General features: G+C 43.2%; 339 protein-coding genes and 8 pseudogenes (2 of these 347 cut by a window edge). 123 read left to right on the top strand and 224 right to left on the bottom strand.

Annotated elements, in window-relative coordinates; genetic code table 11:
- Both OCU46_RS19380 and OCU46_RS19375 read left to right on the top strand, forming a co-directional pair.
- A protein-coding gene (locus OCU46_RS19380; RefSeq protein WP_141269318.1) for a helix-turn-helix domain-containing protein crosses the window boundary here: on the top strand, positions 1-542 show its 3' portion. It extends 496 nt beyond the left edge of the window; only the last 542 of its 1,038 coding nucleotides appear in the window; its start codon lies beyond the left edge, outside the window; its stop codon occupies positions 540-542.
- A gap of 344 nt (positions 543-886) precedes the next feature.
- The gene (locus OCU46_RS19375) at positions 887-1,309 is read left to right on the top strand and encodes a hypothetical protein (RefSeq protein WP_141269320.1); all 423 of its coding nucleotides are present in this window, start codon (positions 887-889) and stop codon (positions 1,307-1,309) included.
- A 143-nt stretch (positions 1,310-1,452) separates the two neighbouring features.
- On the opposite strand, the gene OCU46_RS19370 is transcribed toward OCU46_RS19375, so the two are convergent.
- The 3 genes from OCU46_RS19370 to OCU46_RS19360 all read right to left on the bottom strand — a co-directional run bounded on the left by OCU46_RS19370 (position 1,453) and on the right by OCU46_RS19360 (position 3,878).
- Positions 1,453-3,156 carry an SgrR family transcriptional regulator gene (locus tag OCU46_RS19370; RefSeq protein ID WP_141269322.1) on the bottom strand — a complete coding sequence of 568 codons (1,704 nt, stop codon included), beginning with the start codon at positions 3,154-3,156 and terminating at the stop codon, positions 1,453-1,455.
- 66 nt (positions 3,157-3,222) lie between these two features.
- Positions 3,223-3,444 carry a DUF3389 family protein gene (locus OCU46_RS19365; protein WP_141269324.1) on the bottom strand — a complete coding sequence of 74 codons (222 nt, stop codon included), beginning with the start codon at positions 3,442-3,444 and terminating at the stop codon, positions 3,223-3,225.
- Positions 3,441-3,878, bottom strand: coding sequence for a hotdog fold thioesterase (locus OCU46_RS19360; RefSeq protein WP_141269326.1), 438 nt, complete (start codon positions 3,876-3,878; stop codon positions 3,441-3,443). The genes OCU46_RS19365 and OCU46_RS19360 overlap by 4 nt, the downstream gene beginning before the upstream one ends.
- Positions 3,879-4,040: 162 nt before the next feature.
- Here OCU46_RS19360 and OCU46_RS19355 point away from each other — a divergent pair, with 162 nt between their 5' ends.
- Together OCU46_RS19355 and OCU46_RS19350 are read left to right on the top strand one after the other, a co-directional pair.
- Positions 4,041-4,829 carry a M48 family metallopeptidase gene (locus tag OCU46_RS19355; RefSeq protein WP_141269329.1) on the top strand — a complete coding sequence of 263 codons (789 nt, stop codon included), beginning with the start codon at positions 4,041-4,043 and terminating at the stop codon, positions 4,827-4,829.
- Positions 4,830-4,971: 142 nt separating this feature from the next.
- Entirely contained in the window at positions 4,972-5,544 is a 573-nt protein-coding gene (locus tag OCU46_RS19350; protein ID WP_141269331.1) for a PhnA domain-containing protein, read from the top strand.
- A gap of 290 nt (positions 5,545-5,834) precedes the next feature.
- On the opposite strand, the gene OCU46_RS19345 is transcribed toward OCU46_RS19350, so the two are convergent.
- The gene (locus tag OCU46_RS19345; RefSeq protein WP_244311341.1) at positions 5,835-6,287 is read right to left on the bottom strand and encodes a tetratricopeptide repeat protein; all 453 of its coding nucleotides are present in this window, start codon (positions 6,285-6,287) and stop codon (positions 5,835-5,837) included.
- A 265-nt stretch (positions 6,288-6,552) separates the two neighbouring features.
- Between OCU46_RS19345 and OCU46_RS19340 the strand changes: the two genes are divergently transcribed.
- The gene (locus tag OCU46_RS19340) at positions 6,553-9,195 is read left to right on the top strand and encodes an Ig-like domain-containing protein (protein ID WP_337972463.1); all 2,643 of its coding nucleotides are present in this window, start codon (positions 6,553-6,555) and stop codon (positions 9,193-9,195) included.
- Positions 9,196-9,626: 431 nt separating this feature from the next.
- Here the strand turns inward: OCU46_RS19340 and OCU46_RS19335 are convergent, their stop codons facing one another.
- The 3 genes from OCU46_RS19335 to OCU46_RS19325 form a co-directional block, all read right to left on the bottom strand.
- Complete coding sequence (locus OCU46_RS19335) at positions 9,627-10,937, bottom strand: DUF1501 domain-containing protein (protein ID WP_141271103.1); 1,311 nt, start codon at positions 10,935-10,937, stop codon at positions 9,627-9,629.
- Positions 10,934-12,625: a DUF1800 domain-containing protein gene (locus OCU46_RS19330; RefSeq protein ID WP_141271286.1), complete on the bottom strand. Its 1,692-nt coding sequence runs from the start codon at positions 12,623-12,625 to the stop codon at positions 10,934-10,936. Before OCU46_RS19330 ends, OCU46_RS19335 begins: the two co-directional genes overlap by 4 nt.
- A 198-nt stretch (positions 12,626-12,823) precedes the next feature.
- Positions 12,824-14,551: a potassium/proton antiporter gene (locus OCU46_RS19325; protein WP_141271104.1), complete on the bottom strand. Its 1,728-nt coding sequence runs from the start codon at positions 14,549-14,551 to the stop codon at positions 12,824-12,826.
- A 248-nt stretch (positions 14,552-14,799) separates the two neighbouring features.
- Here OCU46_RS19325 and OCU46_RS19320 point away from each other — a divergent pair, with 248 nt between their 5' ends.
- Together OCU46_RS19320 and OCU46_RS19315 are read left to right on the top strand one after the other, a co-directional pair.
- A complete protein-coding gene (locus tag OCU46_RS19320) occupies positions 14,800-16,167 on the top strand; it encodes an NfeD family protein (protein WP_141271105.1) in 1,368 nt (455 codons plus the stop codon).
- A gap of 9 nt (positions 16,168-16,176) precedes the next feature.
- Positions 16,177-16,953 (top strand): slipin family protein, encoded by a 777-nt coding sequence (locus OCU46_RS19315; protein ID WP_141271106.1) that lies wholly within the window; start codon positions 16,177-16,179, stop codon positions 16,951-16,953.
- 86 nt (positions 16,954-17,039) lie between these two features.
- On the opposite strand, the gene OCU46_RS19310 is transcribed toward OCU46_RS19315, so the two are convergent.
- Complete coding sequence (locus OCU46_RS19310) at positions 17,040-17,216, bottom strand: hypothetical protein (protein WP_167495363.1); 177 nt, start codon at positions 17,214-17,216, stop codon at positions 17,040-17,042.
- Between the two features lie 222 nt (positions 17,217-17,438).
- Between OCU46_RS19310 and OCU46_RS19305 the strand changes: the two genes are divergently transcribed.
- Positions 17,439-18,392: an ATP-grasp domain-containing protein gene (locus OCU46_RS19305; RefSeq protein WP_141271107.1), complete on the top strand. Its 954-nt coding sequence runs from the start codon at positions 17,439-17,441 to the stop codon at positions 18,390-18,392.
- A gap of 100 nt (positions 18,393-18,492) precedes the next feature.
- On the opposite strand, the gene yegS is transcribed toward OCU46_RS19305, so the two are convergent.
- From yegS to OCU46_RS19280, 5 genes are all read right to left on the bottom strand, one after another.
- Positions 18,493-19,407: a lipid kinase YegS gene (gene yegS / locus OCU46_RS19300; RefSeq protein ID WP_244311393.1), complete on the bottom strand. Its 915-nt coding sequence runs from the start codon at positions 19,405-19,407 to the stop codon at positions 18,493-18,495.
- Between the two features lie 121 nt (positions 19,408-19,528).
- The gene (gene mrtJ, locus OCU46_RS19295; protein ID WP_141271109.1) at positions 19,529-20,026 is read right to left on the bottom strand and encodes a JDVT-CTERM system glutamic-type intramembrane protease MrtJ; all 498 of its coding nucleotides are present in this window, start codon (positions 20,024-20,026) and stop codon (positions 19,529-19,531) included.
- Positions 20,027-20,138: 112 nt separating this feature from the next.
- Positions 20,139-21,860 carry a choice-of-anchor F family protein gene (locus OCU46_RS19290; RefSeq protein WP_141271110.1) on the bottom strand — a complete coding sequence of 574 codons (1,722 nt, stop codon included), beginning with the start codon at positions 21,858-21,860 and terminating at the stop codon, positions 20,139-20,141.
- 429 nt (positions 21,861-22,289) lie between these two features.
- Entirely contained in the window at positions 22,290-23,390 is a 1,101-nt protein-coding gene (locus tag OCU46_RS19285; protein ID WP_141271111.1) for an NADH:flavin oxidoreductase, read from the bottom strand.
- Positions 23,391-23,613: 223 nt separating this feature from the next.
- Entirely contained in the window at positions 23,614-23,862 is a 249-nt protein-coding gene (locus OCU46_RS19280; RefSeq protein WP_141271112.1) for a DUF3297 family protein, read from the bottom strand.
- 288 nt (positions 23,863-24,150) lie between these two features.
- Here OCU46_RS19280 and OCU46_RS19275 point away from each other — a divergent pair, with 288 nt between their 5' ends.
- The 4 genes from OCU46_RS19275 to OCU46_RS19260 all read left to right on the top strand — a co-directional run bounded on the left by OCU46_RS19275 (position 24,151) and on the right by OCU46_RS19260 (position 29,677).
- Positions 24,151-24,759 carry a hypothetical protein gene (locus OCU46_RS19275; RefSeq protein WP_141271113.1) on the top strand — a complete coding sequence of 203 codons (609 nt, stop codon included), beginning with the start codon at positions 24,151-24,153 and terminating at the stop codon, positions 24,757-24,759.
- An 884-nt stretch (positions 24,760-25,643) separates the two neighbouring features.
- On the top strand, positions 25,644-26,618 hold the full coding sequence (locus tag OCU46_RS19270) for a porin (RefSeq protein ID WP_141271114.1): 975 nt from the start codon (positions 25,644-25,646) through the stop codon (positions 26,616-26,618).
- A 353-nt stretch (positions 26,619-26,971) separates the two neighbouring features.
- Positions 26,972-28,225 (top strand): aromatic amino acid transport family protein, encoded by a 1,254-nt coding sequence (locus OCU46_RS19265; RefSeq protein ID WP_141271115.1) that lies wholly within the window; start codon positions 26,972-26,974, stop codon positions 28,223-28,225.
- Positions 28,226-28,315: 90 nt separating this feature from the next.
- Positions 28,316-29,677 carry an L-serine ammonia-lyase gene (locus tag OCU46_RS19260; RefSeq protein ID WP_141271116.1) on the top strand — a complete coding sequence of 454 codons (1,362 nt, stop codon included), beginning with the start codon at positions 28,316-28,318 and terminating at the stop codon, positions 29,675-29,677.
- Between the two features lie 70 nt (positions 29,678-29,747).
- On the opposite strand, the gene OCU46_RS19255 is transcribed toward OCU46_RS19260, so the two are convergent.
- The 3 genes from OCU46_RS19255 to OCU46_RS19245 form a co-directional block, all read right to left on the bottom strand.
- Complete coding sequence (locus tag OCU46_RS19255; RefSeq protein ID WP_141271117.1) at positions 29,748-31,247, bottom strand: hypothetical protein; 1,500 nt, start codon at positions 31,245-31,247, stop codon at positions 29,748-29,750.
- A 281-nt stretch (positions 31,248-31,528) separates the two neighbouring features.
- Positions 31,529-31,720 carry a hypothetical protein gene (locus tag OCU46_RS19250; protein WP_141271118.1) on the bottom strand — a complete coding sequence of 64 codons (192 nt, stop codon included), beginning with the start codon at positions 31,718-31,720 and terminating at the stop codon, positions 31,529-31,531.
- Positions 31,721-31,976: 256 nt separating this feature from the next.
- On the bottom strand, positions 31,977-33,692 hold the full coding sequence (locus tag OCU46_RS19245) for a bifunctional metallophosphatase/5'-nucleotidase (protein WP_141271119.1): 1,716 nt from the start codon (positions 33,690-33,692) through the stop codon (positions 31,977-31,979).
- A 234-nt stretch (positions 33,693-33,926) separates the two neighbouring features.
- Between OCU46_RS19245 and OCU46_RS19240 the strand changes: the two genes are divergently transcribed.
- Both OCU46_RS19240 and OCU46_RS19235 read left to right on the top strand, forming a co-directional pair.
- Positions 33,927-35,555, top strand: a complete 1,629-nt coding sequence (locus OCU46_RS19240; protein WP_141271120.1) for an ATP-dependent endonuclease — start codon at positions 33,927-33,929, stop codon at positions 35,553-35,555.
- 243 nt (positions 35,556-35,798) lie between these two features.
- The gene (locus tag OCU46_RS19235) at positions 35,799-36,224 is read left to right on the top strand and encodes a hypothetical protein (protein WP_141271121.1); all 426 of its coding nucleotides are present in this window, start codon (positions 35,799-35,801) and stop codon (positions 36,222-36,224) included.
- 155 nt (positions 36,225-36,379) lie between these two features.
- Here the strand turns inward: OCU46_RS19235 and OCU46_RS19230 are convergent, their stop codons facing one another.
- Complete coding sequence (locus OCU46_RS19230) at positions 36,380-36,949, bottom strand: YceI family protein (protein ID WP_141271122.1); 570 nt, start codon at positions 36,947-36,949, stop codon at positions 36,380-36,382.
- Positions 36,946-37,494, bottom strand: coding sequence for a cytochrome b (locus OCU46_RS19225; protein ID WP_167495372.1), 549 nt, complete (start codon positions 37,492-37,494; stop codon positions 36,946-36,948). Before OCU46_RS19225 ends, OCU46_RS19230 begins: the two co-directional genes overlap by 4 nt.
- A 204-nt stretch (positions 37,495-37,698) precedes the next feature.
- On the opposite strand from OCU46_RS19225, the gene OCU46_RS19220 reads away from it, so the two are divergent.
- Entirely contained in the window at positions 37,699-38,340 is a 642-nt protein-coding gene (locus tag OCU46_RS19220) for a hypothetical protein (RefSeq protein ID WP_141271124.1), read from the top strand.
- Between the two features lie 6 nt (positions 38,341-38,346).
- Here OCU46_RS19220 and OCU46_RS19215 read toward each other — a convergent pair whose 3' ends face one another.
- Positions 38,347-39,078, bottom strand: a complete 732-nt coding sequence (locus tag OCU46_RS19215; protein WP_141271125.1) for a dienelactone hydrolase family protein — start codon at positions 39,076-39,078, stop codon at positions 38,347-38,349.
- A gap of 425 nt (positions 39,079-39,503) precedes the next feature.
- On the opposite strand from OCU46_RS19215, the gene OCU46_RS19210 reads away from it, so the two are divergent.
- The 3 genes from OCU46_RS19210 (at position 39,504) to OCU46_RS19200 (ending at position 43,805) form a co-directional block, all read left to right on the top strand.
- The gene (locus OCU46_RS19210; protein WP_244311394.1) at positions 39,504-40,562 is read left to right on the top strand and encodes a helix-turn-helix domain-containing protein; all 1,059 of its coding nucleotides are present in this window, start codon (positions 39,504-39,506) and stop codon (positions 40,560-40,562) included.
- A 170-nt stretch (positions 40,563-40,732) separates the two neighbouring features.
- Entirely contained in the window at positions 40,733-41,959 is a 1,227-nt protein-coding gene (gltS, locus tag OCU46_RS19205; RefSeq protein WP_141271126.1) for a sodium/glutamate symporter, read from the top strand.
- 238 nt (positions 41,960-42,197) lie between these two features.
- Entirely contained in the window at positions 42,198-43,805 is a 1,608-nt protein-coding gene (locus OCU46_RS19200) for an ABC-F family ATPase (RefSeq protein WP_141271127.1), read from the top strand.
- A 94-nt stretch (positions 43,806-43,899) separates the two neighbouring features.
- On the opposite strand, the gene OCU46_RS19195 is transcribed toward OCU46_RS19200, so the two are convergent.
- From OCU46_RS19195 to OCU46_RS19170, 6 genes are all read right to left on the bottom strand, one after another.
- Complete coding sequence (locus tag OCU46_RS19195) at positions 43,900-44,664, bottom strand: hydratase (protein ID WP_141271128.1); 765 nt, start codon at positions 44,662-44,664, stop codon at positions 43,900-43,902.
- A 175-nt stretch (positions 44,665-44,839) separates the two neighbouring features.
- Entirely contained in the window at positions 44,840-46,288 is a 1,449-nt protein-coding gene (gene gnd / locus OCU46_RS19190) for a decarboxylating NADP(+)-dependent phosphogluconate dehydrogenase (RefSeq protein WP_141271129.1), read from the bottom strand.
- Between the two features lie 24 nt (positions 46,289-46,312).
- On the bottom strand, positions 46,313-47,029 hold the full coding sequence (pgl, locus tag OCU46_RS19185) for a 6-phosphogluconolactonase (protein WP_141271130.1): 717 nt from the start codon (positions 47,027-47,029) through the stop codon (positions 46,313-46,315).
- Positions 47,026-48,528, bottom strand: a complete 1,503-nt coding sequence (zwf, locus tag OCU46_RS19180; protein WP_167495373.1) for a glucose-6-phosphate dehydrogenase — start codon at positions 48,526-48,528, stop codon at positions 47,026-47,028. The genes pgl and zwf overlap by 4 nt, the downstream gene beginning before the upstream one ends.
- Before the next feature lie 473 nt (positions 48,529-49,001).
- The gene (gene yghU / locus OCU46_RS19175) at positions 49,002-49,859 is read right to left on the bottom strand and encodes a glutathione-dependent disulfide-bond oxidoreductase (protein ID WP_141271132.1); all 858 of its coding nucleotides are present in this window, start codon (positions 49,857-49,859) and stop codon (positions 49,002-49,004) included.
- 98 nt (positions 49,860-49,957) lie between these two features.
- Entirely contained in the window at positions 49,958-50,188 is a 231-nt protein-coding gene (locus OCU46_RS19170; RefSeq protein ID WP_141271133.1) for a DUF3820 family protein, read from the bottom strand.
- A gap of 85 nt (positions 50,189-50,273) precedes the next feature.
- Between OCU46_RS19170 and OCU46_RS19165 the strand changes: the two genes are divergently transcribed.
- Both OCU46_RS19165 and OCU46_RS19160 read left to right on the top strand, forming a co-directional pair.
- Complete coding sequence (locus OCU46_RS19165) at positions 50,274-51,209, top strand: hypothetical protein (RefSeq protein ID WP_141271134.1); 936 nt, start codon at positions 50,274-50,276, stop codon at positions 51,207-51,209.
- Positions 51,210-51,789: 580 nt separating this feature from the next.
- A complete protein-coding gene (locus tag OCU46_RS19160; protein ID WP_141271135.1) occupies positions 51,790-52,725 on the top strand; it encodes a universal stress protein in 936 nt (311 codons plus the stop codon).
- A gap of 42 nt (positions 52,726-52,767) precedes the next feature.
- On the opposite strand, the gene mnhG is transcribed toward OCU46_RS19160, so the two are convergent.
- The 10 genes from mnhG to OCU46_RS19110 form a co-directional block, all read right to left on the bottom strand.
- Positions 52,768-53,064 carry a monovalent cation/H(+) antiporter subunit G gene (mnhG, locus tag OCU46_RS19155; protein WP_141271136.1) on the bottom strand — a complete coding sequence of 99 codons (297 nt, stop codon included), beginning with the start codon at positions 53,062-53,064 and terminating at the stop codon, positions 52,768-52,770.
- A gap of 18 nt (positions 53,065-53,082) precedes the next feature.
- Positions 53,083-53,361 carry a monovalent cation/H+ antiporter complex subunit F gene (locus OCU46_RS19150; protein WP_141271137.1) on the bottom strand — a complete coding sequence of 93 codons (279 nt, stop codon included), beginning with the start codon at positions 53,359-53,361 and terminating at the stop codon, positions 53,083-53,085.
- The gene (locus OCU46_RS19145; protein ID WP_141271138.1) at positions 53,354-53,830 is read right to left on the bottom strand and encodes a Na+/H+ antiporter subunit E; all 477 of its coding nucleotides are present in this window, start codon (positions 53,828-53,830) and stop codon (positions 53,354-53,356) included. Before OCU46_RS19145 ends, OCU46_RS19150 begins: the two co-directional genes overlap by 8 nt.
- Complete coding sequence (locus tag OCU46_RS19140) at positions 53,827-55,323, bottom strand: proton-conducting transporter transmembrane domain-containing protein (protein WP_141271139.1); 1,497 nt, start codon at positions 55,321-55,323, stop codon at positions 53,827-53,829. Before OCU46_RS19140 ends, OCU46_RS19145 begins: the two co-directional genes overlap by 4 nt.
- On the bottom strand, positions 55,320-55,673 hold the full coding sequence (locus OCU46_RS19135; protein WP_141271140.1) for a Na+/H+ antiporter subunit C: 354 nt from the start codon (positions 55,671-55,673) through the stop codon (positions 55,320-55,322). Before OCU46_RS19135 ends, OCU46_RS19140 begins: the two co-directional genes overlap by 4 nt.
- The gene (gene mbhE / locus OCU46_RS19130) at positions 55,673-58,228 is read right to left on the bottom strand and encodes a hydrogen gas-evolving membrane-bound hydrogenase subunit E (RefSeq protein ID WP_244311400.1); all 2,556 of its coding nucleotides are present in this window, start codon (positions 58,226-58,228) and stop codon (positions 55,673-55,675) included. Before mbhE ends, OCU46_RS19135 begins: the two co-directional genes overlap by 1 nt.
- 213 nt (positions 58,229-58,441) lie before the next feature.
- Entirely contained in the window at positions 58,442-59,830 is a 1,389-nt protein-coding gene (locus OCU46_RS19125; protein ID WP_167495374.1) for a sensor histidine kinase, read from the bottom strand.
- Between the two features lie 36 nt (positions 59,831-59,866).
- Positions 59,867-60,601: a response regulator transcription factor gene (locus tag OCU46_RS19120; protein ID WP_141271143.1), complete on the bottom strand. Its 735-nt coding sequence runs from the start codon at positions 60,599-60,601 to the stop codon at positions 59,867-59,869.
- A gap of 63 nt (positions 60,602-60,664) precedes the next feature.
- Entirely contained in the window at positions 60,665-61,381 is a 717-nt protein-coding gene (locus tag OCU46_RS19115; protein WP_141271144.1) for a spondin domain-containing protein, read from the bottom strand.
- Positions 61,382-61,391: 10 nt separating this feature from the next.
- The gene (locus OCU46_RS19110) at positions 61,392-62,075 is read right to left on the bottom strand and encodes a spondin domain-containing protein (protein ID WP_141271145.1); all 684 of its coding nucleotides are present in this window, start codon (positions 62,073-62,075) and stop codon (positions 61,392-61,394) included.
- Between the two features lie 167 nt (positions 62,076-62,242).
- On the opposite strand from OCU46_RS19110, the gene OCU46_RS19105 reads away from it, so the two are divergent.
- The gene (locus OCU46_RS19105; protein WP_141271146.1) at positions 62,243-62,491 is read left to right on the top strand and encodes a DUF1272 domain-containing protein; all 249 of its coding nucleotides are present in this window, start codon (positions 62,243-62,245) and stop codon (positions 62,489-62,491) included.
- Positions 62,492-62,852: 361 nt separating this feature from the next.
- On the opposite strand, the gene OCU46_RS19100 is transcribed toward OCU46_RS19105, so the two are convergent.
- The 3 genes from OCU46_RS19100 to OCU46_RS19090 form a co-directional block, all read right to left on the bottom strand.
- Positions 62,853-63,752 carry an EamA family transporter gene (locus OCU46_RS19100; RefSeq protein WP_141271147.1) on the bottom strand — a complete coding sequence of 300 codons (900 nt, stop codon included), beginning with the start codon at positions 63,750-63,752 and terminating at the stop codon, positions 62,853-62,855.
- A gap of 244 nt (positions 63,753-63,996) precedes the next feature.
- The gene (gene tdh / locus OCU46_RS19095; RefSeq protein WP_141271148.1) at positions 63,997-65,028 is read right to left on the bottom strand and encodes an L-threonine 3-dehydrogenase; all 1,032 of its coding nucleotides are present in this window, start codon (positions 65,026-65,028) and stop codon (positions 63,997-63,999) included.
- A complete protein-coding gene (locus tag OCU46_RS19090; RefSeq protein ID WP_141271149.1) occupies positions 65,028-66,224 on the bottom strand; it encodes a glycine C-acetyltransferase in 1,197 nt (398 codons plus the stop codon). The genes tdh and OCU46_RS19090 overlap by 1 nt, the downstream gene beginning before the upstream one ends.
- Before the next feature lie 162 nt (positions 66,225-66,386).
- Between OCU46_RS19090 and OCU46_RS19085 the strand changes: the two genes are divergently transcribed.
- From OCU46_RS19085 to OCU46_RS19075, 3 genes are all read left to right on the top strand, one after another.
- Entirely contained in the window at positions 66,387-67,301 is a 915-nt protein-coding gene (locus OCU46_RS19085; protein WP_141271150.1) for a LysR family transcriptional regulator, read from the top strand.
- A gap of 129 nt (positions 67,302-67,430) precedes the next feature.
- Positions 67,431-68,822, top strand: a complete 1,392-nt coding sequence (gene ascB, locus OCU46_RS19080) for a 6-phospho-beta-glucosidase (protein WP_141271151.1) — start codon at positions 67,431-67,433, stop codon at positions 68,820-68,822.
- Positions 68,823-68,939: 117 nt separating this feature from the next.
- Entirely contained in the window at positions 68,940-70,100 is a 1,161-nt protein-coding gene (locus OCU46_RS19075; protein WP_141271152.1) for an alpha/beta hydrolase, read from the top strand.
- A gap of 78 nt (positions 70,101-70,178) precedes the next feature.
- Here OCU46_RS19075 and OCU46_RS19070 read toward each other — a convergent pair whose 3' ends face one another.
- From OCU46_RS19070 to OCU46_RS19060, 3 genes are read right to left on the bottom strand one after another with little or no spacing between them, the layout of a single operon-like run.
- Positions 70,179-70,673 (bottom strand): PqiC family protein, encoded by a 495-nt coding sequence (locus OCU46_RS19070; protein ID WP_141271153.1) that lies wholly within the window; start codon positions 70,671-70,673, stop codon positions 70,179-70,181.
- Positions 70,673-72,319 (bottom strand): intermembrane transport protein PqiB, encoded by a 1,647-nt coding sequence (pqiB, locus tag OCU46_RS19065; protein ID WP_141271154.1) that lies wholly within the window; start codon positions 72,317-72,319, stop codon positions 70,673-70,675. The genes OCU46_RS19070 and pqiB overlap by 1 nt, the downstream gene beginning before the upstream one ends.
- A gap of 24 nt (positions 72,320-72,343) precedes the next feature.
- On the bottom strand, positions 72,344-73,582 hold the full coding sequence (locus OCU46_RS19060; protein ID WP_244311396.1) for a paraquat-inducible protein A: 1,239 nt from the start codon (positions 73,580-73,582) through the stop codon (positions 72,344-72,346).
- Between the two features lie 250 nt (positions 73,583-73,832).
- Between OCU46_RS19060 and OCU46_RS19055 the strand changes: the two are divergent.
- Positions 73,833-74,077 (top strand): annotated as a pseudogene (locus tag OCU46_RS19055) (heavy metal-binding domain-containing protein).
- A gap of 120 nt (positions 74,078-74,197) precedes the next feature.
- Here the strand turns inward: OCU46_RS19055 and OCU46_RS19050 are convergent.
- The 8 genes from OCU46_RS19050 to OCU46_RS19015 form a co-directional block, all read right to left on the bottom strand.
- On the bottom strand, positions 74,198-74,545 hold the full coding sequence (locus OCU46_RS19050; protein ID WP_141271156.1) for a hypothetical protein: 348 nt from the start codon (positions 74,543-74,545) through the stop codon (positions 74,198-74,200).
- 189 nt (positions 74,546-74,734) lie between these two features.
- Positions 74,735-75,103 carry a hypothetical protein gene (locus tag OCU46_RS19045; RefSeq protein ID WP_141271157.1) on the bottom strand — a complete coding sequence of 123 codons (369 nt, stop codon included), beginning with the start codon at positions 75,101-75,103 and terminating at the stop codon, positions 74,735-74,737.
- A gap of 51 nt (positions 75,104-75,154) precedes the next feature.
- Positions 75,155-75,979, bottom strand: a complete 825-nt coding sequence (locus OCU46_RS19040; RefSeq protein WP_141271158.1) for a hypothetical protein — start codon at positions 75,977-75,979, stop codon at positions 75,155-75,157.
- A 189-nt stretch (positions 75,980-76,168) separates the two neighbouring features.
- On the bottom strand, positions 76,169-76,351 hold the full coding sequence (locus OCU46_RS19035; protein WP_141271159.1) for a helix-turn-helix domain-containing protein: 183 nt from the start codon (positions 76,349-76,351) through the stop codon (positions 76,169-76,171).
- Positions 76,352-76,472: 121 nt separating this feature from the next.
- Positions 76,473-76,619: a hypothetical protein gene (locus tag OCU46_RS19030; RefSeq protein WP_167495366.1), complete on the bottom strand. Its 147-nt coding sequence runs from the start codon at positions 76,617-76,619 to the stop codon at positions 76,473-76,475.
- Positions 76,619-76,954: a hypothetical protein gene (locus OCU46_RS19025; RefSeq protein ID WP_141271160.1), complete on the bottom strand. Its 336-nt coding sequence runs from the start codon at positions 76,952-76,954 to the stop codon at positions 76,619-76,621. The genes OCU46_RS19030 and OCU46_RS19025 overlap by 1 nt, the downstream gene beginning before the upstream one ends.
- Positions 76,923-77,297: a hypothetical protein gene (locus OCU46_RS19020; protein ID WP_141271161.1), complete on the bottom strand. Its 375-nt coding sequence runs from the start codon at positions 77,295-77,297 to the stop codon at positions 76,923-76,925. Before OCU46_RS19020 ends, OCU46_RS19025 begins: the two co-directional genes overlap by 32 nt.
- Positions 77,298-77,359: 62 nt before the next feature.
- Positions 77,360-78,340 (bottom strand): hypothetical protein, encoded by a 981-nt coding sequence (locus OCU46_RS19015; protein ID WP_141271162.1) that lies wholly within the window; start codon positions 78,338-78,340, stop codon positions 77,360-77,362.
- A gap of 920 nt (positions 78,341-79,260) precedes the next feature.
- Between OCU46_RS19015 and OCU46_RS19010 the strand changes: the two genes are divergently transcribed.
- Together OCU46_RS19010 and OCU46_RS19005 are read left to right on the top strand one after the other, a co-directional pair.
- The gene (locus OCU46_RS19010) at positions 79,261-79,581 is read left to right on the top strand and encodes a heavy metal-binding domain-containing protein (protein ID WP_141271163.1); all 321 of its coding nucleotides are present in this window, start codon (positions 79,261-79,263) and stop codon (positions 79,579-79,581) included.
- Between the two features lie 6 nt (positions 79,582-79,587).
- Positions 79,588-80,352 (top strand): ion transporter, encoded by a 765-nt coding sequence (locus tag OCU46_RS19005; RefSeq protein WP_141271164.1) that lies wholly within the window; start codon positions 79,588-79,590, stop codon positions 80,350-80,352.
- On the opposite strand, the gene OCU46_RS19000 is transcribed toward OCU46_RS19005, so the two are convergent.
- Positions 80,344-80,862 (bottom strand): NUDIX hydrolase, encoded by a 519-nt coding sequence (locus tag OCU46_RS19000; RefSeq protein WP_141271165.1) that lies wholly within the window; start codon positions 80,860-80,862, stop codon positions 80,344-80,346. The two genes, OCU46_RS19005 and OCU46_RS19000, sit on opposite strands and share 9 nt — an antisense overlap.
- A 127-nt stretch (positions 80,863-80,989) precedes the next feature.
- Between OCU46_RS19000 and OCU46_RS18995 the strand changes: the two genes are divergently transcribed.
- Complete coding sequence (locus OCU46_RS18995; protein ID WP_141271166.1) at positions 80,990-81,292, top strand: putative hemolysin; 303 nt, start codon at positions 80,990-80,992, stop codon at positions 81,290-81,292.
- A 69-nt stretch (positions 81,293-81,361) separates the two neighbouring features.
- Here the strand turns inward: OCU46_RS18995 and OCU46_RS18990 are convergent, their stop codons facing one another.
- The gene (locus tag OCU46_RS18990) at positions 81,362-81,760 is read right to left on the bottom strand and encodes an OsmC family protein (protein WP_141271167.1); all 399 of its coding nucleotides are present in this window, start codon (positions 81,758-81,760) and stop codon (positions 81,362-81,364) included.
- 354 nt (positions 81,761-82,114) lie between these two features.
- Between OCU46_RS18990 and OCU46_RS18985 the strand changes: the two genes are divergently transcribed.
- Both OCU46_RS18985 and OCU46_RS18980 read left to right on the top strand, forming a co-directional pair.
- The gene (locus tag OCU46_RS18985; protein ID WP_017029576.1) at positions 82,115-82,324 is read left to right on the top strand and encodes a cold-shock protein; all 210 of its coding nucleotides are present in this window, start codon (positions 82,115-82,117) and stop codon (positions 82,322-82,324) included.
- A gap of 94 nt (positions 82,325-82,418) precedes the next feature.
- A complete protein-coding gene (locus tag OCU46_RS18980; RefSeq protein ID WP_141271168.1) occupies positions 82,419-82,961 on the top strand; it encodes a YaeQ family protein in 543 nt (180 codons plus the stop codon).
- An 86-nt stretch (positions 82,962-83,047) separates the two neighbouring features.
- Here the strand turns inward: OCU46_RS18980 and OCU46_RS18975 are convergent, their stop codons facing one another.
- Positions 83,048-83,710, bottom strand: coding sequence for a potassium channel family protein (locus tag OCU46_RS18975; RefSeq protein ID WP_141271169.1), 663 nt, complete (start codon positions 83,708-83,710; stop codon positions 83,048-83,050).
- Positions 83,710-84,810: an AI-2E family transporter gene (locus tag OCU46_RS18970; protein WP_141271170.1), complete on the bottom strand. Its 1,101-nt coding sequence runs from the start codon at positions 84,808-84,810 to the stop codon at positions 83,710-83,712. Before OCU46_RS18970 ends, OCU46_RS18975 begins: the two co-directional genes overlap by 1 nt.
- Before the next feature lie 691 nt (positions 84,811-85,501).
- Between OCU46_RS18970 and OCU46_RS18965 the strand changes: the two genes are divergently transcribed.
- The 4 genes from OCU46_RS18965 (at position 85,502) to OCU46_RS18950 (ending at position 89,683) form a co-directional block, all read left to right on the top strand.
- On the top strand, positions 85,502-87,259 hold the full coding sequence (locus tag OCU46_RS18965; protein ID WP_141271171.1) for a sodium:solute symporter family transporter: 1,758 nt from the start codon (positions 85,502-85,504) through the stop codon (positions 87,257-87,259).
- A gap of 169 nt (positions 87,260-87,428) precedes the next feature.
- Positions 87,429-87,884: a hypothetical protein gene (locus OCU46_RS18960; protein ID WP_141271172.1), complete on the top strand. Its 456-nt coding sequence runs from the start codon at positions 87,429-87,431 to the stop codon at positions 87,882-87,884.
- 284 nt (positions 87,885-88,168) lie between these two features.
- Complete coding sequence (locus tag OCU46_RS18955; RefSeq protein ID WP_141271173.1) at positions 88,169-89,260, top strand: calcium:cation antiporter; 1,092 nt, start codon at positions 88,169-88,171, stop codon at positions 89,258-89,260.
- 135 nt (positions 89,261-89,395) lie between these two features.
- Positions 89,396-89,683, top strand: coding sequence for a hypothetical protein (locus tag OCU46_RS18950; RefSeq protein ID WP_141271174.1), 288 nt, complete (start codon positions 89,396-89,398; stop codon positions 89,681-89,683).
- A gap of 459 nt (positions 89,684-90,142) precedes the next feature.
- Here OCU46_RS18950 and copI read toward each other — a convergent pair whose 3' ends face one another.
- The 7 genes from copI to OCU46_RS18915 all read right to left on the bottom strand — a co-directional run bounded on the left by copI (position 90,143) and on the right by OCU46_RS18915 (position 100,026).
- Positions 90,143-90,655 carry a copper-resistant cuproprotein CopI gene (gene copI / locus OCU46_RS18945; RefSeq protein ID WP_141271175.1) on the bottom strand — a complete coding sequence of 171 codons (513 nt, stop codon included), beginning with the start codon at positions 90,653-90,655 and terminating at the stop codon, positions 90,143-90,145.
- 11 nt (positions 90,656-90,666) lie between these two features.
- A complete protein-coding gene (locus tag OCU46_RS18940; RefSeq protein WP_141271176.1) occupies positions 90,667-93,789 on the bottom strand; it encodes an efflux RND transporter permease subunit in 3,123 nt (1,040 codons plus the stop codon).
- Positions 93,790-93,791: 2 nt separating this feature from the next.
- On the bottom strand, positions 93,792-95,489 hold the full coding sequence (locus OCU46_RS18935) for an efflux RND transporter periplasmic adaptor subunit (RefSeq protein ID WP_141271177.1): 1,698 nt from the start codon (positions 95,487-95,489) through the stop codon (positions 93,792-93,794).
- Positions 95,486-96,838: a TolC family protein gene (locus tag OCU46_RS18930; RefSeq protein WP_141271178.1), complete on the bottom strand. Its 1,353-nt coding sequence runs from the start codon at positions 96,836-96,838 to the stop codon at positions 95,486-95,488. The genes OCU46_RS18935 and OCU46_RS18930 overlap by 4 nt, the downstream gene beginning before the upstream one ends.
- Positions 96,839-97,678: 840 nt before the next feature.
- Entirely contained in the window at positions 97,679-98,818 is a 1,140-nt protein-coding gene (locus OCU46_RS18925) for an Lcl C-terminal domain-containing protein (protein ID WP_141271180.1), read from the bottom strand.
- A gap of 306 nt (positions 98,819-99,124) precedes the next feature.
- Entirely contained in the window at positions 99,125-99,403 is a 279-nt protein-coding gene (locus tag OCU46_RS18920) for a peptidylprolyl isomerase (protein WP_141271181.1), read from the bottom strand.
- Between the two features lie 161 nt (positions 99,404-99,564).
- The gene (locus tag OCU46_RS18915) at positions 99,565-100,026 is read right to left on the bottom strand and encodes a TetR family transcriptional regulator (RefSeq protein ID WP_141271182.1); all 462 of its coding nucleotides are present in this window, start codon (positions 100,024-100,026) and stop codon (positions 99,565-99,567) included.
- A 216-nt stretch (positions 100,027-100,242) separates the two neighbouring features.
- Between OCU46_RS18915 and OCU46_RS18910 the strand changes: the two genes are divergently transcribed.
- Positions 100,243-100,542 (top strand): DUF406 family protein, encoded by a 300-nt coding sequence (locus OCU46_RS18910; protein WP_141271183.1) that lies wholly within the window; start codon positions 100,243-100,245, stop codon positions 100,540-100,542.
- Between the two features lie 69 nt (positions 100,543-100,611).
- Here OCU46_RS18910 and OCU46_RS18905 read toward each other — a convergent pair whose 3' ends face one another.
- Positions 100,612-101,742, bottom strand: a complete 1,131-nt coding sequence (locus OCU46_RS18905; protein ID WP_141271184.1) for a 1-acyl-sn-glycerol-3-phosphate acyltransferase — start codon at positions 101,740-101,742, stop codon at positions 100,612-100,614.
- 185 nt (positions 101,743-101,927) lie between these two features.
- Between OCU46_RS18905 and OCU46_RS18900 the strand changes: the two genes are divergently transcribed.
- Positions 101,928-102,539: a cupin domain-containing protein gene (locus OCU46_RS18900; protein WP_244311397.1), complete on the top strand. Its 612-nt coding sequence runs from the start codon at positions 101,928-101,930 to the stop codon at positions 102,537-102,539.
- A gap of 41 nt (positions 102,540-102,580) precedes the next feature.
- Here OCU46_RS18900 and OCU46_RS18895 read toward each other — a convergent pair whose 3' ends face one another.
- A complete protein-coding gene (locus OCU46_RS18895) occupies positions 102,581-103,015 on the bottom strand; it encodes a hypothetical protein (RefSeq protein WP_141271186.1) in 435 nt (144 codons plus the stop codon).
- Positions 103,016-103,104: 89 nt separating this feature from the next.
- Positions 103,105-103,626, bottom strand: a complete 522-nt coding sequence (locus OCU46_RS18890; RefSeq protein ID WP_141271187.1) for a nicotinate-nicotinamide nucleotide adenylyltransferase — start codon at positions 103,624-103,626, stop codon at positions 103,105-103,107.
- Positions 103,627-103,720: 94 nt separating this feature from the next.
- Here OCU46_RS18890 and nadE point away from each other — a divergent pair, with 94 nt between their 5' ends.
- Positions 103,721-104,548, top strand: coding sequence for an ammonia-dependent NAD(+) synthetase (gene nadE / locus OCU46_RS18885; protein ID WP_141271188.1), 828 nt, complete (start codon positions 103,721-103,723; stop codon positions 104,546-104,548).
- 47 nt (positions 104,549-104,595) lie between these two features.
- Here the strand turns inward: nadE and OCU46_RS18880 are convergent, their stop codons facing one another.
- Positions 104,596-105,432 (bottom strand): MOSC domain-containing protein, encoded by an 837-nt coding sequence (locus tag OCU46_RS18880; RefSeq protein ID WP_141271189.1) that lies wholly within the window; start codon positions 105,430-105,432, stop codon positions 104,596-104,598.
- Between the two features lie 154 nt (positions 105,433-105,586).
- Here OCU46_RS18880 and pyrC point away from each other — a divergent pair, with 154 nt between their 5' ends.
- Positions 105,587-106,618, top strand: a complete 1,032-nt coding sequence (gene pyrC / locus OCU46_RS18875; protein WP_141271190.1) for a dihydroorotase — start codon at positions 105,587-105,589, stop codon at positions 106,616-106,618.
- Between the two features lie 83 nt (positions 106,619-106,701).
- Here pyrC and glpK read toward each other — a convergent pair whose 3' ends face one another.
- From glpK to OCU46_RS18845, 6 genes are all read right to left on the bottom strand, one after another.
- The gene (glpK, locus tag OCU46_RS18870; RefSeq protein WP_141271191.1) at positions 106,702-108,219 is read right to left on the bottom strand and encodes a glycerol kinase GlpK; all 1,518 of its coding nucleotides are present in this window, start codon (positions 108,217-108,219) and stop codon (positions 106,702-106,704) included.
- A gap of 355 nt (positions 108,220-108,574) precedes the next feature.
- On the bottom strand, positions 108,575-109,249 hold the full coding sequence (locus tag OCU46_RS18865) for a hypothetical protein (RefSeq protein WP_141271192.1): 675 nt from the start codon (positions 109,247-109,249) through the stop codon (positions 108,575-108,577).
- Between the two features lie 56 nt (positions 109,250-109,305).
- Positions 109,306-110,982, bottom strand: a complete 1,677-nt coding sequence (locus tag OCU46_RS18860) for an alkaline phosphatase (protein WP_141271193.1) — start codon at positions 110,980-110,982, stop codon at positions 109,306-109,308.
- A gap of 10 nt (positions 110,983-110,992) precedes the next feature.
- Positions 110,993-112,504 (bottom strand): alkaline phosphatase, encoded by a 1,512-nt coding sequence (locus OCU46_RS18855; protein WP_141271194.1) that lies wholly within the window; start codon positions 112,502-112,504, stop codon positions 110,993-110,995.
- A 146-nt stretch (positions 112,505-112,650) separates the two neighbouring features.
- The gene (locus OCU46_RS18850) at positions 112,651-113,694 is read right to left on the bottom strand and encodes a hypothetical protein (protein WP_141271195.1); all 1,044 of its coding nucleotides are present in this window, start codon (positions 113,692-113,694) and stop codon (positions 112,651-112,653) included.
- The gene (locus tag OCU46_RS18845; RefSeq protein WP_141271196.1) at positions 113,675-114,478 is read right to left on the bottom strand and encodes a hypothetical protein; all 804 of its coding nucleotides are present in this window, start codon (positions 114,476-114,478) and stop codon (positions 113,675-113,677) included. Before OCU46_RS18845 ends, OCU46_RS18850 begins: the two co-directional genes overlap by 20 nt.
- Before the next feature lie 260 nt (positions 114,479-114,738).
- On the opposite strand from OCU46_RS18845, the gene glgC reads away from it, so the two are divergent.
- On the top strand, positions 114,739-115,956 hold the full coding sequence (gene glgC / locus OCU46_RS18840; RefSeq protein WP_141271197.1) for a glucose-1-phosphate adenylyltransferase: 1,218 nt from the start codon (positions 114,739-114,741) through the stop codon (positions 115,954-115,956).
- A gap of 4 nt (positions 115,957-115,960) precedes the next feature.
- Here glgC and OCU46_RS18835 read toward each other — a convergent pair whose 3' ends face one another.
- A complete protein-coding gene (locus tag OCU46_RS18835) occupies positions 115,961-116,314 on the bottom strand; it encodes a DUF3024 domain-containing protein (protein ID WP_141271198.1) in 354 nt (117 codons plus the stop codon).
- A 148-nt stretch (positions 116,315-116,462) separates the two neighbouring features.
- On the opposite strand from OCU46_RS18835, the gene OCU46_RS18830 reads away from it, so the two are divergent.
- Positions 116,463-117,287, top strand: coding sequence for a phosphate ABC transporter substrate-binding protein (locus tag OCU46_RS18830; protein ID WP_141271199.1), 825 nt, complete (start codon positions 116,463-116,465; stop codon positions 117,285-117,287).
- Between the two features lie 61 nt (positions 117,288-117,348).
- Here the strand turns inward: OCU46_RS18830 and OCU46_RS18825 are convergent, their stop codons facing one another.
- The 4 genes from OCU46_RS18825 to OCU46_RS18810 form a co-directional block, all read right to left on the bottom strand.
- Positions 117,349-118,035: a MaoC family dehydratase gene (locus OCU46_RS18825; RefSeq protein ID WP_141271200.1), complete on the bottom strand. Its 687-nt coding sequence runs from the start codon at positions 118,033-118,035 to the stop codon at positions 117,349-117,351.
- A 156-nt stretch (positions 118,036-118,191) separates the two neighbouring features.
- Positions 118,192-118,884 carry a class I SAM-dependent methyltransferase gene (locus OCU46_RS18820; RefSeq protein ID WP_141271201.1) on the bottom strand — a complete coding sequence of 231 codons (693 nt, stop codon included), beginning with the start codon at positions 118,882-118,884 and terminating at the stop codon, positions 118,192-118,194.
- 4 nt (positions 118,885-118,888) lie between these two features.
- A complete protein-coding gene (locus OCU46_RS18815; protein ID WP_141271202.1) occupies positions 118,889-121,249 on the bottom strand; it encodes a Lon protease family protein in 2,361 nt (786 codons plus the stop codon).
- 234 nt (positions 121,250-121,483) lie between these two features.
- Positions 121,484-140,782, bottom strand: a complete 19,299-nt coding sequence (locus OCU46_RS18810) for a retention module-containing protein (RefSeq protein ID WP_141271203.1) — start codon at positions 140,780-140,782, stop codon at positions 121,484-121,486.
- A 1,296-nt stretch (positions 140,783-142,078) separates the two neighbouring features.
- On the opposite strand from OCU46_RS18810, the gene OCU46_RS18805 reads away from it, so the two are divergent.
- Entirely contained in the window at positions 142,079-142,306 is a 228-nt protein-coding gene (locus tag OCU46_RS18805; RefSeq protein ID WP_141271204.1) for a cation transporter, read from the top strand.
- Between the two features lie 102 nt (positions 142,307-142,408).
- Here the strand turns inward: OCU46_RS18805 and OCU46_RS18800 are convergent, their stop codons facing one another.
- Complete coding sequence (locus OCU46_RS18800) at positions 142,409-144,853, bottom strand: fused MFS/spermidine synthase (RefSeq protein WP_141271205.1); 2,445 nt, start codon at positions 144,851-144,853, stop codon at positions 142,409-142,411.
- Between the two features lie 537 nt (positions 144,854-145,390).
- Here OCU46_RS18800 and OCU46_RS18795 point away from each other — a divergent pair.
- Complete coding sequence (locus tag OCU46_RS18795) at positions 145,391-145,690, top strand: isoamylase early set domain-containing protein (RefSeq protein WP_141271206.1); 300 nt, start codon at positions 145,391-145,393, stop codon at positions 145,688-145,690.
- Between the two features lie 76 nt (positions 145,691-145,766).
- Here OCU46_RS18795 and OCU46_RS18790 read toward each other — a convergent pair whose 3' ends face one another.
- A complete protein-coding gene (locus OCU46_RS18790) occupies positions 145,767-146,486 on the bottom strand; it encodes a sulfite exporter TauE/SafE family protein (RefSeq protein WP_244311401.1) in 720 nt (239 codons plus the stop codon).
- A gap of 100 nt (positions 146,487-146,586) precedes the next feature.
- Complete coding sequence (locus OCU46_RS18785) at positions 146,587-148,998, bottom strand: beta-mannosidase (protein ID WP_141271208.1); 2,412 nt, start codon at positions 148,996-148,998, stop codon at positions 146,587-146,589.
- A 323-nt stretch (positions 148,999-149,321) separates the two neighbouring features.
- On the opposite strand from OCU46_RS18785, the gene OCU46_RS18780 reads away from it, so the two are divergent.
- Complete coding sequence (locus OCU46_RS18780; protein ID WP_167495361.1) at positions 149,322-149,498, top strand: hypothetical protein; 177 nt, start codon at positions 149,322-149,324, stop codon at positions 149,496-149,498.
- A gap of 1 nt (position 149,499) precedes the next feature.
- Here the strand turns inward: OCU46_RS18780 and OCU46_RS18775 are convergent, their stop codons facing one another.
- Positions 149,500-150,816, bottom strand: coding sequence for a Na+/H+ antiporter NhaC family protein (locus OCU46_RS18775; protein WP_141271209.1), 1,317 nt, complete (start codon positions 150,814-150,816; stop codon positions 149,500-149,502).
- Between the two features lie 517 nt (positions 150,817-151,333).
- On the bottom strand, positions 151,334-152,317 hold the full coding sequence (locus OCU46_RS18770) for a zinc-binding dehydrogenase (RefSeq protein ID WP_141271210.1): 984 nt from the start codon (positions 152,315-152,317) through the stop codon (positions 151,334-151,336).
- 105 nt (positions 152,318-152,422) lie between these two features.
- Between OCU46_RS18770 and OCU46_RS18765 the strand changes: the two genes are divergently transcribed.
- From OCU46_RS18765 to OCU46_RS18755, 3 genes are all read left to right on the top strand, one after another.
- Complete coding sequence (locus OCU46_RS18765; protein ID WP_141271211.1) at positions 152,423-153,325, top strand: LysR family transcriptional regulator; 903 nt, start codon at positions 152,423-152,425, stop codon at positions 153,323-153,325.
- Positions 153,326-153,412: 87 nt separating this feature from the next.
- Positions 153,413-154,612 (top strand): OmpP1/FadL family transporter, encoded by a 1,200-nt coding sequence (locus tag OCU46_RS18760; protein WP_141271212.1) that lies wholly within the window; start codon positions 153,413-153,415, stop codon positions 154,610-154,612.
- Between the two features lie 373 nt (positions 154,613-154,985).
- Positions 154,986-155,933 carry a LysR family transcriptional regulator gene (locus tag OCU46_RS18755; protein WP_141271213.1) on the top strand — a complete coding sequence of 316 codons (948 nt, stop codon included), beginning with the start codon at positions 154,986-154,988 and terminating at the stop codon, positions 155,931-155,933.
- A gap of 19 nt (positions 155,934-155,952) precedes the next feature.
- Here the strand turns inward: OCU46_RS18755 and cra are convergent, their stop codons facing one another.
- The gene (gene cra, locus OCU46_RS18750; RefSeq protein WP_141271214.1) at positions 155,953-156,942 is read right to left on the bottom strand and encodes a catabolite repressor/activator; all 990 of its coding nucleotides are present in this window, start codon (positions 156,940-156,942) and stop codon (positions 155,953-155,955) included.
- 292 nt (positions 156,943-157,234) lie between these two features.
- Here cra and fruB point away from each other — a divergent pair, with 292 nt between their 5' ends.
- The 3 genes from fruB to fruA are packed head-to-tail and all read left to right on the top strand — an operon-like array spanning position 157,235 to position 161,070.
- On the top strand, positions 157,235-158,374 hold the full coding sequence (fruB, locus tag OCU46_RS18745; RefSeq protein ID WP_141271215.1) for a fused PTS fructose transporter subunit IIA/HPr protein: 1,140 nt from the start codon (positions 157,235-157,237) through the stop codon (positions 158,372-158,374).
- Positions 158,375-158,383: 9 nt separating this feature from the next.
- The gene (gene pfkB, locus OCU46_RS18740; protein ID WP_141271216.1) at positions 158,384-159,334 is read left to right on the top strand and encodes a 1-phosphofructokinase; all 951 of its coding nucleotides are present in this window, start codon (positions 158,384-158,386) and stop codon (positions 159,332-159,334) included.
- 11 nt (positions 159,335-159,345) lie between these two features.
- Positions 159,346-161,070 carry a PTS fructose transporter subunit IIBC gene (fruA, locus tag OCU46_RS18735; RefSeq protein WP_141271217.1) on the top strand — a complete coding sequence of 575 codons (1,725 nt, stop codon included), beginning with the start codon at positions 159,346-159,348 and terminating at the stop codon, positions 161,068-161,070.
- Positions 161,071-161,141: 71 nt separating this feature from the next.
- Here fruA and OCU46_RS18730 read toward each other — a convergent pair whose 3' ends face one another.
- The gene (locus OCU46_RS18730) at positions 161,142-161,498 is read right to left on the bottom strand and encodes a hypothetical protein (RefSeq protein ID WP_141271218.1); all 357 of its coding nucleotides are present in this window, start codon (positions 161,496-161,498) and stop codon (positions 161,142-161,144) included.
- Positions 161,499-161,627: 129 nt separating this feature from the next.
- Positions 161,628-163,475: a M3 family metallopeptidase gene (locus OCU46_RS18725; protein WP_141271219.1), complete on the bottom strand. Its 1,848-nt coding sequence runs from the start codon at positions 163,473-163,475 to the stop codon at positions 161,628-161,630.
- Positions 163,476-164,199: 724 nt separating this feature from the next.
- Here OCU46_RS18725 and nfsA point away from each other — a divergent pair.
- A complete protein-coding gene (nfsA, locus tag OCU46_RS18720) occupies positions 164,200-164,922 on the top strand; it encodes an oxygen-insensitive NADPH nitroreductase (RefSeq protein ID WP_141271220.1) in 723 nt (240 codons plus the stop codon).
- A gap of 1 nt (position 164,923) precedes the next feature.
- Positions 164,924-165,478 (top strand): DUF1415 domain-containing protein, encoded by a 555-nt coding sequence (locus tag OCU46_RS18715; protein WP_141271221.1) that lies wholly within the window; start codon positions 164,924-164,926, stop codon positions 165,476-165,478.
- A gap of 69 nt (positions 165,479-165,547) precedes the next feature.
- Here OCU46_RS18715 and OCU46_RS18710 read toward each other — a convergent pair whose 3' ends face one another.
- The 7 genes from OCU46_RS18710 to OCU46_RS18680 form a co-directional block, all read right to left on the bottom strand.
- Positions 165,548-165,853 carry a hypothetical protein gene (locus OCU46_RS18710; protein ID WP_141271222.1) on the bottom strand — a complete coding sequence of 102 codons (306 nt, stop codon included), beginning with the start codon at positions 165,851-165,853 and terminating at the stop codon, positions 165,548-165,550.
- A gap of 933 nt (positions 165,854-166,786) precedes the next feature.
- On the bottom strand, positions 166,787-168,166 hold the full coding sequence (dbpA, locus tag OCU46_RS18705) for an ATP-dependent RNA helicase DbpA (protein WP_141271223.1): 1,380 nt from the start codon (positions 168,164-168,166) through the stop codon (positions 166,787-166,789).
- An 80-nt stretch (positions 168,167-168,246) separates the two neighbouring features.
- Complete coding sequence (locus tag OCU46_RS18700; protein WP_141271224.1) at positions 168,247-169,428, bottom strand: hypothetical protein; 1,182 nt, start codon at positions 169,426-169,428, stop codon at positions 168,247-168,249.
- An 8-nt stretch (positions 169,429-169,436) separates the two neighbouring features.
- A complete protein-coding gene (locus tag OCU46_RS18695) occupies positions 169,437-170,156 on the bottom strand; it encodes an ABC transporter ATP-binding protein (protein ID WP_141271225.1) in 720 nt (239 codons plus the stop codon).
- 11 nt (positions 170,157-170,167) lie between these two features.
- Entirely contained in the window at positions 170,168-171,385 is a 1,218-nt protein-coding gene (locus OCU46_RS18690) for an ABC transporter permease (protein ID WP_141271226.1), read from the bottom strand.
- Positions 171,375-172,604: an ABC transporter permease gene (locus tag OCU46_RS18685; RefSeq protein ID WP_141271227.1), complete on the bottom strand. Its 1,230-nt coding sequence runs from the start codon at positions 172,602-172,604 to the stop codon at positions 171,375-171,377. The genes OCU46_RS18690 and OCU46_RS18685 overlap by 11 nt, the downstream gene beginning before the upstream one ends.
- A gap of 3 nt (positions 172,605-172,607) precedes the next feature.
- On the bottom strand, positions 172,608-173,393 hold the full coding sequence (locus OCU46_RS18680; RefSeq protein WP_141271228.1) for an outer membrane lipoprotein-sorting protein: 786 nt from the start codon (positions 173,391-173,393) through the stop codon (positions 172,608-172,610).
- A 488-nt stretch (positions 173,394-173,881) separates the two neighbouring features.
- On the opposite strand from OCU46_RS18680, the gene OCU46_RS18675 reads away from it, so the two are divergent.
- Both OCU46_RS18675 and OCU46_RS18670 read left to right on the top strand, forming a co-directional pair.
- Complete coding sequence (locus OCU46_RS18675) at positions 173,882-174,826, top strand: porin (RefSeq protein WP_141271229.1); 945 nt, start codon at positions 173,882-173,884, stop codon at positions 174,824-174,826.
- Between the two features lie 152 nt (positions 174,827-174,978).
- Positions 174,979-175,599 (top strand): glutaredoxin family protein, encoded by a 621-nt coding sequence (locus OCU46_RS18670; RefSeq protein ID WP_141271230.1) that lies wholly within the window; start codon positions 174,979-174,981, stop codon positions 175,597-175,599.
- A 71-nt stretch (positions 175,600-175,670) separates the two neighbouring features.
- Here OCU46_RS18670 and OCU46_RS18665 read toward each other — a convergent pair whose 3' ends face one another.
- The 4 genes from OCU46_RS18665 to OCU46_RS18650 form a co-directional block, all read right to left on the bottom strand.
- Positions 175,671-175,805, bottom strand: a complete 135-nt coding sequence (locus OCU46_RS18665; RefSeq protein ID WP_280176836.1) for a hypothetical protein — start codon at positions 175,803-175,805, stop codon at positions 175,671-175,673.
- Positions 175,806-176,110: 305 nt separating this feature from the next.
- A complete protein-coding gene (locus OCU46_RS18660; protein ID WP_141271231.1) occupies positions 176,111-176,458 on the bottom strand; it encodes a hypothetical protein in 348 nt (115 codons plus the stop codon).
- A 16-nt stretch (positions 176,459-176,474) separates the two neighbouring features.
- Positions 176,475-177,815 carry a peptidoglycan DD-metalloendopeptidase family protein gene (locus OCU46_RS18655; protein WP_141271232.1) on the bottom strand — a complete coding sequence of 447 codons (1,341 nt, stop codon included), beginning with the start codon at positions 177,813-177,815 and terminating at the stop codon, positions 176,475-176,477.
- A gap of 167 nt (positions 177,816-177,982) precedes the next feature.
- Positions 177,983-178,600, bottom strand: a complete 618-nt coding sequence (locus OCU46_RS18650) for a hypothetical protein (protein WP_337972461.1) — start codon at positions 178,598-178,600, stop codon at positions 177,983-177,985.
- A gap of 402 nt (positions 178,601-179,002) precedes the next feature.
- Here OCU46_RS18650 and OCU46_RS18645 point away from each other — a divergent pair, with 402 nt between their 5' ends.
- Positions 179,003-179,245, top strand: a complete 243-nt coding sequence (locus OCU46_RS18645) for a hypothetical protein (RefSeq protein ID WP_141271234.1) — start codon at positions 179,003-179,005, stop codon at positions 179,243-179,245.
- A gap of 52 nt (positions 179,246-179,297) precedes the next feature.
- Here OCU46_RS18645 and OCU46_RS18640 read toward each other — a convergent pair whose 3' ends face one another.
- Positions 179,298-180,200, bottom strand: a complete 903-nt coding sequence (locus OCU46_RS18640) for a LysR family transcriptional regulator (protein ID WP_141271235.1) — start codon at positions 180,198-180,200, stop codon at positions 179,298-179,300.
- A gap of 115 nt (positions 180,201-180,315) precedes the next feature.
- Here OCU46_RS18640 and OCU46_RS18635 point away from each other — a divergent pair, with 115 nt between their 5' ends.
- Together OCU46_RS18635 and OCU46_RS18630 are read left to right on the top strand one after the other, a co-directional pair.
- A complete protein-coding gene (locus OCU46_RS18635) occupies positions 180,316-181,452 on the top strand; it encodes a linear amide C-N hydrolase (RefSeq protein WP_167495367.1) in 1,137 nt (378 codons plus the stop codon).
- 164 nt (positions 181,453-181,616) lie between these two features.
- Entirely contained in the window at positions 181,617-183,281 is a 1,665-nt protein-coding gene (locus OCU46_RS18630) for a mechanosensitive ion channel domain-containing protein (RefSeq protein ID WP_141271237.1), read from the top strand.
- Between the two features lie 101 nt (positions 183,282-183,382).
- On the opposite strand, the gene malG is transcribed toward OCU46_RS18630, so the two are convergent.
- From malG to malE, 3 genes are all read right to left on the bottom strand, one after another.
- Positions 183,383-184,273 (bottom strand): maltose ABC transporter permease MalG, encoded by an 891-nt coding sequence (gene malG / locus OCU46_RS18625; protein ID WP_141271238.1) that lies wholly within the window; start codon positions 184,271-184,273, stop codon positions 183,383-183,385.
- Positions 184,274-184,284: 11 nt separating this feature from the next.
- Positions 184,285-185,862 carry a maltose ABC transporter permease MalF gene (malF, locus tag OCU46_RS18620; protein ID WP_141271239.1) on the bottom strand — a complete coding sequence of 526 codons (1,578 nt, stop codon included), beginning with the start codon at positions 185,860-185,862 and terminating at the stop codon, positions 184,285-184,287.
- 70 nt (positions 185,863-185,932) lie between these two features.
- Entirely contained in the window at positions 185,933-187,111 is a 1,179-nt protein-coding gene (gene malE, locus OCU46_RS18615; protein ID WP_141271240.1) for a maltose/maltodextrin ABC transporter substrate-binding protein MalE, read from the bottom strand.
- A 710-nt stretch (positions 187,112-187,821) separates the two neighbouring features.
- On the opposite strand from malE, the gene malK reads away from it, so the two are divergent.
- Positions 187,822-188,946 (top strand): maltose/maltodextrin ABC transporter ATP-binding protein MalK, encoded by a 1,125-nt coding sequence (malK, locus tag OCU46_RS18610; protein ID WP_141271241.1) that lies wholly within the window; start codon positions 187,822-187,824, stop codon positions 188,944-188,946.
- Positions 188,947-189,000: 54 nt separating this feature from the next.
- On the opposite strand, the gene OCU46_RS18605 is transcribed toward malK, so the two are convergent.
- The 16 genes from OCU46_RS18605 to OCU46_RS18530 form a co-directional block, all read right to left on the bottom strand.
- Complete coding sequence (locus tag OCU46_RS18605; protein ID WP_167495368.1) at positions 189,001-189,825, bottom strand: spore coat protein U domain-containing protein; 825 nt, start codon at positions 189,823-189,825, stop codon at positions 189,001-189,003.
- A 1-nt stretch (position 189,826) separates the two neighbouring features.
- The gene (locus tag OCU46_RS18600) at positions 189,827-192,181 is read right to left on the bottom strand and encodes a fimbria/pilus outer membrane usher protein (protein ID WP_167495369.1); all 2,355 of its coding nucleotides are present in this window, start codon (positions 192,179-192,181) and stop codon (positions 189,827-189,829) included.
- 82 nt (positions 192,182-192,263) lie between these two features.
- Entirely contained in the window at positions 192,264-192,923 is a 660-nt protein-coding gene (locus OCU46_RS18595; protein WP_167495370.1) for a fimbrial biogenesis chaperone, read from the bottom strand.
- A 104-nt stretch (positions 192,924-193,027) separates the two neighbouring features.
- Positions 193,028-193,666 carry a hypothetical protein gene (locus OCU46_RS18590; protein ID WP_141271245.1) on the bottom strand — a complete coding sequence of 213 codons (639 nt, stop codon included), beginning with the start codon at positions 193,664-193,666 and terminating at the stop codon, positions 193,028-193,030.
- A 91-nt stretch (positions 193,667-193,757) separates the two neighbouring features.
- Entirely contained in the window at positions 193,758-194,447 is a 690-nt protein-coding gene (locus OCU46_RS18585; RefSeq protein WP_141271246.1) for a LuxR family transcriptional regulator, read from the bottom strand.
- A gap of 360 nt (positions 194,448-194,807) precedes the next feature.
- A complete protein-coding gene (locus OCU46_RS18580) occupies positions 194,808-195,632 on the bottom strand; it encodes a hypothetical protein (RefSeq protein ID WP_141271247.1) in 825 nt (274 codons plus the stop codon).
- The gene (locus tag OCU46_RS18575; protein WP_141271248.1) at positions 195,629-198,070 is read right to left on the bottom strand and encodes a fimbria/pilus outer membrane usher protein; all 2,442 of its coding nucleotides are present in this window, start codon (positions 198,068-198,070) and stop codon (positions 195,629-195,631) included. The genes OCU46_RS18580 and OCU46_RS18575 overlap by 4 nt, the downstream gene beginning before the upstream one ends.
- Positions 198,071-198,082: 12 nt before the next feature.
- On the bottom strand, positions 198,083-198,769 hold the full coding sequence (locus OCU46_RS18570; RefSeq protein ID WP_141271249.1) for a fimbria/pilus periplasmic chaperone: 687 nt from the start codon (positions 198,767-198,769) through the stop codon (positions 198,083-198,085).
- A 97-nt stretch (positions 198,770-198,866) separates the two neighbouring features.
- Positions 198,867-199,418, bottom strand: coding sequence for a hypothetical protein (locus tag OCU46_RS18565; RefSeq protein WP_141271250.1), 552 nt, complete (start codon positions 199,416-199,418; stop codon positions 198,867-198,869).
- A gap of 94 nt (positions 199,419-199,512) precedes the next feature.
- On the bottom strand, positions 199,513-200,202 hold the full coding sequence (locus OCU46_RS18560) for a helix-turn-helix transcriptional regulator (RefSeq protein ID WP_141271251.1): 690 nt from the start codon (positions 200,200-200,202) through the stop codon (positions 199,513-199,515).
- A gap of 196 nt (positions 200,203-200,398) precedes the next feature.
- Positions 200,399-200,599 (bottom strand): restriction endonuclease subunit S, encoded by a 201-nt coding sequence (locus tag OCU46_RS18555; protein ID WP_141271252.1) that lies wholly within the window; start codon positions 200,597-200,599, stop codon positions 200,399-200,401.
- A 160-nt stretch (positions 200,600-200,759) separates the two neighbouring features.
- A complete protein-coding gene (pstB, locus tag OCU46_RS18550) occupies positions 200,760-201,509 on the bottom strand; it encodes a phosphate ABC transporter ATP-binding protein PstB (protein WP_102490256.1) in 750 nt (249 codons plus the stop codon).
- Positions 201,510-201,551: 42 nt separating this feature from the next.
- Complete coding sequence (gene pstA / locus OCU46_RS18545) at positions 201,552-202,415, bottom strand: phosphate ABC transporter permease PstA (RefSeq protein ID WP_208733536.1); 864 nt, start codon at positions 202,413-202,415, stop codon at positions 201,552-201,554.
- A gap of 5 nt (positions 202,416-202,420) precedes the next feature.
- On the bottom strand, positions 202,421-203,335 hold the full coding sequence (pstC, locus tag OCU46_RS18540; protein WP_141271253.1) for a phosphate ABC transporter permease subunit PstC: 915 nt from the start codon (positions 203,333-203,335) through the stop codon (positions 202,421-202,423).
- A 120-nt stretch (positions 203,336-203,455) separates the two neighbouring features.
- A complete protein-coding gene (locus tag OCU46_RS18535) occupies positions 203,456-204,277 on the bottom strand; it encodes a phosphate ABC transporter substrate-binding protein (RefSeq protein ID WP_141271254.1) in 822 nt (273 codons plus the stop codon).
- A gap of 554 nt (positions 204,278-204,831) precedes the next feature.
- The gene (locus OCU46_RS18530) at positions 204,832-206,166 is read right to left on the bottom strand and encodes a DEAD/DEAH box helicase (RefSeq protein ID WP_141271255.1); all 1,335 of its coding nucleotides are present in this window, start codon (positions 206,164-206,166) and stop codon (positions 204,832-204,834) included.
- Positions 206,167-206,431: 265 nt separating this feature from the next.
- On the opposite strand from OCU46_RS18530, the gene OCU46_RS18525 reads away from it, so the two are divergent.
- Positions 206,432-206,716 (top strand): Lpp/OprI family alanine-zipper lipoprotein, encoded by a 285-nt coding sequence (locus OCU46_RS18525; protein ID WP_017028657.1) that lies wholly within the window; start codon positions 206,432-206,434, stop codon positions 206,714-206,716.
- Positions 206,717-206,811: 95 nt separating this feature from the next.
- Here OCU46_RS18525 and OCU46_RS18520 read toward each other — a convergent pair whose 3' ends face one another.
- Genes OCU46_RS18520 through OCU46_RS18510 form a run of 3 tightly spaced genes read right to left on the bottom strand, consistent with a single transcriptional unit; the run spans position 206,812 to position 210,142 of the window.
- A complete protein-coding gene (locus OCU46_RS18520) occupies positions 206,812-207,690 on the bottom strand; it encodes a L,D-transpeptidase family protein (RefSeq protein ID WP_141271288.1) in 879 nt (292 codons plus the stop codon).
- A gap of 25 nt (positions 207,691-207,715) precedes the next feature.
- On the bottom strand, positions 207,716-209,152 hold the full coding sequence (gene phrB / locus OCU46_RS18515) for a deoxyribodipyrimidine photo-lyase (protein ID WP_141271256.1): 1,437 nt from the start codon (positions 209,150-209,152) through the stop codon (positions 207,716-207,718).
- A 12-nt stretch (positions 209,153-209,164) separates the two neighbouring features.
- Positions 209,165-210,142 (bottom strand): YbgA family protein, encoded by a 978-nt coding sequence (locus tag OCU46_RS18510; protein WP_141271257.1) that lies wholly within the window; start codon positions 210,140-210,142, stop codon positions 209,165-209,167.
- Positions 210,143-210,296: 154 nt separating this feature from the next.
- Between OCU46_RS18510 and OCU46_RS18505 the strand changes: the two genes are divergently transcribed.
- Positions 210,297-211,742, top strand: a complete 1,446-nt coding sequence (locus OCU46_RS18505; RefSeq protein ID WP_141271258.1) for an IS1 family transposase — start codon at positions 210,297-210,299, stop codon at positions 211,740-211,742.
- A 3-nt stretch (positions 211,743-211,745) separates the two neighbouring features.
- On the opposite strand, the gene OCU46_RS18500 is transcribed toward OCU46_RS18505, so the two are convergent.
- Entirely contained in the window at positions 211,746-212,636 is an 891-nt protein-coding gene (locus tag OCU46_RS18500) for a DMT family transporter (protein ID WP_141271259.1), read from the bottom strand.
- 178 nt (positions 212,637-212,814) lie between these two features.
- Between OCU46_RS18500 and OCU46_RS18495 the strand changes: the two genes are divergently transcribed.
- Complete coding sequence (locus OCU46_RS18495; RefSeq protein ID WP_141271260.1) at positions 212,815-213,201, top strand: DUF3302 domain-containing protein; 387 nt, start codon at positions 212,815-212,817, stop codon at positions 213,199-213,201.
- On the top strand, positions 213,201-214,331 hold the full coding sequence (locus OCU46_RS18490) for an HlyD family secretion protein (protein WP_141271261.1): 1,131 nt from the start codon (positions 213,201-213,203) through the stop codon (positions 214,329-214,331). The genes OCU46_RS18495 and OCU46_RS18490 overlap by 1 nt, the downstream gene beginning before the upstream one ends.
- A gap of 162 nt (positions 214,332-214,493) precedes the next feature.
- Here OCU46_RS18490 and OCU46_RS18485 read toward each other — a convergent pair whose 3' ends face one another.
- The 5 genes from OCU46_RS18485 to OCU46_RS18465 all read right to left on the bottom strand — a co-directional run bounded on the left by OCU46_RS18485 (position 214,494) and on the right by OCU46_RS18465 (position 219,612).
- Complete coding sequence (locus tag OCU46_RS18485) at positions 214,494-214,898, bottom strand: globin family protein (protein ID WP_141271262.1); 405 nt, start codon at positions 214,896-214,898, stop codon at positions 214,494-214,496.
- A 425-nt stretch (positions 214,899-215,323) separates the two neighbouring features.
- Positions 215,324-215,575: a hypothetical protein gene (locus OCU46_RS18480; RefSeq protein ID WP_141271263.1), complete on the bottom strand. Its 252-nt coding sequence runs from the start codon at positions 215,573-215,575 to the stop codon at positions 215,324-215,326.
- 310 nt (positions 215,576-215,885) lie between these two features.
- Positions 215,886-217,070 carry an MFS transporter gene (locus OCU46_RS18475; protein ID WP_141271264.1) on the bottom strand — a complete coding sequence of 395 codons (1,185 nt, stop codon included), beginning with the start codon at positions 217,068-217,070 and terminating at the stop codon, positions 215,886-215,888.
- Positions 217,067-218,995, bottom strand: coding sequence for a monovalent cation:proton antiporter-2 (CPA2) family protein (locus OCU46_RS18470; RefSeq protein ID WP_141271265.1), 1,929 nt, complete (start codon positions 218,993-218,995; stop codon positions 217,067-217,069). Before OCU46_RS18470 ends, OCU46_RS18475 begins: the two co-directional genes overlap by 4 nt.
- Positions 218,992-219,612, bottom strand: a complete 621-nt coding sequence (locus tag OCU46_RS18465) for an NAD(P)H-dependent oxidoreductase (protein ID WP_208733538.1) — start codon at positions 219,610-219,612, stop codon at positions 218,992-218,994. Before OCU46_RS18465 ends, OCU46_RS18470 begins: the two co-directional genes overlap by 4 nt.
- A gap of 364 nt (positions 219,613-219,976) precedes the next feature.
- Between OCU46_RS18465 and nhaD the strand changes: the two genes are divergently transcribed.
- The 7 genes from nhaD to rsgA all read left to right on the top strand — a co-directional run bounded on the left by nhaD (position 219,977) and on the right by rsgA (position 226,171).
- Entirely contained in the window at positions 219,977-221,398 is a 1,422-nt protein-coding gene (gene nhaD, locus OCU46_RS18460; protein WP_141271289.1) for a sodium:proton antiporter NhaD, read from the top strand.
- An 89-nt stretch (positions 221,399-221,487) separates the two neighbouring features.
- The gene (locus OCU46_RS18455; protein WP_141271267.1) at positions 221,488-222,594 is read left to right on the top strand and encodes a M20/M25/M40 family metallo-hydrolase; all 1,107 of its coding nucleotides are present in this window, start codon (positions 221,488-221,490) and stop codon (positions 222,592-222,594) included.
- A 166-nt stretch (positions 222,595-222,760) separates the two neighbouring features.
- Positions 222,761-223,675 (top strand): polyprenyl-phosphate transporter, encoded by a 915-nt coding sequence (locus OCU46_RS18450; RefSeq protein ID WP_141271268.1) that lies wholly within the window; start codon positions 222,761-222,763, stop codon positions 223,673-223,675.
- The gene (locus tag OCU46_RS18445) at positions 223,675-224,112 is read left to right on the top strand and encodes a hypothetical protein (RefSeq protein WP_141271269.1); all 438 of its coding nucleotides are present in this window, start codon (positions 223,675-223,677) and stop codon (positions 224,110-224,112) included. Before OCU46_RS18450 ends, OCU46_RS18445 begins: the two co-directional genes overlap by 1 nt.
- Positions 224,109-224,714, top strand: a complete 606-nt coding sequence (locus tag OCU46_RS18440) for an SCO family protein (RefSeq protein WP_141271270.1) — start codon at positions 224,109-224,111, stop codon at positions 224,712-224,714. Before OCU46_RS18445 ends, OCU46_RS18440 begins: the two co-directional genes overlap by 4 nt.
- Complete coding sequence (locus OCU46_RS18435) at positions 224,711-225,142, top strand: copper chaperone PCu(A)C (protein WP_141271271.1); 432 nt, start codon at positions 224,711-224,713, stop codon at positions 225,140-225,142. The genes OCU46_RS18440 and OCU46_RS18435 overlap by 4 nt, the downstream gene beginning before the upstream one ends.
- Positions 225,143-226,171 (top strand): ribosome small subunit-dependent GTPase A, encoded by a 1,029-nt coding sequence (gene rsgA, locus OCU46_RS18430; RefSeq protein ID WP_141271272.1) that lies wholly within the window; start codon positions 225,143-225,145, stop codon positions 226,169-226,171.
- A 537-nt stretch (positions 226,172-226,708) separates the two neighbouring features.
- Here rsgA and OCU46_RS18425 read toward each other — a convergent pair.
- Positions 226,709-228,085 carry an alpha-amylase family protein gene (locus tag OCU46_RS18425; protein WP_141271273.1) on the bottom strand — a complete coding sequence of 459 codons (1,377 nt, stop codon included), beginning with the start codon at positions 228,083-228,085 and terminating at the stop codon, positions 226,709-226,711.
- A 342-nt stretch (positions 228,086-228,427) separates the two neighbouring features.
- The gene (locus OCU46_RS18420; protein ID WP_141271274.1) at positions 228,428-228,847 is read right to left on the bottom strand and encodes a DUF1353 domain-containing protein; all 420 of its coding nucleotides are present in this window, start codon (positions 228,845-228,847) and stop codon (positions 228,428-228,430) included.
- 165 nt (positions 228,848-229,012) lie between these two features.
- On the opposite strand from OCU46_RS18420, the gene OCU46_RS18415 reads away from it, so the two are divergent.
- Complete coding sequence (locus tag OCU46_RS18415; RefSeq protein WP_141271275.1) at positions 229,013-229,651, top strand: D-Ala-D-Ala carboxypeptidase family metallohydrolase; 639 nt, start codon at positions 229,013-229,015, stop codon at positions 229,649-229,651.
- Positions 229,652-229,800: 149 nt separating this feature from the next.
- On the opposite strand, the gene queE is transcribed toward OCU46_RS18415, so the two are convergent.
- From queE to OCU46_RS18395, 4 genes are all read right to left on the bottom strand, one after another.
- Positions 229,801-230,448, bottom strand: coding sequence for a 7-carboxy-7-deazaguanine synthase QueE (queE, locus tag OCU46_RS18410; RefSeq protein WP_167495376.1), 648 nt, complete (start codon positions 230,446-230,448; stop codon positions 229,801-229,803).
- Between the two features lie 19 nt (positions 230,449-230,467).
- Complete coding sequence (queD, locus tag OCU46_RS18405; RefSeq protein ID WP_167495371.1) at positions 230,468-230,830, bottom strand: 6-carboxytetrahydropterin synthase QueD; 363 nt, start codon at positions 230,828-230,830, stop codon at positions 230,468-230,470.
- A 155-nt stretch (positions 230,831-230,985) separates the two neighbouring features.
- The gene (locus OCU46_RS18400; protein ID WP_141271278.1) at positions 230,986-231,990 is read right to left on the bottom strand and encodes a porin; all 1,005 of its coding nucleotides are present in this window, start codon (positions 231,988-231,990) and stop codon (positions 230,986-230,988) included.
- Between the two features lie 1,257 nt (positions 231,991-233,247).
- Complete coding sequence (locus OCU46_RS18395; RefSeq protein ID WP_141271279.1) at positions 233,248-233,826, bottom strand: class I SAM-dependent DNA methyltransferase; 579 nt, start codon at positions 233,824-233,826, stop codon at positions 233,248-233,250.
- A 174-nt stretch (positions 233,827-234,000) separates the two neighbouring features.
- On the opposite strand from OCU46_RS18395, the gene OCU46_RS18390 reads away from it, so the two are divergent.
- The 6 genes from OCU46_RS18390 to OCU46_RS18365 all read left to right on the top strand — a co-directional run bounded on the left by OCU46_RS18390 (position 234,001) and on the right by OCU46_RS18365 (position 241,753).
- Positions 234,001-234,879, top strand: coding sequence for a LysR family transcriptional regulator (locus tag OCU46_RS18390; protein WP_141271280.1), 879 nt, complete (start codon positions 234,001-234,003; stop codon positions 234,877-234,879).
- Between the two features lie 173 nt (positions 234,880-235,052).
- Positions 235,053-235,949: a cation diffusion facilitator family transporter gene (locus OCU46_RS18385; RefSeq protein ID WP_141271281.1), complete on the top strand. Its 897-nt coding sequence runs from the start codon at positions 235,053-235,055 to the stop codon at positions 235,947-235,949.
- Positions 235,950-236,425: 476 nt separating this feature from the next.
- Entirely contained in the window at positions 236,426-239,554 is a 3,129-nt protein-coding gene (locus tag OCU46_RS18380) for a response regulator (RefSeq protein ID WP_141271282.1), read from the top strand.
- Positions 239,554-240,051 (top strand): hypothetical protein, encoded by a 498-nt coding sequence (locus OCU46_RS18375; protein WP_244311398.1) that lies wholly within the window; start codon positions 239,554-239,556, stop codon positions 240,049-240,051. Before OCU46_RS18380 ends, OCU46_RS18375 begins: the two co-directional genes overlap by 1 nt.
- Before the next feature lies 1 nt (position 240,052).
- Positions 240,053-241,144: an outer membrane protein gene (locus tag OCU46_RS18370; RefSeq protein WP_141271283.1), complete on the top strand. Its 1,092-nt coding sequence runs from the start codon at positions 240,053-240,055 to the stop codon at positions 241,142-241,144.
- Between the two features lie 342 nt (positions 241,145-241,486).
- Positions 241,487-241,753, top strand: coding sequence for a hypothetical protein (locus tag OCU46_RS18365; RefSeq protein ID WP_141271284.1), 267 nt, complete (start codon positions 241,487-241,489; stop codon positions 241,751-241,753).
- A 271-nt stretch (positions 241,754-242,024) separates the two neighbouring features.
- Here OCU46_RS18365 and OCU46_RS18360 read toward each other — a convergent pair whose 3' ends face one another.
- A complete protein-coding gene (locus tag OCU46_RS18360; protein WP_337972460.1) occupies positions 242,025-265,061 on the bottom strand; it encodes a tandem-95 repeat protein in 23,037 nt (7,678 codons plus the stop codon).
- Between the two features lie 159 nt (positions 265,062-265,220).
- On the opposite strand from OCU46_RS18360, the gene OCU46_RS18355 reads away from it, so the two are divergent.
- The 8 genes from OCU46_RS18355 (at position 265,221) to OCU46_RS18320 (ending at position 275,250) form a co-directional block, all read left to right on the top strand.
- Positions 265,221-265,601, top strand: a complete 381-nt coding sequence (locus OCU46_RS18355) for a hypothetical protein (RefSeq protein WP_141272310.1) — start codon at positions 265,221-265,223, stop codon at positions 265,599-265,601.
- A gap of 83 nt (positions 265,602-265,684) precedes the next feature.
- A complete protein-coding gene (locus OCU46_RS18350) occupies positions 265,685-267,031 on the top strand; it encodes an HlyD family type I secretion periplasmic adaptor subunit (protein ID WP_141272312.1) in 1,347 nt (448 codons plus the stop codon).
- A gap of 3 nt (positions 267,032-267,034) precedes the next feature.
- On the top strand, positions 267,035-269,266 hold the full coding sequence (locus OCU46_RS18345) for an ATP-binding response regulator (protein ID WP_141272314.1): 2,232 nt from the start codon (positions 267,035-267,037) through the stop codon (positions 269,264-269,266).
- On the top strand, positions 269,241-270,653 hold the full coding sequence (locus OCU46_RS18340; protein WP_244311439.1) for a TolC family protein: 1,413 nt from the start codon (positions 269,241-269,243) through the stop codon (positions 270,651-270,653). Before OCU46_RS18345 ends, OCU46_RS18340 begins: the two co-directional genes overlap by 26 nt.
- Before the next feature lies 1 nt (position 270,654).
- Complete coding sequence (locus OCU46_RS18335; RefSeq protein WP_141272316.1) at positions 270,655-272,247, top strand: ATP-binding cassette domain-containing protein; 1,593 nt, start codon at positions 270,655-270,657, stop codon at positions 272,245-272,247.
- The gene (locus tag OCU46_RS18330) at positions 272,244-274,382 is read left to right on the top strand and encodes an ATP-binding cassette domain-containing protein (RefSeq protein WP_141272318.1); all 2,139 of its coding nucleotides are present in this window, start codon (positions 272,244-272,246) and stop codon (positions 274,380-274,382) included. Before OCU46_RS18335 ends, OCU46_RS18330 begins: the two co-directional genes overlap by 4 nt.
- A gap of 106 nt (positions 274,383-274,488) precedes the next feature.
- Complete coding sequence (locus OCU46_RS18325) at positions 274,489-274,839, top strand: hypothetical protein (RefSeq protein ID WP_141272320.1); 351 nt, start codon at positions 274,489-274,491, stop codon at positions 274,837-274,839.
- 84 nt (positions 274,840-274,923) lie between these two features.
- Positions 274,924-275,250 (top strand): hypothetical protein, encoded by a 327-nt coding sequence (locus OCU46_RS18320; RefSeq protein WP_141272322.1) that lies wholly within the window; start codon positions 274,924-274,926, stop codon positions 275,248-275,250.
- A gap of 70 nt (positions 275,251-275,320) precedes the next feature.
- Here OCU46_RS18320 and OCU46_RS18315 read toward each other — a convergent pair whose 3' ends face one another.
- The 3 genes from OCU46_RS18315 to OCU46_RS18305 all read right to left on the bottom strand — a co-directional run bounded on the left by OCU46_RS18315 (position 275,321) and on the right by OCU46_RS18305 (position 278,956).
- Positions 275,321-275,695, bottom strand: a complete 375-nt coding sequence (locus tag OCU46_RS18315) for a hypothetical protein (protein WP_141272324.1) — start codon at positions 275,693-275,695, stop codon at positions 275,321-275,323.
- Between the two features lie 151 nt (positions 275,696-275,846).
- Positions 275,847-276,728 carry a sigma-70 family RNA polymerase sigma factor gene (locus OCU46_RS18310; RefSeq protein ID WP_141272326.1) on the bottom strand — a complete coding sequence of 294 codons (882 nt, stop codon included), beginning with the start codon at positions 276,726-276,728 and terminating at the stop codon, positions 275,847-275,849.
- Between the two features lie 209 nt (positions 276,729-276,937).
- Positions 276,938-278,956, bottom strand: a complete 2,019-nt coding sequence (locus OCU46_RS18305) for an EAL domain-containing protein (RefSeq protein ID WP_141272328.1) — start codon at positions 278,954-278,956, stop codon at positions 276,938-276,940.
- Positions 278,957-279,100: 144 nt separating this feature from the next.
- On the opposite strand from OCU46_RS18305, the gene OCU46_RS18300 reads away from it, so the two are divergent.
- From OCU46_RS18300 to OCU46_RS18290, 3 genes are read left to right on the top strand one after another with little or no spacing between them, the layout of a single operon-like run.
- A complete protein-coding gene (locus tag OCU46_RS18300; RefSeq protein ID WP_141272330.1) occupies positions 279,101-281,410 on the top strand; it encodes a PAS domain S-box protein in 2,310 nt (769 codons plus the stop codon).
- A 12-nt stretch (positions 281,411-281,422) separates the two neighbouring features.
- Entirely contained in the window at positions 281,423-281,875 is a 453-nt protein-coding gene (locus OCU46_RS18295; protein WP_141272332.1) for a response regulator, read from the top strand.
- On the top strand, positions 281,872-282,753 hold the full coding sequence (locus OCU46_RS18290; RefSeq protein ID WP_141272334.1) for a GGDEF domain-containing response regulator: 882 nt from the start codon (positions 281,872-281,874) through the stop codon (positions 282,751-282,753). Before OCU46_RS18295 ends, OCU46_RS18290 begins: the two co-directional genes overlap by 4 nt.
- A 75-nt stretch (positions 282,754-282,828) precedes the next feature.
- Here the strand turns inward: OCU46_RS18290 and OCU46_RS18285 are convergent, their stop codons facing one another.
- Positions 282,829-284,712: a response regulator gene (locus tag OCU46_RS18285; RefSeq protein WP_141272336.1), complete on the bottom strand. Its 1,884-nt coding sequence runs from the start codon at positions 284,710-284,712 to the stop codon at positions 282,829-282,831.
- A gap of 326 nt (positions 284,713-285,038) precedes the next feature.
- The gene (locus OCU46_RS18280; RefSeq protein WP_141272338.1) at positions 285,039-286,457 is read right to left on the bottom strand and encodes a GGDEF domain-containing protein; all 1,419 of its coding nucleotides are present in this window, start codon (positions 286,455-286,457) and stop codon (positions 285,039-285,041) included.
- Between the two features lie 413 nt (positions 286,458-286,870).
- Here OCU46_RS18280 and OCU46_RS18275 point away from each other — a divergent pair, with 413 nt between their 5' ends.
- Positions 286,871-288,055: an NnrS family protein gene (locus OCU46_RS18275; protein WP_141272340.1), complete on the top strand. Its 1,185-nt coding sequence runs from the start codon at positions 286,871-286,873 to the stop codon at positions 288,053-288,055.
- 32 nt (positions 288,056-288,087) lie between these two features.
- Here OCU46_RS18275 and OCU46_RS18270 read toward each other — a convergent pair whose 3' ends face one another.
- The 7 genes from OCU46_RS18270 to OCU46_RS18240 all read right to left on the bottom strand — a co-directional run bounded on the left by OCU46_RS18270 (position 288,088) and on the right by OCU46_RS18240 (position 298,831).
- Positions 288,088-288,960, bottom strand: a complete 873-nt coding sequence (locus OCU46_RS18270) for an MBL fold metallo-hydrolase (protein ID WP_141272341.1) — start codon at positions 288,958-288,960, stop codon at positions 288,088-288,090.
- 173 nt (positions 288,961-289,133) lie between these two features.
- Positions 289,134-289,985, bottom strand: a complete 852-nt coding sequence (locus OCU46_RS18265; RefSeq protein WP_141272344.1) for an alpha/beta hydrolase — start codon at positions 289,983-289,985, stop codon at positions 289,134-289,136.
- Positions 289,986-290,061: 76 nt separating this feature from the next.
- Complete coding sequence (locus OCU46_RS18260) at positions 290,062-290,577, bottom strand: hypothetical protein (RefSeq protein ID WP_141272346.1); 516 nt, start codon at positions 290,575-290,577, stop codon at positions 290,062-290,064.
- A 29-nt stretch (positions 290,578-290,606) separates the two neighbouring features.
- On the bottom strand, positions 290,607-290,984 hold the full coding sequence (locus tag OCU46_RS18255; protein ID WP_141272348.1) for an MAPEG family protein: 378 nt from the start codon (positions 290,982-290,984) through the stop codon (positions 290,607-290,609).
- 110 nt (positions 290,985-291,094) lie between these two features.
- A complete protein-coding gene (gene glgB, locus OCU46_RS18250) occupies positions 291,095-293,272 on the bottom strand; it encodes a 1,4-alpha-glucan branching protein GlgB (protein ID WP_141272350.1) in 2,178 nt (725 codons plus the stop codon).
- A gap of 677 nt (positions 293,273-293,949) precedes the next feature.
- The gene (malQ, locus tag OCU46_RS18245; RefSeq protein WP_141272352.1) at positions 293,950-296,136 is read right to left on the bottom strand and encodes a 4-alpha-glucanotransferase; all 2,187 of its coding nucleotides are present in this window, start codon (positions 296,134-296,136) and stop codon (positions 293,950-293,952) included.
- 241 nt (positions 296,137-296,377) lie between these two features.
- Complete coding sequence (locus OCU46_RS18240) at positions 296,378-298,831, bottom strand: glycogen/starch/alpha-glucan phosphorylase (RefSeq protein ID WP_141272354.1); 2,454 nt, start codon at positions 298,829-298,831, stop codon at positions 296,378-296,380.
- A 799-nt stretch (positions 298,832-299,630) separates the two neighbouring features.
- On the opposite strand from OCU46_RS18240, the gene malT reads away from it, so the two are divergent.
- From malT to OCU46_RS18225, 4 genes and pseudogenes are all read left to right on the top strand, one after another.
- Complete coding sequence (malT, locus tag OCU46_RS18235; protein WP_141272356.1) at positions 299,631-302,336, top strand: HTH-type transcriptional regulator MalT; 2,706 nt, start codon at positions 299,631-299,633, stop codon at positions 302,334-302,336.
- Positions 302,337-302,596: 260 nt separating this feature from the next.
- Positions 302,597-304,492, top strand: coding sequence for a polysaccharide biosynthesis protein (locus OCU46_RS18230; RefSeq protein ID WP_208733568.1), 1,896 nt, complete (start codon positions 302,597-302,599; stop codon positions 304,490-304,492).
- A 465-nt stretch (positions 304,493-304,957) separates the two neighbouring features.
- A pseudogene (locus OCU46_RS20270) lies at positions 304,958-305,005 on the top strand (hypothetical protein); the annotation flags it as partial.
- 112 nt (positions 305,006-305,117) lie between these two features.
- Positions 305,118-306,730 (top strand): annotated as a pseudogene (locus OCU46_RS18225) (IS1634 family transposase).
- 521 nt (positions 306,731-307,251) lie between these two features.
- Here the strand turns inward: OCU46_RS18225 and asnB (OCU46_RS18220) are convergent.
- The 17 genes from asnB (OCU46_RS18220) to OCU46_RS18140 all read right to left on the bottom strand — a co-directional run bounded on the left by asnB (OCU46_RS18220) (position 307,252) and on the right by OCU46_RS18140 (position 326,480).
- Complete coding sequence (gene asnB, locus OCU46_RS18220) at positions 307,252-308,988, bottom strand: asparagine synthase (glutamine-hydrolyzing) (protein WP_244311440.1); 1,737 nt, start codon at positions 308,986-308,988, stop codon at positions 307,252-307,254.
- A gap of 57 nt (positions 308,989-309,045) precedes the next feature.
- Positions 309,046-309,600, bottom strand: coding sequence for a sugar transferase (locus OCU46_RS18215; protein WP_141272360.1), 555 nt, complete (start codon positions 309,598-309,600; stop codon positions 309,046-309,048).
- 1 nt (position 309,601) lies between these two features.
- Positions 309,602-310,420, bottom strand: coding sequence for an aldolase/citrate lyase family protein (locus OCU46_RS18210; RefSeq protein WP_141272362.1), 819 nt, complete (start codon positions 310,418-310,420; stop codon positions 309,602-309,604).
- 30 nt (positions 310,421-310,450) lie between these two features.
- Positions 310,451-311,560, bottom strand: coding sequence for a glycosyltransferase family 4 protein (locus tag OCU46_RS18205; RefSeq protein ID WP_141272364.1), 1,110 nt, complete (start codon positions 311,558-311,560; stop codon positions 310,451-310,453).
- Between the two features lie 29 nt (positions 311,561-311,589).
- A complete protein-coding gene (gene asnB / locus OCU46_RS18200) occupies positions 311,590-313,401 on the bottom strand; it encodes an asparagine synthase (glutamine-hydrolyzing) (protein WP_141272366.1) in 1,812 nt (603 codons plus the stop codon).
- Positions 313,402-314,621: 1,220 nt separating this feature from the next.
- Positions 314,622-315,713, bottom strand: coding sequence for a glycosyltransferase (locus OCU46_RS18195; protein ID WP_141272368.1), 1,092 nt, complete (start codon positions 315,711-315,713; stop codon positions 314,622-314,624).
- 284 nt (positions 315,714-315,997) lie between these two features.
- Positions 315,998-317,221 (bottom strand): UDP-N-acetyl glucosamine 2-epimerase, encoded by a 1,224-nt coding sequence (locus tag OCU46_RS18190; protein ID WP_141272370.1) that lies wholly within the window; start codon positions 317,219-317,221, stop codon positions 315,998-316,000.
- A 33-nt stretch (positions 317,222-317,254) separates the two neighbouring features.
- A complete protein-coding gene (gene neuC, locus OCU46_RS18185; RefSeq protein ID WP_141272372.1) occupies positions 317,255-318,382 on the bottom strand; it encodes a UDP-N-acetylglucosamine 2-epimerase in 1,128 nt (375 codons plus the stop codon).
- A gap of 425 nt (positions 318,383-318,807) precedes the next feature.
- On the bottom strand, positions 318,808-319,851 hold the full coding sequence (locus OCU46_RS18180; protein ID WP_141272374.1) for an N-acetylneuraminate synthase family protein: 1,044 nt from the start codon (positions 319,849-319,851) through the stop codon (positions 318,808-318,810).
- Entirely contained in the window at positions 319,844-320,557 is a 714-nt protein-coding gene (locus OCU46_RS18175; protein ID WP_141272376.1) for an acylneuraminate cytidylyltransferase family protein, read from the bottom strand. Before OCU46_RS18175 ends, OCU46_RS18180 begins: the two co-directional genes overlap by 8 nt.
- 113 nt (positions 320,558-320,670) lie before the next feature.
- Entirely contained in the window at positions 320,671-321,771 is a 1,101-nt protein-coding gene (locus tag OCU46_RS18170; protein ID WP_141272378.1) for a DegT/DnrJ/EryC1/StrS family aminotransferase, read from the bottom strand.
- Positions 321,768-322,238, bottom strand: a complete 471-nt coding sequence (locus OCU46_RS18165) for an acyltransferase (RefSeq protein ID WP_141272380.1) — start codon at positions 322,236-322,238, stop codon at positions 321,768-321,770. Before OCU46_RS18165 ends, OCU46_RS18170 begins: the two co-directional genes overlap by 4 nt.
- On the bottom strand, positions 322,219-322,635 hold the full coding sequence (locus OCU46_RS18160; RefSeq protein ID WP_141272381.1) for a sugar 3,4-ketoisomerase: 417 nt from the start codon (positions 322,633-322,635) through the stop codon (positions 322,219-322,221). The genes OCU46_RS18165 and OCU46_RS18160 overlap by 20 nt, the downstream gene beginning before the upstream one ends.
- Entirely contained in the window at positions 322,636-323,502 is an 867-nt protein-coding gene (rfbA, locus tag OCU46_RS18155; protein WP_141272383.1) for a glucose-1-phosphate thymidylyltransferase RfbA, read from the bottom strand.
- Between the two features lies 1 nt (position 323,503).
- Positions 323,504-324,577 carry a dTDP-glucose 4,6-dehydratase gene (gene rfbB, locus OCU46_RS18150; RefSeq protein ID WP_141272385.1) on the bottom strand — a complete coding sequence of 358 codons (1,074 nt, stop codon included), beginning with the start codon at positions 324,575-324,577 and terminating at the stop codon, positions 323,504-323,506.
- Positions 324,570-325,817: an O-antigen translocase gene (locus tag OCU46_RS18145; RefSeq protein WP_141272387.1), complete on the bottom strand. Its 1,248-nt coding sequence runs from the start codon at positions 325,815-325,817 to the stop codon at positions 324,570-324,572. The genes rfbB (OCU46_RS18150) and OCU46_RS18145 overlap by 8 nt, the downstream gene beginning before the upstream one ends.
- Positions 325,818-326,354: 537 nt before the next feature.
- On the bottom strand, positions 326,355-326,480 hold the full coding sequence (locus OCU46_RS18140) for a hypothetical protein (protein ID WP_280176838.1): 126 nt from the start codon (positions 326,478-326,480) through the stop codon (positions 326,355-326,357).
- 445 nt (positions 326,481-326,925) lie between these two features.
- Between OCU46_RS18140 and OCU46_RS18135 the strand changes: the two are divergent.
- Positions 326,926-327,158: pseudogene (locus tag OCU46_RS18135) on the top strand (site-specific integrase); the annotation flags it as partial.
- Between the two features lie 315 nt (positions 327,159-327,473).
- Here the strand turns inward: OCU46_RS18135 and OCU46_RS18130 are convergent.
- From OCU46_RS18130 to OCU46_RS18120, 3 genes and pseudogenes are all read right to left on the bottom strand, one after another.
- Positions 327,474-327,616: pseudogene (locus OCU46_RS18130) on the bottom strand (NAD-dependent epimerase/dehydratase family protein); the annotation flags it as partial.
- A gap of 258 nt (positions 327,617-327,874) precedes the next feature.
- Positions 327,875-328,758, bottom strand: a pseudogene (locus OCU46_RS18125) (Fic family protein).
- Between the two features lie 203 nt (positions 328,759-328,961).
- Positions 328,962-330,968 carry a YjbH domain-containing protein gene (locus OCU46_RS18120; protein ID WP_244311443.1) on the bottom strand — a complete coding sequence of 669 codons (2,007 nt, stop codon included), beginning with the start codon at positions 330,966-330,968 and terminating at the stop codon, positions 328,962-328,964.
- Positions 330,969-331,387: 419 nt separating this feature from the next.
- On the opposite strand from OCU46_RS18120, the gene OCU46_RS18115 reads away from it, so the two are divergent.
- Positions 331,388-332,554, top strand: a complete 1,167-nt coding sequence (locus tag OCU46_RS18115; RefSeq protein ID WP_141272391.1) for a nucleotide sugar dehydrogenase — start codon at positions 331,388-331,390, stop codon at positions 332,552-332,554.
- A 377-nt stretch (positions 332,555-332,931) separates the two neighbouring features.
- On the opposite strand, the gene OCU46_RS18110 is transcribed toward OCU46_RS18115, so the two are convergent.
- Positions 332,932-335,259 carry a glycerophosphodiester phosphodiesterase family protein gene (locus tag OCU46_RS18110; protein ID WP_141272393.1) on the bottom strand — a complete coding sequence of 776 codons (2,328 nt, stop codon included), beginning with the start codon at positions 335,257-335,259 and terminating at the stop codon, positions 332,932-332,934.
- Between the two features lie 230 nt (positions 335,260-335,489).
- Between OCU46_RS18110 and OCU46_RS18105 the strand changes: the two genes are divergently transcribed.
- Positions 335,490-336,245: a DeoR/GlpR family DNA-binding transcription regulator gene (locus OCU46_RS18105; RefSeq protein ID WP_141272395.1), complete on the top strand. Its 756-nt coding sequence runs from the start codon at positions 335,490-335,492 to the stop codon at positions 336,243-336,245.
- Between the two features lie 580 nt (positions 336,246-336,825).
- Here the strand turns inward: OCU46_RS18105 and OCU46_RS18100 are convergent.
- Complete coding sequence (locus OCU46_RS18100) at positions 336,826-337,734, bottom strand: hypothetical protein (protein ID WP_141272397.1); 909 nt, start codon at positions 337,732-337,734, stop codon at positions 336,826-336,828.
- 1 nt (position 337,735) lies between these two features.
- On the opposite strand from OCU46_RS18100, the pseudogene OCU46_RS18095 reads away from it, so the two are divergent.
- A pseudogene (locus tag OCU46_RS18095) lies at positions 337,736-338,008 on the top strand (site-specific integrase); the annotation flags it as partial.
- Between the two features lie 479 nt (positions 338,009-338,487).
- Here OCU46_RS18095 and OCU46_RS18090 read toward each other — a convergent pair.
- The 21 genes and pseudogenes from OCU46_RS18090 to OCU46_RS17995 all read right to left on the bottom strand — a co-directional run bounded on the left by OCU46_RS18090 (position 338,488) and on the right by OCU46_RS17995 (position 363,071).
- The gene (locus tag OCU46_RS18090) at positions 338,488-340,491 is read right to left on the bottom strand and encodes a YjbH domain-containing protein (protein WP_420918555.1); all 2,004 of its coding nucleotides are present in this window, start codon (positions 340,489-340,491) and stop codon (positions 338,488-338,490) included.
- 390 nt (positions 340,492-340,881) lie between these two features.
- Positions 340,882-341,760 carry a UTP--glucose-1-phosphate uridylyltransferase GalU gene (gene galU, locus OCU46_RS18085; RefSeq protein WP_141272401.1) on the bottom strand — a complete coding sequence of 293 codons (879 nt, stop codon included), beginning with the start codon at positions 341,758-341,760 and terminating at the stop codon, positions 340,882-340,884.
- 158 nt (positions 341,761-341,918) lie between these two features.
- Positions 341,919-343,085, bottom strand: coding sequence for a nucleotide sugar dehydrogenase (locus tag OCU46_RS18080; protein ID WP_141272403.1), 1,167 nt, complete (start codon positions 343,083-343,085; stop codon positions 341,919-341,921).
- A gap of 115 nt (positions 343,086-343,200) precedes the next feature.
- Positions 343,201-344,127, bottom strand: coding sequence for an exopolysaccharide biosynthesis polyprenyl glycosylphosphotransferase (locus OCU46_RS18075; RefSeq protein WP_141272405.1), 927 nt, complete (start codon positions 344,125-344,127; stop codon positions 343,201-343,203).
- 108 nt (positions 344,128-344,235) lie between these two features.
- A complete protein-coding gene (locus OCU46_RS18070; protein ID WP_141272407.1) occupies positions 344,236-345,006 on the bottom strand; it encodes a glycosyltransferase family 2 protein in 771 nt (256 codons plus the stop codon).
- A gap of 64 nt (positions 345,007-345,070) precedes the next feature.
- A pseudogene (locus tag OCU46_RS18065) lies at positions 345,071-346,246 on the bottom strand (IS3 family transposase).
- 245 nt (positions 346,247-346,491) lie between these two features.
- A complete protein-coding gene (locus OCU46_RS18060) occupies positions 346,492-347,415 on the bottom strand; it encodes a glycosyltransferase family 2 protein (RefSeq protein ID WP_167495423.1) in 924 nt (307 codons plus the stop codon).
- The gene (locus tag OCU46_RS18055) at positions 347,405-348,562 is read right to left on the bottom strand and encodes a glycosyltransferase (RefSeq protein WP_141272411.1); all 1,158 of its coding nucleotides are present in this window, start codon (positions 348,560-348,562) and stop codon (positions 347,405-347,407) included. Before OCU46_RS18055 ends, OCU46_RS18060 begins: the two co-directional genes overlap by 11 nt.
- 22 nt (positions 348,563-348,584) lie before the next feature.
- Entirely contained in the window at positions 348,585-349,616 is a 1,032-nt protein-coding gene (locus tag OCU46_RS20265; protein ID WP_390203071.1) for an EpsG family protein, read from the bottom strand.
- A gap of 145 nt (positions 349,617-349,761) precedes the next feature.
- Positions 349,762-350,904, bottom strand: coding sequence for a glycosyltransferase family 4 protein (locus tag OCU46_RS18050; protein ID WP_141272414.1), 1,143 nt, complete (start codon positions 350,902-350,904; stop codon positions 349,762-349,764).
- Positions 350,901-352,112 (bottom strand): glycosyltransferase, encoded by a 1,212-nt coding sequence (locus OCU46_RS18045; RefSeq protein ID WP_141272416.1) that lies wholly within the window; start codon positions 352,110-352,112, stop codon positions 350,901-350,903. The genes OCU46_RS18050 and OCU46_RS18045 overlap by 4 nt, the downstream gene beginning before the upstream one ends.
- Entirely contained in the window at positions 352,109-353,263 is a 1,155-nt protein-coding gene (locus tag OCU46_RS18040) for a glycosyltransferase (RefSeq protein ID WP_141272418.1), read from the bottom strand. The genes OCU46_RS18045 and OCU46_RS18040 overlap by 4 nt, the downstream gene beginning before the upstream one ends.
- A 19-nt stretch (positions 353,264-353,282) precedes the next feature.
- Positions 353,283-354,740 (bottom strand): oligosaccharide flippase family protein, encoded by a 1,458-nt coding sequence (locus OCU46_RS18035; RefSeq protein ID WP_141272420.1) that lies wholly within the window; start codon positions 354,738-354,740, stop codon positions 353,283-353,285.
- Between the two features lie 11 nt (positions 354,741-354,751).
- Positions 354,752-355,858 (bottom strand): DegT/DnrJ/EryC1/StrS family aminotransferase, encoded by a 1,107-nt coding sequence (locus OCU46_RS18030; RefSeq protein WP_141272422.1) that lies wholly within the window; start codon positions 355,856-355,858, stop codon positions 354,752-354,754.
- Entirely contained in the window at positions 355,855-356,325 is a 471-nt protein-coding gene (locus tag OCU46_RS18025; RefSeq protein WP_141272424.1) for an acyltransferase, read from the bottom strand. The genes OCU46_RS18030 and OCU46_RS18025 overlap by 4 nt, the downstream gene beginning before the upstream one ends.
- Positions 356,303-356,722: a sugar 3,4-ketoisomerase gene (locus OCU46_RS18020; protein ID WP_141272426.1), complete on the bottom strand. Its 420-nt coding sequence runs from the start codon at positions 356,720-356,722 to the stop codon at positions 356,303-356,305. The genes OCU46_RS18025 and OCU46_RS18020 overlap by 23 nt, the downstream gene beginning before the upstream one ends.
- Positions 356,723-357,589, bottom strand: a complete 867-nt coding sequence (rfbA, locus tag OCU46_RS18015; protein ID WP_141272428.1) for a glucose-1-phosphate thymidylyltransferase RfbA — start codon at positions 357,587-357,589, stop codon at positions 356,723-356,725.
- A gap of 1 nt (position 357,590) precedes the next feature.
- A complete protein-coding gene (gene rfbB, locus OCU46_RS18010) occupies positions 357,591-358,655 on the bottom strand; it encodes a dTDP-glucose 4,6-dehydratase (protein WP_141272430.1) in 1,065 nt (354 codons plus the stop codon).
- A gap of 414 nt (positions 358,656-359,069) precedes the next feature.
- Positions 359,070-361,277 (bottom strand): polysaccharide biosynthesis tyrosine autokinase, encoded by a 2,208-nt coding sequence (locus OCU46_RS18005; protein WP_141272432.1) that lies wholly within the window; start codon positions 361,275-361,277, stop codon positions 359,070-359,072.
- A gap of 65 nt (positions 361,278-361,342) precedes the next feature.
- Positions 361,343-361,768, bottom strand: a complete 426-nt coding sequence (locus OCU46_RS18000; protein WP_141272434.1) for an arsenate reductase/protein-tyrosine-phosphatase family protein — start codon at positions 361,766-361,768, stop codon at positions 361,343-361,345.
- Between the two features lie 25 nt (positions 361,769-361,793).
- Positions 361,794-363,071 carry a polysaccharide export protein gene (locus OCU46_RS17995; RefSeq protein WP_141272436.1) on the bottom strand — a complete coding sequence of 426 codons (1,278 nt, stop codon included), beginning with the start codon at positions 363,069-363,071 and terminating at the stop codon, positions 361,794-361,796.
- A gap of 1,290 nt (positions 363,072-364,361) precedes the next feature.
- Here OCU46_RS17995 and cysD point away from each other — a divergent pair.
- The 5 genes from cysD to OCU46_RS17970 all read left to right on the top strand — a co-directional run bounded on the left by cysD (position 364,362) and on the right by OCU46_RS17970 (position 370,654).
- Positions 364,362-365,270 carry a sulfate adenylyltransferase subunit CysD gene (gene cysD / locus OCU46_RS17990; protein ID WP_141272438.1) on the top strand — a complete coding sequence of 303 codons (909 nt, stop codon included), beginning with the start codon at positions 364,362-364,364 and terminating at the stop codon, positions 365,268-365,270.
- 351 nt (positions 365,271-365,621) lie between these two features.
- Entirely contained in the window at positions 365,622-367,037 is a 1,416-nt protein-coding gene (cysN, locus tag OCU46_RS17985; RefSeq protein ID WP_141272439.1) for a sulfate adenylyltransferase subunit CysN, read from the top strand.
- 3 nt (positions 367,038-367,040) lie between these two features.
- Positions 367,041-368,774: an SLC13 family permease gene (locus OCU46_RS17980; protein WP_141272441.1), complete on the top strand. Its 1,734-nt coding sequence runs from the start codon at positions 367,041-367,043 to the stop codon at positions 368,772-368,774.
- 307 nt (positions 368,775-369,081) lie between these two features.
- On the top strand, positions 369,082-369,678 hold the full coding sequence (cysC, locus tag OCU46_RS17975) for an adenylyl-sulfate kinase (protein ID WP_141272443.1): 597 nt from the start codon (positions 369,082-369,084) through the stop codon (positions 369,676-369,678).
- A complete protein-coding gene (locus OCU46_RS17970; protein WP_141272444.1) occupies positions 369,671-370,654 on the top strand; it encodes a DHH family phosphoesterase in 984 nt (327 codons plus the stop codon). The genes cysC and OCU46_RS17970 overlap by 8 nt, the downstream gene beginning before the upstream one ends.
- A gap of 110 nt (positions 370,655-370,764) precedes the next feature.
- Here OCU46_RS17970 and OCU46_RS17965 read toward each other — a convergent pair whose 3' ends face one another.
- On the bottom strand, positions 370,765-371,121 hold the full coding sequence (locus OCU46_RS17965) for a GIY-YIG nuclease family protein (RefSeq protein WP_141272446.1): 357 nt from the start codon (positions 371,119-371,121) through the stop codon (positions 370,765-370,767).
- Positions 371,122-371,940: 819 nt separating this feature from the next.
- Here OCU46_RS17965 and OCU46_RS17960 point away from each other — a divergent pair.
- The 4 genes from OCU46_RS17960 (at position 371,941) to OCU46_RS17945 (ending at position 374,014) form a co-directional block, all read left to right on the top strand.
- Positions 371,941-372,366 carry a hypothetical protein gene (locus OCU46_RS17960; protein ID WP_141272448.1) on the top strand — a complete coding sequence of 142 codons (426 nt, stop codon included), beginning with the start codon at positions 371,941-371,943 and terminating at the stop codon, positions 372,364-372,366.
- A gap of 11 nt (positions 372,367-372,377) precedes the next feature.
- Positions 372,378-372,683 (top strand): hypothetical protein, encoded by a 306-nt coding sequence (locus OCU46_RS17955; RefSeq protein ID WP_141272450.1) that lies wholly within the window; start codon positions 372,378-372,380, stop codon positions 372,681-372,683.
- A 2-nt stretch (positions 372,684-372,685) separates the two neighbouring features.
- Positions 372,686-372,988: a putative periplasmic lipoprotein gene (locus OCU46_RS17950; RefSeq protein ID WP_141272452.1), complete on the top strand. Its 303-nt coding sequence runs from the start codon at positions 372,686-372,688 to the stop codon at positions 372,986-372,988.
- An 84-nt stretch (positions 372,989-373,072) separates the two neighbouring features.
- Entirely contained in the window at positions 373,073-374,014 is a 942-nt protein-coding gene (locus OCU46_RS17945) for a VirK/YbjX family protein (protein WP_141272454.1), read from the top strand.
- 231 nt (positions 374,015-374,245) lie between these two features.
- Here OCU46_RS17945 and OCU46_RS17940 read toward each other — a convergent pair whose 3' ends face one another.
- Both OCU46_RS17940 and OCU46_RS17935 read right to left on the bottom strand, forming a co-directional pair.
- On the bottom strand, positions 374,246-374,530 hold the full coding sequence (locus OCU46_RS17940) for a GIY-YIG nuclease family protein (RefSeq protein WP_141272456.1): 285 nt from the start codon (positions 374,528-374,530) through the stop codon (positions 374,246-374,248).
- 455 nt (positions 374,531-374,985) lie between these two features.
- Positions 374,986-375,585 carry a nucleoside triphosphate pyrophosphohydrolase family protein gene (locus OCU46_RS17935; RefSeq protein ID WP_244311442.1) on the bottom strand — a complete coding sequence of 200 codons (600 nt, stop codon included), beginning with the start codon at positions 375,583-375,585 and terminating at the stop codon, positions 374,986-374,988.
- A gap of 294 nt (positions 375,586-375,879) precedes the next feature.
- Here OCU46_RS17935 and OCU46_RS17930 point away from each other — a divergent pair, with 294 nt between their 5' ends.
- Genes OCU46_RS17930 through OCU46_RS17920 form a run of 3 tightly spaced genes read left to right on the top strand, consistent with a single transcriptional unit; the run spans position 375,880 to position 380,857 of the window.
- The gene (locus OCU46_RS17930) at positions 375,880-377,496 is read left to right on the top strand and encodes an ABC transporter transmembrane domain-containing protein (RefSeq protein ID WP_141272458.1); all 1,617 of its coding nucleotides are present in this window, start codon (positions 375,880-375,882) and stop codon (positions 377,494-377,496) included.
- A complete protein-coding gene (locus tag OCU46_RS17925) occupies positions 377,496-379,565 on the top strand; it encodes a peptidase domain-containing ABC transporter (protein WP_141272460.1) in 2,070 nt (689 codons plus the stop codon). Before OCU46_RS17930 ends, OCU46_RS17925 begins: the two co-directional genes overlap by 1 nt.
- A gap of 2 nt (positions 379,566-379,567) precedes the next feature.
- Positions 379,568-380,857 carry an HlyD family type I secretion periplasmic adaptor subunit gene (locus tag OCU46_RS17920; RefSeq protein ID WP_141272462.1) on the top strand — a complete coding sequence of 430 codons (1,290 nt, stop codon included), beginning with the start codon at positions 379,568-379,570 and terminating at the stop codon, positions 380,855-380,857.
- 64 nt (positions 380,858-380,921) lie between these two features.
- Here the strand turns inward: OCU46_RS17920 and OCU46_RS17915 are convergent, their stop codons facing one another.
- The 6 genes from OCU46_RS17915 to OCU46_RS17890 form a co-directional block, all read right to left on the bottom strand.
- Complete coding sequence (locus OCU46_RS17915) at positions 380,922-381,731, bottom strand: hypothetical protein (RefSeq protein ID WP_141272464.1); 810 nt, start codon at positions 381,729-381,731, stop codon at positions 380,922-380,924.
- A gap of 148 nt (positions 381,732-381,879) precedes the next feature.
- On the bottom strand, positions 381,880-400,485 hold the full coding sequence (locus OCU46_RS17910) for a VCBS domain-containing protein (RefSeq protein ID WP_337972459.1): 18,606 nt from the start codon (positions 400,483-400,485) through the stop codon (positions 381,880-381,882).
- Positions 400,486-400,822: 337 nt separating this feature from the next.
- Entirely contained in the window at positions 400,823-402,229 is a 1,407-nt protein-coding gene (locus tag OCU46_RS17905; protein ID WP_141271484.1) for an FAD-dependent oxidoreductase, read from the bottom strand.
- A gap of 1,092 nt (positions 402,230-403,321) precedes the next feature.
- Complete coding sequence (gene phnR, locus OCU46_RS17900) at positions 403,322-404,026, bottom strand: phosphonate utilization transcriptional regulator PhnR (RefSeq protein ID WP_141271485.1); 705 nt, start codon at positions 404,024-404,026, stop codon at positions 403,322-403,324.
- Between the two features lie 27 nt (positions 404,027-404,053).
- A complete protein-coding gene (locus tag OCU46_RS17895; RefSeq protein WP_307722293.1) occupies positions 404,054-405,775 on the bottom strand; it encodes a putative 2-aminoethylphosphonate ABC transporter permease subunit in 1,722 nt (573 codons plus the stop codon).
- A gap of 17 nt (positions 405,776-405,792) precedes the next feature.
- Positions 405,793-406,914, bottom strand: a complete 1,122-nt coding sequence (locus OCU46_RS17890) for a putative 2-aminoethylphosphonate ABC transporter ATP-binding protein (protein WP_141271487.1) — start codon at positions 406,912-406,914, stop codon at positions 405,793-405,795.
- Positions 406,915-407,175: 261 nt separating this feature from the next.
- Here OCU46_RS17890 and OCU46_RS17885 point away from each other — a divergent pair, with 261 nt between their 5' ends.
- A complete protein-coding gene (locus OCU46_RS17885) occupies positions 407,176-407,370 on the top strand; it encodes a hypothetical protein (protein WP_141271488.1) in 195 nt (64 codons plus the stop codon).
- A 9-nt stretch (positions 407,371-407,379) separates the two neighbouring features.
- Positions 407,380-408,600, top strand: coding sequence for an MFS transporter (locus OCU46_RS17880; protein WP_141271489.1), 1,221 nt, complete (start codon positions 407,380-407,382; stop codon positions 408,598-408,600).
- A 308-nt stretch (positions 408,601-408,908) separates the two neighbouring features.
- On the opposite strand, the gene OCU46_RS17875 is transcribed toward OCU46_RS17880, so the two are convergent.
- Positions 408,909-409,913 (bottom strand): putative 2-aminoethylphosphonate ABC transporter substrate-binding protein, encoded by a 1,005-nt coding sequence (locus OCU46_RS17875; protein ID WP_141271490.1) that lies wholly within the window; start codon positions 409,911-409,913, stop codon positions 408,909-408,911.
- Between the two features lie 235 nt (positions 409,914-410,148).
- On the opposite strand from OCU46_RS17875, the gene phnW reads away from it, so the two are divergent.
- From phnW to OCU46_RS17850, 5 genes are all read left to right on the top strand, one after another.
- Positions 410,149-411,252 (top strand): 2-aminoethylphosphonate--pyruvate transaminase, encoded by a 1,104-nt coding sequence (gene phnW, locus OCU46_RS17870; protein ID WP_141271491.1) that lies wholly within the window; start codon positions 410,149-410,151, stop codon positions 411,250-411,252.
- Entirely contained in the window at positions 411,252-412,634 is a 1,383-nt protein-coding gene (locus OCU46_RS17865; RefSeq protein ID WP_141271492.1) for an aspartate aminotransferase family protein, read from the top strand. The genes phnW and OCU46_RS17865 overlap by 1 nt, the downstream gene beginning before the upstream one ends.
- Positions 412,627-413,451, top strand: coding sequence for a phosphonoacetaldehyde hydrolase (gene phnX, locus OCU46_RS17860; RefSeq protein WP_141271493.1), 825 nt, complete (start codon positions 412,627-412,629; stop codon positions 413,449-413,451). Before OCU46_RS17865 ends, phnX begins: the two co-directional genes overlap by 8 nt.
- A gap of 122 nt (positions 413,452-413,573) precedes the next feature.
- Positions 413,574-413,867: an ArsR/SmtB family transcription factor gene (locus tag OCU46_RS17855; RefSeq protein ID WP_141271494.1), complete on the top strand. Its 294-nt coding sequence runs from the start codon at positions 413,574-413,576 to the stop codon at positions 413,865-413,867.
- 132 nt (positions 413,868-413,999) lie between these two features.
- Positions 414,000-415,028: a permease gene (locus tag OCU46_RS17850; protein WP_141271495.1), complete on the top strand. Its 1,029-nt coding sequence runs from the start codon at positions 414,000-414,002 to the stop codon at positions 415,026-415,028.
- A 635-nt stretch (positions 415,029-415,663) separates the two neighbouring features.
- On the opposite strand, the gene OCU46_RS17845 is transcribed toward OCU46_RS17850, so the two are convergent.
- Positions 415,664-417,256, bottom strand: coding sequence for a DUF4145 domain-containing protein (locus OCU46_RS17845; protein ID WP_244311409.1), 1,593 nt, complete (start codon positions 417,254-417,256; stop codon positions 415,664-415,666).
- A 264-nt stretch (positions 417,257-417,520) separates the two neighbouring features.
- Between OCU46_RS17845 and OCU46_RS17840 the strand changes: the two genes are divergently transcribed.
- Positions 417,521-418,402: a DMT family transporter gene (locus OCU46_RS17840; protein ID WP_167495387.1), complete on the top strand. Its 882-nt coding sequence runs from the start codon at positions 417,521-417,523 to the stop codon at positions 418,400-418,402.
- A gap of 132 nt (positions 418,403-418,534) precedes the next feature.
- On the opposite strand, the gene OCU46_RS17835 is transcribed toward OCU46_RS17840, so the two are convergent.
- The 12 genes from OCU46_RS17835 to OCU46_RS17780 form a co-directional block, all read right to left on the bottom strand.
- Entirely contained in the window at positions 418,535-419,371 is an 837-nt protein-coding gene (locus tag OCU46_RS17835; RefSeq protein ID WP_141271497.1) for a DUF5718 family protein, read from the bottom strand.
- A gap of 1 nt (position 419,372) precedes the next feature.
- Complete coding sequence (locus OCU46_RS17830) at positions 419,373-420,611, bottom strand: allantoate amidohydrolase (RefSeq protein ID WP_141271498.1); 1,239 nt, start codon at positions 420,609-420,611, stop codon at positions 419,373-419,375.
- Positions 420,612-420,632: 21 nt separating this feature from the next.
- Positions 420,633-421,865, bottom strand: coding sequence for a pyridoxal-phosphate-dependent aminotransferase family protein (locus OCU46_RS17825; protein ID WP_141271499.1), 1,233 nt, complete (start codon positions 421,863-421,865; stop codon positions 420,633-420,635).
- Positions 421,858-423,432, bottom strand: a complete 1,575-nt coding sequence (locus tag OCU46_RS17820; RefSeq protein ID WP_141271500.1) for a gamma-glutamyltransferase family protein — start codon at positions 423,430-423,432, stop codon at positions 421,858-421,860. Before OCU46_RS17820 ends, OCU46_RS17825 begins: the two co-directional genes overlap by 8 nt.
- Complete coding sequence (locus OCU46_RS17815) at positions 423,429-424,622, bottom strand: amidase (RefSeq protein WP_141271501.1); 1,194 nt, start codon at positions 424,620-424,622, stop codon at positions 423,429-423,431. Before OCU46_RS17815 ends, OCU46_RS17820 begins: the two co-directional genes overlap by 4 nt.
- Positions 424,623-424,632: 10 nt before the next feature.
- Positions 424,633-425,634, bottom strand: a complete 1,002-nt coding sequence (locus tag OCU46_RS17810) for a bile acid:sodium symporter family protein (protein ID WP_141271502.1) — start codon at positions 425,632-425,634, stop codon at positions 424,633-424,635.
- A gap of 21 nt (positions 425,635-425,655) precedes the next feature.
- Complete coding sequence (locus OCU46_RS17805) at positions 425,656-426,474, bottom strand: MurR/RpiR family transcriptional regulator (RefSeq protein ID WP_141271503.1); 819 nt, start codon at positions 426,472-426,474, stop codon at positions 425,656-425,658.
- Between the two features lie 25 nt (positions 426,475-426,499).
- On the bottom strand, positions 426,500-427,228 hold the full coding sequence (locus tag OCU46_RS17800; RefSeq protein WP_141271504.1) for an amino acid ABC transporter ATP-binding protein: 729 nt from the start codon (positions 427,226-427,228) through the stop codon (positions 426,500-426,502).
- Entirely contained in the window at positions 427,215-427,865 is a 651-nt protein-coding gene (locus OCU46_RS17795) for an amino acid ABC transporter permease (RefSeq protein WP_141271505.1), read from the bottom strand. The genes OCU46_RS17800 and OCU46_RS17795 overlap by 14 nt, the downstream gene beginning before the upstream one ends.
- A gap of 12 nt (positions 427,866-427,877) precedes the next feature.
- Positions 427,878-428,546 carry an amino acid ABC transporter permease gene (locus OCU46_RS17790; protein ID WP_141271506.1) on the bottom strand — a complete coding sequence of 223 codons (669 nt, stop codon included), beginning with the start codon at positions 428,544-428,546 and terminating at the stop codon, positions 427,878-427,880.
- A gap of 14 nt (positions 428,547-428,560) precedes the next feature.
- Entirely contained in the window at positions 428,561-429,364 is an 804-nt protein-coding gene (locus tag OCU46_RS17785; RefSeq protein WP_141271507.1) for a transporter substrate-binding domain-containing protein, read from the bottom strand.
- Between the two features lie 980 nt (positions 429,365-430,344).
- Positions 430,345-430,857 (bottom strand): NUDIX hydrolase, encoded by a 513-nt coding sequence (locus tag OCU46_RS17780; protein WP_141271508.1) that lies wholly within the window; start codon positions 430,855-430,857, stop codon positions 430,345-430,347.
- A gap of 316 nt (positions 430,858-431,173) precedes the next feature.
- Between OCU46_RS17780 and OCU46_RS17775 the strand changes: the two genes are divergently transcribed.
- A complete protein-coding gene (locus OCU46_RS17775; RefSeq protein WP_141271509.1) occupies positions 431,174-432,544 on the top strand; it encodes an L-serine ammonia-lyase in 1,371 nt (456 codons plus the stop codon).
- Positions 432,545-432,634: 90 nt separating this feature from the next.
- On the opposite strand, the gene speB is transcribed toward OCU46_RS17775, so the two are convergent.
- The 7 genes from speB to OCU46_RS17740 form a co-directional block, all read right to left on the bottom strand.
- Positions 432,635-433,552 carry an agmatinase gene (gene speB / locus OCU46_RS17770; protein ID WP_141271510.1) on the bottom strand — a complete coding sequence of 306 codons (918 nt, stop codon included), beginning with the start codon at positions 433,550-433,552 and terminating at the stop codon, positions 432,635-432,637.
- On the bottom strand, positions 433,553-435,463 hold the full coding sequence (speA, locus tag OCU46_RS17765) for an arginine decarboxylase (protein ID WP_167495388.1): 1,911 nt from the start codon (positions 435,461-435,463) through the stop codon (positions 433,553-433,555).
- Positions 435,464-436,332: 869 nt separating this feature from the next.
- Entirely contained in the window at positions 436,333-438,081 is a 1,749-nt protein-coding gene (locus tag OCU46_RS17760; protein WP_141271511.1) for a formate--tetrahydrofolate ligase, read from the bottom strand.
- 158 nt (positions 438,082-438,239) lie between these two features.
- Positions 438,240-438,797, bottom strand: coding sequence for a hypothetical protein (locus OCU46_RS17755; RefSeq protein WP_141271512.1), 558 nt, complete (start codon positions 438,795-438,797; stop codon positions 438,240-438,242).
- 150 nt (positions 438,798-438,947) lie between these two features.
- Entirely contained in the window at positions 438,948-440,438 is a 1,491-nt protein-coding gene (locus tag OCU46_RS17750; RefSeq protein WP_141271513.1) for an L-fucose/L-arabinose isomerase family protein, read from the bottom strand.
- 12 nt (positions 440,439-440,450) lie between these two features.
- Complete coding sequence (locus OCU46_RS17745) at positions 440,451-441,473, bottom strand: aldose epimerase family protein (RefSeq protein ID WP_141271514.1); 1,023 nt, start codon at positions 441,471-441,473, stop codon at positions 440,451-440,453.
- Positions 441,474-441,639: 166 nt separating this feature from the next.
- Positions 441,640-443,040: a glycoside-pentoside-hexuronide (GPH):cation symporter gene (locus tag OCU46_RS17740; RefSeq protein ID WP_141271515.1), complete on the bottom strand. Its 1,401-nt coding sequence runs from the start codon at positions 443,038-443,040 to the stop codon at positions 441,640-441,642.
- Positions 443,041-443,592: 552 nt separating this feature from the next.
- Between OCU46_RS17740 and OCU46_RS17735 the strand changes: the two genes are divergently transcribed.
- A complete protein-coding gene (locus OCU46_RS17735; RefSeq protein WP_141271516.1) occupies positions 443,593-443,952 on the top strand; it encodes a glutaredoxin family protein in 360 nt (119 codons plus the stop codon).
- 120 nt (positions 443,953-444,072) lie between these two features.
- Here OCU46_RS17735 and OCU46_RS17730 read toward each other — a convergent pair whose 3' ends face one another.
- Both OCU46_RS17730 and OCU46_RS17725 read right to left on the bottom strand, forming a co-directional pair.
- The gene (locus tag OCU46_RS17730) at positions 444,073-444,564 is read right to left on the bottom strand and encodes a hypothetical protein (protein WP_141271517.1); all 492 of its coding nucleotides are present in this window, start codon (positions 444,562-444,564) and stop codon (positions 444,073-444,075) included.
- Between the two features lie 86 nt (positions 444,565-444,650).
- Positions 444,651-446,621 carry an alkyl sulfatase dimerization domain-containing protein gene (locus OCU46_RS17725; protein ID WP_141271518.1) on the bottom strand — a complete coding sequence of 657 codons (1,971 nt, stop codon included), beginning with the start codon at positions 446,619-446,621 and terminating at the stop codon, positions 444,651-444,653.
- A gap of 189 nt (positions 446,622-446,810) precedes the next feature.
- Here OCU46_RS17725 and OCU46_RS17720 point away from each other — a divergent pair, with 189 nt between their 5' ends.
- A complete protein-coding gene (locus tag OCU46_RS17720; protein ID WP_141271519.1) occupies positions 446,811-447,749 on the top strand; it encodes a LysR family transcriptional regulator in 939 nt (312 codons plus the stop codon).
- 405 nt (positions 447,750-448,154) lie between these two features.
- Here OCU46_RS17720 and OCU46_RS17715 read toward each other — a convergent pair whose 3' ends face one another.
- Entirely contained in the window at positions 448,155-449,135 is a 981-nt protein-coding gene (locus OCU46_RS17715; RefSeq protein ID WP_141271520.1) for a porin, read from the bottom strand.
- A gap of 216 nt (positions 449,136-449,351) precedes the next feature.
- Positions 449,352-450,929, bottom strand: coding sequence for an arylsulfatase (locus OCU46_RS17710; protein ID WP_141271521.1), 1,578 nt, complete (start codon positions 450,927-450,929; stop codon positions 449,352-449,354).
- A 317-nt stretch (positions 450,930-451,246) separates the two neighbouring features.
- Between OCU46_RS17710 and OCU46_RS17705 the strand changes: the two genes are divergently transcribed.
- The 3 genes from OCU46_RS17705 to OCU46_RS17695 all read left to right on the top strand — a co-directional run bounded on the left by OCU46_RS17705 (position 451,247) and on the right by OCU46_RS17695 (position 454,032).
- Positions 451,247-451,576, top strand: coding sequence for an MFS transporter (locus tag OCU46_RS17705; protein ID WP_141271522.1), 330 nt, complete (start codon positions 451,247-451,249; stop codon positions 451,574-451,576).
- On the top strand, positions 451,570-452,793 hold the full coding sequence (locus OCU46_RS17700; protein ID WP_141271523.1) for an HlyD family secretion protein: 1,224 nt from the start codon (positions 451,570-451,572) through the stop codon (positions 452,791-452,793). Before OCU46_RS17705 ends, OCU46_RS17700 begins: the two co-directional genes overlap by 7 nt.
- An 81-nt stretch (positions 452,794-452,874) precedes the next feature.
- Positions 452,875-454,032 carry an OmpP1/FadL family transporter gene (locus tag OCU46_RS17695; protein ID WP_141271524.1) on the top strand — a complete coding sequence of 386 codons (1,158 nt, stop codon included), beginning with the start codon at positions 452,875-452,877 and terminating at the stop codon, positions 454,030-454,032.
- Between the two features lie 43 nt (positions 454,033-454,075).
- Here OCU46_RS17695 and OCU46_RS17690 read toward each other — a convergent pair whose 3' ends face one another.
- Entirely contained in the window at positions 454,076-454,879 is an 804-nt protein-coding gene (locus tag OCU46_RS17690; RefSeq protein ID WP_141271525.1) for a hypothetical protein, read from the bottom strand.
- Between the two features lie 120 nt (positions 454,880-454,999).
- Between OCU46_RS17690 and OCU46_RS17685 the strand changes: the two genes are divergently transcribed.
- Positions 455,000-455,956 (top strand): LysR family transcriptional regulator, encoded by a 957-nt coding sequence (locus OCU46_RS17685; RefSeq protein WP_141271526.1) that lies wholly within the window; start codon positions 455,000-455,002, stop codon positions 455,954-455,956.
- A 243-nt stretch (positions 455,957-456,199) separates the two neighbouring features.
- A complete protein-coding gene (locus OCU46_RS17680; RefSeq protein WP_244311410.1) occupies positions 456,200-456,997 on the top strand; it encodes a helix-turn-helix domain-containing protein in 798 nt (265 codons plus the stop codon).
- Positions 456,998-457,016: 19 nt separating this feature from the next.
- On the opposite strand, the gene OCU46_RS17675 is transcribed toward OCU46_RS17680, so the two are convergent.
- The 4 genes from OCU46_RS17675 to OCU46_RS17660 all read right to left on the bottom strand — a co-directional run.
- Positions 457,017-457,718 (bottom strand): Crp/Fnr family transcriptional regulator, encoded by a 702-nt coding sequence (locus tag OCU46_RS17675; RefSeq protein ID WP_141271656.1) that lies wholly within the window; start codon positions 457,716-457,718, stop codon positions 457,017-457,019.
- Positions 457,719-457,808: 90 nt separating this feature from the next.
- Positions 457,809-459,038, bottom strand: a complete 1,230-nt coding sequence (locus OCU46_RS17670) for a BatD family protein (protein WP_141271527.1) — start codon at positions 459,036-459,038, stop codon at positions 457,809-457,811.
- Positions 459,022-460,638 carry a vWA domain-containing protein gene (locus OCU46_RS17665; RefSeq protein ID WP_141271528.1) on the bottom strand — a complete coding sequence of 539 codons (1,617 nt, stop codon included), beginning with the start codon at positions 460,636-460,638 and terminating at the stop codon, positions 459,022-459,024. The genes OCU46_RS17670 and OCU46_RS17665 overlap by 17 nt, the downstream gene beginning before the upstream one ends.
- Positions 460,635-461,373, bottom strand: the 3' portion of a protein-coding gene (locus OCU46_RS17660) for a VWA domain-containing protein (RefSeq protein ID WP_141271529.1). 275 nt of this gene lie beyond the right edge of the window; the window shows 739 of its 1,014 coding nt (coding positions 276-1,014); its start codon lies beyond the right edge, outside the window — the gene reads right to left on this strand; its stop codon occupies positions 460,635-460,637. Before OCU46_RS17660 ends, OCU46_RS17665 begins: the two co-directional genes overlap by 4 nt.

The raw sequence follows: 461,373 nt of genomic DNA, 5'->3' as shown, positions 1-461,373 counted from the left end.
CAGGATCTTCAGATGATCCCGATAAATACAAAAAAGAATTTAACTGTGACGTTGAGTGGAATAGCCCAACAACAGAAGTCTGGTTTCGTACAACAGACTTATTGGCTACGGCACATCATTTCGACATTATAAGCGATAGCTCTTGTCCATTGCTCGGGCAAAATTTGTTGGAGAATATCGACAAGCTGCTTAATATGCCTAGGCCAAACGACGAAATAAAAGAGTTATATGAATTAACCTATTACACACTGCACTTTGGGCTACCTAAAGCCGATAAAGTGGCGGAAATCTTAAACATATCCACACAAACCTTGCGTCGGAAGCTCCAACAAAAATTGAATTTGAACTTCACGGATCTCAGTGCCTACATCACGACTAACGCTGCGGTAAACTTGTTAATTAAAGGCGTCCATCCTAAAGACGTCTCCGCTAAACTTGGCTATACCCATGAAGGAAGTTTCGCGAGACAATTTAAAAAGTACCGAGGTGTTACCCCGCTTAAGTATTACCAGGCCCACAATGATAAAAAGTTAGGCTCGTAGTAACTCTGGCTGCTTCTCTAGTCTAATGGAAGCGCGCTCCTTCTGTAGAACTTGACCATTCCAAAAGGCTGAATCGCTTCGAGAGTAACCAACTACAGACTTGGCATTTCAGTCTTAACCTCGACTTCAACCCAATCACGAGCCATGGCGCAATATGGGCATCATTACCCACTGCCAGTCTCTATACTTCATCACATCAACCAAGTGGTGAAAGCTCAAAGCGAGCTAATAGAGATGAGTAAATTGCACATTTAATCCGGGATGATGAAATTGCATAAGTCTCATTTGATGAAAACACCATGAATTACACGCTCTGCGCAATATTCATCGTAATAGGAATCAAAATGAAAGTTAATGCTATTGAAAAAAGTCTAATCGGTATTCTGTCTGTTGCTATCGCGAGTCAGTGGGCTTGGGTTCATATTCACAGCGCAATAGAAATAGCCCTAGTAGGCGTATTGATGCAGTTGTGCCTAAGCTTTTTCATCGGGCTAGAAGCATGGAGTGCCAGCAAGTGGAAACAAAAAGGCGATGCCAAGAAATACAAAGTAGGTCGCGGTGTCACTTCTTACCTTTCTTTAGTTGGCGGTAAGTTTGTCACCATGGGCATTATCGCGGTACTGTTCGAATCTGTAGCATTTACCGGTTGGCTTGGTGGTGTTATCGCTTTCTTTGGTATTATCTTTCTCATTATGGGAATGGAAAAAGCCTACAGTCTACTACTCGGAAAACTACGTAGCCCTATGAAAGAGTTGCACAACTATTAACAAATGAGTATCAACATATTACGACCACAGTCATTTGAATGAACTGTTGTGAAAAATCAAACTCACAAACAAAATAACCGAGAGAACTTCCACTCTCTCGGTTAGTAAAACTAGTAGCAAGCTCGGTTTTCTAAATCAAACACCTAAACTCGCTGTATCTCATGTGGCTGATTTAATTTCACCCACACCCTCGAAAAGTCAAACCAACCTAAAGCATTACACTTCGCATTTTGTAGCGCGCCGCAATGGTCTTTGCTCACCCCTAACCAACAGTGAAACATCGGGACTATCAGGTGATTCTCTACCAAATAGCGACCAAGCTCCCTTGCTGGAAATCTTGCATTGGGTTGCCCCTGCCATTCTTCAACTACTTGATGGATATAGTGAAATTGACTATCGGTGCTTAAATGATCCAGATTACTGTAGTCAAGAAGCCAACCCAGTAAGGTATCGTCTCTATGAGTTCCAAGCCCCATTGGTTTTATCCATAGATCAACCGAATCAATGTCGTCTGGAACATGATCATAGCGTATGAACTGCACCGCCAATCCATCTTGCTTAAGCAGCGATGCTATCGCTTTAGATAGCGTTGGGAATACAGGGTGTTCACTATGGTAAGCAATACTGACAGTCTCTATTTGAGGCGGCTCTAATTGCCTTAGCGGTTTGCTATGGTACCAACCCGGTTTAAGGCCATGTGCAGGCAATAACCCAAGCTCGACAATAGATTCTTCAGAAAGCTGGGCAAACAGATTAAAACTGGTGAGTTTAGAGGCGAAATACTCTTGCCACCGTTTATCTCGACCCAGTCCACTGCGTTGGTTCACTGAAATATAAGTACAACCTGGATCTAAAGCTACATCGTCGTCGGTGCGCTGTGTAGGCATATTCGGTTGCGACAAACTTGGGTAGACAATACTAGAGTGAATCTCATCAATTACCCAAACTTCAACCTTATCCACCAAGGGTCTAAATCCAAAATAGCTATCAAATGCCTCAAGAATCAACCGCTTATCATCATTTACGGAAACTCGATATGGCCCTGTTCCAGTAGGCAGGCGATCAAAATCTTCAATCTCGTTGCAGTTATGCGGGAGTACTTTAGCAACCGTTTCAGCAAGTAACACATCAAAATGGTAATCCGGCCGGCTAAGTTCTATATCAATGACCAAGGGAGATGGCGTGGTCACCGTTTTAATATGAGAAAACAGGGGCATGTTTGCTAACGACCTTAAGTGCTCAACTACATGCTCAGTTTCAAGTAATTGCCCGTTGTGAAATCGCACCTTAGCTCTGAGATAAAAGCGCCAATGACTTCCTTCAACATTGTCCCACGAATGAGCAAGATCTTGCGTCAAATTGTCGTTCTCATCCAATTGCGTAAGGCCACTAAAAACTTGATGGATGATGTTTTGCTCTGAGCGTCGATGAGGCTTTCTCGGATTTAGCATAGAAAGCTGACGATAATAAGGCAGACTAAGAACTTGCTGTCCTTGTCTATGTTGAACCCCAAGGTAATCCTGAATCACTTGAGTCAGACGATTGGCATCTTGATTAAGCACTTGCAATGCCTGACCAATGCGCCCTTCTTCTAGATATCGCTTCGCTAAGCCTTCACCGACATCTTGACGATTTTGCTTAAAGATAAGATGCGATTGTTTTCCCCGACCCGCCGAAGGATGCCACTCGATCCACCCTTCTTCACTGAGTTTATTCAGCACGATACGAGCATTTCGTCTGGTACAAAACAAAATTTCTGTAATGTCTTCTATACGCGTTTCGCTATCTTCACCATTAAAGTGCTCAAATAGGGTTTCAAACTGTGTTCGAAGTCGAGGGCTGCTCATAAAGAGGAAATTCCAATTTTTTGAAAAAGTGTCAGTTTCCTCATTTTAGCATGAAGTGAGAGACTTTTACGCTATAGCAATACCAGTAACTTGCGAAATTTCTTCAATGATTTCAGGGGGAAGCTTAATAGAAAAGCGACTTTGAGCATCTAAAATCACCAATACCTGACCCATCAGTTGCACAGCGTCTGTTTGCGCTTGATACGTCAGTCGATGTTCTCCATCTAGTCTAATCATAATCTCATGCGCATTAACGATGATCTTCCCCAATTCAAAATCTAGAGTCATACTTTTACCTTCTTAGTTGCATTTCTAATCATCACAGTATGACGCGAAATACACACCAGATTACCCTGCTCATCTCGAACTTCGATTGACCAAATGTGAGTCGTGCGACCTAAGTGAATGGGTGTTGCAACTCCGGTAACAATACCACTACGAACCGCCTTCAGGTGATTTGCATTGATTTCAAGGCCCACACAATGTCTGTCGCCCTCACAACAATGATACGCCGCATAAGAACCTAGCGATTCGGCTAAGACTACGGAGGCGCCACCATGCAATAGACCAAATGGCTGGTGTGTACTTGGGCCAACGGGCATAGTCGCGGTTAACGAATTATCAGAAACCTCTGTATAAACAATACCTAAGTGCTCGATTAGCGTGTTTTTGGATTGGGTATTGAGAGATTCTAGACTGATGTCGCGTTTCCATATCGTCATCGATGTCTTTTCCTTTGTTTTTGCTAGGTTCTGTTATCTTATTCTTTTTAAACACTTTAGTGTCTAATTTTTCCTGATTTGTGGGAAAATCTTACGGCATCGACCACACTTGTACTAAACCAACGTTAAGGGTTAGCGCAAAGATAGAAAAGGACCCCTTCTATGCGACTAAAAACACTCATACTCTCGCTAGCATCAGTAGCTATCGTTACTGCTTGCGCCACCTCTCCAACAGGGCGCAATCAGGTTATTTTGTTTTCAGATAATCAAATGTCCGATCTTGGCAGTCAATCATTTGAAGAAATGAAAACAGAGCTGACCATTAGTCAAGACACTAAAACCAATGCTTACGTACAGTGTGTCACCAATGCCATTTTAGAATACGTCCCTATTCAAGGTAGTTTTACCCAGTGGGAAGTCGTTATATTTGACAGTGAGCAGGTGAACGCCTTTGCACTACCTGGCGGCAAAATTGGTGTGTATACCGGATTACTTAACGTTGCGGTTAATCAAGATCAGCTCGCCACGGTTATAGGGCATGAAATCGCCCATGTACTTGCCGATCACAGTAATGAGCGCATGTCACAAGCACAACTTGCCAATACCGGTATGCAGCTGAGCAATATTGCGTTGGCCAACCAAGACTATAGAAACGAAATCATGGCGCTAATGGGTGTGGGCGTTCAATATGGCGTCTTGCTACCCTACGGAAGAACCCAAGAAAGTGAAGCGGACATCGTAGGGTTAGAGTTGATGGCAAAAGCAGGGTTTGACCCTTATCAAAGTGTCGATTTGTGGAAGAACATGGCCAAGGCATCCGGCGGCAATCAGCCACCTGAACTGCTTTCCACTCACCCCTCTCACGACACTCGAATCAAAGACCTAACCACAAAAGCGGCATCGGTACCTAAATTCACAGGAGAAAAGCCTAACTGCCCGATGCCAAGCTGAGTTTATTGTTCTAAAGTAATCAGATATGAACGCGATGACATAGAAAACTTATTCTAAATCAACATTGATCGCGAACTGCTTTCATTAGGGTGGCGAAATATGGATAATGTCGCCAAATTACAAGATATAACAAGGTTAATACATGTCTATTGAATCAACACTACGTCAACGCAGCGGCGACAAATGCGAGCTATGTGGCGCAACGAATGATCTTCAACCCTTTGCTGTTGCTCCTCACTCTCAAGCAACTGTAGACCACGGCGCACTACTATGTGACACATGCCGCACACAAGTTGAAGATGCAGATCAGATGGATGTGAACCACTGGCGTTGTCTGAACGACAGCATGTGGAGCCAAGAGCCACCAGTACAAGTTCTAGCATGGCGTCAACTAACTCGTCTTACTCGTAAAGGCGAAGCTTGGTCACAAGACCTTCTAGACATGATGTACATGGAAGAAGAGACCAAAAACTGGGCTGAAACTGGCATGGAAAATGACGGTAAAAAGCACGTTGATTGTCATGGTGCGCCACTAGCAAAAGGTGACACAGTTACTATCATAAAAGACCTACCTGTTAAGGGGTCGTCTATGGTCGTTAAAATCGGCACAATGGTTAGAAACATTGGGCTTGCGCAAGATGACCCTGAGTTATTTTCGGGTAAAGTCGAAGGTCAATCCATGTGGTTACGTTGTGAGTTTTGCCGTAAGAAATAAGGCGAATTTCACTTCAAAAAAGAGGCTCATTTTGAGCCTTTTTTTTATGCCTGTTTTTCAGCGTCAAAAATTGAGTATGGGGTAATACAATGATTATTGTTCGAACTAAACTTGCACTCTCTCTAATCCAATCTCGATTAAACCTACAGTCAGGCTTACGGCAAATAATACACAAATTTAATGACACACTAATTACTGTTCATGTAACACGTATTTGGACATAAACGAGTTAGATGTCATATTCAAAAACAATCTACAAGTGTTAGATGTACGTTTCGTATATTTTCCTTTTACCACGTTTTATCCAAATCTTGTGCATATAAAGAAATCGCTCTCTGATAGGTTTTAATTGCTTCGCTGTTCGTAGTTGATATCAGAAGTTCGAGCAGCAATGAAGTCGCTTCTTTATGACGTCCTAAATTGTAAAGGCACATCGCATGAAAAGGCTGAACCTCAATTGAGCTAGGATACTCATTAAGAGTTTGTTCAAAATAGCTTAATGCCTCAGCGTACATACCAAGGCTTCGATAAGTACTCGCCAAACCAAACAAGGCATCAAACCTTTCTGTTGAACTGAGAATGCCCGAGAGAGATGACAAATAATGAGTGATAGCCTCTTTCTCTTTGCCCTCGTTGTCGTAAGACCATGCAATCTGCAAATAAGCCCTCGCAGAATACTTGTCATTGTTCAACAACGAGGCTAGCAAGGCTCTAGATTCTCTGTACTTGGCTTCTTTTCGCAGTTCGGTTGCTTATTTAATGATAGTTTCCATTCTTTTCCTTTAGATCTAACAACAGCTATTTATATTGTGAGTTAAGGTTCATTGAATCCAATCTACCCAATTGGACTATCAATATGTATTGTTTCATATCCGTATAATTTAGGCGCATCGACGCTGAATCAGGTAATCGTTCTGGTTGCAACAATGCCAATCTAATTTACATTTCAAACAACTCTGTTACATTGAAAGCGTATGCGTAAACTATTCACTCAAGGATGAGAGTCGTATGAATAAATTACTCGCTTTAATGGCAACCTTACTCGCTTCAAATTCCGTTTATTCAGCTACCTATCAAGTAACTAGTAGTGCCTCTTCGGGCGATGGGACTTTGCGATGGGCGATTGAACAAGCGAATAAAAACCCAGGTCCAGACATTGTTGAAATTCCAGCTGTCTTTGGCAGTAACGAACCTATTTACCCAGGTCTAGCAGGTCATAGTGTATCTTCTAACCCTATCACAATTGAAGATGATGTAATTATTCGCGGACTTGGCAATGACAGAGTTGTCATAGATGACAAGCAAAGGTGGATAACATCCGGCGGCCTTCTCAATGCTGGTTACCCGTTTGATTCTGGCGTGACCATACTTAAGCCATCTTCATTACTTTTTAGAGTAAATCCGAAGAATGTTGCAGGAAGAGTTATTGATGTCACTATCGAAAATATTGCAGTGACTCATACAGGCAGTGTGCTCAATGCTGATAATGCAAACGTAACATTGAACAACGTGGCATTGTTTAACAACGTAGTCCAAGAAAGATCTTATAACATGATTTTACAAGGCTCAGCAGACTTGTCTGGACCAAACGTTGGTAGCCTTACCATCAACGATAGTCTTATTTTTGAAAACCGAGTTAATAACGGCAAAGAGATTATTTTAACTTTCAATACCGATCTAACCATCTCCAACACAGCCATAGCAGATAACTCTACTGGACCAGCAGGGATAAGCTCGTCTCGAGTCCTTTCTCATGTATCGTTGCAACAAAGCACAGCAACGATAAAGGATTCGTATTTCGCGGGTTTTCGAGATGCTGGCTTTTCTTTTAAACGAGCGGATGTTGAAATAGCAAACTCACTTTTCGATGGCAGAAACTCTGTTGCCACCCGCAGCTTACGAGTCGATGATGGCGACCTGACACTGACCAATAGCACTTTGTACTTTACACCACAAACTTCAGGTGGCTTTCCCCCTCTCTTCAATGCGACACATATCGATCTTGTGGGCTCGGCACAACTTATCGCAAGCAATAACTTAATTTTTTCTACGGACCCAGAAAAAAACACACTGCCATTGATCTCCCCATCAAATTGGGACGATACGACAATTTACCCAAGGGCTGCAAATAAAAATAACTACCTTTCTACTAATGGCGCGGCTGATACTGCGTTGAACTTAAATGCACTTGGCTGCTTTAATCGCAATCGCTGCTTTGTTCCCAATGAACTATCGTTACCACTTGTTGACATGGGTAACGATGAAGCCGCGAAGTATTCGGATGGTACCTCAATTGCTAGCGATTACCTTAAGGAGTTTCGCCCACAAGGCGCTGCCATTGATATTGGGGCATATGAAAAACACGAATCGCTATATCCTCATAACGATAGCTATACCACTGAAGAGGGTGTTTCTGTTCTCAAAAATAGCGCAGAGGGCGTCCTAGCTAATGACACAACGCCTGGAGGTTTAGATGCAACCCTTACTAAAGATGTCCTACACGGTTCTCTAACTCTTGAGGTAGACGGCTCATTTTTATATACACCCAACGACGGTTACTATGGTCACGATTCTTTCGAATACGATCTAGGAGGGAAAACGGCAACGGTAAACATCGATATACAATCAACTAATTGGATTTCTATTCCAACCAACTCTCGACCAACGACTCAGCAAGACACTTATAGCCTTCATACAACAGAAGTGCTGACCATTCATGGTCCGGGGGTTCTTGCAAATGACAGAGACGATCAAAATAGTTCAGAGCCATTTTATCAAGGACTCACATCAAGGCTTTTTAGTGATGTTTCTAATGGACAGCTTCAATTTAACTCTGATGGAAGTTTTACATACACACCAGAAGCTGATTTTGTAGGTATTGACGAATTTTACTATGATGCAGTCGATCTAAACCTCGCACACAGTTTTCCCCAAAGAGTGACTTTGCAAGTCAAGGCGGGTGAGCCTTTAATCACTGAAACTGACGAAGATAGCTCAGGACAGGCCATTGTAGGTGGTTCAGTAGGTTACTCTGGCTTGATAGTTTTACTATTGCTCATCTATAGACGTCTAACTTTAGTTAGGAGAGGTCTATTAGCAGTAGCGTTGTCGTCAGTTGCGTTATCCACCAATGCATCGACTATTGACAATAACAGTGAGGATAAGGGTTTTTTCGTTAACGCCGATCTAGGAATGTCTTACTTATCTCCTGATTTAGACGATACACAATGGAAACAAGATGATAAGTACCAGCCTGCTTTTGGTATCGGTTTTGGCTACCAATTCGATTCCAACTGGTCTACTTATGTCAGCTACAACTGGTTAAACGAGGCCAAACTAGAATCAGACGCTGTAGGCTACCCTAATACTGATGTTCATTATCACCTGTTTAGAGTGAATGCAAAATACCGTATCAATCAGCTCTGGGGAGACAACTTTGCCCCTTTTGTAGTACTAGGGATTAGCTATATAGAGCCGAGTATCGACGGTGAGTCTGAGCTTATCGATGTAGATGAAAACACTCATTTCAATTACGGGATAGGTATTAACCTTAACCGAAATGACTACGGGAAAATCGATTTGTTGTGGGAAAAGGTGTCTGATGATGTACAAATTGTCAGCGCACAATTTGTATTTGATTTGCCGCTTTAGCTATCTGTTCGAGGCTTATCGAGGGCCTCTTTACCTATTGATTATGTATCCTGAGCATATGAAGCCCCAAAATTTTCGTAACACACTTTGGGGCATTTCTAAGTTACGTACACCCTTGTTCATTTAGGAAAATTATGAACAACTTAAGCTATAGCAAAATACTTTGTATAAATAAAATTCACTTAGAGTGATATCACTGGAGCCATATATTTTACTCACCGCCCTTTTTATACTTCAAGGAGCTAAACTCCATAATGGTTTCAATTTACAAGCAAACATAGCCTGGATAGTTACTAATGTTTGATTCAAACATTAGTAACTAGATGACCACCAAATTGAACTTTGTTAAATATCCCATCAAAAAAGTCAAGCCCCATAGATAAATCTACAGAGCTTTGGTATTAGCGTTTCTGATGAACATTCAAAGTCAATTATTTCAAGAACCCTAAATCTTGTACCGAGAAATTAGCTAAGTTTGGAAATATATAGGCCATTGCGCTATCACTGCTTACTCCCATCCATTTTGCGATTGTCGCACCGATTTGCTCAACGGAAGTTGTTGGAATCATTCGACCTTTATTAAAATCGTTTTCTCCATCTAGGATTAACGATGGCCACTGCCCGTATAACTGTCCAGCATTTAACGCGCCGCCCATAACAAGATGATTACTGGCCCAGCCATGGTCTGTTCCGGTGCCATTGCTCGCTAAGCGTCGACCAAAATCAGACATCGTCATTGTTGTGACTTTATCGCTTAATCCTGATGCTTCCATTGATTGATTAAACGCAGCAAGCGACTGACTCAAAGTGCTCATCAGTCCCGCATGGACATCCAATTGGTTGGCGTGTGTATCAAAGCCACCTAAGCCAACAAAATAGACTTGCTTCTGGTGTCCAAGTTGATCGCTCGACTTGATTAATCGTGCGACTGTATGTAGCTGATCACTCAATGAATTATCAGGAAAATGCCCTTCTTCCGGCACCGAATCAATCGCCGTGGCTAGCGTATTTCGTATTGAAATCGAATCATCCTTCACCCGATCAAACTCTCGCCCAAACGCCGTCAATGGGGATAGATTCATCACCTGATCAAAGCTCTTGCGGCGCTGATCGTTATTAATGGCATTCACTTGAGGCAGTGATGATGCATTAATAAGGTTAGCGCTATGAGTGCTGCCATTCAGTAGCTGAGCATACCCATTAAGACTAAATGTTGGGCTAATTGCCTCATTATCGCTACTGAGTACGTCCATCAATCGCCCTGCCCAGCCTAATGTTGTAGTACTGCCAGACCAACCTCGTTGCCATTCAGCTTGTTGTGAATTGTGAGAGAATAAAAAAGGTGGCATCGCGTGCGTTCCATCCTCTAAACCCGCTTTCGTTGAAGGTTCTATCAATACACCACTGTTTGCAATGGCGACCATTTTATTACTGTCGAAAAGACTTTGAACGTCAGCCATTGATGGGTGTAAACCCAGTGTCAGATTGGATCCCGTATTCAATGACAAAGGCAATAATGAAGCTTGAGGAATGGCAATATCTGGACGAGCGCTAGCGTACTCATCATAGTGTTCGTTATCGTTAGGCACCAACATATTAAAGCCATCATTCCCGCCAAACAAAAACACACAGACAAGGGCTTTATAATCATTGTTTGGTAACGCTTGTGCAGAACCGGTACCCATCATCGAGATAATCGGTGTCGAGGCCATAGCCGCTAAGAGTTGACGACGTGAAATCATTGGGCTAACTCCTCAATATGAAACTCTTGGCTAGTCACGACAATATAGAGTGCATTGCGAACCTTTAAACTTTGCTGTGTATCGCGAAGATCTTCTAATGCTTCTAACACGATGTCTTTAAGCGGCTCACTCATTCTTTGAGAAAGCAGACGCCTATCAATTTCTTCGATCAATGCCAAGTGATCATTGGCGATCGCTTCCAAAGACGCTGTATTAATAACAATGCGATTCGGGTTCTCTTCTCCCTCGTAATCTGTTCGGCCAGTTGCTGACCAAAGCTGATTATTGGTGAGGATAAAGTTATTCCAGCTCAGTATCTCAAACTCTGGCGCTACGTCATTCGCGTCAGCGATCTCGCCATTTGGGGCGTAATCTGGTGAGAAGAAATTGAACACACTTGGAGAGCCAAGCGGAGATTGCCCATACGACCCAAAAGTTCCTATAGAGTTGTGAAAGCGCCCCGAAGGATCGGCTGATTTTGCCTCAAAGGCGCGGAAAAAATTGGTCATCGCTATCAACGGCTCTTTCATCTTAACGGGCGAACGGTCACCGCCGCTAAGCGCTTCGCTGTCGGTGAGAACCCCACGGATCACAGCTTCAAGGTCGCCTCTCACTCCCTCACCATTATCAACGAATAACGCACTCACTCGGGCAACATACGCTGGAGAAGGATTCGACGTCACCAACCTTTGGATAAGATGCTTACTGATTAACGGAGCGGTGTTCGGATGATTGAGCAGCATATCCATCGCCTGTGCCATATCTTGTTCGGCGGTTTGCCCTTGTGCAAATACCTCCCCCATCACCACTTTTTCCTCATCGTCATGGTACTCAGGGTAAGCGATCATCGGCACAAACCAATTTCCATTCTTAGAGCCCCACCCTGGTTGGCTTTTTTCTGCGATATGCCAACCGGTAAATACGCGTGCTAGGTTTTCAATGTCATCTTGCGTGTAAGTTGGTATCAACTGCCCTTGGCTATCTAGCTTCTCCGTGCCATCTGGATTCAATTCATAGAGCCCGATACTAAATAATTGCATCACTTCACGTGCATAGTTTTCATCAGGGTAGCGATTACTCTCTGGATCAGCCTTTTGATTAGCCATCATTGATAAGTAGTCACCCATCGCGGCATGAAGCGTCACTGATTCAATCAGATCACGATAGTTACCAAAAGCATGTGTGACGAGCATGTCGTAGTAGTCGGTCATCTCTAGTGTACGGCCACCCAAGTTAGATCCATATCGTGAAATCACGAAAATTTCACTTAATGCAAACGCTACACGTTGTCGCAGCTGATCAGGCGCATTAAGGCTTAGATCCCACCAAACTGCCGCTCGATCAGCTTGGTTGTAACTGTCTCTGTCCGCTTCTAATGGATACTCTTTCAGGCGTGTCGAATGCAAACTTGGAGCCATAGAAAACTGCTCATCTAGCCAAGTAACATAGCCTAAGTCTCTCAATTCTTGGTAGGAGTCCGGTTGAGGACCAAATGTCGACCGATAGAGCAGGTCATATCGCTGATCCTGTGTCAGGGGTATGGGCTCAGGTGTAATAGGAGGAGGTATAATAGGAGGAGGTGTAACACCACCATCTCCCGAATCGCTACTGCTTTCTCCGCCACATGCTGAGAGCAGTGAAAAACCAAGAATGCATATACTTAATTTGAAGCCATAACGCTTTAACATGGAAGACAACTCAAAAACCTTTTTCTGCCGACGAATTTTGCCGCACACTAACGAAAGTAATAATTTATAGCAATCTGAACCAGTATAAACTGTGTAAGAACTCATTATTGCTGCTCATTAACGATGCTATAAATAAATTTGTAACATTAAATCAATTAGTTACCCTTACCACAATCTAAACTATTGAACTCAAAATAACTATTCTGAATCCCCTTCATCGTTATCGGGTAACGCTAAGCCTAACTTAGTCACTTTGTGATCTTTTACATCGGCTACTACCCAATGCAATCCATACCAATCAAAGCTATCACCAAGCACTGGACATACTCCTAGCTTGAGCTCTACTAGCTCCTTGAGTGGCATATCGCCCTCTTCTTCCAGCACCGAAATACCATAGTAGCTGGTCACATCGCTCACGCGACAATTGATGTCTAAGAAGAAGTCACCAAAGAAACGGGGGACGACTTCATCTTCCGGAGCTTCACTAAACAGAAAGCTCAACGCATCAAGATCTTTATCTTGTCCCAGTACACAGAGGGTATCATTAGCTTGTAAAACCGTACTTCCTGATGGGTGGAGTAGTTCCTCACCACGAAATACAGCCGTGATCCGCGTGCCTTCAGGCATAGCAAGCCGTTTCAAAGGTTCACCCACACACCACTTTTCTTCTTTTAATCGATAGACAAACATCTCCCACTCGCTGGCACGGAAAATTTCGATACCGCTTCTTGAGATAGGAGTTGGCTTAGGGGGCAAGGTAACATCAGCCATTCGAGCGGCTTTCATTAGGGTTCCCCCTTGCACTAACAGAGATACCATTACGACGAAAAAGGCGATATTAAAATACAGTTCTGCATTTGGAAGCCCTGCTACCATTGGGAAGACGGCCAAGATAATAGGCACTGCTCCCCTTAGCCCTACCCAAGAAATGAATTTGCGCTCTTTGGTGGTAAAACTCTTAAATGGCAGTAAACCAATCCATACCGCCAGCGGTCTGGCGACCAAAATCATGCCAAACGCAAGTACCAAGGCTGGAATCATGATCTCAATCAGTGTTGCCGGTTTCACGAGTAAACCTAACAACAAGAACATCACGATCTGACTCATCCAAGTCATACCATCAAGCACGTTTAGTATTGAATGACGGAAGCTTGTAGGTTTGTTACCTATCAACAATCCCACTAGATAAATTGACAAAATTCCACTGCCGCCGAGCTTGTTTGACAGCGCAAACAAGGAAATACCACCCGCTACCACTAAAACGGAGTACAAGCCTTCATGTAGTTCTACACGGTTTATTAGTGACCATAGTAGCCAACCACCGCCAAGCCCCACGGCCGCCCCCACGCCAAATTGCATCCCAAAACTAGTGGCTAGAAATGACAAACCGAGATCCGCCTCAGGGTTGCCTAAAACAGCAATCAAAGTGACGGTTAGAAAGACCGCCATTGGGTCGTTGGTACCAGACTCAATTTCTAAGGTAGACCCTACTCGCTCGTTTAAGCTTTGCCCCTTCAGCATAGAGAAAACCGCAGCAGCATCTGTCGAACCAACAATGGCCCCGACTAAGATACCTTGCAATAGTGTTAAATCGAACAGCCACGCAGCCATCAAACCCGTAAAACTAGAGGTGAGCGCTACGCCTATCGTTGCAAGAGACAATGATGGCCAGAAGGCGACCTTAAAGCTGGATACTTTGGTTCTCATGCCTCCATCAAGAAGGATGACGGCCAATGCCAGGTTACTAATTAAATAAGTTAAGGAGTGATCATTGAAATCAATTTGCCCTGGTCCATCTTCGCCAGCAAGCATACCGACAACCAGAAAAATAAATAAAATCGGAACACCTAGCTTAGAAGATGCCCTACTCAGCAATACACTGACTAGGATAAGAACCGCCCCTGTTAAGAACAGGTTATCGATCATATTTACGTCCAATTGATCCTCACTTCTCGTTACAATTCATTAAGTAAAAATTATATCAAAGTAATTTTAATAGCTCTTAGTTATATTCTGCTATGACACATCTTTTAACAGTTCTATTGGCGACTTCAATAGATTACTAACGAAATCTATGTAGTGAATCAAACTCTTCATCATTAACATCAAGGCTTATCCCGCCCAGACTATACTTAAGTTAGATGTTCATCAGATCCCTGTAAAAGGAGGACTGAATGAGATTGCTTCTACTATGCCTTATGTCATTGCTGCTGTTTGCCAATCAAACTCTTGCAAGCACCGTTTGGGTCGTTCCTATCAAAGGCCCTATAGGCCCTGCTGTCAGCGACTACCTCTCTCGAGAAATCCAGCAAGCCCAAGTTGACGATGTCAGCCTGGTGATATTAAAAATGGATACCCCTGGCGGGCTAGATAGCGCTATGCGAGATATCATCCACTCAATCACCACATCGACTGTACCCATCGCTACTTGGGTAGGCCCTTCCGGTGCTAGAGCTGCCAGTGCGGGGACCTATATTCTATTGGCTAGCCACGTGGCAGCCATGGCTGAAGCCACGAATCTCGGCGCTGCGACTCCGGTAGCCTTAGGCGGCTCACCCAAACCACCGAGCACCACTGACGAATCGGACAATTCAGCTTCTGACAAAGCAGACGAAAGCTCCAGCGATAGAGCGGAGCAAGTCCCTGCCAAGACTGCGATGGAAAAGAAAGTCATTAATGACGCCAAGGCCTATATCAAAGGTCTTGCAAAACTCCATGGTCGCAACGCCCAATGGGCAGAAAAAGCCGTCAGCGAAGCCGCGAGTCTCGATGCGATTGAAGCATTAGAACTCAATGTTATTGATTATGTGGTAAACAGCCCCGAAGCGTTAATATCCGCAATCGAAGGCACGACACTTACCGTAAATAACCAGCAAGTGACATTGTCACTAACCACAGCTAGCTTAGTAGAAAGAACCCCAGATTGGCGAGCCGAAATGTTAGCCGTTATCACTAATCCCAATGTGGCGTATATCTTGATGTTGATTGGTATCTACGGCTTATTATTAGAATTTTACAACCCCGGTATTGGTTTACCCGGCGTTCTTGGCGGGATCTGCCTGCTGTTAGCAATGTATGCACTGCAAATGATGCCTGTGAACTACGCAGGTCTCGCTTTGCTGCTTCTTGGCATAGCACTGATGATTGCTGAGGCATTTAACCCTAGCTTCGGAATACTGGGCCTTGGTGGAGTGGTAGCATTTGTACTGGGTTCCATTTTCCTAATGGACAGTGACCTACCTAACTTCCAGATAGCCATACCACTTATTCTTGGCGTCGCCATTTTTTCAGCAGCTCTGATCGTCATCACCCTTGGCATGTTAATGAAGGTGAGAAATCGCCGTGTAACCACTGGTCTTGAAACCTACCCAGGAAAAACAGCCATTGTCAGCGAAGACTTTACCAACGGCAAAGGCAGAGTCCAATTGAACGGTGCACTTTGGCATGCCGTAGCCACATCTGAGCTAAAAAATGGAGATAAAGTTACCATCGAATCGATCAAGGGACTGACCTTAACGGTAAGCCCAAGTGTCAAAAAATAGGAGGCGCATATGCTTTACACAACAGCAGTCATTGTCGTTCTCGTTATTGCCTTAGCTACACAGATCTTCAAGGTATTAAGAGAGTACGAGCGAGGAGTGGTCTTTTTTCTAGGTCGATTCCAAGAAGTTAAAGGGCCTGGATTAATCATTCTAATTCCAATAGTTCAACAGATGGTACGCGTGGATTTACGTACTATCGTGCTGGATGTTCCCACACAGGATCTTATCACTAAAGACAACGTGTCGGTGCGAGTGAATGCCGTGGTCTATTTCCGTGTCGTTGACCCGCAGATGGCCATAAACAATATCGAAAGCTACAGCGATGCCACCAGCCAGCTTTCCCAAACGACGCTTCGCTCCGTTTTAGGCCAGCATGAGTTGGATGAGCTTCTTTCGGAAAGGGAGAGACTTAACAAAGATCTTCAAGCCATACTTGACCAGCAAACCGATGATTGGGGAATTAAGATTGCGACCGTTGAGGTCAAGCATGTGGATCTGAATGAAAGCATGGTGCGTGCCCTTGCCCGCCAAGCGGAGGCTGAGCGAAACCGCCGTGCAAAAGTCATCCATGCTACGGGTGAGTTAGAAGCATCCAACAAACTCAAAGAAGCCGCACAGATGCTCAATCAAGCACCTAATGCATTGCAGCTTCGTTACATGCAAACCCTAACGGAAATCACGACGGATAAAACGTCAACCATAGTGTTTCCAATGCCAATTAATCTAGTTGAAGCGGTCAATGACATCGCTAAAGCTATAAACAAAGAGGAAGGGAATAACAAGTAAGGTTTCTAGGATTCATTGATCCGTACACACGAGGTTACCCCGCAGGCATCTCAGCAATTTGAAGGTGCCTGTTGTGTAAAGGGATACTACTTAGCGTCAGCCGTGTTGTTCAAATCAAAATTTTCAGCCTGAATGCGCTTCAATACTTCATCTTCGTGCTTCTGCTTTTCATGCATAGCATCTATCAACTTGCGATCGAGCTCGGCGAAATATCGATTCTCATCTGCTTGCCCGTGTAAGCGTAGTTTTTCTGTAAAGTCCATAGTCGCCACCTCTACAGTTTTTCCTAACACTATAAGTATAGTTGTTTGCTCACTAACAACACCTGCATGAGCACCCACCTTTCTGACTTTCTCCTAGAATCTATAGGTTATAAGCTAGTCCGATTTCTTATAGCGAACGTGGTTTTATCTCTAGCTTTCAATCCCAGAGTTGGCAATAGTTATTTGATTAGAAACAAAATCAAGTAACGACAAGGAACAGGTATGAAATCAATCTATATATTGCACGAAAATGAGGAATGGATAGTGCCTCTTCGTGAAGCATTCGATAAGTTGAATGTACCTGCCAAGGAATGGTTTGTGAACGAGGGTCATATTGAGTTTGATACCGTTCCAGAAGATGCGGTTTATTACAATCGAATGAGTGCATCATCGCACACTCGTGATCACAGGTATGCTCCTGAGTTAACGCGTGTTATCGATAAATGGCTCGGCCTCAATAACGCAACCCTAGTTAACGGCAAGGGTGTCATCGATCTAGAAGTGTGCAAAATTTCGCAATATGCTGCGTTGCAAAAAGTAGGCATTGCGACACCAAAAACACAGGCGGTAGTCGGAGCAGATTTTATCATTTCTGCTGCAGAGAAATTTAACACTTGGCCTCTGATTATTAAGCCAAATCGCGGAGGTAAAGGCCTAGGTGTTGAAAAGTTTGATTCACTCGACGATGTTAAATTAGGCTTAAGACGACTAAAAGCCGATAGTCCTCTCGATGGAATTTGGTTACTGCAAGAGTACGTGAAATCCACAGAACCTTACATCGTTCGCTGTGAATACGTCGGTGGTAAGTTTCTATACGCTGTTAAGGTTTCAACTGAGGGTGGTTTTGAGTTGTGCCCAGCAGATGGTTGTTCAATTGAAAATGCGTTTTGTCCTGCTTTTGAGGACGACAAATCAGCTCAAGAAAAAGACAAGTTTGAAATCACCGATATCCTTGATAATTCACCGCTAATTAAGCTTCACGAGCAGTTCTTAGCTGATAACCAAATCGATATCGCAGGTATAGAGGTCATTTGTGATGAAAGTGGGAAATGGTACTCCTACGATGTGAACACCAATACTAACTATAACTCTAAAGCTGAGATAAAAGCTGGGGTGCCCAAATCTGGCATGCAAGCTATTGCAGACTACTTGGTGCAACTAGCCGAACAGTCTTAACCTTCCCCTTTGATGAAATGGCTTTCCGCTTAGTGCTCAGCCATTTCATCTTGCAATCTCTATAAGAAACTTTGTTGTCATTCTAATACTTAGCGAGTTGTTAGCTACTGGCCTTATTACGATTAAGCAATATAGGTGTATCGACAGGTAGCACTAATTTAATACTGCTAGGTAGTACTTTTATCGTCATATTTTGCGGCAACATAGGTTCACCATCTAGATTCACCGGCATAGATTCTTCTGAGTGCCACTCAATGGTTTTAATGTTGTGTCGATGGACAAATTGCGTGTCGGGAGTTTCGTGTAACTCTTGAAGCTCTTCAAGGACAGTAGGAATATCCCCAGCACTAAAATCCTCGATATAAAACAGTTCGAACACTCCATCATCAATATACGCTTCAGGGGCCAATGGTTGCCCACCTCCCGCAGTTCTACCATTGCATATAGCGCCAACCACCACATTAGCCAATTTAACTTTATCATCATGAATGACTGTGCCTGGAAAGGGTTGAAAGTTAATAGCCTGAACTAGACCTGAAAGTGTATAAGCCCCTCCCCCTAGAAAGTTCTTAAGCGCTACTGGGGTCGTTGCTGTTACCTGAGCACCAAATCCCGATGTGGCTATATTCATAAAGAATTTTTCATTAGCTGAGCCTGCATCTACCCAATAACTCTCACCAGAAACTGCTAAATTTAAGGCATCGAAAGGTTCTGAAGGAATTTCACATGCCGTAGCAAAGTCATTGGCAGTCCCTAACGGCAAGACAGATAGTTCAATATGGTTAAGATCATGCTTGAGAATAGCGCTGACCACTTCGTTGACAGTACCATCCCCGCCACCTGCAACTATCCGCGTAACGCCTTGCTCAGCAGCCTCTCTCACCAAACGGTCAACATCACCTTCCTCCCAAGTAGAACGAACTTGAAGTTCATACCCTTTATCTCGGATCGAAAAGACCGCCTCTCTAACGCTATCTAGCCCTGCTTTCTTTCCATTAAGTATCAATCGAATCAAATTGTTAACCACTACTTAGTCATCAGTATTACTCATAATCTAGCAGGTATAATGGGAGTGAGGTACACAAGACAATCAAACTAGTGATACCAATGGCTTGAAATTTGAACAACCAATAAATTTAAAATCGAATACCAAGCAACATTGGCAAGATAAAATACACGGCGTTATAAAAGATATGCAAAGCGATCGATGGATAGACGCTGTTATGTCTGTCTCGGAAATAACCAAACAGCAAGGAAGGAACTAACACGCTTAATGCCCAGATTGGCTCGTGACTAGTAAAATGAAACGCAGTAAACACTAAAGAGCAGCAAAGATTTGCTGAGGTAAACCCCAAAAGAGACAGGGAGCCCCAATTAAGGCTTAACAATCTTCCCTGCAACATGCCGCGAAACAGCAACTCTTCAAGCAAAGGCGATACTAACACCACTAATACTAATGCCTGCCAAGATTGTCCTGCGTTTAGAGTCGAAACCTTGCTTGAAAGTAACACCAAGCCTACCGCTAACCCAAATAGACAAGCAACTTTAAACTGACGATCTAAGATCCATCGAGCATCCCCCCTTAGAGCAAACTCATCTAGCGCCCCTAGCGTGAGAGATTTTAGGTACTGCATGGTTGCTATTACTCACTGTTGTTGAAAAAGGCCGACATCAGGTTAAACGATGTCGGCTTAGTCGTAGTTAGTTTCTGGAAGTCCATTGCACATCACGATGTTGAATGAACAACTAGCTAGCTCGCGAACGATGTTGGCGCCAGAATACTTGGACCAGTGCAATGACTAATAGTAGCAATAGTATTGGATCGATACGTCCGTTTTTACTTAAGGTACAGCCACCGCCACCATCAGCTTCGGTTAAACCTAATGCCTCAGCAAAGCCATCTACCTCGCTTTCCTCAGCAACATCTTCTATCACATCCTCAGCTTGGGTAGTTGCACCATAAGGCGGTTCATGACAACTGCCAAAGAATCCAGTGCACCAAGCTGGAGCGGCTTGATTTTCAGAAACAACAGGAATAATTCTTACCGTAAATGTGCCTCCAGGTATCCCGTTACCCACTTTAATGATGTAGTTAATGCCTAGATTGAGTACATCCTCAATATCACCCATCTCATACAATCCATTTGGATTCGCTGCTAGCCAATCTATTTCTGCTTGGTCGATGATAGGAAATCCTTCATCATAGCTTCCACGCCAATTAGTTCCGTCCCACCACGCAATTAAGCTAGCATCGGTTTCTGGGTCATTATCATCATCAAAAAATACCGCCTTTGGTTGCCATTTAGATGGAAGCCATTCACCCAAAGGAAGCCCTTCGATAAGACCTAGGGTTTCATGATAATGGCTGGCTAACGCACTGGTCGAATAAATCATATCCGAAGCCATAAGTTCAGGAGTGCCAGTTTCTGTCATGGGATTACTATAGCTAGCGCAGGCATCTATAGCTGTGGATACGCAACCTTGTAGAACATCAAATCCTGCTGTACGCATATCAAAGAAACCATTACTGATAAAATGCTTATCTGGCGCCCCAAATAATCCATGGGAAAAAGTCGCTAGACTATCACTTTCAAAGATATCAGAACCATCATAGGCTAGGTTGTCATGTCCCCCAGAAGCTCCCTCGCCTATTCCCAAAGATATGTGCAGCTTGTCTTCTATGTTGCTCTCACTTGCGGACTTAAATTCACTACCTCGACCTGTGCCTACCACGACCTTGTAGCCGCTCAAACGTCTGCCCGTATAGTTATTGATTTTGCTAAATACTTGATAAGAACGAAGCGCTATTTGATCTTCAGCTTCGGGGTCTACGGGGTCATCGTTTACATTAAACACTAGATCTATCCCATGCCCATCTCCCGAGCTAATATCATCTACAGAGGCAGGAAGCATCGCGACTTTAAAGCGCTTGTGGGTCTGAAATGGACTTGAACAGATGACAGGTTGCGGATGTGCGGAATCCAAGAAATTAGCATCGAGTATTTCAGAGTTATCTGGACTCAAAAAGGAAGAGCCTATAATGCAGTTCTGAGGCTTACCGTGAGACACTTCAGAATCACCGGTCACAATTTTTATCGCGTTTGGCTCCCCTACTGGCCAGTCTTTCCCTGTGATGCGAGCCATAACCTGACCTTCATCTCCACTGAGTAGGCTCTCAAAGTAATCTCCATAGGTCATCAAACTATAATTTCCGGAAGCTTCATCAAATGACCCAAACTCTAAACCATCTTCATATTTTAAAATGACATCTACATTGTCTAGGTTCCAGCCACCGACACAAGCAGTCGATACACCAGGCACACCACAGTCACCAATAAAGGCATCCGATGAGGTGTCAGCATTAGAGTTTTCTATTATCGCTGCATGGGCATTTACAACGAAAAATAGACTTGAGAACGTTAAGCCTATTACACCAAAAGTGCTTCGCCCAATCCTTTCCATGTTCATAATAATCTCCACTATCGCTAGCCAGATAATCGTCTATGGTGCGAAAGGAAAGGCTTTTTATAATTTCAAATGGGGACACCCCATCAAGCGATAAATGCATTAACTACAACATTTAACTAAGCTGTTTCTATGAAGCATCTAGCGGTTACTCTGCTTGTATCAACAGCCAAGTTAAGGCTAATAAATGTACTTAAGCATTTCGTTTATTAATATTCCCTAATGCACCGTCACTTTAAATTTAGCAAAGGAAAACGCTCGCTAAAGAGCCAAAAGTGCATCTATCCCAATACCTGAATAAACATTGATCTAACCCACTATTTTGGCATCAGAAACAACAAAATAATCCAGCTTGTTTAATCACAAGGCACAAAAAACGGCTTGTAGTGAGTAAGCTACAAGCCGTTAATTCATGCTTCTACAATAAAGTTATTACTGTTTCTTTCTACGCTTAAACACAACACAAAAGTTGCCACGTTTAGTACGACACTTAGAGCAACGTTCGCAGTCCACAGGAGCACGATCGCCCTCCTTCCAGCGCTTTATGAGTTGAGGTTCTGCTAGTAAAGGCCTAGAAACTGCAAAGAAGTCGATGCCAGTAGTATTTGCTATGTTTTCAATAGCATCAAAATCACTTAAGCCACCCACAGTAATAATCGGTACTTTGACGTCTTGGCTAATGGCGTGTCCATATTCGTGAAAGTAACCTTCTTGTTGCAAGGTATAGCCGTCGAACGACTCGCCAACCATCTCACTCGCTTTACCATGAATGTTCCCAGAGACAATAATGGCATCAACACCAAGCTGTTCCAGTTTCTTACAAATGACGCGTGTTTGCTCGAACGTTTGACCACCTTCAAAGAACTCAGTTGCAGTCAGCTTTATCAGGATTGGGAAGTCTTCCCCTACCAGAGCACGTGTTTTTTGGTAAATCTCAACCAAGAATCGCATGCGATTTTCTAGACTTCCACCGTATTCATCATCACGGCGATTGTAATACGGGCTCAGGAACTGGTTGATCAAGTAAGTATGTGCGGCATGAATCTCAACCCCATCGAAACCAGATTTTTTTGCTCGTAAACTCGCTTGAGCGAACGCGTCAGTGATAAGAGCAATATCCTCGATGCTCATCGCCTTACCCTGAGTGTTAGTACCACGCTCTGGGATTTCACTTGGCGCAAAGATCACTCGATCACCCAAATTGTAGGTAGTCTTGGTACCACCATAAGCAATCTGTTTTACGATTTTTGCATCATATTGATGAACAAGATCCGTTAATTTCTTGTAACCCTCAATAAACGAGTCGTTGTAGATCCCCATCATTCCAGCATTTGGCTTTTCGTCTTCTACGATATTTGCATAGCCCGTTACGATAAGGCCCACATCACCCTTAGCCAATTCTTCATAAATGTCATACAGCTTCTCGGTCATATAACCTTCTTCTGTTGCCATGTTTTCCCATGTTGCGCTACGCACAAAACGGTTTTTTAGGGTCATATTGCCAATCTGGGCTGGTGAAAACAAAATGCTCACGTCGATTCCTCTATTTGAAACTGCTTTGGAGACAGTGCTGAAAGTGTGATCTAGATCGGAGGGCTGACTTTACTGGTGAATCACAATCAAAACCTTAATCTAGGTTAAGTTATTTGCTTTTGGTGAGCCTCTAAAAAGAAGACAATGAAGATGACTGGAAGAAGAGATAAAAAAACGGCCCATGAACGAATTCATGAGCCGTTTAATACCATAAGACAGAGCGTTACACGTAGTAAGCTTCTACTGTGCCTTTAAGCGTAATAAGGATCGGTTGACCACGACGATCTAGCGCTTTAGGTGAAGGAATTTTTACCCATCCTTCACTGATGCAATATTCTTCAACATCGTTACGCTCTTTACCGTTAAGGCGAATACCGATGCGGTGGTGAAAGCACTCTTCTACATAATGAGGGCTACGAGGGTTACCTGAAAGGTGATCCGGAAGAGTTGGCTTTTCGTTAGTGTCGCTCATTTTCATGACCTGAAATAATAATAGTGTGCGTCATTGTAGACAAAGCCAGCCTAACGCTCAAGAAATCCTGTTCAGTCTCTATGACAACAGAGTAGTAGTTGAGCAATCCCTACCTTTATAGCTTTGGTTAGTTTGCTTTACCGAAAGGAATCACTAACACACCTTTCAATACGCTGACAGTAAAACAACAGTTGTCTAAAGCAAATCAGACACTCTGCTAACTTATAGCAACAAATCTAGCGATATCATTGTGTTATTAAAGCTCCTCTTAGTTTCAAGGAAGACATTATGCACAAAATCACGCTGTTGCTCGGCTCTTTACTCGCTGTCACCCAAGGTTGCAGTAGCACTGCAATTACATCAGAAGAAAACACCACCACTTCTGCACAATCAGAGAGCCAACAAACTCAAGTTACGACTGAAGCAGCCTCACTACAAAATACCTTTTCTGATGAAAAGCAGGCATGGCTCGCAAGCGAAGAATGGAACTATCATGGCAATGGATTAGCGAAAAACGTCGGCTGGAATGATCAAACACACAAAGGCGACTTAGACTTCGCTGCCGGATACAGCACGAATCCGAGCAATTGCGAGGGAGAGCTGTTTGTTACTGGAGCTTTTTACAGCAATAGAATCAGTGGAATCTTCAACGTTAATGGACAAGATGTTCACTTTAAATATGTTGATAAAATCAATGACAACACGCGTTTATATCGCCCCAAAAACCCGGCAGGACTGGCATTTATGTTAGATGAGTTCGGTAAGGGCAAACCTGTAGTCATAAAGTCTGATATTGGTATGGTAGCAACCTTCCCTAGTTCAGGCTTTACAGATGCAAAATTGGCGATAGATAGAGAGTGCGTAGTGAAAATGACTAGAGATAAAAATGCTCTATAGTCGGATATACAAAATTAAAAGGTGAACATTTCACCTTTTTCTTGCACATGTTTTTCCTTATAAATCCTCGTATATTTAACGCCTCGCGAACAATACGCTTAAAACAAGCAGAGGCACACATGAGAACAGTAGTTTTAATAGCATTAATAAGCGTGCTGAGCGCTCCAGCATTCGCTTCGTATAAAGTACATAAGAACGGAGATTTAACTCAATGCGTTTATAGCCATATAGCAAAGCGCAAGACATGTACTACCATCAAGCACTAACCTCTCGGCGATAAACAAAGTCAAATTTTTCAAACACGCCAGAGCTCTAAAAAAATAAACCACCAGCTTAACGTTAAAGGCTGATGGTTTATTGGTTCAAGCGACACCACACAAGGCGCGAGCTTGTTTACGTTTTCTATATTCCTTATAGACAATGACAAATCCAATCTGAAGTAGTTTAAGACTTAACCAAATCATTGATTTCCTCACATTGTCCGTTTAATTATACACAAACTGCAACATTTGAGCATCAAGATATTAACCAACATATTCATTAACTCATTAGCTCGCTGCAAATTTTAATGAGACGCTATTGTCTGTGTGGCCTCTTCAGAATAAAAATACATAATTAATGAATATAACCTGCAGTAGCATTGATATATAAAACCAGTTTCCACACTAGGATTAATATTCACTAAATGCGGATATATAACGTGATATCAATAATTTAAAACCGACCAAAGAAGATATGCCACTTAAATCACCTGCCATCAATTCCCTATTCCTTCTACAAAATAAGTTTCTAATTATTCATCTTATGCCCGCCAGACAAACTATATAGGATTTAGTTCCAGCACCAATTCAGAATTTTTGTGCTGGACACTAAAGGATATAGAAATGAAAAAATTGACTCTGACTGCTATCGCAGTTGCCTCAGCATTCGCTGCATCAGCTAACGCTGCTGAAGTATATAAAGCAGACAACTTAGCTCTATCTCTAGGCGGCCGCGTTGAGGCTCGTAGCGAGTTCTCTGACCAAGGTAAAGACAACCAGTTGAAAGACAAGCAAAAGCAGGACGATATCTCTCGCATGCGTTTGAACTTAGAGGCAAAAACTCAAATCAATGATGATGTTCATGCTCGTGGCTTTTTCGAGAAAGAGTTTAGAAAAGATGGGGATGCTGACAACGACACTCGTTATCTTTATGTGGGAATTGGTACAGACAATACTGAACTTCAATATGGTAAAACCGATGGCTCTTTGGGTTTAATCACAGATTACACTGATATCCTAAATACCTATGGTTCAGAAGCATCTAGCAAATCAGTAACTGCTGACCGCGCTGACAATCAACTGCTTTATGTCGGTACTTACGGTGACTTAACAGTCAAAGCAAACGTGAATGGTGGCGGCGCAACCGTCGATGACGTAACAACAGGAAACAGCGTAGCAATCGACAAAGGGTACGGCGTTGCAGCAAGCTATGACTTCGGCATGCTGAAAGCGGGTGCAGGTTACGCTAAAGAAACCCATGACGGTACAGCAAAAGATAGCGATAACCTACTTGTAGGTCTTGGTGCCGACGTAACTGATGAGCTATACCTTGGCGCTCTATATGTAGGTGGTTCTCAGTTTGGTAAAGATTTCCAAGGCTATGAGTTAGCGGGTTCTTATGACTTTACTGATAAGTTAACTCTAGCGTCTACGTTCACAAGTGCGGATTTTGATCAAGAAAAAGAAGATCGCAACACTGCAACAGTAGATCTAGGTTACCAATTCACTAACTACTTCCTAACTTATGCTGGTGTGAGCAAGAAATTCACTCAAGACGAAGAGCTTAAAGGCATGGTAGGTGCAAAAGTCACTTTCTAAGATTTAAGTACGATTGATTATACTTTAGTCATATCTTGGAGCTCTCAATCAGAGCTCCTTTTTTATGCATACTATTTACTATCCCTTTTAGTTCAACTGTCTATCCCCTCAGTATTCACTCTGTTTTCCCGCAAACGATTGCATAAATCAAAATCAATTTACCATTAGAATTTTTAATGGTTATATGAAAATAATCTATCGTGTAGCACGCGAATTTCGTGATCCAATCCAAATATATCTTCCCTACTTACGGTACTTCCTCAAGGATTGATTTTGATCACATTAAATATGTCGCTGTTGCAACACAATGCGCCCCGAAATCAATCACATCCCTTTTTTACGAGAATTATATAATGACAACAACGATTATCGCAGAACAAGTATCAGGGAAAACACGTAAATGGACTTATCAAGACATCACATGGTGTCTTTCTCTTTTTGGTACAGCTGTAGGTGCAGGTGTATTATTTCTACCAATTAAAGCTGGTGCTGGTGGTTTTTGGCCATTAGTTATTCTAGCCCTAATTGCAGCACCTATGACTTGGTTTGCTCACAAGAGCTTGGCGCGTTTTGTTCTATCATCTAAGAACGAAAATGCAGATATTACGGACGTAGTTGAGGAACACTTTGGAAAGACTGGCGCAAACATTATTACCTTTGCTTACTTCTTTGCCATCTACCCTATCGTTCTAATCTATGGTGTAGGTATCACTAATACTGTCGATTCTTTCATGGTAAATCAGCTAGGTATGGAATCCATTCCACGCTGGTTACTTTCTGGTGGATTAATTGCCTTAATGACAGGTGGCGTAGTATTCGGTAAGGAACTGATGCTAAAAGCGACGTCTGCAATGGTGTACCCACTAGTTCTGATCTTGCTTGCGCTATCGGTTTACCTAATTCCAGACTGGAATACGTCAATGATGTCGGTGACTCCTGAATGGAACACACTGCCTTCAACTATTTGGTTGGCGATTCCAATCATCGTATTCTCTTTCAACCACAGCCCAATCATTAGCCAATTCACTAAAGAACAGCGTAAAACATACGGCGAAGATGCACACAAGAAAACGGACATGATCACTGGTGGTGCTTCAGCAATGCTGATGGGCTTCGTTATGTTCTTCGTATTCTCGGTAGTATTGTCTCTATCTCCGGAGCAATTGGCGCAAGCGCAAGCTGAAAACATCTCTGTGCTTTCTTACCTAGCGAACGTTCACGCTTCGCCAATCATCTCAATTTTGGGCCCAGTAATCGCGTTCGCAGCTATTACCTCAAGCTACTTTGGTCACTTCCTAGGTGCACATGAAGGTCTGGTTGGCTTAGCTAAATCACGCTCAAATGCTTCTGCGAGTAAAATTGATAAGATTGCTTTAGGTTTCATCGTACTGACGACTTGGATTGTAGCGATTGTTAACCCAAGCATCCTTGGCATGATTGAAGCGATTGGCGCACCAATGATTGCTGCAATTCTATTCATTATGCCTATCTTTGCGATGTACAAAGTTCCAGCAATGAAGAAGCTAGCTACCTCTAAGCCAGCTCGAATCTTCACGCTTATCTGTGGTATCGCAGCGATTACTTCAGCAACTTACGGCATCTTCTAACAAACCATAGTGCTTATTGGCCCTTAGCTAATGGCTAGGGGCTTTTTATTCTGCTCTCCCCCTTTATTTCATCATAAGGCATGAATAATCATGATCAGTATTTTTGATATTTACAAAATTGGCGTTGGCCCTTCAAGTTCTCACACTGTAGGTCCTATGAAAGCTGGCTATGAATTTGTTGAAGAACTCAAGCACATGGCGTTCTTGCAATCAGTCACCAAGGTAACGGTCGATGTCTACGGTTCTCTATCATTAACAGGTAAAGGACACCATACCGACATCGCTATTATCATGGGTCTTGCAGGTAATCTTCCTCAAACTGTTGATATTGATTCGATAGATGGATTTATCAAGCATGTGGAGCAAACGGGTACCCTAGCTTTAGATGCAGGCAGTCACACCGTTGATTTCCCTGTATCGGGCGGTATGAACTTCCATTCAGAAAACCTAGCTCTGCACGAGAACGGCATGCAGATCCATGCGTGGGCTAATGATGAGTTGGTACACAGCAAGACTTACTACTCTATCGGTGGGGGGTTTATTGTCGACGAAGCCTCTTTTGGTCAATCTGAAGCGCTCACCGTTGAAGTTCCTTACCCTTTTGACTCGGCTACCTCTCTTGTTGAACAAGCAGTAGAAAGCGGGCTTTCAATTAGCACTTTAGTGCTTAAGAATGAGAAAGCGCTGCATTCTGATGACGCTATTTCGAACTACCTTGCGTCTATTTGGCAGACCATGTCAGATGGCATTGAAAGAGGCATGAACACAGAGGGCGTGCTACCTGGTCCACTTCGCGTTTACCGTCGTGCACCTTGTCTATACAAAAAGCTGTCTACTTCGGCAGGGACTAATGCTGACCCTATGGCTGTGGTAGATTGGATTAACTTGTTTGCATTTGCCGTCAATGAAGAAAATGCAGCGGGAGGCCGAGTTGTAACAGCCCCAACCAATGGTGCTTGTGGCATTGTCCCTGCAGTGCTGGCTTACTACGACAAATTCATTCAACCTGTGACGGCAAAGGAATATACCCGTTACTTTGCAGCTTCTGGCGCAATTGGTAGTCTATACAAGCGCAATGCTTCTATCTCAGGAGCAGAAGTAGGATGCCAAGGCGAAGTTGGCGTTGCATGTTCTATGGCCGCAGCAGGTTTAGCCGAGCTGATGGGCGGTAGCCCTGAACAAGTTTGCATGGCTGCAGAAATCGGCATGGAGCACAATCTTGGACTCACATGTGACCCAGTTGCTGGCCAAGTTCAAGTTCCATGTATTGAGAGAAATGGTATTGCGGCGGTCAAAGCGGTTAACTCTGCACGCATGGCACTAGGACGTACTTCTTCTGCTAGAGTATCTCTTGATAAGGTTATCGAAACTATGCTCGAAACAGGCAAAGATATGAATGCTAAATACCGAGAGACCTCTCAAGGTGGATTAGCGATTAAGGTGCTTTGCTAACAAGCACTTTATAAACTGGAATATTATGGCCCAACGCTATGTTGGGCCTTTTTATATCTGGCATTTGTCACTAGAAGCGGTGAGTGAGAGATGACACAAACTGGCGCTTGTCAGAGCCATTTTGCCCATATTCAGCTTGGATTGCCCACGAGCGGTTAAAGTTATAGCTTGCGCCTACTAAGCCCATCCATTTATCGATGTTCTCTTGCTCAATTTTGTAGTCAATGTGTTCGCCTTCCAAACTAGGTATGTTGTTGATGTAATGCTCCCCATTTATAGTTAAGTTACTATCCAAGTAACTCACACCTACATAAACATCTACACTGCTCATGCCTTTCAGCGGTATCTGCTTACCAATTCGCGGAGACACGCTTATCACCAGTTCTTCTGCTCTCGCATTTTTCATATCTACATAACTTACTGAAGCTGGTATCGCTAAAAAGTAGTCATTCCAACCAGCAGCAAATGTAGCACCTATCGTGTAGTTCCAGCCGTCAAGGTCCACATCTAACCCTTTTGGTCCCCATCCTGTTGCTTTACTTAACGCATCACAATTCTTACCTGGCTCTGCCCCCGGAAATAGTGGATTACAACGTAGACTATTATCCGCTATATGGTTAGCGACAGACCCATCAGACTCAAATTCTACGTGAGCCATTCCGTTTACTTTACCTACAGTGGCGAACACATTCATGAAAGGAAAGATCCAAGCGTCGATCTTCAACTGTGGAGTTTTACTGTGAGAGTAATTGTTGTCAAATGTGACAGAATTTATAGGTACAGTAGTTTGTTCACTATCAATAAAACTCATTCCTGCTTCTAGGTTTGTTATCGTCATATCCTGCTTAGTTTCAGCATAAAGAATGCTGATACCAAACGGCAAAGGAAGGCTGAAGCCTTTATCGACTACATCTTGAGCAAAAAATGGTAATGGCCTATCCCACTGTGGACTTGATTTTTCTGTCGTGGATTCATGGTTGGCAAACTTGGCATTACCCACCCCTGTTTCTGTTAGCTCTTCATTTACAGATACTGACATCAAGCGCGCGCTACCTACTGCCGAGGCACTGGACTCAAACACTAAATAAGTTGGAATTTCGCTATCTTCAAGGTAATACAACTTCTCCGTCTCGATACCGCTAGTACTAATATTCCAATCTGTTCCCCAAGAAGGCTCGCTAAAGCCCTTACTAAACTTTTCTAAGTTCTCAGGGGTATCAAGAATTGAAATCATCCTATAGCTGCTGAGGCCAAGTCCTGCTCCAACGTCGTAGCGATATAAGTCAATATAAGTGGTCGAGTCATCAACATTGCTATACACAGCGCCTATGCCTGTGCCTCCGCCCACTAACGGCACTTTGATGTTAGACATTACACCGGTTGCGTACCCTTCTGCCTCTTCAAGCTGGGCGTGAATTTCTGGGTAAACCTCAGCCAACTCTTCTATTAGCTGTTCACTTTCGTCATCGATTGATTGACGGATCTCTTCTCTCTCTTCATATGGGATCGAAGAACTACAAGCCGTGATAAAAAATGCAATACAACTGGTAAATAAGAGGGGGGTGCGCATAGTGTCATAAGCCAACTGGTTATAAAGTGCGCGAAGATTATCATGATGAAGATCGCCGACCTATCACCCAGGCTTATACCGATCCTCACTCTAATTTAAGAATTAAATTGAGGGTATGTAAGGGCTAACGAAGACACAAAGTAGATATAGACTAATTTTTATCGATATTTGCTAACAATGACATTGATGGCATCAATTTATCTTTTGCTTCTTTCCAAATAAAAAAGCCCCGCTCTCATAGAGAGCAGGGCTTTCGAATAACGTGCAGTATGGCTAATCTATTAGCGCATCATACCCAAATCTTTTTGCATGTGGTCTGAAAGATCAGATGCATAGTAAGTTGTGGTAGTCTGACCTTTGCCGAATAGAATATCAACAAGGTGCATCATCAATCCTTTGAAATCAATAGAATAGCTCTTTGCTTCCTGAGAGCATGGTACTGCGACGGTGTTAATATTCATTACTTGCGCCATGAGTGCCTCTTTAATTTCTGTAAGTTTCAACAAGTTATGGCGCAAATATAGGCAAAATACGCCTAAGAATAAAACGAGTAAAATTCAGCTTTCGGATTAGTTTTTCTAATTTTACAAGGCGGTAACAAGCGCAAAAATCAACCTACAGAATAGATGCATAAAGCATCACTTTACCCACATTCAAATGAATATAAATTCTATAGACAAATTAAGCGCTGTTTTATTTACAAAATCATTACAATAAAAAAGTTTAAAATTAAGTAGTTAGACCTAATTTAATTTGTGTTTCAAAGCGCAACGCCTCTCTGGATACAAATTCTAGAAAACAATCAGCCATCGACATCTCAGTCACCGTCCAATCATCTCGACAATTCAGTATCGCCGAATACCCTTCCTTACCCTTCATTGTGTAGGCTGAAGACGTTCCCCAATAGACCTGATCGTCACGGATTTCCGTCCAGCCGCGAACCTCATCATAGATCCTCAGGTTTTTTACACGCTGACCTTTATTCGCATCTAACACTACTTGGTAGTCCAGTTGATAGGAGTACGGATAGCTCCCAGAGCCCGTGCCACTCTCATCCACTGCATTATCAATCGCACCTTCCAACACGTCTTTAATATGACGTCCTTCAATCGAATAAACGCCAATAGGTACAATAAATGGCAGTAATTTACCCGCGATATCGGCCTTACTGATTGGCCCTGAATTTAATGAGCAGCGAACACCACCAGCATTATGTATTGCAAAGTCTATGTTGTATCCACGATGACACATCGCATGATAGAAAGACTCTGCGACTAATGAGCAAATCTCACTTGGGCCTTTTTCATCAGGGATCCTTACGTGCCTAAGCCCTGATTTAAGATGCCCTACTACACTCGTTTGCAAGGCATGCACCTCAGGCTTATAGGTATCAGTTAAAAGTTGATGTATAGCCGGGTCTTTTTTACAACGCACGATATTAGGATGAGACTGTAAATAGTCGAAGACCTGACTATATTCGCCATCACAGTCACAATCGCTCATGGTCGCATCAAGACACAACCGACGACCAATCAGAAGCTCATTACGGCCAGCAAACGCAATTACCTTGCCGGATTCATCAAAATCAATATCACAGTGACCTATGGCTTGTGCGTGCAAACCCGCTTGTACTACATGAGTGTCATTGACGCGTTTGCCATACTCATCTCTACACGGTAAGCCTAATTCGCCGAATTCTCCTTGTAGCACGTGCGAGTGCCCGCCAATAATGAGACTAATGCCATCAACGCTCTCTGCCAATTTAAGGTCGGCATCATAGCCTAGATGACTCAACAAGATGATCTTGTTAATCCCTGATTCTCGAATTTGTTCAACTGTGTTTATGGCGGTTTGAGTAGCATTCACGAACGGAGTATCAGGATCAGGGTTTGCGATGTCCATCATTTTATCAATGGATAAGCCGAAGATAGCAATCTGCTCACCGTCTACTTCATGGATCAACCACTTCGCACTTTTAATGTGTGGCTGATATGAGTGTACACTCGGTGTTTCGCTAAGCTTTAGCTGTTTGCTCTCCAATTCATTTGAGAGATCCCAGTTGCCACACAGCAGAGGAAAGTTGATTTCATTGGCAAACGTTGCAAGAGGTCCGTTGCCCATGTCTAGTTCGTGATTTCCTAACGTCATCGCGGTTAGGTCAAGTTGATTGAGCAGCCTTGAGTTGGCTTCTCCCTTGAATAGGGAAAAATACAGTGTCCCTTGAAAGCAATCACCTGCATGCAAAAACAGAAACTCTCGCCCTGATTGTTCGGCTTTCTGTCTAAGTTGTTGCGAGCGTGTTTTTATGCGTGCAAATCCCCCTACACTGACGTAAGGGTTCAACACTTGATTATCTATATTTAAAGACAGCTGTAGCGTGGTTGGCTCAAAATATGAGTGGGTATCGTTGATGTGAGCGACCCGTATCCTTGTCACTTTTTTCATTCTTTTCTTCATTCATTCATCTCTAGTTTCAAGGCCATTGTAGTCGGGCGAATATGACAAACCAATGAATTATTTTTAGGAGCGTATAAAACCTCGTTTAACCAGGCATCTAACAGCAAAATTAAGGGTCGCAATTCCTTATAAGAACGCAAAATATCAATTAGTTAGAAACTTGCGAAGCTTCTCAGTGTAAATCCGGTCTGTTTTCTATAATGAAAGGAAAAGGGGTAGATTATGCAATTAGAGCGGATCGAAATCTCTGGCTTTCGGGGTATAAAGCGTCTGTCTTTACCTTTTGAACAACTGACAACGTTAATTGGCGAGAACACATGGGGTAAATCCTCTCTACTTGACGCCCTATCAGTAGCTTTACCCACTAACGCTGAGCCCTATCAATTTGAAATGCGTGATTTTCACGTAGATTACTCCATATCACATCCTCAAACTCAGCATCTTCAGATAGTGCTTAAACTGCGTGCGAGCACTAACAATGAGCCAAGATCGGGTCGCTATCGCAAGATAAAGCCTGCGTGGAATGAACGCTCCAACGGTCGCTCTGAAATAATATATCGACTCAGCGCCACACTTGAAGGAACTAAAGTCACTACCCATTACGCCTTTTTAGACCGCGAAGGTATCCCCAAACAGCTGCATCATACTGCGAAACTCGCACAAGAATTAATGATTCTACACCCGGTAATTCGGTTACGAGACTCGAGGCGCTTCCAACGCCTCAATGAGTCCCCTGAGCCCAACTCTAAGATCGAACGTCGTATTAAAAATACCTGTCGTAGGCTCATTTCCCACCCAGGTCTTGTCAGCAAAGAGGAAATGAAAAGTAGTGTTAAAACCATGCACGACCTTGTCGATCACTACTTTTCCTATAAAACACACTCTAGGCACGACCCTAGAGCGTTGCGAGATGGGATCTTTACCTCAAGTTCGGGTAGCAAGATGTCGCTTAAACAGTTTGTCGACCAAACTCAAGATCGGCAAACTCGCTTGTTATTGATGGGATTATTAAATAATTACCTGCAAGCAAAAGGAAACACAGAACTCAGACGCTGTGCAAGGCCATTGTTGATTGTTGAAGATCCTGAAGGAAGGCTTCACCCCACTCACCTCGCTCGAGCGTGGGCGTTATTGCAAATGATGCCGATGCAGAAAATACTCACCACCAACTCCGCCGTTTTATTAGGCGCTGTACCCCTTCGAAGTATCAAACGATTAGTTCGAAAGTCTGATCGCACTGAAGCAAAATACATTCGTCCAGAGATGCTTTCGTCTGACGAGCTTAGGCGTGTGGGGTTCCACATACGTTTTCATCGTTCTAGTGCTTTGTTTGCTAGATGTTGGTTATTAGTAGAAGGTGAAACAGAAGTTTGGCTCTTCAATGAGCTAGCCAAGTTGTGTGGCTACGATCTTGCCGCTGAGGGTGTACAGATCGTTGAGTTTGCCCAATCAGGACTAAAGTCGCTTCTTAAAGTGGCTCGCGCTTTCGATATAGACTGGCATGTAGTGACAGATGGTGATGCCGCGGGTAAAAAGTACGCCGCCTCAGTAAGAGCAATGCTTCACGGAGAACAAGAAAGACACAGACTCACTGAACTGCCGGATAAAGATATAGAGCACTACCTCTATAATAATGGCTTTGAAAAGTTCTTTAGGGATATGGTAAAAATTCCTTATGATCACCCTATTCCTGCGAAGAAAGTGATTGTACGCGCTCTGAAGAAGCACGCTAAGCCCGATGTTGCCCTAGCAATTGTTGAGTACTGTGAAACTCATGGAGATGGCGTAGTTCCTCTGCTCATTCGCTGGACATTGAAGCGAGTCATAAGCATGGCAAATGGGAATACGTAACCTTCGAACTTGTGCAGTGAATAACAAAGCACAGTGAATGTGTAACCAACCAGAACCATAAGCAGCGTTTATAGATTAACTAAAAGCGACGATATAGATCGCATCCCCTCATCGTATAAAATACAGCCAACTATATGACCGACGTAAGTTATATAGCGTTCATACAATAAATCATTTCTGAATCAAGGCAGACTCAAATAGATTTATGACACCTAACTTAGTCACTGATGTTGGAATTCTTCTATGAAAAATCTATTTACACTGTTCGTATTACTGTTTGTCACCTCTCCGGCTCTTGCTAACAGCGTCAATGGCGTAGGTTCTGATCAGCCCGAGCAAACTCTAGAAGTTCAGCCCAAAGAAAGCGTTGTCGGGACACAATCTAAGCCAGCTCACGTTGAAAGCGACTATGCTGAATCAGTGACTAAAGCCAAGTCTGATTACGAACAGCGTATCGACTACTTAGAGAACACTAATTATGACGATCTCGAAAAGAAAGCCACGCGCGGAGCTGCCGGATTTATTCTTGCAGGTGCGGCTACCATTGCAGCTATTGGTAATCCGGGCCTTGTAGCTGCAGGTGCAGCCGTTACTGTAGGTAGCGTATTCTATGTTAAAGACAGCCATAAAGCTTTGAGCGACAAACGCACATTAGGTCATGAAGAGTAATCAGCGGTCGAACTCAGTTATATTTTCTAGTAGCGCTCAGATAGTTTTCGTAGCGAAGCATTATTATTAAACATGTAAACGTAAATAGTAGAGATAAAAAAATCTCGCTTGAAAAACTCAAGCGAGATAAAGAAAAAAGATTTAGCTGTTAGAACTTACTTTTTCTTTCCTTCAACATGCAGTTCCATATCTACATAGCTTGAAGTTCCCATTACTGGGATATTAAAGTCCGCCAGTTCTAGGCGAGTTGTTCCCATAAAGCCAGCACGTTCACCACCCCACGGGTCTTTACCTTGACCAATAAAGTTCGCTTCTATGGTAATTGGCTTGGTTTGGCCATGTAGCGTCAAATCGCCCATAATCTCAAGATTACCATCACCCTTATCAACAACTTTCGTACTGTTAAATACGGCGTCACTGTACTTTGAAGCGTCGATAAAGTCGCTGCTTCTAATGTGCTTGTCACGTTCTGCATGGTTGGAGTCTAGGCTCGTAGTATCAACCTTTACTTCAACCGAAGAGGCTTCAACGTTGGCAGGATCATAACTAAATTCACCTGAGAAACGGTTAAAACGTCCCTTAATGTAGCTATAACCAAGGTGGCTTACCTTAAAGTTAATTGATGCATGCGCACCTTGGGTATCAATCACGTAATCTGCCGCATTAGCGTACAGGGGTGTAGCCATCGCAAGTGCCAATCCTAGAGCAGCCGTTAATTTTTTCATTTTGAACCTCCTATCATTTTGCGTAGCGTATCGTCTTTATCGATAAAGTGATGCTTAAGTGCAGCTAAAGCATGAATAGCTGCCAATCCAATCAGGGCAAATGCCACATAATAATGAACCGTACCTGCAAGGTCGGCTTGTCCTTCAAACAATTTCCCTAGCCCGGGTACTTCGAACCAGTCAAATACCGAGATACCTCTACCGTCTTCCGTTGATATCAAGTAGCCCGAAGCAAACAAAACGAACAGCAAAAGATACATAAGGTGGTGAGCTGATTTGGCTGCTTTGACCTCAAAGGCATTGCCTTCAACTTTTGGAGAGCCTGTTATAGCTTTCCAAACGACGCGAAAAATGGTTAAACCTGCGAGAATAATCCCTATTGATTTGTGCCAAAACGGCGCCGTTTGATACCATTCACTATAGTAGTTTAGGTCCACCATCCACCAGCCCACAGCAAACATGCCAATAACTGTTATGGCAGAAATCCAGTGGATAACGCGAGCGGTGCGGTTATAGGTTTTCAACGTACTACTCCTTTGCTCCATGAGTAACTCAGTCACTTAATTGTTTCCTTTACTTAACAACTAGACTACAAGATAGAGTTAGTATGCGCGAACTAAAAAAAACTACGATTAGGTGAATTTGACTAACTTATTCAAAGAATTTGAAGGAACTCGGCGTTTTACTTAATCTTACAATTTAAACTATAGTAAAATCATTGACATATTATCTATTTATTGGACGAGAATTTGCTCAAAGACATCGTTATTCAGGCGCTAAACGCAGTTCAAAACGACTGTCTTTCCCTGTCAAAGCAGCACTACCCAACCGTGCACAACCGAGGAATAAGTAACAAACACTTAACCTCAATGGTAGAGCGTCGCCTTCAGGTAATCGCGACGCAATTTGGCACTTCGATATCAAGTCATTCGATTGAATTAGAAGCAGGTGAAGACGTTGAAAATAGTGTCTACCGGCGTATTACTCTCCCCTATGGCAGCGTATGGCTTTTTCCTCATTCTATAAAAACGGCAAATAAGGTCTTCAAGGGGCAACTTTCAAATACCCTTGGCTTATGGAGAGAGGAATATGCCTATGCCATTCAACCGAATGATTGTGTAGTGTTGGTGTGTGATCATTGGCTAAATCGAATTAACACTAGCCAACAACTTCTTGACTGGTGGCACAATCAATTACCTGATGATTTTGCGATGTATGCTCAGCAAGGGATCCTGCTGGCCCAATCTTCGACGCCAAAGCTTGATGATGTGATGGAGTCTCTCGGTCTTCAACCTTGCTATAAAGCTCACGCTCATCCTCTTAAAAAAGAAGAGGACGGATCTTCGGTGAAAAGATACGTCCAGCTTTACGCAATATTCGAGTGTAAATGACAGCTTCTACTTGGTCACTTCAGCCAAAACCTCATTAAATCTAGTCCACGACTTCATATCTGCGTCTTCGCGGTATCGCTCTGATCCAAATACGGTAAAGGCATGCGGTGCACCGCCATAAGAAACCATTTCATGCTTGATGCCTGTTTTTTCTAGCTCATCAGCAAGCATGGCAAAGTCTTTCATAGTGATAGCGGTATCGGCTGTGCCGTGGAAGACAACAACAGGTGCTTTGGTCATTTTATAGCTTTGACCTTTTGGTGTAGTGAGTCCGCCATGGAAGGTAACGAAGGCTTTGGCATCTGCACCGGCACGAGCGGCTTCAAGTACTGCTGCACCGCCAAAGCAATAGCCCATTACGACAGTGTTATCACCACTGCCATTAAGCATTTCACCCTTGCGCTGGCTTTCTGCCATCAATTTCTGCAATTTAGCGCGATCTTTATAAAGCTCACCTGTATGCTGCTTCTTATCTTTTACCTCAGTTGGGCGCACTCCCTGCCCGAACAGATCTGCCGCAAACACATTGTAGCCTTGCTCGTTAAGCATCTCAGCACGCTTGATCTCGTAATCAGTTAGACCATCCCAGTCGTGAACCAACACGACTAACGGTGCTGAATCTGAAACTTTGGACCAATAGCCCTGATACGCTTCTCCATCTACTTCATAAACCACATCTTCACCGGCTACAGCACTAAAAGAACCGACTAATAACGCTGCAGTTAAAAAATGACGCATGACACTCTCTCCTTCCTTAATGAGTCAATAGAGTGTAGTACGTAATTTTTAGCAATAGGGATAATTTGAATTCGTATTTGGAATAAAAACCTAGTTTAAAATCAGAGGTATAGACATTTCTATCCAAAAGAATGAGCTACCTAGTATGAATTATTAACCTACTGTCTTTAACATGACATTCTAGGGCACGAACAAGTCATACTTACCTTTGCGTTCAATTTCGTTTCTAAACCCTTCCTTCTTCAACGCAGTAAGTCTTTCATGGTGTTACTAAAAATCACTAAAACAACTAAGATTCTTTTCAAAAATGTTAGTGAATTCGTATATCATTGATAAGTGGACAAAAGCATTGAACACGTCCAAGTTAATTGTGCAGTGGAAAACAACATACTTATCATTTATTCACGCAGTTGAGAGCTATCGAATTGAAATCAAAAGCATTTAAAGCCGCTATACCTGAAGGCGTTGTTGAGTCGCATAACGAAACTATTCCACTGGTTAGAGCCGATGTTGTCAGTGCACTGCTGAGCGCTTTCGAAAAGAATGGTATTGATTTAGAAGAGGCTTTGAAGCACGCGAATATCACTCGCGAAATGCTACTAAACTCAGAAAACATGATCATGAATGATTCAGTTCGAAACATTTTAGAAGTCGTTTATAACGAAAATGGGATTTTTCCATTAGCTCACAGCATAAGCCAAACAATACGAACCCACCTTATCCCTGAATTTGTTAAGACACTACCGCACAGCTTAACCGTTCGTGATGTCCTAACGAAATTCAACCTGCTGATCAGAGAATCCATCCCGGCCGCGTCTCAATATCTCGATATTGACAAAGATACAGCTTGGTTCTGCTCAGCATACAAACACAAAACCATCGGGCATTGGCAGGAAGTCTTTAATATCCTTTACGCTACTCAGTTAATTAGATCCCTCATCAATAATGAGACTTGGATGCCTAAAATGGTTTCATTGCAACAAGGGATAAGTGGCGATTTTGCGAAAAATATCCCTAAAGATGTTCAATTACTTTTCTCACAAAAAGTCACAAAGATCAGTGTCGAATTGGAGCTACTCGATCAACCAATCAACACTCCCTACCCTGAGCCTGCACCCAGAGAAATTGTTTGGCACAGTACCTTTACTGATACCATATATACCGCCTTGCTACCTTATGTACACGAACAGCATCTCGATATTGAATTGGCAGCAAAACTCTTTGATATGAGTACTCGCACCTTGCAGCGTCGACTACAGCAAGAAAAAAATTCATTTAGAGCAATCAAAAACAGCCTAATGTTTGATACTGCCTGCGAGTTAATGAGTCGAAATTTGAGCCTTACTCAAGTGTCAGTTCAGCTAGGTTATGCGGATATTTCTCATTTCTCTAGAGCCTTCAAGCGCTTCAGTGGTTTAACACCAAAACTGTACCAAGCTGCATTGATAGAAGAGAAAAATAGTTTAAAAATCAAACAGTCATAACCATTTTATTTGCCAGTGGCGGAAAGTGGTAATTGAAATTTGGAGTTTCTGGCGTATAATCCGCCCTCCTAATTTTGGACTAACTAGTTACGATGGCCTTTCAACTTTCGTCTATAGTTATCCAATACTCATCTCCACAGCGGTTTTTCGCCGTGCATTAAAGGAGCTTTATGACTACTACTTATACTATTGGCAGCTTAGAGTCGTTTCTAATCGCGATTTTTGTACTCTTTCTAGGCCAGTTCATTAACAGAAGGGTTCCCTTCTTAAAAAAATACAAAGTGCCTGAACCGATTGTTGGTGGCCTTATCATTGCTGTCATCATCACTGTTTTGCACTTCAACGGCATCAATCTAGATTTCACACTACCTCTAGAAAAAATTCTGATGCTTATGTTCTTTACTACCGTGGGTCTATCCGCAAGCTACTCTCAACTGCTCAAAGGCGGTAAGAAAGTATTCATCTTTTTAGGGGTGGCTTCCGTTTATATCATCATCCAGAATGCTATAGGTGTTAGCCTTGCCAGCATGATGGACTTAAATCCATTGATGGGTTTGGTAGCAGGTTCAATCACCCTCTCCGGCGGTCACGGTACTGGCGCAGCTTGGGCTGCAACCTTCGAGGAGCTATACGGGCTAAAAACGCTTGAGTTTGCAATGGCTTCTGCGACCTTTGGTTTGATCGTAGGTGGTTTGATTGGTGGACCTGTTGCTCAGCGCAGGATCAATAAGCACAACCTTATTTCTGAATACGGTGACGGCTCACAGCACCACGAAAAATTCCCAGATGTCGTGACCTATAACGAAACCGAAGAAGATAAGGTAACTCCTCGTCGCGTCATTGAAACCATGTTTATGGTTTTGGTATGTGTAGTAGGTGCGACCTACATCAAAGAGTATACCTCTGAGTTAGGTATCGGCTGGCTGAAGGGTATCCCTGACTTTGTATTTGCTCTGTTCCTTGGTGTTATTCTAACTAACATCTACGAGTTTACGGGAGCATACAAGTTCAATACCGACACCGTTGATATCATAGGTACCGTTTCATTAGCACTGTTCCTCGCCATGGCTTTAATGAGCCTAAAACTTTGGGAGATCTTTGATCTTGCAATGCCATTGTTGGTTATTCTTGGCGTGCAAACCTGTGTGTTAGCGGTATTTGCCTACAACATCACCTTTAGGGTCATGGGTAGTAACTACGATGCTGCCATAATTACAGGTGGACACTGTGGTTTCGGTATGGGTGCCACACCTACAGCCGTAATGAACATGGGTTCTCTAGTAAACCACTACGGCCCTTCTCCACAGGCCTTCATGGTCGTGCCTATCGTTGGTGCCTTCTTTATCGATATCGTGAACTTGTTAGTACTACAAGGTTACATTGCCTTCCTTGGTTAAAGTGACTTTAACAATTTTTCACCTAGAGCCAGCTTAATAAGCTGGCTTTTTTATCTTCGTAAAACGGTGCTTATCTCTAACCTTCCCGTTTTATTCATCAGCTTAATGAAATCATTTATGTGACAATCATCTCATAACTGTCTTTTATAAAATAAGTCTGTATAATTCCGCGCCTCGCATCTCACTGTTTAGTCTTTGGATTAAGCAGATCCTAACTTTAATTCTCAGGAATAGTTCTTTGATATCTACCGCAAACATCACAATGCAATTTGGCGCAGAGCCGTTATTTGAAAACATCTCTGCTAAATTTGGTAACGGCAACCGTTATGGCCTTATTGGTGCTAATGGATGTGGTAAATCAACCTTCATGAAGATCCTGAGTGGCGCGTTAACCCCTAGCTCCGGCAATGTCTCTATTACACCTGGATTGAAGCTGGGCGTTTTGAGTCAAGACCAGTTTGCATTTGAGCAATACAATGTAATCGATGTGGTTATCATGGGTGACCGTAAGCTTTGGGAAATTAAGCAAGAGCGTGACCGCATCTACTCTCTTCCAGAAATGAGCGAAGAAGACGGCATGAAAGTTGCGGAGCTTGAAAGCGAATTTGCGGAGATGGATGGCTATACCGCAGAAAGCCGTGCTGGTGACATCCTTCTTCAAGCAGGTATCGAAGAAGAGTTTCACTTTGGTTTAATGCAACAAGTTGCCCCTGGTTGGAAACTTCGAGTACTACTGGCACAGGCACTATTTGCCAACCCTGATATCTTGCTACTTGATGAACCAACCAACAACCTGGATATTCACACCATCAACTGGTTAGGTGAAGAACTAAACCAGCGTAAGTGTACAATGATCATCATCTCGCACGATCGTCACTTCCTGAACTCTGTATGTACCCACATGGCCGACATCGACTATGGTGAATTGCGTATCTACCCTGGCAACTACGAGTACTTCCTTGAAGCTTCTGGCCTTATCCGTGAGCAACTGTTATCAAGTAATGCTAAGAAAGCGGCAGAAATAAGCGAACTGCAAGACTTCGTAAACCGCTTTGGTGCCAACGCTTCTAAAGCAAAGCAAGCGAGCTCTCGCGCGAAGAAAATGGACAAGATCAAGCTTGACGAGGTTAAGTCATCAAGCCGTATTAGCCCATCCATTGATTTTGGCGAAGGTAAGAAGCTGCACCGTCAAGCCCTAGAATTACAAGATTTAGGGCACGCTTTTGATGACGAGCTTCTGTTTGAAGGCGGTAATCTACTTTTAGAAGCAGGCAGTCGTCTTGCTGTAATTGGTGAAAACGGCGTCGGTAAGACAACCTTCTTGCGTTGTTTAGTCAATGAGTTAGAGCAAAAACACGGCGTAGTAAAATGGTCGGAGAATGCCTCAATCGGTTACTGCCCGCAGGATAGCACCGCAGATTTTGACAATGATCTAAGTATCTTTGATTGGATCTCTCAGTGGCGTACTGTTAAGCACGATGACCTTATGGTGCGTGGCATTTTAGGCCGTCTTCTTTTTACCGCTGATGATGCTAATAAGAAAGCCAGAAACTGTTCTGGTGGTGAGAAAAACCGCCTGCTATTTGGTAAATTGATGATGCAAGATATCAATGTGCTAGTCATGGATGAACCAACAAACCACATGGACATGGAAGCTATTGAAGCGTTGAACTCTGCACTAAAAGAGTACCAAGGCACGCTGATCTTTGTCAGCCACGACCGTGAGTTTGTTTCTTCCCTAGCAACCTCTATCATCGATATTAAAGATAAAAAGCTAGTGAACTTCCAAGGCACTTACGATGAGTACCTGGATCATCAAAAGAAAGAGTTAGCGGTTACCCTGTAAACCATCCCCAGTAAATCCGGGCTAAACAAACAAGCATAAAAAAAGCAGAAGCCCCAGAGCTTCTGCTTTTTATTTCGCAGAGCAAAGTCAGAACTTACGCTTTAGCGTTAAATACCACTTCGTATTCACCAATACCGTCATACTTGATCGTCGTTGGTTTATCGAACTCAACTTCTACGATGCCACAGTAAGAACCAGTAATAATGGTTTCGCCCGCTTTGAATTCAACACCACGACGAGTCATGAAGTTAATTAGCCAGTAGATTGGGCTTTGTGCTGATTGGTTTGGATGCTCGCCATCAAACGTTTGAACATTATCGCCTTGAGCAACAGTTACGGCTACTTTAGCTGCGTTGAATGCTTTTTCACGTGCGATTTCTGGACCAATAAATAGGCCTTGGTTAACCATGCAGTCTGCTAGTTTCTCGTAGAATTCAGCATCGCTATCTGCAGCAAAACGCGCTTGCATAAGCTCTAGTGCCATGTGGCAAGAACCGATTGCGTCGTTGATTTGCTCTTCAGTGTAACCTTCTGGGTTTGCTGGTAGGTTTTTACCTAGGGTAAAGCCAATCTCAGGTTCAATACGCGCTACACCGTTGTCAGCAAACAGCTCACAAGTGTCGCCTTTTTTCACGCTATCAGAAAAGATAGGCGCTACGATGTACTTGTCTTCAGATAGAGGGTTTAAACACTTCCAACCGCCTACTTGACCGTTCTTAGCTTCAACCATTGCAGCCTGAACTTGCAGTGCGTCTTCAAGAGAAGTTGGACGAATGTTTTCAGCTAGACGTGGAGCTTTAGTGCCCGCTACGCGACGACCTAGAAGCTCAGAGGCAGCGTCATTAAAAAAGTTAGTCATATTGTATTACCTGTTTATTGTTTTAATTAATGATATAGGAAATCAGGTGCTCTGAATAGGCTACCTATGCCCTGTTAGGCTTTCAGAAAGAAAAAAGGTGACTTGCAAACAAGTCACCTTCTAAGCATCAATCTCAAATTGTGCGCCCTTAAAACAAAGCGCTAGAGATTAAAGTTTAAACGTCGTACGTTGTAGAAGCAGTGTCGCCGCCTGTACCGGTCCAGTTAGTGTGGAAGAATTCGCCACGCTCACGGTCGATACGCTCATAAGTGTGAGCACCGAAGTAGTCACGCTGAGCTTGCAGAAGGTTAGCTGGCAGACGTGCTGTCGTGTAACCATCTAGGAAAGACAATGCAGAAGTCGTACAAGGCATTGGAATACCTACTTCTAGAGACTTAGCTGCAACCTTACGCCATGCACCTAGGCAGTTCTCTAGGATAGCTTTGAAGTAAGGGTCAGAACCTAGGAATGCAATCTCAGGATCAGTATCAAATGCGTCACGAATATTGCCAAGGAACGCAGAGCGGATGATACAACCACCACGCCACATTAGTGCTACGTTACCGTAGTTTAGATCCCAGCCGTTCTCATTTGATGCTTCACGCATCAGCATGAAACCTTGTGCGTAAGAGATGATCTTTGAAGCTAGAAGCGCTTGACGAAGTGCATCAACCCACTCTTGCTTATCACCTGCAACAGGTTCAACTGTCTTACCAAATAGCTGCTGCGCTGCTACACGCTGATCTTTCAGTGAAGATAGGCAACGAGAGAATACTGATTCAGAGATTAGCGTTAGCGGGATACCCAAATCTAGAGCATTGATACCCGTCCACTTACCAGTGCCTTTTTGACCAGCCGTATCTAGGATCTTGTCCACTAATGGCTCGCCATCTTCGTCGCGGTACTTAAGAATATCAGCCGTGATTTCAACTAGGTAGCTGTCTAGCTCAGTCGTGTTCCACTCAGCAAATACCTTCTGCATCTCGTCAGCAGACATACCAAGGCCATCTTGCATGAACTGGTAGGCTTCACAGATAAGCTGCATGTCACCGTATTCGATACCATTGTGTACCATTTTAACAAAGTGACCAGCGCCATCGTTGCCCACCCAATCACAGCAAGGCTCACCTTTATCTGTTTTCGCAGAGATGCCTTGAAGGATAGGTTTCACCGCTTCCCAAGCTTCTGGAGAGCCACCTGGCATGATAGAAGGACCGAAACGAGCGCCCTCTTCACCACCAGATACACCAGTACCGATAAAGTGAATGCCTTTCTCACGAAGGTAAGCAACGCGACGGTTAGTGTCAGGGTAGTTAGTGTTACCACCATCGATGATGATATCACCCTTGTCTAGCAGAGGAATCAGTTGGTCAATGAAGCTATCAACAACATCACCCGCACGAACCATAAGCATGACCTTACGTGGCGATTCTAGCTTATCTACCATCTCTTGTAGTGAGTATGCGCCAACGATGTTAGTGCCTTTCGCTGGGCCTTCAAGGAACTGATCTACCTTTGCGGCAGTACGGTTGTGTGCAACAACTTTAAAACCGTGATCGTTCATGTTTAAGATAAGGTTTTGACCCATTACTGCGAGTCCAACTACACCAATATCACCTTTCATTCTATCTCTCCTAATATTCTTATCTTAAGCAATCTTGCTTGCTGCATCTGAATCTAAAAACCACTCTGTTTCACCCGTAGTAGAGTGAATCTTTGCCGCTGGATATGGCAACTCCTGTGCAGGAGTGTGGTAGATCTCATTGACGATGTCTGTTTTACCTGCGCCAAGCACCAAGTAGCTAATGCGTTTTGCCGCTTCTAGTACTTGAGCTGACTTAGAAATACGTAGCTGACCCGATTCTGGGTGTGCAGCAACGATAGCCAGTTTTTCTTCACTGTAGTTAGTTTGGCCAGGGAATAAAGAAGCGGTATGTCCATCCGCGCCTACACCCAGTAAGATCCAATCAAACACTGGAACACCATTTTCTGAAGGGATAACGTCCAGCATTTCGCTCGCGAAGCGAACCGCTTCTTGCTCTGGCTCATTTTCACCAAGAATACGGTGAATATTTTGAGCAGGAACGCCTACCGGTTGAAATAACAACGCGTTGGCTTCACCAAAATTACTCTCTGCATCATCTGGCGCTACACATCGCTCGTCACCCCACCAGAAGTGCAGATTTTGCCACTGGATATCACTAGCGTAAGGCTGTGTTGCTAACAATTTAAACAACATTTTTGGGGTGCTGCCGCCAGACAAAGAGATATGAACAGCTCTACCTTGCAAGCTAAATGCTTTTAGCTCCTGTGCAAGCTGCTCTACTACCTGTGCCGGAGTATCAAAAATTTTAGTATTCATCATAACTCGCAATAATCTGTATCCGTTAAATTCTTGCACGGGAAGCGCCAAGCTTTACCGTCACGCTCTAGCAGATCATGAGACTCTTTTGGTCCCCATGTACCACTAGCGTACCCAAACAATGCTTGTGGACGCTCTTTAAAGTCCAAAATCGGCTGAACATATTCCCAACATGTTTCTACTGCATCTGAACGGGCAAACAAGGTTGCATCGCCATTCAATGCATCTAGTAACAAGCGCTCATACGCCGTTAGCATATGGGCTTCGTTCAGCGTCTTGTAGTGGAAGTTCATTTTCACTTCTTTGGCATGGAAGCCTGCACCAGGCTCTTTCAAACCAAAGCTGATTTGAATGCCCTCATCCGGTTGAATTCGGATAATAAGCTTATTCTCAGGGGCATCTTGACCAAACACTGGATGAGGCGTGTCTTTAAAGTGGATAACCACTTCTGTTACGCGTGTCGGCAATCGTTTTCCGGTACGCACGTAAAAAGGAACACCATTCCAACGACTGTTGTTGATGTAAGCCTTCAGTCCTATGTAGGTCTCAGTGCGTGAGTCATCGGCAACACCGTTTTCATCACGATAGCTAGGCAAGAACTCGCCTCGCACTTCAGATTCAGTGTATTGACCAAGAACTAAGTTATTAGTTAGGTCATGCTCATCAAGCGGTTTCAGGCTTCTTAATACCTTAACCACCTCATCACGGATAGCGTCTGCATCTATTCGAGGAGGCGACTCCATGCCCACCATTGCTAATACTTGTAGCAAGTGGTTTTGGAACATATCACGTACAGCACCAGATCCATCGTAATAGCCACCACGCTCTTCAACACCTAAGAACTCAGCACCGGTAATTTCTACATACTCGATGAAGTTTCTGTTCCAAAGTGGCTCAAACATGATATTTGAAAAGCGAAACACCAATAGGTTTTGAACAGTTTCTTTTCCAAGGTAGTGGTCAATTCGATAAAGTTGAGTCTCTTCAAAATGAGTATGGATCTTTTTGTCCAACTCTTTTGCAGAAGCCAAGTCATAGCCAAAAGGCTTTTCTACGATCAGGCGCTTCCAACCATCGTCTTCTTTATTCAGGCCATGTGCCGCAAGGCTAGCAGGAATAACGGAATAGAGGCTCGGAGGGGTTGCCAAGTAGTAAAGCACATTACGTTGATCTAGTTGGTAGTGAGCAGCAAGTTCATCTTGTCGAGCTACTAGCTTGGCGTAATCGGCAGTGTCGGAGGTATTAATCGCTTGGTAATGCAGATGGTTCATAAACGCATCTAATACCGTTTGCTCTGTTTTCTCGAACTCTTGAAGAGATTTCTTAATCTTTTCTCGATAAGTTTCATCACTGTATTCAGTGCGACTTACACCAAGAATATAGAAAGATTGGGGAAGTTGACCGCTCTGGTACAGTCGATATAACGCTGGAATTAACTTACGGTAAGTTAAATCTCCAGAAGCACCAAAAATGACTATGCTGCTTTTATCAGGTATTACCATCATGTGTCCTTAAGTACCTTTAAGGGTTGCATACATCCATCACGTCGTCGGGGGAACCGCGTCCGAATGGGTAAAAATGCACTATGAAAAGAATTCTACACCGAATGGGCTGAATTAAAATAACCTGTCACTTTCATAAGGCGACAGATTGTAAAAAATGGGCAAAAAAAATCTCCGATAACTTAACGGAGATTGCCTTCTGCTACAGTCTAGCCATATATCAGCTTAATACAAACGTTTTTCATTCGTAACTTTCGTTTGCTGCTCTGCCTGTTCATTATCTAGGCAGTCACGTCCACTACTAGCGTTTTCTGTTAACGTCGAGATACGTCATTTTGTTCATACATGCGAAACACCTCGAATATCTCTAGATTTTCTAAGCCGCCAATTGATGAGTTGGATCTTCAAAAACGAAAAAGAGCCCGTGATAATCCACAGGCTCTAATGGCATTCGTTTTCTAAGACATTACGCTCTAAGGTCGTAGTTTCAGCACTTTATCAATGTCTTCTGCACTATGACGCTCGGGTACTTGCTCCCACTCTTCGCCAAATGAGCGGTTTACAACACGACCACGCTGAAAACCTTCGCGCTGCTCAAGTTGTTTTGCCCAGCGCACAACATTGGTATAAGTCTCTACCTGCAAGAACTCTGCTGCGTCGTATAATTTACCCAGAACCAAATTGCCATACCATGGCCAAATCGCCATATCGGCAATGGTGATCTCTTCACCAGCAACAAAAGTACTTCCAGCCAATTGTTTATCCAAAACATCCAACTGACGCTTGGCTTCCATTGCAAAACGGTTAATTGGGTATTCTTGCTTTTCATCAGCGTAAGCATAGAAGTGTCCAAAACCTCCACCTAAAAACGGTGCCGAGCCTTGTGCCCAGAATAGCCAATTAAAGGTTTGAGTCCTCTCTGGACCCGATTTCGGTAAAAAGCGGTCAAACTTCTCTGCCAAATGGACAAGAATCGACGCCGATTCAAACACGTTGACTGATTCTGAGCCGGTTTTGTCGACTAAGGCAGGAATTTTTGAGTTTGGATTCACCCCAACAAAACCTGATGAGAATTGGTCAAGCTCACCGATGTTAATCAAATAAGCATCGTATTCCGCTTGTTTAATTCCCGCAGCTAAAAGCTCTTCAAACAATATGGTAACTTTCTGGCCATTAGGTGTCCCAAGCGAATACAACTGAAATGCATGCTCTCCTACTGGCAGTTCTCGTTCAAATCGTGCCCCAGATTCCGGACTGTTAATATTCGCCCACTTATTGCCACCTTCTGCATCGTTGACCCAGACTTTCGGCGGTACATACTGCTCACTCATAATAACTCCTTGAATTTGGCTTAATTACTTAAATGAACGATTGCTCAATTAAAATTATATTATGCCTACGCCATTAAGAAGGCAAGGCCTTTCACACTCTAATACCTGTCCTGATTTTCTTTCAATGGTTTCACCACTGAGTCCAATCCTTCAACCTTTAGTGCCAAACACAATTGCAGTAACTGCCCTAGTTCACCGGACGGCCATTCGGATTTATTTTGGAACCACAACAGGTACTCTTCCGGCAGGTCAATGAGCACCCTGCCAGCAAACTTACCAAACGGCATTTTCATTCGGGCAAGCTTAACTATATTTTCTTTTTCTAACATTTTTTAAAACCAAATCAAACACTTCATGACATTTTTTGTTACATCTACAATAATAGATTGAGAAACACAAACTAAAGGAACCAGTTTGCGCACAGCCATTTTCATCACACTCATAACCACAGCATTATCAGCCCCTTCTTGGGCCGAACATACTGAAGAAAAATGCTTGAGCAAACCTGAGGACGATAGAGCCATCTCCAGAGCTTATCACTATCTAAACACCAAGTTTTGTCAGCCTGCGGTGTGGTTCGATGATTTCTTTGCTGATGAGCGCGTGACTGAGGATGCAAGAGCCGGTACCTCCGTGCGCTGGAAAAACGATTTTACCCAGTTTGAAAATGATGGCTTTAAATACAATACCAGAGTCGATGCCAAGTTTAACCTCCCTAAAGTGACCAACCGCTTAAAGTTGATCATTGAATCAGATGGAGAAGATGACTTATTTGACCTTTTTCCACGTAACGCCGAAGAGATAGAAAACAGTATTGGCCTGAGGTATGACATTTATGCCAAGGGATACAGTAGTTTTAATATAAAGGCGACATTTAAGCCCAAGATCGAGGCGCGCTATCGCTTCACCTATCCTCTTGGAATCAACACCGTCAGTCGTATAACACAAAGGGTTTACCAAGAAACAGAGCTAACTGGAGAGTCTACCCAGTTTGATATCGACCAAGCTTTATCAAAAAACTTCTTACTGCGTTGGACATCATTTGCCGAATTCAATCGTGACCACGCCGACGATACGAGTATTTGGGACCTAGGTACGGCCTTTGTGTTATACCAATATCTATCAAAAACTCAGGCTATCAACTACACCGTAAGCACCACAGGTACAGACTACCCTCGCTCATTCATTGACAATACGTTAATAGGGATGACCTATCGTCATAATGTTTTCTTTGAGTGGTTTTATTACGAAGTCACCCCAGAGTACAACTGGTATCGTGAATACGATGAAGGATTCGAAGAAGAAGCCAGCATTCGCTTAAGGCTAGAAATTCGCTTTGAAAACTTCTAGTGAGCCAGTTTAACAGGTCGTACTAAATCATGGCTTTGACGTCTGATAAGATTGACTATCTTGACGCTTATTTAAGCTCATTGCTTTTATCTCCGAGCCATTGCCAACTTTGTCGTAACCATTGAATCTACAATCGCCTATTTCATTTCGAGGGCACACATATATGCCGCTTCTGGAAACCATCTCACTGTAACATGATGGACATACTTTCATACTTCCTCCTTGCTTCAACTCAAGAACACTCGAACACGATAAACTCAATAATTCTCGTACTTTTACTCGTGTGAATTACTAGCTTTCGCATTGAGTAACTACTACTTTTTAGGTATACGAATGTCGACGCAAGCGGATCACGAAAAGCTTTTCGATAAAAGAAGTATTGAAGTCCAAAAAGGAATAAACCCATAGTTATCAGCAAGTAAAACAAAATCAAAAGCGATCGGGTTTTCTATACCTAAATCCAAATTTGAATAGGGCAACAAACGACTTTAAACTTTACTATCAACATATTGATAAGCACTTAGGACAATACAAAACTCGGCAGTTTAAACACCATTGCCTTATGCCCACGGAGGTATATATGAAAAAGTTTAAGAATATTCTATTTGTTAGCCAGGGATTGTCTAATCACAGTGATTCTATCGGCCAAGCGTTGAGACTTTCTTACAATAATCAAGCTCCTGTGAAAGGCATGATCTTTTGTCCTCCACTTCCCGATTATCTTTCTCAATACCAATCCAGTTATGAAAGCTCTCTTATTCATAATGTGAGTGAGCACATTAAAGACAGTAGAGACCTTCATGATATCTCTGAAGCCCATGTCTCTTTTCCTTTAGAAGTCGTCAGTGGAGATAAGCCCGCGATCAACATAATTCGTGCGGTTCATAGAGGCGAACATGATTTACTTATAAAAGATGCCGAGCCATTAGACGATGACGAGGAAGGGTTCAAAGCAATAGATATGACCTTGCTCAGGAAGTGCCCTTCCCCCGTGTGGTTAAATCGCGCTAGCAACAAGCCTAGAAACAAGCGAAGAGTAGCCGTTGCTATTGACCCGATTATCGCAAGCGAAGAGCACCATGGGCTCTGTATGCGTCTGATGGAACTGTCTCGCTCAATTGCAGACAGTTGTGACAGCCGATTGCACGTTTTATCCTGCTGGGAATATCAATTAGAACGCTACTTGGACAGCCATGCTTGGATCAAGATTGAAGACAAAGAGCTCAATGCAGAAATAGAGAAAGCGCAAGTGGAACATAGGCAGGCGCTTGATCAACTTATCACTGAGTCAGGTGTGAGCGGTGAGATCATTGTTCATCACCTACATGGTCTTCCAGATGATGTTATTCCACACTGGGTGGACGAGCATGAAATCGATATTCTTGTTATGGGAACGCTGGCACGAACCGGTATTCCTGGATTTGTGATTGGTAACACCGCAGAGAACATTGTTCGCTCTGTAACCTGCTCTCTCGTGGCATTAAAACCAAAAGGTTTCGTTTCGCCTTTTGTTTAATGGCTTTAACAGTTCTTACAAAGAGTAGTTTCTAGATAGCTGCTACTCTTTGTTTTGCCAAATTTTATAACCACTTTGCCTCATTGCCTTGCCGAGTAAATGCGCCGCCACTGGCGCAGTTAAAAAGATAAATAACATGGTGCCAATCACTCTAGAAATCACAGTGATATCAGGGATCGCAAACGCGACTGCCAACAAAAGTAATCCTAACCCTACTGTTCCCGCCTTAGTCGCAGCGTGCATTCTAGTAAATAAGTCGGGCATCCTAAGTACTCCAAGGCTAGCAACTAACACAAACAAGCCACCCATGCAGAGAAATGCACCAATTAGCCACTCCATATCAAGCGCTCCATAAGCTTATCCTTCCCTACTTTGCTTGGCGATAAGCCGAGCAAAGGCTATCGTTCCGAGAAATGCCACCAATCCGAGTGTCACGGCAATATCTAGAAGTGCCATCTGACCACTGTATAGGGTGTACAAAGCAATGTACCCAATGGTAATGAAGGAGATCAGATCCAATGCGACAACACGATCCGCTAACGTAGGCCCGATAATCAAACGAATCACAGCCATTACCAGACTTAGAAACAGGCATACACTACATACAAGGATGCTTATCATCAGCCAATTATCCACGTGTCATCTCCAATATTCTTTTCTCTAATCCCTGCTTAATGTCACGAGCCACCTTATCGTGATCAGGTGTGAACATCGCATGGACAATGAGGTATTTTCTATCGGCGGAAACGTCAAGGCTTAAGCTACCTGGCGTCAAAGAAACCATATTCGCTAATAGCGTTATTTCAAGATCCGTAGAGACATCTAGGGGTACGTACACTATATCGGGATCACTCAGATGAGTCGGGGTGATCACATCCCAAGTTACGCGAATTACCGAGACAAACATTTCAAACAAAAAGAACAGGAGTAGATTTAACCCAGCTCGAAATCGCTTAAAATAGCTCGTTTTTAAGCCAAATGGCTGGCTTAGCGCCAAAGCAAAGAAGCCCACAATAAACCCGAGCATAAAATCAGTGACATTGTAACTACCGTTTAGCAACATCCATGCAATTGCCAAGAAAAAATTAAGGAAAAAGTAAATCATACTCCCCCCTCAAGCACTGCTTTTAGATACTTTGTCGGTTGTAACAGTTGCTCTGATGCTTGCATTGCAAACAGGAAAAATGGCTCAGCAAATAAGCCAATAACAAGGCTCAAAGAGGTAAGCGTTGTGATCGGGAGCAAGTAAGCCGGCGGAATTTTAAATGGTTTAGTGGAATTTCCAGGTGTATTTACACGAGGCTTCCAAAATGCTTCACTCCAAATTTTAGTCATCGAGTAAATGGTCAGTAGCCCCACTATCAATGCAACACTCGCCAGTAGGTAAAATTCGACGTCAATACTCGCTTTAATGACCAAGAGCTTCCCCCAAAATCCGGACAACGGAGGAAAACCGGCTAATGAAAATGCAGGCACAATAAATAGAAACGATAGCAAGGGTGAGTTTTTATAAACCCCTCCCAGTCTACTGAGATCACTAGTTCCGTATTTGTACTCTAAGAGCCCACCAATTAAGAACAAGTTCGCTTTAACAATGATGTGGTGAATGACATAAAAAATAGCACCTGCCAGCGCTAAAGGTGTGAAAATAGCCAAGCCCATTAGCATGTACCCTATCTGGCTAATGATATGAAAAGAGAGAATTTTCTTTATATCAAACTGGCTTGCAGCGCCTAAAACGCCAGTTAACATAGTCAATCCAGCAACCCAAATTAATAAAGGTTGTAAGCCACTGTCCACAAGCGGAAATACCAAGGTATAGATGCGCAAAAATACATAAACACCAACCTTAGTGAGCAGTGCCGCGAACAGAGCGACTACTGCACTAGGTAACGTATGGTATGACGCAGGCAGCCAAGAAAATAGCGGGAAAAGCGCTGATTTGATTGCGAAAGAAAATAACAAAAGAACGGCAAGAACGCGTTGCAAATCTGGCGAGACCTCTGTCATCTTGAAGTGAAGATCGGCCAAATTCAAAGTGCCTGTCGCGCCGTAAATGAGGCCGATTGCCAGTAAGAATACTAAAGTAGAGATTAAGTTGAGGAGTACATACTTCACCGCTCCATCTATCTGCTGTTTTGAGCCATCCAGCACCATAAGACCAAAAGACGCGATCAACATAACCTCAAACCAAACGTAAAGGTTAAAGATATCGCCAGTTAAAAACGCACCATACACTCCGGATAAAAGTATATGGATTAAACAGTGATACAGGCCATACGAAGGCTTTTTATTTAAGTCCGCTATTGCGTAAACAATTATAACCATTCCAATGATGGCAGTAATCAACACCAATGCCACCGACAAAAAGTCAGCAACAAAAACAATGCCAAAAGGAGCCATCCATTGGCCAAAAGCCACCGATTGGGGTCCAAGATTTATGATATCAAACACCAATAGACCAGCGATGGCCAACTGGGCACCGCCTGCTGTCACGCTGATTGTATTCACCAGATTCGTGCTAGTCTTGAAGAAAAACAGCAACACGGCCACCAGCAAAGAGCCAACAACAGGCAGAGTAAGCCACAAAGAAGTCACTGCTCTTCCTCCGACGCTGTCATTTTGTCGACATCGGCAGATCCTGTTTCTAGATAAGCTCGGTAGAAAAGTAAAAGTGCGAATACCAATAAGCCAAAACCGATAACGATAGCGGTTAGAATTAATGCTTGAGGCAGCGGATTGGCAAAGCCATCGGCAAGAACTAACTTATCAGTCTCAATTAATGGAAGTTCCCCCGGCGTTAGGCGGCCAGCAGTAATAATTGCGAGATTAACGGCGCTGCTCAGTAATATCAGACCAAAGAGAATTCTTAATAGATGTCTTTCCAGCATTAAATAAATGCCAATCGCTACAAAAATCCCAACGACGATGCTCCACAATACCTCCATTAGTCGAGCTCCTCATTCACACGTAACAACATACCCATTACTCCGCCAATTACGGCTAGATAAATGCCAATATCGAAAACAAGGGGGGTGCCTAGAGGGATGATCTCTTTCCACCATAGACCCGTTAAGAAAGGTTGCCCTAACACCAAGGCTACCGCCCCTGCCCCTATGCTGACCGCGATACCAAACACCGCGATCCCAAACGGTGGATAATGTAGACGTCCTAGAACGTATTTAGGTGACTCTGCAAACATGAGCAGCGCAAAACCAATGACTGCAATGAGCGCCCCTATAAAACCACCACCAGGCGCATTGTGCCCGCGAAGAAGCAAGTAGATCGAAAAGACCAACATCAACGCCGCCACAATGTGCGAGGTGGTAGCAAAGATCAAAGAGTGAATACGATGAGATTGATACGTGCTTTTCTTCAAAAGACTTACGGCTGCAAGACCTGCAGTAACAACCACTACGACCTCTCCTAATGTATCAATCGCGCGAAAGTCCACCAAAATCACATTGACGACGTTTCGCCCAAATCCTCCCAACAGGCTATTGTTTGCGTAAAAATTGGACACTGTAGTATCCAGTGGCATCGAGGTTATTCCAACCAATAATGCCGTTACGGAAACGCCGATAATACTGGCTATCGCTATATGCACTGCTTTTCTACGATGGCTGTGTTTCTTTACCGAGCCAAAAGTAGGCATATGCTTGATTAGCAAAACCACAAAGATCACGATGAGCGTTTCGACTAAAAGCAAGGTCTTGGCCACATCCGGCGCGCTATAAAGCATGAACACTAGGGTTGTCATAAAGCCAACAATCCCTAGAGCGGCAACTGAGAGTAACCTTGAGGTTGAAATGGCGCAGAGCAAGGCTGAAACTACTAGCGCTATAGCCAAACCAAATTCATAGTATTTAACCTCTAGTAAACCACTTTTTAGGCTTTGCACTAGCGGTAAAGGATTAACTATAAGCAGTGCAGCCAATACAGAGAAAGACAACAACACATAGCCACCCAGTTGTTTGTGCTGAAGCCAAGAGGTTTGCAGTGCCGCAAGTTTCAGCATCCGATTGAGCAAACTGTCAAAGACCTTGTTTGCATCTGGAAACGGCATCTTATTGAGCCGACTTGAAACAGGTGTAATGCTTCTATAAATAACAAAACCTAACGCTAAGGTTACCGCGCTCAACAATAAGGGCAGATTGAAGCCCTGCCAAAGTTTTACCTCTTGCACTTCTGTAACCAGCGAAATCGAATAACTTGTCGGCACAATGAGTTGAGTGTTTAACCACTCCAACCCAACTAATGGAATCAATAGGCTTGCCAACGCCAACAGCAATGGCGGGATCCATAAACCAGCGTCCTTTTCTACCGACTTAGTTTGAATCTCTTTACTCTGCGCTCCCATGAAGGGCTTTATGATCAACGCTAGCGCCAATGCCACCATGAGTGCATTAATAACCAGCAGAAACAAAACGATAGGTACACCAATTTCTAAACCCGCTTTATACATGTACTCCTTGCTCAAAAAGCCTATAAAGGGTGGCATGCCAGCTTTAGAAAACGCAGCCAAACAGGCAGCAACAAGACTCACACCTAGCATCGCTTTTAGCCCGCTCAGTATTGTCATATCTCGTATACCCGTCGCTTTATCTATATTGCCGACCACCATAAACAACGCCGCTTTATAAAAAGAATGCGCAGCCACAAACAAAACAGCAGCTGCTAATGCGAACTCAGTTCCTATCGCAAGCAATAAAGTAAGCTTGCCTAAAGCTACATTGGTGCTATAGGCGAGCATCAACTTGAGATCCGTTTGCTTTAACGCAAGTAATGCACACCATATTGCTGTAACGCCCCCAAAAACGCCTAACGTGTAAAACCAAACCTCACTGTCGCTATAAACAGGTGATAATCGTGCTAATAGATATATGCCCGCTTTGACCATGGTTGCAGAATGAAGATAGGCACTAACGGGTGTTGGGGCTGCCATCGCGTTGGGTAACCAAAAATGAAAGGGAAACTGCGCAGATTTGGTGAAAGCACCTAACAGCACTAAAACTAAGGAGGGTAGAAACAGCGAATGACTCTGCAAATCATCAGATTGTGCGATGATAACGTTTAACTCGTAGCTACCTGCCATCTTGCCAAGCAAGATCAAACCAGCAAGTAAGGCGAGCCCACCAGCACCAGTCACCAACAAAGACTGAAACGCATTTTTGCGTGACTTTGGATTCTCGTGATTAAAACCTATCAATAGATATGAAGTAAGTGTGGTCAGCTCCCAAAATACAAACAGCAACAAAACATTGTCACTGACCACAACGCCTAGCATCGCCAGCATGAATAGCGTCAGGTAAAGATGGAACGTAAATCGAGAGCTCTTGCCTCGCATATATGACCACGCATATATTTGAATGAGTACTCCGACTCCACAGATAAGCAAAACAAACAGAAACGATAAGCCGTCGAGATAAAATGAAAGGTTGACTCCAAGGCTAGGAACCCAAGGAACACTAAAAAGCCTTCCTTGCTCTGGACTGAACAGCATGAACGCTACGCACAGTATGAAAAAAGGAAGTAAAGCAAAACCTAATAATAAAGGCTGTCGACGATGGTCACTTTCGTACAGCGGCTTAACTTTCGCATCTTGAGTCATTTGATCCTTACAATGCATATCAAGGGTTTTCAGGTGTCAGTACCGCTGAAACTGCACCGAAAAAACATTTTATACGTTTCGCCGTTGTATAAAGTTTAGCCTCTCTTACACCAAAGGCACCAATCCCGTCGATGGCAAAGTAAAGCTCTGTTGATATTCATTGTCTGTTTGCTTGGTTTCAAGATAGCTATGATGAAGCATTAAGATTGACTGCACTATCTTAATACCAATACCTAATGAGCCTCCTTTAGCGTTAGGTTCAACTAGGTTAGTAAATCTAAATCTGATATCAGCCTTGTTACTCGTTAGCTCTGCCTGACAACATACTGTTGAGTTTCTAGGGCTGTGCCTTAGTGCATTTTCAAGCAAGTTAGCGACAAGGCGTTCTAACAGCACTTTATCCCCTATGGTATGCAGTTCGGGTGCTAGATCTAATTTTAATGTCACTTGTTTGCGCTTGAATTGACTATTCATCGACTCTGCGCTCTCGGCAATCATCGCGGCAATATCAACAGGGTGATATTCGTAGCTGAGCAATGGCGTTTCTTGCTTTGCCAATTGCAACATGGAATGCAATTGATTCGAGAGCTTGTCGCAGTTGCGGTACGCAACCTCAATCAACGGATCTTGTTTGTTTTGCAGTTTCCACGTTTCCAAGTAGCCAAGGACACTGGAAAGCGGTGTCTTGAGATCATGACTTAATTGCAAAAGCGTTTGCCGTTGATGAGACGATTGATATTCCAATTGCAAAAACTGCTGCTGAATATGCTTTGCCATCAAATGATAAGAGTCAGCAATAGGCGCAAGCTCTTTCACTGGATGCTTAAAGTCTGGCGTCAATTGAAAATCATGCTCTGCCTGATGTTGAAGTTGGTTAGTCACTCTTTGAATCGGGCACAATAGACTTTTTTCTACTAATAGATATACACCAAGAGCAAAGCAAATAATCGAAACGAGTACAAGGCCGGCGAGAGCAAGGTATGGAGGGTCAACCTGTGCCGCTGCTATAGCACTGTGCTGAGTGCTACCAATGACTACGTAGAGATACCCCATGATGACATCCCCCTCCCTGAGGGCAGAAACCGAGAAAACTTTGCTTTGTTCTGGGTTCCGCGGGTCGTCGCCTAAAATAGGAAACGGTTCACCATTGAGGAATTGAGTGATGGGGTTAAGGTCAACGGAACTTTGCAACTTAGTGCCTTCAGGGGAAGCATGAGTTGTGATATTCCCTTTAGAGTCTAAGAAATAAATCTCGAAGTCCGGGCCGAGCAACATTAAGGTATGGAAGATGGATTTAAGCGCGACGGGATTATAGTCCGAGCCAATCATCAGAGGATTGTCTTCTCGCATATGCGTGGCAAGTTGCTTGTGCAAACTCTGCTTAGTACGAAGCTCTATCGTCTGCTTTTGCCAGTTGTATGTAACCGCAATCAGGGCAACAGCCAAACAAAACCAAACAGTGGTAAATACTATCAAACGTGACTTAAAGCTTATCATTAGACTGCACCTAACCTTATTTGTGGCTATTGGTTATTGATATGGCTGAAACTTGTACCCGACACCCCAAACCGTTTGAATAAAACGATGTTCAGAACTAGGGTGCTTGAGCTTAGTGCGAAGGCGATTGATAGTGCTACAAACAGTATGATGATAGCCCGAGTGTTCGGTATTCCACACATGCCCCAGTAGTTCGTCCTTGCTATAAACCCTGCCGGGCCTTGAGGCGAGAAACTTCAGTAAAGTGAACTCAGTCGCTGTTAATGTAACGTCCCTATCGTCTAGCGAGACTTGGTGTAGTTCTGGCGTTATTTTTAATAAACCAAAATTCATAGATGTCTCATTAGTTTCAGCGTCTGCTGTAGGACTCCCAGAGACTTGATTGACTCGACGCAAGATATTGCGCACTCTGGCTTGGAACTCTAGAACACTAAAAGGCTTAGTTATGTAGTCATCGACACCCGCTTCTAAACCATCAACTTTATCCATTTCGCTGTCTCTAGCGGTCAGCACCAAAACCGGGGTCCAATTTTGTTCTTGTCTCAGATGATGACAGATATCTAAACCATCTCCATCGGGCAGACCCCTATCTAGAACCAATAAATCAAAGGCTTGCTGTTGATAAATGGTTAGCGCATCATCACAACGAGCGACTCTAGTCACCTTGTGACCTTGAAACTTCAAATGCATTAGCACTAATTCGGCCAGATCATCATCGTCTTCGACTAATAGAATGTTAGCCATCAGGTTCGTCGCTTGTTGTTCCATGAATCCTTCCTTGCTCTTTTCTATCGCCCCAGAGCACTAGACCGCAGCAAGGAAGGATTAATTTCACTCTATGCGAGTGATAGTGATTTTAGCTCCAGGGTTGAGGAAGCGATGAGTAGCTAAAAGAGCAGAGGTTACCAGACCATCATCACTGCTAATTACACCAGAATGAAACGTCACCACATCATCGTCATTGCGCGCAGCATTAAATCCTTCACCTCCTCCTGCAGGACCAGGAATGGTGGATGCTAACTCGTCATTGAGCTCAGTGCCGGCATCCCAAACGTTCATATTCATCTCAAAACTATCTCCTACCGCTAAGCTTTGTACAGATAGTCCTGTTTCACCTACAAACGCATCATTGGTATTGACGAGCATTGACGCTACCGACACATATCCGGAAAATCCAGGGTCTATGGTGATAGTCACCTCATCTGACATTCCTGGCATAACTAAGCCATTTCCTGATAGCCCCTGTTCAACATTGTCGTTGCTATCCATTAAGGCGATGAGATCACCATTACTTCCCGCCTCTGCTAGCTGTTCCAAAGGCACCGATGCGCTTTGACCTACTTCAAACAACGAATAATCACTGTTGTGTGTCAGCACCACCAGCGGTGACATGGGCTGATTGGCCGTTAGATTGACCACAGATAACGTATAGCGATAGCTTTGAGTTGAAGAATCGCTGGCACTAATTGCAGCGACATCGTTGTCATCATCTGAACATCCTGCCAGCACGCCGATAGAAAATGCCGCTAATAAGATTCGATTTTTCATTTTCGCCTCCTTACTTCACAACAATAGTGATGGTTGCTACTGGGTTTAACCAACGGTGTGCACTGCTATCGAGATCGCTATTGCCGCCCGTAGCATCGGCGTCACCTAGATTACCCGGATGCACATGAACAACCGCATTGGTAACCACAGTCTCAACACCCGTAGCGCCTGAGCCGAAAGTGATAAATGGAGGGTTAGGCATACTGCTGGCTATCTCGTCATTAGCTTCTGTACCTGCGTCATACCCGTTTAACGTTGCTTTATATGTGCCGGGCGTAGTTGGGATCTTCCAACTATCCAAGCCTACAAACCCGTCATTGGTTGGTAAAAGCATTGCCGACAAGGATAAATACTCTAGATCGCCGCTATCTAAAGTGAAGGTAGTGCCTACCCCAGGGTCTAAAATGCCTGCAGCGGGGTTTTCAACCACCACACCACCCGCATTACCAATGACAGTTGATAAACCAGAGATGTCTCCTCCTTCAGCCATGCTTTCCAATTCAGCTGACGCAGATTGGCCTGTCCTAAACATGAATAAGTCAGAGTTATGTGCCGCCACAATAAGAGGCGTAAAGTAAATGCCCTTGGTGGCATTGGTTACGGTAATTTCAAGTTCAGCGGCATTTGCACTAGCAGAGCCGAATGCAAATAACACAGAAGAAATAGCTAATCCAAGTTGAGTACGTTTTTTCATTTTGAGTCCATCCTGTAATGACCTTGTGTTGGTAGTAATAAGGATGAACCGCAGATCTTTCAGTAGAATCTCTAAAATCTCATAAAACTCTCACAAGTTCTTAAACAGTTTTAATCAACAGAGATCTAGTCACCTATACTGGCAAAGATGAGAACGAGGATGAATTGATGCTTGAGATAAGGCCCAACTGCGAATGCTGTGACACGAACTTACCCGTAGATTCAAAGCACGCGATGATATGTAGTTACGAATGTACCTTTTGCAAAAGATGTGTAGAGGACGTTTTGTTCAATGTCTGCCCAAATTGTGGTGGTGGGTTTTGCTCAAGGCCCATTAGGCCTGCCAAGGAAAGAAGAACTAAGGTCAGCTCTTATTATCAACCAGCGTCAACGACAAGAGTGCTTAGGGCCTGTTGACCTTTTGTGATTAAATTTTGCTCGACCAGAAGCCATTTAATCAAGGCAAGTGTCTTGCCGCCTAGTCATCTAAGCAAAAGACGCTCAACGATGAGTAAATGGCTTCTGGCCGAGCCCTTCGGGTAGCGCTTTGTTGGGCATTTCTACGGCGTTAGTCCCTTTTCATGTGGAACCACCACACCTAAAAGTGACTGCCTTGTATCAATACCCAACAAATCGCTACAAAAATCAACTCAAAAGGTCAACAGGCCCTAGCAAATACTCGAGGAAAGAAATGAGTGATTTTGTCCGTCGATACAAGGATATTGTTCCGGAAGAACGTTAGACTACTTTTAAAAAACTAAGCGTTCAGTGAATAACCCTAGACAAGAGCAACCACTAAACCTGCAACAATGAATGAAACTCCAAGTCCTCGTATGAAATACCAACGCTCTTTTAGGATAGTAATTCCTAGTACTAACCCAAAAACAATACTGACCTGTCGAAGGGCAACAATATAGCTGACATTTTCGACCAAAGTCATTGAATACAATACGATTCCATAGGTCAGCCCCATCATTATTCCAGCTATCGATGACCCCTTCCAATAGCGTTTTGCATTAACTAGTTCCGACTTATTTTTGGTGATAAGAAGCCAACACAACAACACAGTGTATGTGCCAAGAAACTGCATGCCAAGATAAAATATCGCAATATGCTGCGAGCTTAGTCCCGATGTTTCTAGCACTAACCAGTTAAGCGCTTCTTTATCCAGAATAGAGTACAGAGTCGTTCCCATCGCGGCAATTACAGCCCACAGTACGCCTATATTTGCATACGCCGATAGTTTCAATTCTCGAAGTGTTGTGAGGGGAACCAATAAGCAACCCATCGTCAATATAACAAAGCCTACCCAAGCGTTGACAGATATCGCCTGCCCTATCATTAGGGTCCCGAGTCCTACCATAAGAACAGGTAAGGCGCGCACAATCGGATACATCATGCCAACGTCGCCATGCTCATAGGCTTTAATAACACTCACCAGATAAATAGCCTGACCTATACAACTGAAAAGCAGTAGCCCTAAAAAGTCAGCATGAATATTGGTAAGACCAATTATAGAAACGCACCATACGAGGTAGGGAGACAGTAAAACGAAGGGAGTAAATGATGCGACTAAAGCAAACGAATAACCCGAGCCAGAACCAGACTTACCGAGTACGTTCCAACCAGCATGAAGCAGCGCTGAAAAAACAACCAAAACAATAGCAATAATACTCAAAGCGCTTCCTAAATAAACAGATTGTCTATATTACTCGTGGGCCCATTACTCTATGTAATTCGGGAAAAGGCGAAGTCTAACTCGCCTTTGTGACTCTTCAATGACGATATGTTTACATTAAGGCTAGAGGTATCGCTAGGCGTGAAAACCATGTTTGACAAAATAATGCGAAAAAGCCCTAAGAATAACTTAGGGCTTTAAAATGAGGGTCATTTGAAACACTGTTCTAGAGTGCTAAAACAGCCTACTCCCAGTCAAGGATAACCTTACCAGACTGACCGCTACGCATAACGTCAAAGCCTTCCTGGAAGTCGTCAACCTTGTAGTGGTGAGTAATGATTGGCGATAGATCTAGGCCAGATTGAATCAATGAAGCCATTTTGTACCAAGTTTCAAACATCTCTCGGCCATAGATACCCTTGATAACCAAGCCTTTAAAGATCACCTGGTTCCAGTCGATACCCATGTCTGATGGTGGAATACCCAGTAGCGCTAAACGACCACCATGGTTCATCGTTTCTAACATAGTGCTAAATGCTGCTTGAACGCCTGACATTTCAAGACCGACATCGAAGCCCTCGGTCATGCCCAGTTCAGCCATTACATCTTTAAGATCTTCGTGTGCAACGTTAACGGCGCGAGTTACACCCATTTGACGAGCAAGATCCAGACGGTATTCGTTTACATCAGTAATGACAACGTGACGGGCACCTACGTGCTTAGCAACAGCGGCCGCCATGATGCCGATTGGTCCAGCACCTGTGATCAGTACGTCTTCACCTACTAGATCGAAAGACAGCGCTGTGTGTACCGCATTACCAAACGGGTCAAAGATTGACGCCAGCTCATCCGAGATGCCTTCTGGGATCTTAAATGCGTTGAACGCTGGGATCACAAGATACTCAGAGAAAGAGCCTGTGCGGTTAACACCCACACCAATCGTGTTACGACATAGATGCGTACGTCCACCACGGCAGTTACGACAATGACCACAAGTAATGTGACCTTCGCCAGAAACGCGGTCACCTACTTCAAAGCCACGTACTTCTTGGCCAATTGCAACAACTTCACCCACGTATTCGTGACCTACAACCATAGGAACAGGGATAGTGTTTTGTGACCACTCATCCCAATTGTAGATGTGTACATCAGTACCGCAGATAGCCGTTTTCTTGATCTTGATGAGAAGGTCGTTATGCCCCATTTCTGGCATATCGACTTCATTCATCCAAATACCTTGTTCAGGCTTGAGTTTAGAAAGCGCTTTAATCTTCATTATTTGATCAATCCCATGTCACGACCTACTTCGATGAATGCATCAATAGCGCGGTCTAGTTGTTTACGAGTATGCGCCGCAGACATTTGCGTACGAATACGAGCTTGGCCTTTCGGTACGACAGGGAAAGAGAAGCCAATAACGTAAATGCCTTTTGCTAGCGCGCGCTCAGCAAATTCAGCAGCAACCTTTGCATCACCCAACATAATTGGAATGATAGCGTGGTCAGCGCCACCCATAGTGAAGCCAGCACCTTCCATACGAGCACGGAAATGCGCTGCGTTATCCCAAAGATGGCTGCGAAGATCGCCACTTTCTTGAAGAAGATCTAGAACACGTAGAGAAGCCGAAACAATCGCTGGCGCAACTGAGTTTGAGAACAGATATGGACGTGAACGCTGACGAAGCCAGTCAATCACTTCTTTCTTACCTGAAGTGTAGCCGCCTGATGCACCGCCCATAGCCTTACCTAGAGTACCGGTAATAATATCGATACGATCCATTACATTGTGGTAATCGTGTGTACCTGCGCCGGTTTCACCCATAAAGCCAACAGCGTGAGAGTCATCAACCATCACTAGTGCTTCATACTTGTCTGCAAGGTCACAAATAGCAGGAAGATTTGCTACCACACCGTCCATAGAGAACACGCCGTCGGTAACAATCAGAGTATTACGCGCACCCGCTTCTTTAGCTGCAATAAGTTGCTGCTCTAGCTCTTGCATGTTGTTGTTTGAATAGCGGAAACGCATTGCTTTACACAGACGAACGCCATCAATGATAGACGCGTGGTTCAATGCATCTGAGATAATCGCATCTTCTTTACCTAGGATTGTTTCAAACAGGCCTGTGTTTGCATCAAAGCAAGAAGTGTAAAGAATGGTATCTTCCATACCAAGGAAAGCAGATAGCTTGTCTTCTAATTGTTTGTGGATGTCTTGAGTACCACAAATAAAGCGTACAGACGCCATACCAAAACCGTATTTATCCATACCTTGCTGAGCTGCTTTGATTAGCTCTGGGTGGTTAGCCAAACCTAAGTAGTTGTTTGCACAGAAGTTAAGTACATCTTCACCAGTCGAAATAGACACAGACGCTTGTTGTTGAGAAGTAATAACGCGCTCAGACTTGTACAAACCTTCGGTTTTTACATCTTCGATTTGTTGTTGGATTTGGTTATAAAACGCAGAAGACATGATTCTTTGATCCTTTCATTAAGGGGGAATGCCAAGCAAGCTAACAAGCTTGCTCGGAACAAAATCTTTTCCTGATTTACAGTGTAAAGAGATTCTAGTTCAAAGATCTTGGGAGTATAATGCCATCTACGGAAAATCATTTGTGAATCCTAGGCACATATAATGAAAACCAATCAACTCGTCGCTCTTTTGCCCGACCTTGCTACCTATACCCTAGTGGTTCAGCAAGGTAATTTTACTAATGCAGCCAATAGCTTAGCGATGACTCCTTCCGCCGTGTCCAAAACGATAACTCGGCTTGAAAGCGCACTGACAGTTAAGCTGATTGAACGTACCACTCGCAATTTCCGCATTACAGAAGAAGGCCAAAAGGTCTACGAACAAGCGATTCAGATGCTTAAGGCTGCCGAACAAGCGATTGAGCTTTCTACAAATAGCCACTCTCAAGCCCGGGGAAGCCTTTTAGTCTCAGCCCCAGAAGCATTTCTCAGCGTTGTATTACAGCCGTTAATCATCGATTTTTTAAAGAAGTATCCCGATATTCAGATAAAGGCACGAGCGATTGACGGAGCGGTAGATATTCAAAAACAAGGTATCGATGTTGCCTTTAGGTTGTCAGAGCAGCCGGACGAACACTTAGTGCTAAAAGAACTGGGCGAGACTCACTTGATTCTGTGCGCTTCTAAGCCCTACTTGATGAAACATGGCACGCCAAAACAGCCCAACGAACTGTTAGAACACAACTGTCTCTATTTAGCCGAAACCGAACACGACAACGTTTGGACCTTCCATAAAGACGATAAATCTCAGTCAGTTACCGTATCTGGTCGCTATGCAGTGAACCAAGCTAATCTAAGATTTGAAGGGGTGAAAAGCCATTTAGGCATTGGACTGTTTCATGATTTTGTTGTTGCCAACGCCGTAGCAACAGGAGAAGTGGTACAAGTGCTAGAGGACTGGACTCTTACCAGTAACCACCATGGCAACGTGTTGATGCAATATGCGCAAACCAAATACATGCCAGAGCGCCTTCGCCTGTTTATCGATTTTATCAGCCAGGCACTTGCGAACAAATAATCAATTAATTTGCAATGAGATCAAAGGATTAGAATCTTTTGATATGAACAGAGCAAATAAAGGCTATATTCGAATACGATTGACTATCTACAGCTAAAATTACAGTAACCATACTCATTGGAGCACATCATGATTCAGTTTCCCGAGCATTTTCTGTGGGGCGGCGCCATTGCTGCTAACCAAGTAGAAGGGTCTTACTTAGAAGATGGCAAAGGCCTATCTACTGCGGACATGCTGCCCAATGGCATTCTTAGCCCTCATCAAACAAGAGAAGAGCGAGAGCCTGGAATCAAAGATCTTGCGATCGACTTTTACAACCGCTATCCAGAAGATATCAGCCTCTTTAAAGAAATGGGCTTTACCTGCCTGCGTTTATCCATCGCATGGACACGTATTTTCCCAAACGGTGACGATGTAGAGCCAAGCGAAGAAGGTCTCGCCTATTATGACCGACTTTTTGACGAGTTAGGCAAACACAACATGACTCCATTTGTGACATTGTCACACTATGAAATGCCTTACCATTTGGTGGAAAAGTACAACGGTTGGAGCGATCGTCGTGTCATCGCATTCTTTGAGAAGTATGCTCGCACGGTTTTCGAGCGCTTTGGCTCTAAAGTGAAGCTATGGCTGACCTTCAATGAGATCAACATGTCACTGCACGCGCCATTTACCGGTGTGGGTCTTCAAGAGGAAGCGTCTAAACAAGAGATTTATCAAGCAATCCATCATCAACTAGTCGCAAACGCAAAAGCTGTAAATCTGTGTCATGAGATTATTCCAGATGCGCAAATAGGTAACATGCTTTTAGGTGCGATCAATTATCCCTATACCTGTAATCCAGATGATGTGATTGCCGCCATGCAGGAAAATAATCAGTGGCTATTCTTCGGAGACGTACAAACTCGTGGCAAGTACCCCGGCTACATGCTTCGTTACTTTAGAGAAAACAGCATTGAGATAAAGATGCAGGCAGACGATCTCGATATCATTTCCTCTGCTAGTGTCGACTTCATCTCCTTTAGTTATTACGCCAGTGGTTGCGCCTCTGCAGACCCTATGCAAAAAGAAGTCGGCAATATCGTCGATAGTGTGCCGAATCCTCACCTTAAAAAAAGCGAATGGGGCTGGCTCATTGACCCTAAGGGATTACGTATTCTTCTAAACCTGCTTTACGATAGATATCAAAAGCCGTTGTTTATTGTGGAAAATGGTCTTGGGGCTATAGATACTCCTACCTTAGAGGGTGAGATCATTGATGACTATCGAATCTCTTACCTGAATGACCATTTGATTCAAGCCTATGAAGCGATACTGGATGGTGTTGAACTTATGGGCTTTACCTCTTGGGGACCTATCGACTTAGTCGCCAACTCAACCGCAGAGATGAGTAAGCGCTACGGTTATATTTATGTAGACAGAGATAATAATGGCGAAGGTACTCTTGCCCGCACGAAAAAGAAAAGCTTTTATTGGTATAAAGATGTGATAGCCAGTCGAGGCGCGACACTTAAACCATAAAGTGAATCTCCCTTGCATAACACTAGACATGCAAGGGCAAACCTTGTTGTCGCTGTTTCTGTTAACTTCTATTTCTGTTAATTGCTATTTAGTTGAGTTTGTTGCGTATTTAGATTTATGAGAAAAATGAAAACCCTACTTCCAGCCTTTATCTTATTCCTGACGAGTAGTTGTACGAGTCACGAAGAGCCCTATCATTTCCAACAGGCTGAGGCGTTGAGCCCATACGCTCAAGCGAGCTTTGAGCAGTACGTAGTAGAGACTCAAAACTGGATGAAAGCAGAGCGAAACTTTCTCACCGATAACCAAGAACTAGAAATAGCCTTAAACTCTCCCCAAGAATACCAGCCGCAACAGAGCAATGGAGAGGCTATTCTTCTAGTGCATGGATTAGGCGACTCGCCTTACTCTTTTAATGATATTGCCACTCATTTAAGCGACAAAGGCTATTTGGTCAGAACCATGTTGCTCCCAGGTCACGGGTCTAAAGTGGGCGATTTAAAATTAGTCACAGCTGACATCTGGCAAGAGAGTGTTGAACACCAGATAAAGTTATTGCAGCAACAATCTGATCAGGTTTGGCTTGGTGGCTATTCAACCGGAGCGAATCTAGTCACTAGCTACGCCCTGACCGACGACAGCATCAAAGGGCTTATTCTCTATTCTCCTGCCTTTAATGGCAGTTCTGAATTACTACCAATGGCTAAGTATGCGCAATACGTAATGGAATGGGCAGACCAAGATCCAGAAACCAATTACCTGCGCTATGATTCACTCCCTATGACCGCCGCCGCGAGTTATTACGAAACCACGCAGAGAGTACAACAGAAACTAGCATCCACTCCCAGCTACAATAAACCTGTGTTCATGCTTATTAGCGAGGGCGATACCGTAGTCGATAAAGACTTCGCAGTAGATCAATTTGCCACTCGTTTTAGTCACCCTAGTTCTCAATTAGTTTGGCTAGGCAATAACCCTCCACTTAAAGAGCGAACTGTTGCCTACAACATGAAGTTACCTGAACTAAAAATCAGTGAGGGTTCTCATATGGGTGGGCTATTTTCTCCCAACAACCCAGAGTATGGCGTAAATGGTAAGAATCGTCTTTGCAACAATGGTCAGGGAGCAGAACTAGAGGCTCAATGCCTAGCAGGCGCCGAGGTTTGGTACTCTTCTTACGGGTATGTAGAGACAGGAAAGATACATGCTCGCCTCACTTACAACCCTTACTTTGACGAAAGTCTAGCTAGAATGGAAGAAGTGCTTTCCGTTCACTAGTTTTACTTGTCTGTCGTCATTTTGCGTTCGGGCGAATAGACTGAGCTTTAGAATTCGAACAAGCTAACTGTTTCCAGCCTACGGCGTTTTCACCTTCGAATAAATATCCTGCATCAACGAGTCCAACCCTTGGTTTAGAGCCTGTACCAACGCATCGTAACCTTCATCATCTAAAGGTTGCTTAATATCAAAGTCACCGCTGTGAACTCCTAACTTCCAGTCCCCTTTTAGCTCAGCATTTCCTGTGTACGATCCGTTAAAACGCTCAAAGTGAACGCTCAAATTAGGGGGCCCATTTACGTCTGGCATTCGATACTGCTGCAATTGATTGATGAGCATATTTCTTACATTTTCAGCCCAAACGTTATGGCTTGCTACCTCTACCTCTGTTTCTGACAGCCTATAAACGATTCCGGGCCCTTCTAAATAGCTGGGCATTTTGACACTTACCCTATCAAACTCGAGCATATGGTCTGACTCAACCCGCGGCAATAAATATGTCTTTGTTTCGATTGACTCGCTGCTAGTACAGCCGACGAAGAGAGCAAAAATCAATATTGACCACTTTTTCATTATTGGTTTCCTCTTACTGGAACAGGGTCAGGTTTGGAGTCATCCCCAAACACCAACGCATTCGGTTTTTCGTTGACTTCTTGCAGTATCGGTTTTAACTGTTGCATGACTTGTTCAACTTCAGAAATAGCGCTTTGTAATTGTTGGTACATCTGGGAATTGACATCAAAACCCTCTAAAGTCGTTTGCAACTGTTCTAAGCTTTGATTTAGTTGACCAGGTAGTTGCTTTGTTTGGTTATCAGATAAGAGCACGTCAATATCATTGGCGACTTTGCTTGCGGAGTTCAGCGTTACTTGAGCTGAATGTAAGGTTTTATTCAGGCTTGTTACCGTTTCTTCCAAAGGAAGATTATTAACCCTGTGCAAAAATTCCACGGCTTGCTTTTGTATTTCAGAAAATCCACCCGATATCACTGGAAATGTCTCATATCCTGCAAATCGCACTATTTCTACCGGATCTGGTTTTTCATAAAAATCCACATCTATGTACAGAGCACCAGTGAGCAAGTTCCCCACTCTTAATGCTCCCCGTAACCCTCGTTGAACCTGATATTCCAATCTTTGCTTAAATTCGTCTATTGTGGTTTCTCGAAGAACCTCAGAAACGCGCTCTATTTCTATGCGAATCAATACGGGTATACGATTACTCAATGTGCCGTCATCTTGCATTGGAACAGCTAATGGGACAGTTTCAACGGTACCTATTCTTATACCTCGATACTCTACTGGAGCGCCTGTTTCTAGGCCACGGACAGACTCACTAAACAGTAGTGCGTAATGAAGATACTCTGAATATTTGTTTTCTAAGACACTGTTGTAGTCATTAAAGAGCTCAAATTGTTGCAGGCTTGTCGTCACTTGAGAACCAGGCTGTATATTCTCTGGCACATCAAAGCTGACCCCTCCAGTCAAAATGGTTTCAAGCGATCCCACTTTAAGATCAATACCACTGGTATCCAGTTTTACTTCTACACCAGAATCGAGCCAAAACTGCGAATGTTCAAACACTAAGCTGTCATAAGGTGCAAAGATGAATAGTTGGTATTCAGCAGTTTGTTTTTCATAGTTGTAGCTGGTCTTTTCTACTCGCCCTACAGTAAACCCATGATGCAATACTGGCTCACCTATGCCCAATTTATTCGCCTCATTGTGGGTAAGTATGACGCGTATCCCCTTTGCATCGGGGCCAGCGACTGGTGGCAGTTCTAAGACTTTAAACTTTCTCTCTTGCTTATCAGAACGCCCTGGCTTCAGTTCGATATAGGATCCTGAAAGTAACGTATCCAAACCCGATATTCCATCCGCGCCGATATGAGGTTCTACAACCCAAAACAGCGAGTCTTCTCTAAGCATACGAGCCGCTTGTTTATCCATTTGAGCTTTTGCAACGATGTACTCATAGTTCTCACTAAGCTCTATTTCTGTAATAGTCCCTACTTTCACGTTTCGGGCTTTTATCGCGGTTTTTCCCGCCTCTATACCTGCTGCATCGGGCAGCATTAAGGTTACCTCTGGCCCTCGACTATTTACATACTGGAATAACATCCACATTCCCATAGCAAAAGCGATTAACGGGATTATCCACACCGGGGAAATCCCTTTTCTTTGGCTAATGTTTGCGTGAGAACGACTACTTTTATCCATGGATTACTTTTCCACCATCATTAATTAGCGCCACATCATCCGCGAATCGAAGGTCATCGCCGACAGCATTGTAAATATGACTACTGCAGCAAAATACAGTGCTGCCGGGCCAGGATAGATCGCCATCAATCCGTCTATTTGAACCAATGCGACTAAGATGGCAACCACAAAAATATCAATCATCGACCAACGACCAATGAACTCAGTAATTCGATACAATTTAAGAAAACGATAAGATTCCGCGACAGGCATACTATGAACTCTTTGTGCATGCCAATAGAGGTAAGACAGAGATATCATCTTAGCGATGGGAATCATGATACTGGCAAACAGAATAACCAAAGCGACTGGATAATCCCCTAACTCCCACAACTCAATCACTCCACCTAAAATAGTCGAACCTTGGCTGTTTCCCAGTGAAGATGTATACATCATCGGATAAAGGTTAGCGGGGAGATAAAAAACCACCGAGGCGAACAACAGCGCCCAAACCACCTGTAAGTTCTGTCCTGGTTCAAATCGGTGTAGCTTTGCTGAGCAACGATTGCAATCATGTGTGTGTTCCGAATAGGTATGTACTAAGCCACAAACATGACACGCTAGATGAGTATTATCTTGGAAGCACTGACCACTTATCTTATCGTTATCGTCTGCACTGACCGGAAACAGTTGCTGCCAAACCCAATAGAGATCTGCGGTTGAAACTGTCTTAACCATTAGACAAGTAAAGATGGCGAATGCCCAAAATGAAATTCCCATCGATACGTCCGCCAAAGCGGCAATCTTCACTAAACTCACCAAAACCCCGATCAAAAACACGTCCACCATCAACCAAGGCTTAATGCGCGACAGTATCTTCAAAATTCGTTTTTGTAGATTTTGAGTGCGATTTTTTAGAACTGTGTTTGATATACAACTATATAGATAGAGGAGGCAAACCAGATAAATAGCAGGGAGGACTAATACAGAGAATATCAGCAATACACTAAGAGTATTGTTGTTAAAATTTGCCAGGACTTCCGCCGCTTGATAAAGACTAATCTGTTGTGAAAGCCCTTGAATGCTGAAAGACATAAAGGGATAAGCAAGGCTCGCTATAAACGCGATTAGGCTAGCTAACGCATAACAAATAGGTCCCTGTACAGGATCTCTATCTGCGCCCAACAAGTGGCAATGACAACGAGGGCATCGAGCCTGTTCTCCTGCCTTTAGGCTATCAACATCACTCGCAATTCCACACTCGTGACACGATATAATCGACACGACTATTCAGGACTCCTTTCCTAAACGTTAATATTACTTTTATTCTTGGTTGTTCAAAACGCATTCCACATCGATTAAAGATAGCCTTATTTACTGATAATCAACAACTTTTAATCGGTATAGGTTATAGATTCTACTAATGCTAAATCATTAATAGAGGTCTTTGCGATAGCTAAAGGTACTTAAAGACTTCGATATTGAAACCATTAATTTAAGTTATTGATAAGATTAACAACTCAAGGAATCAATTATGCTAATGACCACAACACAAACTGTTGAAGGCAAACGCGTCCTCAGTTACCACGGCGTTATTGCCGGTGAGGCTATCTTGGTACTTATGAGAAAGAACTCGAGAGTGCTCGTACCATTGCTATGCAGGAATAGGAAGATAACGCCCATGAAATAGGTGCCAATGGCGTAATTGGTATCGATATTGACTACGAAGTGCTTGGTAAAGACAACGGTATGTTAATGGTCAGAACTAAAGTCCCATAGTGGAGTATGTGAATATAATAATCCTACTTACCCACAGACCTATTCACATTAGTTCTATAAATACCCTTCCTTATACCCTCACATATTACAGGTATAAAAAACCACCCGAAGGTGGTTATCTTAAAGTTTAGTCCAAGTACAACCCTGTAGTTTTGTTGTAGTTGCTGATCGCATCATTCCCCCATACCACCAAACATTCATATAGTGGTAATTTGAAGACTTATGATTGAAGTTCAAACCGTAGTCTGTTGTTCCAATCCTCCAAGACACAATTAAAGACTCATCAGAAACTTGCATCTTGGTTACTTTACTTGATTCAAACCATTCCCTACGGTCAGACACTTTGATGTAACCATCTTTGATATACCACTGAGAGTAATAACCCTCTCCCCTATCATCACAAGTAACCAATATATTTGCTTGAACCATAGATGAACATAACAGGGTTAATAGAATTAAAAGTCTCATTATTCGTTACCTATATACTTGGTTCTAACGTCTGTTGCTGCTCTACGAGTAATACCATGCTACTTTGATAACTCTATTGGAGTCTTACCTTCTAATAGTCCAGTGATGATATCTAACGTTCTCTTGTGCTTACTATCGGTAAAGAATAGCTCTAATGCTTTGTTGTTCATTGTTTCAAATCCTATCGGTTTACGCTGTTACTTTAACATTAACGCCTTGCTTGAAGTTACCATTCTTATCAAACATTTCTGGATACTGGTTTGATGCTTTAACCTTGGGGATAACATCAGACTTCATTAGGTCACCAAAGATAACCCCATACTCAGCATTATCATCACGACCATTAAGAACACCCTTATCTAACACTGAGTAAGTAAGTGCCTTTACTCTCTTACCATCTACTGAGTAACTTAATACTGTGATTGTGTCACCCTTAACAATGTCAGCTATCAATGTGTTAATTGACTTACCTAAGGTGTAGTCATAGGCAATCTTCTTTACACCATACTGTGCGTAATAGTTGTAGTTTCTACAGTTGTTTAAAATGTAATTATTCATTGGTTCAATTGTCTCTATTAAAAGGGAAGCTCTAAGGCTTCATATTGTTGATTACTTTGTTAGTTGATATAACCAATCGGTTGTAAAGAATGAATCCTCTCTCAACTCAAATGCAGTACGTAGATTGTTGATTACCTCAACATCAATGAAGCGATCACTGTTCATGCACGTAACACCATTCTCATTGATATAATCATATGAGTGACAGAATACTATTCCACCCTCTACAGGTTTGTAATTGATGTTGATTTCATTCCCCTCTATTAACACAGAAATATATTCTTCATCACGATCTTCAAACTTCTGGAATGCCATATATCGGTTTTCTGAAACAGTAGTAACCATTCGGATATTCTTTGTATTCAGCTCTACTGCATTGTTTAACTTGTAGTGCCTAACCTTGTGAGCAATCTCTAAGGTCATTTCATCCGTAATCAATGAACTTGTTTCTTCAGCAAATTCACCATCAATTAGTTTCTCCCACTGAATATAATCATCATTCTCAAATACATCAGTCCATGATGTTACTGGTTCATCACTCTCATATGTAGCGGTAAACCCTGTTGATGGGTTATTCCCATTGCACTTAATGGTGACAGGATCATCAACTCGTACATTAACAACACCCTCACAATGAACATGGTTACTTCCACTGTTGTAAACGGTAAAAGCTGTGTTACCTGATTCAACTGTTAGAGGTGTTGTTTCGTAGTAGGTTTGAGTCTTATCACCTACTGCAAATACAGTGTTAGGGTTAAGTCCTGTATTCCATGCATATGTGATTTCACCTGTTTGTGGTTTAGGTTGTTCACTGCTACCACCACCAGAACCACAGCCGACAAGGATTAATGTTATTAGGATTACTAAGTATTTCATGGTTTATTCTCTCTTTGATTTGGGCACTAAAAAGGAGTCCGTAGACTCCCATAGGTTGTTATTTACAGTTGAATGTTACGTTGCGTCTATCCATGTCACGCTTTAGTTCTGTTACTTGTAAAGCTGTACGCCATGCGTATGCTACGCCTTGGTCAAACATGAATGATGATGTCTTGTATTCTAAGGTGGTTAGTTGCTTAAATACTTCTTCCTGATGTCTGTTACTGCTTGCCTACTAACACCATATTGCTCTGCTAGTTCTATTGGAGTCTTACCTTCAAGTAGTCCAGAAATGATATCTAATCTTCTCTTGTTCTTACTATCGGTAAAGAATAACTCTACTACTTTGTTGTTCATTTCATCTAATCTCATTAGCTCGATCTACCTGTTGTGTGTACTGGTTTTATGGTTCATTTCTGATATTTGCTCAATGAGCGTAAGAGACTATCTAAGTACAAGAGGTGGATGAGTCCGAAGACCCTTCCTTATTTGTTTACCAAGTACCTTCACCCCAAGATGACTCACCGAAGAATACATCCTCTTTGTGTGGTTCACTTGGAGTCGGTTGAGGTTGTTCATTGTCACTACCACCACAGCCAATAAGCATGAGGGATAGTAAGACAGCTGTGATGTATTTCATTAGTTGACCTTAGAGTAAGAGCTGATGAATGATTCAATGTCTTCTAGTGTCAGTTCAACTATGCTGTCATTCCAGTTAGGGTTAGTTGATAGATTAACTTGGAACTCGCTGGTACGAGATACACCACACTCAGGGAAGTGTACGGTTACTTTGTAACGCATATACTGAGAGGCGTAGATAGTCTCGTTAGGATCGTTATAGAGATTGTATGATTTACCGAAAGACATGTAGTTATTAGAACTAAAGTTTAACGGTAGTTCGCCTGTCACACCTGTTGCAGTGAAATGGTTATTCTCTACAAGATCAAGACTCACCTGAACGTAGCATGTAATCATCCTTGAACTCCACTCTATCGTGACGTACAGGCATACGGTATGTACCACAGTTAGGGATTTTCACTTCCTTAACCGTGTAGTATGTAGTAGTGATGTCACTAGGATACTCACTAATGTGTGCAATAAAGTCACCCTGGAACTCATTGGTTTCGTAGTTCCCGTAGATGTGGTCATAACCGCTTTCGTCAGCAGCAACTTCCAGACGATTAACACTTTCTTCCAATGCTTGGAAGCTCTGGTTCATTTGCTCAGCAGAGGTACGTTGACCATCTTTAAATGTGTGAGGTACTTCAACTGCAGTTGCGTTGAATGTTAGTAGTGCTAATAGAATTACATATTTCATTTATTTGATTCCTGTCTCTAATTAGGTTGAGTGAGTGAGCCACAAGGACTCACCCATTGGTGTTAGTTAGGAAGGATGTATGTATCAACTAAGTGTGTTACTAGGTCGGTAGTTACCATGTCTGCGTCATAGGTTAACCATGCTTCTAGTTCATGCACAGGGATATAGAAGTCTCTACCACTGCTGTTGTCTGCATAGTCGTTACAGTGAATGGTGTCACCAACCCAGCCCTTCATGACGTAACAAGTAGCGTTAACTAGTTGTTGGTCACGCATTACTTGGTTCCCGTACACTGATCTTGATTGGTTGATGAATATAGTTATGTACTGGCCATCGAATGATGCAGACATATTAGTTAGATACTGCATATCCAAGTAGTAGAACTCATCACCATGAACTGCATTCTTATAAGCCATTGTTGATGCTGATTGACTGAAGTATGGGTTACCACGATCATCTGTACCAAATGATGTACGTAGCTCATCCATTGCGTATGAGTAACCATTAACAGTCATAGCACCCTCTCTCAAGGTTACATTCTGTGACTTCATGTATGTTTCACCTGTATCAAAGTCAATGTCGAAATACTGATCAATATGTAGGTCAGTAACGTTCAACAGATCGAACTTACCATCAGGCAGATTGAATGGTGCAACGTTACATTTTGCGTAATCCATCTCACTAGAACCATGGGTCAGACATGCACGAATGTGTGTAGATTTCCATGAATCAGAGGTCTCGTTAACTTCCCAATATGTTTCATCTTTAGGTAAACCAATATCGATGATTGGATCAACGATAAAGATAGGGTCATTACCTTCAGGTAAGTCAGTGATTGGATCGATAACTACATCGATTGGATCAATAGCAATATCTTCAGGCGGTAATGGGATAACGAAGATGTCACAGTTATCTAAGTCTTCACAGTACTTAGGTGGAGCTGGGTATTCTTCTTTAGGTGGTTCGATTGGGTCAGGTGTGTCTGATGATCCACCACCACAGCCTACAAGTACAAGTGCCATTAGGGTTAATATGTATTTCAAGATTGACTCTCTCATTATCTGGATTTAAAGATTTCCCGTAATGCTCCATTCAGTTTTCAAAGAACGTTGAGCTGCTACTCAATACCTCAGTAGTTTCCTTCTTTGGAATGAAGCGCATTATATATATTCGTACTAAGTATGCAATAAAAACTTTCAAAACATATCTAAAGGATTGGTAGGGTACTTAAGTAGATAGGTATGGATACCCGGGGAGGTGGGTGACTTTTAGTCGCTACCCGTGTTAATGCTGGACTTGTTTCCAGATGAGACAGTAAAAGCGTCTACGCAGAAATATTGTCAGGAAATAATCTTTATATGGGGGTAAGGTAACTGTGAGGTTTCAGGGGTAGTTTTCTAAAGCTCAGATGAGTGGTTTATCCCTAAGGTTGATTGCCATACCCAATAAAGATCGGTCGTCATAATGCTCTTTGCCATCAAATATGCAAAAGTAACAAACGCCCCAAAAGATCCGCCCATTGCTAACTCCACCCTTGCGGATATCTAAATCGAGCTCACTAGAACGCCAATCAACAATGAGTTCAATGCATCATTGTTTAAATTAGCCAGCTCTTTTGCTGCTTGATACAGACCACTCTGTTGAGTAATCCCTTGAATGTTAAAAGATGGCTGTGACTTCGAGCCGACTCCCCTGCTTAAAAGTTTTCAACTTCACTCCGAATACCACACTCGTGACAAGATATAATCGACATGGCTATTCAGAACTCTTTCTTTAAACGTCAAGAATACTTCTATTCTTAATTTTAAAAGGACTTTCCATGTCGATTATAGATAGTCTTAAAGACTTCGATATTGAAACCATTAATTTAAGTTATTGATAAGATTAACAACTCGTAGTAAAACAATGGACTCAACTTCACTGCTACACTCAGAGAGCAATTAATACCCCGAAGGAATCAATTATGCTAATGACCACAACACAAACCGTTGAAGGCAAACGCGTCCTCAGCTACCACGGCGTTATTGCCGGTGAAGCTATCTTAGGGGCTAACTTATTCAAGGATATGTTCGCTGGCATTCGTGACATGGTCGGTGGTCGTTCTGGGACTTATGAGAAAGAACTCGAACGTGCTCGCACCATTGCGGTGCAAGAGCTGGAAGATAAAGCCCATGAAATAGGTGCCAATGCTGTGATTGGTATCGATATTGACTACGAAGTGCTTGGTAAAGACAACGGAATGTTAATGGTCAGCGCGAGTGGCACTGCCGTCACCATCGGCTAATACACTATGCCAAGTTCAGAAAGACACGACGCTAAACACGAATTAGGGCCACTGCAATTCGTTACCTTAATCCTATCGGTGTACGTGCTCATTGCCCTATTTGTGGAGAATGCCTTTACCCTAGATTCAGACACCTCTGAATTATTAGCCATGATAGATACCATGGTGTGCATGGTGTTCTTGGTGGACTTCTTTCAACGTTTTTACCGTGCCCCCAATAAACTGCAATACATGAAATGGGGTTGGATCGATCTGCTTTCGAGTATTCCTCTAGTGGATTCCCTGCGTTACGGGCGCTTTGTTCATTTAGTTCGATTCTTGCGAATTCTAAAAGCGGTGCGCTCTACCAAACTCATCTTGTACTATCTCTTTCGAAACAGGCGTTCTGGCACCTTCTCAATAGTAGCAAGTGTCTCGGTATTGGTGGTCATCTTTGGTGCTATCGGGATTCTACAGTTTGAAAAAGGATTGGAAGGCTCCAACATTCATTCTGCAGGAGACGCTCTTTGGTGGTCATTTGTCACCATTACCACTGTTGGCTATGGTGATTTCTACCCTGTGACAACACAAGGCAGATTAGTCGCGGCTATTTTAATGACTGCAGGTGTGGGGCTATTTGGTACCTTCACCGGTTTAGTTGCCAACTGGTTTATGACCGAGACAGAGCAAGCGGATAACACTGAGCGCACGGCCGTTAAAGCAGAAATTAAAGCCCTTCATATGAAGATTGATGAGCTAAAAGAGCTCATCAAGGATCAAAAGTCACACTAGTTCTTTAGCGATAAGGTGCAGTAAGAAGGTTTCTCGTTCAATGCTCAAACCCTTCTTCGCACTATTGGCTATGGTATGTTCATTGTGAGCGATAGCCTCATGGATATTAACCCACTTTGCCTGCATACCATTTTTGATCTCATAGTCTTCAAAGTTAGGCGTACCTAACTCGGGGTCAACGTGGCAGGTGTAGCAGTAGGAATGCATGTGCATGACATCTGCATCGTCTTTATACCAGGGGCGAAACTCTTCAAATATGCCAAATGGTTTAATATTTCGAATATTTTGCGCGCCTGTTTCTTCTTCGAGTTCACGTACTAGCCCTGCAATTACATCCTCTCCCTCATCAATACCACCGCCGGGTAGTGAATAGTCATGATAGCGCTCAGTGTATAACAACAGAATTTGATCGCCCATGAGTGCAATCGCTCTGGTAGCTCGGCGTTGTATGATGGTCTTTTGGTCGAGTTCGCTTAAATCGGGATGTATAGTGGTTTTTAAATGGCGCATGTAAATAACGGCTAAATTGAATTTCCCGATATTTTAACATGTAACCAGAGGTTAACTATTGAATTAATTAGGATATCTCGTACACTGAAAAAGATAAGTCAAAACAAATAGTTCTTTGGAGCCAATAATGAAGAAAATCCTTCTTTTATCTGCAATGAGTGGCGCTGTGTTGCTAGCAGGTTGTGCAAGCGAACCAGACGAATACACGGTAGAGGACTGGGATCCAATTACAAGTAAAGCGTCCATGTACTGTGTACAGCAAGACCATGAGATCGTGCGTGCCTCAGAGGAAGGTAAACGAGTTACTTACTGTGAGATCTCTGATGAAGAGAAGCATGAGATCTGGGAGTACTACTACATGAACCATGAAGATGAACGTCCCGAGAATCAAAAGAAAAGTGAAGACGAAATGAGAAAAGCCTCAAATTAATTTCTCTATTTTCAGTTATAAAAATGCCCCGCTAATTTACATTAACGGGGCATTTTTTAATTTATGCGTTTAAACAATTTCCCAAGAGTGCGTCATTTCAACACCCTTATCTAGCATCAGGCATACAGAGCAGTACTTTTCTAAAGAGTCTTTCGCAACTTTAGCAACCACCTCGGAGTCAAGATCTTCTCCAGACACTTCAAAATGAATGTTAATGCTAGTGAAAAACTTAGGCGCTTCGTCGCGACGAGTGCTACTTAATTTTGCTACGCAGCCCGTTACCTTTTGCTCTGCACTTTTTAGACCATCTACTACGTCTACAGAACTACAACCGCCAGCTGCGATCAATACCATTTCCATTGGGCTTGGTGCTGTTTTGCCACCACTACCATCTAAAACGACTGAATGGCCAGATTGAGACTCACCGATAAACTTAAAATTATCTACCCAAGATACGGTTGCTTGCATGATCAAATCCTCTTTTAATTTCGCCTCATTTTACACACTCATAGTTCGAACTCAACAATCGAAATCATGACGATGTCATGACATGTCATGCAAGTTTAAGTTTCAGTATGAAAAACTTGAATATACCTAACAATTTTGAACAATGTAGGGACAACTATGCTATTGATATCATTGACTTATAGACTTGCCTCGATACACTGATTCAAGCAAGAGAAAGTTTTGTTTTTGAAGTTGTGCAATACAGCTGGAGACTCGTCACCGTTGTATTCACCATCGGTCAATGCAATCTGTTTTCAAGCACTTAGTATGGTCGGATTTGACCAAGTTTAGTTATATCGCAAAGGAAAATTGACAATGTCAAACACAGTTACTGGTACCGTAAAATGGTTCAACGAAACTAAAGGTTTCGGTTTTATTCAACAAGAAAACGGTCCAGACGTATTCGCTCACTTCTCTGCTATCCAAGGCGACGGTTTCCGCACTCTTGCTGAAGGCCAAAAAGTAGAATTTGTTGTTACTACAGGTCAAAAAGGCCCACAAGCAGAACAAATTCGCGCTGTATAATTGCGCCAAGTAAGCCAGTGCTTCACTGGCTTACTTTTCTCCTCTCAACTCTATATAATCTAACGCCTAAATCCTATTTTCTGGAATTCCCACTTTGGCGCTCAAACCCACTATTTATAAGTTTCGCGTAAATCTTGCCGACACTAATCGCAATCAATTTGATGATATTAACCTCACTGTAGCTAAGCACCCTTCTGAGAACGAAGTGCGAATGCTGGTTAGAATCTTTGCGTTTTGTCTCAATAACACCCCAAACCTAACCTTTACCAAAGGATTGTCTGAGCAAGAAGAGCCTGATATTTGGGAACTGTCAGATATTGGCGACATTTTAACTTGGATAGAGGTTGGCGAACCTTCAGCTGATAGAGTTAAAAAAGCGGCTCGTAAGTCAAAGCAAACCCACTTTTATACCTTTAATGAAAATAAATCTGATGTGTGGTTTAACAAAAATCAAAATGTTCTTCGCGAATATGATGCCAGCATTACTCAGTTCGACTTTGCTCCTATTGAAGAGTTAGTGGCGGGACTTGAGCGAACCAATGATTTGAGTCTGATGATCTCAGGTAACAGCATGTTTGCCACACTTGGCGATGTAAACACCGAAATCACGATCACAGAACTTCAGGTTAAATCTTAACTCTTTAAAGCACTAGCCTGATAAATATAAAAAGGGCCTGCAATCGCAATGCGTTTGCAGGCCCTTACACCTTCAAGTATTGGTCACTATTTCTTTTCAGCCACCTGAGTTAAACCAGCACTCACTAGGCTTGATACCAGGATTGCCAAGTAAAATACACCTGCGATAGCCTCAAAATACGCTACAAAGCGAGTCAACGGCTCGGTAGGCGCTATAACGCCATACCCGACAGAAGTCATAGTAATAAAGCTGAAATAGATCATTCTAGATAAGTTATCTAACCAAGGTCCATGATCGATTCCATTAAAGCCCCCTTTAAGGATCTCTAATAGGAGTAGCTGTACAAACGCAAACCACAGCCCCATCATCAAATAGATGCAAATTGAGCCAACAATCTGATTTTTATCTATTTTTGGAGCAGTTAATACTAATTTCGTCGCATGCTTTAAGTACTGGCCTATAAATAAGATCAAGGCAGACAGTGAAACGACCGCGAGATTTGCTGCTTCAAGAATAGAGGCAAGAGAAGACAGCAATACAAGCACAATCAAAAAGCCAAACCAGCCTCGAACTCCTGATTTCTTTTTCTCAATCCCAAGAGTCGATGCCGACATACAAAAGAGTAGGCCTATTAAAACAATTCCCTGCCCTGTCTCGAAAAACTGTTCGAGAATTGCACAGCCAAATAACAGTACAATCAAAGCGACAAACAAGTGTAAAAAGTTATCGCGCTCGGACATCTTCGCCATTACTTACTCTCTTCTTCCACTGGTTCTACTTCTAGTTGCTCAATATCCACCTCAGATTGAGCTAACCAAGCTACAAACAATCTATGAGTAACTGCAAGTACAACTGCACCTACAAACAGTCCGACTATACCTGACATCGCCATACCACCGATTGCGCCCAAAAGAATAACGAGCATAGGGATATCAGTACCGCGCCCCATTAGCATAGGCTTGAGCACTGCATCACTAGCACTAACTAGCACACACCAAACGGTAAATACACCGGCCACTAACGTTGAATCAGTCGTCCAAGCAAAGATTAAGGCGGGAATTAAAGCCAAGATTGGCGGAAGTTGGATAATGGCAACGATCAATACAGCTAGCATCCATAGACCGGCAAAAGGAATATCCGCGAAATAAAGACCGATACCCGCCATGATTGACTGAGTCACCGCGACGCCGATAACACCTTGCACAACACTGCGTACAGTCGCTACTGACAATTTGGTAAATTGAGCACCATACTCACCTGCTAGACGCACCGAAATTTGCTGAAAAGACTTCTCACAGGCTTGAGCATTACTCATAAAGATGCCCGCGATTAATAGTGAAATCACAAACTGCAATACACTACCACCAACACTACCAATTGCCGACGCTACTGAACCCAGAACGCTTTTAACCTGATCGGAATGCTCTAGCATTGCGTTAGCGAGGTTTGATGAAAAGCTTAGCAAGGTAGAATAAAGCTTCTCACCGACTAATGGCCATGACTTAATACTTTCCGATGGCGGTCTAAGCTCTAAGGTACCCTCTTGAATTTGCTGATACACATCACCAGCGCTACTAAATAAGCTATCACCAATAAGATAAGCGGGAACAACTAATAAGAGCACACCCGTTAAAGATAATAACCAACTGGCTTTACCTTGAGATAAGCCGGTTTTATTCTGGACTCCCTTAACTAAAGGAAATAGTGCCGTCGCAATAATTGCGCCCCAAATAACCAACAAAGCAAAAGGCTTTAAAATTTGCGCACACCAAAAAAGAAGCATACCGACGATGATTATTTTGATAAAAGCATCTATTGCTTGCCTAGAAAAATCTTGTGAAGAGTTCATGAAAAGTCCTTGTAATACAATCTACTAAAGGTAGTTTAGATGATTCTACAGGTTACGCAGACATAACCCTTCATCTTTTTTGCATCAAACAAGAAAAACAACCGCAACATATATACAACAAATGAATTCTGAGTAAATAATGAGCCAGAATAATTAACAGCATCAATCACAGCATAGCTAAGACAAAAACGAGCAAGAGATAGAAGCGCATTGCCCACTACAGTACAACAAGAGTGAACATAGATAGTTGGAGTAACAGCACTTTTACTAATAGATTATCGATTGTCCCTTTGATAGTGAAGCATTACCAAACTACAGACATGCTTGTGACTTTTAACTTTGCACTACAAGGCAACTGTAACAGCCCAAGCGCTTTTATTATCCCGTCCTGAATAACTGCTCCCCCTTCTTATTATAACTGTTGGCCTTGCTTTATCTGTGCCGCTGATAATAGCAAAACACCGTTAGCAAACGCCTAGTAAAGCAAAAATATAAATAACTATACCAATCAAGATAAATTAACCTAAATTTACAGCATCAACACCTAAATTAACGCCATATACCCTTTAAAAACAACAAGTTAAATAATTGCGTGTTAATAGTCACGATACGTTTATTTTGTAGTATTAAAGCACCAAACTGAAGCGTAGCCTTTGCTGTCGAATGTAACTGATACACAGAGGTGTTAATTGTGACTATTGATACAATCGTAGTTCTTGCTTATTTTTTATTCTTAATAGCAATAGGGTGGATGTTCCGAAAATTCACGACTTCAACGAGTGATTACTTCCGTGGTGGTGGCAAGATGCTATGGTGGATGGTGGGTGCAACAGCATTCATGACTCAGTTCTCCGCCTGGACATTTACGGGTGCCGCAGGTCGTGCATTTGAAGATGGCTTTGTGGTGGTCATACTCTTCTTAGCCAATGCTTTTGGCTATTTCTGCAACTACCTTTACTTTGCCCCAAAGTTCAGACAGTTGCGTGTTGTAACAGCCATTGATGCAGTGCGGATTCGATTTGGCAAGACTTCCGAGCAGTTTTTTACCTGGGCAGGCTTACCTGATAGCATGATTTCATCAGGCATTTGGCTAAATGGTCTGGCGATCTTTGTTGCTGCTGTGTTCAATATTCCAATGGAAGCAACCATTGTTGTAACCGGTATCGTACTGATGCTTATGGCAGTGACTGGTGGTTCTTGGGCTGTTGTCGCCTCAGACTTTATGCAAATGCTGGTCATTATGGCGGTAACCATTACCTGTGCGATTGCAGCTTACTTCTACGGTGGTGGGATCGGTAATATTGTCTCAAACTTTGAAGGTGAATTCTTTGTCGGCAATAACCTCAACTACATGAGTATTTTCATACTTTGGGTTGTCTTTATCTTCATCAAGCAATTTGGAGTCATGAATAACAGCATAAACGCCTACCGCTACTTATGTGCTAAAGATAGCCACAACGCCCGTAAGGCTGCGGGCTTAGCATGTGCTCTGATGCTAATCGGCCCAGTAATTTGGTTCCTACCTCCTTGGTATGTAGCTGCATTTATGCCTGATTTTGCATCAAGTTACGACGTAGGAAGTGATGCTGCCTATCTAGCCTTTGTACAAAAGCTAATGCCTGCTGGAATGGTTGGTTTGCTTATGTCGGCAATGTTCGCGGCGACCATGTCTTCAATGGATTCTGGTTTAAACCGTAATGCAGGCATCTTCGTGATTAACTTCTACAATCCAATCCTTAGACCAAAGGCATCTGAAAAAGAGTTGATGTTGGTTAGTAAATTAACCACGGTACTAATGAGCTTTATTATTATTGGAATTGGCCTCTTTATTAATTCCCTTCGTGATCTGAGCCTATTCGACATCGTGCTTAATGTAGGTGCGCTGATTGGCTTCCCAATGCTTATCCCGATTTTGTTGGGAATGATGATTCGTAACACGCCAGATTGGTCTGCATGGGCAACACTAATCGTTGGTGGCATAGTTTCGTTTATTTTTGGTATTTCGCTAGAAGCACATCATATTGAGAATATGCTTAATATGGAGCAAGCATTGACGGTACGTGAATGGGCTGATTTGAAGGTGACCTTGAGCCTGGCTGCACACGTCGTCTTTACTGGTGGTTTCTTCCTCACTATCGCTTACGCTTATCGAGGTAAAAAATGCCGCAGCGCGGAACGCGAAGAGCAAGTCGCTCAACTGTTTGAAAACTGGAACACTCCGGTGGTTGCAGAATCTGAAGAGCAACAAAACCTTGATACTAAACAACGCAGCATGCTAGGTAATTTAATCTGTGTCGCTGGTTTCGGTATCCTTGCAATGGCGCTTATTCCCAACGAGCCTATGGGCCGTATGTTGTTCTTACTGTGTGGTTCACTAGTACTGATTGTCGGTGTGCTGTTGGTAACCGCTGCTAACAAAGGACATCAAAAGTTAGCTTCTCAGTCTTAATATTCTTCGTCTAAGACGCTCACAACCCTAGTCGCAAGGCTAGGGTTTTTCTTTAATTGGTCGTGAAATATTTACTAACAATTCGTAGGGGGATGACCAGCACATCAGACCACTGTTCTTGTATACTCGCGAAGAGTTTTTATTTATCTAACCAATCATGGGACGTTGAGTGTTAAAGCGCTGCATTACATTTATTGTTGTCGCCTTTGTGACTGTGTGCCTGCACACCGTTGTTGCTCACGCATATCCAGATCAAGATAAACTCACTACAGTCAGTCAAACACACTCCATCGCAGAAATTCAAAGCCAGTCGCAAGTCTCTAGTCTTGAACAAAACAATGACAGTGGCACGACCTTTTTCAACGATGAGTATAGTGCCAATTACTGTACTACTCCGCGACGCGGTATATGCCATATCGATGGGGCTGAACGAGATTTCACTGCGTCATACCACCTTTTGGTCGCATTTGCTGCGCCACCTTTACTCCTGCTAGCAACCCTAGTATTCGCCCTCATTCCTGCCTACCTGCACTGGAGCGGACAAGTTTCCTCATCCAAGTCTCGTATTTCCGGCTGGAAGGACGGGAATACCCTCTACTCGCAGAGATTACCTCTGTCTGCTTGAGTTTGATAACTCAGAGTTTCTCTGAGCGACGTTTCGCGTCTTCACTCTGATAAACCCCCAAAACGATACAACTGTACTCTAATACGTCAGTACGTCAGTACGTCAGTACGTCAGTACGTCAGTACGTCAGTATAAGTTTTGGGTTGTTAGTCAGACATATCAAACTAGATATCAGGATTTCTAATGAATCCACTACCCCACTCTATTTCACATTGTCACCTTAATCATGGCGACAAAAGACGGCCGACTTGTGTTGCTCCATTATTTAAACAAGGGGCGACAATATGAGAAATTTCATAAAGCAAGAGTATGTCTTGTTTATCGCTGCGCTTACGGTTGTATTTTTCAAAAGCGGCGGTGACTCAGTTTTGGCTACCGAACTATCTTCCTTCGAAGGGATCAGCCTAACGGTGATTTTGTTTGTCGTAGCAATGGCAGCAATTTTTGCTGTTGTTCGCCACTCAGACGCACTCGCAATTAAATTAGGTGACCCTTACGGTACCTTAATCCTTACACTATCGGTCATTTCACTTGAAGTCGTGATGATTTCTTCGGTCATGTTAACAGGGGACGCAAACCCATTGTTAGCCAGAGACACCATGTTTGCTGTTGTTATGGCGGTCCTAAATGGCCTAGTTGGAATCACATTATTAATTGGAGGCATGAAGCACCACACTCAAGACTACAATCTAGATGGGCTTAAATCATACCTTGTAGTGATCACTCCATTAGCAATTTTGTGTTTAGTACTACCCAACTTCACCGCAGTCGATCACTCAGGGGCAATGTCATTAGCTTTGACTATTACCTTAGTGTTTGCGTCCGTCGTGGTGTACTCCGTATTTTTATACATTCAAACCAAAAGCCATACGCATTTCTTTGTTGATGACCGTCATCATGATGAGCATGAGTTTCATGGACCTATGCGTAGCAACCTCTACCACTCAATCATGCTAGTTGCGCACTTAGGTGTCGTGATCTTGATGGCGAAGAGCATAGCGATTCCTATCGATGGAGCAATTGCCAAATTAGGTGCACCACAAGCTCTTGGGGGCTTAATTGTTGCCATCTTAATACTGGCTCCTGAAGCCGTCGGTGCCGGAAAAGCAGCCTTAAATAATCAATTACAGCGTGCGATGAATCTGTATTTTGGTTCGGTACTCGCCACTATCGCGCTAACCGTTCCTGCTGTTTTGCTGATCTCACAGGTCCTTGCAGAGCCTATAGTACTAGGCCTTGAGCCAGCAGAAGCAGTGTTATTGGTAACTACTTTAGTAATGACTGGTATTAGCTTTAGTAGCGGAAAGACTAACGCTCTCACAGGTACTGTTCATCTAATTCTATTCATCGCCTACATCATCTTAATGTTTGAGTAACGTGACAACAAAAATACCAAAGCTGTTTGCTCTGTAACTTTAAAGAACAAAGCTGAAAAACTTCTGTTGATTATTCAAGCCGAGGCTGACCTGCAAACTTCAGTCATGCGGCTACATCTTATATAGGATTTTAAAATGTTAATTCTTTTTATATATCTCTCCTTAGTGTTATTGATTAGTTTTATTTACTGCCAACACAAGATTCGTACGGCAAAAGCAATCTATTACATCTATTTATTCGATCGCTACACAGAAAATGACGCCAAGCCAGAGGCGCAAGAGATCAACAAGTTGGTTGATCATGACTGGCGCTTGGATAGTCGTCAGTTATTAAAATGTACCCACCTTCTCCAATCCGGTTCTAGCACTAGTCCTCGTTCAGCGCTGAGGCAGGCTAGACAGCTTGGATTCGTCGACGATTAAGCAGTCGTAACTTAGACAAATAATGACATTCCCACATTTAAAATTTGCACTCTGAGGTACGCTAAAGTGGAAAACTTAACCGTTGAATCGTTGATCGTTCATAAGAGCACACGTCGTAAAGGCTCCAGACCCGACCGCACTTATGTCCCCCGAATAGATCTAGAACTTGGAAAATTGAAAAGATATCGTGGACCAAAATTGAAGAAGGGAGAAATCCCATTGCAAACCTGGCTAGATTCACATAAATCCAAAACAAAGTTATAGGGCTATTTTCCCCTACTACTTAGCGTTGAAAAGTACACTATAAAACACACCGTGTGGGCATCAGTTGGTCGTTATCGACCAACTGACTCTTGTGTTGTTTAGATCAAAAGAACTAAATCAAGAAGCTACAGCCTGAACTGCGCACACTTAGCTTATCGTCGTAGCCCTTGAATATAACTCCTTATAAAACATCAGCTACAAGCTGAGTTTTTTAACCATTCCCGCCTCATAATGACCCGGCATATTACATGCTAGCTCTACTTCTGAGTCCCCATGAAAGTGCCATAGGATTTGCTTTGCTTTGCCTGGAGCTACCACCACGGAATTCTCCATGTCGTGGGTACTCATTGTTTCCATCATTTCTCGGTGCTCGGCATGCTCGGCATTTGTGCCGATCACAAACTCGTGCTCCATCTTTCCGGTATTGAGCACGACAAACTGCACTACGTCATCAGCTTCTATTGTGACGTCGCGCTTAAACTTGATACTCATGTCATCCCCTAAAAGTACATGTACTACCTTGTCAGGTTTAGCGCCTTTTGCAGGCATGCCAACACTACTTGAACCGTGCATGGTCGAGTGGTCCATTTTGCTATGGTCCATCTCTGAGTGATCCATCTGAGAATGATCCATATTGTGGTGCTCGCTACTAGCAATAGCCACATTTGTCGCCAACAAAGTAGCAAACAGTAGAGTCGATTTTTTCATAATATGATTCCTTATCTTTTGATTTCTCGTGATTTCAGCAGTTTAAATACTGCAGGAAGAACTACTAGGGTTAATATCAAGGCAGAAGTCATACCGCCTATCATAGGAGCGGCGATACGTTGCATCACCTCAGAGCCGGTGCCAGCACCGTACATTATTGGGATAAGACCAATGATGATAGTACTTACTGTCATCATTACAGGACGTACGCGAAGTCCCGCCCCTTCTCGAATGGAGTTGGAAAGGTCCTTCAAACAAAGCGAACGATCGCTTTCCTGTGCATCTAGCTTAGTGTGATGCCACGCTTGATTGAGGTACACCAACATAATCACTCCAATCTCAACCGCGACACCAGCAAGTGCAATAAACCCGACACCAACAGCGATAGAGAAGTTGAAACCGAGTGCGTACAAAAGCCAAATGCCACCAACCATAGCCAGTGGCAAAGTAGCCATGATCACCAATACCTCAGTGATACGCTTGAAACTGAAATAGAGCAGTAGCATGATGATGGCAATCGTGATAGGCACTACCACCATCAGTCGCTCTTTTGCTCTTTCCATATACTCGTACTGCCCTGACCATGCCAGTGAATAGCCTGCTGGTAGTTCAAGTTGTTCGCGTACCGCTTGCTGCGCATCGGCTACATAAGAACCTAAATCTCGCCCCTCAATATCCACAAAGATCCAACCGTTAGGTCTGGCGTTCTCTGTTTTGATCATTGGAGGACCATCTTCATATCGAATATCTGCAACATCACCAAGAGCAATACGCGCACCATTTGGAGTGACAAGTGGCAAAACCTTTAAGTTCTCAACTGAATCACGATACTTTTGTGGATAACGTACGTTTATCGGATATCGCTCTAGCCCTTCTACGGTTTCACCTACATTCATTCCCCCAATTGCAGTTGAAATGACCTGTTGTACTTGCTGTATATTGAGCCCATATCGCGCAGCTTTGGGCCTATTGATATCTATGGTGACATACCGACCACCTGCTACTCGCTCTGCATAGGCCGATGCCGTTCCCGGCACTTCGGACAATATACGTTCGATATCCGCACCAATTTGCTCTATCACTGACAAATCAGCACCTGCCACCTTGATACCTATCGGTGTTTTGATACCCGTTGCTAGCATGTCGATACGCGTTTTGATTGGCATCACCCAAGCGTTGGTCAGTCCTGGGAATTTCACTAAATCATCAAACTCCTTGCGCAAAGATTCGGTAGTTACACCCTCACGCCATTCAGAACGAGGTTTTAGTTGGATCGTCGTCTCTATCATGGTCAAAGGTGCGGGGTCGGTAGCGGTTTCCGCACGCCCTACCTTGCCCCATACTGACTCTACCTCTGGAACAGTTCGAATGAGCTTGTTGGTTTGTTGTAGAAGTTCTCGTGCTTTACCAATAGAAATACCCGGATAAGTGGTTGGCATATACATAAGATCCCCCTCATCCAGAGGCGGTATAAATTCACTGCCCACCTTGGTTAATGGGTAATACGCGGATCCCATCAAAGCTATGGCTACCAGTATGGTGCTCTTTGGATAATTGAGACTGAGGTTGAGGAGCGGTTTATACAAACCTATCAAACCTCGGTTTACTGGGTTCTTATGCTCTGGAAGTATATTTCCTCGCACAAAGTAGCCCATCAAAACCGGTACAAGAGTGATTGCAAGGCCAGCGGCTGCTGCCATCGCGTAAGTCTTAGTGAAAGCCAAAGGGGAAAACATCTTGCCCTCTTGGCCTTCGAGAGCAAAAACCGGTACAAAACTTAAAGTGATGATCATCAGAGAGAAGAACAGTGGCGCACCTACCTCTTCCGCAGCCTTACCTATCACTTGCCAGCGGTTTTCATCGGTTAAAGACGTTCTCTCTACGTGTTTATGCACGTTTTCAATCATCACAATGGCGCCATCTACCATGGCACCTATCGCTATGGCAATTCCACCTAAAGACATGATATTGGCGTTAATTCCCTGCCAATACATGACTATAAATGCACTTAATATTCCCACAGGTAGGCTAAGAGCAATAACTAGAGAAGAGCGAATATGGAATAAGAACATGGCACACACTATTGCCACTACCAAAAACTCTTCAAGCAACTTTTGCCACAAATTTTCAACGGCGGTATCAATCAGGGTGGAGCGATCATAGGTTGGAACTATCTCTACTCCGTCTGGTAGGCTGTGTTTTAGCTCCTCCAATTTTTCTTTTACACGCTCTATCACCTCACTGGCGTTTTCGCCAAAGCGCATCACGACCACGCCACCAACGGCCTCGCCTTCCCCATTAAACTCGGAAATACCTCGTCGCATTTGAGGTCCTAAATTGATCTCGGCTATGTCACCAAGAAGCAAGGGAGTGCCTTGTGCGTTCACCTTTAGGGGCAGAGAAGCAATATCTTCTATGCTAGAAAGGTAGCCGGTTGTTCGAACCATGTGCTCAGCTTCAGCAACCTCAACCACAGACGCACCAGTTTCTTGGTTCCCCGCTGATATAGCCTGATTAACCTGCTGCAAGGTAAGGTCATAAGCGCGAAGTTTTGCAGGATCAATTTGGATTTGATACTGCTTCACCATCCCACCTACCGTGGCAATTTCAGATACACCCTCAACGGTTTGCAACTCAAACTTCAAAAACCAATCTTGAAGAGTCCTTAGCTCAGCAAGATCGTGTTGCCCTGTTTTATCCTGTAATACATAAGAGTAAATCCAACCTACCCCAGTGGCATCAGGCCCCAAAGTCGGCTTAGCATTCACTGGCAAATTAGGGGCGACTTGGCTCAAATATTCCAGTACGCGGGATCTTGCCCAGTACATATCAGTATCATCGTTGAAGATGATATAGACGTAGGAGTCACCGAAAAAAGAATAACCTCGAACGGTTTCTGCACCGGGCACTGCTAACATCGCTGTAGTCAAAGGATAAGTGACCTGATCTTCAACAACTTGCGGTGCTTGCCCTGGATAACTGGTTTTTATGATGACTTGGACATCAGATAGATCAGGAATGGCATCCACAGGCGTATTTTTAATACTGTATAAACCACCTAGAGTGAGAAATACAGTCAATACTAGAACCAGAAATCGGTTATGAATCGACCATCGTATAATTGCGTTGATCACTGCTAGTCCTCCTTCATTTTCAATTGAAGAAGAAGGTAATCATTACCCTGTTGCTGAACTAAAAACTCGACTTCTTGTCCTTCGCTATAGCCATTTAAATCGACTGACTCACCTGCGGTAAAGTTCATTTCACCAGCTTCCCAAGCAAGCGCCTCCGATGCTTTATGTTCGAGGGTGATCATCCCAAAATCAGCCATCAGCATAGTGATCTCTCCGCGCATCCATACCTCAGATACAGCGGCCACTTCACCGAGATTATAATCCACTATCTCGTACTGACCACCAGCGCCTTTTCGCATCTCAAACTCAATGCTCTGCCCTACCTGCATTGGGGCAACTTCAGCCTCGTCAGAAAGGTTAAAGTTCATGTTCATACTCGGCCAATCCCACTCTGGCACAGGTTCATGGTTGATGGTCAACATCCCATGATCTAGCATCACATCGGTGATTTCACCTTTGGTCCATACGCTTGGTTTCGGAGCTTCAACACCATTAATTCGAGAGAAGTCTGCGTTGATACTCGACTCAGAATCCAGCATAAAGTGAGCGGAGGTAACAATCTTATCTCCCTCTTCTAAACCCTGAAGGACCTCTATGCTATCCGTATCTTCACGCCCTAACTCAATACGTCCTGAACGATATTTCCCATTACCTTCAGCAAGTACCACTCGAGCCATACCGCCAGAGCGAATGACCGATGAACGCGGGATCACCAAGGCTTCGTCGTCACTGGTAGGTTGGATCGTTAAATTAGCAAACATATTCGGCTTCAGTCGTAGATCTGGATTATCAAACACCAATCTCACTCTCAAGGTTCTCGAGCTTGCATCGAGAATGGGGTAGATATAATCAAGTTCACCCAGCCAGTTTTCTCCTGGCAATGCGTCCAAAGTCATATGTGTTGGTGTGCCTTGCTTTAGCCAGTGCGATTCTCTCTCAAATACTTCAGCATCTACCCAAACTTTATCCAAAGGTCCTGCTGAAATGGCTGTGGTCGCAGGTGTCACATAGCTGCCTTCGCGAATGTTTAGGCTGGCAACAACACCATCTGATGGCGCTTTAATTGCCATATTTTGCACCGCTACACCACGCTTTCTCACGTAGTTAATTTGAGCTGAGTCCATACCCAAAGTACGTAATCTCTCAGTAGCGCCCTTAATCAAGCCCTTACGATTAGTTCTGTAAGCGTTCAGTAGCTCCTCTTGCGCTTTCACAAGGTCTGGTGAGTAGAGAGTGAACAGGACTTCACCCTTTTTGACACGCTGGCCAACCACATTAACGTTAAGGCGCTGAACCCACCCATTGACTCTGACATTAGTTTGCCATAGCTGACTTTCATCAAAGCCCACATACCCGACTGTATCTAATTGCGGACTCAATTTTTGTTTCACCACCAGTGTGGTTTTTACACCTAAATTGTTTTCTACCGCTGGGTCGATCTTCACGGTACCAGGCTTGTCTTTCTCACCAGATAAGTCCTCGGCATATACAGGAACTAAGTCCATGCCCATTGGGGATTTCCCTGGTTTATCCCTTTGATAATTTGGGTCCATAGGCGCTACCCAATATAGAGGCTCGTTACTAGAGCTTGCTTCACCCATATCCTTGTCATGAGACAGGTGAGTAACATAAGGGCCCACAATGCCTCCAATCACCCCACCGATGATCAGAGATAAAATAGCTAAAGTTGGCTTATTCATTTTTTGGACTCCTGAGAATTTGCCCCGTGAGACTGAGCTGTTGAATACGTTGGAGCACTGACCTGATAACCGTAGCCATTTATCAAGTAAGCGATGTCGGAGATTGTAAGATTGAGGTCGGTGATAAGGCGTTCATATTCTAAGTGCAACGATAAATCCTCAGCTTGCGCTTTGATCACCTGTTCAAACGCCAAAGTATTGTTGTCATAACCTCGATTAACAGCATCTACTCGCTCTTTGGAGCGAGGCAATAAGGCACCTTCATAGCGCTCGATTCGCTGTTCAAAGTTATCTTTTTCGACGATTAAGGTATTGAGCTTGGCATTTAATTGTTGAAGCAAAAGGTCTTTTTGAAGCCTTGAAGCGCCAAGCTTATGTTGAGCGGCATTGCTCACTCGGTCTTGTCGATTACCAGTAAATAAAGGGATATCCACTGTGACATAAGCGCTCAACAAGTCTGAAGCTGGTTCACCACGCATATTGTCAGCCTGACGATAAGCGTACATCACTTCGACACCAAACTGAGGCGCATACGCTTCCTCGCTGATATCTACCTCAATCTGGCTGGTTTTAATTTGGGTTTCTGACAGCTGCACCATAGGGTGCCCTTGCAACAGCGGGTAATGTTTAACCCCAGTAGAGCCCGACAACTTACTATCGACATTTGGCCAATTTAGGTTGTTTGCAGCCTGTAATTGATGCTGTTGCTGTAGCCACTCATCACCTAGCCACTCAGATAACTGGTATTGAATGCGCTGTTGGTTCTGAGTGTTTGCTTGGAGTTTGTCATCGAGCTTGCTCAAAGAAAGCTCAGCATCTAACAAATCTTGTGTATCAATGTTACCTAGAGAGTAATTACTCTCCATGTAGCGCAGCAGTTGAGCTTGGAGTTGATGATTTTCTTTGAGATTCTCCTGCATAAATTGCAGATAACCCAACTCTAACCACAAGGTTGTCATCGCCTTTGCAACCTCTAGCTCTCTTGCCCTTATTTGAAATTGAGCGCCTTCCGCTTGTTGATTGGATTTTTTTTGTTTGAGTGACTGACTAGCGCCTCGCTCAAACTGTTGCATTAACCCGACGGAGATATTGGTCATCGGGTCTTCGTCAAAGCGGAAGCTATCCACGGGCAATCCGCCGACCCCAAACTTAAGCTTGGGATCCATTAAGCTTGAACTAGCAATACCCTGCTCTTGCATTGCTCGAGACTGAGCGCTGAATTGCATCCGGTTTTTATCGGCGTCCAATGCTTGCTCAATAAGCCTATTTAGCTCACTGCTTGCACTTACCGAAGTACTGATTAGCAAGGCACCCAACAGAGAGCCCGCTATAGAATGTTTGATAAACATGAGAATTCCATTAACTGCAACGCGTGATTAAATGCACACGCATTAAAAGAACCGCATACTCAAATGCGATACCGTGTTAGATAATGAAATTAAGAGATCGGTGGCCTGTAGAGGGAGTTGGATACTCCTCTTTGAGGCTCATTTTGATAAGTATTGAATGGAGATAGGCTAGCAGAGTGAGTCGCTTCTCGCGCCTCAGAGCCACTAAAAGATAGCGGGTTCCCCCCTGCAGACTGGCAACAGGTATACCCACAATGTTCTTGTCCAAAGCAGTCAACCGACTTGTGGACTGTGTCGGAGGCCTTGAGGGGCGAACCACCAGAGGAATCACAATCTGTCATCATAGAATGATGTTCCATGCGAGTATCTTCCATAGGGTGCGCTTTTGAAAACGAGGTAGCACTAGCAAGCTGCACTGATAACGTAAATATCAGTGCTAGAAGAAGAGTTATCGATGTTCTCAACTTACTAGTAATCTTCATTGCTAATATACAAGGCCCACTACAAACGCAGATTTAAACCATTAACCCAGTCAAAGTCAATTAAATAAAGATAAAGCAAGCTCCTAAAGAGTTATTGCTCACACTAAGTATTCCTTAGAGCCAGAGACTTGAATATAAAACGACCGACTCTTGTGATTATAGCCGACGATGGCTCTAAACAGCATCTATTCGACGTTTTTTATCATCAACAAAAACAACAAGCTGGGCAAAACTTAAGTTCTATTTCACTCAAGATACTGGCTAATTTATCTTAAATGTCGCTTAAATCATGTTGCAACAATTCTGTTAGGTCATAGTCAGCTGCGACGCTCCGCTGAACACGAACTTATTAACAGCGTTATGGCATATCACGAACCGCTCTCACATAATTTTTAATGCGGATTACGTCCCCTTGTGGGCCGAAACCATTTGGGTAATCCTTAGCATCGCCTGCCTTAGGCTCAGCCCTTTGAGCACCCGCGCCATGGACATCGAGTAATCTTCGCTCGCTAGACCCTGGTTTCTTCATATAACCAAGGCATTCACCAAAGCAAAAATAAGCGGCTTGTGATTGAGAGTTACGACCCACTTTTTGATGGGTGGTTGAGCTCCAAAATGCAGGGTAGTTTTCGTTGCCCTGTTCGTCTTTGATAGCCGATATTGAAAATACAGAATCGATAGCAGCCGAGTCAGTGGCTTGAGGTGAACGACTATAATCAACGATAGTTTGCAGCTCTTTAATATCAGGTAAGCGCCAGTCGTTGTAGCCTAGGTATTCCTCTTTATTAAGTGTAGCTATCCAGTCTTTAGAATCAGACCAGTCCATCGCTGTTTGACTATCTTGTTTAGACCACATTAACTGCGTAGCTGCATCACTCACTGTGCCATTGTTGTTATCTATAAAGTGATTGTTACTGTAGTCCGAATTTCCACGAACCAAGCGAACGGTAAATTGATTGTCTTGTTTGGTACGAGGTTGGACTAACGGATAACCTTTGATGCGACCATCTGCGAAATTTACACCAAATACTGCCTTGTCTTTACCCATCACTTTGCCTGAGTAAATAGACGTAGAAAGGTATTGAGAATCAATAACGCGCTTGCCATTTGTACCGTATGCAAAATCGAAGGTACCTGTATCAATAAAAGGTTTAGAGCCCTCAGGAACGGTGTACATATCTCTATTACTAGCATCGACGCCGGTAAATAAGATCAATGAATACAACTCTTTGATGTTCGGTAGACGCCAATCATTATATCCGCCGAGTTCTGCAGATTTTGCATATTGAACGGCTTCATCATAACTCATCACCTGATAACCTTTCTGCCACATTAACCCTGTGACCTCATCGGTAATGGTGTCGTTGTTGTTATCTTTATATTGGCCGTGCTCTATGGATACTACAGGGTAGTTGTGAGTGCTGGATGCGCTGGCAACTGTCATCACCATAGAGCAGCACACTGTAGATATCGCGATATTTCGCAGGAGATAAGACATAAACATCCTTGTTACGATTCTGCATTAGATGATAATCATAACAATCGGAGTTCAAAAAGTTACTCTCTTTACCTGAATTTACGGAGCATACATAGAAGCAAAGTTTTGAATATTTATATTCATTTCTGAAGTAACTTTCCCTACCTAAATTTGGATTCTTTGATTCCTTTATCCCAAAGCACACTTCTACACATGTAATCGAGGCTGGATTAAATGTTCAACCTTTAGGCTATGAGAAGATTCGCACACTTGAAAAACAAAAACGGCAGAGCCAATGCCCTGCCGTTTAAAAAGAAATATTTAACGCTAAGTTCTATAGAGAACCTTCACTACGTGCCAGCCAAACTTAGTTTTGACTAGATGCGGCACCAAGGTTTCACCACTAAAACAGATCTTATCAAACTGAGGAACCATCTGGCCTTTTTTAAACTCACCAAGATCACCACCTTTCTTGCCTGATGGGCAATTAGAGTATTTGCGCGCAAGGGTTTGAAACTTAGCGCCCTTCTTTAGCTGTTTGATGATATCTTCAGCTTGGTCTTTATGTTTAACCAAGATGTGTAGTGCGTGCGCAGTGCGTGCCATGGTGGAATCTCTATAGTTCAATTTGGACGCATTATACAAAATATCGAGAGACTTGTTAGCCCCTTGTTCGCCAATGACATCATTAGTAGTTATAACGATAATCTTGGGAACACTCGATCAAAAACGCTGAGCAAATGGCTCAGCGTTTAATTAAATCAAGATTATTTAGCTAATTGAATAATGGTGCGACCAAATAACCATTCAAGTTCTTTCTCGCTATCTTCGCCATACAATTCTTTTAGCAAAACGAACAGTCTATCGATGCCCTGCTTCGCAAACTCTTGCGCACTATCAGAGGTAACAATATGATGGAACATCAAGCGCAATATCGCCAAGAACTGCGGTTTTTCAAGAGAACTCATCCAGCTTTTTGAAAACCCTTGCAAGCCCGACTCTAAATTCAAATGCTCTAAAAATAATTTGTAAATTCGACCATCTAACGCGGTTGTAAAGTCAGTTTTCTTCGGAAAGTGATGGCTAATACCTGTGCGAGATACACCAGTCGCATGACTCAATGTGGTATATGACATCTTGTCATAACCAACGGTCAATAATTGCTCAACGACTGCATCCATGATCTTATTGATGGTGATTTCTGTATCTTCTCTACTGCGTTTTGGCATTACACCGACCTTTGTGAATTGACTTATCTTGAATAAGTTAATACTCATATAGTTGTAACCTAGATTCAATATACGGAACCTTATTCTGACAATCTAATGACATAACTTAGTAACCAGTTTCAATTCCTGTAATTAATAGTTACACGTCTATGAATTTTTGTAGATGTCGCTCACATAGCTATGTAAACTGAAGCAAATCGTTTTAGGAGAATGGCTATGTCAAAACTAATAAAAGAACCTGAAGTGTGTGAAGCGTGTGGCGTTGCAGGCGAGATGGGATTTGTCATCAATGTTGGTGATGAAGTTTCAGAAGTATCGCTTTTTGCGTCAACGAAAGAAGCAGTAGAAGCTGAATTTGCTAAGTACCTTGAGCTTGCAAAACAAGTGAACAGTGCGGTTGAGCATGAAATCAAGATTGAAGAAAAAGAGCAATTTGAACTTCACGCTAAACTTAAGTTTGAAGTAAGTGCGGAAAAACTGATCTACGATCTCAAGAGCCGTACTCTTTCTCGATAGATTCTTTCAAAGATCAAAAAGGTCGAACTAAGTTCGACCTTTTTTTATTCTTACACTATCAAACTAGTCTTATGCGACCTGCTCAGATTTATCTTTCGATAAGTTTCTTACTGGGTTTGCATAGCCATCAATAAGGTATGCTTTAGCGCCTTCCTCTAGTTGAGCCAATTTCGCCTCAAGCTTGTCTCGTGTTACTTGGTCGATACTACTGTCCTCAACACCCGCAGCAAGCAGATTGATTGGGAACAGTTTGTAGTTGTCGTGAATTTGGCGATCGATCTCATTGGCCAGTGCATCGGCATTATCAATATCGCTATCTATCACATCACCAAAGCTCACGTTAATGCGACCTTTGTATCCCGTGATCCCTTTAACAATGCTATCAATGTCCTCAAATTCTGATTTTTTGTATTCACCCTTTGTGGCTTTTTGATGCAGTTCATTAGCTTTTGCAATGTCACACGGGTCAATCTCATAAGAGATAGCAACGGGTACAATTTTAAGAGTTTTAACGTATTCTGAGAAGGATAGCTTGCGCTTGCGTCCCTCTAATTGAATCATCTTAATAATTGCCGGATCAGTGAAATCATTACCATCTTTAGCGCGCCCTTCTTTTTGTGCGATCCAGATAGAGTTTCCTGTTTCCAATGAGTGCTTAATGTAAGAAGACAAAAGCCCCAGTACCTTCATCATTTCACGTGGTGCTTTTGCTGAGCGCTTAACAATGAAGCTCTTATTGATCTTCATTAGCTCTGTCGCACACGGCTTACTCAATAGATTGTCACCAATCGCAATACGCATGGTCTGATGCTTGGTATGGTGCAGACCATAGTTCACCAATGCTGGATCCATCGCAATATCACGGTGGTTCGAGATAAATAAATACGGCGTATTTTGGTCAAGCTTATCTAGCCCTTCAAAGGTGACATCATCGGTCGTGCTATCAAGCGCTTTCTTAAGGTATTTTTCGACTTCCACTTGCACAGCGTCGATGGAGTTGAGTTTTCCCCAACGATTTTTTAGATACAGCTTCACCAAAGGAGACATGAGTGCCTGAAACCACTTCGCGTGATTGCTGAACTTTTGGTTCAATATTGCTGAGATAAATTCTTCGTCGTTAATCAATCGCTGGATTGCTGGAGCAATCTCTTCATCGTTGTAAGGGCGAATCTCTTGGTAAATATCGTTCTCGGTAGACATATTCTTCTTCATTCTCTAAAAATCACGCCGATTTTACGCACTTACGCGACAATTTACAGCTAGATCATTGATGATTTTGTAAGGTCAGACCATATAACCATACCATCTTGTCGGTTTTATTACTTTATTAGGGCTCCAGAAAGCGCTAACCTAATGAAAACCCTGCTCAACAGATGCTGAACGACATGCATTACGCTATACAATTTGAAGATAAACAGTTCGAATACCTATCTCTTACCTCAAGAAAACCCACACTAAAGCACCAACTCATTTACGTTGTTGAAGGCTTAGTCAGCGTTAGATTAGGTAAAATTGAATACGCTATCGCCGCTGGAGATACCTTTTGGCTTCCTGCTAACTGCTTATCAGCGTTGAGCTACTTTCCTAATAGCCGCTGTAAGGTCGTAGAAGCGTCACAACGCTTAAGCAAACCCTTTCCGCATCAAGCAGGCTACGTGAAGCCCAACTCTCTGGTGTTATCGCTACTAGATAAATTGTCTGAGGTATCGAGTCTTTCTGAGCATCAGCAGGTTTTGCTGACTGCCTTGCAGTACGAACTGCTAGAAATGCACCCTAACCTGCAAACCACCGCACTAAGTCATAAATTGAGTCAGTGGGACAGCGCTGGTAAAGACCTATCCGCTGAATACCAGATGGTTATGAGAATCAAAGAAGCAGAGAAATTGCGACTATCGGGTAAAAAAGACACTGATATTGCTAAAGCTTTGTTTGCAGGGAACGAACAAGGATACAAAATGGCTCGACTGGCGGTGCTCGGCGAAACGCTTCACCGTTAATAAACTAAAAAGCGCCTTCGATAGGCGCTTTAAAAATCTCTCTAGAATGGCACTTCCACTTGTACGTGGAAAACATCTTCGTGACGTTCATGCCATTGATAATCGAGTCGAACTCGTGGCTCGTTTTTCTCACCGATACCCACACTTAGTTGAACACCGTGCGTTTTGATCCACTCTTCATAAGAGAGTTCATCATCGTTAGTGGTCATTTCATGTGGACGAAAAACGCCCAAACCAAAGAAGCTCTGACTGACCTGCTGAGTTAACAACGGGTCATCTACATTGTCCATCATCCAATCAGACCAGTAGCCCAAGGTTGATGGTTCTTCTTTGATATTGGTTGAAACTAATAAATCATCAACCAATTCGTCAACGGTCTCGATTAGGTTTTCACAAAGGGTAAGCGTAGAGTCAACAAGGACGAGAGAGCGGGTAGGATCGCGATCTGACACACAGGCTTCAGAAGTTCCTGCCATAAAAGTGCCACATACTAGTGCTAGTGTTGTATGTAATCGCGTCACTGCGTTATCAATCCTTGTAAAAAATAGTTTCTGTCATCGCAACGTTAAATATTGCGGTATAACTCCTCATTTTGCAATATTTTGACAACATTTTTACTTGTTAAGTGTTTGATTTCTTGACCTTGTGCAAGCTTTTCTCGTATTTCTGTACTACGAATAGCCACTGTTTCCGGGCAAGCAAGCACATTCCAACGCTTCATTATTTCATCCGCTTTATAAAATTTTGCGAAACTAAACAGGTTGTCCGGCCCCATAACAAAGGTTAACTCAGCTTGCGGATTCTCTTGCTGTATCGCGCTTAACACCTGAAAAGTGGTAACCCCACCCTGCTCTGAGTCTAACCCTTCCTCAATACGTGACAGGGCGACGTTGTTACAGGGAATATCTCCAATGAAAGCCTCTATCATGGAACATCGGACTGAATAATCGAGCATTTGCTTACCCCACGCATGGGCAATACTAGGCACCAATAGCACTTGGTCAAAATGCGCTAAACGCTCAATCACACTCAAATGACCAAAGCTTGGTGGATTAAAGGCACTACCAAATACCGCTATTTTTTTCATGATCGCGTTTCTCTAAGGGTTTGGAAATTGAGACAAAGTTGAATTTGCAATATGATACCAAAAGTTGCCTTTCGATATTTAGGACATTTAGCTCATGGAACAAGAAATTCGCCAAGAGATGCGCGTACTGCCAAGCATCGACGTTGACTTTGAGATTGAACGACGCGTTAACTTTATCAAACGTAAATTGCTGGAATCAGGATGCAAATCTGTCGTTCTCGGCATCAGTGGCGGCGTTGACTCCACTACCTGTGGTCGTCTAGCCCAGCTTGCTGTTGATCAGCTCAACCAAGAAACCAACGACAACTACCAATTTATCGCCGTTCGCCTGCCTTATGGCACTCAAAAAGATGAAGATGAAGCTCAACTCGCGCTCTCTTTCATCAAACCGACACACTCAGTATCGGTTAATATTGCCGACGGCGTAGATGGTTTACACGCAGCTACGGGCGTAGCGCTTCAAGGAACAGGTCTAATGCCAGACTCGGCTGAGAAGATCGATTTCGTAAAAGGTAACGTGAAAGCACGTGCTCGCATGATCGCTCAGTACCAAATCGCGGGATACGTTGGCGGCCTAGTGCTAGGCACTGACCACTCAGCTGAAAACATCACAGGTTTCTACACTAAATTTGGTGATGGTGCTTGTGACCTAGCCCCTCTGTTTGGTTTAAGTAAGCGTCAAGTTCGCCAATTAGCTAATACTTTAGGCGCACCTGAGTTGCTCGTCACTAAGACCCCAACCGCTGATCTAGAAGAGCTAGACCCGCAAAAAGCCGATGAAGATGCACTAAGCGTAAGCTACGATGACATCGATAACTTCTTGGAAGGTAAGCCTTTAGCTGAAGAAGCAAAACAAACGCTTATTGATATTTACAAACGCACACAGCACAAACGCGACCCAATCCCGACGATCTACGATTGATAGCACATACTACAAAAGAAAAAGGCACCGCAAGGTGCCTTTATTGATCATGCATCGGCGTCACGATACAACACAGGAGAACGGGTTTCTAACACACGTACCTCATCCCCGACCTCAATAACCCCTTCGTTCAGGGCAACAAGGTTCATACCAAAGTAGATTGCACCTTTTTCATCAGCGCGGAATCGAGATAATGTCGCGGTAGGCTCTTTTTCGGCCATTTTTTCACCCGTGACTGGATCTATAGAGGTGAGAATGCAGCGCTGACACGTTGAGCCAACCTGAAACTCAACCTCGCCAATAGCAATACGCTCCCAACCGTCTTCTGCAAACGGTTCGACACCGTCTACCACGATGTTGGTTCTAAATTGGGACATGGTTTGTGGATGTGAGGCGCGGCGGTTAAGTTCATCCAGTGAACCTTGAGAAATGACCAATAGCGGATAGGCATCGGCAAAGCTCACTTTTGTTCCTAGCTTTTCTCGGAAGCGATTCGATTCTTCACCACAAAACAGCAGTTGCGCATCGCGACCAATTACTTCGGTGAACCAAGCATTCGCTTTCTCTGTAGTGGTATAAGCAAAGAAGCGGTCACTCCAAATTTTGCATTCGAATTCATCACGGTCAAATTCTTCAATTGCAAGGTGCAAATTCTTGGCACCAGGAGCGCTCAATACAATGCCATTTTCGACCAAGGTACTCTTGATGGTCACCATCTTGGGAAATTTACGCGCCGTCATCATTCGACCTGCAAGATCTGTGACCACGAAGCGACGATCAAAACTGATTCCTTCTAATCCAACCCAGGCTCTAGATTGGGCAATGCCCGATGTTGATTTCACAGGAAATATACTAATGCCCGCTAATTTTGCCTTATCCTTCACTTTATACCCCTAACAGTCTCATTGTTAATGCAATCCGTCTGCATTTTCGCTATTATGCGCCCGCATTCAAGTAACCGTTTGCGTGGCATGAATACCATACCACAAGCTCGGTTTCTTCTAACACCTTTAGGAATATTTTGGCGGGAGCAAAACGATGACCAACTTAACTATTACACGTCCTGATGACTGGCATGTTCACCTTCGTGATGGCGATGTACTAAAAGATACCGTGCGCGACATTAGCCGCTACAATGGTCGTGCCTTGGTTATGCCAAATACCATTCCACCAACAATCAATACTGCGCAAGCAATTGCTTACCAAGCTCGTATCAACGAGCACAATCATAGCGATACCTTCCAGCCTTTGATGTCTCTTTACCTGACAGACAACACGACTAAAGAAGACATCCAAGAAGCAAAAGCTTCTGGTCAAGTGGTTGCATGTAAGCTTTACCCTGCTGGTGCCACAACGAACTCAGACTCTGGCGTTACAGACGCGAAAAAGATTTACCCTGTTCTAGAAGAAATGGAGAAGCAAGGCATTCTGCTTCTTATCCATGGCGAGGTAACTACGCACGATGTTGATATCTTCGACCGTGAAAAAGAGTTCCTAGATACCGTACTAGCGCCTATCGTTAATGACTTCCCTAACCTGAAGATTGTTCTAGAGCACATCACAACAGCCGATGCAGTCGAGTTTGTGAAAAACGCCAACGACAACGTAGCGGCAACGATTACAGCGCATCACTTGATGTACAACCGTAACCACATGCTGGTTGGTGGTATCCGTCCACACTTTTACTGTCTGCCAATCCTAAAGCGCAATACGCATCAAAAAGCGCTAGTTGAAGCTGCAACAAGCGGAAACAAGAAGTTTTTCATCGGTACTGACTCTGCACCTCATGCAAAAGGCCGTAAAGAAACAGCATGTGGCTGTGCAGGCTCTTACACCGCGCACGCAGCGCTTGAGCTTTACGCTGAGGTATTTGAAGCTGAAGGTAAGATTAAGAACCTAGAAGCATTTGCTAGCCACAACGGCCCAGACTTCTACAACCTACCGCGCAACAGCGATACTGTGACTCTAACTAAAACTGAATGGCCTGTAGCAGAAACCATGCCGTTTGGTGACGACATCGTTGTGCCTATCAAAGGTGGCGAAATGATGACTTGGAAAGTCGAGGCTTAATCTCCTCTTTCCGTACTAATTTGAAATAGGGTTGCGTCAATTGGATTGAAGCGACCCTATTTTTTTGACTAGCTAATTAAGCGCTAATCATCTTCATCATGAAGATCACTCCACATTTGCGCACACTTAATGGCGCGCTTCCAGCCAGCATAACGCTTATTTCTTTTTTCACTGTCACATACTGGATTGTATCGAGTTTCAATCTTAGATCTCGCCTCAAGCTCAGACAGATCTTTCCAATACCCTACTGCAAGCCCTGCTAAAAATGCGGCACCTAATGCGGTGACCTCAGTAATTTTCGGTCTTTGTACCTCACAATCTAAAATGTCCGATTGAAACTGCATCAAGAAGTTGTTTTTTGAAGCCCCACCATCAACGCGAAGTTCATGCATTTTAATATTGGCGTCAGCTTGCATCGCCTGTATTACATCGCAGGCTTGATAGGCAATACTTTCTAATGTTGCCCTTACTATATGTTCAGCACTGGTACCGCGAGTTAAGCCCACCATAGTCCCTCGCGCATATGGATCCCAATAGGGTGCTCCGAGACCAGTAAATGCAGGTACCACATAAACGCCATCGGAGGAGTCCACTTTATTGGCAAAATACTCAGAGTCTTTTGATTCGTTTAGCAGCCTGAGTTCATCTCTAAGCCACTGTACCGAAGCACCCGCCATAAACACAGCGCCTTCCAATGCATAACAAGGTTCCCCTTTTGCATTGCATGCAAGCGTGGTAAGCAAACCATGTTTTGACGTTACTTTGGTTTGGCCAGTATTCATCAAAAGAAAGCACCCCGTGCCATAGGTATTTTTCGCTTGCCCTGGATCAACGCTACAATGGCCAAAAAGTGCGGCTTGCTGATCACCTGCGATGCCCGCCACCGGGATCTTCAATCCTCCATCTTCGCCAATACAGGTCTCACCGAATAGGCCCGAAGAAGGTTTTACCTCAGGTAGCATGGATCTAGGAATATCCAACAACTCTAAAATTTTCTCATCCCACTCGAGATTGTTGATGTTAAACATCATGGTACGTGAGGCGTTGGTATGATCGGTTGCGTGTACCTTGCCGTGAGTCAACTTCCATAGTAGCCAAGTGTCGACTGTCCCAAACAGCAGTTTCCCCTTATCTGCAAGGTCTCTCGCTCCAGGGACGTTATCTAGAATCCATTTTATCTTGGTCGCAGAAAAGTAAGGGTCTAATACTAAGCCGGTCGCTTTTTGTATGTACTCCTCCCAGCCTTGCCCTTTAAGTTGTTCACACATTTGGCTCGTTCGGCGGCATTGCCAAACAATAGCGTTATAAACGGGTTTACCTGTTTCTTTATTCCAGACTACGGTGGTTTCACGCTGGTTGGTAATACCAATCGCAGCCACTTGTTCCGCTTTGATAGAAAGCTTATCGAGAACATCAATGAGAGTAGAGCGCTGTGATGAATAGATTTCTAGAGGGTCATGCTCTACCCAACCCGCTTCTGGGTAATACTGAGTAAACTCACGTTGAGAGGTGGCTATGATATTTGCTTGAGCATCAAAGACTACTGCTCTTGAGCTAGTAGTGCCTTGGTCGAGGGCAACAATGTAAGAGCCTGTGGCCATGGGTATTCCTATCAGTACTAATTGTGTGGAATCAAATTAACTATAGATAGGTTGGCACAAAAAAAGAAATGTTGGTGTGATTCATATTAGAAATCTAAAGAAAACACATACTCCTTATTTATCAATACTTTATTTAAAATTAAAACAGAAAGCACGCAGTCATTTGTAGCCTTCCATGTTTCAATAGTGAGTTCACTTTTAATTCCAATAACTAGTACAAAATGAACCAGCAGCTCACTAGGAGCTACTGTTTCCTTCGAAACTGGAGTGTAATTGGTACACCTATCCGTCTTTATTGATCACTTTGTTAGCCTGGTCTTAATTCAACATTAAGTTAAGGAATCGATATGCGCTATCAGTGCTGATGCAATCCCAAACCATTGGTATTGAGTTGACCTGATGACATCAAATACTGCACAAAGGTATCTCTTTCCATGTCCATAGCATCTGAAAAATCAATACTTTGATAACTATCCCACTCGGATAACTTCTGACTAATGTTCGATGAAGAGTCGAACTCCGTGAGTTGCAAAGTTAACCTTTGATACTGTTTACGAATACTATAGCGGTATGGAATCGACTGCGATTTCAGCCAGTCAATTTCCACTTCAAACTCTCCGATTGTTCCTTGATATACTTCTACTTCCCCAAACTCAGAGTCCTTCAACTCCTTCAAGTTGAGACTTTGTAACCAAACAGAAGGAATGACTTCCGATACCTGCTCCCAACTGCTAGCAAGGCTTAACGCTCTGAGATCTCCTCGATTGTAATAAAGGCTTTTTCTGTGGCTAGGGAAATGTCGATAAAAGACATGCCTGCCATCTTTTCTTTGTACCCAATGCTCAATGATATTCTGTTCGGGTACTTCTCTCACTACATGGCCTTCGAAAATTGAGAATATCAGCTCAGAACGATTCACTTGAAAGCCCAACTGATCTCTAATCTCATATTTTGCAGAAAGATTTGGCGTATGCAATTCAGCGCAAACACTGAATGAAAGAAAAAGGAATAAAGTAATAAGATATTGCACGGTAATTTCCAAGGAAGACTGTTTGAAAAAGTCCGGAGCCTAAGCTCCGGAACTATTTATTGTTTCAGAGCGATTTCAGCATTCTCTATAAGATTGCCGGCTCTTTCCATTATGTTGAAGATAGTATTTTGCTCTAGTACGCCACGCACTTGTTCCGCACCCGGACCTGTAGCCCAAATACCCACATCTTCCCCTGCGTGAGTTTCTACAAACATTGGAACGGTCGCTTGTTGAAGATACTTATCTGCAGTCACATCCTCTTGAGTACCTGGATGTTTTCTGCCATTTTCGTCAAATGTACCTTTGCTACCTACAAGGGGTATATCTAATCCTTTGCCGCCATTGATACTGTTCGCGTAATGAACAGAGGTAAATGGATAACCATCGTCCGCCAATACCAGTTCATCATTAACGTCATGGACTAAGCCCAGGATATGGTTGCCACGTTTAGGTTGACCGCCTAAGGTAAACGTATGTGAGTGGTCCGCTGTAACGATAATTAGGGTTTCATCCGCTTGGCTTTCCGTCATTTCAATGGCTTTCTCTACTGCTTTGGTAAATGCCATGAAGTCGTAGAGGGAGTTTTTAGTGCTGCCGAAGTGGTGTCCATGGTCAATACGTCCACCTTCTACCATTAAGAAGAAGCCTTCCTCGGTATTCTTTTGCAGAACTTTAAGCGCCGCTTCAGTCATGTCCGACAGTGACGGCTCTTCTGTATCCTCTTCTCGATGCAGGTCAAATGCATGATAGTCACCACTAAATAGCCCTAACAAACTATCAGTTTTAGTGAAATCAATCCCTGCCAGTTCGTTCTTGTTTTCAATAAATTGACCAGTTGGATTGTTCTCCAACCAAAGAGCCGTTAAATCTTCATCTTCACGCTTTCCTTCTGGAAATAGGCCGCCTTCATTCTCAATAAAGTAATTGAGCCCACCGCCTAATATTACATCCATACCAGATGGCAGTTCTGTTTGAATACCTGCAAAACCCTCTGAGTATTTGCTTTGATAATTAATCAGCTGTTTTGCGAGATCATCACCACAGATATTGTCAGCAGCAGTATCATATTCCCAATTTCGATTTGGCACAGCGCCATAGGTCCCTGCTGGTGTTGCATGAGTCACAGTAGTGGTCGTTACTACGCCAGTGGATTTGCCAGCCATTTTTGCAAGATCAAGGGCGGTAACAAGTTGGTTATTCTGATAATCGTCACAGTAATCATCACCTCCAACATAATGAACCTCCTCATCCATGCCCAATACAGCTTGACGGTTTTTTACCCCCGTCATCATTGCTGTCATCGTTCCAGCAGAGTCAGGAGTTTGAGCATCTGCATTGTAGGTTTTGGAAAAAGCAGTATGCGGGAATGTTTCAAAGATAACTTTATGGTCTTCACCAAGCCCTCCTTGTACTTGACCCTCTAAAATACGACCCGCGGTAACCGTTGAGATTCCCATTCCGTCACCAACAAATAGGATGATGTTTTTGGCTTTACCTAGTTGAGAGTTTTGTGCAGTTTCCATTTCTGTATGGATATTAGAAATGCGCTCAGCTTCTGGTGTAAACCAAGAATTTACCTTTGCTGTATCAGATACAACTGGCTCTCCAAGGGTCCAACCGTAATCAGGACCATCTCCCTTCCCATCATCAGGAGAGTTGGAGGAATTAGACGATTTACAACCTGCTAGAATTAGTGCAGAAGTCATGGCCAAAGCAAGAGTTTTATATTTCATAGTGTTGCCCTTAATTGGATCTATATTGTTGTGCACCAAGCTCTGCAGCTTGATTAATCGCGTGGAAGATTGATTGTTGCTCTGAGGTACCGCGCACGAGATAACTTCTTGGGCCGGTCGCAAAAACAGGGACGTCTTCGCCTGCCGAAGTGGATTCTTGGAGTGGTACCGTTGCTTGCTGTTGATAGTCAAGCGCTTCAGTATCGGAAAACTCTGGGTTTAAACGATCGCCATTTTCATCTCTAGAAACAAAAGCTCCTGGACCATTAGCATAACCAAGCGTGGTATATCCTGGACCATCAATAGTGTCGACGATCCCATCTAACCCTTGCCCATCATAGCTTTCAGAAATGCCTAAAATAGGATTGCCTCGTTGAGGATAGCCTGCAAAAGAAAGCGTATAAGAATGATCTGCAGCTACAACCACAAGAGTGTCTTCGAGAATGCCATGGTCAGACAGATAAGTAATTGTGCTCTGAACGGCATCACCTAAAGCTATAGTCTCAGTTAGAGCCCTAGCCGCTGTTCCTGTTTGATGCCCATGCGCAATGCGACTAGCGGAAACGCTTAACAAGAAACCATTATCTTGGCTACGTTCGTTATTAGCCAACAACTCTAGCGCCGCCTCAGTCATCTCTGACAATGTAGGTTCGAGACTCGTGTCCTTATCAAACTCATAATTTAAGTGGCTTTCGTTGAACAACCCAAGTATGCGATCTGAATTAGAAAAGTCCGTATCTAGGAATGCTTGCTTCGAGTCTATATAAGCTGCATCTTCGCCAAATCGCTCTACCCAATCTTTGGTTAAATCGGTATTAGCTCGAACACCACCTTGTGGTTTTGGTAAGAACTCTCGACTACCACCGCCTAAAACAACGTTGATAGGTGCAGCTTCATGAACTAACTGATAAGCAATGTCTGAAACTTTACCATTGCACTCTCCTGACACCGCAGACTCCCAATCGCGGTTAGAAGTGTGTGCGTAAAGAGGTGCAGCGCTAGCATGAGTCACACGACCAGTAGAGACCAAACCTGTCGCCATTCCTTTGTGCGTGGCTAACTCGATAAGTGTGTGCAACTGTTCATTATCGATATCACAATCACCACGTTCGACGTTATCGGTTAAACCCATAACTCCAGCTTTAGTCTTAACACCAGTGGTCATGGCAGTCATGCTCGCTGCAGTATCTGCGATTTGTTGGTTGGTGTTGTAAGTTTTTAAAAGGCCAGTGTCGGAAAATCGTTCGAAAGAAAGAATATTTTCTTCACCATGATCGCCGCGCAGTTGTCCCTCATGAATTCGAGCAGCCGTTAGTGTCGTCGGCCCCATTCCATTGGCAAAAAATACAACGACATTTTTAGCAGCGTACGTTGGAGACTGCACTAATTGTTGATCGAGTTGTTGTTCGGCACTTTGATACCAATCGCTATTAACTTGATTGTCCGGCAACAAGGATGCACTAACCGTGGTAGCGGCTAATGCAAGCGAAATAGAGAGGGTGAGCCCCTTGATTTTTAGCATTTCTATAACCTTAGATGTTGTTGATTATGTACGCTCTAAACAACTTGAGCGATGCGCATAATCTAGAAATGCTGGATGTCAGATATGTGAAATAGTCCTCTCACTACTTCATTGAGATATCTCTCTTTGCTCTAAAAAAACCTAAATCATGGCCTAAACGAAATAGATGAAGAGGCTAGCTTAAGTTGATAACGAGACCTTGCATCTCGAGCGTCTCGTTGAGAATCAAATAGGTAGGCTTGTGCGAGTTCACCAAGCTCGTCTATGAGAATCTCTTTCACTTTGTTTCGATTGAGATCTAAGCTCTTTGCCTTTAAACCATGTTTTTTCAATTCTTCTATGGTTCTATCTGTACCGTTATATCGATGCATGATATCGGCCAATTGGGCGCCAGCTATTGTGTCAGGACGCATCTTAGAGGGGTTGATATAAGGCTCATCGCCCATCTGTTTTCGCTTGGCATACCAGTAATAATAAAACAAAGGTGTTTTCGCCATAGGTATTTCTATTCCTTTCACAAATAGCCTACGATTCTTTAGATCAAACTCTAAGCTGTCTTCTCGCTGACTGATTTGAAGGGCTATCTCGAAGGAGTCATACCTTCCATAAGCTAGTTCAAACCACGCTAATTGGTTAGGATCCATCTTGGATAGTTGCTGCTTAAGTTCTTTACTTAAACTATCAGGCTTAACATTCATGAGTTTTTCCTCACAAGAGGTAACCGACGGTAAAAGGCAAGTCGCTCGCCAAATTAACCCAATAGATGTTGCCGAAAATAAGAAATAACAGAATAAAGTTTTAGCTTGAAATTGGTGCAAAAAGACGAAATGAAAGCCGATGTCTATATTATCCAAAGTAAAAACTAGATTGTAATGACGCCCTGAAATTGCAGGGTAGTCAATCGCCTCAACGACGACAATACTTTGTGTAATAACACCGATTAACCAAGCTGTATGCTCGAACACCAGTGGGTCTTGCTCCAATGAATTTCGGATATGGAATAGTAAGTCGGAAACACTTTGGTACGACTTAGAAATCAAGACAAGATCATTGGAATAAGTAGCTAATTGCTCAATAATCTGCGTCTCAACGCTTTGGGAAGAAAAATAGCCTATTAGAAAGACAATCAATAATGAAGCAAGTAATCCCAAAGCAAACGGAGTGAAGGCACTACTGTTTGGTCGAATCATAACTTCTCATTTCTCTTAACTGCTGTTTTAACATGGCATTGAGCCTATAAGCGACCCCCGCAGGAACTGACCTATGTACATACCAAGAACCTAATAACGCACGATCATTGATAAGCTGCGTATGCTCATAGTTCTCAATTGAATTAAGAGAAGCAAAAGGCATTATTGTAATGTCGCCCCTATCAAAAGCTTGCTGCATTGTTCCTCGATTACTGAAGAGTTGAATGTCTAAAGTTTTAGGATCGAGCCCCAAGTGAAGCAGATAACTAACTGGCTCTAGATACCCTGATTGACTTTTTTCATCATTGAGCAAGCCAATAGAAACTGTCTGAAACAGAGAAGGACTTATGGGTTGTGAACTCACCCAATAAATATAGTAAGTGGGAAGCGTTAATAACTCTGTGTAAAAGCTTTGAAAGCCCGGTAAAGCGCTGCTCATCAAATAATCACGTGAGAATACCAGCGAGAAAGGCTCGGTAGATAAGTGATTTGCGCTAATATTGCTTCTTGGTAAGTGACTCGTAACAACCTGCGAGTATTGACTATCAATAAGCAATACATCACATAAATAGGCGTTAAAACGTTCTGTATCCATAGCTACAGGAGTATAAATTTGAAACACCCTAGTCCCGGTAGGCTGTGAGACATCACATTTATAATTAAACCGATGCTCAAGTGGTACGGAAGAGACTGTATGCTGGGACGAAAAGTAGATCAGAACCCCCACTAAAGTAAAAATCAGTAAGGAAAAAATGCTGTAACGATAGTAATGCTGACGTTTCACTATGACTCCTAAAAAGCGAGCCAAAGATAGTATGATCCAATCATTGCATGCGTATGACACTGTTTCCTATTGAGAGCACCTAATGAAGGCAAACCCACCGCTTAATGCACCAAAATTGATCGTATGCACTAAATAGCTATTCATAATGGTGCATTACTTGAATTTCACCCATCAAAAGCTATAACAAACAAAGGCTTGTAATGTGGCTTGGTTATTGCACATTAATAGCATCCCCATAAAAATAACAAGGAAGTGTCGCAATGCAAGATACATTAACCGTCATTTTGGCTGGTGGAATGGGCTCCCGCCTCGCACCGTTGACTCAAGATAGGGCAAAACCGGCTGTGCCCTTTGGTGGAAAATATCGAATCATCGATTTCACCCTGAGCAACTGTCTGCACTCGGGACTCCGCCGCCTTCTGGTTCTCACCCAGTACAAATCTCATTCGCTACAAAAACATTTGCGCGATGGATGGTCGATATTTAATCCAGAACTTGGAGAGTACATCACCGCCGTCCCCCCACAAATGCGCAAGGGCGAGACTTGGTACGAAGGCACCGCTGATGCTATCTACCAAAATCTATGGCTGCTTTCCCGAAGCGAAGCGAAACATGTTGTCGTGCTGTCTGGCGACCACATCTATCGTATGGACTACAAACCCATGCTCAAGCAACACAAAGAAACGGGTGCGGCGCTTACTATCGCTTGTATGGAAGTGCCTGTAGAAGAAGCCAGTGCCTTTGGTGTCATGGATACCGCTCCTAACAAGCAAATCATCTCCTTTTTAGAAAAGCCAGCCGATCCCCCTACTTTGGCTGATGACCCTACGAAAAGTTTGGCTTCTATGGGAATCTACATCTTTAGCATGGACGCGCTCGTAGAAGCGCTAGAGCAAGACGCTGCCATTGATGCCTCTAGCCATGACTTTGGTCACGATATCATTCCGAAGCTTATCGATACCGAGGGCGTCTATGCATATCGCTTTGGTTCTGAAGAAGGACGTGTTTCTCAAGATGCGTACTGGAGAGATGTGGGTACAATCGACTCTTTCTATCAAGCCAATATGGATTTACTGGATCCCGTTCCACCTATCGACTTGTATCAAGATGACTGGGGAATTCGTTCGTACGAGCGTCAGCGTCCACCATCAAGAACCGTACCTTCAGTTACAGGTAATCAAGGTATCTCCATTAACTCTATTGTGGCAAATGGCGTGGTGATCAGTGGTGGTTCCGTTCAGCGTTCTATTCTGTCGTCAAATGTAAAAGTGGGTGATGGTGCAACCATCATTAATAGTATTTTGTTTGATGAGGTAAAAATCGGTGAGCACTGCGAGTTAAAAAACTGCATTATAGACAAACACGTAGTGGTACCTGATGGTACGAAGATTGGTTACGATTACCAACTGGACAGTGAGCGATTCACTATTTCAGAACAAGGTATTGTTGTCGTTCCTGAAGGCTATATCTTCGAATAGTGCTTTACCAAATTAGTCCTTGGGGATCTTGCTCGACTTCTTCAAATAACTGATGCAGTTGGTTTCCAAGGCGCTCTATTGAAGGGTGGGTATGCCACCCTTCAAACATCTCATATTGATCTCTATGCGCGACCAAAAGCGTCCATCGCTGATCACGTAATAGTATTTTGGCAACTAAATATCGATAGTCCGCATGTTGAGAGTCGAGTTTAAATTGAGAGTGATAAAACTGAATTCCATTGTCTACCAATTCAAATTCCGCCTTCCCTAGATCGACACACACACTATGGTTGCGTGAATGGCACGCATCAGAGGCAAATTTTACTAATTGGTGCTGCTCCAATTCAGATAACTCCATCTAATACCTCATCTTTTTTTATCGTAATCTTCTAAACTAGATAATACGGCATACAGTGATACAGATTCTCCATTTATGTCACAGTTCTGTAACACAACCGTCTTACTCTGTTGCGATAGATACAATTATAGTTTGAAGAAGGAAACTTATGTTTAGAGTGATTCTCACGGCACTGATGTGCCTGACTCTTGGTACAGTTAAAGCAAATGCAGCACAAATCAATGTCAGTGGTTCGACATCAGTTGCGCGTGTAATGGATATATTAGCTGAGAACTTTAATAAAACTCACGATGAAACCTATATTGCCGTCCAAGGTGTGGGTTCTACTGCCGGCGTTGCTTTAGTGAGAAACGACGTTGCTGAAATTGGCATGAGCTCTCGCATGCTCACTGAGCGTGAGTACCAGGATAACCTTGTTGTTAAACAGTTCGCTTACGACGGACTTGCAGTTGTGGTTAATCAGCAAAACGCTGTGCAAAACATCACTCGAGACCAACTTTATAAAATCTATACTGGAAAGATCACTAACTGGAAAGAGTTGGGTGGAGACGACAGAGCGATTGCAGTCGTCACACGCGAGGTTTCTTCTGGTTCTCGTTATGCATTTGAAGACCAAATTGGTTTGTCTCGTGTGCTGAACGACCGCCGAGTATCGACTATCAGCCCTTCAGCACTTGTGGTAAGCACCAACAGCATGATGAAGACACTGATCAGTGACAATCAGCAAGCCATTGGCTTTATTAGCATGGGCTCTATCGATGCCTCTGTTAAGCCACTTAATTTTGATGGTGTAGTACCAAACTCCATAAACCTTCTAAACAAAGAGTACGACCTAGCGCGTCCATTCTTGATCTTCTACCATCAAGATCTTGAAGACAAAACTGCTCTTAAGTTTGCTCAGTACGTCACTTCAAAAGAAGCTCGCTCAATCATTGAGAATCAAGGCTACACCCCCTATGAAGAGCAAGACTAAGCAATGCTCATAAACAAGAAGGGCCAAGCGTAAGCTTGGCCCTTCTTTTAAATCGTATCAATTAGAAGTACAGTCGAATAACCGATTCAGCGATACAAGCAGGTCTGCGAACACCTTCGATCTCTACTTTCAATTCACGGGTTATTTCCAATCCCTTTTGAATAGGAACCACTTTAACCAGGCTACTACGAGCGCGAATATTACTGCCAACTCTTACTGGGTAAGGAAAACGAACACTGTTCATTCCCATATTTACAGTCACTTTTGCTGTAGGAAATAGCGGCTTGTCTGGATCGACCGCATCTGACAATCTAGGCAATAGCGCTAGGGTCAAGAAGCCATGAGCAATCGTCGTTTTGAAAGGTGACTCTTGTTCTGCTCTTTCTGGATCAGTGTGAATCCATTGCATGTCTTCAGTCACTTTACCAAACGCATCAACACGTTCTTGATCGATGCTAAACCATTCGCCGATATGAAGCTCTTCGCCAATTTTTCCAGACAGTTCATTGTACAAAGCCTCGGCTTCAGGCTTCATTTCAATGGTGTCTTTGACTGGATTTTCTACTTCTTCATTGACAGCAGGCTTATGAAAGTCTCTACCCCAAGAGCGGAAAAGGTGCTGTGCGTGCGCACGGTTCACCAACTCACTCCAATATTCTCGAAGTGATGGGGACATCCTATCCATAAACTCCATATGGTGTCTCGTAAGATTCCCACGTTTGTGTTTAAGAATATCAACAACTTTCATGCATGCTCCAGTGAAGCTTTAAATAGCCAAAACGCGCCAATTTTGAACTAAATCACACTTTAACTCAACCAGTGATTGTCCACTCGACAGTAAAATACCAATGAAAACTTCGATTTACCCCTAATTATGCACATCTTTCGCTCAGGATTGAAATAATTATGAAACACATTTGATGTAAATGAAACTAGGATTTTTACTTAATCTTTCATAGGTTTCCGGGTTTATTTCTGCGATTGCGGGTGAAGCCTTGCCTTCTGAAACCGCAGAAACTAATAAATTTGCAGAAAAGATAGATCCAAACAAATCTTGCAGGCTTCTGCGATAATAACTTACCTCTACCGGTTCGCCTATGGTGTCCCACTCTTCAGTTATACGCTCAGTAGCGAAATAGTTACCACTTGGAGAGACCTCAAAATCATTGATTGGATGATGTGTAGAGAATAGGAACTGCCCACCGGGCTTTAGTACTCGCTTTACTTCTTTAAACAAAGTGGTTAGATCTTCTAAGTAGTGAATGACTAATGGCGCAATCACCCAATCATACATACCCTCTTTTTCACTTGGTAGGCCCTCACCAAGATCTTGAGCATAGGCATGAAAAGGCATTGCATTCACTTTAGCAAGCTCAACCATCTCTTCGGATAAATCAATACAAGTAACAATACCGCCTTTACTCTGAATATCTTTTGCATGCTCCCCAGATCCGCAACCCAAATCGAGTACCTTTTGACCCGACTGGACATCCATCATAGCTAAGATGGAAGGCCTTTCTAAAAGCGCGTTATAAATATTGTTCTGTACAACGTCCGCATACTCATCTGCGAACTTGGTATACATAGGATTACTCACGTCACTATTTCCTCAAAGAATTCAACTTAGCTTGTGCAATACCATATATTGTATCTATAGGATAACTGCCTTCATCCGAAGCAATACCCGCATCCTTGCCAGTAAATAATTTGATGGCCTCAGAGACATGCCCTATAGCCCAAATATGAAACTCACCTTTTTCTACGGCTTCTACAATGTCAAAGCGCAGCATTAGGTTTTGAACGTTAGATTTTGGAATGATCACCCCTTGAGTTGCACTTCTTCCTTTAATTTTACAAACGTCGAAGAACCCTTCAATTTTCTCGTTAACACCACCGATAGGCTGTGCTTCCCCAAATTGGTTCATTGAGCCTGTAATAGCGATATCTTGGCGATTAGCTTGTTTTGAAAACGCTGAAACCACAGCGCAAAACTCCGCCATACTAGCGCTATCACCATCAACACCACCATAGGACTGTTCAAACGTAATATTAGTCGTCAGTGGGATCTTAGCCGTTTTACCAAATACTGAAGAAAGGTAAGCGGTTAATATCATCACCCCCTTGGAGTGAATACTTCCCCCAAGGTCAACATTGCGCTCAATATCGATCACCTCACCAGTGCCGTAGGAAGTTGTTGCTGTAATGCGATTTGGTGCACCAAACATATGATCACTAGTGCTTAGCACTGATAAAGCATTAACCTGCCCTACCGCTTCACCATGGGTATGAATTAATGTTGTGCCATTAACGAAGGTTTCCATTACGCTCTCTTGCAAACGACTTACCCTAGACAGTTGATTTAATAGTGCTTTTTCAACGTGCGTAGCTCGGATAATGTTTGCTCTAGCGGATCTCGCAATGTAGTTGGCTTCGCGAAGAAGATTCGCGATATTCGCAGAGTGCAAAGAAATCTTGTTCTGATCACCTGCTCGTCTAGAACTGTGCTCAATAATTCGAGCGATGGCCTTTTTATCGCAATGCAGCAGCTTGTTGTCGTGAACAATACTGGAGATAAAGCGAGTGTAATGAAGCTCAGAATCCGTATCGCGCTTCATCTCATCTTCAAAATCAGCCGTCACTCTAAATAGTTCGGCAAACTCTGGATCGTAGTGCTGGAGAAGTTGATAAGTGCGGTAATCACCAAATAGGATAATTTTCACATCCAGTGGAATAGGCTCAGGATCTAGAGAAACGGCTCCTGTCATTGTCACTTGTTTTTCTAAGGCAGTTAAGCTCAATTCTCGGGATCTCAGTGCACGTTTCAGGCCATCCCATACATAGGGTTGCTCTAATACCTTCACCGCATCCATCAACAACACACCACCATTGGCTTTATGCAAAGCGCCCGGACGAATTAGAGAGAAATCCGTAAACACGGTTCCTTTAAACGTCGCAGTTTCCACATGTCCAAACAGTGAATGATAGTTCGGGCTTTCTTCCACAATAATCGGCAGGTCGTCTTTTGGCTGAGAAACCAATACGTTAACCTTGTAACGGCGAGGAAGATTTTTATCTAACGATGCCGTCGCAATTTCCCCTTGCTCATTGCTATCTTCAAGAAAGATATCTACATTCTCAACAATGTCCGCCTGCAGTTCAGCAAGGTGCTGCTTTACTTCAGGATGCTTCTTGTATTTTGCTTTTAGCTCTTTAATAAAATGGCCTAAGACATCAAGGGTCACATCCGAGTTTAGCTTCTGAATTTTATCTGAGTATTGCTCTTCCCATTCCGTTAAGTCACGGATGATATGACGCAATGAAACCTCAAGATTATCAATTGTCTTTTCAAAATTCGCTTGCGTCTTTTTATCGAGTTGTTCGAATGCTTCTTCGGTGTACGGTTCTTCGCCATTGAGCGCAACAAACTGATAATCTCCTTGCGTAGTGATAGAGAGGCTAATGCTCTTCTCTTTCGCTTCTTTAGTCAGGTGCTCCAAGGCGCTATTTTGTTTATTGGCGAGCTGATTCTTTAGACGGTCTGCTCTCGAAAAATACATCTCATTGTCAAACGCTAGGGGGATGGCTTTTAACAATTTAGTCATCAGTTTTTCAATATCACCACGAAGGCTCTGCCCTACACCTCGTGGCAGTTTTAACACTTTTGGTACGCGGATATCTTCAAAGTTTGCGACATAGCACCAATCATAAAGCTCATGAAGATCAAAGGGATGCCGTTTGAGGTAGCGCAATATCATGGTGCGCTTGCCTAAACCATTTCGACCAATAGCGTATATGTTGTAACCCTTTTCGCGGATAGACATGGCAAACTCAACCGCAGATTGTGCTCGCTCTTGTCCTACGATTTCATCGATGGGTGGAATGTCTTTGGTTGATTTACATGGAAATGCGTCGAGATCAGCTTCTCGATAAAGCGCTTTTGAAGATAGAGAAGATGTAGCCATAGTCACCTCAATGTGAAAAATGGTGAAAAGAGAGATGGATTTTCTAGCCATCGAATCTCTGGAGCGTGATATTGCTGGGACCTACTGAATGGGTATCCAATCCCTTTTGATGCAACCAGTACTATCAGTGTAATACTGATTTGAAATAGTTAGTGTGACAAATAATGCTATTGGCCGACAAGCGGCCAATAGTTAAACAATTTAGCGATAAAAACGTGCTAACGGGTACTGGTTTTAGCTATCACCACCATGTTTAAAGACTTGATTATCAAACATTGTCGTTAACAGGTCTTTATTGAGGTCACCGCCGTAATCCAGTTGAGTGTTTAATCCCTTAACCAATATTGATTGTGTATCAGTGTCTGTCGCAACTTCAATCTGAACATCTTCAGTATTTTCTACTACTGAAGCTTTTAGCTCATCGCTATCGAGAGCAGCTAACAATGTATCTACATCATCAATCGTCGCTAGCTCCTCCAGAATATTGGTAAGATCAATGATGTCGCCATCGTTAAGATTAAAGTCAGTAATGACATCTTCAGCACCATCGTCCAATGCGTCCCAGACAAACATGTCAGCACCATCACCACCAGTAAGAATGTCACTACCCAAACCGCCGATTAAGGTATCATTGCCATCCCCACCAATTAGCTCATCATCAAAATCAGAACCTCTTAGAGTGGATGCTTGGTCTCCATCGACGACAGTGCTGCTGTCTAACGCAGCAGAGGCATCAAGCTCATCACCATCAGCTAACACCGTCACCGAATAGCTCACAGCGGCAGATTCTGCCGTGAGATTAGGATTGCTCTCCGTTGAAACAGCAACGACATCAAAGGCTAACTGCGAAGCTGCCGGCAATACTCCTGAATCAACAACCACGACCAATGCATCCGATAAAGCAACTTGATCCAATATCCAAGTCCCAGTATCAGTGCCAGGAGTTACGCTTCCCGAAGCGGATTGCACAGTTAAGGCACTGTCTAAGCCTCGAACCTCGATTGTCAAAATCTCACTGGCATCAGACAAGGCTGCCATCAAACCGACAAGCGGAATACCTCTCGACACCAATGCTGCATCAGAGATGATGGTATTCAGACTGCGCTGACTTGCGGTATCAATCGTTAGCGTTGGAGCATTCGCCACTGGAGTAATGTTAATCTGAACCGTATCTTGGTCTTGTGCATTAGTGCCGTCTTCATCAAAGACACCATTATCACTGGTTAAGACGGTTAGCTCCGCACTATTCGTACCCTGCGGGTTGCTATAAAACACACCATCAGCTGCGTCAGCTTCTGCCAACACGGCATTGACTTGAGCTATTGGCCCTTTCAAGGTGACCGAGTCAGTACTGTTGCCTGTAATGGTCACAGAACCGTTGCCAGTAACAATGTTAATCGTACCGACATCCACACTGAGGAGGACTTCTATATCGTCTCCAGCATTTGCACCGGTATAATCAACATCACTTACTTGTATGCCTTCAACCTTAACACTACCTCCCTCCTCTACTGTGATCTCGGCAGGGACAGTATTGATTGGCTCATCATTGACTGCAGAAACCTCAATATCGAATTGTTTGGTTGCCGTCTCGTCACCGCCATCAAAATTGCCATTGTCATTAACCGTCACCGTGGCTGTCACGGTGCCAAAAGACTCTGCCGCCGGAGTGAAGTTGATACCGTTGGCCAGTGCACTGTTAATATTGGCAACGGTGCCTGAGATCTCAATACTCGCCGCTGGCAAAGGTGCCGTTTCAATAGTGACGTCGAAGTCTGCAAGAATGTCGCTCAAGAAGTTGAGTAAGCCAGAGTCGACACCAACAGTGACGTTATAAATAGCATCTGGGTTATCAACTGCATCAACATCGGAAATCTGGATGTCAGTGATGAGAGTATCAATGTCTTCCATCGCATCTTGAGTAGGGATATCCGCAATCTCTGGTTCATCATTCACCGGATCAACCGTAATCACAAAATCGTCACTGGCGGTTTCTGGCTCATCTGGTGCGCCAAAATTGCCTTGGTCATCGACAGTCACAGTTACAGTCACCTCACCTTGATAGTTAGCATCTGGAGTAAACAGAAGCCCACTGCTTAGCAAGGTGTTGATGTCAGTAATAGTGCCCGTGAGAACCACCTGGCCGTCTGTAATATCGATATTGCCAGGGAAAGCATCCTTCGCCACCTGAGCAAAGTCGAAATCACCATTAGCATCAGCCGCTATAGTAAGTACGTAATCGGATGTTGGATCATTTGACTCATCTATATCGGAGATCTGTAGATCGGTTATAGACAGACTATTATCTTCATCAACGTTTCTGTTACTAATACCCGACAGCTCAGGAGTATCGTTGGTAGGAGTCACCTCTACATCAAAAGTGGTTTGATTGGTGTTTGGCTCGCCCACTGCACCTAAGTTACCATTATCATCCACCTCGACCGTTACAGTAGCGGTGCCGTTGTAGTCGGGCGCTGGGGTGAAGGTAACGCCAGAGGCTAGGAAGTTGTTAACCTGCTCAACCGTACCATCGATAGTCACGTTCTCTGTGCCTACACCCGAGATAACCACGCCGAAGGTGTCAGGGTCACCTATAAAGCTAAAGCTACCGATACCTGATGGAACAGAGATGGTTACCGTGTATGACGCCGTAGAGTCATCTGCTGTATCCACGTCACTGACAACAATACCAGTGATGCCCACCGAGCCATCTTCAGATACCGTGGTGTCTGTGATTGGGTCGATAAGTGGCTGATCGTTCTCTGGCTCAACATCGATAACAAAGCTGCCTGAGTTATCATTTGGCTCACCTACGATACCTAAATTACCACCATCATTGACCGTGATATCCACGTTCACATCACCATTGAAGTTTGCCTCCGGATTGAAGCGTACCCCATCAGCAAGAGCTGCGTTTATCTGATCAACTGTACCCGTCACCGTGATTGACGTTGACGGAGTATTTGGCGTCAAAGTAATGCCGAAGTTAGTTTCTGCATCTGGGCCAAAGTTGAGCAAGCCACTGTCTACTGTGATGGTGAATGTATAAATAGCCGTAGGGTCATCAGCAGTATCAGGATCTGCAATGGAGAGATTGGTAATGTTGTACTCGTTATCTTCTAGCGCCACTAGATCATTCACACCACCAAATACAGGCTGATCGTTCACCTCTTCTATAGTGACATCCACCACCTGCACAGTTTCAGGTCCTAGATATTCGTTGCCGCTATTGGAAGCAACATCAACAGACTGAACCTTGATGGTTAACTGCGCTGGATCCCAGTTAGACGAGTTATTGTCGCCTGGGTTAAACACAAGCTTATCCAACTCTTGAGCATCAACATCTAGCGTCCAACTGCCGTCACCGTTGTCCGTAAACAAGGTGCCGTCAGCAAGCTTGATAACTCCCCCTTCAGGGACACCCTCCACGGTAATGCGCAGCGTTTCAGGAGCACTTTCTTGATAATCACTACCACTTCCATCACCAGGTAATGAGTATTCATTATCAACGATATAGGTATTGAGCAAGATATCGATGTCTTCGTTCTCTGTGCCCTCGACAGCTTGGGCAATATCACTGTCTACTACATCACCGACTGGGTTTACCACCAATGTAAAGTTAGCATTGTGCTCGGTTGGAACGCCTAATAGTTTCTCTTGAGTGAAGACAATAATGCCAATGTCCACAGTACCACTGAAATCCTCTGCTGGTGTAATTTCAATGTTGTCAAAAGCAACGGTAGTTGCTGCTGGATCATTTAATTGAATAGTCCAAAAACCATCACCATTATTCTTGATTACAAAACCGTCAGGGCCTTCGTCTAAAGACTTAACCAAGAACCCTTCTGGCACACCAGAAAGTCGAATTGAGACAAATTCTTCAGACCCATCTTGGTCTATTAGGGATAGTAGGAATGGGTCACCATTCACTTGATTTAGACTAATTTCAGTATCTTCGTCACCAGTAATGATAATCCGATTGGAACGGTCACCACCTGTGACTATGATAGGGTCAAGTACAGGAATGATCTCAAACGAAACCTCACCATTAAACGGTTTGCCTGGGTCTTCATCTGGGCCTTTGGTATACCCATCAGTTTCATCGAAGATGGTCTTGTCTGTGATAGTACCAGACACCGTCAAGGAAACGGTGTTGTCACCATCACCTTCAGGGAAGTGCTCTGCCGGTTGGAATTGTACATCTTTCAAGAAGTCGTCTAACGCCGATGGGTTACTAGCATCATATGTGAGCGTAAGTGACGTCACCAAGTTACCTTCACTGTCGACCAACCAACCTTCCGTTGGGTCTGTAACGGTAATTGTGATGGACTGAATGCTTTCCACTCCTCGCGTTGGATCTGAGTCCTTATCTGTAGAACTAACGCTAAGGTCGAGATGTATCAAGCCATCTTCATAGGCTGTATCTGGCTGAAAAACTTCTTCATCGGTCGAATCTGCTTCGTTTACAGGTAGCAATTCATCATTTAACCCACTTGTGCCAACTACGGTCACTTCGATATTCTGAGAGTTTTCTACTTCAGGAGAGATCGCAATAGGGACTTCAAGCTCAAACTTCTTCTCATCACCAGACTGAACGTCTGTGGTTACAGCCGTGAATTTTAAAACTACATCACCAGCATAATCATCCGGAGCCGTTAGAGTCAGGTTGCTTGTACCTGAAATGGAACCGTCAGCATTGACTTGAGCCAAGTAAATGTATTCACCATTTACATAGTCAAAGTCAGCACCATTGATAACAAAGCCCGCAGGAAGATCGGAGGTTTTGAAAACTATCGAGAGCTCATCAATTACCCCATCAAAATTCTGCGCTTCAATAATGCCTTTACTTAGGATCTGCGTACCTAAATCGATAACGCCTTGGTCCTCAACACCTAATACGATGTCATCAGCGTCAGTATTTGCGATGATTTCGGCTGCAATACTATCATTGCCATCTACCGTTTCAGGGAATGTAAGAGTGACATCAGTTTCTTTGATGATACGTGGGCCATTACCTTCATCTTCATCACCTCTATCATAAACACGAGCGGCAAATGTCACAGTCAATGATGAGAAGCTTGTGTCGCCATCATTCGGAATAACCAATCCATTTGGCGCAAGTATTTCGAAGCTATCTTCATCGGTAATAACCCATGTACCATCACCGTTGTTCACCGCGCCGAGAATGATAAGTTGGTCAAGGATATCTTGGTCTGTGATATTGAAATCAATAACCAAGTCTTCGACGATCTCTGACGGTTCGTCTGCTGGGATTGCCTCGTTATCTGAGCTATCGAGGTCTTGCATGTTAACGCTATAGCGACCATCTTCATTGTTACTATTGTTGATGGTAAAGCTCAGCCTACCATCAGCATCCGCCGAGATAGAATCCAAAGACGTAGTGAGATCGTCTTGATCAAAGATACCGATTGTCGCGTCTAGCTCAACCACAGGCTTGACTATTACATCAATAGTACCCGTGATCTCTTTGAGCGCTATGCCTTCATTCGGCGTTTCACCTTGCTCAAGTTCATAATCTTTTTCGGTGATCTCAAGAGTCGCCGTTAATTCGAAATTGGAACTGTCATCTTCCGGTGGCTTGATCTCCAGTACAGTTTCGCCGGCGAGCAGTTTCAAAAGACCACTATTGCGAATCACCTCGCCGTCGCCATTAAGAACCTCTTCAAGGCCAATCTCTACAATCCATTTTCCCTTGGTACTATCAAAGAATGGCATAAACTCTTCGCCATCCACTCGAATGATCGAGCCTTCCGGAACTCCTTCAAGTCTTAGTAGCAAAATCTCTTCGTCAGCATCTGGAAAATCAGAGCCCGTTGGTTGCCAATCTATAGTGATGAATTCATCTTCATTACCTACCGCGCGGCCAGTGTAGGTAATTTCTGCATCGATAACCGGTTTAACCTTGATCTCGATATTGCCTTCAAAAACCTCAGTATCACCGTCATTTTCGGTGATTACGACCGTCACATCTAAGTTGATGTTTTCTGTTGATGACTCAACAGGTCTAACTATGATACCCGTATCAACCCCGGCATCAGTAAGGTTCGCTTGGTAGATAGGTTGCCCGTTGTCGTCATACCCTACAAACACCAAATCGATAGCGTTGTTTTCTTCATCAATAAGCTCTACGCCCTCAGGGATATTCGAGATCAGCACTGTGACCGATTCAGAATCATCGAACGGCGAATCTGCAAGCTCCCCAGAAAGTACTTTAAAACTAAGCGGGACGTCTTGGTTCTCATCGACTGTCGTGGTTATACCTGTACCTATGCCTTGCTCGTTGCGGATAACCTCCCACTGCTCCCCAACGCCTTCTACATCAATGAATGGGATGTCGGCTACACCTTTAAGGTCAACAACAACCTGACGGGAATCTAGAACACGATCATTGCTGGCTTCAACTAAGGTACCCCCACCATTTTCTTCATCAGTTGGATTGAGCACCATCGCAGTATCACGGATAATACCCGTTACTGTGAACTCAAAATCGACGTTACTGTGAATGAAAGGAACAAACTCTACGAACCCTAATTGATCGTATGGGATCTCATACACTCCGGTAGAAATCTCAACGATGGCACTGTCGCCAGTACCAATCCAATTTAGAGTGGCTGGATTACCGTTGCTATCAACAAGATTTGAAATCTGTACAAATAGAGACTCTGAGCCATCAACATCTTTAGAGGCCGTCATCTCAATATGCTGGTCTAAAGTGGTTGTCGTATCTTCATCGATAACGATACGAGTCACTGTCAAAGAACCCTCATCAGCAACAGGGTTGACGTTAACAGTAAAGAAGCGTTCCTCAGAGCGAGCTTCTCGCACTTCAGCATTTGGATCGCTTTCAGTGGTAATAGCGACCACTTTAAGCTGCAATGAACCACTCCAATCCTCGGCAGGTTTTACCGTGACGTTACCAATGTCATCAGAAGATATGATGTAGAAGCCGTTAGTATCTGGTGTTTGTTCGACGCCATCTATCAATAGCACTTGACCAACATCAGAGGTAAAGCTCACTTCATAGGTAATCGTCTCTGAACCATCGGCATCTTGGGTTTGCGCCAGAATAGCTAGAGTCGCCTCTTCATCTTCATTGATGGTGACATCGAAGTTTCCTTCTGATGGCTCCCAAGTTGCGGTATCAGCAATGGCTTTTACTTCTACAGTGAGATCTCCGGTTAAGGTTTCACTCACCGAATCATTGCGTACTACCTGAACATCGAACGAGTAACTGTAGTCAGTTCCTTCACTGCCTTGATGACGGGCAGGCACAAAGAACAGATTCTCTACTGACCAGTTCTCGTTGTCTGCTGTCGCAGTATCAAGAAGATCTTTGGTTAGTACTACCTCACCAGCATTTATTGGCAATAGAATGTAGTTGGCGCCATCGAAGTAGTAGAAGTCGCCCTCGGCTGGGTCGACATTCTTAATGGTGATATCACCAAGCTCTTCGTTGTTGTCGTAGTCTCCAGTATTAACGCTGATATTCACCTTAATTGGTGCATCGCCGACTGGAATATTGTCTTGTGGGTTAGTATCCCCATCGACAATAGTACGCCCCGCATCCTCAGTTCCGCTTGCCTCTGATACAGTGATCTCGGAAGTAATATCGTCAACCGTAATAGTAATCGGCTTGGTATCGGTATCATCATCGCTGTCTGTTGCAGTAACACTAATATCGATACTGGCAGAATCACCGTTTTGTTGTACGTCGTCAGCAGCAGTAAAGCGAATACGTCCATCTGGATGCACTTCGAGTACGCCCATTAACAGGCTTGGATCCGCTGGATTTGCAGGGTCACTACCATCGCTATAAAGATTGAAGCTTTGGAAACCACCGTCAGGGTCGATGGTGAGATTGGTAGTGCCAATAGTGATCTGAGTAAGTAGACCATCATCGGCGCCATCGGTATCTTGTCCGCTCTGGCGAAGAACATTGATGCTCGCTTGGTCGTCCCCTTCCACAACAGAGATAGATTTACTTACTACCTCAGGCACATCATCCACGACGTTAACCACTAGATTCTTAGTCGCTGAATCATCACCGTCCATGTCTTGCACGAACACTGGAAGGTTGATGCTTAGGGTATCCGCTGCATCTGCAATCGGATGATCTATTGCCCGGATAAGCTCAAAGTCGAACTTACCAAAGTCAGTACTCGTCAGGTCATTGTTTATTTGAATCGATAGAATATCAAGCTGCTGACCATTGACGTTTGCCACGCCCATATAGCCACCAGCAACCGCAATAAAGGTAATCGCCACACCTTGATAGGTCAGTGGGATAACCTGAGTCTGATTGCTGTTGTCGACATAACTTGCGGTGATGTTATTTACATCAAGGTAGAAGGCCTCAACATCATCGGTACCCTTCAAGAAGGTCACTGTTGAGTTGCCACGCTCAAGGTTGCCATCTGGGTCGTTACCACCTTGGATTGGTGGAACATCAGGCTGCTCTTGATCGATGTTGCTCTCTTCAAGTGTCAATGGCGGTACAGCATCTACCTCAGGATCACGGCCATCATCGATGCGGATATTCACGTTGGCAGAGGTTGTGTCACCATCGCTATCGGTCGCATCTACAGTTAGGTTGAGATCATTGAAATCTGACGCATCGTTATCCTGCTCTAAAGCCTGTATCTGCTCAACAGTATAAGTGCCGTCAAGGTTAACAGTCGCGACAAGCACCACATCGCTTGTGTCACCCGCGATATGCACTGTCAGGGTCGTGCCGTCTGCACTTAGCAGCAGTTCAACACCTTGGTTGTTGCTAACCAGACTTGTCCATGCAGGGTCTGTCAGCACGCTTTGGTTGAAACGCACGGTCGAGACAGCATCAATCCCCTTAACAAGATCCACAGCGCCGCTTACTGGGGCTGAATCCATATCAAGGATGACGTTCTCGTCAACAATCTCATTTTGATCAGTAGAGTTCGGATCCGTACCGTCAGTAATAACTAGGCTGATATCCTTAGTTACCGTATCGTTATCAGTGTCGGTTGCCTCTATCGTGACGCCTAAACGATTAGTATCGTCCGATGCAAACTGATCCAGAGGCAACTTCTGTTCAAAGCTGTAATTACCATCGATATCGATAGTACCCACCAGCACCACATCTTCATTTGCATCGTCTGTGACTAAGGTAATAGTCTGGCCATCTACGCTGATAATTACCTTAGTGTCCATACCATTGGAGGTCACTGCATCCCATGCAGTTTGCTGATCTGCCGTTAAAGAGAACACTACAGATGCGATATCATCAACGCCTGCGGTTAAACCAACATCACCGGTAATAGGGAAATCTATAGCCCCTATGATGTTGTCTTCATTCCATGCCAATTCGATATCATCAACGGTGAATGATAGGTCTTCACCATCATTGATGCGCACTCTAGCCGCAGCACGGGTAATATCACCGTCAGTATCTTCTAGCTGAACTCGGAACGACAGATCAACTCTGTCGTTGTTGTTGGTTTGATCAATCGCTTGAAGCTGTTCAACGGTGTAAGTGCCGTCAAAGTTACCCTCTCCATCTACATTTAGGCGGACGGTTAACACAGGTGTATTTGGTGCAGCATCCAGTGATACAGTGACCAGAGTGCCATTTTCAGTAATAGTGAACGAGGTTGCTTGTCCGTTACTGATAATCGAATTTAACGTATTAGTTTGACCATTAGTTAGGTTAAAACCAAAGCTTGCCAAGGCATCACTGCCATCGGTCAATCTCATGTCACCTGTAACTGGTAAGTTGCTAGTTCCAATATCATCGTCACTGAATGTCACCCGACGGTTGCCAAGACCTATGTTCGTACCATCCTCTACTTGTAGAGAGATACTATTGGTGGTCACATCACCATCGCCATCGGTAGCAACAACATTGGTTGCAAGCCTAGAGATGTCATCGTTGGCTAGCTGGTCGATAGACTCAAACTGCTCGATAACATAGTTACCATCGATATCCATGGTAAGCGACAATACGACTGTGCCATCGCCAAGTTGAAGCTCTAGCGAACGCTCGCCCTCGACTAAGGTAGTCGCTTCTCCATTACTGGTAATCGCTTCCCAAGCGGCGCGCTGATCAGCAGTTAATTCAAACTCTAAACTTGCCAACTCATCTGGGCTGAGGGTCAGTCCAATATCACCTGTGATTGGCTGAGATATGGTACCAACATCATCTTCATTCCAGCTTTCAACCTGATTGGTCGTCTGGATATCAGTACCATCATCTATGGTCACTGTGATACTTGAGTTAGTAATGTCACCATCAGTATCGGTGAAAATAACCCCGGCGCTTAGGTTTGACTGGTCAGTACCACCGTTATCTTGGTCTACCGCAATAAATTGCTCAAGCTTAAACGTGCCGTCGATATTCAACGTCAATTGCAGAGCAACCAAACCGTTGTATCGAACCACCAGTGATTGGTCGGTTTGCTCAAAGGCTGTTGCTTCACCATTCACTGTGATGCTTTGCCATGCGGTGAGCTGCTCTGCAGAAAGGTCTATTACTGCAGTAGCAATGGCATCACTACCCTGATAGTTCAGATCACCATCAAACACATATCCTGTATCACCTATCTGATCCTCACTCCACGAAACATCGGCAGGGTCCGTTGTTATGATCGTTCCGTCAGTAATCGTAATATCAATATTGGAAGGTGGTCGGTTTGTAATAGGGTCAACATTGTCATCGCCATCGGTGTCTTCAACAACAACGTCAAACACTAAATTGACTTGGCCAGTATCGTCTTGATCTATGGGCAATGTCTGATTGATGCTGTAGGAGCCGTCGCTACCAAGCGTAATGACAAGTACATCTAGGCCCGATTGACTGACAATTATCTGGGTGTCTGAAACTGACACGTCGGTTGCTTGATCATTACTGGTTAAGTTCTCAAGTGCAGTAAGTTGCTCTGCAGTCAGTTCGAATCGAATACTCGCAATATCATCACTACCAACCGTTAGGTTAAGGTCTGAAAATATAGGGAATATTGATGCTAAATCGTCTTCACTCCATGCCTGAGTGTCATTTTCTAGTGTCGGATCATCACCGTCAGAAATAGTCAGTGCAATATTCCCCTCAACAGGGCCACTGGTCATATCACTGTCGTCAACCAACACTGGGATGTCTAACAACAAGGTTTCCAGTGTTTCATGATCTAATGCTTGGTACTGGGTAACTCGATAGTTACCCTCTAGATCGAGAATCTCGACCTCTAATACCTTGTTAGATGGATCGCTACCAATATAGACCGTGAGCAAAGTATTGCCGTTAGACAGTGCTACTGTGGTTGCTTGATCGTTGCTAACCAAACCAGTCCATTCGATTGCATTGAGCACTTCTGGGTCTATTTCTACAGATTCGACCTCATCGGTACCAACAACAATATCAAAGCTCTCATAGAAACTCTGTTCACCAGAGATCTCAACAATATCTACCTTACCGTCGATAACGATGGGGTCGGCACCATCGAATATGTTTAATTTAAGTGACCCTGTATCAAAGTCTCCATCGGTATCAGTGACAACAACCTCTAGTTCTAGTGACAGAGGGCCATCGACTGGCTGGTCAACGGCGTCACTTTCCGTAATCGTGTATCTGCCGTTTGGATTTATCTGAACCGTCAAAACAACTTGGGAAGTATCCCCAGATTTATAAACTGTTATCGAATCAGACGTTACGATCAGATCTGTCTCTTCACCATCGCTAGTAATACCGTCCCAAGGTGAATTAGCGGGCAATGGTGCTAACTCAACACTAGCAATATTATCAATGCCTTGCGTGATGGTCATATTGCCAGTAAAGCTTGAACCATCAGTCACTTCGACAAAGTTCACTGTCGAGTCTGAAATTTGAGGATCGGCGCCATCGGTGATCTTGATTTTGATATCCGCAGTGGAGGTATCCCCATCAAAATCAGTGGCGATCACACCCGCAACCAACTCATTAATATTGGTCAGTACGTCCTGATCAAGAGGAAGATTTTGCGTTAGAGTAAAGGTGCCATTAGGGTTGATAACCAGCTCTAATGCAACTGCATTGGGAGCAGTGGCTAAGGCTACAGTGATGATATTGCCATTGACCGTGACTGTGGTTGCTTCATCGTTGCTGGTTAACGCACCCCAGGTTGCGTCGTTAGCAACTTCAGGGGAGAACTCGTAGCTCTCAATGGAGTCACTGTTTGGCGTAAATACAATCTCACCGTCAGTAACGGTTGGCAAGCCCTCTTCCTTAACATTGATATTGGCATCGACACCCGTTGCTGGAAGCGCATCATTAATAGTGATGTTGATGTTCGCCTTGCCAGAGTCACCATCGGTATCTTTAGCAAGCACAGGCAACACTAGGTCGTTGATGTCAGTGCCATCCGCCTGCTCTATCGGTCTGTGCTGAGTGATATCGTAATTGCCATCGTTGTCGATAGTGATGGTTAGTACAGGTGCTTCAGAGTCATTAGCGGTGACGGTAAGTGTTTTGCCGTCATCAGAAAGCTCGACAGTAACGGACTCGCCCTCACTCATTAATCCAGTCCAAGCGTTATCGCCCAGCACTGTAGGATCAAACTCTATGCTTTGAATATCATCACTGCCAGCAGTGAAAGAGATAGTGCCGTCAGCTGTAACCTCACCTGTAGTTTCGGTCCACTCCACATCACTATCTACACCCGTTGGGTCATCACCATCGGTTACGTTAACCGTGATGGTGGCAGAGGTGGTATCTAGGTCGCTGTCGGTCACATCTACTGGAACCAACAAGCTATTTAGATTGCTGACGACGTCTTGGTCTAGCGGCTGACGCAAGTCGATGGTGTAAGTACCATCAATATTTACAATCACCTGCATCACGATAGTGCCGTCTTCAAGAGAGACAGTAAGCGTGTCGTTGATGCCAATTTGATTAGTCGATGACAAGGCAACATCAGTATCTTCACCGTTACTGGCTAGATTCAGCCATGGACTTGCCAAATCAAGTACTGAGTTGTTGATACCAATTGAAGTAACCGCATCGCTGCCCTCGGTCAGCGCAAGGTCTCCCTCGAACGGCTGCTTAGTCAGATCACCAATATCATTCTCGAATATGTCTGCGATATCGTCGGTCAGGCTTGGATCGCTGCCGTCTTCAACTTTGAAGCTCACGCCAGTGCGAGTCTCATCTCCATCTGTATCTGTAATTACCACCCCAACATCAAGCACTAGCTCATCAGGGTTGGTAGGGTCATTGTCGTCTTGGTCGATAGCCTCAAACTGATTGATGCTGTAAGTACCGTCTGGATTAAGTACTAATTCAAGAACTGGGTCACCTGTTAGGGTGTTCACGGCAACTGTATTGCCGGTAACCACTACATCGGTTTCTTCACCACTACTGGTAATTGCTTCCCAAACAGCCAATTGGTCATCAGAAAGCTCTACCTGAACGCTTTGTATTGCATCACTGCCTTGGTAGCCAAGGTCACCAGTAACTGGCAGAACGGTGCCATCGCCAATGTTGTCCTCGTTCCAGCCCTCATCCCCCGGGGTAATATCAAACTCATCGCCATCGTTAATGGTGATGTCTATGGTTGTAGACACTACGTCGCCATCAGTATCGGTAACATCCACGCCTACCTGAAGCTCGTTCAGATCATCGGTTTGATCCAGAGCTTCTAACTGTGTAAGGGTGTAGTTACCAGAGATATCAATGGCAAGAGTCAGAACTGGAGTACCGTCGGCAAGTTGAACCGTTATGCCATTGGCGGTGATCACCAACTGAGTCTCCTCACCATTACTGGTTAGTGCTTCCCATTCGGCTTTCTGTTCATCGGTTAGGGTAAACTCAACCGATTTGGTCGCATCACTACCCTCAACTAGGCCAATAGAGCCTGTATCGGTAGCCGTGTTGTCATCAACATCATCTTCATCCAATTCAATAGAAGATGCCGTCAAAGTGGCATTATCGCCATCAGTGATCTTAATGTTGATATTGGCTGAGCTGAAATCGCCATCAAAGTCGGTACCAATAACAGGTACTAACAGATCATTGATGTCATCATCTGATAATTGGTCAAGCCCATCGTTCTGTACAACCGTATAGGTGCCATTGTCGTTTAGCGTTAGAACCAACACATCAGTTGTTGCGGTAGCAAGAGTTAAAACCTTACCCGTAGGATCCAAATTTAGACTCGTTGCTTCACCGTTACTGGTTAATGCACCCCAAGTGGCATCGTTTAATACTACTGAGTCAATGACAATCGTCTCAACTGCATCAGAGCCAGGCGTAAACAGTATTGTGCCACCGTTAGATTGGTTAGCATCCCCTGTTTCTGTGTATTCTACAGTGCTGGTTTCAGCGACTGGGGCTACGTTATCCAGAATATTGATCGTGATGTCAGCTGTGCCTGTATCCATTTCTGAATCGCTGGCAATAACTGGCAAAATAAGCTTGGTCAGGTCAGTGCTGTCTTGCTCAATAGGTTGAGACTGGATGACTTGATAATTACCTTCGTTGTCTATAGTGACGCGTAGCACTTCAGTGCTAGGGTCCGCTTTAGAGGTAACAACCAAAGTTTTTGAGTCGATTAATTCTAAACTCACTCCCTCTCCGTTACTGACAATGCCAAGCCAAATTGGATCATTGACAACCTCAGGGTCAAAGGAGATATCAACAATATCTTCACTGCCAGGAGTAAACACCACTTGGCCGTCGCCTGGAACAATGCCTGCTGTTTCTTGCAGTGTAACTTCATCGCCCACACCACTTGGATCATCACCATCGTTAATCGTAATGACCACATTGGCATTATCGAAATCACCGTCAGCATCGTTCGCTGTTACTGGCAAGGTTAGGTCGATAGAATCGCCTGTTAGCTGATCGATAGGTCCTAATTGAGTAATGCTAAAGGTGCCATCAAGATTCACTCGAATCTCTAGAATGGGCTCGTCGTTGTCTGCACGAGTTACGATTAGGGTGTCTGATACGCCGTTTTGCGCAACCGAACTCAATTCAAGCTCTACCGGTTGACCGTTACTCGTTAAGCCAGTCCAGTCAGTGTCTAGTAACACACTCTCATCGATTACCACAGACTCAACAAGATCACTGCCTTTGACTAAATTGAGGCTACCCGTCTCTGGGATGTAATCCGTAGCACCGATATCATTTTCGTCCAGTATCGCTGTTGTATCAGTAATAGTGGGATCATCACCATCAGTGATTGGCATAGAGATCGTGGTTGGGAGAACGTCTCCATCGGTATCGGTCACATCAACTTGAAGGGTGAGATCGTTGACGTTAGTTGCAGTGTCCTGCTCTAAAGCCATTAATTGTTCAATAGAATATGAACCGTCAAAATTAATGGTGGCGCGAAGCACAACTGCATCTTCATCACCTGCTATGTGCACAATTAAAACGGTGCCATCGTCGCTGAGCTTTAACTCCGTTGCTCGATTATCTGAGGTCAATCCAAGCCATAAGGTATCGCTTAAGACATCGTCACTAAATTCAACCGTGGCAACGGCATCCACACCCGGAGTTAGGTCAATATCACCAATTTCATTCGATGGAATATCATTCTCGTTTAACGGCGTAACAACATTACCAGGACGGCTTGGGTCCATACCGTCATTGATGGTGATACTAATCACTGATGAATCAAAGTCACCATCAGCATCGGTCGCAGTAATTGTGGCTGACAGTAGGTTTTGGTTATCTACCGGTTGATCGAGTGGCAAGAATTGAGTAATGGAATAATTGCCTTCGAGATCAATATCAAAGCGCAGCACCTCGGTGCCATCGGCTAGCGTTAACACTAGGCTGCCATCAGTTACAGTAAGTGTGGTCTCCTGACCGTTGCTGGTAAGCGCATCCCACCCCGTCAACTCGTCTGAAGTTAGGGTGACATCCATGGATTCTATAACGTCACTGCCCACAGCAAGACTGACTGAGCCTGTCTCTGCAATAGGGTTATCCGTCGCATCATCGAACAGGACCACAGCACTATCTGAAATCACAGGGTCATTACCATCAATGATATTGATGGTGATATTTTCAGTTTCTGGATCGTTATCTGTGTCGGTTACAATCACTGGAAGTGTGAGAGTAAGAGTATCGCTACCATTGTGCTCTAGAGCTTGGAATTGAGTAATCGTGTAACTACCATCAATGCCCACTTCCGCTTGCAGAACGATATTGGTCGGGTCACCTGCAATATGAACAATAACCAGATTGTCCGTTACCAATACTTCAGTATCTAGGTTATTACTTAATAGCCCCGTCCATATGCCATCAGCCTCAACCGTTGCCTTATCAAAAACTACAGTATCGACATTATCACTACCCATAGCGACTGAAACAGTGCCAGCAACTGAAACCTCAGCTCCTGTTTCATTAATGTCAGGCGCAGTGCTAGGCTCTAAACTTGGATTATCACCATCTGTGATATTGACGTTGATCTGAGTATTAATGACATCGCCATCAGTATCGGTCAGGTCAACCTGTAGGCTAAGTAGAAGTTCTTCAAGCACGGTGTGATCAAGTGCCTGGAATTGGGTTACTCGAAAGTTACCATCAAGGTCTAAGAGTTCAACTTCGAGTACTACATTATTTGAATCCCCGACGACAAACACTGAGAGCAAGGTACCATCGGCACTAAGTGAAAGCTCTAAGGCTTGATCATTACTAATAAGACCTGTCCAATCAGGATCTGATAACACCGCACTATTAAAGGCAATGTTTTCGATTGCGTCAGCCCCTTGCTGAATCTCGAAGCTATCTAAGAAGGTTTGCTCTGTCGCTTTCTCAACAAACTCCACCGTTGCATCCCCTGCCGATGGGTTTTCGCCATCCAAAATGGTGATGGTGATATCGGCATTGGTGAAATCATCATCAGTATCAGTCACAACCACAGGCAAAGGTAAAACAATATCTTGAGAGTCATCATCTTGGTCGATGGATTCAAACTGCCTAATCAGGTAGCGACCACCCAACCCAATAGTGACCTCAAGAACAGGTACTTCTACCGGAGGATTATCTGCATTGAGGTAGTAAACAGTAAGAACATTGCCGTCTAAGCGCAGCTCAGTATCAAGTCCATCGGATTTAATCCCGGTCCATACAGCGTCGTCTAACACAGAAGAGTCAAACACTACGCTAGCGATGTCATCGGAGCCCTTTTCAATTTTTATAGTACCAGCGGCATTGCGAACACCATCGTCTAACTCTGTATAGCTAACGCTTGAATCTTGTGCCTCAGGATCAGTGCCGTCCGTTATCTTAATATTGATGACTTCATTACCCGTATCACCATCGAAATCAGTAGCAATAACGGTAATTGGAAGCTCAAGTAAGTTCTCGAGCGGATGATCCAGTGCAGCATTTTGTACCACGGTGTATGAACCATCAGTGTTAATGGTCACCGTCATCACTACTTCACTCGGTTCACCAGTAGTCGTGACCGTGAGCACGGTATTGTTATTTGTCAGCGAGACAGTCACAGGCGTGTCGTTTGAGGTGAGTCCATTCCAGATAGGATCAGATTCAGTCGATGAGGCAAACTGCACGGTTTCTATTGCGTCACTAAAGATCGCAAAATCTATTTGTCCTTCAATGGTCTGCCCTACATCGCCCGTCTCAACATAACCCACCTCACTCGGCGCGCCTTCTGGGCTGATATTGTCCCGGATAACCACATTGATATTTTCAGTTACCGAGTCACCATCGGTGTCAGTAGCAGTAGTTGGTATCACCAACCTTAGGATTTCACTGTCCTGCTCAATAGCTCGGTATTGAGTTAATGTGTATTCACCATTGTTATCAATAGTTACCTGCAGAACAGGTTCACCAAGCAAGGTATCGACCGAAATCGTTTTGCCGTCATCAGAAATTGTCACTCGTGTAAGTTGACCATTACTGATAATACTCGTCCAGGTGGCGTCACTTACCACACTCTGATCGAATGAAATGTCGTCAATATTGTCACTGCCCTTGGTGAATTCTATGGTGCGTGTTTCGCTTTGTTCGCCGACGATTTCAGTGTAATCCAGTAGACTACCTTCGCCTGTAGGATCATCACCATCTTCAATGATCACGGTAATAACTGAAGGCGTGCTATCTCCATCATAATCAACCACATGCACCGGGATAAGCAGTTCATTAATATTGCTAATCACATCCTGATCAATTGCCTGCCTTAAAGTCGCAATGTAACTGCCATCGACTGAAACGACCACTTCCAACACTACAACACTCGGGTCATCGGCTAGTGTCACAATAATTTTGTCTAAAATAGGATTGGAGTCGACATCTACTTGAGCATCTGAGGTCAGGCTCAGACTTGTCTCCAATCCATTAGAGGTTAGAGAGGTCCATGTCGGATCATCAAGGATAGCTTCATTGATAGTGAGATAATCTGCAGCATCACTTCCCAAGTTCAAACCGGTATCCCCTACAGCAGGGGCATTTGCGCCGACTTCTGAACCCTCATTAATCGTGGTGGTCCCGGTTGCGGATGCAGAGTCAAAGTTTGGATTAAAGCCATCGGCAACGACTGTACTGAACGAAATAGGCTCAACCAATTCAAAGCCACTAGAATCTTTGCCTGTAATGTTAAAGCCAATATTGAGTTGGTCGTTGGAAACCGATATGTATTGACCGTTAAAATCGATGTGATCAATAGGGCCTGAGACCGTAGTCGTCACCACTAAATCAATGCCATTTTCTAGCTGATTAGGAGTGATGGTAATAGATAAAACTTCTTCACCAGCAACAGTACCAATGATCGAATTGGTTCCTTGATCATAAATAAATGTGACAGCGTCACCAGCGGAAGTAATATTGGCGTTGAGCTCCGCAAGCACTTGATCGATGTCGACGGGCGAGACTTCAAAACTGGAAGCGTCGAGCTGAAAGGTCGCTTGCTCTATGAAAAAAGAACCCGTAGTGGTTTGAGGATAAGTGCTTTGAGAAAGAGAGCCCTCAACAAGAGCAGTTGCAATACTCCCTCCACCTTCGGCAAAACTTATCGTCAAGCCATCATCATCGACGGACGGAAGATCTAACGTGAAGGCATCTGTTTGAAATTGAGTCTCTGGATGGGTTTCAATGTAATTCATATCGACGGTAACAAACCCGTCATTGGCTGCATTTTCAGCGTTGACATTTTTACCCGCAGCAGCAGCCTCTAAAGCTTCATTAGGATCTTCACCATTTAGGATAGCCTGCTGAACTAAGGCAATGTCTTGCTCAGTATACTGCGCCTCTTCTTGCCCAAGCAGCAATGCAACGTCTGTTTCGGATGAGGCTAATTGGCTAGCTTCATCTGGGCTCACACTAGCGACACACACCGCACAATTTTGGTCAAAAATCTCAGCCTTATCGCCATACTGAACCATGACTTTGGCATCTTTACCAATTAGGAGTACATCGCCTTTTTGAAGGCTATCGCCTTTCTTAATATCTCTTGCGGCGCTTGACGCGTTGATTACAACGGCCTTGCCGTGAGTCTCTACCACAGACACATCTGTGATAAGTACTTGCTCTTCCATAGCCTACATCCTTGTTTCTGCCTCGACGATCCTTAATCAAGACAGTACTGCTAACACTAGAACTTTTTGAATACGTTCTTTTTTCACCTTCATAACATTTTAGCAACTTACCGTCGATTTGGAACCTTTTACGGCTATGTTAGGAGCTAAAATTTGTGTTACGAGTTTATTTCTACGAAAAACTGCTACATCTTGACCAGTTTTCATCAAACATCATTTAAATGAATGAGTTATACATTTTGTAAAATGCGGGGAAGAAGCAGTAAAAGTACGTTAAACAACGCCAAAGAGCGCACCATATTATGAGTTTGAAAATCAATAATAACTTATGTTAATAAAAGGAAGATTTAGCAGTTTGAATGACTTCAATAACCAGTAGTTTACAATTGGTAACAATTAAAAGATTACGCAAATGGCAGAATAGATTAAATGGCTAGATTGTATCTTCTGCCCATTGTCGATATAGAAATACGGGTTTATGCGCTCTTAAATCGCTTTTTGAGAGAAATCGAGGGTACTTAGGCGATCAAAATATTATTCTGCGAATACCAGTTTGCCCATTATCAGTAGATGATAAGATTATTCCCGATTATCAGACTTAAGTAGCGACATTCGCCTTTAAAGCAGACTGAGCAGTTATGCAGGCAAACGTGTTAACCTAATGATATTAAAGCAGTGGTATACGCCTAAAACCGCTTTATCGACTGCAAATTTAAATTCCGACAGTCTATAAATTAGTATTTTTATCAAAGAGTGATTTAGATTTTGCTCCTTCTAAACTTACATTCAGAATGATCTTCCCTATGAACAGCAAATGATTAATTATCATCCGTCGTCCATTGCGAATCTTTAGTGAAGAATGGGAGTAAAACCGATCAACATATTTACCCTTCCCCTTGAGAATTCTTTAGGATGTTTTAGCTCTAATTACCACCTACTAGCTCGAATCATCTTTCAAATATCACCTGAAAATCAGAAAGGCAATCGCCTCTTCACTTTTTGACTCCTTTAAGTCTTTATGCATAAATAGTCACCAAAATGCGTCTAATTATTTTATGAAAGGGTAAACGTTTACAGCCTAACCAGTTCACTATTTACCCTCCATAAACAGAATTATATTCTGATATGTATCGAACACCCAAAACCACCACCTGCTATGCAACAAACCACATCCAATATGAAGTGAATTATATTGCTTAAATCTATTGATCGAGCTCAAAAAATGAACGAATCACTATATACTACCAAAGTAGTAGTCGATAGAATGTTTATGTCTCAACAATGGGAGGTTAAGACATGAACAAAGACTCATTCGGCATTTGCATCAATAGCACAATGTTAAAGAAAAATGAGCGTACAACGTTCACACATGTTAGAGCCTATCAAGCTTCCGAGTCTGAGTTGGATTTAAGAGTGTTACTTGCTATCCCACAGATCACAGGGAAAGAACTGTTAAATACCATACAACATTCAAGGGACTTAATATGGCGCGCTACATACCAATGTAACGCTGACTACGAATAAACATAAACGCTGTATTCTCCAAGCACTTGAAAAATGAATAGCCTCGCAATAATGAGCCCTAGTTATTGCGAGGCTTTTTGCTTAATTGAAGTTGATGCCTTTTTAAGGTTTGAACCACATATAGTAAGCATTGTTTGGATCTCTTTTCAGAGTCCAGTTCATATAGTTGCGCCAAGTATCTGGCTGATTTTCATAAGCAGCCATGGTCGCGATATAAAAAGCAACCAGATTATCTTGTTCATATTTAATCTGTTCTACATGAGCTTTGTCGGATGTTGCCACTGTGAAGCGATTAATCAAATCCGGCATAATATCTGTAACAACAAGCTCATTAGTCCATTCATCAAATTCAAGCAACGGGTAATCATCGGTAATTAAAGTAGTGTCACTGCCAGAGAAATCTTCAAGTTCTTCTCTCGACGCGACATAAGTTGCTAGCAGAGCGTCTCCACTTTTTACGCCAACCTCTTGCAAAGACCGGTTTAAGTCTGGGTTACTATTAATGGTGCTCGCAATACGTGTAGGATCCATATTCTGAGGCTTATCTGAGCCCACTAGCAGCATTTCATGTACTTCGGTCGTCCATAACGTAACGTATTTGAAATTGTTCAACATAGTTGCGACTAATGATCTCGAAGCTTCGACACTTTGTGTTGCTATAGGCCACCACTGAGCCATAACGCCGTTATCAGTCAATCTGGTTTTCGCTAGCTTATAAAAGTCATCCGAATACAGATTTGAGACACCTGAGGCAGTTGGTGGTGGCGGCTCTAAAGTAATTAAGTCATAAGACATGCCAGGCCTACTCAACTGCTGCCTACCATCACCTACAAAAATATCTACCCCAGGATTATTGGCAACATTATAGTTTCCATTAAAATTCTTTGTGCCTTCTACCACTTCTGGCAAGAGTTCAAATACATGGCGAGTGTCGAGTGAATCGATATTGGTTAATGCGCCCGCTGTTATTCCCGTATCCAATCCAATAACAAGTGCTGATTTAGGTGGCTCCGGTGCGATTAGAGCTGGTATATAGGATTGTAGGCGCATGTATCGCAAAGAAGCCATAACATCACCAGTGTTTGACACCCCTTGAATATAAAGTCGGTGAAATGCTCTTTCTCCCTCACCTTGTTCAATAACAGCGACCGTGTTACCAACGCCCTCAGCAAACCACAATAAATTACCGCCCTCTTTTTCAACAAGAAGATCTGATAGTTTGCTACTTGGTAAAATTGCGACCATAGCTAACAACAACATTAAGCTCACATAAACAGGTCGTTTAAATTGAGCATGACGAACGAACAACATCACCACTAATATGATCAAACCAGACAGTATCTTAATGGTATTGATAGCGCCAAAAGTTGGAATAAAAATAAACCCGACCATAGCAGTAGCAACAACACCAGCTAGAGTATTGAAGCCAAGCAAGATTCCAGAAAAATGAGCTTGGGTTTGATTGTTCTTTTGAATTTTTAGTGCCAGCGGGAAAATACACCCAAAAACAAATGCGCCCATGAAGACAAAAAAGAAAGCTATAAACACAAACGAGCTAAGGTTTGAGAACATACTGCTGTGTGATAGACCATAAGCCGCAGCCTTGACTACCATTTGCGTATCCCAAACAAACTTACTAATAACTAGATACGGCGCAATCACTGATATCATTGAAAAACACATCAAAGACAATAGCAGTGAGTAGCTCTTTACTGAGTTCAGTTTTAAGCGATTCGCAAACAAGTTACCTGACATTAACCCAAACAAGAGAACCGCTAAAATTGTCGCATACGCAATGGAGCGCGTATTCATGTACTGCAATACCGTTTGTATCCAGATCAACTCCATTCCAATAGCGACAAAGCCTGATACCGAGTAAAGCAGCACTAGAGCTCTCTTAAGGATAACCTCCTGTTCACCGTTATTTTCATGTCTGCTTTTAGGGGCATTAACAACATTAATCACCAAGTAACCCGTCATCGCCAAAATCAAATTAACAACAACCACAACGACAATTGAATTGAAAATACCAAAATGAGGCAACAATAATGTTGGTGCACTAAGAGCCCCCACAACAGCACCCATAATGTTCATACCGTAAAGTAGGCCTGCTGGGCTTTTTTCTTCGGCTCCCGTGGAGACTTCTATCCATCGAATAAGTAGCAGTAATGTGCCTCCCATAAAGAATGGAGGAATTGCCAATAGCAAGGCATAAATGAGTAAAGCAGACTGCCCCAAAATACTCTCTACTTGCACATAAAGTGAGACGCCTTGGTAGAGAACGACACTAATGGCTAATGCTGATAAAGCAACCAGTGCTTCTAATGAGCTATACCATGACTTTATGTTCCCGATTTGATTTACTTTCTTTGCGAAGACAAGCGAGCCAATACCAACACCCACTAAAAACCCGCCGATCACGGTACTCGTCGCATACACATCGATACCAATAACCAAAGCAAGTTGCTTATACCACAAGGTTTGAAATGCTAAAGAACAAAAGCCAGAAACAGCAGCAAACAAGCTACCAAGCAAAATACGTCTCATTCAGTGAATATCTCTATATTGATTAATTACTTACCGTAAGGCTTTAAACCTTAAGCGGGTTATTGACTGAAAACAGTCCAACCACCATTAGTAAATTCAGTCACTTAGTACCGAGTAATCAATCCATAATCATTAGCTAACTAACGGGAGTTCAGGTGGTGAATAATACGGAATACCCCGCTAACCCACTATTGATCCCTTATAAGCTATCAACTGAATGAGATTCAATTTACCTCTTCCTTATGTAGTAAAAAGACAATTAGTAAGAATTTTTCTAACGTGCCACAAATACAATGAGTACAAAAACAAAGATATCAACGCAGAGCTATAACCATTGATCTACATGATGTTTCTGATGTATTCGGTAAGAAATACTATTCTTCATACCTATTACAAAAACATACAATTTTGTCTAAACAAGTCAACTTATTGATAAGCGTCTTAAAATTTAGTTATAAAATTACAAAATTACTTGAAGTTCATATTTTAATCGCTGAGAATAAAATTAGCGTTGGATTACATATAAGGAATATAGCCGTGCTGAAAAAACGATTTTTCAAAACCAAAGACGAAGTTGAAGTAACTTTTGAGTGGCCAAAGACAGAAGAGCAATCTATCTCTGTTGCTGGTGATTTCACTGATTGGCAACCTGTTGCCATGAAGTTCAACAAAACGAAGAAAACGTTCAACTTTAAAACTCGCTTCCCTAAGAACCAACAGTTTCAATTTCGCTACCTGATCGATGGTGAAATTTGGGAAAACGACCCTAAAGCAGACGCTTACGTAGCAAACGATTGTGGTACTGATAACAGCCTAGTTTCTACAGCAGAAGCTTAATCGTTAACGTTCGTAAACAATGCAAAAAGGCTCGGTCTTATAGCCGAGCCTTTTTATTTTATACGATCGGCATACGCTACCAATAAGTGCTGTAAAAGAAATACACCGTTATAGAAACACTTATCACTATTACCGAATTCTTGACCCACACTTGTGGAAGTCTGCGAGAGATGTGAGCAGCATAGTATCCCCCAACTAAAGTGCCTGCCAACACCACCAAAGTCGCTGGCCAATCTATCGCTCCCTGATACACAAAAATCACAATCGCAGTTAGAGATACGCCGCATGAAATTAAAAGCTTAACACCGTTCATAATATTGATATCTCGGTAGCCGGCGATTACTAAGAAGCTTAATGAAATAATGCCAAGACCAGCATTAAAAAAACCGCCATATGTAGCAACCACTAGCAAGCCTATCCATACAAAAATTTGCCCTAACCATGAAGCATGTTTATACCGACTCGCTGCTGACTGTAATAATTGATTGAATCTAGGTCCCACAATAAACAGCACAGTTGCAAACAATAAAAGCCAAGGAACCACGCGCAGGAAGGTATTTTCTTCAACGACCATCAATGACCATGCGCCTAGTGCCCCGCCAAGCACGCTAAATACGATGATCTTTGGTAAGTTTTTCCTATCCTTGCGGATATCTTCTTTAAACGCGTAAGCCCCGCTCAAATAGCCCGCTGTAGAAGCGAGCGTATTACTGGCGTTAGCCATCACAGGGGGAACACCGCTTAGCATGAGAGCGGGAAAGGTAATAAAGCTGCCACCTCCCGCTATAGAGTTCATCACTCCTCCCAGCACACCCGCCACAAACAGTAAAACTAGTTCGATTAATCCCACTTAAGTTCCTTTAGACACTGATTAGTTCCACTACCAAATCCTTTTATTAATAGCTGTTTGACAAGTCATACACTCGCAAGTTTTTCGCAATCAAATTTTCCTCACCGAAATAGTGAATGCACTTTTCCTCACCTGGAAGCAAGGTAAAGCTGGAGTCACTGAATCGCCCACCATCATCATGCTCTAGGTGAACAAAAAATGCCGGTTTGTCTGTTGTTAACACTATAGATTCTCCGTCTATTTCGAAGCTTACGTTTGCTCGTTGCAGATCAAGAGATTTAAACTTAGGTGACGTAAACCAAGTATTTTGATTCATTTCGTCACCCGCTTCTATTATCACATGGAAAAAGCTGTTGTGGTGTTCACTTTGCCACTCGGTTTTCGACAATTGCCACGCCACACAATTCTGATCCGCTAACACTTCTTCGTTTAACAGCCATTCACCCAATACTTGTCCCTGCCAGTCCATTCGTATCACGCGCCCGGTTACGTGTTTATTCTCACGACTGTTATTACTCAAATGCAAAGTGATCGCATCTTCGGTCTCTACAAACGGGCAATACACAGGAGAATAAAAACGCTTGGCATGATAGTGCAGTTGTTTCCAGCGCCCGGAGTACTCGATACTCGACCATGAACTTACTGGCCAATTATCATTGAGTTGCCAGTACAGCATTCCGCGACAAATGGGGCTTTGTGCTCGCCAGTACTCACACCCCGTTTTTATCGCAATAGCTTGCTGCACCTGACTTAGATACAGCATCTGTTCGAATCCTTTAGGAAAACGAAAGTAGCGAGTAAACATCTCAGTGATAATACTGTTACCACTGTTGTTTTTTTGGTGACTTTCAAACGTTGGCGAGGTGACATTCCAGTCATCCTCAGGTACAAAGGTTTTAACCTCTGCAAACGAAGGCCATGATTGAAACCCAAACTCTGAGCAAAACCGAGGTTTTATCCCCAAGTAAGCATCAAAAGAACCACCCGAGTGCCATACGTCCCAAAAATGCATGTCCCCTCGGTTGTCTTCATGCCACGCATCACCAAAATCTAAGCCTCCGTTACAGGGAGAACTTGGCCAGAAACACCTTGATGGGTCTTCCTGTGAAATAATGTCATTCAATCTGCGATTCAAACGGTCATAATTAACCGCATACTTGTCTCTATTGTTTCTTGATTCTTCGTACCAATTCAATGCACCAATCACTTCATTATCACCGCACCACAGTGCAATACACGCATGATCTCGAAGTCGTTGGATCTGATCTCGAATCTCAGCCTCAACATCAGCAATGAACTCAGGTGTTGACGGATACAAAGAGCAAGCAAACATCATATCCTGCCAAACCAATAGACCTAACTCATCACACAGTTCATAAAACTCATCTGCTTCATATTGGCCACCACCCCATACTCGGATCATATTCATATTCGCATCAACCGCACTGCGAAGCAGACTCTCGTAGCGTTGCAGGGTTTGGTTTGAGGGCATAGCATCAACAGGAATCCAGTTCGCGCCCTTAGCCACAATAGGAAACCCATTAACTTTGAACTCCATCGCAGAGCCAACGCTATCTGGAGCATTATTCAACTCTAGATGGCGAAGTCCTATTTTTTTCGTTATCTCCTGCTCATCCATTTTGACCACAAGCGAATACAGTGGTTGCTCACCATAGCCTACAGGCCACCATAAATTAGGCGACTTCTCATGAAATCGAGCCGTTGTTTTTCCTGCTGAAGAAGATATTAATGCAGTGCATTGAGAACCAAAGTGAACCTTAATCTTTGCCCCAGCTATTGGTTGGTGAACAACAGTAACTAACACCTCTACACTGCCGTCTGGGAACCAGGTTTGCTCCGCTTGAACTTGCTCGAGACGAACTGATTTAACGGGCTTGATCATCATGGCATCATAAATACCCGATACCACTAGGCATATGCCCCAATCCCAACCAGAATGACACTGAGTTTTTCTGATCAAATTCATGTGCGGAAGTTGATTGTTTGCGCCCATGGAGGATGGCACAGGAAATGGAAGTTGCCCTGCCCTTTGCTTCGCTTCTTCATCCACTCTGGCAAAGGTAACCTGTATTCGGTTTTTGCCTTCCTTTAAGTAGGGCTTTAGATCAATTCGATGGATCTGAAACATATTGCTGCTAGTAAATACCACCTCCTCATTGATTGAAAAGGAGGCTAAGGTATCCACTCTGCTCAAATGCAAATCTAAAGCCTGATTAGCCAACTGCTCTGCTGAGATATCAAAGGTACGTTCAATTATCCACTCACACTCGGCAACCCATTGCACATCTTTTTCGTTGGTTCCTTCATAAGGATTCGCGATAATTCCTGCACTCATCAATGCATGATAGTTATCACCCGGTATGGTAATTGGAATGGATATTTCTGGGCGTTGAGGGGAAGTAAGAGACCACACACCATCTAAGCTAATCGTTGACATTCAAGGTCCTCAGTAACTTTATTAAATTCAGAGAGTGACCGAAGTCTATCGCGTTTAAATCTTAGAAGTTGTTGTTTTAATGCAAGAAAATACGATGTTGTGAGTTATGCCACGTTTGCTTTGCAAGTAAAATTTGAAAGGGTTTATAAGGTCACAATCCTAATAAATAGTTATAAAAAAGCGCCCATAATGGACGCTAATTTGAGTACCAACTTGCCTGGATCTAGCTAGATTGGTTAAAGAGATTCAGAAAGACAACATTCCGATCATAAAGTCGAAGAAACCAATCATATGCTCAGTAAAAAACGTACCAATAAGGACAAATGTGCTGCTCACTATCAGCGTTTTTTCAAGAGTTGTTAATTGAGGCATTGCTTTCTCCATTGCTCGATTACGACAAGAAGCACCGTTTACATGGCTCTCATCGTACTGAATTACGTAACATCGCCTCATCATTTCCAATGAAAATGCTAGTCGACTTCCTTGTTGTCTATTTCTAGATTAGCGCTTACCCATGATAATGGTCAATGCCGCAGCAATAGCCAAGAAGAAACAATAATATGAATTGGCCACCACCGCTAGTGGCGATAAGCCGAAGATAGAGCCTAATAATAAAACCTGAGCACCGTAAGGCAACACGCCCTGAATTACACAAGAATAGATATCTAACAAACTTGCGCTGCGCTTGGCGGGTACCTGGTTCTCTTGAGCCAACTCTTTAGCAACGCCACCCGCAACGATAATGGATACCGTGTTATTGGCTGTGCAGAGATTGGTTAAACTCACTACAGAAGCTATTCCCATTTCCGCGCCACGCTGACTATTTTTATGACCACGAATCATTCGGCTCACGCGGTTTGTAATATAAGCCAAGCCACCTTGCTGCTTCATTAACGCACTGATTCCACCAATCAGCATCGACAATAGGAATATCTCCTGCATATTGCCAAAGCCAGTGTAGATATCATTGGCAAAGCCACTCACTGTATAGTCCGGTGCAGATACAAAACCAATCGCACCAGCTAGCACTATGCCTAAACTCAATACCACAAATACATTCACGCCCAATACAGCCAATACTAAGATAGTCAGATAAGGGATCACCTTAATCCAATCTACCGCATCAACACTTGGCACTTGTGAAGCTTTACTGTTAATACCAAACAACACCAGTGCAAAAAGCGCAGCAGGCAACGCAATGCGGATGTTTTCTTTAAACTTGTCACGCATCTGACACCCTTGCGAGCGTGTAGCCGCAATGGTGGTATCAGAGATAATCGATAGGTTGTCACCAAACATCGCCCCGCTTAGCACAACGCCCGCAGTCAGTGCTACATCCATATCAGCTGCATTCGCAATACCAAGTGCCACTGGAGCAACAGCGGCAATGGTGCCCATCGATGTTCCCATCGATGTTGCAATAAAGGCAGAAATAATGAATATGCCAGGTAAAATAAGCGCTGTTGGGATCATCGCCAATCCCAGGTTTACCGTCGCCTCTACGCCACCCGTCGCACTTGCTGCTGCGGCAAAAGCACCTGCTAGCAAGTAGATAACACACATGGCAATAATGTCTGTATGCCCAACACCGCGCAGGAACTGTTCGATCGCGGTATTCAGCTTATCTTTGCTTAGCACAATACCCAACACTACCGCTGGTAGAGCAGCTACCGGCGCCGGCAGTTGATAAAACGCCATCTCCACTTCTTGAAGTGTCATATAGACACCCGTACCGATGAAAAGTGCTAGGAATAAAAAGAGGGGTAATAACGCCTTAAAAGAAGGCGAAACAGAAGAAGAGGTCGTAGCGTCTGACATGTTACAAAGATCACAAAAACAAAAGAGCGCGTAGACTAGTGGTATACCGTTTCATTGTCAACGTCTAGACGTCTAAACCTCCATTTAATCTATTGTGCGCAGATAACATTGCAAAAATTTATAGGTCTCAATCAGCAATCAACACTCAAAAACAGCGTCATGCCGAGGTCTTTTATCGAGCATCTTAGGTCGCTCAGAAATTTGAAGAGTGGTGATGAAAGCTGAAAAGGTGTTAATGGGTAGATGATGAGTATCTAAGGTTCTGGATAGCTGCTTCGCAGCTTCCAGAATGACGATAATAACATTGCAAAAATTGATAGGTCTCAATCAGCAATCAACACTCAAAAATAGCGTCATGCTCGAGGTCTTTTATCGGGCATCTTAGGTCGCTCAGAAATTTGAAGAGTGGTGATGAAAGCCGAAAAGGTGTAATTGGGTAGATGATCAGTATCTAAGGTTCTGGATAGCTGCTATTCAGCTTCCAGAATGACGCTCGTTTCTTGGACATGTGAGAAATTCAAAACGTTACTACTACCTTGCCTACCGTTCTCTGCTCTCTGATTTTTGTCAGTGCATCACCGGCTTCATCTAACGATATTATCTGAAGCTGAGGTATCGTTATCTCCCCTTGATCTAAAAGCAGATTAAACGCATTTCCCGCGCTGACAATGGCGTTACGACCTCGGCGATGATTGACATGCCCAGAGCCAAGGCTCAGCTGGTGAAAGCTCAACCCTCGCAAAAAGGCGTTTTCATATGCTTCAGGACGAACAACCTGCACCAGTTCTACCATCTGCCCTTGATAGCCTAATACTTTACTGCACAAGATATCATTGTCTCCGCCCACACAATCAAGTGCGACCTCGACGCCTTTACCCTGCATAATTTCATCTACCCTAGCGACAACATCCGATTCAAGGTAATCAATACAATGTGTGGCACCTAATGCTTCTACAAATGCGTGATTCTTAGCAGAGCAAGTAGTGATAACCTTTGGCACCTTATAATGTTTCGCCAATTGGATCGCAAAACTTCCTACGCCACCTGATCCACCAGCAATGAAAATAGAGTCTCGCTTGGCAATATCCAGCTTATCTACCAGCGCACACCATGCAGTCCAACCCGCACAAGGTGTCGCAGCCGCAACAGCTGAATCAGTATCAGGATGTTCAATCAAGGTGCGAGAGTCTTGTACTGCGTATTCAGCAAATCCACCTTGAGTGCGACGCATGTTACCGTGGTACAGCACTCTGTCGCCCACACTCCACTCAATAACTTTATCGCCAACCTCAATTATCTCTCCGGCTACATCAAGGCCACCCACAAAATTATCATCCATGTTCTCTACCATCCCTTTCCATAGATGCACCTTGGCATCCACAGGATTAAGAGCAACCGTATCGACCTTCACCACAACGTCCCAACCAGTCTCTATCTGAGGCATAGAGAGTTGCTTGATGATGAATTGGTCACAGCTGGCATTGTATGTGAGTGCTTTCATTCAAAGTTCCTTTTAAATTACCCATCTAGCACTAAGTTTAACTTGCATTAACTGCATGTAAAATTATGATTTATAAATAACTCTATAACGAATATTTATAACAATATGTTAAACCCTACTTGGCTTAAAACCTTCAAAACCTTAGTCGAAGTGAATCATTTCACCCGCACTGCGGAAGCTCTTTTCATGACTCAGCCGGGGGTCACCCAACATATACAAAAACTAGAGCAGGCTTGTAATACCCCACTACTCATTAAGAAAGGCAAAAGCTTTGAGCTTACAGAGCAAGGCCATATCGTTTATCGATACGCATGCGATCTCATGGAACAACAGCAGAATTTACTTAATACCCTGCAAACTGACGATCCTTACAGCGGTAGCATAAAACTCGCCTGCTCCGGAGCATTGGCGCAATGGTTATTCCCTAAATTTATTGCTTTGCAGGCAGAGCATCAAAACCTAAAAGTAAAGTTTGAGGCAGCTCCAAACAAACGGATTTGTGAGTACGTCCAGCAAGGTCATTCTCTGTTCGGTTTAGTCACCCAAATTCCCAATCAAGCTGAATTTGAAGTCACTAAAATTGGGACGGAATCCCTATGTTTGGTATTGCCGAAGAAGCATTCACAGACACGTATTAATAACGAAGTATTAGAACAGCTTGGACTGGTTGATCATCCAGACGGCCAGCAATATTTAGCAAAATATTTGGAAGAGTGTGGGAACAAGGAGTTCGCAGATATTTCAATTCGCGAGCTAAAGCGCATCACCTACATTAATCAGCTAAGTCAAATCTTGTATCCTGTAGCACAAGGTATTGGCTTTACCGTTTTACCCTTGAGTGCCGTCCTTTCGTCCCCTTTCTATCCAGACCTCTACATTCATGAACCCAATACCAATGTGGAAGATGAGTTGTACCTGATATCAAAAAAAGACAGGCCTTTACCTAGCCGATATCATCAGTTTATTACCTTAATTCAAGACTCCATTAACGAATCAAAATCCATTTAAGTAATATCTGAAATCAATTTTTGTCATTATCAAACATAACACTATCCCTTTAACCTATAAGAAGTTTATTATTTCAAGGTTGGTGTTATGTCGTTTGCTCGTTTTCGTTGCAGTCATGTCTCTATCGTTGTCGGTCTTGCGCTTTGCTCTACAACAGTAAGTGCCAGCGGGATTTTCTTGGCTGAAGCTAGCTACGCTAATATGGGTACCGGTGGTGCTGGTGACGGTGTTTATACTGGTAATGCAGCTGCAATTTGGACGAATCCAGCAACAATGAGTTTTATGGACGAAGAGCGTCACACGATCAATGCGACCGTGTTGAATCTCGATATGGAATACACAGACGCAAATGGTGGCGTTGGAGCTAATTCAAATAAAACCATGCCCCTGATAAGCTATTTCAGCAACCATCATATAAACGATCAATGGTCCTACGGTATCGCCTTCTCATCTCGCGGAGGGGCAGCGTTAGACTATGGGTATGAGTGGGAAGGTGCAAACCAATTAACCGATGTTGCTCTTGTGACCTACCAATTTAATCCATCTGTGGCATATCGCATTGATGACAATGTATCTGTTGCAGCTGGACTGCAAGTTGACTACGCATTGATTAATGCCAATACCAACAACATAGAACTAGAAACCGAAGATAGCCTGGCATTTGGCTACAATCTAGGACTTATGTTTGATGTTTCTGAACAAACTAAAGTTGGCATCTCCTATCGCTCTCAACTGGAGCATGATTTTTCTGGCACTTCTAATCTCTACACGGATAATGATCAACTACTTGCTAGCGGCCAATATGGTGCGCCTCTCGTGACTCCCGCAACAGTGGACATCAGTGCTAGTTATAAAGTTAACAATAACGTGACACTTATGACCTCTATTCAGTGGCATGATTGGAGCAAATGGCAAAAAACACTTGTTGAACTAGATTACCCAAACAGTGACCTTCCTTATCTGATCAATAGAGAGTTCGAGGATGTCTGGCACTTTGGTTTCGGTGGTGAGTATAAGCTACGTAACAACTGGGCACTAAAAGCGGGCTACTCTTATGAAACCTCTCCACTTGATCATAAAGCCAATCAATCACCTGACCTACCCGTTGGTGAACAGCATAGGTACTCATTGGGCGTTTCGAAAACGTGGAATGAAAACACTCTAGATATTTACTACGAATTCGCAGACTTTGGAGACATGGATGTAGCTCAATCTGGTTTAGTTAAAGACCTTAACGGTCACTTTACCGGTAAGGTTCACTTTGTTGGACTCGGCTACACCTTTTAATCATACATCGAAAGAGTGGCTTAAATAGCCACTCTAATAATGGTAAAACGACGGACTAAAACAACACCACGGACGGAGCAACGACTAACAGAAGGTAACAAACTTGTACTTCATCAAAGCTCCTAACCCTCAAGATATACAAACCCTACTTACTCTACCCATCTATTCACTAGAAAGACTTTTTAGCCGCCTGCCCTGTGAAAGCAAAGAGCGCTTGATCCGTGCAATGCTAGAAGAAAAACTAACTTAATGATTAATTTAAGATTTTAGCTACAAAAACTCGAACCAAGACTGCTTTTTGTGAGATTTCCATCTATAGTAATATTCGTCTAAAAGTTTTTACTCTTAAACCAATATAACTTGAGTGTATAACATGAAATCTCTCGAACAGCAGTTGTCTCGACTGGACTTGAACCTACTGGTTTCATTAAGTGTTTTATTGAAAGAAAAGAATGTTTCTAGGGCCGCAGAGGTACTTTACCTCTCTCAACCTGCAATGAGCCGAACACTAAAAAGGCTACGAGACGTTTTCGATGATCCTCTGTTTTATAGAGAGTCTGCTGGATTACAACCCACTGAAAAAGCACTGACATTAAAAGAGCCATTGAGTGAGATATTACTATCCATCAATAAGCTGATTGATAGTACTCAATTTTCTCCGCAAAATTGCGACCAAACTTTTCGGATATCATTACCACCACTAATGAGCCGTCAGCTGTCGGTTCCCTTAATCAAAGAGCTGATGAAAAACGCCCCTAAAGCCAGTTTGGTTGAATACCCTGCGGCTTGGGATGCGACAACACTGCTTAAAGATCGCGCCGTAGATTTCTCGATACATATAGAGAAACCAAGAAACGATTTAGAGTTCCCGAGTGAGCTCATCGGTCAAACTTACCCGGTATTTTATGGAATGGCTGGACATCCACTGTCCAATCAAGAGAAGGTTTCTCTAGAAGATTGTTTACAATATCAGTTTGTTGATCTGAACTTGGACTTGCGCTCCGTATCGGATATTCACAACCCTATTGATAGTTACTTAGAAAGCAAAGGCGTAAAGCGTGATATTGTTTTTAAGAGCGGACAGTTAAATACCTTAGTGGATGCGATGCAAGACTCTAATAAGATGCTCATCTCAACACATACGCTAAGAAAAGTGGATGATTTTAAGCACCGCCTCACTCCAATATTCGAATTGCAGAATGAGCCAAAGATGAATATCAATGTGTATCTCATTGAGCATAAACGAACACTAAACAGCCCGGCACATCAATGGCTTAAGCAGCTCATTTTAAACACTCTGCGTGACAAAGCGTTTGCTTAGGCAAAAACATTAGCTATGCTCAAGGGCGCTTATTTCTAACCTTAAGCGCCCTTTCTACAAATTCAACACCGGGTTCATAGCGTTTGGCGCTAGCATTGAGCGCCAGAGCAAGTGCACTATCGGCAATCTCTTCAAAACGCTGCGCCATTGCGTTCACCTTCAATGGAATAAAATCCAACAAGCGATTATCACCAAATGTCGCGACCTGCAAACTTTCAACGAGATCATGGCTGGGTAGCACAACATCTAGAACACCCTCTAGCAATGTATATGAAGTGCATACAATCGCATCAGGCATACAATCATTGTCGACCCATTCTTGAATAAGACGTCTACCTTCGTCTGCTGAGAAATGTTCGCCATAATTTAGCATCAATTCAATATTCAGCCCTTTAATGGCAGCCTCTAAACCAAGCTGGCGATCTCGAGAGATTGGCAGATTCGGCAAAGCACCAATAAGCCCTACACTCTTCACATTGCTATCGAGAATCGAATGTGTCAATTGCAATGCAGCCTCAAAGTCTTCACTGACCACACAACTAAATATTTCGTCATCCATAGGTCTATCGAGGGCAATCACCGGCGTCCCTTTTTGCAGCAATACTTGATAATACTCATTGGCATCCGCCATTGAAGTCGCCACAAATAAGGCATCGATTCTGCGACTCACCAGCGCTTGGGCAAGCGCCTGCTCTGTTTCAGGTTCGTCATCAGAGCATCCTATCAATATCTGATAACCCGCTTGCCTTGAGTTCTGTTCTAGCAATTTGGCGAGCCTTGCATAACTTGTGTTCTCCAAATCAGGGATGATCAAGCCAAAAGAGCGACTACTACCAGCTCTCAACGAAGAAGCAGCGAGATCCGGACGGAACTTATGTTCGTCAACCACAGCCATTACTTTCTGCTGCGTTTTCTCACTAATGCGATACTTTTTTGCCTTACCATTTATCACATAGCTAGCTGTCGTTTTTGATACTCCAGCCAGTTTAGCTATCTCTTCTAAAGTCATTCATGATCCTAATGATTTGTGCGGTTGATCATAGTTATCCAGATCAAAGCTTACTTTTTATTGAATGATAAGCTGAATCGGTTAACTATAAAAGCTGAAACGGTTAAGCATAATTAAAATTGCTGATGACTATCACTATTTTAAAGTATTTGCGCAGATGTATAGAGCTAAACACGAGAATTTCATCGGATACACAATCGATTGAAATTTTTATTTGCTGATTTGCTGAACCGATTTAGCATTAATATAAAGCACAGCTTAAGCAGTGCGATTTTAAAGAACTGAGGCGGATATGCTCACAATAAATGAAGACGATATTAGGTTACAGCAAAGTGCAGCGGATAAAGCGGTAGCTATTCAAGACATTGCTAAAAGCCTAACAAGTAAAAACCTTGTCGAGTCAGGGTATGTACAAGGAATGCTTAACCGTGAATCCCAAAACTCTACATTTTTAGGCAATGGCATCGCTATTCCCCACGGCACTGTTGATACTCGTTCACTGGTCAACAATACCGGTGTCGCTGTGCATCATTTCCCTGAAGGGGTTGATTGGGGTGACGGCAACACGGTTTACTTAGCCATTGGCATCGCAGCTAAATCTGACGAACACCTTGGTATTCTTAAACAATTAACTAAGGTTCTCTCTGCTGACAGTGTTGAAGACAAGCTTAAGCAGGCTCACAGCGCTCAGCAAATCGTTTCCCTGCTGAACGGTGAAGCTCAGTTAAAAGCAGATTTCGATGCCTCGCTAATTCAGTTGAATTTTCCTGCAAGTGACATGCTACAAATGACAGCAGTGGCAGGTGGCTTACTAAAAAACACCGGATGTGTTGAAAACCAATTTGTCGCCGATCTGGTTACCAAATCCCCTACCCACCTAGGTCAAGGCTTATGGTTAGTAGCAAGTGATACAGGTGCTAAACGCACAGCGATGTCGTTTGTCACCACATCAAATCAGTGTGAGTTTGAAGGTGAAACGGTAAAAGGATTAGTTGCCTTTTCTGCCAACAGTAATCTGCATCAATCCATGCTTAACATCCTCACCGACACTGTCTCATCTGGTGAACAAAATAAGCTTTTACAATCAAACCAAGAAAGCTTGATTGCTTTGTTTACTGGAGAAGAGTCACTCGTTTCTTCGCCGGTGGAGGCTTCTGACAATAGCGCCGTGTTCACTATCAAAAACGCTCATGGTTTACATGCTCGCCCAGGGGCAATGTTAGTGGCCGAAGCCAAGAAATTTGACTCAAAGATCACGGTTTTCAATCTAGACGGTGAAGCAAAACCAGTTAACGCAAAAAGCCTAATGAAAGTGATTGCTATGGGCGTTAAACATGGACATCAATTGCAGTTTAGTGCAGAAGGCAGCGATGCCAAAGAAGCCCTTGCTGGCATAGGTAAAGCGATTGAATCTGGCCTTGGTGAAGGGTAAGGAGACAGCATGACGACTAAAAAAGTAGTAACCATAACTCTCAACCCTGCATTGGATCTCACGGGAAGCTTAGATAGCCTAAATCAAGGCTCGGTAAGCCTAGTAAAATCAGGCTCACTACATGCCGCAGGTAAGGGCGTAAACGTAGCAAAAGTGCTGAGTGAACTTGGCGCAGAAGTTACCGTTACCGGCTTTCTTGGAAAAGATAACCCAGAACTTTTCAGCCAGCTTTTCGATGACATCGATGCCCACAATGCCTTTGTAGAAGTAGAAGGCGCAACCCGCATCAACGTTAAACTCGTTGAGGGTAATGGCAAAGTAAGTGATATCAACTTCCCAGGCGTTCAAGTTACGCAAAACGATATAGAGCGCTTTGAAGGGACTCTATTTGAGCTAGCCAAGCACCACGATTACTTTGTGATAGCAGGTAGCTTACCTCAAGGTGTCAGCCCTCAGCTATGCGCAACTTGGATTAAGAAGCTTCACGCTTTAGACAAGAAAGTGTTATTCGATAGCAGTCGTGCAGCCTTGGCGGCTGGGCTCGAAGCACAGCCTTGGCTGATCAAGCCAAACGATGAAGAATTAGCGGAGTTTGTTGGAAGACCACTAAATAACGCGAATGAATGCCAACAAGCAGCACATGAGCTGGCTAATAAAAGCATAGAGAACATTGTCGTCTCTATGGGCGAACAAGGTGTGATGTGGCTGAACAAAGGCCAGTGGTTATTCGCAAAGCCACCAACAATGAAAGTGGTTAGCACTGTAGGTGCGGGTGACACCTTAGTTGCTGGCCTCTGCTGGGGTCATATGCAAGGTATGGATAAAGATAAATTGCTGCGCTTCTCTACCGCCTTATCTGCGTTAGCAGTATCGCAAGTCGGTGTTGGCGTTCCAAGCCAAGCACTTCTTGAACAGACCATTAGCCAGGTCGAAGTACAACCTACAATTATGTCGAAATAAAGGACTGCCCTATGAACATTGCCATTATCACAGCCTGCCCTAGTGGTGTCGCGAACAGCATCATTGCTGCAGGACTTTTAGACAAAGCAGCAAAAGAACTTAATCTTGATGCAAAAATAGAGTGCCAATCAAAAGTTATTGAAGGCTATGTGCTTGATCAGCACGATATTGATTCTGCAGAGCTTGTCATTATCGCTTCAGATACATCAATTGATACGTCACGCTTCACGGACAAAAAGGTCTGCCAAGGTCGCATCAAAGATGCGATAAAAAATGCCAACGCATTTATCGAAAATGCGCAAATAGAAGCAGTAACACTGACCCACGACGCCGTATTCAATGCCAGTGAACCATCTTCTGATAGCAAGAAGATTGTCGCAATTACCGCCTGCCCTACAGGTGTCGCTCATACCTTTATGGCAGCGGAAGCCCTAGAAGAAGAAGCCACTCGTCAAGGCCATCAGATCAAGGTCGAAACCCGAGGTTCAGTTGGTGCTAAGAATCAGCTAACAGAACAAGACATTGAGCAAGCTGATCTAGTGATCATTGCCGCTGATATTGATGTGCCACTGGATCGCTTTAACGGTAAATTGCTATACCGCACCAAGACAGGCCCTGCACTTAAGAAAACCAAGCAAGAAATAGATAAAGCCCTCTTAGAAGCAACACCTTATCAAGCCACAAGCAGCGCATCATCCGAAGTGTCGACAGAAAGCAAAGGTGTATATCAGCACCTTATGACAGGCGTATCGCACATGCTACCGGTAGTGGTTGCAGGTGGTTTGATCATAGCGCTGAGTTTCGTGTTTGGCATCGAGGCATTTAAACAAGAAGGAACATTAGCAGCGGCATTAATGAGTATCGGCGGCGGCTCTGCGTTTGCTCTGATGATCCCGGTTCTTGCTGGCTATATCGCCTTCTCAATTGCCGATCGCCCAGGGCTGGCTCCGGGTCTTGTTGGCGGTATGTTAGCAAGCACCCTTGGTGCCGGCTTCCTTGGTGGTATCGCTGCTGGTTTTATAGCGGGTTACAGTGCCAAGTTTATTGCCGATAAGCTGTCATTACCGCAATCTATGGAAGCACTTAAACCGATCTTGATCATTCCCTTTGTTGCTACTCTATTTACTGGCTTGGTCATGATCTATGTGGTCGGTAGTCCAGTTGCAGCCACTATGAGCGGTCTTGAAAACTTCCTTAATACCATGGGAGCTGGTAACGCAGTCATGCTCGGTATTCTGCTAGGCGCAATGATGTGCTTCGATCTTGGAGGCCCAGTCAACAAAGCCGCTTATGCATTTGGTGTTGGCTTACTCGCCTCACAACAGTACGCGCCAATGGCAGCTATCATGGCGGCAGGCATGGTACCTGCATTAGGAATGGGGCTGGCAACCTTTCTAGCTAAGAGCAAATTTGAAGCTAGTGCTCGTGAAGCAGGTAAAGCGTCATTCGTACTAGGCCTGTGCTTTATATCTGAAGGTGCAATTCCATTTGCAGCCAAAGATCCTATGCGCGTGATCCCTTCTTGTATGGCGGGTGGCGCTTTAACGGGTGCGCTCTCTATGCTGTTCGGTGCCGAGCTCTTAGCTCCTCACGGCGGATTGTTTGTTCTGCTTATCCCTAATGCCATCTCACCTGTATTGATGTATTTGGTTGCGATTGCTGCAGGTACAGCAGTGACTGGATTTAGCTATGCGTTCTTGAAAAAACGAGACCAACAAGTATTAGCGTCTGCGTAAACTCCTTAAAATAATAAAAGCCCAGATCTGCTAGCGAATCTGGGCTTTTTTACTTTTCCGTTAGTGTCGTTCTACTCATTAGTTTCAAGCCAACTCGCTATTACCTCTTTAGCCCCAAAGCACTCCCCCTGTAACGTTTGTGTATGAGCTTCAAAGGGTTGACCTATAAAGGTTGTGCGGATCATTTTCCCCGTCGACAGTTTAATATGAGTACTGACCCTACCCTGAAAGTTCTGCAGCAACGCAAACTCGTCGCTGACGAACACCAACTGACTTGAGTAGTAAATGAAGTAGTCTGGGGTCGAATTAAGCTTACAGTTTAATGTTCTCTCGTCATTTGCTAATGCGCCAAAGGCCGTTACCTTAAAAGCCATAGCAATCGCTATCAAAAGCGATGATAGCCAGTGTATTCGAAAAACTTGGCTCATGAGAGACTCCTGTTTACCCTAATACTGACAAGTATAGATAAACAGAAGCATTAGCTCGGGATTGAGATATCGATATATGACTCACTCATGTGCAAGAACCACTACTACGCAGGGATGCCTGGCTATCCATTAACGCCCATAGTTTTCAACAATATACTGCTCAAAATCATGACACATCTGCTCATCACTTAACTCGTTGTTGGCAAGTTCTTTATCGCCATCAACAATGCTAATTTTCGCATTGAGAGAATGAACGCAAGCTCGAGGCCTGTTTGCAAGCGTAGAGATTTTATCTTGCTCTATCTGCCATGCTTGTTCGGAGGTTAAGTTACATTCATCAGCAAGGTATTTAGCATTAAACCCTTCACCCGTTAACTGAACGATGGTTTGGTTATGGTTAACTGCATTACCTTGATGCCAGTAGTGCTCTTCTAGCAAAGGGCCTATCTCAGGGTTATCCGTTAGATAACCAAACTTATTAAGGAAGTAGGCTCTCGTTTGATACACCGCCATATGTGCCAACAGGTAGCCTTGATAAGCGCAAGCTGACTCATCTGATATTAAGTGAGGGATTGCCATTAGCGGTCTAGGACTGCATTCAAGACCTAGAATGGTTTTCTCCATTTCGCGCGCCAATCGAGTGACATTTTTAGGCGTCAGTTCTTCGTCTGCTAATTGGTATAAGGCGCGCTCAAAATATGGCACCACTAGAATACTGCGCTCGGTATAGGCTTTGAAAGGCTGTTTACTCTCAATCATCGCTTTTATTACTGAATCGGGAATAGCTACTCCATTTTCATCCAGTGCATATAACTTGAGCCAGTCGCCATCTTCTAACAGGCTGTCACAGAACATGGATTGTGTTTCTGCATAGGCCATGGAAGTGGGCGCGAATTCTTGAGAAAAGCATGGCGCATTCATCTTCACATTGGCAAAGTGAGCCGCGTGTCCTCCTTCATGAAATAAGGTATTGATGCCATCGTAGCCACTACCTACCTGATCGGGTTTGGCGTTACTCGTAAAGTTAACCTTGGCGGGCACCCATTGTGAGTTATCGTAAAACGAGGGAATAGGCCCGTGGCAAAATCCATTCGGGTACTTACCTTTGCGATCGAGTAAATCGAGCGTCAACTCCGCATTTGAATAGTTAATGTTTAATCGACCAAAAGATTCAATCCATCGGCGCAACGATTGTGAAAATGGCACATACGGATCTAGGTCGCGCATTGCGTCTCCAGAAAAAGAGAACACAAAATTGTGCCCTTCAAGCGCTTGTTGCCCCTTGTCATTGGCCAATTTGTTAAGGCTATTCAAGTTACTTTCTCGAGTTCGCTGCTCAAAATCGTCCAGTATGGTGAACAATTCGGCTGTGGTCATTTGCTCTGTCTTCACAATCGAATAATCAAAGAAATTGTCATAGCCCAGTGAGCGAGCAAACTGATTGCGCAGCTTAACCAGGTCTAATAGCCCATTCACCAACAGCCATTGCTCAAGATCTAACATCGCCTGATGAGAAGACTTCCTGACGGACTCATTATCGCTGGTACGGATATTAGCAGCCAACACAGGAAGCGAACCTTCTTGCTCCTTGCCTTGTGCATCAACAAAAATCTGAGTGTACTGCTGCTTCTTTTCAAATAGCTCAGACTCAAACTGAATCAAATCCGCCTTCAACTCCCGTGCTTCTTGAGTAGGTAAAGCGTGCGCTTTAAACGTGGCAAGCCAACCTTCAAGCCCAGACTTAACCGTATCCAACTCGTTGTTTGACGGCGCCGATTTAAGTTTCTCTAGCTGCAGTTCTATTTCTGAGAGTCTGTCTGCATTGCTTAAAAACTGGTTCCAGTGAGTTTCTGCTTGAGCCGAACCTGCTTGATCGTTCGAGATGCCCATATAGGTTTCCCAAAATAGATCCTCTTTTTGACGGTGAACCGACAAATACTCTTTATTCAACGAGTCTAGATACTGTTGTGGATGCATAAGTGTTTTCATTCCCTTGAGTGATCATTAAAGGTAGTTTTTATTAAAATTAGTGTAACCATATAGAAAAGATATGGATACAAGACATGGACAATAAAGCCTGCATTATCAATCTATTTACTGTAAAAATAGAGATGATCCCTATTAACTATATGCTCTGTAAGAGATCTCTCACAGCAGTGTGGGAATAAAGTGTTTTTTGATACAGACGCCTTTCCACCAACTAGGTTAACCTGTTGTATTTAAAGAACTTAAATTGATTTGATTAATGATCGTACAGTTATTTCTTATCGTATATATTCCTACACCGTTGATAAGAATCACCAGTACAGTAATATGTTTCTTGTCGACAGGGAGTTGGCAGGAATGGAAAACTCAAAGGATTGAGTATCTTCAGGATGAAGAGTCGATTACTAGGAAGTAGTCAACATGGAAGTGGAGCCTTAGGATAGGCGCAAGATTCAACATTGGACGTTGAGTTTAAGGACACCGTCAGGACGACGATGCAAAAGGATTGGGTTAACGGATTTAGCCTGAGCAAGGATAGTATTAGGGAATGTGTTTGTAGCGGGATTGCTGCGTTATAAAATTTGCCCCACCAGCTTGCTGTGTGGGGCTTCTTTTTATTCTCTTACAACTCTGCCTCCCACTCCCCAATAAGTTACTTTTCTCTACTACTCATTATTGTTACTCTGAAATCTAATAATTTCGCATGGAAAGCAAGATGAATAGCACCATCAAAACCCTACTCAGCCACCGCTCTATCCGTTCATTTACCGAACAGACAATAGACTCTGATCTACTTAATACTATTCTGGACTGCGGCCTAGCAGCATCCAGCTCTAGCTTTATTCAATGTGTTTCCGTTGTACGCGTTTCTACCGCAGAAAATAGAGCAATGCTCGCAGAGTATGCCGGAGGACAATCCTATGTGCAGAGCTGTGCTGAGTTTTTAGTTTTTTGTGCAGATTACAATCGCCACCAACAAATTCATCCTGAAGCCCAGTTAGGGTTTACCGAACAGACATTGATTGGTTCGATTGACGCTGCGATGGTGGCTCAAAACTGCTTAACGGCGGCAGAATCACTTGGTCTTGGTGGGGTTTATATTGGTGGTCTGCGAAACAACCCTCAAAAGGTAGCGGATCTTCTATCGCTTCCCAAACACGTCATACCGTTATTTGGGCTTTGCTTAGGCTACCCAAATCAAAACCCAGAAACCAAACCGCGCTTACCTAAGTCAATCGTCGTACATCAAGAGCAATACAATCCTATAAGCATGGATGAGTTGGCGCAGTATGATGTGCAAATTGAAGACTATTACGCGACTCGCACAGACAACAAGAAGTCAGGCTCTTGGTCAACACAGATCACCCAAACACTCAGTAAAGAAGCGCGCCCATTTATGCATGACTTTTTGCAGAAGCAAGGGTTCAACATTAAATAATATGAGAATGAATATACAGCAGGTTGAGAAAGTAACGCAGGATTGGCTTGAGCAAGTCGTGATCGGCCTGAACCTGTGCCCTTTTGCTCATAAGCCAAATAAAAACAAGCAAATAAAGATAGCGGTGACAGAAGCCACATCAGAAGAGGCACTGTTGGAGTTTATCTTATTAGAATTGCGAGAATTGGACAGCAAAGACCCTAAAGAGCTTGAAACCACATTGGTGGTTGCACCACACATGCTTGAGGATTTTATGGACTATAACTTCTTCTTAGATTGGGTTGATGCTTTATTGAAGCAAGAAGATTACGAAGGGATTTATCAAGTAGCGAGTTTTCATCCTGATTACTGTTTTGGTGGTACTGAGCCAGAAGATGCAGAAAACCTCACCAACCGCTCGCCTTATCCAACTATCCACTTAATTCGAGAAGAATCCATGGAAAGAGTGCTAAAGCACTATCCAAATCCGGAAGCCATTCCCGATACCAACATCGCTAGAGTGGAAGCTTTAACACAGGAAGAAAAAGCGAAGCTATTTCCTTTTTTACTGCAATAAATAACGGCGGCGATTAAAGATTCAATACCATAGAGCAGGGATGTCATTGACATCCCTGCTCTAAATTTTTTACTGCTTCAACAGTGTTCTCAACTGAGTAATTTCACTATCGGGTAGGTCAATTGGTGCATCATTAATAGCGCACTTAACCGTCACCTTTCCAGGAACATATTGATTACCTGTGGTCGATAGGAATTTATACACCGCTCCTTTGCGAGCAAATAATCCTCGACAATAATCTGGGGTCTTTCGGTAGGGTAACAGCTTTAACAATTGCTTTGGCTCTGATTGCGCACCATTGATACTAGTTACCTCTTGAGGGGTACTCATTTCATCGGTTTCAATCTTATTAGTAAAGCCATTGGTTGCAGGCATAAGTGCTCCTTATAAAAGCATCCATGCTAGTGTTGATGTAGGGTTTTAATGGTCGAGGTCTTTCGAAGAGAAAGCCCTAGACTCTAGTAAATTAACCTAAACAAGCAACACACTGAAATGACTCTACCAAATACCAGTTATTCTCTATATGGATATCATCCAACTCAATATCAATTAGCGAAATCAAATTACCGCACTTGATAGTCTAAATTGATCTGTTGAAATGAAGCCCAGCCATAGACTTTAAGTTAAGCTAGCCAAAAGTCATCTTTCTATCATCTAGAAAACATAACCATCTACTTTTGAACACATTCGAATAATAAGTGAAGATTTTGCTGCAACTCTACATTAAGAAGTTAGTTTCGCCGCATTCACAGCAAATGTACTTACGCTTATTTCTCTTTAGAAAATACTTCTCTAGAAAGCTCCGTTTTTCTCTGAAGTATGGGAGTTGGGTGTCGCAGTTCTTACAACGATGCAGCATTGATATAGCCTTTAATAGATTCCATGAATATAACGATACGGAATCTATCTTAAATTTTTATTAAAAAACAGTTTACAGAACGCTTAACCCTATAAAAAAAGGTAATAATATATTAATAAAATCATACCATTAGCACTTTTAGTACAATATTCGGTAAAAATTTAGACAATAGTATGCATCTATTAACAATGTCGGATTTATGTACAGAAACATTCATTGAATTGCTTATGCATCGCCGAGGTGCCTTTATGTAGTCCAAACAGTTCCAATTCCATTGTAAGTACTTGGTACGCATATAGGTTTAAAGGGTTTTGATAGCATTATTCGTAATCTGTTAAACCTGAGGAATAAGAGGGAGTTTGGTGAGTTCTAAAAGCAACGGGTTGCTTTTCTTGGAAAGGAAGTGCCCCTATTGGCTCTTCACAAACCAATAGGGGGTAACAATATGATTAAGAAAGGATTCGAGCTCTAAATTTACGACCTTTCATTTTACCATTCTCTAGCTTCTTATGAGCGACCTTAGCCACTGATTTATCAACCGCAACATAAGCTCGCATGTCAAATAGGTTGATCTTACCTACTTTTTTACCATCAATACCGTTTTGTCCGGTCAAGGCACCAAGAATGTCCCCTGCCCTTACCTTCTGCTTTTTACCACCTGAAATCTCGATGGTCACCATTGATGGCTGAAGTGGTTTGTTGTTAGAAGTCTGAGGCAGTGTTTCTGGTTCTATTGCGATGTCCATGTACTCATCAATCATCGCAACGCGATGATGTTCTTTGTCATTGTACAAGCTACATGCAACACCCTTGCTGCCAGCTCGGCCAGTACGGCCAATGCGGTGAACATGTACTTCTGGATCACGAGACAACTCGTAGTTAATCACGGCATCTAGGTTTTCAACATCTAGACCACGTGCTGCTACATCAGTAGCAACCAAGATCGAGATACTCTTATTAGAGAACTGCACTAGTGTTTGATTACGCTCACGTTGCTCAAGATCACCGTGAAGGTCAATAACACTAAAGCCCTTATAGTGAAGATCATCCGCGACTTCTTGAACTTCTCGCTTGGTATTACAGAAGATCACTGCCGATTCTGGCTGATGTGTCAGCAACAATGTTTCTAGTGCCTGCATACGCTGCTCATTACTGTCTACTTTGTAGAAGTGTTGAGAAATCGTACTTTGTTCATGGGTCGACTCAACCTTGACCAATTGTGGCTGCTTCATAATGCGAGCCGCAACCTGCTGAATTTTTTCAGGGAACGTGGCACTAAATAGCAAGGTTTGGCGTTGTGTCGGCGCTTCAGCAACAATCGCATCTAATGCATCTTGAAAGCCCATGTCTAGCATTCTGTCCGCTTCATCCAATACCAAAGTATTCAACTCAGCAAGATTAATACGACCTCTTTCCAAGTGATCAAGAATACGACCAGGTGTACCTACTAAAATGTGGGCTCCGTGCTCCAAAGAACCAATTTGAGGCCCCATAGGCATGCCGCCACATAAAGTAAGCACTTTGATATTGTGGATGGTACGAGCCAGCTTGCGGATCTCTTTTGCCACTTGGTCAGCCAACTCACGAGTTGGGCACAATACCAGTGACTGCACGCGAAATCGCTTCACATTAAGATTGGTCAAAAGACTTAGACCAAATGCCGCTGTTTTACCTGATCCAGTTTTACCCTGGCCAATGACATCTTTGCCATCTAGCATCAACGGCAAGCTTTGTGCCTGTATCGGAGTCATCTCGGAATACTCCATCGACGCCAAATTATCGAGTAAAGACTTAGATAAAGGTAACTTAGAAAATTTATTGTCGCTCAAAGGAGATTCCTTATATGGATTAGGTAAGTAGCGCTATTTCAAGGGTGACGACCCTAAAGGGTAGACACACTAATTGCAAGTTAAAAGTTCCACCCTAGATTAACAAAGATCAGGGTATTCGGCGTTTGGCCAAATAAGCTATCACTGGCACCGTCAAAACGTTGCGCTAACATGACTAACTGCCAATCATTTGACAGCGAATAAGTGCTAGAGACGCCAAGATAAAAAGAGTCATCATTGTAGTAAGAACCCGAGAACACGATACGATTCAAAGGCGTAATATCAAACCCTAGGTCTGCATAAGCGGTAAACTCGGTAAAGCTCAACGTTCGTGCGGTTAACGGCAGATTAAGATAAGCGATAGCGTTTTGCACTTCTTGAGGCTCAGTGATATGTAGCAGCGCTACTGTGCTCATCCAGTTTCTTGTTCCAGAAAAGCTATATCCAAGCTCAAAACTAGAAACCACAGATGTGTTTAACTCCTGAACATTGCCCTCCGCGGTTTGCCAGTCATCCTTAGTCGGGCTAAACAAAGTACTTTCTACCTTTAACGAAGCACCAGCAAGGTCAGTCGCCAGTCCTCCGCCTATCACAAAGTCAAGGTTAGATTTCCCGATAATGAATTGGGCATCCCAGTTCGCCACATTAAACAAATAGCGTGCAGAATAACTGTTTAACTCGCTGTCTTGTGAAGGGCTAAATGCAAGGTTTAACTCACTGGCATAACCTAGCTTTCTTGTTAGATAGAGGGCATCTGTACCCGGTCGTTCTGGGTAATCCACATCGTATATAGAGTATGAATTAAAGATATCGTTGGGATTCCAAATCGTGTTCATCCCCCAATTAATGCGAAATCGCCCCGCTCGTGCTTGATAATGTTCGCCATGCCAATCCAAATAGAGTCGGTCAAATTGAGTGTTGGCAAAAAAGTCGCTACCCTCCCCCCAATTAAAGGTGAGGTCGAGATACCCTGGGTCGACCCCAATCACTTCTCTATATAATTCATTCTTTGCTGAGTCTCCCCAGAACAAGCGATTTCGAACACCAGTATTGAAGCGCAAGTTGCTGTTAAAACGATATTCAAAATCGAGTCGATTATGTACTTGGTTATCAAAGAAGTCCTCCCCATCATCCACAAGGGTACCCGTCAGCATATAGTTGATATAACCGGATAACTCCCACTGTTTTTCAGGCTCTAGCCCCGGAATCTGCGCCTGCAAAACCAGTGGTACCAAAGCTAAAGAGGATATGAAAGCACGCATGGCTTCGCTCATCCTGCCACTGGGCTCAAATGTGGCCTATATTCGGGGTTTAGTCTGTCTTCAGACACTGCGCCATCGTCAATGACTATCACCCTGGCAGCACGCGAGATAACCCTTGGGTCGTGAGTTGAGAAGATAAACGTAGTGCCCTCTGACTCATTTAATTGCTGCATGATATCAAGTAGGTCGGAAGTGCTTTTCGCATCGAGGTTGGCTGTGGGCTCATCTGCCATTACAAATTTAGGGTTAGGTGCCAATGCCCTCGCCACAGCGACTCTCTGCTGTTGTCCACCAGATAACTGCGAGGGTCTTTTATGTAAGTGATCACCCAAACCGACTCGCTCTAGTAGTTTGCTGGCGCGTGCTCGGCTCTCTTTCTCTGTTACGCCTTGCAATTGCATAATGAACTCGACGTTCTCTAAAGCAGTAAGCACAGGTAATAAACTGTAATCCTGAAAAATGAATCCCACTTGGTCACGGCGAAACTTAATCTTCTCTTTTTCATTCAAACCACTGATCACGAGATCATCTATTGTCACCTCTCCTTGCGTTGGCGTATCTAACCCACCAAGCATGTTAAGCAATGTTGTCTTACCTGATCCTGAAGGCCCCATCACTGCGACAAACTCTCCTTGCTCTATGGATAAATCTACCTGCTTGAGTGCATCCACAGGAAAATCTGTGTTCAGATTGTAGGTCTTAGTCAGCTTACTCACTTTGATAGTCATGATTTGCTCGCTCAATGTTTATCATTCATTGCTTGGATTGTGCTTTGTTTGATAATTTGTCTGGCTGGATATAAGGCTGAAAGCACACTCACCAACACAACGGAAAGTGCCAGCATAAGATATTCAGACGAGGTCACTTCTGGGTAGAAAACAGTATCAATACCAAATTCAGCAAGCCCTTCAGAGGCAATACTGAGGTCAATGCCGGTGGCACCTAAAATGGCCATGACAACTAAAGCAAAAACAACACCCACGCACGCGCCAGTTAATCCTAAAAAGCTCGCTTCCAATACAATCAGCTTTCTTACTTTGTCTGGCGCCATTCCGACCGCCATCAACACGCCAAACTCCTGTGTACGCTCAAATACCGACATCAGCATGATATTAATGATCCCTAACCCCATTGCCGCTACAAAGATAACCAGAAGTAAATAGTTAAAGGATTGCATACTGGATATAAGCGTCTTTAGATACGGCTGTAATGTCTGCCAATCTTCCACACTCAACTCTGGTTCTAGCTGTTCAGACAGTCTAATTGCCAACGCAGGGGCTAGTTCATAGTCATTCATGGCAATCGCTATTTCATGACTGCCATAAATACCTGTCAGCTCAATCAAATCCGGTTTTTGGACAAACACACTGTTGTCATCAAACGAGGCACTAGGGCTAATAAAAATACCTCTAACTCTAAACGCAGCGCCAGTTACCTCACCATGAGTATCACTAAATGTCAGTACCACCTTAGACCCAAGCTTCAACTTCAATCTCTGCGCAAGCTTATTTGACAACACTATGGGGTTGCGCCCATCCGAGCTTAGCCACTCCCCTGCGATAAGCTTGCCTTTTATGGGTGTTACTTTCGCTTCTTGCTCAGGAGATACGCCTAATATCTTCACCCCTCGATTGGCTCTGGCAGATGCAATCATTCCTGTTACGATATGTCGTGAGCTGTAGCCAGTGATTGAAGTCTCACCTTGCATAAGCACCTGTATAGATTCTGTATCCGGTATGACGAGATTAACATCAGGTTCTAGAGAGTAATCTCGGTGATGAAGTTGAATTGCATTGGTTTGCCATTGAATCGCATTGACCAGCATATTAGCCATCAAACCTGACATGAAGCCGATCATTAAGATCACACTAAGCACACCAACGACAATGGCCAATAATATGGTCGAAGTACGAAGTGGGGTTCGCCAGAGATTCCTCCAAGCTAACTTAACGAGCATGAAAGCCTCCCTTGAGCCCTGAAACTGCATCAAGCCTCATAACTCTCCAAATCGGGTACACAAGACTCACTGCAGTAATGGCCGCCACTATGACAATTTGCTCATAAAACAAAGCTGGATCTAGAGAGACTGGCATCACGGGTTCATACCCCATGTCCAACATTGCCTGAGCCATCTCTCCGGCTAAACGAATAGGTTGGTGGTAGAAATAAAAGAGCAGAGGCGATGCCATCAATACTCCTACGCCGATACCCAACACGCCAATTAAACCCGATTCAATGGCGATTAACCGTAGTAATTGAGCCCGAGACATTCCAGTAGCCAGCATTACCGAAAACTCTCGCAGCCGCTCTAAAGTCATCATTAGTAAGGTGGCAAATAGAGCAAAGCCCACAACAATATAAAGTAGGTACATCATAATGAGGCCTCCTACCCTATCTAAGACAATGCTTTGTTCTAGTTCCGGGGATAAATCTCGCCAATCTCGTATAGATACTCCTTCAGCGTAGGCACTATTTAGTTGCTGTTTAACAAAAGGAAGTTCTGCAAGGTTGTTGAACCCGATAACCCATGAGGTTACCTGATTTCCTGTCCCAAATAGCTGTTGAGCATCATGCAGAGAAAGATATACCAACTGATTATTCATCTCCTTGATGGGGTAATGGACAATGCCTTTGATCTCAAATAGACCCGCTGCCATTTGTCCGCGATAACCTTGTCCATAAAAAAAAATGTCATCCCCTACTGTGAGTCCAAGGTAGTGGGCTACCCCTTCTCCAACAACCACGCCAGTAGCATCGTCCGACAAATACTGCCCCTTGGTAATTCGCGCACTAATGTTGGAATAATCATCTTCTAAACTTGGGGAAATTCCTGATAACAATACACCTTTTGAACGTTGGTCACTCGCTGCCAATATGAAGCTATCTATCCGTGGCAATAGATAATCAATCGTGTCAATTTCACGCGTATCAGAGATAAACTCCTCCGAGGCGGGCAACAGTTCATCAATGCTATTGTTTTCTTTGTATTCAGGGTTCTGGAGCTGAACAACTCCCGTTCCCATCTTGGCGCTGTTTAAGATGTTGTGAGCATATTGTCCCTCTTGAAAGGCTCGCATAATCAGCGACAAAAATAGCGTTAGCGCAATCGCTGAGGCCGTTAGGATAGTCCTTCGCTTTTGACGCCAGATATTTCGCCATGCCAATCGCAATAACATCAGTTAATCTCTCAATGCACGCATCTGACTCTGAGAGAAAAACGCATCATCAATATCAAAGTTAAACTGCGCGGCATGAATCTCTATTTCAGTCTGATGCCCCTCTTTGTCCGCTGGCATCATTAGCATTTTTGAGGCGACATTTCGGCCTCCCATAGATTTGATGTTAAAGGTCTCCATGGTGTTGACCAGTTCTTCAAATTCATCGTAGAACTCTATCTTGCGTTGCAATAGATTATCTTTTGAAATCCACAGGCGCACTTTATCCCACACCACGGGAGCGTCTGGTTTTGCGATGGCGTCAATGACATAACACTCTTTACCCTCAACCTCTTCATTGCCCACAAACGCATGCTGATAATCCACCACAATGGAACTTTGGTTGATCAAATCATCATTGGTAAAGTCAGACCCCATCCAAGATTGCCCTAGCATTGATGGCGCTATCTTTATGACTTTCTCAATGCTAGGAATCCAGTTCCACATCTCATTGTGGCGCTTGAGTGAGGCGCTGCCTTTATCTTTCGCTGGTGCAGTAACAAGTACCAAGGATAAATCCAAACCCTTATTCCATGACTTCATGCTCATGCTTCGAGACCAGGTTGGGCGAATGATAGTCATGGTCATCTCGCTGTATCCAGATTCACCTCGCATTTGCTGATCGGATAATCTGACCACCTCAGAGGCAGACAGTGTTGTTGCATTTACAGAATGGAGAGGAAGCAGTAGTAACAGCCATAAACTCACTGACCACAGCAACTCTCTGTAATTAGAGTTCCTAAAAAGCATTTCCTTGTTCCTAGCTCCCTAAAGTTCATGGTTAAAGTAAATACCAATTTCGTTGACTACGCTCTGACCCCGCTCATGAAGTGTACATTAGGCAAAAACCAGATCGTGACCAAGATCACAAAGCACCTCAATTATTTGAACTACAACAACTTTTTCTATCGAAGATAAACCGTAATAGATTTTCGCTTAAGCAGTGTCCATAGTTTGAGATTATTAATGAGCTTCAAATCCTCTAATTGTTTACTTTCAAAGACTTAACTTTACACCATCCCATATCTCTGCGTTGATCTCGTGTTTTTCCTCGTAAAAACAACAGGTTAAATTATGTGCAATTAATAAATCTGCCATAGATTCGTAATCTATCCGTCATTTTTGAGTCATTAGACATTCATATTTGGAATCTAAATTAGTCGCAAATCAAACGGGCAACAGCCCAAGTAAATACTCCAGAGTGCGAACTCATATTTTACAAAATAGGAAATTTGAAGATGAAAAAGGCAGCACTAACTACTGCGATTCTAGCTGTAATGGCTTCTGGTTCTGCGGCAGCAGCAACAGTTTACAAAGATGACACTTCAGAGCTGAAGATTGGCGGTCGTGCAGAAGCTCGTTTCAATATCTCTGACAACAACGAAAAAACAGATGCAGACAGTACTTTTGCTGACAAATCTCGTGCTCGTCTGAACATCGTTGGTAAATCTCAAATCTCTGAAGCTCTATACGGCTTTGGTAAGTACGAAGCAGAATTCGATACTGATGCTTCAATCACTAACCGTTACGCATTTGCGGGTCTTGGCACTAACTTTGGCGAGTTCTCTTACGGTAAACAAGACTCTGCTCAGGTAATGCTAACTGACATCACGGATACAATGGCAACATTCGGTGCAGATGCTGCCGACATCGTAGCTGGTAACAAAGACAAACGCTCAAACAACTTCCTATACTCTGGTGAGTTCGGTGGCTTCAACGTTCAAGCTAACTACCTTGCAAATGATGCGAAAGACGCTGACAGCTACGGCATTGCGGCAATGTACGGCTTTGACTTCGGTCTTGACCTAGGTCTAGGTTACGTTGGTCAAACTAACGGTGACGACGATGACAACCAGATCAACTTTGCAGCTCAGTACTCTATTGCTGACTTCACTCTAGGTGGTTACTACGCTCTAGGTTCAGTAGCAGACGAAGATGTAAATGCATTTGAAATCTCAGCTCTATACAAGCTAAACAAGTGGACGTTCGTTGCTGTTTACAACTACAACGATGTAGACACAGCTGCCAAGCAACTAGTAACAGGTCTAGATGAAGTTGATAACTTCGCAATCGAAGCAGTTTACAAGTTCAACGGCAACCTACGCACTTACGCAGGTTACAAGTTCGAGCAAGTTGACAACCAAGACGACCAAATCCAAGCGGGTATCCGTTACGATTTCTAATCCGACATTTAGTCCTGTCTGATAAGTCCTTTGACCGAGCTTTTATGCTCGGTCTTTTTGTTTATGTTAAAAATTTTTCTTCTTATGAAAGATTTTCCTCTGCAATATGTTCTACTGTAACAAGAGACGCATATCGCACAAGGAAACGCATCATGAGCAAACCAATCAAAATCACTCTATATCGCTGGGCTGGAAGTTGGGGACCCTTTAAAGTCAATATCCCTTGTGGTGAATGCACATTAACCAAAGACATCTTAAAAGACACCTTTGAAAGTGAGCTTGCCGGTGTAGACGTGGAGCTTGAAGTCAAGGATTGGCTTTCGCATTGGTGGGAACCATTGAAGCTTGGCGCATGGCACGCCCCTATTTTAGTCGTCGAAGGCAAGGTTATCAGTCAAGGTGAAGCGTTAAACCGAGGCGTTTTAGTACAATCGGTTATTGCTGAGTGGACCAAGCGTGACGATTTACAAGGCAATATTGTATTTGGTAAAGCGACCTGCCCCTACTGTGTAAAAGCGAAAAAAGCCCTAGATCAAGCTGGGATCCCCTATACCTACTACGATGTCGTAAAAGACAGTGCAGCACTCTATCGAATGATACCTGAGGTTAAGGCTCATATTGGTCAGAAGACCCCTGTGACTGTGCCTCAAATCTGGATGAACAGTGAATATATTGGTGGAGCGGACAACCTAGAAAAATGGCTTACCAGTAAAGAAAATACCACCATCCCTAATAATGTTGTCGACATACCCGCACGTACAGGTAGTGATTAGTAAAACTAAAAAGGCGCTGATAGAGTACTATCAGCGCCTTTTTTCAATTCCATTTGCGTTTTCTGTAACGCTTACTTCGTTAGCTTCTTCATCAGTTTCTTAAACACTGAAGGCTTGCGACGCTCGATTTTTCCATCGAATTTTTGCTCCATCAATTTGATTGCTGATTGTTGACCAATAATCAATGCACCTAAATCGTTGCCCATGATGTACTCCAATTTCTATTTTGTAATTAAATTTCATTTTATGCATTAATTGTAGCGCTGAATGGAAGAAAAACAAGATATAGGTCACATTAATATGAAAATAAATTCCATAAAAGTACTGAATATAAAGACGACAGCCGAGATGAATACAGTAACTATTTAGCTAAATTCTTTAAAATCATAAGTTTAAATACAGAATAGCTTTACTCAACAAAGTGTATGAAAATTACACAGGTTGCAATATCGCAACCAAAAAAATCCGCCATCAGGCGGATTCTATTCTGTGCTATTCACGAGGTAATTAGTTAGCTTCGTTTTGGTTGCTGATACGTCTTACCAGCAAGCTTATAACTGTCGCGCTGCTTAACATCAAAGTAAGCATCAAAAAACCAAGCAACAAAACGAATAACATGCTCATCTGTGTTCATGATGTGCTCTACAAATTCTTGCAGGTCATCGCCTTCTTGTTGTGTAGTAACATGATATACACGTTGCTCACCGTCAACCTCAGCAACTGCAAATTGCCCCTTAAGTGATAGCGCAACCTCAGAGACTTCTTCATACTCACACTCTTGCAATAACAAAAGTGCAGAAGGAAGATCAGCACACTGGCTGGCTGATTTTACAAGTTGCTCAAACTCATTCTGGTTCATTCAAATTTACCTAGATTTAAAGTGATTCTTGTTGCTTATTATTCTGCGGATCATTTTGACTCGCAAGCAATACTTCTTGTTCCTTCATCATTTGCAGCAATGCATCTCGGTTTGCTGCAAATTTGGTCATTTCCGCCTTCGGCACAGATTCAGCCATTGGGATGTTCGCTGTCATTGCATTCACTGGGCGATTGCGAATCAGCAATTCATAATGCAGATGCGGCCCTGTAACTCGACCTGTCGAACCAGATAAACCAATTTGCTGGCCTCTTTTAACCTGTTGTCCTTTCTTAACTTGAATACGGCTTAGATGAAGGTAACGTGTTTTATACGTTGAGCCATGCTCAAGTACAATGTATTTACCTGCATAAGGGTGATTACGAACCATAATCACTTTGCCATCACCTGCGGCCATCACTGGTGTGCCGACACCCACTCCAAAATCAGTACCATTATGTGGTGATACTCTACCTGTTACAGGGTGAAGCCTATTGGGATTAAAACTCGAAGTAATTCTGTGGTTCTTAACGGGATAGCGCATAAATGCACGCTGTAGACTCTCACCCTTTTCGTCGTAATATTGCCCATCGGTATGAAGGTAAGCACTGATCACACGGCCTTGGTTAAAGATATTGATCGCCTCTATTTCACGACTACCCGTTTCTTTGCCGTCTACCGTTTGCACTTTATGAACAACAGAAAATTTGTCACCCGCACGCAGGTCGCGCGTAAAGTTCATCTTATCTTTCAAAAGATCGGTGATTTCACGTATCTCATTAATGTTCATTCCCAGCTTATTCGCTGATTGAGAAAAGCTGCCATGAACATTGCCAACTAAAGCCGTCGTTTCCCATTCACCTTCAATAGAGACATCTTTAAATGTGTAGGCATCATCATCTACACGAGTAAACTGCACCTTATCGGCAGGGTTAAATTCCAGCTCCATCTTAGATAGAACACCAGAGGCTTCGTCTATCCAGAACGTTAATTTGTCACCAGGGCGCAAAGTATCGAGGGACAAGTGATTCAAATCTTCTTCCATAATGCTAAGAAGACTCTTATATGAAACACCTAACTTTGCAAAGATAACACTTAAGTTATCACCTTTTTTGATGATGTAACTGTAGGTAGGTCTCGCCTCTATAACATCGCTGTTTTGAGCGGATATAGCTGTAGGCAATACTGAGCTTTCTATATTGAGCTCTACAAATTTACGCTCATTTTGTGTATGTGACCATACTGCACTAACGCCAAAAATTAATGGCAAAATCAACAGGGCCTTCTTGAGTCTTGACCGAGATTGTTGATTGAGTTGATTAAGCTTGAACACCAAGTTACCTACTAAAATAATCTGCATGAACACGAAAACATTGAAAGTGTTCGCATGCTCATTCTCTATAAATGACGAGCTATAAAGCTCAAACTAAATGTCTATCTTCCTAAATGGTAAGTAGCACGGCCTTGGTAATCGTGTTCTGATGAATCCATTCCGTAGATAGTTAAACAGCAATCACTAGCAAAAGTTCAATCTCTTTGTTCGAACAGTTGCGTTCCAATGATGGAGAATTTTTTATTTATCAGTTGATTCGGCTTATCTGACAAAGCTTGCTCCAAACCATGTTGCTTGAAGCTCAGGTTCACCACATCCCCATCAAGGGATAAAGATTCAATATCAATTCGATCGCCAAGGAACAGCTCTTGTATCACTGAGAAATGTTTATCTTGTTTTTGATAAACACCAAGGTAATAAAATGCACCACTACCCGAAGTCGTTACTATTGAAGGTACGAGCCAAAGTGTCGGGTGTAACCCATCTTGCTTGACCTCGCATACCCAATGAGTATCAAGTAACAACTTCCCATAAACTTGGTTGTAGGAGTAATCAGACTGATACAAATAAGGGTCCTGAGAACCACGACGAAATACCAGGCTAGAGCGAATGCTCACATCCACCATTGAACCTGGCTTGACCAATATGGTTCTAGGCAAATTAAAACCTGTCTGATCACACTGACTTTCCAAAACGACATATTCTGGCTGACCAAAATCAATCACGTCTCTGTGATGACGCTTGGCATGAGCATTTGATGCGCCTACTGATAAACTCGCTGCTAACACCGAGCAAACCGTAACAAACTTCATAATGTTCGGCATATAACTAAACTAACCTAATCCCTGTTCTAAGCTACTCACATGTGCACATCGCTGTGAGCCGCGTATTCTATCAGGCTATACCAGGTTTTATAACTGACTTTTGTCAATCTTTGATTGCATAACAATTCGCGCCTAAATGCTTGGCCTGTCTAGTCTCTCTAAGTTATTGTCACGCAGTGAATTACTCTTTTTTGCGCAATAGTATTTCCTTGTCACTGACTTCTTCTGATCACTCCTCGCTATTCATCATTTGAAATGATTTAAATATTTCTGAAACCTAACTGTAATCATTTATTCATTTAGTTCTGGTTAAATTTATCGGCGAAATTGCCAATTCATAGCTGTGATTGTGGGGAAAACCTGCAAGCTAATGCAAAACTAAGAGAAAAAATGGAAGATCTAAAACTGGGAATTGATGTCATTAGAGACCAAAAATCGGTCGAATATCACTGGGTTAGAACAATGTATGTGGAAGGCTATTCTGAACAACAAATCGATCACTATATCAATCAATGTTTTGGTGGTGATTCTGTATTCGCACACCTATTCAGAAAAGTCGCGTTACATCAAGAAAGTGTCTACGTGTTGATGCAACACCTAGGCCACGCCCCATCCAATCTTGAAAACATTTAATCCGCTTCAGTGGAGGTGCTCACCATCAAGGCACCTCTATCGCCCTCACTCCTCATTTACTCCTTAACTTCTCTGCACCATCGCTGTGTAGGCTATTAACGATTTCAAACACTTGATCATAAAGCGGTGGCTTGCTTGACGCCCAGATGAGTACGGGCTGCAGTTGAAGAGCTTGACTGCCCTCTGCAATATCAAGGTTTATTCTGCTTATATGTTCAGGAATACGTTGTGAAAGATGATTAGGTAAGAAAGCCCAACTATCGCCACTAGCGAGTCCATCCAATAAGATATCCAGATCATTCTCTATAACAAAATCATCCGAGACCATTAGCGGATATTGGTACTGAGCAGAGAGTGCAGTACTAAAAACCCGCTGTTTATATTTAGCCAGATCTCGTAAGGTACATAATTTTGAAGCAGCAATGCTAATGCCACTGCGAGCAAATGCGGACATCGAAATGTGTGGAAGGGCTTTCCAATAAAACTCTGCGTTAATGACCTGCCCTTTAGCCAAAAACAAACCAAACTGACAAGCTCCTGACCTCAATAGTGTCTCACCGTGCTCTCTCGATATTTTGAGCAAATCAACCGATACCCCTATGTCGTGACATGAAGCTTGTATGCGCTTCAACCAAAATGCAGGAATAGACTCATCAAAACATATCGAGATCCGCTCACTACTCATAGAGTGTAGGCTGGTAGCAAACCGTTCAAACGCTGAAACATCCGCCCATAACAACTGTGCTCTTCGATAAAGCATTTCACCTTTATCGGTTAAGCTCAGTACTTTCCCCGTTTTAGTAAACACTGGATAGCCGAGATCTATCTCGAAGTTCTCGATATGTTCGCTAACCGTTTTACGATCTTTTCGCAGTGCAGCCGCCGCTTTACTAAAGCTATTTACTCTAGCCACAGTGACAAAAGCATTAAGTTGAGCAAGGGTAAGGTTGTTCAAAAGACACCCATCTTCAAAAGTTTAATTTAGGGGGTATCCCCCCGAAACGCGGGAAGCTCATTCTAACAGAACCATTAATATGCCCTCGTACTTTTTAAGAATAGAGCAAAATCCCATGATAAAGAACATCATCACCCTAAGCATTGCGGCAACGGTGGCCGCTACATCATTACTGCCTAACACGGCAGATGCCTGCACGCGTATGCTGTGGAACACCAATAACGACTTTGTAATCGTTGGTAGAAACGAAGATTACTTCTCTGCATCAGCTCCTACATTGGTGAAAACGCCTCACGGAGTATCGCGCAAGGGAAGTAATGAATCTAATACACCTACCATTAGCTGGACCGTTAAATACGGAAGCGTAGTAGCCTACGCAAACAATCGCTTTCCTATGGATGGTATGAACGAGAAAGGGCTAACGGCGCGTACCTTATATTTCAACGAGGGAGACATCGACCAACACGCTGCTACGGATACTAGCAAGCCTGTGTTACAAGCGGACCATTGGGTCAGCTATATACTCGATAACTTCTCCAACATAGAAGATGCGGTAAATGCGTTAAAACAACTGCGTTTAACCGCAATACACGGTGGATACAGCTATGTAGAAAGCCCGAAACACCTATCAATGGCGGATGCAAGTGGCGACTCAGCCATCATAGAGATCCAAAATGGTGAGTTAAAGATCTTCCACGGAAAGCAATACACAGTAATGACTAATCCGCCAAACATACAAACACAAATGGAAGATGCCCATAACCGCGCTATTGATGCCAATGACGGCAGTTTTCCAAGTACTTGGGGAGCAGAAGATCGCTTTCAAAAAGCGCAATACTGGCTCAATAACATGCCAAATATTAAACCCAGCGACGGCATGAATGCGGCCTATGGATTTATGTACTCAGCCCTTGGAACAACAGCCTTTGTCCCGGGTATTCCTCTTCCCGAAGAAGACAAAGCCGTAGGTGAAAAAATCCTTAAGCATACTAAGCCTGAAGACTCGTATGGCGTTGCAACTTACTTACAATCTATCTCTGATCTGACCAACCGTCACTATCGCTTCAAGTCTCTACTGGCACCTGCAGATGTATACTTAGATCTCAACAGTATGGATTGGAGTGCACAGCAGAAAGTAGCTGTAATACCCCGTATTGATCGATATGCACAGCAAGGTTTGCAAGGCAATATTGCCGAAGCATTTACACCTATCAATGAGCCAGATATCTACCAACAAAACGTTATCAACTAAGCTAGTCTCAACTAAAGCTATGCGCATAAAAATAGGGAGCCACGCGCTCCCTTAGTTATCTACCCTACCTAACGGTTTTGCCCGTTTGATGCCGAGTTATGTATTACACTCATCTATAACAGCCGCTTTAACAAAGACTTGCTTAGGTCTTTACGAGAGAACTTATGGGCATCTTTTCATACCGACACCGAATCTTAGTCACGCTATCACTGCTTGCGATGAACTTCGCCTTGAGTTCGTTTAGCTTTGCACAAGACCCAGCTAATACGCTAACACGCTCTGAGCAAGAGCTAAAAAAAATCAATACCGAGCTCAATGAGCTTACCGATACTCTGGCTGTATCGAGCGGCGAAACAACCGATGCAATACAACTTAAGCTGTTTCAAAAGAACGAGCAATTACGCGCATTATTAGCGACTGCAGTAAGCCAAAACTCTCTCCCTGAACAAGAACTGATCAGCCAAATCGAGCTACAAAAGAAATATTCAAAGGGCGCGACAGATTATCTAGAAAATAAAATTAAAGAACTGAACACCAAGATTGACGCTGCAAAGAATGAAGAGCGTTTGTCTTTGATCAATGAGTCTCAAGAACTGCAGCACTACCTCAACACAGTGATCAAATCCAGTTGGCAAAATATCAACTGGCTCAAAAGCTTAGGGCTGGATGAAAGTGACCTTGAAGAACAATTTAGAGTGAGTGTCATACACCGCCTGCGTCTTACCTCTGCTTCAGTGGAGTATTTTAGTCAACAAATTGGAGTCATTGGCAATCAACTCTCTGTGAGCCCTGAATCAGAAAAGGCCGGTTTGCAGCTCAGCCAACTCGTGGTAAGGCAGCGCATGGCTATCGCAATAGAGAGTTTAAGCACTCTAATATTTGTTGCAGACCAACTTGGCATCGATACCTCAGAGCACAAACGTCTACTATTTGAAGTGACCGGCAGCATTACCCAAGACCTACTTGACGCCAAAGTGATCCTTACCATTCTGTCTCACTGGTCTAACTCTGCGTTCGAGTGGTTTAGTACCACCGCTCCACAACACCTGTTCCAACTGTTTATCTTCGTTCTACTTTTATTCATAACTAGAATCGTGGTGAAGTTAGTCCGGCAAGTCATCAAGAAAACGGTATCAACCAAAAACTTAAATATTTCACATTTAATGCAAGACTTCTTTATTGGCATATCCGGTAACATAGTGTGGATCATTGGTATTATGATCGCTCTGTCACAGCTAGGTCTTAACCTAGCCCCCGTGCTAACTGGGTTTGGTATCGCCGGAGTCATTATTGGTTTTGCTCTTCAAGATACGTTATCAAATTTTGCCGCAGGTATGATGTTGCTTATCTATCGACCTTTCGATGTCGGAGATTTTGTATTCGCTGGGGGTGTAGACGGCAAAGTGAGCCATATGAGTTTGGTCAATACCACCATCAAAACTTTCGACAACCAAATCATCATTATCCCAAATGGAAAAATCTGGGGAGATGTTATCAAAAATGTCACACACGAACGCTTACGCAGAGTAGACATGGTCTTTGGTATTGGTTATGCCGATGATTTGCTTAAGGCTGAAAGAATCCTAACTGACATAGTTACTTCACACCCTGCTACTTTAAAAAATCCAGAGCCAAACATTCGCGTTCATACCCTTAACACTTCATCAGTAGATTTCATCGTACGACCTTGGGTAAAAACTGATGATTACTGGGATGTCTATTGGGATATAACAAAAGAGGTAAAATTGACCTTTGATCGGGAAGGGATTTCTATCCCCTTTCCGCAACAAGATGTGCACTTGCATATGGTGGAAAAGTCAGAGTCCTGACGTTCCCCTCAACAAGAGGCTTATCAATGCCTTCAAGATAAGCCGTGAACATAAAAAGGGGAGCAAAAAGCTCCCCTAATCATTTAATCGCTCTAATTAGGTTAGCCTTTAACACCACCGGCAGTTAGACCGCCAACCAACCAGCGCTGCGCTAGTAGGAATACGATGGTAATTGGCAATGCAGATAGTACTGCTGCCGCTGCGAAGTCGCCCCACAGATAGTTCTGAGGGTATAGATATTGCTGCATACCTACTGCTAGCGTGTACGAGTTAACGTCAGATAGAAGTAGAGACGCTACCGGCACTTCACCCACTACTGCGATGAACGACAGAATGAATACAACCGCTAGGATTGGCACTGATAGTGGCAACAGAACTAGACGGAATGCCTGCCAAGGTGTTGCGCCATCTAGGGCTGCTGCTTCTTCAAGCGAGTTATCAATGGTTTCAAAGTAACCTTTGATAGTCCATACGTGTAGTGCGATACCCCCTAGGTAAGAGAAGATCAAGCCACCATGCGTATTCAAGCCTAGGAACGGAATGTACTGACCTAGTTTGTCGAACAATGCGTAGATAGCCACCAACGCAAGTACTGCTGGGAACATCTGGAAGATCATCATCGCTTTCAAGATAGTGCTCTTACCTTTAAAGCGCATGCGAGCAAACGCGTAAGCTGAAGTAGTAGACAAAATCACGATAAGAATCGAAGAAATACCCGCTACCTTCACTGAGTTCCACAACCAAGTTAATACTGGGAATGGAGGCGGCGTCACCGTGCCATCAGCATGCGTTACAGAGAAACCTAATGCCAGTTTCCAGTGCTCAAGCGATGGGTTGTCTGGAATAAGACTACCCGTTGCAAAGTTACCCTCACGAAATGAGATCGCAATGATCATCAATAGTGGGAAGATAATTAGGGACAAGAATGCCCATAGAGCAATATGTGTTGCCCAAACACGGTATTTAAGGTTTTTACCTTGTACCATTGCCATTGTATTGCTCCTTAATCTTGAGACAGCTTAGTGAAACGAAGGTTTAGTAGTGCCATACCACCTACCAGTAGGAAGATAAGTGTTGCAATTGCACTTGCTAGACCGAAGTCTTGACCGCCACTACCTTCAAACGCGATGCGGTAGGTGTAGCTTACTAGTAGATCCGTATAACCTGCTGGCTCAGAAGTGCCAATCATGTTTGGACCACCGTTGGTCAATAGCTGAATCATTACAAAGTTGTTGAAGTTAAACGCAAAGCTCGCGATGAGTAGCGGTGTCATTGGTTTAATCATTAGCGGCACAGTAATGTGGAAGAAGTTCTTAAATGGACCTGCTCCGTCAATTGCTGATGCTTCGTATAGATCGTCTGGAATCGCCTTAAGTAGACCCATACATAGGATCATCATGTAAGGGAAGCCCAACCAGGTGTTAACTATCATTACCATGCTCTTCGCCAAGAACGGGTCTGAGAACCAGTTAGGTGAGATGCCGAAGATTTGGTTGAGCACTAAGTTTATTTCACCAAAGCTTTGGTTAAATAGACCCTTAAAGATCAAGATTGAGATGAACGCGGGTACCGCATATGGGAGTATCAAAAGAACACGATATAGCCCACGACCTTTCAACTCTTCCCACTGAACAACACTTGCTAGTACCAAGCCGATAACCAGAGTGAAAACAACGGTTAGGACAGCGAAAACAACGGTCCAAATAAAGATGGAGATAAACGGTTCTTTAATACCGTCGTCTTTCCATACTCGTTCAAAGTTATGAGTACCAATTCCAACCACAAAGCCAGGTGAGACAGTGTTACCCACAAACTCGCCGTTTGCATCAACCGGTTGATAGAAACCCACATCCATGTTTGGCATGTACGTTTCACCAGTCTCATTGTTAAGCATGGTTTTGCCATCGTCTTGCAGCTCAAACAACTGTTCAACGCCTGCAAACTTACGCAAACCACTCATGCGTACGGCATCGCCATCAGGCTTAATAAGATCTATCTTACTCAGCGTTGGGCGAGCAGCGATAATAGCTCGGATTGCTTCAACGTCGCCAACAATAGAATTTTCATCGACTGCGGTCAGTTCTAGATCTTTACCTTCAACGTCTTTAGTTAGAGTAAATTCACGCGTTGCTAAGGTTAGATCACCGTCTGTGATACTGATGATATGACCACCAGCAGTTTTAATTAATTTGAACGGATAGCTATCACCACTTTGGAAAGTGCGATTTTCCAATACTGATTGAGCTCGTTCCAATGTAAGTTGGTTTTTTGCACTGTAGTTCGTAAATGCTAAGTTTACGGTATAGGCCAGCGGGAAAAGAATGAACAGAATCATCCCCGCAACACCTGGGTAAATATAACGGTGTGCGTAGGTTTTCTTGCTACCAAAGATGTATAGCGCTAACGCAGTTAAAATCAGTGTAAGAAGGGCAAATGCCGTTTCTCCACGAGCATACATTAGAACGGTTGCATAACCGTTTACAATTCCGACTAAGCCAAGAGTTGCCCATTTCAATACTGACTTCGTATTGTTGGCAACGGAAGGCGTCTCAACAGAACCAGAAGATTGAACTGTCTGCATAAAAAGAACCTACTAGCGAATAAATAAAATACAAAAAAGTAAGGAGGGGTTGCCCCCTCCTAAAAGGGTGTTACTTAAGCATTTGCTTCTTAGCGTCAGCTAGAGCTGAATCAACGTCTTGACGACCGTCAACTACGTTAACGATAACGTTTTTCGCTGAGCCCCAGTAAGTGTTCATCTGAGGGATGTTAGGCATGATTTCGCCATTTTCAGCACTTGCCATTGTTGCAGCAATACGAGGATCAGATGCTAGCTCTTCTTGGAAAGATTTAAGTGCAACTGCGCCTAGTGGCTTGTCGTCGTTTACTGAACGTAGACCTTCGTTAGTCAGTAGGTAGCTCTCTAGGAACTCAACTGCTAGATCTTTGTTTGGTGAAGCAGTGCTGATACCCGCTGTTAGAACACCAACGAATGGCTTAGAAGCTTGACCGTTGTATGTTGGGATAGTAGTTACACCGTAATCAACTTTGTTGTCGTAACCGCCCCAAGACCAAGGACCGTTGATCGTCATCGCTACTTCGCCTTTAGCAAAAGATGCGTCAGCGATAGAGTAGTCCATGTCAGCAGAGATAACTTTCTTATCTACTAGTGACTTGATGAAGTTCATCGCACTTTGTACGCCTTTAGTGTCAATACCTACATCTTTAACATCGTAGCCGTTGCCAGTGTATTTGAACGCGTAACCACCATCAGCAGCCATTAGAGGCCATGTGAAGTACGGTTCTTTTAGGTTCCACATGATTGCTTTCTTGCCTTCTTTAGCAAGCTTAGCGTCAAGCGCTTCGATCTCTTCCCAAGTTTTTGGTGGGTTAGGAACGATGTCTTTGTTATAGATAAGCGCTAGTGCTTCGATAGCTACTGGGTAACCAATAGTCTTGCCTTCAAAGCTTACTGCGTCCCATGCGAAGTCTACGATGCCTTCTTTAATTTCTTTTGAAGGTTTGATCTCTGCAAGAAGACCTGCTTCAGCGTAACCACCAAAACGGTCGTGTGCCCAGAAGATGATGTCTGGACCGTCACCTGTAGCAGCTACTTGTGGGAAACGAGACTCTAAGCCATCTGGGTGAGCAACAGTTACTTTAATGCCTGTGTCTTCTTCAAAGCGTTTACCTACTTCAGCAAGACCGTTGTAACCTTTATCACCATTGATCCAGATAGTAAGTTGACCTTCTTCGATTGCTGCATGTGCACCAAACGAACCAAGAGCAACAAGCGTGCCAAGTGCCACTGTGCTTAGGGCTTTTTTCATGAGTTTAATCCTTTTTTATTATTGACGTAGGGCTATCAACTATTATTCCTGAGAGCCAAATTTCATCATCTATCATCCGCTAGTCCCCTTCACTCATCATCATCCTGAGTACTACGCCCTATACAAACTAGCGCATTTTCGTGATCTCGCTCGCTCATCATGAGTGACCCAAATCACAGAACGTCATTTCCTGTGATTTGGGTCACCAGAAAGAGGGCGATAAAAGTGATATTGATCCGATTGCCTTTCTACTCCACCCCTCCCCCTCCTCCCCCGCTACTCCCCCTACAAAAATTCTCATCAGGAGGATGTAGCCAGGTATAAAATTGCACAAACTAACAACATCCGAGATATGGATGGTAAGAACCCTTTTCTAACGAGATTTGTTAGATTTGCATTTCAGGATAAGCTAGTAGTTACTTTGGTGATGTGCGTGATGAAATTCATAACGGGGAACACACCCAAAGTACGGGGGATATTAGCGGAATTTCGAAATGGGCAGGTGGTGTTACCAAAATAGTCTGATGTCTAAGAGCTCTGGGGGGAGCTTCTGGTATTAGAGTTTTGTGTTCGCCACCTTTTTTCTTTCCTTTTCTCTAATAGAAAATTTTGCAAAATTACTTCTGTTTCCTATTTTTAGTGCTCATGGAATAATCGATAACCATAAATGAGCGCTAAGTTGTAAAAATTAAAATTGAGGATCAACTCAAATGACTAGTGTCACGTTAAAAAATGTTTGTAAATCCTATGGTGACGTAAAAATCTCTAAGAACGTCGATCTAGACATTAAAGAAGGCGAATTTGTAGTATTCGTAGGGCCATCAGGTTGTGGTAAATCTACCCTTCTACGCTGTATTGCGGGTCTAGAGGACATCACTTCAGGTGATCTTTACATTGGTGAGCAGCGCATGAATGACATTGAACCGTCAAAGCGCGGCGTAGGCATGGTATTCCAGTCATACGCTCTTTATCCTCACCTTAACCTATATGACAACATGTCATTTGGGATGAAGCTGGCCAAAGCAGACAAAGCTGAAACTGAAAAGCGCGTTAAGCACGCAGCAGACATTCTTCAGCTCACTCACCTACTAGATCGCCAACCAAAGGCGCTTTCTGGTGGTCAGCGTCAGCGTGTTGCTATCGGTCGTACACTAGTATCTCAGCCTCAAGTATTCTTACTTGATGAGCCTCTATCTAACCTTGATGCTGCACTTCGCGTACAAATGCGTAGCGAAATCACCAAACTTCAGCGCCAACTTGGCTGTACCATGATCTACGTAACACACGATCAGGTTGAAGCAATGACTATGGCTGACAAGATTGTGGTTCTTGACGGTGGTTACGTATCTCAGGTAGGTAAGCCTCTAGATCTATACCACTACCCGCAAAACCGCTTTGTAGCAGGTTTCATCGGCTCACCAAAGATGAACTTTATCAGCGTACACGCGATTGAAGCATCCGCAGAGCACGTTAAAGTAGAGCTAGAAAACAAGACCGCATTCAATATTCCAGTAGACGGAACAACGGTTAACGTTGGCGACCGTATGTCTCTTGGTATCCGCCCTGAGCATCTGCTAATGTCAGATTCTTCTGAAGCAACTATCGAAGGTGAAGTGACCATCGTTGAAAAACTAGGTCAAGAAACTCAAGTTTACCTATCTGTAGAAAGCGCTGACACTGACATCAACTTCCGTCAGCCAGACACACTAGAAGTAGAACCAGGCGATAAATACGCTATCGGTATCGACCCTAAACGTTGTCACCTATTCCACGATGATGGCCGCGCATGTCGCCGTCTACATCAAGAAGTGGGTGCGGATATCCCTGAGGCGTAATTACTTTTAGGTTTATAGAGTTGAAAATCCCTTGATAGTATCAAGGGATTTTTTTTATGGCCGGGCTGTGGCGTGAATAATAAGCGTATCGGAATAATCGCCCGCCGCTGAACGAGAGGTGTCACCTATTTTTAATCTTAAGTTTTGCGTTTGCCGAACTCTCTGCCTTTGAGAAAAATCAACCTGCCATTTCTCACCAAATTTCACCAACTTATTATCCAAAAATACCTGATAGTGAATCGTACTCATTCCTTTGTTGTGCTTGAGCTTACCGTTTTTTGAATCCACAGAAATTTCAACGGCCGCATTGGTCTCTAACTGCAAGTTAAACTGGTGAGTTTGGCCTGTTTCTAGGTCTCCAAGCTTCAATACAGGGTTACGCCCCTCGTACCCCTGTAAGCTTAAACTCACAAATTCAGGGATATTTAACCGCACTTGCTTTCGCACTGGAGATGAACTTCGGCGACCAAGCAAAGAAAAATCAATATAGTTAGAGTAATTACCCGCCGGTGCGGTATCTAAAGCAGTAAAGTTCAGCCATAGTGTCACCTGCCTTAGCGCTCTATTAAACAAGACAGTAATTTCTCTGGACTTAACATTTACCGATAGACTGCCACTTTCCGAAGTAATAAATCCCTCAAGCTCGCCTTTATTGCTCTTAACGAAAATCCGTGCATTGTTTTGTACGCTAATACTGATACCAGAAGCTCCACATAGCGCATCCGCACCCAATGTTTGGAGAATTATTGGAATACGAACTCGATCGCCGTCATAGCGAGCACTATTGTTATCGACAACCACAGCCCATCTAGGAACACAAATGTCTGCCTGTAGGCTACTAGAGGCAACTAGTAGCAAGAGTAGGAGTAATCTGCCCATACTATTCATCCTTTACCGACACAACGACGGGCTCGAGATAAACTAAGTTGTCATCATTATCTGCTATGGTTACCTCCCCGAATAGGTGTGGATTCCCTCTGAGCTCAACAGTAAAAGTTCCACTTACCATCCGCTCCAACGCAAACCGGCCTCCACTATTAGTGAAGAACAACCTTTCCTCACCTGACGCAAGGATAATTACACCGTTGCGCAGTGCAATATAATCACCGTTCTCATCAATCAACCTACCAATCACGGTCTTGGAGGCATTCGAACCTACTGTAATAATATGGCCTGTATAACTGCCAGCGACAATGGTGTTATATCCCGAACCATAATCATATCCTATTGGTGCTTCTGGAATATCAACTATTAGCAAACTCTCAGAATGAGAGCTATTTAATCCTACTAAGGCATTCAGTGAGCGGGTTGCAACATGATCCGGTCGTTCTTCTTGAGTATTAATATTCACAGGCACATCCAAGCTATCGTGTACTTTCACTATGGCTGCGGGCCCAAAATAGCTTCTACCCCAAGCTACATCACCACCAATAAAAGAGAGGGCGGTACTACTTCTTGAGGTGATCCTTTGGCTACTTAAACCATCAAAATCAACATAATTATACTCCAGCTCCGTTGCAAAACGATTAGCAGTGTAACCAGCTCTTGCGCGATAACGATCAGATTGCTCGAATGAATAAATAGCCTCTAATTCGTACTCAAAATCACCGGGCCTGTCGTCTGAGCTTTTTTCTAGTCGCAATCGAGTTTCATCAAAAGCGATATCCTCACTCACCTCATGTGCGTACAACGAAGAAATGTCGACGACATAACCACCTTGCTCAGAGAACCAGGTCCAACTAAAGTTTGCAAAGACGGTCAGATCATCGTCTTCATTCGTCCCATCCCGAAAATAATTGCTACCAACATTAATGGTGATATCCTCTCCACGCCAGCTAAGTTGGGCCGAAGCAGAATATTGATCAAATGGATTACTCTGTAAATCTAACCAATTTGCAGAAAGATTCAGGTCCCAGTCAGCGTTAAAGTAGAATGTGTAGTCAGCCCGAGCAGAGGTACCATCATTCAATGCCTGCCCGTCGGCCCAAGGTATGGCTCGATAGCTCTCATACCTCTCTAAAGCGATCCTAAGGTTTGGAGACGCAAAAGAGCCCCAGATTTGATGTTCGTAATCCAAGCTTGAGATATAGCCAATATCATCGCTATCATCGTACAGCAAACCACTAAAACGGGTACCAAAGTTACCTAACGGGGTACCAAAGTTAACTACAGCACCAGAAATACTACCCAAAGGGTGGTACGCTCCGTTAAGGCCAAGAGTTAGCAGTGAGGTTAAGCCATACTCATAATAGCCATGCACAACATATTGCTCTTCATCGTACACATACTCTCGGTCAATAATGTTTGAAGCAACACCCATGTATAGAGCAAAGTCACTAAGCCCTTCTCTTAATAGACGACCGTTATAAAACTGGCTGTAATTTAATACGTCTCTTTCACCCGATTGGTAGCGAATTACCAACCGAATATCGTTGGCTCCTTGAGAGAGAGGAAGATCGTCGATCTGATACTTGCCTGGTGGTAACCTAATCTGCCGAATATATATATCATTGACAAATATTGCGATATCAGCACTTTCTCTCAGGTTTACCGTTTGTGAACCGCCATTCTGAATGGTGCGATTTGGCTGTAACTCTGACCACAAACGCTCGATACCAAGTCCGCCTAAACTCAACGAGGGCAAGTGCCCAGCAATATTAGTATTCAGGTCACCCGCTGATACTCTCAAAGGAATAGAAGCTCGGTCAACGAAGAAAAATGTATCTCCTCGATATGCAGTAGTGTCACTGTCGAAACTCGATTCATTGCCAAGTACGTACAAGGAAGATTCTAGATTTAGTCCGTTCCCGCCACCCATATTAGCCCCAATCAACCACTCTCCTAGCCAAAAGGCATCTAAGTCGAAACCTGCGCTTAGATTGTGGCTGTAGGTAAAATTAAAGTTGTTGTGCCAAGCAAAAAAAGCATGTTGGGTATACTTGGGTGGAGAATAATCACCAGACATCGCAAAGTGCTGTTCTACTAGCGCTTTAGAACCCGGTTCGACGTTTAGAACAAGCCTTCTGATATCCATTTCTACCTCAATATCTAGCTTAGCTAATTCATTTCGATCTAACTTGTTACTACCAAGTTCTGAGAGGCTCTCTAGGGCATCTTCGGTCAAATATGGGACTAGTATGCCTTTAAGCTCATTTGCTGGTACGCCATAGAACTGCTCACCATCTGTGAAAACATTGATATCACCAAGATACAACCCATAAAGATAAGCTGGCATCGGAAACACCCAATCCTGGCTCGCAAGAATGGGCCAAGTCATAATAGAAAAAAGCAGCAAGAAAATTTGTTTCATCACTGTGCTACTGGCCTATGACTCTCACCTCCTTATACTTAGCCAAGCTATCTGGGAGTTTTAGAAAAACATTGCGTCCAGGCATCAAGTAACCACCAGCACCCGACTGAAAGTCTTCCCAACCAATCACTTCACTGCCAGCTTCACCAGATAATTCAAACTGTGTTTCTGACATATCGAAAACACAGTTGCCCGTGTTTAGAAATTTGACGCTTTTTGATTCAACATCAACGTTGATGTTTGAGTTACAATCAAGAGGTGAAACCATCACAGAGGTAGAAAACTTAAACAGTAGTGCGACGGATGATGATTGGTCATCTGATAGTTCGACCGGGTTAACTTGCTCAAAGGTCACACGATACAAAGTAGTTTGCGTCGGCATATCCCCTAAGTAACGAATCCTGAATCTCTGTGCAGAATTGGGGGGTATTCTTCCTTGAGGAGGTAAAATGAGGAAGTCATCGTCTGAAGGGAGTTGTTCTGAACCGTTAATTTTGGTAATGCTTATATCTATAAAAACATCTGTGTCACTAGGATTGAAAACCTGATAGCTATTCATTGAGCCTGCGCCCGCAGCATCAAGTAGATGAAACATCGGGGAGAGTTGGATAGCCCATACACAATGAGCAATAAGCAATAAACAAAGGCCAGTGACTGTCTGTTTCATCATCATCTCCATTGATCAAAAAGTGGTTTGCAAACACAAACCACCCGCAGAGTCTAACCAAGTCAACCTAGACCGCTCACATTTTTGAAAGGAACCCTAAACCTTTATAAAACAACGCCGGTCACCTCTAGAGTCAAGGTATCACTATATTTACCAGCTTTCTTTCCACTAAGCTGCGCTTTGTCTACATGGAATTTAAGTTTGCTATCTACAAAGCTGTAATTCTGTGCGTTATTCAACGTTTTCTCGGCACCATCTAGGCTAGCAGAGCTCACCATCGCTCCACCCATAAAGTTGGTTAACCCCACACTATAAAGGATCACTTGACTTGGATCAGTATCATGCTCTAGACCGCCATTTGTCGACTTCAGAGAATATTTCACAGAGTCTGCATTACAATAGAAGCTTATATTTTTACCAATGCCATCTACGCTGAGATCGTTACCGTTATATCCATCAGGACTAAAATCTGTTCTCGCTAAGTCAAACAAACTGAATTTTCCAAGGTCGACATCTCTTCCTCTCATGCCCCTACCTTTCACATAAAAACGACAAATACACGGCAAAGTACCTTCAACTTCCACTCTTAAACTGCTTGAATCACACTTAGTGTCATCATTATCGCCACAACCACCCGCAAATGACGTAGGGCTGTACAATACCCCAGCAGTCCCCATAGCCGCTATCAACCCAAACGATGCTACAGCCCCTCCAATAGAGCTAGCCAACATTAACTTTTTCATCATCAATCCCTCGCTAAGTTTTTCTTTTTAACCACGTTGCGAGGAAAGCATAGTGTTGCTGTCTGTTTTACACGTCACCCGATCTAGTGATTTATGCTCCATTCATAGGGTGATTTTTGGGTGAGGTCGTAGTTTGCTGAACGGCAAGAGCTATCAACTCGGCTCTGGAATGGACATTGACTTTTCTCATGACGCTTAGTGCATGAGTTTTCACTGTGTTGATGCTCACGTTAACTGACTCTGCAATCTGCGGATTATTAAGCCCTTTCAATATCATTAAACAAATGTGCTTTTCTCGTGGAGTTAGAGAATGTACGAGAGCAAAATCATCTGCCGCTACATGAGGATCAAATTCATCGGACAGATAAGCCTTGGCCAATCTGCTCAGGTCCTGGCGACTATACCAAAGCTCTCCATTGCCAACGGCCTCTACTGCTGATGCCAGTTGTTCCAAACAGCGCTTTTTCGTAATCACGCCAGAAAACCCCGTCAGTATCCAATCTCCTAATTGGAAACCTTGTTCTTCTACATTTACCGCTATCCAGTCTCCATCTTCATGCACAGGATTAATGCCATTTCTAACCGGGTTGCTGACTGTTTGCGTATCGATGAGATAGATACTTCTAAGACCTTTTCTTTTTTCGGTTTGAAAACAGTCACGTACACAAGGGCAGGCAGAAAATCGAGCTGAGGAAAAATGCTGTTTGAGGATGGCAATAGAGGCGGCTGCAAATTCATCCGAGCGTGTCACTACGAACCCACTGGCATAGGGAAAAGGCATAGTTCCTCCGTTAACTATTCCACTTCGTTTCAGATTTAAGCCTAAGGAACATTTGTTTGGTGAGTTTGAAATCCCACTCCGACCTGAACATTAAATCCAAAATTCTTTTAAATGCCTTTTAAAGGTAGGAGTAAATTGATGTAAATCAACGTGGACAAAAGAGGAACCGAATGTGCTGGGGAAAGAGGCATTGTAAGTTGTTGAAATTCATTAACTCCTTATTAATTACCTCTATATACGATTGATCGATATAAAAAGAGTTTTATATTGCAAAGCGAAATATACCAATTTTTGTTCAGCCAGTTAAACTCAACTCTTGTTGTAACGAAGTGACCCAAAGCGAAGTATTTTGCCATCGTATTAAGGCTGAACTTTTGCGGTAATAGTAATAGTATCGGAATAAAACCCGGCATAGGCACCTTTTAAATCATCAACAATTTTTACTGTTAAGCGTTTGGTTGTGCCATTTTCTTTGGTTTTTGGAATCGTAACTTTTCCGTTGTCAACATCGATAAGATTGCCAGAGAAAAGAACCTCGTATTCAATTAACTTCTCAGGATACTCTGTGTGGCGCAAGGCACCATACTTAGAATCAAATTCTACTTCTATCGTTGTATTACTCACAAAGCGCATCTCCTTGGACTTTGTCTGACCTGTTTTTAAGTGTCCAAAGTCCATAGTGGCGTGTTGACTCAATGGGTGTATAAACTTCATAACGAGATAAGCGGGGACTTTCAGGCGGATCGTTTCAGTTTTTGAGCGACTCCCTGCCACTTCGTATAACTCCGCGTTTACTTTAGCTAAATATGTGCCTGGATAGGCATGCTGAGAGTTTTTAAATTCAATCCAGTAAGTCGTCGTATTACTACGGCTGTCTACAGGCAATAAAATCCCCTGATTTAACTCAATTCCAACAGTACTTCCATACTCATTGGTAACGGTTCCTCTCAGTTCTAATGCCCCATTTCTGATAACTAACTGTTGGCCACTATAGGTTTGCAAGAAAACAGACGTTGCACCGCAATTGCGATAGAACGCATCAACATTGAAAACCAGAGGAATACGAGCTTTTTGCTGATCAAACTCAACTCTAGAGGTGTCCACTTTCATATTCCAATGCCCTTTACATTCTTGAGCATTGACATTTAATGTGAGTAAGCACAAAAGCAGGACTGCACGAATCATAGTTTATTTCCTTTGTTCAACAAAGTAATAGGGTCCAAGTAGATTAGGTTACTCTCAGTCTTTTCAATCACCAATTCCACAACGTATGCTGGCTCACCAGTGATTTCCAGCAAATAACGGCCACTCTTGACGCCATCTAAAGCAAAGCGTCCACCTCGATTAGTGAAAATTACCTTTCTCAACCCTTCGCCAGTAATAACACCATTTCTTAATATCAAAGGCTGTCCTGTGGGTTTAAACAAGGTTCCAATCACTGTTTTAGTCGCATCAGATCCGACTTGAACAATATGACCGGTATAAGCACCAGGAGTAACTTGATGGATACTGTTGCCATAGTCATATCCCATAGGAGCATCCGGTACAGCAATATCGATACTTCCTCTAGAATGGGGGGTATATAGAGGCGCAGTGTTACTTAAACTGCTTGTGGCGATCGACTCAGGAGATTCACCTTGGTAACTATTGATTAGTACAGGATCATCCAATGTTTCGTGGACCTTAACAAGTACGGCAGGTCCAGAATAACTTCTACTCCAAGAGACATCCGTATCTACCAGAAGTAGCGCTGTACTCAGCCTAGCGGACGCCTGTTGCGAATTAAACTCCGTGTCTGAGTACTGTGCATGTTGCGCTTCTATCTCTCCAGAGATACGGTTACCAATATAGGTTCCGCGAGCAAGGTAATTTTGATAGTCCAAATAAAGATCAGTCTCTAAATCATAACCAAAGCTATATGGCGTATATTCCGTATCTCTAGAAAATCCAGCACGTAACCGCTCAGCGCCAGAGTCATAGTTAATAAAAGCATCATAATTACCATCATCCGAATACCACTCCCAACTAATATAAAGGCTGTATTCCATCTCTTGCTCTGCTTCTAACGAATTATCGGTATACTCAGCTTCTGCAGTAAATTCAATTGAGCCGTATCCATACTCTCGAATATCAGGACGCCATGTGAGGCTGATATTTCCTGTATACTCGATCTCTTCAGGATCCTCTATCATCATCCAGCTAACACCTGTGTCCCCATACAATTCGGGACTGATTCGATACGTATACGCGAGCAAGACTTGTGTTCCTGTATATAGGTCGGCCTCTGTTTCCCACGGTAATGAGCGGTAATCAGTGTACGCTTCGACTGATGCTCTTAAATTTGGGCTGCTAAAGTCCAAATTTCCCCATACCGTTGTGGAATAATCAACGCTCACTATCCCCCCTATATTGCCTTGGTCATCATAGTTTAACGCGCTCAATCTACCGCCTATATTGCCTAGCTGTGTGCTACCAATGGCCGTGAGCCCTACTATTTGTCCAAGGGGGTGATAAGTGCCATTGAGCCCCATAGTCAGATCGCCCGTAAAACCATACTCATAGTAACCTTGCAGCATATATTGCTCAGTGTCGTAATGATAAACGCGCTCTTGCACGTCAGAATCTACCCCAGCATACAAACCAAAATCGCTCAGCCCTGCTTTTAATAAGCGCATATTGTAGAACTGACTATAATTAAGAGTTTCCCTTCGGCCAGACTGATAATTAATCTCTAAACGAATATCATTGTCCCCGTTAGACAACGGCAGGTTATCGAGTTGATAGCGTCCGGGGGGCAATCGAATTTCATCAATATATGAATCATTGATATAGACTATGACCCGTGCGCTTTCTGATAGCTGGACGCTTTGTGTGCCACCGTTTTGAATGTTTCGAGTTGGTTGCAGTGATCCATATAGCCGCTCAAATGCAACACCACCCAACGTCAATGAGGGTTGATGACCGATAGATAAACTCTGTATATCACCAGCTGTGAACCGAAAGGGGTATTCAGAGCGGTCTATAAAAATTGAGGCATCACCTCGATACAACTCAATTTCTTCAGTGGTATTATCACCCTGATAATCAGAGGCGTAACCAGTAAAATCAAAATTAAGTCCATTTGGACCAAATAGGTTTCCCCGCGACACCCATTCAGCAAGCCAATAATTGACTGTCTCACCACTATCTATATCAACATAATCAGATAGGTTTAAGATGTTGTGCCACGATAAGGTCCCTGCTTGACTGTATATAGGCAGGGAATACTCATCACCGTAGCTAAGATCAAACTCTTGACTAGAGTCAGCTAAGATCTCAAGATCGAGGCTTAAGTCATAGGGATCGAAGACAATTTCCAGTCCTAATGGAGCAAGCTCTGTATTGGTGATTTGTGTCTTCCCGTAGTCCTCTAATCGCTCTAATACTGAATCGGTCACCATCCGCTCGATAACAGGAATAAGTTCCAAAGCAACGACGCCTTCAAAGTGCGTACCATCAGAATACACATTCAGTTCACCAAGCAAAATATCACTACGGTAGATAGGTAAAGGAAAAACCCATGATTGTGCAAATACCATTGCCGGTAATACTAGTGTGAATATCCATATCCACTGGCTATTCATCCATGAACACCCTTATTTGTTTAGCGTAGATTCCACACTATCGAATTCTTGATATTTCTCAGGTATCTTGACCAACTTAGGACGGCCTGGTAATAAATACTCAGATGTGTCTACTGCTTGAAATTGTGGCCATTTTAGGTGCGTCTTACTGTAAGCGTTCGACAACTCAAAACGAGCCTTATTAAGATCCAGTACACAATTTCCAGTGTTCATTACTTCTAGGGTGTCGTCTTTCAGTGACGACTTGAGAATGGGTTCACACTCAGTCGGAGAGACGAAGGCAATTGTTGAAAAATTAAACATAAACTTGACTTGGGACGTTTCTGTTTCTATTTCGGTTGTTTTAATCTGTTCAAAAATAACTCGATAGACAGCGGTTTGGTTAATTTGATTGCTTCCCAAATATCGGATTCGAAAACGTTGATTTCCGCCCGCTTCAATACGCATTTGTGGCGGTAAAATTAAGAAGTCTTCATCTGCTGGTGTCAACGCTTCTTGTGAATCCGCATCAAATTCGACCTTGTAAGCTCGAATTTCAAGTAAAACCGCCGTGGGTGAATCATTGGAGATTTGGTAACTGGATTGAGATTGAGACCCAACCACCTCCATCAGTTGAAACATGGGATTAACCTGATAAGCCATGCACATTGAGCTTAATAACATAGTAAGAATAAATACTAACCACCTGATTCCATTCATAATATTATCCTTTAAGAAAAGTGCGGATTCGCTTACGCCTCCGCACTTTTTGCCACTGATTACGATTAGCTTCTTTTATCAATTCCCCAACAAGCAACTACATAATGCCAGCAATGGTCACTGTTAAAGTATCACTGTAAGAGCCGTACTCAGGTACTCCGCTTAATGTCATATCAATCTTCACATCAGTTGCGCTAGCAAATGCTGTTGCCGAGACACTGGATTGAGTCGCTGACTGGTTTGCTACACCTGCGGTTGTATAAGTCATCGCAGTCCCCAAATAGACGGTATATGGATAAACCGTATTGGTATCAGCATTCATCATACCGCCGTTATCAGAAGCTAACGTAACGTCAATACCTTTAGGAGTATTACAGCCCCCTTCGATCGAGCCGATTACTTTGCCGTTAAAACTCGCATATCCGGACTCAAATACATCAACCATGTTACTGGTGAGACCTATCGCACAAACACAATCCACTTCGCCTGTTAACTCCAAGGTTGCTTCGACTGAGCAAGCATCATCCTTAGGATCACTACAGTCTTTCCAGTTACCCCCACCGTGCTTCTGTAGATTAAATGTATTTGCCATCGCCGGAGACCCTAACATCAATGCCCCTACTACACTCGCCAACACTAACTTTTTCATATTCAATCCCTCGATTAAAAACAACAACATACGATTACGTTGCAGATTTAGCTTAGCGTGGGAGCGTTTTTTTCTCTTCACCTAACAAGACCAATTAGGATTCAAAAACAGGACGATTTTGGGGTGAATTTGTGGTTTGCTTGACCGCTATCGCAATTAATTCTGCTCGGGAATGCACATTGATTTTTCTTAAGATATTCGAGGCATGAGTTTTGACTGTGTTGACACTGACGTTTGCTGATTCCGCGATCTGAGGGTTATTCAACCCTTTAAGCATCATAACACAAACTCGCTTTTCTTTTGGGGTCAAAGCATGGCTCTCAGCAAAGTCATCAGCTGCAGCATGAGGGTCAAACTCATCGGCAACGTAGGCCTTGGCAAGACGACTTAAATCTCTACGGCTATACCACAACTCCCCTTGTTCTATCATAACCACAGCGCTTACTAACTGCTCTAGACAGTACTTTTTCATGATAACGCCAGCAAAACCACCAAGAATCCAGGTTGCGCAATCATAACCCACTTCATCAACATTCAAGGCAACCCAATCACTAGTTTCATGAACAGGATTGATACCTTCTCTGATTGGGTTGGAAACGGTTTTTATATCAATAAGATACAAGCATCGTTTACCGCCACCTTGATGGGCGCAATAGCATTCTGATAGATGAGTACTGGATGTGAATTCAATCCTTGGGAAAGCGTGCTGTAAGATTGCCAAAGTCGCATTAGCAAATTCCTTTGAGCGTGTAACTACGTGGCCACAAGCATATTTATGCATCATATTTCGTCCTTACATTCCTTTGCAGACCTTCAGAACATAATTTGAAACACTTTGTTACAACTTGATCCACATCAAACTTTATTGAAGTTCAAAACAGCGTTGTGCCTGTTTTGCGACCATTCAGGGTGGATTTTCATGATTTAGCGCACAAAAAAACCGAGCTAATTGAGCTCGGTTTTCAAAATATTGGACTATGTTAATGAATTGGCGTGTCCGACTTCGCATAAAACTTACCAAAATGCTTCTCTAGCACTTCTGGTGTCAGCTCTCCCGCTTCTTCTAGTTTTTTCAGCTCTGCTACAACCTGTTTTTGTTCTTCAATCGAAGGAAGCTTCTCTTCTGGCTGATCCTCGGCTTGTTGCGCCATAGCCTCTAGCTCTTTCTCGAAATCACTCATATTAATTACCTCATATCTAACCTGACCTGAGTGTACTCAGCTGAGATTCTCAGGTCAATCCAACAATGGAACCTATACAACGTAAAAAAGCCCCTCTAACAAAGAGGGGCAAAGTTCCATCGCTTATTATTATAGTTAATTCCGTTTCTAAACAGTGCTGTTAACCGAAGTCACCGTTTACATAACCCTGTGTGCGATCATCACGTGGGTTACTGAAGATTACTTGTGTTTCGTCGTGCTCAACCAATTCGCCCATTAAGAAGAAAGCGGTGCGGTCAGAGATACGACGTGCTTGTTGCATCGAGTGCGTTACGATAACAATGGTGTAATCTTTCTTAAGATCTTCCATTAGTTCTTCGATTTTATGAGTTGCGATTGGGTCAAGTGCAGATGTTGGCTCATCCATAAGGATGACATCTGGTTCCATTGCAATGGTACGAGCAATACACAGACGTTGTTGCTGACCACCAGATAAGCCAAATGCGTGTGATTTTAGGCGATCTTTTACTTCATCCCAAAGCGCTGCGCCACGCAGTGACTTTTCCACCACCATATCGATGTGTTTCTTATCTTTAATACCTTGAGCGCGAAGACCGTAAGCAACGTTCTCGTAGATGCTCATTGGGAATGGGTTTGGCTTTTGGAATACCATACCCACTTTAATACGAAGGTCTGCTACATCAATGTTACCGTAGATATCTTGGCCATCCATCTCAACAAGACCGGTGATTTTCACACCTTCAATCAAGTCGTTCATACGGTTTAGACAACGTAATAGTGTCGACTTACCACAGCCTGATGGACCAATCAGAGCCGTTACTTGGCGCAACGGAATTGGTAGGTTAATGCTTTTTAGCGCTTTATTGTCGCCGTAGTACAGATCTAGGTTTTCGATAGTAAATTTGTTCATTTTCAGTATCTCTTAAATTCTTTTCAGTCTATCTAGCAACAATTAGTAAGTAGCTTTGTTGAAGCGGCTAGCGATTAGCTTGGTTAACATGTTGATCAGTAGTACCACTACGATAAGTACAGTCGCTGTACCGTATGCTTGGTTCCACTCGTCGATAGTAAATAGCTCAGTTGTTAACTTGTATAGGTGAACGGTCAGCGTACGGCCTGAATCGAATAGTGACTCAGGAATACGTGCAACCATACCAGCGGTCAAGAATACCGGTGCTGATTCACCGATAACACGACCAATACTCAAGATAACAGACGTCAAAATACCTGGTGTAGCACTTGGCAAAATCAAGCGCCAAATGGTGTAGATTTTTGACGAACCTAATGCATAAGAACCTTCACGGTAAGTTTGTGGCACAGCCATCAATGCTTCTTCAGTAGCACGGATAATTACCGGCAAAATCAGAATACTTAGCGTTAGTGCACCAGATAGAATTGAGAAACCCAATCCCAAAATGGTAACAAAGAAGGTCATACCAAATAGACCAAAGATAATTGACGGGATACCCGCCAGTGATTCAGTACAAAAACGAATCACTTTAACGAACTTACTACCCACTTTTGCATATTCAGTGAGGTAGATAGCCGTCATGATACCCAATGGTGCTGCTACAGCAATTGAAGCAATAACCATATAGATCGTAGAAACGATCATTGGGAAAATACCCTGAGAGTCACCTGTACGAGAATAATCGCCAGTCACGAAGTCCCAGTTAACAAACTGCAGTCCATTGGACAGGATGTACCAGATAACCCAGAACAAGAAGCCTACAGTTAGACCAGCAGACAACCATACAAACGTTTTAAGCATGTTGTCTTTGCGCTGGCGAGCTTGTTTTAGTTTTACTGTATCCATTATTCTTATCTCGCTTTTTGACGGTTAAGGTACAAAAGCGCACCGTTTAACATCATGATGAAGACCAGAAGTACCACACCAGTTGCATAAAGCGCATTAGCGTGAACACCACTTGCATAAGACATTTCGATAGCAATGTTCGCCGTTAGAGTACGTGCTGCATCTAGCAGGCCTTCCGGCATTGCAGGTGCGTTACCCATAACCATGATGATTGCCATTGTCTCACCAAGAGCACGACCAATACCCAGAATGACACCTGTCATAATGCCTGAGCGAGCCGCTGGTACGAGAAGCTTGAAGATGGTGTATATCTTTGAAGCGCCTAGCGCAAGAGAGCCTTCTTTGTAAGTGCGAGGCACAGCGCGAATAGACGTTTCAGATACAGTAATTACTGTTGGAAGAATCATTACGCCCAAAACAATGATACCCGCAAGAATAGTGTTACCTGCTGGAACATTGAAGATGTCTTGGATAAGCGGAACGATGATAACTAGACCAAAGAAGCCATAAACAACAGATGGGATACCCGCCAACAGCTCGATGGCAGGACGAATAAGGTCTGCTACTCGCTTTGGTGCAATCTCAGCAATAAAGATAGCCGTTAGTACGCCAACTGGCACACCAAACAAAACTGCGCCTAGCGTTGACACCAACGAGGCAACAATCATTGTTGCAACACCATAAAGTGCAGGTGGCAACCAGTTCTGGCCTAAAACGATGCCAGAAACACCTGCTTGCTGAAATGCAGGGATACTTTCTTTAAAGATAAAGTAGGCAATGATGGCAAGTGAAACGATACCGATAATGGCACTGGATAAGAACAAGCCATGGAAGATTCGTTCTCTCCAATCTACGCCGCGATCTTCTCTTATTGAAGGAGCGCCAGCGATAGCAGAAGTCTGAACATTCTGATTTTTCATAGAAAAATTCACTATTAATTGCGATGGTAAAATCTAATACGCACTAAACCCAATTCACTTAGCGGGGTGCGTGGAAAAGCTCAGCCTTCACAGGCTGAGCAAATATTAAAGTCGTTCGAATTAGTTTACAGTGATGTAACCTTTCTTAGCTGCGATACCTTGAGCTTCGTCGCCAACCATCCAGTCTAGGAATTGTTGAGTTTCAGCTGTTGGAGCGCCATCTTTGTAAAGTACTAGGAATGGACGTGCAACTTTGTAAGAACCGTTTTGTACGTTTGCTACAGTTGCAGCAGCGCCATCGATAGCTAGAGGTTGAACAGTCTCATCAACAGTACCTAGAGAGATGTAACCGATAGCGTATGGGTTGTTTGCTACAGATACTTTAAGAGCACCGTTACCATTTGCTACTTGAGCGCGTTGAGAAATCGCTGATACGCTCATACCAGATACTTCCATCTTAAGGCTCAGGATGTCTTCAAATGCACCACGAGTACCAGAAGCTGTGTCACGAGTGATAGCTACGATAGGCTTGTCATCACCACCAACTTGGTTCCAGTTAGTGATTTCGCCTTTGTAGATTGCAGAGATTTGGTCAGCAGTAAGTGCTTGAACCGAGTTGTTAGGGTTAACTACAACTGCGATACCGTCACGAGCGATAACCAATTCTTTCAACTCATCAGATTTTTCTTCATCTTTCAGGTCACGAGAAGAGATACCCAAATCAGCAGAACCATCTTTAGCAGCACGAACGCCTGCAGAGGAGCCTGGCGCTTGGATTTCGATAAATACTGGTTCACCCTTGTTCATGTAGGTTTCAGCAAAAACTTCAACCAGTGGAGCAGCACTGTTAGAGCCAACAACAGAAATAGTTTCTTTTGCTGTTGCAGTGTTCATAGATAGTGCGCCTAGAAGTGCTACTGCACCGATAACTGTCTTTTTCATCTGTTTGTCCTTAATGGAAATCAATTTCACGACATTCATGTTGTCGTGGGTTTGTTTAATCGACGAGGGACACTTTAAGCGTCTTTTATGACACTTATGTTTCAGAACCTTGAAAGGTAAATGACAATTATCGCGAGTTCACAAGGTACATATGCAATGACTTAGATACACAAAATGGAGACATGAGCGGAGTTTTAAATTTGAGTCAGCTAACTAAAAGCAGAGACGCCCTGACCTACATCTGACAATATAAAGTCTTAAATACCAACAAGTTAACCGTGAAAAACCACTTAATACCTAGTGAGATTCACAGCTTTAAATTTATAAAATTGAAAGGGCGACTCTTCAAAAAGAACGAAGATCAGTAAAGATATTGGGCGAATAGCCATCAGTTACGCGTCATGAAACTGTCACAATTAAATACAAATTTGCGAAAATTTACCGTACAGTTTTTTCAGCAACCCTACACTTTGATATTTAGCGCCCTATTTATGAAATCCAAGCCATAAAAAAAGCGAAGCTCTATGGCTTCGCTTTTCAATAATTATGCTGAATTAATCGTCACTATCGACTTTAGGCGGGGTTTTCTTCTTAGGAATAAAGACTGCGTCTCCCACTGCCACATTGGTATGGAACGTTTTATCGCGCTTAACTGACTTCTTCGCCACTTTCTTTTGCGCTGTTGCTTTCTTAACAGGCTTACCACCCTTGCCTTTAAAGGCTGGCTTCTTGGGTTTTAACCCTTTGAACTTGCCTTTTAAGCCTTCAAGTACATCGAAAGAAAGATCTTGCTGAAGGAAGCTTTCTACACGCTTAAAGCTGTCCCAGTCTTTAGGACCTACAAGAGAGTGAGCAATACCTTTGTTACCGGCACGTCCAGTACGACCCACACGGTGCACGTATTCTTCAGTATGTTTTGGCATATCAAAGTTAATAACGTGCGACACATTAGCGATATCGATGCCACGTGATGCAATATCGGTAGTTACCAATATTTTATAAACCGTACGTTCAAACTGGCTCATAATCGTATTACGCTGAGTCTGAGTTAATCCGCCACTTAGCGCTACCGCTTTAAGGTTATTCTTATTGAGCTCTGCCGTTAAACGCTCTGTATCTGAACGCGTTGCAGTAAAGATCATTATCTGGTTGTAATCGGCTTCTTCAATAATGCGATGAAGAATCGCTTCTTTATGATCAAGGTGATCACAAAGGTAAAATTTCTGATCGATGTCCGTGTGATGAGCATTTGCGCTATCAATGGAGATACGTTTTGGGTTATCTAACATTTCCATTGCCATATCATGCACTTCAGCATGATCTAACGTAGCCGAGAACATCAGGGTCTGACGACGACGGTGCTTAGCAAGGTTGTGAATTTTGCGCAGCTCTGGCGCGAAACCGAGATCTAGCATTCTGTCCGCTTCATCCAATACTAAAGTATCTAATCCATCGAGAAATAGAGAACGATGTTCAAGGTGATCTGCAAGACGCCCTGGAGTAGCAACGATGAAACGAGGGTATTTACGTAGTGCTTTTACTTGATCATTGAAGTTTTCACCGCCAACAATAAGCGTAGCGGTATACGATAGACCGCCTAGCATAGTGCGCAACTCGCCGTACACTTGTCGCGCCAATTCACGTGTTGGCGCTAAGATAACACCGCGTGGATCTTTTGCTGAGAATGCTTTGCTTTTTAGAGCCTTGTGTAGCATTGGCAAAACAAACGCTAATGTTTTACCAGAACCGGTCTTAGACGATGCCAACAGGTCTTTGCCTGCCAAGGCAACAGGGATGGCCTGCTGCTGAATTTCGGTCGCACTCTTAAATGAGTAGTGATCCAAATTCTTCATTAAACGATTGTCTAAACCTAATTCTCTAAACTTCAAAGTACTCTCCTAAACTGGGTTAGTATGCTTCTCACCTGCCCTAGGTTAGTAATAGAGAAAGCATGCTATATAAAAATCCGGCTAATAATACCTTACTTGGCGACTTAGATCACAAAAATATCTCTCTATCGCAAGACTATTAATTCGCCTTTTGAAGATAATTACCTAATTTTTATAAATTATTCGAACATATTTTGTTCAACGTCTACACTAACAAAGTCATAGGTAATTATGGCTTTACTAAAAAAGAAATCAGGGAGTTCGTATGAATAATAAATTTTTACTCGTAGCAGGGGTTAGCTCGGTTTTATTATTGGCCGGTTGTGCTTCAGGTCCAGATGAAGAAACCACTGCAAAAATGGCAGACCAAGACGCTAGAGTATCTCAGCTTGAACAAGATGTGGCAGCGCTTAAAGCCGCTCATGAAAAAGACGCAGCAATGCATGACCAATCTGCAATGGAAGCGAAAGAAGCCGCAATGGCTGCTCAAGACGAAGCTGCTCGTGCAAACGAACGCCTAGACAATATCGCTCAGTCTTACACTAAGTAGTCTCACTACACACTAAATTTATAAAGCCAGCTTGATTGCTGGCTTTTTTATTGCGGAAACTATTCCAACTAAACCCAAAACTAAAAATAACATCATTATTCGAAAGAACCATCGTGCACCATAGTGGGCATTCCGGTTTGAATTTGAATAACGCCATTAACTCTTGAATAGGCTTCTTGATAGCTATCTAACCATACCTGAAGCTCGAGCGGCCAATCAAAAGACTGCTTGCTGCCATTACGGGCTGTTAAAGGCTCATGAGATTCGACAAATACACTGTGATCTGGTTCTACAGCCATCTTGATAGGCTGATTAACAATCTCCACGCGAGTTCTTCGCTTAACTTGACCAAACAACCACTCTATATCTGAAGGTTCCATACGAATACAGCCGCTACTGACCCTCAAACCAATACCGAAGTCTTTGTTAGTGCCATGGATTAAATACTGTCCAGAACCATAGCTAAGGCGCATCGCATATTCACCCAAAGGGTTATCGGGCCCAGCAGGTACTTTCTCAGGAAGTTCTATGCCTTCTTCTTCATAAGCCATTCTTATAGACTGAGGAGGCGTCCAAGTAGGACCTTCGATCATCGCACTAATAGAAGTCACCATTTGTGGCGTCTCTCTACCAATACGACCAATGCCCACAGGAAATACATGCACATGTACTCCATCAGGGTCGTAATAATAAAGACGGAGTTCAGCAAGATTAATGACAATGCCTTCGCGTTTTGCGGTTGGCAAGATAAAGCGATTAGGGATAGTCAGCACCTCTCCCTCTTCTGGAAGGAAAGGATCAACGCCCCGATTGGCGGCAATCAGACTAAGCAGGCCCACATCATAGTCGTTGGCTAAGCGAGCAAAGGTTTCCCCCTTCTCCACTTGGTGACGTTGTAACTTACCAACTACGTGGCTCCCATCCTCCGGTAACTTAAACGTCGCAGCTTGTGCTCCTGTCAAACAGAACAACATTAGTAACGCAAAGTGAACGACATATCTAACTACCACTGGCCTTAGCATCCTTGTACATCTGCAAAGCTTGTTCTCTTTGCTGTTTATGCTCAACTATAGGATCAGGATAGTCCAAACTAGGGAAATCAGCCCACAACCAAGGAGAATGAACATATTTTGTAGGCACAGTTTGCAACTCAGGTAGCCACTGCTTTACAAAGCTGCCATCAGGATCAAATCTCTGTCCCTGAGCGATAGGATTGAAAATACGAAAATACGGCTGAGCATCACATCCCGTTGACGCAGACCATTGCCAACCTCCATTATTCGCAGCAAAGTCTCCATCCACCAATTTACTCATGAAATAGGCTTCACCATCATGCCAATCGAGCAATAAGTCTTTGGTAAGAAAGCTTGCGACAACCATACGAAGTCGATTGTGCATCCAGCCCGTTTGATTAAGTTGCTTCATCGCCGCGTCCACAATGGGATAGCCTGTTTCACCTTTTTGCCACTTTTCTAAATGTGCGTTCTCGCCTTGCCAGCAGATATTCTCACTCCAAGGGACAAACGCCCTGCCCTTGCACAGCTTAGGTTCAAAATAAATCAGATGTTGGTAGAACTCTCTCCATATCAACTCGCTAAGCCAAGTTTGCTCACCTTCGTTTAATTGCTCGGGATGACGACCGTTCAATAATCGTGCAATGCACTGTCTTACTGACAGCATCCCAATGGCAAGATAGGGAGAAAGTTGGCTTGTACCATCCAGTGCAGGGAAGTCTCGGTCCTGTTGATAATCAGGAGCTCGTTCAATCGCAAAGCGTCTTAACTCTGTGATTACGTCCTTGGTGTTGTCGTGCCACTGCACACTATCCACCGTGGGGTAGTCCAATATACCGTTATACTCGAATTCGGGATCATATAACGCATTGAAATCCAGTAAATTAGGCTTGTACACCACACTTTGTTCTACTGAAAAATTCTGCAACCACGTTTTTTTAAACGGAGTAAATACTTTGAAATAGCTTCCTTGCTTGTTAAGTAGCGAACCCGGCATAAATACACATTTGTCAGAGCATAAAGTAAACGGTATATCATGTTCAGCTAACGCCTCTTCTACAAGCGCATCGCGAGAGGTTTCATTCAACTCATATTCAGCGTTAGCGAACACCCGCTCAATATCAAAACGCTGGCACAGCTCTGTGATTAGAGAAGGGCAATCCCTAAAGCTGTCCACCGTCTCTACTGCTAGAGAGATATTTAACGCTTTAAGCTCGGTCGTTAAGGTCAATAAACGCTGGCGTATCAAATCTGCCTGCATCGGGGATAAGCAATGCTCTTTCCACTGCGCCGGCGTCACAATAAACAGGGCCAAAAGGCCCTGTTCATTGTTCTGAGAGTCGCTAACCGCTCGAATAGCTTCAATTAATGCGGTGTTATCCAGTGTGCGTAGATCTCTACGAAACCAAATCAAACCTCTCATAAATCCCTCCCATTACAAGCTATAACGTAAGCGAAGTTCCTGAGGGTGTGGGTCTAGGAATTTTTGGTTTTGCAAATATTCATCTGGGTATAACGATAAGTAGTGCTTGATCAAGGTTAACGGGCTCAGCAGTGGCAGTAGGCCTTCGCGATACTCGTCAATCACCTTTCGTAGTTCTTGTTTCTCTTGAGAAGATAACCATTTTTTGAAATAACCCTGAATGTGCATCAACACATTGGAGTTGTTTTTACGGCTAGCGCGATTGGTCAACGCCTCCATAAATTTTAAACGATAGAGCTGATAAAATTCTTCAGAGTCATATTCAGCGACGCGCGCCACCAACTGGCCTAGCTCTTTATAAGAATTGGGGTGATGGGCCATGAGGGTTAGCTTGTAGCGAGAGTGAAAAGCAACAATTTTACCCGAAGTGGGTTGGTCGCCCATACAGTCGTAGAAGTCTCTCAAACTAAAAATTCTTGAAATAAAGTTTTCTTTGAGTACAGGATCGTTGAGACGCCCATCTTCCTCTACTGGTAACCAAGGCATCTCCCTCATTAAAATATCAGTGTACATACCAATACCTTCTTTAGAGGCGCCTCCTTTTGAATACACTTTAACACGCTCCATACCGCAGGTAGGAGACTTAGCACACACGATATAGCCGCACAGTTCTTGTCCTTTAAGCTCCTCTACCTTGTTGTTTGAATAAGCGAGCATCTCATCGGTATAATCTTTTGTATCGTCCTTGGTTTCTACCAGCGCAATACGCTCTTGGTTGCTGACAAGGCGAATGGTCGGGCGAGGAACGCTCATTCCCATCCCTACCTCGGGACAAACTGGGATAAAGTCGAAGAAAGGAGCGAGCTCTTTTGTTACGAACTTACTGATCTTGTGACCGCTATCAAAACGGACTTTTTCTCCTAATACACAAGCACTTATGCCAATTTGAATATGTGTATTTTCTGCTGATTCTATGAATGCATCTGTCATCATCATTCCTTGAGTACTGACTGAGAAGTGAATTGTTAACTTATCATTAAATGTTACGCAACAAATAGAGCAAACGAGCAAATCTATTTAAAAAAATGTCTGTTTACCCAAAATTAGGTAAAATCAGTTTAATTTCCTGAATATAGTATTTCCCGTGTCTGAAAACTTATCGCCACAATTACTTGCTCTCAATTTTTGCAAAAACCCTTTGTGTGCAGATTTTGGTTCTCTTAACGCAGCAAATTATTCACTATCATCAGCTACCAACAACCCGCAAATAGCGTGTATTAACTGCCACTCTATTTCTCCCATTATTTGGCCAACAGAATTAAACCATGAAGTAACCGCGCAACTTGAGCACAACCATGCAGGGCTTACGGCATGCACCAGTGAGCAGTGTGTCAATGTAGGGCTAAACGTTCAATTACACCCTAATCGTTACTATGCGTTTGGTTTTAGCGGAGATAAACAGCGCTATCGTTGTAAAAATTGCCAGAAAACCATCGTCGACCGATTTTCCGTAGAAAACCCAAACTTGAAGACCCACGTAACGATATTAGCGTTATTGTTGACCGGATTTAGCCTCAAAGAAATTGCCGCTAAATTGAAGATTCAAGCCAAAACGTTGAATGATCACATCAAGGTTATGGCGACAATTTGTCGTCAAAAATCGTCGGTATTTGATCATCATTGGAAAAACAAGGGGCAAAAGTTCCTGCTAGGTAGTGACTGGACCTTCTTACAACCTAAAAGCCAAAATGGCGTGCTTTGGGTATGTACTGGTGATCTTGATTCTCACTACATTGCTCAGCAGTCTTTAAATCTAAGTGAGCAAAAAATCACGATCAACCATCGCTTCATAGGCAGTGACTTCCTGGCAAGTATTAATACAGCACCACCAGCACCTAAAACTGAAGCCTTGAAAGACATTATCGAGTCGTTAAATGTTGCTCACCAAGAGCGCACTCATCTCAATAATCCTTTGCACAACCAAACGCAGCTTAACTATCCAGCTAAATCGAGCTTGGTTTCTCCCATCTATTGCACTGCGGCGCATTACCTGCAGTTGAACCAAGCCCTTGGAAACAAAGAGCAAGTGATGCTTAGTATGAGTTTTGAACCCATGCTCGCCGACGCAGCCATGCTGAGTTTTAACGCCATGCGTCAAAAGCAATCACTTGATCTTCTCTATCAAGTTGAAGATGAGAGTTGGACTGAGGGTAAAACAGGTAATAAACCGCAACTTCTTCGATTCGAAGACTCTGCACCGCCTTGGTCGCTCTCAGAGCAATGGCACCTGAGAGGAAAAGCGGATCAACGAGCAATCTGTCAATTAGTAGAGAGTAACCTTACCCAAAAACAAGCACACCAACTCCCTAAGTTGTCTTCCATTACCCACTACATGGATCGTTTTCATGCCATGTTTAAAAGTAGTGTTAATGAGCCAAGAAGAAAAAGGCGTCCTGAAGGGTTACTCCCACTACTTGATATCTATCGCGCTTGGAATAATTTGTGCCACCAAGAGAATCCAGGGGAAACACCAGCGGTGAACGCTGGCATATCAGAAAAGCCGTTGTCTCTTGATCAATTGCTGCAGTAAGCCCTATCCCATCAGCAACAATGCAATACCGCCAATAGCCACTAGGGTGCCAATGATTGAGCGCCTAGAGATAGCTAGTCCCTTGATCTTGTAAATGACCAGCATAAACAACGGACTGGTTGCGATAAGTGTCTGGGCTATTGCTGGGTTGGCGTGTTTTAGGGCTACCTGTTGCAACCAAAGCGCGAAGAACGTACCCACGGCAATTGCCGCTAACAGGTAGTACTTGTCCGTTTTTGGCATGCCTTTTCCTAATTTAAACAGACTAGAAAACGGCTTTGATTCCGCAAACGGAATAATCATCACGACGGCTAATACACCAATAGATAGACGGAGTAAGGCACCGACAAGCGGGTCTATATCCCCGGCTACCAATGCAAAATGTGAAATTACAACGCCACTGGCTTGACACACACTCGCCAAAAGGCCAAAGCCGATACCAGATTTAGAAACGCCTCTTTTATTTGCAGAAGGCTGAAGTACGACAGAGGTCACTGCAACCGTTGTCACAATGACGCCAAGCCAGTTAAATACACTCAGACCTAGTCCCAAGAACATTAAGGCTAACAATCCTGACAATGGTGGCGCCAATGACTCCAGTAGCAATGTATTGTTCGGTCCAATTCGTTTTAATGATGCAAAATAAGCACTATCCCCAATGGCGATGCCGATGACACCTGAAATACCCAGTATCAAGGCGTGCTGCTTGGAGATTTCTATGCTCGCTTGCGGCAGCAGTGGCAAAACCACCAGCATCATGGCTGAAGCTACTACTCCCTTTATTATATTGAGCTGTAAAGCACTAAACCGATGGCTAAACTGACCATAAATCCAAGTTGCAACTGCCCATACAATAGCTGCGCTAATGGCAGCTACCTCTCCAATGAAATTCAATGCTTCGCCTCTAATTAGATAATTGCTTGTTTAGATAACTAAACAGCTCACTACCTTTACAAAATTAACCACACATCACATGAAAAAAGTCCATGTAATCAATAAACTAGTTGTATTTACACACATTAACGTTGAAAATGAAATAACAATATTCGAACAAGCATTACAAGGATGAAACATGTTTCTCGATTACATTGCTCTCGGGCTATTGGTATTCGTTGCTCTTGTGATTTTCTACGGCATTATCGTTATCCACGATATTCCGTATGAAATAGCAAAGAAACGAAATCACCCTCACCAAGATGCCATCCATGTCACGGGGTGGATCAGCCTTTTCACCCTACATGCTTTATGGCCATTTCTCTGGATATGGGCCACGTTATGGCGCGAGGACAGAGGTTGGGGTATGACTCAAATAAAACAAGAACAATCTGACCTTCACCATGATATTACTCAACTCAATCAAAAGGTTCAGGACTTGACGGAACAAGTCGAACAGCTTAAACAGTCGCTGCCTCAACAGCAAGCAAGTACTAAGCCGGCTCAAAGTGAGGGAGATGCGTAATGGATTTACTACTGATACTCACCTACACCGCTATATGTGTCGCTGTATTCAAAATATTCAACATTCCCCTAAATAAATGGTCTGTTCCTACCGCTGTGCTTGGGGGAGTGATATTGATTGGTACTCTAATTCTACTCATGAATTACAACCATCCTTTCACGCAAGTTGGCCGACAAGTCTATAACACCACCCCTATCGTTCCGACGGTTCGTGGTCACGTAGTTGAGGTGAATGTTAAGCCCGATACTTTCATAGTGAAAGACGAGCCTTTATTCACTATCGAATCAGAACCTTATGAAGCAGCACTTTTAGGTAAGAAAGCCGACTTAGCAGCTGCTGAGCAAGCGGTATTTCAGCTAGAGTCTGAGTACAAAGCGGCACAATCTGAGGTTCATCGAGCACGAGCAGAACGAGATAGAGTAAAAAGAGAGTTTAATCGCTACAACGCGGGCTTTAAAAAAGGGGCATTTACAGCTCAACAAGTTGATACTCGCCGACAAAACCTCAAAGGTGCAGAAGCTGATCTAGAAGCAGAAATTGCAATGGAAAATAGTGCCCGTGTCGCCTACGAGTCTGAAGTCGATGGTGAAAACACTACGGTAGCACGTCTAAAAGCGGAGGTGGCTCAAGCGCAATTCAATCTTGATGAAACTGTGGTCAGGGCCCCAACCAATGGCTATGTGACGCAGTTGATCCTTCGCCCAGGACAAATGGCGGTACCTTTGCCTCTAGCTCCATCGATGGTGTTTATCCATGCTGAAGAATACGACTACATTGGTGCATTTCGTCAAAACTCGTTACAACGACTAAAACCAGGCTTTGAAGCTGAATTCTTATTTCCTAGCCTACCTGGTAAGGTTTTCAAGGGAGAGGTTGTCAACGTCATTCCTGCTATGGCAGAGGGTGAAGTACAAGCCTCCGGCAGATTGCTAGGGACACAGTCACTCAATGCAGATGGTCGTGCTTTGGTGAAGCTACGCCTAACTGATGATGTTTCACAGTATCGCCTACCGCTTGGTACATCCGTGCAGATTGCCGTATATTCCGATAGCTTCCACCATGTCTCTATCATGCGTAAGATATTGATTCGTATGAAGAGTTGGCAGAACTATCTGTATTTGGATCACTAGCGGTTAAGTAAAGCAATCTAAGAGAGAATCATCCAATTTTTCGCTGTAGGCCCAAGTAGACTGGTAAATCAGGCGAAGCGGGTAGTGATTATATAGTTGGAGTTTCTCTCTAAGTCCTAATTAAGTCGGTTATGATGGATTAATTATTATTGAACCCTAGAGCTAAGAATAAGTAGCGTGTTCCTTCATTAGCTCCATACCGACTTTAAGTGCAGATCTCCATGCATCATCAATGTCATCATTGTAATGCGGGTCAAATGCTTTGACTGTTACGAGTAGACTTTCTCGCCAAGCGACCAGCTCTTCGCCTTTGATATTTAGCCCCAAGTTTTTATGCTGTATTGCTAGGTTTTTAACATTATTACGTACATATGCATTTTCTGATGCGTTGTGTATAAGAATGATTGAAGCTTTAAGCATTTTCGTTTGTTGATCAATATCCACACCACCAAAGCGCTCTGAGAATCTAGGGTTAGTTCTGCAAAAGTGTTGCAGAAAATAAGTGAGAAATTCCTGGTCTATACAACATCGTTGATAACTTGAGCTGAATACTTCGTTTGAGTCCATAGAATATCCTCGCATTAAAAATACTTAATCTTGTACAAAAATAGCTCAACAAAGCTTGATGCGGGGTAAGAATATGTGTCTAAGTTGTTTAAAATCAAAGATTTCCAATTTTTCTAGCCGAACAGCATAAAAGCAATCAGGTTAGTTAACGTGGTATAGATTGGTGATTGGTAAAATTGAGTCATACATTGGCAAATGTACAAAACGGCACAATCTGATATTCCAATAGCTTCCACCATGTCTCTATCATGCGTAAGATTTTGATTGGTATGAAGAGTTGGCAAAACTATCTGTATTTGGATCATAAACAGACGGTGTTTTAAGGGTTTCAAACTCTAGGCCCTTAAAAACCACAAATCCCGACCATATACGGTCGGCATTTTTTTAGCTCTTGACTAAACATAGGTTGAGCAACTTAAGAAAAATCACATTTTTTGCTTACATAGCTCAGCTTTGATTCTCAAAATCTCTGCACGTTGCTCAGCATTCGTTGCGTGTGCTGCTAGGCTTGAGCGCTCTCCCGACAAAGATCTAATCAGCGAGAAGGTCGCAAGAGCAGCAGCTTCATTCTCACTTGCTTCGATTGAAGATGTGTCACAGCCATTCTCTGGTGTCGGCTCTACAATCGTTGTACAAGCTGCAAGAAAAAAAGCGAATAAAACTATTATCTGTTTCATTTTGCCAACTCCAATAAATCTCTATCACAGTTGGGTAATTGAATGTCTGTCGTTCCGTGACATGTTAGTAATTGATTGGCCTTTATCAATCTACAAGTTGTTTCGTTATACATAACACGCCTCCAGTTAATTAAGGCGCATAATGTCATTGGAATACTGATTGACAGAATTAGAATGTATCGAAAATTCAGATGCTAGGTAGGAGAATACATTTAAAAGAAGGATGGAACGAAGGAAGGTAACGCCCTCAGAGCATAAAGCTATCCGCTACTAAGTTGATTGCCTTCCTTTATATTGACTACAACTAAAGTTAAACCCTACCCCAACTAAAGAATCTAACTTCATTACCTTCTGTTGGTTTCGCTGGGATATTCAGAGACAGAATGAGAGAAACCGCAGCCATCATCGCCCCGATAACAAAAACGAGCGCAGGAGAAGTTAACCAAATCACACCAAAGGTCACAGGAATGACTACTGCGGCGATATGGTTGATAGTAAAACTTACACCCGCTGTAGAGGCCATATCGGCGGGATCCGCAATTTTTTGGAAGTAGGTTTTTATTGCCAGTGCTAAGGCAAAAAACAAGTGATCAATAACATAAAGTGCTGCTGCCCATTCCGCGGACTGAACGAAAGCATAGCCAAGGAAAACCCCAATTAAACCAATGTATTCAAATACCAAGGCCTTGCGCTCACCTACGACTCCAATAAAACGGCCAATTTTCTTCGCGAACAAAAAGTTAAATAAGTAGTTGACCAAAAACAGTAAGGTGACATCGGCCGCTGAATAACCAAACTTCTCAACCATCAGGAAGCCAGCAAATACCGTAAATATTTGCCTACGAGCCCCACTCATGAAGGTAAGAGCGTAGTAAAGCCAGTAGCGCTTTCTTAGCACCAATTTTTTATTTTGAACGGTATCAGTTTTGAATTGGGGAAAACCTATGGTCATCAGAGCCACTAACACTAGAGCTGCACCGCCCGTAATGGCATACACCACAATATAATCGAGCTTTAACACCTCTAGCATTACCCACAATGCGCCATAGGTAAGTAGTGAGGCTAGTGCGCCAATGGAGATCATCTTCCCCAACATTTCCGGCGCCTCATCTTTGGACAGCCATTGTAATGAGAGCGATTGTTTCAAGGTTTCAAAGTAGTGAAATCCTGTCGACATCAATAGCGTGGTCAACAATAAGCCCGTTACACTAGGGAAGAACCCCGTAAGGAACGTGCCTAGGCTTAACATGAACAGCGATACCAGCATGAACTTTTGTTCTCTGATAAACAAAAGCACAAACACCACGGTAAATGCCAAGAACCCTGGAATTTCCCGAACGCTTTGCAATAAACCGATATCCGCGCCATCAAAGTTCGCGCGCTCGATAACAAAGTTATTCAAGAGCGCCATCCAACTTGAGAAAGCGACGGGCACCACAATCGAAATCAAGATTAGAAAGTTTTGTGGTGTTTGCCACGATTTATGTTGTGTCACTCCGACGAGTCCTCAAATTTATCTGCATATCCTTTTGGTGGCGGTGTCCACCCTCGTTCAGAGCGAGTATGGTTATCACTGCGATCTGAACCCATAGCGTCACGTATTTTATCTTCCAACTCAACAAAAAGTTTGATGAAGTTGTTATCAAAGCGCTCGCCTTCAGCATCATCGAGCCAAGCATGATATAAGTTATCTGAGCTTTCTTTCTCTACCTTGATATAGGAGTTCCGTTGCTGCTCTATTTGGAATGGATGGAACCCCATACAGCGAAGCGCTACCGTCCCGACTTCTAATGCAGAATGGAAAGTCTCACTTTCTATGTGACTAGCACCCGCTTGTCGGAGTTGATAAGAATGTCCTCGGTCAAAGGCACGAGCAATAACTTTCACATGCGGATAGGTGTGTCTCACATACTTCACCAACTCTAAAGAAGCCTCTTCATTATCTATCGCAACCACAACCGCTTTAGCATGTTCAATACCAGCGGTGTGTAATAGATCGGGCTTGGTAGCATCACCAAAGTAGGTTTTTGTACCAATTTTTCTTAAGTTAGCGACCTGAGTGGCCTGATGATCAAGGACAACGGTTTCAACACCATTATTGACCAGTAAGCGATTAACGATCTGACCAAAACGACCCACGCCAGCAATGATCACCGTACCGTGCTCGTCAATAACATCAGCTTCTTCATCTTGGTTGCTCGCTTTCTCATACTTAGGAAGAATGACCTTATCGTAGAAAATAAACAGTCCAGGAGTCAGGAACATTGAAAGCGCAACCACCAGCGACAATGTGGTCGCAATATCGGTTGGTAGAACGTTGTTTTGCATGGTAAAGCTGAGCAGTACAAAGCCAAATTCACCCGCTTGCGCCAAGCTCAAGGCGAATAGCCAACGATTAACCCCTTTGATCTTAAAGGCGATAGCCAGCGTCCAAAGTACAAGGCCTTTAAGCAACATCAGTCCAAGTGTCAGACCGATAATGACAAAGAAATCACTGAATAGAACAGTAAAATCGATACCTGCACCTACAGTGATAAAGAACAAACCAAGTAACAAACCCTTGAAAGGTTCAATATTCGATTCCAGTTCGTGCCTGAATTCGCTGTTAGCCAATACAACGCCCGCAAGGAAGGTGCCTAGAGCAGGAGAAAGCCCCACCAGTCCCATTAGCGCTGCAATACCAATCACCAACATTAAAGCCGTTGCGGTAAATATTTCGCGAAGCCCTGATGCCGCCACAAACCTAAACAAAGGGCGGCTAGCAAAGTGACCGCCGACCACAACAACGGCTATCGATGCTGTTATCACTAACCCATAAGCCCAGCCAGGTAGCCCTGCAACCAAACTTAACTCAGGGTGATGATCCGCACTTTCACCCACTGCCGTCTGAGCCAATTCTACTAATTCAGGTAAAGCGAGCAGAGGTATGAAGGCCAACATCGGGATCACTGCGATGTCTTGGAATAGCAGCACAGAGAAGGCATTTTGACCACCTTCGGTTTTGGTCAGCCCCTTTTCATTAAAGGTCTGCAAAACAATAGCGGTAGATGAAAGTGAGAAGATAAGACCGATCGCTAAGGCTATTTGCCACTGCATATCAAGAACTAACGCAATCCCCATGACTATGCCAGCAGTTCCGACAACTTGAATACCGCCGAGCCCCATAAGGCGATTACGCATATTCCACAGCATCTTAGGCTCAAGCTCCAAACCCACTAGGAACAACATCATCACTACACCAAATTCAGCAAAGTGCTGAATCGTCGTAGTTTCTTCGCCAACAAGACCTGCGATGGGGCCAATAACCACCCCTGCAATTAAGTACCCCAGTACAGAGCCAAGCCCTAGACGCTTGGCAATAGGAACAGCAATAACAGCCGCGATCAGATAGATAAATGCCTGCAAAAAGTAACCTGTCATAACTGCGCTCCTTTAATCACTGCGTCCAAGTTACCGCTAATTTGAGGTAAAGACGCTGCGAGGTTTTCATCAACCTTTCCTGCCACTAACGCTTCTAACAATTGCTTCCAGTTTTTGACATGTTCTGTAACTCTGCCTTCTTCCAGCGCTGTTCGTGAACCAAATAAAACAAACGGAGCCCAGTAATTCATGCCCGTTAATGCCGCAGTTTGCTCTATCGGATGCAGTAATTCTCGAATGGTATAGTGGTTGTAGCCATCCGTTTGGTACGCATCTTCCTTACCTCCTGCTGTGATAGCGCAGAAAAATTGCTTGCCTTGAATCGCAGTACCTTCATGTCCGTAGGCAAAGCCATACTCGAGTACTAAATCCTGCCACTCTTTGAGGATCGAAGGTGTGGAATACCAGTACAAAGGAAACTGGAAAATAATGATGTCATGATCCAACAAACGCTGCTGTTCGCGTTCAATATCAATATCGTACTTTGGGTACTCACTATAAAGGTCAACACAGGTGATACCGGGGATCTTTTTTGCCGCTTTGTATAACGCAACATTGACCTCTGAACGAGACTGAGAAGGATGGGCAAATAACAACAATACCCTTTTGCTAGTCAATGGGGAGTCTTGACCGCTTGTTTGTTCACTCATTATTAATCCTTTAAGTTTCTTGCAGTTAGCCTGTTAAAACTAATAGCAAAACATCGGTTACACAAGTGACTGGAACAAACAAATAGCGCCTTACAAGATGCATTTGCGCAACCCAAACCACCCTTCAAATTAACAAAGTTATTTCATCTGCCTTGCTAAAGGGTGATCTAATTCAAGCTATTGTTTTCATTTCAGGTTTAGGCTAGGTGGGTCTGGTTCTCTTTGTTACTTGGCTTTGTTTAAACGTCCGTTAAGTCTAGTCAATCAACAAGGAATACTGTTTACGTTAATTAATCATCTGCAAGGAGTCGCAGTGAAGTCTTTCTCGTCTATGTTGTGCTTGGCGCTCGTTTCTCTTTTAGTCTCCCCTGTCGCCATTTCTTCCACCACTCATGCTATGCCAGACCTGACTCAATCAGGTGTAGGATATGCCGCTCTCGTTATCTTTGCACTGGCTTACTGCCTCGTGATGGGAGAGGAGGTCCTCAAGCTCAGAAAATCGAAACCGGTATTACTTGCTGCCGGACTAATCTGGATATTAATTGGCTTTACCTTCCAGCGCTTAGGCCAGATGGATGTGGCTAAATCTGCTCTGGACCATAACCTACTTGAGTACTCTGAATTACTGCTTTTCTTGCTGGTTGCGATGACTTACATCAGTGCTATGGAAGAGCGCCGGTTGTTTGATGCCCTGCAAGCTTGGATGGTTGGAAAAGGCTTTAATTTACGCTCTTTATTCTGGCTAACCGGCATCCTTTCATTCTTTATCTCACCAATCGCCGATAACCTGACTACTGCTTTATTGATGTGCGCAGTGGTTATGAAAGTCGGAGGCACCAACTACAAGTTCATTAACATAGCCTGTGTCAATATTGTTATTGCCGCAAACGCAGGAGGTGCGTTTAGCCCATTTGGCGATATTACGACCCTGATGGTATGGCAAGCAGGCCACGTTGAGTTTATGCAGTTTCTGACGCTGTTTGCACCTTCTGTGGTCAACTACATAGTGCCTGCAGTGATCATGTCTTTCTTCGTACCGAAAACAAGCCCAGATGCCGTGCATGAATACGTTGAACTCAAACGTGGGGCTAGACGCATCGTCGCATTATTCATCTTAACCATCGCGACTGCTGTCGCTTTCCACGGCTTACTGCATTTCCCGCCGGTGATTGGCATGATGATGGGACTGGCCTATCTACAATTTTTTGGCTTCTATCTTCGAAAAACACTTCCTCGCTCTCTTGCTAAAAAGCGTGCGGTTGCCGAAGCTCATCACGATAAAGCCGCATTAAAGCGACTTGGCTCTGTAGTTCCTTTCGATGTATTTAGACGAGTTTCCCATGCCGAATGGGACACCCTGCTGTTCTTCTATGGCGTGGTAATGTGTGTAGGAGGCTTAAGTCTACTTGGTTATCTTGGGTTAGTTTCAGAGATCATGTACACCCAATGGGATCCTATTTGGGCTAACGTCATGGTTGGAATACTCTCAGCAATTGTCGATAACATTCCGGTGATGTTTGCGATTTTGACCATGCAGCCAGAGCTTTCAATGGGCAACTGGTTATTGGTCACCTTAACCGCAGGTGTGGGTGGTAGTTTATTGTCTATCGGCTCAGCCGCTGGTGTTGCATTAATGGGAGCCGCTCATGGTAAGTATACCTTCTTTGGGCACCTAAAATGGATGCCGATCATTGCCCTTGGTTATGCTGCAAGTATCGCCACTCACCTATGGGTTAATGGCCATCTATTCTGAAATCGGACGCAAAATTGATCTGCATCAAGGGCGTGTAGCACGCAATATGTGTAACTATCCGCTTCATGAATAGATAAAGAAGTAATTCCATGACACAAGTAGATCAAAATCGTCTCGTAGATAACTTTCTACAACTGGTAAAAATTGACAGCGAATCAGGCAACGAGAAAGAAGTTGCTATTGAAATCGAATCTCAGCTTCAGCAACTTGGCTTTGACGTAGAGCGCCTTGCCGTGCCTGAAACTCTGTCCAATGGCTTTAACATCTATGCCAAATTACCAGGCAAACTAGACGGTAGCATCGTACTAAGCTGTCATATGGATACGGTAACTCCAGGTAATGGCATTGAGCCAGTAATCAAAGACGGCATCATTAGCTCTGCAGGTGACACTATTCTTGGTGGTGACGATAAGTCAGGTATTGCGGCTATCATCGAAGCTATCAAAACCCTTCAAGAGAACAATGTCGAGCACAAAACCATCGAGATTGCGTTCACTGTTTTTGAAGAAGGTGGTCTACATGGCTCGAAGCAATTTGATTGCAGCAAAATTGAATCAGAGATGGGTATTGTTCTAGATTCAGGCGGCCCTATCGGTACTATCATTGCCGTAGCTCCAGGTCAGCAAAACCTGAAGGTAAACATCACTGGTAAGCCAGCACATGCTGGTTTAGCACCAGAGCAAGGCATCAATGCCCTGACTGTTGCCGCTGATGCTATCGCCAACATGAACCTGTCACGTATCGACGAAGAAACCACTGCCAATATCGGTGTCGTAAAAGGCGGGCAAGCTACAAACATCGTAATGCCAAGCCTTTACATCGAAGCAGAAGCACGCTCTCTTGATGAAGAGAAATTAGCAAAGCAAGTCGCTCATATGGTTGAAACCTTTGAAGCAGCGGCAAACAAGCATGGCGCTGAAGTTGAGATCGTTTCAACTCGCGCATACAACCCGTTCCAGATCCCTGAATCACACCCTCACATCCAAACGGTAAAAGAAGTCTTCACTCAGTTGGATATCGAGCCAATCGTGACTTCAACCGGTGGTGGTAGTGATGCCAACATCTTTGCTGAAAAAGGCCTAACTATCGTTAACCTATCTACGGGTATGGCCAAGGTACACACAACCGAGGAGTACATCGCTATCGAAGATATGCGCAAGATTTCTCAGTTCCTGATGAGCTACTTAGCAAAATAATATTTTTAGCCTAGACCCTAGGGTCTAGGCTTTTACTTCTAACTTGATGCTCAAAGCTATCCGCTAACAAATTGTCACCTCCTAGAACCAAATAATTCCATTTCCCCTACCCGTCATTTCCCTTACAATAACAACCATTAACGGACTTGGCTTCAAAACTAACTTTATGAATTACTTCACCAATTTCCTCAAGGGAATGGCTATGGGCGCAGCGGACGTTGTACCCGGTGTTTCTGGCGGCACCATCGCGTTTATCACTGGCATCTACGATACCTTATTAGAGAGTATTCGCCGCGTGAACCCGTCACTTCTTGGCATACTGCGCTCAAAAGGCATCAAAGGCGCATTCGAGCACATCAACGGCTTCTTCTTGCTGTCTCTTTTCGCTGGTATCTTCACTAGTATATTAACGCTAGCTAAGCTTATTTCGTGGTTGCTGGTCACCCACCCAGTTCCACTATGGTCCTTTTTCTTTGGTCTGATATTAGTATCGGTCTGGCATATCATGCGCCAGATTACATCCTTTGACCTTATGAAATGGGTCGGCTTTGCAATGGGGATTGCGCTTGCATTTGCAATTACAGTACTCAACCCACTCAATCTCGAACCAACAGCAATCAACATTGTTCTATCAGGTTCTATCGCTATCTGTGCAATGATTTTGCCTGGCATCTCTGGCAGCTTTATTTTGCTGTTGATCGGTATGTATGGCCCTGTCATTGGTGCCGTAAAAGGCTTTGATATTGGCTTTCTAATGCTATTTATGGGCGGCTGCTTGTGTGGTCTGCTGAGCTTCTCTCATCTACTATCATGGCTTTTAAAGCGCTTTAGAGATATTACCCTGATGTTCTTGGTTGGCCTTATGGTCGGTACACTGCCAAAGATTTGGCCATGGAAAGAGACTCTGACCTGGCGCACTAACTCAAGTGGTGAGCAAGTCCCGCTCTTGCAAGAAAACCTCATGCCTCACAATTTTGAATCGATTACTGGTACACCGTCACAAACTGCGCTGGCAGTGGTAATGATGTTGGCTGCGATTGGTCTAGTATTGGCTTTAGAGAAATTTGCTGAAGACAAATAATGAACAACATTTTCAAAGGCCTAGCTTTCATACTTGCTCTTGGGCTAGGCTTTTTTGCTAAGGATATCTATCAAACTACTCAAAATTCCTTAGCAAATGCAAAACCAAAATCTGATATTGAATATTGCCATCTCTCGACTGCTGCTTGTTCGATAAATAACGCAAGAATAGTACTGGAGCAAGACGTTGTTTCGCCGATGCAACCAACTTCAATCGAGGTAAATTGGCCAGAAAACAGTGATGAGCAGCTGTGGATAGAACTTGAGGGCAAAGAAATGTCCATGGGTGTGGCTAAGTTTGTACTCAGCAATCAAGGCAATGGCACCTTTTCGGGCTCTTTGTTACTGCCCGTTTGCCACAGTGATTCAATGACATGGATTGGTTCAATTCAGTCTTCAACCGAAACACTTCCCATCTCAGTAAGGATGCAAAGATGAGCAAAAGTTGGACGCTCACTATGATTGTCGCTATTGCATTAGGTTTCGGCGTTAAATCATATTTAGATGCCCAAGACCAGAAGCAAGTCCAAACACAAACAGAACGTGCTGATCCCCCTTTAGTGACAGGGGTCAACGGAGAGGAAAAACCTCTGTTTAACCCTGACGATCCTCGGATCAATGTGGTTTATTTTGGCTTTACTCGCTGCCCTGATGTCTGCCCTACTTCTCTTGCTATGCTAAGCGCTGCGTTACACCAAGTATCAGAGGAATCATTAGCTAAGATACGTCCTATCCTAATCACTTTAGATCCAGAACGAGACTCTGGTGATGATGTTCATCAATACGCTCAGTACTTTCACGAGAATTTTGAGGGATACCGAGCAGCACCAGAAACACTCGAAGCTTTGGCAAATAAGTACGGTGTTATCTATATCAAAACGGAGCTGGAAGATTCCGCTCTGGAATATACCGTTGACCACAGCTCCTACTTTTACTTTCTCGCACCTGATGGCACTGAAATGACCAAGGTGCAACATACCCTCACTCCGGCCCCACTTGTTAAAGCTATTAATGACATCACAATGGAGATGCAACCATGACAACTCGCTTTCTTACTTTCATCCTAGTGCTACTTTCACCCTTTACGTACGCTAGCAATGTAGTTTCAGTTTCAGGTGCATACGCGAAAGAAACACCTCCTACTTCCACCACCAGTGCAATATTCTTAACAATCACTAACCCAGCTGCAGAGGGGCGCGCTCTTGTTTCGGCAAAAACTCCTGCTGCTGAAGTTACAGAATTACACACTCATGCTATGCAAGACGGCGTGATGAAAATGCGAAAATTAGACAAGATAGAGCTACCTGGTAAAACTGACACGGAACTTAAGCCACATGGCTTACATATCATGTTGTTTGGCATCAAAGAGCCATTAAAAGAAGGCATGATCATTCCTCTAACACTTACTTTTGATACAGGTCGTATGCTAAACCTATCAGTACCTGTCAAAAAGATGATGATGCACTAAATGAACCTACAAAACCTCGGCTGGCAACCCTTTTTTCAGCAGCAGCTGACCCTTGATGATTATGAAGACTCAGTTGTTGCTCGCATTTCTGCTCACCATCGCTCTGGTTATCAACTAATTACAGAGCAAGGTGAAGTGTCTTTGCCAATGCACGAATCTCTGCCATCAATGACAGTAGGTGATTGGGTGCTGCTGGATCATGAACAGCAGTTCCAACGCCGTTTAGAAAGAAGCTCTTTGTTTTCTAGAAAGGCTGCAGGCACAAAGCTTGCAGAGCAATACATCGCAGCCAATATCGACACTGTATTTATCGTAATGTCTTTAAATGACGACTTTAATCTCAGCCGCGTTGAACGCTACCTCGCGTTAACCAACGAGGCGCAAGTTGAGGCCGTTATTGTATTAACCAAAGCAGACCTGTGTGACGATGCCGAGGCACTAAAGCAACAAGTTCAATCTCTAGATCCCATGCTTATGATTGAAACCGTCAATGCGCTGGAGTTTGATAGCGCTCAGTCACTTACTGCGTGGTGTAAAACAGGGAAAACGGTCGCCTTTCTCGGCTCTTCGGGTGTGGGCAAGTCCACTCTCGTGAACACTTTGCTTCAAACCGAGGCCCAGAAAACCGGCTCCATTCGTGAAGACGATAGTAAAGGACGACACACTACGACAGGACGAACTATTCATCCTATGCCAAGTGGTGGTGTACTTCTCGATACCCCTGGAATGCGAGAGTTGCAACTCGCCAATGTAGCCCAAGGGATAAGCGAAACCTTCGCTGATGTGGAAGAAATTGCCTCGCAATGCCGTTTCTCTGATTGCTCTCATCAAAACGAACCAGGTTGCGCAATTCAAAAGGCGCTACAGTCAGGTGTGTTAGACGATCGTCGTTTGAACAATTACCTGAAATTACAACGAGAGCAAGCTCGCAACAGTGCTTCTCTCGCTGAATTACGCTCCCATGATAAGCAACTGGGTAAAATGTACCGGTCAGTGCAGAATGAGAGCCGAGCTAGGAAGAACAAGTAAGCATTATTTACTGTTGTTTCGAACGCATCATACTGGGAAAAACGCAGTGTTTATCCAGTATCTTGGAGCCTACGAAAGCCAACCAAAGGCACTTTTTAAGATCCTGAATCGAGTTCAGGATGACGCGTTTTGGGCCACCTAACTGCAAACTCAAATCTCATCGTCATACTGGAAAACACACCGTGTTTATCCAGTATCTTGGAGTCTATAAAAGCCAACCATAGACACTTTCTAAGATCCTGAATCAAGTTCAGGGTGACACGTTTTTGGCTACCTAACTACAAGCTAAAACCCCATCGTCATACTGGAAAACACACCGTGTTTATCCAGTACCTTGGCGTCTACGAAAGCCGACCATAGGCACTCTCTAAGATCCTGAATCAAGTTCAGGATGACGCGTGCATAACCATCCACCAGCAAATTAAATCCCAGCCGTCATACCGGAAAACACGCAGTGTTTATCCAGTATCTTGGAGTTTACGAAAGCTGGTCATAGGCACTATCTAAGGTCCTGAATCGAGTTCAGGATGACGGTGGTTATTCACCGACTAAACAGCAATAACCTTTAGCTGGTATATCCAACTCTAAATAGCCATCAACCGGAAGTATGCCCAGTTCTTGCACGATATCAAACATTGGCTCATCCCAACGGATACGAATCGCCTTAATCTCGTCAGCCTTGTTGATGGCGACTAAGCCACGCTCTCCACGGCTAAATAGCAAGTGGTCATCACTGGCTTCCAATACCACCATACGAGCACTATGAACGTAATTGTGGAAATCGATAAGCGTTTTCATACGCGGATCTTGCCACGCATTCATCCAACGAGGGTTCCCTTCACAATCAAGGATGCCACTGGTATTGAGGTCGGTATAGACCAATGGCACGCCACCATCTCGGCAAAGTACGTAGCAATACGCCAACCACTCATGTTCTTCAGGCATAATCAAACCTTGGAACACGTCATTGTTTGGAATATCGTGGGTAATGGCGAAGGTAATTGCCCGCTGACGCTTCAAAGCTTCACCAAAGTTATAGGGATCTATCAGCGCAGACATACGTCCTTTTGGCTGAAACGCTTGCAATACCGTGTTGAACAAAGGGAAATCGTAAGCGCCAAGCTTAGTCTTCTTCAGATACGGCTTAAGAAACAGCTCATACTCTTGCTTGGTTGCACCACCATCAGTAATGATCTCACCAAAAATGTGCACGCCTGCTGTAATCTCTTTTGTCCATACTTTACGCAACTGCTCAATAGAGATATGTTTTGCTGCGTCAATCCGGAAACCCTTTACTCCCATCGCCTTCATAGCGAGTAGGTAAGCTTGCTGCTGCTCAATGACATGCTCACAATCACGCAGCGTAGGTAAACCAGGATCGTTAGCACCGCCTGTTATGCGCCCGTTCTGTACTTGCCATTTGTCCTGCCAGTCCTCGATACCAAACGCCTCTACAAAGTCATTCTCCGTAAATAGAGGTTCACGAAGATCACCAAATAGTTTTAAAGATTCGTAATATTCTGGGTCTTTCGCGTAGTCTTCAAGCTCTTTCTGGCTAGGGTATTGCAAGTCTGAACGCAAGTATGACTCATTTGCCATGTGATTAAACACAACGTCAATGTAGACAAGAATGCCGTAGTCATTTAAGCAAGACATCATGGTCTGAAAGTCCTGCGTATTACCAAGTTCGTTATCTATAATGCGATAGTCTTGCGGTTGGTAACGCTGCCACCAAGCAGTGCCTTTTTCATGTTTCAACGACTTCATCGGCGGTGAAACTAAAACTGTTTTATAGCCTAATTGGCTGATCTGCTGAGCCTGCTCAGCAATCTGTTGATATGGCCAATCAAATGCATGCAAAATGACATCAGTGGCTAGTGTTGAACTCTTGTTTTGAGTGATGGGGTTTATCATGAAACACCTTTTACAACTTAGGCTGCTGTTTCAGCCGATACCCATACACTACAAGATACGTGCCATATCTAGAATCATCCCAATACAAGTAATCATGGGGTGAATGAATGATATTGCGGGGTGGAGCTACAATTAGGTAATAGCTCACTAAGTATGAGATAAAGGCTTAGTTAGTATAAAAATCTGTTTATCAACTAATCTTGAACATTAAAATTCAGTGTACCCTCTGCAAGTCAGATGATGATATCGCAGTATTATGACAATGATATGTTGAGGAAATAACGTTAAGTAACAAACATGTTTGCTGGGGTTTGACTTCGCTCTCATATGGGGAGAGTTGCGTTAACGCCAAGGGGCTTTCAGGGTCGGTTTCTTATTACGAGGCTCGGTAGCCGGTTTACCTCCAATTTTTAAGCCGAGATAGAACATCTGGGCAGTAAGCTCATCAACGCCATCATTTATGCATATCTTCTTGAATAATTGATCCGCCGCTTCTTTCTTGTTTGCTGGTAGGAGCTGACAGCGCAATATCTGATATAAAGCATCATGAACCAGCGATGCTCTCATGTTTCTAGTCGTATCGACAACAGGGCCAGATGGGCCATCCCAAGCATAACCAGAGCGAACAGTAAGCCATCCATCAAGACTCAAACCAATAAATTCCATATCTACTGTTTGGTCTGGGAAAATATCAATCTTGATAATAAAGTCTTCTGCTAATTGATACTTATAACCCGATCGATACGAAATATACTCCGACATGATGCCTCACCGCTCAACAAAAATCTCCCCTGTAAACTTAGCGGAGTTATCGCACTGCACTCTTATATTTTCATTCAACAACTAGACTAGTTAAGATTTCGTGATTCAGATCCAATTTTCATTTTGTGTCTATAATGTGAACATTCCATACAACGGAGCACTATCATGATTCGATTTGTCTGCCTATTGTTATCGACACTAACCTTCACAGCCTCAGCCAATGAACTAATGAAGCTTTATATCTCGGAAGAAGATTGGGAATACAACGATCTGGTTGTTTCTGTCAAAGGTTACAAAGTACCAACTCGAGCTGCATTTAGGGGTTGGATACTGATGAATCAAGCTCAAAAACCCGTTAAAGAGATAGCTGACCAAATGTTAGCTTCGGGTATTACCGAAGTACCAATGAAAACAATGCCAATGCACCTAGTACTATTGCAAGGAACAAACTGGGCCATGAATGGCACTTCTGTATTTACCCTACCTGATAACAAGCAAGTCCCTAATATGGTTAGAACGGTGAAGTTCATCCAAGAACATGTTGAACCGGTACTTGGCCCCCTAGTGCCTGTTTCTGGGGATAGAGATCAGTACTACAACGAAACTTCTGGAGGCGCTTCACGTAGCCAGCACCTGAATTTTTGTGCGCTTGATTTAGTCCCAATTAACGACTTAAGCCGAGAAGAACTTCATAAGAAATTATGGTCAATCTATAAAGAGAAAGGAAAAGCCAACAACATGGGGATGGGTCTATATTCTGGAGTCCGCTTCCATATAGATACCTGTGGATATAGGAATTGGTAAAGTTCAGCTATTAGCTAGACTGAATATCAACGTCATTCCCGCATGCTGTAAGCGGGAATATCCACAAACTTGAGATCCCCGATTAAACTGCTCGGGGATGGCTACATTTGCGCTTAGGGCTGAAAGCTTCTAACAACCAGCGTTACATTCTAAGCTATATCTAAGTATTTATGTGTTTGTACCGACAAGCGCCAATTATTGGCTATACACGTGTCAATACACAGCTTTGTGGCTCTTGGCTTTTGGCTGATAGGTTGCAGCAGAACCTCAACTCCATCTTGAAGCTCGCTCACTTTAAGCAAAGCCTTCAGATCATCAATATCTGATTCTTTACCTACTGGATGCTTAACCTCATTAGCACGAGACATTGCACTCGGCTCAATTGGAAGCTTACCCTTCATACCAATCTTTGGTGAAACCGTTACCCAAGTGTTGGCCGTTGCCTGCACTTCAAATGTACCACTCGTTTCTATTTGGCAGCGAAAGCCTTTTGCTTCAAGCTCTGTAGTCAAAGGGAACAGATCATACTGACATGGCTCTCCGCCAGTAATAACAACATGTTTTGCTGAGTAGTGGTCAAGGCAGTATGCTACTAACTCAGCTTCACTCGTACTGCACCAACGCTCATCATCACCTTTTTTTAATAAAACAGTTTTGAAATCCGTCTCATCTTCAAGGTTTACATCCCAGGTTTGTTTGGTATCACACCAAGCGCACCCTACTGGACATCCCTGCAAGCGAATAAAGATTGAAGGCACCCCTGTAAAGAAGCCTTCACCTTGTATGGTTTCAAACATTTCATTGATTTTAAGCACGTTATTCACCCGTGTAGATGCAACCAGCAGTGCAAGTTTCTTTAATTTCTACCTTGCTTAGAAGCGGCAGTAACGGTTTTGTTTGCTCATATACCCATTTCGCCAACACTTCACTAGTTGGGTTTTCAAGACCTTCAATATCATTGAGGTAATGATGGTCAAGGCGATCGTAGATTGGTTTAAACTTCTCTTTCACATCACTAAAATCGATAATCCAACCCGTATGGGCATCCACTTCACCTTTCAGGTAAAGGCGAACCAAGAATGAGTGTCCATGTAGGCGACCGCATTTATGTCCCTCAGGAACATGAGGCAATTTATGGGCGGCTTCAAACATAAATTCTTTGTAGATTTCGGTAGTCATAGTGATCTTCTATAAGCTGGGTCTAAACGGACCTAAAAGAGAAAGGCACGGATTGTAGCAAGTTTAGCCCAAACCCCCAACGAAAACTGAAGTTGCAAGCAAAAGAAAAGGCAGAGCTTTCGCTCTGCCTCCGATAGGTATTCTATAAAAGAAAGTTATAGATAGTATCGAACACCTAGAGCATACTTATCATCATCGTCATCTGCGTAGTCGTTACCCAAATCTAACTGGTAACCCGCATAGCCAACAAATGTTGGAGTAATATTGTATTCCACCTGTAGAGCCATTTGACTAAATACTGTTCGGCTATCATCATCATTTTCATGAGACTCATAGTTTAAAGAGAAGTTAAGGCTATTCGCTAACGCGAACGCTGCAATTAATTCAATACTAGTCGAATCATATACGCCAGCTCCACCGTCTGCATTTCGGAACGAATCACCCATCTCATAAACAGCGGCTACAAATAAGCCATCACCGTAAGAGCCATATTTCGCTGAAATTAGATTACCCATAGCGTCATCGTCTGAACCGCTAACTGAACCAGTAGTAAATGCGTAGCCTACGAAGATACCGCCTAAATCAAAAGACAATCCTAGTTGCCCTCGGTTGCCGTAGTTAGTGAGGCCTTGGGTATTATCACCCTGCCAACCAGCACCCAGATTGAAGTCAATGTTGTCACCAAAATTAAAAGTTTTTCGATAGGAGATCATTCGCTCCGCACGTCCGGTACCTAACTCGTAACCATTCGCGTATAAAAAATCATTGGCAAAAGCGATTGGCATATCTGCAATACCGCCGATATCATAATAAGGCGACCATTGAGTACCACCAACGCCGCGGCCCCAGGTATCATGGGTTACGCCGATGTAACCTAGACGAGTAGAAAAGGTGTCACCTCCCCCCTCTAATGTTTCAACACTCCACTCACCCTTAACATCTGCACTCCAACCACGACCTAACTCTTGAGTCGCATTAATGTTGATACGAGGTGATATTGATTGTACTTCAAGCTCGTCATCAGCATCGTTACCGATACCCATTGAGATATGTCCACCTACAGAGAACGTTGAGCCACTGTTGTTATACAATTCCACTGCCAGAGCCTGACCGCTAAAAGCCATACCTGCAATTACACTTGCTAATACTGTCTTTTTCATAATGTCTTTCCATTTACCTATGTGTATAAAAGTTGTGCTAAAAACACTGTAAATGTCGTACGACTCAATCGACTTTTTTTTATTATTTGCAAATTGCTTAACGCTCATTTGCTCAAGGCAACTTACAGAATGAATTTATATTTCCATCTCTCCCTTGGTTTTAAACCACTAATTTGTGGTCTAGTCCTACAAATCACCTTTTGTATCAGAGTAGTAATGATTTTTTAATAAACCAAATAAAAAACGTGCGTAGATCACATTATAAATAACTTATTGGTTATATAGCGTTCAAAACGCAGTAATTGCTGGCTTTCAAGAGATCTATTAAGCCCTCGAACAGTCATTTTTTGGTGATTATCTAAATTGGTAATATATGGGATTCTTGATGATGTTTGCGATTGATATATAGGGGAATATAGATAGGAAGTTATGTCTTACACTCAGTTTTACGTTGAACTAACTGATAGTCAGTGTAAGTAAGGTTAGTGATATTCTAATAAACACTTTAATCATTTAAGAGGAGAAATTGATACGTTTGTAACGGAGGAAAATATAGATATCTCTATTCATCCAGTGAATTAATAGTTGGATAATCACTGTAATTTTTCGAGCACGATGAAATGTTTTAAACTGGTTATTGTATGGACCAACACAAGTTATCCTGAACTTGGTCCAGGATCTTAGAAAGTGCTCATGGCAGGCTTTCGCAAGCACCAAGATACTGTATAAGTACTGCGTGTTTTCCAGTACGACGGAAGTGTTACTGTGTTTACGACTATCGTAATGGTTAGGTGACCTATCACCCGTCATCCTGAACTTGATTCAGGATCTTAGAAAGTGCAAATGGCAGGCTTTCGTAGTCACCAAGATACTGGATAAACACTACGTGTTTTCCAGTATGACGAAAGCGTTGCTGTATTTACGAATACCACGATGGTTAGGTGACCTAACACCCGTCATCCTGTGCTTGGTTCAGGATCTTAGAAAGTGCCCATGGCGGGCTTTCGTAATCACCAAGATACTGGATAAACACTACGTGTTTTCCAGTATGACGGTAGTGGCGCTGTGTTTACGAATACCACCATAGTTAGGAGACCTCACACGCGTCATCCTGAACTGGATTCAGGATCTTAGAGAGTGCACATACCAGGCTTTCGTAGACACTATGATACGGGATAAACACTTGCGTGTTTTCCAGTATGACAGTGGGTTTGAACTCTCAGTAGGCTAATGTAAACAACGTAGCTGACTGATCCGTTACTTGTAAGCTACACCCATTAGTACAGGCAAACTTGTGCCATCTTTCATCTCGATCTCAAAAGGAATAGAGATTTCTATATCACTAAAGCCAGCTTGATGAAGCATCGAGTGTGCTGACTCTTGGGTTAGTCCTTCTGATTCGTCTTCACTCAGCCAATCCCAATGAACAAATATTCCTTGCTCATCAAGTAGTGAATAAATAATCGTCGCTGCTTCCTTAAAATCAGGAAGAAAGCCACAGACCGATGAGGCAATAACTAGATCAAACTGTTTTCTGAATGCCGGGTGCTGTGCCACTAATCCACGAGTAAGCTCGTCAACGACTGGTTCTACATTCATTAGGGTTTTCTTATCTAGCTCTTCAATCATGGCTTCAGAAGCATCCAAAGCAACCACACTACGCGCAAGCGGGGCTACTCTTTGACTCAACAAGCCAGTACCACAACCAAAATCTAATATATTGGCGCCTTTGAGTGAGTGAAGCGCTTGAAGCTCTGCGAAAACTAGATCTGAGAATTGAGCAGTTGCTGGGTCATTCTCCCACTCAGCAGCATAATCATCCCAATTGTGCACCATCTGACTATCCATCCTAAAGTTTTTTGCCTACGCTGAGTAAAGCAAATCTTGGTAAAAAAAGATACAAAATTGCATTTAATACAAAGAGATATTGGGCTTAGATCATGTGTCGCTTGATTTTTCATCACCCAATCAGTTAATTTTGAAAGCCTACACATTCATAAATGAGAACAAATGAACCTTTCCCACATAGAAGCCTTTGTTCAGGTTGCCCAACATGGCTCCGTGTCAGAAGCGGCACGGCAACTCGATTGCAATCGTACCAAGCTCTCTATGGCAATCAAAGCCCTAGAAAAGGAGTTGGACACCGAACTGTATATTCGTAGCGGTAATAATCTTGAGTTATCAGAAGCGGGTAAAGCCATTTTCAAAAACTGCGAATCTATGTTGGTGACTGCATCTCGTATCAAACAAACGTGTAAACACATACGTGGTGATTTCACTGCAGAGGTATGGATAGCGCGAGATGACGCTATTCCAGATGATATATGGCAAGCGCTCTCTCATCGACTCAATGACAAATACCCCGCTACCACCTTTAATATCATATTGGCTTCCAGTGGTGATCTCTCTAACTTGGTAGAGACTAAGCAAGTGGATTTCGCATTTGGCGTGGACTATGAGCGAGTAGACGATCCTAGGATAGAGTTTACTCCCATTGCTAAAATTAGAATGATGTCTGTGTGCAGATCAGATCATCCATTGAGCAGAAAACGCCGCGTATCTGATGAAGAACTGCGCAACGCTATGCAGGTTACACTGGCTTACCTCAATGAGAAAGACAACCCAGAGTTACTGCCCTTTTCCCTCAAGCATATTGGATTCTCTAGTTTTGATTATATCCTCAGTACCATTCAGACCGAAGCCGCTTGGGGTGTACTGCCAGAACCATTGATTCGTCACCTACTTAGAGATGAGACGTTATCAGTCATCAAGCATACGTACGGCCTCACTCAAGAAGAGTTTTGTATGTTCTCTTCAACGGGTATGGAAGCGCATCCAGGTATGGTTTGGCTCTGTGATAAACTCAGCGATTATCTATTTGATTTCTAACCACCTCAGTGGGTGTCAATATTCATGACACCACAGTATCACCCTATCTTGCTGATATTAAAGAATATTATTAGATAACATCGAACCTTGTAAAGTTGCTGATACAAACTTTGATTGAAAGCGCCCTGCCACTAACAAACAATAAACAGACTTAATAACTTAAAAGGTTCACCATGAGTGGCAGGAAAAACACCTCTGAGCGTCGCATTCTTATTTATTCAGCCCTGTTAACACTTGGCTTTGCCGTCGGTGGCATTGTCTTGGGTAACTGGGTCGGCTCTATGGTTATTATTTTTGATGGCGCATATTCTCTTATTAGCTTAGCGTTAACTTTATTGTCACTGCTTGCAGCAACGCTAATGGCACGTCCATGCAGTAAACGCTTTCCTCATGGCCTAGCAGCACTAGAGCCTATCGTCATCGCTATTAAAGCAACCGTTATTTTAGGCTTAGTTTGTATATCCATCTATTCCGCTATTAATGCCGTTTTTAGTGGGGGCAGAGAAATCGATACCTCTATTGCCACCTTGTTTGGACTAATCAACGTGATTGGCTGTGCCTTTGGCTGGGCAATGGTAGCTAAGAAGAATAAAGACATCGGTTCTGGTCTGATCGCTGCAGAAGTAAAACAATGGCAAATGGATACCTTAATAAGTGTGGCTGTACTTTTGGGTTTTGTTACGGCATGGATGATGCTGCAAACCTCACTAAGCGCATACGCTGTGTACGCTGACCCTGTGATGATGTTATTGATGGCTGGTTATTTCTTAAAAGTCCCTGCTGTGATGCTTAAAGAGGCAGTCTCTGAACTACTACACATGTCAGCGGATAAAAGCCTCTGCAAAGAAGTGAAGCAGTGTGTCACCGAAGTACCGTCTAACAACGAAGTTGACCTAACGGTATCCTCAGTCACCAAAGTAGGCAATGAACTGCGCATAGATATAGACCTGCATTTAGAACAGCAGGGGCAGATAGCATCAAAAGATATTAAAAAAACACGTTATTACTTAGCAAAAAAACTTAGCCATTTACCATATAAATGCCAGTTAAATTTAAGTTTAGTCGGCTGAAGAGCACAGAACTATAGTCATCCCACTGAATATCTCATGACGCTTTACTCGCATCAGTTCTTTGGCTCATTATTTAATGGCATGAATTGATTTGTTGATTTCACTCAGTTTCAATATATAACTGCTCATTACGGTCGCTTGATAGAGAAATATCATTATTGCTTTTCTAGTGACCTGTATTCCTTAATGAAATTAGCGTATTGAGTGCAATGACAAAGTGCCAATGGGCAACATTCTCAATACACTCATGCCCTAAATTTAATCTGTTCATTCAACCGCGGCTTATCATTCTTAACTGCCATTATCCCTGCACAATCTAGATTTCATAGATGCGAGCACTTCCATTTACAATAGTGATGACAGCCTGTATTAAAAACTCAAACCCCTTAAACTGAAAACAAAGCCTAAAGATTTTCTTTGAAAACTATTTCTGACTCCTATACTGCCCGTCAGTCAATTGAATATGGAAGTTCAAGGTGAGTAATTTGTTTTCTTGGAATGACCTCTCAGTAAAGTACAAGTTGTTCAGCTTAGTACTGTTGCCGATTATTCTGCTTCTCCTTTTAGAAGGAGAGCAGTTATACCGACTCTCTATGCAAGCCAAAGATCTTGAGCGTGGGCAGAAATTTTCACACTACATTAATCAGATTTCTTATCTCTATACTTTACCGGACAGCACAGCCGACATAGATAAAGAAAGTTCGATAGAATCTTTAACTGAACAATTAGTTAAAGAAACACCGTTAATATTCAAAAATGGTGGTACCGCAATTCAAGAGCTCTTTGTGAGCTTTGAAGAGGCGAACCTTTCTTTGATCAACAATATGGATATGTATGAGCATATCGATATCTTGGAATGGCGCGCTGACACTTATAAACAACTCCTACTTGCAATCGAAAACGAATCATTTGAAAAAGCACCATCAGATATTCAGCATCATATATCTGCTCTTACCCAAATTGAGTGGCTGATGTTTTGGTCTCGTGAGGAGAATATACTCAGTCAATACTTAGTTTTTCTCGCAGAAGGGGAACAAGGGTACGATCATGAAATCAGTGCAGAAATAGAAGCCTTGGTGCAAAACCAGCAACTCTTCATGGAACGCTTTGTAAATCTAAATGCAAATCAAGAACAAGTATCTTTCTTAATTAGTACGTTTACTAATACTACATTCATTGACAGCCAAATGTTTAGGTCAACTTTACTAGACCAAGGACAATTTGACGCATTATCTCCTGCTGAGATACGTGCAGGGCTCTCAGCTCTGATAGACCGTCTCGCGCTATTACAACAAGTCAGCGATAAAATAAGCGAACAATTACGCGCTGATCTAGACAGAGAATCAACAGCTGCAAATCAAAAGCAATTACTGTTCATTTCATTAATGCTGTTCGTGACCATCATATTAGTCACTCTCGCAGTACGCTTAGCTCGAAGAGTAACTGGAGACCTAAATCTAGTGCTCGCGTATTTGGGACGTGAATCCTATAGCGACGATACTTCGCTCACAGACCAAATAAGAAGTAGAGATGAACTAGGTAAATTTGCACATAAAGTACAAAACTTAAGTAGCGAGCGTGAAGAGGCACGCCAAAAGCTCACTCGAGCTAAAGAAGATGCAGAGCAAGCTAAAGATGACGCCATACGAGCGAGTAAAGCAAAAAGTAGTTTTTTAGCGAATATGTCCCATGAAATCCGTACCCCCCTAAATGGTGTTATTGGTATTTCTGAAATCCTTTCTGGTACATCATTAGATGCAACCCAACGAGACTATGTAGATACTATAGAAACCTCGTCACAACTACTATTGAGCCTAATTAACGATATTCTGGATTTCTCCAAAATTGAATCAGGAATGCTTCTTATCAGCCCTCATTCGACCTGTATTAGAGAGTCCCTCTACGATATTGCTTCTGTTATCTCTCCTAAAGCAAAAGAAAAAGGCATTGACCTTGAAGTATCTATAAGTCCAGACACCCCATATCAACTGATGGTTGACGATCACAGACTTCGTCAAATAATCATGAACTTTGCTTCAAATGCCGTGAAATTCACCGAAAAAGGTGCCGTGCATCTTATCATCAACACTCGTGCACTCTCTGACACAACGACAACTATAGAGTTTGCTGTTCAAGATTCTGGTATCGGCATCGACAAACAGCAACAGGAGAATATCTTTGAACCTTTTACTCAGGAAGACGACTCCACTACTCGTCAATTTGGTGGCACAGGCTTAGGCCTAGCTATAAGTACGCAATTAGTCGAACTCATGGGTGGCGAAATAAAGTTAGAGTCTGAAAAAGGTCGGGGTAGCCGATTTTATTTCAGCTTAGAATTGCCAGTGGTGGAAAAATACTATCAAGGTTCATCTTCACTTCATTCAAGCCAAGTTTGGCTAATATGTGACGATAAAGCCAAGCAAGAGTCACTTCGCAATGAATTAAGTTTCTATAATATCCCTGTCAGCAAAACTATCGACACCTTAGTAGAGGCACCTAGCGTTGCTACCGGCGATACCACTCTCATATTTTTTGAAACAACACCTAATCAAGCCAAAACGATTGAAGCCGAAACCAATGATTTGGGTTCCGACAATATACGTCTTTGCCTGATTAAGCACTTACAGAGCGAAAGAGTTAATTTCGGAGACAAGGTAAAGGCTATCTTAACCCAACCTCTTCTTGGCAAACGGCTTCTTAGGGCTATTGAAAGTTGTGAAAATAGCTTTAAAGCACAAGCATCCAGTGAAAACAATCCTGAACATATTGAACACAAAATTCTTATTGTCGACGATAACAAAGTAAATCAAAAAATCGCTAGCTTACATGCCCAGAGACTAGGGTTCCCGTCGGACACGGCTTCCTGTGGTACTGAAGCCGTTGAGATGTACAAGAAAAACCGATATGCGCTAATCCTGATGGACTGCATGATGCCTGAGATGGACGGATTCCGAGCCACTGAGCAAATTCGGAAAATTGAAAGCGAGAATAATTCCGAATATCGCATTCCTATTATTGCATTAACGGCAAGTGTCATTGATGACGATATTCAAAAATGCTTCGATGTGGGTATGGATGACTATATGCCTAAGCCTTTCAAACTTGAACTTCTTAAGACAAAAATAGAGAAAGCAATACAGATTCCTACCACCGTTCCTGATGACTCAAGTAAGAAAGTGCCACTCAATCAATCCAATATTACTTTGCCAGAAATAGGCTCATCCCCTAGTCGGGCTGAAAGGGTACTCCTAGTAGAAGACAACTTGGTAAATCAAAAAGTGGCTTCAGTCTTATTGAGCAACGCTGGCTTTGACTACGAAATCGCAGAAAATGGACAAATTGCAGTAGAGATGTTTCAGCGAGACCGTACTTTTGACGTGATCTTAATGGACTGCATGATGCCGGTTATGGACGGTTTTCAAGCCACCAAGGAAATTCGAGCCTACGAGAAAGGCGAAGGTCTTATAAAAACGCCAATTATCGCTCTTACCGCCAGTGTTATCGATGATGATATCCAGCACTGCTTTGATTCTGGTATGGATGCTTATGTAGCAAAGCCGGTGCGAAAGGAGAAGCTGCTCGATCAAATTGAGAGTGTTATGTGATGATTTTATTAACTGTTATTACAACTCATTTATCAAAAATCAGAGCAACAGAAATAAGAAAGTTTATTTGGTTGCTCACCCTTTTGATATTTACAACGGCTTTTAACTCTCATGCTGATGAGGGAAATGAGTATGCCATTTTCTCGCTAGATTCAACCTTCGATGAGCTCAGTATCGCTAAAGCTCGTCAACTCTACAGAGGAAAGACCAAACGTCTTCAAGGGAAGCGATTTGAGCTATCTGATTGGCCTGATAGTTCCATTCAGCGCTCAGAGTTCTATCGAGTCTTACTGAATAAAAACGTCGCTCAGATGAATGCTCATTGGGCTAGTCTTTCTTTCTCTGGTAAAGCACGCCCACCAAAAGTGATCAACAACCCGGATATGAACACCCTTTTAGAATGGATGAATGAAAAACCATACCGCATTGGTTATGCCCCTGTTGATAGCCTTCCAACCAACGCAAATATTATTTTCATCTTACATTCGGAGAAATAGCATGAAGAAATCAATTATTACTCTAACGCTAGCCACGTTTGTACCAACCAGCCATGCTGCAATCGAACTCTCTGATAACTTTTCTTTAAGCGGTTTTGGGTCTACGTCATGGGCAAAATCGGATAACAAGATGCCGCTTTTAGTTAATCATGGTATAGATGATGAAAGCTGTTTTGATTGTGATACAACCTTTGGCTTACAGCTAGACTTCTACTTTAACGATTTCAAAGCTTCAGCCCAGGTTGTCAAACGGCCTCAGGATCACTGGAGTGAGCCAAAACTAGAATGGGCTTATATCGCCTACAACTACGACCCATTTGAATTTAGGGCTGGTCGTCTTCGTATGCCTGTTTTTCTGGCTTCTGAATACTATTACGTTGGTCATGCCTTTACACCAGCACGCCCACCAAATGAAGTATACGATAGCATCCTAGGAATCACTGCATTTAATGGTTTATCTGTATTATGGAATTACGAACTAACCGATAGCCTCACCCTAGTCACTACACCTTTCGTTGGTTTTCGAGATGAGAGTACTGTTGAGCTGAACAGCAATACGGAACTAAAATTTACAACCAACAATATGTTTGGAGTTAACTTTGTATTAAGTGGAGATTACTACCGTTGGAATTTTACTTACTTAGACTCTAATTATGATCAAGAAACTCGACTAACCGGCCTAATGACCAATATTCCAGGGATAGGCTCGGTACCTGTTCCTAACCTAATTCTCACCGCTGAAGATCAAAGTATTCAACTCTTCTCACTAGGTACTGAGTATGAATTTGGAAACTTTACTCTTACCATCGAAGGCCAAACCAATGACATAGCATCATCGTGGTATGCACAAGGAAGTTACAGCATAAACCGTTTTACTCCTTACGCCATCTTTGGACAGAAATTTGACGACCATGAGAAAAGGACTGGAGACAGTTACTTGCTGGGTTTGAGGTATGACGTTCACTTCAATGTATCCATTAACGCTGAGTGGCAATATTTTACCGCTTATCAAAATGCGTCAGGTGGATTTGAGTCTGCTCCAATCGATGATAATGCAAACTTGTATACTGTGATGCTCAATTTTGTATTCTAGTTGACTCAAAAACCATAAAAGTAGAATCATTATGCACTCAGTGCGTAATAATCTCTTACATATCATTAGGTCTACTTATGCTAAGCATAAGTATTTTACAGTACAAAATCGAAACGAAAATTGTTATGATTCTCATTAAATCAATATCTTGAGCTAAAAATTTGGTCTTCTTTTGATATATTCATCTATCTGAATAGTCATAAAGTAGGAAGCCCTTAAAAAGAATTACTATTCACAAAAAGCGACAATTAACTCATTCTAGTAATTGTCGCTTCATAGTATGTGGTCATTCTATTTTTGTTAAAAATGATGCAGGAGATATCATAAGAAATGACCAGTCAGATGAAAAATACAACTTCAACATACGATAGTGCGTCAACTCAGAGTGATGCCCTAGAATTTGTTAGCAAGATTATTCAAACTGAATTAGCTATTGGGTACTATTTGAAGGTCTCAAATACCAACGATACGCATATCGAAGTGACTATCATTAGCCCCGAAATCAACTGCCCAGTCACAATCAAGGTGCCAGTTAACTTCTCAAGTGAAAATGATAATGTTAAGAATTGGAAGCGCATAAAAGAAGAAATAAGCAAGTGTCTTAAGTGATACAGAACACGGATTATCTAATCTGTTGTAGCTTAAAGTTTGTCAAAAGATAACTCTTCGAACTTGCACCAATCTACATAGAAATCCCTACTACCTAAACCCGCAATAAAGTATTAATACTCACGTCGAAAACCGCTCGAAATTAACCGATTATCAGCGTCTTAATTACGGCAATTAATGTGTGACTCTATATATTAAGGATGGGGCAAACAGTACAAAAAAGGTCTAGCATCACACTAGACCTTTCTGTTTGCTTTATACGAACTCCCTTCTAAAGGTTATTATCTAAATCATTGAATTGATTATCATTTCCACCATTACCAGTATCATGACTTGAACTATCGTCAGTAAAGTCAATCTCAGAAACGCTACCATCTACTGATGTCCAATCCGTAGCACCGCCATCACTCTGAGGATCAACAGGATCTGACCCACTCTTATCACTCGCTTGCATTGCATACTGATCATCAACTTCAACACTCAAAGAGGCCGAAGCATCTGGCAATGCATTATCGAGGTCATCAAAGCCTTGGAAGTCCATTGAGAACTCACCAGAGAACGACTCATCTAGCGTAACCTCTACCGATTGCTCTAAGTTACCACTGACGGTGTAAGAGCCATCGCCATTATCGATAGCACCCTGAACTGACGCACCATCTGGCAAGCCCGAAAGCTCAACATGTTCAACACCATCCGCTTGAGATACCTCATTAGGAATGGAAACATTGATGCTGTCACCCGGAGCTGCTGTGATGTCTACTTCATCGGCTTCGCTCTCAACCTCCACCTCTGTCTGTTCTTGAGCAGTAGCAACTTGCTCTTCATTTGAGATATCAGCTTCCAGCTCTGGCTCACTCGTATCGACGGCTGTTTCAACGGCAAGATTCAAGTCATGTTGAGTATAATCATCACCCGACTGCGTAGTGACTTGAAGCTCCAGATCACCATCAAACTCAGGTGCAGCCCAGAAGGTCCACTCACCCTCACCGGATTCCATGATAACGCCGCTCTCATCACTAGCGTCAACATCCGTCACCTCACCGTCAGAAAGGCCCAGCTCAGAAAGCAGAGTATCTTCAGTCAGAACAAGGTCGCCATCGTCCGATAACACAAACTGCTCAGAACTTGACGGTGCCCCATCGTCAGACTCTACTAAATTGACATGGAACGAGCTTTCAATGCGGTTCTCACCATCAGTTGCAATGAAGCCAACTTGGACATCACCTGTATAACCTACAGCCGGCGTAAACTGGTGCTCACCGTTTGGCAAGGTTTCAAGCAAGCCATCCCCCTCCATCAAGCTAATAGACTCGATAGACAGAGCGTCACCTTCCGCATCCGAGATATTTGACAGCATATCTTGGTCGGTAAAGTGTAAGCTATTTCCTGTTTCCACTTCAGTGGTGACGACTGACTCAACCTCAGGAGCCTGATTTGCAACTGGCGCTTCATCATGAACTACGAATGCACTTTGCTCATCATGCAAGATACCGTCTCGCTCAATAACGTAAGCAAAATCAACCTCACCGGTAAAGCCATCGGCTGGTGTGAAGGTCCAAGTTCCATCACCATTGTCTACCATCTCACCCTGACTGCGGTCAACCAGGTGAACCATCTGCACCTCATCTCCATCTTCTGGCGAGATGTTCTGCGCGATACCCATCAAATCTTCAGCTGTAAGGATAATCGAGTCACCTTGAACAAGGTCGAAGTCACCAGCAATGATGCCATCATCTAGCTCTTCCGCCTCGTCTCCATAATCTACTGTTGTAGCTGATATGGTAACGAAGAAAGAGCCAGCAAAGTCTTGTGGAGGCGTCATTTGCAGATCTGAGATATCCCATTCCGTGATATCTACATACTGCCCCTCTCTGGTGATCTCTATGGTGTGTTCACCATCAGTCACAACAAAGCCCACAGGGAAACCTGTCATAACCAAATTACTCAATGATTCGGAATCATCGATCAGACCAACGTTCAAGCCAAGATGACCTGTTGAGTCTTCAGAGAACACCAGTGGGCCTTCATGGTCTGTCGTAATCACAGCGCCATCGGCTATAGGGCGAACAAACACAGGCACATCAAGTAAGGTTTCAAACTCACCGTCACTCACAATCACTTGCAGGTCTGAGATACCGGCAAAGTCTTCATTTGGTGTAAATGTCCAAGTACCATCGCCGTTCTCTTGGATCTCACCTCCATCTTCACCATCAGCGGTGATAATGCGTGATACGACCAATTGCTCGGTATCAATGTCACCAAACAGATCCAGCATATCGCTAGCGTCAAAGGTAAAGGCGCCATCCTCGCTCGTTGTCAGTAGTGCGTTACCTTGATTAAACGGCGCATCGTTAACTGGAATAACATCAACATTAATAGAACCTTCGACCTCCGCTTCACCATCTGATACTAAGTAATCAAGCGCTACGACTCCGTTGAAGTCTTGTGCCGTAACCAAGTGGTACATACCGTCTGGTTGCAAGGTCAAGGTTGCATTTGGTGGATTCTTAACCGAGATATTCTCCAAGCTAATATCATCACCATCCACATCGGTAACCTGATCCAATATGTATTGCGGGTCTATAGTTAGGACCTGATCTTCTTCGCCTTGTAGCTGCACCGTTGGCGCATCTGGCAAGTCATTGATGGCAGCTACATCTATGCTTCCATCTACAGAAGTCGTTGCCTCACCATCCGACACATCAAACGTCATCGGTACATTGCCGTTGAAGTTCTCCGTTGGCGACAATGTCCACGTACCGTCTTCATTGTCGGTCAATGAGCCGAATTGAGGATCGATAATTAAGTTGTTCGCGGTTAGTTCATCTAGGTTATGGTCAACGTCCGTCGCATTGGCAAGAAGCATCTCTTGGGTGATCAAGATGTCAGTATCTTCATCGCCACTGATGCTAACAGCATCTGACTCTGGCGCATCGTTAACTGGGGCCAAGTCTAGCAGTGCGGTAGTATCGACTGCATCGGTACCATCAAACACCTGATAGGCTAGCTCCACTTCACCATTGAAGTTTTCGTTCGGGTGGAACTCATAGAAATTAGATGCACTCACATCACCAGTGACATTCGGTGTGGTATCACTAACCAAGTCGACAATTTCACCATCGACAACTTGAATGTCAAAGGCTAGATCATCTGAAACCTCAGCTATAGATTTGCCAGCCTCAATGTCCGCATCGTCAACGCGCTCATAAGACATGGTAAATCCACCTAGCTCAATGTTTGATGCTGCCGAGTCATCATCAAACGGTTCTTGAGCCTGACCAATAATGGCTTGAGTTCCATCAGGAATCATGGTGCTAGTTAAGACAGTATCTGTACCTACAACCTCTCCATTGTCGAACACTTTTAATACGCCATCTTCACTATCCCAGCTAATCACGATGTTATGCTGTTCACCATCATTAAGATCTAGCGATTCGAAGATGGTGTTATCCCCAGAATTGAGATCAATACCTAAACCGCCATCATCATTCCTGACATAGATGTTTAAGCCATTACTGGACTCGGAGCTAATTGGACCGCCAAAAATGCTTTCGACTGAACCACTATGCTCGCCAGTAGAGGTGTAGTTGAACTCAATGGTAAACGCATCGAATGACTCAAGATCATCATTGAGTTCGATCTGAGCATTTTGATCCGAGCCAAAGCTTATCGCTCCAGCTTGGCTTAGGGTGCCATCATTACCATCGTAACTCACGTTCTGAACAGAAAGTTCATCACCATCGATGTCCTGAGCATTAGCCAGCAGTTGCTCGTCAGTAATTCTCATTACTGTATCTTCAAAGCCACCAAGTACAACCTCATCTGGAACAGGCAGGTCATTGACTGGGTTAACGGTTAGGTCTGCAGTGGCCTGAACTGTATCGCTGCCATCGGTGATATCAAAGTGCATATCGATATCGCCGTTGAAGTTGGCATCCGGAGTGATAGTAAAGCTGCCATCCTCGTTCTGAGTAACATCGGCGTTGCCGTCGACCGTCAGGTTACTCGCCGTGAGCGCATCCCCTTCCACATCGCTTGAGCCTGCAAGCAACTGCTCTTGGCTGATGGTAATAGAACCATCTTCATTCACCGTGTACGCATTCTCACCGGCCACCGGTGCATCGTTCACCGCAATGACATCAATGCCCGCAGTTGTGCTCGCCGTTGCGCCATCATCATCTATCACGACAACGTCTAGAGTCACATCGCCATTAAAGTTCTCGTTTGGCGCAAAGGTGACTGACCCATCTTGGTTCTGAGTCAGAATACCGTCGGTACCGGTGTACGAAACGCTATCTAGCGATACCGTGCCATCCACATCTGAGCTGTTGGCAAGAAGCTGCTCCGCACTGATGTTAATGGTGCCATCTTCGTTCATTTGGTACGAAGTAGAGCCTGCCACCGGTGGATCGTTAACATCCACGACGTTCACATCGATGTTGGCATCCACCGTGCCACCTTGACCATCATCCACCGTGAAGCCCAATGACACTTCGCCGTTAAAGTTGGCGTTCGGCGCGAACTCGTAGGTGCCATCACCGTTGTCGGTGAATACCCCATCCGCACCGGTGTAACTGACATCGGAGATAGATAAAGTATCACCATCAATATCGTCCGCACCCGCAAGAAGCTGCTCATCGGTGAAGGTCAGCGTACCATCTTCATTGATGGTGTAGCTGACGTCCTCTGCCGTTGGCAAGTCGTTCACTGGGTTAACCGTTAGGTCAGCCGTTGCCTGGATGGTGTCACTGCCATCGGTGATATCAAAGTGCATATCGATATCGCCGTTGAAGTCGGCATCCGGAGTGATAGTAAAGCTGCCATCCTCGTTCTGAGTGACTTCGGCGTTGCCATCCACAGTCAGGTTCGAAGCAGTAAGCGCATCCCCTTCTACATCCGAAGAGCCCGCCAGCAACTGCTCTTGGCTGATAGTAATAGAGCCATCTTCGTTGACCGTGTAGGCATTCTCGCCTGTCACTGGCGCATCGTTCACCGCGATGACATCAATGCCCGCAGTCGTGCTCGCCGTTGCCCCATCATCATCGATAACGACAACGTCTAGAGTTACGTCGCCATTGAAGTTCTCGTTTGGCGCAAACGTCACTGACCCGTCTTGGTTCTGAGTCAGAATACCGTCGGTGCCTGTGTACGAAACGCTATCCAGCGATACCGTGCCATCCACATCCGAACTGTTGGCTAGAAGCTGCTCCGCACTGATGTTAATGGTGCCGTCTTCGTTCATTTGGTACGAAGTAGAGCCTGCCACCGGTGGATCGTTAACATCCACGACCGTCACATCGATGTTGGCATCCACCGTGCCACCTTGACCATCATCTACGGTGAAGCCCAATGACACTTCGCCATTGAAGTTAGCGTTTGGTGCAAACTCGTAGGTGCCATCACCGTTGTCGGTAAACACACCATCGGCACCGGTGTAACTGACACCGGAGATAGATAAAGTATCGCCATCAATGTCGTCCGCACCGGCCAATAGCTGCTCATCGGTGAAGGTCAGCGTACCATCTTCATTGATGGTGTAGTTCACATCCTCTGCTGTTGGCAAGTCGTTGATTGGGTTGACCGTCAGGTCAGCCGTCGCCTGAACCGTGTCACTGCCATCGGTGATATCAAAGTGCATATCGATATCGCCGTTGAAGTCGGCATCCGGGGTAATGGTAAAGCTACCATCCTCGTTCTGAGTGACTTCTGCGTTGCCGTCGACCGTCAGGTTCGAAGCAGTGAGCGCATCCCCTTCTACATCACTTGAGCCTGCAAGCAGCTGCTCTTGGCTGATGGTGATGGAGCCATCTTCATTCACTGTGTAGGCATTCTCGCCTGCCACTGGTGCATCGTTGATTGCGATGACATCAATGCCCGCAGTCGTACTCGCCGTGGCGCCATCATCATCGATGACCACGACATCGAGGGTCACATCGCCATTGAAGTTCTCGTTTGGCGCGAAGGTCACTGACCCGTCTTGGTTCTGTGTCAAGATACCGTCGGTGCCGGTGTACGAAACGCTATCTAACGATACCGTGCCGTCCACATCAGAGCTGTTCGCAAGAAGTTGCTCAGCACTGATGTTGATGGTGCCGTCTTCGTTCATTTGGTACGAAGTCGTACCTGCCACCGGTGGATCGTTGACATCTACGACCGTCACATCAATGTTGGCCTCAACACTGCCGCCTTGACCATCATCCACAGTGAAGCCCAATGACACTTCGCCATTGAAGTTGGCGTTTGGCGCGAATTCATACGTACCATCACCGTTGTCGGTGAACACACCGTCCGCACCCGTGTAACTGACATCGGAGATAGATAAAGTATCGCCATCAATATCATCCGCACCCGCAAGAAGCTGCTCATTGGTGAAGGTCAACGTACCATCTTCATTGACGGTGTAGCTGACATCCTCTGCCGTTGGCAAGTCGTTGACTGGGTTAACGGTTAAATCAGCCGTCGCCTGGATGGTGTCACTGCCATCGGTGATATCAAAGTGCATATCGATATCGCCGTTGAAGTCGGCATCCGGAGTGATAGTAAAGCTGCCATCCTCGTTCTGAGTGACTTCGGCGTTGCCATCCACAGTCAGGTTCGAAGCAGTAAGCGCATCCCCTTCTACATCCGAAGAGCCCGCCAGCAACTGCTCTTGGCTGATAGTAATAGAGCCATCTTCGTTGACCGTGTAGGCATTCTCGCCTGTCACTGGCGCATCGTTCACCGCGATGACATCAATGCCCGCAGTCGTGCTCGCCGTTGCCCCATCATCATCGATGACGACAACGTCTAGAGTTACGTCGCCATTGAAGTTCTCGTTTGGCGCAAACGTCACTGACCCGTCTTGGTTCTGAGTCAGAATACCGTCGGTGCCTGTGTACGAAACGCTATCCAGCGATACCGTGCCATCCACATCCGAACTGTTGGCTAGAAGCTGCTCCGCACTGATGTTAATGGTGCCGTCTTCGTTCATTTGGTACGAAGTAGAGCCTGCCACCGGTGGATCGTTAACATCCACGACCGTCACATCGATGTTGGCATCCACCGTGCCACCTTGACCATCATCTACGGTGAAGCCCAATGACACTTCGCCATTGAAGTTAGCGTTTGGTGCAAACTCGTAGGTGCCATCACCGTTGTCGGTAAACACACCATCGGCACCGGTGTAACTGACACCGGAGATAGATAAAGTATCGCCATCAATGTCGTCCGCACCGGCCAATAGCTGCTCATCGGTGAGGGTCAGCGTACCATCTTCATTGATGGTGTAGTTCACATCCTCTGCCGTTGGCAGGTCGTTGACTGGGTTAACGGTTAAATCAGCCGTTGCTTGGACAGTATCGCTGCCATCGGTGATATCAAAGTGCATATCGATATCGCCGTTGAAGTCCGCATCTGGCGTGATGGTAAAGCTGCCATCCTCGTTCTGAGTGACTTCGGCGTTGCCGTCGACCGTCAGGTTCGAAGCAGTAAGGGCATCACCCTCCACGTCACTTGAGCCCGCAAGCAACTGCTCTTGGCTGATGGTGATGGAGCCATCTTCATTCACCGTGTAGGCATTCTCGCCGGCTACCGGTGCATCATTGATTGGTAGCACTGCCACATTGATAACTGTATCAACACTCGCACCATCGTCATCAGTAATAGTAACGTCTAGCTGTACGTCTCCATTGAAGTTCTGATTAGGTGCAAAGCTACAGGTACCATCGCCATTCACAGTAAAGATACCATCTGTACCACTATAGGTAATCTCAAGTAACTCTGGCGTACCATCTACATCGGTAGCACTTGCCAGAATCTGAGACTCACTAAAGGTAAGCACACTATCTTCATCGATAGTGTAAGACGTCGGACCCGCCACCGGTGGGTCATTCACCTCTATCACTTCGATGCCTGCGGTAGTGGTTGCTGTAGCGCCGTCATCATCGATGACCACCACATCCAGTGTGACATCGCCATTGAAGTTCTCATTTGGCGCGAAAGTGATCGACCCATCTTGGTTCTGAGTCAAAATACCGTCGGTGCCTGTGTAGCTGACGCTATCCAGCGATACCGTGCCATCCACATCCGAGCTGTTCGCTAGAAGCTGCCCAGCACTGATGTTAATGGTGCCGTCTTCGTTCATTTGGTACGAAGTCGAACCTGCTACCGGTGGATCGTTCACATCCACGACCGTCACATCGATGTTTGCCTCAACACTGCCGCCTTGACCGTCATCCACAGTAAACCCGAGCGAGACTTCACCATTGAAGTTGGCGTTTGGCGCGAACTCATAGGTGCCATCACCGTTGTCGGTGAACACACCATCGGCACCGGTGTAACTGACATCGGAGATAGATAAAGTATCGCCATCAATGTCGTCCGCACCGGCCAATAGCTGCTCATCGGTGAAGGTCAGCGTACCATCTTCATTGATGGTGTAGTTCACATCCTCAGCCGTTGGCAAATCGTTCACAGGGTTAACGGTTAAATCAGCCGTTGCCTGGATGGTGTCACTGCCATCGATGATATCAAAGTGCATATCGATATCGCCGTTGAAGTCCGCATCTGGCGTGATAGTAAAGCTGCCGTCCTCGTTTTGAGTCACCTCAGCGTTGCCGTCTACAGTCAGATTCGAAGCCGTGAGCGCATCCCCTTCTACATCACTTGAGCCTGCAAGCAGCTGCTCTTGGCTAATGGTGATGGAGCCATCTTCATTCACCGTGTAGGCATTCTCGCCCGCTACTGGTGCATCGTTCACCGCAATGACATCAATGCCCGCAGTCGTGCTCGCCGTCGCGCCATCATCATCGATAACAACAACATCTAATGTCACATCGCCATTGAAGTTCTCGTTTGGCGCGAAGGTCACTGACCCATCTTGGTTCTGAGTCAAGATACCATCGGTGCCTGTGTAGCTGACGCTATCCAGCGATACCGTGCCATCCACATCCGAACTGTTGGCAAGAAGCTGCTCCGCGCTGATGTTAATGGTGCCGTCTTCGTTCATTTGGTACGAAGTCGTACCTGCCACTGGTGGATCGTTCACATCCACGACCGTCACATCAATGTTGGCCTCAACACTGCCGCCTTGACCGTCATCCACGGTGAAGTCTAGAGACACTTCGCCGTTAAAGTTGGCATTCGGCGCGAACTCGTAGGTGCCATCACCGTTGTCGGTGAACACACCATCGGCACCCGTGTAACTGACATCTGAGATGGAGAGCGTATCGCCATCGATGTCATCCGCACCCGCCAGAAGCTGCTCATCGGTGAAGGTCAGCGTACCATCTTCATTGATGGTGTAGTTCACATCATCCGCTGTAGGATCATCATTAATAGGGTTAATCGTTAAGTTAAGATTGGTGGATACCAACTGGTCTCCATCCGAAACATCAAACGTAAACTCAATGTCACCATTGAAGTCCGCATCTGGCGTTAGGGTGAAGGTGCCGTCTCCATTATCTGTGACTGTGATATTGCCGTCTTCAGTGGCTAGGTTAGAAGCAGTCAGTGCATCACCATCTAAGTCGCTGGCGTTAGCTAGCAGTTGTTCCTGTGTAATGATGATAGAACCATCTTCATCCACATTGGCTGTAACAGCTTCGGCCTCTGGAGCGTGTTCAATATCAATAGTGATGGTCTGGCTGACTGTTTCGGAATCATCATTGGATAGTTCAGTCGCTGTTGCTGACACCTCAATATCAAATGAGTCGACCAATCCTTGTGGAATCTCTAGCTCAATGGTTTGCGAGATAGCCGTTGTTGGCAACACGACAGAACCGCTCTCTCCCACGGTTATTTCACCGCTATATATCTGACTATTTACCTCACCCACATCAATAGTAAAGTTGAAGTCTGTATAGTCAGCGTCACCGCCTCCATAGAGATCCTCAAATCCATAAACGATTTCACCATCTTCATTGACTGTAGTACGTGTATGCTCAATGCCGTCTTGGTTCAAATCAACACTGGAACCACCGTGGAAGATTGCATCACCAAAGGCACCGTCAATAACAGTGGTATCGCCATTTTCATCTACAAACACTAGTTGTGGGTCGACAGTATCCATGGTCGCTGGCGAGCCATCGGCTGCACGGAACTCAAAGCTACCGTTTTCCATAGCGTCAAAGTCGTTATGCGGGAACCCATTTGGTACCAAGAAGAGGTTAAAGCTCTCTCCCTCTTCAATTGGGAAGGTGAAGGAGCTTTCACTAGGGATTAGGTCACCGCCCCCACCAACTTGCGAGGCGTTTTCATAAACAATCTCAACACCTGTGATGTTGCCATCGCCATCAACCTTGTAGTAGCCCGCCGCATTTTGGAATTCTGCGGTTTCACCTTCAAAGGTTACGGTGATATCGGTGTCGTTGAAGCTAGTGATACCGTTTTGTTGATCGCCAAGCACTTCTTCATTGTCATAACGAATCACAGTACCTTCAGGAATACCATTCACCTCTACAGTCAAGGTCTCTGAAAGGTCCTGATCCACAAGGCTAGCACCTATGTTCAACTCAACAGTACCGCCCGGCTCAGTAACGATAGTGCTATCGCCAACGTCTGTGCCTTCTCCATCGGTAATATTAAGATTCGGCGCATCTGCTACTGCTTCAACATTCACATCGATAGCTTGAGAAACCGAAGTTTCACCATCTGACACAGTGAAATTCAACTGCAGATCACCGCTGAAGTGCTCACTCGGCGTAAATGAGTAGGTACCATTGCCGTTATCAACGAGACTTCCCTGATCGCCAGAGTAGCTTACGTCAGAGACCGATAGCTCATCACCATCTATGTCTGTTGCATTAGCCAGAAGCTGCTCATCTGTAATCAGAAGTGTGCCATCTTCGAGCATATCGAAAGATATGGCATCAGCTTCAGGTGCGTCATTCACTGGTGTGACATCTAGGCTCAGCTGTGTGGTCGTGCTGAGCTCACCATCACTCACCTCATAGTCAAACTGGATCTGACCATTAAAGTCTGCCGATGGCGTTACAGTAAAGGTGCCATCTCCGTTGTCCACAACAGTTGCGTTCGGATCATTAGTGGATAGGTTTGAGGCGAATAGCGCGTCACCATCCACATCAGAGGCATTCTCAAGCAACATGGCCTGAGTCACCAATATAGAACCGTCCTCTGCCACTTCTGCAGAGATCGCCTCTGCTTCTGGAGCATCGTTAACAAATTCAATCTGAAGGTCGATATTGGCGGTAACGATATCCGTGCCATCACTGACATCGAATGTAAGGTCAGCACTGCCAAAGTAGCCTTGGTCGGTGTTGATGGTGAAGGTTCCATCGCCATTATCCACCACAGATACGTTGTCATTCTGGCTGGTCACATTCAGCGCGGTAAGATCATCACCTTCAATGTCCGTTGCCTGAGCGAGCAGTTGCTCCTGGGTAATAACAAGAGACTCGCCATCATAGGTATTAAAGGTCAGGTCCGGCACATCAGGCAGGTCGTTCACAGGATTCACTGTTAGGTTCAGTCCTGTTGACACCGTTTCGATAGCATCGGTCACGTCATAGGTAAACTCTACTTCTCCGAAGAAGTTCTCACTCGGAGTAATAGTAAAGCTGCCGTCTGGATTTTCTATTATGCTCGCGTTTGGATCATTGGCTTGCAGATTCACCGCTTGCAAGGCGTCACCATCCACATCCGATGCGTTGGCTAGCAAGTCTTCTTGGGTGATAGTGATGTTGCCATCCTCATCCACTACAGCCTCTACTGGAGCAGACACCTCTGGACCTTCGTTGACCATTTCTACATCAATACGGGCAGTACTCGGCGCACTGGCCATGCCATCACTGATATCATAGGTCAGACTTACTTCCCCATAGAAGTCTTCAGCGGGCTCAAAGGTAAAGGTGTTATCACCGTTATCAGTTAAAGTACCATGACTTTGATCGGCAAGAAGCAGGTTCTCGATATGAAGAATATCGCCATCCACATCACTAGCACCACTTAATAGGTCTTTGGCCTCAATGACCATAGTGCCGTTTTCCATCATCTGGGTATGCAAAGGCGCACCCGGAACAGGCACATCGTTCACAGGGATAACGGTAAGGTCTATATGGGTATCAACTTCATCGGTACCATCAAACACCTTATAATCAATGTCCACTTCTCCATTGAAGTTTTCATTTGGCATAAAGGTATAAGTGCCATCTTCGTTATCTATCAGTTCACCATTTTCACCTGAGTAACTGATTTCTGAGATAGAAATGGCATCACCCTCGACATCACTGGCATTGGCAAGGAGGTCGTCTGCGGTGAATGATATGCCCACATCTTCATCGGTAGATAGAACAATGGGTCCAGATACAATCGGAGCATCATTCACTGACTCGAAATTGATGTTGATGATGTTGTCATCGGTCAACTCGCCATCGGTTACTTGGTAGCCAAGTTCAATCTCACCATAGAAGTTTGCATCCGGGGTGACAGTCCAAGTACCATCGCCATTATCTATCAGAGTGGCATGCTCTGAGTTCTCACCTACAAGCTCTAGGTTTTGAATATCTAGATTGTCGCTATCGATATCCGATGCCTGAGCCAAAAGTTGCTCTTCTGTAATTACAATGGATGCGAACTGAGCCGCTCCTTCGATATTCAATTCAATATTCGGAAGTTCGGCAGTAAGGTCAATCTCTGTCTCATCCGCGTGGATATTAAGAGAGACCGATTCGGTGACCTCAGTACCATCTACACCTAAACTAGTAAATACCGCCTCATCAGGACAAGTTTGCGATACCGTCATGTTCTGCACTACGTAGGTACCGTTACCCTGAATCGTCCCTAACTCAAAGTAAGAAACCGGCTCACTTACGGTTAACGTGTAGTCAGTTTCAAAGCTACTGCGATCTTCTTTGTGGTAAGTCAGTGAGTCAATCACTTCCCCATCGGCGTTAAACGCCTTAATCTCAACCTCTGTAAAGTGGCGAGATTCCTCCATAAACCAGCCACCCACGCCATCAAGGTGGAAGTTGATTTCATTGATGTCTTGACCTTCAACGGTAACCGTCAGTTTCTCATCACCGCTCAAACCTTGACGGTCTGTATCCCCAAGGCCGTGACCAATATGAGTATTACCGTTCCATGCTCCTAGTGGATCATCGTTACTCTGAACGGTAACCGTTAGATCGCCATCAGTGAACTCTCGGGTATACGGGTCAACCTCAGTGCCCCAATCATCAACGCTAGCGTTGTCGTCAAAAGTGCCAATTTGAGTAGTATGAGTGCTGTCTGAAACATCGTCATTTGGAACAAATCGAACCTCGGTGTCTGCTGGGATCTCTACTCCAACTTCTAGTTCAACCCACTCATCATTGAGATTAGCCTCAATAATGCCGTGTTCCGGCGCTTGATCCAGACGGATCGCAGGCTCTTCACGTAGCGTTACACCAACGGTCTGATCTTCCTCTGCCTGAATGAACAGTTCTTCGCCCGCATCCGGTTGGTCGTTCACAGGATTAACCGTTAAGTCTGCGCTGCCCTGAACCACATTGTCGCCATCACTGACATCAAAACTGATGTCAATATCACCATTCCAATCTGCGTCCGGCGTGATAGTAAATGAACCATCATCATTGGTCGTTACCGTTGCATTACCATCTACCGACAGGTTTTGAGCAATTAAGGCATCGCCATCAATATCATTTGCATGAGTCAGCAACTGCTCTTGACTAAGGGTTATTTGGCCATCTTCATCTATGGTGTATGCGAGACTTCCGTCAACAGTTGGCGCATCATCAACAGGCGTTACCTGAATATCAATATTTGCTGTAACAGATTCGGTGCCATCGTTAACCTCGAATGACAGATCTACATTCCCGTTAAAGTTCTCATTTGGCGCAAAGACATAGGTGCCATCACCTGCATAAGTGAGGATGCCGTCGGTTCCCTGGTAACTAACGCTATCGATAGTCAGGTTATCTCCATCGATATCCGCAGCACCTTGAAGAAGGTCTGCATCAGTAAAGATCAGAGTACCATCTTCTTGAATGGTAAATTGCTTATCATCAGCTGTCGGTAGATCGTTAACTGGGTTTACTGTCAGATCAGCCGTTGCTTGAATGGTGTCGGTGCCATCAGTGATATCGAAGTGCATATCAATATCACCGTTCCAATCCGCATCTGGCGCAATGGTGAAGCTGCCATCTTCATTGGCGGTGACTTCAGCGTTGCCATCAACAGTAAGATTTGAAGCAGTAAGTGCATCTCCTTCTACATCACTAGAGCCAGCAAGAAGTTGCTCTTGGCTGATAGTAATGGAGCCATCTTCATTAACTGTGTAAGCATTATCACCGGCAACAGGTGCATCATTAATTGGCAATACATCAATGTTGGCATTGGCTTGCGCAGTCGCACCACCTTCATCGACCACCACCACATCAAGAGATACCTCACCATTAAAGTTCTGGTTTGGTGCGAAACTATAGGTGCCATCACCGTTGTCGGTAAGAATACCGTCTGTACCTGTATAACCGACGCTGTCTACCGCGACCTCACCTTCAATATCCGACGCCTGCGCTAAGAGTTGCTCTGCAGTGAAGACTAATACTTCATCTTCATTGACGGTATAAGCTGTGTCTCCGGCAACGGGTGGATCATTTACCTCGATTACGTCAATATTTGCGGTGGTTTGTACAGTCGCATCATCTTCATCCACAACAGTAACGTCTAGATTTACGTTGCCACTGAAGTTTTCGTTTGGTGAGAATGTGTAAGTGCCGTCACCATTGTCAACCAACACACCGTCTGTACCTGAGTACGAGACGTCATCTACCGCTACTTCACCCTCGATATCGGACGCATTAGCAAGCAGTTGCTCGTTACTGATGGTAATGGAATTATCTTCTTGAACCGTATAAGAGGTAGAACCAGCTACTGGCGGATCATTCACCTCAGTTACCACAATGTTGATTTGTGATTCAGAGATAAATTCGCCATCATCGACGGCATAGTTGATGCTCAAGTTACCACTAAAGTTTTCGTTTGGAGAGAAAGTAAAGGTTCCATCACTATTGTGAGAGAATACACCATCGTTGCCGTAGTAGTTATCTACCATTATCGACAGTTCATCACCGTCAGGGTCACTGACATGTGCTAACAAGTCCGCTTCGGTGAAGGTTAGGCTTCCATCCTCTTCCATTGTGTAATCAACAACGTCTGCTTCTGGAGCTTCATTCTCATCTATCGGTGGATGCGCACCAAGCACATCAATGTCAGCAGTGGTCTGAGCGGTCGCACCATCTTCATCCACAACGGTTACATCAAGGGATAAGTTGCCTGCAAAGTCCTGAGGGGGTTCGAAGGTATAAGTACCGTCTCCATTATCGGTCAGGTTACCAAAGCTGCCACCGTAAGAGACTGAGTCTATGTAAACATCACCTTCGATATCCGAGCTGTTCGCTAGTAACTGCTCCGAACTAATGGTGATACTTCCATCCTGCGCCATAGTGTAGGAGGTAGAGCCTGCTACTGGAGGATCATTAATCGGTAGAACGTCAATACTTGCGGTTGCGGAATCTTTCGCTCCCTCTGCATCAACAACCACGACATCAAGAGACACCTCACCGTTGAAGTTTTCATTTGGTGCGAAGCTAAAGGTACCGTCTCCATTATCCATCAAGATACCATCGGTACCTGAGTAACTGACACTATCCAGTAACACCGTACCCTCAGCATCGCTAGATTGAGAAACCAGCTGTTGCATACTAAAGATCAGAACTTCATCTTCATTGATAGTGTATGCAGTATCCCCTGCCACGGGTGGATCATTTACCGCAATAACCTCGATACCAGCTGTTGTACCGGCGGTTGCGCCATCATCATCTATCACGATAACGTCTAGAGTCACATCGCCATTGAAGTTCTCGTTTGGCGCGAAGGTCACTGACCCGTCTTGGTTTTGAGTCAAGATACCGTCGGTGCCGGTGTACGAAACGCTATCCAGCGATACCGTGCCATCCACATCCGAGCTGTTGGCAAGCAGTTGCTCAGCACTGATGTTAATGGTGCCGTCTTCGTTCATTTGGTACGAAGTCGTACCTGCCACCGGTGGATCGTTCACATCCACGACCGTCACATCAATGTTGGCCTCAACACTGCCGCCTTGACCGTCATCCACGGTGAAGTCTAGAGACACTTCGCCGTTAAAGTTGGCGTTCGGCGCGAACTCGTAGGTGCCATCACCGTTGTCGGTGAACACGCCATCGGCACCGGTGTAACTCACACCTGAAATGGAGAGCGCATCACCATCGATGTCATCCGCACCCACCAATAGCTGCTCGTCAGTGAAGGTCAACGTACCATCTTCATTGATGGTGTAGCTGACATCCTCTGCCGTTGGCAAATCGTTCACTGGATTAACGGTTAAATCAGCCGTCGCCTGGACGGTGTCGCTGCCATCGGTGATATCAAAGTGCATATCGATATCGCCGTTGAAGTCCGCATCTGGCGTGATAGTGAATGAACCATCTTCGTTCTGAGTGACTTCGGCGTTGCCATCGACTGTTAGGTTACTTGCCGTCAGCGCGTCTCCTTCTACATCCGAAGAGCCCGCAAGCAACTGCTCTTGGCTGATGGTGATGGAGCCGTCTTCATTCACTGTGTAGGCGTTTTGACCGGCCACTGGCGCATCGTTCACCGCAATGACATCAATGCCCGCAGTCGTGCTCGCCGTTGCGCCATCATCATCGATGACCACAACATTCAGTGTGACATCGCCATTGAAGTTCTCGTTTGGCGCAAACGTCACTGACCCGTCTTGGTTCTGAGTCAAGATACCGTCGGTGCCTGTGTATGAAACGCTATCCAGCGATACCGTGCCATCCACATCCGAGCTATTCGCCAGCAATTGCTCCGCACTGATGTTGATGGTGCCGTCTTCGTTCATTTGGTATGAAGTCGAACCTGCTACCGGTGGATCGTTGACATCCACGACCGTCACATCGATGTTGGCCTCAACGCTACCGCCTTGACCGTCATCCACAATGAAGCCTAATGACACTTCGCCATTGAAGTTGGCGTTTGGCGCAAACTCATAGGTGCCATCACCGTTGTCGGTGAAGACGCCGTCTGCTCCCGTGTAACTCACATCAGACACTGACAGCGTGTCGCCATCGATGTCATCGGCACCGGCAAGAAGCTGCTCATCGGTAAAGGTCAGTGTACCATCTTCATTGACGGTGTAGCTGACATCCTCTGCCGTTGGCAGGTCGTTGATTGGATTGACTGTCAGGTCAGCGGTCGCCTGGACGGTGTCGCTGCCATCGGTGATATCAAAGTGCATATCGATATCGCCGTTGAAGTCCGCATCTGGCGTGATAGTGAATGAACCATCTTCGTTCTGAGTGACTTCGGCGTTGCCATCGACTGTTAGGTTACTTGCCGTCAGCGCGTCTCCTTCTACATCACTTGAGCCTGCTAGCAACTGCTCTTGGCTGATGGTAATGGAGCCATCTTCATTGACCGTGTAGGCATTCTCGCCGGAGACTGGCGCATCGTTCACTGCAATGACATCAATGCCCGCAGTCGTGCTCGCCATGGCGCCATCATCATCTATCACGACAACGTCTAGAGTTACGTCGCCATTGAAGTTCTCGTTTGGCGCGAAGGTGACTGACCCGTCTTGGTTCTGAGTTAGAATACCGTCGGTGCCTGTATACGAAACGCTATCCAGCGATACCGTGCCATCCACATCCGAGCTATTCGCAAGAAGCTGCTCCGCACTGATGTTGATGGTGCCGTCTTCGTTCATTTGGTACGAAGTCGAACCTGCTACCGGTGGATCGTTCACATCCACGACCGTCACATCAATGTTGGCCTCAACACTGCCGCCTTGACCGTCATCCACGGTGAAGTCTAGAGACACTTCGCCGTTAAAGTTGGCGTTTGGCGCAAACTCATACGTGCCATCACCGTTGTCGGTGAACACGCCATCCGCACCAGTGTAACTCACATCTGACACTGACAGCGTGTCGCCATCGATGTCATCGGCACCCGCAAGAAGCTGCTCATCGGTGAAGGTCAACGTACCATCTTCATTGATGGTGTAGCTGACATCCTCTGCCGTTGGCAAGTCGTTGACTGGATTAACGGTTAAATCAGCCGTCGCCTGGATGGTGTCACTGCCATCGGTGATATCAAAGTGCATATCGATATCGCCGTTGAAGTCCGCATCTGGCGTAATGGTAAAGCTGCCATCCTCATTCTGAGTCACCTCAGCGTTGCCATCGACAGTCAGGTTCGAAGCAGTAAGGGCATCACCCTCGACATCAGAAGAGCCTGCAAGTAGCTGCTCTTGGCTGATGGTGATGGAGCCATCTTCGTTAACCGTGTACGCATTCTCACCGGCCACTGGTGCATCGTTGACCGCGATGACATCAATGCCCGCAGTCGTGCTCGCCGTCGCGCCATCATCATCTATCACGACAACGTCTAGGGTTACGTCGCCATTGAAGTTCTCGTTTGGCGCGAACTTCAATGACCCATCTTGGTTCTGAGTCAAGATGCCGTCGGTGCCTGTGTAGCTGACGCTATCCAGCGATACCGTGCCATCCACATCCGAGCTATTCGCCAGCAATTGCTCAGCACTGATGTTAATGGTGCCGTCTTCGTTCATTTGGTACGAAGTCGAACCGGCCACCGGTGGATCGTTCACATCCACGACCGTCACATCGATGTTGGCCTCTACACTGCCGCCTTGGCCGTCATCCACGGTGAAGCCCAATGACACTTCGCCATTGAAGTTAGCGTTTGGCGCAAACTCGTACGTGCCGTCACCGTTGTCGGTGAAGACGCCGTCTGCACCGGTATATGAAACGTCACTGACTGACAGCGTATCGCCATCGATGTCATCCGCGCCTGCCAATAGCTGCTCATCGGTGAAGGTCAGCGTACCATCTTCATTGATGGTGTAGCTGACATCCTCTGCCGTTGGCAGGTCATTGACTGGGTTAACGGTTAAATCAGCCGTTGCCTGGATGGTGTCGTTGCCATCAGTGATATCAAAGTGCATATCGATATCGCCGTTGAAGTCCGCATCCGGGGTAATGGTAAAGCTGCCGTCCTCGTTCTGAGTGACTTCGGCGTTGCCATCGACCGTCAGGTTCGAAGCAGTAAGCGCATCCCCTTCCACATCGCTTGAGCCTGCAAGCAACTGCTCTTGGCTGATGGTAATAGAGCCATCTTCATTGACCGTGTACGCATTCTCACCGGCTACCGGTGCATCATTCACCGCGATGACATCAATGCCCGCGGTAGTGCTTGCTGTTGCCCCGTCATCATCGATGACCACCACATCCAGCGTGACATCACCATTGAAGTTCTCGTTTGGCGCGAAGGTCACTGACCCGTCTTGGTTCTGAGTCAGAATACCGTCGGTGCCAGTGTACGAAACGCTATCCAGCGATACTGTGCCGTCTACGTCTGAACTGTTCGCCAGCAATTGCTCAGCACTGATGTTGATGGTGCCATCTTCGTTCATTTGGTACGAAGTCGAACCTGCCACCGGTGGATCGTTCACATCCACGACCATCACATCAATGTTGGCCTCGACGCTGCCGCCTTGACCGTCATCCACAGTGAAGCCCAATGACACTTCGCCATTGAAGTTGGCATTCGGCGCAAACTCGTACGTGCCGTCACCGTTGTCGGTGAAGACGCCGTCTGCACCGGTATAAGAAACGTCACTGACTGACAGCGTATCGCCATCAATATCGTCCGCACCGGCAAGAAGCTGCTCATCGGTGAAGGTCAGCGTGCCATCTTCATTGACGGTGTAGCTGACATCCTCTGCCGTTGGCAGGTCATTGACCGGGTTAACGGTTAAATCAGCCGTTGCCTGGATGGTGTCTGTGCCATCGGTGATATCAAAGTGCATGTCGATATCGCCGTTGAAGTTTTCCTCCGGCGTGATGGTGAATGAGCCGTCCTCGTTCTGAGTGACCTCAGCATTACCATCAACCGTCAGGTTCGAAGCAGTAAGCGCATCCCCTTCCACATCAGAAGAACCCGCCAACAACTGCTCTTGGCTGATGGTAATAGAGCCATCTTCATTCACCGTGTACGCATTCTCACCGGCTACCGGTGCATCGTTCACCGCAATGACATCAATGCCCGCGGTAGTGTTTGCCGTGGCACCATCATCATCGATAACCACGACATCCAGTGTGACATCGCCATTGAAGTTCTCGTTTGGCGCGAAGGTCACTGACCCGTCTTGGTTCTGAGTCAGAATACCGTCGGTACCGGTGTACGAAACGCTATCCAGCGATACCGTGCCGTCCACATCCGAACTGTTGGCTAGAAGCTGCTCCGCACTGATGTTAATGGTGCCGTCTTCGTTCATTTGGTACGAAGTCGAACCTGCTACCGGTGGATCGTTCACATCCACGACCGTCACATCGATGTTGGCCTCAACAGTGCCGCCTTGACCATCATCCACCGTAAAGTCCAATGACACTTCGCCATTGAAGTTGGCGTTTGGCGCAAACTCATACGTGCCATCACCGTTGTCGGTGAACACACCATCGGCACCCGTGTAACTGACATCGGAGATAGATAAAATATCACCATCAATGTCGTCCGCACCGGCCAATAGCTGCTCATCGGTGAAGGTCAGCGTACCATCTTCATTGATGGTGTAGTTCACATCCTCTGCCGTTGGCAGGTCGTTGACTGGGTTAACGGTTAAATCAGCCGTTGCCTGGATGGTGTCTGTGCCATCGGTGATATCAAAGTGCATATCGATATCGCCGTTGAAGTCCGCATCCGGGGTAATGGTAAAGCTACCATCCTCGTTCTGAGTGACTTCTGCGTTGCCATCCACAGTCAGGTTCGAAGCAGTAAGCGCATCCCCTTCTACATCCGAAGAGCCCGCAAGCAACTGCTCTTGGCTGATGGTAATGGAGCCATCTTCATTCACCGTGTAAGCATTCTCACCGGCTACCGGTGCATCGTTCACGGCAATGACATCAATGCCCGCGGTAGTGCCCGCCGTTGCGCCATCATCATCGATGACCACGACATCCAGTGTGACATCACCATTGAAGTTCTCGTTTGGCGCAAACGTCACTGACCCGTCTTGGTTCTGAGTCAGGATACCTTCGGTGCCGGTGTACGAAACGCTATCCAACAATACTGTGCCGTCCACATCCGAACTGTTCGCAAGCAGCTGCTCCGCACTGATGTTGATGGTGCCGTCTTCGTTCATTTGGTACGAAGTCGAACCTGCTACCGGTGGATCGTTCACATCCACGACCGTCACATCAATGTTGGCCTCAACACTGCCGCCTTGACCGTCATCCACGGTGAAGCCCAATGACACTTCGCCGTTAAAGTTGGCGTTTGGCGCAAACTCGTACGTGCCATCACCGTTGTCGGTGAACACACCATCGGCAGCGGTGTAACTGACATCGGAGATGGATAAAGTATCGCCATCGATGTCATCCGCACCGGCCAGAAGCTGCTCATCGGTGAAGGTCAACGTACCATCTTCATTGATGGTGTAGCTGACATCCTCTGCCGTTGGCAGGTCATTGACTGGGTTAACGGTTAAATCAGCCGTTGCCTGGATAGTGTCACTGCCATCGGTGATATCAAAGTGCATATCGATATCGCCGTTGAAGTCCGCATCTGGCGTAATGGTGAATGAGCCATCCTCGTTCTGAGTGACTTCGGCGTTGCCATCTACGGTCAAGTTCAAAGCAGTAAGGGCATCACCTTCTACATCAGAAGAGCCTGCAAGTAGCTGCTCTTGGCTAATGGTGATGGAGCCGTCTTCGTTGACCGTGTAGGCGTTTTGACCGGCCACTGGCGCATCGTTGATAGGTAGAACGTCAATATCTGCAGTAGCGTTTACTGTTGCCCCTTCTTCGTCGACTACCACCACATCAAGTGCTATCTCGCCGTTGAAGTTCTCATTCGGAGCAAAGCTAAATGTTCCGTCATCGTTTTGAGTCAAGATGCCATCAGTGCCGGTATAGTTAACGCTATCAACTGCTACCTCACCCTCAATATCGCTCGCTTTTGCTAACAATTGCTCAGCGGAAAAGGTAAGCACTTCATCTTCGTTAATCGTATACGCAGTATCCCCTGCAACTGGCAGGTCGTTGACCGCGATAACCTCAATGCCAGCTGTCGTGCTTGCAGTAGCACCATCGTCATCGATAACAACGATATCTAGTGTTACATCACCATTGAAGTTTTCATTTGGTGCAAATGTCACCGAACCATCATTATTTTGGGTCAAGACACCATCGGTACCGGTGTAAGTAACACTATCCAGTGATACCGTGCCATCAATATCCGAACTGTTCGCCAAAAGCTGTTCAGGACTGATGTTGATGGTGCCATCTTCATTCATCTGGTACGAAGTTGAACCCGCGACAGGGGGATCGTTCACTTCAATAACAGTAATATCTATATTGGCTTCAACAGACTCAGTACCATCATTGACGATGAAGTTTAGATCAACTTCGCCGTGGAAGTTTTCGTTTGGAGCAAAGGAATAAGTTCCGTTTCCGTTGTCAGTTAAGACACCTTGATCGCCAGTATAAAGCACGCTTTCAACAGAGAGGTCATCACCATCCACATCTGTCGATCCTACAAGCAGATCTTCAGCTGTGAAGGTTAAAGTACCATCCTCTTCCATGGTGTAGACTTTATCTTCAATTTCCGCTGCGTCATTTTCGTTGGTAACTTGAATCTCTATGGTTTCAGACACAGTTTCAGAGTCAAAGTCATCGTCAATTTCTGAGACAGCTTCTTCAGATTCATCTAAGACATCAACTTGGAAAGTTTCAGATACAGTTTCAGAGTCAAACTGATCATCCTCTGCTGCAGGCTGAGCTTGCGAACCACCAACACCACTTGCTACCTGACTCGCTTGGGCTGAAGCCTGCTCTTGCCCCTCGGAGCTTGCAGCTTCATTAGGACCTGATTCCCCATCTTCGACAGAGCCTCCGACAGACTGAGGGGCGGAGGAGCCAGATTCTTCACCCCCACCCGACTTACCATCACTCATTTCACTACCAACAACATTGGACTGTGCTGCTTGTCCGCCACTGTCGCTACCTTGACCACTCTCTTCACTGGCTGCTGCCGCGGCTCCTGAGCCAGAGTCCTCTTCCTGACCCTTTTGAGAATTACCCGAAGCACCTTGGTTTGCATTGTCAGCAGCTTCAACTTCAGCGCCTGCTGTCGCTATAGTCGTTGCTACTGTGCTCTGTTGGTTTTGTTGGTTCTGTTTTTCTACCTGAGCATCTTCGGTTTGTATGTTCTCAACAGCATCATTCAAAGGATTGTTCTTGTCTTCAGCCATTTCAGCCTCCGTGTTTAATGAGAGTTCAAGAGTTTCCTGTTCGGCATTAAAGGAGAAAATCCAAAACAACCAAGTATTTTTTTAAAAAAATTCTTGAAAATCAATCACTATGTCCTTTCTTATAGTCTGTTAACTACTCAAAAAATAAAGGCTACTAGAATGATTGATATTGACAAATTACTCTCATCGATCAGTTACGAAAGAACCGGCCTCAGAATTATATTGCAAGAGTATTATGATGAATTTAACCAAGCTCATAAGAAAATAGGAATACTTTATAGTTCAGATGAACTTGATGACCTTGCTAATTATCTTTATCAGCTAAGAACTGCACTCATTCATATAGAGGAATATGACTCAACTGAGAAACTAATCGCGATGGAAAGAATATGTCGACGTGAAGAATTCCCAACACCTAATCAAGTAATCACGTTACTCACCAGTGTATTTACAACCAATAAACAGATTGAATCCACTCTGACTGAGTTGAGATTTAAAGAATCAAAACGTAAGTCTAATTATGCTGGACAATTTCATTAGCAAACTTCGGATCTAATAGATAGAAATGAAGGTATTTAAAAACCAGTGGCGTGATATTAACGAAGGGATTTCAAGGATGAAGCATGGATAATAATGATCTTGATTATCACATTAGAAAAGCTCTGGTGTCCCGCAACAAGCCTGTCTCCGAGCGGGTAGAGAACAATATCGTGCTTACATCCAGCATGACTATGTTCCAAAAGGTCCTATTGCTCACCTTTGTATCTCTGTTGGCTATCATCGCCGTAGCATCTCAAGCAGAGATCGATATTGTAGTGTCTGCTAGAGGCGAACTTTTGCTCGACTCTGATATTGAAAAAGTACAGCATTTAGAAGGCGGAATACTAGAAGATATTCTAGTTAAACCAGGAGATTTTGTATTTGAAGGTCAAGAGATAGCCAGGCTTAAAGCAGAAGAAAGAAATACGCAACTTAATAGCATCAATAATGAAATATCCCAGTTAAAGTTGGATATCATTCGCTATCAGGCATTAATAGACATGAAAGAACCTGACTATAGCCAATATACAAATTTGTCCACTCTTGTTGACAGCAACATTAATACTTGGGAAGAAGAGTACAAGAAAAACTTATCCAATGAATCGCTTATTCGCCACGACATGGAACATAAAGGAGTGTTAATTCGCTCAATGAGAGACAGGAAAAAAAGCGCCTCAGCACAATTAAAATTGATCCAAGAGCAATTAAAAATCAAGAGTACTCTTTATAAAGAAGAAATGGCCTCTTATGTTGACGTGCTAAATATGAGGGTTCAAGAATCAAATATGGTAAGAGAAATAGAAAATCTTGATGAATCAATCATGAATGAAAGATATCAATTGAACAAAATGAGTAAACAGCTTACTGACCTTATCGCAGATAGAAATTCAAAATATCAATCCCAAATAATAGAAGCTAACAAGGAACTAGAGCTAAAAGAAATACAAACCTCACAGCACACAGACAAGGTAGATAGGCTCATTGTCTACTCACCTGTAGATGGCGTTATCGATAAGGTTCATTTTAATTTCAAATCCGCCGTCATTCCACCAGGTGAAAGTATCGCCGATATAGCACCAATAAATAACACACTGCATGGGGAGGCAAAAATACCTAGGAAAGAACTTGGGTTTGTAGAAGTTGGACAGACCGTCAAAGTGAAGATTGACACCTATAACTTCGCAAAATATGGATATATAGAGGGAAAGATAACTTCAGTAAGCCGCAATTCTTATGAAGAGGAAGAAAATAAGTTCTACATTGCAAAAATAGCTTTAGCCAACAACAACTTAGAGCGATCTGGCGTGATCTATAATCTCTCCCCATTTATGGAGTTCACCGCAGACATAAAAACTGGCTCTAGAAAAGTCATAGACTACGCTGCTAAACCCGTACTGTCAGCAATCGAAGATGCGTTCGATGAAAGGTAATCTATGATGACAACCTCTACGGTGAGAATCCCTACTATTAAAGTCAGCATACTGATACTTATATCCATCGCCTTAGTCTGCTCAATCCTATTCTGGAGTCGTTTTCAGATTGGCACACTCAAAGATATTGATACTTTACCGATAGTTGTCGCGAGCAATGAACTTAACCGTGACATATCCAACACTCTAGACTATCTAAGTTTTTGTTTGGAAAGTAACTCCTGTACTCAAACCGCTTCAAAAACCGATGACATAGTAACCTCACTAAGCAATTTCGAATTTGCAGCAGCCACCGATAAGAAGCACCTAAGCTTAGTCGGTTCGGTTGAATACACGCGATTGTTACTTTCCATAAAAAAGTTCAACTCGATTCCATCACCGAGCAGTGCGGACAAACTCCAGTTATTTATCGACCTATCTAAACTGCTTTTGGTCATAGATAAAAATAACGATCGCTTAATGAGAACTCAAATAGAAGCTTACGTTAGTGAACGCGACAAAAAGCTTTACATGATCATAAATATTATCGGCATTCTATCGTTGCTATTACTGACAATCACTTTACTAGCTTTAGTGAGAAATCGAAAAGGTGATCAGAGAAATGTCACTCTAACTAAAAGAATCGAACGATTGGCTGAAGATGTTAGAACTGAAGATGTAACGCATATAGAAACGAGACTAGCAACGGTTGATCTCGACAATTCAGAGCGCACAATCTTCTCCAGCATTCTTAAAAGTTACAAAGCACGAGATGCACTAGATACAAATGCGGATCTCTATCGACACCTATATGGCTTGATTGGCTACGAAATCCGAGGCCTTACCAATACGATCAAAGGTGGCGTGAACTTTCTGGTGCAAGATACTGACAATGAAAGTATCGCTATGGCAAGAGACATCACCTCTGCAACCAAAACACTGTCTGACTTAGCTGAAAACTATAATCAGCTTATCTCTAATACTAACTCTAGCGGTAACAAAAACTTCTCATTCCCAACCCTTATCTCTGAGCTAGCAATCTTAGTCTCTACTAAGACCCAACGAAGTCAGCAGAAGTTTGAGTGCAAACTATCTCATACACTACCCAATATCGTAATTGGAAATGCCACCAGCTTATTCTGGGTGCTTTTTCTTCAGATATCTAACGCAATAAAAATTAGAGAAAACAAAAACATACTGATGGTCGTCGACTCAACTGAACAGTCTGAAGTTGAATGGACAAAAACCAATATCGACGTCTACTTCTTAACGGGTTTTGATAACAGCCTAAACAAAATTCAATCTTTATTCTGGAGTGAAGAATCTAAAGAAAACTCTGAAAATTGGAGCAAAACCATACTTACCGACTTTAAGGGGTTTGGCCTCAAGTGGTTCAGCTCTGGAAAACAAGAAAAGCTCAATATTGAGTTCATGCAAAAAACCAGTTCGTTTTGCAAGATGGATCATAGCTTAGAGAACACTAAGTTTCTCATCTGTGGGGGTTCGGTGTTAAAGACCAACATTTTAGCCGATATGCTCACAGCCCACGATGCAGGTGTCGACATTATAGACAAGCCGAACGATATATTAAGCAGAATAAAAGCAGAAGATGATTTTGACTACGATGCAGTTCTTATCGGAGATGACCTTGCCGGCATCAGAATAAAGCCATATAGCAAGATCTTATCCACAATGCTGAAAAAAGGCGGAAAGATCAAACTTTTCGCCTCGGTAGGCACCACACAAACAGCACAAGAACTCAATGATATCGTCGATAACACGTTTTTTGCTCCACACATTGAGCACGAGTTTATCCCTGCGCTATCTGAAGCACTATCCGAACCATCAGAAGAAGTCAGTGAAAACCAGATGGAGATACTGATTGTTGAAGATGACAAGGTACAGCAATTCTTACTCAAACAAATATTGATGAAAAATGAGCTAGAAGCAAAAACTGTAAACAATGGCGCCGAAGCCGTGGAATACGTCGAAAACCATAACTGCGAAATTATCTTCATGGACTGCATCATGCCGGGAATGGGAGGGATAGAGGCGACTCGAATTATCCGACGCTACGAGCGTGAGTCTAAACAAAAACGCCCTTGTACCATCATTGGCGCAACTGCATTAACCAGCTCTAGCGAGCACAAAGCCTGTATCGATGCAGGTATGGACTTTGTGATTAGTAAGCCCTACAAAAAAGACGAAATATTAAAGGCAATTAAGAAGTATGCAGCAATACATAAATTGGCTTAAAGCCCACCACTTAATGCCAGGAGTCTTTCTAGCCTATGCAGTAGGAAGCTATAGCTACGCTAATGACATAGCACAGGTGATCGAAATGGCCCTCAATAACAATTTGGAGATTGCAGCTAGCAGACTGAGTATTGAGGAGAGCGAGGCTGATTTGGGTGTGAGTCGTTCTAAATTTTTGCCGTCATTGACCGGAGCAGCGGATACCACTTGGAACGAAAACAAAAGTGAACTGCATACAATACCCGACACCCAGAGTAGCTATAACTCTCACAGCTACAGTCTCTCATTTACCCAGTCTATCTTTAATCTCAGCGATATATTTGCACATGGGACATCAAAGTTAAATTTTTCAGTCACTGAAGTTAATCACGACATCAAAGTGAAAGAAGTTATCGAATCCACTGCCATTGACTACTTCGAGTACTTAAAAAACCGAGCACAACTGAGTGCAACCAATGCTGAGCTACACTCATCATCCTCTCGCTACGATCAAATGAAAAGAAACGTGGAACTGGGTAATGTCGCAGGAAGCGAACTATACGAAGTGCTTGCTCAAAAAGAAGGAATAGCGAATCGACTACGCAGCTTAAAAAAAGACCGAGACATCATACTTAATAGGCTCAATTCCACCGTTCAGTATCCAGTCACACCAATGCAGGATCTTAAGCCTGAGGTGCTATTTGATTTGATCAATGAACATGACAAATCTGAGCTGATAAAAGATGCAATAAAATACAATAACTCGGTATTAGTTTCTAAATTGGAAGTAGAAATTGCCAAAAGAACTCTACGTGAAAGTGGTAGTGACTTTCTGCCTAATGTGTCACTAACGGGTAGTTATCGAAACGATGACAGCAATAACTATGACAAAACTGACTTAACGGCTACAGGTAAAAGTGAGTCCGTGACACTAGGTTTGAACCTATCCGTCCCTATACTGTCCGGCGGTTCCAATTATTATTCTTACAATAAAAACAGCACTACCCTAGAGCGCCGCCAAATCCTGCTAGAAAACACCTTTGTTCAAACTCGAGACAGTACCTACCAAAGCATATTAAATATCAACGACCTTTCGCAGGCTATCTCTACATTCGAAACCATCATCAAAGCAAATTACTCCTCTTATAAAGGCATTCAAAGAGCATATCAGCTAGGCACTCGAACTATCACTGATCTTTTAGCTGCCGAAACCAAACTGTTCAACAGCCTAAGAGACTATCAGAACGCACGATACGACTATGTTATTGAATCGATAAAACTGGATAGGTTGATAGGCACATTAAATATCGAAAGCGTCAATAAAGTGATGAGCATGATGGTCAACATTAGTCAGTTAGACAAAGACTATATCGTTCCGCCGCATCTCATAAAAGATATCAGGAAGTAAGATGAAAAACCCACACTTATCCCAGAGAATTAGCCTGCCTGATAAATTCTATTTGGCACTGTCTACCATAATGACCACTCTACTGGGTTTAGTACTTCCCTTCTCTATCTTGATCATTTTTGACCGAGTATTACCCAATCAAGCAAAAGACACACTGTTTCTACTTTTTACGATCATACTGCTGGCAATAGTGCTGGACTATCAACTTAAGAAACAAGAAGAGCACATTATAAACAGTATAATGAAGCGCTTTGAAACTAACCTGACGACCAAGGTTTTCAACTCGATATGCTTAGCCAAAGTTTCTAAATTTCAGAAACTTGAGCCCGGAGAGTATTTAGAACGTATCGCCACCATAGATGAAATGAAGTCTTTCTTTGGTGGAGAAACCGTCAAGTCCCTGATTAATTTATGTATCAGTTTAGTCACCATATTAATCATAGGTTTCATTAACTTAGGTGCTGGCGCAACGCTACTAGTTGCATCTTTTATATTAGCCGTTAGTGCCAACCATATTGCCAACAGGAAAATTTCTGAGCTCGAGATCAAATCAGATGTAGAAGGTGTCACTCAATCTAAGATAATTGAGATCGTCTCCATGCCACTGGACAATAAATCTAGAACCATGGAGCACAGGCTAGAATCAATCATGACTGCGATGATAGAGGAGCGAGAGGACAAAAGTATTGACTACGAGAAACTAGAATCTGAGTTCAATTTAATACTTTCCCTTATCCAACAGTTATCCATCACAACAGTAGTCGTCTTATTGGCAACCGCGGTAATCAATCTGGAAGCTAGTCAGGGCATTATGGCCGCAGTAATCATGCTTACAAACCGCTACTTCGCACCCTACCAGCAAGTGATGCGTACCCTAAGTCGCTGGAAACTAAATAGCAGCCAAGTGGAACGTATAGCGGAGGTGATGTCGCTACACAGTAATCCAGGCAACAACACTGATCCTATACGTATCGAAAACATTTCCGTGAAAACCAGTCTCCATAAGCGCATCGAATTTAACCGTGGCAACATCTATCTCATGAAAGGAAAAAGTGCCAGTGGAAAAACGCACCTGACATCTTGTATGACGCAAGATCGCTTAGACGAAACGTTAACTGTCAAATGCAACGGTCAACCTTTGACTGACTACGATTACATGTCTTGGCGAGAAAATGTATCGCATATCAACCGACACAGTCGCTTCATAGAAGGCACTATCATCGAGAACATCACGTGCTTTCGTTCATCGAAGAATAATGAAGCATTTTCTGTATGCGAGTCTTTAGGTATCAAATCTGAAGTTGATTCTCTGAGCAGCGGTTTCTATACCCTGTTTAGCGGTAATAAACAGGTACCATTCTCTAGACAAACCTACTACGCCCTATTAGTCGTTCGCGCCATTGTAAGTAACAAAGAGCTTATTGTTCTTGATGATGTCGACAACGTTTTCTCTGAAGCTTTCATTGCGAACCTAGTCACCACCTTAGTGACTAAGTCGAGTAACAATATCATCATAATCATCAGCAATAATCTGTCGAAAAAGCAGAGCCGAAATCTAAAGCAAATCAATATGTCTAAGGAAATCATAGAATGAGTATTTTGGTTGATTTCAAAAACGTCACTCAAAGGCTGTTAGACTTTGACTCTGAGATACTACAACACCGATATCAACAAGCACCTTTACTACGAGGGATAGCCTACACGCTGATCGCTTATGAATGGGAAGGTTCACCCGATATACTTTCAGATACTTATATGCCAGATTCGCAGAATCAAACAGCGTATCAGCAAACCCTTGAACGCTTAGGGTATCAGTGCGAAAAACATGAAATTAACATAGAGCAACTGGGACCTTACGAAGTCAATTTACCTGCGTATATTGAGGCAGGCGAGTTAAGTGCCATATTGCTTAGTGTCAATGGGACAGTGGCTAACATCTACGATTTCAACAATCACAACACCTTTTCACTCGATCTAGCTGGCAAACAGGTTACCTTAGTTAGTATCTCTGAATATTCTCGCCTCTTTCGAGAACCTGCACCTGAATCACAAGATAAGAGCAACTGGCTTAAATACACATTTTACCGCTACAACAGTGAGCTAAAAAGCCTCGTTTTTCTGAGTTTTATGATCAGCTTATTTGGTGCACTGCAACCCTTTTTCATCATGAGTGTATACAATTTCGCACTTTCTTCTAGCTCCGAAACCACCCTCTATTGGCTAACGCTGTTTGCTGTCTTGGTAGGTATCATGGAATATCTGTTCAAGAAGATGCGCGTCAACATACTCGCTACATCAGGCAAAGACCTAGCAGTGCACATTTCAAGAAATGTCATCGGCAAGCTTTTATGGTTACCCTATTCCATGACATCCAGAGCTGGTGTTTCATCCCAGCTCGCACGATTAAAAGATATCGATCAGTTTCGTAAACTGGTTACTGCAGAATCGACACTGAGCTACTTTGATATGCCTTTTGTTATAGTTTTCATTCTGGCCATCGCGATCATGTCTGGAACTGCGGCGCTTACCGTACTCGCAGGGCTAGTCTTGATGTTTATTTTCTGCATCTATTCGAGATATATCTATACACAAGCAACCTCAAAAAGTACAAGAGCGAATGCCATGGTGTCCTATCAATGGAATGAAATACTCCGAAGTATTCACACCATTCAAGGCTTGCCTCTACTTAGAGTTATGCAAACCCGTTTTTCTGCATCACATAAGCAAAAAAGTAATGACTCTGAGTCTGTATCTAAAGTGAATAGCCGCGTACAGGCTCTAGGTGGCGGATTGATTCAGGCTATAGGAACAGCCAGTATTGTAACTGCAGTAATTGGCGTAATGGATGGAACCTCAGATGCAGGTGCAATGCTAGCAACCGTTATCTTAGTATGGAAGGCACTAGGTCCTATCATGGGCATCTACAATTCCATAACTAAGTTTCAATCTCTCAAAGCTGCGGGGGCTCAAATTAATAACCTCATGAGCCTTGAAGACGACAGAACGAACCTTGAACATAGTCCTCCGATTAGGAAGTTTAACGGTGACTTGATAGGAAGTGGCCTGACCCACCGGCATCCTAGTGCGACCGACGGTCTAACAAATTTAGGCTTTAAAATCAGCCCAGGAGACAAAGTATCTATAGTTGGGCCATCTGGTTCAGGTAAAACAACGTTACTCAATATTCTTGCCGGACTTGATGAACGTTACCAAGGTGCCGTTTATTTAGATGGCTATAACATCAAGCAGTTTAACAACTATCGTTACCGTAAAGGGATCAACTACATTCCTTTTGAATTGAATTTTTATAAAGGCTCACTTCGTTCAAACTTTGTCTTACATAACGGTATACTGCCCGAACGTTTAATGCTGAAATATATACGGTTTTTCGAATTAGAAGAATGGTTCCCAGATGGGCTAGACACCGACCTGACAACTGAATTTACTCAGAACCTACCCAATGGCATTTCTCAGAGATTACGCCTTGCTTTAGGTTTATGTGGCAACAGCAGCAATCTCATCATTATCGATGAACCTCTGTGTGGTGGCGCACATGAAAATGCAAGCTATTTGAACCAATTGTTTACGGAAGAAATCAAAGATGCAACGGTTATTTATACAACAAATGAGCCTAGTTTAGTGGTGTCTTCGAACCTTTGTTTGATGCTAGAAGCTGACGGTTCACAAAAGTACTTTGGATTTCCTGATAAAGTTATCGCATCACTATAAATTGGAGCACACAGAGTTCAAAAAGATACATTAGCAACAGGTAAATTACACTGGAAAGCGGTCTAGGTTGGTCTATAGTTAAATCGGAATATAGACGAGTGTATTTATGATAAAGCCAATTTCAATCCAAACATATCTAAAAAGCTACCAGCAAGGAAACTCAGTAAATTCAGAAGAAGAAAGAGAAATCGCAGAAGTGATCTACATATGGTACACAGAGGGATTCAGTATCCTACAAAATTTGAAGAGTATAGAGATATCAAATAAGGAAAAGTATTTAGAAGTACAAGAAAACTTAGTCAAAAAATATGATTTTACTATTCTCTCTCTTCTTGCCAATAAAGTGTATCAAAACGCCTTCAAAAATATATTGAGTATGCTTATTGAAGATGAAGTGAAATCACACCTCAGTAAATTACTGTTACTCTCTTACTCATCGAAAAATCAATTGCAGTAGAAATAACTGTTACTTATTTTCTTGAATTAGCGTTTACATCTCCTACTCTGCTTCCATTGATATAAAGACATATAAAGGAAGCTTATGATCAATGTTAACCAACTGTCCGAGGTATTTGACGGTGATAGTGATGTAGTGGGAATGATACTGTCACTTTATCTGGATGAAAACACCAATATTAGTGGTAAGTTTATTGAACTTCACCAGCAGAACAACCTTGATGAACTCTTCAAACTCGCACATACCCTCTCAGGTACTCTCAGCAACATCTGTGAAGAAGAAACCTCATCTCTTCTAAAAACTGTGGAGTTAGACGCCAGTGGTGGAACACTATCAAATAAGGCTGTGATAGAGCAAATCAGCGTAAATTTAACCAAGATAGAATTACAAATAAAAGAATACCTATCCTAACTAAGGATTCCTATATCGATTGTAAAGTTAAATTGAAAAATCATATAGACAATAATGAAAGGCTAAGCGCCTAGTGAACTTGGCTTTTCAATGGAACTTTGACTTCTGCTTCACACCTTATTAAAAGATATTCAATATACTTACGTTCAAATGAATCTTCAGGCCACTTAGATATTAACATCCTTGTAGCAACACCATAATACTCATCTTTAAGAAGTTTCTTTAAAGTAGAATTATTCTTTTTCAAATTACTAAAAGCCACTTGATAGCCAATATTATTATTACAATCAAGTACCGGTAGTAATCCAAATAAGCGCCAGTCACATAACACTTCTTGCATGACTATTTTCTCTTCAGTGAGAGACGAGTTAACTTTGATAAGTTCTTGATATGTGGGATCAGTTATTTCTTCACGTCTGATCTGAAACGGCTTCTCTTTTGACATACTATACTCCTGTATTAAAGAGCATGTTAGTACGTCCTAATCTGACTTCAAATTTAATTGCTTACTTTTAAATAAAATGGCATACCCTTACTGTTCTCTACGAATACATCAAAAATAAGTGTCTTATAAACGATTTAAATTGAATAATAATTCAATCCCAACCGTCAAAACTAAGCTTGCTTTTGAGCTTTTGTAGGGCTTCTTTTTGCAACTGTCTGATTCTTTCCTTAGAAAGCTGATAGTCTTCACTCAAGTCCCCAAGGGTTTCTCTCTCTTGACCAAATAAGCCATATCTCCTAACGATTATGTCTCGGTGCTTTGGTGAAAGAGTTTCCACTAATTTTTCTAAGCTCTGAATGAGTAGGTTGGCTTCATGTAACCCTGGAGGGCTTTGGGAAAGTGGTTCAGGTATATCTTCAAGAGAATAAGGTCCACTCTGCTTCAATTGAGCGGTCGCCATACAATCTATATTTGTACCTGATGAAAACAAATCGCATACATCATCTATCGAAAGTTTCTCCTGACTCGCTACCTCTTTAAGTGTGGGAACACGTTGCAGTTCGTTAGATGCTCTAGTCGCAGCCTTAGAGAGTTTGCTTATCTCTTTTTGTACATGAATAGGAAGACGAACTGTACGGCTATGATTCATTAAATAAGATTCTATGCTCTCTCTAATCCACCACACAGCATAAGTCGAAAATCGGTATCCAAGTTCAGGATCGAAACGGTCTATGGCTTTCATCAAACCGATGTTACCTTCATCAATTAGGTCAAGCAGATTGTTGGACGCACTCCCCTTATTTACATATTTACGAGCAATCTTCACTACAAGTCTGAGGTTAGATTCAACCAGAACCTGCCTAGCTTCAAAATCACCGGCTCTAGCCCGTCTCGAATAGTGTGTTTCTTCATCAGGAGCTAAAAGCTCAATACCGGTAATGTCCTGTACGTATTTCGCGTAGGGATCCCTTGCCGTTGCTTCGATATTGACCTCTATACTACTAGTTCCTTCAACATCAGCTTTATCAGACATTGATTTCTCCATAACCGTTTGACGATATTGCTGTTTTGCGTTCAATCTTTTGTTGAACGTCTTTGTATATCTCTAACATTAGCGCTGATTAAACCCTATAGCAATCCTTATAAAACTATATTCATATAATTTGCATAGATAGCTATTCCTTTAGTTAATATCTATATGCGATTTAGATCTAACATGAAGGTCGCAATAAAGCCCAACAACTAACAAGGCTGTTCAATGTGTTCATGCTTGAGTAGCAAGTCCTGATTATTGATCAGGTCATTTATCTCTTTTACAGCCATAATCGACTGGAAAGAAACTGGCTTGGAAAAAAGATAGCCTTGAACATAGTCAACGCCAAAATCTTGCAATATCTCCAATTCCTCTTGGCATTCAACACCTTCTGCTACCACAACGATACCTAGTTCGTGTGACAACTCAACCAGCATCTTAACAGCGAAGTATTTTTGTCGAGACAGGTGAATATCTTGAATATAATTGCGGTCCACCTTTAGAACATCAAACTGAAAATCGCTAAAGTAACTAAACGACGAACTGCCTGTTCCAAAATCATCGACAAGTATCTGTACACCTTTACTTCGTATAGAGTTGATCAAGTTTGAGTTATTGAGTGAGTTTCCAAAATAGCTACTTTCTGTTATCTCGATACCGATCTGATTCGGCTTATTCTTGTTCTCGACTATAAGATTAAAAAGATCACTCAAGTACTGAAGCCCATGGTCACTATCCAACAAAGAGCAGTTAACCGATAAGCACACTTCGTCCTCACATTTGGTAAGAATCTCTTTAAAGTATGACATTGCTTTTTCACACACCAACCTATCGAGCGTATGTACAACCCCTAGGGCCTCAGCAGCAAATATCATCTCTTGTACACTAAATTCGCTTTCGACCTGGTGGAATCTACATAAGCCTTCAAATTTTACAATTCTGCCGGTATTCAACGAAACAATCGGTTGGAAATGGACATCAATCTGCCTTGTACGTACCAAGTTAACAACCAGAGCTTCTAAGCGGCGTTTTCTAACTGACTCTTTATAAATCTCATGGTCATAAAAATTAAATTGTGAAGCACTGATATCATGGCTTTGAAGCGCTAGCAAAGAGTTAGTGATAGCTTCATCAACGCTAGTTGAGTCGATACCACAAAGGTCAACACCAACTTTGCCATTTAAAACCTGCTGATAAACTTTTTCGTTCACTTTATCTCTCAGTCTTCGCTTGAAGCGTCGAATCATCCTAGATAAACCGCCAATGGCAAGCAACTCATCCACTTCCACTTCTAGGACAATCACGAACACCCCATCACCAAAGTATCCAAAATCGTTATTCGTGCCTAAACTTTTTAAGCCCAGCGCCAAATTTACTTCATCTTTTTCTCGGCTCGACTTGCAAAAATCGGGCAACAATGAGATGCATAAATAACAAGAATCCTGAATTACTTTCTCGTTGATTTCCGAGCGAAACCTAGTTTCAGTAGGAAGGTGAATGTCTTTAAGGGAGTACTTCTTTTCTGCTATTGAAGAGACTTTGTTATTACCTTCAAGAACAGTGAAGTTAAAGATATAGAAAATGTCTTTATCTTTTGAAATAAACTTAATTACTTCCATATCAAACAATACATGTTCACCAATATCATTCTTCAATACAATTAGCTTGCTGTATCTTGACTTATTAATTAGGATTTTTTGAATGCTATTTTCTACTTTAAGATCTTTTAGAGATAAATTAGATCTAAATATATTATTACCAAAACAACGATCATCACTTAACCCTAATATATTTTTAAACAAGTCGTTTACCATTAGAACATTAAAACTTTGATCAGTAATCACCACACCTTTTTTATAATCACCAGTTAAAGTTTCAAAACACCCCTTTGATTCAAAATATATTGGAATGTGAGAAACCAACTTGATCTGACCTTTAAGCACTGAGTTAGATAGTCTGATAACTGAAATAGAATAAGTGTTTCTATATCCAGAAAGGCTTTCAAGCTCAACATGAAGCTTTTTGCTTTCTCTTTCTTTTAGCTGTTCAAAAGAATGTATTAATTCTATGAATTCCTTTTTAATTGGTTTAGAAGCCTGAAGTTCTATAAGTTTAGTTATCGACTCAAAATTCTCTGAACGAGATATATGCGTAGCATCAACGTAGTCAAACAAACCTGAATCATAGTTATATTCAAATTTCTCGATAACTCTTCCAATATTATTCATAGACCACACCCTACTACTCCATTTTAAGTAAGATAGGATATAAAAAAGGAAAATCAAATTTATTTTTGTAATTATTTAAATTGATATTGAAGGTTTTTTGTTTTTCATGAATACTATTAGTAACCACCATGATAAAAATATACTATGCAGACATCAAATGCTACCTCTCTAGAGAGAGATTTCTATGAATTGTTAAAAAGTGACACTAAGTACTTGGAACTAATTCAGGATATAACCATAACGGGTTTTTCGTATCTCGAACTAACACCAAATGGAAAAGCATGGTTCAGTAAAAACCTCATCAAAGGCTTAGGTTATAGCGAAAATGACGCTGCACATTCTCATCAGTGGTTCAAAAAGATTGTTCACCAAGATGACTGGACACTTATTAATAAAAGTGGACGAGATTTACCCAACAATCATTCTGAACCCTATGAAACCACTGTAAGGTGCATTTGTTCAGATGGGACGACTAGACACTTAAAGACGGTTAACTTTTACATCGTTGATGACGTAAAAGGGTCATTACGTTTATTGACAATGTATAGCGATACAACTGACCTCATACAGCCAACCAAAAGCTCGAATCTTTTAGCGACTGAAGAAAGCTATAGTGTATTGTTCAACCGTTCTCGAGTTGGTCTGGGCTTTTTATATAAGGATGAGACATGGGGCGAGATTAATCCGGCATTATATGGAATATTAGAACGAACATCTGAAGAAATGATTAATAACCCATTTGACTGTTTTTTCTCAAGCTTAGATAAAAGCCAATCTTATGGCATATTTTCCACATTGAATGAAGGTAAATATAAATCTATTATCTTTGACAAAAAAATACTTACAACATCCGGAATATACAAATGGCTAAGAATCACCGTATATAAAATAGAGAATAATTATAAATATAAATTCATGGTTAGCTTAGAAGATATTACTGAACATATTTATTTAGAAAATAACTTAAGAAGTAAAGAAAAATACTATAGGCAATACTTTGATTTAGGATTGGTTGGCATGGGATTTTGCGACTCCTCTTTATCTATAAAAGAATCGAACCCTGAGCTATGCTCTATTTTTGACTTAAACCATGAATTTATAGACAGAGAAAACTGGCTAGCGTTTTTTTCAGAAGAAGATCAAGAACGAGTTAAACTCGGATTTAGAAACCTCAGTGAAGGGAAGTTGAAGAAATATACAGATAATTTTGAGATTACCTCATGGAAAAGAACTTCGAAAACTGTATCTATATCTGTAACACCTAATATTACACTTGAGCATCAAGAGAAGCATTTCATAATATTTATTCAAGATATAACTCAAGAAACAAAAAATATAAAGGAGAAAGAACAAGCTTTAATTAAACTTCATAAGGCTGAAAGTATCGCTAAGGTAGGCAACTGGAGCTATAAATTATCAGACCAAAAAATTGAGTTCTCTCAAGAAATGTGGCGAGTGTTTGGTCGAAAAAAACACAATGACCTCAAATACAAAGAATTTATATCTTGGGTTCGTCCTGACTATCAAGACTTTCATAATCAAATGATACGACAAATATTGACTATGAAAGTTGGCACAAAATTCCCTCAGTTTACTTATCCGATTGTGACTGAACATGGAAAAGATAAGTGGGTGCAAGTATCACTAGAAGCCAACTTTGATAACGAATCAAACCCTAGCGAACTGTTTGGCGTTGTTATGGATATTACAGATAATTACAAGCGAACTGTAGCAATACAAAATTTAAACGAAGAACTTACTCGCTCAAACAGTGAACTAGAACGTTTTGCCTACGTTGCTTCTCATGACCTAAAAGCTCCTCTCAGAGCAATCAAAAATCTATCCTCTTGGATAGGTGAAGATATAGCAGAAATGGCCAATGAAACCACAAAGAATCATTTAACTTTATTAGGAAGTAGAATTGATCGAATGGAAGCCATGCTAGAGGGATTATTGCAATATGCTAGAGTCGGTACACGCTCATGTGATCCTACAACCCTGTGCCTAGAAAAAGCACTCGATGACATTTGGTCACTCCTAGGTGGGGAAGGTGATATTGAGTTTAAAAAGACGCTAGATATCAAAAAATTATCGATTCCCGACACACCATTCCTGTTAGTTCTTCACAACTTGATTAGCAATAGCATAAAACACGGTGACACCGGTCTCTCCAAAATTGAGGTCCATGCGTATCATGACAAAAGAACTGATCATTATTGGTTCTCCGTAAAAGACGATGGACCAGGTATTCATCCTAGATTTCACTCTAAAGTTTTTGAGCTTTTTCAAAGCCTTAAACCAAAAGATGAATTAGAGGCTAATGGTCTCGGTCTCTCTATGGTTCAAAGAGTTATTCAACAATATAAAGGAGAGATAGAGCTGCATTCCAACCCTCACATTTCACGAGGAACAAACATTCGTTTTAGTTGGCCAGTTGGTTCTACATTAACCTAGAAGGTAATTAACATGTCCATATCACCCAGCAAAATTAAGATCCTTCTCGTGGATGATGATTATGTTGATAGTGAGTGCGTTAAGCGTTCTTTGAAAAAGCTCGAGGTCTCAAATCAGCTATACATCGCGAGAGATGGCTTAGAAGCGCTTGAAATGATCTATTCCAATCAACAAGATCTGATCTTCAAGGGCCCTACCCTTATGCTACTTGACATAAATATGCCTCGTATGACCGGATTAGAATTATTGGAAGAGCTTGAAAAACGTAATGATCTCGATAACTTTACAGTGTTTATGCTCACATCCTCTTCTTTAGAGGAAGATATTGAGCAAGCCTATCGTTACAACATCGTCGCATATATTATGAAAAAGAATGCAGGAAATTCATTTATTGACGCCATTGAGTTAGTTAAAAACTATATAAAAACTGTAGAGTTTAAGTCAAAGGAAAGTGTGCAATTATGAAAGTATTAGTTATTGATGACGATGTCGTAGATCAAGAAGCAATCTATAGAGCACTACGTATTTACCCTGACATGAAAATTGAATACGCAGAAAACAGTGTAGAAGCCCTTATTGCAATAGAGTGCCATGATTTTGATTGCATTCTTCTCGATTATCTACTTCCTGAATGCAATGGAATTGAGCTATTAAATCAAGTCAATCAGATATCTGAGTCTCCTCTTCCCCCAGTGATTATGCTCACAGGACAAGGAAACGAAAAAGTAGCAGTGGAAGCTATGAAATTTGGAGTTTACGATTACATCACTAAGAATGACTTTACTCCTGAATCCATTTATACGCTTATCTCCGATGCTATCAAACACCGAATAGATCGTGATAAAGCAAAACAGTTGCAGACAGACATAGAGTTAGCTTCGTTAAGAGATCCGAAAACGAGTTTAGGGAACCAGTATCTATTCCATAACGATTTTGATCTAGCAGTAAACAAATACAAAGCTAACAGTCATGCATTTACAGTAATTCTTATCCGATTAATCAACTTTGACCAAATATTGGTTCAGCATGGCGAAAAAACATTTGAGCAAGCTTTGAAGATTTTTGCAAATAGGCTCAGGGCTTATCGGAGTACAGATCATTATTATCGTCATTACAATGGCGATTTTTACGGAATACTCCCTAATATTGGAGATACTCAAAAGGCACTAGATTTTACACAAAAAATGTATGCTGCGTTAATGGCAAATATTAAAGTTGCTGATTGTGAGATAAGCTTTAGTTTTGCTATAGCTTATGCTATCTATCCATTTGACGGCATTACAAGAGAGGACATAACTCATACCCTAATAGAGTCTATTCAACATTCTCAGGTTTATCATTAAGAATCTCGCTGTTGCAATCTCATTCTATCAATGTCTGCAGCGAGTAAACTAAATACTAGAAGCTCGTAGTATTTTTCACGATATCTTTTTAATCACTCTAAATGAGCTATCAGTATGCTGTAAATGCTCCAAAATCTTAGCCTTGTTAATGGGTTTGAAAATAATTTTCTCTACCCCACTACTTCTAAATTGTTCAACCGCGACCTTTGAACTATCCGCGGTACACGCAATGATATTGCTTTCTTTATCAACAGTATCCTTAATGACTCTACTTGCTTCTATACCATTCATAACGGGCATGTGATTATCCATTAAAATGGCGTAATAGCGTTTTTCACGAGCCATTTCTACAGCCTCTGCTCCATTTTTTGCAATATCAATCTCACTAAACCCAATGGATCTCAGCATTTTAGTTAAAACTATAGAGTTTACCCGATTATCTTCCGCTACCAATATTCTCTGGCTAGCTTCTACTGGGTAAGAATTAAAGCTACTAATATCCAACTCTAAAGGTACACACAAAGATATTCTAGATGACCCAGAGCTATCTAGATCATGGACCAAGTGTCCATCTAACTTATTAATCACATCATTTACACGTTGATATACAAAAGATCGTCCCATTGAGAGGTTTGAAACATCTAAATTACCATCACTAACTCGATCATGTAAAATATGGTAAATTTCCCCCTCATCTAATACATGAACAGAAAGGTTAATTATTCCAGTCTCATTCTTCAGTGTATCACTAACACTTATTCTAACCTCGCAATTACTTAGCTTATTTATAACACTCGATATATAAAAAGAGAAAATACTTTTAATCAGTAAACCATCTCCAAAGTAGATCGTATTATTTGACAGTTTGTTAGTGAAATCTAGGTTTAGATTCTTTTCTTTAGCGGACTGAACACATACTTTTCTAAGGTCTTCAACTATATTACTTAAACTAAATGATGAATTGTAGACTTTGAAATTATTCAGATCTATATTCTCTAAAGTTTCGATACTCAAGATAGTGTTATCTATATAGTTGCTACAAACTTTAATCTCGGAAAATATTTCATTAGTTTCTTTATCCTTTCCTTTTTCGGTAAGCTTCGCACTCACATTATTTAATCTTTGCAACGGTGCTTTGAGTTCGTCAATTAATAGAGTCAGAAAGTGAGATTTGTTATCCGTTTCCTCTCGAGCCACCTCAGCAGATTTAGTCAGCCTAAGTTCTAATAGTTTTCGTGAAGTAATATCTTTCTCAACCACTATAAATCGGTCAATTTCACCACTCTGGAATATAGGTAATAAAGATATTTCTAACCAATATGCGCATCCATCTTTGTGATAGTTTAGTACGTCAACCTCTATTGATTCGGCATTCGTTATTGCCTTGTTGATTCTCTCAACACTATCAGAATCCGCCAATTTTCGTTGTAGAGTATTAATTAATTTTTCGCCTACGGATTTATCAAAAGAGATACCGTTAATGTCTGTAAATGCCTTGTTAATCCAGGTAATCGAACCATGTCGATCGGTTATCACTATCGCATCATTATTGTGTTCTATGATTTCAACTAACTGAGACTGAAAGTTCGATACCTTTAACTCTTCTTCATACTTTGAGACCTGTTTACTTTTACTTAATGCTAGTAATACCATAAAGGTAAAAATCCAAATCGTCCCAAGCAACGTCACCAAACTAAACACTACTAACCAAAATTCATCACTACCTAGAGACGACCAGAACGCAATAACAGTCAGCAAAGAACATGCCGATGCTAGATGCAACGTTAATCGTGCATTTTTAAACGTAAAAGACACTAAGATAACAAGGAGGTAGTAATTTTTGGCTGCTATTGCTAGAGAAGAGCTTAAATCGATCAAAAAGATACTAAAAGTGATGAAACTTAAAAACACATACTGTAGTTTTATTGAACGATTCAGTCGCTCCAAAATTTCTTTCACTATGCCACTTCCTCGTTTTTATTTGGCTTATCTAGCAACTTTAACTGTATTAGACTGACTCGCTTTTTGGACTTAAGTCATGTGAATGTTCTGACTCTGTATTGTAAATGTCTCCATTTACACGCTTCGCTACTACAGATTCAATATGAAGAGCATATCAACAACAGCGACACTCATGAGCAGTATAGGATGAGATTTCAGTGGTTCAAATGATTCTATACGAACAAGTCAGTTGTTGTGAATCAAACTTCTAACTACCTGAAAATCCATCTCTTACTCACCCTGCTTAAAGTGCATACATTAGATATGCCTACAACAAAACGTTTTCATACCTTTTCAAGCAAATTGATATGACAGATATCACTACTTGCTTTGTGTACCAATTGTTCTGCACTAGAAGCATCCAAAGGAAACAAAGCTATACCAATGGAGGAAGTTAAACTAAGATTGCTATTATTGTAACATGTAAGCTCTACCAGTGATTTTTTCATTCTGTTCACAATGGAGATTACATTGCTTCTATCTTTCGTATTCGAAGCGATAATTAAGAACTTATTATCTCCATATAATCCAATTGCGTCTGTACTTCTAATTGAACACTTAAGGCTCTCCGCAACCAGTTTTGAAGCATATTCTTCATTAACTTTACCAAAGCAACCATTAACAACGTTATACTCATCCAAATCAATTAATATAATTGAAAACTTGTAGTTGAAGTGTTCAGCATTCATTACCTCATCTCGCAGTCTGTCCATAATTTCAATTTTATTCATTACTTTCGATAGCTCACCATTACTTTGATCATGATCAGGCAAATGGATTAGATTACGCTTACTGGTTTTTACATATTCACTTCTATTATCATTATATGCTCGGCCATCGTAAACCTTTCTTTTGCTACTAAATGATAACTTGCTATTTAAGATAGTTAAGTTAAGGAAAAACAAAGTTGTCATTATTATAATGCTAATAAACATCTGTTTATAGGTTGTGATTAAACTATACATAATATTAAGTTTAAAATTCACACCTAAATATGGAACATTAGATGAAACACTATCACTAAGAATATTTGACGATATTTGATTTTGAGTCTCACTTTGCCATAAATCGTTGTTTATATAATAGTTTATCTCTAGCAACCCTTCCCGTAGAAAAATAAAAGGCTCGATACTATCTATTAATTGGTTGCCTAAAATAAATGACACATCTCCTATATAATCACCGTCAAATGTTACTGATTTATTAATGTAAACTTCTTCAGCATCGCCATATCTTGTAAGGCCTATATTTTCATCTCGGTTAAATTCTACGTTTTCTTTTTCCCACGAGACTCCATTATAGGTATATGAATCATATCTACTATGACTACCTGCCATTGATAGACGAATAGATTTTATAGCACCATTTTCAAGGCTAGTAGAAAATCCAATATACTTATCTAGTAAGGATGTCAGTTTTTTATCTTCAAGAAAAATTCTTTTATCTGATGCATTTTTCTCAGTTGAATTCCATTCGTTCATCATCGACAAAATAACCGGCTCGTTAACTAGCGACCCCATATACATATCCAAAGTATAAAATAAGTTATCAGTCTTACGGATAAATGTTGAGGAGACCAACTCCGTGTGTTCATCTACAGCTCTATCAATAGCTACTTTTTCGTAAGAACACAACGCGATGGTAGCGAATAAATACAAGCCAGCTAGAATAAAACGCGGATAATTTGGATATGGTAGTTTCATACAACTTCCTTTAACACCATGAAATTCATAGAATTTATACTTATAAGTAGCAACCACTCACTGAAGTCAGCTTTAAGATCACGACCAATAGAAATAAGTTAGGAAGAAATAAGGAAAATCCAAATATTTTTGACCATGGGAAACCCTACTCTAATTTGGCAATCTGTTACCACATTATTGGGTCATCGATGAACTCAACTCTAAATACATGTTAGGTCGATTGAGATTAGATATAAGCAAATAGTAAACAGTGACTCTACACACATTTGTTCACCCAAGAAGTAAGACAACCTGAAAAGCATAAATGCTGAGTTCTCGCAGTAGATTATACCGCTCGTTCACACTATCTATACTTGCATTATCTCTCACTTCAATTTAAAGTTGCATTTAAATTGCAACTTAAGGTTTTGGCCATGCTAAACATCACTGATAAAGCGAAAGAAGAAGCTATTACACCCTTGCTTCGTCTTGGCTTTCGTCCCTTTTTCTTACTAGGCGCCCTGTACGCCTTTATTGCCGTCCCAGTGTGGATATACGCATTTCAAAACGGGCAACCTGAAGCGTTAGGTGCGCCCGCACTTTGGTGGCATGCCCATGAGATGTTGTTCGGTTTTGCTATGGCTATCGTTGCAGGATTCGTTCTGACTGCTGTTCAAAACTGGACTGGGATCAACGGTACTAAGAGTGGGCGACTCGGCATCATAGTCGCGCTTTGGCTAGCACCGCGCATTCTATTTTGGACACCAGCGCCCTTTTGGCTCATCTCTGTTGTGGAAAGCCTTTTCTTGTTAGCCGTTGCGTACGAAATAGGGATTCGAGTCTTTAAGTCTAAAGGTTGGAGAAACTTATTCTTTGTGCCTTTGTTCGCTCTAGCCATCTTCGCCAACTTTGCGAGTTACGCCACTATTACAGGTGTTGCACCCTTTACTTCAAGTGCGGTATGGCAAGCAATGCTTTGGTGGTTCATGCTGCTGTTGTCGGTGATGGGCGGACGAGTGATTCCTTTCTTTACCTCTCGTAAGTTCAACTTTGATAAGCCTCAACCCCTACTCTGGTTAGAGGTTGCAGGTAATCTTCCCTTGCTTCTACTGTTCATCTTGAGCTTCTTCCCGCTGACTTTAAGCCAATTGGAAACACCTTTGTTTATCTGGGCGGGCGTATTTCAATTAATGAAGGTATTGAGATGGAAACCTTGGAAGACCGTCAGCGAACCTCTAGTCTGGGCCTTGCACGCCTCTTATGCCTGTATTCCTGCTTACTTATTGCTAAAAGGGCTGACGACTAATGCATGGCTTGCACATACCTCTTTGCACTTGTTTGCCATTGGTGCTCTTTCAGGTCTTATTCTAGCCATGATAACTCGCGTTACTATGGGGCATACAGGCCGCAATATCTATGAAGGACCGAACATGGGCATCGCATTTGCTGCATTGATACTGTCTGCCTTAGTCAGAAGTGTTGGCGTCGGTCTATACCCTGAGTACACAATGCAACTGCTCGACGTGGCGACTGTGTTATGGATGATTAGCTTTGGCATGTATTTATTTAAGTTTGCCAAGATGCTCATCACACCACGCGCAGATGGTCACCCAGGTTAGATTACTTTCCCCGAGCTTTCATTTTTAAAAGCTTATTGCTTGAACACATTTAACGGGATTTTCAGATAGGAAATCCCGTTGTTGCCTTTATCAGGAAGCCGACCTCCCCGAATATTGATTTGTACAGCAGGCAAAATGAGAGCGGGCATTGCTAATGTTGAGTCTCGCTCTTTTCGCATCGCTATAAAATCAGATTCAGCACTCCCTTGATGCACATGAATATTGCTTCTTCTTTGTTCACCTACCGTTGTTTTATAAAAACACTCTCGACCATTTGGGCCATAGTCATGGCACATATACAGCTCTGTTTTCTCTGGCAGATCAAGAATTCTCTGGATTGACGCATAAAGTAATGCCGCATCTCCTCCCGGGAAATCACAACGCGCAGTTCCCATATCAGGCATAAAAATCGTATCGCCCACAAAAGCAACGGACTCATCAACCACATAAGTCACGCATGAGGGTGTGTGACCCGGTGTATGCATTGCCCTTATGCTCAACTCTCCCAAAGAGATGCTTTGATTATCCGCTAACAGAAGATCAAACTGACTGCCGTCGGCAACAAACTCACCCTCAAGGCCAAATATCCCTTTAAAAACAGATTGAACAACAGTAACCTCCGCCCCAGTCACTATTTTTGCGTCCAACAGCCCTCGAACATAACTCGCTGCACTTAAATGATCGGCGTGTACGTGTGTTTCCAGTATCCACTGTAACTTCAAATCTTGTTGCTGAATGTATTCAATGATGCCATCAGCAGACTCAGTTGATATCACCCCTGATGCTGCGTCGTAATCCAAAACAGGATCAATAATCGCACTTTGTTTCGTTGCATTATCGGTCACCAGGTGGCTGTATGTGTTTGAACCATCGTGAAAAAAGGTTTTGACTGTTATCCGTTCCATGGCAATCGCCTTTATATTAACTAATGCTAATAAAAGGTTAGAAGCTCTGGCCTTATTTCGCAACGACCTAATTAATAACGTTTAGATATATATTTAAGGACGAGTATATTGATGGGAAATAGCAGCAAGTGTCACACATTAAGGTGTGACACTTGTTAAAAGAAATGGTGTTATTAACTGCGTGCTAATTGGATAAAGTGTTGCTTAACAGGATCACTTTTCATGATCCGGCCGTGACCAAGACCTTTTGTCGCCACTAACGTCACCTTTTCCATCTCATCGGCTGCGCGCTTAGACACCTCAAAGCTCGTAAATCGGTCACCTTCATCATGAACAATAACTGTCGGGTGTTCTCGAAGCTTTAGTTTGCCATACGGATCAATCGTATGAATTGGGTAATGATACTCACTGCTCACCTCTTCAACGACTTCCTCAAAAAGCTTCATCGAATAACCAGAGCGCTTAACGCTACCAAACAGGTTTTCAAGGTATTCAAGTACTGGAGCTATCAACAGCAACGAGCAATCAGTCGCCTTGTGATGTTTACATTCAACGGTCGAGGCTGTGCCCATACTGTGAGCAATGATCCCGTCCACTTTACCAACACTGTCTAAGATTGCCTCTAAACCCTGAACAAAAGCAGGGATATGGCCATAGGCGCCTCCACTTGTGCCATGGGCAGGCTGATCATAAGCAACCGCTGTAAAGCCAGATTCAGCCATAAACTCCATGAGAGGGAAAAACTGGTTGGCGGTGCCAGACCATCCATGATTGAGCACCCAAAGTGGCCCTGATCCCAACGTATAAGTGGTTAAATCACCATGTGCAGATTTAACTACGCCCTTGACCATGCCCTTAGGCTCTGAGTTTTTAGGTTTGCTGCGAACCGGAGTAAGTAGCAGTTGCCTAGCAATCTTACGCGCATGCCTAGGTGCAACCTTATGGTGTACACGAGTACCCACATTCACCAAAGATCGGCGCAGATTGAATTTCTTAGAAGTGTTGAAGTAGATCTTATCGCTCATGTTCGTCCGTGAATCGCAACTATAGAGTGGTTACTCTAACATAGGCAGTCAAATGACTGGAAACTTGTTTTAAGCACTAATCTTTTCGTCTTAAATCACGTGCTAATATCAATGCTAAACCGAAAATTTGCAAAAACAGCGCAATGTTCTTATATCGGCTTATTTGCATATCGTTGTGTGATGTCATTTCTAACAAAGATATGTTGTTGAGGTAATACTTATCGATGAGATCACGTTGCTGGTTCTGCTCTTGCTCTAGCATTAGTGATAGCGTTTGTAGATTCTTTATGGATAGCTCTGGTACAGGTTTACCGGTCCAGACCTCTATCTGCTTGGCCAGCTCTGCATTTACAGTTTGATTACTGTCATCGTGACCCAGCACCACCAACAACGTTTCTTTTTTCCTTTCGAGGTTTTCAACTCGGTTCCAAGCCAGTTGTATTGAGCGTAAATTATTGTTTTGTCCCTCGTATAAAGCCGCATTTTTTCGTGCTAAGTCATCTAGAATTTGACTGGAAATTACTATCGCTAATACATTAAGGAGCAGTCCAAGGAAAACCAGTAACCATGCCGGAGGCCAACCCATCTTCATTTCTCTGCTCCTTAATAATATTCATCCCTTCATGACAACAGTGCCTGCACTACGTTCAATGCTGCAAGCAGTCCAATCACCCCGAACGTGCTCATCATGCCAAATACGCGACCTTTCATCTTTTGATTCAATACCGCAAAGCCGTGTGATAGACGCCCCACCACCAGCAACGCACCCAAGATATGAATAGACCACTCTGGTGCGCCATTTAACTCAGCAAGCATCAATAACAATAGTCCAATAGGAATGTATTCGGTGGCATTACTGTGAGCGCCACGTACTACCGCCAAATCATCGACTTGCCCGTCTGCGTGAGATACTCGGTGTTTACGTCGCTGTTTAATGACTTGAACAGACAGGTAACAGATCCAAACAGCTAAGATTCCTGCGTATAAAGAAGTGATCATAAAATTCCAATTTAAGATTAAAGATAATAGAAGAATAGAACGGATTGCTAGAACAAAAAAACCCAGCGAGTGCTGGGTTTAGTCATTGCGTTTCTATTGTAAGTTAAAAGCTATTTAACTTTTTTATAGAAAACGGTAGATAGCGGTGGCAGAACCATATGTATGGATTGATCTAGACCTTCGCTTTCAATGTTTTCAGTCTTCAGCATTGCTGGAACTTCTACATTGGCACCGTTGTACTTCGCATCATCAGTATTAAGCAACAGCTCGTATTCTGCTTCATTTGGGATACCCAAACGGAACTCATGATGAGGAACAGGCGTAAAGTTAGAAACAACCAACACTCGCTCACCATTTTCATCCATACGCTCATGAGCAAGAACGCTCGCTTCTGCTTCGTCTTGAAGACGCCACTCGAAACCACGAGGATCATAATCAAGATCGTGCAGTGCAGACTCTTGCTTGTACAGTTTATTCAAGTCACGAGTTAGGTTCAGTACGCCTTGATGACGCTCATAATCCAATAGGAACCATTGAAGTTGATTGTCGTGATCCCACTCGGCTGTTTGACCAAATTCCGCACCCATGAAGTTCAACTTCTTACCCGGTTGTGCGTACATGTAGCCCATGTAAGCACGAAGGTTAGCAGTTTTTTGCCACTCATCACCCGGCATTTTATCGTGAATCGCACCCTTACCGTACACAACTTCATCATGAGATAAAGACAATACGTAGTTTTCACTGTGTGCATACATCAACGGGAATGTGATGGTGTTATGGTGGTATTTACGGTGGATAGGATCTTGCTGAATGTAAGACAAGCTATCGTGCATCCAACCCATGTTCCACTTAAAGCCAAAGCCTAAACCGCCCAAGAATGTTGGTGCAGATACGCCAGGGAAAGCAGTAGATTCTTCTGCAATCGTCATTGCGTTCGGGAAGTGTTTGTACACTTCTTCGTTCATCCACTTCAGAGTCGCGATCGCATCGTAGTTCTCGTTACCACCGTCTTGGTTCGGGATCCATTGGTCGTGGCTACGTGAGTAATCCAAGTACAGCATTGAAGCAACTGCATCCACACGGATACCATCAATGTGGTAGTGCTCAAACCAGAACAATGCGTTAGATACCATAAAGCGACGAACATGCTCACGACCTAAGTCATAAATGAACGAGTTCCAATCTTGGTGCCAACCACGACGCGGGTCTGGATCGTGGTACAAAGGCGTACCATCAAAGTTCGCCAAACCATGATCATCTGACGGGAAGTGTGCTGGAACCCAGTCAAGTACAACGCCAAGACCGGCTTGGTGACACTGATCAACGAAAAACTTGAAATCATCAGGCGAGCCAAATCGGCTCGTTGGTGCAAATAGACCAATTGGCTGATAGCCCCAAGAACCGTAGAACGGATGCTCAGAAATAGGCATAAGCTCAACATGTGAGTAACCAAGATCCACAAGGTATGGGATCAGTTCTGCTGCTAGCTCACGGTAGTTTAAGAACTCACCTTCTGCATTGCGTTTCCAAGAACCTGCATGAAGTTCATAGAAAGTCAGTGCTTCTTTACGCTTTTCCGTAACCGGACGAGTTTGCCATGCACTGTCTTGCCATTGATATTTGTTCTGATCGTAAGTAACAGAAGCAAACGAAGGGTATTGCTCGTGTTGGAAGCCCCACGGGTCTTGCTTGTGTGGCAAGCTTTCGCCATGCGGTCCTTTCAATTCGTATTTATATTGAGAGCCTTCAGCTAACTCAGGGATGAATAAGCCCCAAATGCCGTAGTCAAGACGCTGCATCGGATGGCGACGGCCGTCCCACTCATTGAAGTTACCAATGATGCTTACTGCTTGTGCATGCGGTGCGTACACTAGGAAGCGAGTACCTGAAATCGTCTTACCATCGCGCTCTAGCGTAACGAACTGAGAGCCCATATGCTTGTACATCTCTTTTGGAGTGTGCAAGTTTTCAAACTCTTCGTATAACGAATGGTACTGGTACGGGTCGTCAATGATCTGCTCAACGTCACCCCAATGAACCGCTAGTTTGTAGTGAGTAAAGGTTAGGTCACGCTCTTCAGTAAGAACGAACGCATCCATTTCGTCACGTACTAGTTCGATACGCTTTTTACCAAGGATAACTTCTACGCGGCTTGCGCCCGGCATCCAAACAGTAAGGTAACGACCTTTTTCTCTAACAAATGGGCCTAATACTGAAAATGGGTCAGTAAGTGCTGCTTGACTCAACTTATGATAAGCAGTTTGAAATTTGTCCTGAGGCTTCTCCACGCCCAATCTCCTTCGATAATTAATTCTTATTTATAATTTTTATCAGTGAGAGCACCCTGCCCTCACCCTAGCCGTTTTATTTTTGTTAGCGATCTTGTTGCCGCTAAGCTAATTGTTCAGATTAACATACTTATTTGACGGTATGTTGAAAGTCGTAAAAGTGATGAAAAATCAACACTATTAAATTTTAGTGTCGAGATATCAGCGAAGATATGAAGTCACCGTCATTCTGGAAATTACAAAGTAATTATCCAGAATCTTGGAACGCACACTTATTGCAAAAACAAACGTCATCCTGACGAAAGTCAGGACCTTAGATAGTGCCAATTCCAAAATTTTGCACTAGCTAAGTTACTGGATAAACTTCGCTTTCCAGCATGACGAGTGCGTTATATCGCGCACTTATGTAACCATTGATGCAAACAACCGTCATCCTGAACTCGATTCGGGATCTTAGAGAGTGCCAAAACCTGAATTTCACGCTAACTAAGGTACTGGATAGCCATTGCATGGCTTCCAGCATGACGGTGCGACGTGCACCATATCAAAATCCGCTAACACCACATACAAAAATGCCCGCTGAAGCGCGGGCATTTCAGTTCGCTGTGAACTGTAACAAAATTACGAAAATGAAAGTTTGAGCCGTACCGAAGTTTTAGGCATCAAACAGTCAATTATCATTTTTTGGAAGCTTGATCACGAACTTCTGTTAAACGTTTTGCTATGTGGTTTACTTCTTCGCGACCAAACATATCTTCAAGGTTTACAGATAGTTTACGACGCCAGTTCGGATACTCATCGACCGTACCAGGGATGTTCACTGGTTTTTCCATTTCTAACCAATCTTCTAGCTGTACGCTTAGTAGAGCAGAAGAACCAGCTGCAACGTGAAGCTGTAGGCCTTCAGCAAGGTAGCGATCCATAGGAACCCACTCTGCATTTTCACCAATACCCGTCGACAAGAACTGTGGGTTATTTTCACGAATTGTGTTCAAAATACCCTGTTTGCACTCTAGACGATCATCAAATAGACCGGCAAGTTGCTCTTCATTTGGATACAAGCCTAGCTCTGCACCCAGTTTTAGATCATCACAGTGCCAGAAACCGCGTAGCGTTGGCATATCGTGAGTACATAGCGCTGACATAGATTGCTCTGCGTAATCCGCTGGCTTGATGAAGCTACCATCTTCGTTATTCTCGAAGAAGAAAATCTTGTAAGAGTGAACGCCTGCATCACGCAAGATATCAACGATTTCGTCAGGCACAGTACCTAAGTCTTCACCGATAACAGAACACTGGAAGCGATGAGATTCTAGTGCAAGAATGGCCAGCATATCTTCCACTGGGTAGTACATGTACGCACCCTTAGTCGCATTCTCACCCTTAGGAATCCACCAAAGGCGTAGAAGGCCTAATACGTGGTCAATACGTAACGCGCCACAGTGCTTCATGTTAGCGCGCAATAGCTTAACGAACGCATCGTAACCCGTTGCTTGTAACACTTGTGGGTTTAGCGGTGGCAAGCCCCAGTTTTGACCTAAAGGACCTAGAACATCTGGCGGAGCACCGATGCTTGCATCTAAAATCAAGTTGCCATCATCAGCCCATGTCTCAGAGCCAGAATCCGCTACACCTACTGCAAGGTCACGGTACAGACCAAGGGTCATACCCTTCTCTTCCGCTAGAGCTTGAGCCTCATTGATCTGTGTATCTGCAATCCACTGCAGGTACATGTACAGTTCAACAAGGTCTTTATGATCTTTAATAAACTTCTGAGAGCCCGCGCTATCAAAGCGGCGGTATTTCTCAGGGAATACAGGCCAGCCCCACATATGATCATCGACATCACGCAGTGTTTTGTGCATTGCATCGAACGCTGCTTGATGCAGTAAGCTCTCTCCGCCCTCTTCAACAAAACTCAAAAACGCTTGTGCACGCTCTGTGTTTTTGTCTAGGTGACGCGACTTAAACTCAGCGAATAGAAGAGGCAATACCGCCATCTTAAGATCAGACACTTCGCTGTAGTTTACGTGCTGAATCTCACGCGCTTTTTGTAAACGCTGTTGGAACTCAGCGCTGCCTACCTTCTGCTGCGCTTCCACACTTAGCGCAAATTCAGGAACTGAACTTACATCTATGTACATGATGTTCAGCCAGCGACGAGAAGATGGGCTATACGGGCTAGCGCCTTCTGGATTTGCTGGGAATAATGAGTGAATAGGGTTTAGACCCACAAAATCACCGCCACGAGCAGCAATATCACCCACTAGTTGCTTCAGATCGCCAAAGTCACCGATACCCCAGTTATGAGGAGTACGCAGGGTATAAAGCTGGATGCTTGGACCCCACAGCTTTTTGCCGTTTTCAATATCACTTTGTTTGAAGCACGCTTTTGGCGTAACGATCAGTGTCATCTCATAAGGCGCTTTACGACGCTTACGAGTCACGATCAGCTTGTGGTAACCCCACTTAATTTCAGCAGGCAATGCAAAGACCAGAGGACCACCTTCTTTACGCTCATCTCTTACGATCTGAGACTGCAAGTAACCTTCAAGAACCTCGCCTTGCTCTGTTTCTAAACGCCATGCAAACTCACTTTCACGAGCGCTCACGCCTAGGTTTAGTTCCACTTCTACTGGCTCGTCATCACGAACCACCAGCACTGGCGCTAATACTTCTTTCTTATGCTTTTTTTCTGCAGATTTAAGCAGTGCTTCATCGCTGCTCGTATCGTAACCTAGAGCTGCAAGTAAGCGTTCAATGGTTTCATCTTCAACGCTTGCTTGGTCTCCCCAAGCACTGACATAGCTATCGGCAATACGAGCCATTTCAGCGACTTTTTTTAGTGCGGATTGTTCTTTCATCGCTCTCTCCGAAGACGAAACACGCCTTCAAACAAAATAATATTGGTGTATGAATAAATGGTGCAGAAACAATTCATGCACCAATAAATTGGTTTAATTACCGTCATCCTGATGAAAATCAGGATCTTAGAAAGTACATTAGTAAGCCCTGTACTTCCTAAGGTCCTGGATATTTGCTATGCAAATTCCAGGATGACGACAGAGTGCAAGGGTGAGAATAATTCCCACCCTTGCTATTTGATTAACGCTTAACTGGTTCTAGTTTCCAGATATTGTTCACGTAGTCGCGAATTGAGCGGTCAGAGCTGAACTTGCCAACTAAAGCCGTGTTCAGAATCGCTTTCTTCGCCCAACCTGCTTGGTCTTTGTACTGCTCGCCCATGTCTTCGTGAGCTTTCACGTAAGAGGCAAAGTCAGCAAGACATAGGTACGGGTCGCCACCGTCTAGTAGGCTATCGAATGTTGCACGTAGCTTACCTGGTTCACCTGGAGTGAACTCTTCGCCTAGTAGAAGGTCCATAGACGCTTTTAATAGGTGATCAGCATTGTAGTAGTCGAATGGGTTGTAGCCGCGAGCACGAGTCTCGTTAACACCATCAACGTCTAGACCGAAGATGTAGATGTTCTCATCGCCTACTTCTTCACGGATTTCAACGTTCGCGCCGTCCATCGTACCGATAGTTAGTGCGCCGTTAAGAGCCATCTTCATGTTACCAGTACCTGATGCTTCTTTACCTGCTGTAGAGATTTGCTCAGATACGTCAGATGCAGGAATGATGATCTCTGCAAGGCTCACGCGGTAGTCCGGCATGAATACCACTTTCAGTTTGTTGCCGATGCGAGAGTCGTTGTTGATCTTCTCTGCGATCTTGTTGATTGCGTAGATGATCTCTTTCGCTAGGTGGTAACCCGGCGCCGCTTTTGCTGCGAAGAACACAACGCGTGGTACCATATCAAACTCAGGATCGTTCAGCAGACGATGGTACAGAGACAAGATGTGAAGCATGTTTAGGTGCTGACGCTTGTACTCGTGTAGACGCTTGATTTGCACGTCAAAGATAGCATTGGTATCAAGCTCGATATCCATGTTCTCTTTAACCCAATCAGCAAGACGCTGTTTGTTCTCTTTCTTAACAGCCATGTATTCTTTCTGGAACTTCTTGTCGTCTGCGAATTTCGCAATGTCAGACAATTGATCTAGATTTGCTGGCCATTGGTCACCGATCTTCTCAGTGATAAGCGCAGATAGACCAGGGTTACAGAACTTCAACCAACGACGTGGTGTTACACCGTTTGTTACGTTGTGTAGGCGCGTTGGGTATAGCTCATTGAACTCAGGAAATAGGTCTTTCTTAACCAACGCTGAGTGAAGTGCCGCTACGCCGTTTACTGCGTAAGAACCAACAACACATAGATTTGCCATGCGAACCATGCGGTGGAAACCTTCTTGGATGATAGAAAGCTTACGTTGCTTCTCTACATCGCCAGGCCACTTAGCGCGTACTTCCATTAGGAATTCGTGGTTAATACGGTAGATGATTTCCATATGACGAGGAAGTAGACGCTGAATTAGCGACTCAGACCAAGTTTCAAGTGCTTCTGGAAGCAATGTGTGGTTTGTGTAAGCAAACGTCTTCGTAGAGATAGACCATGCTTTATCCCAACCAAAGCCTTTCTCATCAACAAGAATACGCATCAATTCAGGGATTGCGATAGTTGGATGAGTATCGTTTAGCTGTACTGTTTCGTACTTAGGTAGATCAACCAGTGCGTGACCCGCAGCTTCGTGGCGACGAAGAATATCTCGGATAGATGCAGCAGAGTGGAAGTACTGTTGCATTAGACGTAGCGTCTTACCTTTTTCATGGTTGTCGTTCGGGTAAAGTACTTTAGTAATGTTGCCCGCATCGATAAGTGAGTGCTGAGCTTCAAAGTAATCGCCGTTGTTAAAGCTCTCTAGAGAGAAAGGTGCGATTGCTTGACATTCCCACAAGCGAAGTGGGTAAACCGTGTTTGATTCGTAACCTACGATTGGCAGATCCCAAGGCATAGCACGAACAGACATACCAGGAACCCAGCGACGTTTCTCTTCGCCATTCTCCATTACTGTTTCAACGTGACCGTAGAAACCAATTTCTTGTGCAATCTCAGGACGTACTAGTTCCCATGGGTAGCCTTCAATACCACGCCAAGCATCTGGTGCTTCTTGCTGTGCACCCTCTTTGAATGATTGCTTGAATAGACCGTATTCGTAGTGAAGACCGTAGCCTACTGTTGGGAATTCTTGAGCCGCACATGAATCCATGAAACATGCTGCTAGTCGGCCAAGACCACCGTTACCCAATGATGGGTCACGCTCTTCTTCTAGAAGGTCAGTTAGGTTGAAGCCCAGTTCACCCATTGCGTCAGTCACTTGCTCATAAAGGCCCATGCTGATCAAGTTGTTGCCCGTTAGACGGCCAATAAGGAATTCTAGTGATAGGTAGTTAACGCTTTTTGCGTTTGTGATTTTTTCGTCTGATTCAGTTTTAAGCAGATCAAGGGTAGTGAACTCAGCTAGGGCTTGGCCCATTGCTAGATACCATTGACGAGTAGATGCATTTTCTTCAGTCGTTGCGTAAGTCGCAGTAAGGTGCTTTTTAACGTTTGCTTGGAATTGTGTTTTGTCGAACTTTTTTTGTTGAGCTGGTTTCATAAAGGAACTCTCATCGTTTTAGTAATTTCCATCTGTGTTCATCATCCGTTAACGCTGGCAATGCTTCATCCTCCTATTAAGGGGGAGTATTAGGAGGAGTATTCGGGGCGTAGGGGGGGAGAGAGAAACAAGTTGTTGAGCCAGATCCCACAATATGGGGCTGACCCCATACAAGGCGAGACAATGATCACATTAGAATGCAAATACACATTCAGCCAGCAGATAGGAGTGTGAGCAAACTAATTTTCGGTATTACAAAAAACGTGAAATCAATCACGCGAAACCACTGCATATTAAGTGATTCATCCCGAAATCTTGTGCAAGCCTAACCGAACGGACCTCTCAAAATGCAGGGATAGTCGATCTTCATCACAAATCTAAGGCGTAGAAAGCAGAAATAGAGGATTCTAGGAGTAATCCATAGCAGGATCGATGGCAGGAAAAATTGTGGAAGTAAAAGTACTCCTCACTACCCGATGTGGGAGTACTCAGTAAATACGAAGCACTAACTACATTAAAACAAACGCGAATAATGACGCAAAAACGTCATCCTGAACTTGATTCAGGATTCTAGAGAGTGCTAAAGGCTTAATTTCGCACTCACCAAGGTACTGGATAAGCTTCGCTTTCCAGCATGACGGTGCGCTAAATAGCGTGTGGATATAAAAATGTCGAAAAATGTCATCCTGAGCTCAACTCAGGACCTTAGATAGTGCCAAAGCTCAAACTTTACGAATACTAAAAACAATTAAAATTGGCTAGCCAAAAATAACAATAAAGAACAAATAGGTAAGTAACCATGTGGATCCCATCAAAACTGACTCGCCCTGGACGCCTTCACAATGCAATTGTACGTCCTCGTGTTTTGGATTTACTCCAGCAAGCACCTTTCTATAAGTTAGTATTACTCCGCTCTCCAGCGGGTTATGGCAAGACCACAATGGCAGCACAATGGCTGTCAGACAAAGCTCATGTAGGTTGGTACAACCTTGATGAAAGTGATAACGACAGTTACCGCTTTATAAACTACTTCATCCAAGCGCTTAATAAGGCAACGGATAATGCCTGCACTAACTCTCAGGCTCTAATCGAGAAGAGACAATACTCTTCCCTGCATACATTATTTGGTGAAATTTTTGGTGAGCTAACCAACAACGTACATGAAACCTATTTAGTGCTAGATGATTACCACTTCATTAACAATGAAGAGATCCACGAGGCAATGCGCTTCTTTATTAAGCACATGCCAGATAACCTAACAGTTGTCGTCACCAGTCGCTCTAACCCGCCACTGGGCACTGCAAACCTTCGTGTGCGCGATCTGATGATCGAAATTGATGACGATTTGCTGGCGTTCGACAAAGAAGAGACGACACGCTTCTTTAATATGCGCATGAAGGAAGAAATCGACGAGACTACCGCCGATGACCTGCGAACCTATGCAGAAGGTTGGCCATCAGCCATGCAGTTAATTGCTGTGCAAGCCCTGCAACAAAACAAACCTATCCAGCAATCATTGCAAAATATCAGCGAGTTTAATCATACCCATTTGTGGGACTACCTTGCAGAGGAAGTGTTTGACTTCGTTGATGCCGATACCAAAGAATTTCTTATGCAATGTTCTGTACTAGACAACTTTAGTGACCAGTTGATCATTGATGTGACAGGTCGCGAAGATGCTCTGAGCATGCTAGACAACCTCAACAAGTACGGTTTATTTCTAAGCACTGCATCAAGTGAAAATAGTTGGTATCGCTTCCATAACCTATTTAGTGAATTTTTGACGCATCAACGCCATACTCACCTTCCCCAGCAGGAAGTTGCGTTGCAAACTGCAGCGGCTCAATCATGGCTTAAACACGACCGTCCTATCCAAGCACTGGTGCATGCACAGCGCGCAAAAGACTCAGAACTATGCGCTAGCATCATGCAAGAGCATGGTTGGAAGATGTTTAACAGTGGTGAATTAACCACGCTAGAAAAAGCTATTGCAGAGTTGGACACCGATCAACTTTACAAAACAGCCAAGCTACCGCTTTTAAGAGCTTGGCTTGCACAAAGCCAGCACCGATTTAACACCGTTGGTGACTTACTAGCGGAAGCGAAACTTGAGCTTGATAAGCGAAACATCCCACTATCGATTAAAGAGCAAGGTCAAGTCAGAGCGCTTAGAGCGCAAGTAGCGATCAACCAAGGTAAGCCAGAAGAAGCACTTCGATTGGCGGAACTAGCATTAAGCCAAATCGACAACAACGACTTTAGAAGCCGTATAGTAGGCACCTCTGTCATTGGTGAGGTTAACCACGTGTTAGGCCGTTTAGATCGCGCCCTACCTATGATGCAGCAAACTGAGAAACTCGCTCGTCAATATCAGGTATTCCACCATGTATTGTGGGCATTGATTCAGCAAAGCGAAATCTTAATCGCTCAAGGGTTCATTCAAGCGGCCTATGAGCTTCAAGATCAGGCATTTAAGGTCATCGAAGAACACCACTTTCAGCAAGTGCCATTGCATGAGCACTTATTAAGAACCCGCGCTCAAATCCAATGGTGCTGGAACCGATTAGACGATGCAGAGCTTTCTGCATACAAAGGCATCGACGTGTTGGCAAACCAGCCTAGTGGTCATCTCCATAGTTATTCTATGTTGGTTCGAGTAGCAATGGGCCGAGGTGAACTGGATAAAGCAGGCCGTTTCGTGAAAAACATTGAAGCGCTACTCGCTGAATCAAACTACCACGTCGATTGGTCAGCGAATGCTTCTTTCTCGCAAATCCAGTACTGGCAAGCGAGCAAAGACATCACGGCAATTCATAACTGGCTGATTCAGACTGAAACGCCAACCGATGCGACCAACCACTTTAATCAACTGCAACTGCGCAACATCGCTCGCGCGCAAATTGCCTGCGATATGTTAGAAGAAGCGCAAGACACCATCGCCTTCTTACAAGAACAAGCGCACACTCACGGATTGGTAACAGACATCAACCGCAATCTAATTGTCGAGACGGTACTCAATATCAAACTCGATAATGACGTGACCGCCAGCGAGAAACTAAAAACCGCCCTTAGCATGACCAACCAAACTGGCATGCTAGGCAACTTTATTGTAGACGGTGCAAGTATCAACAAACTTCTAGAGAAACTCGTTAACAAAGGGCAACTCGGTGACCTTGAACGCCACCGCGCATTGCAACTACTCAAAGAAATCGGCAACAAACAACGCAGCCGCGCCGTCCACTTTGACGAAGAGTTCGTTAACCAGCTAGTAAACCACCCGAATATCCCAGAGCTGATTCGTACCAGTCCCCTCACCCAGCGTGAATGGCAGGTACTAAACTTGATCTATTCTGGTTTTAGCAACGAGCAAATTGCCCAAGAGTTGGATGTGGCAGGGACTACGATTAAGACGCATATCCGTAATTTGTATCAGAAATTGAATATAGCCAATAGAAAGGAAGCGATTGAGACTGCTGAGAACTTGTTGAGTTTGATGGGGTATTAAACTCATTTAACCTTAAGCTAATAAATTTGCCCTCCATAAGGGTTAAGTCATAACAGTCTAGCTAACAAATTCATGCCCGATATCTACTATCGGGCTACTTTTTCCTTTGAACACAACTCCATTAGTTGGAATAATTTACAAACTGTTGAATTGACGCATATCTTCTGACATTTGATCGAGCATTATTTACTCTCTCCCCTACAGACAACAACTCCTTTTGACGTTAAAATCACGGTTGGATTGTCAAAAGATGTACTTCAATGTTCAAACTTAAATACATATGGAATTTACCACGAATTTCAAAACGCATTATCAGCGTATTTGTAGATTCGTTCTTCATTATTTCGTCATACTACGCAGCTCACTGGGCTCGTCTCGGGGATTTAATGTGGCTACCTAAGTATGACAATCACAACGTGCTTCTCGGTACGGCAATCATAACAATATTTGCATTCACCAAACTTGGGCTGTATCGCGCCGTATTGAGGTACCTTACGTTTCATGCTTTGTATGTCGTAAGCCTAGGTACTTTGATATCTACAGTATCTATCGGTCTTCTTGCCTATTACTTCAACTCAGATGTGCCCCGTTCTGTTCCTATTATATATGGCGCTTTCCTCGCCTTATGTTGTGGTGGTAGCCGCCTAATTATTCGAGTTCTAGTTAGTCAGTCATTTGATAAGAATAGAAAGAATGTACTTATCTATGGTGCTGGTTCTGCAGGGCGTCAGTTAGCATTAGCCCTTCGCTCATCTGAAACTCACAAAGTAGTAGGATTTATTGATCAAGATAAAACACTTGAAAACACCATTATGATGGGATTAAAAGTACTCAAAATAGCCAATGTCGAAAAGCAGATAGACCAGTACAATGTTCAGCAAGTTTTGTTAGCAATTCCGAGCGTTTCTAGGGCCAGAAGAAAAGAGATACTTGATGAATTAGTTCATCTTTCAGCTGAGGTCCTAACCATCCCTGATATGGGGGATATTGTTTCTGGTAAAGCGAAAATCGATGAACTGAAAGACGTAGCAATCGAGGATTTATTGGGACGTGATCCTGTTGCTCCCCAGCAATCGCTGATGGAAGCAAACATCAAAGGAAAAAATGTCATGGTAACCGGTGCTGGTGGCTCTATTGGCTCAGAACTCTGCCGCCAGATCATTCAGCAACTACCTGCATGCATAGTTCTATTCGAGTCATCAGAATTTGCTCTTTACCAAATAGATAGAGAGCTACAAAACCTGATAGAAACACAGCAATTGGATACTAAGGTCTATCCTATTCTCGGTTCAATTCAAAGACTGAACCGTCTCACCACTGTAATGAAAGCCTTTAAAGTGAATACGGTCTACCATGCGGCAGCCTATAAGCATGTTCCACTCGTTGAATATAATGTTATTGAAGCGGTTAGGAATAATATTTTCGGCACTTACTATACGGCACAAGCTGCGATAAAAGCTAATGTGCAATCCTTTGTTTTAATTTCTACGGACAAAGCAGTGCGTCCTACCAACGTAATGGGGGCGACGAAAAGAGTAGCAGAGCTGTCTCTGCAAGCGCTTTCTCAGAAAACGAGTCACACTACACGCTTTTGCATGGTACGTTTTGGTAACGTACTCGGATCTTCTGGTTCAGTGATTCCATTATTCAAGAGACAAATTGCCCAAGGTGGCCCTATTACTGTTACCCACCCCGATATTATCCGCTATTTCATGACCATTCCTGAAGCAGCTCAACTCGTAATACAAGCTGGCGCAATGGGCAAAGGTGGGGACGTGTTTGTACTAGATATGGGAGAGCCAGTTCGTATTGTTGACTTAGCTAAAAACCTTATTCATCTGTCAGGGCTAGATATAAAAACTGAAGAACAGCCACTTGGTGATATTGAAATAGATTACTCAGGCCTTCGTCCCGGTGAAAAGCTTTATGAAGAGCTTTTAATTGGTGACAACGTAGAAAAAACTGCGCATTGCCGCATAATGACAGCCAATGAAGAGTCCCTTACCGAAGCTGAATTCGAATGTCTTGTTGAAAACCTAAATCAAGCGTGTCATAACTTTGATCATCAAGCTATTCGTCAGATTTTGCTTGACGCACCAACTCAATTTAACCCTACAGATGGGATTGGTGACTTAGTTTGGTCGGCAAAAAAATAAATATTACAAAGCATTAAACTGAATAAATGGTACTGTTGAATAATTAGCGGTGAGGGACAGGTTGAGATCACGAATGTTTTGTGATCACTTAACACGATTGATTTGAAGATAAAATTTAGGTTTGAGCTTATACTCTCTTTTGGAGAGAGTAAGATGGCCGATATCTTTACAAAGCGTTTTCATACACTAGCTAACCCAAGGCAGTCAGCAAAGGTCAGTTATCCACTAATTGATATATTAGTTCTTACTGCTTGCTTGGTAACTCTTCAACTGCGAGACCTTGACAGCAAAGTTATGTGACGAGGTTAATTTGATCCCATATTTGACTTGAGTGATCTTTTAGTGGTGGCAATCCGGAGGTATGAGTAAGTAAACATTACCTTCGTAACCAGATTTCAATTCGCCTGAAGAGGCGACGGATATCATCCATTTTTATGGAATAAGCTTGCCGAACTAGAAGATCAGCTAAACCAAAATAGCCGCAACTCTTCTAAGCCATCATCCCGCAGCTGATTTGAGAATTTAAATAGTGTGATCATTGTTCGTTTATAGCGGTTATTACCAGATAACTTTTGACTGTGGACCCCAGCTTTGAACTATTGTTGTTATTTATCGGGCGCTAATTATGTCTGCTCCTCAATCTGTCATTAAACGTCTAGATTACTTAGGGTTAATCGCTGCTTTCTGCCATGGAGTCGGATTGCCCGGCATTATCGACCGTATCATTCCTAAGTACTCGAACACAGCGTCTTACATGGAAATGCTGTCTTAGCGATGATTTTAAATGGTTTAGGTTTTCACAGTAGAACGCTGCACATGTTAACTGCCTTCTTTGAGACTAAGCCTGTCGGCAAGTTGCTAGCCAAAGATATCTAGCCCACCATTTAACTGAAGGTGTGCTTGGTCGCACGGTGAATGCTTTGTATGAAGCGAATGTATCCGCTCTATATCAAGCCATTTCTGAGCATGTTGTTGATAAACTTGAACTTAAAACGGGCTCTGTTCACCTTGATATCACTAGCTTCCATGTGGATGGTGAGTATGGACAGGACGAAGACATTAATGCCATTAAACTAGTCAAAGGCTACAGTCGAGATCATGGTCCAGAGCTAAACCAAGTCGTGCTTGAGTTAATATATGAGAATCAAGCAGGTCTGCCCGTGTACATTCAGGCACTCACTGGCGATACGAATGATGCTAAAGCGTTTTCAGGTGTGACTAAGCAACATATTCACTGTTTAAAGGTCGCTCAGAACAGTCGCTACTTCATCGCGGATGCAACATTGTATACTGAAGAGAGCATCCGTTCACTGGATGAGCAAAAACAGAAGTTTATCACCCGTGTTCCAATGACGATTAAGTCGGTCAAGCAAGCCTTTCTGTCCCTTGAGCCAGAGCAGTTAAGCTCTATTGATAACGACTATTCTGGCTGTTGGCTCGACGCTGACTATGGCTCAGTGAATCAGAAGTAGTTGTTAGTTCATAGTGAGCAAGCAACTAAACGAAAAGCAGTAAGCTTCTACAAAAGCTTAGATAAAAACATCACCAAAGAACTAAAAAACCTAAGCCAACCCACTAAAAAACCGTTTGCTTGTACGATTGATGCAGAGCAAGCAATGGACGAGTTTGCGAGTCAGTGCCACTTACTTAGTTTTGCGCAAGTTAGTATCCTCAAAGAACCCATCTACACGACAGTGGTCGCCCTAAAAAAGGGCGAAGCCCACAGGACATTAGTATTTTATTCAAGCTACGCCTTTTACCGATCTAGAAAAAGTCGAACTGGCTAAGCTTAAAGTGGGAATGTTTCTACTCGCGGCCAATGATACAGACACAATGGCAGGGTTACTTGAGCATTACAAATCACACTGAAAGTAGAGTGTGGTTTTCATTTACTAAAAAGCCCAGAATTTCTAACGTCATCCATTTTTCTGAAGAAGCCTCAACGGACCGAAGCGTTGCTGATAATCATGACTCTTAGCCTTCTCGCGTACGCGAGTTTAGAGCACGAGATCCGAAAGTAACTGATGGCGACCGACGAATTCTTATGGTGAAGAACAAAAATACAAGCAAACAACAGCACGTCGGATGTTCTTGAAATTGGAAGGTATAGACACTCTTGAATACAGTGGCCAGAGCTTAATAACAGGCATTCAAGAGCACCAAGCTCGGCTACTCAGGCTTCTTGGTAGACTATATGAAGCAGTTACTCCTGAATTGGCTGCGGAATCTCGGATCTAGATTGCCAGTCTACTATTTCTTTTTTCAGCGCATTTGTCACTCGAGAGTACGTGTCTAGGTGACATCTCCGCGCCGTACCACGCGTCGAAAGCAATTACGATGCCACGTGCACTAACGCCTTAGACATAAAGTCACGAGATTTTATCAACCATAGAGGTAAATCGTGATTGATGTTCTTTAACTAGTTTTGGCTCTAACGAGCCAAAACTAGTTAAAGAAGTGCCAAGTACAAATTATCCACCTTCGACTTAGAGAGTTGATGTTTATCGTAACCAAGGTGCGCACCAATCTCAGCATTGAGTGACGCCTCAACAGTCATTTTCTTGAGCATTTGTCTGAACTCAGTTAAATCTTAAGGGGATTTAATTGGTTTTAGTGCTTCTTTAGCAAAAGCTTCAAGTTCTCTCTTGTTCATATTGCGTATTTTTAGACTTTACAGCTTAGTTTAGGTAATTTCGTAGAATTTATGACAGTCTCATTAAGTGTAACCCTAACAGTTACACTTAATTTTTTACAGGCCCCTAACGAATGGCTATATCGTCAGAAAGGAACTCTCTGCACCAAAGTTCAAGCGCGAGCAGTGCCCTTATTTTCCTTGTGTTATTCTCTATGTTATTGCAATGCTTTTCAAATAGATCGCTAACTTCTTCTTCATTAACGTAATTCTTTAAAACAGAATCAGCACTGAATAACAACTCTTTACAATACTCTTTCATTGAATCTTTAAACCACTCTCCTACAGGTACCGTAAACATTTGCTTTTTTCTGTAAGCGAGATCACTGCCAATAAGCGGCGATACAGCTTTTTTATAGATATATTTGGTTTCCCCATCTGATAGTTTCAATTCGCCTGGCATGGAAAATGCCAACTCTATCATTCTGTAGTCGAGGAATGGAGCTCTATTTTCAATAGATACAGCCATTCCCATCCGGTCTGGTTTAACCAAATTATTTCCGGATAATAGTAACTGGGTATCGATATACAGCGCTTGGTTGACTCTATCCATGTGAGGAACTTCGTCAATTAGACTTTTTACTCTCTCCTGACAGTAGTCAGGGTGTGATTCTGGACTATTTTTTAAAAGGGTGTTTAACTCATTTTTCGTAAACAATGAAATATTTTTTGCGTACAACTTAGCAAAATCGTCTGAATCTAACTTAGTAGTGTCATGATTATGAAAGAAGTCCTTATACTTGTCATAACCAGCAAAGAGCTCATCCGCACCATCGCCAGTTAAAACCATTTTCACGTCCTCAGAAGCTAGTTCAGCTACCTTTAGTGTTGGCAAAAAAGAAACGTCACCATGAGGTTGATCACAATGATAAGTTGCCTTAGACCACTCTGACAGCAAGTTAGGTTCTACTTTCCTTAATTTATGTTCGGTACCGAATCGTTCTGCTGCGGTTTCAGCAAAAGGGGATTCATCGTACTTAGGATCATTGAACCCGATACAGTATGTTTTTACCTTCTGCTTCATATGCTTGGACATAATGCCAACGACAGAACTAGAGTCGACTCCACCAGAAAGAAAGGCGCCAAATGGAACGTCAGATCTCAATCTTATTTTAACCGAGTCTTCTAAAATACTGTTAAAGTCAGCTATCCAACTAGTCTCTGACCTAGCTTGTTGGGTAATTGACGAAAGGTCCCACCACTTTGCTTCTTCAACACCTTTCGTATCGACCTTCAAATAGTGACCAGGTTTAACATGGAAAACACCAGAAAACATTGTATTAGGCATGGGAACATAGTTAAAAGACAAGAACTCATGCAAGGCCTTTTCATCAAGTTTCACTTGAGTTACTGCCTTCAATAGTGCTTTTATTTCCGATGCAAATACTAAACGATTATTATCAAGACAAAAGTGTAATGGTTTCTCTCCTACACGATCACGAATCAAAAACATCGCATCAATACGTTTATCGTATATAGCTATTGCAAACATTCCGTTGAGGGATGAAATACCAGAAATTCCGTCACGTTCATACAATCTGAGTATAGTTTCAGTATCACAATTAGTCTTACAAGGATAACCATCTTCAGCGAGTTGGTTGGCAAGTTCGACGTGATTAAAAATCTCACCATTTTGAACAACAATGATATCCTTACTATCGGAGTAAAAAGGTTGATCCCCATGCTCCAAATCTAATATTGCTAACCTCTGATTTCCCAAAGCAAAGTATTGGTTGTGGTCATAGTGAATACCTTGCCCATCTGGTCCTCTATGCCTTATCGAGTCACCCATTGCTTTGAACATGTCAAAACTCATAGACTCTTTGGTCAAATCATAATATCCGAATATTCCACACATTGATTAATAACTGCCTTTAAATAATAGTTGCTTGATTGTTAGAATAATGATTTTAAGGTCATAAGAAAACGATAGTTTTTGTACATACTCATAGTCTAGTTCCCATCGTTTTTCCCAGGAATCTACTGAGCGAGCCTTTGCTTGAGCAAGGCCTGTTATACCAGGAAGGACACTATTTCTAATCTCCCATTGTTCCGTGGTATATTCTGACTGTTGTTGCGGTACGTTTGGTCTCGGCCCCACAATACTCATATCGCCAAAGAGTACATTAATGAACTGAGGGAGTTCATCCAAGCTTGTTTTTCTTAAGAATTTACCTACGGGTGTAATTCGTGGGTCTCCCCTGTGGGTCGAATAGCCTCCTACTTTGTCGGCATCAACAATCATGCTCCTAAACTTATAAATAAAGAAAACCTTACCGTTAAGCCCCACACGCTTTTGTTTAAAAACAATGGGACCTCCATCAAGCTTCACTATAATAGAAATAAGCAACAACACTGGACAAAAGAAAAACAGTGCCACCAAAGAAAAACAAATATCGAAGAGTCTTTTCAACACATCACCCCTTTATGATATTAGAAATTAATTGTTTAAAATTTGAGTACTCTAGATCTTGCGTTGTCTTATCGTAATCAGAACATCTAGACCTTATAAGTTCCAATTTATTAAGCTCAGCCTCGAAATCAATTCTTTTCTTTAACTCATCTAAATTTTGGCTTCTCATGTGAAAAGACCGCGACAAAATGACTCCACTAGAGCCGAGCCTAACCTGTTGGCCCATTACTGCTTCTCCAGAAACTATCCCTTCATTTGCCCTTGCAATCCCACCAATACCGAAAGGTTTACGTAACTCTCGAGTCCAAGAATCAATTAGCCCATTGGCAAGAGGTTCAAACATAAATTTAAGACCCATATCAAGATGAAGATCGTTCAAACCAAAATGTAGCTCATCTACGCAATCCAAATCATCTAGTTCTTTTGCTATTGATGCTGCGGCCTGTGTTTCGATCAACGGGATAAATTTCACTCGCCCATCAATTATCTTTCCAAATTTAGTTACTTCTTCAATGGTTCTGAACATAGGTAACATTAGAATGTCAGCACCATTTTCAATTGCAAGTTCTATTTCCTCTTTAGTTTCCCTATTAAAAGGGTTCAGCCTAACCAGCACATCAGCTTTTTCTAATGAACTCTTAACAACCTTGATATCATCAAAACTATGCTTGCTAATTACGGTATCGAGATGGCCTTGCCGTTCTAATTTATTCAAGCGCTCGAGATCTATAAATATCCGATTAACACCAAAACTTTCAACATACTTTGCAATCTCTGGATTATTCGTTATGAACAGATAATTAAAATACTTATTTTTGGACATACTAATATAACGCCAATTTAATGAGAGTTTTTACAAGCCATAGGCTACGCTGATTCTATCGCACACTTTTTGAATAGTAAGTTTATCCAAAACTAGTGCATATCCTCGATCACCCATTTTCCGTCTTAGCTCTTCGTCAAGAATTAAAGGCTTCAAAGCATCAGCCAAAGCTTCTACATTTCCTGGCTCTACCACAGTGCCTGCTCGCCCATTATCTGTTAGTTCAGAAAGACCACTAATATCACTTCCAACCCAGGGTTTACCGAGCGCCAACGCTTCCACAATTGCGTTAGGAAATAATTCTCCCTCGGTAGACGGTTGACAGTAAATATCTAATGCCATGTGATACACCTCGGACTGCATTTGCCTTCCTACAAAAATGACCTGAGATTCCAAGCCTAACTCTAAAACCTTGTCTTTAGCTTCAGTCATTGCAGGCCCATCACCTACAAACATTAATTTCACTTTCATATCAGTTGACAAATTCAAACTTGGCAGAGCTTCAACCAGTACTTCTTGCCCTTTCCAACCAGAAAAAGCACCTACATGCCCTATTAATATCTCATCTTTCTGGACGTTATATTGATCCCTCATGTGCTCATAAGACAACTTTTCCCTATCAAATCGGGTCAAATCTGCACCGTTATATGTTACTATAATATTATCTTCAGAAGCCCCTAAACTTATAAGTTTAGTCTTTGCGTACTCACACACAGCAAGTAACGTAGCAGGATAGAACCTATATAATAAGTTTCTATATTGATGTGTCGGTCTTAATTCAACGCCTCTAACACTACGAACAATCCTTATTTTATGCGACCTACAAAACAACGAGGCAAAATAAGCAACGAAACTACAAGCCGCATTGTGACTGTGTATTATCGATATATTATTTTCTTTAATTATCTTCGATATTTTATACACCGATCGAAAGAAACTTATTGGGCTTCTTTTATTACGACTTAATTCTGGGACTTCTATAAAATCGTAACCAGATTTCTTTATTGCTTGATCCATTATACCTTTAGCGCCAGCGAAGAACGAATCATGCCCTCTTCTCTTGAACTCCTGCGCGATTCTAAGCGGTTGCGTACCTGGACCGTTATCCAAATACTCAGATCTCATGTGTAGTATATTCATTTTATAGTATCTTTTCTCACTTTGTTTATTTAAGACGAGATTTTTTTCCAAAACATAGCAAGGGAAAACAGCGCGAGTATTCTCTGAGAGTTATCTCTAATTTCACCATAGTGCTCAGAGAACAATTTATCAATTGAGTCGCGTGTGATTAAATCTTGAATGTTTTGGCTATTTCTTACGATGCTTTCTATTTCTCTACCTAAATCCCCTTTTAACCAATCCTGAGAAGGAGTCCTAAAACCTTGTTTCTTTCTTTCTACCAAATCTTTATTTAATATTCCAGATACAGATAGGAGTTTCCTAAGCGGTGTTTTTCCAACATTAAAATTCAAACAATCTCTCATTTTGAATGTAGAAGCCTTAGCTAACAAGTCTAAATCTAACAAAGGAACCCTAGCTTCCATACTGCTCCTCATGGTTATTCGATCTGTTTTCTGAAGTAGTTTTCTATTTAATGAATTTTCTCTCTCACAATTAAGAAGATCGGTTAGATTGCGCAGTCGGTGACGTTTAACATCGTTACTTAATAGCCACTCGCAATTGCTAAAAGGACCGTAACTAATCGTAAAAGGGTTACACATTTTTAACAACAAGGACAGCTTTCGACCAATCGGATGCTTATTACGCTCTAATCTATAAGACAACTTATTGAATAATCGATGAATGTGAATATTCCATTTGGACGTAGCTGACATCAATACCTTCAACCACCAGTACCTATGATGAGTATAACCGTAAAATAATTCATCACCTCCATCACCAACTATACAGACCTTATGTTCAAAAGATGCCTGTTCTGCAAGTTTTAAAAGTGGAATGAGTGCAAAATCGCATATTGGTTCGTCCGAAAAATCAATCGCTTTCATAAAATAGTTATTTAGTTCGCTTTTATTGATACTAACTACTTCGCAATCTAAGCCAAGTTGGTCCGCTACCTGTAATGCGTAAGATGATTCATCAATACCATCATTTCCTTCGAACGAGAAAGTAAAGCATTTAATGTTATATCCAAGCCGAACTAAATTTACTGCTAATAGAGTTGAATCTATTCCACCACTTAAAAACAAACATATTGGTACATCCGACATGACCTGCCTTTCTATGGCGCTTCGGATGTATATATCAAGTGGTTTTGTCGTATCTATATCCGACTTATATTCAATTGAATGCTCTACTAAATGTACACTATCTGACCTCAAGGTTAAGATTGTGCCAGGTAAAAGTTTAGTTATTTGTTTAATGCCTGTCGACTCACCTATAAACATTCCATGGTACAAGTAGTCTAACATGGCTTCTTTATTTGGTATCAACTCCACACTGAACAGTTCTTTTAAACATTTGGACAGTGCTAATAACTCAGATGAAAAAACTACTAATCCTTCACTTTTGTAGACATAAACTGATTTGATACCTAGAGGATCAACGGCTAAATGGATCGCACCTTCCAAACTATCAAACAAGGCTAATCCATACATGCCATTTAGATTATTACAGAAACTCTCTCCTCGTCTGAGAAACTCAGAAATAATGACCTCAGTGTCGCTCTTTGTTTTATATTGATAATTACTGCTTGACCTTAAATCATTATGATTATAAATCTCTCCGTTAAACACTAGTGCGATAGATCCTTCTGAGTCAAACATGGGTTGCACTCCACCAGAAATATCAATAATGCTAAGCCTAAGGTGACCCAACAAAACTTTCTTATCTTCTGATAAAAAACAGCCCTCGCTGTCCGGTCCTCTATGACCCATTTCACTTAAAAAACACTCATTTATTTTATCGGCCAAGCTTTTACTTATATACCCTTCACGTTTTACAACACCGTAAATTCCGCACATTATCGTATACTCTTTATCATTTATTGTTATCCTTTTTATGACTTTCCTGTCCTAGAAAACCTCCAGACGATAAGGAAAATATCACTGCGTAAGTTATATAAATCGGCCTATATAAATCTGGTCTCTGGTACATTGAAAGTAACCAGATAACTGTAAAAGGAATTAAATAAGAAACTTTCCTCAAATATCTTGAGAACGCTATAATAGATGTAGTGATAATTAAAAATATTATTCCAAATCCGTAATCATGAATAAACAACAATATTGAGTAACTCTCTGTGTTCATGTTCAAAGAAGATAAGTCAGACCCGAAAATAAATGCGTATAATGACATATTATCTATATAGTAACTCCACATATCGACGAACAATCCAACGTTTCTATTATCAAAATTCGAACTTAAAAGCCTACCAAATGTATAGTAATAGATCGAACTATTTACACCAAATATATATTTTATGGCGACGAAAGATAGTCCTATACACATTAAGAATATAGGTGCTTGTTTTATCGAGCGCTTCCAGTTTACTAATAAGAAACCAACAAACGATAAAATTATGAAAGCCATGGACAGAGAGAATATGCCGCTTAATAGAATAACTTTAGAGTACCAAGAATTTAGCTTCCAACTTAGGGAGAATAATAGAAAAGCGCACATTGTGCCCACCAATCCAGGTTCATCAAATACTGAAGAAAAACGGTAATTCACAATACCATTGTGTACAGCATAGTTTGAAAAAATGTATGATTCATAATAAATTCCGTTTATATCTCCTGCCGTGTGTAATATATTGAATGATGGTAAACTGACACCTAACAGTAGTGCTACATGAACAATTAGCCCTAAGAAAAGAATGGTAGATATCAATTTCAAAAATAGCAAGGCCATAATTCTTGCAATATTTCTGTCAAATACCAGTAACAATAGAAATAAAGGGAAATTAAAAACAAACCAAATGGGTCGATGATCCTTCACTAGGTAAACAAATATTGTCAAACCTACGATAAAGAAAACAAGTCCATAATTACTAACATCAGCTCTTATAATATTGCTAAAGGCTAATAACAGCACTAACAGACAAAAAATTGTCAAATAAAATATCTTCTCCTGAAAAGGGAAACTAGCTATTAGCACCGGCCTTAATGTTAAGAAAACATATAAAGAAAACAAAAGGCTAGTTAAAATTGTTAAATTTTCTTTGCTACTTACTTTCACAATATTAACTCATTAACGTTCTACTAGTCATATCGTCATTCCATACCTCACAATATTTCGTAGCGACACCTACGTAATTATGATGCTTCTCAACAAATTTTCTTCCTTTCAAACTAGCACTTTCAATCATTTGTTTATTTGTAATAATGCCTTCTATAACTCCGACTATGTTTTCGTAATTTGGTAAAATATTCATCACTGGACTAGTTTCTATATTAAGCTCCTCTAAAGATTCAGGTTCAGACCCTCCCAGTACTACTTTGCCCATAGCTAAAGCGTAGAGACCATTTAAGCCTAAAGAGTAACTACTTGTTTGGTCCACAATGACATTGGTTCTAGACATCAAGGCTAAATAATCTTCCAATGTCATGTTTCCTTCGATAATAAAGTCAACGCTATCACCATACTTATTTTTCAATACTTCAAAGGCTTGTTCCACATGTTTGGTACCCTTAAATCCATATCTATTTAGTCCATGAAAAAATACCAACTTTTCGTCAAACCTATTTTGTTGATAATCAATACTACCTATGTCTATAGGAATAGGAATAGTGGCTAACTTATTTTTTGTCCCTTCGTATCCGACTGAATACTCGTACATTATTGGGATAATTCCATCTACTATTTTTACTATTTTCTCATTAATTATAAGAGCTTTATCAGAAGAGAGAAAGTGTTTAGTTTTCTTGTGATCATATAATAAAGTTTCATCGAAAGGGCCATAGCGTAATTTACTTCTAGAATATCGCCAATAATAAGCATCACATCCAGCAGCCAACAAATATAAATTTTTACTTCGAGTTCGTAATAATCTCATCAACAGATAGTTAACTTCTGCTTGACCGAATAGGCAAAATGGATTAATTACCTGAACTACATCATATTTACTTGCACTTAAAATGGTTTTAGTTGTACGAAAGAGTTTAATTAAGTTCCTTCTTATCTTCCCGCCAGTACCGTTCAAATCGATGTCTCTAGGTATGTTTTTGAAACCATCACCATTGGAAGCGAGTGTTACGCTGTGTCCAATTTCCTCAAGTCCCTTTTTTAAATTATAATGTAATGAACTAAATTCCCCAATTAGTAAAATTCTCATAGATTCCCTTTGATTTTTGAATTACTTACGAAAATTAATATTCTCGTTAAAAATATTTATCGTAAAGATATCACTTTTTCAACAACACCATTAATAATGAGAATTAGTTAAAAACTCCAAGTAATATCACCATTGATATTTCTTAAATAGGTCTGGCGCTCTTAAAATTATTATAAGTTAGTTATAATTGACACATCGAAATAGAAGATAATAAAGATTTAAGTAGTCTATAAAACAATATTTCCAATGGAAAGTAAGCGAAGTGAAAACCCTATTTATAACTATTATTTATGTATTTGTTCGTTGTAACTTTTAGTGCTTAGTATGTTTTCAATCAATTTGGTTATATTTATAGTAGAAAGCCCTTCATATAAATTTCTAGTTAACTGTTTTGGCTTATTAACTTCAGCAACAATTGCAACATGAAGTTGATCCGCATTTGTAACTCCTGTCGAAAAACCTAATTTTTCGTAAGAACCAGCAGCACTATAGACTGTGTTTTCTAAAGAAACCAAGCCACATCCAATTGCTATACCTTCAATTCCAACGGTACTAATTGCAGTTACAACTACATCAGTTTCTGAAAGCAGTTTATGCAGGTCCTCTTCCCCGGTTGAGCAACGAATATTCTCATAAGCACTGTAGTCATACACTTGATTAGGGTGCGGCCTGAAGATTACTTGGAACTCAGGGTTCGCTCCTAACTCATTCAATGCGTCTCTAACTTCAAATTCAAAATTAGGATCCCCAGTAGCATTTTTAAATCGAGGATTCTTTTCAGGAAGTTCACAATCGGCAAGCAAAACTGTTATTATATCGCTCTTTCTACTACTTTTACGTAGTCGCTTTATATTGTCAAAGACGGGTGTCCCTGTCACAATAATATTATTTTGAGGGAAGCTTGAGCTGTCTATTATCGCTTTCTTAACCTCATCACTCAAGACACATATGTAGTCACATATGTTTTCTACAGCAAACTTCTTAACACCACCTTCGATCCAAACGTTATCGTTGATACATACAGAAGGGATTCCAAGTTCTTTGGCAGACATCAAAGCAGCCATTTCTGCACGATGTACGTTGGTAGTCAAGACTAAGTCAGGTGCCAATGTTTCTAGTATTTTTTTGAGAGCATTTTTTGGTAAAAAACAGCTGCGCCCTTGCTTGTTTAATTTATCGATTGCTAGATCAAAGCTTCCCTCTCGTTCTACCATTTCAGTAAAAGAAACACCAAGGTATGCAACACTTTCGTCGTTGTCGACGTTGTTTCCTACTAGATTATTGAGTAGCAACTTACCATTTGTAATAACTTCCTTCGTAAGAAGTGCGTCGAAACTCGCAAAAGTTAAATAGGGTATATTTCTTTCTTTTAGGTAATTAGCTGCAGTAGTTAAAGCTAAAATTGATACGTCATATTCCTCTCTAAGAGATAAATACAAAGCGGCCATGATTTTAACATGACCTCCTCCATAGCATACTAGAAGTAGTTCTTTCTTAGATTTTCCCATATGATTTCACCAATCAAAAATTTACAAAAAAAGTTAAGCACCATCTATATCATTAAACGTTTTTTGCTTATTTGTATCCCATGTCTTGGTTGAAAGCAGACAGTCTAAAAATAACATATCGCTTTTGCCTTCACCAAACTCTAAATGAGGCTCAAATTTCCTAGCTTTATGTATCTTTATTTGCTTAATAATTTCATCTCTATCCTCAATAACATTAAGAATACTCTCAGCATTAGACCTGTTATTTTGCCTGGAACCTAGATTAATACTTGGTATACCATAGAAAGGAACTTCTCTTATGCCTGCGCTAGAATTACCTATCATCAACTGGCAGTTTTTCAATAAGGTTAAAAAATACTCAAACCTAATACTAGGGAAAACTTTAAATCTTTCATTCCCTTCTAAGCGCTTAATCTCTTCTATTATGTATTGTGAACCATGGTCATTATTTGGATATATAACTACATAATTATCATCACTATCTATCAAAGCATCTATCGAATTTTTAATATTAGTTTTAACTTTCTCTACTTCTGTAGTAACTGGATGATACATAAATACTGAATAATCTTCGAAGTCAATATTATAGTGTTTTTTGACATCAGTTAGCTTTGGTAAATCCTTGGAGCACATCACATCGATATCTGGGGAACCAATGACGTGAATTGAGCTCTCACTCTCTCCTAATTGTATTAACCTTTTCTTCGCAAATTGATTTGCTACAAAATGTACGTGTGACATTTTGGAAACCGAGTGTCTTATCAGTTCATCTATGGTTCCAGATACTTCACCACCTTCCACATGAGATACCAATATATTATTTAGAGCACCCACTGTTGCTCCTGCTAGTGCTTCTACGCGATCACCATGTACTACAACCATATCAGGTTGCAATTCTTGAACATAGTCAGAGAGACCAGATATTGTTTTTGCAAGTACTATATCCATAGTATCATTTGGCGATTGATTGATATATTTATAGATAGACTTAAAGCCTGCCTTTTCTACCTCTAGTGCTGTCATCCCATGAACACGACTCAAATGCATTCCAGTGACAAATATGTGAGCTTCTAATGAATCACTTTCTTCTGTCTTTCTAATCAAACTTTTCAGTTTGCCAAAGTCCGCTCTAGTACCAGTTAGAAAAAGTATTTTTTTCATGTTATGTTTCCTAAATAAAATATCATATAATGACTATTAGTTAGGCAATAACAAAAGCTAATAACACCACCGCTCAATAGTAGTGCATGTAATTAAACCTGTGCCTATTAATTAATCAGTAAATTATTAAAACTCATATCATACAATTCAACATCTGCATTTTTAATATAAAAAATATTTTTCCATAGTCGAATATATGCATACTCAGTGACGAACAACTCGCATTATTGAATTTTTATGTTTGCTTAGAAAAATCTAAGCGTATTGTTTATAGTCGCAATATCTGGATATGATATCATTAGTTCAAAAAATCAATATATCCAAAACTAAATATCACATCGAAATAAAAATGATAGCTAAATTTTTACTTTTTGTAGCTATCATTTTGTTTATATTGCCAATAATACTATATAACTAAAAAGACTTTATTCTAAATCGGTCTTTTTAATTTGAACATTTGTAGGCAGGTCTTTTGTAGATACTCGACCGAGTAAAGACTCATAGTCCTCTGCAAGAAAATCTCCGGTACCGGGACGTTTTACCCATATATTCTCGCGAGTTAACTTTTCTCCCTTAGAAATATTAGCGATCGTCACTACGCTAGCATAAGCAAAATCTATTGTAACTTGCTCTTCTTTTACTGCACCCTTCTGACCGCCACGCATTTTAGACATTCGCTTTGATTGGGCTATCAATTCAGCACACTCTTTTGTGTCCATAGAACATACGATGTCAGGACCAGGACGCTCCTTACTGTCTGTAAAGTGTCTTTCAAGAACTGAAGCTCCGTTTGCAACCGCTCCTAAGCATGCTAGGTTATCAATGCTATGGTCAGACAAACCAACAACGGCATCTGGAAACGCTTCTTGAAGCTCTACCATAGCACCAATGCGTATCAAGTGATCGGGCGTTGGGTATAGGTTTGTTGTATGAAGTAGACAAAATGGTGTACCGTGCTTTCGAAAAATCTCTACCGACTTTTTGATCGACGGTATGTCATTCATGCCTGTACTGAGAATTATTGGTTTTCCGAAGCTAGAAATGAGTTCAAGAAGCGGGTAGTTGTTACATTCTCCAGACCCTATCTTATAAGCAGGTACATTCATTCTCTCTAGTCTAAGAGCTGCAGCCCGAGAAAAAGGTGTGCTAATGAAGATTGCCCCTTTACTTTCTACGTAGTCTTTTAACTCAGTTTCATCTTCTTCATTTAATGCGCATCGCTCCATAATTTCATAGATGGATTGTTTAGCATTTCCTGGTATCACATCCAGAGCTTCACCACTCATTTCGTCTTCAACGATATGGGTCTGATGCTTTATAACTTCAGCGCCGCCCTCTATTGCCGCATCTACCATTTCCTTAGCGACTATCAACGAACCTTCATGATTAATTCCGATTTCCGCAATTACCAATGGATCATAATCTAAACCTACTTTACGACCGGAAATCTCAAATACTGGACTAGTCATCTCTAATATCCTTAAGTCTCTGTTCTACTACTTTAAAGTCATCGATTGAATCTATATCAATAGAGTCGTATTCTGACATCAAAAACGGAAATACACCAGTTTTAGGGAAATGGTCGAACACCTTAAATTGTGAGGCGGAAAAGATATAGATCGCACCATTGGGTTGAAACGACCGTGGCAGATCTTGTCTTCGCATATATGGAGCATCGCTATGAAGAATACCGGTTATTGAGCCGTCAGGCTTTTCAACATACGATTTAGTTGGTGAGTACTTAGGCTCAAATACACTAATAACAAATTCAGCATTCTTCGTCTCCATTATGCCGATTGCTTCAGTTATATGCTTTCCCGTCCTCATAGGAGAGGTAGGTTGCAATAAGACAATGTTGCTATATTCTATTTGGTGTTCTTCTAGCCAACCTATTGCATGTTTAACTACTTCCTGACTAGTAGAGTGATCTTCGGACAATTCTGGCGGCCTGTCGATTATTTCAGCCCCCAGTTCTGAGCTGAGCATTGCTATCTCTTGATCTTCAGTTGATACAAAGATCCTATCAATTTCAGTACATTCCTGCGCTGCTTTTATGGTCCAACCAATTAACGGCATCCCGTTTAAAATCTTTACATTTTTTCTGATTAAGCCTTTAGAACCACCTCTAGCAGTAATCAAAGCTACATTTTTATATTGTTTTTTCTCACTATTCATACTAACCCTAGCTAAATTTGTGCTTTAAGATAGTTATACAGCCCAGTCTTAAGTGGTCACATAAATGTTATTACGCCTATCTCAAACTATGAAACGTATAACTCGTAGTTAAATTAGTCAAAATCGTTAACGAGATTTACTACGCGTAAAGCGGAATCAAACGACATAACCGGCGATATAGGTAATGAAATGATAGTTTCCGAAAGATGCTCTGTGATGGGTAGATTTACATCAAAGAGTCCACTATACGCAACTTGCTTGTGAATTGGTGTGGGATAATGAATTAACGTATGCACTCCATTGTCTTCTAAGTAACGAGCGAGGTCATCACGACGATTACACTGAACAACGAAAAGGTGCCATACATGTTCACACTCTTTGACAGTCTTAGGAACATTGATATTTCTGTTTGTAATTCCATTTTTGTATATTTCGGATATTTTCCTTCTATGTGATATTTCAGCATCTAAGTATTTTAGTTTGACACTCAACATTGCAGCTTGGATTTCATCAAGCCTACTATTAACACCACAATATACATTTTTATACCTTTCACTCGAACCATAATTTCGCAACGCAAGTATCACATTCGCTAATTCACTGTCGTTAGTAGTTATGGCACCAGCATCCCCCAACGCTCCGAGGTTTTTTCCTGGATAAAAACTAAATGCGGCCGCATCACCCCAAGCACCGCTTTTCTTACCATCAATCATAGCTCCATGAGACTGAGCACAATCTTCTAAAACCAACAAGTTATGCTCTTTCGCAATTTGCATAATTTCAACCATTGGTGAGATTTGACCGTATAGGTGAACAGGAAGAATCACTTTGGTTTTAGGGGTTATTGCAGCTTTGATGCCCTCTGGAGAAAGGTTATAGGTATCAACATCAGGCTCTACTAGAACTGGCGTAAGGTTATTTTCTGTAATGGCTAAAACAGATGCGATATAGGTATTGGCTTGCACAATGACCTCATCACCGTCTTTGATTTTGCCCATCTCCTTCCAAGCACGCAACGTCAGCGTCAGCGCATCAAGGCCATTGGCAACACCAATACTATGCTTCGTACCACAGTACTGTGCAAACTCCTGCTCAAATGCAGAGAGCTCATTGCCCATAATGTACCACCCAGAGTCAATCACTCTCGCACAGGCGTCTTTTAACTCTTTTTCGTATTGTTGATTAATCGCTTTGAGATCTAAAAAAGGGATCATTTTGTCTTGTTCTCTATAGTGTTTATAACGCGAGCAGGGTTGCCAACTACGACTGCATTTTTAGGGACATTCTTGGTGACGACTGCTCCAGCGCCAACCATCGCCCCCTCACCTATCGTTATACCTGGAAGAATCGTCGCATTAGCTCCAATTGATGCGCCTTTTTCAATTACCGTCTTTAAGAAGGATTCTGGATAGTGTTTAGAACGAGGTTTTTTATCATTGGTAAACGCGACACAAGGCCCGATAAACACATCATCTTGAATTGTGATGCCATCCCAAATGTACACACCGCTTTTTACTGTAACTCTTTCGCCTATCGTTACATCATTCTCAATTAGGGTATGCGCGCAGATGTTGCAGTTTTTTCCAATGGTTGCACCCTTAAGTACAACCGAGAATTGCCAAATGCTTGTTCCCTCACCAATGTTGTTACTGGCAACATCACTAAGCGGGTGAATCTTCATTTCCGACCTCTTTTAGAAACGCGTTGTAATCACGAATATAATCAGATTCTTTATAAAGGTCGCTCGCAAGTACAATCAATATGCAGTCTTCAGAAAAATCATGCATTTCCCGCCATTTCAACCCTTTTATGTGCAACCCAACATCAGGAGAATCCAAAGTAACGCGTTCCTTGGTTTTACCGTCATCCAGTAAAAAGGTAACGCTCCCCTTTAGACAAATCGCCACTTGTTCTAAGTCGTAATGAGCGTGATACCCTCGCGACGTTTCGATATTAGTATCAAACAAGTAATAAACGCGTTTAATCGTAAACGGGATGTTTTTATTTTGCTCCAGAGAGATGAGCGAACCACGTTCGTCGCCAAGCGTTTCGAACGAAATCAAATTAGAACTAGACATTCATTCATCCAACAATTCAAGGAGGTAACGACCATATTCATTTTTAGATAACGCCTCACCCGCCATTTTAATTTGAGCTTTTGACAGCCAGTTTTGGTTATAAGCTATCTCTTCAAGGCAAGCGACCTTAAACCCTTGTCGTTTCTCTAGCGTTTCTACGAAATGAGACGCTTCAAGTAAACTGCCGTGCGTACCCGTATCTAGCCAAGCAAATCCTCGACCCAACAATTCAACGTTTAGCTCATTTCGTTTGAGGTATTCTTGGTTGATGCTTGAGATTTCTAGCTCACCTCGTTCAGAAGGCTCTATCATTTTGGCAATCTCCACAACTTGATTGTCGTAGAAATATAAACCAGTCACAGCATAGTTGGACTTCGGTTTACTCGGCTTCTCCTCGATAGAGACTGCCCGCATACTGTCATCAAACTCCACAACTCCAAAACGCTCTGGATCTTTTACCTTATAACCAAATACCACTGCACCTTGTGTCAGTTGTGCTGCGTTTTGCAGCATTGGAGAAAAACCCTGTCCATAAAAAATATTATCCCCTAACACCAAACATACTGAATCAGTACCAATAAACTCTTCACCGATGATAAAAGCTTGGGCAAGGCCATCCGGAGAGGGTTGAATTGCATATTCCAGAGAAATACCAAATTCACTGCCATCACCCAAAAGTCGCTTAAAGCCATCCAAGTCTTCGGGTGTTGTTATAATGAGGACTTCTCGAATTCCGGCCAACATCAGGGCGGAAAGCGGGTAGTAGATCATGGGCTTGTCATAAACAGGCAATAGTTGTTTAGAAACACCGCGAGTTATTGGATACAAGCGTGTGCCCGAACCACCAGCGAGAACAATACCTTTCATATTATTTTTTCACTCCCAAACGCTCACCTGCATATGTTCCATCAAGCACTCTGCTCCACCACTCTTTATTATTCAGATACCATTCCACTGTTTTACGAATACCTGATTCAAAAGTCTCTTTCGGCGTCCAACCTAGCTCTCGCTCAATCTTTGAAGCATCAATAGCATAGCGCACATCATGCCCTGGACGGTCAGTTACATAAGTAATTAGGTCTTGGTATTTCACTACGCCGTCAGGCTTATTTGGCAATAGTTCTTCTAGAAGCGAGCAGATGGTCTTCACTACTTCAATGTTCGCTTTCTCGTTATGGCCGCCAATGTTGTATGTCTCACCAACAATTCCTTCTTTCACGACTGTATATAACGCTCGAGCGTGATCTTCTACAAACAACCAATCACGGATTTGCATACCATCACCGTATACAGGTAGTGGTTTTCCAGAAATCGCATTAAGAATAACTAGAGGGATGAGCTTTTCAGGAAAGTGATAAGGGCCATAATTGTTCGAACAGTTAGTAACGATGGTTGGTAAGTCAAAGGTACGTTGCCAAGCTCTGACTAGATGGTCACTGGATGCTTTCGAAGCTGAGTACGGGCTCGATGGCTCATAAGGCGTGTTTTCGGTAAATAGATCTTCTGTGCCTTCTAGATCACCGTATACTTCATCAGTAGATATATGGTGGAAGCGAAACGAACTTTTCGCTTGCGCCCCAAGTGAGTTCCAATACTTTCTTGCTGCTTCAAGAAGCGTATAGGTACCCACAATATTGGTTTCGATGAAAGTGCCGGGACCATCGATAGAACGGTCTACGTGTGACTCTGCAGCAAGATGCATTACAACGTCAGGAGCATAGTTTGAAAAAATCCTATCTAACTCAGAACGATCGCAAATATCTACACATTCAAATTGATACCTTTCACTGTCAGAAATACTTGAAAGTGACTCTAAGTTTCCGGCATAAGTCAATTTATCAACATTCACTACAAAATCTTGTGTATCATGTATTATATGTCTAATCAGCGCTGAACCAATAAATCCAGCTCCTCCCGTAATCAAAATTTTTTTCTTAGTCATAAATATGTTTTCTCATAACAACAATCATGGTTAAAAAATACACCGCATAATTACAGGCAAACGCATAACTTATGCCAACCAATCCAAAAACGTTTACAAACAGTATCGAAAAAGCGACAAATAATATACCAAAAACTATCTCTGTAATTATAAATAACTTCGTCATTGCTTTGGCTAACATAAGATAAGCAAGTAGCCAAGAAAGAATTTTAAAGAAATCTCCAACGAGCTGCCATTTAAAAAGTTGCAACATTGGACGAAACTCTTCTGTAAACAAAAGCCAAAGTGCAACGTCTTTCAGAAAAAACACCGACAACGTCACAACTAAAAGTATAGGTGTAATGATCTTATATCCACTCACTAGTTCAGATCTTAGTTCAGCTTTTTCTTTTATTTCAGATAATCTCGGCAAGTAGTAAGTGCTTAGTGCTGTAGTGATCACCATCAAGTACATTGTTGATATGTACATCATTGCTTGCCAATAGCCGGCATCTTGCCAAGACAAGTTTTCTCCGATGAAGTTGCGGATAAACAGATATGATGCAGGTGTAATCAGAGCAGAAAATAAAGTCATCAACGAGTATTTACTTAGCTTGATTGCTAATATTTTATCAAATGGTGCCAAAAGATTTTTTACATTAATCAATTTGTGCTTTCTTAGATTGTATATAAGAAAAAGTAAGATTACCGATTGATTAGTAACTAAAGCTATTAACGCGCCATCTAATTTCCAAAACACAATGAGAAGTGTAGTAAAAACCAGACTGTATATACTTTGGATAATATTAACAAAAATAAAGCGCTTTATTTCCTTAAGACCATTAAGGATAGATAGTAATAATTGATTTACTGAAAAAAGAACAAGAGTAAAGCCAAATAGTGTTAACACATACTGATAGTCATCAGAATTAAAAACATAGACCGAAAGAGGCTTAGCTGCCAATATCAGTAATAAACTCATCGTAATTGACAGAAATATCGTTATTTTTAACGATGTACTCCAAAGGCTAAAGCGAGCAGAGTTATCATCATTGAACTCTGCCGTGTACTTTGTGACTCCATTATTGATCCCTCCTTGCGCTATTGTTCGCACCATAGCTTGAGAGTTCTGAAATTGCCCAATTAAAGCTAAACCTGTTGGCCCTATAAACAAGGCAATAGCTTTGTTTATGACCAGTCCAGAAAGCAATTTCACAACTGTGGAAACAAAACTCAGTAAAGACGTCTTTGCTAAATTCAATGTAAATTTTTAACCCTTGTTTTTACGTTTTTTATCTCAGATTTGAGAATCTTTCTGGAGTGTTATTTAGTCAAGATCGCGAATTCTTTTTCGCCTACTGACTCAGAGCGAACAATACCGATTTTTGTTAAAAAATCTCGCTAATTAGCAACTTAAGAAGTTGTCAGTAGTATCCAGAAACGCTACCGCCCCTAGGTTTGGCTCCCAGAGGCAAAAATGTCAACTATCTAAGCATCAACATGACGCTCAATGATAGTTCATTACGACCGACACTTCCATTAAGTTAAGGGGCTAAATGCCTCGAAACGCATCACTTGCTAGTTTTCTACACAACCAAACGTCAACTAACCACGTTAACACGCCACCAAAAGGGCAGTACTAAATTTGCAAACCGCACCTATTCGTGTCGTGCCATAACAGAGGAGATGAAATTGATGTTGAGTCATTCTAATCAAGGATTAGAATCCAATGAACCGCACAAGGTCTATTTATCGAGGCCCATTTCCACACTGCAGGGATATAAGATCCCGCATATAGTCAGCTAGTTTGCTCTTTGGAAGTTAAGTGAATAGTGGTGGTGGTGGTGGTGGTGAAGCTTAAGTCACTGGCAAGGAAAACCAACACCACATTAGGTAATTTCACACTGTCTTTTGCTCTGCTCATCAATGTCAAGATCTTTGTTTATTTTACAGATAGCTAAAAATACAATATCACATTCAATTACGCTAGCAACGGACGATTCTTATCTCACCACCTCCGATATAAGAGAACATTTAGGTCCATGATTGCCCATTATAAATGTTAGTTTCGGAAATATTACCGCGAGAATTTAGAGTTTATTTAGGCCATATAAAAGAAGAAGTCCCAAATAGAGCAAATAATTTGGAACTAAGCTAGGGCGAGAATAAGAGACTAGTACGTCAAAAGTCGGGAGCTTCTGGCATGCTAAAGTATCCCCTCGCTCTAACAATTCTGAGCTGCGATAACAGGTAATCGCACAAGATCTTTAACCAATATGAAACAGCCATAAATAGCACTTACCTTTCAATGCGAGGAGAGTAGATTCATGAATACTATCTCTATTCCACAATCAAAGAACTGAACCGCTATTTGGTATCCAACACTAAAAAAGCAGGGCTTGCCGAAAGAAGTGCTTACGAGACTCGCCATACCGCCGCTGTGCTTCATATCGCGGCACGCGAAAACCCTCTGTATATCTCGTACATGTTAGGCCACAGCGATACAAGACTGCTGATTGATGTGTATGCTCCCTATGTATCCAACACTTCAGTACAGAATGGTAAGACGTTTGATAATTTGATGAATCTATTTATGCCATAACGGAAGAAACGCAAAGGCTATGTCTTAAGCTCTTTTCTCAAGCATTGTTGCATAGGTTTTCTTCCACTTACGAACAAGATTTGCCAACTTAAATGGATGGAGCATCCAATATGAGTAAAAGAAGAACCATGCCCTACTCGCTATGCTTTTAACTCATCCATATCAGACGCACATTTTAACAGGTGCACCACTTCACCTAGGCCAGTATCCCGTGTTTTGAAGAGTTGGCGACAATGGCCTCCCATTCAACAACAGGTATGTATCAAGTAGCAGCAGCGGTAACACATCTCGTCGAAAGCAGATAATAAAGTTAACAGCAGTTAAAAACAGCGTTTTTGCATTTAACCCATACACACTGCTCGATGATGTGTAAGCTAGGTGTTTCACTTTATCGTGACGACATCTCTTAAGGATGTTAAGTGCCCAACTAAGTTTGCGTCTGCATACGTATGCGAGTTTGAATTGAATAGGATGTAGTTTCCATTCAATAATCAACATTACACCATATTACACGTTATTAAATTGCGGACTGAGCCACTTTTTGAACAGATCAACCGCCTAAAAAAGAACTCAAATTCGCGATAGAAAGTTAAGCTGATACTTTAACAAGATAAAACACAGAGTCACGAGGATTAAAAGCGAAGTTGGGCCTATTGGGGAGACTTCACCCAAACAAAACTCCCGCCACAATAACACCCTGTGCCACCCTAAGTATATCAAGCTGTATTGAGCACATATCTTGTACTTCGACCACCAGCATCAGTCCTCTTTAGACACCCTATTTCTACCAAATAAGCAAGGTGCCGAGTTGCGGTTGGCTTGCTGACCTTTGAGAGCTTGTGGTACTGACTGGTATTTATCCCTTCGGGAAAATCGCCATCTAAAAGTCGATTAAGTACTTTTGTTTGTTCAGATGAGAGCTTTGTCTGATCAACTTTCCTCCAATAATTGGTTTTCTGTATAGTCAGCTCAATCTCATTTAAGACATCAGCGAACGTTTCATTGAGGACTTTACAAAACCACACTATCCACTCAGTGATATCAAGATCACCTTTCTGGGTTTGTTCGAGTATTTCATAATAGCTTTTGCGATTGGCCATGATCCCCACAGACATGGCATAAAAACGAACCGATTGCTTATCAGCCTGGGCCAATGCCAAATCGGTCAGAAGACGAGTGATACGCCCATTGCCATCATCAAGCGGATGCAAGGTAACAAACCAAAGATGCGTGATGGCAGCTCTTAATAGAGGGTCTACAATGGCATCCGTTCTAGACGTGTTAAACCATTCTGCGAATTGATCCAATTCATCTTCCAGCACCGTTCGTGGTGGCGCTTCAAAGTGGACATTCGGTCTATCAATACGTCCTGACACGACTTGCATTGGCGCATCCCCTCGCCACTTTCCGCCTACCACGGGATTGAACAACGTATACGCTCTAACGTCAGAGGCTCTTCTAGACGCTCGATAGCGTCTAACATGATGTCCGCTAAGCCATCGGTTTGCTCAGTGGTTGGAAACGGTTTTTCTTCCGACACCCCTAACTTATTCGCGAGTGAGGAGCGAACCGAAAACGCATTCAATTTTTCACCTTCAATCGCACTTGAATATTACTATGAAGATAACGCTAGTAACCGATAATAGCTGAGACAGTATTAAGGCTAATATGGCCTTTTTGAGACAGTCTTCTTAAGTTTGCGCAGGCCGTCACGCTCCACATCAACACTTATTCTAATCACAAGATGATGCGAATAGGTGTGCTAATCGCATCATCTTCTACTTACTTATAACTAGGCTCGCCTTACTCGTACACCACTTCATTCAAATAACGCAGATACGCATTTCTTAAACGAACCGAGTTATTTTCAAAGTAGTTCGGGCTGAGGCGCGCCCTATTAAAGTACTGTCTATCGAGATTGTGGTAGTTGTTCGCCGTTTGACCGAGCCCCGTATTCAACTGATTGTGCGATTCCCCAACGCGCGTCTGCACGCCAAAGTTCCACTCGCTCACACCGCGTACGGTCAAGTAATCCGGTTTCATACCACGCCACACCGTGATCGGTATGGATACATTCAGGGTAACAAACTGCTCTGATTCGCTGTTTAAGTAAGAGGCGTCCAATCGCGTATCGCCTAACCAATGACTGGTGGTGGCTCTGACGCCTTGATCGCCGCCCCAAAACTCGCCACCTTCCACTTGCATCTGCCAGTTCCACTGCGCAACCGACAAGCGATAGTGAGCGAGCAACGGCGTACGAGCATCAACATCAATACTGTCTTTTGCTTCAAAATAACCGACTTCAAAGCCGAGGTTATGCATGCCGCTTTGACTGTACCACTGAGTTTCATTCTGACCGCCGTAATAATCACTTCGTATTAATCCAGCACTGAATAACGTCATCGCATCGAGCGGTAAACGAAACGCTTGATGCACTAAAGCGCGATCGACTTCGTTTTCCAACGCATCGTATTCATAGTAACCATCATCGTAATCATCGCTGTTGGCGATAGGCAAGATGTGCCTGACATCAATTGCCGCGCCTTTCCAAAGCGGCGTATACAGATTGGTTCCAAGACCTAGTGAATAGTCAAAAAACCCATATTCCGTTGCAACCGCGTAGTTCATAACTGGCGAGAAAATCAGCTCACTGTACCCAAAGCCATCATTCGTGGTTTCGTAGCGCCAGGTTGTTTGTTCAAGCTTTACAGCAAGATCATGATTGGTAAACTGGGTCTGAGTACACTTGCCACCATTTTCCAGAAACTCTCGATAACAATTGAGCTCAGTATTAATTGCAAGCATTGGGATTTTGTTTTGAATCAGTATCAGCTCTACGTGTTGCACTCTGCCAGCTGCTCCTAGCAGTTCAGCAAATATACCTTCACCCGCGTGAGCGGAAATAATGCCCAGCGCAACGCCTGCCCCGTCCATCGTGTTGTGCTGATAACGCTTATTTTCTAACGCCACCACTAAGGTATTCAGGTTTGATCCCACACGAATGTTCACAAAGCCCTCTTGTTCGAGCTTTCCGATAAGTTGCGTCATACTGCTCGCCTCACTTTTGGACAGTTCTGTGAGAACTTGAGCTTTAGAGTCTGGCTTTATGTCTGAGTATTTTTGCCGAATAAAGGTATCCCCAAAAAAGGGAACCGAAGCACTGACGCCCCATAGCGTTTGGTCTTGATTCTCGTGCCCAGAATAAAGCTGATACTGCGCCGCAACTTGAGCGCCATAAGGGAGCATGTCTCTTGGGGTCATAACGCGAACTGCCGCATTAAACTCTTGTGCGTCGTACTCCCCTGCCAATTGCACAAAATCAAAGGGTTGCCACTCTGCACCGGCAAACGGGCCGTCAAGCAGACCTAAGCTCAGATCCGATTTACCGTACCCGCCACTAAGGCGCAGATTAAATGCGTCGATTTCAGTATCCGCGACCACAAAGTAAGCATCAAAGTTGCTTGCCGCCCCGCCAATATCTTGAGCACCAAAGGCCAAGTTAAAGCCGGTCAAATCTTCTAGGTAAGGAAGCTGGAATTTCGCGGTTGCAGACAGATCTCGAATGCCACAATCGGATTCAAAGTAAATGTTGCAATTATACGTCTTAGTGACGATGCGACCGCCCACCTCCAAATGAGGCAGTACGCCGGCATTCACATACCAGCTATCCAGCTCGGCGATGCTGCCTCGATAAGGCACACCTTGGCCGAATGCCGCGCTGCCTCGCCCCGTTTCCAGAGTTTGGGCATTAGGGGTAAATATCAGGCCACTGAAGCCTTGCTGAGAAGGGAGAATGTCCACTCTCGCCATTGAAGTGCCACTAAAAGCGAGAATAGAGCCCACGATCAATCGATGTGAAGTAAATTTGTACAAAAGAACATCCATATTCTATCTGTAATCCATGTAAAACCACCATAACCAACTGATAACATTAAAATAATACACTTTAATGAAAAGCGAACAATATTCTTTATTGCTGTGTGTTAGCGCATTGTTGTCAAACGAAGAATTGAGGGATTAACGAGCCATAATTCTCCGCCTAGTCACTCGCAACTAGTTAACGTATGAAATACTATTAATATGGTGTTTGAGGTAGAAAACCATTACCCTTTATCCCGTATGTCTCGTAAGTTAGTTGGCCTTTGCCACAATTTGTCTTAAAACCAACATCGAAGTGTGAGAAAATCACGCCAACGTTGGCAAAATAAAAATAATCCAAAGGAAGAATTATGAAAATAGCGATTGCCGGTACAGGCTATGTTGGTCTGTCCAATGCGGTATTGCTCGCGCAGCATCATGAAGTTATGGCTGTGGATATCATCCCAGAGAAAGTCGAACTGCTGAACAACAAGAAATCACCAATTGTTGATGCTGAGATAGAACAGTTCCTTTCAGAGAAAGCGCTGAACTTTACCGCTACGCTAGACAAAGAACTGGCTTATAAAGATGCTAAGTATGTTGTCATCGCCACGCCTACTGACTACGACCCACAAACGAACTACTTCAACACATCATCGGTTGAAACCGTGATTAAACAAGTCATGGAAATTAACCCAGACGCAGTGATGATCATCAAATCCACTGTGCCTGTAGGCTATACCGCTCGCATCAAAGAAGAGCTTGGCTGTGAAAACCTCATCTTCTCTCCAGAGTTTTTGCGTGAAGGTCGCGCACTGTACGACAACTTGCACCCATCTCGTATTATCGTGGGTGAGCGCAGTGAGCGAGCAAAGGTGTTTGCTGATCTATTAGTCGAAGGCGCCGAGAAAACTGATATTGATGTGCTATTTACGGATTCAACAGAAGCCGAAGCCGTTAAGTTGTTCTCTAATACCTACCTAGCACTTCGTGTCGCATACTTTAACGAATTGGACTCTTACGCTGAAGCCCACGGCCTTGACGCTCGTCAGATCATTGAAGGTGTAGGTTTAGATCCTCGTATTGGTAACCACTACAACAATCCATCATTTGGCTACGGCGGTTACTGTCTACCAAAAGACACCAAACAGCTGCTTGCTAACTACGAAGAAGTGCCAAACAACATCATTGGCGCGATTGTGGATGCTAACCGCACGCGTAAAGACTTCGTTGCGGACTCTATCTTAAAGCGCAATCCAAAAGTGGTTGGAATCTACCGTCTTATCATGAAGGCTGGATCTGATAACTTCCGTGCATCATCGATTCAAGGCATCATGAAGAGATTGAAAGCAAAAGGCATTGAGGTTGTGGTATATGAACCGGTTCTTCAAGAAGACCACTTCTTCCATTCACGTAACATTCGTGATTTAGAAGAATTCAAACAAGTTTCTGATGTGATTGTGTCTAACCGTATGGTTGAAGACATCAAAGACGTTGAAGCGAAAGTGTACACTCGCGACCTGTTCGGTAGTGACTAACGTTATCGCATAGGAAGTCAGTGAACTTCCTCAATATTGTCTACTGAGCTCTAGCCACAATGCTAGGGCTTTTTTTTGCTCATCAATATCTGTTGATGCTCTCCCTAAACTCACTGAAAACAAAATTTAACTAAGATTTGACTTCCATAAGCCCAAAAGACGCTTTAGTGAGTCTGACAGATTATTTAAAGCAAAATTATTGAAAGATATACACTTTTACGATGATCGCTTGTTTAGAGGAGCAGCCAAAAAGAAGGGGGGGTTGAATTTCGAAGTAACAGATTATTTTGTTTAAAATGATAAAAGCGGCTTTCCTAGGAAAGCCGCTGTAAACCATAGAATGACCGCCTCACATTAAATAAAGTGCGGCACCCGTATTAATTGACATTAATAATTACCGGCTGAGAGTAAATAAGATAAGACTCTCTTGTCTCCAACTGATGCTTATGCATGACTAGCACTTCAGCCTTTCCTGAAGATAAGAATCTTAGTTCCCCTTCATCGGATTGTTCATATTGAGCTGTGCTCTGCGCGACAAGAAACGCTCTTGCTGTATCAGATTGTTCAACTCCCTTCTGGTCTCTCAATACCACACCAACTTCTAAGGTGCTGCCCACATCAATGGATACTTGGTCGCTTAATACCTTAGCCGACACCACTTTGTCACTTGACCACTGAGCATAATCTGTTGTTAGACCATGAATGCCCCATAGATAGTGTTTGTTCTGATCTGCTTGTGAACGGTATGTCCAAGGCCACAGAGTCATACCGCGGTGCTTAGCGATACCGATCGTGTCCTCTGACAAAGCCGCATAGGACGGATTATACGTGGTGGACAGCGGCTGAACCTTCTTCAGCATGTTAACTAGCGTTCTTTCAGAGTCTCTATCTTCACTGTGAGAAATTAGCAAGCCTACAGGAATTTCCGGCATCACTTCTGCCATTCTTTGAGTTTGTTGTTCACTGAACGCGATGACAATCAGCTGATCAGCAACATCATACTCTTTGGTGAGTTTAGCAATTTCATCCACAATCAAAGGGTTTGCACTTTTAATCTCTAGGAAGTGCGTCATTTTCGCGTCTTTGAATTCACTAAAGAACTCTTCTAACGTTGGTATCTTCATCGACGATGGATTGCCATCTAAATCGAGAATGCTCAGCGCACGAAGCTCATCCAATGTCATCTCTTCAACGTTGCCACTGCCATCCGTGGTTCTATCGACGGTCGTATCATGCATTACCACAACATGATTATCAGCCGAGAGGTACACATCATACTCGTTGCCATCAACGCCAAGCTCAAGCGCTTTGACTGCACTCTCAAGTGTATTTTCAGGAAGCAGTGAAGGTACGCCGCGATGGCCAATGATCAGAGGCTTTCGGATCAGTGAGTTTGGTGCAAACATGCCCATAAGATCCGCTAGTTCATCGGTATTCTCGGTGACTAAGCCATGAGCGCCGGTCGTCAATAAACTTGCCATAGTGCTTTCACCGTCATGCTCCACCCAAATGGTTAGCAAACGACGTTGCAAATAGTCCATAAGCTCTGGCGTCACAGCCGATTGAGGCAATACCACGATGCGAGACTTCGATGCCGTCACCTTCGAAACGATATTGTGCCATGACCCAATATCCGTACCGATTTCACTCTCTGAAATCTTGAGTGCAGAGCGAACATTCACATTGTGATCTCTCAGTTCCGTAAGATCTTGAGATTCAGAAGACACAAACGTTAGGTCAATAGACTTGTACGTATTTAGAACCGAAGAGAGTCTGTCTAAATCAACGCCAGCAGAAATCTCTAGCACAGGAATGATATTGAGTTCAGTCTCAAGTAACTGCTCAAGAGTAGAAAGATAATCCCCACCTACAGAATACACGTGCAATGAGTCATCCAATTTTAGATAAGCATTAGAGCCACTGAAACTGTTCAAACTCTCTAGCGAGCTAAACTCGGTACCCACAACTGTTGGCGCCATGGCAATGTGCGTATCAGGCTCATCGACAGTATAAAGTTGTTCAAGCTTGGGTAGCGCTTCATGTTGTTCGGTAATCTTAATATCTTGGATTTTAAGAACAGCGCCAGCGGCTTGAAGAGCGATGTTACCCATGACGGGCAAAATAGTATTGTCGTGCATTATCTGACCATTTAAGACCTGCTGAACACGGTTTCCGTGCGTCGTGATCTCAGCGGTGTATATCTGCTCAGGGTTAATGTCTTGGGTAAATGCCTTAGTATCGAGAATATCCCACTTGTCTTCATAGCGCGCTGCCAATTCAGTACCGTTGCTGCTGGTTGCTGCCTGGCGGATTGCCATTTGATAATATGAGTTTGAACCAACATCACGGTATCTGAATCCCGCCCAGCGAGAAGCAGTGTTCGCTTCAGGGATCGTAAAGTTCACGGTCACTTTGTAGTTGCCGTATCCAGAAAGCTCTTGAGGAAGCTCAACCGCCGTTGCCGTATAATCATCAATCCTACCATCGACGTACAAATAACCGTCTTCCACGTAGGCTTCACCAAGGTTAGTCACCAAGTCCCAACCGTCCGGTAGCATGCCATTTTCAACATTTTCAAAATTCTCAGTAAGAATAACGTTATCGCCTACATCCGGCACATCTGGCTTATCGTCATTCTTATCGCTACTACACGCGACCAGTGATACGGTTGCGACTAAACCAAATACCCATTTATAACTGTTCATTGACTGTCTCCTTGTTTAGATGGAGGCATACTATGGGTTAGAAATGAATGTTCGATTGCGCCCAAGTGAACATTAAAGGCGATATAATGAATTTTTGTTCAATATAATATTGTTTGATTTACAGTCAGTTACAACTAAAACCCCATACAATTCAAGGCTTGTTATCTCTCTTTCATACTCTTTCAATATATTCATTTGGGTTTAGTTTGAACGTATTGTGAGAAATTGACATGAACAGGAAACAAAAGATTTTGCAGTTGTTGCATTCGAAAGGGTCACTCACAACCGGGGAGATCTCTGCACTCTTTAACCTCACCCCTCAAACGATTTGTAGAGACATCAATGCACTTTGCGCAGAAGGAAAAGCACGGCGCATACACGGCGGTATAACCTTGCCTGCTACTGCCGATAACAGTCACTTCAATCAAAGAATAAGAAGCAATGCTAACGGTAAATTAGCCGCCGCCAAAGTCGCTGCCAAACTGATTTCAGCAGGCCAAACCATCTTCTTTGGCTACGGTTCAACGACAGCGATGATCGCAGGTGAAGTGGACTCTGCACTGCACTTCAAAGCGATCACGAATAACCTTAATGTGGCGATCGCGCTGGAAAACAGTAATGCAGAAGTGTGGCTCGCCGGGGGCTTAGTGCGTAACAAACAGCGGGACGTAACCGGCTATAGCACGGCAAGCTTTCTTAATCGCTTTCGAGCCGATATTGCGTTTTGTGGTATAGGATCCATAAACCACCGTGGCGAGTTACTTGAATTTAATTATGAAGAGGCCGAACTCACTCGACTCATTTTGAATAACTCAAAACAGCGCATCATCGTAGCAGACCAAACAAAATTGGAGCGACATGCCTCTGTTTTTTGCACCAAAATCAGTGATGTTGATGCCCTTGTTATCGATTCGGCATCAACGCATTTAAAAGAGATGTGCCATTCAAATGAAGTGAAGCTCATGCTTGGTAGTACAGTAAGCTGACTTCTCAAAGCAGTAGCGTAATGCCATTACAAATTCGATTATGATTGGATCGTTTAAGCGTTGTGATTAATGCGCTCGGCCAGTTTAACTATTCTCTGGGCGTTCAACGCACTAATTCCAATGATAAGCACGGGCATGGCTATCAACAGTATGGTTGTCATCGCCTCTCCATATAATCTCAAGTGATCTCCTGTCAGTTTAGCTTGCATATTCTAGCTGCACGACACCCTCAACTGCCAGCACTGAAATATCGAGAAGCAGGAGAATACATCAGCATCCAACTACCTTTCCAAGAGTGTCGCACTGACTATCTAAATTCGAGTCATTGCATCTAAAGCGCTAATAGAGCAAGCTACTCAATCGCATGTATATGGTCTTCACTTTCATCCCTAGTAACTGTCAGCTCATACATTATCAACGGTATCTCGTTACCATCCAATTCTAATTTTTAGTTCCAGTTTCGCGATGAACTTCGGTTTCAAGAGTACCTTGGTTGGTTTCAGCATCACTTTTTCGGTAGTAAAACAAAAAAATCGCCAGTTGGTTAGACTGACGATTTTTACTTTAATTCTCAATTCCTCTATTCAAACCCTACAAAGCGGACGACACCCGAGGCGATTTCAGCTTCATCTTCACCCGGTGCTGGGTTGCTCCAAGTAGGGTCGAGCCAGAAGGTTTTAATCAACGAGTAATCTCCGTCTTGATTAACCTTATCCCACAAATCAACAGCCCCTATCAGATCTGGATGGGTGATCTGCATGGCAACTTGCCCTGTAACATCATCAATCAACCAATTGAACGAGAAGTTACCCTCGTCTTCGGTTTCAAATTGACCCGTACCATCGCTATAAAACACCACTTCTTCTTCGATAATGGCCATCACTGCGTTATCGATACCCCATAGGTCGATAATCTGCCAACGAGAAGTTTCATTTCCGTTACCGGTAAAATCCGCCAATACGAATTGATTGTCATTGACACGACAACCATTCACCGCAGTGTTGTACTCTGACAAAGTACCATAGCTATCAGGCTGGTCGAGGGCGTCATTCCAGTCAGAATCCCCATCCATACATGGATAACTCGAACCCATATAGGTGACATTTTCAAATGTTTCATTGAATCCATCACGCGCTATCGTCCAATCGTATTCAGACTTCGCGACTAGAGTCCAATTCTCTGTACTAGTATCAGCAAAGGTCACCAAAATTGTGTCTATAGAGGTTTGGGACCAGTAACCACCGTATTCTTCATTCTCTTGGTTGTCAACATAGGTCATGCTTCCATTGGAGTGAAAGAAAAACAGATTATCGTCGTACTCTTTCAGCACCACATCGTCTAGATAGAACTCTAGCTGCCCGATGTCCTTCTGGACAAAGGTATCAGCCCAGATCCATGCTTGTGTAACCTCATCAATGATTTCTTCCTCAAACAGCTTGATGGACCATTGGTTATCCAAAGTATCAAGCAATGCCCAATAGTTTACCAATAAAGGATTGCCACTGGATACCCATTGGGTCAGCAAAAAGCTTTGGTATTCGACGCTCAAAAAAGCGGGGCTTGCCAAACGTCGCGCTTATGAAACCCGCCATACAGCCGCGGTGTTGCATATTGCCGCGCTTGAGAATCCGCTCTATATATCTCAGATGCTCGGTCATAGTGATACAAGATTGTTGTTTGATGTGTATGCGCCGTATGTGGCCAATGCCTCACAGCGAGATGGCGCGTCGTTCGATAAGCTGATGAACAAGATGATCCCTTAACCAAGCGCTACAAGCCTGATGCTCCCTTTAACGAGCACTCGGATGATTGGGTGACTGACTCAGCCTTAATAGTCAATGATTTTTCATTTGCTTAGAAACCACAATGCCCCCATCAAACAGTTTGATGAGGGCATTGAATTGCTCGTCATGCCAAGGGTTAGGCCTTACCCTTTACTTGAAAACAGTGTGTCTGTTTCTGAGTTACAGCGTGTCTTTTACAGGCTCGTCTTCCAGCTTTTTCCACTTTCTCACAATTTTCGCCATTTGAAATGGGTGCGTCATCTAATACACATGGAACAAAAAAGATAACCCTAAATCACAATAGTCCATTCTTGAATAAGCAGTATGCCAAGTCTCAAAACATTTAAACTACCATGACGATTGAGCTGCGCACCGTAAAGTTCCACATTCACTATTTGGGGCTGGTTTCAATAATTCGCACTTCACAGAATACAAAACGAAGATCAGCCCCTAGGTTATTACTCGTATACCACTTCATCCAAATAGCGCAAATACGCATTTCGTAAACGAATCGAGTTATTTTCAAAGTAGTTCGGGCTTAAGCGCGCTCTATTAAAGTACTGTCTATCTAGGTTGTGATAGTTGTTCGCCGTTTGACCGAGTCCTGTATTCAACTGATTATGCGACTCCCCAACGCGGGTCTGCACGCCAAAGTTCCATTCGCTGACGCCGCGTACGGTCAAATAATCCGGTTGCATTCCACGCCAGAACGTAAGAGGGATGGAAACATTCAAGGTTACGAACTGTTCGCTCTCACTGTTCAAATAGGAAGCGTCTAAGCGTGTGTCACCAAGCCAATGACTCGAGGTTGCTTTTACCCCTTGATCGCCAGCCCAAAACTCACCACCTTGCACCTGCATTTGCCAATTCCACTGAGCAACAGAAAGTCGATAATGGGCAAGAAGCGGAGATTTATCTTCTGTATCAATACTGTCTTTCGCGGTAAAATAACCTGCTTCAAAGCCTAGGTTGTGCATACCACTAGCACTGTACCACTGAGTTTCGTTTTGCCCTCCGTAGTAGTCGCCTTTAACGAGGCCAGCACTAAACAGGGTCATTGTGTTGGCTGGAAGACGAAAAGCTTGGTGAATCAAGGCGCGGTCAATTTCATTTTCTAAAGCATCTGGCTCCCAATAACCGTCCTCGTAATCATCGCTGTTTGCAATAGGTAAGATATGCCGAACATCGATCGCAGCACCTTTCCAGAGCGGCGTATATAGGTTAGTCCCCAGCCCAATGGAATAGTCAAAGAAGCCATACTCAGTAGCTACGGCGTAGTTCATCACTGGCGAGAAAATAATCTCACTGTAACCAAAGCCATCATTGACGGTTTCATAACGCCACTGCGTTTGATCGAGTCTTGCACTGAGGTCTTGACTGGAGAATTCGATTTGTTCACACACAGTGCCACTTTTCAAAAAGTCACGATAGCAATTAAGCTCTGTATTGATGGAAAGCATTGGGATTTTGTTTTTCAGAAGCACCAGTTCTACTTTTTGAGAACTATTGTTACCGCGAGCTAAGCCAGCAAAAAGACCTTCACCAGAATTGGCCGCAATAATCCCTATAGCGACACCTGCACCATCCATCGTATTATGCTGATAACGTTTATTTTCTAGCGCAATCACTAACGTGTCTAAATTACTACCAACTTGGATATTCACAAACCCTTCTTGCTCAAGCTTACCGATAAGTTGAGTGAGGCTACTTGCATCACCTTTAGCTAGTTCAGTTTCAACTTGTGTTTGTGAGTTAGGCTTGATATCGGAGTACTTTTTGCGTGTGAAGGTATCGCCAAAGAAAGGTACAGAGGCACTAATACCCCATAGGGTCTGGTCTTGGTTTTCATGACCAGAGTAGAGCTGATATTGAGCAGCAAGTTGCGCTCCGTAAGGCAGCATATCCCTTGGCGTAATTAGGCGAAAAGCGGCATTAAATTCCTGTGCGTCGTACTCACCTACAAGTTGAAAAAAATCAAATGGTTGCCATTCCGCTCCTGCAAACGGTCCATCAAGCACGCCTAGGCTTAAGTCTGACTGACCGTAACCACCACTGACACGCAAGTTAAAGGCCTCTATTTCAGTATCAGCGACCACAAAAAATGCATCAAACTTACTAGCCGCACCGCCAATATCTTGTGCGCCGAAGGCAAGGTTGAAACCGGTCAAATCTTCAAGGTAAGGAAGTTGGAATTTTGCCGTCGCTGACAAATCTCTATTGCACCCCGACTCTAAAAATTCATTACATTCGTAGTCCTGAAGAACAATCCGGCCCCCGACTTCCAGATGAGGAAAGACACCAGCGTTGACATACCAACTATCGAGCTTCTCTATACTCCCACGATAAGGAACCCCCTGAGCAAACTGAGCACTGCCTCTGCCTGTTTCTAAAGTTTGAGCATTGGGGGTAAATATAAGGCCACTAAAGCCTTGCTGGGAGGGTAAAATGTCCACATTTGCCATGGAAGCGCTACTGTGGATAAGAAATGCATACGCAATTAAGCGTCGTAGTAAGTATTTGTACAAAAGAACATCCATATTCTATGTGCAACAAGTGTAAATCCAACATAACCAATTGATAACGTTATGACAACACTCATCTCACTATAAACACTGATAATTTCTGACATTTGCACACGATATCTATTTTGTGACAGATCCGGGTAAAAACTACTTACTTTTTAGGGAAGGTTGCTGATAAGCCCTATGTGTCCATTCGTTATGCGCTAAATGGGAAGCCTTTTATGATTTGATGAGTATGTGAAATGACATAACAAAAAAACGCCTTCTAGTGATAAAACAAGAAGGCGTTTTTTTATTCGTTCGAAAGGAGAGCTTTTTGTATCCGTTCAACTAAGCAATAGACTCTTTATGTGTAGACTGTTTACCTAGCTCATTAGCCTGCTTATCTTTCGCGTAAACATTCTCATAGCAGTAGTTAGTTGCTTCGATATAACCCTCTACGCTACCACAGTCAAAGCGCTTACCTTTAAACTTATACGCCAACACACATCCTGATTTCGCTTGTTTTAATAATGCATCGGTAATTTGGATCTCTCCGCCCTTTCCAGGTTCAGTAGCTTCAATCAACTCAAAAATATCAGGTGTTAGAATATAACGGCCAATGATTGCTAGATTACTAGGCGCAGTCCCTTGTTCTGGCTTTTCTATCATGTCATCAACACGAATGATGTTATCTTTAATCATTTCGCCTTTGATAACACCGTACTTGTGTGTTTCGTCTTCAGGCACTTCTTGAACCGCAACGATAGAACAGCGGAACTGCTTATAAAGTGCAGCCATCTGACTAAGCACACCTTCCTGTTCATGCACACAAAGATCATCCGCCAAGACCACAGCAAAGGGTTTATCACCGACAAGTTCGCGTCCAGTCAGAATGGCATGCCCCAAACCTTTCATTTCACGCTGACGGATGTAAGTGAAGTCTGCTGAGTCTATGGTGTGTCTGATGTTATCTAGCAACTCTTCTTTGTTAGTGCCTTGAATTTGGTGCTCTAGCTCGTAGTTCTTATCAAAGTGATCCATCAAAGAATGCTTACCGCGACCAGTGACGATACACATGCTACTCATACCCGCTTCAATCGCTTCTTCAACCCCATACTCAATGAGAGGTTTATTCACAACAGGCATCATTTCTTTCGGCATTGATTTTGTTGCCGGTAAAAAACGTGTTCCGTAGCCAGCGGCAGGAAATAAACAATGTTTAATCATTATTATTCTCTATATCAATCAATATATTGAGGGGTTTAAGCAAAGCCTTTGCTTAAATAACGTATAGAGTGCACACACCTCAAATCTCATTTGTCCTAGCTAACCGAGACAAAAATAAATGAACACTATGACTTCCGTTGCTAGGCTTTTCTTAATTCTTAATCCGAACCAAATAGATCTCGTGTGTATACCTTGCTTTCTACGTCTGCCAACTCTTCTACCATGCGGTTAGAAACGATAACGTCCGACATAGATTTAAACTCTTCAAGATCTTTAATGACTGAAGAATGGAAAAACTCGGCTTCATCAAGAGCAGGTTCATACACTACGACTTCAATACCCTTTGCCTTCAGTCGCTTCATGATCCCCTGAATCGATGATGCACGGAAGTTATCCGAACCTGCTTTCATGATCAGCCGATAGATACCCACTTGCTCTGGATTGCGTTTTAGTATCGAGTCAGCCACAAAATCTTTACGCGTGGTATTGGCATCTACAATGGCACCAATAATGTTGTTCGGTACATCCGCATAGTTGGCTCGAAGCTGCTTGGTATCTTTAGGTAAGCAGTAACCCCCATAGCCAAATGACGGATTGTTATAGTGGGTACCAATGCGAGGATCTAACCCCACACCCTCGATGATCTGGCGAGTGTCTAGGCCGTGTGCTTCAGCGTAAGTGTCCAACTCATTAAAGTAAGCGACGCGAAGTGCAAGGTAGGTGTTCGAAAACAGTTTAACTGCTTCAGCTTCCGTAGAACCTGTATAAAATACTTCGATATTCTCTTTTTCTGCGCCTTCTACCAGCATATTGGCAAATGTTTCAGCACGCTCAGAACACTCGCCCACGATAATACGTGAAGGGTGGAGATTGTCGTACAACGCACGTCCTTCTCTTAAAAACTCTGGAGAAAAGATCAGGTTTTCACAGCCCAACTCTTGCTTAATACGAGCGGTATAACCCACAGGAACAGTGGATTTTATCACCATTACAGCATTAGGATTGATCTTCATCACCTGCTTAATCACTGCCTCTACTGAAGACGTATTAAAGTAGTTGGTTTCTGCGTCATAGTCGGTTGGCGTTGCGATTACAACATAGTCGGCTTCTTGGTAAGCTGTCTCTACATCGAGCGTAGCTGTGAAGTTGAGGGCTCTATTAGCTAAAAAGTCTTCAATTTCGGCGTCGACTATCGGTGATTGCTTTTTATTCAGTAGTTTGACTTTGTCTTCAACAATGTCAACCGCAATAACTTGGTGATGCTGAGCCAGCAACATCGCATTAGACAGACCTACATAGCCCGTGCCTGCAACAGCAATTTTCATTTTATTCTCACTAAATTAAGGTTTCAATTACTTAGCAAGCCAGGTCTTGTGTCTAACACAAACTGGCTCTTTTTTGCCAATAAAATACAACTATTTTAAATAATTCCAACTTCTCTTACCTACCCATACCAAATAGAACCACTTTAACTGTCAAAAACAACACTTTAAGGTCCAAAAGGTAAGATTGATGTTTGATGTAATAGATATCATACTTGTGCTTCCAAACAGCATCTTCAATAGATGCGCCATATGCGTATTTCACCTGAGCCAAGCCAGTAATGCCAGGCTTTACGGCATGGCGAAAACGATAGTACGGAATCTCTTTCTCTAAAGTCTCAATAAATACTTCTCGTTCTGGTCTTGGGCCAACCATTGACATTTCACCTTTTAGAACGTTGATCAATTGAGGCAACTCATCAATACGCGTTTTACGGATAAAGTTTCCGACTTTAGTAACCCTTGCATCGTTCTTACTTGCCCACTGAGCTCCATTTTTTTCAGCATCATTACGCATAGAACGAAACTTAATCACGTCGAACTCTTTATTCAATAACCCTGTTCGTCGCTGTTTAAAGAAAACAGCACCTGGGGATTCGACCTTAATAGCGATAGCGGTAAGTACCGCAATAGGAAAAGTAACTATAAGCAATAGTATTGCAAACAATAAATCAATAGTACGTTTATAGAATTTGTTTCTCTTGTGCGAAAGAATAGAAAAAGCTTTTTGGTGCAAAAAGTAGCCTGAATGTAAAAATCTAGTTTCAGTATACCCATAACGCCCATCAATGAAAGAGACTAATGGCTCAACCCAGACGCCAAATGCTAATGCTTTAACCAAAAACTGTTTGTTAGAGTGAGAAAGTTCTGCATAGCGATAGTGACACAACACTACATCTTTATTTGAATCGATCCCAATTTCATAATTGTTGAACTCGAATTCGACATCCAAATTGATTATTTGATCTTTCAATTTTTTAATGTATTGGTCCAGACAGTATATATATATTTTCTTAGTTGATTTTCTTCTAGGATTTTTAAACATAATATTTATTGACAGTAACTATATTTAGCGTAAGTGAAAAATTAGGGATGTCAAGTACTGATATTTTTCAAAGAAAATTAAAACCTGACAAGCTCTCATTGATAGCCTTTAACTATCCATTTGTATTTTAACCTTATTTTTCTTGAATAACTTATTAAATACATTCAAAAAAAGATAATAACTAGCCATATGAATTGGCATATTCTGATGCTTATAAAAAAGTTCAAAATTATACCTTAATAGCTTCAATTTATTACTAGAGACAGAACTTGTTCTTTGTCTATATTTTGCGAGTATACCAGGACACTTATGAGCAATAGGTACCGTTTTCAGAATATCTAACCAAAGACCATAATCCTGTCTTCGCCTAATCAAAGGCATATACATTTTACCTAATTTTCTTGAGTCGTACATCACAGTCAGACAACCGATTAAGTTTTCATTCAGTAATTGCCTGTAAGTCAAAGTTACAGGCAATACCCTAGCTTTATCAATAATTTCCCCGGATTCTTTAAGAAATGAATAATCCGTATAACTAAATGCAATATTATTATGAGACATGAAACTAATCTGAACTTTGAGTTTATCATTTTCCCATAAGTCATCAGAGTCGAGAAATGCTATATATCTCCCTGTTGCGTGTTTGATAGAATTGTTACGACTCACTGCTGCACCACTATTAGATCCATTCCTATAAACTATTATTCTAGAATCTAACGCTGCCTTCTGTAGCAAATATTCATATGTACCGTCGGTTGAGCAATCGTCAGTAACAATCCACTCCCAGTCATTTAACGTCTGCTCTAAAATAGAGTTAAATGTTTCGTCAATAAATTCGATACAATTAAATGACGGTGTTATTATTGATACTATTGGCATTACTCACCTTTCAAATATGCTATCTGTTATTTATATTAGTTTTATTAAAATACAATTAGGGTATCTATTCTAAGCCTTGTAGTGTTCGCCTAAAATTAAACATAGTCTTACAAGTTTTCCAGTGTACCTGTTCCGATTCATTTGGTGTGAGGGGCCTTTATACTAATAGGGCCGGATTTGGCTGTAATAACTAATGATATAACCAGCAATGGTATTCCGGCTCTCCATTAAATTCCGCTAGTTAACGGCTGCCACCCATTCTGTTTATAGACTTCTTAATAAGCGCTTTACAGAACTGATGACCGAGTGATTTCCGGTGCGCGACAAGCTTTGTTTTATCTGATAACGCCATAAGGTCTAACGAAACTTACGGCTAGTGTAATGCGTACCCTGATCGCTATGGAACATCAACCCTTTAGGCTTGCCACGGCTTTCATAAGCCATTTTTAAGGCTTTGCTTGTCAACTGGCTATCGGGCGAAAATGACATAGCCCGGCCAATAGGTTTTCGATCAAACAAGTCCAGTACAACGGCAAGATAAGCCCAGCGATTTCCTATCTAGACATAAGTTACATATCCAACCCACACTTGATTTAGAACTGTAAAGGCGAACTGTCACTCAAGGTGATTAGGGATCTCCACATGCTCAGGAGACTGTTTTTTATATTTATGCTTCGGCAGTTGTCGACTAACCAACCCAAGCTTTTACATAATCTTAGTTGCTCGATAACGACTCAACTTAATACCAGCATTAGTTACGATACCTGCGAACTTTCGAGCCCCTGCGGAGCCATTGCTGGCACCATGAGCCTCTTAAACAAGTGCTCGAGTTTGAACTTCTAATGCAGGAATGGCTCTTAGTCGGCGCTTCTAGTATTCGTAAGACGTTGCATAGTGTAGTGATACTGTAGCTCTGTTTGGGTCGCTCGACTATCGAGATTTTTCAGTGAGTCCAACATCAACAGAGCTGTAGCTTTTTTATGATTTCATCGCGCTCTTCAAGCTCTGCGATCCGATTTTTAGCTCTCGGATTTCAATTTGTTCAAGCGTCAGTGTGGAGGCCTTAGGCGTAAGGCCTTTCCTCTCTTGTTTTAGCTGCTTTACCCATTTTTCCATGGCAGACCTGCTCCCATTCATAGCTTTGGCTAGCCTCATCCATTGAGTAGCCTTGGTCAACAACCAATTGTACTGGTTTAAGTTTGAATTCAGAGCTGAAAGTTCTTCTCGTACGTTTTGTCATAGTTCCACCTGTTGTGTACTAGGTGCACATTAACCACCTTTAATCAGGTGACCAAATTCACTATGCCACAACATTCAGTACATATAGTCATGCTTCCACCTGTTGTGCTGAATGTGCATCTAAACCCCAATATCCAGTGACCAACTCCACAATGCCACTAAAGTGAAATCCGAAAACGACTAGCAGAAGTAACAGGTTAGATCGACACTTACTGCCAAAATTTTTCAAGTTACATTATAAACCTTTCAATTTTTCACACAGTTCCACAAACTCTTAGCCATATAATAGAGTTTTAATAACAAAGGAGATATGAAAAATATCTTCTTATATCTATTTAGGCTAAAATAATACCTCAATGATATTCTTCGTTGAAACTTTGTTATTGGTTTTCCTAGAAACATCTCTTTTGAGTTGATTAAATATGACAAATTGAAATGGCGTATATCATGAAATTCACCATTTTCTAGATCTGACATAATCAATTTCAAATCTTTGATATGTTTTTCGTTTACACTGTTTGTAATGCTTCCCTCTGTGATCCTGTAACCATATAGAGGTTTGTTTAGGTGAATAAAAATAGGACTACTCAAATAGATTTTGGAAATAAGTTCCAAATCTTCATAATAAATATCCTCCTTAAATCTCTTTTTTGTGAATATGTCCTTTCTATAAACCCGCATTGGCGCATACCAATTACCTGCAAGAAAAACATCAGATAATGAATAATTTTCTTTGACCGTGTTATAAAGATGTGTAGATTGAGAATAGTCAAGTGTACGAATATTCGAAAACCTTGAGAAATCAAAACTTACGATATCATAATCGCGATATTTAGAGATAACACCAAAGAAATCAACATGCAAGACATCATCAGAATCAAGAAAAATGATAAATTCTCCAACAGCTTTTTCTATACCGAAGTTTCTTGCAGAACTAAGTCCGCCATTATCTTTGTAATAATAACTAATGGCGTTTCCGCATTCTATTTTTGTCATGTAGTCAGATACTATTTCACTCGTAGAGTCAATAGAACCGTCGTCAACAACAATTATTTCTACAGAATGTTCTGACTCAGAATATATAATACTATCGAGGCATTCAGATATATATTCTTCAGAATTGTAGCAGGGAATAACAACTGAATATGTTATCATTTTATTATTGACCATTTTTACTCCAAACCTCGAGATAGGCATCTGAAATAACAGCGGGGTTATGATGCTTAATTATATACTCTAGACCGTTTCTTATTATGGATTTTCTCAGATTGAAATCCCTAAGTACTAGTTCTATGTTCTTGCGCAACTGTTTTGAATCTGGAGTAGCGTTTATACCTATAGTATGAATGCTTGGATATTCATCTAGACAGGAATGTGCCTCGAATCCACTAAATACTATCTTGCCATTAGCCAAACCAATAAGAGCATTCATACCCATATCATAACTGAACAACTGGTCGAAAAATAATGTACTGTCTGTAAATGATGTCAAATAATCGTCATAAGATACATTAGACACTACTCTATAATCAAAATCGATATCATCTTTTAAACTATTTATTACATCGTCGAATACGTCATTTCCTTTCCGATTCTCTTTCCCTTTTTGCCAACCGTGAAAGATGATCAGGTTTTCTTTCTCAACCATGACATCTGATACATGCTCGTTGTATAGCTGTATCGCTTTATCATAAGATTCCCACTTAATAGGCAGTGGTATTAAGGTAGTTTTCTTAGTATTTCCACGATAGGGAATATCATAGTCAACTAGACCAGGTATAATGGCCTTAACACTATTCAGTACATATCTATCAAGAATTCTATAACCAAATCCGTAGATATATTTTAGCGAGTACAAATAGCTTTTCAAAGTTCTGAAAGAAAGCCTGTCCATCGCGGAATACTTAAAACTGCCATTAAGTGAATATGAAACCCAAGTAAAATCGTCCCCTACAGCAGACAAAAAGATTTTCTTATTGTTTTCTTTTAAATACCTGATCAAAAGAAAATTAGCCAAAGAACCATAACGAGAAATTGGTGCTGTATTTATCAGTTGGACGACATCGTGCCCTTTTAATTCGCGTATTATATCTCTATCTAAATAGAAAGATCTCAGACCTTTTAACCCTAAAAATTCCAAAACATGAACCATATAGGACCTATAATACCAAGGATACTCAGATGATAAGTTGATATCTCTCTTGTAAGATTTATAACCGTCTCCATCAGAGATGGTCGTAACATCGGCCTTGTTGCCAACTATGCTTTTTAAGTTGCTGTGCACGCCTGAATATTCACCGACTAATAGTACTTTCATATCTTACCTTTTTTTAACAACACTAATATACTTTCCCTCTGGTATAATACTTATAAATAAACTCGTCTGAATTACCGATATTTATATTTAGTAAAAGCGGTGTCGGAATATAAAACAATTTTAAATAGTTACCAATTACTGGATTACAGTTTATTACGATGTCATTTTTGCATGTAAACAAATGCCCATAAGAGTAAAAATTAACGATAAAAAATCTGAAAGACAGCAACACTACAAAAATCATTTTATAATACGATTTAATTCCAATCTGAGATATTATCACTATCAAATACATTAATGTAAAAAGTGCATATCTCTCATATAAAGTGCGATAGTCCCAAAAAACGCTTGTTACAAACAGCAACATTGAGTATATGAAATCTTTTCTTTCCAGTTTTTCTTTGAAAAGGTATAAATAAATACAGAAAGAATAGAAGAGAACCCATTCACAAATTCTGCGTATCTGCAAACTTATGGGTAACTGACTGATGCCCCAAACCGAATCACCAGTATAGTTATTGATCTTGCTTACTACTTCGCCAGATAATAAAAACTGAAACGCTTTAACATTACCGACTATGAAGTTTACTAAATATGAACCTAGTAATAAACCGATTAAAGGCAAAAGTAATACCTGGACTCTTTTATTACTACTCGGAATTAGTGCCAGTAAGCCTAGAAGAATACTTGAACTATGTAAAAACATCGCTAGAATAATGCAAGTTACTACTAAACCTTTTCTTTTTCCTATAAATCCATTGTAGAAACCAAATAACATTATACTGTATGCTAAATACGTTCTATTTAGATCTAAAACATCACGATAGGTAAGCATTAGCAAGAATATAATGACTGTAAAAACTATTCTCTTATTATTTTTATGTTCGCAAATATCACGCAGAATATAAAACCAAATATAAAATATAATAAAAGTATAGCAGAACACCCAAAAAGCATAAGGTAACACACCCTTTGAATAAAAGGGTAAGTAGTTGTACAGCTTTAGATATTCAAGGCTCGTGCTGTATTGCGTAGAAAAGAAATTTGATGACATATCATATGGAAGCGGAAGGTATATGAATATCATCGATAGAGAGAACGCAATAATAATTGGATTATGCTTATTATTGAACAAATTCACAACCCCATAAAATGCACTTAATAAAGGACTTACTAAAAGCATTCCTAATGATTTAATATTAATTTCCACTTTCAACTGCTTCTATGTAGACATTAGAGTATTCTTTAATTACTTTATTCCAAACAAAAATATTTTTAGCTTCTAAATATGAATTCTTAGCCAACTTATTTAATTCAATATTTCCATTCAAGATATCGGAAAATACTGATTCTAGTTCTTGTTCATCTCCCACAAATATTGAATCTTTAATATATCCGTCAATTCCACTATGTTTTTTGCCAATTACTAGACAACCTTTTGAGAGCGCCTCGATATAAACCATTCCGAACGTTTCACTATCACTTACTAGTGCAAAAACGTTTGCTTCAGAAAATAGTTTTTGGACAAATCCATAATCTTTTTTTCCAACAAAGTTTATAGATGCACCAAACTTACTTGATAAAGTCGAAAGCAAAGGTCCATCTCCGACAATCGTGAGTTCCGCGTCGGATTTTGATTTTGACACAGCATTATTGAAAGCACGACAAAGTATGTCAATATTTTTGCGTTCTATAAGTTGTGAACAACATGCAAACTTTATAGGACCGTCCACCTCATTAAAATAAGAATACTGAGATTCATTTAATCCATGTGGAATGCATACTATGTTCAGGTCAAACTTGAACAAACTTCTTAAACGAGTTGCTATGTAATAACTAGGTGATATTACTTTTGAACTATGTAGCAACACTGACTCGTATTTCCTGAAGTATCTTGATTTTTGGTCTATTTTTTCAAGCTTATCCAACTCACCAGCCCTTACAGTTACTACATAAGGTATATTAAGATCTTTCTTAAGCCTTAACGCTACTAACCCATCGGGTAAAATATAGTGAGCATGTGACAAATTTACTCCTTTAGCATAGTCGACAACGTCAGCTCTATTTATTATCGAATCTGCAAAGTAAAAATCATATGCCTTAGGGATTCTAAAGAAATTACAGAATAATATTTTATAACCTCTTTTATGCGAAGTACCTTTAAACTCAGAAAATACTTTAAACCTACCGAACGTAAAAAATTTAGGTACGTATTCAGCTGGAAATAATACCTTTTGATCTAACCCCGGAATTTTTTCTAAATTATCAATAATTTCCCATATTATTGGATTACCCTCTAGTTTTTTTAAAGGTAAATTTCTAGCAATATGCAATATTTTCAAAATTTTTCAACCAACAGTTTAACATTTTTTGAGTTTCTGAAATTTCTATAGCATTTATCTACGGCATTTTTTCTAAGTTCATCAATCTCTCCTTCACTCAATTTATTTATAAGCTTTATTTTTTCAGATAGGGCTTCAACGTCGTGCTCTTTAACCAAAAAACCACAGTTTTCATCGATTAATTCTGGTATTCCAGAATGGTAGGTACTTATAACTACTAAACCTTTGGCCATTGCTTCCATCAGAGCTACTGGAATCCCCTCCATATCACCCGTTGAACTTGTTACACTAGGTAAAATAAAAACATCGGAACGGGTCAGAGTTTGATTTACTTCTTCTTGTGTCTTGGATCCTAATAATTTGATATAATCTGAAGCATTATTATCTTCTATTAATAAGCTACACCTACTATATAGCTCACCTTCCCCGATAATAACAAACTCAAGGTCTACTGTTTCCCTAGCTTTTATTACGGCTGCAATTGAATCCAAGATCGCTTTTTTCTCTGTAAGTCGGCCCACTTGAACGATTCTTAATTTTTCGCGGCGTATGAACGGTTTTACTTCAGTAAACAGTTCGTCGTCAATTCCTAATCTACATACAGAAACGTAGCTTTGTTTACATCCGAGAGAAATCAACCTTTTCTTCCATAATTCGTTAACAGTTAAAAGATGACTTTTCTCGTTTCCTAAAGCCTTATATTGTGCACTATATTTATTGATCGCTTGGTGTGAACTAATTTCATAACCATGGAAAATAGTAAAAATCTTGAACTTTGCGTTAACTAAATCTTTAAATTTCTTAAAACAATATCCATTATGGCCAAAATGAACCAAAATAACGTCTAGATCATTAATAGTGTCTTTGTATAAATACATATTAAGTAATTTTAACTTCTGACTGCTCATTAGTTCATTGCTTAAAAGTAACCTCATGATGAATTTAATTTTCTTAACACTAATGCCTTTGAAAACGTTCATCAAAGTTTTCGCAAAATATCTATATTTATTTTTTTTACAAGGCTCTAGTGCATGACAAATATCTAAAAGGTTTTCATCACTAATATCTCTATGATAACGGGAATGGGATGTTAGATTGTCGCATAGTATTCGAACATCAACATCATGCTTTATTAGATTACTTATTTGGTTTGTAACAAATGTCTGCGATATCTCAGGAAATCTATTAGAATATACACCTACTCTCATTTTACCACCTTCTCGAAAAGTTGATTCCAGTTCTTTAGCACATTGATTGGGTTAAATTCAGCGTCAGAACTGAAAGTGCGAGAGTTTCTTTGAAATTTAGGATAGTTGCTCATTATTGATTGTATAGCTACTTTTATTTCATTTTTCATTTTTACATTGAGCACGTGCTTTTTTTCAATTTCAATTGCGAAGCATAGGGGTGAACCGGTAAACTTGGGAAGTTTAGTTTCATCATCGAATGGTTTATATGGATTTCCAATTAATATACCATTATATCCTGATTCAATATATTCCGATATTGCGAATGTGTTTGTTGATATAGCAGGTTTACCACTAACTAGACCGTCTAATAGGGAAAGAGCATGTGTATCAAAAAATGTCGGATGTATAATAATGTCGCAATTTGCTATGATACTTTCATATTTTTCCCTGTCGCTACTAAACTTTACAAACTCAGTATTGGCATAAGTGCGGCTAATGTTTCCATTAGTAATGCAAATAAGCTCTATATCATGCTCAGAGCTTAATTCTTCAATCGCAACTATGGTTTCCAATCCGCCTTTTAAAACGAGTGAACTTGAACAGAAAAGAGCCTTAAACTCATTTTTCGGAGGAAGTAAAATATCAGAATTTTTTTTAAACTTAGGCACTTTGGCATATGGGTATATAATACCTAGATCTAGATCCTTAAATAACGACAAAGAATTGAATTTCATAAATAAATTCATTGTGGCGGTTCTGGATGCTTTAGAATAGAACACAAACCCCTTAAAATTCGATTTTTTTATCAATTGGGTAAACAAATACCAGTTAATTTTATTAATTTTCTTTGAATTGAAACCAAACAAGCCAATGGCATTTTCAACGTAGCTAATATAATTTACTTTCGTTCGTATTACTTTACTTCCTGATTCGACTATCAGGTCATATTCGGAAAGATCTTTTCCCGTTATAAGTTTGTAATTAACTATCCATTCTAACGGTGGTAGAGGCGATGCTTTAAATAAATTATACAATGCTTGTTTAACTCCAGAAATACTAACTCTGCTTTTACCAAACATAATTTTATTTTCATATTTGTAATCCAAATTTAAATCTTTGGCTAACTCTGACATCCAGATTCTTGGAGTCCTCATATATATTTTTTTCATAAACGACGTCTCAATAGATTTAAACACTTATTTTTCTGGTGATACTTTTGGGAATTAAGCCAGAATTACTAACATAATAATAAGCCTTAAGTAAACTAAATAATATAGCACAACAACCAATAAAATAAGATAAATATCGAGCATAGTAATGAGTAAATAACACTAGTGATGAAACAAGAAACAGAACTAAAAAAGTTGTTACGTTGACTCTTGCGATTTTAATCCTAAATGTGATTTTTACTATCCGGTACAACAAAACCAAATAAACAAAATATGCCAGAACAAATGCGTATCCGGTTATTTCCACGTCATAGTTACTTATACCATAATTTATCAACATAACGTACGTAACGGAAAATGCCGCCTCAGTCAAAAAGTACTGAAGTCCCTTACCTTTTGCAACAAGCAAGAAACCAAGAGACCAGCCCATAATTTTAAAAATATCTCCTAAGGCTTGCCACTTTAATATTAATCCACTTTGTTTAAATTCCGACGAATAAAGTAAATAAACAAGTGGGTTACTAAATGTAATCAAAATTAATATGAATGGACTTGCTAATAATAGAGACATTTCAAGTTGTCTATTTACATTTAAAAATGTTCTACGTGAATCATTGATAGATTTAGACAGTCTAGGATAATAATCAGCAGCCATAGCTGTTAAAATGAAGCCAATATAAGTCATCGATATACTCCATGCAGCTTGATATTGCCCCACTGATTCGATTCCAATATTATCGTTAACTATCTTCCGAACGAACAATTTAGCAGTTTCATTCATTATTGCCGCTAACATAAATGCGGTCCCAACATTAATCATTGGCTTTATTGTTGCTAAAACCTCTTTCATGTTTGGGATTTTCCTACCTGTAGAAGGCAGTCTTTTTGAGTATATTGCACCCATTACTACACTAAAGAAAGGTAGTGAAAGCACAAAATAAATTACACCTTTATTGCCAAGAATATATATTATGGTCAATCCAATAACAGAGGATAGTATCGCCGAGTAAATTTTATATTTAGCAATCTCTTTTAATTTACGGTAACCTTGTAAGAATGCTAACTGTGCTGAAGATATTAGTGATAGCAACACACCTACGCTCAGTAAAATCACCTCAATTTCATATGAATCAGAATTAAAAAGTAAAATAGATAGCTCAGCTTTAAATATATATACTATTAAAATAGTGATAAAACCGATTATTACATTTACAAGATTTACACTTCTCCTTATCAACGACATTTTTCCTGGCTTATTATTATGAGCCAACTCTCTAACACATGCTGTGTTGATCCCAAAACCAACAATCGTTGTCGCTAAGGACAAGACGGTCATTAATAAACCCATAGTCCCTACTCCAACAGGGCCTACATACAGCGCTAGTATTTTAACCTTAAACAGACTAATAATAATTGTAACCACTGAAGCAGAACCTATTATTGAGGCTCCTTTTAGGATATGTTTCTTATGAGTCATTATTTAATCCATCACAGAGGTTTATATTTATTAATCGTATCAATAATATAACTCATATCTGACTCAGTCAGTGTAGGACTAATAGGCAAACTGACCACTTTTTGATGCAAGTTCTCAGTAAGGGGCAAGTTAGCATATTGTAATTCTTTGAGTGCATCTTGATGATGGGGAGCAGTTGGGTAATGTACCCCTAAGCTTATATGCCTATTTTCACAGTATTCTATAAATTCTTCTCTATTTTCCACCTGAATAACGTAAAGATGAAAAACATGAGACTTATCACATATATAAGTCGGTAATTTTATATGGCTATTCTTTATTTTCTTGCTATAGTTATTAGCAATTATTTTTCTCTTATACACGTCGTTTTCAAGATGTGTCAACTTTACTCTCAACATCGCGGCTTGTATTTCATCTAAACGACTGTTGACTCCTTTAAATTTATTAAGATATTTTTCAACAGATCCATAATTTCTAATGGCTGAAATAACATCTGCTAATTCTTTATCATTTGTTGTTATCGCACCGGCATCACCTAAAGCACCAAGGTTTTTTCCAGGATAGAAACTAAATCCTGCTGCATCGCCAAGGTTTCCACATTTTTTTACACCTAACATCGCTCCATGAGACTGAGCACAATCTTCAAGTACAAGTAACTTATGCTCTTTAGCTACGTCAAGAATTTCCTCCATAGGAGAGATTAGGCCATAAAGGTGTACTGGAAGAATAACTTTAGTTTTCGATGTGATCGCCTGCCTAATATTATCTGCTGTTAAATTGTATGTACAAGTATCTGGTTCTACTAAAACTGGTTTGAGATTATTCTCTGTAATGGCCAACACTGAAGCGATATAAGTATTTGCTTGTACAATAACTTCATCACCGTCTTGTAATTTGCCCATTTCTTTCCAAGCGCGCAACGTTAACGTTAAAGCATCTAATCCATTGGCAACACCAATACAATATTTAGTTCCGCAGTAAGCTGCAAACTCTTGTTCAAACGCAGCCAATTCATTGCCCATAATATACCAGCCTGAATCAATGACTCTCGCACAGGCTTCTTTTAATTCTTTTTGATATTGTTGATTAATCGCTTTAAGATCTAAAAATGGTATCATTTTGTATTGTTCTCTATGTTTTTGATGATACGAGCAGGGTTACCTGCTACTACGGCGTTTTTAGGGACATTCTTAGTGACGACTGCGCCGGCGCCAACCATCGAGCCCTCACCTATCGTTATACCTGGAAGAATCGTCGCATTAGCTCCAATTGAAGCACCTTTTTCAATTACCGTCTTTAAGAAGGATTCAGGATAATGTTTAGAACGGGGGTTTTTATCATTGGTAAACGCGACACAAGGCCCAATAAATACATCATCTTCTATTGTGATGCCATCCCAAATATACACACCGCTTTTCACGGTAACTCTGTTGCCTATGGTTACATCGTTCTCAATTAAGGTATGAGCGCAGATATTGCATTCTTTTCCAATGGTTGCCCCTTTAAATACAACGGAGAATTGCCAAATGGTAGTGCCTTCACCGATGTTGTTACTGACAACGTCACTGAGCGGGTGAATCTTCATTCCTAACCTCTCTTAGAAACGTATCGTAATCACGGATATAATCAGATTCTTTATAAAGATCGCTCGCAAGTACAATCAATACGCTGTCTTCAGAAAAATCATGCATTTCGCGCCATTTCAACCCTTTTATGTGCAACCCAACATCTGGAGAGTTCAAAGTGACGCGTTCCTTAGTTTGACCGTCATCCAGTAAAAAAGTCACGCTCCCCTTTAGACAAATCGCAACTTGTTCTAAGTCGTAATGGGCGTGATACCCTCGCGATGTTTCAATATTAGTATCAAACAAGTAATAGACGCGTTTTATCGTGAATGGAATATTTTTATTTTGCTCTAGAGAGATGAGCGAACCACGTTCGTCGCCAAGCATTTCGAAAGAAATCAAATTAGTACTAGACATTCATTCATCCAATAATTCAAGGAGGTAACGGCCATATTCATTTTTAGATAATGCCTCACCCGCCATTTTAATTTGAGCTTTTGATAGCCAATTTAGGTTATAAGCTATCTCTTCCAAGCAAGCTACCTTAAACCCTTGTCGTTTCTCTAGTGTCTCTACGAAATGGGAAGCTTCAAGTAAACTGCCGTGCGTCCCCGTATCTAGCCAAGCAAATCCTCGACCTAACAGTTCTACATTTAGGGCGTTTCGCTTTAGATATTCCTGGTTGATGCTCGAGATTTCCAACTCTCCCCTTTCAGAAGGTTCTATGGTTTTGGCAATCTCAACAACCTGATTATCATAGAAATACAACCCAGTCACCGCGTAGTTAGACTTAGGATGGCTTGGTTTTTCCTCAATTGAAACGGCTCGCATATTGTCATCAAACTCTACAACACCGAAACGCTCAGGGTCTTTTACTTTGTATCCAAATACTGTCGCACCATTCGATGTTTTGGCTGCGTTCTGCAGCATCGGGGAGAAACCCTGACCATAGAAAATATTATCGCCTAACACTAAGCACACAGAATCTGTTCCAATAAATTCCTCACCAATAATAAATGCTTGCGCGAGACCATCTGGCGATGGCTGCACAGCATACTCAAGGGAAATACCAAAGTCACTGCCGTCTCCCAATAGGCGTTGAAAGCCGTCTAAGTCTTCAGGCGTAGTGATGACGAGAATGTCTCGAATGCCGGCCAACATCAATACTGATAGCGGGTAGTAAATCATTGGTTTATCGTAAACAGGCAACAACTGTTTAGAGACACCTTTGGTAATGGGATAAAGACGTGTTCCCGAGCCACCCGCTAGAATAATTCCTTTCATATTATTTGTTCACTCCTAAACGCTCGCCCGCGTATGAGCCGTCAAGCACTCGACTCCACCACTCTTTGTTGTTCAGATACCATTCGACTGTTTTACGAATGCCTGATTCAAATGTCTCTTCTGGTGTCCAACCCAGTTCACGCTCAATCTTAGAAGCGTCTATAGCGTAGCGCACATCGTGTCCTGGACGGTCGGTGACGTAGGTAATTAAATCTTGGTAGTGTGCAACACCTTCAGGTTTAGTTGGTTCCAACTCTTCTAGAAGTGAACAGATAGTCTTCACAACTTCAATGTTTGCTTTTTCGTTGTGGCCGCCAATGTTGTACGTCTCGCCGACTTCACCTTCTTTCACCACTTTGTATAGCGCACGAGCATGATCTTCCACAAATAGCCAATCTCTAATTTGCATGCCATCGCCGTAAACAGGCAACGCTTTGCCTGACATCGCATTCAAAATCATCAAAGGAATCAGTTTTTCTGGGAAGTGGTAGGGACCATAGTTGTTTGAGCAGTTAGTGACAATAGTAGGAAGTCCGTAGGTGCGAAGCCATGCACGCACTAGATGGTCACTTGATGCTTTAGAAGCAGAGTAAGGGCTTGAAGGCTCGTAAGAGGTGGTTTCTGTAAAGAGGTCGTCGGTACCTTCTAAATCGCCGTATACTTCGTCAGTTGAAATGTGGTGAAAGCGAAACGCTTGTTTCGCAGTTTCTGATAAGGTATTCCAGTAAGAGCGCGTTGCTTCAAGTAAGGTATACGTTCCCACAATATTGGTTTCAATGAACGCAGCTGGACCATCAATTGAACGGTCTACGTGAGACTCTGCAGCAAGGTGCATTACCGCGTCAGGTTGATGCTCGGCGAAAATTCGGTCTAATTCAACACGGTCACAAATATCGACTCGTTCAAATGAGTAACGCCCATCTGATTCTATATCAGAAAGCGATTCTAAATTACCTGCGTACGTTAATTTATCCACATTAATAACACTGCCTTTTGTGTTATTAATAACGTGACGCACGACAGCAGAGCCAATAAATCCGGCTCCGCCTGTGATTAAAATTTTCATATTATTATTTCTCTGACGATGATCGCGTTAGTGCGTTAATACTAATATTGGTATCTTGTAAAATTATGAAGCTTGAATTTTCGTGTGAACACTGGAGTGCTTTGAGACACTTTTCGTTCATTTTGAGACAGCCCTTCGCGGGCTATCCCCTGTAAAGCCTAGGTTTTGCTACTTCTTCAAAAAATACCCCAATAGGTCCCTGTAAATATCTATCTTGGTACATATGAGTTTTCAGTAAGCTAATACCTATCTTGCCAACTCGTTTGCTTTTCGCCTTCTTAAGGGATCGTTGCAGCTAAGATCCCGGATAATTGCTGCGCAATTTCCGGGATGACAGGTTATATAGAATCGAGCGTAACTACCTATACCGACTGGGATGCACTGTTAATATTGCGAAGACTTCAATGCCTGGTATTACGCATCACTCTTATATGCGTAATTGTAGTAGCCATACGTGTAGTAACTTGAAGCTGTTTTCTCTACAGCATTGAGAATAACGCCTTTAGTTTCTACACCAGCTTGTTCTAGGCGATCAGCTGCTACTTCAAGTTCTTTAGTCGATGTTATGCCAAATCTAGATACCATCAGTGTTGTTCCGCTGTGGCGGCCAACGATTGCTGCGTCGGTTACAGCAAGTACAGGTGGTGTATCGATAAGAACGATATCGTAGTTTTCACTTGCCCATTCCACCAATTCAGTAAATCTAGCGTGCATTAGGATCTCTGATGGATTTGGTGGAGTTTTGCCTTTAGAAATAAAATCTAGGTTCTCAGTGATACTAGTGTGAATCACATCTTCAACACTGTGCGTATTCGCTAGACAGTCTGAAAGACCGTGGGTATGAGCCAAAACAACGCTATGCCCTATATGGCCTTTGCGCATATCAGCGTCGATAACAAGCACCTTTTGACCGCTACTAGCGATAACCGAGGCAAAGTTAGTAGAAACAAACGACTTACCAATACCTGGCGACGGACCCGTAATCATAATGACGTTGTTTTTCGCTTCCATCATCGCAAAGTGCAAACTCGTTCGAAGTGAACGTAATGCTTCAACCGCTAGATCTGCTGGATTAACTAGCGTCAATAGCGCCTCTTCTGCAGGGCGTTTCTTACCCGACTTTCTAAGCTTTTGGTAAGATTTTTCAATCTTCTCTTGTTGTTCTGATTTTGGAATAGTTGCATATACAGACAAACCGATTTCTTCGATTTGGTCCGGGCTTTCCACTCCGCGATGGAAGGCAGCGCGAAGAAGTACGAATGCCACACTTAGCATGCCACCTAGTAACGTAGCTAAGACTGCAATAAGAGGCTTCTTAGGTTTTACAGCTAAACCATTGGAATCCGCCTTATCAAGAATACGAACGTTACCAACTGTACTTGCTTTGACAATGGCTAACTCTTGCGATTTATTTAAAAGTTGAACGTAGATTTCTTGGTTAACTTGCACATCACGTGTTAGGCGTAATACTTCACGTTGCGTTTTAGGAAGCTTTCTAATCTGATCTTCTAATTTACGCTTTTGCGCCAACAACGTTTTGCGTTTTTCCAGTACAGCTACATAAGCAGGGTGTTCTTTAGTAAAGCGCTGAGCAAGTTCACTTTCTTTAAAGGTCAGTTCATTTAACTGAGACTCCAACTCAACCATCACCTTCAATGTAGATTGTGCTTCTAGGCCTAAATCAACAGATTCGTTGTCTTGACGGTATTTATTTAACGCATCTTCATTGACCGTTAACTGACCTTTGATCTCAGGAAGCTTGTCCTTCAAGAACTCTAAGCTGTTTTCAGCTTCGGCAGCATTTCTATCCACGTTCTGCAGAAAATAGTTGGTAGCAATATCATTTAGTAAATCAATGTTCTGTCGAGAGTCTGGGCCTTCAAAACCAAATGAAAGAATACCTGACTGTTTGCCTCGTTCCGATACTGAAAGATTCGACGATAGCCAGTTGATAGCCATCAGCTTAGAACGTTTTGAAAGGCTGAACTTTTGACCCTGTGGGCCTTCTAAATAGGAAATGAAAATAGAGAAAGGTGCTTGTTCACTATTGACAGAATCGTTCGAAGATTTGGCGAACTCGCCTACTTTACCTTTTAATAGCAGTTTTTCGTTCAGGTCGAATAGTGAGTATTCACCAGTTTCTGCATTATCCAACGTCAGGGTGTAACCCCCCGTTTCTGCATACTCTGGAATATCAAAGCGCTCTACTTTTATGTGAGCTTCACTGCCTAAACGTGTCGCAAGCCCCTTACCAATCACAGGAAGGTAGTTTGGCTGGGCAACAGTTGTTAAATTGAACTTATCAACTGTCTTTCCTAAAACCATGCGAGATTTAATAATCTCAATTTCTGTTGCCGCATTAGACTCTTGTGCGAACATGTCGCTCAAGCCTTCACTTAGCACAGGCATACCACTATTTTTCTGCTCAACTTGTATCAGTGCGTCTGCCTTATAGATAGGTGTCGCCAATAAAGCGTAAGTCACACCTAAAACAGCAAAGACAAAAGTAGTGAAGATGATGATCCATTTACCATCAAGTAACAAACCTAGCAATTTGCCTAAATCTATTACATCAGGTTGCGGTGGCTGTTGAGAGCGCTGTGAACGAGTATTTTGGGTCATAGTATTTATAAGGTTCTAGGGGATCATTAAATAGCTGACAGCGTTAAGCTATCAGCTACAAGGTTTTAGAGGCGCTTGAGCCATTCTTTGGCTGATTTATCAATCAACTCATATACATGTTCAAACGCTTCAAAGCTTTGTTTATATGGGTCTGGAATTTCTTTGTTTAACCAATGTCCATACAGCATCGTTTTACCACGTGCAGCAGGTGCTAGTTTGGTAATGGCATCAATATGACCTTTTTCCATAACTAGAATCAGGTCATTGTCTGCAATCATCTTTGTTGTTATCTGACGGGCAACATGGCTGGTTAAATCCAAATCATGCAGTGCAGACACTTTTACCGAGTTCTCATCTGCAGGCTTATCCACCAAAGCACCAAGTCCGGCCGAGGTTACTGTTTTTGCAGGCAGAGCTTGCTTTAACATTTCCTCGCCAATAGGGCTACGACATATGTTACCAATGCAGACCACTAAGATATTATTAAACATTACTTCACTTCGCTACTTTGGCAAATTACCAGTTACGGACTCGGTTAACGAACTCACTACCATCATTCAATGCAGTAATCGTTGGCAACAACTGACGAACAACACGGTTGTATTGTTCAATTGGTGCTGCAGTAACATAAACTACATCGTATGGTTCAAGTTCAAACTCTGTACCTGTCACCAATGCAGTAGCATCACTAATATCTAACTGATAAACGTTAGCTATGACTTTTTCTGGACGAGGCTTTTTGCCTTGCTTAGCAAGTTCTTGCTTTTCAGCTTCTATCTCTTGCTTCTCTTCTTGAGATAGCGACTCATCACGAACTTGAGCTAAGTACTCTTCATGTTGTTTATCACGATCTCCACTGCGGAAGATAAATACACCCGTTGCATTAGCGGCTAGTTCGTTGATACCACCAACACCACTTAATGCTTCAGTAAGAGTCATACCTGAACGATCTATCTTTAGCTGTGTTGGATTATTAACTTCACCTAGTACAAAGACTTTTTGCGCGTCGTTACGAGGAACATGGATGATATCCCCTTTTTGTAACAGACGGTTTTCAGTCAAGTCACCGTTTTGCATTAAATCATGCAAAGATAATGTTTCAGCTTTTCCATCACGAGTAAGAGTAACATTACGCCAATCCGCGTCAGTGGTTAGGCCACCAGCTTGATTGATAGCATCTAAGAACGTTAGAGGAACGTTAGTAAGAGGTTGGTAGCCTGGCTGGCGAATCTCACCTGTTACATAGGCTTTTTGAGAGCGGAAACCAGCAATATTAACGTCAACCTGAGGGCTCTCAATATAACGAGCTAGGCGTTGGGAAATCTCTTTACGCACTTCTGTAACTGTTTTACCCGCTACCTTCACAAATCCAATGTATGGATAGAAGATTGTTCCATCAGCATGTACCCAGTGACCCGCTTCTTGAGCACTACGATAAGAACCTGCAGGGATCGTCAATTCAGGATGATCCCAAATTGTGATGTTTAATATATCACCCTGACCAATAACGTACTCGTAGTTTGCAATCTGCGCATCAAGGGCTGGATTACTACGAGAGTGAGCCTCTACATTAAAGTAGCTAGCATAGCGATTCACAAATGATGGAGATAAAGGATAAACGTTTACTACGTTAATCGGTGTTTCAGCCAACTCTTGCTCAGACATTTGAGATTCGTCTGGAGAGGTATTGTAAATTTGCTTATCACCAAGATCGACAGTTGATCCCGGCATAGTACAACCCGATATGGCAAGCACTGTTGCTAACGGCAACACCGTTTTAAAATGAAGTTTCATAAAAGGATTTTAAGTTCTTATTGAGTTAGCGGTATTTTACACGATTTGCGCATTTTGGATACGCTACCGCCCGGAGGATTATTCGAAATTCCACGATTCGATGTTGTTTAGCTTTGAGGCTGAGCTCACTAATTGTCTGCCCATAAGCAAATGGTTGCTTTAAAGGCGGTATTTAACGTTTTGTGATGACACAAATACTTGATCTACATCACAAATTAGGTGATATTGATGAAACATATAGTACGGAATACTTTTAATTCATTCAATCTATTTATTACCTGTCTTACATAAATTTTGGTTATAAACAAAATGCTTAAAAGTAGGCAACAAAGCACAATCTGTGCAAATTGACCGTAATAATAGGCCAGCATGATGCGAAAATCATGTTTTACGTCCGCATATGGCGCAAAATGACATATTGTTTTTACAGTTTTATGACCAAAAAGGTTTAGTAACACTTTGGGGGTAGAATAATAACTCTAAAAGCACCAGTAAATCAAATTATCTTACAAATTATCAAATAATAATATAACTTTTGGTGCATATAGTTTCGCATCATATGAGCTCGTGTTTTTGACGATTGCCAAAGCATAACCGATTAAAATTAAAGTAATTAATTATCAAATCTACCTTGCTTGACGTGGATTTTCATCCTGATCATGCAGAGGCGTTCTCGGTTAAGTTGTTCTAGTTTTCGTTAGTTTTTTCGCAGACAGTACTCAACAACTAGCATATTAACTCAAGTACCTGGCGGAAAATGGTAATAATGAGTTTATTGTTAAGTACCTCCAGATATTTAGATTGGCCACATATAAAGTCGTTATCCCTCATACCGACACCCTCTCCATTTATGTAGCTTTCATAGTGGGTTTCTAAACATCATTCTCGTATCTTATAAGGCTGTTTTGGAGTGTTTGTAGATAGGACCTCAAGTAGGAGCATTCGACGATGGCGTATTGAGCAGATTAAGTTCATCAGTATAAAGTGAATTCGTCATACCTAGGAAATTCTGACAACTAGATCTTTTTCGAATCTATAGAGGCAAATTATCTCTTTAAAACCTTTAGTTATAACTAAAGTCTTTTTATGCTTTATGTTCGACTGCGAATCTTATCTCGGTCAAAACACAGTTAAGTTATTGTATATATTGATTTAAATTCAAATTCCCGCAATAAAAATCCCTTCCTTAGTCCTTCATTGCCTATCTTAGACTGTTTGATTATGAGTCAAACGCTAACTTTGTTGTTAGGTTTCTAGCACAACGAAACAATAGGGATAGAACTTTCGATTATGGATACGGCCAGACTTACTCACTTAAAGGCTCTAGAAGCTGAATCAATTCAAATCTTCCGTGAAGTGACCGCTGAATTTGAAAATCCAGTGATGCTTTACTCAATAGGTAAAGACTCTTCGGTTTTGCTGCATTTAGCTCGAAAGGCTTTCTATCCAGCGAAAGTCCCCTTTCCTCTTCTGCATGTCGATACCAACTGGAAATTTAAACAAATGATTGAGTTTCGCGATGAGTTGGCAGACAAATACGATCTCGACCTAATCGTTCATAAAAACCAACGTGGTTTAGACATGGATATCAGCCCTTTCACTCACGGTAGTGCTAAGCATACCGATATCATGAAAACCGAATCTCTAAAACAAGCACTGGATGAGCACGGATTCGATGCCGCTTTTGGTGGTGCACGCCGAGATGAAGAAAAATCACGCGCAAAAGAAAGAGTTTATTCATTCCGCGATCAAAATCATCGATGGGACCCAAAGAACCAACGCCCTGAACTTTGGCAAGTCTATAACGCCCGAGTAGACAAAGGTGAAAGTATTCGAGTCTTCCCGTTATCAAATTGGACAGAGCTCGATATCTGGCAATACATCTACCTAGAAAACATCGACATGGTTCCTTTGTATTTTGCCAAGGAGCGCCCTGTCGTTGAGCGTGATGGCACCCTGATAATGGTTGATGACGACCGCATGCCACTTGAGCCTGGCGAAACCCCAGAGATGAAGAAAGTACGCTTTAGAACACTAGGCTGTTATCCGTTGACGGGAGCTATTGAATCGCAAGCTGAGACTCTTCCCGAGATCATTCAAGAGATGCTTTTGACCGCTACATCAGAAAGGCAGGGCCGAGTTATAGATAACGACTCTTCAGGTTCGATGGAGAAGAAGAAGATGGAAGGGTATTTCTAAGAAAACTTGAGCCTTGTTATGTAGAGCTGATTTCATCAACTTGGATAGTGCTAAATAACAACATTGTGCCTCCTAAGATCCTGACCTTCGTCAGGATGACGGTACGAAGGGTAGGCATCGAGTGTAACCAAGTCGTCAGGATGACGGTGCGAAGGGTAAGCATCGAGGGCAACCAAGCCGTCATGCTGGGCTTGATCCAGCATCTTAGAGAGTGCGATTGACCAGCATTGTGCGTCCTAGGGTCCTGACCTACGTCAGGATGACGGTGCTAAGGGCTAAGGGCTAAGAATCAGAACAACCTGACCAACAAATAGAATTTGTAACCACCCAACGACCAAAGGAACGGTTAACATGAACACAATTTCAGATTTGCTTTCGTATGATGTCGAAGCGTATTTAAAACAACATGAAAACAAAGACCTGCTGCGTTTTATTACTTGTGGCAGTGTAGATGACGGCAAATCGACATTGATTGGGCGTTTGCTGTATGACAATCAAATGATTTTTGAAGACCAGCTTTCGGCCATTCAAAAAGACTCAAAAAAATACAACACCACAGATCAAGAGTTTGATTTAGCCCTGCTTGTTGATGGACTGCAGTCTGAGCGCGAACAAGGCATCACCATTGATGTGGCTTATCGCTATTTCACAACTGACCAACGCAAGTTTATTATTGCAGATACTCCAGGACATGAGCAGTACACTCGCAATATGGCTACCGGCGCGTCTACTTCAGATCTCGCAATCATCTTGATTGATGCTCGACATGGCGTCCAAACCCAAACTCGCCGTCACTCTTTTATTTGTTCTTTGCTAGGCATTAAACACGCCATTATTGCGGTCAATAAAATGGATACCGTTGATTACAGCCAACAGCGTTATCAATCTATCAAAAAAGAGTATCGTAAATTTGCTAAGGAATTAAACTTCGAAAGCATTCAGTTTGTGCCAGTGTCTGCTTTGCATGGCGATAATGTGGTATTCCCCAGCCAGAACATGAGTTGGTACCCTGGCTCAACATTAATGCGCTTACTTAATTCTGCCAAAACTACTAAAAGTAAAGAAGAAGGAGAGTTTAGATTTCCTGTTCAATACGTAAATCGCCCTAATCTCGACTTTCGTGGCTTTTGTGGGACGGTTGTATCTGGAGAGGTTCGTGTTGGCGACCGCATTCAGGTACTCCCATCAGGCAAAGAGAGTAAGGTAAAATCAATCGTTACTTTCGATGGCGACCTCACCTCATCTTACGCAGGGCAAGCGGTGACACTTACTTTAGAAGACGAAGTAGATATTAGCCGTGGTGACATTTTAGTCCGTCCTGATCAGCAACCGCATTACTCGAATGCCGTTTCATCAAATGTCGTGTGGATGAATGAAGACGCTCTACAACTCAATCGAGAATATCTGATAAAGCTTGGTACAAAGACGGTGACTGGTCAGGTGTCTAAAATTGAGCACCGCGTCGATGTTAATAGCATGCAAAAGCTCGAGGCTAACCAGTTAAACTTAAATGAAATTGGCCTATGTCATCTCAACCTTAATGAGAAAGTGGTCTTTGATGCCTATGACAACAATCGTATTACCGGAGCGTTCATCATCATCGATAGACTGACCAATGCTACTGTTGGTGCCGGGATGATTGAAGGAGCACTAGAGAGTAAGCGCCAGCCTAGTCATGAATATTCTGAGTTTGAGCTTGAGCTCAATCAGTTGGTCCGTAAGCACTTCCCGCATTGGGATGCTAAAGACTTGCTTAGCAAGGGCTAAAGAATGGGCATTAGCTTGCAAAGTGGAATTGTATTGGTGGTATTCATTACCACCATTATTTCACTCATTCGCTTCCAGAAACACCCTGCTCGCGTGTTTGGGTTAGCGCTGCTGGTACTTTTCTCTTTGGATCTCGTCTCTAGCGAGCAAGTTATCAACGCAGGTTCTAACCAGGGCCTGCTTACTCTAATATTGCTGATGCTATGCTCCATAGCTCTTGAGAAAACCCGCGTATTGAGAATTATGGCACAATACGTCATTCGCCCAAGTTACGGTAAAACCTTCGCACGTTTATTTGGTTTTACGGTTGTTTTCTCTGCTTTCTTGAACAATACAGCCGTTGTATCTAGCTTATTGTCTCCAATACGCAACAACCCACATCATAGTGCTACCAAACTACTTCTACCGTTATCTTATGCCGCTATATTGGGGGGCACACTCACGCTTATTGGTACCTCTACCAACCTGATCGTGAACAGCCTTCTTATTGATACTGACCTCCCCCCTCTGGCATTTTTTGATTTCACTGCGGTTGGATTATGCGTTGTGGTTGCGTGCGGCTTAGTGTTAACACTTTTAGTTAGATTTTTGCCCAACAACGAAACCAATGCACCAATTAACGATAGTTATTTTATTGAAGCCAGTGTTTCAGAGGGTTCTGCACTCATCGGCAAGGATATAAACCAGAATGGTTTACGTCATATGGAGTCGCTATTTCTAATAGAGATGGAGCGAGACGGCAACATAATCAGCCCTGTATCCCCTAGCGAAATATTGCAAAAAAACGACCGACTCTTTTTCAATGGTGATGTATCGAAGGTATCTCAGCTAAAGCATTACAACGGACTTGAAATATTCGCTGATAAAGAGGGCTTAGCATCGCACAGCTTTGTTGAGGCTATTTTGTTGCCGCAAAGCCGATTAGTGAATCGCTCACTCAAAGAATGTAATTTCAGACAAACCTTTAACGCGGGTGTTGTCGCCATAAAGCGCAACGGCGTACGCTTATCTGGCAAATTGGGTGAAGTAAAGCTTAAGGCCGGAGATTACCTAGTTTTGACAGCTGGGGAGCCACCTTCACTAGCTCCAAGCTTTCAGAAGCACTTTATATTACTAAGCGATATCGCTGTCGAAAATAAGATACAGGGGATTGGCGAAAAGGCTACCTTGTTTGGTTTTGTAGTCGCACTAGTATCGGCATCTCTTGGGTTAGTTACTTTGTTTAAAGCCATGCTGTTGTTATTCGGCGTCTTGCTATGCTTTGGCGTACTCACTATCAACGACGTTACCCAGCGCTTTCCTTATCACATCTGGCTTATTATCACCTCAGCGATTGTGATGTCGTTTGCGATACAAAATAGCGGATTGTTTGAACATCTAGAATACTTACTAATCCAAAATAACCTCTCGGTGAGCCCGCACTTGGCGTTGGTATTTGTATTTCTCGCTACGTTACTACTGACAGAGTTAGTCACCAATAACGCAGCCGCAGCAGTAACCTTCCCCATCGCCTACTCACTTGCTTTGAGTTTAGATGCAAACCCAATAGCGTTTGTGATGGCCGTAGCCTTTGGCGCTAGTGCAAGCTTTATCAGTCCGTATGGTTATCAAACAAACTTGATGGTATTTAATGCAGGACAGTACAAGTTGTCAGATTTTGTAAAAATTGGCGCTCCGATTAGTGTGATTTATAGTTTTACCGCGATATTTGCGATTGAACACTTTTTTGGGTTATGAGGTTAAAGGTGTGGTTGTGGTACGGAGGTAGTTTTACCGTCATGCTGGAGAAATCCAGCATCTTAGGGAGTGCAAATCGCGAATATCGTACACCCTAAGATCCTGGATTAAGTCTAGGATGACGGAAATAAAGCTGATGGCTAAACACAACTTTAACATCGTACCTTTAACGTCATGCTGGAGAAATCCAGCATCTTGGGGAGTGGAAATTGCGAATATTGTGCATTCTAAGGTCCTGGATCGAGTCCAGGATGACGAAATAGAGCTATCAGCTACAAATTGTTATTTATAAGGAAATAAACAAACCATGGGAAACCAAAATATCGTATGGCACCAAGCGTCTGTTACTCGAGAGCAACGCCAACAACTCAAAGGTCATAAACCTGCTGTGCTTTGGTTTACAGGCTTAAGTGGTTCAGGGAAATCCACCATTGCGAACGCCGTAGAACTTAAGCTCAATCAACTGTCAGTCCATAGCTATCTATTAGATGGTGACAATGTGCGCCATGGGCTAAACCGTGACTTGGGCTTTTCTGATGAAGACCGAATTGAAAACATCAGACGAATTGGCGAAGTCGCTAGGTTGTTTGTGGATTCTGGAAGCTTAGTATTAACTGCTTTCATATCCCCTTTTATCGCAGATAGAAAGCAAGTTCGTACACTTCTTCCAGAGGGTGAATTCATTGAAGTGTTTGTTGATACTCCAATCGAAACATGCGAACTACGCGATCCCAAAGGGTTGTATAAAAAAGCTCGCAAAGGCGAGATAGAACACTTCACAGGCCTAACATCTGATTATGAAGCGCCACAATCGGCCGAGATACATCTAAAAACTGATCAACAATCTATTGAAGATAGTGCTGAGCAAGTTGTTCAGTACTTACGAGATAACGGCTATGTCTAAACACTCTTTGCATTATGACGTGTTTAACGGAGACGCGGATGGTATTTGCGCTTTATTACAGCTCAGGCTAAGTGAGCCCAAAAACTCCAAACTTATCACCGGAGTTAAGCGAGACATTCAGCTACTGCAGCAAGTTGTCGACCAACAAGATGCCACCTCTGTAACAGTGTTAGATATCTCTATGGAGAAGAACCAAGAAGCATTGCGTTCTTTGATAGAAAATAAGGTGAACATATTCTACTGTGACCATCATAGAACAGGGGTAGCTCCAATCTCTCCCCATCTAAAGTCTCTTCTAGATACCTCGTCAGACGTTTGTACTAGCCTGCTCATCAATCTATTGCTGAATGACTCTCACTATCTATGGGCTTGTGTTGGCGCCTTTGGTGACAATCTATCAGAGCAAGCAACTGCTTTAGCGTTAAAACACAGCGTAGCTCATGAGGACATAGATTTCCTCAATCAGCTAGGGACATTGATCAATTACAACGGATATGGTGGTTCGATTGAAGATCTTCACTTTCACCCTAAAGCCTTATTTGAATCTTTATTAAAATACCCAAACCCGTTACGCCTCAGAGATCAAACAGATGGTGTTTTCCAACAGCTAAAATCAGGGTTTGAGCGCGACTGGAATAACGTTAAATCAATTCAAGCAACCTACTCTACTCAACATATAGATATATATATACTCCCGTGCCAAGCATGGGCAAGGCGTATAAGTGGCACATATGGGAACTGGCTTGCTAATGAGCATCCCAAGAAAGCTATAGCGGTTTTAACTGCAAATCCATCTGGTGATTCTCACACCGTCAGCGTAAGAAGCCCTTTAATGAATCGAGAAGGCGCCGATGATGTGTGCTCGCAGTTTGCAACGGGAGGAGGCAGGAAAGCGGCTGCTGGGATCAATGAATTACCTGAGAGGGTTGTTTCATTGTTTATTGAAAAGATGGAAGAGCGATTTGGTTCAGCATAACCCTACTTTCTCAAAGGCGACAATCTGGTTATCGCTCAACAAAACTGATCCCCGATACATACATTCGGGGGCTCTGATTTACTGTTCAAAATACAACTGCATTTCTCACCTCATACAAACTCAAACAAGTCATCCCATTTAGGATTGTTGGTCGTGATCAGCTTCCTCAAATCAATCTCAGGCAACATAGTCAATTCCTGCTCCCGAGTACGCGCATCTATAACGTTGTCGAATTGCTCTACGTACACCAATTTCTGCTCAAAGATTGTGAGTCCTAAATGATCAGTTGTTCTCTTTTTATGTAACCAAACCTTTGATTGCAGATTCTCCGTTTGACCTATGTATAACAGAGCATCATTGACTGAGCTGAGTATGTAGACGCTGAACTGCTGCGTTACAGAGTAGATGTGCTTTAGAACTGGGTTTGTATTTTCTTCGAATTCAGACTGAGCAGGTTGAGTTTTCACATTGAAGTCCTTTTCTTTTTTCTGGGACTTTAAGGCTAAGAGTGATAACTAAAAATCCTAATTTTGACTCAATGTGTTTGGAGGTATTTCTAGCAATCTCATACTTTTTGGTATGCTTGTCATTCTTAATGCTCGGTGGTACCTAAGATCCTGAATCAAGTTCAGGATGACGTTCAATACAACCCTCTACTCCAAGTCGTCATACTGGAAACTACGCAGTAGTTATCCAATATCTTAGGACGTACAACGCTAAACTCCGTCGCACCCAGGATTCTGAACCAAGTTCAGGATGACTTCAATACAACCCTCTACACCAAGTCGTCATGCTGGAAACTACACCTTAGTTATCCAGTATCTTGGTGCGCACAATGCATAACCCTGACGTACCTAAGATCCTGAATCAGGTTCAGGATGACATTCAACACAGCGCTCTACACAAAGTCGTCATGCTGGAAACTACGCAGTAGTTATCCAGCATCTTGGAGTGCACAATGCACAACCCTGGCGCACCTAAGATCCTGAACCAAGTTCAGGATGACGTTTAATACAACCCTCTACACCAAGTCGTCATGCTGGAAACTACTCAGTAGTTATCCAGTATCTTGGCTCGCACAATGCATAACCCTGGCGCACCCAAGATCCTGAATCAAGTTCAGGATGACATTGCCCCCTTTTCCAAAAACGAACAATTACTTACCGATATGAACACTATTCATCATACAAATAGATGGTTACATTTATTGCCACGTATTGCATTCCATCGCTATCAACATCCATTTACTATGCGCGCCACTTTTGCGCACAAATAGGAAACGTTCGATGAAAGTTTTAAAACTCGCATTGTTGGGTATAGGCGTTGCTTCTCTTAGCGCTTGCTCACAATTGCACCATGTACAACTCAGTGATATCGACCAGACGCAAGGTGAATTAACACCGATTAGCATCAAGGTGAACGAGTTTGGTTTTGATGCTGCAGAAACAGCGCGCATTGGTTCTGAAGTGGCTACTAGTGAGCGCGCTTCAGAAAATATGGAGATTGTTGCGACTGTTCTTGCATTGATGAACATGGGGCCGACGACCGGGAACCCTGTGTACAACGACGCATATGCTGACCAAATCATGCGGCAAGTTGATGCTCAATGTCCAAGCCACAACCTTACCGGCCTAACGTCTGTTCGCGAATCAACTAATTTCGGCACTATCAGTGGCGAGGTGGTTCGAGTTGACGGTTACTGTATCAAGTAGGAATTCATACCATGTTCAAGAAAACAATTTTACTGGCCATTGCGGCTGCATCACTTTCGGGCTGCGTAGGTCTAAATACAGTTTCTCTTACTTCTGTACCCGCTGAGCGTGATCAGGCGGTTACCGCTTCTGCATCTGACTGGAACTTCATTGGTATCAACTTTAACAACGATATCGTTGATGAAGCCGTTACCGACCTTAAGCAGCAATGTACTGACGGAAAAATTGAAGGCGTAATGACCAAGCACCAGACCACAGGTTATGTACTGTTCTTCAAGCGTGAAATCATCGCAACTGGTTACTGCAATAAGGCGTAATGATGAAAAAGCTGATTCTTCTATTACCGTTCTTTTTAGCTGCTTGTAGTAGTAGCGTTCATATGTCGCAGGTGAGTAATGACCCTAGCGTTCATTTGAACAACCCACAAACGGTCGAGGTGGAGACATCTCAAACTGTAGTGATGGGCTTTGCGTTTGATACAGATTATGTGGATGACGCATACGCCCAAATGATGCAGCAATGCCCAACTGGCGCATCAATGGTGAACGTCGAGTATGTGACTGATCACGGCTTTCTACATTGGACCAACATCATTCGTATGAAGGCGCTTTGCTCGAAATAACTTTGCCTAAGCACCGAGGGATTTCTCTCACTATTTCGCATAGGCACACCTTGATTCCATCGCACTAAAGTAAGGATAGACTTTATGATTTCCAACGAGCTAGACAGCACAATACCTGAGTTAGAGTTATCGCAATTGCATTACTCGACCGATAAAACTCTCAAGAGTGTCTGGTTGAAGGCTCGTTTTTACGTATTGAGTAAAGTCTATCACTCTACTTTTACACAGATCGCTTCGCTTACCAGTAATGAGTTATTTCGTAACGCTGTTGAACAGAAACCACGTCTTCTAGAAAAAGCCCTCAAGCCTTACCTGTTTGTTGATATACCAGCAAGCGAGCGAATGAGGCTTATTGAGCAGCACTTTAATTTGCTCAATTCAACTTTAGATAGCTCCATCAAGCAGGCTTTTAGTGAAGGTGGCTTGCCGCTAACTAAGCTCGAAGACTCAAAGGGTAACGAATTTACGTTAATCATTTTCGACGGCGAAATGCGTGAGGGTTCTCTGGGTCTTCGTCTAATCAACGACCTTGGTCAAACGATCTACTCAATTACCTTCAACCTCTCCACCAGCCCTGCTTTGACAATGCATATCGGCGCATTAAAAGGCCCAAGTGAGCAAGTAGAAGATCGCAATCAAGTCATCAAAACTTTAACTCGCTCATTCCATGGACTACGTCCTAAAGCAATGATGGTAGAACTAGCGTTGATGTTTGGGAAATCGCTAGGGGTGACCAAGTTTGTTGGAGTGTCTAATAAAGGTCACATCTATCAAGCACTTCGTTATAAAGGCTCGAAGAATAAGGCCGTAACCTTTGATTATGATGAGCTATGGGCAGAATATGGCGCTGAACGAAGTGACAAGTATCGATATAACATTCCTGCTTTCCCAGAACGTAAAGACCCTTCCACTTTGAAGAAGAACAAGCGTCGTTTGTATACAAAACGATATGCTTGGTTAGATGAGATGGAAGTAGAGTTGAATGAGAAAGTTCAAGGGATGAAGAGTACTACGGTTGAGTTGTGAGTGTGGGGTCTAGTATTTTAGATACGTATAATACGTAGGCTTTTCGTATCTAAGCTCCTGACTTTCGTCAGGATGACGTTTTGGAGTAACCCGGCACTTTAAGTCGTCAGACTGGAAACTACAAAGTAGTTATCCCGTATCTGAGAGACATACAATCCTCAAACTTTCCACACCCAAGATCCTGAATCAAGTTCAGGATGACGACTTGGCGAAGTTCTGCGTTACAATTGCTCACAACGTCTCATAAAGATCATTCCATTTGGGATTCATCTCATCAATCAAAGCATCCTTCCAGGCGCGTCGCCAAAACTTAAGTCTCTTTTCCTTTTCGATAGCATGCTCCATATCATCGTGGACTTCAAAGTAGACCAAGCGAGTGACGTGGTAGCGAGAGGTAAAACTAGGGAAATAATGACTTTTGTGTTGCCACACTCTGCCTTTGAGGTTGCTTGTAACGCCAATGTACAGAACCTTGCGGTTTATAGAGCTAAGAATATAGACACAGGGAGTTTTCACGTGATTCCCTCAAATGGATAGTTTCATTGAGGTTAGGTGGAAAAGGTAGGCCGAGATTAATATGAGGTCTGTTCTTCGTATGAGGTCGAAAGAGTGCATGCTTTTGTAATGCTTCTATTCACGTCATACTGGAAACTACGCAGTAGTTATCCAGTATCTTGGAACACACAATACTCAACCTTTTCATATCTAAGATCCTGACTTTCGTCAGGATGACGTTACTTTGGGCTTCTATAGTTGGAGTTCAACTTAGCTAAACATCAAACCCAAACCCACGTCATACTGGAAGTTACGAAGTAACTATCCAGTATCTTGGAGCGTACAATACTCAGCCTTTTCGTATCTAAGATCCTGACTTTCGTCAGGATGACGTTTTGGTAAAGCCTTGCGCTCTAAGCCGTTATGCTGGAAAACACACAGTCTTTATCCAGCATCTTGGGACGCACAACTTTCCCCTACCCCACAAAGCTTAAATCAACCGCTTCATAATATTTGTTCTTAAGGATCTTCCCTTCCTTAATCATCACGCCGTCAGTCGCTACCGAATCCTGATTGCAGAATACAATGTATTTATCATTCTTCAGTTTGTAATCAGCGCTCACGCCTTTAGCAGCATAGACTTCAACGGTTTCTTTCGCCTGCTGTTCGTCGAGGGCTGCTTTACTCATATTGCTCGCGTGCACTGCGTCCCAGCATTGTTCGAAGGGAATTTCTAAAGTTTTTGCCACATTCAAAAGTACGTCTACTTGGCGGGCAATTGTCGTGTCATTTAACGCTTCGTGACCAGCATGCACTGCTCGGCCTACTGCAACGTACACGGTGTCGGTAATCGCGTCTGCTTGATCTTCTTTGTTGGTTGCTCGTGCAAGTTCGGTCAATTCTTCAATCATTAAATTTGAGTGCAGATGGCATAGCTTATCGCTTTCAATGCCAGTACTGATTGGCAGGTTAAACAACTGACGAAACTCAACGATATCCTTGTATAGCTTATTCCAAAGCTGTGGAGTCAATTGAGTAAAGGTTGAGAAGAATTCTTTGAGGGCAGTCACGGGCATTTCCAGGTTTCCATTGATTGGGGTCAAGACCAAATGAAAGTAATACCTTTCATTCCATCCACTTTAGCGCCCAAGAATAACATACTCTTTCGAACCAAAAAAAATGAAAAACCAAGTTGAGAAACTCAGCAATTGCGCTCCATCATCAAGGCTCAATGCATAATCCTTCATATTTGTAATCTAAATGACCATTGAAACAAACACTTATGGAAAGATCTACAATCACCTATTACAGTTATTAAGTTGATTTCAAGGGTTTTGTAAAAAACCTACCAAGGAGATGGTAAATACACAATGAGCAATGCACTGACTACTCAATTATCGAAAAGGACAACGATACTGCGGGTTTTGCCGTCTTCTCTCTTAATTAATTTACTATCACTCGCCATCCCGCTGGTGATATTGCAAATTTACGACCGAATCTTACCCAATCAAGCCTATGGCACGGCATTTCTACTGATTGCAGGAGCTGCGATAGCCATTAGCCTTGATGCATTTTTGCGCTATGTCCGAACTTGGATGCTAGGTGCTGCGGCAGTAAACACCGAGCACTCCACGTATAACCTTATTGTTGATCATCTTAATCGAGCAAGCACTACTCAGATTAATCGTTTAAAGCCAGGTACGCTTCAAGAGAGCCTCAAAGGAATAGGCTTAATTAAAGACTTTTATTCTGGCGGATTTATTAGCGGGCTTATTGATGTTCCCTTTGCCATCATATTCTTGGCTTTAATTAGTTATGTCGGTGGCGCTTTGGTCTTCATACCAATTGTGGTGTGGGCAATTACCTTTGCTTTTGTTTGGTTATTCACTCAAAAATCCAGCACTCACGCTAAAGTTGCGGCCTATTCTGAGCAAAGCCGAATGAACTTCCTGATTTTGGTGTTTTCTTTCTTTGATGGCGTCAAAAAGCAGGCGCTCGAGTCAAAGACTTACCGTTATTTCCGCCATCTCAATGAAAACCGATACCTATCTGTGGCGGAATCTGAACGTAAGGTCGCGGTAGCGCAAGAACTGATTCAGATTGCAGCTATGGGGACTTCCGTTGCCGTTGTGCTCATTGGTAGTCTAAGCGTATTAGCAGGGGACTTAACTACAGGTGGTTTAGCGGCCTGCTCTATTTTGTCAGGTCGAGCTGTCGCACCATTAAGTGCATTGATGGGTCTTCGCCTTCGTTACAGCTCCTTTTTAGTCGCCAATGAATCTGTGTCTGAGCTGCTCGCGCAACTCGATAGCAAGCGAAACTCAGCTCCAGAGTTCTCGTCTTTACAGGCAGTGACCGCTAATGATGTTGTCTTCACTCGTTTCCAGCAACGGTGGGGTTATTCTCTCACCCTCAACCAAGGTGAAGCACTGATTTTACACAATGAGGATGAAGATATAGCAAGTCATGCTTGCGCTGTTTTCGCAGGGCTTGAAGCCGCTAAATCAGGAGAGTTCCGTTGGAATTTATCCCCGTTTGTTAATGACCAATTTAACTGGCGTAGCCAGGTGAGCTTTGTTCCTGTTCACCCGCACCTCGTTTCTGGCTCACTGATGGATAATATATGCGGATTCGATAAGCAAAGGCTAGAGGAAGCAAATCTACTAATGAATGCTCTAGGGCTTAATCGCGTTATATCAGAACTGGCTGACGGAGTAGAAACCAAGGTCGGATTTAACATTGGTACCAAACTGAGCCGTGGAGGGATAAAACTGGTCACCCTAATCGCGCAACTAGCACAAGATACGCCCATCGTAGTGCTCGACCAACCAGAGCGAGACCTTGATATTGACTCACTAAATCGATTAAGTGCCGTTATCAAATATTACTTATCTCATGGACGATCATTTGTAATGAACACTGAAAGCGAAATTCTTCTGCAACTGGCCTCTTCGCAGATGAGCATCAGCTCAATAGGAGAAGCATAATGAGTGAGTCCTATGCTGATTCTGTTAATAATGTATTAGACGTGATTGGCGTTGAATCTGGCGTACAAAATTTTGCTAATGAATGGATCCAAAGTAATCCTATCAATAGCGTCGGTGATGTTTTTGATCTGCTAGACAGATTAATGATCCCCTACAGCGTACATCCATCCAGCAGTAAATTAAGCACTGTCGAGCATTTAGTTGCGATTCAAATTGGCGCAGATTCAAGCGTCACATGTCGACACGACTTAAAGGGGTACTTGGAGTATCAAGATGGAGCGCTCATTCCAGCGCAAGCATCTCAAGGGTTGGCTGACATCACTATATTGATTCACGGTCAACCCCAAGAAAAGCCCGAGGTAGATTGGCTATCAAATAAACTGGATAACTTTAAACCCATTATTCCTAGGCTGCTTGTTATTAGCTTTATTGCCAACTTGTTTGCTTTATCAATCCCATTTATCACTATGGCGGTATACGACCATGTCATAGGTGGGGATGCTGGTCACGAGGTGTTCGGAATTGCGATAGGTGCGATATTACTATTTTCCATGATGCTGCTTCTCAAGGTAGTGAGAAGCCAGTTGTTGACTACCGTAGCCAATAGAATAAGTAGAGAGGTCTCTGAATCAGTAATGCGCAAGTTGCTGTTTGGTCAACTGGGTATCAACCGAATGGCCGGCACCTCAACATTGATGAACCGCATCACCACAGCTGAAAGCCTCAAAAGTATCGTTCAAGGGCCTTTAGGTGGTGCGTTGTTTGACCTGCCTTTTGTGATTATTTTTATTATCGCTATTGGCGTGCTCGGAGGGTGGTTAGTCATAGTGCCAATTATCGCCTTGCTTCTGTACTTCATTCTCGCACAGCGCAGTTATAGACGACAAAAGTTACTCAATAATCAGTTAACGGTTTCCGGAACGACTCGTTTTTCATTGCTGTATGAACTAAACAGCAAGTTAAGCTTCTTACGCACCAGCCATATCTTGCCATTTTGGATGGATAGATTTGAAAAAGCCAACACTCTAGCGTCCAAAAACAGCTTTGATCACCTGAGCCATCAGGGGAAATATACGTCCATATATTACGCTATCGGGTTACTGAGTACCTTGGCGGTGGTTGGGTTGGGTATAGACCTGATTTTCAATCAAGTACTGACACCCGGGGGTTTGATTGCAACCATGATGTTGATCTCTCGTGTCACTAGCCCTGCGCAAATGCTGGCAAATAGCTATCCGCGCATAGGTCAAGTTGCTCAAGCAAAACAACAGATTAATCAATCCGTTAGCTATAGGGCTGAGGGCGATTATTCATATCAACACCACCATCTAAGCCAAGATGCTCCTTCTATTGATTTAGAATTGGTTACATTGCGCTTTGCCAATCAACTAAAACCCGCACTCTCGGGCGTTAGTTTTAGTGTTGAGCCAGGACAAGTCGTTGCTATCACCGGTCCTATGGGCTCAGGTAAAAGTACATTGCTAGAAGTCATAGCAGGATTACTCCCTTCCCAAAGTGGCGTCATCAAACTTAATGGTAACAACCTTTCACAATACGACCCGCAATTGCTTCGTAAATGGCTTGGTTACTATTCAGACCAGCCAGAAATGGTGCCAATGACGGTATTTGACTTTATCGCAGATGGTCGCGACGTTTCTGAGCAGGAAGTAGAGAATGTCCTTAGCAAAGTAGGTGCTTTGGATTGGGTAAATAGCTTAGCCGATGGTATGGATACGCACCTGAATCAAGTTGAATCACTGTCTCACCCTCTATCTAACTACGAAGCCACGATGCTAACGCAGGCAAAACTGCTTTGTCATAAGTACCCATTGGTTCTTCTTGATAACCCAGTGAGCAGCAAAAAGAACAAGCGACGATTCATCCAGTGGTTAGAAGAAAACAGAGGCACTAGCACCATCATATTTACCTCTCACGATGCGGAGTTAATCAAGCTTTCCGATCAGGTTGTGGTTTTAGATGGTGGTAATGTTGGTTATGCAGGGCCTATTCCAGACGAAAATGAGCAAGAATTGGATATAGAAGCATCCGCACAAGGGAGCGAAGCTTAAACATGAAATCGACAGTGGAAGTCATCGAATCGGGTATCACCAGACGCCTGCTCACAATTAGCACGCTACTCATTGGCGCCTGCATTGTTCTATTTATTGGTTGGACAATATTTACCAAAGTGGATGAAATCGCCAAGGCCAAAGGAGCGGTAATCCCTGAGGGTGAGCGGCAGGTTATTCAAAGTGAACTGGGTGGAAAACTAAAAAACATTTTCGTTAAACGCGGACAATTGGTGGAGGTAGGCGACCCTATCGTTGAGTTTGATGCCACTTTTCAGACTACCGCGCTAGAAGAATTGAATTCTAAAGAGGCGACCTTACAACTAAGCATCGAACGTATGACCGCTCTCATTGAAGAGCGTGAACCCGATTTCTCAAATTATGAAACCCAGTACCCAGAAGTCGTTGCAGAGCAACGCGCAGAGTTAGCCGCAACTAAAGCACTTTATTTTCAGAAACGTGTTGTTCTAGAAAAAGAGAGTGAGCGTATTGCCGAAGAATTAAATGGCGTAGAGCGTCAAATCCCTTCCGAAACAAGGCAGCTTCGTTCATCACAAAAAGAGCTGAACATCCTTATTAAGGGACAAAAAAGCGGTAGCATTTCGCAAGTAAGAGTATTGGAAATGCGTCAAAAAATAGCTTCTATCGAAACTGAACTAGAGCAAGCAAAAGGCAAGAAAGCCGTTCTTATCAAACAAGCAGAGTCAAATCTAAGCAAGATTGATCAACTTCTCGCTGAAGCCAAACTTGAGGTTAGTAAAGAGCGTTCCAAAGCGGTTTCTGAACTATCAGCTTTAAACGCGCAACTGCGCTCTGGGCAAGCAAAGGTATCAAATACGTTAGTTAATGCTCCGGTAAAAGGACTGGTGCAAAGCCTACCCACAACACGAAACGGCGGTGTTATACAGCCTGGAGGCACAGTTGTAGAGATAGTGCCGGTGGATGGCAAGTCAGCATTCAAAGCTAAGCTGTCACCGCGAGATGTCGGTTTTGTATCTATTGGCCAACCTGCACGAGTAAAAATTGACGCCTTCGATTACAGTCGCTTCGGGGCTCTGCGTGGCACTGTCACAGAGATCTCCCCTACCACAAGTCAAACTGAGCGAGGCGAAATCTACTACGACGTTGTGGTCACCGTGGAGAAAGGCCACTTTGGCAATGACCCTGCCCGCTTTGCCATCATTCCGGGTATGACTGGAGAAGTCGACATAACTACCGGTGAGAAAACCGTATTTCAGTACCTATGGAAACCTATTTATACCAACATTAGTCGGGCATTTGGGGAGAGATAAACCGTTTACTTGCCTTTGTGTACTCTAAAATCCCGGCACAAGGCCGGGATGACATTTAAAAGCCTTAAAGCGGGTAATGCTGACACGTTAATTTTGTCTGAGATTTACTCAGAAGGGGCACTAACACTAGAAGCCAAGATTTATTCTCTCTGTCTGTCATCGTATCTGCGTGTTCTGCGCCTACCGAACAGTTAATGGTATTACCTTGTGAGTCAGTAACACGAACATCAGCTTCGAGCTCCGAGCTTTGAATATCGAGTTGGTCAGACAATGCTTGGCTTTTTACATTTACTTGAGTGGCATCAGGATAGATTACATCCGAGTAGAATAATTCTAGCTTTACATCCTTATTGGTCGTATTCATGAAAAAAACAGGGAACGTACCATTAGCCTTGCTTAGTGACTTAGGGTGCTCAACCATTGATACCTGTATGCTCGATGGGGTTTGAGTTAAATCACCAGAAGCAAAGATTAATGGTTGTGACTTACCATCTTCAAATTGGATAGGGAATGAACCACTTCCTAACATAGATTTTGAGTCTTGAATACTAAGCTTATAATCAATCAAGTCCAACGCGTTTTCTTCCGAGTCAGGGATTGTCATTACTCCCCTACTAGCAAACATATAGTTTGTTAACGTTGTTTTATTGTTCTGTGTGCCTGTAATAGGATTCTCAAAACTCATCTCAAAAGAGAGAGCCTGATAGCTCGGATTATTTAAAGCGGTCCCCTGATACACAAGGTTAAACACCTTAAAATTAATCTCATCTGATTTGAGTTCCGCTTTAGGGGCTTTGACACTCCCGCCATCCTCTCCGCCACAGCCGCCAAGAACTAACGCTGATACTAATAACAATCCGTTGTATTTATTCATCTATCTTTCCATATATTTTACTATTCGTGATTAGATTTTAATTACACATTCAAGTTGAACTCGACCTCTACGAAAATAGACATTGTGCGACCTAAGATCCTGACTTTTGCCAGGATGACGCTTCTATATTAAAGGTTCTTCAGCTTCTCTACCCATGATTGTCTGTCCAGTCATGATGGTCAACTGCTGGATCATCGTGTAGGTGAAGCTCATCATGATGTTTGTGATCATCGTCTGTAGAGCTTCCATCCGCCCCGCTAGCATCAGCCACCACTAACCCATGATCATCCAGCACTGGCGCATTGTCAGAATTCAAAATCAAATCTAAGTCCTGTGGTAATGAGTGAGCACCCGATTGATGCTGAGGCTCATTAATACCTAGTTGATTTAGATATGCCTGTGCACCTGTATGAGCATCTTGGTTAGATGCTAAAGCTTCAAGGGTTATGGTCTCCACTGGTGTATCTTGCATTGGCTCGTCGGCAGCGGATACTGGAGGTGGTGGCGGTGCTGGCATTGGTTGATGCAGGGCTACAGTCATAGTCGCAGGATCTGAATCAACATGCCCGTCATTTGCAGTAAAACTGAAAGAAGCAGTCTGATTATTATGAACCCCGGTAGCATTCTCGAACACTAGATGAGCTAGATCAGTGCGAGAGATATCTTGGCCTTGGGTTACGTCATGACCATTCAACTTCAAAGTACCTAACGTAGCATCGGGCAATGAGGCAATAGTGATGTGGTTTAGAGCATCATTGTCTGCGTCTTGATAACCAAAATCACTTTCACTGAATTGATGCTGATTGATTCCATTTTCAGCTACGGGTGAAACCAAGGTCACCGTCGGCTTATCGTTATCACCGCTTATCTGAATGTGGATATCAAACTTGGTACCATCTTCAGTGGTCACAGCAATTACTTCATCTACATGCTGATTCGCTTTCAAGCCCATAATTGAGGTATGGCCGGGATTATATCGATATGACCATGAACCATGCTCATCGATATCAAGAGTGCCGTATTTACCCACCAATCCATTTTGAGCCACAAATTTATCTTCACCCGCATCCGGGTCGTGGATGGTCAACATACCCGCTGTGGTTACGCCAGTTTGAGATACACTAGCATGCTCACTCAAGTGAGAAGGCGTCTGGGTTACTACTGCTGCATCATTGACTGCCGTTACATGAAGCGTTGCAGTTTGAACTCCAGACTCGGCATGACCATCGCTAACCTTATAGTCAAAGTGAGCGTCACCATTGAAGTTACTCGCAGGGTGGAAAACAAGATGATTAATGTCTGTCGCTGCAATACTTTGTCCATTACTAACGGCTTGACCATTAAGTAGTAACTGACCATGGCTTGCATCTGGTACAGAAGTAATCGTGACTTCTGAGAGTTTGTCAGAACTATCCATATCCTGGAAACCGAAGTAGCTCTTTCTGAAGCTTAAATCGGTATCCTCATCTGTGCGCTTAACAAGCGCATGGCTAATCGTTGGCGCATCATTGGTACCTGTGATGGTAATGGATATGTCTTGAGTATCTCCTCCCGCAGATTTTACACGATATGTAACGACTGCGGTTTCACCCTCTCCTAATGCTTGGATATTTGCATTCGGTACCGAATAGGTCCAGTCACCCGCCTTACCAATACTTAAACTGCCGCCATATGGGTCATGCACAGCCCGAACGTTATGATTCTCAACAAAATGACCTTCCCCTACATCTGGGTCAGCAACGTTGAGCACACCGGTTGTAAAGACTGTCTTGGTTGCATTACCTTGAACCTTCACATCCTCCTGTACGTCACCTGAAGTATCACCACTGAACACGCCAGTATCATTTACAGGATCTACAGTAAAGGTCGCTGTTGCGGTAGCTTTAGCGCCATGGCTATCGACAACTTCATAGGTAACCGTTACATCACCGCTAAAGTTGCTCGCCGGATGGAATACTAGGCTGCCACTTTTATCTAAAGATACTGTGCCCGCTGATGCCGCAACACTTGGATTCTCAATATGCAGAACATCGGTAGTATCTACATCACTAGCGTTGGCCAACAAATCTGCCTTAGCAATGGTTAAGTCTTGATCTTCTGTCCCATGGCCACTAAGTGTTAGTGCGCCCGATACTGTTGGCCTATCATTCGTACCATGAATAGTGATTTGGAGCTCTTGAGTCGTACCATCAACAGTATGAATAGTGACTTTATCGATAAAGGTTTCACCCTCTCCCAAGGATTGAACTTTGGCGTTGTTATTATCGAGCTGATAAGTCCAATCTCCGTCCGGCGTGACATTTACATGTCCGCCCAATGCAGTATCGTATCCAATACCAGCGTAGTTTTGAGCCGGATATACAGGGTCGAACTTACTCTCGCTCACATCTGGATCTACTACATTCATGTGACCACTAAAGAGTAGCCATTGCATGCCGTTAATCTGATCTTCTGTCACATCTCCAGCAACCGTACCAGTAATTACAGCTGCATTATTGGTGCCAACAATATCCACGCTCACCTTATGCGTCGTACCATCTACAGACTCAACAGTGAAAGTCTCAGTGACAGTCTGACCATCAGGAATGGCCTTAATCGCATCCGGCGAATCTACATGGTATTGCCAATGACCATCAGCAGTGATTGATAGGTGACCGTATGCTGTCTGCTGCAAACCTGTGCCTGCTTGGGTGTTGTCAGGAGCTATGTTCTGGCTCGCAGTAAAGCTATCTTGGTCATGATCAGGATCGCTCACCTGCAACTGCTCAGACTGGGTGGTTGTCGTTGCAGATATACTTGGTCCGTCAGTTACCGTCGTATGGCTCGTACCAGAAATAGTCGCAGCATCATTGGTACCTGTAAGATGGATAACAAGTTTTTGAGGTGCACTGTCACCATGGTTGTCGCGAGCGATAATTGGGATTTCTATATCCTTGGTTTCACCCGCTTGCAGGTTGTTATAAATATTAGGATCAAATGTGTAAGTACCATCATCCTTCAAATGGAACCCTGGTACTACTGCCCCCTGTTGATGATAAGTTGTTAGTTGACCTTGCTGATTATCATCATCCTTATCAGTAGATGTAAATCTCCCATGCACCACACCATCATCTTCGTTTTTGCTGATTTCAGCAATTTTATCCAGCACTGGAACGTCGTTGGTACCGGTTACGGTGATCACTAAGTTCTTAGTCTGACTTGAACCAGCATGATTATCCGTTACTGTAACTGGAATGGTTAAGGTTTCTGTATCCCCCTGAGACAGATGGTCAAAACTTGGATCAGTAAGATCTAAGGTATAAGCGCCTGTAGCAGTGTCTAGATGGAATCCCGAATGTGTATATTGAGTGTTATAACTCAACACATCCGCTGGGTTATCTGCTGTGCGAGTGCCTTCGGTATCGACATCAGTTGCATGAACCTGACCCGATAACTGTGAGCCACCCTCTTTACCCGCTGCGGAATGAATTGTGCTAAGCACTGGATTATCGTTAGTGCCGTGAACCTCTACTTTAAGATCATAGTGAGTTCCATCTTTTGAGGTGACTTGGAAGGTTTCAGTCAACTTTCCACCCTCACTCAACTGCTGCACCCCAGGGCGGTCACCACGAGTCATCACATACCTATAGTGTCCTTGATCATTCAACTCCAAGTAACCATATTGACCATTAATGTGACTGTTGGCATGGAACAACTCTTGGTTAGGGCCATCCACATCGTGGATAGTCAAGTCACCTTCAGTCGTTGCAATACCATCTTCAACGACATGATGAACGACAGGGTTGTCAATTATCGCTGGGTCATTGGTCGCCTTGACTTCAAGTGTAGCGGTCGCTTGCGCAGTAGCACCCGCTTTATCAGCCACTGTATATTGAATGTGTACCACACCATTGAAGTTCGGATCATTTGGTACAAAGCGCCATCCGTTGCCATGTGCTTCAATATGCCCGTTAGCGCGGTCTGTCGGCGTCAATTCGGGATCACCAACCAGATGCAATACATCTTGGTCTGTTGCAATATCTGGGTCGGTTACATGGGCTAAGAAATCCTGCTCTGTAAATACCGCACTTGGTTTTGGAGCATTGGTAGTGGATTCATCAACCCCAGGCAGAGTGAATCCGTGCGCCACAGGTACATCGTTTACCGCTGTTACTGTTAAGGTTGCATGCACAGTCTGTGGTTGCGACATACCATCTGTGATCTCATAGGTTACATGCACCACACCATGTTGGTTCAGTTTTGAGGTGAACACAAAGTTACCATGACCATCATCACGCGCAGTGATAATACCACCTTGAGAATCCGTCACAGTTACGTGTTGTACACGCATTGCGTCGCCATCAGGGTCGTGAGCACCTGCACGAGTGACTAGCTGCTGTTTAGTTAAAGTAATGGTACCAAAATCTTCTGTTTGGTCCGCTACTTGGATATTAGGGTGATCGATAATTGGCGGGCGGTTATGGCCACGCACGCTAAGTTCAATGATTTCAGTATCAGTACCACCATGCCCATCGGATACGACGACAGGTACTCTAAAGGTCTGCGTCTGTCCTGGTGGGATTGAACCATAAACTGCACTATCTGGTGTAAAAGTATAGGTACCATCAGGATTAACCACTAAACCTTTTAGATGATGATTAGCATCTAAAAATTGCGAAGCGACCCCAGATTTAACCTCGCCAGCACTAAAGGTCAAGGTATCACCGTGGTCCACATCAGTGGCAGTCATGGTACCTTCGATATGCGTAGTATCTACCTCCGCAATTGACCCAGAATTAGCACCTGTGCCAGTAGTTGAAGTTGTTACCCCAGGATTATTAGCAACGTTTTGCACGTTACCAGTGATCACCGGATCATCATTGCTACCGTTAATTACTACAGTGACTGTGGTTTGCCCGTAATCACTGTTAATCACAAACTCTTCTTTCAGCGTTTCACCCACAGCAAGTTGGTTCACAGGATCATTGTCCCTAGTGTGAGGTAGTAGGTGATAGGTCCAAGTGCCATCTGGTGAAACAGTCAAATAACCATACGGCTTGGACCCATCGGAGTGTGGCTCAGGGTCCTTATGGTTAGCACCATAAACATCAAAATTATCACCAAGATCTTGATTTTGCGGATTGAAGCGATGGAAGTTCACATGACCAGTGCTCGTAGTGCCATCTTCATCAATCGCTCCAGGCGTGTGCGCGTCATAGTCATCATGCCATGGTGGTTGCACCGGCGGCTTCGTGTTTGGCTGCTGGTTGTTCTGAGTGTTAGTAGACGTCGATGTGCTAGGTAACGTTGGCGTACCTTGATTAATTGGGGTCGGAGCATGACGTGTAACATCAAAAGTGGTGTGTAACTGTACCGATTGATGGCCATCACTTACCGTATAGTCTATCTCTACAGTGCCCTCGAAACCGTTTGCTGGGGTAAAATCATAACCGCCGTGACCATCTTGTACTAACTTACCTACATTTGGATCGTGCAATCTAACGTCTGAAAGTTGTTGTTGGCCATTAATGCCTGCTGTTAAACGGCCGATTGTGAGTTTGTCGCCATCATCTATGTCTATAGCACGCTTCAAGAAGTCATCATCAACGAAGTGTTGTGATGGCACTGGCACCTTGTGTCCTTGCTGATCGTCCAGATAAAGGTTGGGTAATGGCATACCGGTTGCTAGAGGCGCATCGTTGCTGCCGATAACCTCCAGTTGAATAGTTTGCTTACTGGTGCCACCATTACCATCAGTGACCTCAACTTCCACCGTCATATCTTGTTTAGCACCTGCAGATAAATGCTGATACGCTGCATTGGTTGGGTCAAGTGAATAGCTACCATCAGAGTTTAGGGTAAATCCTGGAATAGGATTCTGTCCTTTAACTAGGCTGTAGCTCAGCGTGTCTGATGTATCTGGATCGTGAACGTGTACATGTCCAGTAACTGTCTTACCGTCTTCTACGGCTACTAATTTATCAGCCCCGAGGATAATCGGTGCTTCGTTTTGTCCTTCAATAGTAACTGTCACGGTATGCGGAGTACCATCTGCACCATGTACGATGAATGTATCAGGCATAGTCTCACCTTGACCGAGTGCAAGTACATCTGGGTCTTTCGGATTTAAGTGGTATACCCAGTGACCTTGGCTATCGATTGTTGCATAGCCATGACCTGCAGGAATAGTACTTACAACCTGGAAATGATCTTCGTTTAAATCTGGATCAACAATGTTTAAGTAGCCTTCAGCTTTAAGCCCATCAGTACTGCCGGTTGTCGCTATTTTATCTTGAAGCTGATTACCGTCATCAGTGATAATTGCAGGATCTTGAATGGGGTTAACACGCTGCGTAGCGGTTGTATGACTAGTACCTCCGGCACCATCTGAAACAGTAAATCCAAATACAAGATTGTGGCCTGCTTTATGACTATTCCAATCTTTTGCAGGGGTAAAAGTCCATCCTTGCTGGGCATTACCGGTTAGAGTGCCAGCATTTGGATCATTTAGGGTCAGTTGACCTTGAATATGTAAGTCTGAATCTGGATTATCGATGTCGTGACTGTTTTTCAACAGGTCTGCTTCAGTAAAGTGAATGACTCCACTGTCTTCATTTACCCTCCGTAAGGTTACATGACCAGCTACCGGTGCGTCATTCACTGGATTTACATAAATCAAACCCTGTTTGTGCACCTTACCACCGTGGTTATCATCAATATCGAAGGTGATAGGCACATCCCCACGACCACCGTCTGAATTCCAGTTCTTATTTGGTATAAACTCAAATCGACCCATACCATGATCCACTAACCTGCCATAAGTCGAGTCCACATGAGGATTGGAGATATCCAACCTATCATTTTCTACATCAGTTACTGTCACCAACGGTTTACCCCAAGGATCGTTAGCAGCTGCACCTAATGTAAAGCGCAGATGCTTGTCTTCATCAACCTGCATAGGATGAACTTGAGTGGCAGTAGGTTCATCGTTCTGCCCACGAACATTGAACATTAACTGCTGGGTGTCTATCGCACCATGGTTATCATGAACTGTCACTTTTACAAGAAGGTGCCCTAGCTGACCTTTTTGCAGGCTCTGATAAATAGGCTGAGTTGCATCAAATGTGAAATGCCCTTGATTATCAATGCTAAATCCAGACTCAGAAAGTGAAAGTTGATGCTTCACATGATTTTGGTCTTCATATTCAACGACGGCTGTAAATGAATGAGTGTCACCATGAGGATGTTGAGTATCGTATGCATTATCAACATCTTTGAATGTAACCACGCCTTGTACTTGTGAATCTTCATCTGTTGTAACAGAACCAACTCTACCGTGTATATCTTGGCTATGGTGCAATGACCCTGTTGAATCTTCGGTCAACAACTCTCTAATCGAGGGCCTATCGTTTGTTCCTTCTATTGTCAGATGAAGAGTTTTATGATCTCTGCCACCATGTGAGTCTTCAACTGTTACCACGATATCTTGGGTAAACACCTCTCCGACTGAGAGTTTGTCTAGTTCGTCATCATTGGTTCGTACTGTAATCACGCCAGTATGTGGGTCTATTGACACCCACGAAGGATGCTGACCCAAAGCATAGGTTAGAGAGCTATCAGTGTCGTCAACATCCGTAGCTCCAGGCATAACAATCGTATGATCACCCGAGCCTTCTGCGAACTTCTCATCCTGATAGCTACTTAATACTGGGTTATCATTGTCACCATGAACTGAAACTGTGACTACTTTTTCGACTGGATTATTTGAAGAGTCAGTCACTAAGACTGTGAACGTTTCAACCCTATCTTTTTGGGTATGTTGCAGGGCTTGTGTTGCTGCTCTTTGGTTATCCAGTTGATATTGCCAGTGCCCGGATTGATCTATGGTGAAAGTACCATAGGTTCCTTCTTTTACAGTGGTTCCTGAAGACGCCCCCTCTACGGACCATTTCAGCGTTCCGTCGTTGTTATCTGGATCTGCAGCATCTAGGGTACCTGCTATCGTTGGGGTACCAACTTTAGCATTTGCTTCTCCACCAGCTTCAGTAACTTTGCCCGAATCAGAACCAGTAATTACTGGCATATCATTACTACCGGTCACAGTAATAGTTACGGTATGAGGAACTGGTGTTTTGGAAGAATCAGTATCCGTCACCACGAAGGTTTCAGTTTTCACTTCACCTTCATGTAGCGAATTTGCTTTCTGGTTATCTAGCGTGTAAGTCCATCGACCATTGCGTGGGTTAATATGTAGGGAACCATACGCTCCATGTCCATTGGTCACTGCCCAGTGAGCGGTATCACCTGTATCTATATCGTGTGGGACTAATCTACCTCTTGCGGTTTGCTTTCCAGCATCAACAGTAACGGCGTGCTGTGCATCCGCGGAACTTCCTGCTTCTTTAACAGCGCCCGTATCATGTTTATGGTCAATAGTCGGCAAATCATTGGTGCCATCAATCGTCACTGTCACCGTATGCTCAGTACCATCAGCACTAGTTACGGTGAAGGTATCAGTTAAATGGTCACTAGCTTTTAACTCTTGAATCGCTTGTTGGCTATTATCCGCCGTGTAAGTCCAAACACCGTGTTCATTAAGCACCAATTGACCGTAAGTGCCTGTTTGAGTACTTGCGGTGAAGTGTTCTTCGCCTGTATCAACATCCGATACAGTTAGCGTACCTGTAGTGCTGAGTTTACCGCCAACATCATTATCTTCTTTTACTGAACCTGTATCGGTACCCGCAATATGTGCTTGGTCGTTGCTACCATGTACATTGACTGCAACTGTTTGCTCGACTGTCAAGCCGGTACTATCGGTTACCCTTACAGTGAAAGTTTCTTGCTCTGTATCACCCTGATTTAGAGCTTCAGTTGCAGGTAAGTGATTACCGAGAACATAGGTCCAGTGACCATTTTGGTTAATCTCCAGATGGCCGTAGGTACCTTGCACTTCACCAGCATTAGTTTGTGTTTGAGTTTGTCCTGCAACCACAGACCAAGTCGCGGCATCTGGTGTGTCTAACACATCCACATCTGTGCTGTGGAATTGTCCGGTAGCTTGAGCAGTGCCTGGAATAGCTTGCCCAGTATTTGTTGTACCCACTTCGATTACTGAACCAGTTTCAGCAGCCTCGGTAATCACTGGTGCATCTTTAGTACCGGTGATAGTAACTGTAATATCTTGCTCTGTACCATCAGCCGCTTTTACAGTGAATGTATCGATATGAGTTGCACCCTGTTGTAGTGTTTGCACATTACCTTGGTTATCGACTTCGTAACTCCAATGACCATTTTTATCTATGGTGAGGTGACCCCATGGGTTGTTCTTAGGAGTAACCACCGTTTGGAAATATGCCTCGTCCACAGGGGTCTTATCTACATCAGTGATAGTAAGATCACCCTGAGTAACTAGCTTGCCTGCCTGTGGATTTATATCTTCGGTAACGGCACCTGTATTAGCTCCTCCAATAACAGCACCATCGTTATGACCATTGATGATCACTTTTAGCTGGGCTTGAACTGGATTACCGGCTAGGTCAGTTACATGGTAAGTAAGTACTTCATCAAGATGAGCACCCTGCTGCAGAGCTTGAACCGCTGCGTTACCGTTATCTAACTTATAGGTATACGTGCCATCTGGATTAACTGTAAAGGTGCCGTATTGCCCCTGAACAGTAACCGTGCCACCACCTGTTGGATGAGAGCCGCCAGAACCCGTTGCTACCGACTCAAGAGTGCTATGTGACTCATCATTGGAAAGCAAATCACCATTGGTTGTTAAACGAGTATCCTCAGTAACTGAATCCATATCATCTGTCGCATGTGCAAGCGTATCCACGCGCACATCCAGAACGGCAGTGACACCTGAGCTCGTAGATGGTGCGGTTGCAGTCGCTACTAGATGATGGTTTTGTCCCTCAGGATTTCGTTGATTGTCTTCTAGTTGACTCGTTGGAACACTGTAATGACCGTGAGCATCTGAATAGGTGGTTGCGACTACTTTGCTGCCGTCTCTAATTTCGACCTTGGAGAATGGGATACCAGTATCCCCCTGAATAGTCGGGGTTTGCTCATTGGTTACCTTATCGCTGTCACTATGACCAGAGTCACTGGCTGTTGCCAAGTCCATTGTCACTGAGTTGGCTGGTGGCGTATTAGTGATCTGAGGTGCTGTATCTGTAACCGTCGGGACTTTAGGCACAGTTACATGAATTTGTGGTGCGCCGCCGTTAGTACCTGGCGTTAAGGTTGCATGGGTTTCAAATTCGATATACTTGGTATCAGTGCCACCGTGGCCATCATCAACCTGTACCTCAAAGTATTCATGCCCTGTGTATTCGCCAGTGCTCTTATCGAGCGTCATGCCTGCAACACTCGCTTTTGGGGTATAGGTGTACTGACCCGATGCTGGGTCTAGAGCCAGATCACCAAACTGCCCATTGGCTGAACCAACAATGCTATAGGTGTGGCTATCTTTAAGGTCTACGTCTGTTTCGGACAGTTGACCAATACTTGTCGTTGGTTGAACTGCCCCTGGGGTTACCGTCAATACAGGTGCATCGTTCGTACCTGTAATACCAACTGTAATTTGCTGAGTAACCGGGTTTCCTTGAGCGTCAGTCCCGGTTACGGTGAATTGCTCTGGGGTTGCCTTCTCACCCTGTTGTAGGTAGTCAGCCTTGCCATGGTCAAGGTTATAGGTCCAAGTACCAGTAGTCTCATCGAAGGTTAGCTCACCCAAATTGCCCACTTGCGGTTGACTCGCATCCCAAGTAACTGACTCACCGTTAGGAACAGTTAAAGTCAAACTGGTACTAGGTTGAGTATCTTCAACTACGCTGCCATGTTGGCCATTGATAACCTGAGTTGATGTCAAATCTACAACAACATCACTAGTTGCTGTGTTGCTAGGATTGCCAGCCTTATCTATGACACTGGCACTAACTGGGTAATGCTGACCGTCTGCAAGCGCGCCTACATCTGATGGAGGAATATCAAGAGTAAAGGTATTTTGTCCCCCACTGCCTGCAGTAACCGTTACTGTGTAATCATGACCTGCATTCGCTGGCCCCATATGCACGGTAACAACCTGCCCAACCTCAGCATCAGTCACACCACTGATAGTCAGTGCTTGTTTATGCTCAGCCGCATTTACCACATTGTCTGTGCTAATTGGGTCGATGCTAATCGCAGGCGCAGTTGTGTCCACTTCTACCGGCAATGGTGTTGAGTCAACTGCACTTGGAGCATCAGGAGCTGTGGCATGTGCCACATAATTGTGGATGCCTTCGCTTTGTGTCGGCAACGTGACGCTGTAAGCTCCCTTATCATCAGCATAGGTAGAAGCAATTACCTTACCATTCTCTAAGATCTCGATTTTTGAGAATGGAACTGTAGCTGTACCGGCAATGGTCGGAGTTACATCATTAGTCAGATCATCAGTATCGGTACCCGTACCAAGATTACTAGGTTGAGCACTATCACTACCATCAGTTAGGTCTATATCAACCGCGTTTGTAGGCGGTGTGAGCTGAGCAACAGGCGGACGAGTATCAGTGACCTGAGGTACTGTCGGAACCTGCACTGTTAGTACAGGTGTACCACCTGGCGTAGGTTGAGTTAGAGTACCTACTGGGTTAAAGGTAATATATTTCTGGTCCGTGCCGCCATGGTCATCAGTTACTTGCACTTCAAAAACATCTTGGCCTTGGTACTTGCCGTTAATCAAAGCCATTCCTGCAACACTCTGATGTGGCGTATAGACATACTGGCCAGTCGTTGGGTCTAGGGTTAAATCACCAAATGTGCCATGAATGCTTTGCACATTCGTACCCGCATCAACAATCTGATAGGTATGAGTATCTGGCGTATCCACATCCGTTTCAGTTAGGTGGCCCTTAGTATTATCGGTTTGAACTACCGCTAATACTGGGTTGTCATTGGTACCCTCGATTATTGCTGTCACTGTCCCAAAGGTTTTATTACCAGCGGTATCTAGCACCTCGAAAGTCACAGGGTCTGGGTGCTTACTACCTGCGGCGAACGCCTGCACTTGGCCGTCACTATTGTGCAAGGTGTATGTGAAACTGCCGTCAGGCTTAAACTCATAGTCACCATATTTCCCATGCACTGTTGTTGAAGTAACATGCGCATCGCCTTGCACGCTGACCTGCCCGCTAGTAACGGTTAGTAGGTCTTCTTGCAACGGAGTATCTAAGTCGTGAGTCGTTACACCGGTATCAACTCTCAAGGTTAACGTCGGCGAACCTACTTGGCTATTTGAGTTAGGCGCCTGTGCAACTGCAGTTAAATAGTGTTCGATACCACCATCAGTACCCGACAGCAAAGACGAATCTACGCTGTAATGCCCATCTTTGTCTGATGTAATTTTTGCGACTTCGGTACCATGGTCGTAAATAACAACCACAGAGAAAGGAAGCGCAGTTGTACCCGTCAACGTTGGGGTTTGATCAGAAGTTCGAAGATCTCCTTGGACGCCAGTATCACTAACTGGATCCAGCGTTAAGGTAACTGTATTTGCTGGCGGCGCCTGAAATGGGTTCAGTTGTGGTGCAGTATCCGTCACCTGTTGCAGTGGTGTCGAAGTACCTGTACCTATTGGATTGGTCGGTGGCACTACCTTCATAGTGATAACACCTGGACCACCCGGTTGAGTCGGCTGACCCACCGTGCCTGCAACTTCAAAAGTCACATATTTATCATCCGTACCGCCATGATTATCCGACACCTGAACATGGAAATACTCGTGCCCACGGTACTCGTGTGTTTTCGGGTCATAACCCATACCTTGTACGCCCGCATGAGGCGTATACACGTACTGACCACTGTCTTTGTCCAATACCAAGTCACCGAACTGACCGTGTATCGTCTGAACTGGGTTCGTGCCATCCAATATCTCAAAGGTGTGTGTATCTCCGGTATCCACATCGGTTTCCGTTAAGCCACCTTGACTCACCGATTGCACCGCCACCGACAACACTGGATTATCGTTGGTACCAGCAATGGTCACTGTGAGCTTGGCTTGCGCCGTATTGCCTGCCGCATCGGTCACGCTGTAGCTGATTGGGTCTTGATGCTGAGTGCCCGCGGCAAACGCCTGCACTTCCGGTTTGGTGTTGTCGAGCGTATAGGTATACGTACCATCCGCTTTCAGATGGTAGGTACCGTACTTACCGGCAATGTCACCCGTGGTGGTGACCTCGGCAGTACCTCCGGCATCAGTAGCGAGATTTAACTGACCACTGACCACTCCACTCTGGTCTTCCGTCGCCGTATTCGTACCATCGGTTGCCGTCACGCCTGTATCGATGGTCACGTCCAAATTTGATGAGCTCGTCTTATGCGCACTGCCTTGGCTTGGCGCTAACGCCTCTGCCATTAGGTCATGGACTTCACCCTGCTCTGAGCCAATCATGGTTGGCAAGGTAGCCGTATAGTCACCATTGCCATCCGAGGTTACCGTCGCCACTGGCTTACCGTGGTCATAGATGGTCACTACCGAGTAAGGTAAAACCGTAGTACCAGTGACCGTTGGGGTCGTATCTGAAGTCAAATCATCTGTGTGGCTCTTACCAGTGTCACTGCCATCAGTAAGGTCTATGGTCACCGTATTCGCGGGCGGTGCCTGAAATGGTTTCAGTTGTGGCGCAGTATCCGTCACCTGTTGCAGTGGTGTCGAAGTACCAGTACCTGTTGGATTGGTCGGTGGCACTACTTTCATAGTGATAACACCTGGACCACCCGGTTGAGTCGGCTGACCCACCGTGCCTGCAACTTCAAAAGTCAGATATTTATCATCCGTACCGCCATGATTATCCGACACCTGAACATGGAAATACTCGTGCCCACGGTACTCGTGTGTTTTCGGGTCATAACCCATACCTTGTACGCCCGCATGAGGCGTATACACGTACTGACCACTGTCTTTGTCCAATACCAAGTCACCGAACTGACCGTGTATCGTCTGAACTGGGTTAGTACCATCCAATATCTCAAAGGTGTGTGTATCTCCGGTATCCACATCGGTTTCCGTTAAGCCACCTTGACTCACCGATTGCACCGCCACCGACAACACTGGGTTATCGTTGGTACCAGCAATGGTCACTGTGAGCTTGGCTTGCGCCGTATTGCCTGCCGCATCAGTCACGCTGTAGTTGATTGGATCTTGATGCTGAGTGCCCGCTGCAAACGCCTGTACTTCCGGTTTGGTGTTCTCGAGCGTATAGGTATACGTGCCATTCGCATTTAAATGGTAGGTACCGTACTTACCGGCAATGTCACCCGTAGTGGTGACCTCGGCAGTACCTCCGGCATCTGTAGCGAGATTTAACTGACCACTGACCACTCCACTCTGGTCTTCCGTCGCCGTATTCGTACCATCGGTTGCCGTCACGCCAGTATCGATGGTCACGTCCAAATTTGATGAGCTCGTCTTATACGCACTGCCTTGGCTTGGCGCTAACGCCTCTGCCATTAGGTCATGGACTTCACCCTGCTCTGAGCCAGTCATGGTTGGCAAGGTAGCCGTATAGTCACCATTGCCATCAGAGGTTACCGTCGCCACTGGCTTACCGTGGTCATAGATGGTCACTACCGAGTAAGGTAAAACCGTAGTACCGGTCACCGTTGGGGTCGTATCTGAAGTCAAATCATCCGTGTGGCTCTTACCAGTGTCACTGCCATCAGTAAGGTCAATGGTCACCGTATTCGCTGGCGGTGCCTGAAATGGTTTCAGTTGTGGCGCAGTATCCGTCACCTGTTGCAGTGGTGTCGAAGTACCTGTACCTATTGGATTGGTCGGTGGCACTACCTTCATAGTGATAACACCTGGACCACCCGGTTGAGTCGGCTGACCCACCGTGCCTGCAACTTCAAAAGTCACATATTTATCATCCGTACCGCCATGATTATCCGACACCTGAACATGGAAATACTCGTGCCCACGGTACTCGTGTGTTTTCGGGTCATAACCCATACCTTGTACGCCCGCATGAGGCGTATACACGTACTGACCACTGTCTTTGTCCAATACCAAGTCACCGAACTGACCGTGTATCGTCTGAACTGGGTTCGTGCCATCCAATATCTCAAAGGTGTGTGTATCTCCGGTATCCACATCGGTTTCCGTTAAGCCACCTTGACTCACCGATTGCACCGCCACCGACAACACTGGATTATCGTTGGTACCAGCAATGGTCACTGTGAGCTTGGCTTGCGCCGTATTGCCTGCCGCATCGGTCACGCTGTAGCTGATTGGGTCTTGATGCTGAGTGCCCGCGGCAAACGCCTGCACTTCCGGTTTGGTGTTGTCGAGCGTATAGGTATACGTACCATCCGCTTTCAGATGGTAGGTACCGTACTTACCGGCAATGTCACCCGTGGTGGTGACCTCGGCAGTACCTCCGGCATCAGTAGCGAGATTTAACTGACCACTGACCACTCCACTCTGGTCTTCCGTCGCCGTATTCGTACCATCGGTTGCCGTCACGCCTGTATCGATGGTCACGTCCAAATTTGATGAGCTCGTCTTATGCGCACTGCCTTGGCTTGGCGCTAACGCCTCTGCCATTAGGTCATGGACTTCACCCTGCTCTGAGCCAATCATGGTTGGCAAGGTAGCCGTATAGTCACCATTGCCATCCGAGGTTACCGTCGCCACTGGCTTACCGTGGTCATAGATGGTCACTACCGAGTAAGGTAAAACCGTAGTACCAGTGACCGTTGGGGTCGTATCTGAAGTCAAATCATCTGTGTGGCTCTTACCAGTGTCACTGCCATCAGTAAGGTCTATGGTCACCGTATTCGCGGGCGGTGCCTGAAATGGTTTCAGTTGTGGCGCAGTATCCGTCACCTGTTGCAGTGGTGTCGAAGTACCAGTACCTGTTGGATTGGTCGGTGGCACTACTTTCATAGTGATAACACCTGGACCACCCGGTTGAGTCGGCTGACCCACCGTGCCTGCAACTTCAAAAGTCAGATATTTATCATCCGTACCGCCATGATTATCCGACACCTGAACATGGAAATACTCGTGCCCACGGTACTCGTGTGTTTTCGGGTCATAACCCATACCTTGTACGCCCGCATGAGGCGTATACACGTACTGACCACTGTCTTTGTCCAATACCAAGTCACCGAACTGACCGTGTATCGTCTGAACTGGGTTAGTACCATCCAATATCTCAAAGGTGTGTGTATCTCCGGTATCCACATCGGTTTCCGTTAAGCCACCTTGACTCACCGATTGCACCGCCACCGACAACACTGGGTTATCGTTGGTACCAGCAATGGTCACTGTGAGCTTGGCTTGCGCCGTATTGCCTGCCGCATCGGTCACGCTGTAGCTGATTGGGTCTTGATGCTGAGTGCCCGCGGCAAACGCCTGCACTTCCGGTTTGGTGTTGTCGAGCGTATAGGTATACGTACCATCCGCTTTCAGATGGTAGGTACCGTACTTACCGGCAATGTCACCCGTGGTGGTGACCTCGGCAGTACCTCCGGCATCAGTAGCGAGATTTAACTGACCACTGACCACTCCACTCTGGTCTTCCGTCGCCGTATTCGCACCATCGGTTGCCGTCACGCCAGTATCGATGGTCACGTCCAAATTTGAAGAACTCACAGAATTAGCGGTAGTACCCGAAGGGGCTACTGCACTTGCCACCAAGTGATGAACCAAACCGCCCTCAGTTCCTGAAAGTGACGAAGTATCAACATGATAATCACCATTTTGATCTGACGTAACCTTAGCTACCTCTCTACCACTATCGTAAATCGTCACCACAGAAAACGGGATAGATGTATGTCCGGATATCTCCGGAGTAGTGTCTTTGGTCAAGTCATCGGTATTGCTAGAACCAGTGTCACTAGAGCTGGATAAGTCAATAGTTACACTATTCTGCGGTGGATGTGCCGGTTTTAAGGGTGGTACACCAATGGAGATTTGCGGAACACTAGGTGTCACTACCTTAGGAGTAATAACCGCCGGGCCACCAGGATGCAAAGGTGCGCTAGCCGTTGCTTCTACCTCAAATGTCAGGTAGTTATCGTCTGTTCCGCCATGATTATCTGAAACTTGGACGTGAAAATACTCTTGTCCACTGTATTTGTGCGTAGCAGGATCGTAGTTCATCCCAGCGACAGATACATGAGGCACATAGGTGTAAATACCTGTTTTCTCATCAACATAAAGGTCACCGAACTGTCCTTTAGCAAATGGAACCTGAGAATTGTGGTCTATGATGGTGAAAGTATGCGTATCTCCATCGTCCACATCTGTTTGACTCAGACGCCCAGATGCTGAGTCGGTTTGACTAACGGCTAAAACTGGGTTGTCATTCGTACCAGTGACTGTAATAACAAGGTCTTTGGTCTGACTACCACCATGAGGGTCCGACACAGTGACAGGAATAGAAATGGTTTGTTTCTGCCCTTCCGCTAGGTGCTGATATGCTTGATGGGAAGGATCAAATGAATATGTACCATCAGAGTTTAAAGTAAAGCCAGGCACATTTGCGGAAGTTTGGAATGTTAAACTATCCAAAGTATCAACGTCAGAGGCATAGACTTGGGAATGTACAATCGTGCCATCTTCTGTCGCTTTTTGCGCCAAAATCACATCGATAGTTGGTAGATCATTTGTCCCTTCAACAACAACTGTAACTTCTTGATGAGTAGATGCTCCATGCTCATCAGTTACAGTAACTAGCATCGTTTCAGTGTGATGCTCGCCTTCAGAAAGAGCCTGATTGCCATTATTGTCGAGCGTGTAACTCCATTGACCCGAGGTTGAATCAAGGGTGAATTGACCATACTGACCTTGAGTTTGGCCGGCGATGTAAGTCAGTGAAGCACCATGATCCACGTCACTCGCAGTAACCTGACCTTTTACGAATAAGACACCGTCTTCTTTGGTTGACTCATGTTGCGCTTGGCTAGTGATAGTCGGGATGTCATTGGTCCCCTCTACCGTGACAGTAATATCCTGATGAACAGATACGCCAGCCGCACTAGTTACGGTTACATGCAAGATCTCGGTGTGAGTCTCTCCTTGCGCAAGATTTTGGTGATGACTGTTGTCAAGAGAGTAGGACCATTCACCGGTATCTTTATTTAGGGTGAACTCTCCGTATTGACCGTGCAGATTATCAGGGCTAAATGTGAGTGGCGCTCCCTTCTGGGCACTATGTATATCCACTGTTCCTGACACTGCTAGTGTGGTGTCTTCGACTACCGTTCCTGATTCAGGGGCGCCAACAACGGGAGGCGTCAGATATGAATAGTCTTTGTGGTCACCCGTATGTGAGGCGATAACTGGGACTGGAGTAACGCCAGAATGCCCAAAGTTACTGGTTGATGTTCCTGTTACAGATGTGACTGGTTTTCCATAATGATGCTCATGAGTGAAGTGATGATTGCCTTTATTTTCGGTATGGTGAGGCGGTTCATAATCTCCACCAGCGATATAAGGTGTTGGCTCAGGATGAACAGTGTGATTGCCTTCAACATCAGTTGGCGTATAGGCTTCGTGCTGTGGGTTTCCTGCATATTCTGTATGAGATATTTCAGACTCTAAACCTTCCTCTGCGGAGGTAGAACCTACATGATATGAGGGTAAAACAAATGCTACGGTTGAAGGGCGTGGTACATAAACGCGAGGAATGACGAAGCGACGTGCTTTACGCGCCTTTTTCAGTTCTCTGCTTTTCCTTGATACTTCAGTAGCTTGCTTGTTTTTGTCTTCATTCGTCATCGAATACACCGCCCACAATAATCCGTAAACAAAAGTATGGTCCATTACTAAGAATTTGATGAATAATTCAGAAAAAAATTGCTTTTATCTTTAATCATCTCCTTTCCGTGACTTTGATAGGCAACTATCTGATTAATTAGATGAAATTCCTATGTTCAACCTATTAATACTCATCAGAGGCAGGAGGATAAAAGCATTAAGCTATACGCGAAGGTACTCTGGACATACTGCTGACCGACTACTGTATAAAAAAAGGGACTGCTAAACAGTCCCCTTTTTTACAAACTAATTTTTACATATATGAAAACAAGCGCTAACTAACTGATTAAATATCAATCTATACCTTATCAGCCTTACCCGCAGGGCCTGCTAACTTTGCCAATAGCTTGTCTATTACTAAAGGCTTTTGCTCTTTGTCTTCTGCAGTCTCTTTTCGACGAACTGCATCTCGAACCGCCATGGCCCCTAACCAACGCGCAGGCTCTGGCGGAAAGTATCCTCTCGGACCACCTGTTAATGAGCAACTGGCATACTCATTGTCTTCACCAAGCACCATTGAAGATAAGATCTTGCCACCAATGCGAGTCTGAGCTACCCCGTTGCCAGAATAGCCTAATCCATAAAACACATTGTCTTGCTGCTTAATATTGCCAAAGAAGGGGAAACCCGTAGTGGAGCGATCAGAGCCGCCGGTCCAGTTGGCAGTAATCTGCTCTCCCCCAATATTAGGGAAAAGCGTATCAAAAGAATGCTTTAGCAAGCCCAAGTACTTTGACTCTTGATTAAACATTGGCTCTACTTGGTTGTTAAAGGAAAACTGGTTTCCTCCCTTTCCTAGCATCAAGCGCCCATCAACAGTATCGCGATAGTAGTGAACAAAGATGCGGGAATCGACTACAGTAGCGCCATCGGCTAGCATCGCCTGCTTAAGCTTGTCTGGATTTGGTTTAGTGATCACCATATCCGAAGAAACCACCACAATGCTATTTTTAAACGCTTTGAACTGCTCGACCATCCAGGCATTGAGGGCTAATACCACCTTCTTTGCAGTAACGATTCCTTGCTTAGTCACAACCTTTGCAGGCTGACCATAATCAAGTTTGGTCATCTCAGTATTTTCATAGATTTCAACACCAAGCTGCAGTGCGACTTTTCGTAGTCCTCTAGCCAATAAAGCGGGCTGGACACTTCCTGCTGCTTCTGAGAAATAACCCTCGATGTGCTTGTTGGAACCCGTATTCTCTTTTAGCTCTTGCTCAGTGACTTGGCGCCAACTGTTTATTCCAAGGGCTTCAAGCTTATCTACCGTTGGGCTCATTGAGCCACATTGGGCCGAGTTGGTAGCAGTATAGTAAGTGCCATGGCGACGAAGACCTGCATCAATATCGTGCTCTTTACAAAAGGCTTCAATCTCGTAAATGACCTGCTCGGACTCTTGCACTAGAAACTTCGCTTGTTGCTCACCAAACAGCTTTACCATAGATGGATATTTTGTCGCCCACGTCAGCATGCAACCGCCATTCACACCAGATGCTCCCGAACCACAGAAACGCTTTTCTAAAACAACCACCTTAGTTTCCGGTGACTTTTTTTTGAGCATGATGGCTGTCCAAAGCCCCGTATAGCCACCGCCAACAATACAGACATCAGCTTCGATATCTTGTTGTAGAGGACTAGGCTCTTCCCAATTTTCCTTTTGTTTGGCTTCTGCAATCCAATGACAAGGATGCGTTTTTTCACTCATGACACACCTGCTTTTGAGTTATTTTTGTACAATACGCCGAATTTTAGGCGTGAGAATTTAACCCAGAGTTTTTGTCTGGGTTGTGTATAAAAGTTGAATTATAAAATCGTGGTAACCTGTACCATAACGTCATCCTGATGAAAATCAGGACCTTAGTGCGTACTGAGTTAGATTAAGTATTGGCTAAGATCGGTTCTCTCTAAGATCCTGGATAACTGCTCTGCAGTTTCCAGGATGACGATGGAGGTTATGGTGTGCGAACTGAGCCACCACGTCCACCGAACCCTCGTCACTTGAATCAAACCTCACCTGAACTACCGAGTCCACATAATTCAAATCAAACGTCATCGAAACCACCGCGTCTGCATCATTCGAACAAAATCTCACTCGAGCTACCACGTCATCCTGATGAAAATCAGGATCTTGGTGCGCACTGAGTTAGGTTCGGCAAAGGCTAGGTTTAGTGCTCTCTAAGATCCTGGATAACTGCTCTGCAGTTTCCAGGATGACGATGGAGGTGATGGCGTGCGAAATGTGTCGTCGTATCCATCGAACCCTCGCCACTCAAATCAAACTTCACCTGAACAACCGAGCCCCCATAATTCGAATCAAACGTCATCGAAACCACTGCGTCTACATCTAGCTAACCAAACCTCACCCGAACCACCGCGTCATCCTGACGAACGTCAGGACCTTGGTGCACACCTAGTTAGATTAGGTAATAGCTAAGTTCGTTACTCTCTAAGATCCTGGATAGTTGCTTTGCAACTTCCAGGATGACGATGGAGGTGATGGCGTGCGAAATGTGTCGTTGTATCCATCGAACCCTCGCCACTCAAATCAAACCTCACCTGAACAACCGAGCCCCCATAATTCGAATCAAACGTCATCGAAACCATCACGTCTGCATCATTCGAACAAAACCTCACCCGAACCACTGCGTCATCCTGACGAAAGTCAGGACCTTAGTGAGCACAGAATTAGATAGGCAATGTCTAAGTTCAGCACTCTCTAAGGTCCTGGATAGCTGCTTTGCAGCTTCCTGGATGACGATGTAATCATGGCAAGCAACTGCGTCCCTTCACAACAAACTCACCGCTCCAACTTGGCAAAGGATTCGATACAAATTGCATCGTGGCGCCAGTATTCGATATCACAGTCAACTAGGTTACCATGTTGGTCGTAGTTGAGGCGCTCGACCATCATGGCTGGGCTGCCTGATGTGGCGCGAAGCGCGGTTGCTGTTTGCCCTAGTAATGAGGTGGTGCTAACGCGATAGCGGGTCTCTAAGTACTCAATACCGAAGTGCTCTTTGTATAGTTCAGTGAGTGATTGAGACAAATCGTGATCAAGCAGATTTGGCACCATTTCAGGGCGAATATAGTTAATCACATACACCACAGGTCTATCTTCAAGGTAACGAACACGCTCAACCTGAATAACATCTGAAAATGGTGGCAAATCAAGCAACTCAGAAGCCTGCTTGGTTGCCATCACGTTCTTAGACAGCGCTAGTTCCGTTCTTGGTATGCGGTTTTGCTGCAACGCCATATTGTTAAAGTTAAGGGTTCGCGTCGGGTCGTAGCGCAGTGGCGCAGGTGAGATAAACCAGCCACGGCGATCTTCTCGGTAGATCTTTCCTTCAGCTTCAAGCAATGACAGCGCTTCTCGTAAAGTGACTCGCGTGGTATCAAACGATTCAGCTAATTTGCGCTCAGAAGGCAGTTTTTGTCTTGGGCTCAGTAAGCCTGACTCAATTTGCTCAACGATAACGTCTTTAATTTTTACGTACTGCACGGAGTTTCCTTTTCGTTTGTTACAAGCTCATCGCTTACGCCAGGCTTGAGTTTTCTTTCCTAATACTTTGTCTAACACAACGTGTACCAGTTTAGCGGTTGCTGCCGAAATCATGATCATCACAGCCATTGCTGCGGCTGCGCCTGTTTGCCCAGTATCATCCATATTCAACACTGAAATAGAAGCAGGAATGGTATTAGTGGAATACAAGAATACTACTGCCGAGGTCGTGGTTAAAGCATTGATAAATAAGTATGTAGCAATATCTAGAATAGCGGGTAAACAAACTGGTAGCGTCACCTTAAAGAATAACTTGTACTGCGGCAGTTTCACCGATGCCGCTGTAGATTCGATTTCAGCGGGTATCTGTTTCAGTGAAGTCACAGCCGTCATATGTCCTACCGTGTAGTAATGCACTACAGTGTTCACCACCAAGAATGCCATCGTTCCATACATGACATTTAAGGGGTTATTCGCATCGTTGAAATAGAAGATGTAGCCCAAACCAAGTACCATTCCCGGTACAGCCATAGGTACCACACTTAGCATCTGCATTGCTTGGCGAAGAGGAGCAAATGCTCGTCCTTTCTCAATGCAGTACGCACCGATGAAGATAACAACCGTGCCGATTAACGCTGTCCAACCAGCTAGAGTCAGTGAGTTAAAGTAAGGGCTCCACCCATAAGTGCTTAGTTCACTAAAGTTATAGTTGTTTAGCGTCAGCGCCTTGTTCCAAGGCCAGAAGGTGACCAAAGAGCCATATACCGCCATCCCTAAAACACCCAGCACTGCGATACAAATTACGATGCAATATACAAGACAGGCATTGTCACGAAGCTTGTTTGGTTTTGGCTCGTAAGCAACTGATCGGGTATCAAATAGACTCTTTTGCTTCTTTTGCACCCAGCGATCCACAGCAAACGCAAGTAGAGCTGGTAACAGCAGTAAGATACTGGTCACCGCACCCATCGCGAAGTTCTGCTGCCCTACCACCTGCTTGAAGATGTCAGTAGCTAAAACGTTGTAGCTACCGCCAATAACCTTAGGCACACCAAAGTCACACACCACTAGGGTAAACACCACAATTAACGTACTAATGAGACCATACTTTGCAGCAGGAAGCGTCACCATGAAAAACGTCTTAAGTGGTGAGGTCTTCAGTGCTCTAGCGGCCTCATACAGCCTTGCGTCAGAAGTACGAAGAGAGGTCGTCAGAATCATCAATGCATGAGGGAATGTCCAGAACACCAATCCCATTGTGATACCAATCAAGCCATACACAGACTGACCGCCAAGCCAATCCTTGAGTACGCCTTGATTACCAAACAAAAAGATCAAGCTGATAGCTGGTAGAAGTGATGGAGCCAATATAGGAGCCATACCCAACACCTGAAATAGCGTCTTAAATGGCATGCATGAGCGTGTAAGAGCAAAGGCGTAACCAAACGCAAGCACGCCCACAATTACCATAACCAAAAAGCCAATGGTCAATGTGTTAGTCAGTGAATACCATAAACTCGGTGATGAGAAGTAAGTGATAAAGTTCTCAAGGCCTACAAACTCGCCACTAGAGTTCTGCACACTTTTCGTTAACATCGCCCACAATGGCATCAAGATGAAGACCAACATGAAGAGCGACAGAATACCCAAAATACCGAGAAGCATTAAGTTGTCACGGCTTAACTTCTTAGTCCAAAACGTCCAAATATTGGCACTTGGCACCTTGTTTGGTACAGGATTATGGTCCATTGCGCTTGTACTCATGACTAGGCAGCCTCTTCCACGATTTGTTTAGCGAGTGGGTAGGCATGCATATGCTTAGTGACAAACTCGAGATAACGGATTTCATGAACCTTCAAGTCCAGCTTTCTTGCTTCTCTTACTGGCACATCTACACCAATCAATGGTAACTCTGGATGGCCGTAGATGCGGCAATCTACGCGCATATAGGCACCTTGGAATTCAAGCATTTCAATCATCACTGTGAGTGAGTTTTGATTGGATTCAGTAAAGAACAGACTCTCTGGTCTCAAGGCTAGCTCAAACTTATCACCCAGTGCTTCAGAGACCACCGTGTTTTGCATGAACTTGGCACACTCAACGTCAATTAAATGGTCATGCACGACCACTTGTGTGTCACTGACCTTTTTCGCTTCAAGGAAGTTCATGCTACCTACGAATTCAGCAACAAAGCGAGTAGCTGGCTTTTCATAGATTTCTTGTGGCGTTCCAACTTGTTCAATCACACCATGGTTCATCACTACGATGCGGTCAGCCATAGATAGCGCTTCTTCCTGATCGTGCGTAACCATAATGGTAGTGATGCCCAGTTTGCGCTGCAGAAGGCAAATTTCTTCACGAAGGTGAGTACGCACTTTCGCGTCCAGTGCCGATAGTGGTTCATCTAGCAGTAATAACCCTGGAGAAAGCGCAAGTGCGCGAGCTAAAGCAATACGCTGCTGCTGACCACCCGATAGCTGACTAGGGTATTTATTACCTGACGTAGGCAAGCCAATGGTGTCTAGCCATTGATTCACTGTTTCCTCAGCCTCTACTTTGCTTGAACCTTGGTTGCGCAAACCAATAGCAATATTTTCTGAAACCGTCAGATTTGGGAAAAGCGCGTAAGACTGGAACACAATGCCAAAGTCGCGTTTTTCTGGTGGTAAAAAGGTAATGTCTTTATCTGCTTGCTCAATCTGCCCATACGTTGGCAAGTCTAAGCCTGCGATTGCACGCAGTAAGGTCGTTTTTCCGCAACCAGAAGGGCCAAGAAAGCAAACAAACTCCCCCTTGTTAATGCTCAATGAAATGTCTTTAAGTGCAGTGAATTGACCGAATTGCTTCACTACATTGTTAATCTGTAAATAGGTTTGATTGGTATCCATAACACCCTCCAAATGGTATATACCAACCATAGTTTTATTGCGTGACAGGCAGATTACACTTAGGTAGACAAATTATGACAATTCGCAGTTTTTCCAATTAGCGGGCAATACTGCAACTCCAATAAAAGAAGGAGCACATGCCAGCCTTTACTATTTCCTAATATATGCATGAGTTGCATAGAGTAATCCACTTTTTATCATTTGCTTCATGCGTGCTCTATCCTTACTATTCGCGCCTTCAATTTCGAACAACCTTTACCTATGTTCTCACAATCTTTGACCGCACAATTGGTACGTTGGGCACTCTTGCTTAGCGTCAGTTTGCTAGCGGTACATAACTGCCAACCGATGCTAGATGTACTTGCAGAGCAAGCCATGGCTGCAGGTTGCCATCAGCATGATTCTATAGAGGGTCACATGCACGCCGAACACCACCAACACAAGCACCATCACTAGGAGCCACACATGAGCATTTTTCGTTTCCCACCTATCGTGTGGATAGGGATTGGTATATTAATCATCAGCCTAGGGATCAGACAGTCGTTTGGTATCTTTATGATGCCAATCTCAGACTATTTTGATACGGGTCGTGAGTTCTTCAGCCTTGCTATCGCACTGCAAAACCTACTGTTTGGAATGTTCCAACCCTTCGTTGGTATGGCCGCTGATAAATGGGGTGCTAAACGCATCATTATCATGGGTGCATTAGCCTACGGCTTAGGTCTATTTCTGACCTCAATCACTACCTCTACTGCGGTTGTATATTTGTCACTGGGCGCGCTAGTTGGACTGGGGTTAAGTGCGACTAGCTACGTGATCATTTTAGGTGTAGTAGCCAAGGTGGTTCCTGCGCAGCATGCTGCAAAAGCATTTGGCCTCACTACGGCTGCGGGTTCTTTTGGTATGTTTGCCATGATCCCTGGCGCACAAGCTATGCTGGCTAACTTCGGTTGGCAGGGAGCACTGCAAGGCTTTGCAATATTATGTACCTTAATGATTGCCTTTGTTGCCTTCATGAAGAGTAACAAAAAAGCTAAAGTCACCAGCGCTCAAGAACCAAAGCATCATGATGACATCACCTTAAAAGAAGCAATAAAAGAAGCGTTTACTCATAAAGGGTACTGGCTGATCCACCTAGGCTTCTTCGTCTGTGGCTTCCACGTGATGTTTATCGCAACTCACCTGCCAAGCTATCTAGCCGATAAAAACTTACCTGCATCAAGCGCAGCTATGGCGCTGGCTTATGTTGGTATCTTCAACATCTTTGGCTCGTACTTTTGGGGAATGATGGCGGATAAGTTTGATAAGCGACATATCAGCTTCGTGCTCTATCTGCTTCGCGCAGCCATTATTGCCGCATTTGTGACACTGCCTATTACTGAGTTTAGTGCGACGATATTTGGTGGTGCGATTGGCTTTGTGTGGCTAGGAACCGTGCCACTTACCTCAGGTTTGGTGCGCCAAATCTTTGGCCCTCAGTACATGTCCACTTTGTATGGCTTGGTGTTCTTGAGTCATCAGATTGGCAGTTTCTTAGGCGCTTGGGCTGGCGGTAGCATCTACGACCATTACGGCTCGTATGAACCGATTTGGTGGTCTACTGTGGCCTTGGCATTGCTGGCGGCTGTTGTGCATTTACCGATTAATGCTACACCTGTTGATCGCAGGGTTGCGGTGGCGAGTTGAGATAGGTTGATTATGTAAGCTTCGTCATCCTGGAAATTGCAAAGCAATTATTTAGGGCCTTGGAGAGTGTAAATTCAAACTATGTGCGCTCTAAGGTCCTGACTTTCGTCAGGATGACGCAGTGCGCTTGGATTAATGCGGAGGTTCAATTTTACCTCGAAACCACGTCATCCTGGAAGTTGCGAAGCAACTATCCAGGACCTTAGAGAGTACAAATCCAAACTATGTGCACCCTAAGGTCCTGATTTTCATCAGGATGACGGGGTGGCAGATACAAAGTTCAGCTACACGTCATCCTAAAGCACGAATTACTTCGCTTCTGACTTACCGTCGAACTTATCAGACCAAGTTTTTAGTACGTCTGCGCGCTCGTTGCCCATGCGAGCAAAGTCCATTTTAGCCATTTTTTGTTGTACGTTCGGGAAGTTAGCGATGGTTGCTTCTACTTCTTTGTGACCTACAACTGGGTACATTTCAATGTAAAGCTCATTAGCTTCTTTTGAGATAGACCAATCAACTACGCGCTTAGCCGCATCTGATTCTGCCACAAGGCCAACAGCTTCTGATTCCCAGCCAATACCTGCTGGAGTGATCACGTCTAGCGGAGCACCTTGAGTTTTCAATCTAGCGCCACGGCTTGCCATAGAAATACCGATAGCAACCTCACCCATACCGGCTTCTACACATGGTTTAGAGCCAGAATGTGTATAGTGAGCAATGTTCTGGTGAAGGTCTTTCATGTATTCCCAGCCTTTGTCCTCACCCATGTTCTGTAGCCATGCCGAAACTTGCATGTAACCCGTACCTGAAGAAGCAGGGTTTGGCATTGCAATCTGGCCTTTGTATACAGGGTTAGTTAGGTCTTCCCAAGATGTTGGTTTTGGCAGATCGAGTTGCTCAGCAACAGCTTCGTTAAAGCAAACGGCATTAAAGAATGCGTCATTGCCGTACCAAGCTTGTTCTGCCTGTGGGTCGTTTAACTCAGCACGTAGGTTGTCTAGACCACTTGGGGTATAAGGCATAAGAATGCCCTCTTCTTTTAGCAGAGCCATTGAAGAACCAGCCAGTCCCCATACTACTTCAGCTTGAGGGTTATTCTTTTCTGCTAGTAATTTCGCAGTCATGATGCCCGTTGAGTCACGAACCCATTTAATTTGGATATCTGGGTTAGCTTTCTCAAATGCATTTTTGTATTTAGCCAGAATATCTGCCTCAAAAGCGGTGTAAACCGTAACTTCTGTTGCTGCAAATACATTTGTTGCCAGTGTCGCCACTAATGCTGCCAAAGAACCCTTAATAAAACGGTTTTTCATCTTCTTAATCCTTAAATATTGATGGTCTGTACCAGATAACGAGAGCTAGGTTAGAGCGCTTAGATTACGGTTAAATGAACAAAAAATGGCATTTATAAGACGAAATCGAGTAATTATTGTCATTTTAAGTAGCTAGATGAAGGTTTTATGAAACCTGCTTTTTGACTATTTACCCATCGATAGTTGTCTTGTTATGGTACTTACATTAATTGGTATAGTCCAAAGAGACAAGATAATGCAAAATGAATATCTATTGCTGACACCCGGCCCTTTATCAACTTCTGAAACCGTTCGTGAGGCAATGCTTAAAGACTGGTGTACTTGGGATGATGAGTACAATAAAGAGATCGTTGAGGTCATTCGTAGCAAATTGGTAAAACTGGCTACAAAGAGCACCGGTTATACCTGCGTATTAATGCAGGGCAGTGGCACAGCCTCTGTTGAAGCGACTATAGGTTCGTCTATTCCTCACAATGGCAAACTATTGGTGGTGGACAATGGCGCTTATGGCGCACGAATGGCAGAAATTGCCAACTACCTTAATATTGCCTGTGAAGTATTAGCGCCGGGAGAAACTAGCCAACCCTCAGTTCAAGCGGTTGAAGAGCTGCTTCAACGCGATAGTGACATTACCCACCTTGCAGTTGTTCATTGTGAAACCACGACAGGAATGTTAAACCCAATCAATGAGTTAATCACTGTTGCTAAGCGCTATAACAAAGTGGTTATTCTTGATGCTATGTCTAGCTTTGGTGGAATCCAGATGGATATTGGCGAGATGGGCGTCGACTTTATGATCAGCTCAGCCAATAAGTGTATTCAAGGCGTACCAGGATTTGGTTTCGTTATTGCAAAGCAAAGTGAACTGGAAAAATGTAGCGGTCTCGCTCGCTCCCTAAGCCTAGATCTTTATGCTCAGTGGAAGTGCATGCAAGACAATCACGGTAAATGGCGCTTCACTTCACCGACTCACACCGTGCGAGCGTTTTATCAAGCACTGCTTGAGCTTGAGCAAGAAGGCGGCATTGAGGCTCGAGAGGCTCGCTATACAGAAAACCAACAAACCTTAGTGCAAGGCATGCGCTCTCTCGGTTTCGCACCGTTATTAAATGAGGCGCTTCATTCACCAATTATCACCTCATTCTACTCACCAAAAAATCGCGACTATCAGTTCAAAGCATTCTATGACCGACTAAAAGAAGAAGGCTTTGTTATCTACCCAGGCAAAGTCTCTAACGCCGATTGCTTTCGCATTGGCAACATAGGTGAAGTCTATCCAGCCGACATTAAACGCTTAATTGGTGCTGTTAAGAAAAGCATGTACTGGGAGATTGCATAATGACGACAGCTACTGCAAAGCCTACGCACTTTCGAAGCGAAGGGGATATAAATACTACCCCTGCGCGAACTAAGTGGAATGAGTCTTTACAACATGCACCTACCCAAGCCCTTTTAAAGCGAGATTCTGAGGTGTTTCTACATCAAGCGATGTCGACGCCTTGCCTTGATTCACTTGAAGGTGCGGATGGAATCTATCTAGAAGATACCCACGGTAAAAGGTACATGGATTTTCACGGCAACAATGTCCACCAGCTTGGCCATGGTCACCCAGCGGTAGTTAATGCCATTACCGAACAATTGGCAAATCTGCCTTTCTCTCCACGTCGCTTTACCAACGAAACAGCCGTTAGCTGCGCTGAAAAGCTGACGGAGATTTGTGGTGGCGAGCTAAATCGAGTCCTGTTTGCACCTGGTGGTACCTCTGTGGTCGGTATGGCGCTAAAGCTTGCTCGTCACATCACCAACAACTTCAAGGTAGTGTCTCTATGGGACTCTTTCCATGGAGCCTCTTTAGACGCCATATCTGTGGGCGGTGAAGCTTGTTTTCGTGAAGGAATGGGCCCGCTGATGTCAGGTGTAGAACGTATTCCTCCAGCAGTTTCCTATCGAGGCGCTCTTCCATCTCAAGATGGTAGCGATGTGCATTATGCGGACTATTTAGAATACGTTATTGAAAAAGAAGGTGGCATTGGCGCTTTCATTGCTGAGGCTGTTCGCAACACAGATGTACAAGTACCAAGCAAGGCCTACTGGAAGCGAATACGTGAGATTTGTGATAAGCACAGCGTGATGCTAATCATCGACGATATTCCTAATGGAATGGGACGTAGCGGCGAATGGTTTACCCACCAAGCCTATGATATTGAACCGGATATTCTGTGTATTGGCAAAGGCCTTGGTGGCGGTGTAGTGCCAATTGCAGCCATGGTAACCAAAGACAAATACAACACGGCGGCCCAAGTCTCACTTGGTCATTATACCCATGAAAAAAGCCCTATTGGTTGCGCTGCCGCTCTTGCCACTATCCAAACCATTGAGAATAACCAGCTGCTGGACAAAGTGCGTCAAGATAGTCTGTACGTAAAAGCCGAGCTAGAACGCATGAAAGCACAATATCCAGTCATAGGAGATGTGCGAGGCATTGGACTGCTGTGGGGGGTGGAACTGGTCACCAATCATGTGACTAAAGAGCGTGCCTTCGATGAGGCCGAAGCAGTTTTATATCAATGTTTAAATGATGGCCTGAGCTTTAAGGTCTCACAAGGTAATGTGATTCAGCTAAGTCCACCTCTGATTATTTCTCGTCAAGAACTCACCAGTGCACTTCAAATATTCGAAAGTGCGATTGCAAAAGTATGTAAGGATTTCAATTATGTCTAACTCAACTCTTTCGCCAATCCAAGCCGTCATCTTCGATTGGGCTGGCACCATTGTGGACTTTGGTTCATTTGCACCAACTAGCATCTTTGTTGAAGCGTTCAAGAGAGAATACGATTTTGACCTGACATTAGAAGAGGCGCGCGAGCCTATGGGGCTTGGCAAATGGGACCATATCCAAGCTGTAGGCCGAATTCCTTCAGTCGATGCTCGCTGGGTTGAACGATTTGGACAGCCAATGGGCACCCAAGATATCGACAACATCTATCAAACCTTCATGCCACTGCAAAAGGCAAAGGTGGCGGATCACGCTGCGCCGATTCCTCATGCACTTGACGTTATTCAAGGGCTTAAAGATAAGAACATTAAGATAGGCTCTTGCTCAGGCTACCCGCGACAAGTCATGGATATACTGATTGCGGCGGCTTCTGATTATGGCTATCAGCCAGATTGTGTTGTAGCCACTGATGATCTTCCCCAAGGTGGTCGTCCAGCGCCATTTATGGCACTAAAAAACGTCATTGAACTGGGTGTTAGCGATGTTCGCACTTGTATCAAGGTTGATGACGCTGCCCCTGGCATTGATGAAGGCCATAACGCTGGCATGTGGACTGTTGGTTTATTGCTATCGGGTAACGAAGCAGGTTTAACACTTCAAGAGTACCTAGATGCAGATGAGGCCACACTACAAGCAGGCCGAGATAAAGCTCGAGCTAAGCTAGAAAAAAGTAACCCGCATTATTTGATTGATACGATTGCTGATTTCCCTGAGGTTATCGCGGATATTGAGCGCAGACTAATGGCAGGCGAAAGACCGTAGAGACCAATTAGCTCCATAAGTGGTAGCCCTAGCTTGCAGTTGCAAACTACCCGCTGAAAGCTAGGACTACTTTACTGCCAGTTTAATTTCCACTAACATGGAAATATCTACTGGAGATCCCCATGCAATTAGAACAAGTCGCAAAAGCCCTTAAAGAACTCGGTCACCCTACTCGTCTTGCCATCTACAAACAGGTGGTTCGCGCGGGTCACAAAGGCATCCCTGTCGGTGATATTCAGCAGGAACTAGAAATTCCTGGCTCTACATTGTCACATCACATCTCTAGCCTTTCTTCTGCAAATCTCATCACACAACGTCGTGAAGGGCGCACCTTATACTGCTCCGCACTCTACGAGAACCTCAACACGGTTATTGATTTTCTACAAAATGAATGTTGTATCGACGAATGTGAGTAATTTTTAATCTCTTTACTTTCAATGATTTAACTTTTCCCGATTATATATTTCCATTTTTATCGAAATGAAATCTTGACTCACTCCGTTACATTTCTATAATTCCAATACATTCGAAATATAGAGTTTACCATTATGAACAACGAAATCATGACCATGGCGCAAGAAGCCGGTCACATGTTTTTATTCTTAGCTGCAGAATTGACTGTGCTATTTCTTGCCATCAGCTACTTGGTAGGCGTGCTGCAAGAGTTTATTACACCTGAAAAGATCCAATCGATCCTGAGCTCGAAAAACGGCAAAGGGTATTTTGTCGCTGCCCTACTTGGCTCAATTACCCCTTTTTGCTCATGTTCAACCATCCCGTTTTTAAAAGGTCTATTGAGAGCTAGAGCTGGATTTGGCCCAATGATGGTGTTCTTGTTTGCAAGTCCTCTACTTAATCCTGTGATCATTGGATTATTTGTAGTGACATTTGGCTGGCAGGTAGCACTATTCTATTTTGCAATCGCAATGACAGTATCTGTAGTAGCTGGCTATGTTCTTGAAAAACTGGGCTTTGAGAGATACGTTCGCGAAGAGGCATATCAAGCTGATACCTCGACAGGCTCTTGCGGCACTAGCTGTGATGACACTCCAAAAGCCTCAACTTGTGGTGAACCAAAGCCAGCGACGAGCTGCTGTGAGTCTTCTGCAGAACAAGTTGAAGTGAAAACTAACTGTGACGGCACATTAGCCATTGAGAAAGTAGAGCCAAGCCGCTGGGTGCGCATCTGGAACTCAACTTGGAAAGATTTTAAGCAAGTATTACCGTACTTAATGTTGGGTATCTTTATTGGCTCATTTATTTATGGATTTATCCCAACGGATCTCATCGCTAAATATGCGGGTGACAATGTATGGTACGCAATCCCAGTGGCAGCAGTCATAGGTATCCCGCTATACATTCGCGCTGAAGCCGTCATTCCTCTTAGCGCAGCTTTGGTTAAAAAAGGTATGGCTCTAGGTTCAGTAATGGCGTTAATCATCGGCTCTGCAGGCGCAAGTTTGACTGAAGTGATCTTGCTTAAATCTATCTTCAAGAATCAAATGATTGTAGCATTCTTGACGGTAATCCTAGGCATGGCAATGGGCGCAGGTGTTTTGTATAGCTACTTGTTTTAAACAATAGAAACGTCACCCCAACCACAGCGTCATCCTGATGAAAATCAGGACCTTAGGATGCACAAAGTTTAGATAATCACTCACCAAGATCCTGGATAGTTGCTTCGCAACTTCCAGGATGACGTCGTTGTTATTGATGTGCTAGCAGTGCCACCAAGTAAATCGCACTGACATTACCCAAACCACCCCATCATCCAAACCACAACGTCATCCTGACGAAAGTCAGGACCTTAGAGTGCACAAAGCTTAGATAATCACCCACCAAGATCCTGGATAGTTGCTCGGCAACTTCCAGGATGACGTCGTTGTTGATGATGTGCTAGATGTGCCACCATGTAAATCGCACCGACATAACCCAAACCACCGCGTCATCCTGACGAAAGTCAGGGCCTTAGGATGCACAAAGTTTAGATAGTCACTCTCCAAGATCCTGGATAGTTGCTTCGCAACTTCCAGGATGACGTTATGTTATTGGTGTGCTAGCGGTACCACCATGTAAATCGCACCGACATAACCCAACCCACAACGTCATCCTGACGAAAGTCAGGACCTTAGAGCGCACAAAGCTTAGATAATCACTCACCAAGATCCTGGATAGTTGCTCCGCAACTTCCAGGATGACGTTCTTTATTACATTACTTACGACGAGCCTTCTTAGCTACCTTACCTTTCTTTCTATCTTTCGCCTTTTTAACCCCAGCCTTGCGGCCAACATTACCTTCCACGCCAAAACCACCTTTTTTAAGTAGTGCTTTGCCTTCGGTAGAGTTGATGTAGGTTCGTGCTTGGGCGTCTCCTTCATTGGCCGCCTCTTGAAGCATCTGGCGAAGTGGCATTGGGGTTTTCACTGAGCGCACTTCTTTAAACAGATCGATAGAGCGCAGCGCAACCACGGACTTGATGTGTGCAATCTTTTGCGAATCTTCCGTTTGTGCTACCGCTCGGTCAAAGATCTTGATTAAGAACTCTTGATGCCCCTCAGCCAACGCAATTACATCTACCAATAGAGCTTCCACTTCCAATGCAATTGGCAAATCCTCATAAGACTCAACCATCATATCTGCGCTCTGTTGCACAGATAGCCCTTTACATACTGCTTTACTGTCAGAAATAAATGCCGCATAACCTTTGAAAAAATTCAATGCTGGGGCTCTCTTTGCTTGTGCCTCTATCAAGCCGGAACGTAGTGAGCGTAGTGCGACTTCATCTTGCGGGTCTGCCTCATAACGCTTAATTTTCTCAAACAAATCTAGAGTCAAAGAAGCTTTATGTTGAACCTTTAGACCTTGCTGAATAAACTCTAAATACGTTTTATTATCTAGCTTGTAGGTTACCGAAAGCATAGTCGACAGAGCTTGATGATTACCTTTCATCGCAGCTTCCGCTAGATAGTCGAGCCCTAGCTTCGATTCTTCAATACGAGTGAGATATTGACCAAATCCAAGCAATGCCTCTCCGTCTTTATCGTATTGAAGCGCTTTTTTGTAGAGCTCTTTGATCTGTGTTGAGGTTTTATCCACTAGCTGTTTTTCGGCGTAGGCATTAGCCATTAACAGCCATATACAAGTGCAGCCCTGAAGAATCGCTTTGTTTGACCAATACTCCAAATCAAGCTGCCAACTAGCGCGCTGCTGTTTACTCGCAAACTCTTTAGAAGAAAGCTTATCTAAGAAGTGCTGAGCAATACTGTAACTTGATTGACTGCTGCCACTTAACGCAAGAGCGACTGAGTCTGCTAACTCTAAGGTATGATTTTCTTGCCACTCAGGTATCTGATTGTTGCCAATACTCAGTAACTTACCTGCTACATACTTAGCAATTTCATGCATCTCTTGCATGAGTTCACGCATACGGGAATGAGACAAGGTAATTTGCGCCACAAAGTGACCATGACTTTCGCTGATATGTACTGATTGATTACCCAAATGACGCAGAGTGTTCATACTTTCAATCACCCAAGCATCAACCTTTCCAGAGGCCTCAAGTTGCTTAAGTTTATTGATCAAGTCACCAGAAACTGGCGGTATAAGACCATAGAAACGCCCGAGTTCATGGCACGCCAGTTCAACAAATAGGCGCATCTTAGCCAAGCTCGACTGCGTATCTGACGAGGCATACTTTTCTGCCTGTATTGCTTGGATATACAATTCGTTAAGCTCACTTTGCAAGAAAGCGTAGTTATCAACTGACTGGGTTGTGTGGAATGAATCATGTTGTGCTTGAGACATAATGTAAGCCTTATTATTAATTATTTGCGGTAATAATAGCCAGGTAGGCGACAAATAATGTCCCGTAACAAAGATGTATGTTTTATAGGCAAACTGAGGTGGCGCTAAGATCCTGAGTTGAACTCAGGATGACGAATCGATTCTATATGTGGGATTAAGTTCTAATTTTCTGAAGAGCCGGAATATAGCTCAGGATGACGTTACTGGTTGTCATCACGTACTGTCCATGTAGGATAGTAAGTTGTTAATTTTATTCACCCAAGGATGATTGTGAGCTGGATTCTTTTCACTTTTTTGGCCGCTTTTAGTCAAGCGTGGCGCAATGCGTTTCAGAGTCAACTGAGCAAGACACTCAATGTGACTGGGGTGACTCTGGCACGATTCCTATGGGCGAGTCCGCTAGCGCTAATTTACCTTGTAGCACTCTATCAATGGCAACCTACTGAACTTCCTACCTTCACCGAGCACTCATGGTTTTTCTTAATAGGCGCCTCCATCATGCAGATAGTCGCCACTGCGCTTATGGTGGTACTGTTCAAGCAAAAGAACTTCGCTATTGGCGCTGGTCTGGCTAAATCTGAAGCGCCAGTTTCTGCTTTTTTGGGAGTGCTATTCTTTGGCACAAGCTTGACGTTTCTTGGCTGGATAGGGGTATTAATAGGCGGCGTTGCCGTATTGATCCTCAGTTGCCCGCAGGGCTTTCGCAGCATATCCCTCAATACTGCTGCATTGGGTTTAGCTTGTAGCAGTGCTTTTGCCCTTACCTCCCTTTGGATACGAGAGGCAAGTCTCAGCTTAGCCTTGCCATTTCCCCACCGCGCTGCGTGGGTGTTATTCATCGTTATTTTGTTGCAAACCGTTATGCTGACAAGCTATCTGCTCATTAGAGATAGAGAAACATTGAAGCAAATGCTCAGCAAACCAAAGCTAGTCATCATGACCACTATCGCCAGTTTTGTCGGCTCTTTTGGTTGGTTCAGCGCCATGTCATTGCAAGCTGTGCCCTACGTGAAGACATTAGGGCAAGTCGAGATCTTTTTTACTATGTTAGTTTCCTACTTCTACTTGAAAGAAAGCATCCCAAGAAAGGACATTGTTGCGCTATTACTGGTTGCGGTAGCGGCTGGTTTGGTAATGTGGCAGTAGGGCGGGTTAGGTTGGACCTAAGGTCCTGACTTTCGTCAGGATGACGGAAATGTATGAAACAGAGAGGTCATCCTAGAAATGACAACGTCATTATCTAGGATCTTCGATTCAGCAATGTTCAATAATTTGAAGCTATCGGTCACGCCTTTTAACCCTTTGAATCAAGCTAATTACTCTCTCACCCACACATTGACCATGCTGTTCTAACTCAGCTTGTATTTGTTGTAGGCTGTTTGTTCTTGAGTCATAGAGAATAACAGCTGTCTCATCCCCTGCCTGCAAGTTGTGGGTTTCTCCATATTCGGTATAACGAACTGCGCCTACCATGACGTAAATATCGTTAGAATAATCGGACGCTTTTATCAACTCTTGGACATCATGTAAGGCACCTTCCTCCCTTTGAATGACGATTTGCTGATTAATCCACTGCGTCAAATCATCATAGAAGACGGTGTACTCTGTTAAGGCTGTATCTTTGCCCGTCATTCGCCAAGTGCCCCCACTGCAATGAAAGCCACAAAGACGAAGATGCTCTAAGCCACTATCAAATCGCTCTAGCGTGATTTCCTTACTGGCCAGTCCTTTGGAAGCCTCCCCCCAGTTTTTCTTCTGGGCTAACTTCCGAGCGTCACAGTTTCGGTATGTAGCGTCATTGGCTACTGTCATAGCATGTGGCGTTAATTGAATAGCATGGTCGTGCGATGGCTTATGTACAGAAAACCTAACCGCTAACTCGGGCTCCATTTGCACTCGCGCATTAACGTCATCGGGTAGCAATAAGGTGTTCTGTGAGTAGGGAACCACGCTCAAGTAACTCTCGCGAACATCAGGAATATAAACGGGAAACAAAGCGCGAGGTTTGTCATTTTCATCACTAACCTCAAGTGCTGTGATTTCTCCCGTTTGATCTAGGTGACCGGCACTATTGCCGGCAATACCGAAACCTACAAGGTGTTGATAATCGTTCATATCAATCCTCTGCAGAATCTGGATTAGCCATAAGCTGCACCATATCAATCAAGCAATTCAAGGCAGCAGTGACATCTTGCTCATTGACCTGCTCACGAGGGTTATGGCTAATGCCTTTCTCGCAACGCACAAATAGCATCCCGATATCCGTGATGTTAGCCATCACCATAGCATCATGGCCTGCTCCGCTTGGTAAGAAGCACGCCTCTTTGCCCGTTTGTTGTTTAACAACCTCGCCCCACTGCTGCTGCAATTGTGGATGACAAGGCACGGCACTTGCCTGGTAGGTCATTTCAGAGGCCAGTGTCAGTTGACGGCGCTGAGCGATCTGTTCAAGCTGAAAGTGAAGTTCACTGCACGCCACTTCTAAATCACCTTGTACTGCACTGCGAATATCAAGAGAGAATGTCACTTCACCAGGAATGACGTTTACCGCACTAGGCTTCACATTGCACTTGCCCACAGTAGCAACCACATTATGCTCTAGACCATAAGCCTCTATGGTACTTACCATCTCAGCAACCCCACATAACGCGTCCATACGCAGAGTATGTGGCACGGTCCCTGCGTGGCCCGCCATTCCCTTAACAGTAAATTGATAACGCTTAGCACCTGCAATTCCCGTCACTACGCCAACAGGAAGATTAAGATCCTCCAACACGGGACCTTGCTCTATATGTACTTCTAGATAGGCCTGCACATCCTCGGGTAAGCGTGCGTCTTTGCCTGCTTGCTCTGGGGCTAAGCCAAAGCTCAACATAGCCTCACCCATCGCAATGTTTTGGCTGTCTTTGATATCCAACCATGCTGGTTGAAAGCATCCTGCCACTGCGCTTGATCCGATAAGCGTGGTATTAAAGCGCACCCCTTCTTCATCAGCAAAAGCGACCAAGTCCACATGAAACGGCAGGTCGACACCGCTGAGTTGCTCTAAGGCCTCTAGTCCAAGCAAGATGCCTAAGTTACCATCGTATTTTCCTGCATTAACCACAGTATCACTGTGAGAGCCGATGATGATTGTAGGCTGCGTTGGGTTTGCTGAGACTTTTCTTCCCCATTGATTTCCAACACTGTCCTGCCAAACCTCTAGCCCGGCATCAAGCATCCAATCAGACAATTGCTGGTGGGCATGTTTGTGCTCTTTAGTAAGATAAGCTCGAGTTAGCCCTTTCTCCATCGCACTAAATTGGGCCATTTCATCGGCCCTTTGTAATATTTTCTCGCCGCTACCTTGCGTCATTCTTTACGTTCCTATGTGCAATTAGTGACCGTAGTGTTCCATGGCAGCAACGACCGCTTGCCCCGGAATAATCTTCGCTTTGTGTTTGATTAAGATCGACTCCAATGCCGCTAAAGTGGTCAGTACGCATTCTTGACGAGCATTAAAGCCCATAGTGCCAATACGCCAGATCTTGCCATGTAGCGGGCCAAATGACGTGCCGATCTCGATACCGAAGCGGTGCAGCAGCTCAAGACGAATTTTCTCTCCGTCAACGCCTTGCGGAATATAGACTCCCACAACGTTATTCATCTTGAACTGCGGATTACCAAACAGCTCTAATCCCATAGCACGTAAGCCTGATGCCATTGCGTCACCCGCTATTTTATGACGTGCAACCACTTGGTCCGCTCCTTCCTCTAAGAACAAGCGTGCACACTCACGAGCGGCATACAGCATACTTGTCGCTTCAGTATGGTGGTTAAGGCGCTCTGGGCCCCAGTAGTCCATCACCATAGCAAGATCGAAGTAATTGGATTGAATCATCGCCTCGTCACCAGCAACATGGTGGTCCGCTCGGATCCCAGCTTCAATGTGTTTGCGGCGATTGATCACCTCGGCACAACGATCGCTTAGTGTAATTGGCGCACTGCCCGACGGGCCTCCCAAGCACTTTTGCAAACCCACAGACACAGCATCAAGGTGCCATTCATCGGTTTTAAGGTGGTTACCCGCTACCGAAGCCGTAGCGTCACAGTAGAACAGCACATCGTAACGTTGGCAGATCTCTCCCATCTCTTTTAGAGGCTGATTCATCGTGGTAGAGGTATCCCCTTGTACCGTCGCTAAAAGCTTAGGTTGAAACTCTTTGATGGCTTTCTCTATTGCCTCTGGTGGGCACACCTCACCCCACTCAATATCAATAGTCTTCACCTTAGCACCTACACGCTCTGCAATTTCACACAGCAAGTGACCAAAGCGGCCAATTACAGGGATAAGCACTTTATCGCCTGGCTGCAATATCGACACCAAGACAGCCTCTATACCGGAGCGAGCAGTACCGTCCACCAGCATGGTCTGTTGATTCTCAGTTTGAAAAACACCGCGATACAACTGCTGAACTTGATTCATATAGCCTGTCATCACCGGATCGTATTGACCAATCAGAGAAGATGAAAGGGCTTGATGAACTCTAGGGTAAGCATTGATTGGGCCAGGACCCATTAACATGCGCTGAGGTGGATTTAGAGTTTCAAATACAGTGTTGTTAGTCATGTGTTTCTCCAAGAAAATAGGTTCCATCACTACGAGGATCGCTGGTTGCAGATGCGTCCCCTTGTGGATTCAGTACAACGGCGCCGGCGTGGCCCATTAATTCGTTTTGGTCAGCTACTACAGTGACGTCATGTCCCATCTGGGTCAGCTCTTCTGCATGCTGTTGATAAAGTGCTTGCTCCAATCTGAGGTTATTAGTTGAGTCACCCCAGGTTCTGCCCAGTAACCATCTAGGCTCGGCAACCGATTGAGAAAGAGTTTTGCCTTGATAAAGGTAACGGCTAAATAGACAAGCTTGAGTCTGCGGTTGGCCTTCGCCTCCCATGGTTCCGTAGACCATACGGCGACCATCGTTAAGCTCGACATAAGCAGGATTAAGGGTGTGAAATGGCTTCTTACCCGGCAGCAAGGCATTGTGGTGTAATGGGTCTAGCGAAAAGCTTTGACTGCGGATATTCCATAAAACTCCCGTCTCCGGCAGCACCACTCCAGAACCAAACTCCCAGTAAATACTTTGAATAAAGCTCACCATAGTGCCGTACTGATCCGTAGCTCCCATCCAAATGGTATCGCCCGGCTTAGCAACGTGAGGCCATACCTGTGCTTGCGTAGCAGAAATACCAGACACACATTGCTGGATCACCTCGTCGGTAAGCAAAGATTGTAGAGGCTGCTCAAGATAAGATTCATCGGTGACAACGCGATCACGGATAATGAATGCCTGCTTAGTCGCTTCAACCAACAGGTGTATGTGGTCAATCTCTTGCTCAGCTTGGCTAGCAAGCTTGTCGTAGATTGCCAAAATGAGTAATGAAGCAACTCCTTGAGTGGGTGCACCGAAGTTAAACAGCTTGCCCTTTGAAATGTTCACATTCAGAGGTGGTAATACTTTCGCCTGATGCTGATTAAGATCCTCAAGAGAGATCGGACTGCCTGCTTTTTTTAGATCTGATGCTATGCGGCTTGCTGTTTCACCACGGTAGAAGTCATCAAGTCCATGTTCAATCAAGGCTGTTAATGTCGAAGCCAAAGCCGGGTTCTTGACCGTGTCACCAAGGGCTAGAGGCTGACCTTGTTTTAGGTATAATTTGGCAAACTCTTCATCACCGCCCAAGCGCTGTAAGGTTTTCTCACTAGCATTCACTAAGCTTTGCGTCACGCGAATGCCATTTTTGGCCGCATCGATCGCCGGTGACAGCAGTTGCTGTAATGAGCACTCACCGCCATTGAGTTGCAGGGCCTTATCCCAACCAGACACCGTACCAGCCATGGTAATCGCAGATGCTCCGCCACTTTCTGGTAGCGGTTTACCTTGGCCTCGGTAAGCATCAGGATTAACCGACAGGCTAGCAGCGCCACAGGCATCAATGGCAATAGGCGTTTCATCTTTTTTACAGATTAACCAAAATCCATCGCCACCAATGCTGTTCATATGCGGATATTGCACAGCCACCATAGCAGCCGCAGCTACCATTGCCTCACTTGCTGTGCCTCCTGTGTCCAGTATCGACTGTCCAACTTTGGCGGCTTCTGAATGAGGCGCAGTAAAGGCAGTTTGAAAGCTCATGCCCATTCTCCTTCTAGCATTTGCTCTGCCGTCTCAATTAGCGTTGATTCACTATTGGCAAGTCCCATCAAGGAGATCCCTGTTGGGCCCTCAATCAGCCCTGGCATAGGTAGGTGCAACTGAGGAAGACCTGCAAGACCGGCAATAGAGGTTAATCCCATAAGCTCGGTTCGATATTGAGCAAGAGATGAGTCGCTCGTATTTAGCTTTGGTGGCCCCATTGGTGTGGTAGGCAATAACCAAGCGCCCTTTAACATACTGATATTATTAACTAGCGCATGAGTAAAGCTCGCCTGTTCACTCTTAGCAGACAGATAGTCATCTTCGCTGATAGTTCGAGCCCATTCCACGCGCTGCATAATCCTTGGGTCTAAGCTCTCACCATGTTGGTTAAGCCATTGCCCATGAGTTTGAATAATCTCGTAGCCCTGAATAGTGCGGAACATCAAGCTTAGAGAACTCAGGTTTAAACCAATGTCAGCCAAAAATCGTACCGGTTTAAGGCTAATACCCGCATTTTCACACCATTTAACCAGCATTTGATGGCGTTCTTTACTCAAGAACTGAGCAAGGTCCTGATCAAGATATAAGGTATCGATTCTCTCGACTGGCTGAACCTCTTGGTTTAAAGCACTAAACACCGTCTTCATCATCGTAAGGTTGCGAGTAAACACCCCCGTAGTATCAAAGCTCGAAGACAGTTCAAAGCAGTGTTCAAGAGTGAGTGAGCCTAATGTGGGCCTAAGACCATACAAACCACAGTAACTGGCAGGCACACGTACCGAACCACCTGTATCAGTACCGATGGCAAAGTCAGCATGCCCAAGGGCTACGGCCACTGCGCTGCCACTCGAAGATCCACCGGGAATACAGTCAGGTGCAAGCGGATTCAAGGGCGTGCCATAGTGAACATTTGTGCCATTCAGGCTATAGGCAAGCTCATCAGTTTGAACTCGACCCACGCAACTTGCTCCCTGTTTAAGCAGAGTTTCAATAATGGGCGATGTACTTTTCGCGGTTGGGTGCGTCGCAAGCCACGTTGGGTTTCCTGCACCTGTAGTAAAGCCTTCGACATCAAATAAGTCTTTAAATACGAAGCTAGCGCCATCAAGCACCCCTTGATTGATGGGGGCTAATCCAAGAGGGCCTTGCTGGCAATAGAGACTGGTATCGTGTTGACGTGTATTCATCATGCCTCCATTACTTCGCCATAACGGCGAGATCTTGCTCTGCACTCTTCGCGTAACGGTTTGCCATCACTGCGCAGTAGAAAATCTGAATTGGGTGATACAGCATGATAGGCAACAAAATCATGCCTAAAGATGGGTCCGAACCAAAAATTACCGCAGCCATAGGAACGCCGGCGGCAAGGGTTTTCTTAGTGCCACAAAATACTGCAGCCACTTCATCTTCGCGACTAAAGGCACTCTTGCGTGCTCCCCACTGAAATAGGTGGATCATTACCATCAGCACGACAACACAAACAGCGATGGTCGTTGCCAGCATTGCGATAGAGAAGGTTTGCCAGATGCCATTTGCCACTGAATCACAGAACGCGTTATAGACAATCAGTAAGATGACGTATTTATCTACTTTATTGACCACTGCTTTGTGTTTTTCCGCGAAGGCAAGCAGCAACGGACGTGCAAGCTGCCCCACTAGCATTGGCAATAGCAACAGCTTGGCTATCGACACTACAGAGTCCATCAGGTTTAGCTCTGCTCCTTCAAAGCCCATAAATAGCTGAATCAAGAACGGAGTGATCAGAACACCGATAATGCTAGAGAGAGAAGCATTGAAGATAGCGCCTGGGACATTTCCCTTGCCCACGCTGGTCATAGCAACGGAAGACGACACGGTACTTGGCAGTACAAAGAGATAGCAAAAGCCAAAAGCAAGCGCTGCAGGCATATAGGCTAGGAATACATCACCAAAAATGACCCACAGCAGTGGGTAAAAAATAAAGGTAGCTGACTGGATAAACAAGTGCAGACGCCAGTTGCTCAAACCCGCTTTGATAGCACTTGGTGCCAAGCCCAACCCATGTAAGAAGAATACGATGGCAACACCAATACCCGTCAGTCTATCTAGGTGAATCGCTCCTCCGCTTTTACCTAGATCTGGCGTTATGGTCGCTAGGGCAATGGCAATGACCATCCCGACTAGAAACCACTCTTTTTTTAGTTTACTTACTATGTTCATTGTTAGGATTACTTCTCTAATTTATTCAAGTTCGTCGAGTTGCGAGTATTGAGAGCTGATCTTGCCGCTAACCTTGATTGCTTCAGCCCCTAAATGACGATAAACCGTGTTGACTAAGTAGGAGATCAAGCTCATTGGGGCTGCGTAGCTATCTAACGGATTCTGATTGTTCATATGACAAATCAAGTAGTGTGAGACGCTAGATATGTACTTTTGTCCTGACTGGTCGGTGATAAGCAAAGTGTCATGCTCTGCCAAGGACTCTAGGATTTTGCCAAAATGATTAACGCGCCTGCGAATACCAATAACAATGACAAAATCCTCATCAGTAATTGAGGCAATGTCCTCACCTATGGTTTGTCCGGGCGTTGGCAACAATTCAACATTGCCACGACATTGCATCAACTGCTGTCTAAAGTGCAGCGCCAATGGATAGCTATTACGATAACCAATGATTTTTATTCGCTTAGACGATGCCAGTTTTTCGGTAAGATCAGTCAAATCCAATTCACTGAGCTGTGCCCACAGCTGTTCAAGAGAGAGAAGCTCTTGCTGAAGCTCTTTCTCTTCTGCTGGAGCGGTAATCACTGGCGCGCCTTTATCGCGTTCACTCAGTAGTTCATTGCGTAGCGCTACATGATCCTCATAACCCAGTTTGCGAATAAATCGGCTTACACTCGCCTTCGACACCTCACATGCTTCCGCTATCTCATTGGTTGATAGCATCAGGATTTTTTCAGGATTGAGCTGTAAATAATCGGCTAAGCGACGATTGCTTTTGGTCAGCTCTGAGTAGTGTCGGATAATTCGTTCACTTAACGGGTTACTGATGGGACTCATTGAGCGCTCCTACAAATAGAATGAGTTAACGTACTGCAGACAAAAAGCCTTGTAGTTCAGGCGTTTGTGGGTTTGCAAATACTTGACTGCTTTCCCCTGTCTCCCAAACTTTGCCCTCATTCATAAACACCACCTTGTCACCTACATCGCGAGCAAAGTTCATTTCATGGGTCACTAAGATTAGGGTCATTCCCTCAGCCTTGAGTTGCTCTAAAACCTTAAGTACTTCCCCAACAAGCTCCGGATCGAGCGCCGATGTAATCTCGTCACATAGCAGTACCTTAGGGTTCATAGCCAAAGAGCGAGCAATGGCTACACGCTGCTGCTGACCACCAGACAGGTTGCCAGGATAGGCATCAAACTTGTCAGCAAGGCCTACCTTTTCAAGCAGCTCTTTCGCTATCTCTCGACATTCTTGTGGGCTTTTCTTTAACACCAGTTTTGGTGCAAGCATGACGTTCTCACCGACCGTCTTGTGCGGAAATAGGTTGAAGCTTTGAAATACCATGCCAACACTGCGACTAAGAAGTCTAAGTTTGTAGTCATCATCTTCTACCGCTTGGCTATCAACGATAATGACACCTTCTTCATAGGTCTCAAGACCGTTCATACAGCGCAATAGCGTACTTTTTCCAGAGCCACTGCGACCAATAATGGAGATCACCTCACCCGCATTAATCTTTAGATCTACACCTTTTAATACGTGATTTTCGCCATAGTATTTATGGACTTTTTCTACACTAACGAGTGGCATGATTTTTACTCTCCAAGTGGCGGGCTAATAAAGACAGTGGAAAACAGATAACAAAATAAAGTAGGGCTACAAAAGCAAACACCTTGAACGGTTCGAAGGTCGCGTTGTTAAGCATGGTTCCAGCTTTAGTGAGCTCAACAAAACCAATAATCGATGCCAACGCTGTTCCCTTAACAATCTGCACCGAAAAACCAACGGTAGGCGCAATAGCCATGCGCATTGCTTGAGGTGCAATGATGTAACGCATGCTCTGCAAGTAAGTAAGACCAAGTGTGCGGCAAGCTTCCCATTGACCTTTAGGCAAGGAGTCGATACAACCGCGCCAGATGTCATGAAAAAATGCGCTACTAAATAAAGTCAGAGACAAAATAGCAGCAGACCAAGCGCTGACTTCTATCCCGAGTAGAGATAAACCAAAGAAGGTTAGAAACAGCTGCATCAAGAGTGGCGTACCTTGAAATATCTCCACATACACTTGAATGAGGCGAGTAAATACGACATTTCGAGTACTGCGTAGGAAGGTCAACAAGGCGCCAATAATGCCACCACCGACAAATGCGATTAGGGACAATAAAACAGTCCAACGCGCCGCCATCAGAAGGTTTCGCAAAATGTCCCAGTCAGTAAATTCCATCATGTCTGAGATCTCCTATAAAGATGGGTTTTTGAAGCTTGCTTGCTTCACCATGGCAAAGACTTGGCGCATGAGCATGGATAACAGCAAGTAGATCAAGGCAGTCACCAAATACGCCTCAAAGCTTAAAAAGCTTCGTGACTGTGCAAAGTTGGCTGCAAACGTCAGTTCTTCAACAGAAATCTGCGACACGACAGCAGAGCCGAGCATCACGATGATGCATTGGCTAGTAATCGCTGGATAAACACGCTGATAAGCCGGTGGCAAAATGACATGCATAAAGGTTTGACGGTTGGTAAGACCTAATACTCGCCCTGCCTCCCATTGCCCCTTTGGCGCTGCTTCAATCCCTGCGCGTATAATCTCTGCGCTGTATGCACCAAGGTTAATCACCATGGCAATACAACCTGCCTGCCATGCCGTTAGCTTTAAGCCAATAGCTGGCAGACCAAAGAAGATAAAAAACAGCTGCACAATAAACGGCGTATTTCGAATCACTTCTATATAACTAGCACAAAGCAAACGCAGCCAACGATAGCTGTTGATGCGTCCCGCAGCACACAAGGTACCCAGTAGTAGGCCACCTACCGTAGAAATGGTCGTTAACTTAACGGTGGCCCAAGCTCCGGTAAGGAGCTGGGGCAAGTACGGAGCAAGACCTGCGATATCAAGTTGATAGCTCATTGATGGGTTCCTAATTAAGCGCCAAGTGAAGCTGGAAATGGCGCCTTAAGCCACTTCTGAGAAATATTCTCTAGCTCACCCTGTGATTTCGCTTGTTTGATAAGAACATTGATCTCATCTAGTAGCTCAGTATCGCCTTTCTTAATGCCGATGTAGCATGGAGAATCCTTCAGCATGAACTTAACCTGAGGCGCTTTAGCTGGATTTCGGCTAGCAATTTCGGTCACGACTAGGTTACCTGTAGCAATCAAGCTTACTTGGCCAGATAGGTATGCAGATAGTGTTGCATTGTTGTCTTCGTAGCGTTTTAGTGTTGTGCCCTTTGGCGCTATCTTGCTCAGCTCGATGTCTTCCACAGAGCCACGCGTTACACCAACGGTTTTACCTGCTAGTTCTTCTGGAGCAGATACCGTTTCAGCATCACTACCAAACACACCAAGGAAGAAAGGAGCATAGGCATCAGTGAAATCGATCGCTCTCTCACGTTCTGGATTTTTACCCAGGCTTGAAATCACTAGGTCGACTTTACGTGTTTGCAGGTAAGGAATGCGGTTAGCACTGGTCACAGGTACAAGCTCAAGCTTTACTTTCATCTGATCGGCAAGGTATTGCGCCATATCGATGTCATAGCCTTGTGGCTGAAGATTAATATTTACCGAACCAAATGGAGGGAAGTCTTGTGGTACTGCCACTTTTAATACGCCACTATCTTTAATAGCGTCTAATTGGTTGGCGCTAGCCACTTGAGCACTCAGCAACAAAGATGCGGTCAAAACGGTTTTGAGTACTGCCTTAAATACTTTGGTAGAAACGTTCATATGGTATTTCCTTATAAAGAAATGAAACAATTGGAACAACTGATTCAACTACTGCAACGAACGTGCCAAAAATAAAAAAATACTTATTAACGCTAGGTAATCAGGGGCCTGACAGCATTTATAGATGAGAGTGAACTTGTTGAAATGAAACGATAAATGATTTATTTGGTGCAATGCTTGCGCCATAACGACGCATGGCGGGGTTTGGTTGTAGCTAAGATCCTAGATAGTTGCGCTGCAACTTCTAGGATGACGATGTGAGGACTAACGCCTGCTAAGGCAATAATAACGACGTCATTGTGGAAAGCTTGAAAGGGCTAAACCTATAAATTGTGAGTTCAGTTGCTTCCAAGTTCCTAGATAGTTACTTTGCAACTTCTAGGATGACGATGGGTGAGTTTGTGCGGTGCTAAACAGCAACACACTACGCCAATTACAAAAACGTCATTCTGGAAAGCTCAAAGAGCTTAACCTATAAACTATTGCGTTCAGTTGCTTCCAAGTTCCTAGATAGTTGCTCTGCAACTTCTAGGATGACGTCGTGTGAGTTAGTGCAGTGCTAAGCAGCAGCACACACTACGCCAATTACAAAAACGTCATTGTGGACAGCTCAAAAGAGCTTAACCAATAAATTGGTGAGTTCAGTTGCTTCCAAGTTCCTAGATAGTTGCTTTGCAACTTCTAGGATGACGACGTGTGAGTTAGTGCCGCGCTAAACAGCAGCACACACTATGCCAATTACAAAAACGTCATTGTGGAAAGCTCAAAAGAGCTTAACGTATAAATTGGTGAGTTCAGTTGCTTCCAAGTTCCTAGATAGTTGCTCTGCAACTTCTAGGATGGCGACGGGTGAGTTTGTGCGGTGCTAAACAGCAGCACTCACTACGCCAATTACAACAACGTCATTCTGGAAAGCTCAAAGAGCTTATCCAGAACCTTAGAAAGTGCAGAACTCAATTAGACACAACGTAAAGACACGGTTAACCCAAATGCGCCCTAAGCGCAGACACAGCCTGCTTAGTTGATTCAAACGCAAACCCATTTAAATCTATCTCATTCACTGGCATCCAGCTTAGGCTTTCAACATCGTCATCAGCGATAATTTTTGCATCGTCGTCAAGCGTGACAATGAACACCATATCGCAGGTTGTGTAGACCACGTCTTTATAAGGGTAAACATTTGGAAAGGAAGTCAGGTAGCTAAATGCCTTCGGTTCTACACCTATTTCTTCTTTTAACTCGCGGTTTAACGCCGTTTCAGCACTTTCACCGGGGTCAACATACCCACCAGGTAAATCCCATTGCCCTTTGCCGGGTTCGCGCGAACGAGTGGCAACTAGGAGCAGTGTTTCTGAATTGGCGTTTTGCTTGATGACAGCTGCCATTACCGCCGCCGCCATATTTTGAAAGTAGGTGAAGTCGCATTCGCGACAGTTAAACTGATTTTTAATCGTGGTTAAGCTCTTAACTCCGCACTTAGGGCAGTAAAGCATTGATTGACACCTAGATTGAATACATGGAATTGCTTCACTTTATTATTCATAGCAAGGGTTTACAATCTATCAAATGTTGCAAGCACGTCGTTTCTGACTTCTTTTACAGACAACCTATTCACCTTAACTAGCTTATTACTGTATATTCCGCTCACATCATAAGAACTTCAATTGCTGATTGCTCACTCTAGGTAGTGATGCGTTTATGGTAGCTCAGTTGATGTACAGCTATTATTGAAGAGTAAACCTTCAAAACTTGGTTGTGCTTCATGCCCCTAACTGGCTTTTAGCCGTATTGTCGTAATAGGTAAAGAATATGTACTCAATTTTTGATATCTACAAAATAGGTGTCGGTCCTTCTAGCTCTCATACCAACGGTCCTATGCTTGCTGGGTATCATTTTACGCAACTTATTCAACAAGATGTGGCGAAGGTAGTCCGCATCCAGGTGGATTTGTACGGCTCGCTATCTCTTACAGGTAAAGGTCACCATACCGATCGTGCTTCGATTCTTGGCCTACTTGGCAATCGCCCTGACACAATCAAAATCTCTAGTGCTAACGCTGAGATGCGAAGCGCCATTAGCGATGGGAAAATGAATATTGCCAGCCATCACCTAATTGATTTTGATTACGATAAAGACATTCTGTTCCATACCGACAACCTGCCATTGCATGAAAACGGTATGACTATCTCGGCGTTTGACGCTGCAGGTACTCGTGTAGGTTTTGAAACTTACTACTCGATTGGTGGCGGCTTTATTGCAACAGAGGATGAACTGCAACACGGCAAAAAGACCAAAGATGTTTCGGTAGAATTTCCTTTCGCCAGTGCCGATGAGATGCTAGCTCAAGCTGAGAAAAACGGCTTAAGCCTTGGTGGTATGGTGCTTCGCAATGAACTTGCCTTCCAAGATACCGCCGCCATCAATGCCAAGGCAGACCAGATTTGGAAAGTAATGCGCCTATGTATGGAGCGCGGTTTTGAAACCGAAGGCATTTTAGATGGCGGACTCAATGTTACGCGTCGTGCACCTAACTTGCTGAAGAAGCTAGAAGCGAATGCTTTGGTTGAAAACGATCCTATGGAGATCTTGGATTGGATCAACCTCTTTGCCTTTGCAGTGAGTGAAGAAAATGCTGCAGGTGGTCAGGTTGTGACTTCTCCTACCAATGGTGCGGCTGGCGTTATCCCTGCGGTGCTCATGTACTACAACCGCTTTATTAAAGAGCTAGACACTAAGCAGCTTAAAGACTTTATGGCAGTTTCTGGCGCTATCGGTATTTTGTACAAGACCAATGCTTCGATCTCTGGTGCAGAGGTAGGTTGTCAGGGTGAAGTAGGCGTATCTTCATCAATGGCAGCTGCTGGCTTAACAGCGCTACGTGGTGGCAGTAACGAGCAAATTTGTATCGCCGCAGAGATTGCAATGGAGCATTCACTGGGCATGACGTGTGACCCTATCGGCGGTCTGGTTCAGGTACCTTGTATCGAGCGTAACGCAATGGGTGCGATGAAGGCAATTAATGCATCTCGCATGGCGCTGAAACGCTCTAGTAAGTGCCTGATTTCTCTAGATGATGTTATCGATACCATGTATCAAACGGGTAAAGATATGAACAAGAAATATCGCGAGACATCCCTTGGTGGACTGGCAATGATTCACCTTGCTCCGCCGTGTGAATAGAGTTGCTGTACTAAGTATTACTTGAAAAAATAAAGGCATGCCGACTTACATCGACATGCCTTTTTTATTAGGGCAGAACTATCACTTTCGCTAGCGGTTAGATGCCCAAGCGTACATCAACTCCAACGCAATTGTTGCGCCTGCTAGAGCGGTTAGGTCCGCATGATCGTATGCAGGAGAGACCTCCACTACGTCCATGCCAACGATATTCACTCCAGCCAAACCACGCAAAATTTTAAGCACCTTGTCAGAGTTTAATCCGCCACATACCGGCGTTCCTGTGCCAGGCGCGAATGCAGGGTCTAAGCAGTCGATATCGAAGGTCACATACACTGGCTTTTCACCAATCACCTTACGAATCTGAGCCACAATCTCGTCTGCACTCTGATCATTTGCCTGCATGGCATTAATCACAGTAAAACCATGGTCCTTTTTCTCATACTCAGTGCGAATGCCGATTTGCACCGAGTGCTCCGGTGAAACAAGGCCTTCGTTTGGCGCATGATAAAACATGGTGCCATGATCATACGCACTGCCATGCGCATAAGTATCGGTATGAGCATCAAAGTGAATCAATGCCATCTCGCCATAATGCTTCGCGTACGCTCGCAGTATAGGTAGCGTGATAAAGTGATCCCCGCCCAGTGCTAGCATTGTTTTGCCACTTTTTAAAATGGCGTCAGTTGCCGCTTCAAGGCGTGTGGTAAAGCCTTCTGCATCACCACTATCAAATACTAAGTCACCCGCATCAATCACTTTTGCGCGATGGAATACATTGAAATCCCAAGGGAACTTCTTACCTTCCCACGCTAAATTGACCGATGCTCTGCGTATTGCATCAGGTCCCATACGAGCACCCGATCTTCCCGAGGTCGCCAAATCTAATGGCACACCGAATACCACAAGATCAGCCTCTGCTGAGACAGGGTCTCGCAGGTAAGGCCTGCGCATAAAACTCATAGAGTTTGAGTAAAGCGAATAATCAGTTTTAGTAAACAAATCATCCATTTAAAAATCCTCTAAGTAAGTGTATCCCATCAGGCCACTTTCTAATTCTTCTAGCACTTTTTGTTGCTCATTCGCATCGACGCGCTGAGCCACTAAGTCACGATAGTTGTCACGAATTTTGTCTACATCGATGTGTACATAGCGCATCATGTCTTCCACGCTATCCCCTTCATCGATACGCTCAATAATCGATTCACCATTCTCATCTACTGTCACAACCGCGCTGTGTGTATCACCAAACAAGTTGTGCATGTCGCCAAGAATTTCTTGGTAGGCCCCAACTAAGAAGAAGCCCATTAAATATGGTTTATCCTTGTTCCAAGCAGGTACTGGCAGAGTTTTCTCAATGCCCTGACCTTCAACATATTGCTCGATGGCACCATCAGAATCACAAGTGATATCCAGCATCACTGCACGGCGATCTTCAACGTTCTCTAGCCCTGATAGAGGAAGGACAGGAAATACCTGATCGATACCCCATGCATCCGGCATAGATTGGAATAGAGAGAAGTTCACAAAGAACTTATCCGCTAAACGCTCACTTAGCTCATCCAAGATTGGACGATGAAAGCGATTTTTGTTGCTCATCTGACGGCTTAGCTCGAAGCAAATTCGCAGTGAAAGCTGTTCTGCCCACGCTCGTTGCTCAAGGTTTAACACACCCGTTGCAAACTGTGAGTGCACCTCAGCTAAATCACTCTGTGTATCATTGTAGATCTCGATTAGAGCACGCGCGTCACTGCCATCTTGTAGGCTTTCCCAATTACGCCACATATTTTGTAGCAGCGTTGGAGCAAGTTGATGTGGAGCCTCAACTGCTTCTGGGTAATACGCCTCAGTGCCAATCACATTGGTAATCAATACCGCGTGATGCGCAGTCAGAGAACGTCCTGATTCCGAGATAATCGTCGGAACCGGTTGCTCGTACTGCTGACAGACGTCACCTACCGTACTGACAATGTTGCGCGCGTACTCAATCAAGCCGTAGTTCATCGAGCTAGAAGACTGGCTGCGCGTACCATCGTAGTCCACCGCCAAACCGCCACCAATATCGAAGAACTTGATGCCTGCGCCCATTGCACGTAGTTCACAATAGAAGCGAGCAGACTCATTCACACCGTTTCGAATATCGCGAATATTCGCCATCTGAGAGCCGAGATGAAAGTGAACTAACTGCAATGCATCTAGTTGGTCTTCCTTCTTCAAGCGCTCAATCACCGACAATACCTGAGAAGCAGCCAACCCAAACTTAGACTTCTCGCCACCACTTGATTGCCACTTGCCTGCACCTTGCGAAGCAAGGCGAATACGCAGACCTAATCGAGGTGTCACTCCTAAATCTTTTGCTTCTTTAAGTACCAAATCGAGCTCAGAGAGTTTCTCCAGTACGATGAATACCTTGTGCCCAAGCTTTTCACCAATCAACGCCAAACGAATGTATTCGCGGTCTTTGTAGCCATTGCACACAATCACTGAACTGGCTTTTTGCGCTAGTGCTAACACAGCCAACAATTCTGGTTTACTGCCTGCTTCTAGGCCTAACTGCTTAGTTTCAAGCTGAGCCTGACTTTCTAAGATCTCATCGACCACTTCTTTTTGCTGGTTCACCTTGATTGGGTAGACCAACAAGTAATTATTTGGGTACTGGTACTCTGCTATCGCTTGATTAAACGCCTGACAGATACCATGCACACGCTGATGTAAGATTTGAGGAAACCTTACTAGAACAGGCAAGTTAAGTTGTTTTTGCTCTAATTGAGAAACAATATTACTCAACGGTACTTGGTGCGCATTATCGCTGCGCGGTGATACATACACCTCACCTTGATTATCGATACCGTAGAAGCCTTGGCTCCAGTAATGAACGTTGTAATCCGCACGAACACGGTCAAGTTTAGAAAGTTTTTCCACGTCAAATCTCACAAAGACAAGAGGAAGGACAAATGACTCAGCAGAACCTGAAGCCAAACCTAACACGGGTTCATTCGGTTTCGTTTTTGCCGCCGTGCGGGGCGCATTAACGGATAAAATGGGCGCTGAGTCCAACAAAAGGATTTTGTCGTTAGGATAAATGAAAGGGTTGCCGGAGACCCTGAACTGGTCATCCTGACGAAAGTCAGGATCATAGAGAGTGCCTATGACAGGCTTTCGTGTGCTCTAAGGTCCTGGATAACTAATGCGTAGTTTCCAGGATGACGGTGGTTGGGTGACCCCGCTTTCGTCATCCTGAACTTGATTCAGGATCTTAGAGAGTGCTTATGGCAGGCTTTCGTGTGCTCTAAGGTCCTGGATAACTACTGCGTAGTTTCCAGGATGATGGTGGTTGGATGACCTCGCTCTCGTCATCCTGAACTTGATTCAGGATCTTGGGGAATGCTTATGGCAGGCTTTCGTGCGCTCTAAGGTCCTGGATAACTACTGCGTAGTTTCTAGGATGACGGTGGTTGGATGTCCCCGCCTCGTCATCCTGAACTTAATTCAGGATCTTAGTAAGTGCCTATGGCAGGCTTTCGTAGATTCTAAGGTCCTGGATAACTACTGACGTAATTTCCAGGATGACGTATTTGGTATGGGTATAGCGTATGAGGAGCAATTGAACGTCATCCCAGAAAATTCCATAGGAATTTATCTGGGATCTTGAGGAGTGCCGAACTGAGCCATGTGCACACTTAGAATCTGCCAATACCGAGCTTGGGCACTTTCTAAGGTCCTGACTTTCGTCAGGATGACGGGGTGCGATTTACCTAATTTGACGGGCAGTGTTAGCTTTAAACGCAAGCTTAACTCAAACCCGTAATATTGCCATCTTCATCAATATCAAGATTCATGAAAGCTGGCTTGTCAGGTAGCCCAGGCATTGTCATTACGTTGCCGCATAATGCGTAGATGAAGCCTGCACCAGCGCATAGCCTAAGCTCGCGGATGGGTACGTCAAATTGAGTTGGTGCGCCCTTAACGCTGCCATCCGTTGAGATAGACATTGGCGTCTTAGCCATGCAGATAGCTAGGTGATCAAAACCTAACGATTTGTATTGCGCTAATTGAGCTTTCGCTTTGTCACTCAAGGTCACTGATGCCGCGCCATAGCCGACCTCGGTGACTGCCATGATCTTCTCTTCTAGTGTCTGAGACATCTGGTAGAGAGGTTTAAATTTCGCTGGCGTCTGACACTGAGAAACCACTTTAGAAGCAAGTTCAGCTGCTCCAGCGCCACCTTGTGCGAATGCTTCGCATACAGCAACTTCAACAGAACAAGGAAGTGCCTCGACCATTTGCTTTAGTTTCGCTAGCTCTTCTTCACTGTCTTGTGGGAAGCGGTTGATAGCCACCACTGCTGGCACGCCGTATTTGACTACGTTCTCAATGTGCCATTTTAGGTTTGCAAATCCTGCTTCTAGGGCAGCACTATCTTTATCGAACATGCTGTCAGGGATTGGTTGTCCCGGCTTTAGATTGTAGAGACCAGAGTTGGCCTTCAAACCGCGAAGCGTAGCCACAACAACTGCACAATCTGGCGCTTTGCCAGAAGCTTGCGCTTTTATGTTACACGCTTTCTCAAAGCCCATATCTGAGCCAAAGCCACCTTCAGTCACCGTGTAATCAGCAAGCTTAGTCGCGATATTGTCAGCAATGATAGAAGAGTTGCCATGAGCGATATTAGCAAAAGGACCCGCATGAATAAGGGTTGGAATACCCTCTAGGGTTTGCATCATGGTTGGCTCGATAGCCTCACGCATGCTGACTGTCATTGCGCCCGCCACACCTAAATCTTCTGTAGTCACAGCCTTGCCATCAAGATTGTAACCAATAACGATGTTGCCAATACGACGACGCAGGTCTTGCAGGTCGGTGGCTAGGGCAAGCACCGCCATAAGTTCAGATGCCGCTGAGATATCAAAGCCATCTTCACGCTCGTAACCATTGATAGTCTTGCCTTCATCGTTCAAGCCTACGTTGATCTTGCGAAGCGCACGGTCATTGTGGTCAATCACGCGCTTCCACACGATGCTTTGTGGGTCGATACGAAGTGCAGTTAGACCAGAGCGTGATTCAAAATTATCATAACCCTGACGTTGTTCGTGATAGATACGTGCATCAATCGCCGCAGAGGCAAGGTTATGAGCGGCAGTAACAGCATGAATATCACCGGTAAGATGCAGGTTTAACTCTTCCATTGGCGCGACTTGCGAGAAGCCACCACCGGCTGCACCACCTTTGACGCCAAATACTGGCCCCATAGAAGGTTGTCGAATGCACGCCATCACAGATTGACCTACTTTAAATAGGCCTTGTGCCAGACCAATCGCAGTAACGGTTTTACCTTCACCAAGTGGCGTTGGAGTAATAGCGGTAACCACCACTAGTTTGCCCGTTTTCTTGCTCTCTAGGCGTTTGAGCGCCTTAAGAGAAACCTTGGCTTTGTGTTGACCATGAGTTTGAATCTCATCAGCATGCAGACCTACAGCAGTAGCTACATCAGCAATAGGGCGTAATGGGGTAGAACGAGAGATTTCAATGTCCGACAGCATGGCTTCCTCAGGGGGATAAAAGAGACAATCTGATTTTGGCGGGGATAATAAAGAAATTTAGCAATAAGTAAAGTGCAAACGTTTGCGCCGCACGAAAAACGAACATTCCAATAATGAAATATCCGTTACATCACAGGTCGTAACGATAGAAAATGCTTTTATTTGAATAGCTTAGTAATCCAACCCAGAATTCCGTTACTATCCCCAGCAAATTCTTTCAAAATGTTGCCTCCTTTATAGAAGGACTCATTCCACTCGCAGCGTAATTCATCAGCTGAAACAGGGGTAAACGAAACCAGTAACTGACTTGCTTCAGTAGCGTAATCATTAGCCAGAGAGTAATCCATTTCTAGCTGGCCTTGCACAAATAGCCAAAGATGCATGGTGAGCCAAAACTCAATGACCAGTGGAGCCTTAAAAGCAGCAGCGTGTTTATCCTCTAAAGACTCGTCAATAACGCTCTGCATGGCCATTAGACTCTGCTGCTGAGAGTTTAACTGATGCAATAGCTTTTCATGGTGCAGAGTAAACAAGCCGAGTAACAACTGAAGGTCAGTATGCTGTGAATGCTTCAACTTTGAACGCTCAAACAATGGTGAGAGCTTTTCACACAGTTGTTCAAGTTGCGATGCGTGCACATTTACCGAAACTGATTTCGTGGATAGTTTAAAACCCGTCGCCTGAACAGCATTGAATAAAGCATTAGGTGTTGTCATAAGATGCAAGCATTAGGAGAAAACGCTAACCATACCTCATCTCTATGATTGTGCCTATGACATCCATGAAATTCGTATCACCTTGTAGCTAGTTTAAACCCCAAAAACGAATTAAAGCCTGCACATGTGCAGGCTTTGAATTGAGGAAGATTAGTTCAAGAATACGCTCGGGATTTCATTTGGGTAACGTTCATAGCTTGGCTGATTGTAATCAATATCCGATACACCAATTAAATCAAGCACTTGGTATAACGTCTTACCTACATGACCAAACGCAATACCAGCGTGATGAGGGTATCGTTTCTGGATAAGAACATGACGATAGAAGCGCTGCATTTCCGGAATCGCAAATACCGCAATCGAACCAAACGACTCTGGATCGATATCCAAGATATCACCTTGAGCAACGTAAGAACGCAACTTGGTATCTGCCGTAGATTGAAGGCGGAATAACGTTACCTCCCCGGCTTTTATCTGTCCCTCTAAAGTGCCACGAGTAATATCAGGTTCTTTTCCTGGCTCCATTAAACTGTGCATGATTTTTTGGAAACGAAGCTGTGAGTTTTTCATGCAACTTGGCGCGGTATTTCCACAGTGGAAGCCCATAAATAGGTCTTTGCCCGTGTACTCACCCATTTGATCTGCTGCTTTCTCCACCATATCTTTTGGCACAGTATTGTTGATGTCTAAAAGCGTCGCAGGATGGTTAGTTGCACAAGTGATCATATACTCTGAAAGCGCGCCGTAGATATCCACCTCACACGCGACAGGAATACCGCGCTCTGCTAGTCGAGCATTCACGTAACAAGGTACAAATCCGAAGAACTTTTCAAATGAAGGCCAGCACTTATTAGCAAAAATACCAAAATTAGAGGCACCTAGGTTTTCTTTATGGAATGTCAGTAAAGCAACCTCGTACTGGGCAAGTTTTGGAAGCAAATCTGGGTAAGGATTGTTATCTCCCAATTCTTGCTCCATTTCCGCGACAATCGCAGGGATGTCAGCATGGCCTTCTGCTGCCTGATAAATATCTAGCAGATCAAGCTCGCTGTTTTCCATGACTTCAACGCCAAGATCAAACAGAGCCTTTATAGGAGCATTACATGCAACAAAATCATGTGGACGCGGCCCAAAACTAAAGATTTTCAGCCCTTTAAGACCTAAGATAGTGCGCGCAACAGGAACAAAATCACCAATCATTGAGGCCACTTCTTCTGGCGTACCCACTGGATATTCAGGTATATGCGGACGAATATTACGCAGATTCGCACTGTATGACGCATTGAGCATGCCGCAGTACGCGTCACCACGATCATTACTAAGGCATGCTGTTGATTCTTCAGCAGCAGAGACGAACATAACCGGACCATCAAAACGCTGCGCCATCTGAGTAAGCGGCCCTTCAGGACCAAAGTTACCTAAATAAATCACTAACCCATTGATGCCTTTGTCTTTTGCTTCTTGCAAAGCGACCATCATGTCATTTTCATTCTCGATGATAGTTTCCAGCTGTACGATATCAATGTCTTGGCGCTCACAATGTTTAACCACATTCTGTCTGCGTTGCTCTGATAGAGAAATAGGGAAACAGTCACGACTTACCGCCACAATACCCATTTTTACTTGAGGAATATTAATCATAATTATCTCGTCTTAAATTTTTGTAGTTAATACTTTATAAATTACATTGTGCTGGTAATGTTTATTTGGACCAAAAATACAATCTTGTTTGTTATCCATATTTATTTGATTTGGGTAACATTGCGTTTCCAAACAAAACCCGGCATGTTTGTTATATTTTTTAGAGCCTCGTCCAGACTCATTATTTAGAAAATTACCGCTGTAAAATTGCATGCCTATTTGATCAGTTGCGACCTGCAATTCTATCCCTGAATTTATTTCATGAACTCTTGCAACAGGTTTCATTTCTGTTGAGTAAAAACACCAGCAATGATCGTACCCACCTGCGTTTTCTAACTGTTCATTTGAATGGCCTAACCCGTCTTTAATCACTAGCCCTTTGCGTAAATCAAACGGAGTATCTTCAACGGGAGACGCAAACAAAGGAATAGCTAAGGCGTCAACATGCAAGTACTCATTTGCTTCAATCTGAATAAAATGATCGAGCACATCTTCCCTTTCTCCTAGATTGAAGTAGGTATGCTGAGTCATATTGATTGGTGTCATCGCCTGCGGAAATGCTTGGTAATTAATGCTAAGAGCGTTGTCTTCAGATAGGTGATACTCAACTTTAAACTCAATATCACATGGGTAGCCCGCTTCGCCACCTTGAACCATAGTAGTGAGTAACAAAGTCGCATTGTCTGTGCACTCTACATTCCAGCGTTTATTGCCAAGTCCGGCAGAAGCACCGTGTAGGTGATTGGTGCCTTCATTGCATTCAAGTTGATAATCTTTTTCACCAATAGAGAAGTGACCGTTAGCAATTCTGTTGGCCCATGGCCCAACAAGGCAACCTAAATAGCACTTGCCACTCAAATATTCGTCTGGGGTGTCATAGCCCAAAACAATATTTTTTCTATTTCCCTTTATATCATTGGTATAAAAATTAACTATCAAACCTCCAAGATCGGATATATCAACCTGTGTACCTTTATTATTAATTAGAGAGAATACTTTATAATCTCCCCAATTAGATGTCTTAACGTCTTTCATTCTAAAACCCTACTAATAAGCTAATAGAATTATTTTCTTCTATTAATAGGAGAGTTTCTATTATGTTTTTTAAAAACCAGATTGAGAAAAAATGTATTTGTGAACTCAATTTAGGTAAAAAAATAGCCTCCCGTAAGGAGGCTATTTAAATATTCAATGGTTTCGGTTACTGACTAAGCTGAACCTTCAATCCAGCCTCAGAAACCTCAACTTCTTGAGCTGGTTCCTTAGCATCGAGTTCTAGAAGTGCTTTGATCTGCTTAAGCTTTTGTTGGTCCAGTTTATAAAACATCATAAACACCGCAAGAGAAGCAAACATCACCCCTGGGACCACAGTGAACAGCAGGTTTATGGAGTTCACAGCTTCTGCAGTTTGCACTTCAGCGCCACCCACATAGCCTGACCATGCCAGTATCCAGCCAACAGCGGCACCACCCAATGCAATGCCAAGCTTGATAGCGAAGAGGTTGGTAGAAAAGACCATCCCGCTTAAAGAGCGATTGCTGCGTGTTTTCTCATAATCCACCACATCTGACATCATGCTCCAAAGAATTGGCGTTGTTGCTGTTTGCACCAACCCAAGCACAATAGTGATAGCGAATATCATAGTCACGTTGGAAGGATCAACAGCGTACATCAGCATTGAGATAACACCAGAGATAACAATCAATACACGATAAACGGTAGGCTTGTTGTATTTACCAAACAGTGGTGACGACAACATCGCTCCTGCAATAGCAGCCAGCATTCCCGCAACCATGAATAGAGTTGCTAGGTCACCGCGCCCCATCACAGTGTTTACATAGTACATAGTCGTCGCGCCTTTAAGCACCACACCCGTTAGCAAAACAATGTTGACGATAAACAGTACACGCCATTGGTCATTGGACAAAAGTAACTTCAAATCAGCCCATACGGATTGTTTTTCTTCCACCTCAGGAACGTGGCGCTCTTTGGTGTTCGCAAAGCTAACAAAGAACAACGCAATCGCAATAGCCCCCATTACTGCCATCGCGCCAAGGTAGCCTTTTTGCAAATCACCATCACCAATCAAACCAACTAATGGCAACGCCACTGTCGCAACAACCAGACCACCAGCGGTGCTCAAAGCGAAGCGGTAAGACTGCAATGATGTGCGCTCTTCTGAGTCGTTAGACAAGGCGTTTGCCATAGCGCAATAAGGAACATTGATTGCGGTGTACATAAGGGTTAGGAAAATGTACGAGGCATAGGCATAAACAATCTTGCCTGTCTCACCAAAACTAGGTGTATAAAAGGCGAACATACACGCGATGCCAAATGGCACGGCCATCCACAACAAGTAAGGACGATAGCGACCATGCTTTGATTTTGTGCGATCAACAAGAGATCCCATCAGAGGATCAGTGACTGCATCAATAAATCGGACTAATAGGAACATTGTGCCCATGTGAGCGGGAGAAAGCCCATAAACGTCGGTATAGAAATAGGCAAGGAAAAGCATTACTGTCTGCCAGACAAAGTTACAGCCGGTATCGCCTAAGCCGTAAGCAACCTTCTCTCTTACGGATAGCTTAATCGTATTCATTATTATTCTCCGGGTACAAATTAATTGCCTTTCATTCTTATCGTTATGATTCCATTGTTCATTTGCCCAAACTAGCAAAGGCATTATGTTATTTTATTTATGTGAGCAATATCAGAAACCCATAATAAACATCTATAAATACTCCTTTAAATTCAGAGTGTTAAAGTTAAGTTCCATGTTGGAAGACAAAAGATCACAGAGTTGAGTGCTAATACACATTTAGAAGATTTACTCGCTAGGAAATGAAAAATAGCAATTGACCCTTGCACAAAAAAGTCACTCTAAGATTAAAATTTCACGTAAATTCATCAACAAGCAAACCTTAGATAACTGAGGATTAACCTCATGTTCACAAGGCTAAATCTGTATCCAAACCCACTATTGCGTCATTTAAGAAGGTTTCATCAGGTCTTAAGGGTAAGTAGCAAAGCTGCGCCAGCCCAGAAAAGCTGTGTTTCAGCTAGCAGCAACTGCGTAAGCAAATTGACTCTAGAAGGGATTTAATAGAGCATTGAGACTTATTCTCAAAACCTAACTATTAGAAAGGTCACAATGAAATTTATCAGGATTGTTCTAGGAAAGATTATCTTGTTGCTCAACTTCATCTTCACACCACGCGGAGTCAAAAGGTCTGAAGAAGCACAGCAAGCGGCCAATGAAAAAGCCAATGATTTAACGCTGTACCAATTTGAAGCTTGCCCATTTTGCGTCAAGGTTCGTCGTGAAATGAAGCGTCAATCAGTCGATGTCGCGCTTAAAGATGCAAAACATGATGAAGTAGCTCGTGAAGAACTAATGAGTGGCGGCGGTCGCGTTAAAGTGCCGTGTCTTAAGATCACACAACAAGGCAATGAAACTTGGATGTATGAATCTAAAGATATTGTGGCTTATTTACAGAAAGAATTTGCGTAACGTAGAAACACAGGGCAATGCAATGGCCTGTTAGAACATAAACAGGCCTCACTATCGATTTGAAAAGCCGCAATGAAACGCAGTTCTTTACACTCATGCACAAGTGTATGAATAGTACTTCTAACCCTGGAATATCTGTGAGAACCACAGGTTTAAAGCTCGTTTTCTCTTTTCAGGACCGTTGATTCGCACCAGATCTGCCTGCTTTGCCTGCTCCCAAGAAAGAGTGCCTGTTGCAAGAGCATCTAACACATCCAGTTCCGTGATCAGCAATACTTCCTCATCAGTAGGCAAGCTATCTTTTCCGGTTATCTGAACATTCGCCCCCATAGTAACGTCGCTATAATGCCCTTTGATCGCCTCAAATATAGAGAAATCAGTTTGGTTAGGGTGCGCTTTTTCAAGCGATGACTTAAAGCTGAATACTCGGAAATGATCGGGCTTGTTGATGTTGTTCAACTCCCCTGACTGGCGAACCTCTATCACGCTGGCAAACACATCAAGAGAACCCTCTTCTATTGCCATATTGAAGCCTGTACTTTGATGAAGCCCGCACGCTAAGGCGGTGGTAGAGTAAATACACAAAGCGACCACAGCACCGATTTTTAACATTGTACTCTCCTCAAACAGAAGGTTTCCTCAGACAAAAGGGACCCTAAGGTCCCTTTAACGTTGATATCTTGTCGTCTAATCAGGGATTAGCGAACAATCAACATGATGTCTTGTGGCGCCATTGGCTTGTCAAAGTAGCTCATGAATAAACCGAAGCCTTGAATATCGCCATTTGCAAAAGCAAACTCACCACTTTGCAATTTTTGCCCCATCACTTGCTGGCCATTTGCACCTGCCATCAGGATGTCATTTAAGCTAGCTCTAGTGGTGTTGATCTCTACATCTGCACTCGCTAGCGCTTGTTCATGAAGCTGAGCAATGCCGTTACGAATCTCAATGGTGAAAGACTCATTGGTATCAAAGAAGTTGTACACCAACGTCATGTTCACATCGAGTGTATTTTCAGCAATCAGGGTCGACGTCATCATGTCAAAGATCTGCTTGCTAGGAAGCGCAGTTAGCACATCGACAGAGGCAAAGCTGATCATGTTAGAAAAGTCTCGAGTACCCTCTAGTTCAGCGGCAGCGTTAAGTGCCCAGTTGCGCCAGTTAATGTTCACTTGATCCGAAGCCCACGCTTTATACGCTGTCGCTTTTAGCTTACGCGCTTCCATATCATCTTTATTCACTGTGATTGGGTAAGACAGTATCTCAGCAGCAAAAGTGTAGTTTTCAGCTTCAATAGCAGCACTTGCTGTCTTCATAATGTTGTCACGACCACCCATGATCTCAATGAATGCTTTAGCGCGCTGCTCATAAGCCATTGGTTCTAGCTGCCAAGGGTCGCCTTCAAAGAAGCCGTTGTAGCCTACATAGATCTGACGTACCGCATGCGCAACCGTACCATAGTGCTCTCCGAGCCATGGATGCTCCGCAAGATGCTTAGGAAGTTTCACCACTTCAACCAACTCATCCGGTGTCATGCCCTTATTCATGTAGCGAATCGTTTGGTCGTGGGTGTATTGGATGGCATCACGATAGGCTGTTAGCACATTATCGACTGCTTCTTTACCTTCAACAGGGCGACCATGAGAATTAATCATCACCTCAGTATCAAACTGGCGCATGATGTCGATACCCTTGAACCACATCGATGGATCGCGGAACTTAGTACCACGAATGGTGTGAATGTTAGGGAAGTTTTCACCCTGTAGTACCTCTGCCGCGTGCAGGATTTTTTGCTCTGGCAGATAAACCACGATCTCATCTTTGGTTTCAGAAGGTACGTTAACGATCTCTAGTTTAACGCCAGCAATAGTCGTTTCGATCTTGTCTTTGAATACCACATTAGGCTCGATGAACGAGATATCACCCTGCATGAAACGAGGACCAAGACCATCATTTACCGTACCGTGCTCACCCTCTTCAACATGCTTTGCACCTGTATATGAAGTGCGGTGACCAAATAGTGTACCTAGATTAGAAGACCAGTTGGCAACCGCTGCCGTTAGCCCTTCTTGAGCAATGATTTGTACCTCGCCTGAGGCGACTTCTTCATCATTGGTCCACGCACGCACGCCCGAGATATGGTCGATATGGTTGTGAGAATAAACGATCGCTTTCACTGGCTTATCAGTGATCTTGCGAAACTGCTCTTTGGCCGCTTGCGCCATTTGTACAGACTCACCTGGATCAACAATGATGATACCGTCATCACCCTCAATCATCACTGGCGTATCAAGGCCAAACCCGTATGCAAGATACACGTTGTCGTCCACTTGAATTACCGCTTGATCCATCTTACGACCATGTTTGGTCAAGATTGGGTGAACGTATTCTGATTCTTTTGTGTAGGCTAGAGTATTTCCTGTCGTAGACAATACCTTGATGCGTTCACCCTTACCCCAGAATAGGTTTGATTCGTGCTCAAACAACACGCCATCGCTGTAACGTGCATCCATATCAACATTCTGATACTGAACCGCATTGCTGGTTTGAAGCTCTTGGCCGGTTTTTGACGTCGCTTCTACAACGGCCGTGTTTGCTAGGGCATTGGAGGCAAAAAGCACGCCAACTATCGTGGCAGGTAGGGACATTTTTCGAAATGTGTTTGTCATAGGGAGTAATACCTAACTAATTTTAATAGTCGAATTCTCGAACAGCACTTCAAGAGCACAACGAGAACTAGTTAGAAATGATATTAAGGCCCAAATAACATCAAATAAATGATGCATTATGATATCAAAACATCGTAATTACGATATTATGAATAATGAGTTTAGAGGTTTAAAAGGTATTTAGAGGCAATGCAAAACGATATCCCAAACTTTAATCTACTGGCTGTATTTGCTGCAGTGATAGAGCAAGGTAGCTTGAGCAAAGCTGCGGAGCAGTTAAATACCAATCAGTCGACAGTAAGCACCGCAATGGCCCGTTTATCAAAGCAACTGGGACAGGAGCTGTATTTGCGTAAAGGCCGAGGTATTGAGCCCACCAGCTATGCCAAAAACCTTTACCGGCAAGTACAAGAGCCAATCAACCAACTCAATCAAGTATTCCAATCAATGGGGGAATTTGATCCTGCTACTGCCAAGCGTCAGTTTGTGATTACCGCTCCTGAGCATCTGCAGTGGGTACTTATGGATAGATTTGCTAAAACGACACCCGAAGATATCACGCTAGAAGTGTTTGACCAGCCTTCTGATGAAAGCAAAATGTACGACGATTTAATGAGTCAAAAAGTCGACCTATTGATTGATATCTTGCCGTCAAAGCAGGCAAGCATTCAAAGTACAAAACTTTTGGAAAATAGTTTTGTTGTAGTGTGCAGCCAAGATCATCCTCGCATACAAGGAACGCTGACCGCAGAACTATTTATGCAAGAAAAACACGCCCTACTTGAGCGAAAAAGAAACAGCCTGTATAGCCTAACCCATTACACCAATATCGACTTATCCAAACGAAATGTGGCCTATCATGGGCGCACTCTGTTTAGTAACTTGATGCTCTGCAGTCAAACTGATTGCCTGGCTGTAGTGCCATTATCACTAGCGCTGCAGTTCAAAGACCGACTGCAACTGCAGGTATTCACTCCACCGTTTGAGCATACCTCTATGAGCACCTACCTAGTCTGGCCAAAACGGCTCGACAATGACCCTGCTCATACTTGGCTTAGAGAGACAATTTTTTCAATATCAAAGAAAATTCAGGTGTATCTAGACAAATACAAGTTAGAACATGAGTAATGGTGGCTCAGATCCTGGCTTCTTAATTCAGTTATACCAATTTAGGTATCAAAGCCAATGCATGTGGCAGAAGTGCTTCATGTACGATCCAATATTACCCTGATAGAAAAAGATCAATACTAATTGCCATCTGTTTTATCAGCCATAATTAAGAGCTAATGATAATCTAAATTTAATTATCCATTTCCTATATTAAACGGAAAAAAATCCACACCTCAAACAAGAGATGTGGATCGATATCTAAAAGAATACTAGCTTTTATTCACGTTAAATATGTGAACACATCCCCCGATAAGTAAAGCTAGAAATAGACAAAATTGGCTAGAATGAGCCTATTTTTGTGAAAGGTTATAGGCAACCTTTGAGAATCCATTCTCAGAATAAATTAATCAGGTATTGCGTCGATTAGAAGCTGTAGTAAACACCAGCAACTACAGTTTGTGACTCATCGATAGCCCAATCCGCGTCTGCGTATTGGTATTCAGCGAATGCAAGAATGTTGTCTGCAATTGCATAGTCAGCACCAATCACTAAGTTATACGTCTCTCCTTCATCAACACCAGCGATTGCATCCATATCAGCAAATGCATAAGTCGTGTAGAAACGAGTAGCGTTCAATTGGTAAGACGCAGCCAGACCCATTGTGTAGCCTTCTACAACAGAATCCGTAGGATAGAATCCAAAGCTATCAAAGCCTTCGAAGTCGGCAAATGTCGCTGCTAGATAAACATTGCTGAAAGAGGTTGAAACTGATGCCCCGTAAAGCTGTACGTCTTCATCTAGGTCTGTTTCACCCTGCAGGTAAGAGGCACCAATGCTAAAGTGTTCATGCTGGTAGTCGGCAGAAAACCCGAAAGTATTGTCGATATTGGAATCCGTATCTGTATAGACATCAGCAACCAAAGTTACAGGTCCAACAATACCTTTTACGACTAGGCCTTCACCACCAGACTCACGAGTGTTACCGCTGGTTGAGCCCATGTAGTTGCCTTCGTTAGTGATATCGTCTTTTTGGATAGCATCTAAAGACTCCGCAAGGTCACCTACCTCACCAACAGCTGCACCCCAGTTCTCCATCTTAATGCCAACTAGGATGTCATCAAATGATGCGTCGTTGCTTGTGCCACGGTAGTCAGAACCTGCTTCAATTTCAAAAGACGCAAATGCCGTTACTTTATCAGTAACCTTTTGCTCAGCATCCATCTGAATCTTAGCCCAAACTGCTACGCCAGCATCCGAGTCAACACCATTGATATCAGTCTTAGCAAAATACGCATCTACTTCGCCTTTTAAACCAACGGTTGTTGTATCATTTGAATAGATGTCTGCAGCCATTGCCGAAGTTGCACATGTTGCGAGCAATGTCGCTAGAATTGTCTTTTTCATTACCACTACCTAATAATTTTATAATGTATTTCAAGCGTATTAAGCTCTAGAAAGTGGTTATGATTTTGCTTATATTCGAGGTTTCTGCGTACCGTATAAATACTGCAATTTAATAAATTTCAAATATTATGTTCTGACCGTTATTAATATCTGCAGGACATAAAAAAGCCCGATGGTAATCCATTACCACCGAGCTTTTATACTTTTTAAAGAACTCTATTTATATTGAGCACGTTGCCAAATTTGCATCTTCTCAACAATTTGGTCGATCGAGAATGAACCAGGCACCTGACGAGGTGGGAACTCTTTGAACGTTTGTAAGAACTGAGCCGTTGTTGCTGCACCAAGGTACATGTACGGTAGATGCTCTACATACCAACGCTTATACATACCTTCGTGATCGGCAATCTCGTAAGGGTCTTGGCGAAGGTTAAACATCAACGGAGCTCGCAAAGGTTGGAAATCACACTGCCAAGTCTCTAAGCTGTGACATTCGTTACGAGAGAACATGATCTTGTAGTCACCTACACGAACAGCTGAAATATCTCCCGCATCTGTCGCGTAAATAAAGTACTTACGAGGCCATGAAGCTAGATTATGGTGCGTTGTCGCCTTGCCTGTTTCAAGTGCAGGTAACAAGTTATAACCATCCAAATGTACCTTGTACTTTTTACCGTTAAGCGTCTGACCCTTTTTAAGGTCAGCAACAAGAGTTTCATTGCCAGCAGCCGCTAAGAATGTTGGAGCCCAATCTAGGTGCGAAGCGATTTCATTTGCCACAGAACCTGCTGGTATTTTAGCTGGGAAACGCATCATTGCTGGAACACGGAATCCGCCTTCCCACGTAGAGTTCTTCTCTCCACGGAAACGAGCTGTACCACCATCTGGCCAACCCCATTTCTCTACACCGTTATCCGTTGTGTAAGAAACGATAGTATTGTCAGCAATCTTTAAATCATCTAACTTATCAAGCAGTTGACCAACCATGTTGTCATGCTCAACCATTCCATCACCGTATAGACCCCCACGCTTTGAAATGCCTTTAGACTCTTCTTTTAAGTGAGTCCAAACGTGCATGCGTGTTGAGTTATACCACACAAAAAATGGTTTCTTTTCTTTATGAGCACGGTCAATGAAGTCTAAAGCAGCCGCTAGGAACTCTTCATCTACAGTCTCCATACGCTTTTTAGTGAGCGGGCCAGTATCTTCTATCTTGCCATCAGCAAAAGAATGAATGACACCACGAGGACCAAAGCGCTTTTTAAATTCAGGGTTTTGAGGGTAGTCTGCATGCTCAGGCTCTTCCTCTGCATTTAGGTGGTATAAGTTACCAAAGAACTCGTCAAAACCGTGTTCAGTAGGAAGCTGCTCATCAAGATCACCCAAATGGTTTTTACCAAACTGACCTGTCATGTACCCTTTGTCTTTAAGCATGGTAGCAATTGATGGATCTTCTGACTTCATACCCTGCTTAGCACCTGGCATACCCACTTTGGTTAAACCCGTACGAATTGGATGCTGACCGGTGATGAATGACGAACGACCAGCAGTACATGACTGATCGCCATAAAAGTCGGTAAACAATACGCCTTCATTCGCGATACGGTCGATATTTGGAGTCCAATGGCCTGCCTGGCCTTTGGTATACGCGGAAATGTTATCAATACCAATATCATCACCCCAGATAGCGAGAATATTTGGGCGAGAGGTATCCGTTGTTGCATGGCTTGCCATTGCAGCTGACGCAAGGGCGGTACCCATTGCCAACTGCAAAAATGTTTTCTTATTAAACATATCTTCCAACCTACTGTTGTTAGTATTCATATTTGACCGAGGCTGATTATTTGTAATTTGAATATATTGGTAACCAGTATTTTTACGGCATTAAACACGACAACATGGAATATATTGAGCCACATCAAAACATAGACAATACCCACCAAGACCATTTAAATATAACTTGTTGATTTTTATTAACTAAATATAACAACGGGCATCTAGATCACCCTATTTAAACACAATGAATCCATACCGTATTAATACTGCATAATCCTTAATCTTTCTGACTTAATATCAGCGCCAATATCTAACAGGTTAATTAAGGACCATCTATGAGTTTAATTAGCATGCCTTTCGTCGATACAGGATTTGACACTGGACTACACATAGTCGGCGCAGTGGTTCTGATCGGGACGATTGTTGGCGCTTTATATGCATTTTGGAAATTTCATGAGCTACCGATTCACCATGCTGATAAGAAGAAGCACGGTCAGATGGGGCTAGTCACCATACTCACCTGGATAGGTTTTATATGGCATTGGGTTTGGGTACTAGCCGTCATCGTTGCCTATGTAGATTCTGAAACCACTATTCGTAACGTCAGAAAAATCTGGAATGACACCACACCAAGTCGTCAGCAAGAGGAGCAGGAATCATGTTAGAGGGTTTAGCCGTCTGGGCCATTTTTATTTATTTGCTACGCTTGCTTGGGATTCCTTGGACAGCACCATTTAAAGGTTTTGCCTATGGTGGCGGGACGATATGGTTACTGTTTGTTTGGGTTGGGCTTATCACTTGGGCACCAATGGATCTTTCTGGAGGATCAGTTGTACAGTCGCCGCACATCCAACTACGTCCTGGCTCCACTCAGGTAACCGGTGAGATCACCAAGCTCTATATCAAACCGAATCAAGCAATTGAAAAAGGACAGTTAGTCTATGAGCTTGACCCTGCTCGTTATGAGATTGCGGTAGCACAAACTAAGGCTCAGTTTGAAGTGGCAAAAGCGTCACACGAAGCAGCACTACAAGACGTGAAGATTGCGACCACTAACTATAAGTCTTCTAAAGAAGACGTTGAGATCATTGAAAATCAGATTACTGCAAAACAGCAAAACCTGAAACTCAAGCAACGCACCTTAAAACGTTTTCTAGATCAAAATGCCAAGGTTAATAACTCTGTTACGGAATTAAACCTAGATCAGAAAAAGACTGAAATTAAAATTCTGCTCAGTGAAGTAGAAATTCTGAAAAGTCAGCATGACAAAGCGAAGATTACGAGCGAGAAAAATAAAAGTCAGATCGGAAAATCAAAGCTGGTTGTCGCCAGCAAATTAGCGGACTTAAGCAACAAAAAACAAGCTCTAAAGCAAGCTCAATGGAATCTAGAGCAAACCAAAATTTACGCTCCAGCAAATGGTTATGTCACTAACTTCATGGCGCGTGAAGGGCAGTTTGTCGGCGCCGTGCCTCGATTAAGCATGTACAGCGAAGAGAAATTTGTTCTTATGCGAATCAATCACCAAGCGTTTCGTAACGTAAAAGTTGGTCAGCAAGCTGAATTTGCTTCTGCGATTTATCCGGGCATGGTGTTCAGCGCTACAGTCGAAGGCATTGTAGAGGCAACCGGTGAGTCTCAAGGATCTTTGCTTGCAAAAGAGACCAACGTACGTGCCACTACGGGTAAGAACGTAATGAATAAACACCATTTCGTTCGATTAAAGATTCATGAGCCAGAAGGTTACGACATCCCTGTTGGGGCGGTTGGTCTAGCATGGGTCAACGCTGAAAAACCTATTCCATTTTTAAACTTTCTAAACGTTATTCGCGGCATCATCATCCGCATGAAATCGCAGATCTATTACTTGTATAGCATGTAAGTTAATCGCCTTTTGTTATTTCCCCGATACGCATCTCAAGTGCGTACTCGGGGCACTCTATTACCTAAAGAACCACTCATTATGAAAAAATCACTTATTGCACTTACCTTATTTTCAAACATAGCGAATGCCAGTGGCTTACTTATGCAAGAGGCTGTTACGGCTAATGCGGGTGCTGCAGGCGCAGGCGATGGTGTCTATACAGAATCCGTCGCTTCTGCTTGGACAAATCCAGCAACAATGTCGCATATGGGAAAGCAAAAGACCTCCATAAACCTAATGGCGCTCGACCTTAAGATGGATTATGTCGATAACAGCAATCCGCAAGGAAATGGCGATGCACACACTCAAATGCCCTCTTTAGGTATTTTCCACACAGTGCAACTGAATGAAGACGTACATCTAGGGCTAATATTTGGCTCTGTTGGTGGCACCATTGTTGAGTATGGAGATGAATGGCAAGGTGCACCTTACCTAGACAAGGCATTAGCATCAGCTATTCAATTTAATCCTAGCCTTAGTTTTAAAGTGACAGAAAAGGTGTCAGTCGGCATTGGCGCGCAGTTCAATTATGGCTTTTTTGAAGTAAAAACCTCCACCTTTGAAACTGATAGAGATGGTGATTTCGCGTTTGGCTTCAATGCTGGAGCCTTGTATAAAGAAGATCGTTGGGCTGTTGGTTTGAGCTATCGCTCAAAACTAGAACATGAATTTAATGTTGATGCCAATACGGTTAATCGCGAGAACATCCAAATTGGTACAGAGCTAATATTCCCAACTATCGTAGATGTCAGTGGTAGTTATGACATCACTAAACAATTCACTCTGCTTAGTAGTGTTCAGTGGCACAAATGGAGTGATTACGCTAACACCCCTATCTACAACGACACCATTAACAGCCGCCCTTACTTACCCCAAGGCATCACTCGTGGATGGGATGATGCATGGAAATTTGCTATCGGAGCTGATTACCAGATCACACCTAAATGGGCGGTGAAAACAGGCTTCTCTTATGAGACCTCTTTACAAGATGATCCCACTCAACAATGGGTTGATATGCCTGTTGGTGAGCAGTTCCGCTACTCTCTTGGTCTGAGCACCTACTGGGATACAACCCGAATTGACCTATTCTACGAATACGCCGATTTAGGCTCAGTTGACATTCAACGTGATGTTGTCGGAATTGTGGGTGCTTTCGAAGGACAAATTCACTTTGTTGGTGCCAACGTAACTTTCTAGTTCTCAGCTTTTGAGATGCCACTTACCGTGGCATCTCTCTCGTTTAAAAGCGGTAGTCAACACCAATAGACGCTGTGACTTCCTCTGAGGTTTCATCAATTGAATACGATTCATTTTGCACAGAAATCACATCATACTTGAGTTCAAAAAGTATGTTGAAGTCCTTATCGGCGACCTTGGTTTTAATGCCTTGTACCCACATAAGGTTGGCCATCTGCATATCAACGCCACTGTATGACGAGCCCAAGTTAATATTGAATACTGAGAAATGAGTATCGTTCCAAGGATGTAAGGCGTAGAGATTGACTGAACCTAAGTGAGACGTGTCACCATCAAGTAATGTCACAATATGATTAGGTGTAAGAGATGGGTAACCGCCCACTGGTGTCAGATGTGAGTTAAGCACTTCCGCCAAATCACCAGTTTGGAAGTCTACATAGGTATAATTTAACGATGGAAAAAACAGCGTGCCATCTCCACTCGATAACGGAAGCATGTAGCCACCCGTATACATATTGGCCACATCATCTAAGTGATAGATATCAACATAAGCACCGCCAAAACGGTCAAAGTGCGCCCCACGCAAACGTGCATTGTTCGAGTGTGTGTAGTATTCAGCAAAACCTACGGTTTGAGAGATATCGCTTGTTAAACCACTTGCGCCACCACCTGCAAGGAGCTTTATTTCACCTTTATCATCGGCGAGAACCGCAGCCCTTAATGAAGAGTTTCGCGGATCAGCATCATGATACTCACTTGCTGAATTATCGTCACTAGCGAAAGTTGGATTGATTGATAGAAGTAAACTAGCAGCAACTATTGTTAATTCTTTACGTTTGCAAACCATGAGAAGCCTTTAAATATTCATGTTTAGATAATAAGAAAATAATATCAAAACTGATTTTTCGGACTACTTATTCGATATATAAGCAATGCTTAAACATCTTAAATTAAGGTTAATAAAACTATGCACAGTAAATACCAAGACTCATTAAATCTTAATTATCTACGTGTATTTAATGCTCTGTATTTAACCAAAAGCACAAAGAAAGCAGCAAGTATGTTGGGTATATCACAGTCGGCAATCAGCCAAACGCTGTCAAAATTGCGCGATTACACCCAAGATAAACTGTTTTATGTTGTAGGCACCGAGTTGCAAACAACGCCAAGAGCCGACATCATCGGCCAAGATCTTAACAACCAAATACAACAGTTGGATGCAAAAATAACCCAGCATTTATTCTGCCAGCCTGAAACATACAGTGGCGAACTCACAATTGCGGTATCCAGTATCTTCCTTGAAGCCATTGCTTCCGAACTAACACGGATTGCCTCGGAAAAAGCGTTCCCAAACGCTAAGATCAACATAGTTAACTGGGGAGAAGACACAGCTACCGCCCTAGTTAACGGCACTGTTCATATGGGAATTAACTTTTTCCCTATCGAACTTCCTAAGACCATCAGAGCTGTCCGCCTCACATCCACAGCACCTGTCGTAATTGCACAAAAAGACCACCCATGGCTACAAACTGATCTTAGTGCGAGCGAGTTTATTCAATACCCTACCGCTGGGATATTGATGCCAGGGTTAAGCGACTTCAACGCGGTTTTGGAACGAAATAACCTAGAGTGGTTCAAGTTTAAGTATCGCTCGGAAAGCATGTCTGTACTCGCGAGCCTTACTCAATCCTCACAATTGTTAGCTGTTACAGAGGGGCTATCCGCATCTATGTGCAATGACAATTTTGCTTGCGTGCAGCCTTCATGGCTAGAAGAACTCACCAAAGAATCATTCAATCACGCCATCTATTACTTAGACAAAAATCACTCTAATCCATTATATAAGTACGCCACAAATTTTATTCACAATCTGCTTATGAATCGAATGGACAGTCTAAAAAATAGAATGATCACCGGAGTATAAATAAAATAGAAACGTATCAGTATAATTACTGTTTCTATTAAATACATATTGTTTAATACTCACCGCCTATATAAATACACATCAATAATGCTATGTCTTCTTGAATACACCAAGCGGGCAGGGTTGTCATGAGTATAAAAAACAAATATCTAAATGTTGTGTTCTAAAAAGAACATACAAAGAAACTGTTGCTCATTATCATCCTTGCCGAGTTTAGCTAATACCGAACCATAAAGAGTACATATGATGCATTCAGAACAGTTAGAAGATTTCGAATCGTTCCTATTCAAACAATGTGAAACCCTGACTAATACGCCGATAGATAAGTTTACTGAAACCCTGCATAAACTCATCGTTAGTACACTAGAGTGGTTCGAAATTGATCGTTTAACGATATTTCCTGGCTCAAACATCCTTTTTAGTGCAGGAAAGACACTTTCTGTTGCTCGTGACCATGTCGCACCACTGAATGTGTCGCAGTTTCAAGACCCAATTTATGCAGATTATTTTAAGCTATTGAAGTCAAAATCACCTTATCAACTGTTTAACCACAAAGAACTGGAGAGTCACAAATTTGATGTCCTCAGAGCTCTGGCAAAAAGTGGTGGTAAAGAACATGGCATGATCAAACTAGAGCTGTTTGGTGCTAGTTGGGGGGGGCTCTGCTTCACTCGGTTCGGTGAGCAGCCCGACAACAAAATGAATGCCGTACAGATGCAGCGTTTAAAAATGTTGGGCAATATCTGGCTTTGCTTTTGGCAGCACCTGAAGGTGTCAAAAAACCTCAATAGCGTAGGACACTCGTGCAGTGTGATCAGTGGTGTCACAGACAACGAAAAGCTATTGCGTCTAAGCGACAAACAAATCAATGTACTTAGCTTATTGGCAAAGGGTTATACCGCTAAAGAGTGTGGAGAGAAGCTGTTCTTGAGCTCAAGGACTATTGAGTCTCATAAGTATCGAATGATTGAGTTACTCGACCTATCGAACAATACAGAGCTCATTCAATTTGCTTTGCGCAATGACCTTGCAACCGCTTAAATATACAGACAAGGAACGTCTAATCTAGATTTTTTGTTGGGTTTTTCATCATCAAGTTCATTGGTGATAACAAAGTTGAAAGCGCCTCTATATCAAGAAGAAAGATCTTACCTCGCTGAATGTTGATTAGCCCTTTCTTTTCTAACCCTTTCAATACCTCATTCAACCTCGAACGTGAAAGACCGGTAATCGAACTCAGCTGTGTTTGTGAGGCATTAATGCTTTGAGTTGCTCCACCTATTTGGTTCTGCCGACTGTGCAATTCTAAAAGAACATACATTACCTTTTGCTCTTTTTGATGAATGGCAGACAACATCGCTTGCATGATAAACGACTGTGCGTGAATACCCGCATGAAACAGCCATTTATAGACAAGAGGTTCGCTCTTGGCCAGTTGCAGAATCTTTGCTTCAGGGAACAATAGGAAATGGATCTCCTCGATTTCCTCAGCTACCCCAAAAATCTTGCGCCCTGTGCCGACATTTAACGCACCAAACCAATCTTTAGTACCGACAACAGCGCCGAGTACACTCTTGCTATCGTTGGTGGAAAAACATAACCCACAAGACCCCTTGAGCACATAGTAAACACCGGGCAAAGTGCTATAGGACACAGTGAAAGGCAGTGCTTTGACACCTTGACACTGCACGGCCATAGCAAGCAGCTTTGCTTTCAACTCTTCAGGCAATTCACAAGGCCACGCTATATCTTCAACAGTCATCTTATGAGACAAGTAATTCTCTCCTTTAATACCAAATCCAATCAAATTGCAGGGGTAGTCAACGCTTTACTGCGGGATTCCGGTGAAGTCTCATCGACTATTTTTCGTTAACCATAGAACTAAAAAGAAACGCATCGAGAGCCATTCCTCATTTGCCTCTTTTCCATATCGAGTTTGTTGCAACTGAGCGATACGGCATTGTTTATCAGTCTTAGAACGACTAACTTGCAAGGAAAGCAGTCCCTTTCTATCCAAATAATAGCGATAAAGCAGACTTTCACATCTGGCGTGATCCTTCTGTTGTAAGGCAGAAAAATAGTACCAACTTAAAGGTAGCGCGCCATGAGCCTTTAACACTTGAAATCGATTATAGCCTAGCACAAGTATGATACTGATAAGGCTAGTAATTGTGCTGACCATCAGCAGAGTTAGCCAATGACTCATCAACCAAGATTTTAAGGTATGACGGACTGGAAAGGTACGACCATGCAGGGCTTTACTCGTCATATTTTGAGTCACAGGATCCCATATTAATAATTCAATATGAGGGATAACTACTTGGCCTGCCTCAGTTACTTGGTAAGTGAGCTTTTGAGTGCGATAGGCGGTATGTACTCCCCGATGAATCTTGTCATTTGACTGTAGAACATGTGAGTAGGCGTTGTAGGAGGCGGAGCTCTGTACATTGAGTTCTGGTAAAAGCATGACTGTTGTATCTAGCGCTTCAATGTTCACCGTTCGCTGAATCACATCCCCTATTGCAAGAAATTCGTCACTCACGCCCTTCTCAACCTCTTGCCGAGTACTTGTGACCTCCCACGTTTGGAAAACCTCAGTCTGTGGGCTAACTAGCCATGGGAGACTATCGTGCATTTGTGCCGAAGGTTGATGCGCCGTAAAGGTAAGCTCCTTGGTTACAAAGGTATTCGCTATCGCGCCTTTCACCTGATACTCGATAGTCATGTTTGGTATGACATAATCCCCCGCAGTTAAAGGATAGAGGACTATTTCCCAAGTTTGACTAGTGTACATCTGTCCTTGGTTTCTTACTGTAGAGTTCTCTGCAAATGCACTTTTACCCAATACGAGAGCATTAGGCACTTCGATATCATGTATCTGCGTACCTTTGATAAACCATGTATCCGTCATAATTTGCACCATCACGGTGACTTTTTGCCTAACGGATACAGGTTGGTCTTCAGCAATCCATGTTTTTACTATGACATTGGGGCGCTGACCATCTGCCACAGCAGTATGACTAAATCCGGTAACAAGACTAAACAGAATAGACAATATCAAGCATCTAGTTCGCATCTTCATTCCAGAACTCCTGCGTCGCTACTCCCCTCTCTAATTGAGTGGCAAATTTTGATGCCATAAAATTAGCAAGATCGCCTTGGACTCTTCTCATCCACCGCTCATGCACTTGAGGATCTGACAACAGTTCATCTGCCATCAGCTTTTTCTCTACCAATTGTTCTTGATCTACTTGCTGTTCTACGCCATCACTGGTTTTCGGTTGCTGCTCCAGTTCTCGGCTGTTTTGGCGTTCGGTGTTACCCGTCTGACTCTCAGTAAACTGATCAATCTGGACGATAATTCGCTTCATTAAATCAAGGTTATTCTTGGCATCCAAATTGTCAGGATATCGCTTTAGTATCTCTTCATACTGCCTGCGAGCGGCGACATACTCTCTTTGATGTGCCAATGAAGCGGCAAGCCCAAGATGACCAGGCAAAGTATCATCGAGTAGGTAATATTGCTGGGATTTTTTGTACTCTCCCCCGATATAAAAGCTATACGCCTTCCAATGGCTATCACTAAAAGTATTCCCTGCTTGTAGCGGCTCATCATGCTCAAATAACCAACGACCTTGCTGATCTTTTGTCAGAAAAACATCCATCATGTTCCACGAGTTTGCCTCTGCGGTGTTAGGCAAAATAATAGGAAGGATAATGAGCCCTCCCCATAACCACTGTACCAACCAACCTCTTCTAAACCACATCAAATAAGCCAGCAACACAGGCCAAATTAAATAATACCCAACATCAACCCAAGGCTGGGCTGAATCAGAGGTTAGAGACTGGTGTGTTTCAATGTATCGATTAATTTTCTGAAGATCTGAATTATCCACCTCCATCGACACATATCGACCATTAGCTGAAGATGCCACGTCTTTTAGCACTTTTTCATTGAGGGAAAACGGTCCATATTCACCTGTTCTGCCGACGCCGTACACAAGCAATTGGTGTGACGAAGATTGAAAATAGCGCCGGTAGGACTCTACTGCAGGTAAGTTCAAGTCATCAGTAACCAACAGCACTGTGCCACTTTGCGGTTGATCTTTTAATAGTTGATTGAATACAGGAATCGTATATTGGGCAAACTTCCCTTTTCTTGGCATCACCTCTAGCGAAGTCGAATCAAGAATAGGGGCAAACACTGAGCGGTCTTGAGTTAACGGTGAGGCTATATGTGCACTGCCTGAATAGATGACCAATGCGCTTGAACCTGTTGTTCTGTGCTCTTTCAATAACTGACGAATCTTCTGTTTTGCCATAAACAATCGACTAGGCGGAACATCTTTTTCCAACATGGTCTCAGAGACATCGAGTACTACGATTAATGGAGACGCATCTTCTGCAAACGGAGAAGCCTGACGATACCAAGTTGGGCCACTCACAATGATCACCGCTAATAAACCTATCACTGCTAGTAATTTCAAGGGTAGTTGACTCGTCCAGCGTTTTTTCTTGAGTAGCAGCGCATTGGCTAAATGTGGAGGTAAACGCTTTATCCAACGGCTTTGTTGATTATCACTATATAATTTAGAGATAACCAACACTGCAAATGGCACTATCAAACACAGAGCCCAAGGGCGTAGAAAGTGAAACTGAGATAAACCATCAAATACACTCATGGATTTACCTCTGACTTATCTTTAGTTGACCAAGTTTTTAGGCGATAGATACCCATCATCGCTATATGTTGTATCAACACTATCAACACCAGTAGGTAATGCAGTGAGGTCTTCGACTGATAACTAAAACTGTCAAATAACAGGGGTTCGAGTTTTGCGATCTGGGTATAAACCTGACTCAGCTCATCACGAGATGCCGCAAGGTAAGCTTGCCCTCCCGTGATATCAGCAATATTACGAATACGCTCCATATCTATTGCATTATCGCCTTCCGTTTTGGGGTCACCCATGACCGCAATATAAACGCGTACCTTTTTATACTCTGCCACTCTCGCCGCCTCCAATGGAGGCACTAAGCTATCAGTGTCATTTCCGTCCGTTAACACAATCATCACTCGCTGTTGATCATCGCTCGGTTGAGCGTCAAACACCTTAATGCCCAAGCCAATGGCATCCCCTAAGTGAGTACCCTGTCCTGCTTGCCCAATTTCTAACTCTCGTAATAACGATAACCACGCTTCATGATCGGAAGTAAACGGCGCTTGTAAGTATGCATTCTCTCCAAAGACAATCAGCCCTAGTCTGTCACCTTTGCGGTTTGCGGAGAATTCTTCTAATACACCCACAGCGGCCTGCCAACGACTGATTTTTTTGCCATTCGTATCTGCAAAGTCCATCGTCGACATAGAGCCTGATATATCGGTCACAACCAATAAATTCCGCCCCTCAAGCTCT

It is taken from the genome of Vibrio comitans, assembly GCA_024346835.1.
Classification (GTDB): Bacteria; Pseudomonadota; Gammaproteobacteria; order Enterobacterales; family Vibrionaceae; genus Vibrio; species Vibrio comitans.
Note: the sequence above shows the minus strand (reverse complement) of the source record. Positions and strands in the feature narration are given on the sequence as shown.

Bases quoted from the DNA above. Each gene is read 5' to 3' on its own strand.
- OCU46_RS18075 (WP_141272405.1), bottom strand. From the start codon at position 344,127: ATGTTTAAAAATCCTAGAAGAAAATCAACTAAGAAAATATATATATAC.
- OCU46_RS18595 (WP_167495370.1), bottom strand. From the start codon at position 192,923: ATGAAACAGACAGTCACTGGCCTTTGTTTATTGCTTATTGCTCATTGT.
- OCU46_RS18390 (WP_141271280.1), top strand. From the start codon at position 234,001: ATGAACCTTTCCCACATAGAAGCCTTTGTTCAGGTTGCCCAACATGGC.
- OCU46_RS19235 (WP_141271121.1), top strand. From the start codon at position 35,799: ATGAAAAATCTATTTACACTGTTCGTATTACTGTTTGTCACCTCTCCG.
- OCU46_RS18320 (WP_141272322.1), top strand. From the start codon at position 274,924: ATGATCAATGTTAACCAACTGTCCGAGGTATTTGACGGTGATAGTGAT.
- OCU46_RS17680 (WP_244311410.1), top strand. From the start codon at position 456,200: ATGATGCATTCAGAACAGTTAGAAGATTTCGAATCGTTCCTATTCAAA.
- OCU46_RS19355 (WP_141269329.1), top strand. From the start codon at position 4,041: ATGCGACTAAAAACACTCATACTCTCGCTAGCATCAGTAGCTATCGTT.
- OCU46_RS17750 (WP_141271513.1), bottom strand. From the start codon at position 440,438: ATGATTAATATTCCTCAAGTAAAAATGGGTATTGTGGCGGTAAGTCGT.
- OCU46_RS17950 (WP_141272452.1), top strand. From the start codon at position 372,686: ATGAAAAAGCTGATTCTTCTATTACCGTTCTTTTTAGCTGCTTGTAGT.
- gnd (WP_141271129.1), bottom strand. From the start codon at position 46,288: ATGAAAGGTGATATTGGTGTAGTTGGACTCGCAGTAATGGGTCAAAAC.
- OCU46_RS18315 (WP_141272324.1), bottom strand. From the start codon at position 275,695: ATGTCAAAAGAGAAGCCGTTTCAGATCAGACGTGAAGAAATAACTGAT.
- OCU46_RS18855 (WP_141271194.1), bottom strand. From the start codon at position 112,504: ATGCTAAAAATCAAGGGGCTCACCCTCTCTATTTCGCTTGCATTAGCC.
- OCU46_RS17760 (WP_141271511.1), bottom strand. From the start codon at position 438,081: ATGCTGTCGGACATTGAAATCTCTCGTTCTACCCCATTACGCCCTATT.
- OCU46_RS18955 (WP_141271173.1), top strand. From the start codon at position 88,169: ATGAGAAATTTCATAAAGCAAGAGTATGTCTTGTTTATCGCTGCGCTT.
- OCU46_RS17785 (WP_141271507.1), bottom strand. From the start codon at position 429,364: ATGAACGTTTCTACCAAAGTATTTAAGGCAGTACTCAAAACCGTTTTG.
- OCU46_RS18810 (WP_141271203.1), bottom strand. From the start codon at position 140,782: ATGGAAGAGCAAGTACTTATCACAGATGTGTCTGTGGTAGAGACTCAC.
- OCU46_RS18090 (WP_420918555.1), bottom strand. From the start codon at position 340,491: ATGGCAAATGTGGACATTTTACCCTCCCAGCAAGGCTTTAGTGGCCTT.
- glgC (WP_141271197.1), top strand. From the start codon at position 114,739: ATGCAAGATACATTAACCGTCATTTTGGCTGGTGGAATGGGCTCCCGC.
- OCU46_RS18950 (WP_141271174.1), top strand. From the start codon at position 89,396: ATGTTAATTCTTTTTATATATCTCTCCTTAGTGTTATTGATTAGTTTT.
- OCU46_RS18385 (WP_141271281.1), top strand. From the start codon at position 235,053: ATGAGTGGCAGGAAAAACACCTCTGAGCGTCGCATTCTTATTTATTCA.
- OCU46_RS18035 (WP_141272420.1), bottom strand. From the start codon at position 354,740: ATGACTCATAAGAAACATATCCTAAAAGGAGCCTCAATAATAGGTTCT.
- OCU46_RS18020 (WP_141272426.1), bottom strand. From the start codon at position 356,722: ATGTCTAGTACTAATTTGATTTCTTTCGAAATGCTTGGCGACGAACGT.
- OCU46_RS19350 (WP_141269331.1), top strand. From the start codon at position 4,972: ATGTCTATTGAATCAACACTACGTCAACGCAGCGGCGACAAATGCGAG.
- ascB (WP_141271151.1), top strand. From the start codon at position 67,431: ATGATTCAGTTTCCCGAGCATTTTCTGTGGGGCGGCGCCATTGCTGCT.
- OCU46_RS19030 (WP_167495366.1), bottom strand. From the start codon at position 76,619: ATGAAATACATCACAGCTGTCTTACTATCCCTCATGCTTATTGGCTGT.
- OCU46_RS18115 (WP_141272391.1), top strand. From the start codon at position 331,388: ATGAAAATAGCGATTGCCGGTACAGGCTATGTTGGTCTGTCCAATGCG.
- OCU46_RS18905 (WP_141271184.1), bottom strand. From the start codon at position 101,742: ATGTCTACCGAGAACGATATTTACCAAGAGATTCGCCCTTACAACGAT.
- queD (WP_167495371.1), bottom strand. From the start codon at position 230,830: ATGACTACCGAAATCTACAAAGAATTTATGTTTGAAGCCGCCCATAAA.
- OCU46_RS18760 (WP_141271212.1), top strand. From the start codon at position 153,413: ATGTCGTTTGCTCGTTTTCGTTGCAGTCATGTCTCTATCGTTGTCGGT.
- OCU46_RS19115 (WP_141271144.1), bottom strand. From the start codon at position 61,381: ATGAAAAATCGAATCTTATTAGCGGCATTTTCTATCGGCGTGCTGGCA.
- OCU46_RS17830 (WP_141271498.1), bottom strand. From the start codon at position 420,611: ATGACGCAAGGTAGCGGCGAGAAAATATTACAAAGGGCCGATGAAATG.
- OCU46_RS18435 (WP_141271271.1), top strand. From the start codon at position 224,711: ATGACAACTCGCTTTCTTACTTTCATCCTAGTGCTACTTTCACCCTTT.
- OCU46_RS18340 (WP_244311439.1), top strand. From the start codon at position 269,241: ATGCAGCAATACATAAATTGGCTTAAAGCCCACCACTTAATGCCAGGA.
- OCU46_RS18680 (WP_141271228.1), bottom strand. From the start codon at position 173,393: ATGCTTTTTAGGAACTCTAATTACAGAGAGTTGCTGTGGTCAGTGAGT.
- OCU46_RS18830 (WP_141271199.1), top strand. From the start codon at position 116,463: ATGTTTAGAGTGATTCTCACGGCACTGATGTGCCTGACTCTTGGTACA.
- OCU46_RS18440 (WP_141271270.1), top strand. From the start codon at position 224,109: ATGAGCAAAAGTTGGACGCTCACTATGATTGTCGCTATTGCATTAGGT.
- mrtJ (WP_141271109.1), bottom strand. From the start codon at position 20,026: ATGCAGTACCTAAAATCTCTCACGCTAGGGGCGCTAGATGAGTTTGCT.
- OCU46_RS18510 (WP_141271257.1), bottom strand. From the start codon at position 210,142: ATGACAGATGCATTCATAGAATCAGCAGAAAATACACATATTCAAATT.
- OCU46_RS18560 (WP_141271251.1), bottom strand. From the start codon at position 200,202: ATGATGCATAAATATGCTTGTGGCCACGTAGTTACACGCTCAAAGGAA.
- OCU46_RS18140 (WP_280176838.1), bottom strand. From the start codon at position 326,480: ATGAGCAGAGCAAAAGACAGTGTGAAATTACCTAATGTGGTGTTGGTT.
- OCU46_RS19135 (WP_141271140.1), bottom strand. From the start codon at position 55,673: ATGGAGGTATTGTGGAGCATCGTCGTTGGGATTTTTGTAGCGATTGGC.
- OCU46_RS17710 (WP_141271521.1), bottom strand. From the start codon at position 450,929: ATGTTTAATAAGAAAACATTTTTGCAGTTGGCAATGGGTACCGCCCTT.
- OCU46_RS17690 (WP_141271525.1), bottom strand. From the start codon at position 454,879: ATGGTTTGCAAACGTAAAGAATTAACAATAGTTGCTGCTAGTTTACTT.
- rfbB (WP_141272385.1), bottom strand. From the start codon at position 324,577: ATGACTAAGAAAAAAATTTTGATTACGGGAGGAGCTGGATTTATTGGT.
- OCU46_RS18240 (WP_141272354.1), bottom strand. From the start codon at position 298,831: ATGAAACCAGCTCAACAAAAAAAGTTCGACAAAACACAATTCCAAGCA.
- OCU46_RS18800 (WP_141271205.1), bottom strand. From the start codon at position 144,853: ATGAGACGTATTTTGCTTGGTAGCTTGTTTGCTGCTGTTTCTGGCTTT.
- OCU46_RS18700 (WP_141271224.1), bottom strand. From the start codon at position 169,428: ATGCGTGCTTTCATATCCTCTTTAGCTTTGGTACCACTGGTTTTGCAG.
- rfbA (WP_141272428.1), bottom strand. From the start codon at position 357,589: ATGAAAGGAATTATTCTAGCGGGTGGCTCGGGAACACGTCTTTATCCC.
- OCU46_RS17995 (WP_141272436.1), bottom strand. From the start codon at position 363,071: ATGAAACTTCATTTTAAAACGGTGTTGCCGTTAGCAACAGTGCTTGCC.
- OCU46_RS19045 (WP_141271157.1), bottom strand. From the start codon at position 75,103: ATGAATAATTACATTTTAAACAACTGTAGAAACTACAACTATTACGCA.
- OCU46_RS19040 (WP_141271158.1), bottom strand. From the start codon at position 75,979: ATGAAATACTTAGTAATCCTAATAACATTAATCCTTGTCGGCTGTGGT.
- OCU46_RS18255 (WP_141272348.1), bottom strand. From the start codon at position 290,984: ATGATCACTTCTTTATACGCAGGAATCTTAGCTGTTTGGATCTGTTAC.
- mbhE (WP_244311400.1), bottom strand. From the start codon at position 58,228: ATGCTGTTCAGTCCAGAGCAAGGAAGGCTTTTTAGTGTTCCTTGGGTT.
- OCU46_RS17845 (WP_244311409.1), bottom strand. From the start codon at position 417,256: ATGTCTCAAGCACAACATGATTCATTCCACACAACCCAGTCAGTTGAT.
- OCU46_RS18005 (WP_141272432.1), bottom strand. From the start codon at position 361,277: ATGACCCAAAATACTCGTTCACAGCGCTCTCAACAGCCACCGCAACCT.
- OCU46_RS17820 (WP_141271500.1), bottom strand. From the start codon at position 423,432: ATGAGCTTTCAAACTGCCTTTACTGCGCCTCATTCAGAAGCCGCCAAA.
- OCU46_RS19360 (WP_141269326.1), bottom strand. From the start codon at position 3,878: ATGACGATATGGAAACGCGACATCAGTCTAGAATCTCTCAATACCCAA.
- OCU46_RS18715 (WP_141271221.1), top strand. From the start codon at position 164,924: ATGAGAATGAATATACAGCAGGTTGAGAAAGTAACGCAGGATTGGCTT.
- OCU46_RS19255 (WP_141271117.1), bottom strand. From the start codon at position 31,247: ATGCGCACCCCCCTCTTATTTACCAGTTGTATTGCATTTTTTATCACG.
- OCU46_RS18170 (WP_141272378.1), bottom strand. From the start codon at position 321,771: ATGATCCCTTTTTTAGATCTCAAAGCGATTAATCAACAATACGAAAAA.
- OCU46_RS19050 (WP_141271156.1), bottom strand. From the start codon at position 74,545: ATGAGACTTTTAATTCTATTAACCCTGTTATGTTCATCTATGGTTCAA.
- OCU46_RS18325 (WP_141272320.1), top strand. From the start codon at position 274,489: ATGATAAAGCCAATTTCAATCCAAACATATCTAAAAAGCTACCAGCAA.
- OCU46_RS18675 (WP_141271229.1), top strand. From the start codon at position 173,882: ATGAAAAAGGCAGCACTAACTACTGCGATTCTAGCTGTAATGGCTTCT.
- OCU46_RS18645 (WP_141271234.1), top strand. From the start codon at position 179,003: ATGGAAGATCTAAAACTGGGAATTGATGTCATTAGAGACCAAAAATCG.
- pfkB (WP_141271216.1), top strand. From the start codon at position 158,384: ATGACGACTAAAAAAGTAGTAACCATAACTCTCAACCCTGCATTGGAT.
- OCU46_RS18930 (WP_141271178.1), bottom strand. From the start codon at position 96,838: ATGTTTATCAAACATTCTATAGCGGGCTCTCTGTTGGGTGCCTTGCTA.
- OCU46_RS18850 (WP_141271195.1), bottom strand. From the start codon at position 113,694: ATGATTCGACCAAACAGTAGTGCCTTCACTCCGTTTGCTTTGGGATTA.
- OCU46_RS17670 (WP_141271527.1), bottom strand. From the start codon at position 459,038: ATGAAGATGCGAACTAGATGCTTGATATTGTCTATTCTGTTTAGTCTT.
- OCU46_RS18420 (WP_141271274.1), bottom strand. From the start codon at position 228,847: ATGTCGGAGTATATTTCGTATCGATCGGGTTATAAGTATCAATTAGCA.
- OCU46_RS18895 (WP_141271186.1), bottom strand. From the start codon at position 103,015: ATGGCAGGAACTTCTGAAGCCTGTGTGTCAGATCGCGATCCTACCCGC.
- OCU46_RS17840 (WP_167495387.1), top strand. From the start codon at position 417,521: ATGATTGTGAGCTGGATTCTTTTCACTTTTTTGGCCGCTTTTAGTCAA.
- OCU46_RS20265 (WP_390203071.1), bottom strand. From the start codon at position 349,616: ATGTCATCAAATTTCTTTTCTACGCAATACAGCACGAGCCTTGAATAT.
- OCU46_RS19020 (WP_141271161.1), bottom strand. From the start codon at position 77,297: ATGAAATATGTAATTCTATTAGCACTACTAACATTCAACGCAACTGCA.
- OCU46_RS18425 (WP_141271273.1), bottom strand. From the start codon at position 228,085: ATGATAAACCCCATCACTCAAAACAAGAGTTCAACACTAGCCACTGAT.
- OCU46_RS18605 (WP_167495368.1), bottom strand. From the start codon at position 189,825: ATGGGCAGATTACTCCTACTCTTGCTACTAGTTGCCTCTAGTAGCCTA.
- OCU46_RS19365 (WP_141269324.1), bottom strand. From the start codon at position 3,444: ATGACTCTAGATTTTGAATTGGGGAAGATCATCGTTAATGCGCATGAG.
- OCU46_RS18040 (WP_141272418.1), bottom strand. From the start codon at position 353,263: ATGAAAAAAATATATATGAGGACTCCAAGAATCTGGATGTCAGAGTTA.
- OCU46_RS17945 (WP_141272454.1), top strand. From the start codon at position 373,073: ATGATTTCCAACGAGCTAGACAGCACAATACCTGAGTTAGAGTTATCG.
- OCU46_RS18860 (WP_141271193.1), bottom strand. From the start codon at position 110,982: ATGAAATATAAAACTCTTGCTTTGGCCATGACTTCTGCACTAATTCTA.
- OCU46_RS18490 (WP_141271261.1), top strand. From the start codon at position 213,201: ATGGATTTACTACTGATACTCACCTACACCGCTATATGTGTCGCTGTA.
- OCU46_RS18655 (WP_141271232.1), bottom strand. From the start codon at position 177,815: ATGCAGATTATTTTAGTAGGTAACTTGGTGTTCAAGCTTAATCAACTC.
- OCU46_RS18455 (WP_141271267.1), top strand. From the start codon at position 221,488: ATGACACAAGTAGATCAAAATCGTCTCGTAGATAACTTTCTACAACTG.
- OCU46_RS18445 (WP_141271269.1), top strand. From the start codon at position 223,675: ATGAACAACATTTTCAAAGGCCTAGCTTTCATACTTGCTCTTGGGCTA.
- OCU46_RS18305 (WP_141272328.1), bottom strand. From the start codon at position 278,956: ATGAATAATATTGGAAGAGTTATCGAGAAATTTGAATATAACTATGAT.
- fruA (WP_141271217.1), top strand. From the start codon at position 159,346: ATGAACATTGCCATTATCACAGCCTGCCCTAGTGGTGTCGCGAACAGC.
- malF (WP_141271239.1), bottom strand. From the start codon at position 185,862: ATGCAGACAGTTCAATCTTCTGGTTCTGTTGAGACGCCTTCCGTTGCC.
- OCU46_RS18915 (WP_141271182.1), bottom strand. From the start codon at position 100,026: ATGCCAAAACGCAGTAGAGAAGATACAGAAATCACCATCAATAAGATC.
- malG (WP_141271238.1), bottom strand. From the start codon at position 184,273: ATGGCAATGGTACAAGGTAAAAACCTTAAATACCGTGTTTGGGCAACA.
- OCU46_RS19340 (WP_337972463.1), top strand. From the start codon at position 6,553: ATGAATAAATTACTCGCTTTAATGGCAACCTTACTCGCTTCAAATTCC.
- OCU46_RS18400 (WP_141271278.1), bottom strand. From the start codon at position 231,990: ATGAAAAAGACAGTATTAGCAAGTGTAATTGCAGGTATGGCTTTTAGC.
- OCU46_RS19290 (WP_141271110.1), bottom strand. From the start codon at position 21,860: ATGAACATGGAAAGGATTGGGCGAAGCACTTTTGGTGTAATAGGCTTA.
- OCU46_RS18555 (WP_141271252.1), bottom strand. From the start codon at position 200,599: ATGAGTGATTTCGAGAAAGAGCTAGAGGCTATGGCGCAACAAGCCGAG.
- OCU46_RS19105 (WP_141271146.1), top strand. From the start codon at position 62,243: ATGCTTGAGATAAGGCCCAACTGCGAATGCTGTGACACGAACTTACCC.
- OCU46_RS19090 (WP_141271149.1), bottom strand. From the start codon at position 66,224: ATGTCTTCTGCGTTTTATAACCAAATCCAACAACAAATCGAAGATGTA.
- malE (WP_141271240.1), bottom strand. From the start codon at position 187,111: ATGAAAAAAGCCCTAAGCACAGTGGCACTTGGCACGCTTGTTGCTCTT.
- OCU46_RS19310 (WP_167495363.1), bottom strand. From the start codon at position 17,216: ATGGACTTTACAGAAAAACTACGCTTACACGGGCAAGCAGATGAGAAT.
- OCU46_RS18450 (WP_141271268.1), top strand. From the start codon at position 222,761: ATGAATTACTTCACCAATTTCCTCAAGGGAATGGCTATGGGCGCAGCG.
- OCU46_RS17780 (WP_141271508.1), bottom strand. From the start codon at position 430,857: ATGCTTTACTGCCCTAAGTGCGGAGTTAAGAGCTTAACCACGATTAAA.
- OCU46_RS18415 (WP_141271275.1), top strand. From the start codon at position 229,013: ATGATTCGATTTGTCTGCCTATTGTTATCGACACTAACCTTCACAGCC.
- OCU46_RS19330 (WP_141271286.1), bottom strand. From the start codon at position 12,625: ATGTTAAAGCGTTATGGCTTCAAATTAAGTATATGCATTCTTGGTTTT.
- OCU46_RS18925 (WP_141271180.1), bottom strand. From the start codon at position 98,818: ATGTCTTATCTCCTGCGAAATATCGCGATATCTACAGTGTGCTGCTCT.
- OCU46_RS18730 (WP_141271218.1), bottom strand. From the start codon at position 161,498: ATGAGCCAAGTTTTTCGAATACACTGGCTATCATCGCTTTTGATAGCG.
- OCU46_RS19275 (WP_141271113.1), top strand. From the start codon at position 24,151: ATGCACAAAATCACGCTGTTGCTCGGCTCTTTACTCGCTGTCACCCAA.
- cysN (WP_141272439.1), top strand. From the start codon at position 365,622: ATGAACACAATTTCAGATTTGCTTTCGTATGATGTCGAAGCGTATTTA.
- OCU46_RS17705 (WP_141271522.1), top strand. From the start codon at position 451,247: ATGAGTTTAATTAGCATGCCTTTCGTCGATACAGGATTTGACACTGGA.
- OCU46_RS18670 (WP_141271230.1), top strand. From the start codon at position 174,979: ATGAGCAAACCAATCAAAATCACTCTATATCGCTGGGCTGGAAGTTGG.
- OCU46_RS18080 (WP_141272403.1), bottom strand. From the start codon at position 343,085: ATGAAAATTGCTGTTGCAGGCACGGGCTATGTAGGTCTGTCTAATGCG.
- glpK (WP_141271191.1), bottom strand. From the start codon at position 108,219: ATGGCCACAGGCTCTTACATTGTTGCCCTCGACCAAGGCACTACTAGC.
- OCU46_RS18765 (WP_141271211.1), top strand. From the start codon at position 152,423: ATGTTAAACCCTACTTGGCTTAAAACCTTCAAAACCTTAGTCGAAGTG.
- OCU46_RS18910 (WP_141271183.1), top strand. From the start codon at position 100,243: ATGTCAAAACTAATAAAAGAACCTGAAGTGTGTGAAGCGTGTGGCGTT.
- OCU46_RS18975 (WP_141271169.1), bottom strand. From the start codon at position 83,710: ATGGCGAAGATGTCCGAGCGCGATAACTTTTTACACTTGTTTGTCGCT.
- OCU46_RS18650 (WP_337972461.1), bottom strand. From the start codon at position 178,600: ATGAAGTTTGTTACGGTTTGCTCGGTGTTAGCAGCGAGTTTATCAGTA.
- OCU46_RS18160 (WP_141272381.1), bottom strand. From the start codon at position 322,635: ATGTCTAGTTCTAATTTGATTTCGTTCGAAACGCTTGGCGACGAACGT.
- malQ (WP_141272352.1), bottom strand. From the start codon at position 296,136: ATGAAAGAACAATCCGCACTAAAAAAAGTCGCTGAAATGGCTCGTATT.
- neuC (WP_141272372.1), bottom strand. From the start codon at position 318,382: ATGAAAAAAATACTTTTTCTAACTGGTACTAGAGCGGACTTTGGCAAA.
- OCU46_RS18525 (WP_017028657.1), top strand. From the start codon at position 206,432: ATGAATAATAAATTTTTACTCGTAGCAGGGGTTAGCTCGGTTTTATTA.
- OCU46_RS18725 (WP_141271219.1), bottom strand. From the start codon at position 163,475: ATGCATCCACAACAGTATCTAGACTCGTTGAATAAAGAGTATTTGTCG.
- OCU46_RS19110 (WP_141271145.1), bottom strand. From the start codon at position 62,075: ATGAAAAAACGTACTCAACTTGGATTAGCTATTTCTTCTGTGTTATTT.
- OCU46_RS18900 (WP_244311397.1), top strand. From the start codon at position 101,928: ATGCATTACGCTATACAATTTGAAGATAAACAGTTCGAATACCTATCT.
- OCU46_RS18775 (WP_141271209.1), bottom strand. From the start codon at position 150,816: ATGTCAGACGCTACGACCTCTTCTTCTGTTTCGCCTTCTTTTAAGGCG.
- OCU46_RS18755 (WP_141271213.1), top strand. From the start codon at position 154,986: ATGAAATCTCTCGAACAGCAGTTGTCTCGACTGGACTTGAACCTACTG.
- OCU46_RS18355 (WP_141272310.1), top strand. From the start codon at position 265,221: ATGATTGATATTGACAAATTACTCTCATCGATCAGTTACGAAAGAACC.
- OCU46_RS18395 (WP_141271279.1), bottom strand. From the start codon at position 233,826: ATGGTGCACAATTGGGATGATTATGCTGCTGAGTGGGAGAATGACCCA.
- OCU46_RS18310 (WP_141272326.1), bottom strand. From the start codon at position 276,728: ATGTCTGATAAAGCTGATGTTGAAGGAACTAGTAGTATAGAGGTCAAT.
- OCU46_RS18055 (WP_141272411.1), bottom strand. From the start codon at position 348,562: ATGAAAGTACTATTAGTCGGTGAATATTCAGGCGTGCACAGCAACTTA.
- OCU46_RS19270 (WP_141271114.1), top strand. From the start codon at position 25,644: ATGAAAAAATTGACTCTGACTGCTATCGCAGTTGCCTCAGCATTCGCT.
- OCU46_RS18520 (WP_141271288.1), bottom strand. From the start codon at position 207,690: ATGTTGTTCTGTTTGACAGGAGCACAAGCTGCGACGTTTAAGTTACCG.
- pyrC (WP_141271190.1), top strand. From the start codon at position 105,587: ATGACCAACTTAACTATTACACGTCCTGATGACTGGCATGTTCACCTT.
- OCU46_RS18195 (WP_141272368.1), bottom strand. From the start codon at position 315,713: ATGAGAATTTTACTAATTGGGGAATTTAGTTCATTACATTATAATTTA.
- OCU46_RS17685 (WP_141271526.1), top strand. From the start codon at position 455,000: ATGCACAGTAAATACCAAGACTCATTAAATCTTAATTATCTACGTGTA.
- OCU46_RS18970 (WP_141271170.1), bottom strand. From the start codon at position 84,810: ATGAACTCTTCACAAGATTTTTCTAGGCAAGCAATAGATGCTTTTATC.
- OCU46_RS18290 (WP_141272334.1), top strand. From the start codon at position 281,872: ATGAAAGTATTAGTTATTGATGACGATGTCGTAGATCAAGAAGCAATC.
- OCU46_RS18690 (WP_141271226.1), bottom strand. From the start codon at position 171,385: ATGCTCGTTAAGTTAGCTTGGAGGAATCTCTGGCGAACCCCACTTCGT.
- OCU46_RS18575 (WP_141271248.1), bottom strand. From the start codon at position 198,070: ATGAATAGCCAGTGGATATGGATATTCACACTAGTATTACCGGCAATG.
- OCU46_RS18815 (WP_141271202.1), bottom strand. From the start codon at position 121,249: ATGGCTACATCTTCTCTATCTTCAAAAGCGCTTTATCGAGAAGCTGAT.
- OCU46_RS17850 (WP_141271495.1), top strand. From the start codon at position 414,000: ATGAACAACGAAATCATGACCATGGCGCAAGAAGCCGGTCACATGTTT.
- OCU46_RS19075 (WP_141271152.1), top strand. From the start codon at position 68,940: ATGAGAAAAATGAAAACCCTACTTCCAGCCTTTATCTTATTCCTGACG.
- OCU46_RS18060 (WP_167495423.1), bottom strand. From the start codon at position 347,415: ATGGTCAATAATAAAATGATAACATATTCAGTTGTTATTCCCTGCTAC.
- OCU46_RS18265 (WP_141272344.1), bottom strand. From the start codon at position 289,985: ATGAGCGATAAGATCTACTTCAACACTTCTAAGAAATTCAATCTGCGC.
- OCU46_RS18345 (WP_141272314.1), top strand. From the start codon at position 267,035: ATGATGACAACCTCTACGGTGAGAATCCCTACTATTAAAGTCAGCATA.
- OCU46_RS17800 (WP_141271504.1), bottom strand. From the start codon at position 427,228: ATGCCACTCGTTAGTGTAGAAAAAGTCCATAAATACTATGGCGAAAAT.
- OCU46_RS19145 (WP_141271138.1), bottom strand. From the start codon at position 53,830: ATGATTTACTTTTTCCTTAATTTTTTCTTGGCAATTGCATGGATGTTG.
- OCU46_RS18330 (WP_141272318.1), top strand. From the start codon at position 272,244: ATGAGTATTTTGGTTGATTTCAAAAACGTCACTCAAAGGCTGTTAGAC.
- OCU46_RS17905 (WP_141271484.1), bottom strand. From the start codon at position 402,229: ATGAGTGAAAAAACGCATCCTTGTCATTGGATTGCAGAAGCCAAACAA.
- OCU46_RS18070 (WP_141272407.1), bottom strand. From the start codon at position 345,006: ATGCCAATAGTATCAATAATAACACCGTCATTTAATTGTATCGAATTT.
- OCU46_RS18685 (WP_141271227.1), bottom strand. From the start codon at position 172,604: ATGTTATTGCGATTGGCATGGCGAAATATCTGGCGTCAAAAGCGAAGG.
- OCU46_RS18990 (WP_141271167.1), bottom strand. From the start codon at position 81,760: ATGCAAGCAACCGTATCTTGGGTAGATAATTTTAAGTTTATCGGTGAG.
- OCU46_RS19245 (WP_141271119.1), bottom strand. From the start codon at position 33,692: ATGAAAAAAGTGACAAGGATACGGGTCGCTCACATCAACGATACCCAC.
- OCU46_RS17675 (WP_141271656.1), bottom strand. From the start codon at position 457,718: ATGACTGTTGAAGATATAGCGTGGCCTTGTGAATTGCCTGAAGAGTTG.
- OCU46_RS17890 (WP_141271487.1), bottom strand. From the start codon at position 406,914: ATGGATACCAATCAAACCTATTTACAGATTAACAATGTAGTGAAGCAA.
- OCU46_RS18045 (WP_141272416.1), bottom strand. From the start codon at position 352,112: ATGAGAGTAGGTGTATATTCTAATAGATTTCCTGAGATATCGCAGACA.
- OCU46_RS19250 (WP_141271118.1), bottom strand. From the start codon at position 31,720: ATGGCGCAAGTAATGAATATTAACACCGTCGCAGTACCATGCTCTCAG.
- OCU46_RS17720 (WP_141271519.1), top strand. From the start codon at position 446,811: ATGCAAAACGATATCCCAAACTTTAATCTACTGGCTGTATTTGCTGCA.
- OCU46_RS19215 (WP_141271125.1), bottom strand. From the start codon at position 39,078: ATGCGTCATTTTTTAACTGCAGCGTTATTAGTCGGTTCTTTTAGTGCT.
- OCU46_RS17755 (WP_141271512.1), bottom strand. From the start codon at position 438,797: ATGACAACACCTAATGCTTTATTCAATGCTGTTCAGGCGACGGGTTTT.
- OCU46_RS18790 (WP_244311401.1), bottom strand. From the start codon at position 146,486: ATGAACTCTATAGCGGGAGGTGGCAGCTTTATTACCTTTCCCGCTCTC.
- OCU46_RS18175 (WP_141272376.1), bottom strand. From the start codon at position 320,557: ATGAATAGTGAGAAAAAACAATATAAAAATGTAGCTTTGATTACTGCT.
- OCU46_RS19265 (WP_141271115.1), top strand. From the start codon at position 26,972: ATGACAACAACGATTATCGCAGAACAAGTATCAGGGAAAACACGTAAA.
- queE (WP_167495376.1), bottom strand. From the start codon at position 230,448: ATGTTTGAAACCATACAAGGTGAAGGCTTCTTTACAGGGGTGCCTTCA.
- OCU46_RS18335 (WP_141272316.1), top strand. From the start codon at position 270,655: ATGAAAAACCCACACTTATCCCAGAGAATTAGCCTGCCTGATAAATTC.
- OCU46_RS18580 (WP_141271247.1), bottom strand. From the start codon at position 195,632: ATGATTCGTGCAGTCCTGCTTTTGTGCTTACTCACATTAAATGTCAAT.
- OCU46_RS18030 (WP_141272422.1), bottom strand. From the start codon at position 355,858: ATGATACCATTTTTAGATCTTAAAGCGATTAATCAACAATATCAAAAA.
- phrB (WP_141271256.1), bottom strand. From the start codon at position 209,152: ATGAGAGGTTTGATTTGGTTTCGTAGAGATCTACGCACACTGGATAAC.
- OCU46_RS18805 (WP_141271204.1), top strand. From the start codon at position 142,079: ATGAACAAAGACTCATTCGGCATTTGCATCAATAGCACAATGTTAAAG.
- OCU46_RS17980 (WP_141272441.1), top strand. From the start codon at position 367,041: ATGGGCATTAGCTTGCAAAGTGGAATTGTATTGGTGGTATTCATTACC.
- OCU46_RS17810 (WP_141271502.1), bottom strand. From the start codon at position 425,634: ATGAACATAGTAAGTAAACTAAAAAAAGAGTGGTTTCTAGTCGGGATG.
- OCU46_RS18300 (WP_141272330.1), top strand. From the start codon at position 279,101: ATGCAGACATCAAATGCTACCTCTCTAGAGAGAGATTTCTATGAATTG.
- OCU46_RS19320 (WP_141271105.1), top strand. From the start codon at position 14,800: ATGAGATTGCTTCTACTATGCCTTATGTCATTGCTGCTGTTTGCCAAT.
- pstA (WP_208733536.1), bottom strand. From the start codon at position 202,415: ATGGATACAGTAAAACTAAAACAAGCTCGCCAGCGCAAAGACAACATG.
- OCU46_RS18920 (WP_141271181.1), bottom strand. From the start codon at position 99,403: ATGGCACGCACTGCGCACGCACTACACATCTTGGTTAAACATAAAGAC.
- OCU46_RS18535 (WP_141271254.1), bottom strand. From the start codon at position 204,277: ATGAAAAAGACAGTTATCGGTGCAGTAGCACTTCTAGGCGCACTATCT.
- OCU46_RS17775 (WP_141271509.1), top strand. From the start codon at position 431,174: ATGTACTCAATTTTTGATATCTACAAAATAGGTGTCGGTCCTTCTAGC.
- OCU46_RS17915 (WP_141272464.1), bottom strand. From the start codon at position 381,731: ATGAATAAATACAACGGATTGTTATTAGTATCAGCGTTAGTTCTTGGC.
- OCU46_RS19035 (WP_141271159.1), bottom strand. From the start codon at position 76,351: ATGAGATTAGATGAAATGAACAACAAAGTAGTAGAGTTATTCTTTACC.
- OCU46_RS17725 (WP_141271518.1), bottom strand. From the start codon at position 446,621: ATGACAAACACATTTCGAAAAATGTCCCTACCTGCCACGATAGTTGGC.
- pstC (WP_141271253.1), bottom strand. From the start codon at position 203,335: ATGAAAAATCAGAATGTTCAGACTTCTGCTATCGCTGGCGCTCCTTCA.
- OCU46_RS18590 (WP_141271245.1), bottom strand. From the start codon at position 193,666: ATGAAAAAGTTAATGTTGGCTAGCTCTATTGGAGGGGCTGTAGCATCG.
- OCU46_RS19170 (WP_141271133.1), bottom strand. From the start codon at position 50,188: ATGTTAGAAAAAGAAAATATAGTTAAGCTTGCCCGAATGAAAATGCCG.
- OCU46_RS17885 (WP_141271488.1), top strand. From the start codon at position 407,176: ATGTTCTCACAATCTTTGACCGCACAATTGGTACGTTGGGCACTCTTG.
- OCU46_RS18110 (WP_141272393.1), bottom strand. From the start codon at position 335,259: ATGAACAGTTATAAATGGGTATTTGGTTTAGTCGCAACCGTATCACTG.
- OCU46_RS18360 (WP_337972460.1), bottom strand. From the start codon at position 265,061: ATGGCTGAAGACAAGAACAATCCTTTGAATGATGCTGTTGAGAACATA.
- OCU46_RS17880 (WP_141271489.1), top strand. From the start codon at position 407,380: ATGAGCATTTTTCGTTTCCCACCTATCGTGTGGATAGGGATTGGTATA.
- OCU46_RS19325 (WP_141271104.1), bottom strand. From the start codon at position 14,551: ATGATCGATAACCTGTTCTTAACAGGGGCGGTTCTTATCCTAGTCAGT.
- OCU46_RS17805 (WP_141271503.1), bottom strand. From the start codon at position 426,474: ATGAGTCCCATCAGTAACCCGTTAAGTGAACGAATTATCCGACACTAC.
- OCU46_RS18770 (WP_141271210.1), bottom strand. From the start codon at position 152,317: ATGAAAGCACTCACATACAATGCCAGCTGTGACCAATTCATCATCAAG.
- OCU46_RS19260 (WP_141271116.1), top strand. From the start codon at position 28,316: ATGATCAGTATTTTTGATATTTACAAAATTGGCGTTGGCCCTTCAAGT.
- OCU46_RS17715 (WP_141271520.1), bottom strand. From the start codon at position 449,135: ATGAAAAAGACAATTCTAGCGACATTGCTCGCAACATGTGCAACTTCG.
- OCU46_RS18780 (WP_167495361.1), top strand. From the start codon at position 149,322: ATGTGCTGCTCACTATCAGCGTTTTTTCAAGAGTTGTTAATTGAGGCA.
- OCU46_RS17865 (WP_141271492.1), top strand. From the start codon at position 411,252: ATGACGACAGCTACTGCAAAGCCTACGCACTTTCGAAGCGAAGGGGAT.
- OCU46_RS19010 (WP_141271163.1), top strand. From the start codon at position 79,261: ATGCTAATGACCACAACACAAACCGTTGAAGGCAAACGCGTCCTCAGC.
- OCU46_RS17970 (WP_141272444.1), top strand. From the start codon at position 369,671: ATGTCTAAACACTCTTTGCATTATGACGTGTTTAACGGAGACGCGGAT.
- cysC (WP_141272443.1), top strand. From the start codon at position 369,082: ATGGGAAACCAAAATATCGTATGGCACCAAGCGTCTGTTACTCGAGAG.
- pstB (WP_102490256.1), bottom strand. From the start codon at position 201,509: ATGAACAAATTTACTATCGAAAACCTAGATCTGTACTACGGCGACAAT.
- OCU46_RS19335 (WP_141271103.1), bottom strand. From the start codon at position 10,937: ATGATTTCACGTCGTCAACTCTTAGCGGCTATGGCCTCGACACCGATT.
- OCU46_RS18205 (WP_141272364.1), bottom strand. From the start codon at position 311,560: ATGAATATACTACACATGAGATCTGAGTATTTGGATAACGGTCCAGGT.
- OCU46_RS18365 (WP_141271284.1), top strand. From the start codon at position 241,487: ATGAAAAATACAACTTCAACATACGATAGTGCGTCAACTCAGAGTGAT.
- OCU46_RS18180 (WP_141272374.1), bottom strand. From the start codon at position 319,851: ATGACTAGTCCAGTATTTGAGATTTCCGGTCGTAAAGTAGGTTTAGAT.
- asnB (WP_141272366.1), bottom strand. From the start codon at position 313,401: ATGTGCGGAATTTACGGTGTTGTAAAACGTGAAGGGTATATAAGTAAA.
- OCU46_RS18570 (WP_141271249.1), bottom strand. From the start codon at position 198,769: ATGAATGGAATCAGGTGGTTAGTATTTATTCTTACTATGTTATTAAGC.
- asnB (WP_244311440.1), bottom strand. From the start codon at position 308,988: ATGTTCAAAGCAATGGGTGACTCGATAAGGCATAGAGGACCAGATGGG.
- fruB (WP_141271215.1), top strand. From the start codon at position 157,235: ATGCTCACAATAAATGAAGACGATATTAGGTTACAGCAAAGTGCAGCG.
- nfsA (WP_141271220.1), top strand. From the start codon at position 164,200: ATGAATAGCACCATCAAAACCCTACTCAGCCACCGCTCTATCCGTTCA.
- OCU46_RS17895 (WP_307722293.1), bottom strand. From the start codon at position 405,775: ATGGACCATAATCCTGTACCAAACAAGGTGCCAAGTGCCAATATTTGG.
- OCU46_RS17925 (WP_141272460.1), top strand. From the start codon at position 377,496: ATGAGTGAGTCCTATGCTGATTCTGTTAATAATGTATTAGACGTGATT.
- OCU46_RS18000 (WP_141272434.1), bottom strand. From the start codon at position 361,768: ATGTTTAATAATATCTTAGTGGTCTGCATTGGTAACATATGTCGTAGC.
- OCU46_RS18785 (WP_141271208.1), bottom strand. From the start codon at position 148,998: ATGTCAACGATTAGCTTAGATGGTGTGTGGTCTCTTACTTCCCCTCAA.
- zwf (WP_167495373.1), bottom strand. From the start codon at position 48,528: ATGGTAATACCTGATAAAAGCAGCATAGTCATTTTTGGTGCTTCTGGA.
- OCU46_RS19240 (WP_141271120.1), top strand. From the start codon at position 33,927: ATGCAATTAGAGCGGATCGAAATCTCTGGCTTTCGGGGTATAAAGCGT.
- OCU46_RS19085 (WP_141271150.1), top strand. From the start codon at position 66,387: ATGAAAACCAATCAACTCGTCGCTCTTTTGCCCGACCTTGCTACCTAT.
- OCU46_RS17930 (WP_141272458.1), top strand. From the start codon at position 375,880: ATGAGCAATGCACTGACTACTCAATTATCGAAAAGGACAACGATACTG.
- OCU46_RS17855 (WP_141271494.1), top strand. From the start codon at position 413,574: ATGCAATTAGAACAAGTCGCAAAAGCCCTTAAAGAACTCGGTCACCCT.
- OCU46_RS18120 (WP_244311443.1), bottom strand. From the start codon at position 330,968: ATGGCGAGAGTGGACATTCTCCCTTCTCAGCAAGGCTTCAGTGGCCTG.
- OCU46_RS19120 (WP_141271143.1), bottom strand. From the start codon at position 60,601: ATGGAACAACAAGCGACGAACCTGATGGCTAACATTCTATTAGTCGAA.
- cra (WP_141271214.1), bottom strand. From the start codon at position 156,942: ATGACTTTAGAAGAGATAGCTAAACTGGCTGGAGTATCAAAAACGACA.
- rfbB (WP_141272430.1), bottom strand. From the start codon at position 358,655: ATGAAAATTTTAATCACAGGCGGAGCCGGATTTATTGGCTCTGCTGTC.
- OCU46_RS18485 (WP_141271262.1), bottom strand. From the start codon at position 214,898: ATGGACTCAAACGAAGTATTCAGCTCAAGTTATCAACGATGTTGTATA.
- OCU46_RS18190 (WP_141272370.1), bottom strand. From the start codon at position 317,221: ATGGGAAAATCTAAGAAAGAACTACTTCTAGTATGCTATGGAGGAGGT.
- OCU46_RS18105 (WP_141272395.1), top strand. From the start codon at position 335,490: ATGAACAGGAAACAAAAGATTTTGCAGTTGTTGCATTCGAAAGGGTCA.
- rfbA (WP_141272383.1), bottom strand. From the start codon at position 323,502: ATGAAAGGTATTGTTCTCGCTGGTGGTTCGGGCACACGCTTGTATCCA.
- OCU46_RS19315 (WP_141271106.1), top strand. From the start codon at position 16,177: ATGCTTTACACAACAGCAGTCATTGTCGTTCTCGTTATTGCCTTAGCT.
- OCU46_RS18835 (WP_141271198.1), bottom strand. From the start codon at position 116,314: ATGGAGTTATCTGAATTGGAGCAGCACCAATTAGTAAAATTTGCCTCT.
- nhaD (WP_141271289.1), top strand. From the start codon at position 219,977: ATGTTGTGCTTGGCGCTCGTTTCTCTTTTAGTCTCCCCTGTCGCCATT.
- OCU46_RS19005 (WP_141271164.1), top strand. From the start codon at position 79,588: ATGCCAAGTTCAGAAAGACACGACGCTAAACACGAATTAGGGCCACTG.
- OCU46_RS18025 (WP_141272424.1), bottom strand. From the start codon at position 356,325: ATGAAGATTCACCCGCTCAGTGACGTTGTCAGTAACAACATCGGTGAA.
- pgl (WP_141271130.1), bottom strand. From the start codon at position 47,029: ATGATGAATACTAAAATTTTTGATACTCCGGCACAGGTAGTAGAGCAG.
- OCU46_RS17740 (WP_141271515.1), bottom strand. From the start codon at position 443,040: ATGAATACGATTAAGCTATCCGTAAGAGAGAAGGTTGCTTACGGCTTA.
- OCU46_RS18600 (WP_167495369.1), bottom strand. From the start codon at position 192,181: ATGCCAGCTTATCTTTATGGGTTGTATCTTGGTGATATCAATGTTTTC.
- OCU46_RS19230 (WP_141271122.1), bottom strand. From the start codon at position 36,949: ATGAAAAAATTAACGGCTGCTCTAGGATTGGCACTTGCGATGGCTACA.
- OCU46_RS18630 (WP_141271237.1), top strand. From the start codon at position 181,617: ATGGGCATCTTTTCATACCGACACCGAATCTTAGTCACGCTATCACTG.
- OCU46_RS17825 (WP_141271499.1), bottom strand. From the start codon at position 421,865: ATGACTAACAACACTGTATTTGAAACTCTAAATCCACCTCAGCGCATG.
- OCU46_RS17730 (WP_141271517.1), bottom strand. From the start codon at position 444,564: ATGTTAAAAATCGGTGCTGTGGTCGCTTTGTGTATTTACTCTACCACC.
- OCU46_RS18565 (WP_141271250.1), bottom strand. From the start codon at position 199,418: ATGAAAAAGTTAGTGTTGGCGAGTGTAGTAGGGGCATTGATGTTAGGG.
- nadE (WP_141271188.1), top strand. From the start codon at position 103,721: ATGGAACAAGAAATTCGCCAAGAGATGCGCGTACTGCCAAGCATCGAC.
- OCU46_RS17920 (WP_141272462.1), top strand. From the start codon at position 379,568: ATGAAATCGACAGTGGAAGTCATCGAATCGGGTATCACCAGACGCCTG.
- OCU46_RS19160 (WP_141271135.1), top strand. From the start codon at position 51,790: ATGAAAAAGTTTAAGAATATTCTATTTGTTAGCCAGGGATTGTCTAAT.
- phnW (WP_141271491.1), top strand. From the start codon at position 410,149: ATGCAAAATGAATATCTATTGCTGACACCCGGCCCTTTATCAACTTCT.
- OCU46_RS18495 (WP_141271260.1), top strand. From the start codon at position 212,815: ATGTTTCTCGATTACATTGCTCTCGGGCTATTGGTATTCGTTGCTCTT.
- OCU46_RS19305 (WP_141271107.1), top strand. From the start codon at position 17,439: ATGAAATCAATCTATATATTGCACGAAAATGAGGAATGGATAGTGCCT.
- OCU46_RS18660 (WP_141271231.1), bottom strand. From the start codon at position 176,458: ATGAACCAGAATGAGTTTGAGCAACTTGTAAAATCAGCCAGCCAGTGT.
- OCU46_RS19025 (WP_141271160.1), bottom strand. From the start codon at position 76,954: ATGATTACATGCTACGTTCAGGTGAGTCTTGATCTTGTAGAGAATAAC.
- OCU46_RS18825 (WP_141271200.1), bottom strand. From the start codon at position 118,035: ATGAAAGTTGTTGATATTCTTAAACACAAACGTGGGAATCTTACGAGA.
- OCU46_RS17700 (WP_141271523.1), top strand. From the start codon at position 451,570: ATGTTAGAGGGTTTAGCCGTCTGGGCCATTTTTATTTATTTGCTACGC.
- OCU46_RS17960 (WP_141272448.1), top strand. From the start codon at position 371,941: ATGAAAGTTTTAAAACTCGCATTGTTGGGTATAGGCGTTGCTTCTCTT.
- phnX (WP_141271493.1), top strand. From the start codon at position 412,627: ATGTCTAACTCAACTCTTTCGCCAATCCAAGCCGTCATCTTCGATTGG.
- OCU46_RS18890 (WP_141271187.1), bottom strand. From the start codon at position 103,626: ATGAAAAAAATAGCGGTATTTGGTAGTGCCTTTAATCCACCAAGCTTT.
- OCU46_RS17910 (WP_337972459.1), bottom strand. From the start codon at position 400,485: ATGACGAATGAAGACAAAAACAAGCAAGCTACTGAAGTATCAAGGAAA.
- OCU46_RS17835 (WP_141271497.1), bottom strand. From the start codon at position 419,371: ATGAACGATTATCAACACCTTGTAGGTTTCGGTATTGCCGGCAATAGT.
- OCU46_RS18275 (WP_141272340.1), top strand. From the start codon at position 286,871: ATGCTAAACATCACTGATAAAGCGAAAGAAGAAGCTATTACACCCTTG.
- OCU46_RS18260 (WP_141272346.1), bottom strand. From the start codon at position 290,577: ATGAAGATGGGTTGGCCTCCGGCATGGTTACTGGTTTTCCTTGGACTG.
- mnhG (WP_141271136.1), bottom strand. From the start codon at position 53,064: ATGGAGTGGCTAATTGGTGCATTTCTCTGCATGGGTGGCTTGTTTGTG.
- OCU46_RS18695 (WP_141271225.1), bottom strand. From the start codon at position 170,156: ATGACTATCAAAGTGAGTAAGCTGACTAAGACCTACAATCTGAACACA.
- OCU46_RS18230 (WP_208733568.1), top strand. From the start codon at position 302,597: ATGTTCAAACTTAAATACATATGGAATTTACCACGAATTTCAAAACGC.
- OCU46_RS17935 (WP_244311442.1), bottom strand. From the start codon at position 375,585: ATGCCCGTGACTGCCCTCAAAGAATTCTTCTCAACCTTTACTCAATTG.
- OCU46_RS17745 (WP_141271514.1), bottom strand. From the start codon at position 441,473: ATGAAAGACGTTAAGACATCTAATTGGGGAGATTATAAAGTATTCTCT.
- OCU46_RS18295 (WP_141272332.1), top strand. From the start codon at position 281,423: ATGTCCATATCACCCAGCAAAATTAAGATCCTTCTCGTGGATGATGAT.
- OCU46_RS17665 (WP_141271528.1), bottom strand. From the start codon at position 460,638: ATGAGTGTATTTGATGGTTTATCTCAGTTTCACTTTCTACGCCCTTGG.
- OCU46_RS18210 (WP_141272362.1), bottom strand. From the start codon at position 310,420: ATGTCCAAAAATAAGTATTTTAATTATCTGTTCATAACGAATAATCCA.
- OCU46_RS19370 (WP_141269322.1), bottom strand. From the start codon at position 3,156: ATGAGCAGCCCTCGACTTCGAACACAGTTTGAAACCCTATTTGAGCAC.
- OCU46_RS17875 (WP_141271490.1), bottom strand. From the start codon at position 409,913: ATGAAAAACCGTTTTATTAAGGGTTCTTTGGCAGCATTAGTGGCGACA.
- speB (WP_141271510.1), bottom strand. From the start codon at position 433,552: ATGGATGATTTGTTTACTAAAACTGATTATTCGCTTTACTCAAACTCT.
- OCU46_RS17815 (WP_141271501.1), bottom strand. From the start codon at position 424,622: ATGAATACACGTCAACACGATACCAGTCTCTATTGCCAGCAAGGCCCT.
- OCU46_RS18470 (WP_141271265.1), bottom strand. From the start codon at position 218,995: ATGACAGGTTACTTTTTGCAGGCATTTATCTATCTGATCGCGGCTGTT.
- OCU46_RS18585 (WP_141271246.1), bottom strand. From the start codon at position 194,447: ATGCCTTTTCCCTATGCCAGTGGGTTCGTAGTGACACGCTCGGATGAA.
- OCU46_RS18635 (WP_167495367.1), top strand. From the start codon at position 180,316: ATGATAAAGAACATCATCACCCTAAGCATTGCGGCAACGGTGGCCGCT.
- OCU46_RS18480 (WP_141271263.1), bottom strand. From the start codon at position 215,575: ATGAAACAGATAATAGTTTTATTCGCTTTTTTTCTTGCAGCTTGTACA.
- OCU46_RS17790 (WP_141271506.1), bottom strand. From the start codon at position 428,546: ATGAGCTATCAACTTGATATCGCAGGTCTTGCTCCGTACTTGCCCCAG.
- OCU46_RS18665 (WP_280176836.1), bottom strand. From the start codon at position 175,805: ATGGGCAACGATTTAGGTGCATTGATTATTGGTCAACAATCAGCAATC.
- OCU46_RS17695 (WP_141271524.1), top strand. From the start codon at position 452,875: ATGAAAAAATCACTTATTGCACTTACCTTATTTTCAAACATAGCGAAT.
- pqiB (WP_141271154.1), bottom strand. From the start codon at position 72,319: ATGGATAAAAGTAGTCGTTCTCACGCAAACATTAGCCAAAGAAAAGGG.
- malT (WP_141272356.1), top strand. From the start codon at position 299,631: ATGTGGATCCCATCAAAACTGACTCGCCCTGGACGCCTTCACAATGCA.
- galU (WP_141272401.1), bottom strand. From the start codon at position 341,760: ATGATTAAACATTGTTTATTTCCTGCCGCTGGCTACGGAACACGTTTT.
- OCU46_RS18935 (WP_141271177.1), bottom strand. From the start codon at position 95,489: ATGAATAAGCCAACTTTAGCTATTTTATCTCTGATCATCGGTGGGGTG.
- OCU46_RS19375 (WP_141269320.1), top strand. From the start codon at position 887: ATGAAAGTTAATGCTATTGAAAAAAGTCTAATCGGTATTCTGTCTGTT.
- OCU46_RS18370 (WP_141271283.1), top strand. From the start codon at position 240,053: ATGAAGAAATCAATTATTACTCTAACGCTAGCCACGTTTGTACCAACC.
- OCU46_RS19070 (WP_141271153.1), bottom strand. From the start codon at position 70,673: ATGAAAAAGTGGTCAATATTGATTTTTGCTCTCTTCGTCGGCTGTACT.
- OCU46_RS18710 (WP_141271222.1), bottom strand. From the start codon at position 165,853: ATGCCTGCAACCAATGGCTTTACTAATAAGATTGAAACCGATGAAATG.
- gltS (WP_141271126.1), top strand. From the start codon at position 40,733: ATGACTACTACTTATACTATTGGCAGCTTAGAGTCGTTTCTAATCGCG.
- OCU46_RS18375 (WP_244311398.1), top strand. From the start codon at position 239,554: ATGATTTTATTAACTGTTATTACAACTCATTTATCAAAAATCAGAGCA.
- OCU46_RS19195 (WP_141271128.1), bottom strand. From the start codon at position 44,664: ATGACTAACTTTTTTAATGACGCTGCCTCTGAGCTTCTAGGTCGTCGC.
- OCU46_RS18280 (WP_141272338.1), bottom strand. From the start codon at position 286,457: ATGAAACTACCATATCCAAATTATCCGCGTTTTATTCTAGCTGGCTTG.
- OCU46_RS19000 (WP_141271165.1), bottom strand. From the start codon at position 80,862: ATGCGCCATTTAAAAACCACTATACATCCCGATTTAAGCGAACTCGAC.
- OCU46_RS17735 (WP_141271516.1), top strand. From the start codon at position 443,593: ATGAAATTTATCAGGATTGTTCTAGGAAAGATTATCTTGTTGCTCAAC.
- yghU (WP_141271132.1), bottom strand. From the start codon at position 49,859: ATGAGTGAGCAGTATGTACCGCCGAAAGTCTGGGTCAACGATGCAGAA.
- malK (WP_141271241.1), top strand. From the start codon at position 187,822: ATGACTAGTGTCACGTTAAAAAATGTTTGTAAATCCTATGGTGACGTA.
- OCU46_RS18985 (WP_017029576.1), top strand. From the start codon at position 82,115: ATGTCAAACACAGTTACTGGTACCGTAAAATGGTTCAACGAAACTAAA.
- OCU46_RS19225 (WP_167495372.1), bottom strand. From the start codon at position 37,494: ATGGAGCAAAGGAGTAGTACGTTGAAAACCTATAACCGCACCGCTCGC.
- tdh (WP_141271148.1), bottom strand. From the start codon at position 65,028: ATGAAGATTAAAGCGCTTTCTAAACTCAAGCCTGAACAAGGTATTTGG.
- OCU46_RS17795 (WP_141271505.1), bottom strand. From the start codon at position 427,865: ATGATGGAATTTACTGACTGGGACATTTTGCGAAACCTTCTGATGGCG.
- rsgA (WP_141271272.1), top strand. From the start codon at position 225,143: ATGAACCTACAAAACCTCGGCTGGCAACCCTTTTTTCAGCAGCAGCTG.
- copI (WP_141271175.1), bottom strand. From the start codon at position 90,655: ATGAAAAAATCGACTCTACTGTTTGCTACTTTGTTGGCGACAAATGTG.
- OCU46_RS18995 (WP_141271166.1), top strand. From the start codon at position 80,990: ATGAAGAAAATCCTTCTTTTATCTGCAATGAGTGGCGCTGTGTTGCTA.
- OCU46_RS18270 (WP_141272341.1), bottom strand. From the start codon at position 288,960: ATGGAACGGATAACAGTCAAAACCTTTTTTCACGATGGTTCAAACACA.
- cysD (WP_141272438.1), top strand. From the start codon at position 364,362: ATGGATACGGCCAGACTTACTCACTTAAAGGCTCTAGAAGCTGAATCA.
- OCU46_RS18165 (WP_141272380.1), bottom strand. From the start codon at position 322,238: ATGAAGATTCACCCGCTTAGTGATGTTGCCAGTAACAACATTGGTGAG.
- OCU46_RS18350 (WP_141272312.1), top strand. From the start codon at position 265,685: ATGGATAATAATGATCTTGATTATCACATTAGAAAAGCTCTGGTGTCC.
- OCU46_RS19280 (WP_141271112.1), bottom strand. From the start codon at position 23,862: ATGAGCGACACTAACGAAAAGCCAACTCTTCCGGATCACCTTTCAGGT.
- OCU46_RS17955 (WP_141272450.1), top strand. From the start codon at position 372,378: ATGTTCAAGAAAACAATTTTACTGGCCATTGCGGCTGCATCACTTTCG.